This is a genomic window from Noviherbaspirillum sp., from assembly GCF_036563305.1.
Classification (GTDB): domain Bacteria; phylum Pseudomonadota; class Gammaproteobacteria; order Burkholderiales; family Burkholderiaceae_D; genus Noviherbaspirillum.
Window position 1 is genome coordinate 1 of the sequence record NZ_DATCMQ010000006.1, and the last position, 333313, is coordinate 333313.

General features: G+C 63.5%; 298 protein-coding genes, 8 tRNA genes, 3 pseudogenes and 2 riboswitches. Of the genes and pseudogenes, 196 read left to right on the plus strand and 113 right to left on the minus strand.

The window, feature by feature from the left end:
• The coding region (locus VIM12_RS03380; RefSeq protein WP_331940207.1) for a branched-chain amino acid ABC transporter substrate-binding protein at window positions 1-390 on the minus strand (390 nt) is incomplete at its 3' end.
• Between the two features lie 154 nt (window positions 391-544).
• On the opposite strand from VIM12_RS03380, the gene VIM12_RS03385 reads away from it, so the two are divergent.
• Entirely contained in the window at window positions 545-1054 is a 510-nt protein-coding gene (locus VIM12_RS03385) for an Lrp/AsnC family transcriptional regulator (protein ID WP_331940208.1), read from the plus strand.
• Between the two features lie 70 nt (window positions 1055-1124).
• On the opposite strand, the gene VIM12_RS03390 is transcribed toward VIM12_RS03385, so the two are convergent.
• The 6 genes from VIM12_RS03390 to folD form a co-directional block, all read right to left on the minus strand.
• Window positions 1125-2465, minus strand: coding sequence for a D-amino acid dehydrogenase (locus VIM12_RS03390; RefSeq protein ID WP_331940209.1), 1341 nt, complete (start codon window positions 2463-2465; stop codon window positions 1125-1127).
• Between the two features lie 117 nt (window positions 2466-2582).
• Window positions 2583-2978, minus strand: a complete 396-nt coding sequence (locus VIM12_RS03395) for a hypothetical protein (protein ID WP_331940210.1) — start codon at window positions 2976-2978, stop codon at window positions 2583-2585.
• Entirely contained in the window at window positions 2975-3400 is a 426-nt protein-coding gene (locus tag VIM12_RS03400; RefSeq protein ID WP_331940211.1) for a DNA polymerase III subunit chi, read from the minus strand. Before VIM12_RS03400 ends, VIM12_RS03395 begins: the two co-directional genes overlap by 4 nt.
• A 48-nt stretch (window positions 3401-3448) precedes the next feature.
• The gene (locus VIM12_RS03405; RefSeq protein ID WP_331940212.1) at window positions 3449-4069 is read right to left on the minus strand and encodes a DUF4124 domain-containing protein; all 621 of its coding nucleotides are present in this window, start codon (window positions 4067-4069) and stop codon (window positions 3449-3451) included.
• A gap of 13 nt (window positions 4070-4082) precedes the next feature.
• On the minus strand, window positions 4083-6149 hold the full coding sequence (locus tag VIM12_RS03410) for a M3 family metallopeptidase (protein WP_331940213.1): 2067 nt from the start codon (window positions 6147-6149) through the stop codon (window positions 4083-4085).
• A 4-nt stretch (window positions 6150-6153) separates the two neighbouring features.
• Window positions 6154-6999, minus strand: coding sequence for a bifunctional methylenetetrahydrofolate dehydrogenase/methenyltetrahydrofolate cyclohydrolase FolD (gene folD, locus VIM12_RS03415; RefSeq protein WP_331940214.1), 846 nt, complete (start codon window positions 6997-6999; stop codon window positions 6154-6156).
• Between the two features lie 241 nt (window positions 7000-7240).
• On the opposite strand from folD, the gene aceE reads away from it, so the two are divergent.
• The 4 genes from aceE (at window position 7241) to lpdA (VIM12_RS03435) (ending at window position 14152) form a co-directional block, all read left to right on the plus strand.
• Entirely contained in the window at window positions 7241-9937 is a 2697-nt protein-coding gene (gene aceE / locus VIM12_RS03420) for a pyruvate dehydrogenase (acetyl-transferring), homodimeric type (RefSeq protein ID WP_331940215.1), read from the plus strand.
• A gap of 84 nt (window positions 9938-10021) precedes the next feature.
• Complete coding sequence (aceF, locus tag VIM12_RS03425; RefSeq protein WP_331940216.1) at window positions 10022-11659, plus strand: dihydrolipoyllysine-residue acetyltransferase; 1638 nt, start codon at window positions 10022-10024, stop codon at window positions 11657-11659.
• Window positions 11660-11755: 96 nt separating this feature from the next.
• Window positions 11756-12322, plus strand: a complete 567-nt coding sequence (locus VIM12_RS03430) for an MFS transporter (RefSeq protein ID WP_331940217.1) — start codon at window positions 11756-11758, stop codon at window positions 12320-12322.
• Window positions 12323-12370: 48 nt separating this feature from the next.
• Window positions 12371-14152, plus strand: a complete 1782-nt coding sequence (lpdA, locus tag VIM12_RS03435) for a dihydrolipoyl dehydrogenase (protein ID WP_331940218.1) — start codon at window positions 12371-12373, stop codon at window positions 14150-14152.
• A 68-nt stretch (window positions 14153-14220) separates the two neighbouring features.
• Here the strand turns inward: lpdA (VIM12_RS03435) and VIM12_RS03440 are convergent, their stop codons facing one another.
• From VIM12_RS03440 to VIM12_RS03450, 3 genes are all read right to left on the minus strand, one after another.
• Window positions 14221-16026: a hypothetical protein gene (locus VIM12_RS03440; protein WP_331940219.1), complete on the minus strand. Its 1806-nt coding sequence runs from the start codon at window positions 16024-16026 to the stop codon at window positions 14221-14223.
• 645 nt (window positions 16027-16671) lie between these two features.
• Complete coding sequence (locus VIM12_RS03445) at window positions 16672-17874, minus strand: acetylornithine transaminase (protein WP_331940220.1); 1203 nt, start codon at window positions 17872-17874, stop codon at window positions 16672-16674.
• A 176-nt stretch (window positions 17875-18050) separates the two neighbouring features.
• Window positions 18051-19103: a CDP-6-deoxy-delta-3,4-glucoseen reductase gene (locus VIM12_RS03450; RefSeq protein ID WP_331940221.1), complete on the minus strand. Its 1053-nt coding sequence runs from the start codon at window positions 19101-19103 to the stop codon at window positions 18051-18053.
• 9 nt (window positions 19104-19112) lie between these two features.
• Between VIM12_RS03450 and VIM12_RS03455 the strand changes: the two genes are divergently transcribed.
• From VIM12_RS03455 to cueR, 3 genes are all read left to right on the plus strand, one after another.
• Entirely contained in the window at window positions 19113-20018 is a 906-nt protein-coding gene (locus VIM12_RS03455; RefSeq protein WP_331940222.1) for an SDR family oxidoreductase, read from the plus strand.
• Window positions 20019-20085: 67 nt separating this feature from the next.
• A complete protein-coding gene (locus VIM12_RS03460) occupies window positions 20086-22512 on the plus strand; it encodes a heavy metal translocating P-type ATPase (RefSeq protein ID WP_331940223.1) in 2427 nt (808 codons plus the stop codon).
• A complete protein-coding gene (gene cueR, locus VIM12_RS03465) occupies window positions 22509-22976 on the plus strand; it encodes a Cu(I)-responsive transcriptional regulator (protein ID WP_331940224.1) in 468 nt (155 codons plus the stop codon). Before VIM12_RS03460 ends, cueR begins: the two co-directional genes overlap by 4 nt.
• On the opposite strand, the gene VIM12_RS03470 is transcribed toward cueR, so the two are convergent.
• Window positions 22870-24516, minus strand: a complete 1647-nt coding sequence (locus VIM12_RS03470; RefSeq protein ID WP_331940225.1) for a hypothetical protein — start codon at window positions 24514-24516, stop codon at window positions 22870-22872. The genes cueR and VIM12_RS03470 overlap by 107 nt on opposite strands.
• Window positions 24517-24654: 138 nt before the next feature.
• Between VIM12_RS03470 and blaOXA the strand changes: the two genes are divergently transcribed.
• The gene (gene blaOXA, locus VIM12_RS03475; RefSeq protein WP_331940226.1) at window positions 24655-25524 is read left to right on the plus strand and encodes a class D beta-lactamase; all 870 of its coding nucleotides are present in this window, start codon (window positions 24655-24657) and stop codon (window positions 25522-25524) included.
• A gap of 39 nt (window positions 25525-25563) precedes the next feature.
• On the opposite strand, the gene VIM12_RS03480 is transcribed toward blaOXA, so the two are convergent.
• A complete protein-coding gene (locus VIM12_RS03480; protein ID WP_331940227.1) occupies window positions 25564-25773 on the minus strand; it encodes a heavy-metal-associated domain-containing protein in 210 nt (69 codons plus the stop codon).
• A 166-nt stretch (window positions 25774-25939) separates the two neighbouring features.
• On the opposite strand from VIM12_RS03480, the gene VIM12_RS03485 reads away from it, so the two are divergent.
• Window positions 25940-26215 carry a hypothetical protein gene (locus tag VIM12_RS03485; protein ID WP_331940228.1) on the plus strand — a complete coding sequence of 92 codons (276 nt, stop codon included), beginning with the start codon at window positions 25940-25942 and terminating at the stop codon, window positions 26213-26215.
• Between the two features lie 6 nt (window positions 26216-26221).
• On the opposite strand, the gene VIM12_RS03490 is transcribed toward VIM12_RS03485, so the two are convergent.
• Both VIM12_RS03490 and VIM12_RS03495 read right to left on the minus strand, forming a co-directional pair.
• A complete protein-coding gene (locus VIM12_RS03490; RefSeq protein WP_331940229.1) occupies window positions 26222-27058 on the minus strand; it encodes a polysaccharide deacetylase family protein in 837 nt (278 codons plus the stop codon).
• A gap of 149 nt (window positions 27059-27207) precedes the next feature.
• On the minus strand, window positions 27208-27411 hold the full coding sequence (locus tag VIM12_RS03495; RefSeq protein WP_331940230.1) for a hypothetical protein: 204 nt from the start codon (window positions 27409-27411) through the stop codon (window positions 27208-27210).
• A 190-nt stretch (window positions 27412-27601) separates the two neighbouring features.
• Between VIM12_RS03495 and VIM12_RS03500 the strand changes: the two genes are divergently transcribed.
• Window positions 27602-27952 carry a hypothetical protein gene (locus tag VIM12_RS03500; RefSeq protein WP_331940231.1) on the plus strand — a complete coding sequence of 117 codons (351 nt, stop codon included), beginning with the start codon at window positions 27602-27604 and terminating at the stop codon, window positions 27950-27952.
• A 9-nt stretch (window positions 27953-27961) separates the two neighbouring features.
• Here the strand turns inward: VIM12_RS03500 and VIM12_RS03505 are convergent, their stop codons facing one another.
• From VIM12_RS03505 to VIM12_RS03570, 14 genes are all read right to left on the minus strand, one after another.
• Window positions 27962-28774 carry a substrate-binding domain-containing protein gene (locus VIM12_RS03505; RefSeq protein ID WP_414691750.1) on the minus strand — a complete coding sequence of 271 codons (813 nt, stop codon included), beginning with the start codon at window positions 28772-28774 and terminating at the stop codon, window positions 27962-27964.
• A gap of 22 nt (window positions 28775-28796) precedes the next feature.
• Window positions 28797-29474, minus strand: a complete 678-nt coding sequence (locus tag VIM12_RS03510; RefSeq protein WP_331940232.1) for an energy-coupling factor ABC transporter ATP-binding protein — start codon at window positions 29472-29474, stop codon at window positions 28797-28799.
• Window positions 29471-30178: an ABC transporter permease gene (locus tag VIM12_RS03515; protein WP_331940233.1), complete on the minus strand. Its 708-nt coding sequence runs from the start codon at window positions 30176-30178 to the stop codon at window positions 29471-29473. Before VIM12_RS03515 ends, VIM12_RS03510 begins: the two co-directional genes overlap by 4 nt.
• 50 nt (window positions 30179-30228) lie before the next feature.
• Window positions 30229-31071, minus strand: a complete 843-nt coding sequence (locus tag VIM12_RS03520; protein ID WP_331940234.1) for a formate dehydrogenase accessory sulfurtransferase FdhD — start codon at window positions 31069-31071, stop codon at window positions 30229-30231.
• Window positions 31072-31078: 7 nt separating this feature from the next.
• Window positions 31079-31477, minus strand: a complete 399-nt coding sequence (locus VIM12_RS03525) for a hypothetical protein (RefSeq protein ID WP_331940235.1) — start codon at window positions 31475-31477, stop codon at window positions 31079-31081.
• Window positions 31478-31487: 10 nt separating this feature from the next.
• Window positions 31488-32654, minus strand: coding sequence for a formate dehydrogenase subunit gamma (locus VIM12_RS03530; RefSeq protein ID WP_331940236.1), 1167 nt, complete (start codon window positions 32652-32654; stop codon window positions 31488-31490).
• A gap of 62 nt (window positions 32655-32716) precedes the next feature.
• The gene (locus VIM12_RS03535; protein WP_331940237.1) at window positions 32717-32944 is read right to left on the minus strand and encodes a hypothetical protein; all 228 of its coding nucleotides are present in this window, start codon (window positions 32942-32944) and stop codon (window positions 32717-32719) included.
• A complete protein-coding gene (gene fdh3B, locus VIM12_RS03540) occupies window positions 32941-33573 on the minus strand; it encodes a formate dehydrogenase FDH3 subunit beta (RefSeq protein ID WP_331940238.1) in 633 nt (210 codons plus the stop codon). The genes VIM12_RS03535 and fdh3B overlap by 4 nt, the downstream gene beginning before the upstream one ends.
• Before the next feature lie 13 nt (window positions 33574-33586).
• Window positions 33587-36544: a formate dehydrogenase subunit alpha gene (locus VIM12_RS03545; RefSeq protein WP_331940239.1), complete on the minus strand. Its 2958-nt coding sequence runs from the start codon at window positions 36542-36544 to the stop codon at window positions 33587-33589.
• A gap of 18 nt (window positions 36545-36562) precedes the next feature.
• Window positions 36563-36754: a hypothetical protein gene (locus VIM12_RS03550; protein ID WP_331940240.1), complete on the minus strand. Its 192-nt coding sequence runs from the start codon at window positions 36752-36754 to the stop codon at window positions 36563-36565.
• A gap of 188 nt (window positions 36755-36942) precedes the next feature.
• On the minus strand, window positions 36943-37566 hold the full coding sequence (locus VIM12_RS03555; protein ID WP_331940241.1) for a TorD/DmsD family molecular chaperone: 624 nt from the start codon (window positions 37564-37566) through the stop codon (window positions 36943-36945).
• 4 nt (window positions 37567-37570) lie between these two features.
• The gene (locus VIM12_RS03560) at window positions 37571-39664 is read right to left on the minus strand and encodes a 4Fe-4S binding protein (RefSeq protein ID WP_331940242.1); all 2094 of its coding nucleotides are present in this window, start codon (window positions 39662-39664) and stop codon (window positions 37571-37573) included.
• Window positions 39648-40247: a DUF3306 domain-containing protein gene (locus tag VIM12_RS03565; protein WP_331940243.1), complete on the minus strand. Its 600-nt coding sequence runs from the start codon at window positions 40245-40247 to the stop codon at window positions 39648-39650. The genes VIM12_RS03560 and VIM12_RS03565 overlap by 17 nt, the downstream gene beginning before the upstream one ends.
• A complete protein-coding gene (locus VIM12_RS03570) occupies window positions 40237-40755 on the minus strand; it encodes a DUF3305 domain-containing protein (protein ID WP_331940244.1) in 519 nt (172 codons plus the stop codon). The genes VIM12_RS03565 and VIM12_RS03570 overlap by 11 nt, the downstream gene beginning before the upstream one ends.
• A 286-nt stretch (window positions 40756-41041) precedes the next feature.
• Between VIM12_RS03570 and mobA the strand changes: the two genes are divergently transcribed.
• Both mobA and glp read left to right on the plus strand, forming a co-directional pair.
• Window positions 41042-41641: a molybdenum cofactor guanylyltransferase MobA gene (gene mobA / locus VIM12_RS03575; protein WP_331940245.1), complete on the plus strand. Its 600-nt coding sequence runs from the start codon at window positions 41042-41044 to the stop codon at window positions 41639-41641.
• A gap of 12 nt (window positions 41642-41653) precedes the next feature.
• Entirely contained in the window at window positions 41654-42940 is a 1287-nt protein-coding gene (glp, locus tag VIM12_RS03580; RefSeq protein WP_331940246.1) for a gephyrin-like molybdotransferase Glp, read from the plus strand.
• A 55-nt stretch (window positions 42941-42995) separates the two neighbouring features.
• Here glp and VIM12_RS03585 read toward each other — a convergent pair whose 3' ends face one another.
• Window positions 42996-43307, minus strand: a complete 312-nt coding sequence (locus VIM12_RS03585) for a hypothetical protein (RefSeq protein WP_331940247.1) — start codon at window positions 43305-43307, stop codon at window positions 42996-42998.
• A 47-nt stretch (window positions 43308-43354) separates the two neighbouring features.
• Entirely contained in the window at window positions 43355-44065 is a 711-nt protein-coding gene (locus VIM12_RS03590) for a helix-turn-helix domain-containing protein (protein WP_331940248.1), read from the minus strand.
• Between the two features lie 156 nt (window positions 44066-44221).
• On the opposite strand from VIM12_RS03590, the gene VIM12_RS03595 reads away from it, so the two are divergent.
• Both VIM12_RS03595 and VIM12_RS03600 read left to right on the plus strand, forming a co-directional pair.
• Window positions 44222-45070 carry a class I SAM-dependent methyltransferase gene (locus VIM12_RS03595; RefSeq protein ID WP_331940249.1) on the plus strand — a complete coding sequence of 283 codons (849 nt, stop codon included), beginning with the start codon at window positions 44222-44224 and terminating at the stop codon, window positions 45068-45070.
• A 117-nt stretch (window positions 45071-45187) separates the two neighbouring features.
• Window positions 45188-46870: a rhomboid family intramembrane serine protease gene (locus VIM12_RS03600; RefSeq protein WP_331940250.1), complete on the plus strand. Its 1683-nt coding sequence runs from the start codon at window positions 45188-45190 to the stop codon at window positions 46868-46870.
• Between the two features lie 94 nt (window positions 46871-46964).
• Here the strand turns inward: VIM12_RS03600 and VIM12_RS03605 are convergent, their stop codons facing one another.
• The gene (locus tag VIM12_RS03605; RefSeq protein WP_331940251.1) at window positions 46965-47438 is read right to left on the minus strand and encodes a host attachment protein; all 474 of its coding nucleotides are present in this window, start codon (window positions 47436-47438) and stop codon (window positions 46965-46967) included.
• 197 nt (window positions 47439-47635) lie between these two features.
• Between VIM12_RS03605 and VIM12_RS03610 the strand changes: the two genes are divergently transcribed.
• Complete coding sequence (locus VIM12_RS03610; RefSeq protein ID WP_331940252.1) at window positions 47636-48433, plus strand: hydratase; 798 nt, start codon at window positions 47636-47638, stop codon at window positions 48431-48433.
• A gap of 13 nt (window positions 48434-48446) precedes the next feature.
• Here VIM12_RS03610 and VIM12_RS03615 read toward each other — a convergent pair whose 3' ends face one another.
• Complete coding sequence (locus VIM12_RS03615) at window positions 48447-49472, minus strand: GlxA family transcriptional regulator (protein WP_331940253.1); 1026 nt, start codon at window positions 49470-49472, stop codon at window positions 48447-48449.
• A 167-nt stretch (window positions 49473-49639) separates the two neighbouring features.
• Here VIM12_RS03615 and VIM12_RS03620 point away from each other — a divergent pair, with 167 nt between their 5' ends.
• On the plus strand, window positions 49640-50074 hold the full coding sequence (locus VIM12_RS03620; protein WP_331940254.1) for a GFA family protein: 435 nt from the start codon (window positions 49640-49642) through the stop codon (window positions 50072-50074).
• 17 nt (window positions 50075-50091) lie between these two features.
• Here the strand turns inward: VIM12_RS03620 and VIM12_RS03625 are convergent, their stop codons facing one another.
• Both VIM12_RS03625 and VIM12_RS03630 read right to left on the minus strand, forming a co-directional pair.
• Complete coding sequence (locus VIM12_RS03625) at window positions 50092-50376, minus strand: DUF3861 domain-containing protein (protein WP_331940255.1); 285 nt, start codon at window positions 50374-50376, stop codon at window positions 50092-50094.
• Window positions 50377-50444: 68 nt separating this feature from the next.
• The gene (locus tag VIM12_RS03630) at window positions 50445-51341 is read right to left on the minus strand and encodes a LysR family transcriptional regulator (protein WP_331940256.1); all 897 of its coding nucleotides are present in this window, start codon (window positions 51339-51341) and stop codon (window positions 50445-50447) included.
• A gap of 784 nt (window positions 51342-52125) precedes the next feature.
• Here VIM12_RS03630 and VIM12_RS03635 point away from each other — a divergent pair.
• The 3 genes from VIM12_RS03635 (at window position 52126) to VIM12_RS03645 (ending at window position 55003) form a co-directional block, all read left to right on the plus strand.
• Window positions 52126-52965 carry a hypothetical protein gene (locus VIM12_RS03635; protein WP_331940257.1) on the plus strand — a complete coding sequence of 280 codons (840 nt, stop codon included), beginning with the start codon at window positions 52126-52128 and terminating at the stop codon, window positions 52963-52965.
• A 1231-nt stretch (window positions 52966-54196) separates the two neighbouring features.
• Window positions 54197-54730 carry a hypothetical protein gene (locus tag VIM12_RS03640; protein ID WP_331940258.1) on the plus strand — a complete coding sequence of 178 codons (534 nt, stop codon included), beginning with the start codon at window positions 54197-54199 and terminating at the stop codon, window positions 54728-54730.
• 75 nt (window positions 54731-54805) lie between these two features.
• Window positions 54806-55003, plus strand: a complete 198-nt coding sequence (locus tag VIM12_RS03645; RefSeq protein ID WP_331940259.1) for a hypothetical protein — start codon at window positions 54806-54808, stop codon at window positions 55001-55003.
• Between the two features lie 121 nt (window positions 55004-55124).
• Here the strand turns inward: VIM12_RS03645 and VIM12_RS03650 are convergent, their stop codons facing one another.
• The 3 genes from VIM12_RS03650 to VIM12_RS03660 all read right to left on the minus strand — a co-directional run bounded on the left by VIM12_RS03650 (window position 55125) and on the right by VIM12_RS03660 (window position 57581).
• A complete protein-coding gene (locus VIM12_RS03650) occupies window positions 55125-55841 on the minus strand; it encodes a hypothetical protein (RefSeq protein WP_331940260.1) in 717 nt (238 codons plus the stop codon).
• Between the two features lie 105 nt (window positions 55842-55946).
• Window positions 55947-56022 (minus strand) — tRNA-Lys (locus VIM12_RS03655).
• Between the two features lie 128 nt (window positions 56023-56150).
• The gene (locus VIM12_RS03660) at window positions 56151-57581 is read right to left on the minus strand and encodes an alpha/beta hydrolase (protein WP_331940261.1); all 1431 of its coding nucleotides are present in this window, start codon (window positions 57579-57581) and stop codon (window positions 56151-56153) included.
• A 165-nt stretch (window positions 57582-57746) separates the two neighbouring features.
• On the opposite strand from VIM12_RS03660, the gene VIM12_RS03665 reads away from it, so the two are divergent.
• A complete protein-coding gene (locus VIM12_RS03665; protein WP_331940262.1) occupies window positions 57747-58184 on the plus strand; it encodes a GNAT family N-acetyltransferase in 438 nt (145 codons plus the stop codon).
• Between the two features lie 22 nt (window positions 58185-58206).
• On the opposite strand, the gene VIM12_RS03670 is transcribed toward VIM12_RS03665, so the two are convergent.
• The 3 genes from VIM12_RS03670 to VIM12_RS03680 are packed head-to-tail and all read right to left on the minus strand — an operon-like array spanning window position 58207 to window position 61492.
• Window positions 58207-60054: a GspE/PulE family protein gene (locus VIM12_RS03670; protein WP_414691744.1), complete on the minus strand. Its 1848-nt coding sequence runs from the start codon at window positions 60052-60054 to the stop codon at window positions 58207-58209.
• A gap of 2 nt (window positions 60055-60056) precedes the next feature.
• Window positions 60057-60926, minus strand: a complete 870-nt coding sequence (locus tag VIM12_RS03675) for a methyltransferase domain-containing protein (protein ID WP_331940263.1) — start codon at window positions 60924-60926, stop codon at window positions 60057-60059.
• 38 nt (window positions 60927-60964) lie between these two features.
• Window positions 60965-61492 (minus strand): DNA-deoxyinosine glycosylase, encoded by a 528-nt coding sequence (locus VIM12_RS03680; protein WP_331940264.1) that lies wholly within the window; start codon window positions 61490-61492, stop codon window positions 60965-60967.
• Between the two features lie 74 nt (window positions 61493-61566).
• Between VIM12_RS03680 and VIM12_RS03685 the strand changes: the two genes are divergently transcribed.
• Window positions 61567-62316 (plus strand): SDR family oxidoreductase, encoded by a 750-nt coding sequence (locus tag VIM12_RS03685; protein WP_331940265.1) that lies wholly within the window; start codon window positions 61567-61569, stop codon window positions 62314-62316.
• Between the two features lie 7 nt (window positions 62317-62323).
• On the opposite strand, the gene VIM12_RS03690 is transcribed toward VIM12_RS03685, so the two are convergent.
• Window positions 62324-62785, minus strand: coding sequence for a hypothetical protein (locus VIM12_RS03690; protein WP_331940266.1), 462 nt, complete (start codon window positions 62783-62785; stop codon window positions 62324-62326).
• 335 nt (window positions 62786-63120) lie between these two features.
• The gene (locus VIM12_RS03695; protein ID WP_331940267.1) at window positions 63121-63705 is read right to left on the minus strand and encodes a TetR/AcrR family transcriptional regulator; all 585 of its coding nucleotides are present in this window, start codon (window positions 63703-63705) and stop codon (window positions 63121-63123) included.
• 125 nt (window positions 63706-63830) lie between these two features.
• Here VIM12_RS03695 and VIM12_RS03700 point away from each other — a divergent pair, with 125 nt between their 5' ends.
• Both VIM12_RS03700 and VIM12_RS03705 read left to right on the plus strand, forming a co-directional pair.
• Window positions 63831-64265, plus strand: coding sequence for a hotdog fold domain-containing protein (locus VIM12_RS03700; protein WP_331940268.1), 435 nt, complete (start codon window positions 63831-63833; stop codon window positions 64263-64265).
• 22 nt (window positions 64266-64287) lie between these two features.
• Entirely contained in the window at window positions 64288-64758 is a 471-nt protein-coding gene (locus VIM12_RS03705) for an acyl-CoA thioesterase (RefSeq protein WP_331940269.1), read from the plus strand.
• A gap of 68 nt (window positions 64759-64826) precedes the next feature.
• Here VIM12_RS03705 and htpG read toward each other — a convergent pair whose 3' ends face one another.
• Entirely contained in the window at window positions 64827-66740 is a 1914-nt protein-coding gene (gene htpG, locus VIM12_RS03710; RefSeq protein WP_331940270.1) for a molecular chaperone HtpG, read from the minus strand.
• A gap of 136 nt (window positions 66741-66876) precedes the next feature.
• The gene (locus VIM12_RS03715) at window positions 66877-68352 is read right to left on the minus strand and encodes a PLP-dependent aminotransferase family protein (protein WP_331940271.1); all 1476 of its coding nucleotides are present in this window, start codon (window positions 68350-68352) and stop codon (window positions 66877-66879) included.
• 250 nt (window positions 68353-68602) lie between these two features.
• Between VIM12_RS03715 and VIM12_RS03720 the strand changes: the two genes are divergently transcribed.
• The 6 genes from VIM12_RS03720 (at window position 68603) to VIM12_RS03745 (ending at window position 75762) form a co-directional block, all read left to right on the plus strand.
• On the plus strand, window positions 68603-69196 hold the full coding sequence (locus VIM12_RS03720; protein ID WP_331940272.1) for a LysE family translocator: 594 nt from the start codon (window positions 68603-68605) through the stop codon (window positions 69194-69196).
• Window positions 69197-69214: 18 nt separating this feature from the next.
• Window positions 69215-70096, plus strand: coding sequence for a DMT family transporter (locus VIM12_RS03725; protein WP_331940273.1), 882 nt, complete (start codon window positions 69215-69217; stop codon window positions 70094-70096).
• Window positions 70097-70146: 50 nt separating this feature from the next.
• On the plus strand, window positions 70147-70605 hold the full coding sequence (locus tag VIM12_RS03730) for a RidA family protein (protein WP_331940274.1): 459 nt from the start codon (window positions 70147-70149) through the stop codon (window positions 70603-70605).
• A 16-nt stretch (window positions 70606-70621) separates the two neighbouring features.
• Window positions 70622-71452: a PhzF family phenazine biosynthesis protein gene (locus VIM12_RS03735; RefSeq protein ID WP_331940275.1), complete on the plus strand. Its 831-nt coding sequence runs from the start codon at window positions 70622-70624 to the stop codon at window positions 71450-71452.
• Between the two features lie 118 nt (window positions 71453-71570).
• Window positions 71571-72764, plus strand: coding sequence for a PLP-dependent aminotransferase family protein (locus tag VIM12_RS03740; RefSeq protein WP_331940276.1), 1194 nt, complete (start codon window positions 71571-71573; stop codon window positions 72762-72764).
• Window positions 72765-73635: 871 nt separating this feature from the next.
• Window positions 73636-75762 (plus strand): ShET2/EspL2 family type III secretion system effector toxin, encoded by a 2127-nt coding sequence (locus tag VIM12_RS03745; RefSeq protein WP_331940277.1) that lies wholly within the window; start codon window positions 73636-73638, stop codon window positions 75760-75762.
• Window positions 75763-76177: 415 nt separating this feature from the next.
• On the opposite strand, the gene prpR is transcribed toward VIM12_RS03745, so the two are convergent.
• Window positions 76178-77788 (minus strand): propionate catabolism operon regulatory protein PrpR, encoded by a 1611-nt coding sequence (gene prpR, locus VIM12_RS03750; protein ID WP_331940278.1) that lies wholly within the window; start codon window positions 77786-77788, stop codon window positions 76178-76180.
• A gap of 215 nt (window positions 77789-78003) precedes the next feature.
• Between prpR and prpB the strand changes: the two genes are divergently transcribed.
• The 5 genes from prpB to VIM12_RS03775 all read left to right on the plus strand — a co-directional run bounded on the left by prpB (window position 78004) and on the right by VIM12_RS03775 (window position 85978).
• A complete protein-coding gene (prpB, locus tag VIM12_RS03755; RefSeq protein ID WP_331940279.1) occupies window positions 78004-78894 on the plus strand; it encodes a methylisocitrate lyase in 891 nt (296 codons plus the stop codon).
• A gap of 20 nt (window positions 78895-78914) precedes the next feature.
• Complete coding sequence (gene prpC / locus VIM12_RS03760; protein WP_331940280.1) at window positions 78915-80069, plus strand: bifunctional 2-methylcitrate synthase/citrate synthase; 1155 nt, start codon at window positions 78915-78917, stop codon at window positions 80067-80069.
• Between the two features lie 4 nt (window positions 80070-80073).
• Window positions 80074-82686 carry a Fe/S-dependent 2-methylisocitrate dehydratase AcnD gene (gene acnD / locus VIM12_RS03765; protein ID WP_331940281.1) on the plus strand — a complete coding sequence of 871 codons (2613 nt, stop codon included), beginning with the start codon at window positions 80074-80076 and terminating at the stop codon, window positions 82684-82686.
• 61 nt (window positions 82687-82747) lie between these two features.
• Window positions 82748-83938, plus strand: a complete 1191-nt coding sequence (gene prpF, locus VIM12_RS03770) for a 2-methylaconitate cis-trans isomerase PrpF (protein ID WP_331940282.1) — start codon at window positions 82748-82750, stop codon at window positions 83936-83938.
• Between the two features lie 30 nt (window positions 83939-83968).
• The gene (locus tag VIM12_RS03775; protein ID WP_331940283.1) at window positions 83969-85978 is read left to right on the plus strand and encodes a propionate--CoA ligase; all 2010 of its coding nucleotides are present in this window, start codon (window positions 83969-83971) and stop codon (window positions 85976-85978) included.
• A gap of 57 nt (window positions 85979-86035) precedes the next feature.
• Here the strand turns inward: VIM12_RS03775 and xth are convergent, their stop codons facing one another.
• Window positions 86036-86800 (minus strand): exodeoxyribonuclease III, encoded by a 765-nt coding sequence (xth, locus tag VIM12_RS03780; protein ID WP_331940284.1) that lies wholly within the window; start codon window positions 86798-86800, stop codon window positions 86036-86038.
• A 308-nt stretch (window positions 86801-87108) separates the two neighbouring features.
• On the opposite strand from xth, the pseudogene VIM12_RS03785 reads away from it, so the two are divergent.
• Window positions 87109-88619: pseudogene (locus tag VIM12_RS03785) on the plus strand (BCCT family transporter).
• Between the two features lie 156 nt (window positions 88620-88775).
• Window positions 88776-88964 (plus strand): hypothetical protein, encoded by a 189-nt coding sequence (locus tag VIM12_RS03790; RefSeq protein WP_331940285.1) that lies wholly within the window; start codon window positions 88776-88778, stop codon window positions 88962-88964.
• A gap of 140 nt (window positions 88965-89104) precedes the next feature.
• Here the strand turns inward: VIM12_RS03790 and VIM12_RS03795 are convergent, their stop codons facing one another.
• Complete coding sequence (locus VIM12_RS03795) at window positions 89105-90619, minus strand: leucyl aminopeptidase (RefSeq protein ID WP_331940286.1); 1515 nt, start codon at window positions 90617-90619, stop codon at window positions 89105-89107.
• 41 nt (window positions 90620-90660) lie between these two features.
• Between VIM12_RS03795 and lptF the strand changes: the two genes are divergently transcribed.
• The 5 genes from lptF to VIM12_RS03820 all read left to right on the plus strand — a co-directional run bounded on the left by lptF (window position 90661) and on the right by VIM12_RS03820 (window position 94891).
• On the plus strand, window positions 90661-91791 hold the full coding sequence (lptF, locus tag VIM12_RS03800; protein WP_331940287.1) for an LPS export ABC transporter permease LptF: 1131 nt from the start codon (window positions 90661-90663) through the stop codon (window positions 91789-91791).
• Window positions 91788-92915, plus strand: coding sequence for an LPS export ABC transporter permease LptG (lptG, locus tag VIM12_RS03805; protein ID WP_331940288.1), 1128 nt, complete (start codon window positions 91788-91790; stop codon window positions 92913-92915). The genes lptF and lptG overlap by 4 nt, the downstream gene beginning before the upstream one ends.
• 8 nt (window positions 92916-92923) lie before the next feature.
• Entirely contained in the window at window positions 92924-93301 is a 378-nt protein-coding gene (locus VIM12_RS03810; protein ID WP_331940289.1) for a CbiX/SirB N-terminal domain-containing protein, read from the plus strand.
• A gap of 383 nt (window positions 93302-93684) precedes the next feature.
• A complete protein-coding gene (locus VIM12_RS03815; protein WP_331940290.1) occupies window positions 93685-94164 on the plus strand; it encodes a hypothetical protein in 480 nt (159 codons plus the stop codon).
• A 277-nt stretch (window positions 94165-94441) separates the two neighbouring features.
• Complete coding sequence (locus VIM12_RS03820; protein ID WP_331940291.1) at window positions 94442-94891, plus strand: cache domain-containing protein; 450 nt, start codon at window positions 94442-94444, stop codon at window positions 94889-94891.
• Between the two features lie 31 nt (window positions 94892-94922).
• On the opposite strand, the gene cobA is transcribed toward VIM12_RS03820, so the two are convergent.
• The 7 genes from cobA to VIM12_RS03855 are packed head-to-tail and all read right to left on the minus strand — an operon-like array spanning window position 94923 to window position 101649.
• Complete coding sequence (gene cobA, locus VIM12_RS03825; protein WP_331940292.1) at window positions 94923-95672, minus strand: uroporphyrinogen-III C-methyltransferase; 750 nt, start codon at window positions 95670-95672, stop codon at window positions 94923-94925.
• A 3-nt stretch (window positions 95673-95675) separates the two neighbouring features.
• Window positions 95676-97001: a sulfate adenylyltransferase subunit 1 gene (locus VIM12_RS03830; RefSeq protein ID WP_331940293.1), complete on the minus strand. Its 1326-nt coding sequence runs from the start codon at window positions 96999-97001 to the stop codon at window positions 95676-95678.
• Window positions 97001-97936, minus strand: coding sequence for a sulfate adenylyltransferase subunit CysD (gene cysD, locus VIM12_RS03835; RefSeq protein ID WP_331940294.1), 936 nt, complete (start codon window positions 97934-97936; stop codon window positions 97001-97003). Before cysD ends, VIM12_RS03830 begins: the two co-directional genes overlap by 1 nt.
• A 7-nt stretch (window positions 97937-97943) precedes the next feature.
• Window positions 97944-98660: a phosphoadenylyl-sulfate reductase gene (locus tag VIM12_RS03840; RefSeq protein WP_331940295.1), complete on the minus strand. Its 717-nt coding sequence runs from the start codon at window positions 98658-98660 to the stop codon at window positions 97944-97946.
• Window positions 98657-99175, minus strand: a complete 519-nt coding sequence (locus VIM12_RS03845; RefSeq protein WP_331940296.1) for a DUF934 domain-containing protein — start codon at window positions 99173-99175, stop codon at window positions 98657-98659. The genes VIM12_RS03840 and VIM12_RS03845 overlap by 4 nt, the downstream gene beginning before the upstream one ends.
• On the minus strand, window positions 99168-100862 hold the full coding sequence (locus VIM12_RS03850; protein WP_331940297.1) for a nitrite/sulfite reductase: 1695 nt from the start codon (window positions 100860-100862) through the stop codon (window positions 99168-99170). The genes VIM12_RS03845 and VIM12_RS03850 overlap by 8 nt, the downstream gene beginning before the upstream one ends.
• 13 nt (window positions 100863-100875) lie before the next feature.
• The gene (locus VIM12_RS03855) at window positions 100876-101649 is read right to left on the minus strand and encodes a sulfite exporter TauE/SafE family protein (RefSeq protein WP_331940298.1); all 774 of its coding nucleotides are present in this window, start codon (window positions 101647-101649) and stop codon (window positions 100876-100878) included.
• Window positions 101650-101780: 131 nt separating this feature from the next.
• Between VIM12_RS03855 and VIM12_RS03860 the strand changes: the two genes are divergently transcribed.
• Complete coding sequence (locus tag VIM12_RS03860; RefSeq protein ID WP_331940299.1) at window positions 101781-102722, plus strand: CysB family HTH-type transcriptional regulator; 942 nt, start codon at window positions 101781-101783, stop codon at window positions 102720-102722.
• Window positions 102723-102796: 74 nt separating this feature from the next.
• A riboswitch (yybP-ykoY riboswitch) is annotated at window positions 102797-102977 on the plus strand.
• Window position 102978: 1 nt separating this feature from the next.
• On the plus strand, window positions 102979-103548 hold the full coding sequence (locus VIM12_RS03865) for a TMEM165/GDT1 family protein (protein WP_331940300.1): 570 nt from the start codon (window positions 102979-102981) through the stop codon (window positions 103546-103548).
• On the opposite strand, the gene VIM12_RS03870 is transcribed toward VIM12_RS03865, so the two are convergent.
• Window positions 103549-104418 carry an IclR family transcriptional regulator gene (locus VIM12_RS03870; protein WP_331940301.1) on the minus strand — a complete coding sequence of 290 codons (870 nt, stop codon included), beginning with the start codon at window positions 104416-104418 and terminating at the stop codon, window positions 103549-103551.
• Window positions 104419-104622: 204 nt separating this feature from the next.
• Between VIM12_RS03870 and VIM12_RS03875 the strand changes: the two genes are divergently transcribed.
• Genes VIM12_RS03875 through VIM12_RS03890 form a run of 4 tightly spaced genes read left to right on the plus strand, consistent with a single transcriptional unit; the run spans window position 104623 to window position 107874 of the window.
• Entirely contained in the window at window positions 104623-105597 is a 975-nt protein-coding gene (locus VIM12_RS03875) for a tripartite tricarboxylate transporter substrate binding protein (protein WP_331940302.1), read from the plus strand.
• 15 nt (window positions 105598-105612) lie between these two features.
• Complete coding sequence (locus VIM12_RS03880; protein WP_331940303.1) at window positions 105613-106614, plus strand: fumarylacetoacetate hydrolase family protein; 1002 nt, start codon at window positions 105613-105615, stop codon at window positions 106612-106614.
• Between the two features lie 11 nt (window positions 106615-106625).
• Window positions 106626-107192, plus strand: a complete 567-nt coding sequence (locus VIM12_RS03885; protein ID WP_331940304.1) for a VOC family protein — start codon at window positions 106626-106628, stop codon at window positions 107190-107192.
• Window positions 107193-107229: 37 nt separating this feature from the next.
• On the plus strand, window positions 107230-107874 hold the full coding sequence (locus VIM12_RS03890) for a LysE family translocator (RefSeq protein WP_331940305.1): 645 nt from the start codon (window positions 107230-107232) through the stop codon (window positions 107872-107874).
• 121 nt (window positions 107875-107995) lie between these two features.
• Here the strand turns inward: VIM12_RS03890 and VIM12_RS03895 are convergent, their stop codons facing one another.
• The 3 genes from VIM12_RS03895 to VIM12_RS03905 form a co-directional block, all read right to left on the minus strand.
• Entirely contained in the window at window positions 107996-109858 is a 1863-nt protein-coding gene (locus VIM12_RS03895) for a chemotaxis protein CheA (protein ID WP_331940306.1), read from the minus strand.
• Window positions 109858-110607 carry a protein phosphatase CheZ gene (locus tag VIM12_RS03900; protein ID WP_331940307.1) on the minus strand — a complete coding sequence of 250 codons (750 nt, stop codon included), beginning with the start codon at window positions 110605-110607 and terminating at the stop codon, window positions 109858-109860. Before VIM12_RS03900 ends, VIM12_RS03895 begins: the two co-directional genes overlap by 1 nt.
• A gap of 191 nt (window positions 110608-110798) precedes the next feature.
• The gene (locus VIM12_RS03905) at window positions 110799-111650 is read right to left on the minus strand and encodes an alpha/beta hydrolase (RefSeq protein ID WP_331940308.1); all 852 of its coding nucleotides are present in this window, start codon (window positions 111648-111650) and stop codon (window positions 110799-110801) included.
• Between the two features lie 171 nt (window positions 111651-111821).
• Here VIM12_RS03905 and cobT point away from each other — a divergent pair, with 171 nt between their 5' ends.
• The 15 genes from cobT to VIM12_RS03980 all read left to right on the plus strand — a co-directional run bounded on the left by cobT (window position 111822) and on the right by VIM12_RS03980 (window position 126577).
• Window positions 111822-112853 (plus strand): nicotinate-nucleotide--dimethylbenzimidazole phosphoribosyltransferase, encoded by a 1032-nt coding sequence (gene cobT / locus VIM12_RS03910; RefSeq protein ID WP_331940309.1) that lies wholly within the window; start codon window positions 111822-111824, stop codon window positions 112851-112853.
• 3 nt (window positions 112854-112856) lie between these two features.
• Window positions 112857-113663 (plus strand): adenosylcobinamide-GDP ribazoletransferase, encoded by an 807-nt coding sequence (locus VIM12_RS03915; protein ID WP_331940310.1) that lies wholly within the window; start codon window positions 112857-112859, stop codon window positions 113661-113663.
• Window positions 113663-114214 (plus strand): histidine phosphatase family protein, encoded by a 552-nt coding sequence (locus VIM12_RS03920; protein WP_331940311.1) that lies wholly within the window; start codon window positions 113663-113665, stop codon window positions 114212-114214. The genes VIM12_RS03915 and VIM12_RS03920 overlap by 1 nt, the downstream gene beginning before the upstream one ends.
• 63 nt (window positions 114215-114277) lie before the next feature.
• A riboswitch (cobalamin riboswitch) is annotated at window positions 114278-114549 on the plus strand.
• 77 nt (window positions 114550-114626) lie between these two features.
• Entirely contained in the window at window positions 114627-116615 is a 1989-nt protein-coding gene (locus tag VIM12_RS03925; protein ID WP_331940312.1) for a TonB-dependent receptor, read from the plus strand.
• A gap of 274 nt (window positions 116616-116889) precedes the next feature.
• Complete coding sequence (locus VIM12_RS03930) at window positions 116890-117930, plus strand: iron ABC transporter permease (RefSeq protein ID WP_331940313.1); 1041 nt, start codon at window positions 116890-116892, stop codon at window positions 117928-117930.
• 3 nt (window positions 117931-117933) lie between these two features.
• Window positions 117934-118707 (plus strand): ABC transporter ATP-binding protein, encoded by a 774-nt coding sequence (locus VIM12_RS03935; protein WP_331940314.1) that lies wholly within the window; start codon window positions 117934-117936, stop codon window positions 118705-118707.
• Window positions 118700-118927 (plus strand): hypothetical protein, encoded by a 228-nt coding sequence (locus VIM12_RS03940; protein ID WP_331940315.1) that lies wholly within the window; start codon window positions 118700-118702, stop codon window positions 118925-118927. The genes VIM12_RS03935 and VIM12_RS03940 overlap by 8 nt, the downstream gene beginning before the upstream one ends.
• On the plus strand, window positions 118921-120252 hold the full coding sequence (locus VIM12_RS03945; RefSeq protein WP_331940316.1) for a cobyrinate a,c-diamide synthase: 1332 nt from the start codon (window positions 118921-118923) through the stop codon (window positions 120250-120252). The genes VIM12_RS03940 and VIM12_RS03945 overlap by 7 nt, the downstream gene beginning before the upstream one ends.
• Window positions 120249-120806: a bifunctional adenosylcobinamide kinase/adenosylcobinamide-phosphate guanylyltransferase gene (gene cobU, locus VIM12_RS03950; protein ID WP_331940317.1), complete on the plus strand. Its 558-nt coding sequence runs from the start codon at window positions 120249-120251 to the stop codon at window positions 120804-120806. The genes VIM12_RS03945 and cobU overlap by 4 nt, the downstream gene beginning before the upstream one ends.
• Window positions 120800-121747 carry a CobD/CbiB family cobalamin biosynthesis protein gene (locus tag VIM12_RS03955; protein ID WP_331940318.1) on the plus strand — a complete coding sequence of 316 codons (948 nt, stop codon included), beginning with the start codon at window positions 120800-120802 and terminating at the stop codon, window positions 121745-121747. The genes cobU and VIM12_RS03955 overlap by 7 nt, the downstream gene beginning before the upstream one ends.
• Window positions 121740-122735, plus strand: a complete 996-nt coding sequence (cobD, locus tag VIM12_RS03960) for a threonine-phosphate decarboxylase CobD (RefSeq protein WP_331940319.1) — start codon at window positions 121740-121742, stop codon at window positions 122733-122735. The genes VIM12_RS03955 and cobD overlap by 8 nt, the downstream gene beginning before the upstream one ends.
• Complete coding sequence (locus VIM12_RS03965; RefSeq protein ID WP_331940320.1) at window positions 122732-123622, plus strand: cobalamin-binding protein; 891 nt, start codon at window positions 122732-122734, stop codon at window positions 123620-123622. Before cobD ends, VIM12_RS03965 begins: the two co-directional genes overlap by 4 nt.
• Window positions 123619-124413, plus strand: a complete 795-nt coding sequence (locus tag VIM12_RS03970; protein ID WP_331940321.1) for a cobalamin-binding protein — start codon at window positions 123619-123621, stop codon at window positions 124411-124413. Before VIM12_RS03965 ends, VIM12_RS03970 begins: the two co-directional genes overlap by 4 nt.
• Window positions 124410-125864, plus strand: a complete 1455-nt coding sequence (locus VIM12_RS03975; RefSeq protein WP_331940322.1) for a cobyric acid synthase — start codon at window positions 124410-124412, stop codon at window positions 125862-125864. The genes VIM12_RS03970 and VIM12_RS03975 overlap by 4 nt, the downstream gene beginning before the upstream one ends.
• A gap of 101 nt (window positions 125865-125965) precedes the next feature.
• On the plus strand, window positions 125966-126577 hold the full coding sequence (locus tag VIM12_RS03980) for a ParA family protein (protein WP_331940323.1): 612 nt from the start codon (window positions 125966-125968) through the stop codon (window positions 126575-126577).
• Here the strand turns inward: VIM12_RS03980 and VIM12_RS03985 are convergent, their stop codons facing one another.
• From VIM12_RS03985 to metG, 6 genes are all read right to left on the minus strand, one after another.
• Window positions 126578-127414: a cobalamin-binding protein gene (locus tag VIM12_RS03985; protein WP_331940324.1), complete on the minus strand. Its 837-nt coding sequence runs from the start codon at window positions 127412-127414 to the stop codon at window positions 126578-126580.
• A 64-nt stretch (window positions 127415-127478) separates the two neighbouring features.
• Window positions 127479-128318, minus strand: coding sequence for a pantoate--beta-alanine ligase (gene panC / locus VIM12_RS03990; RefSeq protein WP_331940325.1), 840 nt, complete (start codon window positions 128316-128318; stop codon window positions 127479-127481).
• A 50-nt stretch (window positions 128319-128368) separates the two neighbouring features.
• Window positions 128369-129247, minus strand: a complete 879-nt coding sequence (locus tag VIM12_RS03995; RefSeq protein ID WP_331940326.1) for a ScpA family protein — start codon at window positions 129245-129247, stop codon at window positions 128369-128371.
• On the minus strand, window positions 129247-129456 hold the full coding sequence (locus VIM12_RS04000) for a DUF3460 family protein (RefSeq protein WP_331940327.1): 210 nt from the start codon (window positions 129454-129456) through the stop codon (window positions 129247-129249). Before VIM12_RS04000 ends, VIM12_RS03995 begins: the two co-directional genes overlap by 1 nt.
• A 258-nt stretch (window positions 129457-129714) precedes the next feature.
• Complete coding sequence (locus VIM12_RS04005; RefSeq protein WP_331940328.1) at window positions 129715-130224, minus strand: GNAT family N-acetyltransferase; 510 nt, start codon at window positions 130222-130224, stop codon at window positions 129715-129717.
• A 1-nt stretch (window position 130225) separates the two neighbouring features.
• Window positions 130226-132313, minus strand: coding sequence for a methionine--tRNA ligase (gene metG / locus VIM12_RS04010; RefSeq protein WP_331940329.1), 2088 nt, complete (start codon window positions 132311-132313; stop codon window positions 130226-130228).
• Window positions 132314-132459: 146 nt separating this feature from the next.
• Between metG and apbC the strand changes: the two genes are divergently transcribed.
• The 9 genes from apbC to VIM12_RS04055 all read left to right on the plus strand — a co-directional run bounded on the left by apbC (window position 132460) and on the right by VIM12_RS04055 (window position 138086).
• Window positions 132460-133548, plus strand: coding sequence for an iron-sulfur cluster carrier protein ApbC (gene apbC / locus VIM12_RS04015; protein ID WP_331940330.1), 1089 nt, complete (start codon window positions 132460-132462; stop codon window positions 133546-133548).
• Between the two features lie 93 nt (window positions 133549-133641).
• Window positions 133642-135036 carry a glutamate--tRNA ligase gene (gene gltX, locus VIM12_RS04020; protein ID WP_331940331.1) on the plus strand — a complete coding sequence of 465 codons (1395 nt, stop codon included), beginning with the start codon at window positions 133642-133644 and terminating at the stop codon, window positions 135034-135036.
• Between the two features lie 61 nt (window positions 135037-135097).
• Window positions 135098-135173 (plus strand) — tRNA-Ala (locus VIM12_RS04025).
• Window positions 135174-135231: 58 nt separating this feature from the next.
• Window positions 135232-135307, plus strand: a tRNA-Glu gene (locus VIM12_RS04030).
• Between the two features lie 50 nt (window positions 135308-135357).
• Window positions 135358-135433 (plus strand) — tRNA-Glu (locus tag VIM12_RS04035).
• Between the two features lie 47 nt (window positions 135434-135480).
• A tRNA-Glu gene (locus VIM12_RS04040) sits at window positions 135481-135556 on the plus strand.
• A 52-nt stretch (window positions 135557-135608) separates the two neighbouring features.
• On the plus strand, window positions 135609-136772 hold the full coding sequence (gene earP, locus VIM12_RS04045) for an elongation factor P maturation arginine rhamnosyltransferase EarP (protein ID WP_331940332.1): 1164 nt from the start codon (window positions 135609-135611) through the stop codon (window positions 136770-136772).
• A gap of 164 nt (window positions 136773-136936) precedes the next feature.
• Window positions 136937-137494, plus strand: a complete 558-nt coding sequence (gene efp / locus VIM12_RS04050; RefSeq protein WP_331940333.1) for an elongation factor P — start codon at window positions 136937-136939, stop codon at window positions 137492-137494.
• 211 nt (window positions 137495-137705) lie between these two features.
• Entirely contained in the window at window positions 137706-138086 is a 381-nt protein-coding gene (locus VIM12_RS04055) for a hypothetical protein (RefSeq protein WP_331940334.1), read from the plus strand.
• A 107-nt stretch (window positions 138087-138193) separates the two neighbouring features.
• On the opposite strand, the gene VIM12_RS04060 is transcribed toward VIM12_RS04055, so the two are convergent.
• Both VIM12_RS04060 and VIM12_RS04065 read right to left on the minus strand, forming a co-directional pair.
• Window positions 138194-139288, minus strand: coding sequence for a YjgN family protein (locus VIM12_RS04060; protein WP_331940335.1), 1095 nt, complete (start codon window positions 139286-139288; stop codon window positions 138194-138196).
• Window positions 139289-139425: 137 nt separating this feature from the next.
• On the minus strand, window positions 139426-140454 hold the full coding sequence (locus VIM12_RS04065; RefSeq protein ID WP_331940336.1) for an NADP-dependent oxidoreductase: 1029 nt from the start codon (window positions 140452-140454) through the stop codon (window positions 139426-139428).
• A gap of 265 nt (window positions 140455-140719) precedes the next feature.
• Between VIM12_RS04065 and VIM12_RS04070 the strand changes: the two genes are divergently transcribed.
• Together VIM12_RS04070 and purU are read left to right on the plus strand one after the other, a co-directional pair.
• Complete coding sequence (locus tag VIM12_RS04070) at window positions 140720-141247, plus strand: polymer-forming cytoskeletal protein (protein ID WP_331940337.1); 528 nt, start codon at window positions 140720-140722, stop codon at window positions 141245-141247.
• Between the two features lie 194 nt (window positions 141248-141441).
• On the plus strand, window positions 141442-142311 hold the full coding sequence (gene purU, locus VIM12_RS04075; RefSeq protein ID WP_331940493.1) for a formyltetrahydrofolate deformylase: 870 nt from the start codon (window positions 141442-141444) through the stop codon (window positions 142309-142311).
• A 15-nt stretch (window positions 142312-142326) separates the two neighbouring features.
• On the opposite strand, the gene VIM12_RS04080 is transcribed toward purU, so the two are convergent.
• The 3 genes from VIM12_RS04080 to yjgA are packed head-to-tail and all read right to left on the minus strand — an operon-like array spanning window position 142327 to window position 144204.
• Window positions 142327-142998 (minus strand): alpha/beta hydrolase, encoded by a 672-nt coding sequence (locus VIM12_RS04080; protein WP_331940338.1) that lies wholly within the window; start codon window positions 142996-142998, stop codon window positions 142327-142329.
• 8 nt (window positions 142999-143006) lie between these two features.
• Complete coding sequence (gene mog / locus VIM12_RS04085; RefSeq protein WP_331940339.1) at window positions 143007-143633, minus strand: molybdopterin adenylyltransferase; 627 nt, start codon at window positions 143631-143633, stop codon at window positions 143007-143009.
• Window positions 143611-144204 (minus strand): ribosome biogenesis factor YjgA, encoded by a 594-nt coding sequence (gene yjgA / locus VIM12_RS04090; RefSeq protein ID WP_331940340.1) that lies wholly within the window; start codon window positions 144202-144204, stop codon window positions 143611-143613. The genes mog and yjgA overlap by 23 nt, the downstream gene beginning before the upstream one ends.
• Before the next feature lie 69 nt (window positions 144205-144273).
• Between yjgA and pmbA the strand changes: the two genes are divergently transcribed.
• The 4 genes from pmbA (at window position 144274) to VIM12_RS04110 (ending at window position 148729) form a co-directional block, all read left to right on the plus strand.
• Window positions 144274-145638 (plus strand): metalloprotease PmbA, encoded by a 1365-nt coding sequence (pmbA, locus tag VIM12_RS04095; protein ID WP_331940341.1) that lies wholly within the window; start codon window positions 144274-144276, stop codon window positions 145636-145638.
• A 226-nt stretch (window positions 145639-145864) separates the two neighbouring features.
• On the plus strand, window positions 145865-146158 hold the full coding sequence (locus tag VIM12_RS04100) for a hypothetical protein (RefSeq protein ID WP_331940342.1): 294 nt from the start codon (window positions 145865-145867) through the stop codon (window positions 146156-146158).
• Window positions 146159-146311: 153 nt separating this feature from the next.
• A complete protein-coding gene (locus VIM12_RS04105) occupies window positions 146312-147391 on the plus strand; it encodes a TRAP transporter substrate-binding protein (protein WP_331940343.1) in 1080 nt (359 codons plus the stop codon).
• Between the two features lie 258 nt (window positions 147392-147649).
• On the plus strand, window positions 147650-148729 hold the full coding sequence (locus VIM12_RS04110) for a TRAP transporter substrate-binding protein DctP (RefSeq protein WP_331940344.1): 1080 nt from the start codon (window positions 147650-147652) through the stop codon (window positions 148727-148729).
• A gap of 165 nt (window positions 148730-148894) precedes the next feature.
• On the opposite strand, the gene VIM12_RS04115 is transcribed toward VIM12_RS04110, so the two are convergent.
• The 4 genes from VIM12_RS04115 to ppc form a co-directional block, all read right to left on the minus strand.
• A complete protein-coding gene (locus tag VIM12_RS04115; protein ID WP_331940345.1) occupies window positions 148895-150586 on the minus strand; it encodes a TRAP transporter large permease subunit in 1692 nt (563 codons plus the stop codon).
• A gap of 18 nt (window positions 150587-150604) precedes the next feature.
• Window positions 150605-151189 carry a TRAP transporter small permease subunit gene (locus tag VIM12_RS04120; protein ID WP_331940346.1) on the minus strand — a complete coding sequence of 195 codons (585 nt, stop codon included), beginning with the start codon at window positions 151187-151189 and terminating at the stop codon, window positions 150605-150607.
• 280 nt (window positions 151190-151469) lie between these two features.
• Window positions 151470-152864: an argininosuccinate lyase gene (argH, locus tag VIM12_RS04125; protein WP_331940347.1), complete on the minus strand. Its 1395-nt coding sequence runs from the start codon at window positions 152862-152864 to the stop codon at window positions 151470-151472.
• A 130-nt stretch (window positions 152865-152994) separates the two neighbouring features.
• Window positions 152995-155853 (minus strand): phosphoenolpyruvate carboxylase, encoded by a 2859-nt coding sequence (ppc, locus tag VIM12_RS04130; protein WP_331940348.1) that lies wholly within the window; start codon window positions 155851-155853, stop codon window positions 152995-152997.
• A gap of 118 nt (window positions 155854-155971) precedes the next feature.
• On the opposite strand from ppc, the gene hemC reads away from it, so the two are divergent.
• From hemC to ppa, 5 genes are all read left to right on the plus strand, one after another.
• Window positions 155972-156919 (plus strand): hydroxymethylbilane synthase, encoded by a 948-nt coding sequence (gene hemC / locus VIM12_RS04135; RefSeq protein ID WP_331940349.1) that lies wholly within the window; start codon window positions 155972-155974, stop codon window positions 156917-156919.
• A 46-nt stretch (window positions 156920-156965) separates the two neighbouring features.
• Window positions 156966-157748, plus strand: coding sequence for a uroporphyrinogen-III synthase (locus VIM12_RS04140; protein ID WP_331940350.1), 783 nt, complete (start codon window positions 156966-156968; stop codon window positions 157746-157748).
• Complete coding sequence (locus VIM12_RS04145) at window positions 157745-158878, plus strand: uroporphyrinogen-III C-methyltransferase (RefSeq protein WP_414691745.1); 1134 nt, start codon at window positions 157745-157747, stop codon at window positions 158876-158878. Before VIM12_RS04140 ends, VIM12_RS04145 begins: the two co-directional genes overlap by 4 nt.
• 1 nt (window position 158879) lies before the next feature.
• A complete protein-coding gene (locus VIM12_RS04150) occupies window positions 158880-160076 on the plus strand; it encodes a heme biosynthesis HemY N-terminal domain-containing protein (protein ID WP_331940352.1) in 1197 nt (398 codons plus the stop codon).
• Window positions 160077-160207: 131 nt separating this feature from the next.
• Window positions 160208-160747 carry an inorganic diphosphatase gene (ppa, locus tag VIM12_RS04155; RefSeq protein ID WP_331940353.1) on the plus strand — a complete coding sequence of 180 codons (540 nt, stop codon included), beginning with the start codon at window positions 160208-160210 and terminating at the stop codon, window positions 160745-160747.
• A gap of 32 nt (window positions 160748-160779) precedes the next feature.
• Here ppa and VIM12_RS04160 read toward each other — a convergent pair whose 3' ends face one another.
• Window positions 160780-161673 carry an EamA family transporter gene (locus tag VIM12_RS04160; protein ID WP_331940354.1) on the minus strand — a complete coding sequence of 298 codons (894 nt, stop codon included), beginning with the start codon at window positions 161671-161673 and terminating at the stop codon, window positions 160780-160782.
• Between the two features lie 96 nt (window positions 161674-161769).
• Between VIM12_RS04160 and VIM12_RS04165 the strand changes: the two genes are divergently transcribed.
• Both VIM12_RS04165 and VIM12_RS04170 read left to right on the plus strand, forming a co-directional pair.
• Window positions 161770-162654 carry a LysR family transcriptional regulator gene (locus VIM12_RS04165; RefSeq protein WP_331940355.1) on the plus strand — a complete coding sequence of 295 codons (885 nt, stop codon included), beginning with the start codon at window positions 161770-161772 and terminating at the stop codon, window positions 162652-162654.
• A gap of 102 nt (window positions 162655-162756) precedes the next feature.
• Complete coding sequence (locus VIM12_RS04170; protein WP_331940356.1) at window positions 162757-164385, plus strand: HDOD domain-containing protein; 1629 nt, start codon at window positions 162757-162759, stop codon at window positions 164383-164385.
• 7 nt (window positions 164386-164392) lie between these two features.
• Here VIM12_RS04170 and VIM12_RS04175 read toward each other — a convergent pair whose 3' ends face one another.
• Together VIM12_RS04175 and VIM12_RS04180 are read right to left on the minus strand one after the other, a co-directional pair.
• Window positions 164393-165451, minus strand: coding sequence for a serine/threonine-protein kinase (locus VIM12_RS04175; RefSeq protein ID WP_331940357.1), 1059 nt, complete (start codon window positions 165449-165451; stop codon window positions 164393-164395).
• A gap of 24 nt (window positions 165452-165475) precedes the next feature.
• Window positions 165476-166636 carry a GNAT family N-acetyltransferase gene (locus VIM12_RS04180; protein WP_331940358.1) on the minus strand — a complete coding sequence of 387 codons (1161 nt, stop codon included), beginning with the start codon at window positions 166634-166636 and terminating at the stop codon, window positions 165476-165478.
• A gap of 165 nt (window positions 166637-166801) precedes the next feature.
• Between VIM12_RS04180 and VIM12_RS04185 the strand changes: the two genes are divergently transcribed.
• Window positions 166802-168850, plus strand: a complete 2049-nt coding sequence (locus VIM12_RS04185; RefSeq protein ID WP_331940359.1) for an NAD(+) synthase — start codon at window positions 166802-166804, stop codon at window positions 168848-168850.
• 112 nt (window positions 168851-168962) lie between these two features.
• Entirely contained in the window at window positions 168963-169301 is a 339-nt protein-coding gene (locus VIM12_RS04190) for a P-II family nitrogen regulator (protein ID WP_331940360.1), read from the plus strand.
• A gap of 32 nt (window positions 169302-169333) precedes the next feature.
• Here the strand turns inward: VIM12_RS04190 and VIM12_RS04195 are convergent, their stop codons facing one another.
• The 3 genes from VIM12_RS04195 to trxB form a co-directional block, all read right to left on the minus strand.
• A complete protein-coding gene (locus tag VIM12_RS04195; protein WP_331940361.1) occupies window positions 169334-169936 on the minus strand; it encodes a trimeric intracellular cation channel family protein in 603 nt (200 codons plus the stop codon).
• Window positions 169937-170004: 68 nt separating this feature from the next.
• Window positions 170005-170649, minus strand: coding sequence for a Smr/MutS family protein (locus tag VIM12_RS04200; protein WP_331940362.1), 645 nt, complete (start codon window positions 170647-170649; stop codon window positions 170005-170007).
• A 51-nt stretch (window positions 170650-170700) separates the two neighbouring features.
• A complete protein-coding gene (gene trxB / locus VIM12_RS04205; protein ID WP_331940363.1) occupies window positions 170701-171657 on the minus strand; it encodes a thioredoxin-disulfide reductase in 957 nt (318 codons plus the stop codon).
• Between the two features lie 235 nt (window positions 171658-171892).
• On the opposite strand from trxB, the gene VIM12_RS04210 reads away from it, so the two are divergent.
• From VIM12_RS04210 to serS, 4 genes are all read left to right on the plus strand, one after another.
• The gene (locus tag VIM12_RS04210) at window positions 171893-174229 is read left to right on the plus strand and encodes a DNA translocase FtsK (protein WP_331940364.1); all 2337 of its coding nucleotides are present in this window, start codon (window positions 171893-171895) and stop codon (window positions 174227-174229) included.
• Window positions 174230-174237: 8 nt separating this feature from the next.
• Window positions 174238-174888: an outer membrane lipoprotein chaperone LolA gene (lolA, locus tag VIM12_RS04215; protein WP_331940365.1), complete on the plus strand. Its 651-nt coding sequence runs from the start codon at window positions 174238-174240 to the stop codon at window positions 174886-174888.
• A 91-nt stretch (window positions 174889-174979) separates the two neighbouring features.
• Window positions 174980-176275: a replication-associated recombination protein A gene (locus VIM12_RS04220; protein WP_331940366.1), complete on the plus strand. Its 1296-nt coding sequence runs from the start codon at window positions 174980-174982 to the stop codon at window positions 176273-176275.
• A gap of 82 nt (window positions 176276-176357) precedes the next feature.
• Window positions 176358-177653, plus strand: coding sequence for a serine--tRNA ligase (serS, locus tag VIM12_RS04225; protein WP_331940367.1), 1296 nt, complete (start codon window positions 176358-176360; stop codon window positions 177651-177653).
• A gap of 87 nt (window positions 177654-177740) precedes the next feature.
• On the opposite strand, the gene VIM12_RS04230 is transcribed toward serS, so the two are convergent.
• Window positions 177741-179498, minus strand: coding sequence for a GGDEF domain-containing protein (locus VIM12_RS04230; RefSeq protein ID WP_331940368.1), 1758 nt, complete (start codon window positions 179496-179498; stop codon window positions 177741-177743).
• Between the two features lie 325 nt (window positions 179499-179823).
• Between VIM12_RS04230 and VIM12_RS04235 the strand changes: the two genes are divergently transcribed.
• From VIM12_RS04235 to VIM12_RS04260, 6 genes are all read left to right on the plus strand, one after another.
• Window positions 179824-179913 (plus strand) — tRNA-Ser (locus VIM12_RS04235).
• 166 nt (window positions 179914-180079) lie between these two features.
• On the plus strand, window positions 180080-181339 hold the full coding sequence (locus tag VIM12_RS04240) for a tyrosine-type recombinase/integrase (protein ID WP_331940369.1): 1260 nt from the start codon (window positions 180080-180082) through the stop codon (window positions 181337-181339).
• Window positions 181340-181356: 17 nt separating this feature from the next.
• Window positions 181357-182226, plus strand: a complete 870-nt coding sequence (locus VIM12_RS04245) for a DUF6387 family protein (RefSeq protein WP_331940370.1) — start codon at window positions 181357-181359, stop codon at window positions 182224-182226.
• A gap of 27 nt (window positions 182227-182253) precedes the next feature.
• Window positions 182254-183402: a TIR domain-containing protein gene (locus VIM12_RS04250; RefSeq protein ID WP_331940371.1), complete on the plus strand. Its 1149-nt coding sequence runs from the start codon at window positions 182254-182256 to the stop codon at window positions 183400-183402.
• 204 nt (window positions 183403-183606) lie between these two features.
• Window positions 183607-183807 (plus strand): AlpA family transcriptional regulator, encoded by a 201-nt coding sequence (locus VIM12_RS04255; RefSeq protein ID WP_331940372.1) that lies wholly within the window; start codon window positions 183607-183609, stop codon window positions 183805-183807.
• A gap of 121 nt (window positions 183808-183928) precedes the next feature.
• Window positions 183929-184876 (plus strand): hypothetical protein, encoded by a 948-nt coding sequence (locus tag VIM12_RS04260; protein WP_331940373.1) that lies wholly within the window; start codon window positions 183929-183931, stop codon window positions 184874-184876.
• Window positions 184877-185036: 160 nt separating this feature from the next.
• Here the strand turns inward: VIM12_RS04260 and VIM12_RS04265 are convergent, their stop codons facing one another.
• Together VIM12_RS04265 and VIM12_RS04270 are read right to left on the minus strand one after the other, a co-directional pair.
• A complete protein-coding gene (locus tag VIM12_RS04265; protein WP_331940374.1) occupies window positions 185037-186470 on the minus strand; it encodes a hypothetical protein in 1434 nt (477 codons plus the stop codon).
• A 246-nt stretch (window positions 186471-186716) separates the two neighbouring features.
• Window positions 186717-186971: a helix-turn-helix transcriptional regulator gene (locus tag VIM12_RS04270; RefSeq protein ID WP_331940375.1), complete on the minus strand. Its 255-nt coding sequence runs from the start codon at window positions 186969-186971 to the stop codon at window positions 186717-186719.
• 177 nt (window positions 186972-187148) lie between these two features.
• On the opposite strand from VIM12_RS04270, the gene VIM12_RS04275 reads away from it, so the two are divergent.
• The 3 genes from VIM12_RS04275 to VIM12_RS04285 all read left to right on the plus strand — a co-directional run bounded on the left by VIM12_RS04275 (window position 187149) and on the right by VIM12_RS04285 (window position 189956).
• Window positions 187149-187598 (plus strand): hypothetical protein, encoded by a 450-nt coding sequence (locus VIM12_RS04275; protein WP_331940376.1) that lies wholly within the window; start codon window positions 187149-187151, stop codon window positions 187596-187598.
• Window positions 187599-187978: 380 nt separating this feature from the next.
• Window positions 187979-188908, plus strand: coding sequence for a hypothetical protein (locus VIM12_RS04280; protein WP_331940377.1), 930 nt, complete (start codon window positions 187979-187981; stop codon window positions 188906-188908).
• Between the two features lie 64 nt (window positions 188909-188972).
• Entirely contained in the window at window positions 188973-189956 is a 984-nt protein-coding gene (locus VIM12_RS04285) for a glycosyltransferase family A protein (protein ID WP_331940378.1), read from the plus strand.
• Window positions 189957-189963: 7 nt separating this feature from the next.
• Here VIM12_RS04285 and VIM12_RS04290 read toward each other — a convergent pair whose 3' ends face one another.
• Window positions 189964-190488: a polyhydroxyalkanoate granule-associated phasin gene (locus VIM12_RS04290; protein WP_331940379.1), complete on the minus strand. Its 525-nt coding sequence runs from the start codon at window positions 190486-190488 to the stop codon at window positions 189964-189966.
• A 161-nt stretch (window positions 190489-190649) separates the two neighbouring features.
• Between VIM12_RS04290 and VIM12_RS04295 the strand changes: the two genes are divergently transcribed.
• Window positions 190650-192107 (plus strand): Ppx/GppA phosphatase family protein, encoded by a 1458-nt coding sequence (locus tag VIM12_RS04295; RefSeq protein ID WP_331940380.1) that lies wholly within the window; start codon window positions 190650-190652, stop codon window positions 192105-192107.
• A 16-nt stretch (window positions 192108-192123) separates the two neighbouring features.
• Here VIM12_RS04295 and VIM12_RS04300 read toward each other — a convergent pair whose 3' ends face one another.
• Together VIM12_RS04300 and VIM12_RS04305 are read right to left on the minus strand one after the other, a co-directional pair.
• Window positions 192124-193236: an ABC transporter substrate-binding protein gene (locus VIM12_RS04300; protein ID WP_331940381.1), complete on the minus strand. Its 1113-nt coding sequence runs from the start codon at window positions 193234-193236 to the stop codon at window positions 192124-192126.
• A 46-nt stretch (window positions 193237-193282) separates the two neighbouring features.
• On the minus strand, window positions 193283-195346 hold the full coding sequence (locus VIM12_RS04305; protein ID WP_331940382.1) for a methyl-accepting chemotaxis protein: 2064 nt from the start codon (window positions 195344-195346) through the stop codon (window positions 193283-193285).
• Between the two features lie 144 nt (window positions 195347-195490).
• Here VIM12_RS04305 and VIM12_RS04310 point away from each other — a divergent pair, with 144 nt between their 5' ends.
• A complete protein-coding gene (locus tag VIM12_RS04310) occupies window positions 195491-195997 on the plus strand; it encodes a hypothetical protein (protein WP_331940383.1) in 507 nt (168 codons plus the stop codon).
• A gap of 131 nt (window positions 195998-196128) precedes the next feature.
• A complete protein-coding gene (locus tag VIM12_RS04315) occupies window positions 196129-197364 on the plus strand; it encodes a DUF445 domain-containing protein (protein ID WP_331940384.1) in 1236 nt (411 codons plus the stop codon).
• Here the strand turns inward: VIM12_RS04315 and VIM12_RS04320 are convergent, their stop codons facing one another.
• Both VIM12_RS04320 and ppk1 read right to left on the minus strand, forming a co-directional pair.
• Window positions 197365-197832 carry a SixA phosphatase family protein gene (locus VIM12_RS04320; RefSeq protein WP_331940385.1) on the minus strand — a complete coding sequence of 156 codons (468 nt, stop codon included), beginning with the start codon at window positions 197830-197832 and terminating at the stop codon, window positions 197365-197367. It lies immediately after the preceding gene.
• Window positions 197833-197841: 9 nt separating this feature from the next.
• A complete protein-coding gene (gene ppk1 / locus VIM12_RS04325; protein ID WP_331940386.1) occupies window positions 197842-199935 on the minus strand; it encodes a polyphosphate kinase 1 in 2094 nt (697 codons plus the stop codon).
• Between the two features lie 177 nt (window positions 199936-200112).
• Between ppk1 and pstS the strand changes: the two genes are divergently transcribed.
• The 8 genes from pstS to VIM12_RS04365 all read left to right on the plus strand — a co-directional run bounded on the left by pstS (window position 200113) and on the right by VIM12_RS04365 (window position 207716).
• Entirely contained in the window at window positions 200113-201159 is a 1047-nt protein-coding gene (pstS, locus tag VIM12_RS04330; RefSeq protein WP_331940387.1) for a phosphate ABC transporter substrate-binding protein PstS, read from the plus strand.
• Between the two features lie 203 nt (window positions 201160-201362).
• The gene (gene pstC / locus VIM12_RS04335) at window positions 201363-202298 is read left to right on the plus strand and encodes a phosphate ABC transporter permease subunit PstC (RefSeq protein ID WP_331940494.1); all 936 of its coding nucleotides are present in this window, start codon (window positions 201363-201365) and stop codon (window positions 202296-202298) included.
• The gene (gene pstA, locus VIM12_RS04340; protein ID WP_331940388.1) at window positions 202295-203140 is read left to right on the plus strand and encodes a phosphate ABC transporter permease PstA; all 846 of its coding nucleotides are present in this window, start codon (window positions 202295-202297) and stop codon (window positions 203138-203140) included. The genes pstC and pstA overlap by 4 nt, the downstream gene beginning before the upstream one ends.
• Window position 203141: 1 nt before the next feature.
• Entirely contained in the window at window positions 203142-203939 is a 798-nt protein-coding gene (gene pstB / locus VIM12_RS04345; RefSeq protein ID WP_414691746.1) for a phosphate ABC transporter ATP-binding protein PstB, read from the plus strand.
• Between the two features lie 31 nt (window positions 203940-203970).
• Entirely contained in the window at window positions 203971-204678 is a 708-nt protein-coding gene (gene phoU / locus VIM12_RS04350; protein ID WP_331940389.1) for a phosphate signaling complex protein PhoU, read from the plus strand.
• Between the two features lie 2 nt (window positions 204679-204680).
• Window positions 204681-205370, plus strand: a complete 690-nt coding sequence (locus tag VIM12_RS04355) for a response regulator (RefSeq protein WP_331940390.1) — start codon at window positions 204681-204683, stop codon at window positions 205368-205370.
• A 19-nt stretch (window positions 205371-205389) separates the two neighbouring features.
• Window positions 205390-206685: a phosphate regulon sensor histidine kinase PhoR gene (gene phoR, locus VIM12_RS04360; RefSeq protein ID WP_331940391.1), complete on the plus strand. Its 1296-nt coding sequence runs from the start codon at window positions 205390-205392 to the stop codon at window positions 206683-206685.
• 107 nt (window positions 206686-206792) lie between these two features.
• Window positions 206793-207716 carry a patatin-like phospholipase family protein gene (locus VIM12_RS04365; protein WP_331940392.1) on the plus strand — a complete coding sequence of 308 codons (924 nt, stop codon included), beginning with the start codon at window positions 206793-206795 and terminating at the stop codon, window positions 207714-207716.
• 27 nt (window positions 207717-207743) lie between these two features.
• Here the strand turns inward: VIM12_RS04365 and VIM12_RS04370 are convergent, their stop codons facing one another.
• On the minus strand, window positions 207744-208289 hold the full coding sequence (locus VIM12_RS04370) for a C40 family peptidase (RefSeq protein WP_331940393.1): 546 nt from the start codon (window positions 208287-208289) through the stop codon (window positions 207744-207746).
• A 125-nt stretch (window positions 208290-208414) separates the two neighbouring features.
• Between VIM12_RS04370 and VIM12_RS04375 the strand changes: the two genes are divergently transcribed.
• The 6 genes from VIM12_RS04375 (at window position 208415) to VIM12_RS04400 (ending at window position 215666) form a co-directional block, all read left to right on the plus strand.
• Window positions 208415-209542 carry a response regulator gene (locus VIM12_RS04375; protein WP_331940394.1) on the plus strand — a complete coding sequence of 376 codons (1128 nt, stop codon included), beginning with the start codon at window positions 208415-208417 and terminating at the stop codon, window positions 209540-209542.
• A gap of 70 nt (window positions 209543-209612) precedes the next feature.
• The gene (locus VIM12_RS04380; RefSeq protein ID WP_331940395.1) at window positions 209613-210020 is read left to right on the plus strand and encodes a heme-binding protein; all 408 of its coding nucleotides are present in this window, start codon (window positions 209613-209615) and stop codon (window positions 210018-210020) included.
• A 235-nt stretch (window positions 210021-210255) separates the two neighbouring features.
• Window positions 210256-211407, plus strand: coding sequence for a glutamine-hydrolyzing carbamoyl-phosphate synthase small subunit (carA, locus tag VIM12_RS04385; RefSeq protein ID WP_331940396.1), 1152 nt, complete (start codon window positions 210256-210258; stop codon window positions 211405-211407).
• Window positions 211400-214630 carry a carbamoyl-phosphate synthase large subunit gene (gene carB / locus VIM12_RS04390; RefSeq protein ID WP_331940397.1) on the plus strand — a complete coding sequence of 1077 codons (3231 nt, stop codon included), beginning with the start codon at window positions 211400-211402 and terminating at the stop codon, window positions 214628-214630. The genes carA and carB overlap by 8 nt, the downstream gene beginning before the upstream one ends.
• 98 nt (window positions 214631-214728) lie before the next feature.
• Window positions 214729-215205 carry a transcription elongation factor GreA gene (greA, locus tag VIM12_RS04395; RefSeq protein ID WP_331940398.1) on the plus strand — a complete coding sequence of 159 codons (477 nt, stop codon included), beginning with the start codon at window positions 214729-214731 and terminating at the stop codon, window positions 215203-215205.
• A gap of 5 nt (window positions 215206-215210) precedes the next feature.
• The gene (locus VIM12_RS04400; RefSeq protein WP_331940399.1) at window positions 215211-215666 is read left to right on the plus strand and encodes a DUF4149 domain-containing protein; all 456 of its coding nucleotides are present in this window, start codon (window positions 215211-215213) and stop codon (window positions 215664-215666) included.
• Between the two features lie 24 nt (window positions 215667-215690).
• Here VIM12_RS04400 and yhbY read toward each other — a convergent pair whose 3' ends face one another.
• Complete coding sequence (gene yhbY / locus VIM12_RS04405) at window positions 215691-216164, minus strand: ribosome assembly RNA-binding protein YhbY (protein WP_331940400.1); 474 nt, start codon at window positions 216162-216164, stop codon at window positions 215691-215693.
• 35 nt (window positions 216165-216199) lie between these two features.
• On the opposite strand from yhbY, the gene VIM12_RS04410 reads away from it, so the two are divergent.
• The 4 genes from VIM12_RS04410 to glmM all read left to right on the plus strand — a co-directional run bounded on the left by VIM12_RS04410 (window position 216200) and on the right by glmM (window position 221140).
• Complete coding sequence (locus tag VIM12_RS04410) at window positions 216200-216844, plus strand: RlmE family RNA methyltransferase (RefSeq protein WP_331940401.1); 645 nt, start codon at window positions 216200-216202, stop codon at window positions 216842-216844.
• Between the two features lie 141 nt (window positions 216845-216985).
• A complete protein-coding gene (ftsH, locus tag VIM12_RS04415) occupies window positions 216986-218872 on the plus strand; it encodes an ATP-dependent zinc metalloprotease FtsH (protein WP_331940402.1) in 1887 nt (628 codons plus the stop codon).
• 69 nt (window positions 218873-218941) lie between these two features.
• Window positions 218942-219799: a dihydropteroate synthase gene (gene folP / locus VIM12_RS04420; protein ID WP_331940403.1), complete on the plus strand. Its 858-nt coding sequence runs from the start codon at window positions 218942-218944 to the stop codon at window positions 219797-219799.
• Window positions 219800-219802: 3 nt separating this feature from the next.
• Window positions 219803-221140, plus strand: coding sequence for a phosphoglucosamine mutase (glmM, locus tag VIM12_RS04425; RefSeq protein ID WP_331940404.1), 1338 nt, complete (start codon window positions 219803-219805; stop codon window positions 221138-221140).
• A gap of 133 nt (window positions 221141-221273) precedes the next feature.
• Here the strand turns inward: glmM and VIM12_RS04430 are convergent, their stop codons facing one another.
• The 5 genes from VIM12_RS04430 to VIM12_RS04450 form a co-directional block, all read right to left on the minus strand.
• On the minus strand, window positions 221274-221495 hold the full coding sequence (locus VIM12_RS04430) for a hypothetical protein (RefSeq protein WP_331940405.1): 222 nt from the start codon (window positions 221493-221495) through the stop codon (window positions 221274-221276).
• 141 nt (window positions 221496-221636) lie between these two features.
• The gene (acnA, locus tag VIM12_RS04435; RefSeq protein WP_331940406.1) at window positions 221637-224351 is read right to left on the minus strand and encodes an aconitate hydratase AcnA; all 2715 of its coding nucleotides are present in this window, start codon (window positions 224349-224351) and stop codon (window positions 221637-221639) included.
• Between the two features lie 100 nt (window positions 224352-224451).
• Window positions 224452-224910: a hypothetical protein gene (locus VIM12_RS04440; RefSeq protein WP_331940407.1), complete on the minus strand. Its 459-nt coding sequence runs from the start codon at window positions 224908-224910 to the stop codon at window positions 224452-224454.
• A gap of 51 nt (window positions 224911-224961) precedes the next feature.
• Complete coding sequence (locus tag VIM12_RS04445; protein ID WP_331940408.1) at window positions 224962-225939, minus strand: HpcH/HpaI aldolase/citrate lyase family protein; 978 nt, start codon at window positions 225937-225939, stop codon at window positions 224962-224964.
• 57 nt (window positions 225940-225996) lie between these two features.
• The gene (locus tag VIM12_RS04450) at window positions 225997-226986 is read right to left on the minus strand and encodes a malate dehydrogenase (RefSeq protein ID WP_331940409.1); all 990 of its coding nucleotides are present in this window, start codon (window positions 226984-226986) and stop codon (window positions 225997-225999) included.
• 275 nt (window positions 226987-227261) lie between these two features.
• Between VIM12_RS04450 and VIM12_RS04455 the strand changes: the two genes are divergently transcribed.
• From VIM12_RS04455 to VIM12_RS04515, 13 genes are all read left to right on the plus strand, one after another.
• Window positions 227262-228053, plus strand: a complete 792-nt coding sequence (locus VIM12_RS04455; protein ID WP_331940410.1) for a GntR family transcriptional regulator — start codon at window positions 227262-227264, stop codon at window positions 228051-228053.
• A 136-nt stretch (window positions 228054-228189) separates the two neighbouring features.
• Complete coding sequence (gene sdhC, locus VIM12_RS04460) at window positions 228190-228597, plus strand: succinate dehydrogenase, cytochrome b556 subunit (RefSeq protein WP_331940411.1); 408 nt, start codon at window positions 228190-228192, stop codon at window positions 228595-228597.
• Window positions 228598-228600: 3 nt separating this feature from the next.
• On the plus strand, window positions 228601-228972 hold the full coding sequence (gene sdhD, locus VIM12_RS04465; protein ID WP_331940412.1) for a succinate dehydrogenase, hydrophobic membrane anchor protein: 372 nt from the start codon (window positions 228601-228603) through the stop codon (window positions 228970-228972).
• A gap of 2 nt (window positions 228973-228974) precedes the next feature.
• A complete protein-coding gene (gene sdhA, locus VIM12_RS04470; protein WP_331940413.1) occupies window positions 228975-230753 on the plus strand; it encodes a succinate dehydrogenase flavoprotein subunit in 1779 nt (592 codons plus the stop codon).
• 9 nt (window positions 230754-230762) lie between these two features.
• Complete coding sequence (locus tag VIM12_RS04475; RefSeq protein ID WP_331940414.1) at window positions 230763-231473, plus strand: succinate dehydrogenase iron-sulfur subunit; 711 nt, start codon at window positions 230763-230765, stop codon at window positions 231471-231473.
• Between the two features lie 90 nt (window positions 231474-231563).
• Entirely contained in the window at window positions 231564-231833 is a 270-nt protein-coding gene (locus tag VIM12_RS04480; protein ID WP_331940415.1) for a succinate dehydrogenase assembly factor 2, read from the plus strand.
• 75 nt (window positions 231834-231908) lie between these two features.
• The gene (gene gltA, locus VIM12_RS04485; RefSeq protein ID WP_331940416.1) at window positions 231909-233222 is read left to right on the plus strand and encodes a citrate synthase; all 1314 of its coding nucleotides are present in this window, start codon (window positions 231909-231911) and stop codon (window positions 233220-233222) included.
• A 225-nt stretch (window positions 233223-233447) separates the two neighbouring features.
• Window positions 233448-236303: a 2-oxoglutarate dehydrogenase E1 component gene (locus VIM12_RS04490; RefSeq protein ID WP_331940496.1), complete on the plus strand. Its 2856-nt coding sequence runs from the start codon at window positions 233448-233450 to the stop codon at window positions 236301-236303.
• 60 nt (window positions 236304-236363) lie between these two features.
• Window positions 236364-237617 carry a 2-oxoglutarate dehydrogenase complex dihydrolipoyllysine-residue succinyltransferase gene (gene odhB / locus VIM12_RS04495; protein WP_331940417.1) on the plus strand — a complete coding sequence of 418 codons (1254 nt, stop codon included), beginning with the start codon at window positions 236364-236366 and terminating at the stop codon, window positions 237615-237617.
• 97 nt (window positions 237618-237714) lie between these two features.
• Complete coding sequence (lpdA, locus tag VIM12_RS04500) at window positions 237715-239142, plus strand: dihydrolipoyl dehydrogenase (RefSeq protein ID WP_331940418.1); 1428 nt, start codon at window positions 237715-237717, stop codon at window positions 239140-239142.
• A gap of 8 nt (window positions 239143-239150) precedes the next feature.
• On the plus strand, window positions 239151-239549 hold the full coding sequence (locus VIM12_RS04505; protein WP_331940419.1) for a hypothetical protein: 399 nt from the start codon (window positions 239151-239153) through the stop codon (window positions 239547-239549).
• 156 nt (window positions 239550-239705) lie between these two features.
• On the plus strand, window positions 239706-240803 hold the full coding sequence (gene zapE / locus VIM12_RS04510) for a cell division protein ZapE (RefSeq protein WP_331940420.1): 1098 nt from the start codon (window positions 239706-239708) through the stop codon (window positions 240801-240803).
• A gap of 5 nt (window positions 240804-240808) precedes the next feature.
• Window positions 240809-241549 carry a hypothetical protein gene (locus VIM12_RS04515; RefSeq protein WP_331940421.1) on the plus strand — a complete coding sequence of 247 codons (741 nt, stop codon included), beginning with the start codon at window positions 240809-240811 and terminating at the stop codon, window positions 241547-241549.
• 11 nt (window positions 241550-241560) lie between these two features.
• Here VIM12_RS04515 and VIM12_RS04520 read toward each other — a convergent pair whose 3' ends face one another.
• Window positions 241561-242364 carry a PP2C family serine/threonine-protein phosphatase gene (locus VIM12_RS04520; protein ID WP_331940422.1) on the minus strand — a complete coding sequence of 268 codons (804 nt, stop codon included), beginning with the start codon at window positions 242362-242364 and terminating at the stop codon, window positions 241561-241563.
• Between the two features lie 178 nt (window positions 242365-242542).
• Between VIM12_RS04520 and VIM12_RS04525 the strand changes: the two genes are divergently transcribed.
• The 3 genes from VIM12_RS04525 to VIM12_RS04535 all read left to right on the plus strand — a co-directional run bounded on the left by VIM12_RS04525 (window position 242543) and on the right by VIM12_RS04535 (window position 245735).
• Entirely contained in the window at window positions 242543-242743 is a 201-nt protein-coding gene (locus VIM12_RS04525; RefSeq protein ID WP_331940497.1) for a YdcH family protein, read from the plus strand.
• A 171-nt stretch (window positions 242744-242914) separates the two neighbouring features.
• Window positions 242915-244819 (plus strand): ATP-dependent DNA helicase, encoded by a 1905-nt coding sequence (locus tag VIM12_RS04530; RefSeq protein WP_414691747.1) that lies wholly within the window; start codon window positions 242915-242917, stop codon window positions 244817-244819.
• A 442-nt stretch (window positions 244820-245261) separates the two neighbouring features.
• Window positions 245262-245735, plus strand: coding sequence for a hypothetical protein (locus tag VIM12_RS04535; RefSeq protein WP_331940424.1), 474 nt, complete (start codon window positions 245262-245264; stop codon window positions 245733-245735).
• Between the two features lie 96 nt (window positions 245736-245831).
• Here VIM12_RS04535 and VIM12_RS04540 read toward each other — a convergent pair whose 3' ends face one another.
• A complete protein-coding gene (locus VIM12_RS04540) occupies window positions 245832-246812 on the minus strand; it encodes an NADPH:quinone oxidoreductase family protein (RefSeq protein ID WP_331940425.1) in 981 nt (326 codons plus the stop codon).
• A gap of 117 nt (window positions 246813-246929) precedes the next feature.
• On the opposite strand from VIM12_RS04540, the gene surE reads away from it, so the two are divergent.
• The 6 genes from surE (at window position 246930) to rlmD (ending at window position 252775) form a co-directional block, all read left to right on the plus strand.
• Entirely contained in the window at window positions 246930-247667 is a 738-nt protein-coding gene (gene surE / locus VIM12_RS04545; protein ID WP_331940426.1) for a 5'/3'-nucleotidase SurE, read from the plus strand.
• Window positions 247664-248536: a protein-L-isoaspartate(D-aspartate) O-methyltransferase gene (locus tag VIM12_RS04550; protein WP_331940427.1), complete on the plus strand. Its 873-nt coding sequence runs from the start codon at window positions 247664-247666 to the stop codon at window positions 248534-248536. The genes surE and VIM12_RS04550 overlap by 4 nt, the downstream gene beginning before the upstream one ends.
• A 59-nt stretch (window positions 248537-248595) precedes the next feature.
• Window positions 248596-249549, plus strand: coding sequence for a peptidoglycan DD-metalloendopeptidase family protein (locus VIM12_RS04555; protein ID WP_331940498.1), 954 nt, complete (start codon window positions 248596-248598; stop codon window positions 249547-249549).
• Window positions 249550-250581, plus strand: coding sequence for an RNA polymerase sigma factor RpoS (gene rpoS, locus VIM12_RS04560; RefSeq protein ID WP_331940428.1), 1032 nt, complete (start codon window positions 249550-249552; stop codon window positions 250579-250581).
• A complete protein-coding gene (locus VIM12_RS04565; protein WP_331940429.1) occupies window positions 250578-251348 on the plus strand; it encodes a 3'-5' exonuclease in 771 nt (256 codons plus the stop codon). Before rpoS ends, VIM12_RS04565 begins: the two co-directional genes overlap by 4 nt.
• 71 nt (window positions 251349-251419) lie before the next feature.
• A complete protein-coding gene (gene rlmD, locus VIM12_RS04570) occupies window positions 251420-252775 on the plus strand; it encodes a 23S rRNA (uracil(1939)-C(5))-methyltransferase RlmD (protein WP_331940430.1) in 1356 nt (451 codons plus the stop codon).
• A 43-nt stretch (window positions 252776-252818) separates the two neighbouring features.
• Here the strand turns inward: rlmD and VIM12_RS04575 are convergent, their stop codons facing one another.
• Complete coding sequence (locus VIM12_RS04575; protein ID WP_331940431.1) at window positions 252819-253511, minus strand: Bax inhibitor-1/YccA family protein; 693 nt, start codon at window positions 253509-253511, stop codon at window positions 252819-252821.
• Window positions 253512-253705: 194 nt separating this feature from the next.
• Here VIM12_RS04575 and ndk point away from each other — a divergent pair, with 194 nt between their 5' ends.
• From ndk to VIM12_RS04660, 17 genes are all read left to right on the plus strand, one after another.
• Window positions 253706-254131 (plus strand): nucleoside-diphosphate kinase, encoded by a 426-nt coding sequence (gene ndk, locus VIM12_RS04580; RefSeq protein ID WP_331940432.1) that lies wholly within the window; start codon window positions 253706-253708, stop codon window positions 254129-254131.
• A gap of 60 nt (window positions 254132-254191) precedes the next feature.
• Window positions 254192-255364 carry a 23S rRNA (adenine(2503)-C(2))-methyltransferase RlmN gene (rlmN, locus tag VIM12_RS04585; protein ID WP_331940433.1) on the plus strand — a complete coding sequence of 391 codons (1173 nt, stop codon included), beginning with the start codon at window positions 254192-254194 and terminating at the stop codon, window positions 255362-255364.
• Window positions 255365-255384: 20 nt separating this feature from the next.
• Window positions 255385-256155, plus strand: a complete 771-nt coding sequence (gene pilW, locus VIM12_RS04590; RefSeq protein WP_331940434.1) for a type IV pilus biogenesis/stability protein PilW — start codon at window positions 255385-255387, stop codon at window positions 256153-256155.
• Window positions 256148-257176 carry a helix-turn-helix domain-containing protein gene (locus VIM12_RS04595; RefSeq protein WP_331940435.1) on the plus strand — a complete coding sequence of 343 codons (1029 nt, stop codon included), beginning with the start codon at window positions 256148-256150 and terminating at the stop codon, window positions 257174-257176. The genes pilW and VIM12_RS04595 overlap by 8 nt, the downstream gene beginning before the upstream one ends.
• 8 nt (window positions 257177-257184) lie before the next feature.
• Window positions 257185-258453: a flavodoxin-dependent (E)-4-hydroxy-3-methylbut-2-enyl-diphosphate synthase gene (gene ispG / locus VIM12_RS04600; RefSeq protein WP_331940436.1), complete on the plus strand. Its 1269-nt coding sequence runs from the start codon at window positions 257185-257187 to the stop codon at window positions 258451-258453.
• A 25-nt stretch (window positions 258454-258478) separates the two neighbouring features.
• Window positions 258479-259825, plus strand: coding sequence for a histidine--tRNA ligase (hisS, locus tag VIM12_RS04605; protein ID WP_331940437.1), 1347 nt, complete (start codon window positions 258479-258481; stop codon window positions 259823-259825).
• A gap of 17 nt (window positions 259826-259842) precedes the next feature.
• Window positions 259843-260490 (plus strand): tetratricopeptide repeat protein, encoded by a 648-nt coding sequence (locus VIM12_RS04610; protein ID WP_331940438.1) that lies wholly within the window; start codon window positions 259843-259845, stop codon window positions 260488-260490.
• 20 nt (window positions 260491-260510) lie between these two features.
• Window positions 260511-261659 carry an outer membrane protein assembly factor BamB gene (bamB, locus tag VIM12_RS04615; RefSeq protein ID WP_331940439.1) on the plus strand — a complete coding sequence of 383 codons (1149 nt, stop codon included), beginning with the start codon at window positions 260511-260513 and terminating at the stop codon, window positions 261657-261659.
• A gap of 7 nt (window positions 261660-261666) precedes the next feature.
• Window positions 261667-263010: a ribosome biogenesis GTPase Der gene (gene der, locus VIM12_RS04620; protein WP_331940440.1), complete on the plus strand. Its 1344-nt coding sequence runs from the start codon at window positions 261667-261669 to the stop codon at window positions 263008-263010.
• A gap of 119 nt (window positions 263011-263129) precedes the next feature.
• Window positions 263130-263366 carry an RNA chaperone Hfq gene (gene hfq / locus VIM12_RS04625; protein ID WP_135084002.1) on the plus strand — a complete coding sequence of 79 codons (237 nt, stop codon included), beginning with the start codon at window positions 263130-263132 and terminating at the stop codon, window positions 263364-263366.
• 27 nt (window positions 263367-263393) lie between these two features.
• Complete coding sequence (hflX, locus tag VIM12_RS04630; RefSeq protein WP_331940441.1) at window positions 263394-264548, plus strand: GTPase HflX; 1155 nt, start codon at window positions 263394-263396, stop codon at window positions 264546-264548.
• 36 nt (window positions 264549-264584) lie between these two features.
• Window positions 264585-265886 (plus strand): FtsH protease activity modulator HflK, encoded by a 1302-nt coding sequence (gene hflK / locus VIM12_RS04635; RefSeq protein ID WP_331940442.1) that lies wholly within the window; start codon window positions 264585-264587, stop codon window positions 265884-265886.
• Window positions 265886-266782 carry a protease modulator HflC gene (gene hflC / locus VIM12_RS04640; protein WP_331940443.1) on the plus strand — a complete coding sequence of 299 codons (897 nt, stop codon included), beginning with the start codon at window positions 265886-265888 and terminating at the stop codon, window positions 266780-266782. The genes hflK and hflC overlap by 1 nt, the downstream gene beginning before the upstream one ends.
• Window positions 266783-266824: 42 nt before the next feature.
• The gene (locus VIM12_RS04645) at window positions 266825-266983 is read left to right on the plus strand and encodes a DUF2065 domain-containing protein (protein WP_331940444.1); all 159 of its coding nucleotides are present in this window, start codon (window positions 266825-266827) and stop codon (window positions 266981-266983) included.
• 24 nt (window positions 266984-267007) lie between these two features.
• Window positions 267008-268153, plus strand: a complete 1146-nt coding sequence (locus VIM12_RS04650) for an ATP phosphoribosyltransferase regulatory subunit (RefSeq protein ID WP_331940445.1) — start codon at window positions 267008-267010, stop codon at window positions 268151-268153.
• An 8-nt stretch (window positions 268154-268161) separates the two neighbouring features.
• Window positions 268162-269460, plus strand: coding sequence for an adenylosuccinate synthase (locus tag VIM12_RS04655; protein ID WP_331940446.1), 1299 nt, complete (start codon window positions 268162-268164; stop codon window positions 269458-269460).
• A 23-nt stretch (window positions 269461-269483) separates the two neighbouring features.
• Window positions 269484-270038: a phosphoribosyltransferase gene (locus VIM12_RS04660; RefSeq protein ID WP_331940447.1), complete on the plus strand. Its 555-nt coding sequence runs from the start codon at window positions 269484-269486 to the stop codon at window positions 270036-270038.
• 243 nt (window positions 270039-270281) lie between these two features.
• Here the strand turns inward: VIM12_RS04660 and VIM12_RS04665 are convergent.
• A tRNA-Leu gene (locus VIM12_RS04665) sits at window positions 270282-270368 on the minus strand.
• Window positions 270369-270511: 143 nt separating this feature from the next.
• On the opposite strand from VIM12_RS04665, the gene rnr reads away from it, so the two are divergent.
• From rnr to VIM12_RS04685, 4 genes are all read left to right on the plus strand, one after another.
• Complete coding sequence (gene rnr, locus VIM12_RS04670; protein WP_331940448.1) at window positions 270512-272932, plus strand: ribonuclease R; 2421 nt, start codon at window positions 270512-270514, stop codon at window positions 272930-272932.
• Between the two features lie 2 nt (window positions 272933-272934).
• Window positions 272935-273672 (plus strand): 23S rRNA (guanosine(2251)-2'-O)-methyltransferase RlmB, encoded by a 738-nt coding sequence (rlmB, locus tag VIM12_RS04675; RefSeq protein ID WP_331940449.1) that lies wholly within the window; start codon window positions 272935-272937, stop codon window positions 273670-273672.
• 83 nt (window positions 273673-273755) lie between these two features.
• Window positions 273756-274508 (plus strand): serine O-acetyltransferase, encoded by a 753-nt coding sequence (cysE, locus tag VIM12_RS04680; protein WP_331940450.1) that lies wholly within the window; start codon window positions 273756-273758, stop codon window positions 274506-274508.
• Between the two features lie 22 nt (window positions 274509-274530).
• Entirely contained in the window at window positions 274531-275241 is a 711-nt protein-coding gene (locus VIM12_RS04685) for a YceH family protein (protein WP_331940451.1), read from the plus strand.
• A 6-nt stretch (window positions 275242-275247) separates the two neighbouring features.
• Here VIM12_RS04685 and VIM12_RS04690 read toward each other — a convergent pair whose 3' ends face one another.
• The 3 genes from VIM12_RS04690 to VIM12_RS04700 are packed head-to-tail and all read right to left on the minus strand — an operon-like array spanning window position 275248 to window position 277172.
• Window positions 275248-276051: a UDP-2,3-diacylglucosamine diphosphatase gene (locus VIM12_RS04690; RefSeq protein WP_331940452.1), complete on the minus strand. Its 804-nt coding sequence runs from the start codon at window positions 276049-276051 to the stop codon at window positions 275248-275250.
• A gap of 11 nt (window positions 276052-276062) precedes the next feature.
• Entirely contained in the window at window positions 276063-276551 is a 489-nt protein-coding gene (locus tag VIM12_RS04695) for a peptidylprolyl isomerase (RefSeq protein WP_331940453.1), read from the minus strand.
• 21 nt (window positions 276552-276572) lie between these two features.
• Window positions 276573-277172, minus strand: a complete 600-nt coding sequence (locus tag VIM12_RS04700) for a peptidylprolyl isomerase (RefSeq protein WP_414691748.1) — start codon at window positions 277170-277172, stop codon at window positions 276573-276575.
• Between the two features lie 259 nt (window positions 277173-277431).
• Here VIM12_RS04700 and cysS point away from each other — a divergent pair, with 259 nt between their 5' ends.
• From cysS to VIM12_RS04760, 12 genes and pseudogenes are all read left to right on the plus strand, one after another.
• Window positions 277432-278826 carry a cysteine--tRNA ligase gene (gene cysS / locus VIM12_RS04705; RefSeq protein WP_331940454.1) on the plus strand — a complete coding sequence of 465 codons (1395 nt, stop codon included), beginning with the start codon at window positions 277432-277434 and terminating at the stop codon, window positions 278824-278826.
• 4 nt (window positions 278827-278830) lie between these two features.
• Window positions 278831-279481, plus strand: coding sequence for a DNA-3-methyladenine glycosylase (locus tag VIM12_RS04710; protein WP_331940500.1), 651 nt, complete (start codon window positions 278831-278833; stop codon window positions 279479-279481).
• Window positions 279482-279519: 38 nt separating this feature from the next.
• Complete coding sequence (locus VIM12_RS04715) at window positions 279520-280494, plus strand: acetyl-CoA carboxylase carboxyltransferase subunit alpha (protein ID WP_331940455.1); 975 nt, start codon at window positions 279520-279522, stop codon at window positions 280492-280494.
• A 2-nt stretch (window positions 280495-280496) separates the two neighbouring features.
• Complete coding sequence (gene tilS, locus VIM12_RS04720; RefSeq protein ID WP_331940456.1) at window positions 280497-281924, plus strand: tRNA lysidine(34) synthetase TilS; 1428 nt, start codon at window positions 280497-280499, stop codon at window positions 281922-281924.
• Window positions 281925-282088: 164 nt separating this feature from the next.
• Complete coding sequence (locus tag VIM12_RS04725; RefSeq protein ID WP_331940457.1) at window positions 282089-283339, plus strand: aspartate kinase; 1251 nt, start codon at window positions 282089-282091, stop codon at window positions 283337-283339.
• Window positions 283340-283439: 100 nt separating this feature from the next.
• Window positions 283440-283533 (plus strand) — tRNA-Ser (locus VIM12_RS04730).
• Between the two features lie 202 nt (window positions 283534-283735).
• The gene (locus tag VIM12_RS04735) at window positions 283736-285472 is read left to right on the plus strand and encodes a site-specific integrase (RefSeq protein WP_331940458.1); all 1737 of its coding nucleotides are present in this window, start codon (window positions 283736-283738) and stop codon (window positions 285470-285472) included.
• 511 nt (window positions 285473-285983) lie between these two features.
• Window positions 285984-287852 carry a tyrosine-type recombinase/integrase gene (locus VIM12_RS04740; RefSeq protein ID WP_331940459.1) on the plus strand — a complete coding sequence of 623 codons (1869 nt, stop codon included), beginning with the start codon at window positions 285984-285986 and terminating at the stop codon, window positions 287850-287852.
• A 203-nt stretch (window positions 287853-288055) separates the two neighbouring features.
• Window positions 288056-288970 carry a BRCT domain-containing protein gene (locus tag VIM12_RS04745; RefSeq protein WP_331940460.1) on the plus strand — a complete coding sequence of 305 codons (915 nt, stop codon included), beginning with the start codon at window positions 288056-288058 and terminating at the stop codon, window positions 288968-288970.
• Window positions 288971-288996: 26 nt separating this feature from the next.
• Window positions 288997-289314, plus strand: a complete 318-nt coding sequence (locus VIM12_RS04750) for a hypothetical protein (protein WP_331940461.1) — start codon at window positions 288997-288999, stop codon at window positions 289312-289314.
• Window positions 289315-289423: 109 nt separating this feature from the next.
• Window positions 289424-290299, plus strand: coding sequence for a hypothetical protein (locus VIM12_RS04755; protein ID WP_331940462.1), 876 nt, complete (start codon window positions 289424-289426; stop codon window positions 290297-290299).
• A gap of 777 nt (window positions 290300-291076) precedes the next feature.
• A pseudogene (locus tag VIM12_RS04760) lies at window positions 291077-291438 on the plus strand (arsenical resistance protein ArsH); the annotation flags it as partial.
• A gap of 172 nt (window positions 291439-291610) precedes the next feature.
• Here VIM12_RS04760 and VIM12_RS04765 read toward each other — a convergent pair.
• Together VIM12_RS04765 and VIM12_RS04770 are read right to left on the minus strand one after the other, a co-directional pair.
• Entirely contained in the window at window positions 291611-292300 is a 690-nt protein-coding gene (locus VIM12_RS04765) for an MFS transporter (protein ID WP_331940501.1), read from the minus strand.
• A gap of 67 nt (window positions 292301-292367) precedes the next feature.
• A pseudogene (locus VIM12_RS04770) lies at window positions 292368-292781 on the minus strand (HAD family hydrolase); the annotation flags it as partial.
• A gap of 341 nt (window positions 292782-293122) precedes the next feature.
• Between VIM12_RS04770 and VIM12_RS04775 the strand changes: the two are divergent.
• The gene (locus VIM12_RS04775) at window positions 293123-293494 is read left to right on the plus strand and encodes a hypothetical protein (protein WP_331940463.1); all 372 of its coding nucleotides are present in this window, start codon (window positions 293123-293125) and stop codon (window positions 293492-293494) included.
• A complete protein-coding gene (locus VIM12_RS04780; RefSeq protein ID WP_331940464.1) occupies window positions 293484-294596 on the plus strand; it encodes an ImmA/IrrE family metallo-endopeptidase in 1113 nt (370 codons plus the stop codon). Before VIM12_RS04775 ends, VIM12_RS04780 begins: the two co-directional genes overlap by 11 nt.
• Here VIM12_RS04780 and VIM12_RS04785 read toward each other — a convergent pair.
• The 5 genes from VIM12_RS04785 to VIM12_RS04805 all read right to left on the minus strand — a co-directional run bounded on the left by VIM12_RS04785 (window position 294579) and on the right by VIM12_RS04805 (window position 298633).
• Window positions 294579-295505, minus strand: coding sequence for a hypothetical protein (locus VIM12_RS04785; RefSeq protein WP_331940465.1), 927 nt, complete (start codon window positions 295503-295505; stop codon window positions 294579-294581). The genes VIM12_RS04780 and VIM12_RS04785 overlap by 18 nt on opposite strands.
• Window positions 295506-295530: 25 nt before the next feature.
• Complete coding sequence (locus VIM12_RS04790) at window positions 295531-296598, minus strand: thymidylate synthase (protein ID WP_331940466.1); 1068 nt, start codon at window positions 296596-296598, stop codon at window positions 295531-295533.
• A gap of 68 nt (window positions 296599-296666) precedes the next feature.
• Window positions 296667-296984: a DUF4031 domain-containing protein gene (locus tag VIM12_RS04795; RefSeq protein WP_331940467.1), complete on the minus strand. Its 318-nt coding sequence runs from the start codon at window positions 296982-296984 to the stop codon at window positions 296667-296669.
• A 309-nt stretch (window positions 296985-297293) separates the two neighbouring features.
• The gene (locus tag VIM12_RS04800) at window positions 297294-297854 is read right to left on the minus strand and encodes a DUF6471 domain-containing protein (RefSeq protein ID WP_331940502.1); all 561 of its coding nucleotides are present in this window, start codon (window positions 297852-297854) and stop codon (window positions 297294-297296) included.
• Window positions 297797-298633, minus strand: coding sequence for a WYL domain-containing protein (locus VIM12_RS04805; RefSeq protein WP_331940468.1), 837 nt, complete (start codon window positions 298631-298633; stop codon window positions 297797-297799). Before VIM12_RS04805 ends, VIM12_RS04800 begins: the two co-directional genes overlap by 58 nt.
• 243 nt (window positions 298634-298876) lie before the next feature.
• Here VIM12_RS04805 and VIM12_RS04810 point away from each other — a divergent pair, with 243 nt between their 5' ends.
• The 6 genes from VIM12_RS04810 (at window position 298877) to VIM12_RS04835 (ending at window position 314473) form a co-directional block, all read left to right on the plus strand.
• Window positions 298877-300187: a Wadjet anti-phage system protein JetA family protein gene (locus tag VIM12_RS04810; RefSeq protein WP_331940469.1), complete on the plus strand. Its 1311-nt coding sequence runs from the start codon at window positions 298877-298879 to the stop codon at window positions 300185-300187.
• A complete protein-coding gene (locus VIM12_RS04815; RefSeq protein WP_331940470.1) occupies window positions 300184-300855 on the plus strand; it encodes a DUF4194 domain-containing protein in 672 nt (223 codons plus the stop codon). The genes VIM12_RS04810 and VIM12_RS04815 overlap by 4 nt, the downstream gene beginning before the upstream one ends.
• Window positions 300852-304484: an SbcC/MukB-like Walker B domain-containing protein gene (locus tag VIM12_RS04820; protein ID WP_331940471.1), complete on the plus strand. Its 3633-nt coding sequence runs from the start codon at window positions 300852-300854 to the stop codon at window positions 304482-304484. The genes VIM12_RS04815 and VIM12_RS04820 overlap by 4 nt, the downstream gene beginning before the upstream one ends.
• A gap of 65 nt (window positions 304485-304549) precedes the next feature.
• Window positions 304550-305626 carry a hypothetical protein gene (locus VIM12_RS04825; protein ID WP_331940472.1) on the plus strand — a complete coding sequence of 359 codons (1077 nt, stop codon included), beginning with the start codon at window positions 304550-304552 and terminating at the stop codon, window positions 305624-305626.
• A gap of 482 nt (window positions 305627-306108) precedes the next feature.
• Window positions 306109-312081, plus strand: a complete 5973-nt coding sequence (locus VIM12_RS04830; protein ID WP_331940473.1) for a DUF3320 domain-containing protein — start codon at window positions 306109-306111, stop codon at window positions 312079-312081.
• A gap of 1996 nt (window positions 312082-314077) precedes the next feature.
• Window positions 314078-314473 carry a hypothetical protein gene (locus VIM12_RS04835; protein WP_331940474.1) on the plus strand — a complete coding sequence of 132 codons (396 nt, stop codon included), beginning with the start codon at window positions 314078-314080 and terminating at the stop codon, window positions 314471-314473.
• A gap of 206 nt (window positions 314474-314679) precedes the next feature.
• Here the strand turns inward: VIM12_RS04835 and VIM12_RS04840 are convergent, their stop codons facing one another.
• The 3 genes from VIM12_RS04840 to VIM12_RS04850 all read right to left on the minus strand — a co-directional run bounded on the left by VIM12_RS04840 (window position 314680) and on the right by VIM12_RS04850 (window position 316818).
• Window positions 314680-315054, minus strand: a complete 375-nt coding sequence (locus tag VIM12_RS04840) for a hypothetical protein (RefSeq protein ID WP_331940475.1) — start codon at window positions 315052-315054, stop codon at window positions 314680-314682.
• Between the two features lie 24 nt (window positions 315055-315078).
• Window positions 315079-315618 carry an RNA 2'-phosphotransferase gene (locus VIM12_RS04845; RefSeq protein WP_331940476.1) on the minus strand — a complete coding sequence of 180 codons (540 nt, stop codon included), beginning with the start codon at window positions 315616-315618 and terminating at the stop codon, window positions 315079-315081.
• A gap of 822 nt (window positions 315619-316440) precedes the next feature.
• Window positions 316441-316818, minus strand: coding sequence for a hypothetical protein (locus tag VIM12_RS04850; RefSeq protein ID WP_331940477.1), 378 nt, complete (start codon window positions 316816-316818; stop codon window positions 316441-316443).
• A gap of 220 nt (window positions 316819-317038) precedes the next feature.
• Between VIM12_RS04850 and VIM12_RS04855 the strand changes: the two genes are divergently transcribed.
• The gene (locus VIM12_RS04855) at window positions 317039-317353 is read left to right on the plus strand and encodes a helix-turn-helix transcriptional regulator (RefSeq protein ID WP_331940478.1); all 315 of its coding nucleotides are present in this window, start codon (window positions 317039-317041) and stop codon (window positions 317351-317353) included.
• 485 nt (window positions 317354-317838) lie between these two features.
• Here VIM12_RS04855 and VIM12_RS21280 read toward each other — a convergent pair whose 3' ends face one another.
• Window positions 317839-318174, minus strand: a complete 336-nt coding sequence (locus tag VIM12_RS21280) for a hypothetical protein (protein WP_414691749.1) — start codon at window positions 318172-318174, stop codon at window positions 317839-317841.
• Window positions 318171-318860, minus strand: a complete 690-nt coding sequence (locus VIM12_RS04860; RefSeq protein WP_331940479.1) for a hypothetical protein — start codon at window positions 318858-318860, stop codon at window positions 318171-318173. Before VIM12_RS04860 ends, VIM12_RS21280 begins: the two co-directional genes overlap by 4 nt.
• Before the next feature lie 688 nt (window positions 318861-319548).
• On the opposite strand from VIM12_RS04860, the gene VIM12_RS04865 reads away from it, so the two are divergent.
• The 11 genes from VIM12_RS04865 to VIM12_RS04915 form a co-directional block, all read left to right on the plus strand.
• A complete protein-coding gene (locus tag VIM12_RS04865) occupies window positions 319549-323523 on the plus strand; it encodes an RNA-directed DNA polymerase (protein WP_331940480.1) in 3975 nt (1324 codons plus the stop codon).
• Between the two features lie 1163 nt (window positions 323524-324686).
• Window positions 324687-325004 carry a flagellar transcriptional regulator FlhD gene (gene flhD / locus VIM12_RS04870; RefSeq protein ID WP_331940481.1) on the plus strand — a complete coding sequence of 106 codons (318 nt, stop codon included), beginning with the start codon at window positions 324687-324689 and terminating at the stop codon, window positions 325002-325004.
• Between the two features lie 35 nt (window positions 325005-325039).
• Window positions 325040-325594, plus strand: coding sequence for a flagellar transcriptional regulator FlhC (gene flhC, locus VIM12_RS04875; protein ID WP_331940482.1), 555 nt, complete (start codon window positions 325040-325042; stop codon window positions 325592-325594).
• 36 nt (window positions 325595-325630) lie between these two features.
• Entirely contained in the window at window positions 325631-326425 is a 795-nt protein-coding gene (locus VIM12_RS04880; RefSeq protein WP_331940483.1) for a class I SAM-dependent methyltransferase, read from the plus strand.
• A gap of 195 nt (window positions 326426-326620) precedes the next feature.
• On the plus strand, window positions 326621-327481 hold the full coding sequence (motA, locus tag VIM12_RS04885; RefSeq protein WP_331940484.1) for a flagellar motor stator protein MotA: 861 nt from the start codon (window positions 326621-326623) through the stop codon (window positions 327479-327481).
• 39 nt (window positions 327482-327520) lie between these two features.
• A complete protein-coding gene (gene motB, locus VIM12_RS04890) occupies window positions 327521-328468 on the plus strand; it encodes a flagellar motor protein MotB (protein WP_331940485.1) in 948 nt (315 codons plus the stop codon).
• Between the two features lie 49 nt (window positions 328469-328517).
• Window positions 328518-329063: a chemotaxis protein gene (locus VIM12_RS04895; RefSeq protein WP_331940486.1), complete on the plus strand. Its 546-nt coding sequence runs from the start codon at window positions 328518-328520 to the stop codon at window positions 329061-329063.
• 72 nt (window positions 329064-329135) lie between these two features.
• Window positions 329136-329501 carry a response regulator gene (locus VIM12_RS04900; protein ID WP_331940487.1) on the plus strand — a complete coding sequence of 122 codons (366 nt, stop codon included), beginning with the start codon at window positions 329136-329138 and terminating at the stop codon, window positions 329499-329501.
• Window positions 329502-329546: 45 nt separating this feature from the next.
• On the plus strand, window positions 329547-331733 hold the full coding sequence (gene cheA, locus VIM12_RS04905; RefSeq protein ID WP_331940488.1) for a chemotaxis protein CheA: 2187 nt from the start codon (window positions 329547-329549) through the stop codon (window positions 331731-331733).
• A gap of 17 nt (window positions 331734-331750) precedes the next feature.
• A complete protein-coding gene (locus VIM12_RS04910) occupies window positions 331751-332260 on the plus strand; it encodes a chemotaxis protein CheW (RefSeq protein ID WP_331940489.1) in 510 nt (169 codons plus the stop codon).
• A 100-nt stretch (window positions 332261-332360) separates the two neighbouring features.
• Window positions 332361-333313, plus strand: a 953-nt coding sequence (locus tag VIM12_RS04915) for a Tar ligand binding domain-containing protein (protein WP_331940490.1), incomplete at its 3' end; no start/stop codon positions are given.

Sequence of the window (333313 nt, forward strand, 5' to 3'; positions counted from 1 at the left end):
GGCGGACGGGGAGATCTGCGGAATGCCTGCGTCGTGGTAGATCTTCGATGCCGGGATGGTGGTGCCGGAGTTCAGGTGGCCGATCACGCCCTGGACCTTGGCGTCAACCAGCTTCTGTGCAGCGGCGGTGCCCTGCTTCGGATCCGCGCCGTCGTCTTCTGCCAGCAGTTCGAACTTCACCTTCTTGCCGCCGATCGTCATGCCCTTGGCGTTGAGCTCGTCGATCGCCATGCGGGCGCCGTTTTCATTGTCCTTGCCGAGGTGGGCGATCGGGCCGGAGATCGGGCCGACATGGCCGATGCGGATCACCTGTTCCTGTGCCGATGCCGCACCTGCGAGTGCGAAAGCGATTGCGCCGGCCAACGGAATCATTTTTGTCTTGCGCTGCATAAAATAGCCTCCAAAGGATGTAAAACACACTGGGTGACGAGCGCATCTCTGGCTCTGTTACCATTCAGAAACCTGAACAGCCAGACGTTACAGCAGAAAAAACCTGTCGCAAAGAGTTTTTCTGCGGTTTTAGGCAAATTTCACTAATTTTTATATGCCCAAATTTCACGCACTCGACAAGGTGGATCGCAAGCTTCTGAATCTCCTCCAGAAGGACAACCAGATGCCGACGCGGACGCTGGCGGAGAAGGTGCACATCTCCCAGCCGACCTGCCTGCGCAGGATGCGCGAGCTGCGCGACGCAGGGATCATCAGCGCCGACGTGGCCCTGGTCGATCCGTTCGCGCTCGGGTACGGGATGCTCGCCTTCCTCGAGGTCTCGCTCAACAACCAGTCGGACGAGCACATGCAGGAATTCGAGGCGCGCATGTCCAAGGAACCCGAGGTCATGCAGTGCTATTTCGTGTCGGGCGACTATGACTACTTCCTGGTGGTGCATGTCCTCGACATGGACGCCTATTACCAGTTCGTGCGGCGCGTCATCTCCGGCTCCGGCAACGTGCGTCATTTCCAGTCGCGATTTCCAATGAAGCGCGCCAAGTTCGCGACCCGGATCGCCTTCGACGAGAAGCAGGCCGAGGTGCAGGTGCGGGTCGGCCGCTAGCGCGCGAGCGCAACGGGACGAAAAAAGCCCCGGTCTCCCGGGGCTTATGTCATGCGTGTCGACGGCGTGGTCAGGCGCCCAGCGCGCGCGGCGCGGCTCGCGTGCGGCCGCCCGGCGCCGGCAGGCCGGTAAAGGCGAAGTCGACGTCGGGCACGCGCCCCGAGACAATCTCCGCGATCGCGCGGCCCGAACCGCAACCCATGGTCCAGCCCAGAGTGCCGTGACCGGTGTTGAGGAAAAGGTTGGCGATCGCGCTCTTGCCGATATAGGGGATGTTGGACGGCGTCAGCGGACGCAGGCCTGTCCAGTAGACCGGGTTCCCGTAGTCGCACGCGTCGGGGAAGAGTTCCCGCGTACGGCGTGTGATGGCGGCACAGCGGGTGGTGTTCAGTTCCCGCGTGTAGCCGTTGAGCTCGCAGGTGCCTGCCACCCGCAGGCGGTCGCCGAGGCGCGACACCACCAGCTTGTAGCCGTCGTCGGTCAGGGACACTGTCGGCGCCGCGTCGGGATTGGTGATCCGATAGGTGGCCGAGTAGCCCTTGCCCGGGTAGATCATCAGGTTCACGCCCACTGGTTGCAACAGGGACGTCGAGAAGCTCCCCATCGCCACCACGTAGGCATCCGCCTGCAGCAACTGGTGCCGTCCCTGCGGGTCGATCACCTCGACGGCGGTAATCCTCGCCGCGCTGCCGGTGCCTTCGCGCAGCAGGCGCGTGACCTGGGTATTGAAGCGGAAATCGACGCCGGCGGTGGCGGATTTCCGTGCCAGGCCGGTGGTGAACTTGAAGACGTCGCCGGATTCATCGTTCGCGGTGAAGTCGCCGCCGGCGATCTTGTCGCGGATGGCGGCCAGCGCGGGCTCGATGCGCACGACCTCGTCCGCGGCGATCGACTCCCGCGGGCAGCCGAGTTCGCGCATCAGGCGGGCGGCCGGCAGCGAGTCGTCGAATTCCTTCTTGTCCGTATAGAAGTGGAGGATGCCGCGCACCAGGTGGTCGTATTCGATGCCGGTCTCGGCGCGCACGGACTGCAGCGTCTGCCTGCTGTATTCCGAAATGGCCACGATCTGGCGAATATTGCGGGCGGTGCGGGCGGGGGTGCATTCGCGCAGGAAGCTCAGGCCCCAGATCCATTGCAGCAGCTCGGGACGGAAGCGGTACAGCAACGGCGCGTCTTCCTTGCCCAGCCACTTCAGGATCTTCAGCGGGGCAGAGGGGTTGGCCCAGGGTTCGGCATGCGATACCGAAATCTGGCCGCCATTGGCGAAGCTGGTTTCCTGCGCCGCACCGGGCTGACGCTCGATGACGGTGACCTCATGGCCCGCCTTGTTGAGAAACCATGCGGATGCGGTGCCGATCACGCCGGCGCCCAAAACGATCACTTTCATGCGTGGGACTCCCCGTTTGTTCAAGCTGTGATTGTAGAAAGAGACTGATTTTTGCGGGAATCAATCACAGGCGGAGAATTTTGCTCACGCGTCACCGGAAAGGGGGATGGTGCGCGTCCGTGAAAAAAAATGAGCGGGAATTTATACGTTCGTGCGCTGGAGTTCCGCGATTTCCTGGGCGACCGCGCGGCTGACCGCTTCCCGCATCGACTGCTGCAGGCCGTCGCGCAGCTCGCGTGCGAGGCGGTCCACGGAGGACTGCAGTACGTCTGCCAGGCAGTCCCGCACCCGCAGCTCCAGCATCTGGTCCATCCGCATCATCAGCTGTGCCATCACCCGCTCCTGGACCTCGTGCGCCAGTTGTTCGCGGTCGGCCGAATTCAGCGCCGGGGCTTGCGGTGCGGGGGACGCGGCGGGCAATATCGCCGCTGCAGGCGGGGCGGCAGCCGGCGGCAGTTCGGGCAGGTGCTGGGGAGCCGGCACCGGGATGATTTCGGTCAGGACCGGGATGCCCGCGTCCAGTGTGGTGTTGCTCATGCCTTGTCCGCCACGTTGTGAGTCAATGGGTAGCCGCGCTGCTGGTAATAGCGATAGCGCTCCCGTCCTGCCAGCCGGTCGCTTTCCTCGGACGAAACGATCTCGAACATCCGCTCGAACCGTGCGAAATGGGCGGGGGTCGCCGCCGTGAGATTGATCAGGATCTGGTGGTGCGGCAGTGCAGTCTGATCGCTTTCGGCGAGGATGACGGGCGTTCTTGCCGCAAGAGGATCGTCGGCCGCGACATGCGGCAGGAAGTCGAGATCGGAAAACGTCCACAGCGCTTCATCCAGTGCCTGCAAGGTCTGCCGGTCGGGCGCCAGCAGCACGACGCGGCAGTCGGCGGCGCGCGCCTTGCGCACCAGCCGGCATGCGTAGGCGAGCTTGTCCGGCACATTGCTATGGAAATCGATGCGGGTCACGAACCGGCTCCCTGGCGGCGGGCGGGCGCAAAAATCGGGCGGCGCATCTCAGAAGCGGAAGCCGGGCGGCGCATTGCCGATAGCCGGCGGCAGGTCGGTGGCGGCTTCCGGCTCCGATGCCCGTCGCTGGGCCTCGGTGTCGCGCGCCAGGCTCGCCTTCGGCGGCGCCAGCGCTTCCGCCGCGGCTTGCCGGTAATTGCGCGGCAGGCGGCTGGTTTCGGGGTAGCCCGCGCTGCTCAGTGCGCTGTTCCATGCCCCGCTTTCGTAACCGCGTTCGCGCGCGCGGCCGATCGTGAGCAGCGGCAGGGTGGCGTCGCCGCCGCTTGCCTGGCGCAGCAAGGCCTTGTCTTCGGCGCTGCTGACGGTCTTTTCGGTAAACGGGATGCCACGCTGCTGCAGCAGGCGACGACCTTCGTCGCACGGGCTGCAGTCGGACGTCGAGTACAGCACGACCGGATAGACGCGCACCAGCTCCGCCAGTGCGTAGGGCAGGCCGGCGGTGGAGGGTCCGCGGCCGCCGGCCGGCCGCGTTTCGACGCGGGCGGCGCCGGTGGTCGGTGGCGTGTCGCTATAGGTGACCTTGCCGTCCGGCCCCACGGACTTGTAGAGCTGCGCCTGCGCGCCGGCGGACAGCAGCAGCGCCGCAGCAAAGTACAGCGAACGTTTCATATTCCTCCCCGCGTCAGGCGGTCATGCCATTGTGTCTTAACAGGGCGTCGATGCTCGGCTCGCGGCCACGGAAGGCCTTGAACGATTCCAGCGCCGGACGGGATCCGCCCATTGCCAGAATTTCATCGAGGAAGCGGCGGCCGATTTCCGGCGACAGGATATCGCCGCCTTCAGCGCCGACTTCCTCGAATGCGCCGTAAGCGTCGGCCGACAGGACTTCTGCCCATTTATAGCTATAGTAGCCTGCCGCGTACCCTCCGGCAAAGATGTGTCCGAAGGAATTCTGGAAACGGTTGAAGTCCGGCGGAATCATCACGGCGACGCGCTGCCGGACTTCATTGAGCACATCCTGCGCGCTCTTGCCGCGGTTGGCGTCATGGTCGAAATGCAGGTGCATGTCGAACAGCGCGAATTCGACCTGGCGCAGCGTCTGCAGGCCGGACTGGAAGTTCTTCGCCGCGGTCATCTTGTCGAACAGCGCGCGCGGCAGCGGGGCGCCGGTATCGACGTGGGCGGTCATGTGCTGCAGTACGTCCCACTCCCAGCAGAAATTCTCCATGAACTGGGACGGCAGTTCGACCGCGTCCCACTCGACGCCCGATATGCCGGATACGGCCAGTTCATCCACCTGGGTCAGCATGTGGTGCAGGCCATGACCGAACTCATGGAAGAGCGTGATCACTTCGTCATGGGTGAACAGCGCCGGCCGCACCTTCCCGCCCGCGATCACCGGTTCGCTGAAATTGCAGGTCAGGTAGGCGATCGGCGTCTGCAGTGCGGAGGCCAGCTGGCGCCGGCCGCGGGCATCATCCATCCAGGCGCCGCCGCGCTTGCCCTGCCGCGCGTAGAGGTCGAGATAGAACTGGCCGATCAGCCTGCCGTCGCGTTCGATGCGGTAGAACTTCACGTCCTTGTGCCAGACCGGGGCGTCGTCGGCCTTCACCTCCACCGAGAACAGGGTCTGCACGACGCGGAACAGCCCGTCGATCACCTTCGGCTCTGGGAAGTACTGCTTGACCTCCTGTTCGGAGAACGCGTAGCGCTGCTGGCGGAGCTTCTCGGAGGCGTAGGTCACGTCCCAGGCTTCAAGGGTCTCCAGACCGAGTTCCTGCTTCGCGAAAGCGCGCAGCTCGGCCAGGTCCTTCTCGGCGAACGGCCGCGCGCGGGCAGCGAGGTCCTCGAGGAAGGCGATCACCTGTTGCGGGGTCTCGGCCATCTTCGCCACCAGCGACACCTCCGCGAAATTGTCGAAGCCGAGCAGCCCGGCTTCTTCATGCCGCAATGCGAGGATCTCGGCGATGTTGGCGGTGTTGTCCCATTCCGCGCGCGCGCCAAGCTCCGAGGCCTTGGTCACGTTGGCGCGGTAGATCGCCTCCCGCAGCTCGCGCCGTTCCGCGTACTGCAGGACCGGGAAGTAGGAGGGGAAATGCAGCGTGAACTTGTAGCCGGCGCGGCCGTCCTTTTCCGCCGCCGCGCGGGCGGCATGCCTGACGTCTTCCGGAAGTCCGGCCAGCTCCTGTTCGGTATCGACGAAGAGCGCATAGTCGTTGGTCGCGTCCAGCACGTTCTCGGAGAACTTCGTGGACAGCGCGGCCAGCCGTTCCTGGATGCGCGCGAAACGCGCCTTGCTTTCGTCGGGCAACTCGGCGCCGCCCAGGCGGAAGTCGCGCAACGCGTTCTCGACGATCCGCTTGCGCGCCGTGGGCAGGGCATCATAGTCGGCACTGTTGCGCAGGGCCTTGTACTTGTCGAACAGGGCCAGGTTCTGGCCGAGCTCGGTCCAGAACTCGGTCACCTTCGGCAGGTTCTCGTTGTAGGCGGCGCGCAGTTCCGGCGTGTCGGCGACGGAATTCAGGTGGCGCACGATCCCCCAGGCACGGGACAGCTTCTCCGTCGCATCCTCGAGCGGCTGCACGAAGTCCTGCCAGTGCACCTCCCGCATCGGTTGTTCCAGGCGGGCCACCACCTCCCGGCATTCCGCAAGCAGGGCGGTGATGGCCGGCGTGACGTGTTCTGGCTTGACCGCGTCGAAGCGGGGAAGGTCGGAAAAATCGAGCAGGGGATTCTGTGCGCTGTTCATTCAGTCAGGTTCTTTCTGCGGCCTCAATCGTGTTTACAAGCAGCATCGTAATGGTCATCGGGCCGACCCCGCCGGGGACCGGGGTGATGTAGCCGGCGACCTCCTTCGCGTTGGCGAAATCGACGTCGCCGCACAACTTGCCCTGGTCGTCGCGGTTCATGCCGACATCGATCACGACCGCGCCGGGCTTGATCATGTCGGCGGTGACGATATTACGTTTGCCGGTGGCGACCACGAGGATGTCCGCTTGCCGCGTGTGCAGGCCGAGATCCCGGGTCTTGGAATTACAGATGGTGACAGTGGCGCCGGCCTGCAAGAGCAGCATCGCCTGCGGCTTGCCGACGATGTTGGAGGCGCCGACGACGACCGCGTGCGCGCCGCGCACCGGGTAGTCGATGGATTCCAGCATCTTCATCACGCCGTAGGGGGTGCAGGGACGGAACAGCGGCTGGCCGGTCATCAGCAGGCCCGCGTTGCTGATGTGGAAGCCGTCGACGTCCTTTTCCGGCGCGATCGCCTCGATCACCTTATGGGCATTGATATGCGCGGGCAACGGAAGTTGCACCAGGATGCCGTGGATTTTCGGATCCTTGTTGAGGGCGTCGATACGCGCCAGCAGCCCGTCCTCGCTCAGGTCCGCGTCGTACTTCTCCAGCACGGAATGGATGCCGTTGTCTTCGCAGGCCTTGACCTTGTTGCGGACGTAGACCTGCGAGGCCGGGTTGTCGCCGACCAGCACCACGGCCAGTCCCGGCTGCCTGCCGCGGGACGTGAGGGCGGCGGCGCGGCGGGCGACTTCGGTGCGCAGTTGCTGGGAGAGCTCGGTTCCGTTGATGAGTTGTGCTGGCATGGGGGCGGTCGTCAGAAGCGTGTAAAAGCGAGATTATAAGTCCCCCCGAGAGTGCCAGGCGGACGCCCCGGGAATTGCTGCAGCGCCGCATGCAATTTCGCATTATGAGAATTCATATCGTAATTTGAAAAGTTGAAAAACTGCTGCTAGAATCTTTTCACCGCGCACCATCACGGCAATTCCTTGTCAAAAAAAGCCCCGGGAAACACCCGCCAGGGCAAGCCTTCAACCAGGAGACATCATGTCCGCCCAGCTCGACCAAGTGTTGGCGCAAGCCGCCAACGATCCCGACGTCATGGAAACCCAGGAGTGGCTCGACGCGCTCGAAGCCGTAATCGAGACCGAGGGTCCGGAACGCGCGCACTACCTGATGGAGCGAATGGTCGACCTGGCGCGCCGCCGCGGCGCCCACATTCCCTTCTCCAGCAATACCGCCTACGTCAACACGATTCCCGCCCATCTCGGCGAACACTGTCCCGGCAACCTCGAATACGAAGAACGCCTGCGCTCCTGGATGCGCTGGAACGCCATGGCGATGGTGGTCAAGACCAACCGCGCCGACGGCGACCTCGGCGGGCATATCTCCAGCTTCGCCTCGCTCGCCAACATGCTGGGCATCGGCTTCAACCATTTCTGGCATGCGCCGACCGAGGACCACGGCGGCGACCTGCTGTACATCCAGGGGCATTCCTCGCCGGGCATCTATGCCCGCGCCTATCTCGAAGGCCGGCTGTCGGAGGAGCAGCTCCTGAACTTCCGGCGCGAGGTCGACGGCAAGGGCTTGTCCTCCTATCCGCATCCGAAGCTGATGCCGGACTTCTGGCAGTTCCCGACGGTCTCGATGGGACTCGGCCCCCTGATGGCGATCTACCAGGCGCGCTTCCTGAAATACCTGCATGCGCGCGAGATCGCCGATACCGCCAATCGCAAGGTCTGGGCGTTCTGCGGCGACGGCGAGATGGACGAGCCGGAATCGATGGGCGCGATCGGCGTGGCCGGCCGCGAAAAGCTCGACAACCTGGTGTTCGTCGTCAACTGCAACCTGCAGCGCCTGGACGGCCCCGTGCGCGGCAACGGCAAGATCATCCAGGAACTGGAAGCCGATTTCCGCGGCGCCGGCTGGAACGTGATCAAGGTGATCTGGGGTTCCTACTGGGACGAGCTGCTCGCCCGCGACAAGGAAGGCATCCTGCAGCGCGTGATGATGGAAACCGTCGACGGCGAGTACCAGAACTACAAGGCCAAGGACGGCGCCTACGTGCGCAAGCATTTCTTCGGCAAGCATCCGAAGTTGCTGGAGATGGTCTCCAAGATGTCCGACGACGACATCTGGCGCCTCAACCGCGGCGGCCACGACCCGCACAAGATCTATGCCGCCTTCAAGCAGGCGCAGGAGCACAAGGGCCAGCCGACGGTGCTGCTGGTGAAGACCATCAAGGGCTTCGGCATGGGCAAGTCGGGCGAGGCGCGCAACACGGCGCACCAGACCAAGAAGCTGGACGACCAGGCGGTGCGCGAGATGCGCGACCGCTTCAACATCCCGATCCCCGACGACAAGCTGGCAGAAGTGCCGTTCTTCAAGCCGTCCGACGACGCGCCGGAGATGCGCTACCTGCATGAGCGCCGCAAGGCGCTCGGGGGCTACCTGCCGCAGCGTCGGGTGAAGGCGGAAGAGACGCTGCCGGTGCCCGAGCTGAGCGCCTTCAATGCGGTGCTGGAACCGACGGCCGAGGGCCGCGAGATTTCGACGACGCAAGCGTTCGTGCGCATCATCACCGCGCTGCTGCGCGACCAGGGCCTCGGCAAGCGCGTGGTGCCGATCCTGGTCGACGAGGCGCGCACTTTCGGCATGGAGGGCCTGTTCCGCCAGATCGGCATCTTCAACCAGATGGGCCAGCTGTACGAACCGGTCGACAAGGACCAGGTGATGTACTACCGCGAGGACAAGGCCGGCCAGATCCTGCAGGAAGGGATCAACGAAGCGGGCGCGATGAGTTCCTGGATCGCGGCGGCGACGTCGTACTCCACCAACAACCGGGTGATGATCCCGTTCTACATCTTCTATTCGATGTTCGGCCTGCAGCGCGTCGGCGACCTGGCATGGGCTGCCGGCGACATGCGCGCCCGTGGCTTCCTGCTGGGCGGCACCGCCGGCCGGACCACGCTGAACGGGGAGGGCCTGCAGCACGAGGACGGCCACAGCCACATCCTGGCTGCGACGATCCCGAACTGCATGCCTTACGATCCGACCTTCGCCCACGAAGTGGCGGTGATCATCCATGACGGCCTGCGGCGCATGGTGGAGAAGCAGGAGGACGTGTTCTACTACATCACCCTGATGAACGAAAACTACAGCCACCCCGGCCTGCGTGCCGGCGCCGAGGAGGACATCCTGAAGGGCATGTACCTGCTGAAGGAGGGCGACAAGAAGGCAAAGCAGCGGGTGCAGCTGATGGGCTCGGGCACCATCCTGCGCGAGGTGATCGAGGCGGCGGCGCTGCTGCAGGCGGACTGGGGCATCGGCGCCGACATCTGGTCCGCGCCGTCGCTCACGCTGCTGGCCCGCGACGGCCAGGACGCCGAGCGCTGGAACCTGCTGCACCCGACCGAGGAGCCGCGCGTGCCGCATGTGACGAAGCTGCTGGCCGGCAGCAGCGGGCCGGTGGTCGCTTCCACCGACTACATGCGCGCATTCGCCGAGCAGGTCCGTGCCTACATGCCGAAGGGCCGCAACTACAAGGTGCTGGGTACCGACGGCTTCGGCCGGTCGGACTCCCGCGCCAAGCTGCGCGAATTCTTCGAGGTCAACCGCTACTATGTGACGGTGGCCGCGCTGAAGGCACTGGCTGAAGACGGCGCGATCAAGCCCGCGGTGGTGGCGGACGCAATCCGCAAGTACGGCATCGACCCGAACAAGCCGAATCCGGTCACGCTGTAACCCGACAACAAGACAGGTTTTTCCTGCGACGGAGCGGCGCATGCCCGCTCCGTGCCTGCAGGGAGCAATAAGAACGGAGCCGCCATGAGCTTGCAGGAAGTCAAAGTCCCGGATATCGGGGATTTCAAGGAAGTGGAAGTGATCGAGTTGCTGGTCAAGCCGGGCGACACGATCAAGATCGACCAGTCGCTGGTGACGGTCGAGTCGGACAAGGCCAGCATGGAGATTCCCTCCACCCATGCCGGGGTGGTCAAGGAAGTGCGGGTCAAGGTCGGCGACAAGGTCGCGGAAGGCAGCCTGCTGCTGGTGATGGAAGAGGGGCCGGCCGCAGGCGCGCCGGCGCCTGCGCCCGCCGCAGCGGCCCCCGCGCCGGCCGCCGCAGCGGCTTCTCCTGCGCCGGCGGCTGCAGCGACAGCGACAGCGACGCCGGCCGGCGGCGAGGTCGAGGTCCAGGTTCCCGATATCGGCGATTTCAAGGATGTCGAGGTGATCGAAGTCCTGGTGCAGCCCGGCGATACGGTCCGGGTCGACCAGTCGCTGCTGACGGTCGAATCCGACAAGGCCAGCATGGAGATCCCGTCCAGCCATGCAGGGGTGGTGAAGGCGCTGCGGGTCAAGGTCGGCGACAAGGTGTCGAAGGGATCGCTGATCCTGACGCTCGCGCCTGACGCGGCAACCGCTCCGGCGGCTGCCGCAACGGCCCCCGCGCCGTCCGGCGCAACCGTCGCGGCGGCGCCGGTCCCCGCACCGTCGCCCAAGCCGGCCCCGACCGCCGCGCTCGAACCGGTGAGCGCCGCAGGGGCCAAGGCGCACGCCTCGCCGTCGGTGCGCAAGTTTGCGCGCGAACTCGGCGTCGACCTCGGCAAGGTCCGCGGCAGCGGACCCAAGGGCCGCATCCTGCACACCGACATCCAGTCCTTCGTGAAGGGCGTGATGTCGGGCACGGCGGCGGCTCCCGCCGCGGCCAAGGGCGGCGGCGCCGGACTGGATCTGTTGCCGTGGCCGTCCCTCGACTTCTCGAAGTTCGGCGAGACCGAGCTGCAGCCGCTGTCGCGCATCAAGAAGATCAGCGGCCCCAACCTGCATCGCAACTGGGTGATGATCCCGCATGTGACGCAGTTCGAGGAGGCAGACGTCACCGATCTCGAGGAATTCCGCAAGCAGTCCAACGATGCGCTGGCGAAATCGGGCGTCAAGCTGACCATGCTCGCCTTCGTCATCAAGGCCAGCGTCGCCGCGCTGCGGAAATTCCCGGCATTCAATTCCTCGCTGGACGAGAAGGGCGAGAACCTGATCGTCAAGAAGTACTACAACATCGGCTTTGCCGCCGACACGCCGCAGGGCCTGGTGGTGCCGGTGGTGAAGAACGCCGACAGCAAGAGCATCTCCGAGATTGCCCGCGAGATGGGCGAGCTGTCCGCGCAGGCGCGCGACGGCAAGCTCAAGCCGGCCGACATGCAGGGCGCGACGTTCACCATCTCGTCGCTCGGCGGGATCGGGGGCACGGCGTTCACGCCGATCGTCAACGCGCCGGAAGTGGCGATCCTCGGGCTGTCGAAGTCGGGGATCAAGCCGGTATGGGACGGCAAGCAGTTTGCGCCGCGCCTGATGTTGCCGCTGTCGCTGTCCTACGACCACCGGGTCATCGACGGCGCGATGGGCGCGCGGTTTGCCGCTTACCTGGCCGAGGTGCTGGGCGACATGCGCAAGACCCTGCTGTGATCCGTGCGGGGGCGGACCATCGGGAGGCGGGGGAAATGAGAGAATCCCTCTCTTTCCCTGAAGCCCGGCGCTTCCACACCCGCAACGGAGACCACCATGACCACCTGTGTCGTCGTCAAGAAAAACAACCAGATCGCGATTGCCTCCGATTCCCTCGTCACCTTTGGCGACACCCGGCTGTCGCATGCGTACGAAGTGAATGAAAAGATCATCCCGGTCGGCGATTCCTATGTGACGCTGGCGGGCACCGCCGCTCATTTCCCGGTGATGCGCAAGCTGCTGACCGGGCTCGGCGACGAATGCCGTCTCGGCAGCCGCGACGAGGTGTTCGAGACCTTCTCGAAGGTGCACGAGATCCTGAAGGAAAAGTATTTCCTGAACACGAAGGAAGACGAGGAAGATCCGTACGAGTCGTCCCAGATCACGGCGCTGATCGCGAACCCGCACGGCATCTTCGGCGTGTATTCCTATCGCGAGGTCTTTTCCTTCGACCGCTTCTGGGGCATTGGCAGCGGACGCAATTTTGCGCTGGGGGCGATGTATGCCGCGTACGACCGGGCCGAGAGCGCGCGCGAGATCGCCGAGATCGGCGTGCAGGCGGGCGCGGAATTCGACAAGAGCACATCCGGGCCTTTCCGGATCCACAGTTTTCCAATGAAGTGACAACCCCTGCGCCGGCACCGGCGGGGGGACAAGAACGGAGCCAATGCTATGAGCCTGACTGAAGTCAAAGTCCCCGATATCGGCGATTTCAAGGAAGTCGAAGTGATCGAACTGCTGGTGAAGCCCGGCGACACGGTCAGGGTCGATCAGTCCCTGGCGACGGTCGAGTCCGACAAGGCCAGCATGGAAATCCCTTCCAGCCATGCCGGCGTCGTCAAGGAGCTCAGGATCAAGGTGGGCGACAAGGTCTCGGAGGGAACGGTCTTGCTGACCATGGAGGCCAGCGCCGCCACTCCCGCGCAGCCTCCCGCCGGCTACGGCAGTTCGGCGCCCGCTGCCGCTGCGGCAACCCCGGCGGCCGCGCCGGCTGCCGTCGTCCCGCAAGCCGCAAGCTTCAGCGGCCAGGCCGACCTGCAATGCGACATGCTGGTGCTGGGCGCCGGTCCGGGCGGCTATTCCGCCGCGTTCCGCGCGGCCGACCTCGGCATGAACACCGTGCTGGTGGAACGCTACGCCGCGCTCGGCGGCGTCTGCCTGAACGTGGGCTGCATTCCGTCCAAGGCGCTGCTGCATGTGGCCGCGGTGATCGACGAAACCGCATCGATGGCGGCGCATGGCGTCAGCTTCGGCAAGCCGGAGATCGACATCGACAAGCTGCGCGGCTACAAGGAAAGCGTGATCCGCAAGATGACCACCGGGCTTTCGGGCATGGCCCGCGCGCGCAAGGTCAACGTGGTGCAGGGCACCGGCAGCTTCGCCGGCCCCAACCACCTGCAGGTGGTGAGTGCTGACGGTGGCAGCAAGACCATACAGTTCAAGCAGGCGATCATCGCCGCCGGTTCCTCGGTGGTGAAACTGCCCTTCGTCCCGGAGGACCCGCGCATCGTTGACTCCACTGGCGCGCTGGAGCTGCGCCAGGTGCCGAAACGCATGCTGGTGATCGGCGGCGGCATCATCGGGCTGGAAATGGCGACCGTGTATTCCACGCTGGGCGCGCGCATCGACGTGGTCGAGATGATGGACGGCCTGATGCAGGGCGCGGACCGCGACCTGGTCAAGGTCTGGCAGAAGTTCAATGAAAAGCGCTTCGACCGCATCATGACCAAGACCAAGACCGTCGGCGTGGAAGCCCTGGCGGAAGGCATCAAGGTGACGTTTGAAAGCGCCGACCCTGCCGTGGCCGCACCGGAACCGGCGCTCTACGACATGGTGCTGGTGGCAGTGGGCCGCAGCCCCAACGGCGGCAAGATCGCCGCGGACAAGGCCGGCGTGGCGGTGACCGAACGCGGCTTCATTCCGGTGGATACGCAGATGCGCACCAACGTGCCGCACATCTTCGCCATCGGCGACCTGGTCGGCCAGCCGATGCTGGCGCACAAGGCGGTCCACGAGGCGCATGTGGCCGCCGAGGCCGCCGCCGGGCAGAAGTCGCATTTCGATGCGCGCGTCATCCCGTCGGTCGCCTACACCGATCCGGAAGTCGCGTGGGCCGGCCTGACCGAGGACGAGGCGAAGGTCAAGGGCGTGAAGCTGGAAAAGGGCCTGTTCCCCTGGGCCGCCAGCGGCCGCGCGGTCGCCAACGGCCGGGACGAAGGCTTCACCAAGCTGCTGTTCGATGCGGAGACCCATCGCATCGTGGGCGGCGGCATCGTCGGCACCCATGCCGGCGACATGATCGGCGAGATCGCCCTGGCCATCGAGATGGGCGCGGACGCGGTCGATATCGGCAAGACCATCCATCCGCACCCGACGCTCGGCGAGTCGATCGGGATGGCGGCGGAAGTGTTCGAAGGGGTTTGCACGGACCTGCCGCCGGCGCGGAGGAAGTAACTCAGCACGAGCCGAGACGGCCAGCGGGAATCATCACCTTTGCCGGCTTCACTCGGCGCACCGGCGAGTCAGGTCGTCAGCAGCGGCGTGGTTTCATTCGCAGGGGCGGCAGTCGCGCCGCCCCGGTCAGCCTGGCGGATGCCATGCCTTTCCAGGATCATGCGCAGACGCTCTTGCACCGGCAATCGGTTCCCATCCGACGGAAAGGATTGCTGGTACTGGATATTGTTTTCGGTATCCTCACCCTCAGGCGGGAGTGCGCCCTGCATGACCATGCGAGGCGCCGGCGGCGGGGGCGCCGTCACCAACGGGGGGGCGTCCGGCAGTTCCGTCACCCGGTCGGTCAGCGGGAAGGCGTCGTACGGCACGCGGGCCGACGTAAGCTGCGGTGGGGCGCTGGTGAGTCCCAGGCTGTGGAGCAAGCTCAGCGGGACATTGCCCCCGGCCTCGTACAAGGCAAAGGTCCCACTGATCACTGTTTCGCCAAGTCGCGATGCAAGCGAGGTGCGTACGTCGAAGGGCGCGATCACGTTCTCCTGCGCCTGCCGGGTGATGGTCTGGAGTTCGTCCCGCAGTGCGCCCTTTTTCCAGAGTTTGGAGATTGCCACGCCGGCATTGAGCGTCCACAACTCGATCGGCTGGTTCACAGCGAACTTGATTACGTCCGCCGCCCATGGCGGAAGGAAGCGGGTCCCGGCGTCGACGCCCATGCCGGCCAGATAGGCCAGGGGGATAGAGAGGCGGCCGATCGAGGTGTCCGGTGCGATGCCGTGGACTTCCCTGGTCAGGGCTTCCATATGGGCGCGCAATGTCTCGTTATCGTGGATGAAGGCAGGGAGTTTTAGGGGCCCTTCCGAGTCGTACATGCCCAGCACCGCCGCCTGCGTCATGTAGTCGAGCTCGCCCAGTGTAAGGACCAGACCAGCGCCACCCCCAAAAGCGGCCAGCGGTGCGGTGACCAAACTGCTGACGTATCTGGCGGCTTGTCCAAGTGCTTCCTCGGAAAAGTCGCCGGCCTTGTCCGGCAGCGCAAGCAGGAAGGCGATGAGACCACCTTTCAGTGCATTCGGAATGTCCGCCAGCATCGACTTCAGGCTCACCTCCTCGCCGGCGATCTTTCTCAGGCTCGCGCCGACCACCAGCAAATCCAGCGGCTCCAGCAGCAGGCTCGGCATGGCACGATTCAGTACCTCCAGCAGCCGCTTTATCCACGGCGCCTGCCGCAGGATATCCTCCGTCACCTCATCGCGGCCGCTTTCTGCCAGTTCCTTTGCGAATATCGACTGCGTGATGACGTGCTTGAGCACTTTTTCGAAGAGCGTCGATCCGACGGCAGTCATCGAAACGCTGGCGAGCAGTTCCTTGAACGCAAACTCCGGGTCGCCGAGGCGATCGATGAAGTGGCTGCATACATGGCGGACGCAGACATCGCGGTAGCGGTCCCCCGCAAGTCGACACTGCGCCATTCTTCCGACGCCGGGATCCTTGCTCGACGTCACCTGGTACTGCAACCTGGAAAGTAAAGCGTAGGGGTGGAATGTACTGCCGTCGATCCCGATTCGTGCTTCCGGCTTGAGCGCTGAGGGTCCGCGGTTTTTGATGTCCACCATCATCACCAGCAACTTCTGTACTCCTTTCTCAATTTTCATGGTTTCCGTGGTACCGACCGGTGCGCCGGCGACCGCAACGCGGATCTCCTCCGCAGGCCCGTATGCGGCCTGCATGAGTCGGAAGCATTGTTCCATGTCGTCCGGGGGAAATGAGAACGTCAGGGTTTCTTCCGGCGCGATAGTCAGCCCCGGCATAGGCCCCAGCAGCTTCAGCAGCGCATTGACGACAGGTTCGGGGGACACGAGAACGCCGTCGTCGCCCATCCTGATCGCGCCATGGAACGAGGGCCACGCATACGGAGGTTCTCCAGGCGGCCTGCCGTGCTCCTGCAACGGGACGCCAGCGCGCGGCTCCTGGGTGCGGCCTGATTGCCGCAGCGGAGGGCGCGCGTTCGCCGGCCGGGACGACGATGCTTGTGGCTGTCCAGTCGGGAGCATCCTGGCGCGCGCGCGATCTCTGCCGGGAACCGAGTGATGTGGCGGCGGCTGATTCCGGGTGGAGGGATGCGGACCGGTACCGGCACTCCGGCGTGTTTCATCGCGGGCGGCGGCGTCGTCAGGGACGGTAGCCGGCATGTGAATGGGAGGAACGACAGCATACGAAGTGGTAGGCATGGCAGGCAATGGGCTAGGTCATGTGTAGCGCCCGGTCTCAAACCTGGGGAGGAGATGGACGCGGGGACGAGTAGGTAGGTGGAGCGGCGCAAGGCCGAGTTCCATTGGCTGCGGATAGCGATGGGTGGCCAACGTGAGCGCATGAGGCAGGCCGGTTGTCGTTCCGTTCGGCGCATGCATCGCGGGCATGCACCGTGACGGCAGGTTCGGGCGCGCGCGGCGCAAAAAAAAAGCAGCGCATCGCGCTGCCTTCCCGGAGCATGACAGGCGCGGCGCCTGCCGGCCTTCGTGCGCTTAGCTCTTCAGTTTCTCCAGTATGTCCGACAGCATCGCGATCATCTGGTCGATCTCGTCCTTCGTCACGTTCAGCGACGGCATGAAGCGCAGCAGGTCGGGACGCGGCGAGTTCAGCAGCAGGCCGACCGGTTCGAGATTGCGCGCCGCCTCCACGATCTGCGGGCCGATGTCCCGGCCGAGCTTGAGCGCACGCAGCAGCCCCTCGCCGCGCTCGCCTTCGAGACCGTGCTTGTCGCACAACGTGAGCAGTTGCGCGCCGAGGTAGTTGCCCTGGTCCTTGACCGACTGCAGGAAGCCCGGCTTGAGCAACTCCTCCAGCACCGCTGCGCCGACGGCGGTCATGACCGGATTGCCGTTGTAGGTGCCGCCCTGTTCGCCCGGTTCGAACACCGCCACTTCCTCGCGCGCCAGCATGGCCGACAGCGGGACGCCGCCGCCGATACCCTTCCCGAGGGTCATGATGTCCGGCTCGATCCCGGAAAGCTGGTACGCGAACAGCTCGCCGCTGCGGCCCATGCCCGACTGCACCTCGTCGACGATCAGCAGCAGATTGTGCTTTTTCGTGAGCGCGCGCAGCGCCTGCATGAATTCACGCTGCGCCGGAATCACGCCGCTCTCGCCCTGGACCGGCTCCAGCATCACGCCGACGGTCTTGTCGGTGATCAGCTTCTCGACGCTGGCGATGTCGTTGAGCTCCGCCTTCGGGAAGCCCGGCACCTGCGGCGCGAACATGGTGTCCCAGCCGGTCTTGCCGCTGGCGGACATGGTGGCCAGGGTGCGGCCATGGAAGCCGTGGTTGAAGGTGATGATTTCGTAGCGGTTCTCGCCGGCGGCATTCTTGTTGACCTTGCCCCACTTGCGCGCCAGCTTGATCGCCCCTTCGTTGGCCTCGGCGCCGCTGTTGGCGAAGAACACTCGGTCGAAGCAGGAATGGGCGGTCAGCATCGACGCCAGCCGGATCGACGGTTCGTTGTAGAAGGCGGGCGAGGGGTTGATCAGCCTGGCGCCCTGGGCGGCGAGCGCGTCGACGATGCATTTCGGCGCATGGCCGAGGCAGTTGACGGCCCAGCCCTGCAGGTAATCCAGGTAGCGCTTGCCGTTATTGTCGGTCAGCCACATGCCACTGCCCTCGGTGAAGACGATGTTCGGCCGGTTGGTGATCTGCATGAGGGCGTTGATGTCGTACTGGCTGAATTCCATTTCCGGCTCCTGGTTGGGCAATATTCAAAAAAAAAGCCACAGGGTCGACCTGTGGCTTGACGAGCATCCGACTCTTACGCGCACGGCTTCCCGGGTTGGGGCAATCGGGTGCGGCGTCGCAATTGTCTGGCTGTCGTTTTCATAACGCGCATGGTACCGTGTTTTCCCGCGCTGCGTCAAAAGGCGGGCGTGGTTGTCAGAACGGCATCCGCGGCGTCCGCCTCCGAGGTGAAAGCGTCCGCGAGGAACTCGTCTTCCGGCAGCCCGCAGCGGCCGACGAAGTCGCGCTTGGCGGCGTCGACCATCACCGGCGCGCCGCAGGCGTACACCTGGTGCCCGGACAGGTCCGGCAGGTCTTCGATCACGGCGTGGTGCACGAAGCCGGTGCGGCCGGTCCAGTTGTCTTCCGGCAGCGCTTCCGACACCACGGGCACATAGGTGAAGTGCGGGAGATCACGCGCCCATTGCTCGCACAGGGAGGCCATGTACAGGTCCTTCGGACGGCGCCCGCCCCAGTACAGGGTCATCGGACGCTTGCTGCCGTTATGGATGGCCTGCTCGATGATGGCCTTGATCGGGGCGAAGCCGGTGCCGGACGCGAGCAGCACCATTGGCTTGTCGGACTCCTCGCGCAGGAAGAACGTCCCGAGCGGGCCTTCGAAACGCAGGATGTCGCGCTCCTTCATGTTGTTGAACACATGGTCGGTGAACAGGCCGCCGTACATGTGTCGGATGTGCAGGGTCAGGTGCTCGTCCAGGTGAGGCGCGTTGGCCATGCTGTAGCTGCGCCGCTTGCCGTCCTTCAGCAGGAACTCGATGTACTGGCCGGCCTTGTATTGCAGGCGCTCGTTGGCCGGCAGCTGCAGCGACAGCACGACCACGTCGTCGGCCACGCGGTCGATCTTCGCAACGCGGGTCGGCAGTTTCTTGATCGGGAATTCGCCCACGCCGAGCACCTCGCGCGCCTCGATCACGAGGTCCGAATGCGGCTTGGCGCAGCAGAACAGCGCCATGCCGCGCTCCTCTTCGGCCACGGACAGCGCCTTTTCCTGGTGCGCGCCGTGGGTGACCCGGCCTTCGACCAGTTTGCCCTTGCAGCTGCCGCATGCGCCGTTCTTGCAGCCGTACGGCAGGCCGACGCCGGCACGAATGGCGGCGCCCAATACGGTTTCGTCTTCTTCGCAGCTGAACTGGCGTCCGCTGGGCTGAACTGTTACCTGGAAACTCATACAATCCCGATGATGAAAAATACTGATGTCAAAAAATTCGGCAGGCCGCGCCTGCTGGTGCTCGGCTGCGGCGACGTCGGCATGCGGCTGCTGCCGCTGGTGCGCGACCGCTTCCGCGTCTTCGCGCTCACCAGCCAGCCGGGGCGCCGCGAGGTGCTGCGGGCGGCCGGGGCGGTGCCGCTGGTGGCTGACCTGGACCGGCCGGAAACCCTCGGGCGGCTGGCGCGGCTGGCATCATACATCGTCCATCTCGCCCCGCCGCAGGCCGAAGGCGGCACGGATCGCCGCACGCGCAACCTGACCGCCATTTTACCCGAGGGCTCCACACTGGTTTATGTCAGCACGACCGGGGTGTACGGCGATTGCGGCGGGCAGCGGTTCGACGAGACCCGGCCGGTCAGGCCGTGCAATCCGCGGGCCGTGCGCCGGGTCGACGCGGAGCAGGTCCTGCGACGCTGGGCCAGGCGCAGCGGGTCGAGGCTGGGCATCCTGCGGGTGCCCGGCATCTACGCCGCGGACCGGCTCCCGGTCGAGCGCTTGCAGAAGGGCACCCCGGCCCTGCTTGCGGACGAGGACGTCTATACCAACCATGTCCACGCCGACGACCTGGCGCGCATCGTCGCCCGCGCGCTGTTCCGGCTCCAGCCGAATCGCGTCTACCATGCAGTGGACGACAGCGACATGAAGATGGGCGACTACTTCGACGCCGTGGCCGACCGCTTCGGGCTGCCGCGGCCGGCGCGCATGCCGCGGGCCGCGCTGGCGCAGGCGGTGTCGCCGGTGCTGCTGTCCTTCATGTCGGAATCGCGGCGGCTGGACAACCGCCGGCTCAAGGCCGAGCTTGGTGTCCGCCTGCAATTTCCCACCGTGCATTCCGCGATGGCAAGCATGACCGGCGCGCCGGTCCGGACTTGAAATTCGTGCTTGACCTTCCCATCTTGGGAAGGTTGAACATCGTCTCATCCAGTATCGGGAGACCGTCATGAGCACACCAGCAACCCCATCCTCCACGCGCGCCTACCAGCTGCCTGTCGAAGGCATGACCTGCGCGTCCTGCGTCGGGCGCGTCGAGAAGGCGCTGCGCAAAGTGCCGGGCGTGCTCGATGCCAGCGTCAACCTCGGGACAGAGACCGCGACGGTCACAGCCGGGCCGCAGGTTGCCGCCGCCGAACTGCGCGTGGCGATCGAGAAGGCCGGCTACGGCGTACCTCAACAGGCGTTCGATCTCGACGTGCAGGGGATGACCTGCGCCTCCTGCGCCGGGCGCGTGGAGAAGGCCCTGCGCAAGCTTGATGGCGTGCTCGGCGCCGAGGTCAATCTGGCGACCGAGCGCGCCCACGTGCAGGCGGCGGCCGGCATTACGGCCGAACAATTGCAGGCGGCGGTGGAAAAGGCCGGGTATCACGCTGCCCTGCACCGGCCCGCGGAGACAGAGGCCGGTCCGCGCCGGCAGGCGCCGCGCGTCGACCGCGAGCGCTTGCACCTCATCGCGGCGACGCTGCTGTCCCTGCCGCTGGCCCTGCCGATGTTCGGCGGGCTGTTCGGCAAGGATTGGATGCTGCCCGCATGGCTGCAGCTGGTGCTGGCGACGCCGGTGCAGTTCTGGCTCGGCGCCCGCTTTTATCGGGCAGGCTGGAAGGCGGTGCGCGCCGGCGCCGGCAACATGGACCTGCTGGTCGCGCTCGGCACCAGCGCGGCCTGGGGCCTCAGCGTCTACCTGATGTGGCGGCACGCCGGCGACGGCATGCCGCACCTGTACTTCGAGGCGTCCGCCGTGGTGATCACGCTGGTCCTGCTCGGCAAATGGCTGGAGGCGCGCGCCAAGCGGCAGACGACCGCCGCGATACGGGCGCTGCAGGTGCTGCGGCCGGAGACGGCGCGGATCCGGCGCGGCGCGGACGAGACCGAGGTGCCTGTGAGCGCGGTGCGGGTAGATGACCTGGTCGTGGTGCGGCCCGGGGAAAGAGTGCCGGTGGACGGCGAGGTGGCCGAGGGACGGAGCCACGTCGATGAGTCGCTGCTCACCGGCGAAAGTCTGCCCGTGGCGAAACAGCCGGGCGACCGGGTGACCGGCGGCGCCATCAATGCCGAGGGCCTGCTGCTGGTGCGGACCACCGCGATCGGCGCCGAGACCACGCTGTCGCGCATCATCCGGCTGGTGGAAAGCGCGCAGGCCGGCAAGGCCCCGATCCAGCACCTGGTCGACAAGGTCAGCGCGGTGTTCGTGCCTGTTGTTCTGGCAATCGCGCTTGCCACCTTCGCCGGGTGGTACCTGGCCGGCGGCGACATCGAGCAGGCGGTCGTCAATGCGGTGGCGGTGCTCGTGATCGCCTGTCCGTGTGCGCTCGGCCTGGCCACGCCGGCGGCGATCATGGCCGGTACCGGGGCCGGCGCCCGCCACGGCATCCTGATCAAGGACGCGGAGGCGCTGGAAGTCGCGCATGCCGTCGATACCGTGGTGTTCGACAAGACGGGAACGCTGACGCAGGGCCGGCCGGCGCTGACCGCGGCGGCTCCCCACGGCATCACCGACGACGCACTGCTGCAGCACGCCGCATCCTTGCAGCAGGGCAGCGAGCATCCGCTTGCGCGCGCCGTGCTAAACGCCGCCGCCGCGCGCGGCATCGCGCCGCTCGCGGCGACCGGGATCGTGGCCTTGCCGGGGCGGGGCCTGCAGGTGGAGGTGGCGGGGCGCCGGCTCAGGCTGGGAAGCACCCGCCTGATGCAGGAGACCGGCGTCTCGCTGGCGCCGCTGGCACAGCAGGCGACGCAACTGGAGCAGGCGGGCAATACCGTCTCCTGGCTGGCGGAAGACGGCGAACGCCCGCAGCTGCTCGGCCTGCTGGCCTTCGGCGACCAGCTCAAGCCGGGTGCCGCAGCGGCGGTTGCGCAACTGCGGCGGCTCGGCGTGCACACCGTGCTGCTGACTGGCGACAACCGCGGCAGCGCACAAGCCGCAGGCACCGCGCTCGGGCTGGACGAGGTGGTGGCGGAGGTGCTGCCGGCGGACAAGGCCGACAAGATCGCCGGCCTGAAGACCGAGGGGCGGACAGTCGCCATGATCGGCGACGGCATCAACGACGCGCCGGCGCTGGCGGCAGCCGACGTCGGCATTGCCATGGCGACCGGCACCGACGTTGCCATGCACGCGGCCGGCATCACGCTGATGCGCGGCGATCCGGCCCTGGTGCCGGGCGCCATCGACATCTCGCGCCGCACCTGGCGCAAGATCCGGCAGAACCTGTTCTGGGCATTCATCTACAACCTGGTCGGGATACCGCTGGCCGCGCTCGGCATGCTCAACCCGGTGGTGGCCGGGGCGGCAATGGCACTGAGTTCCGTCAGCGTCATCAGCAATGCCCTGCTGCTGCGGCGCTGGTCCCCGACAATGGCAAGGAGCACGACATGAACATCGGAGAGGCTGCCAGCGCGTCGGGCGTGTCGGCAAAGATGATCCGCTACTACGAAAGCATCGCGCTGATCAAGGCAGGGCGCAGGACCGACGCCGGCTACCGCATCTACGGCGACAATGACGTGCATACGCTGCGCTTCATCCGGCGCGCCCGCCATCTCGGCTTCTCGCTGGAACAAATCCGCGACCTGCTGTCGCTGTGGCAGGACCCGGAGCGGGCCAGCGCCGATGTGAAGACGATCGCACAGGAGCATGTGGCGGCGTTGCAGCAGCGGATACAGGAGCTGACCGAGATGCGCGACACGCTGCAGCACCTGGCCCATGCCTGTGCCGGCGACGCCAGGCCGGATTGTCCTATCCTTGCCGGCTTGTCGACCGCGGACGCGCCGGAGGCGGCCGCCTGCCACCACCACGCGACAGCTCCAGTGCCGAAGAAGCGAGGGGTTCGGGCAAGGACCTGAGCCCGGCTCGGAAAAACCGGCGTTCCCCGGGCTGGAGCGAGGGCAGCATGCGCGCCAGCCGGTCCGCGGCGGCGCTCGCCTCCTTGCAGATGCCGTCCTCCCACGCCAGGAACCACGCTGCCTCGAGCAGCAGGTTGGCAACCTGCAGCGGGCCGAACGAACTTCGTCCCGCATCGTGCTCGTCCAGTGCGAACGCCGCCACCGCGGACCACCGGGTGTAGCCTTTGGCACGCGAGAACGGCGCGTGGAAGGGGCGCGTCGCGTCCAGCAGCTGGTGGATCGACAGCGGTTGCTGGGCGCGGAAAGCATCGATGCCGCCGTCCTGCCGCCACCGGCAGTGCCCGCGCACGATGCGCAGCACGAACACGGTGTTCCAGGCGGAGTTGCCGCCGACGCCGAAGCGGTCGCAGATCCACTCCGACAGGCCGAGCCAGCGCAAGGCCTGCGCCTGCACCGCGGCTTCCTCCCGGGCGCGCGCCGGATCGAGCAGGCACTGCTGCCAGCACAGCCACAAGGTCCAGCCGATGTTGGCGGCCACGTCCTGCGCGGCATCGATCGAGTCGGCCTCGTATGCCGCCTCAAGCGCCTCCGACAGCGCCGCCATCGCCTGCGTCGCCGCCTCCGCGCGTACGGCGCGGTCAGCCGGACCGGTCCCGAGCGCCGTGCCGCGGTACAGCAGTGCCCGCAGGTTCAGGGTTTCAAAGCGCACCCGCGGGTTGTACTGCAATGCCGGCTGCAGCGCGGGATCGTTTGCCAGGCGATCGAGTTCCGCGTGCGCGGCCACCGCATCATCCCTGCTGTAGCAATTCCATGCCCGGGCGACATGGGCCATTGCGGCCAGCGTGGGCATGCGCGTCGCAGCCGCACCCGCTTCCGGGACGAGATACCGTGCGAGCCGGTCGAGTGCCTCGCCGCTGCGCCGCAGGCTGCCGTGCCGCCGCCATGCCAGGCTTTCCTTCAACAGCGCCAGCGCCGACTGGAAGCCGCCGCGCGCGGTCTGCGCCGCCGCGCCGAAACTGTCGGCAACGGCGGCGCCGGCGGCCGGGGCAACGCCGTCCTGCGCCACGCGCATCGCCTGGGTCAGGTGGTTCCAGTAAGTGACGTCCTGCATTGCATGGCCGACCGGGTCATTGCGCATGGGCGTCGCCGCATCGCCGCCGAGGAAGTGCGCCAGCGCCGCATCGTCCGCCGGCCTGCCGTGCAGGCGAATACGCAGGCGCTGTGCGTCCGCAGCCGTGATCCAGAACGGACCCTGGCTGCGCCCGCGCGGATTGAGCAGCGCCACCGGCACATCCTGGCGGTGGCCCCAGCCCGCGCCGATCCCCCAGCGCCCGAAGTCACGATAGGCGCGCGACACCAGCATGCGCAGGTTCGCATTGCCGGGGAAGCGGGCCTGCAGGGCGGCGGCCGGGACGGCCGGCATGCCGCGCTGCCGCGCCTGGTAGAGGCGCAGCAGTAGCCAGAGGGACTGGAACGGCGCGGGCCGTCCGTCGACGGCGGCGGGGTGCGCGAGATCGATGCGCAGCGTGCGGTTCGGCATGGGAGGGGCAAGGACGAAAAACGCCGATGTTACGTCAGTTACGTTACGCCTGTTGGCGGAGAGCTCCGCTTGACCTATGCTGCGCAGCGCGATGAGCTCAGCCGCAACCTGCATCCACCCACGAACTGGAGAAACAAGATGTTGAAACTGCTTTGCCTGCTGCGGCGAATGCCGCGGCCGCTTGCCGCCCCCCTTGCGGCCCTGGCGCTCGCCGCTACCGTTCTGCCCGGGCATGCCGCGCCCCGCGCGCCGCAGCCGCTGTCATCACTACACGCGCAGGTCGAGACGCGCTTTCGGGAAGCGGGCGTCAAGGGCGCCTTCGTGCTCCTGGACGCACAGGGCGCCGAGGTCCTCCGCTACAACCCCGAACGCGCGCGCCAGCGATTTCTGCCGGCATCCACCTTCAAGATTCCGAACACGCTGATCGCGCTCGAGACCGGCGTCGCGGACGGTCCCGGCCACGCCATGGCCTGGGATCCGGAGAAGGCGCCGCGCAAGTCGTGGTGGCCGGCGGCATGGGCCGGCGACCATGAGCTGCAGTCGGCGCTGAAGCATTCGGTGGTCTGGTACTACCAGGAACTGGCGCGCCGGATCGGGCCGGCGCGCATGCAGGCCTGGCTCGACCGCTTCGACTACGGCAACCGCGACATCTCGGGCGGCATCGATCGCTTCTGGCTTGATGGCGGCCTGCGCATCTCGCCCGACGAGGAAGCGGCATTCCTGCGCCGCTTCTACTTCGGGGAGCTGGGCCTGTCGGCGCGCACCACCGCGCTGGCGAAGGACATGCTGGTGCTGGAGCAGACGCCGGATTACCGCCTCAGCGGCAAGACCGGCTGGGTGGCACTGGGCGACGACCAGCCGCAGACCGGCTGGCTGGTCGGCTATGTCGAGCAGAAGGGCAAGGTGCACTTCTTCGCCACCAACATCGACATCGTGCGCAATGCGGACGCAGCGCAGCGCGTGCCGATGACCAAGGCGATCCTGCGCGATCTCGGCCTGCTGCCCTGACCGGAAGCCGGGGGTGCGCGCGGCGCCGGCCGGGAGGGTTCAACCGGCGCTGGCGCCGGACAGCACCGGGTAGCCGGCATCGGCGATCGCCGCCTGCACCGCATCGAGCGACGCCGAGGTGGCCACCCGTACCTTCTGCTGCGCGAGATCGACCTCCACCCGGGCGGCGGCGTCGAGTTCCTGTACCGAGCGGGTCACTGCACCGATGCAGTGCCCGCAACTCATTCCTTCCACTTTCAGTTCATACATGTCGGACTCCGGTAATGGGGAAGCTTCACTGTGGAGCTTGCCACGGGCGGAAGGTCAAGCGCAATCGCGCGATCTTTGCGGCGGGGCAGCCGGAGAAACTTTCGCCGTCGCCCGCTATCCCAATGATACCGATGCATGTCGGTGTGAATATCCACTGGAGAAACAAATGTCGAATCTCAAGAGAAGCCCGCAAGAGGACGAACGGAAGGAGCCGAAGGAGCGGTCCTCGCATGGCAACGACTCGAAGTCCGTGACCCCGAAGGATGTGGCGCCGCAGGACGTCACTTCGCGCGATGTGAAGGCGCGGCCGACCAATTCCGACGATCCGGAGGAGCGCGAGGAAGCGCAGCTCGACGACGCGGTCGAGGCGACCTTTCCCGCCAGCGATCCGGTCGCCGCGCCCAATCAGATCACGCGCGTGGAAGTTCCGAAGGCGCCGTAAGCCGCTTCAGGACGCTCCGTTCGAGGCGTCCACACCGGCCACCGTGGTTGCATTCTCCGGTGCCGGTACCTCGATTGCCGGCCGGCGCAGCCGCCGCAGGACCGGATAGGCGGAATTCCAGAGACCGGCAAGCGGACCCACCTGCAGCCAGAACTGGGTCTGGAAGTTGGCCAGGGTCGCTCCGTCGTAGCAGGTGCGGGGCATCTGCTGCATGGGCGAGCTGCGGCTGTACGCCTGACGCGACACCGTGTACTGATACTGCAGGCCGCAACGCATTGCCGCCAGTCGCCACGATTCCCGCGATTCTCCCCAGGGCCATGCAAGGTGGTTGAACATCGTCTTCGGCAGTCGCAGCTCATGCGCCAGCCATTCGCGGGAGGTGCCGAGGTCTTCCATCACCTCGCGCTGCGTCGCCTCGCCGAACTTCTCGTGGCTGTGCGTGTGGGACTGGAACTCCACGACGCCGGACTGCTGCAGCGCGCGCGCCTGGTTCCAGTCGAGGAAGCAGCTGTTGTCCACGCCGGCCAGATTGTTGTCCTGCTGCGGTCCGCGCAGCAGGCGGGTGCACAGGAAGCAGACGGCGCTGAAATTGAACTCCCGCAGGATGTCGGCGGCTGACGCCGACAGGCACGCGTACCCGTCGTCAAAGGTCAGCAGAAAGGAATGCGCGGGCAGTTCCTTGCCGGAACGCGCATAAAAGGCGAACTGCTCAAGACTGAGCGTGCGCCAACCCCGTTCGCTCAGCCATTGCAGGTGGCGCCGGAATTCGGCAGGCGATGTGGAGAGTGACGACCGGGCCTGGTCGATGCGGTGGTACAGCAGGATGGGCAGCGAAATCGTCATCGTCTCTCCTTGCCAGAGCTTGCCTGGAAGCAGGCAATGGAAAGACTCTAGATGACTGGACGACAGGAATCATTGTTGGGCATCAAGCTGTAACCATTTGTGACAGACGGGGTCCCGGGGAGGTGACCCGGGTCGCCCTGTGGGCGCGTTCAGGCTGACGGCGCGTCGCCGGCGGCTGCCGACGCACTCTCCGGCGCTGGTCGTTTCGACACGGGGGGATGGTCGATCGCGCAGTGCTCTGCGTCCACCATGGCGACGCAGGCTTCGAACCGGTCGGCAACCTGCACCACGTCGAAGACATAAATCGTGTCGTCTACCTGTACTTCCTTGGTGGAAAGGCGAATCGTTGGCATCGGTGTCCTTGGCGGTAATGGGAGTTGATAGAGAGGGCAAGCCCGAAAACGTTCCAATTCCACCATGACCGGCAGGGCTTGCGGTATGCGTTAGATCAGGCGCCAGAACCGCGCCCGGTGCGGCAGGTCGAACCAGCAAGCGGCGGGCTCGCATTGGATCAACCAGTGTGCCCGGTGCCGGGAGACGACCATGAAAATGAGATCTTTGATGCTGGCAGGGCTGGCAGTCGCACTCATCGCCGGATGCCAGAAGACGCCTGAACCGAAGACCGCCGGATCCGATCCGACTCCGGGCTCCTCGCCCTCGGTTTCCGCCGCGCCGCCCGGTGGCTCGGTGGCCGCCTCCGGGTCTGGCGAGGCGCCGGGCACATCGGGGTCTTCGGCGTCCGCCGCACAGTCGCAGACCAGCAGTGGCGACGCCAACACGCCGACCCAGGCCAACCCCGCCGACCTGGCGAAACAGCAGGAGCAGTCGACCATGCCGCACTCCGGCCAGGTCAACAACCATTCCGTCCCGGATACGACCGGAACCGTAAAGTAGCGCGCGCGATCAGCGCTGGGTGGCCGACGGGAAGAACAGCTGCTGCCCGTCGAGACGGAAGGCAGCAATACGCTGCTGTCCGGCGGGAGAGGTGATCCATTCGATCAGCTGCGTCGCGCCCTTGAAATTCACGCCCTTGTGGCGCTCCGGATTGACCGCGATGATGCCGTAGGGATTGAACATCTTCGGATCGCCCTCGACGGCAATCGCCAGGCCGGTGCGCGCCCGATAAGCCACGTAGGTCGCGCGGTCGGTCAGCGTGTACGCCTGCAGTTCGGCCGCCATGTTCAGCACCTCGCCCATGCCCAGCCCGGCCGAGACGTAGGCGGTGCCCCCGGGTCGCGCGCCGACTGCCTTCCAGTACCCCTGTTCCATCTGGTCGGTGCCGGAATTGTCGCCGCGCGAGATGAAGCGGGCCTTGGCATCGACGATCTTCCTCATCGCCGCATGGACATCCTTCATGCCCCTGATGCCGGCCGGGTCCGCGGTCGGGCCGACGATGATGAAATCGTTGTACATCACGTCCCGCCGCTGGACGCCGTGGCCCTCCGCGACGAACTTGTCCTCCGACGGGCGCGCATGCACGAGCGTGACGTCGACGTCGCCGTTGCGGGCCAGTTCAAGCGCCTTGCCGGTGCCCACGGAAATGACATGCACCTTGAGGCCGGACTGTGCCTCAAATGCGGGCAGCAGGTGATTGAGCAGCCCGGAATTCTCGGTGCTGGTCGTGGTGGAAAGCTTGAGCACCTGCTGCGCGCTGCCTGGCGGCGCAAGGAGGAAGAGGCTGGCGGCGAACATCAGTGCGCGGAAGGTCTTTTTCATCATGCTGTCCTTTCGGGAGAAGTCAGGAAACGGCGCGCACCCGGTTCTGGCGCGCCTGGAGCCGGCCGTCGCGCAGCTTCAGGCGTTCCACCTGGGGCAGGGAAATCAGGTCGCGGTCGTGGCAGGCAATGACCACGCTGCTGCCGGCGGCGACGAGCGACGGAATCAGCGCGATGACCTGCTCCCGCGCCGCGCCGTCGAGGCTGGAGGTTGGCTCGTCCAGCAGCAGCAGCCTTGGCTCCAGCACCTTGGCCCGGGCCAGCGCCACGCGTTGCTTCTCGCCGCCGGACAGGGTTTGCGGCTTGCTGTCGCGCAGGTGGGTGACGCCGGCCCACGCCATTGCCTGTTCGACCCGCGGCGCGGCCTGCGCGGAAGGCATGCCGCGCGCGGTTAGGCCGTAGGCGATGTTGGCCGCCACCGTGGTGGAAAACAGCACCGGGTGCTGATGCACGTAGACCACGGACTCGCGCAGTACGCGCGGGTAGGGCCGCAGCGACAGCGGTGCGCCCATGTAGGCGGCGCGGTCGGGCGAGGCGCTTTCCAGCCCGGCGAGGATGCGCAGCAGGGTGCTCTTGCCGGTGCCGTTGAGACCGGTCAGGACATAGGCCGCCGCCTGGCGGATCACCAGGCGTTCGATCTCGAACAACCGCCGCTCGCCGAAGTCCTTGCGCAAGCCTTCGATCACGAGAAGCTCTTTCATGCCGCGCCCCTTTCCGTGCGCGGGTCGCCTTGCAGCAGGACCAGGCCGGCATTGACGAGCAGGGCGATCGTGACCAGCACGATACCGAGCGCGATGCCCTGCGCGAATTCGCCCTTGCTCGTCTGCAGGGCGATGGCGGTGGTCATGGTGCGGGTCTCGCCGGCGATGTTGCCGCCAACCATGATCGCGCAGCCGACCTCCGATATCACCCGTCCGAAGCCGCTGATGATTGCCGCCATCACGCCAAAGCGCACCTCGTACAGCACCGTGCCCATCGTGCGCCAGCGCGACGCGCCCAGCGTGAGCGTCGTCTCGGCGATGCGGGGATCGGCTGCCTGCACGGCCGCCAGGGAAAAGGCCACCAGCACCGGCAGCGAGATCAGCACCTGCCCGGCGATGATGGCCGACTGCGAGAACAGCCACTGGAGTTCGCCCATCGGTCCCTGGCGCGACAGGGCAAGGTACAGCAGCAGGCCGACCAGCACCGTGGGCAGCGACAGCGAGGCCTGTGCAAGCCAGATCGCGATGCGCCTGCCGCAGAAGGTATGGGTGGCAATCAGGTAGCCGGCGACCACGGCCAGGGGGGCCGCAAGGAGAAGGGCAATCAGCGTCGTCTTCAGCGAGACCCAGATGATCTGCCACAGCTCGCCGTCGCCGGAGAACAGCAGGAAGAATGCATCGCGGATGGCGTCGATCAGGTGCATGGGGGGACGGGCAGGGCGGCGGGGCCTGCCGTCGTCTTGTTATGAAACCGTCATGCTACCCGCAAAACATCGGCCAGGTGCGGCTCCATCACCAGCCGCTCGCGCCCGCTCAGGGCCAGGAAATGCTTGCCGGTGCAGCGCGCCAACAGCGACATCCCCAGTTTCTCCGCGACCATGTGGCCCATCTGCGTGGTGCCGGAGCGCGACAGCAGGAAGGGAATTCCCATCTGCGCGCCCTTGATCACCATCTCCGAGGTCAGCCGGCCGGTGGTGTAGAACACCTTGTCGTCGCCGCCCACGCCGTCCAGCCACATGCGCCCGGCGATCGCGTCGACGGCATTGTGGCGGCCGACATCCTCGACGAAATACAGCATGTCGCCGTCCCCGCTGAACAGCGCGCAGCCGTGCACCGAGCCGGCCTGCTTGTAGATCGACTGCTGGGTGCGGATGGTGTCGACGATGCGGTAGAGCACGGACTGCCGGAGCCTGGCGTCGGGCGGCAGCACGATGCGGTCGATATCGTCCATCAATCCGCCGAACACCGACCCCTGGCCGCAGCCGGTGGTGACGACCTTTTTCGCGGTGCGTTCCTCTATCCCTGCGATGCCGCCGCGGGTGCGCACGGCCACCGCATCGACCGACCAGTCGACCGTGACCGATTCGATGTCGGCAATCGAGGCCACCAGGCGCTGGTTGCGCAGGTAGCCGATCGTCAGCGCTTCCGGCGCACCGCCCAGCGTCATCAGCGTCACCAGCTCGCGCTTGTCGACATACACGGTCAGCGGGCGTTCGGACGGGATCGCGATGGTCGACAGCCGGCCGCGCTCGTCCATCACTTCGACCTCGCGGGTCAGGGGGGCGCTGGCGTTGGTGAGGTAGGGGCGATGCGACATGAAAGACCTATTTCTTGACGGGGGTATCGGCCTGCGCCTGTGCCTGCGGCGCTGCTGCGGCGGTGGCAGCCGTGGCCGCAGCAGGGGTTGCGGCGGTGGCGCCGGCCGCTGGCGCCGCGGTGGCAGGGGCGGAGGCCGACGGCACGAACGGTCCCGGGTCGCTGCAGGGCGGGGTTTGCGTCGGCTGCCTGCCGCTGCCCTTGTCAGACTTCAGGTATTGGCTCGCCAGCTTGTCCTGCGCCTTGCAAAGCTTGAAAGCCGCCACCTTCTCGCCGTGCGCCGCCTTTTCCTTCGCCGCCGCGGCGGCGGCGGCCTTGTCGGGCGGCGGCGGGGGCAGCTTGGCCCAGGCCGGGGCGCCGGCGAGGATGGCGGCAAAAGACGTCGTCATGATCAAGCTTGTACGCATGGTATCTCCCTCAAACCTTGAGCGCCGGCGCTTCGTCCGGTCCTCGCTGTTGCGCGCGGGCCCGGCTGCGCACCCGTGGGACATCGCCGTTCTGCACTTGTTCATACCAGAGATCGTGATGCTCCCTGGCCCAGGTATCGTCGACATAGCCGTGGCGCATGCCCTGGTAGGCGCCTTCCATCCCGACCGTGCCGAGATAGATATGTCCGATCGAGCCCGCCATCATCAGGACCGTGCCGACGACGTGGACGATGTTGGCGACCTGCATGTCGGCGCGGGTGTAGGCCAGGCCGGGCACCAGCATGTCGAGCACGAAACCGGATGCGCTGACCACCAGGCCGAGCACCGTCAACCCGCCCCAGAACCAGATCTTTTCGCCGGCATTGAAGCGGCCCGCGCGCGGCGTTTTTCCGCCGACCAGGCCGCCCAGGCGCGCGAGCCAGCCGAGATCCTCCCTGGCCGGCAGGTTGTCCCGCACGTACATCACGAAAAACACGATGATCGATACGGTGAACAGCGGCCCGACGAAGTTGTGGATGTTCTTGCAGGCGTAGCCCAGCCAGCTGAACAGCGTGTGTCCCAACAGCGGCAGCAGGAAGTGCTTGCCGAACAGGATGATGATGCCGGTCGCCGCCAGCAGCACGAAGCTGATTGCCACCGCCCAGTGGACAAACCGCTCGGCCGGCGTGAACCGTTCGATCAGGCGTCCGGTCGGCGCATGCTGGTTGCGGACCGGCCCCTTGATGAAGTAGAGCAGCACCATCACGAACAGCACCGCCAGCAGCAGGCCGGCCCCGATCGACGTCAGCGGACCGTTGCGGTACTGGCGCCATGCCTCGCCGGCGGTGGTGCCGTAGGCCTGTCCCGGAAACTGCGCCTTCGGCTGGATCAGCACGCCGCTTTCCGCGCCCGGCAGGCTGGAGTAGTGCGCCCCGCCGTCCTTGATCGCGCGCCAGACCGGCGCGTTGTTGCCCGGCTGGACCCGATTGCGTTCGGCCTGGTTCTGCTTGAGGATGTCGGCCGACTCGACATTGGGCAGGGCGGGCGCGGGGGCGGCCTGCGCCGGTTGAGCCGGTTGGGATGCCGAAGCGGGTGGCGCAGGCTTTGTCTCCTGCGCCACCGCCATGCCGGCGGCGAGCAACGTGGACAGGGCGAGGCCGGTGATCCATTTGTACATGAGCTTGTCCCTCCTGCATGGGCGGCCATGAATACGGCCGCCGGTCGCCATGGCTGCCGGCGCTAGTTCACTTTCTGGTACTCGTTCTGCAGCTGGCCGCGCGCGCGGATGTGGTTTTCCCAGCTGCCCTGGTTGCCGGCGGTCCAGCCGCTCACCGCGTAGCCGTTCTTCGTGCCTTGCGCGGGCGCGACGTCGCTGCGATTGGTGGTGCCGGCGGTCTTTGCCTGGTCGGTCTCGCCGCAGGCGGCGAGCAGCAGCCCGCAGGCCGCCAGTGTCAGGAGCGGCTTCATGATTTCTTCCCTTCCGGCGCCTTGGTCTGCGCGGGTGCGGTCGGCTGGCCGTAGGCCGTGCCCCAGCCCCAGACCTCGCTGCCCTTGCCGCGCTGGATCACGCGGGTGCGGAAAATGTCGGCCACCACGTCGCCGTCGCCCCCCAGCAGCGCCTTGGTCGAGCACATCTCGGCGCAGGCCGGCAGCTTGCCCTCGGCCAGGCGGTTGCGGCCGTACTTTTCGAACTCGGCCTTCGAGCCGTTTTCCTCCGGACCGCCCGCGCAGAACGTGCATTTGTCCATCTTGCCGCGCAGGCCGAAAGTGCCGCTCGACGGGAACTGCGGCGCGCCGAACGGGCAGGCGTACGAGCAGTAGCCGCAGCCGATGCAGGCATCCTTGTTGTGCAGCACCACGCCCTCGTCGGTGCGGTAGAAGCAGTCGACCGGGCAGACCGCCATGCAGGGCGCATCGGAGCAGTGCATGCAGGCCACCGAAATGGTCTTCTCCTGGCCGATCACGCCGTCGTTGACCGTGACCACGCGCCGCCGGTTGACGCCCCACGGCACTTCGTTCTCGTTCTTGCAGGCCGTCGCGCAGCTGTTGCACTCGATGCAGCGCTCCGCGTCGCAAATGAATTTCATCCTTGCCATGTCATCCCCCTGGTCAGGCGCTGTAGCGTTCGATGTTGCAGATGGTGGTCTTGGTTTCCTGCATCATGGTCACCGAGTCGTAGCCGTAGGTCGTCGCGGTATTGACCGCCTCGCCGCGCACCACCGGCGCGGCGCCTTCGGGGTAGTACTCGAGCATGTCCTTGCCCTGCCACCATCCGGAGAAGTGGAAGGGGATGAACGCGGTGTCCGGGCCGACCCGCGGCGTGACCAGGGCCTTGACCTTGAGGCGCGCGCCGGTGGGTGTCGAGACCACCACGTATTCGCCGTTGCGGATGCCGCGCTGGGATGCCGCCTGCGGGTTGATCTCGACGAAGGCATCCTGCTGCAGTTCCGCCAGCCACGGGTTGGAACGGGTTTCCTCGCCGCCGCCTTCGTACTCCACCAGGCGGCCGGAGGTCAGGATGATCGGGAATTTCTCGTACATCTTCGTCTCGATGTTCTTCTGCTGCACCGACTTGTACAGCGTCGGCAGACGCCAGAAGGCCATCTTATCGTCGTGCGTCGGGTACTTGGCGACGAGGTCCGGCCGCGTGCCGTACAGCGGCTCGCGGTGCAGCGGCACCGGGTCGGGGAAGTTCCAGACCACCGCGCGTGCCTTGGCATTGCCGAAGGGATGGACGCCGTGCACCTTCAGGCAGACGCGCTGGATGCCGCCGGACAGGTCGGTCTTCCAGTTCTTGCCTTCGGCCGCCTTCTTCTCGGCCTCGGTCAGGTCGTCCCACCAGCCCAGCTTCTTCAGCAGCACATGGTCGAACTCCGGATACCCGGTGGTGATGTCCGATCCCACCGAATGCACGCCGTCCTCCGCCAGCAGGTTGACGCCCTCGCGCTCCACCCCGAAGTTGGCGCGGAAACAGCCGCCGCCGTCCATCACGTGCCTGGTCGTGTCGTACAGGTTCGGCGAGCCGGGATGCTTCAGTTCGGCGGTGCCGAAGCAGGGCCAGGGCAGGCCGAAGTAGTCGCCGGTGAGGTCGTAGCCGGTGGCGGCATCCTTGCCGCCCTTGCACTTGAGGGTCTTGACGTCGAACATGTGCATGTTGCGCATGTGCGCCTTCAGCCGTTCCGGCGACTGGCCGGTGTAGCCGATGGTCCAGGTGCCGCGGTTGATCTCGCGCAGCATGTCTTCCGGCTCGGGTTCCATCATGCCGCCCTTGCCGGGCACCAGCTTGATCTTGGCGACCAGCTCCTTGCCGAAGCCGAGCTTTTCCGCCAGTTGGTACATGATCATGTGGTCGGTGCGCGACTCGAACAGCGGCTCGATCACCTTCTCCCGCCACTGCAGGGAACGGTTGGACGCGGTGACCGATCCCGAGGTCTCGAACTGCGTCGCCGCCGGCAGCAGGTACACCGCGCGCTTCGGGTTGAGTTCCTGGCCGTCGACCTTCATTGCCGCCATGGCCGCCGTGGCGGAAGGGTAGGGGTCGATCACCACCAGCAGGTCGAGCTTGTCCAGCGCCTTCTTCATCTCGAGCCCGCGCGTCTGCGAGTTCGGGGCGTGCCCCCAGAACACCACTCCCCGCACATTGCTGTCCTGGTCGATCAGCTCGTTCTTCTCCAGCACGGCGTCGATCCAGCGCGACACCGTGGTGCCGGACTTTTCCATCATCGCCTGCGACGCGTACTGCTTCTTGATCCACTCGTAGTCGACGCCCCAGGCCGCCGCCCAGTGCTTCCACGAGCCGGTCGCCAGGCCGTAATAGCCGGGAAGCGAGTCGGGATTGGGGCCGACGTCGGTCGCGCCCTGCACGTTGTCGTGGCCGCGGAAGATGTTCGCGCCGCCCCCGGCGACGCCGATGTTGCCGAGCGCAAGCTGCACGATGCAGGAGGCGCGCACCATCGCGTTGCCGATCGAGTGCTGGGTCTGGCCCATGCACCATACCAGCGACGAGGGGCGGTTCTTGGCCATCGTCTCCGCCGCCTTGTAGACCTCGGCTTCCGGCACGCCGCAGGCTTCCTCCACCACCTCCGGCGTCCACTTCATCACTTCTTCCCGCACCTTGTCCATGCCGTAGACGCGGTCGTTGATGTACTGCTTGTCTTCCCAGCCGTTCTTGAAGATGTGGTACAGCATCCCGTACAGGTAGGGGATGTCGGTGCCGGAACGGATGCGCACGTACTGGTCGGACTTGGCGGCGGTACGCGTGTAGCGGGGATCGACCACGATCACCTTGGTGCCGTTCTCCTTCGCATGCAGCATGTGCAGCATCGACACCGGATGCGCCTCGGCGGCATTGGACCCGATATACATGATCGCCTTGGCGTTCTGCATATCGTTGTAGCTGTTGGTCATCGCGCCATAGCCCCAGGTGTTCGCGACGCCGGCCACGGTGGTCGAGTGGCAGATGCGGGCCTGGTGGTCGGTGTTGTTGGTGCCGAAGAACGACACGAACTTGCGCAGCAGCGCTGACTGTTCGTTGTTGTGCTTGGACGAGCCGATGAAGAACAGGGAGTCGGGGCCGCTGGCTTTCTTCAGTTCCAGCATCTGCGCGGAGATTTCGTTCAGCGCCTGGTCCCAGCTGATGCGCTGGTACTTGCCGTTGACCAGCTTCATCGGATATTTCAGCCGGTATTCGCCGTGACCGTGCTCACGCAGCGCAGCGCCCTTGGCGCAGTGGGCGCCGAGGTTGATCGGCGAGTCGAACACCGGTTCCTGGCGTACCCATACGCCGTTCTCCACCACGGCGTCGACCGCGCAGCCCACCGAGCAGTGGGTGCAGACGGTGCGCCGGACCTCGATCTTGCCGCCGGCCGGATTGCCGCTCGCGGCCTCGGCTTTCCGGATCAGGTTGAGCTGGGACGCGGCGATGCCGGCGCCGATGCCGATGCCTGAGCGTTTCAGGAAGGTGCGCCGGTCCATGGTGGGCAGCGCGCGCGACAGGCTGTCGGCGAGGCTGGAAACAAAACGGTCGGGCGAGCGCAGCCCTGCCTGCCCTTTGCGGGTTAACAGCATGGTCATCTCCGGAGTCGGTTAGATGGTGGTGGTGCGGTAGTACTTCTTGATGTGCTCGCTCAGGCGGTAGCCGGTGCCCGCCGGTTCCTTCGGCGCGGTGGCCAGCGGTACTTCCGTCTTCGAAGCGATCTTTGCGGCGATGCCGGCTGCGGCGGCTCCGCCCAGGGCGGCGAAGAAGGTGCGCCGCTTGATCTTGGACTGTTCAGGCATGCTTGTCTCCTCGGCAGGGTGCTCCTGCGCTTGGTTTGTCTGGCAACTTCCGTGCGCTACATGCAAATCTGGTTCTTGTGCCGGATGCCGCTTCAGCTTCTTATCTTTTCAAGTTAGCACACTTCCCTCGCGCTTTCCATGACGCCAGCCGGCGGCGGAAAAAGTTTTTGACGCGGCATGAATTTTTTTCACGCCATGTCGAATGCCTGCGCCTCCACCTCGAAAAACCGGCGCGCCAGTTGTGCAACGCGGGAATAGAACACCGCCTGCGGATGGTGGGCGATCGCATCGCACATCTCGCCGGCCCAGGGCTGAAGATGGGTCTGGAAAAACTGCTTCTGCGTCGCGAGGTTGGCGTGTCGGACGTCGTCCGACGCGATCAGGTACCGCATCACCTCGCACAGCGCAGCGATGTGGTCCTCGCTCTCCGGCATGCTCTCGCTGCGGGCCAGGCCGAGCGCCGCAAGGTCATCCCGCAGTGCAGCAAGCGGCTTCTCCATCAGGAAGCCGGACAGGTAGTAGGACGCGTACAGCATGAGCTCGGGCTTGCCGACCCCAATGAACAGGTGCTCGTATTCGTCCCGCACCTTTTGCGCGCCAGCCTCCCGGCAGGCGTCGCCCAGGTCGTTCCAGGCATGCTGCAGCGCGCCATCGCCGGCGGAAGGATAGTCGGCGATCATGCCGAGCAGTTCCTGGCCGGGAGGCGCATAGAACAGCTGCGCCAGCAGGCCGTACAGGTCCGCGCGCGCCGTCTCCTCGCCCTGGTCGGGCGCTTCGAATCTCAACGGCTGGCTCGAGGTGGAAGTCGTCATCGGATCACCGTTTCAGGTCGAGGATGCTGGTTTCGCGACCACCCTGCATCATGTCGATCACGCGGCAGTCGCCGCACATCTTGATGCGGTCCAGGTTGCCGGCGAATGCGCCGTGGCCCGCCAGCCGGGTCAGCATGTTCTCCACCATCTGCAGCGTGCCGAACGGCTTGGCGCAGCGGATGCAGTGGAAGGGCTGAGCCTCGTTGAGCACCACCCGCTGCTTCGCCCGCTCGTCCAGCAGCAGGCGGGGCGCCAGGCTGATGGCGTTCTCCGGGCAGGTCTTTTCGCACAGTCCGCACTGCACGCAGTTCTGCTCGATGAAGCGCAGCTGCGGCAGGTTGGGGTTGTCGATCAGCGCCGATTCGGGACAGGCGCCGACGCAGGACATGCAGAGGGTACAGGCCGACGTATTGACGCGGATGGCCCCGAAGGGCGCACCGGCGGGCAGCGGAATTTCGGTCGCCGGCGCCGGCGCATGCTTGAGCAGGTGATCGAAGACGAATTCCAGTGTGTTGCGCTTGTCGGCGGCGATATTCCAGGTCGCCGCCAGCGCCGGCACCGTCGCGGGCTGCGGCCGCTGCAATTCGCGGTCCAGCGCCAGCGGGTCCGACGCGCGCAGCAGCACCACGTGCCGGCCTTGGTAGCCGAGCGCGTTCAGGATGACCTGCGCGATCTCCGCCTGCTGTTCCAGCGCCTCCAAGTACTGCGGCGCTTCCTCGCCGGTAGCCAGCAGCATGACGTTGGTCGCACCGTAGGCAATCGCGCTGAGCCAGACATCGATGCCGGTGGAGGCGACATGGTGCAGGTCGACCGGCATCACGCGCGCGGGCAGGCCGTGCGCGGCCTTGCTGCCGGCCAGCCGGCCGAGCTGTTCGACCAGGAGCGCCCCCTGCTGCTGGCTGTGCAGCAGCAGCGCGGGCTGTCGTCCCCCGGCCCGCGCATACGTGGCGAGCATGGTCTTCAGGCGCAGCCCGATGTCGGCGGGGCGCGGATAGGCATAGGTCAGCGCGCCGGAGGGGCATACCGTGGTGCAGGCGCCGCAACCTGCACAGAGGTTGGGATTGACCTTGATGCGGTCGCCGTCATGGTCGATCGCTGCGGTCGAGCAGATGTCGATGCAGGCATTGCAGCCGGTCTTGCGATTGCGGCCGTGGGCACAGAGTTTTTCCTTGTAGACAAAGAACTTCGGCTTGGTGAACTCGCCTGTCATCTGCGACAGCTGCAGCGCGTGCTCCGCTTGCCGGAGCACGTCGGCGCCGGGCGCAAAGTAACCTTGCGGCGGCTGGTGCAGGCTGATCAGCGGCTGGTCGGACAGGTCGAACACCAGGTCGAACGCGGCCTCGCGCTGCTGCGCCTCGCGGTTGAAATCGATGGCGCCGATCGCGCTGCAGGCCTTCATGCAGTCGCGGTGCGCAGTGCAGGCGTCGAGGTTGATCTGGTAGCTGAGGTCGATCGCGCCCTCCGGGCATGCCGCGATGCAGGCGTTGCAGCGGGTGCAGAGTTCGAGGTCGATCGGATTGGCCTGCTGCCATTGCACCTTGAACGCGCCGAGCCAGCCGGAGACGCGGACACGGTCGCCGGAGAAGGTCGGAAAGCGCCGTTCCAGCAGCGGCTCGCCGCCGTGCCCGGACGTCAGCAGCATGCTGACGTCGAGCTCGCCGCCGAGCCGCTTCGCCCACGGCAGCACGCGCTCGGACGGGCCGATCAGCAGCACATTGCCGCCGGAGACATAGTTCACTTCCGGCACCGGATCCGGGTCGGGCAGGGCGGCGGCGGCCAGCAGCGCCGCCATCTTCGGCACGGCCTGGCCGGCCTGCCTGCCCCAGCCGCCGGTCTCGCGGATGTTGACGAAGCGGAGGGGCGCGCCGGCCTGCCGTTGCTCCGCCAGTTCGGCGAACAGCGCCCGTTCCTGGGTGCAGGCGACCACTGCGGGCTGTCCGCTTTCGAGCGTCTCCAGGTAGCTGCCGACCTCTCGCCGGCACAACTGGGTCGCGGGCTGCAGCGCCTCGGTGCCGAGGGCCTGGCCGAGCGTGGCGCCGGCGGCCGCATCGAGCGGCATGGTGCGATTGCAGCTGCAAACTTTAAATTGGGTTGGCATCGTCCTGCTGTCCTTCCGTCTTCGACTGTGCGGATGGTTGACCCTGTTCCGCTTGTTTCACCTGTTCCGCCTGTTCGCCGCCTTCGTCCGCACCGGCGGCCTGCAGGTCCGGCTTCCGGGCCTGCTCCGGCAGCTGCGCCTGTTCCGGAGGCTTCCGGTCATCGGGCGCGCCGAGCGCGTCAATCAGCCGCATCGCCGGATGCTGCAGGTGCGCCAGCGGATCGAGCAGCGCCTTCGCATGGTTGAGCGCCGACAGCACATGGGCGGGAATCGGGGTGAATGTGTTGTAGTCCTCGATGTAGACGTCGAGCCCGTCCATCACGTTGAACTGCGGATCGGCAAACAGCTTCTTCATTGCAGCGCGCCGCACGTCCTCGTCGACGCCGCGGGCAACGAAACGCGTGAAGTCGGAATCGACGCTGAGTTGCCCGACCTCGTCCATCGTCGGCGGCGCCGGCGGGGCCGCGCCCGACGAACTGGCCGGCCCCTGCGTCGCCTCGCGTTGTTCGGCACTGCGCTGGTCGTCAATGCGCTTTTCCGCATTGCGCTTTTCCCAGCGTGCGAAGAAGCTTTCAGCTTCCATCCTGCTCTCCTTCCGCGCGCGCCATCTGGTCCACGCCGGCGCCTCCCTCGAAGGACGGCTTGCGGCGCTTGCGCTTCGGTTCGGGCCGGTAGTATTCCTGCACGAAGGCATTGAGGCGTTCGATGATGGCCGGCGACGCCGGCAGCGTATCCACCTGTTCGCCGCCGTCCATCAGCCGCGCCGCCTGGTTGTAGGACAGGGTGACCTGTTTCGGGACCGCGACTTCCGCGCCGTCGACGCCTTCCAGCCGCCACATCACGAACCAGCAGGGCTGCGGCGCGTCGGCATTGAGGAAATAGCCTTCCGCCTCGTCGCGGTAGAGCTTGACGTCGAAGCCGCCGAACAGCCAGCGGGTGTCGGCCTCGTCATTGCGCAGGCAGCGGCGGTCCACGCCTGCAAGCAGCGGATCGGCCGTGACTTCGACCGGCTTCCATTGATACGGCTGCCAGCGGCTGGCGAGCGGGGTACGCTGCATGACCACGGCAATCGCGAGGGATTCTGTCTCCATCTTTTCTGTGGCTACCTGTGCTGACCCGGTGGCTGATGTTTCTGTAATAGTGCGCCAAAATCCGGAACGCTGCACAGGTTTCCGTTTCCGCCGGCCCAACCACAGCCTGACAGGGGTTTGCTATCCCCGCCGTGTCATTCGACAAGCAAAGCGGCAAGGACATACAATCTCCTGCGCCGCGGCCGGCGGTCGTGGCCGCGCGACCTGCCGGAGCCTTGCTTCCTGCCAACGCGCGCCGGCGCACCGGGCAACCGACGCGACCATCTCTATCTGCAGCCATCGGACTATGACGATCGATCCTACACACATTACCGGCCTGGTCCTTGCCGGCGGACGCGGAACCCGGATGGGCAGCGTCGACAAGGGACTGCAGACGTTCCGCGGCGGCCCGATGGTGCTGCAAGTGATCATGCGGCTGGCGCCGCAGGTCGGTACCATCATCATCAACGCCAACCAGAACCTCGGCCCCTACGAAGGCTTCGGCTATCCGGTCTGGCCGGACCAGCTCGGCGGCTTCGAAGGACCGCTCGCCGGACTGCAGACCGGGCTCGCGCGCTGCGATACCGGCTACCTGGTCACCGTGCCCTGCGACTCGCCATTCCTGCCCGCCGACCTGGTCGAGCGCCTGGCCGACGCCCTGGACGATGCCGACGCCGAACTTGCGGTCGCGGTCACCGAGGAAGAGGGGCGCCGACAACCGCAGCCGGTGTTCTGCCTGATGCAGGCGGGCGTGCTGCCCAGCCTGAACGCCTTCCTGCAGGACGGCGGCAGGAAGATCGACAAGTGGTACCGCTCGCTGCGCTTTGTCGAGGTGCCGTTTCCCGATCCGGATGCCTTCCGCAATATCAACACCGTCGACGAGCTGCGCCGGTTCGAGCAATCCTGACCTTCCTACGCCATGTCCATTCCCCGCCTCTCCGACGTCATCAGCTGCCTGTCCGACTACGATCCGGATGCCGTGCCGGTGGCGCAGGCGCAGCAGATCATCCGCGACTTCGTCACGCCCATCCATGCGGTGGAGAAGCTGGCGCTGCGCAGCGCCCTGGACCGGGTGCTGGCCGAGGACATCGTGTCGCCGATCGACGTGCCCCAGCACGACAATTCGGCGATGGACGGCTACGCGTTCGCCGGTGCGGCCCTTGAAGCCGGGGCGTCGCTGACGCTGAAGGTGGTGGCCACCGCCTATGCCGGCAACGGCTACGACGGCGCGGTGGGCAGCGGCGAGTGCGTGCGCATCATGACCGGCGCGCCGATGCCGCGCGGCTGCGACACCGTGGTGCCGCAGGAATTCACGCGCGAGGCGACCGCGACCGCCGTCACGATTCCCGCCGGCGCGGTGAAGACCGGCGACAACCGCCGGTTCCGGGGAGAGGACCTGGAAGCCGGCAAGCCGGCGCTGGCAAGGGGCAGGGTAATCCGTCCCGCCGACCTCGGACTGCTTGCCTCGCTCGGCATTGCCGAAGTGCCGGTGCAGCGCCGCCTGCGCGTGGCGTTCTTTTCCACCGGCGACGAACTGCGCTCGATCGGCGAGCCGCTCGATGCGGGCAGCGTCTACGACAGCAACCGCTACACCTTGCACGGCATGCTCACCCGCCTCGGTTGCGAGCTGATCGACATGGGGGTGGTGAAGGATGAGCCGGCGTTGCTGGAGGCTGCCTTCCGCAGCGCCTGCGAGAATGCGGACGCCGTGATCACCACCGGCGGCGTGTCGGTCGGCGAGGCGGACTACACCCGGCAGATGATGGCGACGCTCGGCGAAGTCAGCTTCTGGAAGATCGGCATGCGTCCCGGCAGGCCAATGGCCTTCGGCCGCATCGCCTCGAACGGACGCAGCGCCTATCTGTTCGGCCTGCCGGGGAATCCGGTGGCGGTGATGGTGACCTTTTACTTCTTCGCGCGCAATGCGCTGCTGCGGATGATGGGCGCACAGGAGACGCCGCTACCCGTGCTGCGCGCCGAATCGCAATCCGCGATCCGCAAGAAGCCGGGCCGCACCGAGTACCAGCGCGGCATCCTCTCGGTCGGCGACGACGGCATACGCCGGGTGCGAACCACCGGCGCGCAGGGATCCGGCATCCTGCGCTCGATGGTCGAGGCCAACTGCATGGTGGTGCTGGGCGACAGCCAGGGGACGGTGCAGCCGGGCGAGATGGTGGACGTGGTGGTGTTCGAGGGGCTGGTGTGAAGGCGGGCGGCGCACCGGTTGTGCCCGCCGCTGGCCGGCGCCGTCAAGGGCATGCCTACCTGCACTGCTGCGTGTAGGTTTCCTTCATCATCGAGATCACCTGCGGGCGGGTTGCGTTCCAGGACTTGACCGGCATGTTGCCGGCCTCGCACTTCAGTTTCGCTTCCGACGGCTGCGCTTCCGGATGCAGCTTCATCAGGCCGGAGAGCGCCTTGCAGTACTGGCCGGCGTCCTTCTTGCGCAGCGCTTCGTCGCGCTGGGCGCGCAGTTCCTGGAACTCGGCGCAATCCTCCGCGCGGGCCGGGGCGGCGGCCGTGAACGCGGATGCTGTCGCCGCCAGTATCGTCAGCAGCAGGGTTTTTCTCATCCTGCGCCTCTCCTGAAAAAAACCGCATTGTACTTGCCCGGCCTGGCTCAGTGCCTGAACCCCTGCTGCGCGTCCGCCACCGCCTGGGCCCGCGTGAGAGCGAACGTACTGGTGCCCAGCCAGCGCCACAGGTTCTGTGCATCCCGCTCAGGACCCTCGATGCGCAGCATGCGCGTGCGGCAGGCTTCGCGCGGTGCCAGGTCGCCGCGCCAGACCTCGGTCAGCGTGCGCACGCTGGCATGCACCAGCAGCGTCAGTTCGCGGCCGGGATCGTCGCGGCACAGGTCGGCGACACCATCCTCGACCACCAGCCACCAGTAACGCTCGCCGGCGCGGGCGTCGGGGAGATGGAAGTGGACGACCACCGGGTGCGGCGGAAATTCCGTCACGCGCACCGAGCGCCGGACATCCCACATCAGCAGCGCCGCGTCCAGTTCATCGTCCCGCAGGTCGCTGCCGACCCAGCGCGCGCCCCAGTGCCCCAGGGCCATGATGATGGGGCGCAGTTCTTCGCCGGCTTCCGTCAGGCTGTATTCCCAGACCTTGCCGCTGGCGTGGCGACGCACGATGCCCACGCCTTCCAGTTGCCGCAGCCGCTCCGCGAGCAGGCTGGTCGACATGCGCGGCACGCCGCGCCGGAGGTCGTTGAAGCGCTTGCTGCCGCAAAGCAGCTCCCTCACCACCAGCGGCGTCCACCTGCCGCCGAGCACTTCGGCGGCGCGCGCCACCGTGCAGAACTGACCGTAGCTCTCTTCCATGGCTGCCTCCACGCGGACGACAAACGCTTCAGATTCTGGACTGGACACCAGGGGTGGTCAAGCGCAGCCTGTGCCCTCGCATCGCTGTTTTCCCCGTCGCGGCATCACAGTCTTGCCGCGCGGCTTTTCCCACCCGTGACTGAATTGGAGAATGCAATGAGTGCAACAACCGAGATAGACCGGACCACGGAAATGACGCCGGAAATGCAGGCGCTGAAGACCAAGCTGAAGGCTACCTGGATGTCGGGCGACTACGGCCATTTCGCCACCTACCTCGCGCCCGGCGCGCTGGATTTTCTTGCGGGACTGTCGATTCCCCCCGGCACCCGGATGCTGGATGTCGCCTGTGGCGCGGGACAGATCGCGATCCCGGCGGCGAAGGCGGGCGTGCAGGTGACAGGGGTCGACATCGCCGCCAACCTGATCGAGCAGGCGCGCGCGCGGGCGGCGGCAGAAGGCATAAACGCGCAGTTTGACGAAGGCGACGCCGAGGCGCTGCCGTATCCGGACGGCGCGTTCGATGTCGTGGTCAGCCTGATCGGCGCGATGTTCGCGCCCCGCCCCGAGCTGGTGGCCGCCGAGCTGATCCGCGTCTGCCGTCCCGGGGGCCGGATCGTGATGGCGAACTGGACGCCCGAAGGCCATGTCGGCCAGATGTTCAAGATCATCGGCAAGCATGTGCCGCCGCCGGCGCTGATGCCGTCGCCGCTGAAATGGGGCGACGAGGCGACCGTGCGCGAGCGCCTGTCCAACGGCACCACCGGCCTGACGGTCACCCGCCGCACCTATCCGATGACCTATCCGTTCCCGCCGAAAGCCGTCGCGGACTTCTTCTGCACCTACTACGGTCCCACGGTGCGCGCCAAGGCCGCGCTCGATCCCGCGGGGCAGGATGCCTTGTTGGGCGACCTGGCGCAGCTCTGGCAGGCCAACAACCGGGCACAGGACGACACCACCCATGTCGAGGCCGAGTACATCGAGGTGAGTGCGACGCGCGCCGGCTGAACGTCCGTCGATGCGTGCCGCTCCGCCCGCTGTGCGGCCCCGTTTCTGGCATAAAATGTTTCGCCGGCGACAGTCCATGTTGGACGTCGCTACGCGCATTTTCGCCGGGGCGACAGGATGGACGACAGGCAGCACAGCGGGACCGCCGAGCAGCACTTCTATTCTTCGGGCAGCAGCCGTGTCGGGACCGCCCGCCGCTGGAACTGGATCTGCTGCGCGGGCATCCTCGTCACCATCGCGCTGGCGATGCGCCAGTCGCCGGACCGGCTCCTCACGATCGCGGCGCTGGTCCTGTTCGGCGCCGGGCTCTTCGAGCTGCTGCTCCGGCGGCAGCTCAAGCCCGGCCGCCCGCTGGTCACGCTGAGCGCGGAAGGCCTGGCGTCACCGCGACTGACCGGCAAATCCAGGCGCTACCGCTGGGACGAAATCGACAGCATCGGTTTCGAGCAGGTCCAGGGGGTCCCCCATCTGCAATTGCGCCTGTCCCCCGCCAGCGGCAGGCGCGACCGGCGCGGCTTCTGGACCGGCGTCAATCCGGCGCGTCCGGCCATCAACCTCGCGCCGTTCTCCAGGGAAGACCAGGACCGGCTGTTCGAGGCAGTGACCCTGCGCCTGCAGTTCTTCGGCGGCGGGCTGCAGCCGGTTGCCAACCCGCTCGCCGAGGAACGGGCATTCCAGGCGCGGCTGAAAGCCCTCGCACCCACCCTCTGGGTCACCTATGCCCTCGTGGCGACCAATGTGCTGGTCTGGGCCATCACCCTCAATCTCGGCGCCGACGTGATGCATGCCGCCGCTTCCCAGGCGCTGGACTGGGGCGGCAATGCCGCCTCCGAGGTGCAGCGCGGCGAATGGTGGCGGCTGCTGACGGCGACCTTCCTGCATAGCGGCGTGCTGCACCTGCTGATGAACATGGCCGGCCTGATCGGCGCCGGCGTCACCGTGGAACGGATCTACGGCCACCGGCTGTTCGCGCTGATCTACCTCGGCGCCGGTCTGACCGGCAGCGCGCTGAGCCTGCATTTCTCCGCCCAGCAGTCGGTATCGGTCGGCGCTTCCGGCGCGGTCTTCGGCGTGGCCGGTGCGCTGCTGGTGGCCGTCCTGCAGCATCGCGACAAGCTGCCCAAGATGTTCGGCAAGCAGACGCTGACCAGCATCGGTTTCTTCGTCGTCTATTCGCTGGTGCAGGGCCTCGGCAGGCAGGGGATCGACAACGCCGCGCACGTGGGCGGCCTGATCGGCGGCTGCCTGCTTGCCTGTGTCCTGCCGGAGCGATTCGATGCCGCGCATTTCCACCGGCAGTTCCGGACCAGGGCCGCCGCCGCCGTCGCCCTCGTCGCGGCGCTCACCGTCGGCGTTGCTGCCACCGCGCCGGCTGCGGCGGTCGACCAGCGCCGGGCGTTCGACGGCATTGCCCAGTTCGAGTCGGGCATGGCGCGCCTGAAGGGGGCATTCAAGGTCCTGCAGGAGGATGAGCAGGCGGTGAAGAACGGCGCAATGCCGGAAAGCGAAATGGATGAAAGAACCCGTCGCGTGCACGCACCGGTATTCCGGAAGCTGCACGCGGACCTTGCGGCCATCTACATGCGTCCGGGCGACCCGCGGGAGCCGCTGGTGCAGGACCTCGCCAGGACGGCCGAGCTCCTGGCCGAAATGCTGGCGATGGATTCGGTTGTCGATGCGGATGGCAAATTCCACCCGGTCGATCCGCAGCGGGCAAGCGCGATCGAGGACGAGATGCAGCAGTTGAACGAGCGGATGCAGAAACGGGCGGCGGCGGCAAAGGCCGGGCAAAAAAGCTAGCCAGGCCGCCGGTGCCGCCCGCGGGAAGATGCAGACAGGGCGGTGCGGAATGCCCGCAGGTACTGCCCCGCGTGCCCCGCGCCGCCACGTCGTCCTAGTGCTTGGTGTTGTGCGCCTGTATGTGCTCCAGCAACTGCTGCGCGCCGAAATGCGTGTAGTCCTTGTTGATTTCCAACTTCACCGCCGATTCCACCTCCGCATCGAGCAGCTTGCGTACCGCGCCCAGGAACTGCGGCGATATCACCAGCGACAGCTGGTCGAAGCGCCCGTCGCGCCGCGCCTTGAGCAGGTACTCGGCAAGGTCACGCGCAAACAGCTCCGCCTGCTGCTTGTCCGGCGTCACCGGCGGCTCGTACTGCTTGTTGGGCACCGCGCCACCCGTGTTGTGCATGCTCTTTGTGCCGGAAGTCGGACCGATCTTGTCCGTCTCGTTCTCCATGTCCTGGGTACGCAGGCGCGCCCCCTCGTTGACCATGTCGTCGATTTCCTGCAAGGCCGCGTTCGCCGTGTCCTGCGAGAAGATTCGTGCCCGACTTGCGTTCGCTGAAACAATCCAGTTTGCACCCATAACGTGTCCTCTTAATACTCAGGAAAGAAAGTTTCGATGGTCGAAGCGGCGGAATTGTTCCGTGTGCCGGATGCTGCGCGGTGCCCAGGCGATCCGGTGCTTCACGAGCAATGCTTTCCAGCCATGGACCGGCTTGCGCCGATGCGGCTTTTCAGTCGGCGCTACACTTACCCTTTCCCGACAAGAAGGAGAGGCGCATGACGCCGCAAGCACTGCTGGAACACCTGGACCATGGCCGCCTTTGGCCGCATGCCCCCGGGGAGGTCGGCGGCCCGGCGCTACCCGCCGCCTACCAGCAGGCGCTGGCGGTGCGCCGCCTGCGCATCGCGCGCGGCGAGCGGCCGGCCGGCTTCAAGATCGGTTTCACCAATCGCACCATCTGGTCCCGTTACCAGGTCTTCGGGCCGATCTGGGGGACCGTGTGGAACACGACGCTGCGCACCTGCGAGGGGCAGGGCGTGATCGACCTGGCCACTACCTGCCAGCCGAGGATCGAGCCGGAGGTCGTGTTCGGCATGCGGACACGGCCCGAAACCGACGCCGGCATGGATGCGCTGTTCGATGCGATCGACTGGACCGCGCCCGGCTTCGAGGTGGTGCAGTCGCACCTGCCGGAGTGGCGCTTCACCGCGCCGGACACCGTCGCCGACAGCGGCCTGCATGCGTCGCTGCTGGTCGGCACGAAGATCCCGGTCAGGCATGTTGCAGGGAGTGCGGCAGCACTCGACCGTTTCCTTGCCGCCGCCACCGTCGGGCTGTACGAGGGCGGGCGGCTGGTGGAAGAGGGCCGCGGCGGGAACGTGCTCGACAGCCCCCTGCGTGCCCTGCAGCACTTCCTTGCCGAGCTGCGCGCCTGTCCCGGCGCGCCGGACCTGGAAGCCGGCGATGTCGTCACGACCGGCACCTGGACCGATGCCTGGCCGTTGCGCAGCGGCCAGGAATGGCAGGCGCGATTCACGCCGCCGCTCGGCATGCTGTCGGCCCGCATCGCCTAGCGGGCGCGCGCCGCTATCCGCGCAATGCAGCCGGCGTCACGCCGAACGCGCGCTTCACCAGCTTGCGCAGCGCGGTGCCGTCCTGGTAGCCCACCTCCGCCGCAATCGCCTCGATCGACAGCGTCGTGCTCTCGATCAGGTGCGATGCGCGCAGCAGGCGCCGCCGCTGGATGAACTTCACCGGCGACACCCCGGTCGCGGCGTCGATACGGCGGGCCAGGGTCTTCGGCGATACGGCCAGCGCGGATGCCAGCGCGGTGACGCTGATCGCCTCCGAGAGATGCGCGTCGATCCAGCGCTCGGCGGCGATGACGGTCGGATCGACCTGCTGCGCGCGGGCCTGCATCATGTAACGCGCCTGCGAGGGCCGCTGGTCGATCAGCAGGTAGCGCGAGCAGAGGTGGGCAACCGACTCGCCCATGGATTCCGCAACGATGGCCAGCGCCAGGTCAAGTTGCGCGAAGGCCGAGCCCGCCGAAAGGAAGCGGCCGTCGCGCACCAGCATCCTGGTCTCGTCCAGTCGCACCGCCGGATGCCGGGCGCGAAACAGTCCGGCCAGCCACCAGGTCATGGTCGCCTGGCGACCGTCGAGCAGGCCGGAACGCGCAAGCAGGAACACTGCCGAGCAGGACGCGCCGATGCGGGTCGCCTCCGGCGCGCGCCGCAGCAGGTCCATCGCCGCGAGCGCATCCTTCTGCGCAAGCCGCGTGTCGATCGCCGCGTCCGACACCAGCCCCAGGCCCGGAACGATGATCCAGTCGGGTCGCAAGGCGCCGCCCGTCCGCGCCGCAGCCGACGCACTGTTCATGGCCTTCGCCGGCGCCATCGCCGTCACGACCTCCGGGAAGCGCAGGTCCGTCGTCATCCGCATGCCGCCACCCGTCGTCACCGTCTTCCGGTGGCCGGCCACCAGGACGCGCAGCTTGCCGCCCTTGCCGCTGTTCTGCTGGAACGCCTGCCCGCTGCGCAGCGTATCGAGGGTGATGGCAAGGCTGGAATCCATCACACCGTCCAGCACCAGTACCAGGATCGTCTTCATCTGTCCATTTTGACATGAAAAATGTCAGAAAAGGATATCTCCCGTGCCTCGGTCCGGGGGCAGACTGGCGGGGTCGTACAAGGGTTCCGGCTTCCGATTTCCAACGAAACAGCCACCGACACAGCCCGCGCAGGTCCGGGCAGGATGTGTGCCGTCAAGGAGAAGACATGCAACAGACTTACCAGGGTTCCTGCCATTGCGGCCGGGTGCGATTCGAACTCCGGGCCAGGCTCGGACACGTCACCGAGTGCAGCTGTTCGCTTTGCCGGCGCCGCGCGGCGTTATGGCATGGCGCGGCAGATGGGGATCTCCGCCTGCTGTCGGGCGAGAGCGAGCTGACGCTGTACCAGTACCTTACCCACACGGCCAGGCATTATTTCTGCCGTCACTGCGGCATTCATCCGTTCGCCCGGCCGCGCCTCGATCCGGGGATGTGGGTCGTGAACCTGCGCTGCATCGACGGCATCGATGCTGCCGCCCTCACCGTGCATCAATTCGACGGCGAGCACTGGGAAGAGGCGGCGCAGGCCTTCCTCGCCGCACGACGGGCGGTGTCGGCACGGCAGGAGGCGGGCACGACCCCGGCTGATACGGCCGGCTAGGCCTCGCAGACGCGCGTTCAGCCCTTCTTCAGTTCCTTCATGAACTCCGCGAAGTGCGGCCGGAAGGAAGCGAACAGCGGGTGATCGCGGTTCTCCAGCATCACCTCGCTGAACAGCTTCAGTCCCACGCCCAGCGCGGTGGCAGCCTCGGGCGTGAAGTCGGTGCGCTGGCGCATGCGCTCCACGATCGCAAAGATGTCGTCATGGTTGCCGACTTCAAACTGCAGCGGCGGACGGTCGGCGGGATTGCCGTCAGGATCGGCAAGATGGTGCAGGGTTACCTGGTAGCGATGTTGTTTCATGGGATGGGTTGCGGGTATCGGAGGAAGCATTTCATTGTGCATGAAAGCCTTCGTTGCTGCCGGCGCCCTCAGGCTTGCCGGAACTGGGCAATCGTGTCGAGCACATTGCGCGTCGCCTGGTCGAGCGTGGACGCGCTGCGGTGAGCGACGCCGACATGGCGGAGCAGGGCAGGCGCCAGCGGTACGACCCGGATCCCCTGCATCTTGCTCAGCTCGACTTTCACCGCATGCTCCAGCGGCAGCACCGCGGCGCCGTAGCCCGCCGCCACCAGGCTCTTCATGGCCTCGGTGTAGTTCAGCTCGATCCGGGCGCGCGGGCTGCAGCCGGCGGCCGCGAACCATTCCATCGTCAGCCGGTACATCTGCGTGCTGGCGTCATTGAAGATCAGCGGCTTCGCCGCCAGCCACTCGGCCGACACCTTTTTCGGCGCCTTCCACTGCGCGGGAAGATACGCGACCATCGGGTCGCTGCGCCAGTGACTGACCACAATGCCGCGCGGCTTCGCCATCGGCGTCGCCACCAGCCCGATATCCAGCGTCCCCTGCTCGAGCCGCGCCATCGTCTCCGACGATCCGAGGATGCTCACCTCCACGTCGATCTCCGGAAACGCGCGCTCCATCTCCTTCAGCACCCGCGGCAGCAGGTTGACCACCACCCCGGTCGACGTCCCCAGCCGCACCCGCCCGACCCGTCCTTCGACATGCCGCTTCACCGCATCCAGCGTATCGTCCGCGTCCCGCAGCAGCCGCCGCGCCCGCTCGATCAGCACCGCCCCGATCGCCGTCGGCAGCACCCTGCGTCCACCGCGCACCACCAGCGCCGCACCCAGGCGCGACTCCAGCTCGCTGACGTGCAGGCTCACCGTCGGCTGCGCGAGGTGCAGCGCGCCGGCCGCCGCCGAAAAGGTACCAAGGTCGGCAATCGTCACCAGCGTCCGCAGCTGGTCGAGGTTCAGTTCGCGCATCAGAAAACCTGATAGTAAGGTTCAGAAATCTCAACTTCCATAATACCGCAACGAATCCGAGAATATCTCCAACTTCAAGGGAGGTGACATCATGTGGACGCAGACAGCGGGGTGGTTGGCGAAGGTGTTGGGCAGGACGCAGGCGGGTCTCGCCAGGCAGGAGCGGGAGCTGCGGGGGATGAGTGGACGGGAATTGAATGACTTGGGCATTGGGGCGGGGGAGATTCCGCATGTTTTGAAATACCGTGCGGGTCGCGAGTCGAAGGCCGGGACTGTGGCAGGCAAGTGAACGCATCCGAGGCGCCGCCCCTCATCCGTTCCGATGGGGGTAACGCGAATTCGACGGTTCGCTGGGCGAAGCAAATGCGCTTGTCGTGCCGGCGTGGGATCTGCAAGCGGCCATCAAGCGCGTAGGGCAGCGCCGCCGCCCGCAGGACGCTTTCAGCAATTTTCCAGTCCCACGGCAGTCGGGCAGTCCCGTTTTCCGACGCCGGGCCGGTACGGCGGAAAAATGCGCGCAAGACCGATCACATTCCGGCGCAAGGCCTTGGGACGGAACTATGGCCCGCTCAGCCGCACTCAATATGGCCTGCTCCGAAGAGCCTGTCATCCTTCTTTCGCAATCCAACGCCAGCCCAAGATGCTTCCGACCCCGATATCAACGACGCCATTTCCGCAATCGCACGTTGCAGCGAATCAGAGCAGCCGTCCATTCGACGCTGTCAAAGACCCAACCTGTACGTACGCAAGGGCAAGCTCCGGCGGGAGACTGCTGCCATTTGAAGTGACCTACTATCTGCCGGTAGCCGAAAGCCCGGATTGCGTCGCATTGAGGAATGCCTGCGCCGGAACCGGTCTTGAGATCAGCAACCGACCTCACATGCAACGTCGCTTGCAGTCCGTCCTGTTTCCGGAAGCATGGATCGTTTCTCCCGGAGAGAACGTCGCTGACAGCGCGCATTACCAACGGAGCCACAAAGCCATCACGGATACGTTTACGGATGAAGAATGCCGTGCCATTACAAAATGGACGGACGTCGAGAACGCTTATACGGCCGACTTGAATACCGCCCTGTCGCACTATACCGCGACAGGGCAGAAGACGTGGATTCAAGATCCTGACAATATGGAGCTTGGCCTCGATGTTCTGGTCGAAGAGAGGATGCTAACCGGAGTGCTGGCCAAACTGCCTCAATGTCGCAGCAGGACGTTACGTATCGCGCACGTGACCGATCCCCAATTCACGGACGTCTATCCCGGGAAGATTTATCCGGGGCAGCTTGCATCCAACTATCCGAGATTCATGTCGACGTCGGGACATCGCATTCAAAATGACGACGTCCTCGATGCATTCGACGGAAGCAAAGACGAAAACGCAGTCGTGTACGAGTTCATCGCCACGTCAGGTAAGCCGCTCGGGGAAGAATTGAACGAAGCGGACGCCGAAGAAAAAGAATTCCTGTTCCATCCTTCGTGCGTATTCATGCTTGCGGCGACAGCAAAGGCAGTACCTGCACAAGACGGAGCGTCTACGCGGGTTGCAGCGATCTACGTTGAAGTCGCGGGACACGATGCACGGCAGGTCCGCAATTTATATACGGGAGAATTCCCACCTCGTCGCTAACTGGCGGCGCAGCAGGCACGGGCGACACGACGTTGACAGAACCGCACTCTGCGCGATGACCTGCACGGGATTCCATGGCCAGCGCGGTGTGGGCAGATGCGTTTGGCGCTCGATGCCGCCCGAGAGAACTATGGGCTGCGGCATCCTGAGCGTCGCGTAAGAAGTGTCGCCGGCGCACGAGAGTGGCCGGAACACGCATAGAAATGAAAAGGGGCAGCAGTCTTTACTCTGCTACCCCTTGAATTCGCTGGTGGGTCGTGAGTGGCTCGAACACTCGACCTACGGATTGAGAGTCCTACCCGCTACCTCCTCGCCAGACCAAGCCAGCTCTCAAGACCGGAAGAGAAAATGTCCAATACTTTGGCGAGATGGGCCGGCCGGAAACCCGCAAAAATTCTAAGGCCGCTATCTCTTATTGGACGCCTCGTATTGTGGCCAGCCTCCTTAGCCGCACTGGGCCTTTTCGCAAACGTGATAGATTCTGGCGGATAAATGCAGCCGGAATGGAAGAAAAGCGATGGCTTGGTACGCATATTTGATGGAATTGGGGTTGAGCAAACACGACGTGGTTTTGCTCGAACTTTGCCCAATTGGCGCTGCGGTTGGCAGTTGGGCAAATATCGGTTTGATGCGACTGGATCCGTATCGATTCCCGGGCGCTAAAGACGCGCGGTTCGCAAGACCGAGGACCGCTGTGGTAAGGCTCGGATGGATGGTGAATAGGATTATGCTCGGCGCACTATTGGGTGGCCTCCTTGCACTATATTTCGTCGGTACATTACAGCCAAATGTCACCACAATCGCGAAGCTCACGGCGCTATCTGTCCTGATTGGCTACGCTGCACCTAAAATTTGGTTAGCGCAAGAAAGGGTAGTTACGGAGAATGTCGTCGCTAGGCTGGAAGATGCGCTGAGAAGGGGTGGAAACAATGTGGAAATTGGGGCCGCTATACAACCATCTGCACCTGGTTCGGAGTGACCGTGCCACGCCATCTGCACTTCACATAGATTTATGTGGTGGTCACCGATTCGTGACCGCACAGTATCTGCACCTTTTCGAGCGGAACGCGGGCGCTGGAAGCTTGTCCACGAGGGGCCAATCACGGTCAAGCATTTTGGTGCGAAGGGCGACGGAGTTACCGATGACTACGCGCGGATCGTCCTCGCCCGGAAATATTGAATCGCGAATCAGGCAGAACTTCTGTTTCCGGGCGGACGGAACTGCACGTACGTGATCAGCCAAACATTGGGGCTGGGCTACGCGAATCTATGTGTGAAATGGGAAGGCGGCGCGACGATTAAACGTACCTGCACCGGTATCGCCGTGCGCATGCGGTCGACCTCCGGAACAATCTTCAATGTCAGGCTAGACGATCCTCGGATCGTCGGCAACGAAGGGACTACTCACCTGCTCGACGTCGAGTATGTGAGTCACATTCGGATCGACAACCTGGACGGACGAAACTGGACCGGCGCTATGCTTCGCCTGCGCGGAGTCATCGGGGCAGTCATCATGAATCCGATCTGCTCGCTCAACGAGGAAGCGTTCACGACGACGCCGGCGTACGGCATCCTGGGCGACGAAGTCAGCGCGGGCAACTATCGTGTGAACGTCGAAATCATTGATCCGGTAATTGAAGGCCCGAACTTCGGCGTGTCGTTCGCGAGCGCCCAGAACTGCAAGATCATTGGAGGCACTTTGGAGGGCTGCGGCATCGGTCTGGACATCGGAACGAAATCGCCGCAAGAGAGACCGCGCGCTTGAAGGAACGTGCCCGGAGCAAACAGCTTGAGGAAGCCCGCAATGCAGCTATGAAACGAGAAACAATCCTACGCGTTGATGCTGCTGCCGCTCGCGGCGCTGCTGGCGGCGTGCGCGACGACCTTGCCGAACTCCGCCGGCAACTGCCCGACCTTGCCGCAGGCGCCTGCCGCGATTGAGCCAATGCCCTCGGAGACCTATTCGGCCAGTACGCAGCGCGATATGGAGAACTGGCGGAGAAGGCTGATCGGCACGCCAGCAACGCTCAGACCCTGATCTATGCGTGGCCGCGATGAGCGATCATTGAAGGGTGGAGAATGTTATCGGTCCCCACGCTCCAAGTTTTGGCGCCTCGTCGCCGTGTGATCGCAAGTGCGTGTGCTGTGCGTGGGTTAAGTCATTCACGCATCTTGACGGTCTGTTGGGAATGCATGTCAGGTGGATTGCAAAAGGCCCAGAAATTGCGAATTACAACGCAAAGAAGGCCTTTCGAGAAACGCTTCGTATATCGGCCACCTTTGTGCTCAAACACGAGCTCCGCGCCATCGAATGTTTGCAAGAACTGGTCTTGGTCCATTGGTGCAATCTGGCCAAAGCACTGCAAAACGCTACCCTTCGAAATTGATTCAAAGGCTCTCGCCGGCAGGAATTCGCTTGGACTACCCAATTGCGCTTGACTCGAAGAGTTCACCCTGAAGTTCAGATCAACTCGTGCATTCGTTGCTGGGCAATGCACATAACAGGCAACCGGTGAAATGGTACCCCAACGTACGGAGAAGCTGGGTTGGAAGCCGTGTACAGTCACCGGACTGTCGCGAGCAGATGACATAGCGAGCAGGCCGGAGAAATCCCATGAAACCGATCTCAATGGATTGTGGAGCCACAAGACATACCGAGGTACGAGTCGACCGGGCGGCGGTGTGCGCAGGAAGAAAACCAGGGCGGTTACACCACAGGCGCCGATAGCTGCGCCGACGATCACTAGAAGCGTCGGACTATCTTTGAGCAGTCCCCATTTTTCTTCTGTCCACCCTAGTAGGAGGCCGGCGAAAACGCTCCCTAACAAAAGCTTCGCAGCCAGACTTGCTGCCAGTCCGACGAAGAATCGTTTCACGAATTCCGCCACCGCTGTCCCCGTAAGTATTAGACGCTGTCTAATAACTCGTCTAAAACACACAAACAAAAAAGCGGCCGCTATTTCTAGGGGCCGCATATTCGTTGGTGGGTCGTGAGTGGCTCGAACACTCGACCTACGGATTAAGAGTCCGCTGCTCTACCAACTGAGCTAACGACCCAACGAGCCAAAGATTATAGCAACGTTTTCCTGCGCGCGGAAGCCCTCCATGCGAACTGGAGGACGCCCCGGCTCAAAAAACCCGTCACTACGATCTGCCGGGTGGCATGTCACCCGGCCGACCCCACATCACTTCTTCGTACAGGCCGGCAGGGTCGGCCGTACCGTCGCCAGCGCGGGCAGGTCGTCCGGGCCCGGGGTGTTGATGGTGTAGGTGCAGCCGTAGTTCGGGTCGGCGACGACCGACTGGGTCATCACGTCGTCGCCGGACGGCTTCACGCCGCGCTGCTCCCAGTCGGCCATGGCCTGGAAGGCCGCGACCTGTTCGGCGACCGAGAAGTCGCAGTGGCTGGGGGCGCGGATCGCGCGCTGGACCAGCCACTTGTCGCTGCCGTTGGCCCTGGCGCGCTCGTTGTAGAGCTGCTCCATGCGGAAGGGCACGTACATGTCGCCCAGCGTGTGCAGCGTCACGACCGGCACGTCGAACTGGCCGTTGACGGCGGGGATCCAGCGCAGGCCGTCGCTGCGCTGGCGGTTCGCATCGGGCGTGCCCTTGATGCGGAAGACGTCGCGGTTGAAGGCGGCTTCTTCCGCCGAGATGGCCGGGTCGCTGTCGAGCTGGTAGACGATGCGGGTGGTGTCGAGGTTGTTGCGGTTGAGGATGCCGTTGATGGTGCCGTCGGCGCCGAAGCCGTTCCACAGGATGTCCTGCAGGACCTTGATGCGGAAGCCTTCCTCGAAGATCGGACGCGGTCCGCCGGTGAGGTGCATGACGGCGGCCTTGAGCTTGTCGCCCTGCGGTGTCGTCGTGGCGGGGTAGCTGGTCCACAGGGCGCTGACCAGTGCCGGGCGCAGCTTCTCGAAATCCGGCGTCGGGAATGTCGTTGCCGGCATGCCGGCGAAATGCTGGGCCGCGGTCTGGTAGGCGGCGAAGTAATTGAACAGTTCGGTGTCGCCGAGCACGCCGCAGACCGGGACGGCGCCGCTGTACCGGACCTTGTTGATGGCGGTGCGCAGGGTCTCCTGTTCGACGGCGGCGGCGGCGATGTGCCCGCCCATCGAGCGGCCCATGATGTAGATCTTCTTCGGTTCCGCCAGGGTGCGGCCTTTTTCGGCGGCGATCTTCGTGAAGGCGAGGGCGAGGGCATTCGTGTCCTCGACGCCTGCGCGCACGTCGTAGTAGTTCTTGCTGTAGCTGGAGGCCGCCCAGGCGTAGCCGTTCTCGACCAGGTGGCGGCGCACCTCCGGATTGGTGACGCGCAGGTCCTGGCCGGTGCCGACGTAGCCGTGGGTGTACATGACAAGCATGCCGTTCCAGTTCTTCGGCACTTCGATCCGGTAGCCGGCGCCGCCCAGGACGCCGCTCCAACGGTCGGTCTCGATGCTGCTGCTTGCCAGTGCGGGGAAGGCGAGGCCGGCTTCGGGCATCCTGAAGCTGCGGCTGTCGTGGACGCGCGATTCCTCGGGCACGGGAAGCTGGCGGCTGGCCTGGCCGGCGCATCCGGCGAGGCCGAGGAGGGCGAGCGCAAGGGCGCCCGCGCGCGTGGCGGTGATCTTCATTCGGTGGGTCTCCTGTTGAGGGGTTGCCGGTTTGTCGCCGGTCTGTTCTGCAGTGCAGTTTTGCGTTTTATTTCTGACCGCGCTTGTCACGGTATCAGCAGGCGAGGCGCGGCGTCAACCGTTCACCAGCACCGAACTCTGCCCGGCGTGCGGCCACCCATCTGCATGGAAGACAACGTCGAACAAGCCTTGCAGGATGGCGCGGTCAAGACACCCGGCTTCGCGACGGAACACTTCATGCTCCTGCCGCTGTCGCCACTGGAGTCGCGCATGCTGTTCGAGGTCCTGCTGCAGGACGAGACGCTGCGCGAACAGGTGCCGTGGATCGCGGTCAAGCATCCCGGGCGGGCAATGAGCGGGGCGCGCCTGGTTGAGCAGAAGACGGCATGCGGCCAGTTCAAGGTCTGGAGCATCACGCGACGGGCGCCGTATGTCGACGTCGGCGCGGTGGTTGCCCGCAATACCCCGGACGGCATCGATGTGGAGGTGATGCTCGATCCACGCTTCGATGCCGATGACGCGCTGGACGAGGTGTTCGCCCCGGTGCTGGCGTGGCTGGACTTGCGTTCCGAGCAGCTCTGGCGGGCGGCGCGGCTGCACTGAATGCAGCCCGCCTGGCGCGGCTTCAGTGATTGAGGACCGAGGTGGCCTTCAGTACTTCATCCGCCGTGGTCGCGCCTTCGATGATCTTGAGTGCGCCGGCGATCCGCAGCGGTTTCATGCCGTCCTGGATGCTTTGCGTGCGCAGCGCGTGGATATCGGTCTGTTCCTTGATCAGCTTGGCAAACGGCTGGCTCACGGTCAGCAGCTCGTACAGGCCGGTACGTCCGCGGTACCCGGTCTGCCGGCATTCCGGGCAACCGACCGGCCGGTACACGGTCTGCGGCTTCGGCAGGTCCCTTCCCTCGGTGAGCGCGTGCCAGGTGTCGTCGGACAGGTCGCCGCCGGGCTGCTTGCATTGCGCGCAGAGGGTCCGCACCAGGCGCTGCGCCATGATGCCGATCAGCGTCGTCTCGAGCAGGTAGTAGGGCACGCCGAGCTCGAGCAGGCGCATCACGGCGGATGGCGCATCGTTGGTGTGCAGGGTCGACAGCACCAGGTGGCCGGTAAGGGCGGCCTGGATCGCCATCTCGGCCGTCTCCAGGTCGCGGATCTCGCCGACCATGATGATGTCCGGGTCCTGGCGCATCAGTGCCCGGACGCCGTCGGCGAAGGACAGGTCGATGCCGTGCTGCACCTGCATCTGGTTGAACGCGCCTTCCACCATCTCGATCGGATCCTCCACCGTGCAGACGTTGACCTCGGAGGTGGCAAGCGCCTTCAGCGTCGTGTAGAGCGTGGTGGTCTTGCCGGAGCCGGTGGGGCCGGTCACCAGGATGATGCCGTGCGGGCGGGTGGTGAGCTGGTCCCAGCGCAGCGCGTCGTCAGGCGGAAAGCCGAGCTCGGGCAGGGTCTTGACCACGACGTCCGGATCGAAGATCCGCATCACCAGTTTTTCGCCGAACGCGGTCGGGAGCGTGGACAGCCGCAGCTCGATTTCCTGGCCGCCGCCGGTCAGGGTCTTGATGCGGCCGTCCTGCGGCCGGCGCTTCTCGATGACGTCCATGCGTCCGAGCAGCTTGATGCGGGCGGTCATCGCGATCAGCACCGCGATCGGCACCTGGTAGACCTGGTGCAGCACGCCGTCGATGCGGAAGCGGATCACCCCGAGGTCCCGCTTCGGCTCCAGGTGGATATCGGACGCACGCTGCTCGAAGGCATACTGCCAGAGCCAGTCGACGATGTTGACGATGTGCTGGTCGTTGGCATCCAGCGTCTTGTTGCTCTTGCCGAGCTCGACCAGCTGCTCGAAGTTGTTGCGCAGGGATACATCCTGCGTACCGGACTTGTTCGCGCCCTTGATCGACTTGGCCAGCGTGAAGAACTGCGCGGTGTACTGCGCAATGTCGAGCGGATTGGCGACCACCAGCTTGACGTTGCGGCGGGTGATCTTGGCGATCTCCGCTTCCCACTCGGTAATGTAGGGCTCGGTGGTCGCGACCACGACCTCGGTCGCCGTCATGTCCACCGGCAGGATGCTGAACCGCGTCGCATAGGTGGCGGACATCACGTCGGCCACCCGGGTGAAGTCGATCCTGAGCGGGTCGATGCGGAAGAAGGGCAGGTTCACCTTTGTCGCCATCCACTCCGTCAGCCAGTCCAGCGTGAGCAGCTTGTGCGGCGCCGTGGCCGACTGCAGCTTGCACTGGGCCACGGCGGTGAGCGGATGCATGGTGACGGTGGCATTGCGCAGCAGGGCCTGGGCTTCGTTGTACTTCGCCTTGGCGACCGCCTTGTCGATGATGGCGTCGGCCATCAGCCAGGTGAACAGCTGGTTCAGGTCGATCCTTCTCGCCGCGGGCCTGGCTGCCTGAGAGGCGGCCGCGCCTGCGGTCGTGCCCGGCGGGGACGCCGGCTGGAGACGTGCGTTCATGGTCATTCTCCTTTTTTCTGGCGCGCGCCGTGCCAGGCCTTGATGCCGTTGACCCAGGACTTGGTGGGCAATCTGGTGGCGGCGGTGATCTGCTCGGCGCGCGCGTACAGGGCGGGGAAGTCGAATTCGCGCGGCGTCCTGAAACCCAGCACCACGACGTTCCCCTGGTGCACCGGCGCCAGGCAGACGGTGTCCGCAAACGCGTACCGGATCGCCTTGTAGTTCTTCGGATAGCTGGCGTGGTCGCCGAACAGGTTGACCGTCATGATGCCGTCCGGCTTCAGGCAGGCGGCGCAGGCCGCGTAGAACTCGGGCGTGTCCAGCACCGGACCGCGCACGGTGGCGTCATACAGGTCCACCTGCAAGGCGTCCAGCGTGCCGTGGTTGGCAGGGTCCATCACGAAGTCCATCGCGTCCATCTCCAGCACCGACAGGCGGTCGTCGTCCAGGGGCAGCTTGAACATCGAGTGGCAGACGGTGATCACCGCGGGATTGAGCTCGACCGCGACGACCTGGGCCTGCGGGAACTGGCGGTAGCAGAACTTGGTCAGCGCGCCGGTGCCGAGGCCGAGCTGGGCGACGCGGGCGGGCTGCTCGTTGAACAGCATCCAGGCCATCATCTGCTGCGCGTATTCCAGTTCGATCCAGTCGGGCTTGCGCACCCGCATCGCACCCTGTATCCACTCGGTGCCGAAATGCAGGAAGACCACGCCTTTTTCTTCGGACAGGGTGACGGGGGCGAACTTCGGCTTGCGCGGCCGGGGAGCAGGCCTGGCGGTCCTGGCGTCCCCCGCGTCGCTGGCGGAACCGGACTTGCCCGGGCCCGATTTGCGGTTGGCCTGCGCTTCGATGGACTTGCGTTTGATGAGCATGAGGAGGATAGGGCCCGGCGGCGATGATTTCCGCAATTCTACATAAGGATATTCCGCCACTGCGCGAGTTTCTGCTCAAACGAAATCTGGGCGTTGGCCGGCGAGGACGAAGGCAGGACCAGTGTTTCAAATCCTGCATCGGCGAAACCGGGCGCGAACCGCCCGGCTGCCTTGCCGTTGAAGCATACCTTGCGCAGCCGCGGGCAGCGCGCATGCAGCAGGTCGAACTGGTTCGCCTGGGCCTGGCGGATCGCACTGTCCAGGCTGCCTTTGCGCACGCAGGTGGCCAGCACGTCCCATACCCCGATGCCCCGGGCCAGCAGGCCCTGCAGGCGCTGCGGATAGGGACGGGCCGCGAGGTCCTCGCCCAGCACCGCCGACACCAGCGGCCAGAACTGGTTGCGGGGGTGGGCGTAGTACTGCCGGGCGACAAGCGAGGCGTTGCCGGGGAAGCTGCCGAGGACCAGGATCGTGGTGCCGGCATCGAGCACCGGCGGCAGGCCGGCAAGCAGGGCGGGAGGCGTCTCCCGGGAGAGGGCGGAAGGCGGAGCGTTAGGCGCAGACATGAAAATTATTGTATCCGTGCGACGGACGTGTGCAACTTGCTAATATGGCTGCATCCCGCATTTCAGGAGCAGACATGGGCAGGAAGGTCATGATCGTCACCGGCGGCAGCCGCGGCATCGGCGCCGCGACGGCGCAGCTGGCAGCGGTCCAGGGGTATGCGGTTTGCCTGAGCTATCTGCACAGCGCGGCCAAGGCGGACGAAATCGTCACCGCCATCCGCGACAGCGGCGGCGAGGCGATCGCGGTCCGGGCCGACGTCGCCGACGAGACGGACGTGGTGCGGCTGTTCGAGACGGCGGACCGGGAACTCGGCACGCTGACGGCGCTGGTCAACAATGCCGGCATCCTGGAGCGCCAGATGCGGGTCGACCAGATGGATGCGGCTCGCCTCAACCGGATTCTCGCGACCAACGTCACCGGCAGCTTCCTGTGCGCGCGCGAGGCGGTGCGCCGCATGTCGACCGCCAGCGGCGGGAGCGGCGGCGCCATCGTCAATGTCTCGTCGATGGCCTCGCGTCTCGGCTCCCCGGGCGAGTACGTCGACTACGCGGCGTCCAAGGGGGCGGTCGACAGCCTGACGCTCGGGCTGTCAAAGGAGGTCGCCGCCGAAGGTATCCGCGTCAACGCGGTGCGCCCGGGCGTGATCTACACCGAGATCCACGCCAGCGGCGGCGAGCCGAACCGGGTCGACCGGGTGAAGGACACGGTGCCGATGCGGCGCGGCGGCGATGCGCTGGAAGTCGCCCACGCCATCCTGTGGCTGGTGTCGGAGCAGGCGTCCTATACCACCGGCAGCTTCATCGAGGTGTCGGGCGGGCGGTAGGGGTAGGTTACTGCCGCGACGACCGGCTTGCAGTCGACCCGCCATCCCGCGGATACGAACGGACCCATACAAGCGGATCGTCGCCTTCCCTGTGTGCGATCGTGTACGCACCGGGCCGGGCCGCGGGGAGGCTCGCGGAATCTGTCGGCAACGGCATCGGGTGCGCAAATGCATTGACTTCTCCGGTGAAGATCCGGGACAGATGACGCGCGATAGCGGGGTAATGTGCGGCATCCACCTGCCCGCCATCGACACCTTCGGACAGCCTGTCCAGCGCGTCCGTACACGTCGTGCGCATTGCATCGCGCCGGGCCGCGGTGGCGGGTGCCTGCGCATCCGCCTCCAGGCGGTTCAACAGGGCCAGCATCGCGTCGGCGAATGCATCGTCAAGCCTGCCTTCCAGGCCATTCCGGAACTGTTCGTAGGCCAGCGCATCGCGGCGCTCGTTGCTGGCCGGAGGTTCGGGCACGATTAGCCTTGCTCCTGCGACCGTGCGCCCGGCCGTTCCGCCGTGGGTATGGTGGAAACTGCCTCGCGCCGCACGCGCTCTGCCAGGATGCAACAAGGGGCTGGGCGTCGACATGCCGGGCGTCGTCCGGTCTTGCGAAACCGCCGCCGAACCCGCGGGCGCATGTTCGGGCTCGGGCGACCAGCGGGGGCTGGAGGCGGCGGAAGACTGCGCAGAGTTCGTCATCATGGTGGCATTCCCGATAGTGAGTGGAGGCCTTGAGTGGCCTCTGCCGGGCGAGAGTTCGGGTGAACCGCAGCGACGACGATGCGGCAGCACGACGCTTCCTGGCGCCGTCAGGGCCGCACCGCAGCCCATGCGGCGTCGGCAAAAACATCGCGGTATGCCTTGATATCCGTCTTCGCGCGCCCCGACAGCCACAGCCGCGCATAGTCATGCGCCGGTCCCGTGATCAGCGAGCCGTAGCATTCCGGTGGAAGTTTCTTCAGGCGGCCGGCGTCGATATGCGGCGCAAACCATTCCAGCACCTCGCCGACCTTCGCGCGCGAGCGTTCCAGTACAGACGTGCCCGCCTCGCTCTTGCTGATCGCGCTGCGGCTGTACAGCACGAAGCGGGCCTTTTCCGGATTCGCCGATACCCAGTCCACGTAGGCGTGCACCACCCCCTTCACGCCGTCTTCGGCGGTTTTCGCATCGGCCAGGGCCGCCATCTGGATCGCGTGATAGCCGGCCAGCGCATCGAGATAGAGCGCGGCCGCGATGCTCTCCTTGTTGCCGAAGTGGTGGTACATGCTGCCGACGCTGGCGCCGGAGCGCTCCCGGATCATTTCCACCGTCGTGCCGTCGATGCCGTGTTCGGTGAAGCAGGCAAGGGCCGCCTCCAGGATTTCCTGTTTCCTGCTTGTCTTTTCTGTCGCCATGCCTGGTCCGCGTTGACTAGAACGATATTCTAGAATAATATTCTAATGGTCGCCCGGCTCGCAACGGCGAGCCCGTGGCGACCGCAAATTTACAGAAGGGCCGACGCCCTGCCAAGGAGATCCAGATGAACCAGACACTCGCGATGTACCAGTCCATGGGCAACCAGGCTTTCAGCAAGGCCGTGACAGGCATAGCGCCGTACTTCTCGACGATCGAGCCGAGCTTCACCGCCTTGCGTCCCGGTTTCGCGGAAGTGACCTTCGCCAACCGGCGCGAGGTGCACAACCACATTGGCACCGTGCACGCGATCGCGCTCTGCAACGCGGCGGAGCTGGCTGCCGGTACCATGACCACCGTCTCGGTGCCGGAAGGGCGGCAGTGGATCCCGGTCGGGATGAACGTGCAGTATCTGGCCAAGGCAAAGACCGACATGCGGGTGGTGGCGGATGGTTCCGGCGTGGACTGGAGCCGCACCGGCGACGTGGAAGTGCCGGTGGATGCCTACGACATCGAGGGCAAGCGGGTCTTCGCCGCACGCATCACGATGAACCTCAGGTAAGACGCCCCAGGGGGAAAACACCATGAACCTCGTGCTTCGCATGCTGTACGTGCTCGTCCTGTCGCTGTTCCGCGAGCGCCTGCCGGCAGGGCCCGCCACCAGCCGCCTGCGGCTGCGGACGCTGCCGAACGACCTCGACGTCAACCTGCACATGAACAACGGCCGCTACCTGACCATCTGCGACCTGAACCGGGTCGACCTGTTCATCCGCACCGGCCTGGCGACAGTGATGCGGCGGCGGAAGTGGATGCCGGTGATCGCCGAGCACACGATGACCTACCGCCGGCCGCTGAAGCTGTGGGAACGGTTCGAGGTGTCGATGGAGCTGACGCACTGGGACGAGAAATATTTCTACATGACCCATACCTTCATGCGCGGCGACCGGGAGGTGGCGACCGGGACCTCGCTGGGCGTGATCCGCTCGCGCGATGGGGTCGTCAGTCCGGCCGAGGTGCTGGCCGCGGTGATGCAGTCGCGCCAGGTCCCGGCCTGACGAAAAAAAGCCGCCTTGCGACTGCGCGCACGGCGGCTCCAGGTTGCTCCCGATATGGCGGGACCGGCTTACTTGCCCGCCATCCCCAGCAGCATCTCGTTCAGGCGCTTGACGAAGCCGGCCGGGTCGGCGAGGTTGCCGCCTTCGGCCAGCGCGGCCTGGTCGAACAGGAGGTGCGACCAGTCGTCGAACTTTGCCTCCTCGTACTTCAGGCGCTGCACCAACGGATGGTCGGGATTGATCTCGAGGATGGGCTGCGACTCCGGCGCGTTCTGTCCGGCGGCCTTCAGCATGCGCAGCAGGTTGCCCGACAGTTCGTTCTCGTCCGCCACCAGGCAGGCGGGGGAATCGGTCAGGCGGAAGGTCACCCGTACGTCCTTTGCCTTGCCGGACAGGGCCGTCTTCATCTTCTCGACCAGGTCCTTGTATTCGGACTCGGTCTGCTCATGCTGCTTCTTCTCGGCTTCGTCTTCCAGCTTGCCGAGGTCGAGGTCGCCCTTGGCCACCGAGACCAGTTCCTTGCCTTCGACCTCGTGCAGGAAGGATAGCATCCATTCGTCGACGCGGTCGGTCAGCAGCATCACCTCCACGCCTTTCTTGCGGAAGATTTCCAGGTGCGGGCTGTTCTTGGCGGCTGCGTAGGTTTCGGCGGTGACGTAGTAGATCTTGTCCTGGCCTTCCTTCATGCGCCCGATGTAGTCGCCGAAGGAGACGGTCTGGGCGTCGCTGTCGGTATGCGTGGAGGAGAAGCGCAGCAGCTTGGCGATGCGTTCCTTGTTGGCCTGGTCCTCGCCGATGCCTTCCTTCAGCACCTGGCCGAACTCCTTCCAGAACGTCGCGTACTTGTCCTTCTGCGCCTGGTCGTCGCTGTTGGCCAGTTCCTCCAGCAGGCTCAGCACCCGCTTGGTCGAGCCGTCGCGGATCACGCGCACGTCGCGCGACTCCTGCAGGATCTCGCGGGAGACGTTGAGCGGCAGGTCGGCGGAGTCGATCACGCCCTTCACGAAGCGCAGGTAGACCGGCATCAGCTGCTCGGCGTCGTCCATGATGAAGACGCGCTTGACGTACAGCTTGATGCCGCCGCGCTTGTTGCGGTCCCACAGGTCGAACGGCGCGCGCGCCGGGATGTAGAGCAGCTGGGTGTATTCGCTGCGGCCCTCGACCCGGTTGTGGGTGTAGGCGAGCGGCGCCTCGAAGTCGTGCGAGACATGCTTGTAGAACTCTTCGTACTGCTCCGGCGTGATGTCGGACTTGCTGCGGGTCCAGAGCGCGCTGGCCTGGTTGACCGTCTCGAATTCGTCCTTGACGACGGTTTCCTTCTTGTCCGCGTCCCATTCCTCCTTCTGCATCAGGATCGGCAGGGAGATGTGGTCGGAGTACTTGCGGATGATGGACTTGAGCTTCCAGACCGACAGCAGCTCGTCCTCGCCTTCGCGCAGGTGCAGGATGATGTCGGTGCCGCGCGACGCCTTCTCGATTGGTTCCACGCTGAAGTCGCCTTCGCCGGCGGATTCCCAGCGCACGCCCTGGTCGGCGGGCAGGCCGGCGCGGCGGCTTTCGACGGTGATGCGGTCGGCGACGATGAAGGCGGAGTAGAAGCCCACGCCGAACTGGCCGATCAGCGCCGCATCCTTCTGCTGGTCGCCGGACAGGCGGGAGAAGAACTCCTTGGTGCCGGACTTGGCGATGGTGCCGAGGTGCTCGATGGCGTCCTCGCGGCTCATGCCGATGCCGTTGTCGGCGATGGTGATGGTGCGGGCCGCCTTGTCGAACGTGATGCGGATCCTGAGTTCCGGATCGTTTTCGTACAGGCCGGCGTTGTTGATGGCTTCAAAGCGCAGCTTGTCGGCTGCGTCGGACGCGTTCGAGATCAGCTCGCGCAAAAAGATTTCCTTGTTGGAATACAAGGAATGAATCATCAGCTGCAGAAGCTGCTTTACTTCCGCCTGAAAACCCATTGTCTGCTTTTCGGCTACGACCATTTCTACCCCTGAAGTGAGTTGTTGAGTTGTTAAGTTGACCGTAAGGCGCAGGCCGCAAACACGTGTCGGCCTGACAACTCGGCTCACATGAGGGCGCCGCCGGCAATTTCAAGGGGAGTGGGGCTGCGTCGCTCCCCTAGCCGCCGGCCTTGCCGATCTCGCGTTCCAGGAAGCGGAGCAGGCCGATTTCATGCAGGTTGGCGACGTTGACCCGCATCCGGGTCGATGGCAGCTGGCTGGGCGAGAACAGGCTGCCGGGGGCAAGCAGATAGCCCTCCTGCATGCCCTTCTCGGCCAGGACGTTGGTGTCGCAGCCGGTGTCCACCCAGAGGAAGATGCCGGCCGGGCCATGGATATCCACCTTCAGGCCGACCCGTTCGAGCTGCCTGACCGACTTGTCGCGCACGCTGTCGAGCTTGCCCCGCAGGCGGTCCGCGTGCTTGCGGTAGTGGCCCTCCGACAGGATCTTGTAGACCACCCGCTCGCCGATGTCGGAGGTGGTGAGGGTGCCGAGCATCTTCCGGTCCGCGAGACGCTTGGCCATCTCCACCGAGGTGGCGATGAAGCCGACCCGCAGGTTGGCCGCCAGCGTCTTGGAGAAACCGCCAAGGTAGATCACCCTGCTGAGCTGGTCGAGCGCGGCGATGCGCGTCGCCGGCTGGATGGACGAGCCGGGATGCAGGTCGCAGTAGATGTCGTCCTCGACGATGGTGAAGTCGTGCTGCTCGGCGATCTTGAGGATCTGGAATGCCTTTGCGGCCGACAGCGAGGTCGAGGTGGGATTGTGCAGCACCGAATTGATCACGTACAGCTTGGGCTTGTGCAGCGCCGCCAGTTCCGCCAGCTTCGCGATGTCCGGCCCGTCGGGCAGGCGGGGGATGCCGACCACCTTGGCGCCGAGCGCGGCGAAGGAGCCGAACATCAGGAACCAGGCCGGGTCGTCGACGAAGATGGTGTCGCCGGGCAGGGTGAACTGGCGGGCGATGATGTCCAGCGCCTGGGTCACGCCGGCGGTGGTGACGATCTGCTCGGGGGAGGCGGAAATCTCGAGTTCGGCCAGCTTGAGCTGCAGTTGCTGGCGCAGCAGCGGCGAGCCCTGCGGATTGCCGTATTGCAGAAGCAGGTTCTGGTGCTGGCGGCTGATGGCGCGCAGGCCGTTGGCCACCAGTTCCCCGTCCAGCCAGTCCGCCGGGATCAGGCCCGAGCCGGGGGAGTTCTGCGTCGGATACTGGCGAAACATGTTGCGGACCAGCCAGGCCACGTCCAGCTGCTGCGGCGCGCTGTCCACGGCGCGCGCCGCGTTCTCCGCGCCGTGCATCGGCATCCGGTCGCGCACATAGAACCCGGAGCCGCGCCGCGACTCCAGGTAGCCCTTGGCCACCAGCCGGTCATATGCCTCCACCACCGTGAAGCGGGACACATTGTGGGTGTCGGCGAACTCGCGGATGGACGGCATCCGCGCGCCGCTGCGCAGCAGCTTGTCGTCCACCCGCGCCTCGATCGAGCGCACGATCTGCTCGACCAGGGAAGTGCCGGCCTCACGGGAGAGGACCTGGGGAGCGGCGATGCTGAGCGCCGGGCTGTTCTTGCGGGTGCGGGCTGTATTGGTCATTTGGCCGTGACAGTCGAATGAATTATCTAGATAACTGTATTGGTACTGTACTGGTTTTGTCGATTAGGATAGTTCAACGGATCGGCGCGCGCAACCGGCGCGCAGCCGGCGGGACGCGGGATGAAGGGAGCGTGGAGATGCACACGACAGGCAGGGCGGGGCAGGCGCGGGCAACAGGCCCGCGCGGGGAGGGGTGCGGGATGTGGTGCGGCTTGCGTCGCGGGATGCGTGCCGGCGGCATGAGGAGCGCATGATGGAATCGCTGCTGCCGCTGGCGCTGTTCGCCTTCGTTTCCTCGATCACGCCGGGCCCGAACAACATCATGCTGACCTCGTCCGGCATCCTGTTCGGCTTCACCCGCTCGATTCCCCACATGCTGGGCATCACCTTCGGTTTCGGCGTCATGCTGGCCCTGTGCGCCGCGGGCATCGGCTCCCTGATCCTGGCGGTGCCGGCCATCCATATCGTGCTCAAGCTGCTCGGCTCGGCCTATCTGCTCTACCTCGCCTGGCAGTTGCGCAGCATGGCCTTCCGCCAGGACGACGGCGGGCGCGCCAGGCCGATGTCCTTCCTCGGCGCCGCGCTGTTCCAGTTCGCCAATCCGAAGGCCTGGGTCATGGCGGTCACCGGCGCTTCCGCCTTCCTGCCGGTGATGCAGCCGGTGTGGCTGGCGATCGCCCTGTTCTGCATCGTATTCTGCGCGATCAACCTGCCCTGCGTCGGCGTCTGGGCGGGTACCGGGGCGGCTCTCCGCGCCTACCTGTCCGAGCCGAAGTGGCAACGGCTGTTCTGTATCGTGATGGTGGTGCTGACCGTGTATTCGGCGGCGGCAATCTGGTTGTAGGCAAATGGGGAGAGCGGGATGAGCGTGGCGATGACACAGGAAAGCAAGGGGATGTGGCTGGGGCTGATCGGGGTGGCGATTTTCAGCCTCACCTTGCCGTTCACCCGCCTCGCAGTGGCGGAACTCGATCCGGTACTGGTCGCATTGGGCCGGGCGGTGGTCGCTGCAGCCGGTTCGGCCGCGCTGCTCTGGTGGGTGCGCGCGCCGCGGCCGACCGGGACGCAATGGCGCGCGCTGGCGATCACATCGCTGGGCGTGGTGGTCGGTTTCCCGGTGTTCTCCTCGATCGCGATGCGCTATGTGCCGGCGGCCCACGGTGCCGTGGTGGTCGGCGTGCTGCCGCTGGCGACCGCGCTGTTCGGCGCGCTGCGCTTCGGCGAGCGTCCGTCGGTCGCGTTCTGGCTGGCGGCGCTGGCGGGCAGCGCCTTGGTAGTGGGGTTTGCATTGTGGCAGGGCGGAGGGAGTTTCCACCTGGCCGACCTGGCACTGTTCGCCGCGGTGGTCGCCGCCGCCATGGGATATGCGGAAGGTGGACGCCTGTCGCAGACGATGGGCGGGCAGCAGGTGATTTCCTGGGCACTGTTGCTGTCCATGCCGGTGCTGCTGCCGGTCACCATCTGGCTGTCGCTGGAGCACGGCCTCGATGCCTCTCCGCAAGCCTGGATGGGATTCGGCTATGTGTCCCTTTTTTCGATGTTTATTGGGTTTTTCTTTTGGTATAAAGGGCTGGCGCTGGGCGGAATCGCCCGGGTGGGCCAGGTGCAGCTGGTGCAGCCGTTCCTGACCCTGCTTGGCGCCGCGCTGATCCTCGGCGAATCGCTCGACGCGAAGAACTTCCTGTTCGCGCTGGCGGTGATCGCCGTGGTCGCCATCGGCAGGCGCGCGAGCATCCGCAGGTAGAATCCCGCTTCCCGTCGCCGAACCGACAACCACAATCCAGGAGAACCACCTTGTCCTACTACGAAAAACTGAAGGCACTGAATATCGAACTGCCGCCGGTTGCCGCGCCTGCCGCCGCCTACGTGATGTACGCGCAGACCGGCAACACCGTCTTCCTTTCCGGCCACATCGCCAAGAAGGACGGCAAGCCGTGGGTCGGCCAGCTCGGCAAGGACATCACCACCGACGAGGGCAAGCAGGCCGCGCGCGCGGTCGCCATCGACCTGATCGCAACCCTGCAGGCCGCATGCGGCGGCGACCTGAACCGGGTCCGGCGCATCGTCAAGGTGATGAGCCTGGTGAACTCGACGCCGACCTTCACCGAGCAGCACCTGGTGACCAACGGCGCGTCCGAGCTGTTCGGCGAGGTCTTCGGCGAACAGGGCAAGCATGCACGTTCCGCGTTCGGCGTCGCCCAGATTCCGCTCGGCGCCTGCGTGGAAATCGAAATGATCGCCGAGATCGGCTGACACGACAGGAGCAGGCATGCAGCGACGATTCAGGCAGGTCGACGTCTTCACCCAGGTGCCCTACCTCGGCAACCCGGTCGCGGTCGTGCTCGACGGCGACGGCCTGACGACGGCGCAGATGCAGGCGATTTCCCGCTGGACCAACCTGTCGGAGACGACCTTCGTGTGCAGGCCGGAGGACGCGCGCGCCGACTACCGGCTGCGCATCTTCTGTCCCGACCATGAAATGCGTTTTGCCGGCCATCCCACCATCGGCAGCGCGCATGCGGTGCTGGCCTCCGGTTACGTCCCGAAGCAGGAGGGCGTGCTGGTGCAGGAATGCGGCGTCGGCCTGGTGCAGCTGCGGGTGAACGGGGACGGCATGCGCGTGGCGCTGCCGCCGGCCAGCTTCATCCCGGTCGAGGCCGGGGTGCGGGCGGCGGTGGAGGAGGCGATCGGCGCCGCCTTCGTCGAAGACCCGGTGATCGTCGACCTTGGCGTGGCCTGGCTCACCGGCCGCGTCGCCAGCGGCGAACTGTTGCGCGGCCTGGAACCGGACATGCGGGCGGTGGCTGCAGCCGGCATGCGCGCCGGCGGCGCCGGCATCAACGTATTCGGGCTGGACGGCGATGTGGTGGAGGTGCGGTCCCTGATCCCGCACGCCGGCACGCCGGAAGACCCCGTCTGCGGCAGCGGCAACGGCGCGGTCGCCTACTACCTGCGCGAGCGGCGCGGGCCGGTCGACTACCAGGCGCGGCAGGGCCGCTGCCTGGGGCGCGACGGGCGCGTTGCCATCGCTTATGAATCCGACACGGTCTGGCTCGGCGGCCAGGCGGTGAGTTGCATCGAGGGGCACATTCTTGCGTGAGCCCGTAATCCACTACAATCCTGCTTCTTGCCCGGCATGTACCCGATGTCGGGTTCCAGCGGGCGGCCACAAGCGGCCCGGCAAATAGCGCCGAAGCGCAACTACCAGTGAGACAAGCATGAAAATGGAAAACCCGACCCCGATCCAATGGCAATTCTCCGAGCGCGCGCAGCAGCTGCAGAGCTCGGTCATCCGCGAAATCCTGAAGGTGACGGTCCGCCCGGAAGTCATCTCTTTCGCCGGCGGATTGCCTTCCCCCGCGACCTTCCCGGTTGAGCGCATGCGCGCCGCCCACGACAAGGTCCTGTCGGAGCAGGGCAAGGTCGCGCTTCAGTACGGCACCACTGACGGCTACCTGCCGCTGCGGGAATGGATCGCCGCTTCCCTGTCCACCGGTGGCGCCCGCATTTCGCCGGACCAGGTCCTGATGGTGTCCGGCTCGCAGCAGGGCCTGGACCTGCTGGCCAAGGTCTTGATCGACGAAGGCAGCAAGGTGCTGGTGGAGACGCCGAGCTACCTCGGCGCGCTGCAGGCGTTCTCCGTCTACCGGCCGCAATTCCTTTCCGTCCCCACCGACGACCACGGCCTGCTGCCGGAAGAAGTCGCGCCGCTGGGCAAGGGCGCGCGGCTGCTGTACGCGCTGCCGAACTTCCAGAACCCCACCGGCCGCACCCTGTCCGTCGAGCGCCGCGCCGCGCTGGTCGAGACCTGCGCCCGTCTCGGCCTGCCGCTGATCGAGGACGACCCGTACGGTGCGCTCAGCTACCGCGGCGAGCCGCTGCCGAAAATGCTGACGATGAACCCGGAAGGCGTGATTTACATGGGTTCCTTCTCCAAGGTGCTCACCCCCGGCATTCGCCTCGGCTACGTGGTCGCCCCGGTGCCGCTGATCCGCAAGCTGGAGCAGGCCAAGCAGGCCGCCGACCTGCATACCTCGCAGCTGACGCAGATGGTGGTGTACGAGACCATCAAGGACGGTTTCCTGGACGAGCACATCCCGACCATCCGCAAGCTGTACGCCGACCAGTGCGAGGCGATGCTCGCCGCGCTGCAGGAGTACTTCCCTTCGTCCGCCAGCTGGACGCGTCCGGAGGGCGGCATGTTCATCTGGATCACCCTGCCCAGGCATATCGACAGCATGCAGCTGCTCGACGAAGCGATCGCGCAGAACGTCGCGTTCGTACCGGGCGCGCCGTTCTATGCGAACGAAATCGAGAAGAACACGCTGCGCCTGAGCTTCGTGACCGTGCCGCCGGAGAAGATTCGTGAAGGCGTGCAGAAGCTGGGTGCGCTGATCGCGAAGAAGCTCTGAACTGCTATTGGCGAGGGCGGACTTCCTGGCGGCGGTCCGTCTTTTCGTTCCCCGCTTCCGCTGCCGGTCCTGAGTCAGCCAAGGATGGGGGCTGCGACTAACGCTTGCAGGGATTGCTGCACGCGCCAGGCTGGGAAGTCGGCGCATTCCAATCATTGCTCTCAATATGGGAGCAATGATGATGAGTTGCGCTGGGTTCAAGTTGCAGTGCAAAGGCAAACTACCCGCCACTATTGGTCTTCGAGTTTTGATCCGTTTCCGGATTTTTTCGTGGCCGTTCTCACGTATCCGCCTGCAAAATCGACCCCCCCCGATTCCGTAAGCTGGCGCTCTCCGCGCTACAGTCCATACGAGCATGCCCATGCTTGTCCATACCGGCTGAGAAGGCAGTAGCACTGTCGACCCAAACTGCTCTACGTGTGCAGGCGATGCCCACATTGCTTCCGCCGATTCGGCCCGCGAACCCGCCCGGACACCGCTCGTTCAGGCAGGTTCCCTCCAGTTAGTCTTCCTGGCGGTGCAAATGCGCGCGGTGCGGCGCCGAGGAAAGCCTCGCGCATTCAGCTTATTTAGTACGGCAACTCCTTTCGCGACCAGGTGGAGATCAGGACGTGCACGTTCTCCTGCTGGCGGAACTTGTAAAGGAAACCTACCACCTATTTCTTGCCGGGGTAGCGCGCCGGAGAAGCTTGCGCACCGGCGAATAGCGTCACTACGCGCATTTCTCCCGCACTCCCCGACAAACATGAGACTTCCTTTCCTTAACCGGTTCACCGTGTCAGTAGAACTTCCATCAACGCCCGGGAGCTCCTCAAACTTTCCCGGGAACCTTCCAGATGGAGGTACAGAGGTTCCAATCCTGAGAAGAGCCTTGCCTGTTTCCCGTGTGCGTGATGACAGCATTGCTGCAGCGATGCGTGCCATTGCTCGTTCAGGCAAGGAGACCGCTGGAAGCAGGAATGGTGGCAAAGGAAGTCCTGGGCGACGGGAAGGTCAAGCGACGTATTCGCAGCCACCAGAAGGAATGGAAATTTGCAGCAACAGGAGTCAAGGCAACGAGCCACAGGACCGCCCAGGTGAACGACAGTCATTCGAAGTGCCAGGACACACTTGCGCAGGCGGCGGCGAAGATGAGTTTGCCGCAATTGCGCACTGTAACAACATGGACGCAATGCGGTCGCTGCTTCAAAAAGACAGTCGCATTCCGCAGCTAGACGTCAGGTCCTACAGCGATGAGATGCGTGCACTACTGGGCTTTAACAGGCGCCTAAAACTTCTATATCACCAGGAAGGTCCGGCAATTCGCGCGACGCCCCTGGACGAGGCATTACGTGAGTGGCGGTTGGATGATGCAAGGACGATATTTCGCGAAGAAGTGGGAGACCGGTCTGCCCGAGATGTCTGGGCAAACGCCATCGAAAACGAGCAGCTGGACGTGCTGCGCTACATGATGCTCATGCCGGAGACGCGTTCAACAGATTTCAGGCTGTATGAGGATGAAAAGAAGAAAATTTCTGATCCGAGGATCAAGCGACTGGCTGACGAAATCCCTGCCTATCGGCCTGAGTTCGGGACCCCAGGCCGGGCAAACGCGAAGGTCAAGTACCGGGGTAGCAGCAAACTGATCGAATGCCGAACTTTTGTTGAATACTACCAACAGGAGGTCAGGAAGAGTGCGAACCACGAATTCAACTTTAATGAGATAACGGACTTTCACTCGATCGCAACGCGAATTACGCGAGACATGGAGGTCACATATGATCGAGCAAGAGAACGGGCAACGGGCATTTACTTGGTTGAAAACAGATTGATGTCGGCGTTCCTTGGGGATATGTTTCGTCATTTGAAGCAGCATGACCTCGACACAATGCTCATCACACATTCCAGCGTGAATCACGTCATGAGCATTAATTTAAAGATTGTCCAGGATGAGTTGGGGGAAGCTTATGAGACAGAATTCTATGACCCAAACTTCACGAGGAATGGCGTACGAGATAAGAAGTACGAATTGAATGCATTCGGGTACGATGGGCTCGATGCCTATTTGGATGCCCGTGTCGCGTCAACGCGGGAGGGTACCTACTTTCCAAATGGTGCAAAATTTTCATTAATGCTTGTTCGCCCGGCGGAGTCGACGCTCAGCACGTCTAAGGTTGCAGCGGACAGCTGGATGGGCGCCAAAAGTCTGACTGCGGTCGCGAAATCCGGAAATGTCGATCCTTCTGTGATCTTCATGCTGATGAGGTCCGGGTGCGGCGGATCAATCGCCGAATGGGAGTCGGAGATACTAAGCCTTCCACCCGCGGAACGTCGAGCCATGCTGTTGGCGAAGAAGGGCGGTCGGCGATCAGGTGGCGACTCTGCACTACATGCTGCCGTGAATTCCCAGTATCCGTCGGCGATTGAAGCATGGGCACATCTGTTGCAGAGAACGATTCCGGAAGACGAACGCTTCCCGATCGCTGCGTATGTCGACCCGGAATCCCGGGTATCAGCATTCAGCGACGCGTTACGCACTACGAATCATGTTTTAGTGGCTTCGTTCGCCAGTGTTATCAATGCATTGCCCCGGCACACTCGCAGTGAATTTCTTCTCGCGCGGGATGAAGAAGGTGCGCCCGCTATATGTCTCGCCATAATGGCGGGGCGGGAAGCGGTGGTGAAAGCGTGGGGAGGTCTGCTGGACCTCGTACCTGAGGGCGACCTTGCGGCGTTGCTCATGCCACGCAGCGTCGACGGGGGAAGCGCGCTCAGCGCGGCGATGAGAAACGGTCACATTGGCGTCATAGATCAGTACATTCAAATCGTAAGTGACGCACTGGCGCGGAATGCATTGAACGAGGTACAAAAGGAAGAGTTGCTGTTGTACATCAGGAGTAGTCATGCGTCCTCGGTGGCTGGGCACTGGCGTAACCATGAGTTCTACACACGTCTTGTAAGAGAGAATCCGGAATGGTATGAGAGGTTCAAAGCAATGAAGGGCGCACTGAAGGCTTGACGGTGGGCAGTGCCTCTGGAATCGAAGGAGTCCAGAAGTAGAGTTATTTGGCGATGGACAACCGCGGTTCTGTAATCCACCCACTCCATCTTCTGGCGGTCATGGTTGTAGCCGTACCTCCGCTCTGTGGCGAACAACTGGACTTCTTCAAGATCTTTCCAGTAATACTGGGACAGCCCCTCCGTAACGCGAAGCCGCCGCGGCAACTTGTACGCGACGCGCCACTTGCGGCGGAAGCTCAGCTGCCTTCGCCACCGGGGAACACCGAGACGCCGCGTCGCCGAGCGAACCGTCAATCGCCTACAGGATTTTTGTGCAGTCGCTACTCGCTGGGACAGGCGCCGCCATAGATTTCCCCCGTAGTGACCATCACATCGATTGTGGCATGGCTCCTATGACTTCGGTCACGCAGACGCTAGCGCCCGTTCGGTCGCGGTCGCGCCATCCTGCGCCACAGCGTCGTCCGGCTGATGCCAAGATGTTTTGCGGCGGCGTCCCGGTTTCCGCCGAATCGCGCCAGTACCTGTTCCACCGTCTCTTCCCGGCGCACGCTTGCGGACGGAAGCGGGTGCATGTATCCCGAGCTCAGTTCAGGCGCGACGTGCAACATCAATGCCGGCGTCAGCGCCTGCAGCGGCTCTGCGGCCAGGAAGAGCGCCAGCCGCTCCATCAGGTTGCGTAACTCGCGCACGTTCCCCGGCCATGCATATGCCGAGAGTATGCCCGCACATGCCTGCAGCTCTGCGGGCAGGTTGGCGTGCGGGCGCATGCCTAACGCGGCAAGTGCGTTCTTCAGGCCCCATTCGGCCAGGGGGACGATGTCCTCGGTGCGTTCACGCAGCGGGGGCAGCGTCATGCGCAATACCGCCAGCCGGTAGTACAGGTCGGCGCGGAAGCGGCCTTCCTTCACGCGCTGGTCGAGGTCGCAGTGGGTGGCGCTGATGACGCGGACATTGACCGGGATTGGGCGGGTGCCACCAACGCGAACCACCTCGCGTTCCTCCAGCACGCGCAGCAGGCGGGTCTGCAGCGGCAGGGGCATTTCGCCGATCTCGTCGAGAAACAGGGTGCCGCGTTGGGCGGCTTCGAACATGCCGGCATGGCCGCCTCGGCGGCTGCCGGTAAACGCGCCTTCCTCATAGCCGAACAGTTCGGATTCCAGTAGTGACTCGGCGACGGCACCGCAGTTGACGGCGACGAAGGCCTGGCGGGCGCGCTGGCTTTCGCGGTGGATGGCCTGGGCGGCGAGTTCCTTGCCTGTGCCGGTCTCCCCCTGGATCAGGACGGTCGCCGGCGACTTGGCGAACAGCTCGATCGCGTGGCGCACCGCGTCCATGGCCGCCGAGTCGCCCCGCAGGTCGTTCAGGCCGTGGCGCGCACGGCGGGTGTCAGCGAGCGGGTTGCTGCGCTGGCGCCCCGACTCCAGTTGGGTGAAACGGGCGATTTCCAGGGCGTCCTCGAAGGCTTGGCGGATGGACATCGCCGAATACACGAACACACCGGTGAGCCCCGCTTCCTCTGCAAGGTCGGTGATCAGGCCCGGTCCGACAACGACCTCGATGCCAGCAGACTTCAGTTCGTTGATCTGCATGCGCGCGTCTTCCTCGGTCACGTAGGTCCTTTGCACGATGTGCAGGCCGAAACTCCGCTGGAATTCCAGCAGCTGGGGCGGGGTCGTCTGGTAGGTGACGATCGCAATCCGGGACGACATCGTGCGGGCGCGCGCGAGCGCGTGCAGTACGTCATAACCGCTGGCGCGGGCAACGACGACAGGCAGCGACAGCCGGCTTTTCAGGTAGGCGGCGTTGGAACCTGCCGAAATGACGGCATCGCAATGCTCGGTTTCCAGGCGCTCCCGGATGTGGCGGACCGCGTCTTCAAAGCCGAGGTTGATGGGCTCGATCGTGGCGCGGTCGTCGAACTCCAGCGTGATGTCGCGGAACAGATCCGACAGGCGGGAGATGGAGACCGTCCAGAGGATGGGCTTGTCCGGGAGGTCCGGCGCGGGGCGAGCGGTATGGCGCATGGGCTGGCGTGTTTCAGGCGGTGTTTCAGGAGTGTTTCAATTGTACGCCTGCTTTGAAACACGTGAAACAGCCCGCCGGACCCGGCCGATTGGCAGGGCATGCATAAGTCATTGACGGGAAAGGAAAGAGTGCCGGCACCCAGTTCAACTTACCCGATGGCACGCCGATTGCACTGGCTGGCGTCGCAAACAACTACCTGATCGAAAGGGAACACATGTCTCACCATTCCGCAGGCGCCGCCTTCCGCAAGGCGGTGCAGGAAGAATCGCCGCTGCAGGTCGTTGGCGCGATCAATGCCAATCATGCGTTGCTGGCCAAGCGCGCCGGCTACCGGGCGATCTACCTGTCGGGCGGCGGCGTCGCCGCCGGATCCCTCGGGCTTCCCGACCTCGGCATCTCGAACCTGGACGACGTGCTGACGGACGTGCGGCGGATCACCGACGTCTGCGACCTGCCGCTGCTGGTCGACGTCGACACCGGCTTCGGGTCGTCGGCCTTCAATGTCGCGCGCACCGTGAAGTCGATGATCAAGTTCGGCGCCGCCGCCATGCACATCGAGGACCAGGTCGGCGCCAAGCGCTGCGGCCACCGCCCCAACAAGGAAATCGTCAGCAAGCAGGAGATGGTCGACCGCATCAAGGCGGCGGTGGATGCCCGCACCGACGAGAACTTCGTGATCATGGCGCGTACCGATGCGCTGGCGGTCGAAGGGCTGGAAGCGGCGATCGAGCGCGCGCAGGCCTGCGTCGAAGCCGGCGCCGACATGATCTTCCCCGAGGCGATGACGAAGCTGGAGATGTACAAGACCTTTGCCGACGCGGTGAAGGTGCCGGTGCTCGCCAACATCACCGAGTTCGGCTCCACGCCGCTGTTCACCGTCGAGGAACTGCGCAGCGTGGATGTCGGCCTGGTGCTGTATCCGCTGTCGGCGTTCCGCGCGATGAACAAGGCCGCGGAGAACGTCTATGAAGCGATCCGCCGCGACGGCACGCAGAAGAACGTGGTCGACACCATGCAGACCCGCATGGAGCTGTACGACCGCATCAGCTACCACGACTTCGAACAGAAACTGGATGCGCTGTTTGCGCAGCAGAAGGCCAAGTAAATTTCCACTGGAGACCAACAATGAGCGAGCAACAAGCCGCAGGCTTCAAACCCAAGAAATCCGTTGCCCTGTCGGGCGTCACCGCCGGCAATACCGCCCTGTGCACCGTCGGCCGCACCGGCAATGACCTCCACTACCGCGGCTATGACATCCTTGATGTGGCCGACGCCTGCGAGTTCGAGGAGATTGCCCACCTGCTGGTGCACGGCAAGCTGCCGAACCAGGCCGAGCTGCAGGCCTACAAGGCCAAGCTGAAGGCGCTGCGCGGCCTGCCCGCGCACCTGAAGGCAGCGCTGGAAACCCTGCCGGCATCCTCGCATCCGATGGATGTGATGCGCACCGGCGTGTCAGTGCTCGGCTGCGTGCTGCCGGAGAAGGACGACCACAATGCCCCCGGCGCGCGCGATATCGCCGACCGCCTGATGGCATCGCTGGGATCGATGCTGCTGTACTGGTACCACTACAGCCACAACGGCCGGCGCATCGAGGTCGAGACCGACGACGATTCCATCGGCGGCCATTTCCTGCACCTGCTGCACGGGCAGAAGCCGTCCGCGCTGTGGGTCAAGGCCATGCATACCTCGCTGATCCTGTACGCGGAGCATGAGTTCAATGCCTCCACCTTCACCGGGCGCGTGATCGCCGGCACCGGTTCCGACATGTACTCGGCCATCACCGGGGCCATCGGCGCGCTGCGCGGCCCCAAGCACGGCGGCGCGAACGAGGTCGCCTTCGAGATCCAGAAGCGCTACGACAACCCGGACGAGGCCGAGGCCGACATCCGTCGCCGCGTGGAGAACAAGGAAGTCGTGATCGGCTTCGGCCATCCGGTGTACACCGTATCCGACCCGCGCAACAAGGTCATCAAGGAAGTGGCGCGCAACCTGTCGCAGGATGCCGGCTCGACCCGCATGTTCGACATTGCCGAGCGGCTGGAGACGGTGATGTGGGACATCAAGAAGATGTTCCCCAACCTTGACTGGTTCTCCGCCGTGTCCTATCACATGATGGGCGTGCCGACCGCGATGTTTACGCCGCTGTTCGTGATCTCGCGCACATCCGGCTGGGCCGCGCACATCATCGAGCAGCGCATCGACAACAAGATCATCCGCCCGAGCGCCAACTACGTCGGCCCGGAAGACCTGAAGTTCGTGCCCATCAAGGAGCGCAAGTAATTCCATGAATACCGCATACCGCAAGAAGCTGCCGGGGACCGACCTGGACTATTTCGACACGCGCGCCGCGGTCGAAGCGATCCAGCCCGGCGCCTATGACACGCTGCCCTACACCTCGCGCGTGCTGGCGGAAAACCTGGTGCGCCGCTGCGACCCGGCGACGCTGACGGCTTCGCTGAAGCAGATCATCGAGCGCAAGCGCGACCTCGACTTTCCGTGGTTCCCGGCGCGCGTGGCCTGCCACGACATCCTCGGGCAGACCGCGCTGGTCGATCTCGCCGGCCTGCGCGACGCCATCGCCGCGCAGGGCGGCGACCCCGCGCAAGTCAACCCGGTGGTGCCGGTGCAGCTCATCGTCGACCATTCGCTGGCGGTGGAGTGCGGCGGCTTCGATCCGCAGGCCTTCGAGAAGAACCGCGCGATCGAGGATCGCCGCAACGAGGATCGCTTCCACTTCATCAACTGGACCAAGCTCGCGTTCAAGAACGTGGACGTTATCCCGGCCGGCAACGGCATCATGCACCAGATCAACCTGGAGAAGATGTCGCCCGTCATTCATGCCAAGGACGGCGTCGCCTTCCCGGACACGCTGGTCGGCACCGACAGCCACACGCCGCATGTGGACGCACTCGGCGTCATCGCGATCGGCGTGGGCGGCCTGGAGGCGGAGAACGTCATGCTCGGCCGGGCATCCTGGATGCGCCTGCCGGAGATCGTCGGCGTCGAACTGAGCGGCGGCCCGCAGCCCGGCATCACTGCAACCGACATCGTGCTGGCCCTGACCGAGTTCCTGCGCAAGTCGAAGGTGGTGGGCGCCTATCTTGAGTTCTACGGCGAAGGCGCATCGCGCCTGACGCTCGGCGACCGCGCGACCATCTCCAACATGGCGCCGGAGTATGGCGCGACGGCCGCGATGTTCTCGATCGACCAGCAGACCATCGACTACCTGAAGCTCACCGGCCGCAGCGACGAGCAGGTGCGGCTGGTGGAAACCTATGCGAAGGAAACCGGGCTCTGGTCGGATGCGCTGAAGAACGCGCAGTACGAGCGGGTGCTGACGTTCGACCTGTCCGGCGTGGTGCGCAACATGGCCGGCCCGTCCAATCCCCATGCACGGGTGGCCACGACCGATCTCGCTGCCAGGGGCATCGCCGGCAAGTGGGACGAGGTGCCGGGTCAGATGCCCGACGGCGCGGTCATCATTGCCGCCATCACCAGCTGCACCAACACCAGCAACCCGCGCAACGTGATCGCCGCCGGCCTGCTGGCACGCAACGCGAACCGGCTCGGCCTGGTGCGCAAGCCGTGGGTGAAGAGCTCGCTGGCGCCCGGCTCGAAGGCGGTGGCGCTGTACCTGGAAGCGGCGGGCCTGAAGGAAGAGCTGGAAAAGCTCGGCTTCGGCATCGTCGCCTTCGCCTGCACCACCTGCAACGGCATGTCCGGCGCACTCGACCCGAAGATCCAGCAGGAGATCATCGACCGCGACCTGTATGCGACGGCGGTGCTTTCCGGGAACCGCAACTTCGACGGCCGCATCCATCCGTATGCCAAGCAGGCATTCCTGGCGTCGCCGCCGCTGGTCGTGGCCTACGCACTGGCCGGCACCATCCGCTTCGATATCGAGAAGGATGCCTTCGGCACCGATGCCGGCGGCAAGCCGGTCCTGCTGAAGGACCTGTGGCCGACCGACGAGGAGATCGACGCCATCGTCAAGTCCAGCGTGAAGCCGGAGCAGTTCCGCAACGTCTACATTCCGATGTTCGAGAAGAAGGCGGAGGCGACGGAATCGGTGAAGCCGCTGTACGACTGGCGTCCGCAAAGCACCTACATCCGCCGTCCGCCGTACTGGGACAAGGAAGGGCAGGGCGCGCTTGCCGCCAGCCCGCGCACGTTGCGCGGCATGCGGCCGCTGGCCGTCCTCGGCGACAACATCACGACCGACCATCTGTCGCCGTCGAATGCCATCCTCGCCAGCAGCGCGGCCGGCGAATACCTGGCCCGCATGGGCCTGCCTGAAGAGGACTTCAACTCCTACGCGACGCACCGCGGCGACCACCTCACGGCGCAGCGCGCGACCTTCGCCAACCCGACCCTGAAGAACGAGATGGTGATGGTGGACGGCAAGGTCAAGCAGGGCTCGCTGGCGCGCATCGAGCCCGAGGGCAAGATCACGCGGATGTGGGAGGCGATCGAGACCTACATGGAACGCAAGCAGCCGCTGATCATCATTGCCGGCGCGGACTACGGCCAGGGCTCGTCCCGCGACTGGGCGGCGAAGGGCGTGCGGCTGGCGGGGGTGGAGGCGATCGTGGCCGAGGGCTTCGAGCGCATCCACCGCACCAACCTGATCGGCATGGGCGTGCTGCCGCTCGAGTTCAAGCCGGGCGTCAACCGCCTGACGCTGGGCATCGACGGCAGCGAAACCTACGACGTGGTCGGCGAGCGCAAGCCGCGCGCGGACCTGACGCTGGTCATCACCCGCAAGAACGGCGAGCGCGTCGAAGTGCCGGTCACCTGCCGCCTCGATACCGGCGAGGAAGTGTCGATCTACGAAGCCGGCGGCGTGCTGCAGCGCTTCGCGCAGGACTTCCTGGAATCGGCGGCCAAGGCCGCCTGACAGGGGCATGCCGGGCGCCGCCGACGAAAGGAAGCGGCGCCCGGCCATTACAGGACAACATATGGCTCACGTACCACAGATCAAGATTCCCGCCACTTACATGCGTGGCGGCACCAGCAAGGGCGTGTTCTTTCGCCTGCAGGACCTGCCGGAGGCCGCGCAGGTGCCGGGCGCCGCCCGCGACGCGCTGCTGATGCGGGTGATCGGCAGCCCCGACCCGTACGGCAAGCAGATCGACGGCATGGGCGGCGCGACATCGAGCACCAGCAAGACGGTGATCGTCGCGCGAAGCAGCCGGCCGGGACACGACGTCGACTACCTGTTCGGCCAGGTGGCAATCGACAAGGCCTACGTCGACTGGACCGGCAACTGCGGCAACCTGTCGTCCGCCATCGGCCCGTTCGCCATCAGCAACGGCCTGGTCGATCCGGAGCGCGTGCCGCGCGACGGTATGGCGACGGTGCGCATCTGGCAGGCCAACATCGGCAAGACCATCATCGCCCATGTCCCGATGACCAATGGCGCGGTGCAGGAGACCGGCGATTTCGAGCTCGACGGCGTCACCTTCCCGGCGGCCGAAGTGCAGCTGGAATTCCTGGACCCCGCAGCCGAGGAGGAGGGCGCGGGCGGCGCGATGTTCCCGACCGGGAACCTGGTCGACGACCTCGAGGTGCCTGGCGTCGGTACGCTCAAGGCCACGATGATCAACGCCGGCATTCCGACCATTTTCGTGAATGCGGACGCAATCGGCTATACCGGCACCGAGCTGCAGGAAGCGATCAACGGCGACGCCAGGGCGCTTGCCATGTTCGAGACGATCCGCGCGTTCGGCGCGCTGCGCATGGGACTGATCAAGAACCTCGACGAGGCCGCAGGCCGGCAGCACACGCCGAAGATCGCCTTCGTCGCCCCGCCTGCCGACTATGTCTCCTCCAGCGGCAAGACCGTCACCGCCGGCGACATCGACCTGCTGGTGCGCGCGCTGTCCATGGGCAAGCTCCACCACGCCATGATGGGCACCGCCGCCGTTGCCATCGGCACCGCGGCGGCGATTCCCGGCACCCTGGTCAGTCTGGCCGCCGGCGGCGGCGCGCGCGACGCGGTGCGCTTCGGCCATCCGTCGGGGACGCTGCGGGTGGGCGCCGCCGCCACCCGCGCCGACGGCGAATGGCAGGTGACCAAGGCCGTCATGAGCCGCAGCGCGCGGGTGCTGATGGAAGGCTGGGTGCGGGTGCCCGGCGACACCTTCTGAGGAATTGACCGCGGTCAAGCAAAGCGCAGCGTGCCCCGGGCCGCTGCGCTTTTTTTTTGGCGGCGCGCGGCGCAGCGTAAGTGCGGAGTAAGCCGTCAAAACCATACTCGCAGGATCACAAGGCGCGCCAGCGCTGATCGCACAGGAGACATCATGCATTATCAGGATTTCTACACGCAGTCGGTCGAGCAGCCGGAAGCGTTCTGGGCCGGCGAGGCGCGCCGCATCGAGTGGAATCGTCCCTTCGCGCAGGTGCTCGACTACAGTCGGCCGCCATTCACACGCTGGTTCGTCGGCGGCACCACCAACCTCTGCCACAACGCGGTCGACCGCTGGGCGGACCGGCAGGGAGACAAGCCCGCGCTGATCGCCATCTCGACCGAGACCGGCAGCGAAAAGGTGTACACCTACAGCGAACTGCGCAGCGAGGTGATGCGCGCTGCGGCCATGATGCAGGCGCTGGGCGTGCAGAAGGGCGACCGGGTGCTGATCTACATGCCGATGGTGGCCGAGGCCGTCTTTGCGATGCTGGCCTGCGCCCGCATTGGCGCGATCCACTCCGTCGTCTTCGGTGGATTCGCGGCCAACAGCCTGGCAACCCGCATCGACGACGCGAAGCCGGTGCTGATCGTCTCCGCCGATGGCGGCTCGCGCGGCGGCAAGGTGGTCGCCTACAAGCCCCTGGTTGACGAAGCGGTGCGTCTCGCCGCGCACAAGCCTGCGCACGTGCTGCTGGTGAACCGGGGGCTGGCGCCGATGACGATGGTCGAAGGCAGGGACATCGACTACGCGGCGCTGCGCGAGCGGCATCTGCACGCGCAGGTACCGGTCACCTGGCTGGAATCCAACGAGACCTCCTACATCCTCTACACCTCCGGCACCACGGGCAAGCCGAAGGGCGTGCAGCGCGACGTCGGCGGCTACGCGGTGGCGCTGGCGGCGTCGATGGAATACATCTTCTGCGGCAAGCCGGGCGAGACCTATTTCTCGACCTCCGACATCGGCTGGGTCGTCGGTCACTCGTACATCGTCTACGGACCGTTGATCGCCGGCATGGCAACCATCCTGTACGAAGGCTTGCCGATCCGCCCGGACGCCGGTGTCTGGTGGAGCATCGTGGAGAAGTACAAGGTCACGCGGATGTTCTCGGCACCGACGGCGGTGCGGGTACTGAAGAAGCAGCCGCCGGAGTTCATGAAGAAGTACGACCTGTCGTCGCTGAAGGCGCTCTACCTCGCCGGCGAGCCGCTCGACGAGAGCACCTCGCAGTGGATCTCGTCCGCACTGGGCGTGCCGGTGATCGACAACTACTGGCAGACCGAGACCGGCTGGCCCATCCTGTCGGTGGCCCACGGCATCGAGGACACGCCCACCCGCCTTGGCAGCCCCGGCGTGCCGCTCTATGGCTACAAGGTGAAGCTGCTGAATGAATCGAGCGGCGAGGAATGCGGACCCAACGAGAAGGGCGTGGTGGTGATCGACGGCCCGCTGCCGCCCGGCTGCATGCAGACCGTGTACGGTGACGACCAGCGCTTCGTGAACACCTACTGGTCGACTTTCCGGCAGCAGGTGTACTCGACCTTCGACTGGGGCATACGCGACGATGACGGCTACTACTTCATCCTCGGGCGCACCGACGATGTGATCAACGTCGCCGGTCACCGCCTCGGGACGCGCGAGATCGAGGAAAGCCTGTCGAGTCACGCCAACGTTTCCGAAGTCGCCGTGGTCGGCGTCGAGGACAAGCTCAAGGGCCAGGTGGCGGTCGCATTCGTGGTGCTGAGGAACGCGGAGGCGGCCGCGACCGCCGAAGGGCGCAGGGCGATGGAAGCGGAGCTGATGGGCGTGGTGGACAGGCAGTTGGGCGCGGTCGGCCGCCCCGCGCGGGTGCACTTCGTCGGCCTGCTGCCAAAGACGCGTTCAGGCAAGCTCCTGCGCCGTTCGATACAGGCGCTGTGCGAGGGGCGCGACCCTGGCGACCTGACGACGATTGAAGACCCGGCGTCGCTGCAGCAGGTGAAGGCGGTGCTGGCGGAGTAGGGACGCAGCCGCCAAAGGACGGCGAGGCGATGCCGGCCGCCCGGCAGGTGAACAGGGTCAGTCCAGCGTCGCCACCACCGGCGCATGATCCGAAGGCTGCTCCCACTTGCGCGGCGCCTTGTCCACCATACATCCGCTGCAGCGCGCGGCCAGCGGCGGCGACAGCAGGATGTGGTCGATACGCAGTCCCATGTTGCGGCGGAAGGCCATCATCCGGTAATCCCACCAGCTGAAGATCTTCTCGGGCTGCTCGAACATCCGGAATGCATCCTTGAGACCGAGCGCCTCCAGCCGCTGGAACTGCGCCCGTTCCGGTTCCGAGAAAAGCACCTGGCCCTCCCAGGCCTTCGGATCGTGGACGTCGCGTTCATCCGGTGCGATGTTGTAGTCGCCCAGCAGCGCCAGCGAGGAATGCGCCTGCATCTCGTCCGCCAGCCAAGCGTGGAGCGCGTCCAGCCAGCGCAGCTTGTACTGGTACTTGTCCGAGCCGACCGTCTGCCCGTTGGGAATATAGGCGCAGACGATGCGCATGCCGGCGATGGTGGCAGCGATGATGCGCTGCTGCTCATCCTGGAAGCGCGGGTTGTTCTTCACCACCTCGGCAATCGGGTGCCGGGACAGGATCGCGACCCCGTTGTAGGTCTTCTGGCCCGAGAATGCCACTTGGTAGCCGGCCGCCGCGATCTCCGCCTGCGGAAATTTGTCGTCGGTGAGCTTGGTCTCCTGCAGGCAGAGCACGTCGACGGGGTTCTCCGTGAGCCACTGCAGCACCTGCGGCAGGCGGACCTTGAGGGAATTGACGTTCCAGGTGGCTAATCTCATGTCTTGTAACCGTTTTGTCCGGCGTGCAACGCGCCGCGTTCATCGGGAAATGCGGATGTTACCGCATCGCGGCGCGGTCGCCTCGCACGCTAAGTTTCAGCTAAGAATAGTACGGTACCATGGCGGCCTTCGCAGGAGGCGGGCGCTGCCCGTTCCCATCCACTCATGCCGGTAACGGCTCGCGGTACATCCCACCCCACGTCGAAGTGTTCCCGGTCTCATCCGGGAGCGACGGATACGGGCAACCCCGCCCTGAGCATGCTGCTCATACGCCAGTCGAGGTGGTGCCGCATACACGGAAAATCTGCATGCAATTGCTACTCAGCGCCGGGACTATCCTCGGCATCGTTATTTGGGGCACGCTGTCCCCGGCTTCCCTGTCATCGGTATTCGAGTCCGCGCTCGGGCTGATGACGAAAAACTTCGGCTGGCTGTATCTCTGGGTCGTGCTGGCCCTGGTCATCCTGGCACTGTGCCTCGCGTTGAGCCGCTTCGGCGACCTCAAGCTCGGCGCAGAGGACGATGAGCCGGAGTTCTCCCTCGGGTCGTGGTTTGCGATGCTGTTTGCCGCGGGCATGGGCATTGGCCTCGTGTTCTGGGGTGTGGCCGAACCGGTTTCCCACTATGGCGCCGCACCGCCGGGCATCGCGCCGAATACGCCTGAAGCCGCCAATGCCGCCGTCCGCTACAGCTTCTTCCACTGGGGCGTGCATCCCTGGTCAGTGTACAGCATGGTGGCGCTGGCATCGCATTCTTCCAGTACCGGCGACAGGGCGCCGCGCTCGTGAGTACCGTTACCTCCAGCCTGCCATGGCTGCCGGTGCAGCGCCTGGCCGGCCTGTTCAACTCGCTGGCCGTCATCGCGACAGCGTTCGGCGTGGCCGCCTCGCTCGGCATGGGGGCGCTGCAGATCAACAGCGGGCTGCACGCCGTCTTCGGCCTGCCTGTCAACGCCACCGCGCAGGTACTCATCATTGCGCTCACCACGCTCCTTTTCGTGGGCTCGACAGTGAGCGGTGTCACGCGGGGAATCAAGCTGCTGTCCAACGCCAACATGCTGCTGGCCGCCTTGCTCGTCCTCGCCGTGTTTGCATTCGGTCCGACCGTGGCGATCATCGATACGTTCACCAATAGCCTGGGCGACTATGTGAGCGAGTTCGTGCGCATGACACCGTTCCGTGACAGTGGCTGGGTCGGCGGGTGGACCATCTTCTACTGGGCATGGTGGGTCTCCTGGTCTCCGTTCGTGGGACTGTTCATCGCCCGCGTATCGCGCGGCAGGACCATCCGTGAATTCATCCTCGGTACCGTGCTGGCGCCGTCGCTGCTCGCCGCGATCTGGTTCTCCGTATTTGGCGGAAGCGCACTGTACATGGAGATCTGGCAGCAGGTGCCGATTGCCGCTGCTGCCGCGGCTGACGTCTCGACCGCGCTCTTCGTGATGTTCGACGCGCTGCCGATGGGGCTGCTCATGTCGGTGGTCGCGACGTTACTGGTGCTGGTGTTCTTCGTGACGTCCGGCGACTCCGCGGTGCTCGTGCTCGCAATGATGAGCACCAACGGCGATCCCAATCCGCCGGCGCGCGTCAAGGTACTGTGGGGTTCCCTCATTGCCGGCATCGCAGTGTGCCTCCTGCTGGCCGGTGGCATCAAGGCGGTGCAGACCGCGACCATTGTCTTCGCCTTGCCCTTCACGCTGGTGATCGTGTTGATGGCGATCGCCCTGGTGCGCGCGATCCGCGAGGACTGGCATGTCGAGCAGGGAAAGGAGCGCGAGTTGCGGCGCCGCTTGCGTCAGCTTGGGACCGGCTCGTCCTGAGTGATTCGCCTGGCCGCGCGGCCTTCCATCATATGCGCTGACAGTTGCATCCGCTGCATCCCGCGACGATACGTGCAGGTGCGGGCGCGTGGCGCGCAGCGAACTACGGACATGTCCAGCCGTTTTGCGTCGTTAGATCATCTATTGTAAGACCCAATGACGACGCATCGGACGCTGTTGCTGGCTATCGGAGTAGTGGTCGTCCTGTTCTCGGCGGTATGGCAGAAGTACAGGCTGGTCGAGACGCAGGCGAAAACCAGGAAGGGGACCGTCATCCTCGGGCTTGCCGTTGCGGCGTTCGGCTCCGTCGGTCCGTCGCTGCTGCGCCGGCGCGGAGAGTCGTGAGCCGGCGGGTGCGGAGATTGAGGTGGTGCTTGATGGCGTGATCGGTGAGGTGATCGACGAGGTGATAGCCGCGAGCAGCGCTCGCAGGCCATCCCAGGTCGAACAGGGAACGACGTACTTTCGTCCGCCGTTCCGACGGTTCAGGCTTTCCTGCCGTTCGCGCGGTTGACCAGGAAGGTGGTCAGCAGCGGTACCGGGCGGCCGGTGGCGCCCTTGGCGGCGCCGCTCTTCCAGGCGGTGCCGGCGATGTCGAGGTGGGCCCAGGTGTACTTCTTCGTATAGCGCTCCAGGAAGCAGGCGGCGGTGATGCTGCCGCCGGGCGGGCCGCCGATATTGGCCATGTCGGCGAAGTTCGACTTCAGCTGCTCCTGGTAGGCGTCCTCGATCGGCATGCGCCAGGCGGTATCGCCGGTAGCCTTGCCGGCGGCCAGCAGTTCGTCCGCCAGGCCGTCGTGGGCGTCGTCATGGCGGGTGAACAGGCCCGTGTTGTGATAGCCGAGCGCGGTAACGCAGGCGCCGGTGAGGGTGGCGATATCCACGACCGCGGCGGGTTTGAAGCGCTCGACATAGGTCAGCGCGTCGCAAAGGATGAGTCTTCCCTCCGCATCCGTGTTCAGGATCTCGATGGTCTGGCCGGACATGGAGGTGACGATGTCGCCCGGCTTCGAGGCACGACCTGAAGGCATGTTCTCGCAGGCCGGGATCACGCCGATCACGTTCAGCTTCAGGCCCATTTCGCCGATGGCGCGGAAGGTGCCGAGCACCGATGCGGCGCCGCACATGTCGTACTTCATCTCGTCCATGTTGGCGCCCGGCTTCAGCGAGATACCGCCGGTGTCGAAGGTGATGCCCTTGCCGACCAGGACCACGGGCGCGTCCTTCTGCTTGCCGCCCATGTGCTTGAGCACGATGAACTTCGGCGGCTCGTCGCTGCCCTTGGTCACGGACAGGAAGCTGCCCATCTTGAGGGCTTCGAGCTGCTTGCGGTCGAGGATTTCGGCGCCGAAGCCGAATTCGCCGGCCAGCTTCCTGGCCGTATTGGCAAGATAGGTCGGGGTACAGATGTTGGGCGGCAGGTTGCCGAGGTCCTTGGCCAGTTCGACGCCATTGGCGAGCGCGCTCGCCTGCGCGGCCGCGCTCTTTGCCGGCGCCAGGTCGGCCGCCGGCACCATCAGGGTCAGCTTGCGCACGCCGGCCGGGGCCGGGTCCTTCTTGCTCTTGGTCTCGTCGTAGCGGTAGCCGGCATCACGGATCGCCAGCACCGCGCAACTTACCGCCCAGGCAGCGTCGCGGCTGGCGACCAGGTCCAGCGGAAGGGCCAGCGCGGCCTCGGTCGCGCCCAGTGTCGAGAAAGCCTTGGCCGCGGCCTGCGCCGCGCTCTGGAAATTCTTGTCGCTCACACTGTCCTGCCGGCCGAGGCCGACCAGCAGGACGCGGTCGGCGGCGACGCCGTCAAGGCCGCGCAGAAGGAGCGTCGACCCGGGCTTGCCGGTGATGTCGCCGGACTTCATGGCGGCGGCGATTTCCCCTTTCCGGTCAAGCTCTTGCGCGGTACGCGAGAGTTTCTTGTCTTCAAAAACCGCTACTGCGATACAGCCCGTCTTCACCCCGGCCAGGCCGGTTTTTGCGTCAATAGGTTTTATGCTAAAGTCCATGGGTCGCTCCTTCTCGAGACGCAATTATAGTCTTCTATTCAATGATCTTTCAGCGCGCTCTCAGACGCGAACTGGTCAGCACAGCAGGCGCTGTCTTCACCACGCTGTTCACCATCACGATCACCGTCATGCTCATCAAGATCCTCGGCCAGGCTGCCGGGGGCAAGGTATCGTCGCAGGACGTGATCGCGCTGATCGGATTCGCCGCACTCAAATACTTGTCCATCATCCTGATCCTCACCGGTTTCATCTCGGTGCTGGTGGTGGTCACCCGCAGCTACCAGGATTCCGAAATGGTGGTCTGGTTCGCTTCCGGCCTCAGCCTGTCGCGCTGGATCAAGCCGGTGCTCTGGTTCGCCCTCCCGATCGTGGTGGTCACCTCGCTGCTCAGTTTCATCGTCACGCCCTGGGCCAACCAGCAGAGCGCGGAATACCGCGAGCGCTACGAGAAGCGGGAGGACATCGCGCGCATCTCGCCCGGCAAATTCCAGGAATCCTCGTCGTCCGACCGGGTGTTCTTTGTCGAAGGCACGTCCAACGACGCCACCCACGTCCGGAACATCTTCGTGAACACCGTGCGTAACGGCCAGGACAGCCTGGTGGTGGCGAAGGAGGGCACGGTCGTCGTCGATGAGCGCGGCGACAAGTTCCTGGTGATGGATCAGGGGCGCCGCTACGACAACGTGACGGTGGGCGAGGACCTGCGCCTGACGATCTTCGACCGCTACGGCGTACTGGTGGCGCGCCAGTCCGCCACGCTGGTCGGCGATCTCTCGGCCAGCGCATTGCCGACGCTGGCGCTGCTGGCGGACATGAACCGCTTCAACCGGGCCGAGCTGCTGTGGCGGCTGTCGCTGCCGGTGATGGGACTGCTGCTCATGCTGCTGGCGATACCGCTGGGCTTCGTCAATCCGCGCGGCGGCCGGTCCGCCAATCTCCTGATCGCGCTGCTCGTCTTCATCATCTACAGCAACATGGTCAGCGTGTTCCAGACGGCGGTGCAGCAGCAGCGCCTGTCGCTCGGGCTGGCGGCATGGCCGCTGCACCTGACCGCGGCCATGCTCATCGTGCTGCTCTTCAGCTGGCGCCTGTTCGTCAACAGTCACTGGCATCCGGCGACGGTGTGGGGCGGGTTCAAGCGCGCCTGGCTGTTCCGCAAGGCGCCGCAATGAAGATACTGCACCGCTATGTGGCGACGGAGATCCTGACCGCCACCGTGTTTGCGCTGGTCGCCTTCCTCGCGCTGTTTGCCTTCTTCGACCTGATCGGCGAGCTGCCGCGCGTCGGCCGCGGCAGCTACGAGCTGCAGCATGCCTTCCTCTACGTGGCGATGAACCTGCCCGGCTATGTCTACGACCTGATGCCGATCGCCGCGCTGATCGGCACCATCTATGCGCTCGCCCAACTGGCCGCGCGCTCCGAATTCACGATCATGCGCGCCTCCGGCCTGTCCACCGGGGCGGCGGCCTGGATGCTGGCCAAGGTCGGCATCGTGCTGGTGCTGGTGACTTTCCTGTTCGGCGAATTTATCGCGCCGGCGAGCAGCGAGTTCGCGGAGAAGTTCCGGCTGGCTGCACAGGAATCCTCGATCTCCCGCCAGTTCCGCTCGGGGCTGTGGACCAAGGACGTGGTCCGCAGCAACGGGCTGAGCGGGGAAACCATCGGCTCGCGCTTCCTGAACGTGCGCAACGTCACGCCGCAGGGACAGCTGCAGGGCCTGAAGGTCTACGAGTTCGACCGGGAGATGCAGCTGAAGGCGGTGGTCACCGCGAGCAAGGCGGATTACCGGGGCAACAACGTCTGGCGCCTGACGGACGTTTCCGAAACAGTCTTTACCGTGAAGGGACCGGAAGTGACCGAGATGGTGAGCAGCCGGACCTTGCCGAGCACCGAAGTCATCTCGGAAGTCACACCGGAGATCCTGTCGGTGCTGGTCGTCGATCCCGAGCGCATGTCGGCCCTCGGCCTGGCGACCTATACCCGCCATCTTGAAGAGAACAACCAGAATGCCGAACGCTACGAGATCGCATTCTGGAAGAAAGTGTTCTACCCGCTTGCCGTGATGGTGATGATGGCGCTGGCATTGCCCTTCGCTTACCTGCATTTCCGCTCCGGCGGCGTCAGCCTGAAGATCTTCATCGGCATCATGATCGGTGTCAGTTTTCAGCTCATCAACAATCTGTTCTCGCATATCGGCCTGCTCAATACCTGGCCCCCGCTGGCGACGGCGCTGCTCCCCAGCGTGCTGTTCCTGCTGGTCGCCATCGGCTCGCTGCTGTGGGTGCAGAAGCACTAGGACCGGAGATGGCAGCCAAGGCACTGGTACTGTTTGCCCACGGGGCGCGCGATGCGCGCTGGGCCGAGCCCTTCCTTCGCCTGCGCGACATCACGCAGGCGCAGATGCCGGACGTCGACGTGCGGCTGGCCTTCCTGGAATTGATGACGCCGCGGCTGCCGGAGCTGACGGACGAACTGGTGGCGCAAGGCTGCACCGCGCTGACGGTGGTGCCGGTGTTCTTCGGGCAGGGCGGTCACGTATTGCGGGACCTGCCCGCGATGATCGACGTGCTGCGTGCGCGGTACCCGGGACTGTCCCTCGCGGTGGCGCCCGCAGTAGGCGAGGATGCGGAAGTGCTGCATGCCATCGCCGCCTACTGCGTCCGTTGCACCGCATCGGCCTGAGACGCGAACCACGCGAACCACGCGAACCACGCCGGACCACCGGCCCCTGCCTTTTTCCCGTCCGTCGGGACGCGTTGGCCAGCCGCCATCCGTTCCGCGCCCGCGCGCCCCAACAAGGATCCATTGAAGCCGGTCCGAATCGCATGACGACTGGGGTGCGATCCCGAAGTCCGTGACCAGCAAGGCCATCCGCGCCGATCGAGCGGTTTCGGGCCGATCGGAAAGCCGGCCTTCGCCCTTGCGTGCTGCGGTGATTGCCCCGTCGTGCATGTTCGCTCCCCGGCATCTCGCAAGCGCGTCGCTTCAGCCGCGTGGAACTCTGGACGGCGCCGGCGCCACCCAGAATCGGGGTCGTCAGTAGACATTTTTTCATGGGGGCGAGAATGGGCAAATTTGGTGGACTGAGAACGGGTGGTGGTGGCGGCAATCGGACTGACGGACCGGATGCCCCGCCGCCCCGCGGTGGAAATGATGGTCCGGACAAGCTCGATACGCCAAACGGACCGAAAGGACCGAAATCGGACAAGGATCTGAAGGGCGACGGCATAGACGTGCCGAACGGTAAAGGGCCGAAGTCGGGTTTTGATATTCCGGAGAGCGGCCCGGGCCGGGACCTCCTCGATGGGAAATTCGACCTGGACTCGATCAGTCCCGAGAACTTGAGGAAGAGCCTGGACGATCTGTTGAAAAATGCGGGCAAGCAGTTCCTGGACAAGGCATTCGACTACCTGTTCAAGACATCGCCCGAAGAGGCCGAGGCGATTTTCAATATCCTGCGAACCGGCGGGCTGGGTGCGCTCAGTTTCGACCAGATGAAGACACTGGGTCGAGGTCTCATCAATTTCGCGGGACTGTTAATCTGACGCTGCCACACCGCCGGGTGCGCGCTCCTGGCCGGTCAGACCAGCCCCAAGCGGCGGTCTGCCCGGGTACGCCCATCGGGCGGCAGCGGTCGTCCTGACCTGCTGCGTCACCGCGTTCCATCTGGCTAGTCTCATTCGCATCTCCGTACTGAAAACCCGGCCTTCAACACGTCGGGAAAGTCCCGGACTTCGCACGCGAATATCTCCTTGCATTTATGTTTCTTTAGGGTAATACTGAGTCGGCATTTCCCTTTTACAACAAATCAGGAGACTGTAGATGCGCTTCTTGTCCACGCTGGCACTCGTTTTCGCTGCACTCACCACATCCCTTCCCGCTTCAGCCGACACGGCCGAAGAAGCCACGGCGATGGTGAAGCGGGCGGTCAAGTACATCAAGGAAAATGGCAAGGACAAGGCATTGGCGGAGTTCAATTCGCCGTCCGGCTCCTTCAAGAAGGGCGACCTCTACATTTTCGTGACCAACGTCCAGGGCAGGATGCTGGCGAATGGCGCGAACGCGAAGCTGATCGACAAGAACCTGATCGACCTGAAAGACGCCGACGGCAAGCTGTTCGTCAAGGAATACATCGATCTGGCTGGCGCCAAGGGAGGCGGCTGGTCCGACTACAAGTGGGTCAACCCGACCACCAAGGCGATCGAGCTTAAGTCCACCTACGTCGAGAAGGTGGACGACCTGGTCATCGGTTGCGGAATCTACAAGAAGTAGGACAAGGCGTCCGGGCCGCAGGCAGGCGCGCTCATTCCATCTCAGGGGAAGCAGGCCGGCGTTCCGCCATGGCTTCCCCGATCATCACCAGGACAGGGCCGCTGCAGTGTGCGAGGCCCTGTTCCAGTTCCCCCAGCGTCATCCGCAGCACCCGCACGTTCGGGCGGCTGCAGTTCTCCACTGCGATCACGGGCAATGAGCGAGGGTGGCCCTGTGCCAGCAGTTTCCCGGCGGTGTCGACGGCTTCCTTGCCGCCCATGTACTGGATCAGCGTATCGCAGTTCGGCAGCGTGCTTTCCTCGGGATGGCCGGGCGCCGTGCTCGAGGTGAAGAAGGCGACGCTGCGCGCGACGCCGCGCTTGGTGAGCGGCTGCTTCGTCTCGGCGGCCGCGGCCAGCGCGGTGGTCACTCCCGGCACCACTTCCACTGCGATCCCCTCGGCCTCCAGCGCCCGCAGTTCCTCGTCGGCACGGCCGAAGATCATTGGATCGCCGCCTTTGAGGCGCACCACGATCCGATAGCGCCGCGCGCAGGCGACCAGCTGTTCGTTGATCAGTGTCTGTGCGACCGAACGCTGGCCAGAGCGTTTGCCGACCGCGATCTTTTCGGCCTGGGGACAGAGGGCAAGCATCTCGGCGGTAACGAGGGCGTCGTGCAGAACGACGTCGGCCTGCGCCAGCAGCCGGGCGCCGCGAACCGTGATGAGGTCGGCGGCGCCGGGTCCGGCGCCGAGCAGGTAGACCTTGCCGGCGGCGCTGGGGCCGGCGGGGGAGGAGGACATCTGTCAGGCGATGCGGATCATGCCGGCGGCAACCGTCTGGTGCGTGACCTCATCGATCAGGATGAAGGCGCCGGTGGCGCGCACGGCGTCATAGGCATCCGCCGCCAGCGGCTGCTGCACGTTGATCGAGATCCTGGCGATGTCGTTGAGCCTGAGGGCGTCGGCCTGGCGTCGTTCCTGGGTATTGATGTCCAGCAGAGTGTCGATCCGGGTCACCCGCGCCGCCACCTGGCGGGTGGTGTGCTTCAGCCAGTACTTGCGGCGCATGTCCAGCGGCTCTTCCGACAGCCAGCAGACGTCCGCCTCGACCGCCTTGAGCAGTGTCGCCGGCTGTTCCGCCGCGCTCAGCATGTCGCCGCGCGAGATGTCGAGGTATTCCTCCAGCAGCAGCGTGACCGACTGTCCTGCCCCGGCGCTCTCCAGCGAACCGTCGAGCGTGACGATGTCCTTCACCGTCGCGCTCTGGCCGCCGGGTTGCACCGCCAGCTTGTCGCCCTTGCGCACCTGTCCGGCCTCGATGCGGCCCATGTAGCCGCGGAAGTCATTGGCCTCGTGGCCGTTGTGGCGGGCCACCAGCTGCACCGGGAAGCGCAGCGGCTGGACGTGGGCGTCGTCGTAGACGGACAGGCCTTCCAGCAGTTCGATCAGGGTCGGGCCCTGGTACCACGGCATACGCTCGCCAGCGGTCACCACATTGTCGCCGGCCAGCGCGGAAAGCGGGATCGGGTGTACGTCCCGCAGGCCGAGCTGATCCGCGAACTGCCGGTATGCGCCGACGATGCGGTCGTACACGCTCTGGTCGTAGTCGACCAGGTCCATCTTGTTGACAGCCACGATCACGTGCTCGATGCGCAGCAGGTGCGCGATCGTCGAATGGCGCTTGGTCTGCGTCAGCAGTTCGACGCTGCCGTCGTCCCCCAGCTTCACCTTGGAGACGTCGATCAGGATGATGACGGCGTCGGCCGTGGAAGCGCCGGTCACCATGTTGCGGGTGTACTGCTCGTGGCCGGGCGTGTCGGCAATGATGAACTTGCGCTTCGGCGTGGCGAAATAGCGGTAGGCGACGTCGATGGTGATGCCTTGCTCGCGCTCGGCTTCCAGGCCGTCGGTCAGCAGCGACAGGTCGACGGTGTCGCCGACGGTGCGCTTGTGCTTGGCGCGCGAAATGGCGTCGAGCTGGTCGGCGAAGATGCCCTTGCTGTCGAACAGCAGGCGGCCGATCAGCGTGCTCTTGCCGTCATCGACGGAGCCCGCGGTGATGAAGCGCAGCAGCCCGCGCTCGGCGCCCGCGGCTTGCGAGAGTTGTTTTTCAGCTAGCACGGCGTTCATCAGAAATATCCTTCCTTCTTGCGTTTTTCCATCGAGGCCTCGGATGTCTGGTCATCCATGCGGGTGGCGCCGCGCTCGGTGATCTGGGTGACGGCGGTCTCGGCAAGGATCGCGTCGACATCAGCGGCGTCGGAGGCGACGGGGCAGGTGCAGGAGATGTCGCCGACGGTGCGGAAGCGCACGGTGCGGGTCTCGACGGTCTCGCCGTCGCGTGCCGGGGTCAGGTCGGTCAGCGGCACCAGCAGGCCGTTGCGCGGAATCACCTGGCGCTGGTGCGCGAAATAGATCGACGGCAGCGCCAGCTGTTCGCGGGCGATGTATTGCCAGACGTCGAGCTCGGTCCAGTTGGAGATCGGGAACACGCGCATGTTCTCGCCCGGGTGGACGCGGGTGTTGTACAGGTCCCAGAGCTCCGGTCGCTGCGCCTTCGGATTCCACTGGCCGAATTCATCCCGGAACGAGAAGATGCGTTCCTTCGCCCGCGCCTTCTCCTCGTCGCGCCGCGCGCCGCCGATGCAGGCGTCGAACTGGAATTCGGCAATCGTTTCCAGCAGCGTGACCGCCTGGGCGGCGTTGCGCGAGTCGGTCTGCGGGTTGCGCAGCCGCACGGTGCCGCGCTTGATCGAATCCTCCACCGAGCGCACGACCAGGCGCTCGCCGAGTTCGGCGGCCCGGCGGTCGCGGAACTCGATCACTTCCGGGAAGTTGTGGCCGGTATCGATGTGCACCAGCGGGAACGGGAATTTGCCGGGGCGGAAAGCCTTCTCCGCAATGCGCAGCAGCACCACCGAGTCCTTCCCGCCGGAGAACAGCAGGGCCGGGTTGCTGCATTCGGCCGCGACCTCGCGCATGATGTGGATGGCCTCCGACTCCAGCCAGTCCAGGTGGCGGTTGCTGGCGGCGTCGAGGAAGAGTTTTTCGACTGCGGTATTCATGGGCGCCTCAGGCAGGGACAGATTTGATTCTCACCAGCTTGCCGTCGACGACGTGCAAGCCGCATTCCTTTGATTCGGGGGTTTCCCACCACCAGCGTCCGGCGCGGACATCCTCGCCCGGCTGGATCGCCCGCGTGCACGGCTCGCAGCCGATCGACGGATAGCCCTTGTCGTGCAGCGGGTTGTAGGGAACCTTGTTGGCACGGAGGTAGTGCCAGACATCGTCCTCCGACCAGTCGGCCAGCGGATTGAACTTGACCATCCCGTGCGCGACGTCGTCTTCCTGCACCGCCAGGTCGCTGCGCGTGCTCGACTGCGCGCGGCGCTGGCCGGTGACCCAGGCCTTGTTGCCGGCCAGCGCCCGGTTAAGCGGTTCCACCTTGCGGATGCGGCAGCACTCCTTGCGCATGTCGACGCTGTCGTAGAACGCATTCATGCCGTTCTGCGCAACGTAGGCGTCGACCGCCGCGGTCTCCGGCCGGTACAGCTTGACTTCATGCCCGTAGGTCTCGCGGATACGGTCGACCATGCCGAGCGTTTCCTTGTGCAGCCGGCCGGTTTCCAGCGTGAAGAGGCCGATCGGGAGGCCTGCGCGCAGGATCATGTCGGTCAGCACCATGTCCTCCGCGGCAAGGCTGGACGCAAAGACCGCCGGCGAGAACGCATCGGCGATGCGCCGCAGCGTCGCCCGCGTGTCCTCGACCAGGCTGTCGAAATCGCTCATGCCGTCGCTCCGCGCTGTACACGCCGGAACAGCGGCGACTTGCGGTCCCAGGAGGTCTGGTAGGCCTCGGAGAAATCGCTCAGGCCGAGCAGGGCGTCCTGGATGTCCTTGTCCTCGCGCACCGCGAAGGCGTCGAAGCCGACGCGCTGCATGTAGAACAGCTGGTCGCGCAGGACATCGCCGATTGCGCGCAGCTCGCCGGCGTAGCCAAAGCGGGCGCGCAGGTTGTAGGCGGTCGAGTAGCCGCGGCCGTCGGCGAACTTCGGGAAGTCGACCGCGATGACGCGGAAGCGGCCGAGGTCGTCCTTCAGCTCCTCGGGCCGTTCGCTGCTGGCGAGCCAGACGCCGAGTTCGGCGCGGCCTTCCAGCGCCGCGCGCTGTGCCTGCCATACCTTGAGCGGTACGATGACCTTGCCCTGCGGGATGGCGACGCCTTCCGGCGTTTCGCCTTCCGCGAGGCGCAGCACGGTCCAGTCGTCGCCGACGACGGCCTTGTTCTTGATGATGTTACGCATAAGCGTCTTCTCCAGCAGTATGGGCGGCCGTGATCGGGGTCGCGTACACGTATTCCTTGAACGGTGCGACGCCGAGGCGGCGGGCCGTGTCGATGAAACGCTCGTCCTCGTTGCGCTCGCGCAGGTAGACCTGCAGGATGCGGTCGATCACTTCCGGCATCTGGTTGGCGGAGAACGACGGACCGATGATCTTGCCGATGCTCGACTGGTTGCCCTGCGCACCGCCGATCGACACCTGGTACCACTCGCTGCCGTCCTTGTCGACGCCGAGGATGCCGATGTGCCCGACGTGATGGTGGCCGCAGGAATTGATGCAGCCGGAGATGTTGAGCTCGATCTCGCCGATGTCGTGCTGGAAGTCGAGGTTGTCGAAGCGCTCGGCGATGTCGCCGGCGATCGGGATCGACTTGGCATTGGCGAGCGCGCAGAAATCGCCCCCCGGGCAGCAGATCATGTCGGTCAGCAGGCCGATGTTCGGCGTGGCCAGGCCCTGCGCCTTGATCTCTTCCCACAGGCGGACGAGATCGGACTGGCGGACGTCGGCCAGCACCAGGTTCTGCTCGTGGGTGACACGCAGTTCGCCGAAGCTGTAGCGGTCCGCAAGGTCGGCGACGAAGTCCATCTGGTCCGCGGTGGCGTCGCCCGGCGGCACGCCGGTCTTCTTCAGCGACAGCACCACCGACCGGTAGCCGGCGACCTTGTGGCCGCGGACGTTGCGCCTGACCCAGTTGGCGAAGGCTTTGTTCTCCGTCTTGAACTGCTCGAAGGCGGCGTCGGTCGCCGGCAGGGTTTCATAGGCCGGCGCGGTGAAATATGCGGACACGCGCGCCAGTTCCTCCTCGGTCAGCGTGCTCGGGCCGTCCTTGATGCCGGCCCATTCCTCTTCCACCTGGCGCGCGAACTCCTCGACGCCGAGCGCTTTGACCAGGATCTTGATGCGGGCCTTGTACATGTTGTCGCGGCGGCCGTACTGGTTGTACACGCGCAGGATGGCTTCGATGTAGCTCATCACATGCTGCCATGGCAGGAAGGCGCGGATCTCGCTGCCGAGGATCGGGGTGCGGCCCATGCCGCCGCCGACCAGCACGCGGAAACCGGTTTCGCCCTGTTCGTTCCTGACGACGGACAGGCCGATATCGTGCACCATGATCGCCGCGCGGTCTTCCCTCGCGCCATTGATCGCGATCTTGAACTTGCGCGGCAGGAAGGCGAATTCAGGATGGAAGGTGCTCCACTGGCGCAGGATCTCGCACCATGGGCGCGGATCGATGATCTCGTCCTCGGCCACGCCGGCGAACGGGTCGGAGGTGATGTTGCGCACGCAGTTGCCGGAGGTCTGGATCGCATGCATCTCGACCGAGGCCAGCTTGCCGAGGATCTCCGGCGTGTCCTCCAGCTTGATCCAGTTGAACTGAATGTTCTGGCGGGTGGTGAAGTGGCCGTAGTCGCGGTCGTAGTTGCGGGCGATGTGCGAGAACATCCGCATCTGCTTCGACGACAGCAGGCCGTAGGGCACGGCGATGCGCAGCATGTAGGCATGGCGCTGGTAATACAGGCCGTTCTGCAGGCGCAGCGGGCGGAATTCATCCTCGCTCAGTTCGCCCGACAGGCGGCGCTTCACCTGTCCGGTGTACTGCGCGACGCGTTCCTTGACGATCTGGTGGTCATATTGGTCGTAGCGATACATCTCAGTTCCAATCCTAAAAAACCATTTTGGCGGCAATGCCGGTCAGCGTCGTCGCCAACAGGCCGCGCAGAATTTTTTCCGGCACCGCGCGCGCGGCGAGGGAGCCGATGGTGATGCCGGGCACCGAGCCCAGCAGCAGGGTGACGAGCAGTACCCAGTTGATCGAACCAAGGTACCAGTGGCCGGCGGCCGCGATCGCGGTGAGCGGCACGGCGTAGGCGATGTCGGTTCCGGCGATTTCCGCCGGGGACAGGCGAGGATACAGCAAGACAAGAATCGTCGCACCCACGGCGCCTGCGCCGATGGAGGAGATGGTGACGAGCGTGCCGAGCAGCGCGCCGACGACCACGGTGGTGACCGTGAGCGCGCGCCCCTGCAACTGCTTTTCGGGATGGGCGATCACCCAGGCCTGCATGCGGGAACGGAACAGCAGCGCGATGACCGTCAGCAGTACCGAGCCGGCGATCGCATACCGGATGACCTGCCCGATATGCGCGTCCAGGGCGCCGAAGGACTTCAGGGCCAGGGTGGTCAGCAGCGCCGCCGGCAGCGCGCCATAGCAGAGATGGCGGACGATTTCCCAGCGCACGGTGCCGCGGAAGCGGTGGGCCAGGGTGCCGGCGGTCTTGGTCGCTGACGCGAAGGCGAGGTCGGTGCCGACGGCGACCGTGGGCGACACGCCGAACATCAGCGTCAGCAGCGGCGTCATCAGCGACCCGCCGCCGACGCCGGTCAGGCCGACCAGCAAGCCGACGGCAAAGCCCGAAACCACAAAATGAAGATCCATAGCACCTCACGAAGGACTGTGAATCGTAATAAACTTATTCCTTATTCCAAACTACTTACTATTCATTTGCTTATATGCTCAAAAAGCATATACATGCGTGGAAAACAATTGCCGGATAAACAAGGGAAGCGATGAACCTTCATCAACTGCGCTTCGTGCGGGAAGCCGTGCGACAGAATTTCAACCTGACGGAGGCGGCAAAGGCGCTGTATACATCCCAGCCCGGCGTGTCGAAGGCGATCATCGAGCTGGAGGAGGAACTCGGCGTCGACATCTTCACCCGCCACGGCAAGCGCATCCGCGGACTGACCGAGCCGGGCCGCGCGGTGCTGCGGTCGGTCGAGCTGATCATGCAGGAGATCGACGGCCTGAAGCGAATCGGCAAGGAGTTCGCGGCGCAGGACAGCGGCAGCTTCACGATTGCCACCACGCATACGCAGGCCCGCTATGCACTGCCCAAGGTGGTGCAGGCGTTTGCCCAGAAGTACCCGAAGGTCCGCTTGTCACTCTTGCAAGGCAATCCGCGGCAGGTTGCGGAGATGGTGCTGAAGGACCAGGCCGACATGGCGATCGCCACCGAGGCGATTGCCAGCGTGGACGGCCTGATCAGCCTGCCTTGCTACCAGTGGGAGCACGTGGTGGTGGTGCCGCACGAGCATCCGCTGCTCAGGAGCGTGCCGCTGACCCTGGAAGCGATCGCGGGGTATCCGCTGATTACCTACGACAGCGCGTTCACCGGCCGGGCCAAGATCGACCATGCTTTCCAGATCCGCGAACTCAAGCCGGACGTGCTGCTGGAGGCGATCGACGCCGACGTCATCAAGACCTACGTCGAGCTCGGCATGGGCGTGGGCATCATTGCCGGGATGGCCTATGATGCCGAGCGCGACAAGGGACTGCGCGCCATTCCGGTGGGCCACCTGTTCGGGACCAATGTCTCCAGGGTGGCCCTGAAGCAGGGCGCTTACCTGCGCAGCTATGTCTACAGCTTCATCGAGCTGATCACGCCGACCCTCAACCGCCGCTTGATCGAGCAGGTGATGAGTGGCGAAAAGGACAGCTACGAGTTGTAGCGGGCCTTTCGTTCTTGCATTTTTCGGCGGCCGCTTTTTTTGCTTCATCGAAACCCCGTATTGCGGTTAGAATGGCGCCCGTCATTGGGGAGTAGCCGCCCTCCGAAGCAGTATTGCGAGAGGGGCTTGCGTCAACAGACTTGGCCTCCGGCCATGGCGCAAGCGACACCGTCTGGCGAGACCTTTGACCATGCATCCCCCGCTCTGGGCCGGAGGGGCGCGTGGTCAATCGTCCGTTTCCGGCCCCGGATCATTCATGGAAGCATTCTTCATCTCCACGGGCATCGTCGCCCTCGCCGAAATGGGCGACAAGACGCAACTGCTGTCCCTCCTGCTCGCCGCCAAGTTCCGCCGGCCGCTGCCCATCATCCTCGGCATCCTGGTCGCCACCCTGCTCAACCATGCTTTTGCCGGCGCCATCGGAAGCTGGCTGACTGCCTTCATCGGCCCTGACGTGCTGCGCTGGGTGCTCGGACTGTCCTTCCTCGCCATGGCGGCATGGACCCTGGTGCCCGACAAGATCGACGATGTCGACGCCAGGCCGGCCCGGCTCGGGGTGTTCGCGACGACGGCATTCGCCTTCTTCCTCGCCGAGATGGGCGACAAGACGCAGGTGGCCACCATTGCGCTGGCGGCGAAGTATGCGGACTTCTATCCGGTGGTGGCGGGTACGACCCTCGGCATGATGATCGCCAACGTCCCGGCGGTCTTCCTCGGCAACCGCATCATCCAGATGGTGTCGCTGAAACTGGTGCACGGCATCGCTGCCGCGATCTTCGCGGTGCTCGGGGTGCTGACCCTGTTCAACGTCGGCAACCTGCTCTGATCATTCCCTGCAGCCGAGCCGGCGCGACAGCAGCGCCGCCTGCGTGCGCGCCGCCTGCGCGATCGGCCCCTGCCAGTGTGCGTCGATGTGGGCGGACGAGCCGACGACGGTCAGCGCAAAGCGCATCCGGCGGTCGTGGTCGAACACCGGCGCGGCGAAGGCATTGAAGCCCGCCAACAGGCGCTCGGCGCTGCGGCTCGCGCCGGCCGGCCGGGCCGCGGCGGGGTCGAGCCGGCCGATCATCCGCGCCAGGCCCTGCCTGCGGGTTTCTTCCAGCAGGGGTTCCAGGTCCTTCCGGCTGCGCGGCGCATCGATGCGCTCGGCGCGGTTCTGCGCCAGTTCGGCCCGCAACATGGCGTCGGTTTCTGCTTCCGGCAGGAAGGCGGCGAAGCACAACCCGCTGGCGGTATAGGTCATCGGCATCACGCTGCCGATCTGCAGGTTGATCGTCACCGGTCGCCGCGACTGCAGCAGGCGGATGTAGGTCGGGCCGAAATTTCCCCAGGCGGCAAGCGCCACGGTCTCCCCGGTGGCATCGCGCAAGGCGGCCATCGCCTCGTCCGCCAGCCGGACCGCGTCCAGCCTGCCGAGTGAGGCCAGACCGAGTTCCAGCGCCAGCGGCCCCAGGTCGTACATGCCGCTTGCCGCATCCTGCTCGATCAGACCGACGCGGATCAGGCTCACCAGGTAGCGGTGCGCCTTGGCGGCCGGCATCGCCGCCTGGCGGGCGAGGGCGGTCAGCGGCAGCGCGCCCTGCGCCTGGGCGAGCGCGACCAGCAGCGGCGCGGCCACCTCGATCGACTGTATGCCCTGCTTGCCGTCCGCGTCGGCGGCGGGCGGATTTGCGCGGGTTCCGATGGCAGTTTTCATAAGATGCTATATTACGATAAGGTGAATAAATTCACTAATGCATAACTGCGCCGGATGGCTTCCCCGAGGCGGGTGCCGGACGCCGGCATCAACGTGAACCGGTCAGCGTGAACCGACCGGCGGGAGCCGATCGACATGAACAATAACGGCGGCAACAGGCTTGCCCGGCAAGCCTTCAAGCCGCCATCACTGCAAGGAGACCCAATGCGTACATCCACATCGACACGACTGATACTCGGCCTGGTGCTGGCGGCTGCATCCGCCGTCGCGCAGGCGCAGGCCTGGCCGTCCAAGCCGGTCAAGTGGATCGTGCCGTACCCGCCGGGCGGCGGCTCCGACACCATCGCCCGCGCGATCGGCCAGCAGTTGTCCTCCCAGGTCGGGCAGCCGGTCGTGATCGAGAACCGGCCGGGCGCCGGCACCATCATCGGCGCCGAGGCGGCGTCGCGCTCCGCGCCCGACGGCTACACCATCTTCTCCGGCGACAACGCGTCCTACGTATTCAACAGCGCGCTCTACCGCAAGCTGCCGTACGACCCGCAGAAGGACTTCGCGCCGGTGGCGCTGATCGCCCGCTTTCCGCTGCTGCTGGTGGCCAACCCGGCAGCCGGGTTTGCCGACGCCCGGGACCTGATCGCCAAGCTGCGCCAGTCGCCCGGCAAGTACAGCTACGCCTCGGTCGGCGCCGGCAGCCCGCATCATCTGGCCATGGAAATGTTCAAGCAGCGCAGCGGCACGTTCGCCGTGCATATTCCTTATCGCGGCGCCGGACCTGCGGTGCAGGATGTGCTCGGTAACCAGGTGCCGGTGATGATGCTGGATCTGGCCACCGCGTTGCCGCATCTGAAGTCGGGCAAGCTGAAGGCGCTGGCGGTGGCATCCGGCAAGCGCCTCGCGCTGCAGCCCGAGGTGCCGACGATGCAGGAACTTGGTTTCGGCGATGTCGAGATGTATGCATGGCAGGGCATCGCCGTGCCCGCCGGTACCGGCGGCGACGTCGTCGCCCGTCTCAATGCCGAAGTCAACAAGGCCCTGGCGGCGCCCGAGGTGCACAAGCGCCTCGGCGATCTCGGCGTCGAGCTGCTCGGCGGCACCCCGCAGCAGATGGCGGACTATCTCCGCAGCGAGACGACCCGCTGGCACGCGCTGATCAAAGAGCGCAAGATCACCCTTGATTAATCCCACAGGAAGACCATGAAACTCGCCACCCTGAAAGACGGCACCCGCGACGGCCAGCTGGCCGTGGTGTCGCGCGACCTGAAGACTGCCCACCTCGCGGACGGCATCGCCCTGACCATGCAGCGCGCGCTGGATGACTGGAGCTTCATTGCGCCGCAGCTGGAGGACCTCTATCGCCAGCTCAATGCCGGCAAGGCGCCGCGCAGCTTCGACTTCGACCAGAAACGCTGCATGTCGCCGCTCCCGCGTGCGTATCAGTGGGCCGACGGCTCGGCCTACGTCAACCATGTGGAACTGGTGCGCAAGGCACGCAATGCCGAGATGCCGGAATCGTTCTGGCACGACCCGTTGATGTACCAGGGCGGAGGCGACGATTTCATCGGTCCGACCGATGACATCGTGCTGGGATCGGAAGAGTGGGGCATCGATTTCGAAGGCGAGGTGGCGGTGGTGACCGACGACGTGCCGATGGGAACGAAGCCCGAGCAGGCGTTGGCGCATGTGAAGCTGCTGATGCTGGTCAACGACGTGTCCCTGCGCAACCTGATCCCGGCGGAGCTGGCCAAGGGTTTCGGCTTCTTCCAGTCGAAGCCGGCGTCGAGCTTCTCGCCGGTCGCGGTCACGCCGGATGAGCTGGGCGATGCATGGAAGGACGGCAAGGTGCACCTGCCGCTGCGCGCGACCTGGAACGGCGCGCTGGTCGGCCAGCCGAACGCCGGCGTCGACATGGTGTTCAGCTTCCCGCAACTGATCGCGCACCTGTGCAAGACGCGCAATGCGCGCGCCGGCTCCATCATCGGCTCCGGCACGGTGTCCAACAAGGACAGCAGCAAGGGCTATACCTGCATCGCCGAGAAGCGCTGCCTGGAGATGATTGCCAATGGCGAGGCGAAGACGCCGTTCATGAAGTTCGGCGACACCATCCGCATCGAAATGCTGGATGCGAACGGCAAGTCGATCTTCGGCGCCATCAACCAGCAGGTCACGCAGAACGGCGCACAGAAACCGCAAGCCTGAGGAGAACCGCCATGTCGACGCTCGCCGCCACCGCTACGGGCCAGCAGGCCCTGCTGCCGGCTCCCGTGCCCATCAACGGGCTGCATCACTTTGCCTGGCGCTGCCGCGACGCGGAGGAGACGCGGCGCTTCTACGAGGATGTCCTCGGGTTGCCCCTGTTCCATTTCATCCGCAGCGACATCGTCCCCTCGACCGGCGAATACTGTCCCTACGTCCACATCTTCTTTCGCATGACCGACGGCTCCTGCCTCGCGTTCTTCGATCTGGGCGATGACGTGGCCCCCGCGCCGTCGCCCAACACGCCGGCCTGGGTCAACCACATCGCGATGCGGGTGGACAGCGTGCAGCAGCTGGAGGCGATGAAGCAACGCCTCGAGGGACATGGGATCGAGGTGCTCGGCGTCACCGACCACCGGATCTTCCGCTCGATCTACTTCTTCGACCCCAACGGCATCCGGCTGGAGCTGTCCGCGCAGCTGGCGCCGGAGACGCAGATGCGCAGCGAGCAGCAGGGCATCCACGCGAAGCTCGACGCCTGGTCGAAGGAGAAGGCGGAGCGGCTGGCGCAGCAGCGCTGAATCTTCCTATACTGAGGGATCGCTCAAGGAGACCGGAATGGACCTGCTGCTTCCCTCATGGCCGCTGATGGCCGCCTTCCTCGCGGCAAGCGTGGCGCTTGCCGTCACGCCCGGCCCGGCCGTCGTCTACATCGTCACCCGTACGCTGGCACAGGGGCGGGGAGCCGGATTCGCCTCGCTGGGCGGCGTGGCCCTCGGCAACCTCGGTAACGCGACCGGCGCGGCGCTGGGGCTGGCGGCGTTGTTCGCCGTGTCCTCGCTGGCGTTCAGCGTCGTCAAGTACGCAGGTGCGGCCTACCTGGTCTGGCTCGGGATCAGGGCGCTGTCCGCGCCGGCGCCGCGGCAGGCCGACGCGCATTTCGGCAGTGCCTCGCTGCCGCGCATCTTCCGCGACGGCTTCCTGGTCGCGCTGCTCAATCCCAAGACCGCGATCTTCTTTGCCGCCTTCCTGCCACAGTTCATGGACCCGGTTGGATCCGCCGCGGGCCAGAGCCTCTTGCTCGGCGCCGTGTTCGTCTTCATCGCAGCGCTCACCGACGCCGGCTATGTGCTTGCCGCCGGCCTCCTTGCGCCGCTGTTGCTGCGCATGCGCGGCGCCGCCGCGGCCGGCCGCTTCGTGACGGCAGGCGCTTTCATCGGTCTCGGTGTGTTTACCGCCATGGCGGGAGGGCGCAACCGGTAGCAGGATCATGCGCGGCCGCCGCGACGTACCTGTGCCTTGGCCTGCGGACCGCCAAGCGCCGGCACGGCATGCCCTATGAAAAAAGCCCGGCGCAGGGCCGGGCTTCCGGGAGTGACTCTCGTCAGGCCGCCAGCCTGTTTGCCAGCTCGGTGCTTCTGCAGCCGTCAAGCAGGTAGGCGAGGCTGATGACCAGCACCAGCTCGCCTTCGGCCGAGCGGGCGGTGCCGTTGATGCCGGGGACGGCCATCGCGGTCAGCGGCTTGATCACCAGGTCGGCGGTACCGTCGACGGCTTCCACCGCGAGGATGTAGGGCTGGGGCGCGGCGACCACGATGCCGACCTTTTCGCGACAATCCTCATAGCCCAGCACGCCGGCCAGCGACCGGACGGCCAGCGGCCGGCCCTGGTCGCGCATCACCGGCGCGCCGCCGACGGCGTCGAACGTCTCGGGCAACTCGACCACGCGTTCCACCACCGCCATTGGCATCGCCAGCGCGGCGCCGGCGGTGCGTACCAACATTGTGGGTACGATCGACAGCTCGATCGGCAGGCGGATGGTGAAGGTGGTGCCCTTCCCGAGGACCGACTCGGTGCGGATCGCACCGCGATGCTTTTCCACCGCGGTCTTCACCACGTCCATGCCGACCCCGCGGCCGGACACGCTGGAGGCGACCTCCTTGGTCGAGAAGCCGGGCAGGAAGATCAGCTGCAGCGCTTCCTCGGGAGACTGCGCCATGTGGTCGGTGATCAGGCCCTTGGCGATGGCCTTGTTGCGCAGGCGGGCGGGATCCATGCCCTTGCCGTCGTCGGATACCTCGATCATGACGCTGCTGCCTTCCTGCCATGCCTTGAGCAGGATGGTGGCCTTCGCGGGCTTGTCGCTCGACGCGCGTTCGTCAGCGGTTTCGATGCCGTGGTCGAGCGAGTTGCGCAGCATGTGCACCAGCGGGTCGTACAGGCTGTCCACCACGACGCGGTCGACTTCGGTTTCCGCGCCTTCGATCACCAGGTCGACGTCCTTGCCGAGGTCGCGCGCGAGTTCGCGCACCAGCCGCGGGAATTTCTGGAACAGCCGTCCGACCGGCTGCATGCGGGTCGACAGCGTGGCCCTCTGCAGTTCGGTGGAGTAGCGGGATGCGCGCGCCAGGGTTTCCTGCAGCGTCGCCATCAGCGCGGCCGCCTGGCCCTCGAACTTGAACTGGGTGAGCTTTTCCAGCAGCACGGCGGCCTGGTTGGCGGCCTGCACCGACTCGCCGGCGACCTCCAGCAGGGCGTCGAGCTTGACGGCGTCGATACGGATGCTGTCTTCCTTGACCGGCGCGACGACCGGACGTGCGCTGTCGTCGCCGGCATTCCTGGCGGCCGGCATTGCCGAGGGTGTCGCGGCCGACAGCGCAGCCGGCGGCACGCCCGGTGCGGCGGCAGGCACTGCCGGCGCAGCTTCGGCCAGTGCCGCGGGAACCACGGCGCGGTACAGCGCTTCCCAGTCGAGGCCCGGGGCGGAGGTCATGTCCGGCGCCGGCGGGACGCCGGCCGTCGTGCCGGCGTCCGCGGTCGCCGTTGCCGGCGCTGCGACGGCGGCGGCGGCAACGGCTGCCGGCGCGCCTTCGATGGCCTGGCGCAGCAACTCCTCGAGCGTGGCGGGCATCGCCGGCAGGCTCTCCGGGGCCGCGCCATTGGCAAGCTGGCCGAGCTGGTCGGCGACGAATCCGCTGGCCTGCAGGCCGGCCTCGATCGCGGTCGGCGTCACCGGCACCTTGCCGGTGCGCAGGCCGTCGAACAGGTTCTCGGTCAGGTGGCAGGCCGAGACGATCGCCGGCAGATTCATGAACCCGGCGCCGCCCTTGATGGTATGGAACGAGCGGAACAGGGCGTTCAGCGCATTCGTGTCGTCCGGCCGCCGCTCCAGCGACAGCAGGTGTTCTTCCACGTTCGTCGCGAGGTCGAGCGCCTCGACGACGAATTCCTTGAGCATGTCGTCCATCAGAACCCCAGGTCGGCCAGCAGGCTGTCGACGTCGTCCTGGCCCATTGCGGCGCCGGGCGCCGCCGGACCGGACATCAGCTCAACCGGCTTGTGTTCCGCCATGGCCGCCTTGACTTCCGGCGGTGCGTTGTCGCGCAGCAGCTGCGCCAGCTCCTGTTCCGCCTTGCTGGTGATGGTGACGATCTTCTTGATGAGCTGGCCGGTGATGTCCTGGAAGTCCTGCGCCATCATAATGTCGAGCAGCCTTGCCTTTTCGGCGTCGGTTGCGGCGCCGACCATCGCGGCGAACTGCTTCGAATCGCCTGCCAGCGCCTTGAACTCGTCGATGCCGAGCTTGCCGTCGAACAGCCGGGACCAGCGGTCTTCCATGTCGCGGGCCTGCTTCGACAGGGCTTCTTGCTCCGGAAGGCTGGTATCGACGGCATTCAGTACCTTGTTGGCGGCCTGCTCCGTCAGCGAGGCAATGTGCTCCAGCCTCCCCTGGGCATCGGTGATCTGGCTCGCGACATCGGACAGCGAGCGGTCGTAGCCGAGCTGGCGCAGGGAGTCATGCAGCATGCGCACGATGCCGCCGAGGCGCTCGTACATGCCCTTGTCGGTCAAGTCTTCTTCGCCGGCGTCCGGATGCGCTGCGGCGGCGTCGGCGGTGCCCGCACCGGCATCGGGAGCGGCGGTGGAGACGGTATCGGTGCGTTGCGCCGCCACCTCATCGAACAGTGCTTCCAGGTCGTCTGCTGCGTCGCTCATGTTGGTGCTTCCCTCTGTTTTGTGTCGGCTAGTTGCGTATGGATGCGGGCGCGGCGACGCAGAAGCGGCCGCGCGGGACTCGATCACGATTATCTGCCACGAGTTTCATTGGTGCAACAAATGAACGTCATATTCCGTGCGGGCGATGCGGCAAAGCGGCAACGCCCGCGTGCGGCGGCAACGGGCTTTGTCTATTTGACAGCGTGCAGCAGGTCGATGGACGCCAGGTGCAGCGGGTGGGACGGGTCCGCGAAGGCATCGCAGATCGTCAGGTGGTTGAGCCCGGGCAGCGGCACCTCGGACCGGTGGCCCGTTTTCCACGCGTCGCCGATCAGTCTGGTCTGGCGCTGGAACTCCTCGGATTCGAGGGCGCCGCAGGCGGTGATGAAGGGCGCCGGATGCGCCTGGGGCATCAGCGCCGGTGACAGAACGGCAATATCCGCTTCCTCGAGCTTCAGGTCGACGTTGACGAACCCGGCATGCCGCACCGGTTCCAGGTCGAAGATCCCCGACATCAGGATGCCGCCCTTGACAAGGTCGGCCGGCAGGTCGTCGCCGAAAACCGGCCAGACGGCGGCCATCGTCATCGCGGCGAGGTGTGCCCCGGCGGAGTGGCCGGCGACGACGATGCGGCGCGGGTCGAAGTCATAGGCTTCCGCGTGCCGGTACAGCCAGGCCACCGCGCGCAGCTGCTGCAGCACGATCTCGCCGATGCTTGCCTGCGGCGCCAGCGTGTAGTTGGGCAGCGCGACATTGAAGCCGGCGCGGGTGAAGGCCGGCGCGACGAAGGAGAAGTCCGACTTGTCGAGCGAGCGCCACCACCCGCCGTGGATGAACACCAGCAGCGGCGCGTCGCTACGGCTGGTCGGGAAGAAGTCGAGCCGCTCGCCGCTGGATTCGCCATAGGGAAGGTCGAACAGGCCGGCCTGCCCGCGGCGGACTTCGGCCGAGTCCTTCAGCCAGCGGGTGAAGATGCGGGGATGGTCGGGAATGGCGGCACGGGCGTTGTATTGCTGGCTGTAGTATTCGGCGGGGTTCTTCATGGGCCTGGCGGGCGGAAATCAGGGAGCCGCAAGTGTACTGCGAATCGCGGCGGCGGTTCAGTCCGCCGCGCCCGGCGCGGGCGTAGGACGGCATCGACGATTTGACTGCCTCCGGGGCCGCGCATACACTGCGCGCTCCTTTCGACCCGATCAATCCCGCCAGCCGTCGCCATGCAGATTCCGTCCATCCAGCCCGTCGCGGATGCCGCGCTTGCCGCCACGCTCGCCGCCGCGATCGACAGCAAGACCAAGCCGCCGGGCAGCCTCGGCATGCTCGAATCCCTCGCCTTGCAGTGCGGGCTGGTCCAGCGCGCCGTGCATCCGGTCCTGCGCGATCCGGCGATCGTCGTGTTCGCCGGCGACCATGGAGTGACCGAAGAGAACATCTCGCCGTATCCGCAAAGCGTAACCTGGCAGATGGTCGAGAATTTCCTGGCCGGCGGCGCGGCGATCAATGTCTTCGCGCGCCAGAACGAGTGCGCGCTGCATGTGGTCGACGCCGGGGTCAACCATGATTTTGGCGCGCGCCCCGGCCTCATCGACCGCAAGCAGGGCCATGGCACCCGCAACTTCGCGCGCGCGCCGGCGATGGACGCCGACACCTGTGCCAGGGCGATGGAGGAGGGCGCGGCGCTGGTCGCCTCGTTTTCCGGCAATGTCATCGGCTTCGGCGAGATGGGCATCGGGAACACGACCTCGGCGGCGGCGCTGATGCACAAGCTGACCGGCCTGCCGCTGGCGGACTGCGTCGGCGCCGGCGCGGGCATGGCGCCCGAGGGCGTCGCGCACAAGCAGCAGGTCATCGCGCAGGCGGTGCGGCGCCACGCGCAGGCCGTCACGCCGCTGGAAGTGCTCGCCACTTTCGGCGGCTTCGAAATCGCGATGATGGCCGGCGCCATGCTCGGCGCCGCCCGGGCGCGCAAGCTGGTGCTGGTGGACGGTTTCATCGTCACCAGTGCGCTGCTGGTGGCCGCGCGCCTGCAGCCTGCAGTGCTCGATTACTGCGTGTTTTCCCATTGCTCGGACGAACGCGGGCACCGGCGCATGCTGGAGCACCTCGGCGCGCGTCCGCTGCTGCAACTGGGCCTGCGGCTTGGCGAGGGCAGCGGTTGCGCGCTTGCGCTGCCGCTGCTGCGCGCGGCGACCGGCTTCCTGAGCGACATGGCGACCTTCGCGTCCGCGCAGGTCAGCGGGCGCGGCTAGCCGGTGGATACGCCGCCGCGCCGTCCCGGCCTGCAGGCCGCCGCCGTGCACCAGGTGCGGCTGTTCTTCATCGCGCTGCAATTCTTTACCCGTCTTCCGGTGCCGCGCTGGGTAGGATTCCAGCCGGAGTGGCTGCACCAGGCCAGCCGCTGGTTTCCGGCCATCGGGCTCGTGGTGGGCGGCGCGTCCGCGCTCGTCTACCTGCTGGCGGCGCTGGTCTGGCCGCAGCCGGTGGCGATCCTGCTGGCCGTGATCGCGGGCATCTATCTCACCGGCGCCTTCCATGAGGACGGATTTGCCGATACCTGCGACGGACTGGGCGGCGGCACCACGCCGCAGCGGGTGCTGGAAATCATGGTCGATTCCCGCATCGGCACCTATGGCGCCGTGGGTATCGGCCTGCTGCTGGCGCTCAGGTGCACCAGTCTGGCCCTGCTGCCGGCGCAGTCGGTGGCGGTCGCGCTGCTGCTTGCGCATCCGCTCTCGCGGCTGGCCTCGGTCACCCTCATCTGGCGCCTCGACTACGTGAAGGCGGAAGGCAAGGCCAAGCCGCTGGCGCAGAAAATGTCGCACCGCGAATTCCTCTTTGCCGCAGCCAGCGTGCTGCTTCCTGCGCTGCTGCTGGCCGGGACCGGCCGCATAGCGTGGGCGGGGCTGGGCGCCGGCGCCGCCGCCGCTGCCGGCGGCGCCTGGTGGCTGGCGCGCAAGTGCGTGCGCCGCATCGGCGGCTACACCGGGGACTGCCTGGGCGCGGTGCAGCAACTGTCGGAAGTGCTGTTCTATCTCGCCCTGCTGGCGGTCGTGCGCTGATGCGGCTATACCTGGTACGCCACGGCAGGCCGGCAATCGCCGCCCGCCTGTGCTACGGCAGCAGCGACATCGCCGTGCCCGGCGCGGAAGATGAACGGGTGGCGGCAGCGCTTGCGCCGCTGCTGCCCGCAGGGACGCCGGTGCATGCCAGCAGCCTGCAGCGCTGCGTCGGCCTTGCAGGGCGGCTGGCGGAGGCGCTCGGCGTGGAACCCGCCATTCCCGACCCGCGCCTGCGGGAGATGGATTTCGGGGCGTGGGAAATGCAGGCGTGGGATGCCATCCCACGGGCCGAGGTCGATGCCTGGGCGGAGGACCTGCTGCACTACCGGCCCGGCGGCGGCGAGTGCGTGCTCGATGTGGCGCGTCGCGTCGCCGCCTTCCTTGCCGACCTGCAGGCGTCTGGGCATGCGCGGGCCATCGTCGTGTGCCATGCCGGCACCATCCGCCTGCTGACCCGCCTGCATCTCGGCGGTCCGGTGGAAGCGTGCGCACTGCAGGCGGCGCGCGAGCCGCACCGCATCGCCTACGGCGAACTGGTCATCCTCGGCTGATCCGCCGGCGCTTGCCGCAGCCCTGTGCGGCGTCCGCGGTGTTGCCGCCCGATCATGCAGGCCTTACAATGGCGCCGTTCTGGTGCCCGCCCGCATGTCCATGCGGGCAGTTAAACGGGAAACACGAAGGCTGATGCGACGACCGTTCCGGTCCCGACCGGGGTACGACGCATCACCGCGCCGCAGGCGCAAAACGTGTGCTGCCCCCGCAACGGTAAGCAAGCGTCATGGCACGCCATGACTAGCGGTCTCTCGATACCACTGTGCGATGTGCATGGGAAGGTGGACCGCGATGTCTTGTCAGCCCGGATACCGGCCAGGACAGGTGGAAGCGCAAGGCCCTCCGGCCCTGCCTTCTGTTGAATCCGTCCTGCGGGGAGGCAGGCCGGGACATCTTTCCGAGCATATCAACATGATTCATCGTCGCCGCCGCATGCGCGCCGCTGCCTGCGTGCCGCTTGCGCTTTCCGCTTCCGTTGCCGCCATCTTCGCCGTGCCGTCCTGGGCCCAGCAGGACAGTACGCTTTCCCCCGTCACCGTCAGCGCCAGCCGGTTCCCTTCCGACCCGTCCCGCGTTCCCATCGGTGCATCCGTGATTACCGCAGAGGACATCCGCGAAGCGGGGATCAACAACGCCAACGAGGCGATCCGCAAGCTGGCCGGCGTCCACGGCCGCAACAGCTTCAGCGGGACGCAGGATTACTCGCTCGATCTGCGCGGCTTCGGCACCAACAGCGATCAGAACCTGGTGGTGCTGGTCGACGGCATCCGCATCTCCGAAAACGAACTGTCGCCGGCCCTGCTGTCATCGGTGCCGGTGGAGTCCATCGAACGCATCGAGGTCGTGCGCGGCGGCAGCAGCGTGCTGTACGGCGAAGGCGCCACCGGCGGCACGATCCACATCATCACCAAGCGCGGCGCGCCCGACGGCGCCCGCGGCAGCGTGGTGGCCGAGCTTGGTTCCTACGGGCACCGCGAGTTGCGCGCATCCGCGGCAAAACGCTGGGATGCCTTCACGCTGGACGCCAACATCGGCAGCCTGCGCGCCGACGGTTACCGGGACAATGCGGAAGTGAAGCAGAACAACTTCAGCGGCGGACTGCAATGGGCGGCGGGCGACGCGCGCATCGCCCTGCGCGTCGATGCCTCGCGCCAGGACTCGGACTTCCCGGGCTCGCTGACGCTGGCGCAGTTCAATGCCGATCCGCGCCAGACCAACTCGCCGGACGACTTCGGCAGCTTCGACACCAACCGTTACGCGCTGCTCGCCGAGCGCAGGTTCGGCGCATTCGACGTGGCGGCGGAACTCTCCCATCGGGAGCGCCGGGCACGCGGACACTACGAGTCGGCGTTCGGCGTCTCGGATTCCCGCTCAGACAGCGATGTCACCCAGTTCTCCCCGCGAATCCGCCACCGCCATGAGAGCGGCGGCATCGGCAACGAACTGGTGGCCGGCCTCGACTTCAGCCAGTGGTCGCGCGACAGCAGCGGCGTCTCCGGCGGGTTCGCCTACAGCGACGCCCGGGCGAAGCAGGATTCCCGCGCCGTGTACGTGCGGGACGAGATCACGATCGGCAATGCCCGCATCGCCGCCGGCGCACGGCATGAGAAGTTCGAGAAGGATTTCCGCGATCCGCTGGGTTTCGGGACGACGCGCTATGACCAGTCGCACTCGTTGAACGCCTGGGAGCTGCAGGGCAGGTACGCGTTCCAGCCGTCGCTCGCGGTATTCGCGAAGGCCGGCCGCAGCTACCGCGTGGCGAACGCCGACGAGAACGGCCTGACGCCGTTCGCCGACCAGCCGCTGGTGCCGCAGACCTCGCGCGACCTCGAGCTGGGCGTGACCGCCGGTAGTACGGCGCAGAACGTGACCGCCCGGGTGTTTCGCCATCGCCTGAAGAACGAGATCTTCTATGACCCGACCGCCGGCTTCGGCGGCGCGAACGTCAATCTCGACCCGACCCGGCGCCAGGGCATCGAACTGGAAGGCCGGATGCGGCTGGCGCAGGCCTTCGCGCTGAGCGCCACCCTGCAGCGTGTGTCGGCCCGCTTCACCGACGGTCCGAACGACGGCAACGAGATGGTGATGGTGCCGAAGACGACCGCGTCGTTGCGCCTGAACTGGCTGCCTGCGAGCACGCAGAGCGCGAGCGTCGGCCTGCAGTGGGTCGATTCCCAGCGTTACGGTGGCGACTTCGACAACAGCTGCACCGGCCGCATCCCGTCATACACCACGGTGGATGCGCGCTATGCAAAGCGTTTCGGTGCATGGGAACTCGCCATCGTCGGCGCCAACCTCACCGACCGCGACTACTTCAGCAATGCGTTCGGTGCTTGCCGCAGCGGCATCTATCCCGACCCGGGCCGCCAGGTAAGGGTGACCGCGCGCCTCGACTTCTAGGGCGCGAGGTCGGCGTGTCTGTCGAAAATTCCGGCAGACACGCCCGGTCAGCGCTGCCGTCATGGCAGCCGAGGCCGGTCGCCTTTGCTTGCGCCGGCTTCCCGGGCATGGGAGGGATGCCGGCCAGCGGGGCATGCGAAGGCGATGCCCGACGCGGCGGCCGCATGCTGCGCCTACAATGTGAACCGGATGGTGCGGCGGGCCGGCGCTGCGACGAGGGCACGGCCGGCATTTCGCGCATGCGCCACCCACATCCGTCCCGACGAAGAGGAACATGCTCAGCCGAACCCATCCCTTGCCCGTTGCCAGCGAACAGCGCCGCGGCCTGACGATACTCGGGACGCTAGCCGTCCTGTCGGCCGGCGTCGTCCTGCTGGCCTGCAGCCTGGGTTCCGTACCCTTGTCGCCCGGCGAGCTTGCCGCGGCGCTCGGCGAATTGCTGCGCGACGAGCGCGCCACGCTGGCGGCCACCTTGCTGGAGCTGCGGCTGGGAAGGGCGTTGTCGGCCTTCGTCACAGGGGCCGCGCTTGCGCTCGGCGGCGTCATGATGCAGGCGCTGCTGCGCAATCCGCTGGCCGATCCCTATGTGCTCGGCGTCTCCGGCGGCGCCTCTGTCGGGGCGCTCGCCGCCATCCTGTTCTTCAGTGCGGCGTGGATGGTGGACGCGGCCGCGTTCGTCGGCGCGATGGCCGTTGCGCTGCTGCTTTTCCTGCTGGCCCATCGCGACCTGCGCGGCAGCGCCAGCTCCGAAGGAAGCGCGCCGATGCTGCTGCTCACCGGCGTGATCGTCGCCTCCGGTTGCGGCGCGCTGGTGACGCTGATGCTGTCGATAGCGTCGGACAACCGCCTGCGCGACATGGTGTTCTGGCTGATCGGCGACTTGTCGACGGCGCAGTTCCGCTGGTTGCCGTGGCTCTTATGGGGCGGCGTGCTGGCGCTGGGGCTGCGCATGGCGCGCGCGCTCAACATGCTGGCCATGCATGCGGAAGCGGCCGCCGCCTTCGGCGTCAGGGTGGGCGCGATGCGCAAGGCGCTGTTCATCTTCTCGGCACTGCTCACGGCGAGCGCGGTCAGCACGGCCGGCAGCATCGGTTTCGTCGGGCTGATCGTGCCCCATGCCTGCCGCTTCGCATGGGGGCCCGATCACCGCCTGCTGCTGCCGGCGGCGACCCTGGCCGGCGGCAGCTTCCTGGTACTCGCCGACACGCTGGCGCGCACCGTGGTCGCGCCCCAGCAACTGCCGGTCGGTGTCATCACCGCGCTGGTCGGGGTGCCGGTTTTCCTCATCCAGCTTCACCAGCAGCACAGGAGATAGGCGATGCAGACGGACAAACTCTCGCTGCAGGTCGGCGGCCGCAGCCTGCTGCGCGAGCTGGCCTGGGAGGTGCAGCCGGGGCAATGCTGGTGCGTCATCGGCCGCAACGGTGCCGGCAAGAGCACGCTGCTGCGCACGTTGGCCGGCCTGCGCGCGCCGGACGCGGGCAGCGTGCATCTCGACGGCCGGCTGCTCTCGCATTGGCCGCTGCTGGCGCTGGCGCAGCGGCGGGCCTACCTGCCGCAGGGACGCGCCGATGCCTTCGGCTACCGCGCCATCGATACCGTGCTGGCGGCACGTCATCCCTACCACGACGGCGGCTACTGGGACGCCGACGACGACTACCAGGCGGCGCGCGACGCGCTGCTGGCGCTCGACGTCGCCCACCTTGCCACGCGCGACGTTCGCACCCTGTCCGGCGGCGAGCGACAGCGCGTCGCCATTGCGGCCGTGCTCGCGCAGGACACGCCGCTGCTGCTCCTGGACGAACCGGCCGGGGCACTCGATCTCGCACACCAGGTCGGCGTGATGGGCCTGCTGGGCGGACTGGTGGCGCGGGGCAAGTCGGTGGTGCTGGTCAGCCACGACCTGAACATGGCGCAACGGGTCGCCAGCCATGCCTTGCTGCTGATGGGCGACGGCGCCTGGCGCGCCGGGCCGGCGGCCGAGGTGATGCAGGCGCCGTTGCTGGGCGAATGCCTCGGCTATCCGGTGGAAGCCTTGCGGCACAACGACAGGACCATCTTCATTCCACAGGAGGATCGCCGGCATGGTTGACGGCCACCGCATCGCCCGCCACGCCGCGCGCATCCAGCGCAAGAACGAAGTCGTGAACGGCAGCATCGCCGCTGACCGGTGCAATCCTGGCGTCCCGAGCGGGTATGCCGGCAAAGGCAAGGGCAGGAGCACCGGCGCGGTCGCCATGGCATTGTTCACGCCTGGCCACGGACAACCGTCCGGCGCCGGGGTCGCCGCGTACAGGGGCGTCGAATGGTAGCGCCGGCTTTGCCTGCCGCGGCCGGGACGGCGACCGCAAAGGCGGTGCTGGTGACCGCCGCCGCGTCGGGGCAGGGCAAGACCAGCGTCACCTGCGCGCTGGCCCGCAAGCTGGCGGCGCGCGGACAGCGGGTGCGGGTGTTCAAGACCGGCCCCGATTTCCTTGACCCGATGGTGCTGGAGCGTGCCTGCGGCGCGCCGGTGGGCACGCTGGACCTGTGGATGGTGGGCGAGGAGCATTGCCGGGCGCTGCTGGCGGAGGCGGCGTCCACGTCGGATGTCATCCTGGTGGAAGGGGTGATGGGACTCTACGACGGCAATCCGTCCTCGGCCGACCTGGCGCGCAGGTTCGGGCTGCCGGTGCTGGCCGTCGTGGACGCCGGGGCGTTGGCCCAGACCGCGGGCGCGCTGGTGCTCGGGCTGCGCGACTACGGACCGGTGCCGATGGCCGGCGTGGTCGCGAACCGGGTTGCGGGCGCCCGCCATGCGGGGATGGTCGCCGGATCGTTGCGCGGCGTGCCGCTGCTCGGCAGCCTGCCGCACCAGCCGCTTTCCCTGCCGGAGCGCCACCTGGGACTGGTGCCGCCGGACGAGCAGAGGTCGGTCGATGAATCGCTCGACCGGATGGCGCAGCAACTTGCCTTGGATGACGATGCATGGAATGCAGTGCCCGCCACCGCATTCACGCCCGCGGCCGGCGGCCCGGCGGCGCCGCGCCTGCTGGAAGGTCGCACGGTCGCGGTCGCGCGCGACGCCGCCTTTGCCTTCCTGTATCCCGCCAACCTCGAATGCCTGCAGGCGATGGGGGCCGCGATCGTGTTCTTCTCGCCGCTGGCCGACGAGCCGGTGCCGGCCGGCGCCAACGCGGTCTACCTGCCGGGCGGCTATCCGGAACTGCACCTGCATGCGCTCTCGCGCGCGCTGCACTGGCGCCTGTCCCTGCACGCCGCGCTCGCCGCCGGAACACCGGTCTATGCCGAATGCGGCGGCATGATGGCGGCCACGGGCAGCATTGTTTCCACCGAAGGCGCCGAATGGCCCATGGCGGGCCTGATGCCGGGCAGGGCCCTGATGCAGCCGCACCTGGTCGCGATCGGCCCCCAGGCATGGACGACGGACGACGGCGAACTGCGCGGCCACGCCTTCCACCACTCGCGGCTGGAGACGCCGCTGTCGCCGCTGGCGCGCGCGGTACGCCATCCTGACGGCGAACAGGGGGAAGCGATCTACCGGACCGGGACGCTGACCGCCTCGTACTTCCACGCCTACTTCCCGTCCTGTCCGGCAGCCGCCGCCAGGCTCTTCCTGCCAGCGGAGACGACATGACACGGGTCCTGATCCTCGGCGGCGCGCGCTCCGGCAAGAGCGCGTATGCGGAGCGCATTGCCGGCATGTCGGGCAAGGCCGTTGTGTATATCGCCACTGCCGCCGCCGGCGACAGTGAAATGGCGGCGCGCGTCGCCGAGCACCGCCGCCGGCGCGATGCGTGCTGGACCACGGTGGAGGAACCGCTGGCGCTGGGGAAGGCGATCGAACGGCACTGCCGTCCCGGCACGGTGGTGCTGGTCGACTGCCTGACCGTCTGGCTGTCCAACCTGCTGTTTTCGGACGGCACGGAATACCCCGACGTCGGCCGCGTCGAGCCCCCGCCGGCATTCGGCCTGCAACGCGAGCGCCTGTTGCGGGCGGTCGCACAGGCGCAGGGCGAGCTGGTGCTGGTGTCGAACGAGGTCGGGCTCGGCATCGTGCCGCTCGGCGCCGCCTCCCGCTGGTTCGTGGACGAGGCGGGCCGGCTTAACCAGGCGCTGGCGGCCGTCTGCGACCAGGTGGTATTCGTCGCGGCCGGGCTGCCGATGGCGCTCAAGGGCGGCCCATGCTGAGCGGGCTGGACCTGCCGCTGCTGGCGCTGCTGATGACAGCCGGGCTCGCGCTCGACCGCGTGCTCGGCGAGCCGCGTTGCTGGCATCCGCTGGCCGGTTTCGGCCGCTGCGCCGGCTTCGTCGAACGCCGCCTGAACCGCGGCCGCCTGCGCATCCTGCGCGGCGCCGGCGGCTGGATGCTGCTGGTGCTGCCGCCGACGCTCGCTGCCGCCTGGCTGGCCACGTCGCCCTGGGCCGCAGCGATGCATGCGCTGCTGCTTTACTTTGCCGTCGGCCTGCGTAGCCTGCGCGACCATGTGCTGCCGATAGGGCAGGCACTGGCGGCGCGCGACCTGGAAGCGGCGCGAAGCCTGACCGCGCGCATCGTCAGCCGGGACACGGCCGGCGCCGGCGAGACCGACCTCGCCAAGGCCGCGGTCGAGTCGACGCTGGAGAACGGCAACGATGCCGTGTTCGGGGCGCTGTTCTGGTTTGCGGTGGCCGGCGGCCCGGGCGCGCTCCTGTTCCGGCTCGCCAATACCCTCGACGCCATGTGGGGCTATCGCAGCAGCCGCTTCCTGCAGTTCGGACGGGTGGCGGCACGTGCTGACGACCTCCTGAACTGGATCCCGGCGCGCCTGACCGCGCTGTCCTATCTCCTGCTGGGCGACCCGCGCTGCGGATGGCGCTGCTGGCGCACCCAGGCGGCGGCGTGGCCGAGCCCGAATGCCGGCCCGGTCATGTCTGCCGGCGCCGGCGCGCTCGGCCTGGCGCTTGGCGGCAGCGCCGTCTACGACGGCATTCCCGAGCGGCGGCCGCCGCTGGGTGAAGGCCGCGCTGCCGGCACGGAGGACATTGATCGCGCCTGGCGACTGGTCGCGCGGACGGCATGGTGCTGGCTCGCCGCGGCAGCGCTCGCCGGCATCGCAGCATCCGTTTTTCGAGGAGGCTGGCATGCTTGAGCACGGCGGCAGACTGCGTGACGCCGCCCGCCGCTACGGGCGGCCGCTCGCGCAATGGCTGGACCTTTCCACCGGCATCAATCCCGTTCCATGGCCGGTTCCGGCCTTGCCCCCGGCGATCTGGCATCGGCTGCCTGAACCCGACTCTTTGCTGACCGAGGCCGCCTGCGCCTATTACCGCGCGCCGCGCATGCTCGCCGTCGCCGGCACCCAGGCCGCGATCCAGGCGCTGCCGCGCCTGCGCCAGCCGTCCCGAATACTGGTGGCCGCGCCGGCCTATGCCGAGCACGCCCACAGCTGGCGGGTGGCCGGCCACCAGGTGCGCGAAATGGACCATGCCTGCCTGGATCAGGGAATCGCCGATGCCGACGTGCTGGTGCTGTGCAATCCCAACAATCCGACCGGCGCCACCGTCGATCCCGATGTGCTGCTCGATTGGCATGGCCGGCTCGCGGCGCGGGGCGGTTGGCTGGTGGTGGACGAGGCTTTCGGCGATACCGTGCCTGCGCTGAGCGTCGCGCATGCGGCTGACCGAGAGGGACTGGTCGTGCTGCGCTCGGTAGGCAAGTTCTTCGGTCTGGCCGGCCTGCGGCTCGGCTTCGTCGCGGCCGACGAGGCGCTGCTGGCGCGCCTGGCCGCCAGCCTCGGCCCCTGGACGATCAGCACTGCGGCCCAGCAGATAGGGCGGCTGGCACTGGCCGACGTCGCGTGGCAGCAGATGAATCAGACCCGGCTGCAGGCGTGCGGGCAACGGCTGCAGCGGATGCTGGATGCCGCCGGCATCGTTGCCAGTGGCACCGCCCTGTTCCAGTGGTGGCCGGCGCGGCAGCCGGAAGCGCTGCATGCGCATATGGCGGCCCGTGGCATCCTGGTCCGCTGCTTCGCGCAGGACGCGCGCGGCATCCGGCTCGGCCTGCCCGCCGACGAAAGCGGCTGGACCCGGCTGCAGCAGGCGCTTGCCGCGTGGCAGGAGGAAGGACAAGCATGAGGCGCCTGCTCCCGGCCGCCATACTGTGCCTGCAGGCCTTGCAGGCGCATGCCGACGACATCCGCCTGAGTGACGACAGCGGCCGCACCGTCAGCCTGGCGCGGCCGGCGCAGCGGGTGGTGTCGCTCGCGCCGCACGTCACCGAGATGTTGTTTGCGGCGGGCGGCGGCGACCGCATCGTCGGCGCCGTCGCGTTCAGCGACTACCCCGAGGAGGCGAACCGCATCCCCCGCGTGGGCGACAACGAGCAGGTCGACATCGAACGCCTGCTGTCGCTCAAGCCCGATCTGCTGGTGGTCTGGCGCCACAATGCCGCCTCGCGCCAGATGGAACAGCTGCGGCGCCTGGGCATCCCCCTGTACTACAGCGATCCGCGACGGCTGGATGACCTGCCGCACACCCTGCGACAACTGGGCATGCTGATGGGAACGCGCCGGGAGGCGGGGCGCGCCGCGGAGGGGCTGGAGCGGCGCATTGCGTCGCTTGCCGCGCGCTACGGCAAGCGGCCACGGGTGCCGGTGTTCTACCAGCTGTGGGGCAGCCCGGTGTACACCCTCAACGAGCGTCATATCGTCACCGACGCCATCCGCCTCTGCGGCGGCGAGAACATCTACGCCGCACTGCCGTCTGCCGCGCCGATGCTGAGCGCCGAGGCGGTGCTGCAGGCCGATCCGGAGGTCATCGTCAGCGGCGAACGCCCCGGCCGGGAAGATTCGGGCGCCGCGATCTGGAAGCGCTACCCCGGTATGCTGGCGGTCCGCCGCGGCAACCTGTTTGCCATCGACCCCGACCTGGTGAACCGCGCCGGCCCCCGTTTCGTCGGCGCCGCGGAACAGCTCTGCGCGCACCTGGAAACGGCGCGCGCACGCAGGGAAGGAATGCCATGAGTTACCACCGCATCGCCTGTCTCGGCACCGAGGCGGTCGAGACCCTGTACGCCCTCGGGGCGGAGGACCGCATCGCCGGCATCTCAGGCTTCACCACGCGACCTGCCCGGGCACGCAGCGAGAAACCGAAGATCAGCGGTTTCTCCTCGTCGCGCCTGGACCGCATCCTGGCCGTGCGGCCGGACCTGGCGATCGCGTTTTCCGACATGCAGGCCGATATCTGCCGCGACCTCGCTGCCGCCGGGATCGAGGTGCATCTTTTCAACCAGCGCGACATTGCCGGCATCCTGCGCATGGTGCGCGTGCTCGGCGCCCTGGTCGACCGCGCCGCGGAGGGCGAGCGCCTGGCCGAATCGCTGTGGCAGCAGGTCGAGGCAGTGCGGGATCAGGCGGCGCAGTGGCGGGCGCGCCCGCGGGTCTATTTCGAAGAGTGGAATGCACCGCTGATCAGCGGCATCGGCTGGGTGTCCGAGATGATCGGCGTGGCCGGCGGCGTCGATGCCTTTGCCGAGCTTGCGGCGCATGCCCGCGCGACAGGGCGCATCATCGCCGATCCGCTGGAGGTGGTGCGGCGCGCGCCCGACATCATCGTCGGTTCCTGGTGCGGCCGCCGGTTCCGTCCGGAGACGCTGCGCGACCGGCCGGGCTGGGAAAGCCTGCCGGCCGTACGCAATGGGATGGTGTTCGAGATCAAGTCCGCGGACATCCTGTCGCCCGGGCCCTCCGCCATCACGCACGGGCTGGCGCAGCTGGCGGCCATCATCCGGCAATGGCAGGAGCTGCGGCCATGAACCTGCCATTCCATACCCTGATGGTGCAGGGGACCACCTCGGACGCCGGCAAGAGCACGCTGGTCGCCGCGCTGTGCCGGCTGCTGGCGCGCGAGGGCGTGGCGGTGGCACCCTTCAAGCCGCAGAACATGGCGCTCAACAGCGCGGTCACCATCGACGGCGGCGAGATCGGCCGCGCGCAGGCGCTGCAGGCGCAGGCCGCGGGCCTCGCCCCGCACAGCGACATGAACCCGGTGCTGCTCAAGCCTTCCAGCGACACCGGCGCGCAGGTCATCATCCACGGCAGGGTGCGGGCCGACATGGAGGCGCGCGATTATGACCGCTACAAGACGGTCGCGATGCAGGCGGTGCTGGCATCTTATGGCCGCCTGCGCGCGCAATACCAGGCGGTGCTGGTGGAAGGCGCCGGCAGCCCGGCCGAGATCAACCTGCGCGAGCGCGACATTGCCAACATGGGCTTTGCCGAGGCGGTGGATTGCCCGGTGGTGCTGGTGGCCGACATCGACCGCGGCGGCGTGTTCGCGCACATCGTCGGCACCTTGTCCTGCCTGTCCCCCAGCGAGCGGGCACGGATTGCCGGCTTCGTGATCAATCGCTTCCGCGGCGACATCGGCCTGCTCAAGCCGGGGCTCGACTGGCTGGAGCGGCAGACAGGGAAGCCGGTGCTTGCGGTGCTGCCATACCTGCACGGCCTGTTCCTCGATGCCGAGGATGCGATCCAGCAGGCGCAGCAGGAGAAGGGCGGTTTCCGGGTGATCGCGCCGGCGCTGCCGCGCATCAGCAACCACACCGACTTCGACGTGCTGCGCGCCCATCCCGGCATCGACTTCCGGTTCATCGGCCCGGGCCAGGCGATCCCGCCCGCGGACCTGGTGATACTCCCCGGCAGCAAGAACACCCGCGCCGACCTCGACTGGCTCAGGGCACAGGGATGGCCGCAGGCGCTGCAGCGCCACCTGCGCTACGGCGGCAGGCTGATCGGCATCTGCGGCGGTTTCCAGATGCTGGGCAAGCGGATATGCGATCCCCATGGCGTGGAAGGCGCCCCCGGTGAATCCGAGGGCCTCGGCCTGCTGGAAGTGGATACGCTGCTCACCCGGGACAAGCGGCTGGAACAGGCCGGCGGCACGTTCGCCTTCGGCAGCGAGCCGGCCGCGGTCAGTGGCTACGAGATCCACATGGGCGTCACCGAGGGACCGGGCATGGCGCGTCCGGCGTTCCGGCTTGGGCAGCGCGACGATGGCGCGCTGTCGGCCGACGGCCAGATACTCGGTACCTACCTGCATGGCGTGTTCGATGGGCCACAGGCCTTGCCGGCCCTGTTGCGCTGGTCCGGAATGTCGTCTGTCGCGCCGCTCGACCTGCACGCACTGCGCGAGCAGAGCATTGACCGCATCGCCGACGCTGCCGTGCCCCTGCTGGCGGCACTGCGGGCGGGCGCACATCGCTAGCGCACGCTGGCTGTAAGGCCGTGCGCTGCTGCCCGGCGGCATGTTATTCTTTCAAGCAACTGTGGTTCCGGATGTCAGGTCGCTTCCCTTCAGGAGGAAACATGCCAGTCGTAGTGATCGCCAATCCCAAGGGCGGCGTAGGAAAGAGCACGATCGCCACCAACCTCGCCGGCTACTTCGCCAAGCAAGGGCACAAGGTCATGCTCGGCGACGTCGACATCCAGCAGTCATCCCGCCACTGGCTGTCGCTGCGGCCGGGCAGCCTGCCGCCGGTCGCATCCTGGGAGATCAGCGACGGCCGGCTGGCGCGTCCGCCGAAAGGCACAACCCACGTCGTGCTGGACACGCCGGCCGGCCTGGGCGGACAACGGCTGGACGAAGTCCTGAAGATCGCCGACAAGCTGGTCGTGCCCTTGCAGGCTTCGATGTTCGATATTCTCGCCACCCAGGAATTCCTGCAGGGTCTGGCGGCCCGCCGCGGCAGGACCGGAATCGGTGTCGTCGGCATGCGCGTCAATGCCCGCACGCGCGCCGCCGACCAGCTTGCCCACTACGTGCAGAACCTAGGACTGCCCGTCCTCGGCTACCTGCGCGATACCCAGAACTATGTGCAGCTGGCCGCCCATGGCGCGACGCTGTGGGATGTTCCGCCGTCGCGGGTCGGCAAGGATACCGAGCAGTGGCAGGACCTGGTGCGCTGGGTCGAGCAGTGATCAGCGCCGGGCGCGGGCCGCGTCCAGCGTTGCGCACAGTTTTTCCGTCCCCTCCAGCACGCGCGGCCCGGCCCGGTTCAGCAGGCCGCCGTCGATCGTCAGGAGGTTGCCGCTTCTGACCGCGCGCATCCCCCCGAAACGCTTCCACCCCGCCAGGACATCCTGCTGTTCGCCGCGGCTGGCGATGATGGCTTCCGGATCCGCCTTGATCACCGCTTCCTCGCTCACCGTCGGCACCAGCCGGGGCAGTCCGGCGAACACATTGTCGGCGCCGCACAGCCGCAGCGCGGAAGACACGAGATGGCTGCCGTTGAGCGTCATCAGCGGGGCCCGCCAGATCTGGTAGAACACCGAGATCCGCGGGCGGTCGCGGTATCGCGCCTGCAGCTGCTGCAGCCTGCCGCGAAAGGCATCCGCCGCCGCCTTTCCGTCCGCCCCGGTGGCGGCCAGGTTGCCCAGCGCTTCCATCGAGGAGGCGATCGCCTCATAGTCGCGCGGTTCGCTGCGGAATACCTGCAGTCCGAGCGATTCCAGCCGACTCAGCTGTGGGGCAGCCAGGCCGGTATTCCAGCCGACGACCAGATCGGGTTTCAGCGCCAGGATGCGTTCCAGGTCAAGCGACTGGCCGTTGCCTACCGAGGGTATGCGTGTCGCGGCTTCCGGATAGTCACTGAACTCGGTAACGCCGACGATGCGGGCACCGGCGCCGACGGCAAACAGCAGTTCGGTGGCATGCGGCGCCAGGCTGACGATGCGGGTGGCGGGACGGGGCAGCGTGACGCGGTGGCCGGCGTCGTCGACCGCCGAAACCGCCGCGCGCGCGGCAAACGGCAGCAACGCGAGAATTCCGCATGCGAGTGCATGCGCGGGACGTGGTCGCCGCATCACTGCCTTGGCAGACTCAGATTTCGAGGTTGTCGATGAGACGGGTGTTGCCGAGCTTCGCCGCGGCCAGTACCACCAGCGGCGCGTTCTTTGCCAGGTCGCCGGCGGACGGCGGCTGCAGGTCCGCGCGCTTGCGGATGGAGACATAGTCCGGTTTCCAGCCGCGATCCCCCAGTCTGGCCATGGCGGCGCGCTCGAGTTCGAATACGTCGAGATGCCCGCCGCGCACCTCCTCGGCGACCTCGTTGAGCACCTTGTACAGCATGGGCGCCTCGCTGCGTTCCTGGGCGGAGAGGTAGCCGTTGCGGGAAGACAGGGCAAGGCCGTCCTCGGCGCGCCAGGTCTCGGCGGCGATGATCTCCGTCGGCAGCGCGAACTGCTTCGCCATGTTACGGACGATCATCAGCTGCTGGTAGTCCTTCTTGCCGAACACCGCGACCTTAGGCTGAACGCAGGAGAACAGCTTGAGCACCACGGTCGTGACGCCGGTGAAGAAGCCGGGACGAAATTCGCCCTCCAGGATGTTGCCGAGGTCGTCCGGCGGCCGCACGCGGTATTCCTGCGGTTCCGGGTAGAGGTCTTTTTCGGTCGGCGCGAACAGCACGTACACGCCTTCCTTCTCCAGCTTCTCGACGTCGGCCTGGAAGGTGCGCGGATACTTGTCGAAATCCTCGTTGGGCCCGAACTGCAGCCGGTTCACGAAGATCGACGCGACCACCGGGTCGCCGTGCTTGCGCGCCAGGCGCATCAGCGACAGGTGGCCCTCGTGCAGGTTGCCCATGGTCGGTACGAAAGCCGTGCGCAGCTGGCCGCGCAGCTGGTCGCGCAATTCATCGACGGAAGAAATGATTTTCATGAATAGCCCGGAATAGGGCCCCGCGTGGCGCGGGGCGGGATGAAGACGGTTCAGCTCGGGGAATAGGCGAGCCGCACGTAGATCGGCGCGAACGCCTCGGCCTGCGTGATCTCGATCAGGGTTTCCTTCGCCAGCTCGAGCAGGGCGATGAAATTGACGACCACCACCGGCACGCCGCGCGACGGATCGAACAGGTCGGCGAACTCGACGAAGCGGGCCGACTGGAGCCGGCGCAGGATCCCGGTCATGTGCTCGCGCACCGACAGTTCCTCGCGGGTAATCGTATGGTGCTGGGTCAGCCTGGCGCGCTTCATGATGTCGGCCCAGATCGCCTGCAGTTCGCCGACGTTGACATCCGGCCAGCGCGTCACGGCGGTCTGCTCGACCAGCACCTGGGCACGAACGTAGTCGCGACCGAGCTGCGGCACGGTATCCAGCTGCTGCGCGGCCAGCTTGATCTGCTCGTACTCCAGCAGGCGCCGCACCAGTTCGGCGCGCGGGTCTTCCGCTTCCTCGCCGGTGTCGGCCTTCTTCACCGGCAGCAGCATGCGCGACTTGATCTCGATGAGCATCGCGGCCATCAGCAGGTATTCCGCCGCCAGTTCCAGGTTGCGCACCCGGATCTGGTCGACGTACTCCAGGTACTGGCGCGTGACCTGCGCCATCGGGATGTCGAGGATGTTGAAGTTTTGCTTGCGGATCAGGTAGAGCAGCAGATCCAGCGGCCCTTCGAACGCCTCGAGGAAGATCTCGAGCGCGTCGGGAGGGATGTACAGGTCGTTCGGGAGCTTGAACAGCGGTTCGCCGTAAAGCTTTGCGTAGGCCATGCCGTCCACCACGTCGGGCGTCGAGTCCGGCTGCCCCGCCAGGGCAAGCTCCGGCGCGTCCGCCGGCAGGTGTGCCAGCAGCGACTCCTGCTGTGCGCTCATCAGGACTTCGGCTGATAGACGTACGGCTGCTGCTTGACGCGGGATTCCTCCGCGCGCCGGCGTGCGTCCAGGTCGATCGGCGCCTTGTCCCAAAGAAGGGCGCGGCCGGCACGCTGCTTCTCTTCCAGCGTCGGGTCCTTCTGCTTGAGCTCCTTCAGGAACTTCGTGAATTCGGACTCGTACTGCGATTGTTGCTTGCTGAATGCCATGGTATCGGGAGTCGCAAAGGAAAAAACAGGCGGTATTTTACCTTGAGTTCGGCGTCATTCCCCTACGGGAACGGCGCACTGCTGCCCGCATGAGACGATCTTGTCGCTATGACAAGCGGCGTGGGCCTTTGGTTCTTGTCCTCGCGGCCTGGGCGCCGCCGGCGCTGGAATTTGCCGGATCGTCGCTCATGCAAGGGGCCGGCGGCGACGTGTCGTACGGACAGCGACCGCCCGGGACGGGACCAGAACCGGCCCGGACTAGAGTAGCCGGCGCATGACCGCCGGGGGCGGCTCGACCGGGTTCGCATGGGTATATTCGAGTTCCGGCGCAAGCTCGAACCCATAGGCCGCATACAGGTCCAGCAGCCGCGCCTGGTCGGCGCGGACCGCGAGCCGGAGCTCCTTCACGTCGGCCACCATCGCATGATGGATCACCGCCTCCAGCAGGTGCTGCGACAGATGCTGGCCGCGGTATTCCGGCAACACGCCCATGCGCAGGATTTCCCAGGTATCGGGTTCGCTGTCCAGCGGCATCCAGCGCACCGAGCCGATCGGCTTTTCATCGCTCAGCAGGATGAAGCCGCCGCCGTCCTGCAGGTTCTGCCTGACCCGGACGGCGGTCTCGCGATGCCCGCTCGAGGTGACCGCCACCTTGCCCGCCCAGCACGCACGGGTGAGGTCGGCCATGCATTGCGCATCGTCGAGCACCGCTTCACGGACGACGATGTTGACCGCTTCCGCGCCGCCGCGGCGACTGTCGCCGTCCATTTCAGCGCACCCGCATGCCTGGCTCGGCGCCCGGCCAGGGATTGAGCACATAGATGCCCGGGTTGGATTTCTCGTCGGCGGCGGAGGCGGCCAGGACCATGCCTTCCGAGATGCCGAACTTCATCTTGCGCGGCGCCAGGTTGGCGACCATCACTGTCAGCTTGCCCACCAGCTCTTCCGGCTGGTACGCCGACTTGATGCCGGAGAAGACGTTGCGATGCCGGCCTTCGCCGACGTCCAGCGTCAGGCGCAGCAGCTTGTCCGACCCCTCCACGTGTTCGCAGTTGACGATGCGCGCAATGCGCAGATCGACCTTGGCGAAATCGTCGATCTTGATCTCGGCATCGATCGGCTCAATGCCGCCCGCAGCCTCCGCTGCCCCTGCCGCTGCCGATGCCGTCGGGGCGGCCGGTGCTTCCGGCGTCTCGAACAGGGCCTCAAGCATCTTCGGGTCCACGCGCTGCATCAGGTGCTCGAAGGTGCCGATCGCCGATGGCGACTGCTGCAGGTCGGCCCAGGTCAGGTCGCGCTCGATGCCGAACAAGGTTGACACCTTGCGCGCCAGCGCCGGCAGGATCGGCGCGAGGTAGATCGTCAGGCAGTAGAACGCGCGCAGCAGGTTGCTGCAGACATCCTGCAGTTCCTGGTTGTTGGCCGGGTCCTTGGCCAGTTCCCACGGTTTCTTGCTGTCGACGTACTGGTTGACCTCGTCGGCCAGCGCCATCACCTGGCGGATCGCCTTCCCGTATTCGCGTGATTCGTACGCTTCGCGGATGGCGCCTTCCTGCTCCGCGAGGCGCAGGCGCCAGCTCATGGCCGCGTCGCCGGACACCTCGTCGCTGAGCTTGCCGTCGAAACGCTTCGTGATGAAGCCCGCCGCGCGGCTCGCAATGTTCACGTACTTGCCGATCAGGTCGGCATTGACCTTGGCGACAAAGTCGTCCGCATTGAAATCGATGTCCTCGACCTTGGCGTTGAGCTTGTAGGCAATGTAGTAGCGCAGCCATTCCGGGTTCATCTTGATGTCGAGGTAGCGCAGCGGCGAGATGCCGGTGCCGCGCGACTTGCTCATCTTCTCGCCGTTGACCGTCAGGTGACCGTGCACGTTGACCTTCAGCTTGTCGATGACCGGATGCCCGGAGAACTGCAGCATCGCCGGCCAGAACAGCAGGTGGAAGGAGACGATGTCCTTGCCGATGAAATGGACCTGCTCGGTCGCCGGGTCGTTCAGCAGCGCGTTGTAGTCGACGTCGATCTTGCCGCAGTAGTTCTTCAGGCTGGCCAGGTAGCCCACCGGCGCATCGAGCCAGACATAGAAGTACTTGCCTTCGACCCCGGGAATGGGGATGCCGAAGTAGGGCGCGTCCCGGGAGATGTCCCAGTCGGCCAGATCGCTGCCATCGTTGCCCAGCCATTCGCTGACCTTGTTCACCATTTCCGGCTGCAGGCGCCCCGGCGACCGCAGCCAGCTCTGCAGGAAGTCGATGCAGCGCGGGTCCGACAGCTTGAAGAAATACTGTTCGGAGGGCTTGAGCACCGGCGTCGCGCCGGTCAGCGCCGAATACGGGTTCTTCAGTTCGGTCGGCTGGTAGGCGGCGCCGCACACTTCGCAGTTGTCGCCGTACTGGTCCTTTGCGCTGCATTTCGGGCATTCGCCCTTGATGTTGCGGTCGGCCAGGAACATGCCCTTGACCGGGTCGAAGAAACGCTCGACTACACGGGTCACGATCAGGCCGGCTTCCTTCAGGCGCAGGTAGATTGCCTGCGACAGCTCGGTGTTCTCCGGCGAATCGGTCGAATGCCAGTTGTCGAAGGAGATATGAAAGCCGTCCAGGTACTGGGCGCGGCCCGCCGCGATCTTCGCCACGAACGCCTGCGGCGTCAGCCCGGCCTTTTCCGCTGCGATCATGATCGGCGTGCCATGCGCGTCGTCGGCACCCACGAAGTAGACGTCATGCCCCTGCATCCGCTGGAACCGCACCCAGATGTCGGCCTGGATGTATTCCATGATGTGGCCGATGTGGAATGCGCCGTTGGCATAGGGCAGGGCGGTCGTGACGAACAACTTGCGGCGGGGAGTGGTGCTCATAGGGCAATGCTTTATTCTGGATAAAGCAGCCATTTTAGCAGCGCACCGGCGCTTGTCGGCGCGCCGCGCTGTCAAACCGGCGGGCGCCGGCGGACGCGGGCAGGTCCGCTTGGTATAGACTGCTGCAATATTTTACGGGAGAAGCAATGAGCATCACTGTGGAAGCCGTCAAGGCGGCACTGGCCGGCGTCGTCGATCCCAACACCGGCAAGGACCTTGTTTCCTCCAAGGCAATCAGGAACATCGACGTCAGCGGCGCCGACGTCCGTTTCGAGATCGAGCTCGGCTATCCGGCCAGGACCCAGTTCGACCGGATCCGCTCGATGGCGGTGGACGCCGTGCGGGCGCTGCCCGGTGCCGGCCAGGTCAGTGCCGGTATCGGCTCGAAGATCACCGCGCACGCGGTGCAGCGCGGCATCAAGGTGATGGCCAACGTCAAGAACATCATTGCGGTGGCATCCGGCAAGGGCGGCGTGGGCAAGTCGACGACGGCCGTCAACCTGGCCCTGGCCCTGGCCGCCGAGGGCGCCCGGGTCGGCATTCTCGACGCCGATATCTACGGCCCGTCCCAGCCGATGATGATGGGCATTTCGGCGCAACCCGAATCCCTCGACGGCAAGACCATGGAGCCGCTGGAAAACCATGGCGTGCAGGTGGCCAGCATCGGCTTCATGATCGATCCCGACCAGCCGATGGTCTGGCGCGGGCCGATGGTCACCCAGGCGCTGCAGCAACTCCTCGAGCAGACCAACTGGCGCGACCTCGACTACCTCGTCATCGACATGCCGCCGGGGACCGGCGATATTCAGCTCACGCTGTCGCAGAAAGTACCGGTCACCGGTGCGGTCATCGTCACCACGCCGCAGGACATTGCGTTGCTCGATGCGCGCAAGGGACTGAAGATGTTCGAGAAGGTCGACATTCCGATCCTCGGCGTCGTCGAGAACATGAGCACGCACATCTGCTCCAACTGCGGCCACGCCGAAGCCATCTTCGGCCACGGCGGCGGAGAAAAGATGTGCGCCGAATACGGCGTCGACTTCCTCGGCGCGCTGCCGCTGACCATGTCGATCCGCGAGCAGGCGGACAGCGGACGGCCGACCGTGGTCGCCGATCCGGACGGCCGCGAGGCCGAGATCTACCGGGCGATCGCCCGCAAGGTGGCGATCAGGGTCGCGGAAAAAGCGAAGGACATGACCAGCAAGTTTCCCAGCATCGTCATCAAGAACGACTGAGGGCGCGCCGGTTGCCGTCGGTTGGCGACAAGGTAAAATAGCGCATCTCCCATCCAGTACGGCTTTGGCGCGCCAAGGCCGTTTTTATTTGCCATGACCGTCCGCACCCGTTTTGCCCCCAGCCCGACCGGCTATCTTCATCTTGGCGGCGCTCGCACCGCGCTGTTCTCCTGGGCCTATGCGCGCCATTTCGGCGGCACCTTCATTCTTCGCATCGAGGATACCGACCTTGAACGCTCGACCCCGGAGGCGGTGCAGGCGATCATCGACGGCATGAACTGGCTTGGCCTGCATCATGACGAAGGACCGTTCTACCAGATGAAGCGGATGGACCGTTATCGCGAGGTCGTCGCGCAGATGCTCGCCGCCGGCACCGCCTACCATTGCTATTGCACGCCCGAGGAAGTCGAGGCCATGCGCGAACGGCAGCGTGCGGTCGGCGACAAGCCGCGCTACGACGGCACCTGGCGTCCCGAGCCGGGCAAGAACTTGCCCGCGATACCCGAGGGCCGCAAACCCGTGGTGCGCTTCCGCAATCCCCTCGATGGCGACGTCACCTGGAACGACGTCGTCAAGGGGCCGATCACGATTTCGAACCGCGAGCTCGACGACCTCGTCATCGCCCGTCCGGACGGCACCCCGACCTACAACTTCTGCGTGGCGGTCGACGACTGGGACATGCGGATCACCCACGTCATTCGCGGCGACGATCACGTCAACAACACACCGCGCCAGATCAACATCCTGCGCGCCCTCGGGGCGCCGCTGCCCGAGTACGGGCATGTGCCGATGATCCTTGGCGCCGACGGCGAGAAGCTGTCCAAGCGTCACGGCGCAGTCAGCGTGATGGAGTACCCGGCGCAGGGCTTCCTGCCGGAGGCCATGCTCAATTACCTGGCCCGCCTTGGCTGGAGCCACGGTGACGACGAGATCTTCTCCATGGAGCAGTTCTGCCAATGGTTCGACCTCGACCACTTGTCCCGTTCGCCGGCGCAGTTCAATCCGGAAAAGCTGGCATGGCTCAATAACCACTACATCAAGCATTCGAACGACGAGCGCCTGGCCGCACTGGTTCGTCCGCTGCTGGAAAAGGAGGGCGCGCAGTTCGACGGAGCGCCCGCGCTGGAGGCGGTCATCGCACTGTTGAAAGAGCGCGCCAACACGATCAACGAACTAGCTTCGGCGGCAATGCTGTTCTACCGCGAGCCACTTCCCGATCCGGCGCTCGTTGCGCAGCATGCGACCGATGCCGTCAGGCCGGCGCTGGCCCAGTTCGCCGAGCAATGCCGCAACGTCGAATGGACCAGGCCTGCACTTTCGGCCGCGATGAAGGAGGTGCTCGCCGCGCACAAGCTGAAGATGCCGCAATTGGCGATGCCGCTGCGTTTGTTCGTCACTGGCCAGCTGCAGACGCCGTCCATCGATGCAGTGCTGGAATTGTTCGGCCGCGACGTCGTCCTGGCGCGCCTCGAAAAAAATCTTGGATAAATTCCTGTCGGAGGATTTACACGCCAGAAAAACATTTGCTATACTCTCGTTTCTTCGCACGGGGGGTATAGCTCAGCTGGGAGAGCGCTTGCATGGCATGCAAGAGGTCAGCGGTTCGATCCCGCTTACCTCCACCAGCGACAAGATGCGATAGAGAAAAAGAAGTAGAAATAGGCTGTTTTATGACAGGTTACTGTCCCCATCGTCTAGAGGCCTAGGACACCGCCCTTTCACGGCGATAACCGGGGTTCGAATCCCCGTGGGGACGCCAGATTAAGCGCCACGCAAATGTGTGGCGCTTTTATTTTCGGCACAGGTTCTGTCCCCATCGTCTAGAGGCCTAGGACACCGCCCTTTCACGGCGATAACCGGGGTTCGAATCCCCGTGGGGACGCCAGATCAAGCGCCACGCATGCGTGGCGTTTTTATTTTCCGCACAGTTCTGTCCCTGTCGTCTAGAGGCCGGGGACATCACCCTTTCACGGTGAGTACCGGGGTTCGAATCCCCGTGGGGACGCCAAATAAAACCGCGTATCCCAAAAGAGATCCAAGGTTGTTCTCATTTGTTGCGCATGAACGTGCCCACGACATCACTTGCCCTGTTCTGCAAGGTCATCGACAACTTCGGCGACATCGGCATCTGCTGGCGTCTGTCGCTGCAGTTGCGACGCGAATGCGGCATTGCAGTGACCCTGTGGGTCGACGATCTGGAGAGCTTCCGTAGGCTTTGTCCCGAAGTCGTTCCCGATGCCGAGGTTCAGCATGTGCAGGGCATCGAAGTGCGCCACTGGCGCGTCCAGGACGGCGCGTATGCGCCGCGGGACATTCCGGACATCGTCATCGAATTCTTCGGCTGCGAACTTCCGCCTCCCTATGTCGCCGCGATGGCGCAATGCGAGCCGCGTCCGGTCTGGTTGAACCTGGAAGGACTGACTGCCGAGGCGTGGGTCGAGGGCTGCCACACCTTGCCATCGATGCATCCGCGCCTGCCACTGACCAAGCATTTTTTCTATCCCGGCTTCACGGCAAAGACGGGTGGACTGCTGCGCGAAGCCGGTCTCGACGAAGAGCGACAGCGCTTCCAGTCCGATCCGGCGGCAATGCAGGGCTTCCTCGGGCAACTGGGTGTGAGTCCAGCCGAGATGGCCGCCATGAAAGTTTCGCTGTTCTGCTATCCGCATGCCCCGCTGGCGGAATTGTTCGCGGCCTGGAGCAGTGGCGGCACCGCGGTGACCTGCCTCGTGCCCGAAGGCGTCGCAGCCGAGGCGGTGCAGTCATTTCTCGGAAGGGCACCTCGTCCCGGCGCCGTGCATGCCCAAGGTGCGCTGACCGTGCGCGTCATTCCGTTCGTGCCGCAGCCCGACTATGACTACCTGCTGTGGGCCTGCGACCTGAACTTCGTGCGCGGCGAGGATTCCTTCGTGCGCGCCCAGTGGGCGCAGCGTCCTTTCGTTTGGCATATCTACCCCCAGGACGAGAACCTGCACCACAAGAAGCTGCGCGCCTTCCTGCAGCGTTATGCGTCGGAATTGGAGGGGCTGGAAGCGTTTTCTCTGGCATGGAATGGTGCCACGGCACAGCAGGCCTGGCCGCAGTTGTGGGATGCGCTGTGCGCAGACCTGGACGGAAACGTACGCCGCGCCGTGGAGTGGAGCGGGCAGATGCATGCCCTTGGCGATCTCGCCTCCAGCATGCTGGCCTTCGCCGGCACGCTTCGGGAGCAGGTCCGCCCCTAGCGACACGTCAGGCATCGGGAATGATGGAACGTGGCGCAGCGCTGGTATAATCCCGGGCTGTCCGTACATGCGCCCGATCCGGTCTGTCAAAGATTGCGTCAACCTGTCTCGGTCTTCAGAGGCGACGGCCTGTATTTAAAACAACCCATTTTTATAAATTCGCTATGAAAGCTGCAAAAGAAGTTCGCGTCGGCAATATCGTCATGATCGACGGCAAGCCGTTCATCTTGTTGCGCTCCGACGTCAACGGTTCGAGCCGCACGGGCTTCACCTACAAGTGGAAGATGAAGAATCTTCTGACGAACGCGCCGCTGGAAAACGTGTTCCGCGGCGACGACAAGTTCGATGTCGTCGTGCTCGAAAAGAAGCCGGTCACCTTCTCGTATTTCGCCGATCCGCTGTATGTCTTCATGGACGAGGAATACAACCAGTACGAAATCGAAACGGAAAACCTCGGCGACTCGCTCAATTACCTGGAAGACGGCATGCAATGCGAAGCCGTGTTCTATGACGGCAAGGCCATCTCGGTCGAACTGCCGACCACCATCGTCCGCGAAGTGACTTATACCGAGCCGGCCGTCAAGGGCGATACGTCGGGCAAGGTGCTGAAGCCCGCGAAGATCGCGACCGGTTTCGAGATCCCTGTGCCGCTGTTCGTGGATATCGGCGACAAGATCGAGATCGATACCCGCACCGGCGAGTACAAGAGCCGATCCAAGTAAGACTTGCTCATCGAAAAAGCGCTGCGCCATGCAGCGCTTTTTTTTCGTGCGCCGCCATTGCCGGCGGCACGATGGCGCCTGCGCATACGGCATACCCGGGCGACCGTGTTGTCGCACCGGTGCTGCGACCTTGCCGCATCGTTGCCGCCGGACGTTGCCAAGGTATACACTCGCGCTTTTGAAGATCCACCGATTTGAGGAGGCATCGCCCATGAAGAGACTGCCGTTGACCCTGTCATGCGCTTCCATCGTTCTTGCCGCATGCGCAAGCACTCCGCCCGCGGAACGTGCTGCCGTCGTCGCACCCGAGCAGGCAACGCCCGCATCCGCGCCGGCGCGCGGGACGGCGCCGGGGAATGTCGTGAGCATCCGCGACGCGGCAGGGCAGGTGACAATCGAAAAGGTCGCGTTTCGTGCAGGGGCGTCCTCCGCCACTGTCGAGAAGCTTGCCAAGGGGGCCGGATGCAGCGGTGGCCAGGGAGCCGGACTGGTGACCGAAAAGGGCCCGGTCGAGGTCTATCGCATGCATTGTGATGACGGCCGGGTGTTTTTGGCGCGTTGCGAGTTGCGTCAGTGCCGCCCGATGCGGTGAGCGCTGTAATCCCGGTCCCGCCTGGTTCCTGACATGCTGTACCGACGAGTGCACAAGCGGGACGGCTGCCGGTTGGCACCGGACAGGGAAAGCTCCTGAGTGCGCGCCTACAGCGAAAGGTCGAATTCGAGCGTCTCGCCCAAGGCATCGCCGGTCGCCGTCACGATGCCGTGGCTGGTTTCGATATAGCCGTCCAGGCTGCCGGCTGGAATGAAAGTGACGGACTCCAGCCGGTGCCGCAACATGCGTACCTGCGCGAACGGAACGAAGAGCCCCAGGGTCACGATCACAGCGGCGAGGTTGCTGACGGCAATCCACGCGGTCTTGCCGATACTGATCTCGCAACGGAACTGATGGCCGCCGAGACGGGTGCGATTCCAGACGATCTTCTGAAGGAGTGCGCCTGCGACCGTCGTCACCAGGGACATCCACAAATACACGACGAAAAGGAAAGCGAGGAACTGGCGTTCGGCCGCGTTGCCCGCCTGCCGCAGGCCACCAGCGCGGCCAATTTCGGCAAACAGGCCGTTGAATCCATAGGCGATCAGTGCCAGGCCGGCGATACCGAGTGCGAGCGCTTTTGCATAGAGGATGTAGTACTGCCCCGCGCCGGCATGGAATGAAAAGTAGGTTGCCCCGAAACGGCTCTCCTCGAGCTGGAATTTTCTGAGCCGGTGATGGGAAAATGGCGCAAGCATGCCAAGGCTGAACATCGTCATCGCCGGCATCAGGAGGTACACCAGATAAACCCGCTGGGCGGTCCCGCCGCAGGCGAAACGGATGCCCCGATAACTGCTGTTGTGCAGCTTGAATTGCAGGGTCTTCCAGTTCAGCCAGGGAAGCAGCACAGCCAGCACCGCGCTCATGAGCAGGCCGGCAGCGGCGGCGATCTGCCACGAGACAACGCAGGCGGCGAGGAAGAGCAGGGCGACCATCCTGCCCCGCAGGATGGCTTGGGCGGTGCCATGGTAGGCGAAACAGGCGTGGCCCAAACTGGTGTTCTCGCAGAAGTAGCGCATCCTTCGCACCTTTGCCCACGCGGCGTAGATACCCGCCGTAGCGACCGTCAGCAAGACGCCGGTCACCCATACTCGGAAATAGCCGGCACCGCTTCCGTTGAACACCAGGCGCTGGGCCTGGCTCCCCGACTCCTCGACATACAGCACCGTCATCGGCGCGCCGAGGTCATTCATTCGCCCCATGATCGCTCCCTTGCTTAGCTTTTTGACAACGAGCAAGGGTGCAGCACAATTGTCCGCTAGTCAATGGAACGAATGATCTGGATACAAAAATGGCACAGCATTGCTGTGCCATCTCATGGGCTGGATCTGTCTTGTGTCTATTCGGCCGCCACCTGCAGGACCAGCTTGCCGAAGTTCTTGCCTTCGAACAGCATCAGCAAGGCCTCGGGGAACTTCTCGAGTCCCTGGACGATATCCTCGCGGGACCTGAAGCTGCCTTCCTTCATCCACTGGCTCATCTCCGCGACTGCGACATGGTAGCGATCGGCATAGTCGAACACGACCATGCCTTCCATCCGGGCGCGATTCACCAGCAGCGACATGTAGTTCGCAGGACCGCGCACCGGCGTCGTGTTGTTGTACTGCGATATCGCGCCGCAGATCACGATGCGGGCCTTCATCGCCAGTTTCGCGAGCACGTCGTCCAGGATCTCCCCGCCGACATTGTCGAAGTAGATATCGACGCCCTTCGGGCAATGCTTCTTGAGGCCCTCGCGTACCGACTCGTTCTTGTAGTCGATGCAGGCGTCGAACCCCAGTTCGTTGACGACGAAGTCGCATTTTTCCTTGCCGCCCGCAATGCCGACCACCCGGCAGCCCTTGTGCTTTGCCACCTGGCCCACGGTCTGCCCGACGGCGCCGGCGGCGCCCGAGACGACCACTGTTTCGCCGGCCCTGGGCATGCCGATCTCGAGCAGGCCGAAGTATGCGGTCATTCCCGGCATGCCGAGCGCGTTCAGGTATTTGGGAAGCGGGACGGCCGCGGGGTCGATCTTGTGCAGTGCGACCTCGCGGTCGTCGGCCGGGCCGCTCCAGTATTCCTGGACGCCCAGCGTGCCGGCGACATGGTCGCCGACGGCGAAGCGCGGCGAGCGGGAAGCGACCACCTTGCCGATTCCGCCCGCCCGCATCACTTCGTCGATGGCCACCGGGCGGATGTAGGACCGTCCTTCATTCATCCAGCCCCGCATGGCGGGGTCGAGCGACAGGTACAGCGACTTGATCAGGACTTCGCCCTCCTTCAGATCGGGCACCGTTGCGGAGGTAAACTTCCAGTCGCTCTGCTTGGGCAGGCCGACCGGGCGGGCGGCGAGGCGCACCTGCTTGTTCGTGATGGATTCGCTCATGCTCAGTCTCCTTTGTTATGCAGCCGTCACTATACACAGAAGTGAACGATCGTGCGGTTTTTCCCGATTGTAACAATTTAAGTCGAGCTTGAACTTTTCCGCGCCCGAGGCAACAAAGCAGAACCGCGACGTTGCAGCGGTTCAATAATTTGCTCACTGCAACGCGAGTTCAGGTGTTGCCTCGTTTCCGATTCGTGCGCGTGCTCGTTCGTCTCGATGACACTGAAATCGTTCGTTCCACTACTCTGATCATTCAGGAGATCACATGCTTCGTTCCGAAACGCTCTTTGGCAAGCGCGACAACCAGCCAAATTCCCCCCTCAATACCGCCAGCGGCATCGTTCCGGGCGGTTCGGCAGGCGGCTTCTCGAAGAGCATGGCGGCCAGCGGCAATACCGGTACCACGGGCAGCACCGACAATGTCGCCACCACGACCGAAGGCGGCAGCAAGCTGATCGTCGGCCAGAACATCAAACTGAAGGGCGAACTCGCCGATTGCGACACCCTCGTTGTCCAGGGCCGCGTCGAAGCGACAATGGAAGCGCGCCTGATCCAGATCGCCGAATCCGGCGCCTTCAAGGGTTCCGCTGAAGTCGATTTCGCCGAAATCCACGGCGAGTTCGACGGCGAGCTGACCGTGCGCCAGAAGCTGGTCATCTACTCGACCGGCAAGGTGTCGGGCAAGGTCCGCTACGGCAAGGTTGTTATCGAGGAAGGCGGCCAGCTCTCCGGCGACATCCAGGTCGTCGCCAGCGGCGCTGCCAAGCCCCTGTCGGTTGCCAAGGTCGGCTAACAACCCTCCGCCACTGCAGCGCCAGCAGAATTGCGATGCGGCCGCGCCGCATCCCCGAAAACCCGGTTTCGCAAAAGTGAAACCGGGTTTTTCTTTGCCCGTCGCCGCAGCGTCGCCTTGTCCATGCGTGCGTCCGCAGGCAGAGGCGTGCGAAAATGGCAGACTTTCATTTGCAGCCATCCCTCTTGATCGCCATGACGCACCCGGAATACATCCTGACCCTGTCCTGCCCTGACCACCGCGGAATCGTGCATCGCGTGTCCGGCTTCCTCGCCGCGCACGGCTGCAACATCATCGACTCAGCCCAGTTCGGCGACGCACAGTCCCAGCTGTTCTTCATGCGGGTCCATTTTGCGGCGGAGGACGCATCGGTCAGCGACGCCGTGCTGCGTGCTGATTTCGCGGAGGTAGCGCAGGAACTGCGGATGGATGCCCAGTTGCACGACGCCCGGAAGAAGCCGCGCGTGATGCTGATGGTCTCGAAGATCGGACACTGCCTGAACGACCTGCTGTTCCGCTACAAGACCGGCCTGCTTCCCGTGGAGATCTCCGCGATCGTGTCGAATCACACGGATTTCTACCAGCTATCCGCCAGTTACAACATCCCCTTCCATCATCTGCCGCTCGCGGCCGGGGCGCCGCCGGAGGCAAAGCGTGCACAGGAAGAGCGGGTGCTGGAAATTGCGAAAGCCAATGGCATCGACCTGGTGGTGCTGGCGCGCTACATGCAGATCCTGTCGCCGCAGATGTGCGAAGCGCTGAAGGGCAAGGCAATCAACATCCATCATTCGTTCCTGCCCAGCTTCAAGGGCGCCAAGCCGTACTACCAGGCGCATGAGCGGGGCGTGAAGCTGATCGGCGCCACGGCCCATTTCGTGACAAGCGACCTCGACGAAGGCCCGATCATCGAACAGGATGTCGAGCGGGTCGATCATGCGATGGACCCGGAAACGCTGACGGCCATTGGCCGGGATGTGGAATGCGTGGTGCTGGCACGCGCGGTCAAGTGGTTCGTCGAGCACCGCATCCTGCTCAACGGCCACAAGACCGTGGTGTTCAAGTAAATCTGGCCGGGACGGTCAGGCGAGGGTGCGCTGCAGCCAGCGGCCGACGTCCGCGATCTCTTCCGGACACACCGAGTGCGGCATCGCGTATGCATGCCACTCCACCTGGTAGCCGAGCGCCTGCAGGATGTCGCGGGATTTCTCGGCGCGGTCGATCGGGATGACAGGGTCGCCGCGGCCGTGGGCCAGGAAGATGGGCGTGTCGTGGTTGGCGGCGTGTCGTTCTTCGGCCACCGTGGCATGGATAGGCAGGTAGCCGGACAGGCACAGGAGACCGGCAAACCGTTCCGGGTGCCGCAGCCCGGTCTGCAGGGTCATGGCGCAACCTTGCGAGAAGCCGGCAAGGACAATGCGGGAGACAGGAATGCCGCGTGCCTTCTGTTGCGCGACGAGCCCCTCGACCAGCGCCTGTGATTTGCGCAGGCCGGCTTCGTCCTCGCGTCGGCTCAGGTCGGTGCCGAGGATGTCGTACCAGGCGCGCATCACATAGCCGTTGTTGATCGTGACCGGCATGGCCGGCGCATGCGGAAATACGAACCGGATCGGCGGGCATCCTCGCAGGTCCAGTTCGCGCACAATGGGAACGAAGTCGTTTCCATCTGCGCCGAGACCATGAAGCCAGATGACAGCCGCAGTGGGATTGGGGCCGGACTCTATCTCGATTGTTTCCAGTGCGGGGTCGTTCATCTCTTGCATCAGGCAGCAGGTTGGTTGCGGATTGCCGATTTCGGCCTGAAGGCCTTGCACACCGCGTCGTCGGTCTCGATGTAGGGCCCGCCGATCAGATCGATGCAGTAAGGCACCGCGGCAAAGATGCCTGGCACCAGCTGCTTGCCGTCGGCGTCCTTCAGGCCTTCCAGCGTCTCGCGTATCGATTTCGGCTGGCCGGGAAGGTTCATGATCAGCGCCGCATGGTCCGCGGTCTCGCGGATGACCGCCACCTGGCGCGACAGGATCGCAGTCGGGACGAAACGCAGGCTGATCTGCCGCATCTGCTCCCCGAACCCCGGCATGAGCTTGGTTGCGACCGCAAGCGTCGCTTCCGGGGTGAGGTCGCGGCGCGCGGGACCAGTGCCCCCGGTCGTCAGCACCAGGTCACAGCAGACGTCGTCGACCAGCTCGATCAGGGTTTCCTCGATCCGGGCCTGCTCGTCGGGGATAAGCCGGGTGACCATGTTCCAGGGGCTGCGCAGCGCGGCGGAGAACCAGTCGCGCAGGGCGGGAATGCCCTGGTCTTCATACACGCCGGAAGAGGCGCGATCCGAGATCGACACCAGGCCGATCGTCAGCTCGTCCGGGTTACTCTTCTTCAGGCTGGTCATGCTCTTGGTCGCTGGACGGCGCGGGCGCCGCCTGCAGCTGCTTGAGAATCTGGAAGATTTCGCGGTAGGCCTTGGGAGGCTTGTTCTCTGCCTGTTCCTTGCGCGCGTTGCGAATCAGGGTGCGCAGTTGCTGCACGTCGACCGAGGGGTGGTCGGCCTTGAGTTCGGTCAGCGCTGCGTCGTCGGCAAGCAGCTTGTCGCGCCGGCGTTCGAGGGCATGCATTGCCGCGGTCTCGGCCTTGGATGCGCCTTTCCAGCTGTCGAGCACCTTCTGGATCGCAGCCACTTCGTCTTCCTCGAGCGTGCGCATCTTCTTGCCGACGAATTGCATCTGCCGGCGGCGACCTTCATGGTCCTTGATCTTCTGGCACTCCAGGATGACTTCGCGCACATCTTCCGGCATCGGCACCCGCATCACGCGGTCCTTCGGCTGGGAAACCAGTTCTTCCCCGAGTTCCTGCAGCGCGGTCATCTCCCGCTTGAGCTGCGATTTGGAGGGACGATCGTACTTCTGTTCGAATTCGGCGGAGCTGAAGCCGACGCCGCCGCCGCCCCTGTTCGGATTAACCATGGTCAAATGAAGCCTGTGTGAAAACGACTGCTATGATAACCCTTTTAATTCGATACCAAGAACAGCCCGATGAGTGATCCCGTATTTACCCATGGCCAGGAACAGTTGCAGCAGCTCGCGCAGGACGTCCTGCGTTACGCGAAGGAAAAAGGTGCGTCTGGCGCAGTGGTCGAGATCAGCGAGGGCAGCGGCCTGGCGGTCACCGTTCGCAAGGGAAAGATCGAGACGATCGAGCAGAACAAGGACAAGGGCATCAACGTCAGCATTCATCTGGGCGAGGAACGCCATATCCGACGCGGCAACGCAAGCACCTCCGATTTCTCGGAGCGTTCGTTGAGGGACACTGTCGAGGCCGCCTACAATATCGCCCGCTTCACCGCCGAGGACGATTGCGCAGGCCTGCCCGAAGCCGAGATGCTGGAGATGGAGCCGCGCGACCTGCAGCTGTGCTATCCGTGGCCGATATCGACGGAGGAGGCTGTCGCAATCGCCACCCGCTGCGAGGCGGCCGCATTTGACGTCGACAAGCGGATCACCAACAGCGAAGGCGCCAGCGTCTATACCGAGCAGTCGCACTTCGTCCTTGCCAACAGCCGCGGCTTCAGCGGCGGATATCCTTATTCGCGGCATACCCTCTCGGTGGCGCCGATCGCCGGGCGCGGCGGCAACATGCAACGCGATGACTGGTACACGTCGGCACGCGATCCACGCCTGCTGGCCGAGCCCGAGGCGGTAGGCCGCTATGCGGCCGAACGCGCGCTGGCCCGGCTCAACGCGCGCAAGCTCGGTACCCGCAAGTGCCCGGTACTGTTCGAGGCGCCGCTGGCCGCCGGCCTCCTTGGCGCCTTCGTGCAGGCGGTTTCGGGCGGCGCGCTGTATCGCAAGTCCTCTTTCCTGCTCGATGCGCTCGGCAAGCAGGTGTTCGCACCCCATGTCCAGGTGCTGGAGGATCCCCACATTCCCGGCGCGGTCGGGTCCGCGCCTTTCGACGAGGAGGGCGTACGGACGCGCCGGCGTGAAGTGGTGCGCGATGGCATCGTGCATGGATACTTCCTGTCGACCTACTCGGCGCGCAAGCTCGGCATGCAGACGACCGGCAATGCCGGAGGCGCACACAACCTGGCCATGACTTCGCTGCTGACCGCGCCCGGCGATGATTTCAGGGCGATGCTGAAGAAGCTGGGCACCGGCTTGCTGGTGACCGAGCTGATGGGGCAGGGTGTCAACTACGTGACCGGCGATTACTCCCGGGGCGCCTCCGGCTACTGGGTGGAGAACGGCCAGATCCAGTATCCGGTGGAAGAGATCACGATCGCCGGCAACCTGAAGGAGATGTTCCGGCAGATCGTTGGTATCGGAACCGACACTGTTGTGCGCGGCGGCAAAGTGATCGGCTCGGTGCTCGTTGAGAACATGACCGTCGCCGGAAACTGAACGAAGCCGGCAGAAGCAGACAGGCTCGCATGCGCGGGCCTTTTTTGTGGGCGCCTGCCGGCAGGGCGTTTGCGGCGGCGTCGCCTTCGGCATGCGTTCATCGCGCTGATCCGGCACTGCGCCGTGGGCATCAGCCTTGTCCGGCGTCCCCTTGTTCAGCATCCGCTTCAGCTTTACGCGGTCGAGGTCGCCGGTCCGCTTGCGGATGCCGACGGTGGCGTCGGCATTGCCGATCCGCTTGCTCGACCGCCGCGCTTGCGACATCATGCGCTCGATGCCGACGATCAGCAGAAGTCCTGCGACCGGCACGCCATCGCGCGAACAGGGCGAGGACGACCTGGCAGACCCCGCGACGCGTGCGGCACACTTCTGCGTCAAGCAGCAGCAGGAAAGCAGCGTCATTTGCCGGATCAGCGATACCAGCGTATCGATGACGCGGGCAATGCACACCGCGCCCAGCGTGAGGAAGATCGAAATGCGCGCTGCATCGTGCCTCACCCCCGATCCCCGCTCTACGTAATTCCACTTAAGCGCTGTTACGCAACTGCGCGTTTCCTGTTGCTACCACCGCATTTGCCAACCTAGAATCGCTTCCGGCAAGAACCGGCTTTCCGCCAGCGGGCAGGGCGGCCACCAAAAACAACTTTCATTGCTTCATTCCATAGGAGACGAAATGGAACGTCGTTCGTTCATCAAGAAGGCGGCAGTCGGCGCCTCGGTTGGCGCAGTCGCTGCACCGGCCCTCGCGCAAACCCTCCCCACCATCAACTGGCGCCTGGCGTCGAGCTTCCCGAAGTCGCTCGACACCATCTATGGCGCGGCCGAGACCTTCTCCAAGCGGGTCTCCGCGCTCACGGGAGGCAAGTTCAACATCCGCGTGTTTGCCGGCGGCGAGATCGTCCCGGCCCTGCAGGTGATGGATGCGGTGCAGGCTGGCACGGTCGAGATCGGCCACAGCGCGTCGTACTACTACTTCGGCAAGGATCCGACGTTTGCATTCGACGGCGTCGTCCCGTTCGGCCTCAACTCCCGCCAGCAGACCGCATGGTGGGACCAGGGCGGCGGCAAGGCGCTGACCCGCGAGTTCTTCAAGGACTATGGCATCGTCAACTTCATGGGCGGCAACACCGGCGCGCAGATGGGCGGCTGGTTCCGCAAGGAAGTCAAGACCGTGCAGGACCTGAACGGCCTGAAGATGCGCGTCGGCGGATTTGCCGGCCGCGTGCTGCAGAACCTCGGCCTGGTGCCCCAGCAGATCGCCGGCGGCGACATCTACCCGGCGCTGGAAAAGGGCACCATCGACGCCGCCGAGTGGATCGGCCCGTACGATGACGAGAAGCTGGGCTTCAACAAGGTCGCGCCGTTCTACTACACCCCGGGCTGGTGGGAAGCGGGCCTCCAGGTCTCCTTCTACATCGGCATCAAGGAATGGGAAAAACTGCCGAAGGAGTACCAGGCAGCCGTCGAGGCTGCTTCCTACGAAGCGCACGTGACGATGCAGGCGGAGTACGACGCCCGCAACCCGGCAGCGCTTGCCCGTCTGCTGAAGAACGGCGTGAAGCTGCGCCAGTTCTCCAAGGAGATCATGGAAGCCTGCTGGAAGGCGACCAACACGGTGATGGAGGAAGAGGCTTCGAAGAACGCCAAGTTCAAGAAGATCTACGAACCGTGGAAGCGCTTCCGCCAGGACCAGAACCAGTGGTTCTCGGTCGCTGAAGTCCCGCTCCAGAATTTCATGATCACCCGCAAGTAATCCAGGCGGGGGCATGGCCCCACCGGAAACCCGCAGCCTACCCGCTGCGGGTTTTTTTTCGGGTGCGAGGCAGTGGCGACAGGCGCCGTACCAGGGCCGCCGGTCTCCTGAAAAATGGTAATTATTTTCTATTCATGGCATGCTTCGACGGTGCCGGAAACGGGCAGTTGTTCCCCCCGGCCCGAAACAAGTGAATCAGCTACGTACTATTACGTAGCGATGCGCTGGAAATGAAGCTTCTTTTCTACAGGAGACAAAATGGAACGTCGTTCCTTTCTAAAAAAAGCGGCAGTCGGTGGCGCGGTCGGCGCATTGGCCGCGCCTGCACTGGCACAGTCGCAGCCGACGCTCAACTGGCGCCTCGCGTCGAGCTTCCCGAAATCGCTGGACACGCTGTTTGGCACGGCTGAAGTATTCAGCCGCCGCGTCGCCCAGCTTACCGGCGGCAAGCTGAACATCCGCGTGTTCGCAGGCGGCGAGATCGTTCCGCCGCTGCAGGTGGTCGATGCAGTGCAAAACGGCACCGTGGAGATGGGCCACACGGCACCGTATTACTATTTCGGCAAGGATCCGACGTTTGCGTTCGACTGCGCGGTCCCGTTCGGCATGAACTCCCGCCAGCAGACCGCCTGGTTCGACCAGGGCGGCGGCCGCGACCTGCTGCGCGAGTTCTACCGTGACTACGGCGTGGTGAACTTCCTGGGCGGGAATACCGGCGCGCAGATGGGTGGCTGGTTCCGCAAGGAGATCAAGACGCTGAACGACATCAAGGGCCTGAAGATGCGCATCAGCGCATTCGCCGGCCGCGTGATGGCGCCGCTGGGCCTGGTGCCGCAGCAGCTGGCCGGCGCCGACATCTACCCGGCGCTGGAGAAGGGCACGCTGGACGCCGTCGAATGGACCACCCCCTATGACGACGAGAAGCTCGGCTTCTACAAGGTCGCGCCGTACTACTACGCGCCGGGCTGGTGGGAAGCCGGTGCGCAGCTGTCGTTCTACGTCGGTATCAAGGAATGGGAAAAGCTGCCGCAGGACTACCACCATGCGATCGAGGCCGCGTCCTACGAGGCGCACGTCACGATGCAGGCAGCCTACGATGCGAAGAACCCGCCGGCACTCGCCCGCCTGATCAAGAACGGCGCCAAGCTGCGTTTCTTCTCCAAGGAGATCATGGAAGCCTCCTACAAGGCGGCCATGACGACCATGGAAGAGGAAGCATCGAAGAACGCCAAGTTCAAGAAGATCTGGGAGCCGTACAAGCGCTTCCAGCGCGACCAGAACCAGTGGTTCTCGGTGGCCGAGTACCCGCTGCAGAACTTCATGGCAGCCCGCAAGTAAGAACCCGGATGCGCGTCCCGGTCGCTGTACCGGGCGCAATACCGAAAACCGCCGCGTGCAGACGCGGCGGTTTTTTTTCGCCGATGCTTGCGGCGCGGGCAAGAAAAAAACCCCGCAGGGCAGCGCCATGCGGGGTTTGGATGAAGCGCTGCGGGAGCGAGGCGCTTACTTCTTTTCTTCGTCGGTGGAGAAGTTCAGCTGCGGCTCCTCGCTTGGCGCGGTGGTCTCGCCTTCCGTCGAGAAGTTGAGCTGCGGCTCGGACCCGCTCGATTCCGGCTGCATCATCGGCGTCTCGATCTTGAGCTCGAGCTGTTCCTTCATGTCGGTCTTCTCGGCTACCGACACAATGTTCGGGAAGGCGATGATCAACGCCACCATGATGATCTGGATCAGCACGAAGGGTACCGCACCCCAGTAGATGTCCGATGTCTTGACTTCCCTGGGCGCGACGGACCGGAGATAGAACAGCGCGAAGCCGAACGGCGGGTGCATGAACGAGGTCTGCATGTTCACCCCCAGCAGCACGCCGAACCAGATCAGGTCGATGCCCAGCTTCTCGGCCACCGGTCCCACCAGCGGCACCAGGATGAAGGCCAACTCGAAGAAGTCGAGGAAGAAGGCGAGGCCGAAGAACAGCAGGTTGACCACGATCAGGAAGCCCATCTGGCCGCCCGGGAGCGAGGTCAGCAGATGCTCGACCCAGAGGTCGCCATTGACGGCGCGAAAGGTCAGGCCGAACACAGAGGAACCGATCAGGATGAACACCACGAAGCAGGACAGGCGCGTGGTCGAATCCATTGCCTGCTTCATCAGCGAGAACGTCAGGCGGCGGTTCATCATTGCCAGGATCAGCGCGCCTGCCGCGCCCATGCCGCCACCTTCCGTTGGGGTGGCGATGCCAACGAAGATGGTCCCGAGCACCAGGAAGATCAGCGCCAGCGGCGGGATCAGCACGAACACGACTTTTTCTGCCATGCGCGACAGCAGGCCAAGCTTCAGCTTGCGGTTCAGTACGGCGAGCACGAAGGCGCCAATGATGCCAACGCCGGCCGAATAGATGCCGATCTCATCCGGCTTCGCAGTCGGGTGGCCGGAGAAGTAGTACTCGGCAAAACCGAAGGAGGCAGCTGTCGCAAGCGCCACTAGCACGAGCAGAGAGACGACGCCGCTCTTGCCGTTCGGCTCGCGCAGGTTGCGCGCTTCCAACGGCAGGGCGGGAACGGCGTGCGGCTTGAAGATCGATATGGCCAAAACGTAGCCGGCGTACATCGCGGTCAGCAGCAGGCCGGGTACAAATGCCGCCTTGTACATGTCACCGACCGAACGCCCAAGCTGGTCTGCCATCACGATCAGCACGAGAGAGGGCGGAATGATCTGCGCGAGGGTTCCCGAGGCGGCGATGACCCCGGAGGCAATCCGCTTGTCATAGCCGTAGCGCAGCATCACCGGCAGCGAGATCAGGCCCATCGAGATCACCGAGGCGGCCACGACGCCGGTGGTCGCCGCCAGCAGCGCGCCGACGAAGATCACCGCATAGGCGACGCCGCCGCGGATCGGGCCGAACAGCTGCCCGATGGTGTCCAGCAGGTCCTCCGCCATGCCGGAGCGCTCGAGAATGAGGCCCATGAAGGTGAAGAACGGAATCGCCAGCAGGGTGTCGTTGGCCATGATGCCGAACACCCGGTTCGGCAGCGCCTGCAGCAGCGCGGGTTGCAACAGGCCGAGTTCGATGCCGAGCAGGCCGAAGAACAAGCCGTTGGCGGCGAGCGAGAATGCTACCGGGAAGCCCGACAGCAGGAATACGACGAGGGCGCCGAACATGATCGGCGCCATGTTCGCAATGAGAAACTGCTCCATAACATTTGTCTCCGGCGATCAGTTGATTTTGTTTGCTGCTTTGATCGCCTCGATTTCCTCTTCGGGCGTCGTCGCTTGCTTTTCGAATGCGCTCGCATCCACCTTGCCCTGCAGGTAGCCGATGCGTTTGATGATCTCGGAGAGACCCTGCAGCGTCAGCAGCAGGAAGCCCACCGGAATCAGCAGCTTGGCCGGCCAGATGATCAGGCCGCCGGCATTGCTCGACATCTCCTGGCTCTCGATCGAGATCCAGGCGTAGGGGATGGCGTAGTAAAGGATGATCAGCGTCATCGGCAGCAGGAAAGTGAAGAAGCCGAAGATGTCGATCCAGACCTGGGTACGCTTGGAGAAGCGGCTGGCCACCACGTCGATGCGCACATGCTCATTGCGGCGCAGCGTGTAGGAAGCGCCCAGCAGGAAGATCGCCGAGAACAGGTACCACTGGATTTCGAGCCAGGCGTTGGAGCTGGTGTGCAGGACGTAGCGCACGAGCGCATTGCCGGTACAGATGAGGACCGAGATGAACAGTGCCCAGCTGACCGCACTGCCAATCTTTTCATTGAGCGCGTCAATGAACCTCGATAGCGAGAGCAAAAAAGACATGATTTGTCTCCATGATTAAAAACCTGTTTCCCCGGCCGCCTGGTTGTTTTGATCGGCGCCGTGCCGACTTCGGGCTCGGGGGAGTATATGTCATTTCATACAGCCGGCGACCAGTGTCCGGGGATGCCGGGGAACTTTTCGTTCGGATATGCAAACCAGCGGAATTTTTTCATGTTTTCAATCAGTTGCGCTTACGTGGAAATACGCATTCCGTTGAAAACAGGCTTGTTTTTGGCAGGAATCGGTGCCGCGCCGCCGGATGGCGGCGCGTGGAGGGAGCTCAGGAGAGGGCGTTGCGGTGGAAGGCGATTGCGGCCCTGACCTGGGCCGGGGCGGTGCCGCCGATGTGGTCGCGGGCGGCGACCGAGCCTTCCAGGGTCAGTACCGTGAAAACGTCAGACTGGATCAGCGGCGAGAAGGCCTGCATCTCCTGCAGGGTGAGGTCGGCCAGGTCGCAGCCGCGCTGTTCGCAGGCACGCACCGCGTGGGCAACGGCCTCGTGCGCGTCGCGGAACGGCAGGCCCTTCTTCACCAGGTAGTCTGCCAGGTCGGTGGCCGTCGCATAGCCCTGCAGCGCGGCCGCGCGCATGGCTTCCGGCTTGACGCTGATGCCGCGGGCCATGTCGGCGAAGATGCGCAGGGTGTCGACCACGGTGTCGACGGTATCGAACAGCGGTTCCTTGTCTTCCTGGTTGTCCTTGTTGTAGGCCAGCGGCTGGCCCTTCATCAGGGTCAGGAGGCCGACCAGGTGGCCGTTGACGCGGCCGGTCTTGCCACGGGCCAGTTCGGGAACGTCCGGGTTCTTCTTCTGCGGCATGATCGACGAGCCGGTGCAGAAGCGGTCGGCGATGTCGATGAAGCCGACGCGCGGGCTCATCCAGATCACCAGCTCTTCGGACATGCGGGAAATATGGGTCATGACCAGGGCGGCCGCGGCGCAGAATTCGATCGCGAAGTCGCGGTCCGACACCGCGTCCAGCGAATTGCGGCAGACCTCCTCGAAGCCGAGGGTGCGGGCAACCCGCTCGCGGTCGATCGGGAAGGTGGTGCCGGCGAGGGCGGCGGCGCCGAGCGGCAGGCGGTTGACGCGCTTGCGGCAGTCGGCCATGCGTTCCGCGTCGCGGCCGAACATCTCGACGTAGGCGAGCATGTGGTGGCCGAAAGTGATCGGCTGCGCCACCTGCATGTGGGTGAACCCGGGAAGGATGGTGTCGGCATTCTGCTCAGCCAGGTCGAGCAGCGCCAGGCGCAGTTCGCGCAGCAGTGCGGCGATGTCGTCGATCGCCCCGCGCATGTAGAGGCGGATGTCGGTGGCCACCTGGTCGTTGCGCGAGCGGCCGGTGTGCAGCCGCTTGCCGGCGTCGCCGACCAGTTCGGTCAGGCGCTTCTCGATGTTCAGGTGCACGTCCTCGAGGTCGAGCAGCCACTCGAACTTGCCGCCGGCAATCTCGGACCGGATCTGCGCCATGCCGCGCTGGATGTCGGCCAGGTCCTGCGCACTGATGATGCCCTGGTGGGCCAGCATGTCGGCATGCGCGAGCGAGCCCTGGATGTCGGCTTCGGCCATGCGCTTGTCGAAGAAAACGGAGGCGGTGTAGCGTTTGACCAGGTCGGAGACCGGTTCGGAAAAGCGTGCCGACCAGGCTTCGCCTTTTTTGGAAAGTTGTGCAGTCATGGATGGATTCCGGTGAATCCGTGATTATAGAACAAGCGCCGCCGGCGATGACGCCAGCGCCGGCGGCGCGCCGGCCAGGAAAGGCGACGCGGCAGGCGCCGGCACAGGTCCTGCGCCGGCGCCTGCAGGCTCAGCCGGTATTGCGCAGGCCCGCGGCGATGCCGTTGATCGACAGGTGGATGCCGCGCCGCACGCGTTCGTCCAGCTTGCCGCCGCTGCCGGTGGTGGCGCGGTGCCGCTTGATCAGCTCCACCTGCAGGTGGTTCAGCGGATCCAGATAGGCGAACCGGTTCTTGATCGAGCGCGCCAGCAACGGATTGCCGGCAAGACGGTCGCGGGCGCCGGTGATCAGCGTCAGGCAGGCCGAGGTGCGTTCATGCTCGTCCACGATGCGCTTGAAGATGCTGTTGCGCAGCTTGCGGTCCGTCACCAGCTCTGCATAGCGGGAAGCGACCGCGAGGTCGGTTTTCGCCAGCACCATGTCCATATTCGACAGCAGGGTGGCAAAGAACGGCCATTCCTTGACCATCGCACGCAGCAGGGCGAGACGCTTTTTCTGCTCCCTTGCGTCGTCCAGTTCATGCAGCCAGGCGGTGACCGCGCTGCCGAAGCCGTACCAGCCTGGCAGCAGCAGCCGGCACTGGCCCCAGGAAAAGCCCCAGGGGATTGCGCGCAGGTCTTCGATGCGGCGGGTCGACTTGCGGGAGGCCGGGCGCGATCCGATGTTGAGTTCGGCGATCTCGGCGATTGGCGTCGCCGCGAAGAAGTAGTCGGTGAAGCCCGGGGTGTCGTACACCAGGTGGCGGTAGGCGGCGTAGGCCTGTTCCGACAGCGCGTCCATCACCTTCTCGAACCCGGCGATGCGCCGGCCCTGCCGTCCCTGGCCGGGAGACGGCGCGAGGCTCGCTTCCAGCGTCGCCGCGACCAGCAGCTCCAGGTTGCGACGACCGATTTCCGGGTTGGAGAACTTGGAGGCGATGATCTCGCCCTGTTCGGTCAGGCGGATCTGGCCGTTGACCGTGCCGGCGGGTTGCGCCAGGATCGCTTCATAGCTCGGTCCGCCGCCGCGACCGACCGTGCCGCCGCGGCCATGGAACAGGCGCAGCTTGACCCCCGCGCGCTCGAACAGCTCGACCAGGCGGGTCTCGGCCTTGTACAGCTCCCAGTTCGAGGTCAGGAAGCCGCCGTCCTTGTTGGAGTCCGAATAGCCGAGCATCACTTCCTGCAGCTTTCCCTGCTGCTCGATCAGGCGGCGCACCTGCGGCAGCGCCATGAAGCGCTGCATGATGTCGGCGGCGCAGCGCAGGTCGGGTATGGTCTCGAACAGCGGGATCACCATCAGTTCCATGCGGCCGCCCTGCAATGCGCCGGCGGCAGCGTCCCAGTCCAGGTGCAGCAGACCGGTCTCCTTCTGCAGCAGCAGCACTTCCAGCAGGTCCGAGACGGTCTCGGTATGCGAAATGATGTAGTTGCGGATGGCCCGCTCGCCGTAGCGCTGGCGCACCTCGCGGGCGGCGCGCAGGACGGCGAGCTCGGACTCGGTCTCGGCACTGTAGTGGAGGAAGGGCGAGTAAAGCAGGCGCGGCTTGCCGAGTTCTTCCAGCAGCAGGGCGACTTTCTCCTCTTCCGGCAGCGACGCATAGTTCTCGCAGGCGCGGGCGCGGGTGAACAGTTCCGCCAGCACGCGTTCATGCACATCGGAGCTTTGCCGCATGTCGAGCGTGGCGAGGTGGAAGCCGAAGATCTCGGAGGCGCGCTTGAGGGTCGCCAGGCGCGGTTTGACCAGCATGGCGCCATGGTGGCTCTTCAGGGAATCGACCAGCAGCTGCAGGTCGCGCGTGAATTCCTCGGCATTGGCATAGGGCGCGGCATTGCCGACTTCCTTGCGCAGCACATGGGCGGCGCCCAGCGCGCGGGCAGTGGCGGCAAGGCGCGCGTACAAGCCGATCAGTGCGCGCCGGTAGGGCTCGTCGCTGCGATGGTCGGAGGCGTCAGTCGAGGCATCCGCCAGCGCCTGCAATTCCGGACTGACGCCGACCAGCAGCGTGGAAACCGACAGCTCCGCACCGAGGGCGTGCACTTCGTCCAGATAGAAATCGAAGATCGCAGTCGACTGGCGCGCCAGCGCGTGCTGCATGGTCGCGGCGTTGACGTTCGGATTGCCATCCCGATCGCCACCGATCCAGCTGCCCATCTGGACGAAGGGAGGCAGCTCGCGGTCGCCGGCATGGCGCTGCGGGAACTGCGCCGCGATTTCGCTCTCGATGTCCTCGTACAGGCCGGGCAGTTCGCGCAGGAAGGTGATGCGGTAGTAGGAAAGCGCGTTTTCGATCTCGTCTTCCACCGTCAGCTTCGAATAGCGCAGCATGCGCGTTTGCCACAGTGTTGCGATGCAGGCGTGCAGCAACTGCGCGTTGCGCGCGCTTTCGCGCGGCGTCAGCGGATGGTCGCGTTCGGCCAGCAGCCGTGCTATCTCGCGCTCCGCATCCAGGATGCTTTTGCGCTGGACCTCGGTCGGGTGCGCGGTCAGCACCGGCGAAACAAGCGCCTCTCGGAAGAAGCTGCGTACCGCCGAGCCAGGCACGCCTGCCCCGTCCAGCCGCGATAGTGCATACGCGATGCTGCCCTGTTGCGGGGCGGAGCCGGCAAGCAGGTGGGCGCGACGGCGGCGGTTGTGGTGCTGGTCCTCGGCGATGTTTGCCAGGTGGGAGAAATACGAGAATGCGCGCACCACCGAGATGGTCTGGTCGCGGGTCAGCTTCTTGAGCAGCTTGTTCAGCTCGGCGCCCGACTGTGCATCGGATTCGCGCCGGAAGCGCACAGCCGTCTGGCGGATGGTTTCGACGACCTGGTAGACCGCGTCGCCTTCCTGGTCGCGCAGCACATTGCCGAGCAGGCGGCCCAGCAGCCGGATGTCTTCTTTCAGGGGGGCGTCCTTGTCGCTTGAGGTCTTGCCTGCGCCGGCGGCGGCCGGTGTCTTTTTTGTCATGATGAACGGATATTTGCGGGAAACGTCGGCGGCTGCGGGCCGCGGTCTGCAGGCGGGTGCATGTTAGAATCGGCGCCCGCGTTGCGATCAGCATCAGTCAAGTCGAAAAGAGCCTGTCGTGAAAGTTTCCCCTCCGTCCAAGTTGGTCATCGCATCGCGCGAGAGCCGCCTCGCCATGTGGCAGGCAGAGCACGTGCGGGCAAAATTGTCGGCATTATATCCTCAGTGCACCATTGAAATTCTCGGGATGACGACCAAGGGCGACCAGATCCTCGACCGTACCCTGTCCAAGGTCGGCGGCAAGGGATTGTTCGTCAAGGAGCTGGAGGTGGCGATGAGCGAGCGGCGCGCGGATCTCGCGGTGCACTCGCTCAAGGACGTGCCGATGGAGCTGCCGGAGGGCTTCGAACTCGCCGCCATCCTCGAGCGCGAGGATCCGCGTGACGCCTTCGTCTCGAACGACTTCGCATCGCTCGATGCGCTGCCCGACGGCGCCGTGGTCGGCACCAGCAGCCTGCGCCGGCAAGCCCTGATTGCGGCCCGCTATCCAAAGCTCGTGATCCGTCCGCTGCGCGGCAACCTCGACACCCGTCTTGCCAAGCTGGATCGCGGCGAATACGCCGCCATCATCCTGGCCGCCGCCGGCCTCAAGCGGCTCGGCCTGCCGCAGCGCATCCGTTCGGTGCTCGAGCCCGCGCAAAGCCTGCCGGCGCCGGGGCAGGGCGCGATGGCCATTGAAATTCTCGGCGGGCGCGCCGATCTGGCGCAACTGCTTGCGCCGCTCGACCACCGTGCTACCGCGCAGGCGGTACGGGCGGAACGCATGGTGTCGCGCGTGTTCGGCGGCAGCTGCCAGATTCCGCTGGCGGCGTTCGCCACGGTGGACGGCGGGGCGATGCAGCTGCGCGCCATGGTGGCAACGCCGGACGGCCGGCGCATTGCAAGCGCGGAGACGGCCGGTCTGGCCGCCAACCCCGAAGCGCTTGGACGCCAGGTGGCCGAAATCCTTTCCGCCCGCGGCGCCGAGGACATCCTTGCCGCCTGCCGTGCAATGGACGCCGGCTGAAACCGGCTGCGGCTGCGTCCACGCAAGGACCGCTCTGCCTTCCACCATGACTGTGCGCCACGATCTCCCCGTTGTCGTTACCCGGCCGGCAGCGCAGGCCGTCCCGCTCGCCGCGCGCCTCGACGCCGCCGGCCGCAATGCCATTGTTTTTCCGTTGCTGGAGATCCAGCCGTTGCCCGACCAGGCGGCGCTGCGGACCGCGCTGGCGCGGCTGACCGAGTTTGCGCTGGTGGCTTTCGTCAGCCCCAACGCCATCGACGCCGCATTTGCGTTGATCGGTACATGGCCTGCCGCCGTCCCGATCGCGGTAGTAGGCGAGGGCAGCAAGGCAGCATTGGCACGCTACGGCCGTACATCCGAAAACACCCGCATCTTCAGCCCGCGCGACCGGTTCCGCAGCGATTCCGAAACCCTGCTTGACGTGCTCGACCTCGACGCGCTGAGGCACCGGCGCGTGCTGATCGTGCGCGGCGAAACCGGCCGCGAGCTGCTGGCGGACGCGCTGCGGTCGCACGGCGCCATGGTCGAGACCGTCGCCGCTTATCGTCGCCTTGCGCCGGCGCTGGACCAGCACCGGCAGGAGCAGCTTGCCGGCCTGATCGACAGCGGTGCGGAGTGGATCATCACCAGTTCCGAGGCGCTGCGCATCCTGGTCGAGATGACGCGTCAGGCCGCCGGTGAAGAAGGCGTTGCAAAACTGCAACGCCAGCGGCTGGTGATTCCCCATGTGCGCATTGCCGAAACGGCGCGCGCGCTCGGCTTCGAGGACTTGCTGGAGACCGGCTCAGGGGACGAGCAGCTGATCGCCGCGTTACAATTTCGCGCATGAATAATTTGCCGTCTCCTCCGCCCTCCGATCCGACCAGAACGCACGACGCCTCCATGCCATCCGAATCCGCCCCGACCGCCACTTCGCCCACCAGTACCGGCCGCCGCAGCAGGACGATCGCGCTGTATGTCGTGCCCGGCATCCTGGCCCTGCTGCTGCTCGGGCAATGGTGGCACACCCAGCGCGCCATCCACGACCTGCGGGAGGACATGGCGCTGCGGCTCAAGAGCGGCGAGTCGATGGCAACGGAGAACCGCGTCTCGCTGAAGTCGGCGCAGGAAGCGGTAAAGGACCTACAGGCCAAGGTGAGCGTGCTCGAAGGGAAGCAGACCGAGTCGCAGAGTCAGCAGCTGGCGCTGGAACAGATGTACCAGGAGCTTTCACGCAACCGGGACGACTGGGCGCTGGCCGAGATCGAGCAGGTGCTGTCTACCGCCGGCCAGCAGCTGCAGCTGGCGGGCAACGTGCAGGGCGCGGTGATCGCGCTGCAAAATGCCGACAGCAGACTGTCGCGCTCGGACAAGCCGCAGTTCATCGTCATCCGCCGCGCGATCGCGAAGGACCTCGAACGGCTGAAGGCCCTGCCGGTCGTCGACCTGGCGGGCATCGCGCTGCGTCTCGACAGCGTCATCGGGCAGGTCGACGCCATGCCCTTGCTCTCCGACGAAAGACCGGCCTTGCCGGCGACCCAGCCAAAGCCCTCGCGCCGTGCCCAGCATGGCGCGGAAAAGCAGGGCGCTGCCAGCGACTGGCTGGCGAGCGTGGAAGAAAAATGGCAGAGCTGGACCACGGAAATGTGGAACGAGGTGCGCCAGCTGGTGCGCGTGCGCGACGTCACCACCCCGGACGCACTGCTGCTCACGCCGTCCCAGTCCTACTACGCGCGCGAGAACCTCAAACTGCGCCTGCTGAACGCCCGCCTCGCGCTCCTGACCCGCAACGAGAGCGCGTTCCGCAGCGACCTGTTGGCCGCGCATGACGCCATCGGAAAGTACTTCGATACGCGGGCACGTCAGACACAGACGGTGCAGGCGCTGCTGCGCCAGGTGCAGGCCAGCAACCTGTCGATCGAAATGCCGACCCTGGCGGAGAGCCTCAACGCCGTGCGCAACTACAAGGCGAAGCCCTGACATGAGGATTTTTCTTTCGCTGGTCATCCTGTTTGCCGTTGCGGTCGGGCTTGCGGTCGGCGCGCATCTCAATCCCGGCAACGCCGTCATCTTCTATCCGCCGTACCGCATCGACCTATCGCTGAACCTGTTCCTGGTGCTGCTGGCGGCACTCTTCGCACTGTTGTACGCGGTGCTCGGCGCTATCCGCAGCACGCAGCAGATGCCCGCCCGTGTCGCCGCCTACCGTCGCGAGAAGCGCGAGCGGGAAGGCAACCGCGCGCTGCGCGACGCCCTCAAGGCGCTCTTCGAGGGACGTTTCGGGCAGGCAGAGAAGGCTGCTGCCCGCGCGGCCGAGAACCCGGATAACACGGGGCTGGCGGCGCTCGTCGCGGCCCGGGCCGCACACCGCATGGGGCAGGGCGACAGGCGCGACGCATGGCTGGCGAAGGCGCGGGACGAACAGGGCCTGAAGACCGCGCGCCTGATGACCTCGATCGAACTGGCCACCGATGGCCATGAGCCCGAAGCGGCGCTGGCTGCGGTGAAGGAGCTTTCGTCCAGCGGCACGCGCCACATCCATGCGCTGCGGCTGGCCCTGAAGGCGAACCAGACGGCGCAGGACTGGCCCGAGGTCCTGCGGATCGTGCGGCTGCTGGACAAGCGCAATGCGTTGCATCCGACGCTGTCCCGGCGCCTGCGCGAACTGGCCTACGACGACCTGCTGTCAAGGCAGTCGCATGATGGCGAGTCGATTCGCCGCGTCTGGGCCGGCATACCGGCGGAAGACCGCGTCCAGTGCTTCGTCGCGGTCCGCGCGGCACGCGTGTTCAACGCCGCCGGGCTGCATGACGAGGCCCGCGCGATTGTCGAGAAGGCGCTGATGGTCGACTGGGACGGCCGGCTGGTGCGCGCCTACGGTGAATCGGCGGCGGCCGTCGGTACGCCGGCACTGCTGGCGCAGATCGAGCGCTGCGAGGAATGGTCCCAGGCGCGGCCCGGTGATCCCGATCTTGCGCTCACGCTCGGCTCCCTGTGCCTGCGGCAGCAGCTCTGGGGGAGGGCGCAGCGCCAGCTCGAACATGCGCTGTCTGAGGCTGACGACGCCGCGGTGGTGCGTGAGGCCCACCTGAAGCTGGCGCAGCTGCATGAAGCCCTGAACCAGCCCGACCTGGCCGCGGCCCATTTCCGCCAGTGCGCGCTGGCGACCCTCCTCTAGGCAATCAACTTCACGTCCCCGCTGCGCCGGCTTATGCCGGCGCAAGGAGCGATGCTGCACCGCACGAGCGGGAGATGAAAGCCGCTATAATCCGGAAGTTTCCAAAATTTCTTCCCCTTCGAGAGAGCATCATGAGTTTGAGCAACGTTCCCGCCGGGCGCAATCTGCCGGATGATTTCAACGTCGTCATCGAAATCCCGATGAATGCCGACCCGATCAAGTACGAAGTCGACAAGGAGACGGGCGCTATCTTCGTCGACCGCTTCATGGGCACTGCGATGCACTATCCGTGCAACTACGGCTACATTCCGCAGACCATCTCCGACGACGGCGATCCGGTCGATGTGCTGGTGATCACCCCGTTTCCGCTGATTCCCGGCGTCGTCGTGCGCTGCCGCCCGATCGGCGTGCTGAAGATGACGGATGAGGCAGGCGGTGACGCAAAGCTGCTGGCCGTCCCGGTCGACAAGGTGCTGCCGATCTACACGCACTGGCAGAAGCCGGAGGATCTGAACGACCTGCGCCTGCAGCAGATCCAGCATTTCTTCGAGCACTACAAGGACCTCGAGAAGGGCAAATGGGTGAAGGTCGAGGGCTGGTACGGCCCGGACGAGGCAAAGAAGGAAATCATGGCCAGCGCCGCCAAGTACGCGGAAGAGCACAGCAAGTAAGCGGCGTTCCCCGCGACCTTGACCAAGCGCGCCTATGGCGCGCTTTTTTGTTTGCCGGTCGTCCGGCGCGCCATCCATGGCGCGGCCTGGTTCAGCGCCAGCCCGCACAGCACCAGCGCCGCCGCCGCCGGCTTCCACCATGGAAGGGGTTCGCCGACCAGCAGCGCGGCGCTCAGCATGCCCACCACCGGCACCAGCAGCGAGAACGGCGCAACGGAAGCAGCGGGATACTTCCGCATCAGCATCGCCCAGATGCCGAAGCCGATGATGGTGGTCGGCCAGGCCTGGAACAGGATTGCGCCGACGGCGGTCCAGCCCATCCCGCCGAGAGAGGCGGCGACCACGGCGGGGCCTTCCAGCAGCAGGGATGCGATCAGCAGCGGAAGCGCAGCCAACAGGGAAGCCCAGGCCACGAGGCCAACCGGATCGACCCGGCCGATGCGCTTGGTGACGATGTTGCCCATCCCCCAGCAAAACGCTGCCGCCGCCACCAGCAGGAAGCCTGCGAGTGGCACATCCGCCTGCATCTGCGTTGCCACCAGCACCATGCCGGCGCCCGCCAGCAGGGCGCCGGCGAGTTGCAGCGGCAATGGCGACTCGCCAAGCAGCAGCACGGCGAGACCGATTGTGAAGAAGGCCTGCAGCTGCACCACGAGCGAGGCCAGCCCGGGCGGGAAGCCGAGCTGCATTCCCGTAAACAGCAGCGTGAACTGCAGCGCGAACTGGAACAGCGCATATCCGGCGAGCAGACGAAACGGTACGGCCGGGCGCCGCACGAAAAAGACCAGCGGCACGGCAGCGCATGCGAAGCGCAGCGCGGAAAACAGGATCGGGGGCAGGGTTTGCAGCCCGAGCTTGATAACGACAAAGTTGATGCCCCAGATGAGGATGACAAGCAGGGCGAGCAGGAGGTCGGCGGGCTTCATGCGGGCTTTCGGTATGCGGGCGGTGATGCAAAGTCTATTGTTTCTGCCTGCTGATTGAAGTAGATTCAGGAAACAGATTAATTCCATACGGAAGAAATGCAGGACCTTCAGCGTCTCGTCATCTTTGCCGCCGCGGCAGACACCCTGAGCTTCTCGCATGCGGCGGCCCGGCTTGAGGTGTCCAACTCCCACGTCAGCAAGCAAATCAGCGCGCTCGAGAAGGAACTGCGATGCCAGCTCTTCCATCGCACCACCCGCAGCATCAGCCTGACCGAGGCCGGCGCAATCTTTCACGCCCGCTGCAAGGGCATCCTGTCCGACGTCGTCGGCGCCGAGCAGGAATTGTCGCGGCGGGTCGCGACGCCGCAAGGCCTGCTGAGGGTGACCGCGCCCGCCAACCTTGCCAATGCCCGGTTGGGCGACATCGTGCGGGACTTCATGGCCCGCTACCCCGACATCCGGCTCGAGCTCGTGCTGTCGGACGCCTTTTTCGATCTCGCGGAGGAATCGATCGATATCGCGCTGCGCATCGTCGACGACATTCCGCTGAACGTCTACGCGCGGCGCGTCTGCCGCATCGACTGGAGCCTCGTCGCCAGTCCCGCCTACCTCGCGGGACGCCGCAAGCCGAAGCAACCGGACGATCTGCCGGCCTACGATTGCCTCTCCGATGCGACCATCGCGCCGCGCGACGTATGGCATTTCGAACTTGGCGGACGCCGCCGGGAAGTGCCCGTTCCGCCGCTGGTCCGCTGCGGCAACAGCGAGTGGCTTCGCCAGTGCGCGCTGCGAGGCATGGGCCTCGCGCTCCTGCCGGACTTCATGACCGTCGGGGACATTGCCGGCAAGCGCCTGGTCCGGCTGCTGCCGGAATGGCGGCCCCAGCCGCGGAAATGGCTCTACGGGATCTACCTGCCGAACCGCTACCTGGCGCCGAAGGTCCGGCTGTTTCTGGATGCAGTCGAAGCAGGTATGGCCTGATCCGGCGCTGGCCGACAAATGTTGCAGACTTGCATCGACAGCCTGGGCCGTTTCCGGCATTATGGATTCCCCCAGAATCGCCGTTTCCAGGAGCTTGAGTAAGTGGCCTCACAACATGCCGGGCAAGCAGGACCCGCAGCCGGAGCCCGGGAAGCAGCCGACGATGCGGCGGTCGCCGCACGCGACCGCCTGCTTCACAAGATCAGCTCGGAAGCCGACCTTCCCGCCCTCGGCGGATCCGTGTCCCGCGTCGTACAGATGGCATCGTCCGACGACGAGGCGGTGCGGGATCTCGCCCGCTTCATCCTGTCGGACGTCGCGCTGACGCAGAAGGTCCTGCGCATTGCCAACACCGTCACCTACCGCACCGCGTCCGGCTCGCCCGTGACGACCGTTTCGAAGGCTATCTTCCTGCTTGGCTTCGAAAGCGTGAAGACCGCGGCGCTGGCGATGATCCTGGTCGATCGCCTGTCGAGCAGGCACGCGAAGGCGGTGCGCAGCGAGCTGAGCCAGGCGCTGTGCGCCAGCATCGTCGGCCGCGAAATGGCCCGCCGCAGCCAGTTCAAGGATGCCGAGGAAGCCGCGATCGCGGCCCTGTTCAAGAACCTCGGCCGCCTCCTCGTGGCAGCACATGATCCACAGATCTACGGCCGGATCATTGCCCTGGTCGAGGCTGGCACCCACACGCCTGCGCAGGCGTCCCTGCAGGTACTCGGCTGCAGCTTCGAACTGCTGGCGGAGGCGGTGCTCCGGGAATGGAACATGCCGGAGACGATCGTCGGCGCGCTGGCACCGCCCCCGCCCGGCGTACTGAAGCCGCCCAGGGGCCGGCAGGAATGGCTGCAGCAGGTTGCCGCATTCAGCGCCGCCGCGGCCAGGCTGATTCCCCGGCATGGCGAGCCGGGACAGGACGCGGCGACACGTGCCGTGCTGACCCGCTTCGGCGGCGCGCTGGGACTTGATCACGCCCGCATCGGCCAGCTCTTCGCCAGGGTGGCCGACGAGACGCGGGCGCTGGCCAGCAACGCCGACCTCGCCCTGCAACTGGAGGACCAGGGCGAACAGGCGCCGCAACCGCCAGCCGAGGCACAGGGCGAGAAACCCGGCCAGACGGCAACCACGCCGGACATTCTGCCCGGCGACCTGCTGCTCGGCCTGCAGGAGCACGGCGAGCCGCTGCAAATCGTCGAACGCCATGCCAGCGGCAAGCCGATGAATGCGCGCGACCTGCTGCTGGCGGGCGTGCAGGACGTGACGCAGATGATGGCATCCGGACGGTGCAAGGTGAACGACCTCATGCTGCTGGTCCTGGAAACGCTCTACAGCAGCATGGGGTTCCGCTTCGCCACCGTCTGCCTGAAGGATCCGCAGACGCAACGCTTCCGCGCCCGGATTGCCATTGGCGAGAACAGCAGCGAGAGGCAGGCCGGCTTCGCTTTCCCTGCGGGGGCGGCGCGCGACCTGTTCCAGCTGGCGCTGGAAAACGATGCGGACCTGATGATCTCCGACGCGACGGCGCCCAAGATCCGGGACCTGCTCCCCGCCTGGCACCGCACGCTGTTGCCAGACGCCCGCAGTTTCATCGTCCTGCCACTGGTGGTGCAGAAGCGGCAGCTTGGATTTTTCTACGCAGACCGCACCCAGGGGGCGCCGGAAGGCGTGCCCGCGGACGAGACGGCGCTGATCAAGACCCTGAAAGGGCAGGTGCTGGCGGCCGTGCAGACGCGCTAGCGGACGCTCAGGCCGGAGACCGCACCAGCAGCCACGCCAGGGCACCGGCAATGGCGGCGGTCAACAGCACGCCGGCAGTGACCCATCCGACAGGCGATTGGTCGCCGTCCTGTGTGGCGTTGCGGTCTGCGGTCTCCACCGGCACGAGCAGCCTCTGCGAGCGGCGCTCCTTCTGCAGGTAACGCCTGATGTCGAGCGCCATCCGTTCTGCGGTCTGGTAGCGCTTCTCCGCGCGCTTGCTCATTGCCCGCATCACGATGCGTGACAGCGCCAGCGGGATGCCCGGTGCGACTTCATGGGCAGGCGGCGGCGCCTTGTAGGCGATCTGCTGCAGCAGCTTGTCCGCATTCTCCGCGTGGAACGGCTTGCGACCGGTCAGCATCTCGTACATCACGGCTCCGAGCGAGTAGATGTCGGTGCGGGCGTCGACCGGATGCCCCTGTGCCTGCTCGGGCGACATGTAATTCGGCGTCCCCAGCAGCTGGTGGTCGCCGACCAGCGTATAGGACTCGTCCGCGGCCGCGGCAGGATCGGGGAGCCGGTTCGGCGCACGGCCGATGCCGAAGTCGATCAGTTTCGGCTGCAGGTCCTTCACCATGTAGATGTTCGCCGGCTTGATGTCGCGGTGGATGACCTCGTGCCGGTGCGCATGGTCCAGCGCGTCGGCGAGCCGCCAGCCGATCGACGCGACCTCGTGCGGCTCGTACCGGCGGCCGCCTGCAAGCAGCCGGCTGAGCTCGCGGCCCTGCAGGTATTCCATCGCGATGTAGGTCATTCCGCCTTCGCTCGATGCCTCGTAGATGGTAACGATGTTGTGGTGCGAGAGGCGGCCGGCGACGCGGGCCTCGTTGATCAGCTGCTGGGCGACGCGTGATTTCTCGGCGCCGTTCAGCCGCGGATTGACCGTCTTGATCGCGACGTCGCGGCCGACCACCGGGTCATGGCCGAGGTAGACGCAGCCGGTCGAACCGCGGCCGAGTTCATGCTGTACGCTGAACCGGCCGATGCGGTGCAGAGGAGTGCCCTGGGTGCCGGGGCGCGAGAAGGGGGTAGCGGCTGCGCTCATGAAGCAGGAGCATGCCGCGAAGTGTTATTTTTGGCAAGACGCGTTTGATGGCGGTGGCTGCCGGAACGGGTCGTGCTCGCGCAGTTCGTCGATGTAGGCATCGATGCCGCCGGATTCCTGCTCGAGGAAGCGCTCCACCGCGTCGGCGAAGGCGGGATGCGCCAGCCAGTGTGCGGACCAGGTCTTCACCGGCAGGAATCCGCGCGCCATCTTGTGCTCGCCCTGCGCGCCGCCCTCGAAACGGCCGATGCCGGCGGCGATGCAGAACGCCATCGGCTGGTAGTAGGCCGTCTCGAAATGCAGGCAGGGCACGTCTTCCAGCGCGCCCCAGTAGCGGCCATAGAGAACCTGCGCGTCGTGCACGACCAGCGACGAGGCGATCGGACGGCCTTCCCGTTCTGCTACCACCAGCCGGAGATTCGCCGGCATGGTGCGCCCGATTCGCAGGAAGAAGTCGAGGTTCAGATAGGGCGTCGACCAGTGCGCCGCATACGTATGGTCGTAGCAGCGCTTGAAGAAGCGCCAGTCGGCTTCCCGTGCCTCCGTCCCCGGCACATGGCGGAAGGTGATGCCGGCTTCCTGCACCTTGCGCCGTTCAGCCCGGATGTTCTTCCGCTTCTTGCGTTCCAGGGTCGCAAGGAATGCCTCGAAATCGGCATAACCCGGATTCATCCAGTGGAACTGCACGCCATTGCGCAGCATGAATCCGGCCTCGTGCAGGCGCAGCGCCTGCGCCTCGGGCGGAAACAGCACATGGGTCGAAGACAGGCCGTTGTCCTCCTGCAGGCCCCGCAACGCCGCGACCAGCGCGCTTTCGGCAGCGGCGCTGCGTGCCAGCAGGCGGCTGCCGGCGACCGGCGTAAACGGGATGGCAGCGAGCAGCTTCGGGTAGTAGTCGAGGCCGTTGCGCTTGTAGGCATCGGCCCATGCCCAATCGAACACGTACTCGCCGTAGGAATGGCCTTTCACGTAGAGCGGCAGCGCCGCGGCCAGCTCCTCTCCCTGCCACACCGTCAGGTACTGCGGCTGCCAGCCGGTCGCCGCCGACGCGCTTCCGCTTTCGTGGAGCGCGTCGAGAAAGGCGGACGAAAGGAAGGGGTTGGCATCGGTTTGCGCAGCGACAAGCGCGTCCCATTGGGACGCGATGGCGGAAAGAGAGGAGACGATTCGCGTGCGATAATTCACTATTGACAATCGTTGCGTCGGTGCCGGCATATTCTCGGCATGGGGGAAGGACAGCCAGCGAGCTGCCGCCCATTCTACGCAAAATCGCCGTCAGGGTCGGACGCCGAACCGCTGCTCCGCCCGGCATGCGCGGCCGGCCCTGCCGTTTCCGGAGATAAAGCACAGATGAGCAAACCCTTCTTCAATATCTATTCCCATGATTTCGCCCGGGTGGCGGTAGGCGTGCCGCGCTGCCGGGTCGCCGATCCCGTGTTCAACGCCCGCCAGACGCTCGAGCTCGCGGCCGAGGCGGCGAAGAACCATGTCGCCCTGATCACGTTCCCCGAGCTCGGCCTGTCCACGTACACCTGTGACGACCTGTTCCACCAGGGCGCCTTGCTCGATGCCTGCACCAATGCCCTCGGGACGATCGTCGCGGCCTCCGAAGACCTGCCGCTGGCAATGGTGGTCGGCCTGCCGCTGCGGGTCGAGCACAAGCTGTTCAACTGCGCGGTGGTGGTCGCCGGCGGACGCATCCAGGGCGTCGTGCCGAAAAGCTACCTGCCGAACTACGGCGAGTTCTACGAAGCCCGCCAGTTCAGCCCGGCGGACCAGGCGACCTGCAGCGAGATCAGCTTGCTCGGACAGACGGTGCCGTTCGGCCCCGCATTGCTGTTCCAGGTCGAGAACCTGCCGTTGTTCCGCTTCCACGTTGAGATCTGCGAAGACCTGTGGACCCCGATTCCGCCGTCCTCCTTTGCCGCACTCGCGGGCGCCACCGTGCTGGTCAATCTGTCCGCATCCAACATCGTTGTCGGCAAGTCGGCCTACCGGCACCAACTGGTCGGCCAGCAGTCGGCGCGTTGCCTGTCCGCCTACCTGTACTCCTCCGCGGGAACGGGTGAATCCACCACCGACATGGCCTGGGACGGACAGGCGCTGATCTACGAGAACGGCGAGATGCTCGCGGAGTCGCCGCGCTTCCTTGACAGCTCGCACATGATCACCGCCGACGTCGATCTTGGCCGCCTGTCGCACGAGCGCATGCGCACCGGGACCTTCGGCAACTCGGTGCGGCGGCATGCGGCGGAAGTGGGCCGGTTCCGCTGCATCGCGTTCACGCTGGAACTGCCGCGCGACGAGAAGCTGCCGCTGAAACGCAACGTGGAGCGCTTCCCGTATGTGCCGGCGGATCGGCGCCGGCGCGACGAGCGCTGCGACGAGGTCTACAACATCCAGGTGCAGGCGCTGGTGCAGCGGCTCGGTGCCACCGGGATGGAGAAGGTGATCATCGGCGTCTCCGGTGGTCTCGATTCCACCCATGCGCTGCTGGTCTGCGCGAAGGCGATGGACCGTCTGGGCCTGCCCCGCGCCAACATCATCGGCATCACGATGCCTGGCTTTGCGACCAGCGACAGGACCTTGCTGCAGGCGAGGCAGCTGATGGACGTCATTGGCTGCTCGGCCAGCGAGATCGACATCCGGCCGAGCTGCCTGCAGATGCTCAAGGATATCGGCCATCCGTTCGCGCGCGGCGAGGAGAGATACGACGTCACGTTCGAGAACGTGCAGGCGGGCGAACGCACCAGCCACCTGTTCCGGCTGGCCAATCTGCACAACGGGATCGTCATCGGGACCGGTGACCTCAGCGAACTGGCGCTCGGCTGGTGCACCTATGGCGTCGGCGATCACATGTCCCACTACAGCGTCAACGCCAGCGTCCCCAAGACCCTGATCAGCCACCTGGTGCGCTGGGTGGCAGAGACCGGGCAGATCGGCAGCTCGGGCTCGGAGGTCCTGCTCGGCGTGCTCGGCACCGACATCAGCCCCGAGCTGGTGCCCGGCAAGTCCGGCGACCAGCCCGAGCAGAAAACCGAAAGCGCGATCGGCCCGTACGAGCTGCAGGACTTCAACCTCTACTACACGCTGCGGTTCGGGTTCTCGCCGTCGAAGGTGGCCTTTCTGGCGCATGCCGCGTGGAGCGACCGCGACAAAGGACGCTGGCCGGAAGACCTGCACGTGCTGCGCAACGAGTACGACATGGCCGCCATCAAGCGCAATCTCGGGATTTTCCTGCACCGCTTCTTCAAGACCAGCCAGTTCAAGCGCTCCTGCATACCGAATGCCCCGAAGGTGGGTTCCGGCGGGTCGCTGTCGCCGCGCGGCGACTGGCGGGCGCCGAGCGATTCGGAGTCGGTGGTGTGGATGACGGAGCTGGAGAACATACCCGGGTGAGCGCGCGACCGGCGCCGCCATTGCCGGGACGGTTGCCAGCGGTTATCGTATCGGCATCGCGTGCAGCCCGCGCCATGCAGTTTTTGAATGACAATCTAATGAAGGAGTTGTTATGAAGCTGGTTACCGCAATCATCAAACCGTTCAAGCTCGACGAGGTACGCGAGGCATTGGGCGAAATCGGCGTGACCGGCCTGACCGTCACCGAAGTGAAGGGCTTCGGCCGCCAGAAGGGGCATACCGAGCTTTACCGGGGGGCCGAGTACGTGGTCGATTTCCTGCCCAAGGTGAAGATCGAGGCGGTGATCGACGACGGCACCGTGGAGCAGGCCGTGGACGCGATCATCAAGGCGGCGCGCACCGGCAAGATCGGCGACGGCAAGATTTTCGTGCGCGAGGTCGAGCAGGTGATCCGTATCCGTACCGGCGAGACCGGCAGCGACGCCGTCTGAGATGAAATGAAGCGTGGCGCGGGGCGCTCCGGCTAACCCAGGCGGACACCCCGATGCCATGTCACCAGCCGGAAGACCGAGATCGCCAGCGCACTGGTCCACATGCAGAAATCAACCGGCACACCGGCCTTCTGCATCAGCAGATACATCCAGCACCCGGCGAACGAGCAGACTGCATAAGGTCGCCCGTCCCGCAGCACCATGGGGATTTCGTTGCAGACGATGTCGCGCAACACCCCGCCGAAGATCCCGGTGATGACCCCCATCATCGACGCGATGAAGACCGGCATCCCGGCTTCCAGCGCCTGCGCCACCCCCACGATGGAGAACAGGCCGAGTCCGAGGGCGTCGGCAACCACGATCAGCCGCTCCGAAACAATCTTGCGCACCGCGGTGATCGTCGGCGCCGCGACCAGCGCCAGCAGGAAGATCAGAATTGCATATTCCTGGTGGGTGACCCAGAACAGCGGGCGCTTGTCGAGCAGGATGTCGCGCAGTGTTCCGCCGCCGAATGCGGTGATGAAGGCAACGATGAAGATGCCCACCACGTCCATCTTCTTGCTGCGCGCTTCGATGAAGCCGGAAAACGCGCCGACCAGGATGGCAAGGATCTCGAGGATTTTGATCAGGGACATGCGGCGGCAGGATTGTTCTTTCCCCGCATTGTACGCGGGCGGAAACGCCGCATGATGTGCTCGGACAACTAGACGGACGCGCGCAGCAGGACCACCAGGGCCCCGGCGCCGCCATCGGCCGCCCGTGCCTGACAGAAGGCGATCACTTCTTCCTTCTGCACCAGCCAGTTCCGGACCTTGTTCTTGAGCACCGGTTCCTTGTTGACCGATCCCAGGCCCTTGCCATGGATGACGCGCACGCAGCGAATGCCGCGGCGGACGGCCTGCCGCAGAAACTCGCCGAGCGCCTCGCGCGCCTGGTCGCGCCGCATGCCGTGCAGGTCAAGTTGTTCCTGGATCACCCAGTGGCCCCTTCGCAGCTTGCGTAGGGTGTCCGGACCGATCCCGTTGCGGGCATAGCTGAGCGCCTCGTCGGTGTCGAGCAGGGTCTCGATGGTGAATTCATCCGACAGCGACTCCTGCAGCGCTGCCTGTTCGTCGGCCAGGTGCTGGCGCGGGATAGGCGGAGGCGGCGGTGGAGCGGCATGCGCCTTGTCGGAGGGGGGAAGGGGGGAAACCGGGCCGATGCTGCGCTTGAACAGATCGGCATCGCGCCGGCTTTCCTGCTCCCGCCGCAGGCGTTCAGCCTGTTCCGCCTTGCGCGCTTCTTCCCTCGCCTTGATTTCGGCGCGCAGTGCCTTGAGTGCAGCGAAGTCCTTGATCGAGCCGGACATGATGACAATTCCTCGTCGCGCCTGCGGCCCTGCCGCAGGCGGTGTTACTGGTCAGCCCTCCAGGCTTTCCAGGTAGCGTTGCGCGTCCAGGGCGGCCATGCAGCCCGTGCCGGCGCTGGTGATCGCCTGGCGGTAGACATGGTCCTGCACGTCGCCGGCGGCAAAGACGCCGGGAACGCTGGTCGCGGTCGCCATGCCTTCGAGCCCGCTCTTCGTCTTGATGTAGCCGTTGTGCATGTCGAGCTGGCCCTCAAAGATGCCGGTGTTCGGCTTGTGGCCGATCGCGATGAACACGCCCTGCAGCGCCAGCTTGCTGGTGCTGCCGTCCTTCGCCGACTTGATGCTGATGCCGGTGACGCCGCTGTCGTCGCCGAGCACCTCGTCGAGCGTATGGTCCCACTTGATCTCGATCTTGCCTTCCTCGACCTTGGCCATCAGGCGGTCGATCAGAATCGGCTCTGCCCGGAACTTGTTGCGACGGTGGATGACCGTCACCTTGCTGGCGATGTTCGACAGGTACAACGCTTCCTCCACGGCGGTATTGCCGCCGCCCACCACCGCGACTTCCTGGCCCTTGTAGAAGAAGCCGTCGCAGGTCGCGCAGGCGGAGACGCCGCGACCCATGAAGCTTTCTTCGGAGGGCAGGCCGAGGTACTGGGCGGAGGCGCCGGTCGCGACGATCAGCGCGTCGCAGGTGTACTCGCCCGAGTCGCCGATCAGCCGGATCGGCTTCTCGTTCAGCTTCGCAGTGTGGATGTAGTCGAACACGATCTCGGTATTGAATCTTTCCGCGTGCTGCAGGAGGCGCTGCATCAGCTCGGGCCCCTGCACGCCCAGCGGATCGCCCGGCCAGTTCTCCACATCGGTCGTCGTCATCAGCTGGCCGCCCTGTTCGACACCGGTGATCAGGACGGGTTTCAGGTTGGCGCGAGCCGCGTAGACGGCAGCGCTATACCCGGCCGGGCCGGAGCCGATGATCAGTACGTGAGCGTGTTTGGTGGTAGCCATAGCGATAGGGGATGTGGATGTGAAGGAGTTGGTCGTGCGGGACCGGACACGCGCAATCGAACGCGTCGGCGCCTGGAAGTGCATATGTCGCCAAAAGACAAAATTTCAATGGCGCATCGGTATTGCACTCAAAAAACTGGGTAAGATTATAGACGAACACGCTCGCGCGGGGAGGAAGGCCGGCCCCGACTCCATCGGGCTTCTCCCCGGCAGTCCGCCGACTCTCTCGACAGTTATGACCCGAACAACCCAAGCTTACACCCGCAATGCCAAGCCTGCGCCGGCGGCGCCCCTGCCGAACCGGCTGGTGCGCCTGCTGTCCGAGGCGCGGTGGTTTGGCCTGACGGTGGTGACCGTCTACCTGATTCTTATCTTTTTGACATATGCCAAGTCCGACCCGGGCTGGTCGCAGGCGAACGTCGTCCCGCAACTGCACAACTGGGGCGGGCGCCTCGGCGCCTGGCTGGCGGACCTGCTGCTGTTCATCTTCGGCCTGTCCGCATGGTGGTGCTGCGTCTATCTGCTGCGCTCGGTGTGGAAGGGTTATCGTCGCCTCTCGCATCGTTTCGTGTTCCAGCAGGAGCCGGAACCGGAACATCACCAGGAGGCATGGATACGCGCCGCCGGCTTCGTGCTGATGCTGGCCGGCAGCGTCGCCATCGAGTACCTGCGGATGCACAGCCTGAAGGCGGAACTGCCGCGCGCGCCCGGCGGGGTGCTGGGCGAACTGATCGGCGGCGCGGCCTACAGCGCCTTCGGGTTCACCGGCGCGACGCTGTTCCTGCTGCTGCTGTTCGGCGTCGGCTTCAGCCTCTTCTTCCAGGTGTCCTGGCTAGCCGTCGCCGAGCGGGTGGGCGGCGCAGTCGAGGAAGCCGCGCAGGGGCTGCGCAAGCTGTATGCGGCGCGCGAGGACCGCAAGCTGGGCCAGGTGGCCGCGGTCAAGCGCGAGGAAACCGTGGTGCAGGAGCGCGCGAAAATCGTCGAGGCGCCGCCGATCCGGATCGAACCGCAGGTGGTGGCGGTGCCCAAGTCGGAACGGGTGGAGAAGGAAAAGCAGGTTTCGCTGTTCGCCGACCTGCCGGACACCAACCTGCCTCCGCTCTCGCTGCTGGACGAACCGCCACCGGCGCAGGAGACGGTCAGCGTGGAGACGCTGGAGTTCACCAGCCGCCTGATCGAGAAGAAGCTGTCCGACTTCGGCGTCGAGGCCAAGGTGGTCGCCGCCTATCCCGGCCCGGTGATTACCCGCTACGAGATCGAACCGGCAACCGGCGTCAAGGGCAGCCAGATCGTCAACCTCGCGCGCGACCTTGCCCGCTCGCTGTCGCTCACATCGATCCGCGTGGTGGAGACCATCCCGGGCAAGAACTACATGGGACTGGAACTGCCGAACCCGAAGCGCCAGATCGTGCGCCTGACCGAGATCCTCGGGTCCAAGGTCTACAACGACAGCCATTCCAGCCTGACCGTCGCGCTCGGCAAGGATATTGCCGGCAATCCGGTGGTCGCCGACCTAGCAAAGATGCCGCACCTGCTGGTGGCAGGTACGACCGGTTCCGGCAAATCGGTGGGTATCAACGCGACCATCCTGTCGCTGCTGTACAAATCCGACCCGAACATGGTGCGGATGATCCTGATCGACCCCAAGATGCTGGAGATGTCGGTCTATGAAGGCATTCCGCACCTGCTCGCGCCGGTCGTGACCGACATGCGCCAGGCCGGCCATGCGCTCAACTGGGCGGTGGCCGAGATGGAGCGCCGCTACAAGCTGATGTCCAAGCTTGGCGTGCGCAACCTGGCCGGCTACAACACCAAGATCGCCGAAGCCGAGAAGAAGGAAGAGAAGATCCCGAATCCGTTCAGCCTGACGCCCGATGCGCCGGAGCCGCTGGAAAAGCTGCCCACCATCGTCATCATCATCGACGAGCTTGCCGACCTGATGATGGTCGTCGGGAAGAAGATCGAAGAGCTGATCGCCCGTATTGCGCAGAAGGCCCGCGCGGCCGGCATCCACCTGATCCTGGCGACGCAGCGTCCGTCGGTCGATGTGATCACCGGCCTGATCAAGGCCAATATCCCGACCCGCATCGCGTTCCAGGTCAGCAGCAAGATCGACTCCCGCACGATCCTCGACCAGATGGGCGCCGAGACCCTGCTCGGCATGGGCGACATGCTCTACATGCCGCCGGGTACCGGCCTGCCGGTCCGCGTACACGGCGCGTTCGTGTCCGACGACGAGGTGCATCGCGTCGTGCAGCACCTCAAGGCCCAGGGGGAACCGAATTACATTGAAGGAATCCTAGAAGGCGGTACCAGCGAGGAAGGCGGCGACGCGGCCGCCGGTGCGGAAGGCGGCGGCAGCGGCGAGGCCGACCCGATGTACGACCAGGCGGTCGCAGTCGTGCTGAAGAACCGCCGCGCCTCGATCTCGCTGGTGCAGCGGCATCTGCGTATCGGCTACAATCGGGCAGCCCGGCTGCTGGAACAGATGGAACAGAGCGGGCTGGTTTCGTCCATGCAATCCAACGGCAACCGTGACATTCTCGTCCCTGCCGGGAACACGACCGAATAGGAAGACATTTGATCCGCGCCAAGAATCACCTTCGCATCCTGCTGCCGGCCCTGCTGGCGGCATCCTTCATCGCCTTCTCCGGCGCTGCCGATGCGGCGGCCCTGGAGCAGTTCAGATCCTTCGTCGGCACCACCAAGGCGGCACGGGGCGAGTTCACCCAGCGCCAGCTGAAGAACGTCGACGGCGCGCAGAAGGCGTCGAATGCAGCGAGTGGCAGCTTCGTCTTCGCCCGGCCCGGCAAGTTCATCTGGACCTACCAGAAACCCTATGAACAACTCCTGCAGGCCGACGGCGAGAAGCTGTACATCTACGACAAGGACCTCAACCAGGTGACGGTCAAGTCGCTCGGGGACGCACTCGGTTCCTCGCCCGCCGCGATCCTGTTCGGCAGCAACGACCTGGAAAAGAACTTCACGCTGAAGGAAGCCGGCACCCGCGACGGGCTCGAATGGCTGGAAGCCACGCCGAAGGCAAAGGATACGACGTTCGAGCGCATCAGCATCGGCTTGCGCGATGGCCTGCCGCAGGCGATGGAATTGCGCGATACCTTCGGCCAGGTGTCGCAGCTCAGCTTCAGCAAATTCGAGAAGAACCCGCAGATCGGCGCAAACCAGTTCAAGTTCACCGTGCCGAAAGGCGCCGACGTCTTCCAGCAGTAGGCGGGGCGGCGCTGCCGGCGCGGGCGGACTGTGCGCCACCCGCAACGCGAAACGGAACGAGAAGAAAAACAACCGACCAGCCGTCCACACCATGGCAAACATTCCCCTCGCCGAAAGGCTGCGCCCCCAATCGCTGGACGACGTGATCGGCCAGCAGCACCTGCTCGGCGCGGGCAAGCCCCTGCGTGTCGCATTCGAGTCCGGCGAACCGCATTCAATGATCCTGTGGGGGCCGCCGGGCGTCGGCAAGACCACGCTGGCGCGCCTGATGGCCGACAGCTTCAACGCCGAATTCATTGCCCTGTCCGCCGTGCTGTCCGGCGTCAAGGACATACGTGAGGCAGTCGAACGGGCACAGGTGGTGCAGGCCAATTCCGGCCGCCGCACCATCCTGTTCGTCGATGAAGTGCACCGCTTCAACAAGAGCCAGCAGGACGCTTTCCTGCCGCACGTCGAAAGCGGGCTGTTCACCTTCATCGGGGCCACCACCGAGAATCCGTCGTTCGAGGTTAACGGCGCGCTGCTGTCGCGGGCCGCGGTGTACGTGCTGAAGTCCTTGTCGGACGAGGACCTCGGCGAACTGGTCGACCGCGCCTGCATTCAGGAGCTGGACGGACTGGACTTCACGCCGGAAGCCAGGGCGACGCTGGTGGCCAGCGCCGACGGCGACGGCCGCAAGCTGCTCAATAACCTGGAGATCGTTGCGCGTGCCGCCCATGCCGGCGGCAGCGACGTCGTGGACGACAGTCTGCTCGCGACGGCCCTGGCGGAAAACCTGCGCCGCTTCGACAAGGGCGGGGATGCCTTCTACGACCAGATCTCGGCGCTGCACAAGTCGGTGCGCGGGTCCAGCCCGGACGGCGCGCTGTACTGGTTCGTGCGCATGCTCGATGGCGGCGCGGACCCGCGCTACCTCTCGCGGCGCATCGTCAGGATGGCGGCGGAAGACATCGGCCTGGCCGACCCGCGGGCCTTGCGCCTGGCGCTGGACGCCGCGGAGGTATACGAAAGGCTGGGTTCGCCCGAAGGCGAGCTGGCGCTGGCCGAGGCGGTCGTGTATCTCGCCTGCGCAGCCAAGTCGAATGCCGTCTACAACGCCTACAACGCGGCGCGCGCCTTCGTCGCCAAGGACAAGTCGCGGCCTGTCCCCGAGCATCTGCGTAACGCCCCGACCAAGCTGATGAAGGAGCTGGGTTACGGCAAGCTCTACCGGTACGCGCACGACGAACCCGACGCGTATGCCGCGGGCGAGACCTACCTGCCGGAAGGCATGCGCGAGCCGGGCTGGTACCAGCCGACGCCGCGCGGCCTGGAAGGCAAGATCGGCGAGAAGCTGGCGTGGTTGCGCTCGCTCGACCGCGAAGCCCGCAAGAACGAGAAGAAATAGGCGGGGCGCAATGCCGGCGCTGCAGGAAAGCCCGTGCCGCTTGGTACAATGACGTTTTTGCATCCCATCCGTCCGCACTCCCATGATCGACATCCAACTTCTCCGTAAAGACATCGACAACGTCGCCGCCCGCCTCGCGGCGCGCAAGTTCCAGCTGGACGTCGCGGCGTTCAACGCAATGGAGGCGGAGCGCAAGCAAATCCAGACCCGCACCGAGGAACTGCAGGGCCGGCGCAATACCCTGTCCAAGCAGATCGGCATGCTCAAGGGAAAAGGGGAGGATGCCTCCGCGGCAATGGCGGAAGTCGGCGGCATTGGCGATGAGCTGAAGGCATCGGCGGAACGTCTCGAGGCGGTCCAGGCCAGGATGAGCGAATTCCTGCTCGCCGTGCCCAACCTGCCGCATGCGTCGGTGCCGGCCGGACAGGACGAGAGCGCAAATGTCGAGGTACGCAAGGTCGGCACGCCGCGCGCGTTCGACTTCGAGGTGAAGGACCATGCGGACATCGGCGCGGCGCTCGGGCTGGACTTCGATGTCGCCGCCAAGCTGACCGGTTCCCGCTTTGCGGTGATGAAGAGCGGGATGGCGCGCCTGCACCGTGCGCTCGCGCAGTTCATGCTCGACACCCATACGCAGGAACATGGCTACACCGAGTGCTACACCCCCTATATCGTCAATGCCGATTCACTCCGCGGCACCGGACAGCTGCCCAAATTCGAGGCCGACCTGTTCGCCGCCAAGAAAGGCGGCCAGGAAGGCGAGGGCGAGGCGCTCTATTTGATCCCGACATCGGAAGTGCCGCTGACGAACATGGTGCGCGATGAAATCGTGGCGGCTGACGAGCTGCCGATCCGCCTGACCGCCCATACGCCGTGCTTCCGTTCGGAAGCCGGCAGCTACGGCCGCGACACCCGCGGCATGATCCGCCAGCACCAGTTCGACAAGGTCGAGATGGTGCAGGTGGTGCACCCGGACACATCCTACGAGGCGCTGGAGGAGATGGTCGGCCATGCCGAGAACATCCTCAGGAAGCTGGGACTGCCGTACCGGGTGATCACGCTGTGCACCGGCGACATGGGATTCGGCGCTGCCAAGACCTACGACCTGGAAGTCTGGCTGCCGGCCCAGAACACCTACCGGGAAATCTCCTCGGTGTCCAATTGCGAAGCCTTCCAGGCGCGGCGCATGCAGGCACGGTTCCGCAACGCGCAAGGCAAACCGGAACTGCTGCATACGCTGAACGGTTCCGGCCTCGCGGTCGGCCGCACGCTGGTCGCCATCCTGGAGAATTACCAGCAGGCCGACGGCAGCGTCGACATCCCGGAGGTGCTGCAGCCCTACATGGGCGGCCTGCAGCGTCTCAGCCGCGCCGGCTGATTCCAACCTGGCGAGGGTTGTTCAAACCCTCGCACCCGCACTGGGCTTCACCTGGCTTCACCGCACCTTACCGAGCCTTACCTGCCCTCACACTCCCTGGCGCCGTTCGACGAACAAGCTGTTGCCGGGGATTTTTTTCGCCTGCCGCTTCGCTTCCGCCGCCGCCGACGCAATCTGGTGGTGCGATATGAATCGGCCGGGCTCCACCCGCACCGCGCCCAGCGACAGGCTGATCAGCGGATGGAATACGGTGCGCCCGCGCCGGTCCTCGCTGGCGAAGCCGCCGCGCAGCCGGTGCTCGTCCTGGTAGTGATGGGGGATGGCGCCGGCGAAAGCATCCACTACCATCCTGCATCGCCGTTCCCAGTCTTCGCTCTGGAACAGCACCAGGAAATCGTCGCCGCCGATGTGGCCGATGAAGTCGCGCGCCGGGTCGGCGTGCGCCGCGAGGATGCGGCCGGTCAGCTGGATCACGTCATCGCCCTTGCGGTAGCCGTAGGCATCGTTGAATGGCTTGAAATGGTCGAGGTCGACGTAGCAGGCGGCGAAACCGGCCTGATTCTGCAGCAGGCGCTCGATGTGCTCGTTGATCGGCACGTTGCCCGGCAGGAGCGTGAGCGGATTGGCGTAGCGTGCCGCCGTGATCTGCATCTGCGTGATCTCCCGCATCAGGTCATGCCCGGTGCCCATGCCGAGATACCGCCCGCCGTCGGTGATGATGAAGCCGTTGGAGAGATGGTGGCGGTCGGCCGCCACCATGATTTCGCTCAGTTCCTGCAGGCTCGTGTCCTTGTCCGTGATCACCGGCCTGGGATCCATGAAGGTGGTGCAGGGCTTCTTGCCGTACACGTCGCGCGAGTAGAGGCGGGCGAAGCGATCGGTCAGGTCGGGCCGCGCAATCAGCCCGATGGGCACGCCGTTGTCGACCACCGGCACGATCGCCAGCGCCGGGTCGTTCATGAACAGGTCGCAGACCTCGTTGTTCGTCATCGACGGCGACACGCTCGTCACGTTGCGCAAGAGCTTGCGTGCCGTGACCATGTTGTGCTCCAGCGCGCCGCGTTGGGGAAACAGCGCGACGCCGCCCCGCGCCAGCGACCGGCTCAATTCCGGCGGCAGCTGCTCAGGCGGCAACGGCAGCGGTCGCGCGATGTAGTAGCCCTGGCCGCAGGCGATGCCGAGGTCGCGTATCAGCAGCAACTCGGTCTGCGTCTCGATGCCCTCGGCGATGGCCAGCGTTCCGGACTCCTGTGCAATCTCCTGGATCGAACGGACGAACTGCAGCTTGACCGGGTCCTGGTTGATGCCCTGCACGAAATGCATGTCGATCTTCACGTATTCCGGTCGCAGCTCGGACCACAGGCGCAAGCTGGAGAATCCCTCGCCGAGGTCGTCGATGGCGATCTGGAAGCCCATGCCGCGGTAGTGCATGACCGCCTCGCGCAGCAGGTCGTAGTCGTAGGCCGGCTGGTTCTCGGTCAGCTCGATGATGACACGCGCGGGATTGATGCCCAGCTCATGGATGTATCCGAGCGTCTCGCCGTGGCGGGCGTGCGGCTGCAGCAGCATGTCCGGGCTGACATTGAGGAACAGCTTGCCCGGCAGGTCGAGTTCGGCAAAGCGCTCCAGCACCACGCGGCGGCACATGTGTTCCACCTCGACGCTGAGATCGTTCGCCCGCGCCACCTTGAACAGGTTCATCGGCGAATGCAGCGGGCTGTCGGACGGTCCCCGGATCAGGCCCTCGTAGCCGATGACTTCGCCGCCCTGCATGTTGATGATCGGCTGGAAGAGTGCGGACAACTGCCGCTGCGCAAGGATGTCCTTCAGGCGGTGCAACAGCATGGCATCTCCGGTGTCCGGTTGGGGCCGCGTCGGCATGCGCTCCTCCAGCGACGCGGAGATGATGCCGGCCCTGAGGGCCGATCCTGCATGCGGCCGTGCGACGGCCGGCTCCGGGAAAGATAGGTGCGGGCTCACGGCAGCCTTTCTTGTTCTTGGAAGTGAATCTGGGCGCGATGCTATCCGCGATTTGTGACAGGATGATGATGAAAAGAAACGTAGACCAAGGGACTATGGATTGCTCCTCGTTACTATTCCTTCCGCTGCCATTGTCTGTTATACTCGTGCGCTTTGCGGCGGCACCCACCCCGCAAGATCGACCCGGTACGGAAAGGTGGCAGAGTGGTCGAATGCGCTGGACTCGAAATCCAGTATACGTTTATGCGTATCGAGGGTTCGAATCCCTCCCTTTCCGCCAAGAACAAGTACCAAGAAGTCTAAAGTAGTCCAAGAACCCGCGTTAAACCAATAGGTTGCGCGGGTTTTTTGTTTTTCTAGCGCTACTAGCGTCCATTGACATCCTGTTATCTTGGGGATACTTTTGGGGATATAAAACGTATCCCGAAAATCACATACCCCCAAAAATGCCTAAAAAGGTAGTTCCTCTCACCGACGTGAAGGTGAAAAGTGCAAAGCCCAGGGAAAAAGCGTACAAACTCTCAGATGGAGAAGGTTTGTACCTCCTTGTTAATCCGGACGGTGGGAAGTATTGGCGGATGAAAATCACTTACGGCGGACAGGAGCGGCTCTTGTCGTTTGGGGTCTATCCCACCGTTTCGCTTGCAGAAGCTCGCGCCGAGCGCTCCAAAGCGAGAAGTCAAAAAGTCGCCGGTGTAGACCCGGCCCAGGCAAAACGCATTGCGAAACGGCAGCAAGCGATTGCGGCAACTAACACATTCGAGGCAATTGCTCGGAAGTGGCACGCTGAAAAATGCGATACATGGAAAGAAAATACAGCTCGGGATACCCTCAATCGACTAGAAAGGGATGTGTTTCCGCTCATTGGCAAGCGCCCAATCTCCGACCTTGACGGCCCAACAGTGCTGGATGTTCTGAAACGCGTCGAGGAGCGCGGGGCGCTTGAAATGACGCGTCGGCTGTCGCAAGTGTGTAGCCGAGTATTCGATTACGCGGTTGCCTCGGGACTGGCTAAGTACAATCCCGTTCCCAGCGTCCGGGTGGCGTTGAAGCCAAGGGTTAAGGGCCACCACGCGGCCATTACTCCTGATGAGCTACCCGCGTTTCTTCGCATCCTCGAGAAGAACGAGGTCAGGATGTTCACGCCCACGCGCATCATGATGCGGTTGATGATGCTCGTTTTTGTGAGGACGAGCGAACTGATTGAAACGCCCTGGGCCGAGATCGATCTTGAACGCGAACAATGGGTAATTCCTTGGCAAAGAATGAAGATGGGTAAGCGAAAGCTGAACCCGCGCAAAGTCGATCATCATGTCAACTTGCCAAGTCAAGGTTGGGAATTATTGCGCGAGCTCCATGCCATCACCGGACGCAATAAGTACTTGTTTCCAAACCAACGGGATCCTGCAAAACCCGTTTCAAACGGAGCAATACTTGCTGCACTTAAGCGAATGGGTTACGCGGGCAGACACACGGGGCATGGGTTCCGCGCCTTGGCAATGGGTGTGATCAAGGAACGTTTGGGCTATCGCCATGACGTTGTGAACCGCCAACTAGCCCATATGTCGGGGGATGCGTACGGAGAGGCATACGACCGCGCAGAATTTATCGAAGAGCGCAAAGTAATGATGCAGCAGTATGCGGACTATCTCGATGGCGCTGCAACGGGTCGTGTGATTGCGGGCAGATTCGGGCGTGCAGCGTAAGGAAAGCAGAGGGTGGCTTGGAGAAAAGAATAATACGACAGAGAACCGAGTTGCCTAGCTGGTTCGATTTAGCAAAGTACCGGAATACAAAAAATTTGACTTGCCTTGACTGGTACTGGCAACTTAGCGCCCGTGCTCATCTCTGGAGCTTCGTCACTTGGGAAGTGCCCAGCAACTTCTACGAAAAATTCCCCGGCAATCCTGTCGCGCAGCAGGCACAGCTGCGTGCGACGGAATCTAGAGCGCTATTAGATTCGATCAGGCGCTGCCCAATCATCGATAAAGATAGCTTCCGCGACGGCCGACCACTATTTGGAGAGATTATTCCGACTCCAGATTTTGGTGTGCGTAGTACTTCGATTGCGGATATCGCCAAGCAGATGTTTTACATCCGGTCAGACGAACGAGCTCGAGCATTGGACGTTGTTATCCAAGGGCTGCCGATACAAGGGGAGACGCTGGTTGAAAGGCCGCTTGTAGAAGTTCAAAGAGAATCTCTAGACGAAATGCTTATCAGCGTTCAGCTGGACGTTCCCGAGCGACTTCTTATTGAAAACTTCGCTGCGTTCGTACGTCGCGCGAAGGCAACAAGAGATCGCGAAAGCGAAGAGGGAAGCCGCTATCGAACTCCCGACTTCAGCCAGTGGGCGCGCATTGGCATCCTCCCATTCTTCGACTTGAAAATTTGGGAATTGCAGGAGAACGTATCAATTCCCAACCGGGTAATGGCAGATGCTATTTTCGAGCTTGAGCATATGGGCGGCGAAGAAACGGTGCGCAAAACGACAGAGAAACTTGCTTACCAAGTCCTCGAAGGCGATGTATTGAAGGCGCTCGCCACCCTTCATGCCACCCAGCGTCTTGAAACGGACAACCACAAGCCTTAGTAACCCAACCGATGGTAAGCAAGTAACATGAGTGAACACCAGATCTTTCTTAGCTATGGCAGTCCAGATTTTTCCCGGGCAAAGACGTTATACGACCGGCTGCGTGCCAGGGGGCTGAACGTTTGGTTTGATAAACAGGAGCTTCTTCCGGGCCAGCGATGGGACTTTGAGATCAAGCGCGCGCTGCGCCAATCGGATATTGTTCTATTTCTTATTTCCAATACATCCCTTGAACGTCGAGGCTACGTTCAAAGGGAAATGAAGCTGGCAATCAGTCATCTCGAGGAGAAGCTCCCGGGCGATATATACGCAATCCCGATTTTGCTTGATAACGGGGTCAAACTGGAGCCACCACTCAGTGACATTCAATATATCTCTGCAGAGGACGTCGGATATGAAGACAAACTCGTTGAGGCAATTGATGCGCAACTGGCGCAGCTTGGCCGCACGGTTACCCGCGCTGAGCAGCAGCAAGATATCAGTATGTCGAAGCGCCACGAGCGCGAGCAGTGGGAAGGTCTGCCCGGATATGACGTGGAATACTGGCTACCTCAGTTCCAATCGACCGTTTATCCAGGCCTGCATGAAATTACAACAATTGTTGAGAGCGACTTTCTAGCGGTTCGACAGGAGCATCGACGGCAGAAGCTGGCGCAGGACACGACAATGTTCCGCTGGTCAGAGCCGATGTATAGGAGGACAAACACCTTCGCTGCCACTATCCTCGAGTACAAAGTAATTGGGCGCTTACTGTCGCTGGTATTCGTGCTTGACTTTTATGGTGCTGGTGCAGCGCACGAGAACTATGGGTTCAAAACGTTCAACTTCTTCCTTAATCCTCTCTGTCGCATTGACGATGTAAAAGCCCTATTTGTGGATCCGGAAGCTGCATTTCCTGTAATTCAGCGTACGGTTCGTGAATCACTCAAAAAAAATCTCCTGGGTGAAGGAGCTGGCGAAGAAGACATTTCTAGCATCGAATGGATCGAGGAGGGCACAAACTCTTGGGAGTCGCTTCAGTTATTCTCGTTCGCAGAAGGCTCTCTTTCGATTTACTTTGCGCCATACACAGTTGCGTCTTTTGCAGACGGCCCTCAACGCGTGGAAATCCCGTTAGAACCGATTCGTCATCTCTTGGACGAGGATCTGGCCCGATTCCTAGATTTTCCTATTTGATCATTGGAGCTTCGAGACGGGCGCAGAACCAACTCCGACTTGGTGTCTGGTTCGCAATTGCGGCCATCATTTGCCACTAGTAGTTTTCGGAACGTTTTCCTGTAATACCTTTCCGGAAAACTTTCCGAAGTTCCCTTTACTGGGAACACCATCACTTCTGTTCCATGATTGCGCCATGTTCAATAACCCATATCGAGGCGCACAATGGTTCATAAATCAATTCTTCGTCTTCCCGAAGTGAAGGCACGGACCGGCCTGAGCCGGTCGAGCATCTATAACGCAATCAAAGCCGGTACTTTTCCTGCGCACGTATCGCTAGGTGCACGCGCGGTCGGATGGGTGTCAACAGAAATTGACGAGTGGATTGCGGCTCGCATCTCAGCGGTTCGTTCGACCCTCAAATGACTGCACGTGCAATCAATTTCAATTCTTATTCACCAAATTCCCGTCCGGTCTATTAGTAGGGCATAGGGACAGAAGAATAGTACACATTATGCGAGGTAGGTTATTCATTGACCGATTCAGCGTGACACTCGACATACCGGATGCAGACCGAGATCAAGTCCGGCTGCAATTGCTTGCGTTATCTGAGTTGGGAGAAATCGAACAAGTGACGAATCGCTATAGCAAGATCCTCAAAGGTTACCGTTATGGGTTCATGTTGCCGTTCGACGATCAAAGTACCTATTCGTGTCTAATCCAAATCGAACCGAACGGTGCTTTTCGAAATAGCCGATACATGAGAATGGAGTGGAATCCGAGCAGTGCAAGCCGCGTGTGCGCAAATCCAGCTGCGGGGATACGGAGAATGTTGGAAATCTGCGTGCCTTCCTACAGCCCGGGCCTTTTATCTGAGGCAAACGTGACACGAATCGATCTGGCATTCAACCTGTACCGAATCCCAATTGACTCTATTCTTGTCTCTACAATTTTACGTAAGCCGGTGTCGGGGAGATATTTCGCTCCACGCGCAAAGTACGGAAAAACGGGATACCTAAATTCCCAGGAAATCGGCGATCCGGAGAGTGATCGCTACCTAGTCATCTACGATAAGAACTTGGAGCGGGAATTCCGCAATTTCGAGGGAAACCGGATGTCAACGGAGCCGCAGCGTAGCCAGTTTCCGCGCGTGCAGCCAAGGTGGGCTCGCTTCGAGATTCGCCTGAGGAACCTCGGCTCTTGGGGGCGGCTACCGTACATCCAAGAGAACCCCTTTGAGGCCTATTCAGTGACTACGTACACTACTGCGCAAATCATTCGCGACGATCACTACTGGGCTTACTTTTTAGCAGACTGCAAGCTCAACGGTGCTCAAGCTGCACTGTCTAAGATTATCGACAAGCGAGAAAGGGCGCGAATGCGGAAAGCGCTTTATGTCGGCGATCCCCCGCTTTGGTGGAATCCTGAGGCATTGCGAATGGAGTTGTCCTCGGCACTCGATCGCGCATTTCAACCGTTCGAATGTTTCTATTAAGGGTCGCAAGTGCAAAATTCTGCAATTCCTGCCGATTTTTTTGCAATTGATTGCAAAATATGAGATGGCACGGGTTCAGTGACTCGGCGGCGCTTGGTAAAGGGTGAAGTGTGTCAACGGATTTCTGAAAGCTGGGAAGGCGGTGCGCTTTGCGAACCGCTTACGACCGCTTGCTCGCCGACGCTTTGGGAGTCGCGTCAATCACTACGATATCTGAGGCCTTCTCACCCGCAGCAAGCCGTTCGGCTCGAATTTGTTGAATAGTAGCGAGCTTGCTACCAAGGTCACCGTAGTCGATGACTACAAATATGCCATGGAAGGTTTTTGCTGCCTCTTTGTAAAATTCAAGCTGCTTCTCGTACCCGTGGCGTACCGATCCGTTCGAACGCTTCATCTCAACGAGCACACGTGCCTCGTAACCGACGCTGAACTTAAAGTCGATAGGCCCACCACCCATATTCGCTTCGGGCGAGATATCAACGTTGTTCGCTTTGCAAAAACAGTCGGCAATCGCAAAATAAATCAGTTGCGACGCCCTTTCTTTCTTTGGCTTGCCGTCTGCCCATAGAGCTTCCCACAAGTTGCCCTTTTCAACATGATGCTTGAAAGTCGCAATTGTTTCGTGCACTAGCTCGGCTATTTTTTCGGGTCCTGCTGCCAAGTCGAATTTTTTGGACACCTTGAAGGCCGAGATGTCCGAGGTTAGTACTTCCTTTAGCTTGTGATATCCAAGGAGGTCGTCATTCGGGTCGTATGCTTTTGCAAAATTCTTGACGGTCTTCAGGAATAAGTCGAACAACTCAGCAGATTCCAATGCGGTCTTCCGCATGGCTGCTTTTCGGTCTGCAGCCGAGTGTCTTGCACCGTCTCCGAGAAATGCATTTACTCTATCCCGGATCTTCTGGTTGTATGAAACAGCAGCGTAAATCTCTGATGGGTCATTTGCTATTGGTAATTCACGGACGATATCACTGGGTACTAGGACAACGTACTTCTCTTTCCCGTCCTCTAACTTGAAGTACGGAAGACTAAACTCGTTTTCTCCTTGATTGTCACTTGTTGGTACCCCATGTTCGTGACAAAACTTCTCCGTTATCTTGGCCAGCTGGGTCGCAATGGCTCTGGTCGTAAAGTCACTGATGGTATCGGGTCCAACGTTCTCTTCGAAGAACCCCATAAGAGATAACATCTCAGGGTCTTTACTCCCGAGGGTCACGATTTCTTTCGACGTTCGCATAATCGAATCTCTTATTTCGTCTGGTCGCGAACTGCCCGAGCGCCTACTTCCTCCGTATCCAAGTCCGTTGTCTGGAGGTTCACTAAGATCTAATAGCCGTTCTGCAGCACGCCACGCGGCGTCACCTTCGCGTTCCGAGATGGTGAGTAGGCGCAGGAAATCATCGAAATGCTTTCGAAAGGCTGCCAATCCCTCTCCACGTATCAAATCATTCGACGATTTTTCCAGCAAAGCGGGGTCGATGAAAAGTTGGGTATCGACGTTCAGGAACGGATCTACAAGCCCTGCTGCTTCTAGAGTCCCTGGTTTCAGCCCGAAGTGGGTTGAGAAAAGGATTGGGTTTTTTACTTTCGCCAAGTGGCACTCCTGCGCTCTTTTTGTCGTGATGCTTTTCTATGGCGCATAGTGGCACGCGTATCAGAGGCAAGATATCCCATATTTATGGGGGGTGGCTTTGCTTCCTCTGGATACAAGAAAAATCGAGCGTGGAAACTTCTGTCTCGATGTCTTTTTCGTTGCAGCGTAGTTTTCGTGAGAATAAGAATTTCGGAACTACGTTATCACTTTCTTCGGCAACGCTTTGATGAGGGCGAGAACGCTCTCTTATTGTTTTCTTCTTGCTAGCTTGCCCCTGTAGGCGTCCACAAATTCAGTCACTTCGATGCCCAAAACGTCTGCAACGTCTAGGAACTCGGGGAAATCAAGCCGTCTCTCGCCGCGCTCGTACTTGGACACAAACGACTGATTCTTGCCCAACTTCTCGGCAACGTCGGACTGAAGCATTCCTTTGCGCACCCGGATTTCAGCCAGCATTTCGCGAAATACTTGGTATCTGACGTCGTGAATGGGATTTGGCATCCGGGCATTTTCAAACCTAAGTTGGGATATTCCAGAACCCACTTCGGGATATACTGCTTTCTTCCCTGCATGTTCTCGGGGGGTGGGGATTTGCCGATTTCTTGGGAGCGGCGAATTTGAAGAACAGAAGACGGTTGTAAAGAGAGTCCGGGCAGCCGGAGGCGGGATCATACGAAAATGAAGAAGAAACTAGTTTGGGTCTCAGGCTTAACGCTTGTTTTTGCTTGCGTAGGTGTAGGAACGTCGTACTGGAATAAGCGTCAAGTGGAAATTGAACAGGCCAAACTTGAGGAGCGAAAAAAGGCTTCTGTTGAGAAGGTAAGAAACCTAGTGCGCGCTTCGTTGAAGGATCCCGGCTCGGCGATCTTTCAGGATGTGGTTTACAACGAAGAAACGCAGGCTGGATGCGGATTTGTGAATGCCAAAAATTCGTTCGGCGGCTACGTAGGACGCAAAATGTTCTTCGTCAGCCGAAATGGACAAGTCGAGTTTGAGCAAAAAACCCCTGAGGGGACGATGACCGTTGAAAAGCTAGGTGCTTTAGCAAACGCTATCGGATTCAACAACAAAGTCCAGGCAGACTGTTTGGGCCAAGCTAAAGAACTTCGGTCCAGTAAGTCACCCTAATTCTGACGTTGGTAAAACTCGTACCGAGAATTTTTGGGGTATTTATTGGGGTATAAATACAATAGTTTCATACTCAATCTAGGAATGGCGCAGTATTCAAGGCACGATTGGACTCCCTCCCTTACATCAAGGCCCCGTCAGGGGCTTTTTTGTTTTTGCACTCCTTGTTCCGCTTCCGCAGTCCGCAATCCCCCGTTTTGCATTTCTCCGGTCCTTACATGACGGTAGTAACTTTTCGTCGACGGCATTTGTGACCTGCTTGACGAAACGCAGGGAAAAAATTTAACAAAAAGTAAAGATAACGCTTCCTGCGCAGTTTCTTCACAAGAAGGGGGGCGATCTTGGCGAATGCGAACACCGGTAGTACTCCGCTTTCCATTTTGCGTCACATCAGCCAGTTGCCCCAGTGGGCCTGGTACCGCCTGCGCGCCGGCTACCGGCACGCGCGGGTGCACCGCGCACTGACGCGCCTGGCCGGCCCGCAGTATGTTCGCAGCAGGGACCGGATCGAGATCGATCTCACCTATGCCTGCAACCTGCGCTGCCTGAACTGCAATCGCTCGATCACGCAGGCGCCGGACAAGATGCACATGTCGCGCGCGATGATCCAGGATTTCGTTGCGGAGTCGATTAGCCGCGGCAAGCGCTGGGCCACAATCCGCCTGCTTGGTGGCGAGCCGACGCTCCACCCGGATTTCCTTGGGGTGCTGGACGACTTGCTGCAGTACAAGCGCTGGCATCCGGCGTGTGTGGTGCAGGTCGTCACCAACGGCAATGGCAAGGGCGTGCAGACGATGCTGAAGAAGATCCCGGCCGGCATCGTCATCGAAAACTCGGCCAAGACCGGCAACCTGCAGCCGTCCTTCGGACCGTTCAACCTGGCGCCGGCGGACGATCCGGCCTATCGCCACGCGGATTACCGCAACGGCTGCGCGGTGATGTCGGAGTGCGGGATGGCGCTGACGCCGCTCGGCTACTATCCGTGTGCCGTGGCCGGCGGCATCGACAGGATCGAAGGCAATCGACTGGGCGTGGCCCATCTTCCTGACGACGCGGATGACATGCTGGCGGCGGCAGAAAGGCTGTGCCGACTGTGCGGTCACTTCCGGGAAGGGCATTTCACGCCGGAGCACCTGCGGCCGCCGACGCTGGAACAGAAACTGTCGCCGACCTGGGTCGCGCTGTACCAGGCGTGGCGGCAGGACAGGAAGGGACGCAAGGCAGAAACCCCGCCGGTGCTGACCGAGTATCAGCTGCGCTTCCATCCCATGCCCGCCGCGCGCAGGCGCGCGCCGGAAGTCGAATCCTGAGACCCAGCCGCTTTTCCTGATTTGCAGAGCGGCGCCGGGCGTCGCGTCGAGAGGAGGCTTTTCCATGCATCGGCCCTTGCTTTCCCTGATCGTGGCAACCGTCGGCCGCACTACCGAACTCGCCAGCCTGTTCGCATCGCTGCGCGCCCAGACGTGGCGCCATTTCGAGGTGATCGTTGTCGACCAGAATCCGGACGACCGCCTGCGGCCGGTGCTGGCAAGCGGGTGCGGCCCAAGTATCGTCATCCGTCACCTGAGGCTGCAGCCAGCCAATTTGTCGCTGGCCCGGAACGCCGGGCTGGACCTGGCGTCCGGAGAGTGGGTCGGCTTTCCCGACGATGACTGCTGCTATCGCCCTGACACGCTGGAGCGGCTCGCCAGCCATTTCGACGGCCGGCAGGCGATGAGCGGCGTCGCCGCCCGCTGGGACGAGCTGATCGATGCCGCCACGCCGCGCTCGCGCCTGACCTGGGCGCGGTCCCGCACGTTCCGCGACGTCCCTTGCCCGTCGTTTACCCTGTTCTTCCATCGCCGGCTGTTCGACCGCATCGGTGGTTTCGATCCGCGCCTCGGCGTCGGCCAGCGCTTTGGCGCCGGGGAGGAGACCGACCTCGTCCTGCGCGCGTTGCGCGCCGGTGCGCACATCGATTTCGAGCCTGCCGCCATCGTCAGCCATCCGTTGAAGGAACCGGTGCCCGGTACTGCTTCGCGACGGGCGGAACGCCTGCGCGCGAGCGGGGCGGGCGCACTCTACCGCAAGCATGCGCTGCCGCCCTGGGTCATTCTGCGCGGGCTCCTTGCGCCCGTGATCCGGCCCTTGTCGAGGGGGCGCTTCGGGGAGGAGCTGGCGCTGGGTTACGCGGTGACCCGGGGCCGCCTCGACGGATGGCTCGGATGGGGAGGGGATGCCTTGCCCGCATGTCGCCGTCCGCCCGCCGACGCGGTCGCGCCGGCGTCCAGCGTGGGCGCAGGCGCGGACGACGTCCATCCGGGCGCCGTGCTTGCGGTTGGCACCCCGGACGATGTCGAAGGGCAGCTGGCCGCGTGAACGCCGCTCAGCGCGATCCCCTCGATTTCCTTGCGACGAGTCCGGCGGGGCGGTAGACGAGCCGCCTCGCGTTCGCGGTGGCGCGCGCATGCACCGGTCGCAGCCCCTGCTGCGCCACGCCGGCGCCGATGCCGGACAGCTGTTTCACCCACGCGCGCTGCGTGGGAAGCGCATGGGCGATGGCGGCGCCAGGCGTCCAAAGCAATGCCGGCGTCATCGCCAGGCCGAGCGTGCGGGTGGACGACGCCAGCATCTGCTGCGTCATCCAACCGGCAAGCTGCATGTTGGCGCTGATTGCACGCAGCCACATTGCCTGCATCGATTCGGCGGCCGCCTCCAGCTTCTCCTGTCCCATGCGCGTGAACTCGCGTCGGTCGCGGGCGCCCGGGGCCGGGCCGGCAGCGGCGATGCGGGCGCTGCGATGCTGGATTACGGCTGCCGAGGCGACCAGCATTTCACCGACACGCAGGCTGAACCCGGTCCAGGCGGAGAACGGGTTGAATACGGAAAATCCATCTGTGCGGCGTCTCATCTCGGGTTCCTCGGGACGGTGGAACCCGTTGGAGCCCGGCCAGGTCAGCCGGTTCGCGGAACATTCGTCCAAGTGTGTCATCAAGCAGTCATAATGCAAACCTATCGTCACCGTCTTTGCCCGCATGGCAAGGCGGGTGGATGCCCAAGTGAGGACCATGCATGTTTGCCGCCGTCGATCTCGGTTCCAACAGTTTTCGCCTGCATGTCGGCGCCTTCGATGGCGAATCGATACGCATCGTTCGTAGTGCGCGCGACCAGATTCGCCTGGGCGCGGGGCTGGATGCCGCCGGCCACCTGAGCGGGCCGGCGATGCAGAGCGCCTTGCAGAGCCTGCAGGGTTTCCGGGCAATACTGGCCGAATACACGCTGGATGCCGTCAGGGTGGTTGCGACGAATACCTTGCGAGTTGCGAAGAACGCCGGGGAATTCCTGCCGCATGCCGAGCAGGCGATCGGCTATCCCATCGAGATCATTTCCGGGGAAGAAGAGGGGCGCCTGATCTACATGGGCGTATCCAGCGTCCTGCCGGCGGACGAGGGGCCGCGGCTGGTGATCGACATCGGCGGCGGGTCCACCGAAGTCATTCTCGGCGACGGGCCGGAGATCCGGCAGGTCGAATCGTTCAGCATCGGCACGGCGCCGCACAGCAAGGCCTTCTTCCCTGCCGGGCGCCTCGACGCTGCGACATTCGCGGCCGCCATCGTCGCCGCGCGCTCCACCTTTGAGGACGCGGCTTCGCTGTATGTCGGCGGGTCGTGGCGCAACGCGTATGGGTCTTCCGGGACGATACGGGCGACGGCCGAGGTGATCGCGCGCAACGGCATCGGCGACGGCACCATGTCGCAGGCCAGCCTGCACGCGCTGGCGGGCCGCCTCGCGGATTTCGGCGAGATCGGCAGGGTGAACCTGGCAGGCATCAAGCCGGACCGCGCCATCGCGGTGGCAGGCGGACTCGCCATCCTGCTCGGCTTGATGCAGGAGCTGGACATTCCGGTGCTGCACCCGGTCGACGCCGGGCTGCGCATGGGCGTCCTGTGGGACCTGCAGCTCCGGGCGACGCAACGCGACCGGCGCGAGCAGTCGGTGCGGGAATGCATGCGCCGCTTCCGGGCCGCTGAGGGCAGGGCGAGCCGGGTCGCCGAGGCGGCGGCGGCGCTCTACCTGCAGCTTCGCCCCGAAACGGATAATTACGAACGCTACCTGCGCTGGGCGGCGCTGCTGCATGAAATCGGCCTCGCGGTGTCGCACACCGGCTTCCACAAGCATGGCGCCTACATGATCGAAAACGCGGACCTGCCCGGTTTCACCGCGCGGGAACAGCGCCTGACGGCCATGCTGGTGCTCGCGCAGAAGGGCAACCTGCGCAAGGTGGCCGATATGCTGGACGACGCCGACCGGGCGAAAGCCGTACTGGCACTGCGCCTGGCCACGATGTTCATGCACTCCCGCATCGAGGGGGATGTCAGCGAGATTCGGGTCCGGATGAAGCAGCGCATCGAACTGGAGTGCCGGCGCGGATGGCTGGACCGGCATCCGACGGTGGGCGCCCTGATCGACAAGGAGCGCGCATGGTGGGACGCGGCCGGCTTCTCCTTCCAGGTCCGCGTCACCGCCTGACCGAGACCGCGAAGGTTCAGTAGACCAGGCCGCTTCCCTTCGACAGCAGGGCGATGTCGAGGTAGCCGGACAGCCTTCCGTCGGGACTGGCGCCGGCGGTCATTCCGCCGATATCGATGCTTGCGCCGCGGGCAAGGAATTCACGCAGCATCGCCGGGCCGCTGCGTGTCGACGCCTGCATCATCTTCACCAGCGAGCGGGCAGCGGCAAAGCCCTCCAGCGTCAGCGCCGATACGCTTTCGTCGCGGTACTTTCGCATCATGGCCAGGTGCTCGATCTGCAGCACCGTGCTTCCCGCGCCGGGATTCGGCACCACCTGGGAAAAGACCGTCCACTCCACCGCGCGGCGCCCGGCAAGCTCCCGCAGCGTTTCGAGATTGGTCAGCGAGGTGCCCGCGACAAAGGTCTGGCCGTCATGGCGCCGGTAGGCCTTGAGGAAGAGGGCGGTCGCGATGCTGTCGCCGATCACCAGCACAAAGCCCGGCCGCGCATCTGCCATGCGCTTCGCCTCCTGCGCAGCCCGTTCGCCCGAAGCGGCAAGGCGCGCGGTATGCGAAAGCCGGACCTGCCGTTCCGCGGCCTCGGCCTGCACGCTGCGCCAGGCGTCGAGGTAGGTCTCGCCGTCCTGGTAGACGACGCCGACATCGCTGATGCCGAGCTTCCTGAAATGCGAAAAGATGTGCCTGATCTCCTGCTTGTAGCCGGGGCGCCAGTAGAGCACGCGCCCGCCGTGCGACTGCTCGCCGGAGGCGAGCGGGGCGAAGAGCACCTGGCCCTTGCGCCGGAACGCCTGGCTGGCGGTGACGGCGCGCACCGCGGCGTCGCCTATGCCGCCGAGCAGGAAGTCGGCCTGCTCCCGTTCGAGCAGTTCCTCGGCCGCCGCTGCCGAGGCGGCGGGCTCGCCGCGGTCGTCGCGGGCGATGAAGCGGATCCGCCTGCCGTTGACGCCGCCTGCGGCGTTCACCATGTCGAAGCAGGTCTTGATGCCGGCGACGTAGTCGCGTCCGAGGCCGCCGTCCGGGCCGGAGAGGTCGATGGCTTGGCCGACGACGATCGGTTCCGCGGCGGGGGCCGCGGCGGACAGCAGGAGCAGGCCGGCGCAGGTGAGGCGTTTGAGATGTGAAAGCATGGGCTTGAAGTCAGGTTCGGAATCGATGGGTTTCCCGGCGCCGGGGTTACGCGCGCAACTGCCGGTCATGCATGCGCTGCGGCGGCCCGGCGGGCCGGGACGCCGGTTCCCGCTGCGGCAGCAGGGTCACGCTGGCGACCTGGCGCAGGTGTTCCGTCCCGGCGCCCCGGCCTTCGCTTTCAACGGTCTCCAGCTTGAACACCGCCACGGCGCGCGCAAGCGCCTCAGCCTGGGCATGCAGCGCGGCGGAGGCGGCCGCCGCCTGCTCGACCAGGGCCGCATTGCGCTGGGTGACTTCCTCCATCTGGCCGAGCACTTGGTTGACCTGGGCGATGCCGCGGGTCTGTTCCTCGCCCGCGCGGGAGATGTCATGCATGATGCGGGCCACCTGGCGCACCGCCGCCACCAGTTCGCCCATGGCGGCGCCGGCGCCGCTCACCAGCGTATTGCCGCGGTCGACCTCGCTGACGGCGCTGTCGATCAGCTGGCGGACTTCCTTCGCCGCGCCGGCGGAGCGCTGCGCCAGGGCCCGCACTTCCGCCGCCACCACGGCAAAGCCCCGGCCATGCTCCCCGGCGCGCGCTGCCTCGACCGCGGCATTCAGGGCAAGCAGGTTGGTCTGGAAGGCATGTTCGTCGATGACGCGGATGATGTCGATGACCCGGTAGGCGCTGCTCCTGACGGCCGTCATGCTGGACACGGCGCGGTCCACCGCGACCCCGCCCTTGTCGGCGAGGGCGGCGGCGTCGAGCACCAGCCGGTTCGCCTCGGCCGCCCTTGCACTGTTCCTGGCGACGATCTCGGTAAGCTCTTCCATTGCCCCGGCGGTCTGGGCCAGGGCGCTTGCCTGCGAGGTGGTGCGCACGGACAGGTCGGCATTGCCGGAGGCGATTTCCGCCGCCGCGTGCCGGATACCTTCGCTACCGCCGCGCACCTGCCGCACCAGCCGCGCCAGGCCATGGGTCATCGCGCCGAAGGTGCCGGCGAGATGGCCGATCTCGTCGCGGGAGCGGGCGTCGACAGCTTGCGCGAGGTTGCCGTCCGCCGCGCGGCCTACGGCCTGTTCGAGTTGCGCCACGTTCTTGCGGAACGACAGGTAGAAGCCTGCGAGGAGATAGGCGGCCGCAGCCAGCGCGACGGCGACCAGGGCGCCCACCAGCAGGCGATGGCGGGCCTGCGCGGCGATCCGTTGCAGCAGCAGGCGATCGAGCTCGCCGGCGGCGGCATGGGCGGCGCGGTGCAGGCCGCCTGCGCTTTCCAGCCCCGCCGCCAGGAACGCCTTGCCCGTGGTCTGGTTGTAGGCGTTGATGACCTCGCCCTTTGCGCGTTCGAGAAAGGCGGCCCCCTGCGCGAGGGCGCCACGGTGGGGCGCCAGGCCGGTAGACAGGTCCGACGCAAGCAAAGCGGCGTCGAGGCGGCTTCCTATCCCTGCAAGGTCGCGCTGCGCGAGCATCAGGGTCGAGCTCATCAGCAGGTCTTCCCCCGCGTCCTGCAGACCGGTATCGATGTAGGCGGCGCCGCGTCCGGCCAGCTGCATGGTCGCCTCCGCCACCGCCGGCAGGCTGTTGATGGCGACGACCGCGAGCCGGTTGCTTGCCGCTTCGGCGTCCAGCGTGACGCCGGAACGTTCCGCCACCTGTTCCTGCAGCTTCATCAATGCCGCGGCGAGCCTGTCATGCCGGGCGTAGCTCTCTTTCGCCGGTGCCTGCGCCATGCGGGCCTCCAGCGCCTGCCACTCGCTACCGATGCGGTGCAGGTCCTGGCGGACGTCGAAGGCATCGAGGGCGTCGCCGTCCATTGCCGCCAGCGCGACGCTGATCTCCTTGCGCAGCGCGACGGCGCGCTCATCGGCCGGCCGCGCGTTGGCGAGGGCAAGGTGGTGGACGGCACGGTGCTGCTGCACCGTCCACAGCGCATTCATGGACGAGAGGACCAGTCGCAACCCCGCGCGCTCGCGATGCGTCCTGTCGATGGACTGCTGCATCTCGGCGAACAGCAGGGAGGCCACGAGCAGGAGCGGGGCGGTGAAGAGCAACGCGACGAGCCCGAACTTGGGCAGCAGGCGCAGGCGCTCCATCAGGCGTACGGAAGGCGAAAGCAGGAATGTCATCAAGTGTTCCAATGGGTTGTTTTTTTGCCCGGAAGTCTGAAGGCGCTTTGTGACATGGCAATGACGATGCGGGGGAAGGACCGGCTTGCGCGATGACAATAAATGGTAATATCATTTATATTATTTATACAAAAAGGAGTTGCGATGGCGAAGACAGGTACGGGTACGAGCAAGGCAGCGGGGGCGGCGGTCGTGCCGGCCGCCAGAAAAGCGTCGGCTTCCACCACGGGCAGCGCCAAGGCGCCCGCCGCGCGAACCGCAAAGGCGACGGCGGTCAGCGCGCCGTCGGTGGCGCCGGCCGAGCAGGCGGTGCAGCCGCTGCCCGCGGCGGCGCCGAAGAAGGCGAAGGCGGCCGCGCCGGCGACCGGCAAATCCGGCAAGACCGTGGCGGGAAAGTCCGCGAAACCCGCGGCAGAAGCCAGGCCGAAGAAGCCCAAGGTGATCCGCGACAGCTTCACCATGCCGGAGGCGGAATACGCGGTACTCGGCGAAGTCAAGAAGGCGTGCCTGAAGGCCGGGATCGAGGTGAAGAAGAGCGAACTGCTGCGCGTCGGCGTAGCGCTGCTCAAGCGCCTGGATACGGCGGGCATCAGCGAAGTGCTGGCGGGACTTCCTTCGCTGAAGGCGGGCCGTCCGAAGAAAGGAAAGTAGCGCGAAACGGAAGCAGGGCGGCCCTGGCGGGGCTGCAGGCGTTTTCCGGGCGGCAGGTCCCGGCGGAATGTGAACCAAACGCATCACCGCGCGCTCGAACAGAGTGACCCGCCACCCGACCCATCCAATCGATGCACGAACAGGAGCAGGAAAACCAGTTACGCAAGTCCCGACGCCTGGCCACCGGCCTGCTGGTGCTGATGGCAGTGCTTTTCGTGGCTGCCCGTATTGCGCAACCACGCTATCCATGGCTGGACTTCGTCATCGCGTTCGCCGAGGCGGCAATGGTCGGCGCGCTGGCCGACTGGTTCGCGGTCACCGCGCTGTTCCGGTCGCCGCTCGGGCTGCCCATTCCGCATACCGCAATCATTCCGCGCAACAAGGACCGGATCGGCGACAGCCTGTCGAATTTCCTCGAGCATAATTTCATCACGCAGGAGATCATTCGCGAAGAACTGCGCAATATTGATTTCGCTGGCGCGGCCGCGGGCTGGCTGGCGCAGCCGGAGAACAGCCGGGCGGTCGCGCGCCAGGCAGTGCGCAGCGTGCCGTCGCTGCTGGCGGTGATCGAGGACGACGACGTGCGCAGTTTCATCCAGCACCGCGTCAGCCGCACCCTCGAGAACACGCAGCTCGCTCCCGCCCTGGCGGACATCCTGGGCGTGCTCGTCGCCAGCGGCCATCACCGCGCGCTCTTCGATCACATCATCGTGCTGTGCGGCCGCGCGCTGGAGCACAACAAGTCGTATATCCGGTGGAAGATCCATGAAAGCAGTCCTCGCTGGATGCCGAAGGCACTCGACGAGAAGCTGTATGAGCGCATCCTGGAGGCACTGCAGAGCACGCTGGACGAGATGCGCGACGAGGACAGCGAATGGCGGATGCGTTTCCAGAACGTGTCGAACGACTTCCTGCACAAGCTGCGCACGTCCGAGGAGTACGAGGCCAAGCTGGACGCGATCCTCGGCGAGGTGCTCGGCCATCCGCTGGTGCGCAACTACGTGGTCGACGTGTGGCACGACGTGAAGGACCGGCTGGTCGCGGACGCCGCGGCGCCTGACTCGCACATGGCCGCCAAGCTGGAGGAGGCGGTGCGCGCGCTGGGCAGCGACCTGCTGCATGACGCCAACGTGCAGCGCAAGCTGAACCAGTGGATACGCATCTTCGCGACCGAGACGATCGTCGGCCGCCGCGAGGTGATCGCCGACCTCGTCGCCCGCGTGATCCGCAAGTGGGATGCCGACACGATGTCGCGCAAGCTGGAGCTGCACGTCGGCAAGGACCTGCAGTACATCCGGATCAACGGCACCCTGGTCGGCGGCCTGGTCGGCCTGGTGCTGCACGTGGTGTCGCTCGCCCTGGCCTGATCAGCGGCCTGTCATGTCAGGACCCAGTGCCGCCCGGATGTAGGGCACCAGGCCCGCGCCGGTATCCTTCTGCGCAATCCACAGGATGGCGCCCTTGCGCAGCGGCCAGTCCTGCTCCACGCCGGCCAGCAGGAACGAAGCCACCTGTCCCAGCGCCGGCTGATGGCCGACCACGAGCACCGGGTCGCCGGCGTTCGGCCAGCGGGCCGCCTCCAGTATGGCCGCCGCACTCGCGCCCGGCGCCAGGGAGACATGCGTCTTGAACTTGCGCTCCAGCGCCTGCACGGTCTGCACCGTGCGCACCGCGGGACTGGAAAGCACACGGCAGGACCCGGGCAGCGCGCGGTCCAGCCACTCGCCCATGCGCGCCGCCTGCTTGCGCCCCTTGGCGGTGAGGGCGCGGGCGGCGTCCGGCGTGCCGGGGTCGCCGGGCTCGGCCTCCGCATGACGCCAGAGGATCAGGTCCATCGTTTCTCCTTACGGGCTTTCGCCCAGCGTTTGCGCCAGGAACTGCTGGGCGCTGAAGGGGGACTGCTTGCCGCGCGCTTTGCGCCGGGTATAGCGGCCGTCCGCGCCGAGTTCCCAGGCGTCGACGTTGTCCTTCAGGTAGGGATTGAGGCCCTGGGTAATCACCTGCTGCTTGAGGGTCTTGTCCAGTACCGGAAATGCGACCTCGACCCGGCGCAGCAGGTTCCGGCTCATCCAGTCGGCGCTGGCGAGGTAGACATGATGTTCGGTGCCGGCGCGGAAATAATAGATGCGGGTATGTTCGAGGAAGCGACCGACGACGGAGCGCACGCGGATGTTCTCGGACAGCCCGGGCACGCCCGGGCGCAGCGCGCAGGCGCCGCGCACGATGAGATCGATCTTCACGCCGTCGGCCGATGCCGCATACAGCGCGCGGATCACCGTTTCGTCAACCAGCGCATTCATCTTCGCGATGATCCGCCCCGGCTTGCCTGCGCGCGCGATCGCCGCCTCGTTGCGGATGGCTCGGATCACTTCCCGCTGCAGCGCAAACGGGGCGAGCCATAAATGCTGCAGCTTCTTCGGCCGGGTCAGGCTGGTCAGATGGATGAAGATGTCGTTGACCTCGGCGGTCACCCCCGGATGCGCGGTCAGCAGGCCGAAATCGGTGTAGTGCTTGGTGGTGGTCGGATGGTAGTTGCCGGTGCCGAGATGCGCATAGTGGCGCAGCTCGCGGCCTTCCCGCCGCAGCACCAGCGCCAGCTTGGCATGCGTCTTGAGGCCGACCACGCCGTACACCACCTGGGCCCCCACGCGTTCGAGCCGCTCGGCCCAGTTGATGTTGGCCTCCTCGTCGAAACGGGCCATCAGTTCGACAATCACCGTGACTTCCTTGCCGCGCTGGGCGGCGGTGATCAGCGACTCCATCAGTCCCGAATTCATCCCGGTGCGGTAGATCGTCTGCTTGATGGCGAGGACGTCGGGATCGAGGGCCGCGGACCGGATGAATTCCACGACCGGCTGGAAGGACTGGAAGGGGTGGTGCAGCAGCACATCCTGCCGCTGCAGCAGGGCAAACATGCCGCCGTCCGATACGCTGGCCGGCAGGCCCGGGACGAAGGCCGGAAAATGCAGGGCCGGCTGCTGCACATGGCCGATCAGCTCCTGCAGCCGCACCATGTTGACCGGGCCGTTCACCGCATACAGCCTGCTGCGGTCGATGGAGAACTGGTCGAGCAGGAATTGCGACAGGTGCGGCGGACAGTTGGCCGCCACCTCCAGCCGCACCGCGAAGCCGAACTGCCTGCTTTGCAATTCCGTCTGCAGGGCCTGGCGCAGGTTCTTCACCTCGTCCTCGTCGACCCACAGGTCGCTGTTGCGGGTGACGCGAAACTGCGAATAGGCAATCACCTCGCGGCCGGTGAACAGGTCGGCGATATGGGCATGGATGACCGAGGAAAGCAGGCAGAAGGACACGCCGTTCCTCGACAGGCCGTCCGGGAGACGTATTACCCGCGGCAACACCCTCGGTGCCTTCAGGATGGCAATGGCCGTACCGCGGCCGAAGGCATCCTTGCCCGACAGCTCGACGATGAAATTGAGGCTTTTGTTGACCACCTGCGGAAACGGGTGCGCCGGATCGAGGCCGATCGGCGTCAGCAGCGGCCGCACCTCGCGGTCGAAATAGTCCTTCACCCAGGCGCGCTGCGCCTCGTTGCGGTCCTCGTGGCGCAGCAGATGCACGCCCTTGGCTGCCAGCAACGGCAGGATTTCCCCATTCAGGAGGGCGTACTGGCGTGCAATCAGCGCGTGGCACTCTTCACCAATCCGACCGAGCATTTCCGCCAGCCCCGGCGGCAGGGCCTTCAGCCCTTCCACCGGCTCCCTGGCAAGCAGGCTGGCGATGCGAACCTCGAAGAATTCGTCGAGGTTGCTGCTGACGATGCACAGGAAACGCAGCCTTTCCAGCAGCGGCACGGCCGGATCTTCCGCCTGTGCAAGGACGCGGCGGTTGAAGGCAAGTTGCGACAGCTCCCTGTTCAGGTAGATGCCCGCTTGCGCCGGGTCGGCCTCCACGGTTTTTCTTGTTGTCTTTTTGTTCATTCTTGACATGTCATTGCGCTCGGGTGGAGGCGAGTCTATGTGGCGAATATGACAGGAGGATGACCGGAAAAACCGGCGTCCGGGTTTATGACATCGCCTATTTGCGCTGTCATAAACCCGTCATATTTGGTCGTTACAGTTCGCCCTGTCTTCTTTGACAAACCTCATGGAGCAGATATGCGACTGAACAAATTCCTGGCAACGGCGGCGATCGCGGCTGGTGCCGCCATCTTCAACACGAGCGCGGTTGCGGCCGACATCACCGGCGCCGGCGCCACCTTCCCGTACCCGATCTACGCCAAATGGGCGGAGGAGTACAAGAAGGCCACCGGCAACGGCCTCAACTACCAGTCCATCGGTTCCGGCGGCGGCATCAAGCAGATCAAGGCCAAGACGGTCGACTTCGGCGCCTCGGACATGCCCCTGAAGGCGGAGGAACTGGAGAAGGAAGGGCTGATGCAGTTCCCGGCGATCATGGGCGGCGTAGTCCCGGTCGTCAATGTGGCCGGCGTCGCGCCGGGCCAGCTGAAGCTGACCGGCCAGGTACTGGCCGACATCTACCTCGGCAAGGTCACCAAGTGGAACGCGCCGGAAATCGCCGCGCTCAACAGCGGCGTCACCCTGCCGGCAGACGAAATCACCGTCGTGCACCGGGCCGACGGCTCCGGCACCACCTTCCTGTTCACCGACTACCTGTCCAAGGTTCACCCGGAATTCAAGTCCCAGGTCGGCGCGGGCACCGCGGTCAAGTGGCCGACCGGCGTGGGCGGCAAGGGCAACGAAGGCGTCGCGGCCAACGTCCAGCGTATCCGCAATTCGATCGGCTACGTGGAATATGCGTACGCCAAGCGCAACAAGATGAGCCACACCCAGCTGAAGAACCGCGACGGCCAGTTTGTCCAGCCGGACGATGCGACCTTCAAGGCGGCAGCGGCCGGCGCGGACTGGGCCAAGACCCCGGGCTTCGCTGTCGTGCTGACCGAGCAGGCAGGCAAGGAAAGCTGGCCGATCACCGGCGCCTCCTTCATCCTGATGCACAAGGAGCAGGTGGACATGGCAAAGGGCAAGGAAGTGCTCAAGTTCTTCGACTGGGCATACAAGAACGGGGGCGCCATGGCGACCGAACTCGAGTATGTCGCGATGCCGGCATCGGTTGTGAAGCTGGTGCAGGACGGATGGAAGGCCCAGCTGAAGGACGGTTCCGGAAAGGCAGTCTGGCAATGACCGGAGCCCGTACGGGATCCTGAAAAAATGGCCCGGCGGCATCTGCGGATGCTCGCCGGGCCCATCGCATCCAACTGCGCAAAGCCATGAATGCACACACCAACACGATAGCGGCGGAGCGGACCGGCTTGGCCGGGGCAGCCGACAGCGACGCCGCGCGCGTGGCTGCCCGGGATGCCAGCGCAAGCGCACTCAGGTCGACCATGCGCCGCCAGCGCATCGAAGATTTCATCTTCCACAAGCTCACGCTGTTTTTCGCGCTCAGCGTCCTGCTGGTGCTGGCGGGGATCATCGTCTCGCTGGTCATCAACGCCTGGCCGGCATTCCGCGAGTTCGGCCCCGCCTTTGTCACCACGGTCGAATGGGATCCGGTGAATGACCAGTACGGCGCGCTGATCGCGATCGTCGGTACCGTCGCCACCTCGCTGATTGCGCTGCTGATCGCCTTTCCGATCAGCTTCGGCATCGCGCTGTTCCTGACCGAGATCTGCCCGGTTGCCCTGCGCCGCCCCCTTGGCACCGCGGTCGAGCTGCTCGCCGGCGTCCCCAGCATCATCTACGGGATGTGGGGCCTGTTCGTGTTCGCGCCGCTGTTCGGCGACCATATCCAGCCCATCCTGCGCGACACCCTCGGCCAGTTGCCGCTGATTGGCGCGCTCTTCAAGGGGCCGATGATGGGCATCGGCATCCTCACCGCCGGGCTGATCCTGGCAGTCATGATCATCCCGTTCATCGCCTCGGTGATGCGCGATGTGTTCGAGATCGTTCCCGCCGTGCTGAAGGAGTCGGCCTACGGACTTGGTTGCACCCGCTGGGAAGTGGTGCGCCAGGTCGTGCTGCCCTACACCAAGACCGGCGTGGTCGGCGGCGTCATGCTCGGCCTCGGCCGCGCGCTCGGCGAGACCATGGCCGTCACCTTCGTGATCGGCAATGCCCACAAGCTGTCCTGGTCGCTGTTCGCGCCCGGCAACAGCATCGCTTCGACGCTGGCCAACGAGTTCGCCGAAGCGGAGTCGATGCTGCACCAGTCGTCGCTGTTCGCGCTCGGCCTGATCCTGTTCGTCATCACCTTCATCGTCCTTGCGGCGGCCAAGCTGATGCTGGTTGGCATGGCGCGCAAGGAAGGAGCCAAGTCATGAATCCGGTCTATCGCAGCCGCCTGCTGCGCCATCGCGTCGGCATCGCCCTGTCGATCATCGCGATGGCGATTGGCCTGTCCTTCCTCGCCTGGATCCTGGGCACCTTGCTCGTCAAGGGCTTTGGCGCGCTGAGCTTCGCCATGTTCACGGAAACCACGCCGGCACCCGGCAACGAGGGCGGCGGCCTGATCAACGCCATCGTCGGCAGCCTGCTGATGGTCGGCGCCGCCACCCTGGTCAGCACGCCGATCGGCATCCTCGCCGGCATCTACCTGGCGGAATACGGCGAGGAAAGCCTGCTGGCGCAGGTGACGCGCTTCGTGACCGACATCATGCTGTCCGCGCCGTCGATCGTGATCGGCCTGTTCGTGTATGCGATCTACGTTGCCAATGTCCGGCATTTCTCGGGCTGGGCAGGGACGATCGCCATCTCGCTGATCGCGGTACCGGTGGTGGTGCGCACCACCGACAACATGCTCAAGCTGGTGCCGAGCAGCCTGCGCGAAGCCGCCTTCGCGCTGGGTGCGCCACGCTGGAAAGTCGCGATGCTGGTGCGGCTGCGCGCAGTGAAAGCGGGCGTGGTGACCGGCGTGCTGCTGGCGGTGGCGCGCATCTCCGGCGAGACGGCGCCGCTGCTGTTCACCGCGCTGAACAACCAGTTCTTCAGCGCCAACATGAATGCCCCGATGGCCAACCTGCCAGTGGTGATCTACCAGTTCGCCATGAGCCCCTACGACAACTGGCGCTCCCTGGCATGGGGCGGCGCGCTGCTGATCACGTTCAGCGTGCTCGGCCTGAACATACTCTCGCGCACCCTGTTCCGCCAGAAGACACCGAAATAACATGATGACCCAGACCATGAACCAGACCACGACGGCGCCGCAGGCGAAAGCCACCCTGGCGATCCAGGACCTGAACTTCTACTACGGGAATTTCCAGGGGCTGAAGAACGTCAACCTCGACATCCGCGACAAGAAGGTCACCGCCTTCATCGGGCCGTCCGGTTGCGGCAAGTCGACGCTGCTGCGCACGCTGAACCGCATGTACGACCTGTATCCCGGACAGCGCGCCGAAGGCAGAATCATCTACAACGGCCGCAACATCCTCGACCCCGGCCAGGACGTGAACATGCTGCGGGCCAAGGTCGGCATGGTGTTCCAGAAGCCGACCCCGTTCCCGATGTCCGTATACGACAACATCGCATTCGGCGTGCGCCTGTACGACAAGCTGTCGAAGGGCGAGATGGACGAGCGGGTCGAATGGGCGCTGAAGAAGGCCGCGCTCTGGAACGAAGTGAAGGACAAGCTGAACAAGAGCGGCCTGAGCCTGTCGGGCGGACAGCAGCAGCGCCTGTGCATCGCGCGCGGCGTCGCGGTCAAGCCCGACGTCCTGCTGCTGGACGAGCCGACCTCGGCGCTCGACCCGATCTCGACGGTGAAGATCGAGGAACTGATCCACGAGCTCAAGCAGGATTACACCATCGCCATCGTCACGCACAACATGCAGCAGGCAGCGCGCTGCTCCGACTTCACCGCCTACATGTATCTGGGCGAGCTGGTAGAGTTCGGCGAGACCGACCAGATCTTCATGAATCCGGCGAAGAAGGAAACCCAGGACTACATCACCGGCCGCTTCGGCTGAGCGTCATCAACCATACGAACCAGGAGCAGCCATGCCAGGCGACCATTCCTCCAAACAGTACGACATGGACCTCGAAGCGATCCGCTCGAAGGTGTTGCAGATGGGCGGACTCGTAGAAAGCCAGTTCAAGGATGCGGTCAGCTGCTTCCGCCACGGCGACCTCGCCGTCGCCGAGCAGGTGATCCGTGGCGACGACGCCGTGAACCGCCTCGAGGTCTCGCTGGACGATACCTGCAGCCACCTGATCGTCAAGCGCCAGCCGGCCGCCAACGACCTGCGCACGGTGGTGGCGACACTCAAGGTCATCACCGACCTCGAGCGCATCGGCGACGAGTCCTGCAAGATTGCACGCAGCGCGCGCAGCCTGCACGAGCGCGGTACGATAGGCGTGCTCAACCACTACGAGGCAATCCGCGTGATGGCCGCCAGCGCGGCCGAATCCCTGCACGCCGCGCTCGACGCGTTCGCCAGACTCGACGATGCGCAGGCGGCCGGGATCATCGCCGGCGACGAGGCGATCGACCATGAATTCCGTTCCGTGATGCGGTCGATGATCACCTTCATGATGGAAGATCCGCGTACCATCTCGTCTGCGCTGGACTGCCTGTGGGCGGCGAAGGCAATCGAACGCATCGGCGATCATGCCAAGAATATCGCCGAGTACGTGATTTACGTGGTGCGGGGCAAGGACATCCGGCATACCGGTTTCGCCCCCGCCGCACTGGACGGATCTGACTGAAGATGGCGGTTGACAAGACAACAATCCTGATCGTGGAAGACGAGCCGGCGATCGTCGAGCTGGTGAGCTTCACGCTGCGCGAATCGGGCTGGAACCCGGTCGCGGTCCACAGCGCTGCCGAAGCCTGGGATTTCCTGCAGCGGCGGACGCCGCACCTGGTGCTGCTGGACTGGATGCTGCCCGACCAGACCGGGCTGCGCCTGCTGATGCGGATTCGCGGAGACCGGCAATTCCAGTCCATCCCGATCATCATGCTGACGGCGAAAAGCATGGAGGAGGACAAGATCGCGGGCCTGGACAACGGGGCGGACGACTACATCACCAAGCCGTTCTCGCCGCGCGAGCTGACCTCGCGCATCAAGGCGCTGTTGCGGCGCAAGAGTCCGGAGCATGCGCAGTCGGCGATGAGCGCCGGACCGGTGACGCTCGACCCGGTCAGCTGCACTGTCATGCTGAACGCGCAGAAGATCGACATCGGCCATGCCGAGTTCAAGCTGCTCAAGTTCTTCCTTGCCCATCCCGAGCGGGTGTTCTCCCGCAGCCAGCTCCTCGACAAGGTCTGGGGCGACCACGTGGTGATCGAGGAGCGCACCGTCGACGTGCACGTGCTGCGGTTGCGCAAGGCACTGAAGGAAGCCGAGTCCCTGATCAAGACGGTGCGTAGCGTCGGCTACATGCTGTCCGAGAAATGAAACGCACGCGATCGCACACATGAACCCGCATCTGGTTTTCTGGGTCCCCGCCGGCCTGCGCCTGTCCCTCATTCTCGGCGGCGGCGCCGTGGTCTGGCACTACTTCGGCCTGCTCGCCGGGCTTGCCGCCGCGCTGCTCGGCGTGTGCGCGCTCCTGGTCATCCAGCTGCACTACCTGTACCAGCTCTCCGACTGGCTGGACGACCCGCGTTCCGCAAAGCTGCCCGACGGGTGGGGCGCGTGGACCGGAATCTTCGCCCGCCTCTACAAGCTGCGGCGCGAGGATGAGCGCAACCAGGCCGAACTGGCGGAATGGCTCGCGCGCTTCCGGCAGGCGATGACCCTGCTGCCGGACGGGGTGGCGATCATGGACGACGTGCTGTTCCTCGAGTGGTGCAACCCCGCGGCGGAGCAGCATCTCGGACTGCAGCTGGAACGGGACAAGGGCATGCGCGTGACCAATTTGATACGCAGCCCGGATTTCATCGATTACATCATCCTCGGCAGGTATGAGCAGCCACTGACGCTCAGCCTGCGCGACCGCAAGCTGATCGTGCAGATCATCCCGTTCGAGAACCGGCGCCAGATTCTCGTCACCCACGATGCCACCGAGTCGGAGCGGATCGAAATGATGCGCCGCGATTTCATCGCCAATGCCTCCCATGAGCTGCGCACCCCGCTGACCGTCATCAACGGTTTCCTGGAGATCGCCAGCGCGCAGCCCGACCTCGCGCTGCAGACCAGGATGGCGCACCTGCAATTGATGACGGAGCAGGGGCGGCGGATGCAGAACCTGGTGGAAGACATGCTGACGCTGACGCGACTGGAGTCCGTCGAATACCCGTTGCGGCCGGAAAGGGTGGCAATGCGCAACCTGCTGGAGCAGATCCTGCAGGAGACGCAGGCGCTTTCCGGCGGCCGGCATACGGTGACGCTGGAGGTCGACGGACCCGACATCAAGGGCAGCACGGACGAGCTGCGCAGCGCCTTCGGCAATCTCGCCTCCAACGCCGTGCGCTACACCCCCGAGGGCGGCGCCATCCGCATCCTCTGGCGGCTGCGCGACAATCAGCCGGAGTTTGCCGTGGAGGACAACGGCATCGGCATCCGCCCCGAGCACATTGCCCGCCTGACCGAGCGCTTCTACCGGGTCGACAAGAGCCGCTCGCGCGAGACCCAGGGTACCGGGCTGGGACTGGCCATCGTCAAGCATGTGCTGCTGCGGCACGGCGCGACGCTGGCCATCTGCTCGGTACCGGAGAAGGGCAGCACCTTCGCCGCCCGTTTCCCCGCCAGCGTCCTCCTGGACGCCTGACCGGCGGACGCGGGGTGAGCGCCGGCGCGCCTGCCCGGCAGCCTGCAAGGCGATTACAATGCGGGCTGCCGCGGCAGCGCCGCCCGTCATCGATCCTGCAGCACACCATGAAACGCCTCGCCTCCGCACTCCTTTCCCTCCTGTTGCTGCTCGGTGCCGGCTGTACCACGACCGCGCCGGCCCCTGTGCAGCCGCCGTCCCCGGCGGCCACTACCACGCAGCCACCCGCCAGACCGGTGCGGATCGGCCTGGCGCTCGGTGGCGGCGCGGCGCGCGGCTTCGCCCATATCGGCGTGATCAAGGCGCTGGAGGCGCAGGGCATCATCCCGGACATCGTGGTCGGCACCAGCGCGGGCAGTCTGGTCGGCGCACTGTACGCGGCCGGCAATGACGGTTTCGCCCTGCAAAAGCTGGCGCTGGCAATGGACGAAGCCGCCATATCCGATTGGTCGGTCCCGCTTTTTGCCAGGGCGACCGGCGTGCTCAAGGGCGAAGCGCTGCAACACTACGTGAACCGCGCTCTTGGCAATCAGCCGATCGAAAAACTGAAGAAACCGTTCGGCGCGGTCGCCACTGACCTGCAGAGCGGCGAAGCGATCCTGTTCCGTCGCGGCAATGCCGGTGCCGCGGTCAGGGCATCGTCGGCGGTGCCAGGGGTGTTCCAGCCGGTGCGTGTCGGTGACCGGTCCTACGTCGACGGCGGTCTGGTGTCGCCGGTGCCGGTGCGCTTCGCGCGCGAGATGGGCGCGGACTTCGTCATCGCCGTCAACATCTCCGCGCAACCGGATGCGCAGCCGGCCGACTCCTCGCTGGAGGTGCTGCTGCAGACATTCGCAATCATGGGCCAGAGCATCAACCGCTACGAGCTGAAGGAGGCGGACGTGGTGATACAGCCGCGGCTGGGCACGATGAAGGGCAATGATTTCCCGGGGAGGAACCTTGCGATCCTCGCCGGGGAGCAGGAGGCGTCGGCGAAGCTGGGCGAGATCAGGCGCAAGCTGGCGGCGCTGCGAGGGCAGCGGGACGGTTGACCGGTCGCTGCAGTGCCGCTCGCGCCGTCAGTGTTCGGGTTCGGCTTCGGTGATGCGGCGCGCGCCGTTGAAGCGCTTCTTCCAGTAACCGATGTCCATGCTTTCAATGCGCACCTGGCCGCCGGCGGACGGCGAATGGATGAACTTGTTGTCGCCAAGGTAGATGCCGACATGCGAGAAGCCGCGGCGCAAGGTGTTGTAGAACACCAGGTCGCCCGGTTGCAGCTCGCTGCGGTCGACATGCGTGCCGACGCGGCTGATTTCCTCCGAGGTGCGCGGCAACTCCTTGCCGAGCACCTCCCGGAAAACATAGCGGACCAGGCCGCTGCAATCCAACCCGTTTTCCGGCGCATTGCCGCCGTACTTGTAGCGGATGCCGATCATCGACATTGCCTGCATCGCCAGTTCCGAAGCGCGGCTGGTCAGCCCCTGCAGCTTTGCGAGCCGGTTGGGCGCTTCGGCGTGCTCCTGTTCGGCAGCATGCACGGGCGCCGCGCAGCAGGCCGCAAGCAGGCAGGCGCCGGCAAGACGGGCGGCGGACTTCCTTGGACGGCGGTGGAAATGTGTTGCCATTTTTGAAATTGCGGAGCAGTGCCGGTACAGGGACAGGGGGAATGTACTGTGACTGAGGACAGACTGTCAAAATTTGTTGGCAGCCCGTATGCTTGTCGGCCTGAACTATCCTTATACTCGGCAACATGCTCACCGTCACCGACATTCCCGTCAAGCCGCGCATCCTGATCGCCGACGACTCGCGTATCGTGCGCGCCACCCTGATCAAGCAGATCGAGGGCATGTTCGAATTCCGCGAGGCGCTGGACGGCGAACAGGCCTGGGAAGCACTCCTGCTCGACCAGAGCATTCGCGTCGTGATCACCGACCTGACCATGCCGCGGCTGGATGGCTACGGCTTGCTCAGGCGCATCCGCGCCTCCCGCATCAGCCGCATCCGCGAGATTCCGGTGGTGGTGGTCTCCGGCAGCGACGAGAGCGAAGAACGCGAGCGGGCAAAGGCTGCCGGGGCCAATGACCTCATCGTCAAGGGCATCGGCACTGCCCAGCTGCTCTCGCGCCTGGACGTGCTGGCCAAGCTGGTCAGCAATCAGTCCGATCTCGAGCGCGGGCTGGAGGTACTGGTCAGCCGGCAGCAGGATGAAGCACTGCCGGCGATGATGAGGGCAGACGTCTTTCAAGCCGAGGCCGAGGCGCTGCTTCAGCAGGCACAGAAGGCGCGCCGCAATTTCGTCCTCATCAATGTCTGTGTTGCCTTGCACCGGCCGGGAAGGGCGGACGCGGTCAACCCGCCGGAGACCGTGATGGAGGCGATCGGTCACCTGCTGCAGCGCACGGTCCGGCAGAGCGACCATGTCGCCCGGACCGGCGAGGAGCAATTCACGCTGGCGGCCGGCAGCATCAGTGCCGAAGCGGCGCGCATCTTCGCGCAGCGCGTCGCGCACGCCATCTCGCGGGCCCAGCTCATCAAGGACAGGACGATCGGCCTGGTCGCCAGCTGCGGCCTGGTTTCGCTCGCGGAGCAAAGCGGCGGCGCCGGCCTGCAGGGGCTGCAGGAGCTGGCGCGGGTACGCGCGCGCCTGGGGCTCGATCGCGGCCTCACCGGCGTCATCGGCGATGCCGAAGAAGCGGCGCTGCGGCACGGCGATTGCCTGGTGCCCGGCACAGGCGAGGCGGGAAGCGAGCCGGATGTGGCGACCCTGCTGCAATGGCTCAAGGATGGACGCCACGCCGAGGTCATGCCGCACATTGCCAAGCTGTCCAGCGAGCTGCGTCCGCTGGTCGATCTGCTCCTGCAGCAGGCCCAGCGCTGATCTTTCCAGGCAGTCATGCGAAGACCATGCGGCTCACGTACAATCCTGCCATTCTTTTAATGGAGCAAGCATGCAATCCAAACCATTCCTCTCGCTCGACGACGTGAAGAAAATCGCCGCTGCCGCCGAAGCGGAAGCCAACGCGCACAACTGGCCGGTCACGATTTCCATCGTGGACGACGGCGGCAACCTGCTGTGGCTGCAGCGCCTGGACGGTGCGGCACCGATTTCCGCCAGCATTGCTCCGGCAAAGGCGCGTACGGCGGCGCTCGGGCGCCGCGAGACCAAGGCCTATGAGGACATGATCAACAACGGCCGCTTTTCCTTCATCACCGCCCCCGGCCTCGAAGGCATGCTGGAGGGGGGCGTGCCGGTCGTGGTCGACGGGCACTGCGTCGGTGCGGTTGGCGTATCCGGGGTGAAGTCCTCGGAAGACGTGCAGATTGCAAAGGCGGGTATCGGCGCCCTCGGACGCTGAAAGCAGACGCCATTCCGTGCCGTCGGCCGGGTTTTCCCGGCCGGCGTTTTGCGCGCGCACAATTGCAGCGCATTGGGTTCTCCGCTATAATCTCGGGGTTTAACTAAAATCATCCCGCCGTAGCGCATACCCCATCCAACACGTCCCAAAAAGACCCACGACATCCAGCGCAAGCCGTTTGGTTGACGGTCGTTCTGGCGCGGCGCAGCGGCGGTAACCATCTCAGGAGTTACCCTTGCTGCCATTTTTTTCTGGCCACTCAGTACCGGCCATCCTTGCGCTCGCAGACGGGTCGATTTTCCAGGGTTTTTCCATCGGTGCTCCCGGTCATACGATCGGTGAGGTCGTGTTCAACACGGCAATGACCGGTTACCAGGAAATCCTGACCGATCCCAGCTACAGCCGCCAGATCGTCACGCTGACCTACCCGCATATCGGCAACGTCGGCGTCAACACCGAAGACACCGAAGCTTCGAAGATCCACGCCGCAGGACTGATCATCAAGGACCTGCCGCTGATGACCTCGAACTTCCGTTCCGAGCAAAGCCTGTCCGACTACCTGAAGGCGCAGAACGTGGTCGGTATCGCCGGCATCGACACCCGCAAGCTGACCCGCATCCTGCGCGAAAAGGGCGCGCAGAACGGCGCCATTCTCGCGGGCGAGGCCGATGTCGAGAAAGCGCTGGCACTGGCGAAGTCCTTCCCCGGCCTTGCAGGCATGGACCTGGCGAAGGTGGTCTCCACCAAGGAGCCCTACGTCTGGACCGAGACCGAATGGAAGCTGGGAGAGGGCAACGGCCAGCTGAGCGATCCCAAGTACCATGTGGTCGCCTTCGACTATGGCGTCAAGCGCAACATCCTGCGCATGCTCGCCTCGCGCGGCTGCAAGGTCACCGTGCTGCCTGCGCAGTCGACTGCCGCCGATGCGCTGGCGCTCAACCCGGACGGCATCTTCCTGGCAAACGGCCCCGGCGACCCGGAGCCCTGCGACTACGCGATCGCCGCCAGCAAGGAACTGATCGAGCGCGGCATTCCGACTTTCGGCATCTGCCTCGGCCACCAGATCATGGCGCTGGCATCCGGCGCGAAGACGCTCAAGATGAAGTTCGGCCACCACGGCGCAAATCACCCGGTGCAGGACCTGGATACGAAACAGGTGCTGATCACCTCGCAGAACCACGGCTTTGCAGTGGACCAGTCGACGCTGCCGGTCAACTGCCGCGTGACGCACGTATCGCTGTTCGACAATTCGCTGCAGGGCTTCGAGCGTACCGACAAGCCCGCATTCTGCTTCCAGGGTCACCCCGAGGCATCGCCCGGTCCGACCGACGTCGCCCCCCTGTTTGATCGCTTCGTGGCGATGATGGAGAAACACAAAAATGCCTAAGCGCACAGACATCAAAAGCATCCTGATCATTGGCGCCGGCCCGATCATCATCGGCCAGGCCTGCGAATTCGACTACTCCGGCGCCCAGGCCTGCAAGGCACTGCGCGAAGAGGGCTACCGCGTGGTGCTGGTCAACAGCAATCCGGCGACCATCATGACCGACCCGGAGATGGCCGACGTCACCTACATCGAGCCGATCACCTGGCAGGTGGTGGAGCGCATCATCGCCAAGGAGCGTCCCGACGCCATCCTGCCGACGATGGGCGGCCAGACCGCGCTCAATTGCGCGCTCGACCTGCACCGCAACGGTGTGCTGACCAAGTACGGCTGCGAGCTGATCGGCGCCACGCCGGAAGCAATCGACAAGGCCGAGGACCGTTCCAAGTTCAAGCAGGCGATGACCAAGATCGGCCTCGGCTCGGCCCGTTCCGGCGTCGCCCACACCATGGACGAATCCTGGGCAGTGCAGCGCGAGATCGGCTTCCCGGTCATCATCCGTCCGTCGTTCACCATGGGCGGCACCGGCGGCGGCATCGCCTATAACCCGGAAGAGTTCGAGACCATCTGCAAGCGCGGCCTGGAAGCCTCGCCGACCTCCGAACTGCTGATCGAGGAATCGCTCATCGGCTGGAAAGAGTACGAGATGGAGGTGGTGCGCGACAAGAAGGACAACTGCATCATCGTCTGCTCGATCGAGAACCTCGATCCGATGGGCGTGCACACCGGCGACTCGATCACCGTCGCCCCGGCACAGACCCTGACCGACAAGGAATACCAGATCATGCGCAACGCTTCGCTGGCGGTGCTGCGCGAGATCGGCGTGGATACCGGCGGCTCCAACGTGCAGTTCGCCGTCAATCCGAAGGACGGCCGCATGATCGTCATCGAAATGAACCCCCGCGTGTCGCGTTCGTCGGCGCTGGCGTCCAAGGCCACCGGTTTCCCGATTGCGAAAGTGGCGGCCAAGCTGGCCGTCGGCTTCACGCTCGACGAGCTGCGCAACGAGATCACCGGCGGCCAGACCCCGGCCTCGTTCGAGCCGAGCATCGACTACGTGGTCACCAAGGTGCCCCGCTTCGCGTTCGAGAAATTCCCGACCGCGGACAGCCACCTCACCACCCAGATGAAGTCGGTGGGCGAGGTGATGGCGATCGGCCGTACCTTCCAGGAGTCGTTCCAGAAGGCGCTGCGCGGCCTCGAGGTCGGCGTCGACGGCATGAATGAGAAGACCACCGACCGCGAGACCATCGAGGAGCAGCTTGGCGAACCCGGACCGGAACGCATCTGGTATGTTGGCGACGCCTTCGCCCAGGGCTTCTCGCTGGAAGAAGTGCACCAGCTGACGCACATCGACCCGTGGTTCCTGGTGCAGATCAAGGAAATCGTCGATATCGAGCTGTGGCTGGAAAGCCAGAAGCTGGACGAGCTGGAGAAATCCACGCTGTTCAAGCTGAAGCAGAAGGGCTTCTCAGACCGCCGCATGGCCAAGCTGCTGAAAACCACCGACAAGGCGGTGCGCGAGCGCCGCCGCGAGCTCGGCATCCGCCCGGTCTACAAGCGCGTCGATACCTGCGCGGCCGAATTCGCGACCCGCACCGCCTACATGTATTCGTCCTACGACGAAGAGTGCGAATCGCAACCGACCGACAAGAAGAAGATCATGGTGCTCGGCGGCGGTCCGAACCGCATCGGCCAGGGTATCGAGTTCGACTACTGCTGCGTGCACGCGGCGCTGGCGATGCGCGAGGACGGTTATGAGACCATCATGGTCAACTGCAATCCGGAGACCGTGTCGACCGACTACGATACTTCCGACCGCCTCTACTTCGAGCCGCTGACGCTGGAAGACGTGCTGGAAATCGTCGACAAGGAAAAGCCCTACGGCGTGATCGTGCAGTACGGCGGCCAGACGCCGCTGAAGCTGGCGCTCGACCTGGAAGCCAACGGTGTGCCTATCGTCGGCACCTCCCCGGACATGATCGACGCCGCGGAAGACCGCGAGCGCTTCCAGAAGCTGCTGCAGGACCTCGGACTGCGCCAGCCGCCGAACCGCACCGCGCGCACCGAAGAAGAAGCACTGCGCCTGGCGCAGGAAATCGGCTATCCGCTGGTGGTCCGCCCGTCCTACGTGCTGGGCGGCCGCGCGATGGAAATCGTCCATGAGCAGCGCGATCTCGAGCGCTACATGCGCGAAGCGGTCAAGGTGTCGAACGACTCCCCGGTGCTGCTCGACCGCTTCCTCAATGACGCGATCGAAGTCGACGTCGACTGCCTGTCCGATGGCCAGCGCACCTTCATCGGCGGCGTGATGGAACACATCGAGCAGGCCGGCGTGCACTCGGGCGACTCCGCCTGCTCGCTGCCGCCGTACTCGCTGTCGCAGGAGACCATCGACGAGCTCAAGCGCCAGACCGCTGCCATGGCCAAGGGCCTGAACGTGGTCGGCCTGATGAACGTGCAGTTCGCGATCCAGCAGCAGGAAATCGACGGCAAGCTGCAGGACATCGTCTTCGTGCTGGAAGTGAACCCGCGCGCATCGCGCACCGTGCCGTACGTGTCGAAGGCCACCGGACTGCCGCTGGCGAAGATCGCCGCGCGCTGCATGGTCGGCCAGTCGCTCGACAGCCAGGGCATCAAGAACGAGGTCGTGCCGCCGTACTATAGCGTCAAGGAAGCGGTTTTCCCGTTCAACAAGTTCCCGGGCGTGGATACCATCCTCGGACCGGAGATGAAGTCGACCGGTGAAGTCATGGGCGTCGGCAAGACCTTCGGCGAGGCCTTCGTGAAATCCCAGCTTGGGGCCGGGGTCAAGCTGCCGAAGTCGGGCAAGGTTTTCCTCAGCGTCAAGAACAGCGACAAGCCGCGCGCCGTGCAGGTGGCGAAGGACCTGGTCGAGCTCGGCTTCGCGCTGGTGGCGACCAAGGGTACCGCGAGCGCGATCGCCGCCGCCGGCATCCCGGTGGAGACCATCAACAAGGTGGTCGAAGGCCGTCCGCACGTGGTCGACATGATCAAGAACAACGAGATTGTCCTGGTCATCAATACCGTGGAGGAGAAGCGCACGGCAATCGCCGATTCGCGCGCCATCCGCACCTCCGCGCTGCTGGCGCGTGCGACGACGTACACGACCATCGCCGGGGCGGAAGCCGCGGTCGAAGGCATGCGCCACCTCGATGAACTGCATGTCTACGATTTACAAGGCCTGCATAAGTCTTTACACTAAGTTCCACAATTCGACGTCCGCCACAGAGGTCACAGAAGATTCCGGAGTTTCCGGGGTCGTTTGTGACCTCTGTGGTTTTCATTTTGTCCAAGAAAACCATGAGCACTGTTCCAATTACGAAACGCGGCGCCGAGCGCCTGAAAGAAGAACTGCAGCGCCTGAAAACCAAGGACCGCCCGGCCGTCATCAATGCCATCTCCGAAGCACGCGCCCAGGGCGACCTCTCCGAGAACGCCGAGTACGATGCGGCCAAGGAGCGCCAGGCATTCATCGAGGGACGCATCGCCGAACTCGAAGGCAAGCTGAGCGCTGCACAAATCATCGATCCCGCGCTGCTGGATGCCGAGGGCAGGGTGGTGTTCGGATCGACCGTCGATCTGGAAGACCTCGAATCGTCCCAGAACGTGACCTATCAGATCGTCGGCGAAGACGAAGCCGACCTGAAGGAGCAGAAGGTATCGATCACATCGCCGATCGCGCGCGCCCTGATTGGCAAGTACGCGGGCGATGTCGTGGAAGTCAACGCGCCGTCCGGCATTCGCGAGTACGAAATCCTCGAAGTCCGCTACATCTGAACGCCATGCTCGCCTCGCGCGTCGTCCTGCTCGTCGTCACCGCATGGGTTGGGAGTCTCTGGACGGTCGGCTACCTGGTGGCGCCGACACTGTTCGCAACCCTTGCCGATCGCGCGCTCGCAGGCACTATCGCGGGCCGGCTGTTTCGCGTCGAGGCATGGTTGACGCTGGCCTGTGGCCTGGTCCTGCTCGGGATGTTCCTGCTGTCGGGGGCCGTGGAAGAAGTGCGGCGCCGGCGTCAGCTGGTGGCGATTGTCGTCGCCATGCTGGCGTGCACCGCGATAGGGTTTTTCGCGTTGCAGCCATTTATGGCGGACCTGCGCGCGTCGGCGGGTCCTGGTCGCGTGATGGATGCCGATGCGCGTGCGCGCTTCGGCCTGTTGCACGGGGTAGCCAGCGCCCTGTACCTGATTCAAAGCCTGCTCGGCGTGGTGCTGTTGTTGCGGGTGCGCCTGCGTTGATGGCGCAGCACAATCGCCTGCCTGTCAGCCGCGGCCGAGTGCCGATTTCTTGCTGCTGGTCTGGCGCGGTTTTGCGCGCTTGATGTTGCCGCCTGCGGTCACCCGCTCATTGCCCTTGAGGACGACCTTCTTGACTGTCGGGCGCTTGGTGCCGCTTGGACTGGGCTTGACGATGGTGACTTCCCGCATGCCCTTGCCGCGCTTTTCGCTGCGCTCCTTCACCGCCTCCTTCTTCGGACGGTACATCACCAGGAGCTTGCCGATATGCTGGATCGGCGCGGCGTCGAGTTCTGCGCAGATCTGCTCGTACATCCCGATGCGGGCTTCGCGGTCGTCGCCGAATACGCGCACCTTGATGAGGCCGTGGGCGTTGAGGCTGGCGTCGATCTCCTTCAGTACGGCGGGTGTAAGGCCGGCTTCGCCGACGATCACCACCGGGTTCAGCGCATGGGCTTCGGAACGAAGCGCGCTACGCTCCGCGGGTGTCAGTTTCAACATGTTTAACGATTCCTCAAAAGCGGTATTCTACGCGAATGGCAAAGAACAAATTCAACAAAAACTGGCTGCACGACCACATCAACGACCCGTACGTGAAGCTTGCGCAGAAGGAGGGATACCGCGCGCGCGCGGCCTACAAGCTGAAGGAAATCGACGAAAGTGAAAAGCTGATCCGGCCGGGCCAGGTCATCGTCGACCTCGGGTGCACCCCGGGAAGCTGGTCGCAGTATGCACGCAACAAGCTGTCGGGCCAGGTCGGCGGCGGCATCAGCGGGGTGATCATCGGATTGGACATGCTGCCGATGGAGCCGATCGCCGATGTGCATTTCATTCAGGGCGATTTCCGGGAGCAGGGCACGCTGGAGCAGCTCGAGGAGGTGCTGGCGGGGCGCAAGGTCGATCTGGTGCTGTCCGATATGGCGCCGAACCTGTCCGGCGTCGCCATCTCGGACGCGGCCCGCGTCGAGCATATCATCGATCTCGCCATCGATTTTGCGAAAGCGCACATGAAACCTTCCGGTTCACTGCTCGTCAAATGCTTCAACGGGACGGGTTTCACCCAGCTCGTAGAGAAATTCCGCCAGGAGTTCAAGACCGTCGTCCAGAAGAAGCCGAAAGCCAGCAGGGATAAGTCCTCGGAAGTCTTTTTGCTCGGCAAAGTTCTTAAAAATCCCTCGTAGCAGCAAGTCAATTAATTAGTTGACAATCCTTGATTTCCGTTGCCCCCGGCCGCATGTGATGCCTAGCAAGCGCCCTGCATTGCGGGTAGAATCATTTTTACAAGTTATGTAAATAGGCGCGCGCGCGTCTAAGGAGTTCTAGTGAACAACATGTTTTCGAAAGCCGCGATCTGGGTCGTGATCGCCCTGGTGCTCTTCACCGTCTTCAAGCAGTTCGACGGGCGCACGCTGGCCGGAGGCGCGGCTCCGATCCCGTATTCGGACTTCCTGGACAAGGTGCAGGCCAAGCAGATTCGTGAAGCGACCATCGAGGACCGCACGATCGTTGCCGTGACCAATGACGGTGCCCGCATCAAGACCGCTGTCACCTACCTCGACCGGGGCCTGATCGGCGACCTGATCAATAACGGCGTCAAGTTCGACGTCAAGCAGCCGGAAGAGCAATCCTTCCTCTCGCAGGTATTCATCTCCTGGTTCCCGATGCTGCTGCTGATCGGCGTCTGGGTGTTCTTCATGCGCCAGATGCAGGGCGGCGGCAAGGGCGGCGCATTTTCCTTCGGCCGCTCGAAGGCGCGCATGCTGGATGAGGCGAGCAACACGGTGACGTTTGCCGATGTCGCGGGCTGTGACGAGGCGAAGGAGGAGGTCCAGGAGCTGGTCGACTTCCTGCGCGATCCCACCAAGTTCCAGAAACTGGGCGGGCGCATCCCGCGCGGCGTGCTGATGGTCGGCCCGCCCGGCACCGGCAAGACGCTGCTTGCCCGCGCGATTGCGGGGGAAGCCAAGGTGCCGTTCTTCACGATCTCCGGCTCCGACTTCGTCGAGATGTTCGTCGGCGTTGGCGCTTCGCGCGTACGTGACATGTTCGAGAATGCAAAGAAGCATTCGCCTTGCATCATCTTCATCGACGAGATCGACGCGGTCGGCCGCCATCGCGGCGCCGGCATGGGCGGCGGCAACGACGAGCGCGAGCAGACGCTGAACCAGCTGCTCGTCGAAATGGACGGTTTCGAAGCGAACTCGGGCGTGATCGTGATCGCCGCCACCAACCGTGCGGACGTGCTGGACAAGGCGCTGCTGCGCCCGGGCCGCTTCGACCGCCAGGTGATGGTCGGCCTGCCCGACATCCGTGGCCGCGAGCAGATCCTTTATGTCCACATGCGGAAGGTGCCGATCGCGCCGGACGTCAAGGCGGACATCCTGGCTCGCGGAACCCCCGGCTTCTCCGGAGCGGACCTCGCCAACCTCGTGAACGAGGCCGCGCTCTTCGCGGCGCGCCGCAACAAGCGCCTGGTGGAGATGCAGGACTTCGAGGACGCCAAGGACAAGATCGTGATGGGCCCTGAACGCAAGTCCGCCGTCATGCGCGAGGAAGAGCGCCGCAACACCGCCTTCCACGAGTCCGGCCACGCGGTGGTGGCGAAGCTGTTGCCGAAGGCCGACCCGGTGCACAAGGTCACGATCATGCCGCGCGGATACGCCCTCGGCCTGACCTGGCAGTTGCCGGAGCATGACCGCGTCAACATGTACAAGGACAAGATGCTCGAAGAGATCGCCATTCTGTTTGGCGGTCGTATCGCCGAGGAGATCTTCATGCACCAGATGTCCACCGGCGCGTCCAACGATTTCGAGCGGGCGACCAAGCTTGCACGGGCGATGGTGACCCGCTACGGCATGTCGGAATCGCTCGGCACCATGGTGTATGAGGACAGCGAGCAGGATGCCTACTTCGGACGCATGTCGTCGAAGACCGTGTCCGAGGCCACCCAGCAGAAGGTCGACACCGAGATCCGTGCAATCCTTGATGGCCAGTATGCGCTGTCGCGCCGCCTGCTCGAAGAGAATCGCGACAAGGTTGAAGTCATGGCCAATGCGCTGCTCGAGTGGGAAACCCTCGACGCTGACCAGATCAGCGACATCATGGAAGGTCGGGAGCCGCGTCCGCCCAAGGCAGGCGTACCGGCGAAGCGTGCGGCGTCGGACAGTTCTTCCGGCGGCGTCTCGCCGAATGCTACCGCTCCCGCCTGACCGGCGGCAGCGACGGTCTTTCACCACAAGGGTGAGGAGTAATCCTCGCCCTTTTTGTTTGTCTACGGAATGAAAACGAGGTATCTGCAATGCGGCCGCTACCGCTTCCCGCTGGAGGGTGAGGCAGCCCGGCCGCTGGTGATGGGAATACTCAACGTCACGCCTGACTCCTTCTCGGACGGAGGACGATTCCAGGCACTCGACTCGGCGCTGTCACACGCCGAGCAGATGATCGCGGACGGTGTCGACATCATCGACATCGGCGGCGAATCGACCCGCCCGGGATCACGGCCGCCGCCGCTGGAGGAAGAATTGCGGCGCGTAATGCCGGCGCTGTACGCGCTGCGGGATTGCGGCAAGGCGATTTCGATCGATACGAGGGAGCCGCGGGTCATGCGTGCGGCAGTCGATGCCGGTGCGGACATGGTGAACGATGTCAACGGGTTTCGCGCTCCGGGCGCGTTGAGTGCAGTCAACCAGGGTGAGAGTGCATTGTGTATCATGCATATGCTGCGCGATCCGCAGACCATGCAGGCGGCGCCGCATTATGACGACGTCGTTGCCGAGGTCGGCGCTTTCCTGCGCGAACGGCGCGCCGCTGCGGAACAGGCAGGCATCGTACCGGAGCGCCTCTGCATCGACCCTGGCTTTGGATTCGGCAAGACGCTCGTGCACAATCTCGACCTGCTGCGTGCGGTCGGCGACCTGCGCGACAACTGCGGCTTGCCTGTGCTTGCGGGGCTGTCCCGCAAATCGATGATCGGTTCGATCACCGGCAAGCCGGTCGGGCGGCGGGGAGCCGGGAGCGTTGCTGCAGCGCTGGCTGCCGTAGCGCGTGGCGCCGCCATCGTACGGGTGCATGACGTGGCAGAGACCGTGGACGCATTGAAGGTCTGGCAGGCGATCCAGGCAAACACTCAAGGGTAAGAAATGACACGAAAATATTTTGGAACCGACGGCGTCAGGGGCAGGGTAGGGACGCTGCCGATTACGCCGGACCTGGTGATGAAGCTGGGTTACGCCGCGGGGAAGGTGTTGGCACAGGCCGAGACTGCGAGCGGCCGCCCGACGGTGTTGATCGGCAAGGACACCCGCATCTCCGGCTACATGCTCGAGGCGGCGCTCGAAGCGGGGTTTTCCGCTGCCGGCGTCGATGTCACCCTCGCCGGCCCGATGCCGACACCGGCCATCGCCTATCTGACGCGTGCCCTCCGCCTGTCCGCCGGCGTCGTCATCTCCGCCTCGCACAACCCGTATCAGGACAACGGCATCAAGTTCTTCTCCGCATCCGGCAACAAGCTTCCGGACGCGGTGGAAGCGGCGATCGAAGCACAGCTCGAGGAACCGATGTCGTGCGTCAGCTCCGAAAAGCTCGGCCGTGCCAAGCGTCTTCCGGATGCACAGGGGCGCTACATCGAATTCTGCAAGAGCACCTTTCCGACCGAGCTCGACTTGCGCGGGCTGAAGATCGTGGTCGACTGTGCCCACGGCGCGGCATATCACATCGCACCCGACGTTTTTCACGAGCTCGGCGCCGAAGTCGTCGCCATCGGCGACAAGCCGAACGGCTTCAATATCAACGACGGTGTCGGCGCGACTGCGCCTGCGGCGCTGTCCGCCGCCGTGAAGGAACACAAGGCCGACCTCGGGATTGCGCTGGACGGCGACGCCGACCGCCTGATCATGGTCGACGCCAGCGGCCGCGTGTACAACGGCGATGAACTGCTCTACGTGATGGTGAAGGACCGGTCGGCAACGTCCCGCGTGAAGGGAGCTGTCGGCACGCTGATGACGAACATGGCGCTGGAAGTGGCTTTCCGTGAGATGGGTATCGGCTTTGCCCGTGCCAAGGTTGGCGACCGCTATGTGCTGGAGGTGCTGCAAGAGCGCGGCTGGCTGATCGGCGGCGAAGGCTCCGGCCATCTGCTGTTCCTTGACAAGCACACGACCGGCGACGGCATTATCTCCGCGCTGCAGGTCTTGTCCGCACTCAAGCGTAGCGGCAAGACCCTGGCCGAGGTAACGGCGGATCTGACCTTGTTCCCGCAGAGCCTGGTCAACGTGAAGGTGGCGCGGGGATTCGACTGGACGCAGCACGATGCCGTCGTCGCGGAAAAGGATAGCGTGGAAGCAGCGCTGGGCGGCGACGGCCGTGTGCTGATCCGGGCGTCGGGCACCGAGCCGCTGATCCGCGTCATGGTGGAGGCGCGAAATGCCGACACTGCGGAGCGCATGGCACGCCGTATAGCGGAGAAGATCCCGGCCTGAGCCGGCACGCCTCGAGTCGGAAGGGCTGGCTGTCAGGCCCGCCGGGGAAAACAAGAAAAGCCGCATGGGTGATCCCATGCGGCTTTTCTTCTGGCGGCGCCTGTTCTCGCGCCGCGTGCTTTCCTTGCGTCTCTTACTTGGCCGGCGCGGGCTCAGTACCTGCGGGTGCCGCGGGAACGGCCTGGCCAGCTGGTGCTGCCGGGGTGGACGGCGTCTCCGGCGTCGAATGTGTGGCCGAGTCGGTCGGCAGTCCGTGTCCGGCCTCGCCCTGCATGTCAACCTTGTCACCCGCCTTCATGATGACGAACAGTGCGACAGCGGCAAATACGACGAACGCGGCAAAAATCTTCCACATGATAGGTCTCCGAATCGTTATGTCGCACCAGCGACGAACAAAACGCCGGAAAACCGGCGTTCATCTTGGGCTGGAGAATACCGGCGCATCCTTACACCGGCCTTGCAACCCGCCGGAAAGATGGGCGGGTGGCAGGGGGCATCAGGCTGCCAGCAGCTGGCGCAGCACGAACGGGAGGATGCCGCCGTGCTTGTAGTAGTCAACCTCGATCGGCGTATCGATCCGCAGCAGGACTTTTACTTCCTGGCGCTTGCCATCCGGACGCTTGATCACCAGCGTCGCTTGTTGCTGCGGCCGGATGTCGTCCTCGATTCCGACCAGGTCGAAGCTTTCGGTGCCGGTGATGCCGAGTGTCTCCACGCTGTCGTCGCCGAGGAACTGCAGGGGCAGCACGCCCATGCCGACCAGGTTGGAACGGTGGATGCGCTCGAATGAGCGGGCGATGACCGCCTTGACGCCCAGCAGCTGCGTGCCCTTGGCAGCCCAGTCGCGCGACGACCCGGTGCCGTACTCCTCGCCGGCGAAGATCATGGTCGGGACGCCGTCGCCGACGTACTTCATTGCCGCGTCATAGATCGACATCTGCTCGCCGCTAGGCTGATGGATCGTGAGGCCGCCTTCGACCCGCGACCCGTCCTCCTTCGCGGGAATCATCAGGTTCTTGATACGGACATTGGCAAAGGTGCCGCGCATCATCACCTCGTGGTTGCCGCGCCGGGAGCCGTAGGAGTTGAAATCGGCCTTGAGCACGCCGTTCTCCAGCAGCCACTTCCCGGCCGGACTGGTTTCCTTGATCGAACCCGCAGGGGAGATGTGGTCGGTGGTGATCGAGTCACCGAACACGCCGAGCGCGCGGGCGCCTTCGATCGTCGTGGCAGCCGCCTTCGGCTGCATTTCGAAGCCCTCGAAGAACGGCGGCTCGGCAATGTAGGTCGATTTCGGCCAGTTGTAGACGTCGCCCTGCGCGATACCCTTGATTTGCTGCCACAACTTGCCCGGCGCGGCCTGAACATCCGCATAGTTCTGCTTGTACTTCGCCGGATTCATCGCGAATTTCGCGACCAGCTGGTTGACCTCCTGGGAAGTTGGCCAGATGTCGCCCAGGTAAACGTCGCGGCCGCCCTTGCCCTTACCGACCGGCTCGGTCATCAAATCGCGGCACACGGTGCCGGCGATGGCATACGCGACAACCAGCGGCGGCGAGGCGAGGAAGTTGGCCCGGATGTTCGGGTGGATGCGCGCCTCGAAGTTGCGATTGCCGGACAGGACTGCGGCGGCAACCACGTCGTTCTCGACGATGGCATCGTTCAGTTCCGGCGTCAGGTCGCCGGAATTGCCGATGCAGGTCGAGCAGCCGTAGGAAGTGACGGCGAAGCCGAGTTTTGCGAGGTAGGGCAGCAGTCCGGCCGCCTCCAGGTAGTCGGTGACCACGCGCGACCCGGGCGACAGTGAGGTCTTGATGTGCGGCGCCACCACCAGGCCGGCCTCGACGGCCTTTTTCGCGAGCAGGCCAGCGGCGAGCATGACGTTCGGGTTGGATGTATTGGTGCAGGAAGTGATTGCGGCAATGAGGATGTCGCCGTTGCGCAGTGCGACGTCGTCACGCGTCCGGTATTCGGCCTCCAGGTCCTCCGGTTTCTTGTTGAAGCCGTTTTCCGCCACCGACTTCGAGAACAGGTCGGTGAAGGTGGATTTCACACTGCCGATCTCGATCCTGTCCTGCGGCCGCTTCGGGCCCGCAAGCGACGGAGCCACGGTGCCCAGGTCCAGCGTGACGACCTTGGTATAGTCGATCTCGCCTTCCCGCGGGATGCCGAACATGCCCTGTTCACGGAAGTAGGCCTCGAACGCATCGATCTCCGCCTTGCTGCGGCCGGTGCCGCGGAAGTACTCGATGGTGGCTTCGTCGACCGGGAAGAAGCCCATCGTCGCGCCGTATTCCGGCGCCATGTTGCCGATCGTCGCGCGGTCGGTGGTCGAAAGGGAGGTCAGCCCGTCGCCAAAGAACTCCACGAACTTGCCCACCACTTTTTCCCTGCGCAGCATCTCGGTGATCGTCAGCACCAGGTCGGTTCCGGTTACCCCTTCCCGCAACTGGCCGGTGAGGTTGACGCCGATGACGTCAGGGGTCAGGAAGTACACCGGCTGCCCGAGCATGCCGGCTTCCGCCTCGATGCCGCCGACGCCCCAGCCGACGACGCCGATGCCGTTGATCATCGTGGTGTGCGAGTCGGTGCCGACCAGGGTGTCGGGGTAGTACACGTCGGCCTTCTTGTGCACGCCGCGCGCCAGGTATTCCAGGTTGACCTGGTGCACGATGCCGAAGCCGGGGGGTACGACGCCGAAGGTGTCGAACGCCTGCATGCCCCATTTCATGAACTGGTAGCGCTCGTTGTTGCGCTGGAATTCCAGCTTCATGTTCAGGTCCAACGCATTCTTCACGCGGGCGTAGTCCACCTGGATCGAGTGGTCGACGACCAGGTCGACCGGCACCAGCGGCTCGATGTTCTTGGGCTTCTTGCCCATCTTTTCGGCCACGCCGCGCATCGCGGCCAGGTCGGCGAGCAGCGGGACGCCGGTGAAATCCTGCAGGATCACACGGGCGACGACGAACGGAATTTCGTCGACCCGGGCAGCGGCGGGTTCCCAGTTCGCCAGCTGGCGCACATGGTCTTCGGTGACTTTCTTGCCATCGCAATTCCGCAATACCGATTCAAGCACGATCCGGATCGAGACCGGCAGCCGGGAGATATCCCTGCCGAGCGCTTCCCCGAGCGCGGGCAATGAATAGAGCTTGCCTTTCCTTGCACCGGAAATCGTGAATTCCTTGAGGGTGTTCAGAGTATTGCGGGACATGTAGTCACTCCTTAAATTATTAGAACTGAACAGCGGTTGGTCGAATTATCGTTGTGGCCGCGGCGCGGGCAGGGCAAGCCCGCCGCCGGGCTTTTTTGCATCAGTTCTTCTCGGCGACCTGGGCGGCCTGCTCGGCGTTCCGGCATTCGTTGGCCAACTGCTTGCCCTTCTTCGCGTCGAGCAGCATGCCCTTGGCCGGGATGCCGATCCAGACCAGGCCGTTCTTGCTGTCCTCGAAGCGATGCGCGCCGGTCGTCGTGCTGACCCGGGTCATCTGATGCAGGCGCTTGTTCCATCGCAGCGCGATCTGCTGATCGTCGCCCGCATTGTTGTAGATGGTGAGTTTGTTGCCGAGTTCGCAATCGAATGCGACTGGCGTCATGCCGCCGACGTCCGGCTCCTTGCCGTCGTCGTGTTCGGCGGCATCCGGCTTGGCCGGTTGCTTCTTCTTGGCGGGTGCCTTCTTGACCTGCTTCGCCGGAGCGTCTGCGGCGAACGCCGGGCCACCGGCGCAAGCGATTCCGGCAATGGCAAGGACGATTGCTGATAAAGTTTTCATCGAATGTTTCCTGGGTAGGGCGCCGGACTCTCGACTTCCTGTTATGCGCTGCTAAGTTGAAAAAAGACTTCCTGATGATTCTGGCAACCGCATGCCGCTGGCGCGCGCTCGCTGCAGAATCATCCAATAGTAGCGGTAACTGGCGCGGTCGTGGAGCCTGCCGTTGTGCTGGATTGGCCCCCATGCCACAGCCTGTGCGGCGTTCAGGATAGCCGCGGCCTCCTCTACCTCGGCGCTGTCGGGTGACATCGCCGCAAGGATGGGACGGACCTGATGGGGATGAATGCTCCACATGCGGGTATAGCCGAACTCCGCGGCGGCACGGGCGGCGTCCTTGCCCGCCGCGGACGCATCCCTGATCTCCGTCGTCACGTTATGCGACGGCGTCTTGCCGAAGGCATGGCAGGCGGCGGCGATTTCCAGCTTGGCGCGCGCCACCAGGGGATGGATAAACTGTCCGGGGGATCGCATCGCCGCGGCGGGTATGGCGCCGTAGTGGGCGGAGACGAAGTCCATGATGCCGAACGACAGGCATTCGACCTGGGGCAGGGCCGCGATACGCCATACGTCGGCGAGGGCGCCGTGCGTCTCGATCAGGACATGGACCGGCAGACCGTCGCGGCCCGCCCTTGCCGCATGGCGGCTGACCGTGTCGATCCCGCGCTGTACGTCGTCGATGCCGCCGACCTTGGGGAGTACAAGATAGGCGAGGCGGGGAGCCGCGTCGCCGCAGATGATGGCCACGTCCTGCGCGAAGCAGGGATGGTCGAGGTCATGGACGCGGGCGCCAATGCGGCCGAAACGGTTGTCGTCGGAATTGACGAGGGCAGCGACGAGCCGGGCGTGCGCCTCCTCGTTGCCGGCGCTGGCGCCGTCTTCGCAGTCGAAGGTGATGTCGAATACGGGGCCAAGCTCTTGTTGCAGGGCGATCGAGCGGCGCATCAGTTTCTCGGCGCCCGCGTAGTGGTCGCAGGCCGGTATCGAGACCGGACGCTGTTCTCCCTGGAACAAGACCTCGGAAGGATGCATGGGCAATGCCTGGGGTGGAAATGGGACGACGGCGCCGCCGCCGTCCCGGTGCCTGGGTCAGCCTACCAGGTGCTTGACGCCGTCACGCTCTTCCATCAGCTCTTTCAGCGTGAGGTTGATGCGCTCCTGCGAGAATGCATCGATCTCCAGTCCCTGGACGATCTTGTACTCGCCGTTCTCCGTCGTGACCGGGAAGCCGAACATGGTGCCTTCCGGGATGCCGTAGGAGCCGTCGGACGGAATGCCCATCGTGGTCCACTTGCCGTTGGTGCCGAGCACCCAGTCACGCACGTGGTCGATGGCTGCATTCGCTGCCGAGGCGGCCGACGACAGGCCGCGCGCCTCGATGATGGCGGCGCCGCGCTTGCCGACGGTTGGCAGGAACACGTCCTTGTTCCATGCGTCGTCATTGATCATTTCCTTCACCGACTTGCCTTCGATCGTGGCAAAGCGGTAGTCGGCGTACATGGTCGGCGAATGGTTGCCCCACACGCACAGCTTCTCGATGGCCGATACCGGCTTGCCGGTCTTCTGCGCAACCTGGGAGAGCGCGCGATTGTGATCGAGGCGCAGCATGGCGGTGAAGTTCTTGGCCGGGAGATTGGGTGCCGACTTCATGGCGATGTAGGCGTTGGTATTGGCCGGATTGCCGACCACCAGCACCTTGACGTTGCGCGAGGCGACCGCGTCCAGCGCCTTGCCCTGCACCGTGAAGATCTGCGCATTGGCTTCGAGCAGGTCCTTGCGTTCCATGCCCGGGCCGCGCGGGCGGGCGCCGACCAGCAGGGCCACGTCGATGTCCTTGAACGCGGTCATCGGGTCGCTGTGGGCGGTCATGCCCGCCAGCAGCGGGAAAGCGCAGTCGTCGATCTCCATCATCACGCCCTTGAGCGCCTTCTGGGCCTTTTCGTCGGGGATTTCAAGCAGTTGCAGGATGACGGGCTGGTCCTTGCCCAGCATATCGCCGTTGGCGATGCGGAACAGCAGGGAGTAGCCGATCTGGCCGGCGGCGCCGGTGACGGCCACGCGCATGGGGGCTTTAGCCATGGTGAATCTCCAAAGTGGGAAATGAAACGGGATGCTGTCGAATTCTGTTTAAATTCCTGCAAGCCTGTAATGATACCTTTGAAACCCGGCAGGCGTCAGCGTGCCTACAGGCGGAACGGCAGGCACGCTCGCCTCGGCTTGCCGCGAGTAAACATCCTGGCGAGTGTAGGCGCAGGTGGACAGTATGTCAATGTACGTCCTCTATCTTATATAAGACAACTTACCGCCTTTTTTGCTAGACGGCAAAGGCGGTTTTGTGGTGAAATCTGCATACTATGAGTACCGTCACCACCAACCCGGCCAACAACGGCGCACCTGCTGCCGGCGCGGGCGGTACTGCCACCGCTTCCTCTCCGACGTTCAGTCCGCTGTACCAGCAGATCAAGGCGCTGATCACCCAGAGCCTGCAGTCCGGGGAGTGGAAGCCGGGCGAGCTGATCCCCAGCGAGGTCGAGCTCGCCAACCGGTTCAAGGTCAGTCAGGGGACGGTGCGCAAGGCGATTGACGAGCTTGCCGCGGAGAACCTCGTGGTACGCCGCCAGGGCAAGGGGACCTTCGTCGCCACCCACAGCGAGGCGCGGGCCCAGTTCCGTTTCCTGCGGCTGATGCCGGATGCCGGCGACCCGCACTACGCCGACAACAAGATCCTGGAAGTCAAGAGACTGCGCGCGCCCGCGGAAGTGGCGCGGCTGCTGGAGATCAAGTCAGGCGACTCGGTCGTCTACATCAAGCGTGTACAGGCTTTCGAGCAGGCGCCGACGATCGTCGAGGAGCTATGGCTGCCAGGAGCAATCTTCAAGGGGCTGACCGCGGAGCGACTGGTCGAGTACAAGGGGCCGATGTACGGCCTCTTTGAAACCGAATTCGGCACGCGCATGATCCGCGCGACCGAGAAGATCCGGGCTGTCGCCGCGGATGCGGCCACAGCAGACTTGCTCAATATCGCGCACAATACACCGCTGCTCAGCGTCGAGCGCGTGTCCTATACCTACGGCGACAAGCCGGTGGAAGTGCGGCGCGGCTTGTACCTGACCGACCGTCATCACTACCTGAACGAGTTGAGCTGACCGGGCGGATCTGAGGGCGATACGCGATTTCTCCGATTGACAGGCAATTTGTTTGCTTTCGGCAAATTTAACAGTTGGTGTGCCTTAGAAAAATCGGCGAAAATTATGGGATTTTTCTGCCCTGGGAGGTTTTGTCATGTCTGAAGCCGTGAAAAAAGTCCGGCGCCACGGGGTCATGAGCTTTGCTCAGGCCGTCCACTATCGACTACCGCTGGCCGCGATCGCATCGATTCTGCATCGCATCAGCGGCGCGTTGATGTTCCTGCTGCTGCCATTCATCCTGTACCTGCTCGACCAGAGCCTGATGTCGGAAATCTCGTTCGAGTATTTCAAGGGATTCGTCTCGCACTGGTTCGTCAAGCTGGTCATCCTCGCCCTGGTCTGGGCCTATCTGCACCACTTCGCCGCCGGTATACGCCACCTGTTCCTGGACTTTCACTTTGCCCTCGACAAGGAGTCCAGCCGCAAGACGACGGTTGCAGTATTCGCGGTCAGCCTGGCCCTGACCGCACTGATCGGTTTGAAACTGTTCGGAGCATTCTGAAAAATGGCAAGCAATAACAATATCGGACCGAATCGCCTCGTCATCGGCGCGCATTACGGTCTGCGCGACTGGCTCGCGCAACGTGTGACCGCGATCGTCATGGCGGCGTACACGATCATCCTGCTGGTGGTTTTCATGATGGGCAATAACTACAGCTATGAAGGCTGGGCGTCGCTGTTCTCGCGCCAGTGGTTCAAGGTCATCACCTTCGCTGTCTTCGCTTCGCTGTTCTACCACGCCTGGGTAGGGATGCGTAACATCTGGATGGACTACATCTCGAACTCGATCGCGCTGCGTATCGTGTTCCATGCCGCCACTATCCTGTGGCTGCTCGGTTGCGCCGGTTGGGCTGCACAAATTATCTGGAGAGCGTAATCGTGGTGGCAATCAAACAATCCCTTCCCGTCCGCCGTTTCGACGCGGTGATCGTTGGCGCCGGCGGTTCCGGCATGCGCGCCTCGCTGCAGCTGGCGGAAGCCGGCCTCAATGTCGCTGTGCTGTCCAAGGTGTTCCCGACCCGTTCGCATACGGTCGCCGCCCAGGGCGGCATCGGTGCCTCGCTCGGCAACATGTCGGAAGATAACTGGTACTGGCACATGTTCGACACCGTCAAGGGTTCGGACTATCTCGGCGACCAGGACGCCATTGAGTTCATGTGCCGCGAGGCGCCCAAGGTCGTGTACGAGCTCGAGCACTTCGGCATGCCCTTCGACCGCAATCCCGACGGCACCATCTACCAGCGTCCGTTCGGCGGCCACACCGCCAACTTCGGCGAGAAGCCGGTGCAGCGCGCATGCGCCGCGGCCGACCGTACCGGACACGCACTGCTGCACACCCTGTACCAGCGCAACGTGCGCGCCCGTACCCATTTCTTCGTCGAGTGGATGGCGATCGACCTGATCCGCGACCAGGACGGCGACGTGCTCGGCGTGGTCGCGCTGGAAATGGAAACCGGCGACGTCATGATTCTCGAAGCGAAGACCACGCTGTTCGCCACCGGCGGAGCAGGGCGCATCTTCGCGGCATCGACCAACGCCTTCATCAACACCGGCGACGGCATGGGCATGGCGGCACGCGCCGGCCTCCCGCTGCAGGACATGGAGTTCTGGCAATTCCACCCGACCGGCGTGTCCGGTGCCGGCGTGCTGATTACTGAAGGCGTGCGCGGCGAAGGCGGCATCCTGATCAACGCCAACGGCGAACGCTTCATGGAGCGTTATGCGCCGACGCTGAAGGATCTCGCGCCGCGCGACTTCGTGTCGCGCTCGATGGACCAGGAGATCAAGGAAGGCCGTGGCTGCGGTCCGAACAAGGACCACGTGCTGCTGGACCTGCGCCACATCGGCGCCGACACTATCCGCAAGCGCCTGCCGTCGATTCTCGAAATTGGCCACAAGTTCGCCAACGTCGACGCGACCAAGGAGCCGATTCCGGTCGTTCCGACCATCCACTACCAGATGGGCGGCATCCCGACCAACATCAACGGCCAGGTGGTCGCGCCGAAGAACGGCATCCCCAACGAGGTCGTCAACGGCATGTACGCGATCGGCGAATGCGCGTGCGTTTCGGTCCACGGCGCCAACCGCCTCGGCACCAACTCGCTGCTCGACCTGGTGGTGTTCGGCCGCGCGGCAGGCAACCACATCGTCGCCAGCAACCTGAAGCAGAAGAACCACAAGCCGCTCCCCGCGGACGCGGCCGACGTCGCGCTGTCCCGCCTCGCACGTCTCGAGACCAGCACCGGTTCGGAGCGTGTGCAGGACGTCGCCAACGATATCCGCGCCTCGATGCAGCAGTACTGCGGCGTGTTCCGGACCGACGAGCTGCTGCAGGCCGGGGTCAAGAAGATCATGGAGCTGGATGAGCGCCGCAAGCACGTTTCGTTCAAGGACAAGTCCAAGGTGTTCAACACCGCGCGCGTCGAAGCGCTCGAACTGGATAACCTGATCGAGACCGCGAAGGCCACCATCGTCTCGGCGGCGGCCCGCAAGGAGTCGCGCGGCGCCCACGCGCACCGCGACTACGAGAAGCGCGACGACGAGAACTGGATGAAGCACTCCCTGTTCTTCTCCGAAGGCAACCGCCTCGATTACAAGCCGGTCAACACCAAGCCGCTGACCGTGGAAACCTTCAAGCCAAAAGCCCGTACTTTCTAAGGTAAGAACATGGCACGTACCCTGAAATTCAAAATCTACCGTTACGATCCGGACAAGGACGACAAGCCCTACATGCAGGATCTGACGGTCACGCTGCAGGACACGGACAAGATGCTGCTGGACGCGCTCCAGCGCATCAAGTCGGATGTCGACGACTCGCTCGCCCTGCGCCGCTCCTGTCGTGAAGGCGTGTGCGGCTCCGACGCCATGAACATCAATGGCAAGAACGGCCTGGCCTGCACCACCAACCTGAACGAGCTGACCGAGCCGATCGTGCTGCGTCCGTTGCCCGGTCTGCCGGTGATCCGCGACCTGATCGTCGACATGACCCAGTTCTTCAAGCAGTACCACTCGGTCAAGCCGTACCTGATCAACGATACGATTCCGCCCGAGAAGGAGCGTCTGCAGACGCCGGAAGAGCGGGAAGAGCTGGACGGCCTGTACGAGTGCATCCTGTGCGCGTGCTGCTCGACCTCCTGCCCGTCGTTCTGGTGGAACCCGGACAAGTTCGTCGGCCCGGCCGGCCTGCTGCAGGCTTACCGATTCATCGCCGACAGCCGTGACCAGGCCACGGGCGAGCGCCTCGATAACCTCGAGGATCCGTACCGCCTGTTCCGCTGCCACACCATCATGAACTGCGTCGACGTCTGCCCGAAGGGACTGAACCCGACCCGGGCGATCGGCAAGATCAAAGAGCTGATGGTGCGCCGCGCTGTCTAAGCCGTATCGGGCGGAGGCAGGCGCCTCCGCCTATTTCATGAGCCAGTCGCAGCGGCGGCCGGGCTGATGAAATAGAGTGAACGGGAACTTATGTCTCCAACCCATCAATCCGATCCGGCCAAGCGGGCCCGCCTGCGATGGCGCGCTCGGCGGGGCCTGCTTGAAAACGACCTGATCGTGACGCGTTTCCTGGATGCGCACGAAACCGAACTGACCGATGAGGAAGTCGACGCGTTTTCGCGTCTGATGGACCTCGCGGACAATGATTTGATGGACTTGCTGCTGGCGCGCAAGGAACCATCGGGCGATGTGGATCTTCCGCATGTCCATGCGTTGCTGACGAGACTGCGCGCTGCCTGAAACAGCCGGCACAGGCTGGTATGGCGTTTGGTTTTTTTACAATCGACTCACCCCTCCTCACTAGAAGGAAGAGACATGACCAACTCTGAAACAAAAGCAACCCTATCGTTCTCCGACGGTTCGCCGTCGCTCGAACTGCCCATCTACAAGGGATCCATCGGTCCGGATGTCATTGATATCCGCAAGCTGTACGGTGCGACCGGCAAGTTCACATATGATCCGGGTTTCATGTCCACCGCCGCCTGCAATTCGTCGATCACCTACATCGATGGCGACAAGGGTGAGTTGCTGTACCGTGGTTACCCGATCGAGCAGCTCGCCGTGAACTGCGATTTCCTCGAGACCTGCTACCTGCTGCTGAACGGCGAGCTGCCGAATGCCGCAGAGAAGGAGAAGTTCGTCAACACCGTGACCAACCACACGATGGTGCACGAGCAGATGCAATTCTTCTTCCGCGGCTTTCGTCGCGACGCGCACCCGATGTCCGTCCTGGTCGGCACCGTCGGCGCGCTGGCGTCGTTCTACCATGACTCGCTCGACATCAACGACCCGCATCACCGCGAAGTCTCCGCAATCCGCCTGATCGCCAAGATGCCGACGCTGGTGGCGATGGCATACAAGTACTCGATCGGCCAGCCGTTCATCTATCCGCGCAACGACCTGTCCTACAGCGCGAACTTCATGCGCATGATGTTCGCGACCCCATGCGCCGAGTACAAGGTCAACGACGTCCTGGTGCGCGCACTGGACCGTATCCTGATCCTGCACGCCGACCACGAGCAGAACGCCTCGACCTCGACCGTGCGGCTGTCCGGCTCGTCCGGCGCCAACCCGTTCGCATGTATCGCCGCCGGCATCGCCTGCCTGTGGGGCCCGGCGCACGGCGGCGCCAACGAGGCGGCACTGAACATGCTGGAAGACATCCAGCGCCAGGGCGGCGTCGAGCGCATCGGCGAGTTCATCGCCAAGGTCAAGGACAAGAACTCCGGCGTCAAGCTCATGGGCTTCGGCCACCGCGTGTACAAGAACTACGATCCGCGCGCCAAGCTGATGCGTGAAACCTGCCACGAAGTGCTGAACGAACTCGGCCTGCACGACGATCCGATGTTCAAGCTGGCGATGGCACTGGAGAAGATCGCCCTGGAAGATGACTACTTCGTGCAGCGCAAGCTGTACCCGAACGTCGACTTCTACTCCGGCATCGTGCAGCGCGCGCTCGGCATTCCGGTCTCGCTGTTTACCGGCATCTTCGCGATGGCGCGCACCGTCGGCTGGATCGCCCAGTGGAACGAGATGATCTCCGATCCCGAGCAGAAGATCGGACGTCCGCGCCAGCTGTTCGTCGGCGCCGAGAAGCGCGATGTCCCGCCGATGGCAAAGCGCGGCTGAACGTACTGCGTTTGAAACCACAAAAGGCGAGTCCGAAGGGCTCGCCTTTTTTTGTTGGCAACAACAGATGTGCTATGCTACCGTGTCCAAAATTGGAACACGCCTCAGGTCGTTACGTAGCCCTTCCCCCACAACTTGATGTGCGATCCGCTAACCGGTCAGGCCGTGTCGCGGAAGGTTAAATCAACCCGCTAATCTCGCGAAACGCGAAGAAAGGTGAGCAAGATGATGCAGCAGTACTTCTCCAACTCCTACCTGTTTGGAGGCAACGCCCCGTACGTGGAAGAACTGTACGAGGCCTACCTCAACAATCCCGGTTCGGTCCCCGACAACTGGCGCGCCTATTTCGATGCGATGCAGCACGTTCCCGCCGTGGACGGCAGCAACAAGCCCGACGTCGCGCACGCTCCCGTCATCGCTTCCTTCGCCGAACGCGCCAAGCAGGGCCCGATCCGCACGGTGGTCGCCTCGCAGGACGTGGAGATGGGCCGCAAGCGCGTTGCCGCCACGCAGCTGATCGCCGCCTACCGCTTTCTCGGCAATCGCTGGGCGAACCTCGATCCGCTGCAACGGCAGGAGCGCCAGCCCATCCCCGAGCTGGAGCCGAGCTTCTATGGCTTCACCGATGCCGACATGGACATCGTGTTCAACATCAGCAACACGTACTTCGGTGGCGAGACGGCCAGCCTGCGTGACCTGCTGCAGGCACTGCGCGACACCTACTGCCGCTCCATCGGCGCGGAGTTCATGTATATCAGCGACCCGGCGCAGAAGCGCTGGATCCAGGAGCGGCTCGAGTCGGTGCGTTCCACCCCGAATTTCTCGGCGGAGAAGAAAAAGCACATCCTTGACCGGCTGACCGCGGCCGAAGGCCTCGAGCGTTACCTCCATACCCGCTATGTCGGACAGAAGCGCTTTTCGCTGGAAGGCGGCGAGAGCTTCATCGCTTCTCTGGACGAGACGATCCAGCGTGCGGGCGAGAAGGGCGTCCAGGAAATCGTGATCGGCATGGCCCACCGCGGCCGCCTGAACGTGCTGGTCAACACGCTGGGCAAGATGCCCCAGGACCTGTTCGCCGAATTCGAAGGCAAGCATGCGGACGACCTGCCGGCCGGCGACGTCAAGTACCACCAGGGCTTCTCTTCGGATATCTCGACCCCCGGCGGTCCGGTTCACCTGTCGCTTGCGTTCAACCCGTCCCACCTCGAGATCGTCAACCCGGTGGTCGAAGGCTCGGTCAAGGCGCGCATGGATCGCCGCGGTGACAAGGACGGCTCGCAGGTGCTGCCCATCCTGGTGCACGGCGATGCCGCCTTTGCCGGTCAGGGCGTTGTGATGGAAACCCTCAATCTCGCACAGACCCGCGGCTACGGCACCGGCGGCACCGTGCACATCGTGATCAACAACCAGATCGGTTTCACCACCTCGGACCCGCGCGACTCTCGTTCGACGCTGTACTGCTCCGACGTCGTCAAGATGATCGAGGCGCCGGTGCTGCACGTGAACGCCGACGATCCCGAGGCGGTCGTGTTCGCGACCCAGATCGCGCTCGACTACCGGATGGAATTTAAGAAGGACATCGTCGTCGACATCGTCTGCTTCCGCAAGCTGGGCCACAACGAGCAGGATACGCCGGCGCTGACGCAGCCGCTGATGTACAAGAAGATCGGACAGCATCCTGGTACCCGCAAGGTCTACGCGGACAAGCTGATCACCCAGGGCACGATCCAGCCGGACGTCGGCGACGTCATGGTCAAGGCGTATCGCGACGCCATGGATGCCGGGCGGCATACGGTTGACCCGGTCATCTCCAACTTCAAGAGCAAGTACGCGGTCGACTGGATGCCGTTCCTGAACCGCAAGTGGACCGACGCCGCCGACACCGCGGTGCCGCTGGCGGAGTTGAAGCGCCTCGCGGAGCGCATCACCCGGGTGCCGGAGAATTTCAAGGTGCACCCGCTGGTGGAGAAGGTGCTAGCCGATCGTGCGGCCATGGGCCGCGGCGAGCTCAACCTCGACTGGGGCATGGGCGAGCACCTGGCCTATGCGTCGCTGGTCGCGTCCGGCTACGCCGTACGCCTGACCGGCCAGGATGCCGGCCGCGGCACTTTCGTGCACCGCCATGCGGTCCTGCACGACCAGAACCGCGAGCGCTGGGATGCCGGCACCTATATTCCGCTGCAGAACGTGGCCGAGAACCAGGCGCCGTTCGCCGTGATCGACTCGGTGCTGTCCGAAGAGGCCGTGCTCGGCTTCGAATACGGCTACTCCACTGCCGAGCCGAATGCACTGACGATCTGGGAAGCGCAGTTCGGCGATTTCGCCAACGGCGCGCAGGTCGTCATCGACCAGTTCATCAGTTCCGGGGAAGTGAAATGGGGTCGTGCATCGGGCCTGGTGATGATGCTGCCGCACGGTTATGAAGGGCAGGGCCCGGAGCACTCCTCCGCTCGACTCGAGCGTTATCTGCAGCTCTGCGCCGACAACAACATGCAGGTGGTGCAGCCGACCACCGCCGCGCAGATCTTCCATCTGCTGCGGCGCCAGATGATCCGCCTGTTCCGCAAGCCGCTGGTGATCGCAACGCCGAAGTCCCTGCTGCGCAACAAGGATGCAGGCTCCCCGCTGTCCGAACTGGCCAAGGGCAGCTTCCAGACCGTGATCGGTGAAGTGGACGAGAAGATCGATCCGAAGAAGGTCAAGCGCGTGCTGGCCTGCTCGGGCAAGGTTTACTACGACCTGGTCAACGCCCGCAAGGAGCGCGGTGTGTCCGACGTCGCCATCGTTCGTATCGAGCAGCTGTATCCGTTCCCGCACAAGGCGTTTGCGGCCGAGCTGAAGAAGTTCCCGAACTTCACCGAGCTGGTCTGGACGCAGGACGAGCCGCAGAACCAGGGACCATGGTTCCAGATTCAGCACAACATCTTTGAAAACCTCGAAGAGGACCAGAAGCTCGCCTATGCCGGTCGTCCCGCCAGCGCCTCCCCCGCGGTCGGCTATTACGACAAGCACTACGCGCAGCAGAAGGCATTGCTCGACACCGCATTCTCGAAGCTCAAGGGCTTCGTCCTGACGAAGTAAAGACCCGACGGCGCGCTAGAAGCTGGCGCGCCGCACGAACAAACCGAAACGGAGAGTTACATGGCAATTATCGAAGTGAAAGTACCGCAGCTGTCGGAATCCGTCGCCGAAGCCACGCTGCTGCAGTGGCACAAGAAGGTCGGGGAGGCAATCACCCGCGATGAAAACCTGATCGACATCGAGACCGACAAGGTGGTGCTGGAACTGCCCGCGCCCGACGCCGGCGTGCTGGTTGAAGTGATCAAGGGTGACGGCAGCACGGTGGTTGCGGGTGAGGTCATCGCCCGCCTGGATACCGAAGCGAAAGCGGGCGCCGCAGCGCCTGCCGCCGCCGCTCCTGCACCGGCCCCGGCACCTGCCGCCGCTCCTGCTCCTGCTCCTGCCGCGTCGGCAGCCGGCGGCGTTGCCATGCCGGCCGCGGCGAAGATGCTGGCCGAAAACAACATGTCGACCTCGCAGGTTGCCGGCACCGGCCGTGACGGTCGCGTGACCAAGGGCGACGTCATCAATGCCCTGGAAAGCCGTCCGGCGGTCGCCGCACCCGCTCCGGCACCCGCCGCCGCCAAGCCGGCGCTCCAGCAGGTTGCCCCGCCTGTTGCCCCGGCGCTCGGCAACCGTCCGGAAGAACGCGTGCCGATGAGCCGCCTCCGCGCGCGCATTGCGGAGCGCTTGCTGCAGTCGCAGTCGACCAACGCCATCCTCACCACGTTCAATGAAGTGAACATGCAGCCGGTGATGGACCTGCGCAACAAGTACAAGGACAAGTTCGAAAAGGAACACGGCGTGAAGCTGGGCTTCATGTCCTTCTTCGTCAAGGCCGCGGTTGCCGCCCTGAAGAAGTATCCGATCCTGAACGCGTCGGTGGACGGCAACGATATCGTGTATCACGGCTATTTCGACATCGGCATCGCGGTCGGATCGCCGCGCGGTCTCGTGGTGCCCATCCTGCGCGACGCCGACCAGATGACGATCGCCGACATCGAAAAGAAGATCGGCGAATACGGTGCCAAGGCCAAGGACGGCAAGCTGACCCTCGAGGAGCTCACCGGCGGCACGTTCTCGATTTCCAACGGCGGCGTGTTCGGGTCGATGCTGTCGACGCCGATCATCAACCCGCCGCAGTCCGCCATCCTCGGCGTGCACGCAACGAAGGAGCGCCCGGTCGTGGAGAACGGCCAGATCGTGATCCGTCCCATCAACTTCCTCGCCATGTCCTACGACCATCGCATCATCGACGGCCGCGAAGCGGTGCTCGGGCTGGTTGCGATGAAGGAAGCGCTGGAGGATCCGGCACGCCTGCTGCTGGACCTGTAAGACGCGCGACGTGGACGCCCGCGGGCCGGATGCATCCGGTTATCCACGGGCGTTTGCCGTTGCAGGATCAAACCGGATACGAAAATAGGTTAGCGATATGTCGAAAAATTTTGATGTGGTCGTCATTGGTGGCGGCCCCGGCGGCTACATTGCCGCCATCCGTGCCGCACAGCTGGGTTTCAGCACCGCCTGCATCGATGAATGGAAGAATGCGAAGAACGGCCCGGCGCCCGGCGGCACCTGCACGAATGTCGGTTGCATCCCGTCGAAGGCGCTGCTGCAATCGTCGGAGTACTACGAGCACGCCACGCACGGCTTTGCCGAGCACGGCATCGACGTCAAGGACGTCGGCCTCAACCTGGCCCAGATGCTGGGACGCAAGGACAGCGTCGTCAAGCAGAACAACGACGGCATCCTGTACCTGTTCAAGAAGAACAAGGTCGCTTTCTTCCATGGTCGCGGCTCATTTGTGAAGGCCAGCGAAGCCGGCTATGAGATCAAGGTCGCCGGTGCGAATGAAGAAACGCTCGTGGCCAAGCATGTGATCGTCGCAACCGGTTCCAACCCGCGCGCCTTGCCGGGTACGCCCTTCGACGAGAAGCTGGTACTGTCGAACACGGGCGCGCTTGCCATCGACGGTGTGCCGAAGAAGCTGGGCGTCATCGGCGCCGGCGTGATCGGCCTCGAAATGGGCAGCGTGTGGCGCCGCCTCGGGGCAGAGGTCACGGTGCTGGAAGCACTGCCGGCCTTCCTCGGCGCAGTGGACGAACAGATCGCCAAGGAAGCGTTCAAGTACTTTACCAAGCAGGGCCTGGCCATCAACCTGGGCGTGAAGATCGGCGCCGTTACCGCAGGCAAGAAGGACGTCACCGTCGAGTACACCGACGACAAGGGCAATGCGCAGAAGGCCGTATTCGACAAGCTGATCGTTTCGATCGGCCGTGTACCCAACACCATCGGTCTGAATGCCGAAGGCGTCGGCCTGAAGCTTGACGAGCGCGGCTTCATCGCGGTCGACGAGGACTGCCGGACCAGTCTTCCGAACGTATGGGCAGTCGGCGACGTCGTGCGCGGTCCGATGCTCGCGCACAAGGCGGAGGAAGAGGGTGTTGCGGTGGCTGAGCGCATCGCCGGCCAGCATGGGCACGTGAACTTCAATACGATTCCGTGGGTCATATATACGTCCCCGGAAATTGCCTGGGTGGGCAGGACCGAGCAGCAGCTGAAGGCCGAAGGCATCGCCTACAAGGCCGGTACCTTCCCGTTCATGGCCAACGGGCGTGCACGCGCACTGGGCGATACTTCGGGCATGGTGAAATTCCTGGCCGATGCGAAGACCGATGAAATCCTGGGCGTGCACATCGTCGGCCCAATGGCGTCCGAGCTGATTTCGGAAGCCGTGGTGGCGATGGAATTCCGTGCTTCCTCGGAAGACATCGCGCGGATCTGCCACGCCCACCCGTCCTTGTCCGAAGCGACCAAGGAAGCCGCACTTGCGGTCGACAAGCGTTCATTGAACTTCTAGGAGCTGCCATGCGCCACCTGATCCTGTTGCTGCCCATCGCGCTTGCCGCATGTGCGACGACCGGGGCGGGCGGCGGCGGCATGTCGATCGAAACCACCTCCCGTGGCCAGGCCGTCACCGGCGCCAGTTGCATGGTCAGCACCAATGCCGGCAGCTGGAACGTGGTGACGCCGGCAACGCTGGAAGGCGTCAGTGCCAACGGTGACTTGCGGGTAGTCTGCAACAAGGAGGGCTACCGGACATCGGAAGTGCTCTACCGGCCGTCCAACCCGCTCGGTTCCAACGTCGGCCTGGGCGTCGGCGGCGGCGGCGGACATGTAGGCGTCGGCGTAGGCCTGAACTTCCCGATACGCGTCGGCGGGGGCAGCTACCCGTCGCGGGTGACGGTCGACCTCAATCCCCTGTAGACTCTCCGCGCCGCCCGCGGACTCGTCGGCGCACGAGGCCCCGGGCGCGACCGCAATATGCGGCCAGGTCATCCCGGCTGTTCCGACTCGCCCTGCAGCGCCGGTTGCGGGCAGAGCTTCCTCAACAGCGATACGCAGCATCACCTCAAATACGATATGAACGTCAGGGAGTTCTACGAACATGCGCTCGCGCAGCGCGGATACAAGTCGGACGAAGCCCAATTGCGCGCAGTGGAACGCCTGCAGCGAGCCTACGACGAATGGGTCGAGTACAAGTCGCAGCGGGCGAGCCGCCTGCGGCGCCTGCTCAGCCGTCCCGAGGTGCCACGCGGCGTTTACATGTGGGGAGGGGTGGGGCGAGGAAAGTCCTTCCTGATGGACAGCTTCTATTCGGTGGTGCCAGTGGTGCGCAAGACGCGACTGCACTTCCACGAGTTCATGCGCGGCGTGCACCGGCAACTGGACGAGCTCAAGGGCGTGGAGAACCCGCTGGACGAGGTGGCGAAACGCATCGCGAAGAAGTATCGGCTGATCTGCTTCGACGAGTTCCATGTGTCGGACATCGCCGACGCAATGATCCTGTACAACCTGTTGAAGGCACTGTTTGACAACGGGGTCTCATTCATCATGACTTCGAACTATGTACCGGATGCCCTTTATCCCGATGGTCTGCATCGCGACCGCATCCTCCCTGCCATCAACCTGCTCAAGGAGCGGCTGGATGTGCTCAATGTCGATGCGGGCAACGACTACCGCAAGCGCGCGCTGGCGCAGGTCGAGGCCTACCACGCGCCGCTGGGCGCGGCGGCGGACAAGGCATTGCGCGATGCCTATGCAAACATAGCGGAGACCGCTGACGAGGATCCGCACATCCACATCGAAGCGCGCGAGATCCGCGCGCTGCGACGGGCAGGCGGGGTGGTCTGGTTCGATTTTTCGACGCTGTGCGGCGGCCCGCGATCGCAAAACGACTATCTCGAGATTGCCAGCCGCTTTCATACCGTGATCCTGTCCTCGGTCCCGCGGATGTCGGCCTCGATGTCCTCCGAGGCACGCCGCTTCACCTGGCTGGTCGATGTCCTGTACGACCACAAGGTAAAGCTGCTGATGTCGGCGGAAGTGGCGCCGGATGAACTGTACACCGAGGGCATGCTCGCCAACGAGTTTCATCGCACGGTTTCGCGTATCATCGAGATGCAATCCCACGAATACATGGAGAGCGAGCGGCGCGATGTCGCCGGATCCATCGCCTGAACGACATGAACACTATTGCGACTATTTCCGCCGCCCTCCGTCGCCGGCACACCGGTGCGGTGATTGCCGTGCTGCTAGCGTGTGCAGCACCCGCCCTTGCCCAGGACGCGGGCCATCCGGATGCGGCTGAGGTCGCCGCGCGCTACCCGCGCGGCAGCATCGATTCGGTTTCTGCGGCGGATGCCGCCCTTGTCGAGGTGGGCCGTGCCCGTGCCGCCGTGAATGCGCGTTTCGCGAAAGAGGAACAGGCGTGCCTCCCGTTGTTCTTCGCAACCTCGTGCGTCGAGAAGGCCAAGGAGAAGAGGCGCAAAGCGTTGGTGATGCTGCGCCCGGTGGAGCTGGAATCGAATGCATACAAGCGCCAGGCGAAGGCAAGCGAACGCGACGCGGACCTGGCGGAGAAACAGGAGAAGGCTGAAGCCAAGCGCATCGAAGTGGAGAGTGCACCGCCCCCGGCTCTGCGGGAAGCGAAGGAAGCCCCTCCCGAGCGCGTTGCGAAGCCGGGTGGCCCGCAGACGACCGAAGAGAGGGTGGCCGAGCACGAGGCAAAACGCCAGGCCCGGGAAGCAAAGGAACAGGCCGACGCCCCAAAGCGTGCCGCCAAGGCCGCGGCCTATGAACGCAAGGTGCAGGCCGCTCAGAAGCGGCAAGAGGAAGTGGCGAAGCGCAAGGCCGAGAAGGACGAGAAGCAGCGCGCCAGGCAGCAGGATGAGCGGGCGGAGGCGCCGGCAGTCCTGCGGCCGTGAAATAAGGGGCGTCAGATCGCGCGGCGCATCCTGCCGACGTTGTAGGTTTTCTCGGTTTCGGTGGCAACGAGTTTCACGATTGCCAGCGTGCAGTTGTCCGCTGCCGTGCCGGCCGCACGTTCGCGTGCCTTCGTGATCAGCATTTCGGAAGCCTGGCGCGGGGTGTTCATGGCGAGCGCCGCGCCGAACTCGGCATCCTCCAGGTAATGCCACAACCCGTCGGTGCAGAGCAGAAAGGCGTCTCCATCGGCGAGACCGTCATACCGGCGCACCGCCACCTCGGGCTCCTGCTCGTGCGAGCCAAGGGCGCTGACAAGCACGTTTGACAACCTGTGTTCCTTTGCCTCGTCCCGCGACAGGCGGCCCTCCTGCACCAGTTTCTCCACGTAGGAATGGTCGATGGTGCGGTCAGCGCAGTTCGGTCCCTTGAACCGGTACAGGCGGGAATCGCCGACATGCGCCCAGTACGCGCTGCGCCCCGGCGTCAGCAGCAGCACGACCATGGTGCTGTGCGGCTTCTTCTCGGACGAAATCGCAGTGAGCTTGATGACGGTATGCGCCTCGTGCGCGATATCGCGCAGCAAGGTCGCAATATCATCGGTCTGGGGAGAAAACAAGTCGAACGCCTGCTTTGCAGTGCGGATGACCTGTTCTGCAGCGAGGGCGCCGCCGCTCATGCCGCCCATGCCGTCGGCGACGATCGCCATGAGATAGCCAGGTGCACGCGCGGAGGTCAGCAATGCGGCGCGATCCTGTTGCTCTTGACGGTCGCCAATGTGCTGGCCGGTGCCGGCCTCGATCTTGTATTGGCTCATTGATGTAGCTGGATTAAACTGCCGGGTGGCAAAAATTATTGCACGACAGCGTGCTTTTCCCATTTACCGTAGGTATTTGTTACACCTGCCGCCGCACCGGCCATTGCTTTTCGTCGGCGCGCTATGCGGGCAACATATTCCCTCTTAAAATGCGTCTATTGCAGAATCGCGATTGAACATGATCCACCAGGAAGAAATTCGACGTCGCATTGTCGAACTCGAAGTAGAACATCGCGACCTTGACGCAGTGATCGATCTGCTCATGCGGGACGGCGCGTTCGACCAGCTGCAGGTGAGGCGCCTGAAAAAGCGCAAGCTGCAGCTCAAGGATCATATTACGTTGCTCAAAATGCAACTCGTGCCGGATATTCCCGCCTGAACGCAGGCCAGGCACGTCTTCATTCCTGATTTTTTGGCAGCTTTGACCGAACCCACCTCATCCGCGCTCGCCGAGGGTAGCCACGACGACGAAGTAGCGAAGTTGTTCGAAGCCGGAGGGCCGCTGAGCAAGTCGGTTCCCGGATTCCGTCCCCGCCAATCCCAGACGGAGATGGCCAAGGCCATCGCGGCTGCGATCGCGTCGCAGCGGACGCTCGTGGCAGAAGCCGGCACGGGGACCGGCAAGACCTTTGCATACCTGGTGCCGGCGCTGCTCTGGGGAGGCAAGGTAATCCTCTCCACCGGCACCAAAAACCTGCAGGACCAGCTCTACCTTCGCGATATCCCGACGGTCCGGAAGGCGCTGAATGTGCCGTTGTCGGTGGCGCTGCTGAAGGGCCGCGCCAATTACGCCTGCCATTTTCACCTCGAACGGACCTTGCAGAACGGGCGCCTGACGTCGCGCGAAGACGTCGGGTATCTGCGCGAGATTTCCCGCTTCGTCAAGACAAGCAGCTCCGGGGACAAGGCAGAACTCGCCCGCGTCCCGGAGTCGGCACCCGTCTGGAACCTCGTGACGTCGACCCGGGACAATTGCATGGGCGCGGAGTGCCAGTACTACCAGGATTGCTTCGTCATGAAGGCGCGCAAGGAGGCCCAGCAGGCCGATGTGGTGGTAGTCAACCATCACCTGTTCTTTGCCGATGTCGCCCTGAAGGACACCGGCGTCGCGGAGCTGCTTCCGTCTGCGAATACCGTCATCTTCGACGAGGCCCATCAGCTGCCGGAAACCGCGACGCTCTTCTTCGGCGAGACGGTATCGACCTCGCAGGTCATGGAGCTGTGTCGCGATGTGCTTGCGGAAGGGTTGGCGCACGCGCGGGATGGCGCGGAATGGCCGAAGGTTATCGCACCGGTGGAACGCGCCGCGCGCGACCTGCGCCTGGCGTTTCCGCAGGAGCTGGTGCGCATGGCGGCGCACCAGGTGGCGCCGTCCAGCGTGTTTTTTCCGGCACTCGAGACGCTGATCGAGGAGATGCACGCCATGGGCGAGGTTCTTTCCGGCCAGGCGGAGCGAGCGGAGACCATCGAGCAGTGCCGGGCCAGGACGCAGGAGTTGTGCGACAAGTTAAGTGCCTGGAACGACGCCCGCAGCAAGCCGCCGGCGGAAGTTGCGAATGGCCAGGAGACCGTGCTCTGGCTCGAGGCCTTCACCCACTCGCTGCAACTGCATCGCACTCCGCTGTCCATTGCCCCGATTTTCAGCAAGCAGCGCGAAGGCTCGCCACGGGCCTGGATATTCACATCCGCGACACTGGCGGTAAAAAACGATTTCAACCACTACCTGTCGCAGATGGGGCTATGGAACGAGCAGGCGCAGTCCTGGCCCAGTCCTTTCGACTACGGCAAGCAGGGCCTGCTGTACGTGCCGGAAAACCTGCCCCAGCCCAATTCGTTCGAATACACTGACGCAGTGATCGACGCTGCCCTTCCGATGATAATCGCAGCCGGCGGCAGGGCTTTCCTGCTTTGCACCACAATCCGGGCGGTCAACCGGGCGGCGGAAAGGCTGCGCGACGAGTTCGAGAAGCGCGGCATGCCATATCCCTTGCTGGTGCAGGGGGAGAGCGGGCGCACCGAGCTGCTTGATCGATTCCGCAACGCGGGGAACGCCGTGCTGATCGGGAGCCAGAGTTTCTGGGAAGGCGTCGATGTGCGCGGCGACGCGCTTTCCCTTGTGATCATCGACAAGCTCCCGTTTTCGCCGCCGGACGACCCGGTATTGGCGGCGCGCATCGACGCGCTCGAGAAGAAGGGCCTGAACGGCTTCGTCCATCACCAGCTGCCCGCAGCGATCATCAATTTGAAGCAGGGAGCGGGACGGCTGATCCGCGACGAGACGGACCGCGGTGTGCTGATGATCTGCGATCCGCGTTTGATCTCGAAGCCCTACGGCCGGCGCATCTGGCAAAGCCTGCCGCCGTTCAGCCGAACGCGCGACGCCGCCGTCGCGCGCAACTTCTTCGCGGTCGGCGCGAACGCGCCGGGCGAGCCGGATGAGGATGATCATCGATAACGCTGCACGCGTGCGGCGGCAGGCGTGCAGCGCGCATGATGAGGACCGCGCTCATGTCGCTGGTGCCCGTGCGCGTTGCCGAAATGGCGGCTGGACGAGCGTTGGCCCGTGATGCCTAAGACTGGCACGGCAAGCTGCTGCTTGCGGCGGGGTGCGCAATCGAAAGCAGGCGCGCGGTCGACGGACTGGTGGAAAGCGGCTTCATCCGGCAGCCGTCATGGGACGGCAACAGATCAATGCGTCGCACCTATCCCTCGCAACGGCGCCGCTCCGTCCAGGAACAACCTGTCGAACTGGCGGACGCCGGACGGTAAGTCGTGGTCGCGATGGATGAGGTACGCTGGACGGTTGGCGGGACGCTGTATCTGCAGCCGTCGGACAATAGCGCGGTACGGTACGCAGTGAAGCTGATTGGTTTCATGCGGAACAAGACCGTTCTGGTGTGGCCGCGCCCGCGGTCGACGGCAAGGATGAGCCGGTGCGTGAAGGACAGCGCTTCATTGCCTGCGCCTTTTCGGGAAAGAAGGCCCATGCCTTCGCGAGCGCGGCGGTGAAATCGTTGAACGCGCCGCATCCCGACCTGCATCTGTCCTCTCCTAAGGAGCTGCGCTGCACGGTAGTGCGCAAAGGCGTGCGTGCCGAGGTGAAGATCGCTGCCGCAGTGGCGCTGCACGGGCTTGCGGCACCGTCCGCAGCCTTCATCACCGACCTCAGCATGGGTGGCGCGTCGGTCAGCGCGAAGCAGGCGCTCGGCGCCAGGGCAGAGGAAGGACGGATCCAGTTCAAGGTGCGGGCAGCCGGGCAGGACGAATACCGCGATCTGCGCGCAGTGCTGCGCTCGGTGTCGCCGCGAGAAGGCGAAACGGGGTCAGGCATGGATTCGAATTCGTCGACGTACCGATCCACGAATGCCTGATCCTGTCCGCATTCGTGCACCGGACGCTGGCCGAGGGGGGTCGAGGGGACGCCCGGTTGCGGAAACGCTTCCGGGCATCCACAGGCGATGCGCGACTCAGCGCTGGGGCTGGATCACGACCTTGCCGGTGACCTTCCGCGCCGCCATGTCGTTCAAGGCCTGCGGCGTTTCAGCCAGCGCATAGCGTCCCGAGATATGCGGCTTGATCTTGCCTTCGGCCATCCAGGTCATGAGTTCCTTCATTGCGGCTGCATTGGCCTTCGGCTCGCGACGGGCAAATTCACCCCAGAAGACGCCGACCAGCGAAGCGCCCTTGAGCAGGGGCAGGTTCAGCGGAAGCTTTGGAATCTCGCCATTGGCAAAGCCGATCACCAGGTATCGGCCGCGCCAGCCGATCGAACGGAATGCCGGTTCGGCGTAGACGCCGCCGACCGGATCGTAGATCACGTCAGGCCCCTTGCCGTCAGTCGCCGCCTTGATGGCTTCACGCAGGTCCTCGGTGCTGTAATTGATGGTCGCGTCGGCGCCGTGCTGCCGGCATACCTCCAGCTTTTCGTCGGAGGAGGCCGCCGCGATCACGCGGGCGCCAAGCGCCTTGCCGATCTCGATCGCCGCCAGTCCGACGCCGCCGGCCGCTCCCAGCACCAGCATGGTTTCGCCAGCCTTCAGCTGCGCACGGTCCACGACAGCGTGATGCGAGGTGCCGTAGGTGAGCGTGACGGCGGCGGCAGTATCGAAGTCAAGGCCCGGCGGCATCGGCATCACCATCTTGGCTGCCACCGCCACCTGCTGGGCGAACGCGCCTTGACTGACGAAAGCAAGTACCTTGTCGCCGACCTTGACGTGTTCCACCCCTTCTCCCACCGCCCGTATCACACCGGACAGCTCGCTGCCGGGGGTGAAAGGCAGCTCGGGCTTGAACTGGTATTTGTTCTGGATGATCAGGACATCGGGAAAATTCACCCCTGCGGCATGGACGTCGATGGCGACCTGGCCTGGTCCCGGGACAACGTCCGGCAGCTCCTCCACGACGAGGGTGTCCGGTAATCCCCAGGACTTGCAGAGGACTGCTTTCATGTTGTCTCCTTTTCGCGTTGTGTTTTAAAAAAGAACGATCGTTTTATTCTAGGCTTCTAGGCGAAAATGTCAACAAGCGCCGGCAGAGCACGGCAATGCTTCAGGTAAAATCGGGGTATGAAGATTCTTGTTAGTAACGACGATGGCTACCTTGCGCCGGGGATAGTGGTACTGGCGGATGCGCTCTCCGCAATGGCCGAGATCGTGGTTTTCGCTCCGGACAGTAATCGGTCCGGGTGTTCGAATTCGCTGACACTGGATCGACCGCTTTCGGTTCAGCGTGCCGAGAACGGCTTTTACTTCGTCAACGGCACGCCCTCCGACTGCGTCCACATCGCGCTGACGGGCGGCTTGTCATTCAGGCCCGATCTTGTCGTCTCCGGGATCAACCAGGGGCAGAACATGGGGGACGACACGCTGTACTCGGGGACCGTCGCCGCCGCTACCGAGGCGTTCCTGTTCGGCATTCCCGCGATCGCCTTTTCACAGGTGGAAAAGGGGTGGCAGCACCTCGATGCTGCTGCAAAAGTCGCACGGGACGTCGTGCAGCGCGAATTTGACGCGCTGCCCAAACCCTACCTGCTCAACGTGAACATTCCCAATCTGCCTTACGATCAGCTGCGCGGCTACCGGGCCACCCGGCTCGGCAAGCGCCATGCGTCGGACCCGGTGATCCGGACGCAGGATCCGCACGGCCGCGACATTTTCTGGATAGGACCGTCGGGCAAGGCCAAGGACGCCGGGCAGGGTACGGATTTCGATGCGGTCGCCAACGGCCACATCTCCATCACCCCGTTGCAGGTCGACTTGACCCATACGACCCAGCTCGAGATCCTGCGACGGGGGCTGGAATGAGCGAGAGCGACAAGCGTTTCCCATTGCCGCTTTCCTCGGTCGTCGAAGCGCCGCCACGCGGCGCGAACGGCCGGAAGCAGCCGGTGATTCGCATCGCGACGCCCCAGACGGCGACGCAGAATGCGGTGCTGAACCTGAAGCGGGAGTTGTCACAGCCGAAAACCGCGCCCCGTCCGGTCACCGCCTCGGCAACGGCCGCTGTCGCTTCCGTCCCGCGGACCGCGCCCATGGTCTCGGGAGCCGTGCGCGCCGCGATGGTGGCCCGGCTGGTGAAGCAGGGCATACAGGACAAGAAGGTGCTGGCGGCGATGGAAGCGGTGCCGCGCCACATGTTCATCGAGCCCGGGCTCGCAAGCCAGGCCTACATCGATGCCTCGCTGCCGATCGGTCATCATCAAACGATCTCGCAGCCGTATATCGTCGCCCGCATGATCGAGGTACTGCGCGCAGGACCGAATGGCGGCAAGCTGGACAAGGTGCTGGAGATCGGTACCGGCTGCGGTTACCAGGCGGCGGTACTGTCGCTCGTCGCCAAGGACGTATTCTCGATCGAACGCATCAAGGGACTGCACGAACTCGCCAAGGGCAACCTCCGTCCGCTGAGGATTGCCAACATCCGGTTGCAGTATGGAGATGGTATGCTTGGCCTCCCGCAGGTTGCCCCCTTCGACGGGATCATCCTGGCCGCGGCCGGCCTCGAGGTTCCCCAGGCGCTGCTGGACCAGTTGAGCATCGGCGGCCGCCTCGTCGCGCCCGTCGGCGACCGGCATCAGGTGCTCCATCTTGTCGAACGGGTGAGCAAGTTCGAATGGACAAATACCAAGCTCGAAGACTGTCACTTCGTCCCGCTCAGGCCGGGCGTGGTGTAAACCGTTTCGAACGTGCGCTGGCATGCGGCGCGCAACGGCAAAACAACCAAAGAGTGAGAATGACCATAGCACGCTACGCATTTGCGGCAGTCCTGCCGATATTCATTGCCGCTTGTACCACGCCGCGCCAGTCGGCGCCCGTGGTCGATCGTCCCTGGGGGGGGAAGCCCGACGCACCGCGCGGCTCGGTGCCCGTGACGCCGGGTGCAGCTGCCACCACCGGGCGACAGCTGGAGAACCGGGCCTACTACACGGTCCGCAAGGGCGACACGCTGCTGCAGATATCGCTTGACTTCGGACAGAACTACCGCGACCTCGTCATCTGGAACAACCTCGCCAACCCGAACGACATCAAGGTCGACCAGGTGTTGCGCGTGCTGCCCCCGGAAGGTGCGCCGCAGACCGGGAGCGTCGCCACCTCGTCGGGCATAGAGACCCGGTCGCTCGGCGCGCCGTCCCAGGCGCCGGGCGTACCGAGCAAGACGCTGCCGCGTGGCGAGAAGCGCCCGTATTCCGACGCCGCCCTGGCGGAATTGCAGAAGCCGGATAGTCCGGCTTCCGCGGCGCCCGGTACCATCATCGCCAAAGTCGATCCGCGGCCGCAGGAAAAACCCGCGGAACAGCCCCACGTGATCCCCTCGGACGACGATAATATTTCATGGATGTGGCCGGCCGAGGGACGCATCGTTTCGCCGTTCGGCGAGGGCAAGCGCGGAATCGACATTGCCGGCAAGCTGGGACAGCCCGTGGTTGCGGCGGGAGCCGGAAAAGTGCTGTATGCTGGCAGTGGCATTCGGGGCTACGGCAATCTCGTGATCGTGAAGCATTCGAACAACCTCCTGTCCGCCTACGCGCATAACAAGACGATTTTCGTGAAGGAAGATCAGACCGTGAGCAAGGGCCAGAAGATCGCGGAGATGGGTAATTCCGACAGCGATGAAGTGAAGCTGCATTTTGAGATACGTCAGCAGGGAAAACCGGTCGATCCGTCCAGATTTTTGCCAAGCCGATAAATGAATCGCAACCCGCATGATCCTCTCGACGATGAAACACCTCCGGACGATATCTCCGGCGGCATTCCCCTCGACATCGCGGAAGGGGGTGAAGGTGGAATGGGAGATGATGCGGAAGGTCAGCCCGGCATCGACGAGGCGATTGGCGCGGCGCGGGACCCGGTCGACGAGCTGAAGACGGTTCTGGCCGCCGAGCTGTCGACGGATACGACCCAGCATTACCTCAACCAGATCGGCGCGCGGCCCCTGCTCACCGTCGAGGAAGAGGTCCGTTACGCGACCCTGGCCAAGCAAGGCAACTTCGAGGCCCGCCAGAAAATGATCGAACATAACCTGCGGCTGGTTGTGTCGATCGCAAAGCACTACATCAACCGCGGCGTCGTCCTGCTCGACTTGATCGAAGAAGGCAATCTCGGCCTGATGCGGGCAATCGACAAATTCGAGCCGGAGCGCGGGTTCCGTTTCTCGACATATGCAACCTGGTGGATCCGCCAGAGCATCGAGCGGGCGATCATGAACCAGGCGCGGACCGTTCGTCTGCCGGTACACATGGTGCGCGAGCTGAACCAGATTCTGCGCGCCAAATATCATCTCGAAGCCCAGCATCACGACGGCAAGGATGCAACCGCCGAAGATATCGCGCATCTGGTCGACCGCCCGGTGGAGGACGTGCAGGACATCCTGGCGCTGTCCGAGCACGCGACGTCCCTCGACGCGCCGCTGGACAACGATCCGCAAGCGAGCCTGATGGACATGTTGCCCGGCGATGCCGAGGACGGGCCTGACCTGCGCGCAGAGCAGCATGAAATGACGGTGCTGATCCGGGACTGGCTGAAGAAGCTCCCCGAGAAGCAGCGGCTGGTGATCGTGCGCCGTTTCGGCCTCGACAACGACGACCCGGCAACGCTCGAAGAGCTGGCCTCGGAAATGAGCGTGACCCGGGAGCGCGTTCGGCAGATCCAGCAGGAAGCGCTGGTCAAGCTCAAGCGCGCGCTCACGGCGCGCGGCGTAGGCAAGGACGCCCTGTTGTGATGCCCGTTCTGGTTTTCGACATCGAGACAATTCCCGATGTTGCGGGGCTGCGCGCACTCGGTTCGATTCCCGTCGACCGGGGGGACGGCGAGGTCGCCGCGGAGGCTTTTGCGGCCCGTCGTGAAAAGACGGGTTCGGACTTCCTGCCGCACCACCTGCATCGCGTCGCGGCCATCTCCTGCGTGTTCCGGGACGATGAAGGTTTCCGCGTTCGCTCGCTGGGGAACCTTGGTGATGGCGAGCCGAAGCTGATCCAGGATTTCTTTCGCATCATCGACAAGTACACCCCGCAGCTGGTGTCCTGGAACGGTGGCGGTTTCGACCTGCCAGTCCTGCACTATCGCGCGATGGTCAACGGCATCACGGCGTCCCGCTATTGGGAAATGGGCGATGATGACCGTGACTTCAAGTGGAACAACTATCTCAGCCGCTACCACACCAGGCATACGGACCTGATGGATCTGCTGGCGTTGTACACCGGGCGGGCCAACGCACCGCTGGACGACCTGGCCAAACTATGCGGCTTTCCCGGAAAGCTCGGGGTGGATGGGTCGCAGGTCTGGCCACTGTACCAGGCGGGGCGGCTGGAGGAGATCCGCAATTATTGCGAGACTGATGTTGTCAATACCTACCTGGTGTACTGCCGCTACCAGCTGATGCGCGGCGCTCTCTCGCGCCCGGCGTACGACGACGAGGTGCAACTGGTAAGATCCGCCCTCGGGGCGCTCGACGGTCCCCACTGGAAAGAGTACCTTGCGGCATGGTAGGCTGAGCCGCATTTTGCTTTCATGAACACGCTTGCAACGGGCCTTACAGGCCCGTCATTCTTTTTGATCTTATGCAGCAGAACACCATCGTAATCGAATCCCTCGACATGGAAGGGCGGGGCGTGGGCCATCTACAGAACGAGGATGGCACGCCGGGGAAGGTCATCTTCGTGGAGGGCGCGCTTCCCGGGGAGCGGGTCACCTTCCAGTCCTTTCGGAAAAAGCCCAAGTGGGAGGCTGCGACACTCTCCGTGCTGCATACGGAGTCCTCGCAACGCGTCCGGCCAAAGTGCGTGCATTTCGGCACTTGCGGCGGGTGCGCAATGCAGCATCTCGATCCCGCGGCGCAGGTGGCGATGAAACAGCGTGTCCTGGAAGACAACCTCTGGCATATCGGCAAGGTGCGTGCAGGGCTGATGCTGCGGCCAGTATATGGCCCGACATGGGGTTACCGTTTCCGCGCGCGCTTGTCAGTGCGAAATGTGCAGAAGAAGGGCGGCGTCCTGGTCGGCTTTCACGAGCGCAAGTCCTCCTTCATCGCCGACATGCAGACGTGCGAGATTCTTCCACCCAAGGTCTCCGCGATGCTGGTGCCGTTGCGCCGGTTGGTCGAGTCGCTGTCGATCTTCGACCAGATGCCACAGATCGAGCTGGCGGTAGGAGAGAACGTGACAGCGCTAGTATTGCGCAACATGGCGCCGCTGACCCAGGACGATGAACAGAAGCTGCGTGCGTTCGCCGATATCCATCATGTGCAGTGGTGGCTGCAGCCGAAAGGCCCGGATACGGTCTATCCGTTCTACCCCATGGATCAGAAGCTGGAATATGTCCTGCCGGAATTCGGCGTGCGCATGCCGTTCAAGCCGACCGATTTCACGCAGGTCAATCACCAGATCAACCGGGTTCTCGTTGCGCGTGCCCTGCGGTTGCTCGACGTGCAGCCGGAGGATCGGGTAGCAGATCTGTTCTGCGGACTCGGGAATTTCACGTTGCCGCTTGCCACCCAGGCCCGGGAGGTCGTGGGGATCGAAGGCAGTACCGCGCTGACCGGACGGGCCATGGACAATGCGAGAGCGAACGGCCTGTCCGACAAGACCGGTTTCCATTGCCGCAACCTGTTCGAGGCGACTACCGAGGACTTCGTCGAACTGGGCAAGTTCGATCGCCTTCTGGTTGATCCTCCGCGCGAAGGTGCGATTGCCGTGTGCCAGGCGATAGTCGGCCTGGGCGAACGGCATCCGGAACTGCGGCCGAAGCGGATCGTCTACGTGTCCTGCAGCCCGTCGACGCTGGCGCGCGACGCCGGCTATCTGGTGCACCAGGGCGGCTACGTGTTGAGCCAGGCGGGCGTGGTGAACATGTTCCCTCACACGGCGCATGTCGAGTCCATCGCGGTGTTCGACCTGCCGGAGGCGGCGACGCAATAAAAAAGCCGGCCCTCGGCCGGCTTTGCCCGCCACGCGGCGTTCGCTACTCGCGACTGCCGCCGGCGATACCAAGCAGGGCGAGCAGGTTGCTGAAGATGTTGTAGACGTCGAGGTAGATGGCAAGCGTGGCCGAAATGTAGTTGGTCTCCCCGCCGTTCAGCACTTGTTGCACGTCGTACAGGATATAGGCGGAGAAGATCGCCACGGCGATGACCGAGATCGCCAGCTGGAGTGCCGGCAGTTGCAGGAAGATGTTTGCCACCAGGGCAACCAACAGGACGAGCACGCCAGCGAACAGCCACTTCCCGAGTCCCGAGAAATCACGCTTGGATACCGTCGCCACAGTCGCCATGCAAGCGAATATCGCAGCGGTCCCGCCGAATGCGGTCATGATCAGCGTCGGGCCGTTCGAGAAGCCCAGGATCGCCGTGAGCAGCCGCGACAGCATCAGGCCCATGAAGAAAGTGAAGCCGAGCAGGATCGCGACGCCCAATCCCGAGTTCTTTGTCTTCTCGATGGCGTAGAAGAAGCCGAACGCGATTGCAAGGAAGACCATGAGGCCGATGAACGGGCTGCCGCTGAAGAACGTGAAACTGAACTGCACGCCCAGCCATGCCCCCAATACGGTCGGGACCATCGACAGCGCCAGGAGCCAGTATGTATTGCGCAGGACCCGGTTGCGGACGGCGAGCGATTCGCTGCGTCCGGCATATGCGTGTTGAAGTTCCTGATTCATAAAACCTCCGAGTTGAGCGGCCATGGCCGAGTGGCAAAAGCATAACACGTACGATATGCGGGGGAAGGGGAAGTTCGCAGGGGTCGCCGGCGCCTTGCGAAATTCCTGAGGCTTTGCTTTCCTGTTATAATGGAAGGTTAGTTCAGTTCCAAATTTTTCGTCTTAACCCTTTCTTTTTATTGGAGTTTTTACAGATGGCAATCGAACGCACCCTGTCGATCATCAAGCCCGACGCAGTCGCCAAAAACGTGATCGGCCAGATCTATACCCGCTTCGAGAACGCGGGGCTGAAGGTCGTCGCCGCGCGCATGGCGCAGCTTTCGCGCGCCGAGGCAGAAGGCTTCTACGCGGTGCATCGCGAGCGCCCCTTCTTCAAGGATCTGGTCGACTTCATGGTGTCCGGCCCGGTAATGATCCAGGTGCTGGAAGGCGAAGGCGCGATTGCCAAGAACCGCGAACTGATGGGCGCAACGGATCCGAAGAAGGCTGAAAAGGGCACGATCCGCGCTGACTTCGCGGATTCCATCGATGCCAACGCAGTGCACGGCTCGGACGCCGAGGAAACGGCAAAGGTCGAGATCGCCTACTTCTTCCCGGCACTCAACGTTTATTCCCGCTAACACGCACTGTGCATGCCGCCTGCGCTGCACGCGGCATGCATCGTCGTACAGAGGTACATCATGACCACGCAACTCACCAACCTGCTGGATTTCGATCCCGCGCAACTCGCCGCTTACTGCGCCGGGTTGGGTGAGAAGCCGTTTCGTGCGAAGCAGTTGCAGCGCTGGATACATCAGTTCGGCGCCAGCGACTTCGACGAGATGTCCGACCTCGCGAAATCCCTGAGGGAGAAGCTGAAGGCCGGTGCAACGATTGCCGCGCCGGCGATCATCAGCGACCATACCTCGGCCGACGGCACCCGCAAGTGGCTGCTCGATGTCGGTCAAGGCAACGCGGTCGAGACGGTATTCATCCCGGAGGAAAACCGCGGCACGCTCTGCATCTCGACCCAGGCCGGTTGCGCTGTGAACTGCCGTTTCTGCTCCACCGGGAAACAGGGCTTCAGCCGCAATCTGACCGTGGCGGAGATCATCGGCCAACTATGGATGGCGGAGTTCGAGCTGCGCCGCAGCAAGGGCATCGAGCCGGGTCCGAAGGGCGAGCGCCAGATCACCAATGTCGTCATGATGGGTATGGGCGAGCCGCTGCTCAATTTCGAGCCGACCGTGACCGCGCTGAAGCTCATGCTCGACGACAATGCGTATGGCCTGTCCCGCCGGCGGGTGACGGTGTCGACCAGCGGCGTGGTGCCGATGATCGACAAACTGTCGCAGGATTGCCCGGTGGCGCTCGCCGTATCGCTGCACGCATCCAACGACGCGCTGCGCGATGGCCTGGTGCCCCTGAATCGCAAGTATCCGCTGGTCGAGTTGATGGCATCCTGCCTGCGCTACCTCGAATATGCGCCGCGTGACTTCATCACTTTCGAATACTGCATGCTCGACGGCGTCAACGACACCGACGAGCACGCCCGTGAACTGGTTGCCCTTGTGCGTAACGGCGCCATGCCCGTGCCGTGCAAGTTCAACTTGATTCCGTTCAACCCGTTTCCGGAATCGGGCCTCAAGCGATCCAATAATGCGCGCATCAAGGCATTCGCCCAGGTCCTGATGGATGCGGGTATCGTGACCACCGTGCGCAAGACGCGCGGCGACGACATCGACGCCGCTTGCGGACAGCTGGCAGGCGAAGTACAGGACCGTACCAAGGTGCAGGAGCGTATGCAGAAAATGGTGGAGTACCAGAAGAAATTCGGTCCCGGTTTCGGCCGTATCGTCGAGGTCCGTAAGTGAACCGCAGGGCTGCATCCTGGGTGCTTCCGCTGTTCACTGCCGCCGTGCTGCTCGTCGGGTGCGGTACCGGCGGCGGCCGGGTCGGTGACGACCTGCCCACGAGTTCCGATCAGACCGACAACCAGCGGCGCGCCCGCATCCGGCTGCAGCTCGCCGTCGGATATTACGAGCAGCAGCAGACCGCTGTCGCGCTCGACGAAATCAAGCAAGCCCTGAACGCCGACCCCAGCCTGGCGGATGCCTACAGTGTTCGTGGTCTGATCTACATGGACATGGGCGAGAACAGGCTTGCGGAAGAAAACTTCCAGCAGGCCCTGCGTCTTTCGCCGGGATCGCCCGATTACAACAACAATTATGGCTGGTTTCTGTGTCAGAACGGAAAGGCCCGCGAGTCGCTGGCGTATTTCGAGACCGCGCTGAAAAGCCGTGTCTATCAGTCGCCGTCCAAGGCCCTGAACAATGCCGGCACCTGCAGCCTCAAGCTGAAGGACCGGAAGGCTGCGGAGCAGTACTTCGCCCGGGCCTTCCAGAACGATCCGGGCAATCCGACGACCAACTTCAACCTCGCAAAGATTCATTTCGACCAGAGCGACTACGAACGCGCGCGTTTCTACGTCAGTCGGGCGATGAAGTCCGATGCGGTGGCCGCCGAGGTGTTGTGGCTGGCGATCAGGATCGAGCGCAAGCGCGGCGACCGGGCCGCCGAGACCGCACTGGTTACCCAGCTGCGTCGTCGCCATGGGGCCTCGCCGGAGTTCGCGGCCTACCAGAGGGGGGCGTTCGATGAGTGAGCACGATGAAAATCCGCGTCCGCAGGACGACGATGCAGGCGCCACCGCCCCTGAAAGCAGGACGTTGAAGCCGGGCGAGCAGCTTGCGGCGCAGCGCGAAGGACGTGGCTGGACTGTCGAGGATGTTGCTGCGCAACTCAATCTCGCACCACGCCAGGTGATGGCAATCGAGGCCGACAATCATGCAGCGTTGCCAGGCCTGGCGATTACGCGCGGCTTCATCCGCGCCTATGCAAAACTCCTGAAGATCGACGCCGCTCCCTTGCTTGCCGGTTTGGGTGGGGAAGCCGTCGGCGCGGCCGAGCCGCCGGCCGCGCGCCGAGTCGCGCCGGCTCCTTTCGCGGAATCACGCCTGCCGTCCATGGGGGCCCGCAAGCGATTCCCGCTTCGCATGCTCACGCTGGTCATCGTGCTGGTGCTCGTTGCCGGGACGGTCTGGCTGCTGCGTGGCGGCAGTGACACGCTGCAGGGACTTGGCGGCATTGGTGGTTCCCGCAGCGACAGCGCGGCACAGGAAGGCGTCGCGCCGCCGGCAGCCGAGCAGACCGCGACGCAGCCTGCCGATGCACCGAACAGCCCTGAGCCAGTCGCACCGCCAGGCACCGCGCAGGAACCGGTGGCGCCGCCGGGCGCAGTCGTCGAGCCGCCGCCTTCGCCCGTTCCGGCGGCCCCTGCGGTCGCGCCCTTGCCGGCGGCATTGCAGGCAGCGCCCGCCGCCGTCCCGGATGCGCCGGCTGCTGCCGGAGCTGCCGGAGCTGCCGGAGCTGCCGGAGCTGCCGCCGGCGGCGAACAGCTGGTGCTCAAGGTCCGCGAGGAAAGCTGGGTAGAGGTCAGGCGCGTAAGCAGTAACAGCGTCGTGCTGTCGCGCCTCATGAAGGCGGGTGAATCGGAATCCGTCCCGGTCACGGAGCCGCTCGCACTGGTCGTCGGAAATGCCGCCGGTGTCGACCTTACGTTGCGCGGGGCTCCTCTCCAGGTGAAGGCCGGCGCCAGCAATGTTTCGCGCATAACTGTCAAATGAATTCAGCAATGTCATCAGGCACTCCTATCGAATCGGGCCCGCTGGCGCGGCGCATGCGGCGCGGCGTCGCCATCCGCTATGGTGCGAAGGAAGTCATGGTCGGCGGATCCGCGCCCGTGGTGGTGCAGTCAATGACCAATACGGATACGGCGGATGCGATCGGCACGGCGATCCAGGTGAAGGAACTGGCGCGTGCGGGCTCGGAGCTGGTACGTATCACGGTCAACAACGCCGAAGCCGCAAAGGCCGTGATTGCCATTCGCGAGCAGCTTGACCGGATGGGAATCGACGTGCCGCTGGTCGGCGACTTCCACTACAACGGCCACACGCTGCTCACCGAGTTTCCGGAATGCGCGCAGGCGCTGTCGAAATACCGGATCAATCCGGGCAATGTCGGCAAGGGGGCCAAGCGGGACACGCAGTTCGCCCAGATGATCGAGGTCGCCTGCAAGTACGACAAGCCGGTTCGGATCGGCGTCAACTGGGGTAGCCTGGATCAGGCGCTGCTGGCGCGGATCATGGACGAGAACGCCGCGCGCACGCAGCCGTGGAGCGCGCAGGCGGTGATGTACGAGGCCCTGGTGACGTCGGCAATCGAGAATGCGCAGCGGGCAGAGGAAGTCGGCCTCGCCGGCAACAGGATCATCTTGTCCTGCAAGGTCTCCGGTGTGCAGGACCTCATCGCCGTCTACCGTGAACTTGCCCGGCGCTGCGATTATCCGCTGCACCTCGGCTTGACCGAAGCAGGCATGGGCAGCAAGGGCATCGTTGCATCAACCGCCGCCCTGGCGGTCCTGCTGCAGGAAGGCATCGGCGACACGATCCGCGTCTCGCTGACACCCGAGCCCGGCGGCGACCGCACGAAGGAAGTCGTGGTGGCGCAGGAGATCCTGCAGACCATGGGACTGCGCAAGTTCACGCCGATGGTGATCGCCTGCCCCGGGTGCGGGCGCACGACGTCCACCGTATTCCAGGAGCTCGCGGACCGCATCCAGACCTATCTGAGGGACCAGATGCCGGTCTGGAAAAAAGAGTATCCCGGCGTGGAAAATATGAACGTGGCCGTTATGGGCTGCATCGTCAACGGTCCCGGCGAGTCCAAGCACGCCAACATAGGCATCAGCCTGCCGGGAACCGGTGAATCTCCGGCGGCGCCGGTGTTTGTCGACGGCGAAAAGAAAGTGACCTTGCGCGGCGAGCGTATCGCCGAGGAGTTCCAGGAGATCGTCCTGGACTACGTGCGGAGTCGTTACGGAAAGCAAGCGGCAGTGCAGTAAGCGCCGCATCACTGGTTTCAACAGAATGTCCGAGAACAAGAAGACTGAAAAAATCGTCGGCGTGAAAGGGATGAACGACATCCTGCCGGCGGATGCCCCCCTGTGGGAGCTGTTCGAGAATACCGTACAGTCGGTGCTGAAGAGCTACGGTTTCCAGCAGATCCGTACGCCGATCGTCGAGCCGACGCCGCTGTTTGCGCGCGGCCTCGGCGCGGTTACCGACATCGTCGAAAAAGAGATGTATTCCTTCGTCGATTCGATGAACGGCGACCAGCTCACGCTGCGGCCGGAGAGCACTGCCGGCGTCGTGAGGGCGGTACTCGAGCACAACCTGACTTATGACGGGCCGAAACGCCTCTGGTATGCAGGGCCGATGTTCCGGCATGAGCGGCCGCAGCGCGGCCGCTATCGCCAGTTCCATCAGGTCGGCGCGGAAGCCATCGGTTTCGCCGGCCCGGACATCGATGCGGAGCTGATCATGCTGTGCCAGCGGCTGTGGGACGACCTGGGACTGGAAGGAATTCGCCTCGAGCTGAATTCCATCGGCAATGCCGAGGAGCGCAGCCGGCACCGGGCGGACCTCGTTGCCTACCTCGAGACGCACAAGGACCTGCTGGACGCCGACGCGCAGCGCCGCCTTCATTCGAATCCGCTGCGTATCCTCGATACCAAGAATCCCGCGATGCAGGAGATGGTCAACGCCGCGCCGAAGCTGCTGGATTATCTCGGCGAAGAATCGCGCGCCCACTTCGAGGGCGTGCAAAAGATCCTGCGCCACAACAGCATCCCGTTCACCATCAACCCGCGCCTGGTGCGGGGCATGGATTACTACAACCGGACGGTGTTCGAGTGGGTCACCGACCAGCTGGGTTCCCAGGGGACGGTGTGCGGCGGCGGCCGCTACGACCCGCTGATCGAGATGTTTGGGGGGAAGCCCACCCCGGCCTGCGGTTTTGCCATCGGCGTCGAGCGCCTGCTCGAGCTGTTGAAGGCGAATGGCGAGCAGTATGCGCCCAACCAGTGCGACGTGTATGTCGTGCACCAGGGCGAGACCGCGCAGATGCAGGCCTTCGTGGTCGCGGAACGCCTGCGCGACGCCGGCCTCGACGTCATCCTCCACTGTGCGGGCGCCACGGGTGCTGGAAGCTTCAAGTCGCAGATGAAGCGTGCGGACGGCAGCGGCGCGAGTTTTGCGGTCATCATTGGCGAGGACGAGGTCGCGGCGGGCACGGCGGCCGTCAAGACGTTGCGCGCCGAGCAGGGCGAGGGAAGCCAGGTGACGGTGCCTATCGAGTCCGTCGCCCAGCATGTGCTGGGACAGATCCTGTGCGACGACGAGTGCGATGATCCGACGCACCATCATCAACATTAAGCAACTGAAGAAGACATATGGCATACGATCTTGAAGAGCAGGAACAGTTGGCCAGCCTGAAGGCATGGTGGAACCAGTACGGCAACCTGATTACCTGGTTGCTGATCGCCGCTTTGGCGGGATATGCCGCCTGGTCCGGCTGGAAGTACTACGAGCGCAACCAGGCGGTCCAGGCTTCGCAGCTTTACGACGAGGTGCAGAAGGCCGTGACGGCGAAGGACACACCGCGCATTCAGCGTGCCGCGTCCGACATGCAGGCGAAGTTCCCTCGCACCGCCTATGCCCAGATGGCGGCGCTGGCGGCCGCGAAGGCGGCTTACGATGCGAAGGACCTGAATGCGGCCAAGGCGCAGCTGCAATGGGTGATCGATAACGGGCTGGACGATGAATACAAATCGATCGCGCGCGTCCGCCTGGCCGGCGTGCTGCTGGACGAAAAGGCATATGACGACGGATTGAAAGTGCTGTCGGCAACGTTTGCGGAGCATTTTTCCGGGCCGGTCGCGGACCGCAAGGGCGACATCCTGGTGGCACAGGGCAAGGTGGAAGACGCCCGCGCGGCGTACAAGCTGGCGCTGGAAAAGACCGATGAGAAAAACCCGGCGCGACAGTTGATCCAGTTGAAGCTGGACGCGCTCGGGGGTGCCAACAAGGCCGCTGCCTAAGAATAAAAATGGGAGGTGTGATGCGTCTTACGGAAAAACTGACCTGCGTCGGAATGGTGGCCCTGCTGGCAGGGTGTTCCTCTCTCAACCCCTTTGCGAGCAAGGCGGCCCCGCGCAACCCGCCGGCGGCCTTGCAGGAATTGAAGCCGACTGTCAGCGTGCGCACGGCATGGACGGCCAATGTGGGCAAGAGCGGTGCTTATGTCTTCACTCCCGCGCTGGCAGCCGGCAGTATCTTCGCTGCTGCCGCGGACGGCACGATCGCGCGTATCGGGGCGGTCGATGGACGTGAGGCATGGCGCATCAACGCTGGCGCGCCCCTGACGGCTGGCGTCGGCAGCGATGGCACAACCGTCGCCGTGGTGGCCGAGAAGGGCGTGCTGATGGCCTTCGATGCCGACGGCAAGCAACGGTGGAAGGCACAGGCGTCCAGCGAAGTGCTGTCGGCGCCGGCAGTGGGCCAGGGTTTGGTTGTGGTGCGTAGTGCCGACAACCGCATTGCAGCATACGATGTCGAGTCGGGGACGCGACGGTGGATTGCACAGCGCCCGACGCCGCCGCTGACACTGCGGACCGCACCGGGCGTCGTGATCGCAGGAAACAGCGCTTTCGTCGCGCTTCCCGGCGGCCGACTCGTCGCCCTGGCGCTGACGAATGGCGGCGCACGCTGGGAGGTCGCCGTCGGCGATCCGCGCGGCACGACCGAACTGGAGCGCATTGCGGACATGTCGGGCATTCCGGCGGTGCACGGCGGCGAGGTGTGTGCGGCGGCGTATCAGGGTCGTGTCGCATGCTTCGACGTCAACAACGGAGCCGCCCGCTGGGGCAAGGAACTGTCCAGCGAGGTCGGCGTCGGTGTCGATGAACGGTACGTCTATGCCGCAGACAGCGCAGGCAACGTCACGGCTTTCGTGCGCGGCACGGGGGCCGGCGCGTGGCGCAACAAGTGGCTGGCGTACCGCAGTCTTTCTGCGCCGGTCCCGGTGGGCAACGTTGTCGCCGTCGGCGACTTTGAAGGTTATGTGCACTTCCTTTCGCGCGAGGACGGATCGATGATGGCACGTCAGGCGACGGACGGCAGCCCGGTATACGCGGGTCTTGCCGGTCCGGGCGGGCTGACGATTTTCCAGACCAAGGCAGGAAGCATTGTTGCCCTGAAGGCAGAATAAGAATTTGATGAAGCCGGTTATTGCATTAGTAGGCCGACCCAACGTCGGCAAATCCACGTTGTTCAACCGGCTCACCCGGTCGCGCGACGCGCTCGTCGCCGATCTTCCCGGACTCACCCGAGACCGCCACTATGGCGAGGGCAGGGTGGGCGAGCGGCCTTTCCTCGTAATCGACACCGGTGGCTTCGAGCCGGTCGCGAAGGAAGGCATCATGCACGAGATGGCCAAACAGACAAAACAGGCCGTCGCCGAAGCGGATGTCGTCGTGTTCCTCGTTGACGGCCGGCAGGGACTGACGCCGCACGACAAGACCATCACCGACTTTCTGCGCAAATCCGGACGACCGGCCATGCTGGTCGTGAACAAGGCCGAGGGGATGAAATACACCTCGGTCACGGCCGACTTTTACGAACTCGGGCTCGGCGATCCGTATGTCATCTCCGCAGCGCACGGGGACGGCGTGACCGACCTGGTCAATGAAGCGCTTGATCTCGCCGCGCAGCAGCGTCCGGCAGAGGAGTCGCCGCCGGAGGAAATCGCCCGCGGGATCAAGCTGGCTATCGTCGGGCGGCCCAACGTCGGCAAGTCGACTCTGGTGAACACCCTCCTTGGTGAAGAGCGCGTCATTGCTTTCGACATGCCAGGCACCACCCGGGATTCGATCGAGATCCCGTTCGAGCGCGAGGGCAAGCATTACACCCTGATCGACACCGCCGGCATCCGCCGCCGCGGAAAAGTCTTCGAGGCCATCGAGAAATTCTCGGTGGTGAAGACGCTGCAATCGATTTCGGAAGCCAATGTCGTGCTGCTGCTGCTTGACGCGCAGCAGGACATTTCGGAACAGGATGCGCACATCGCCGGCTTCATCCTCGAGTCCGGAAGAGCATTGGTTGTGGGCGTCAACAAGTGGGACGGCCTCGACAATGACAGGCGGGACCAGATCAAGATGGATATGGAGCGCAAGCTCAACTTCCTGTTCTTCGCCAAGTTCCATTTTATCTCGGCGCTCAAGGGAAGCGGCATTGTTCCCCTGATGAAGTCGGTGGACGCCGCCTACGCCGCCGCCATGGCCAAGCTATCCACGCCTCGGCTCACGCGCGCCCTGATCGAGGCTGTTGAACACCAGCAGCCGCGTCGCAAGGGCTCCATCCGGCCCAAGCTGCGCTATGCCCACCAAGGCGGCCAGAATCCCCCGATTGTCGTGATACACGGCAATGCCCTCGAGGCGATCGACGACAATTACAAGCGCTACCTGGAAAAGCACTTCCGCGAAACTTTTTCGTTAGTAGGCACTCCATTACGTATCGAACTGCGTTCCAGCAAGAACCCTTTTGTCAGGGATGAAAGATAGGGCAAGGTGGTTGGCGCGGAAGGCCAAAATCGTATACATTCATTAATTGCAATATCCGGGCACTTGAAATTCTTCAGGCTGTCCCTAACTCCTGATCACAACAACACAATGGAGCCGTTATGAGCAACAAAGGGCAACTCCTACAAGACCCCTTCCTCAACGCCTTACGCAAAGAACACGTCCCGGTTTCAATCTACCTCGTCAACGGCATCAAGCTTCAAGGGCACATCGAGTCTTTTGACCAGTATGTCGTGCTGCTGCGGAATACGGTTACGCAGATGGTATACAAGCATGCCATTTCGACGGTGGTTCCTGCCCGGGCGGTCAACCTCAATCTCGAATCCGATTCGGAATAACCTATCGATACCTCGCCTAATTCCCAAATGCGTGCTGCCCTTGTCGGTGTGGATTTCGGCAAGGGAGACTTTTCGGCAAGCCTCGAAGAACTATCTCTCTTGTCCAGTTCGGCTGGCGCCGAGCCCGTTGTCACGATAACTGCCAAACGTGCAAGTCCGGATGCCGCGTTGTTCGTCGGGTCCGGTAAGGCCGACGAGATCGCTCAATCCGTCGCGAACGACAAGCTCGATCTGGTGATTTTCAATCACGCCTTGTCCCCTGCGCAGCAGCGCAACCTCGAGCGCCACCTCAAGATACGGGTCATCGATCGCACCAGCCTCATCCTCGACATTTTCGCGCAGCGTGCGCAGAGTCATGAGGGCAAGGTGCAGGTCGAGCTCGCACAGTTGCAGCATCTCGCTACCCGCCTGATTCGGGGATGGACCCACTTGGAACGGCAGAAGGGCGGCATCGGTCTGCGCGGACCGGGTGAAACCCAGCTCGAGACCGACCGCCGCCTGCTCGGCGACCGGGTGAAGGCGCTTCGTGCGCGCCTCGACAAGCTGCACCGCCAGCGCGAGACGCAACGGCGCGCACGCGGACGCAACAACACCTTCTCGGTCTCCCTGGTCGGCTACACCAACGCCGGGAAGTCGACCCTGTTCAACGCGCTGACAAAGGCGCAGGCCTACGCCGCAAATCAGCTGTTCGCGACACTGGATACCACCAGCCGCCGTATCTTCCTGCAGGAAGTCGGGAATGTCGTGATCTCGGACACCGTCGGCTTCATCCGTGAGTTGCCTCACCAGCTGGTGGCAGCCTTTCGCGCCACGCTCGAGGAAACGATCCACGCGGATCTCCTGCTGCACGTCGTCGACGCCGCCAGCCCGGTACGTATGGAACAGATCGAACAGGTGAACAGCGTGCTGACTGAAATCGGCGCCGATCACATTCCCCAGATACTGGTCTGGAACAAGATTGATGCTGCCGGGCTAGAACCTGCGGTGGAACATGATGAATATGATAAAATCCGCCGGGTTTTCATTAGTGCCCAGACCGGGGCAGGCCTGGACTTGCTCCGTGACGCCATAGCCGACTTCGCCAAGGGGAGTGCAACGGCAGAGTTTGATCACGTGCGCGTCCGGGAAAGCGCCCTCCAAGACGCTGGACAGCTTCCACTCAGGGGCCAGCCGGAACAATAAGCAGCGAGTCATCAACATAAGCCGGATAGCGAGAGAATGTTTATTCCTCTAATCAAAAAAATCGGCCTCAAGTTTTCATTGAATGATCCCAGGTGGGGACGCGGAAGCCAGGACAACGGCCAAAACCAGAACCAGGACGGCAAGCGGCCGAATGACGGTCCTCCGGACCTGGATCAACTCTGGCGCGAATTCAATCAGCGGCTGAACCGCCTGTTCGGCGGCAAGGGCAATGGCCGCGGCGGCGACGGCGGCGGCTTCGGCCCGGACATGAAGGGCGCCGGCATCGGTGCCGGCCTGATTGCCGCAATCATCGGTTTTCTCTGGCTCGTCAGCGGGTTCTTCATTGTGCAGGAAGGCCAGACCGCGGTCGTCATGACCTTCGGCAAGTACAGTGCCCCGGCGCGCCCGGCGGGTTTCAACTGGCGCTGGCCGTATCCGATCCAGAGCCACGAAATCGTCAACGTATCGCAGGTGCGTACGGTGGAAGTCGGCTATCGCACGAACGTGAAGAACAAGCAGCCGCGCGAATCCCTGATGTTGACGGACGATGAAAACATCATCGACATCCAGTTCGCCGTCCAGTACCGGCTAAAGGATGCTTCTGAATGGGTGTTCAACAACCGCGACCAGGAAGAGACTGTGCGCCAGGTCGCTGAAACCTCCATCCGGGAAGTGGTCGGGCGCAGCAAGATGGATTTCGTGCTGTACGAAGGGCGTGAGAAGGTCGCTTTCGACGCAAGCCAGTTGATGCAGCAGATTGTCGACCGCTACAAGGCCGGCGTCCAAATCACGAACGTGACGATGCAGGCTGTGCAGCCGCCGGAACAGGTGCAGACGGCATTCGACGACGCGGTCAAGGCTGGTCAGGATCGCGAACGCCAGAAGAATGAAGGCCAGGCATATGCGAACGACGTGATCCCGCGCGCACGTGGTGCCGCAGCACGGCTGTTGCAGGAGGCGGAAGCCTACCGCTCGCGTGCGGTGGCCAACGCGGAGGGCGACGCTTCTCGTTTCAAGCAGGTGCTGGCCGAGTACCAGAAGGCTCCCGCGGTAACCCGCGACCGGATGTACCTGGAAACCATGCAGCAGATCTTTACGAATACGACCAAGATCATGGTGGACAGCAGGAGCGGTAACAATCTACTTTATCTTCCGTTGGACAAGCTGATCGCGCAGAGCGCCAGTGAGGCTGCCGCAGGCAAGACGGGCGCCGCCACGCAGGCGCCGTCATCGGCGGTACCAGGGGGAGACGCTTCGCAGACAAACATGGATACGCAACGACAGAGGGACTCCCGCACGCGCGACGGCCGTGATTCCCGCGACAGGGAGACACGCTGATGAACCGCCTCGTTTCCTATTCCATTGCGGCGCTGATCCTTCTGTCCGTGCTGATGTCGACCCTGTTCGTGGTCGACCAGCGGAAGTATGCGATCGTGTTTGCGCTCGGCGAAGTCAAGAAGGTGATCAGCGAGCCCGGTCTGCATTTCAAGCTGCCGCCGCCGTTCCAGAACGTGATCTTTCTGGACAAGCGCATCCTGACGCTCGATACGCCGGAGGCCGACCGGTTCATCACCGCGGAAAAGAAGAACATCCTGGTCGATGCCTACATCAAGTGGCGCATCACCGAGCCCAGGCTGTACTTCGTGAGCTTCACCGGCGATGAGCGCCGCGCGCAGGACCGGATGTCGCAGATCGTCAAGGCCGCGCTGAACGAGGAAATCACCAAGCGCACCGTCCGGGAAGTCATCTCGGGCGAGCGTGGCAAGGTCATGAACGCGATCCAGAAGAAGGTGACGGAAGAGGCGAAGCAGATCGGCGTCGAGATCGTTGACGTGCGGTTGAAGCGCGTTGACTATGTCGAGCAGATCAACAATTCGGTGTACGACCGGATGCGCGCCGAACGCGTGCGCGTGGCCAACGAGTTGCGTTCCACCGGAGCGGCTGAATCCGAGAAGATTCGGGCGGATGCCGATCGACAGCGGACCGTGATTCTTGCGGAAGCCTATCGCGAGGCGGAGCAGATCCGCGGCGACGGCGACGCCAAGGCAACGCAGATCTATGGCCAGGCTTTTGGGCAGAACCCCGAATTCTTCAAGTTCTACCGCAGTCTTGAGGCCTATCGCGCCAGCTTCAAGAGCCGCAACGACATGCTGGTGGTCGACCCCAACTCCGAGTTCTTCCGGTATTTCAAGAACCCCGTCAATGGGTCTGCAGCCCCGACGCCGAAGAAGTGATGCGGGTCGGTCGTGGACAGTGTGTGGGTGATCGCGTTTGGCATGATGCTCTTGTTCGAGGGCATCACCCCTTTCCTGTTTCCGGCGCGATGGCGCCGGTTTCTTGAGCAGGTCGCCCGTCTGAGCGACGGGCAGATCCGTTTTCTTGGTCTCACCGCCTTGCTTCTCGGCCTCGCCGTAATCTGGCTGGTCCGCTTCTAATCCATACGCTCGCTTTTTTTCGCCATGCCGAACTGGCTCCTTCCTGAAAATATCGCCGACGTCCTGCCGTCCGAAGCGCGCAAGATCGAAGAATTGCGCCGGGCGCTGCTCGACAACTTCCGTTTATACGGCTATGAACTCGTCATGCCTCCGATGCTGGAGTATCTCGAGTCGCTCCTGACCGGCGCGGGACAGGACATGGACCTGCGCATATTCAAGCTGGTCGACCAGCTTTCCGGACGAACGATGGGCGTCAGGGCAGACATGACGACGCAGGTGGCGCGGATTGATGCCCATCTGCTCAACCGATCGTCCGTGACGCGCCTCTGCTATGCCGGCAGTGTGCTGCACACCCGGCCGTCAGGTTTTCATTCGACCCGGGAGCCGGTCCAGATCGGTGCCGAAATATATGGCCATGCCGGGCTGGAAGCCGACGCGGAAATCCAGGAGCTGGTACTTGCCTCGCTCGCGCTTGCCGGCATCTCCGAGGTGCGGCTCGACTTGTGCCACGTTGGCGTGCTGCGCAGCATTATCGCAGGCGACGACGCTGCAAAGCGCAATGAAGCCGCACTGTTCGCGCTCCTTGAGACAAAGGACGTTCCAGGGCTGCGGGCGTTGTGTGCAAATTTCGCTCCTGCCACCTGTGCAGCACTGCTGGCGCTGCCCGGTCTCTATGGCGATCCCGGCATCATTGGCCGGGCACGCGCCGAGTTGGGCGCAATCTCCGGCGTCGGCCGCGCACTTGACGAGCTCGAGACCCTGGTGCATCAGGCGGGTGCGGCTACCGTGACGGTGGATCTTGCCGATCTTCGCGGATACCATTACCACAGCGGCGCGATGTTCGCGGCCTACGTCCCCGGCCTGCCGAATGCGGTTGCACGCGGCGGGCGCTACGACCATGTCGGCGAGGCATTCGGCCGCTCCCGGCCTGCGACAGGTTTTTCAATGGACCTGCGTGAACTGGCCCGCCTGATGCCGGGCGCAGAACGCACGCGGGCTATCCGCGCTCCATGGGGAACGGATGCCGCCCTTCGCAAGAAGATTGCAGAATTGAGAAAGAGCGGCGAGGTTGTGATCCAGACCTTGCCGGGGCATGAAACTGACCAGGATGAATTCGACTGCGACCGCGCGGTCGTATGGGAAAACGGTAACTGGATTCTTAAAAACTAGGCAAAAGCATGGCAAAGAACGTGGTTGTCATCGGTACCCAATGGGGCGATGAAGGAAAAGGAAAGATCGTCGACTGGCTGACCGATCATGCGGAGGGCGTGGTTCGCTTTCAGGGTGGACACAACGCCGGACATACGCTCGTGATCGGTGGCCAGAAGACGGCGCTGCAGCTGATCCCGTCGGGAATCATGCGCGCCGGCGTCGCCTGCTATATCGGCAACGGCGTCGTGCTCTCGGTCCCGGACCTGATGCGCGAAATCGACAAGCTGCAGGCGAACGGGGTCGAGGTTGTGTCGCGCCTCAAGGTGTCCGAAGCCTGCCCGGTCATCCTTCCGTACCACACCGCGCTGGACGCGGCCCGTGAAGCCGCGCGCGGCGCCGCCAAGATCGGGACCACGGGGAAGGGCATCGGACCGGCGTATGAGGACAAGGTCGCGCGCCGTGCAATCCGGGTCGCCGACCTCCTGAACGCCGAACGCTTCGCGGAAAAACTCCGCGAAAACCTCGATTACCATAATTTCGTTCTCACGCAGTACCTGAAGGCCGACGCGGTCGATTTCCAGAAGACGTACGACGACACGCTCGCACTGGTGCCTCGCCTGGCCCCGATGGTCGCCGACGTGTCGAGCGCCCTGTATGGCGCGCACAAGGCGGGCGTCAATCTGCTGTTCGAGGGAGCGCAGGGCAGCTTGCTCGACGTCGATCACGGAACCTATCCTTTCGTCACGTCGAGCAACTGCGTGGCGGGCAATGCTGCGGCAGGATCGGGCGTCGGTCCGAACATGCTGCACTACGTCCTTGGCATTACCAAGGCCTATACCACCCGCGTCGGCTCCGGCCCGTTCCCGTCGGAGCTGGCAACTGATCAGGGCGTGGGCAAGCACCTGGCGAGCGTTGGACACGAGTTCGGCACCGTGACAGGACGGGCGCGCCGCTGCGGCTGGTTCGATGCCGCGTTGCTGCGCCGTTCTGTGCAGATCAATGGCGTGTCGGGGATGTGCCTGACGAAGCTGGACGTGCTCGATGGCCTTGAGTCGCTGCAGCTTTGCACGGGCTACAAGATCGACGGCAAATCCGTCGGTGTTTTCCCGGTGGGCGCCGAAGACGCGGCGCGTTGCGAACCGGTGTACGAGCAGATGCCCGGCTGGTCCGAGTCGACCGTGGGTGCGAAGTCGATGGATGCGCTGCCGGCGAATGCGCGGGCCTACATCAAACGCATCGAAGAACTGGTCGGCATTCCGGTCGACATGGTCTCCACCGGTCCGGATCGCGAAGAGACGATCGTCCTGCGTCACCCGTTTGTCTAAGCGTACCGATGATGGATGCGAACATGACAGACAAGGTGAACGAGATGTCGACCGAAAAGGACTTGTGGGTCTCCTGGGACGATTACATCCGCGCGATCGTCGGCCTCGCCCGCATGGTTCACGAGTCCGGCTGGCAGTTTGATCAGGTGTTGTGCCTGGCTCGGGGCGGCCTGCGGCCGGGCGACATCTTCTCCCGGATCTTCGATGTGCCGCTGGCAATTCTCTCGACCAGCTCCTACCGCGAGGATGCCGGCACGACGCGCGGCTCACTGGATATTGCCAAGCACATCACGATGACCAAGGGGGCATTGTCCGGCAAGATCCTGCTGCTGGACGACCTCGTGGATTCCGGGGTGACGCTGGAGAAGGTGCAGGGCCATCTGAAGGAGCATTTCCCTGCGGTGACCGAGGTCCGATCCGCGGTCATCTGGTGCAAGGCCTGTTCCTCGGTGCGGCCCGACTACTACCTACAGTATCTGCCGACGAATCCCTGGATCCACCAGCCATTCGAGGAGTACGACAGCCTCCGTCCGCACCAGCTCGCCGCCTGGTTGAAGAAGGGCGAAAGCAGCATGTAGAACTTGCTCTGCATTCCGGACTCAAACCGACCGTTCGGCGTCGGTTGTGCTGAGACTGCGGTAGTGGCACGATCAAAAAACCCGTTGCTCGACAACGGGTTTTTCATTGCACGTGCGTTGGCCGATCGGTGCTGGTGGTCATGACGAGGGAGCGATCAGGGCGCAACGCGCGGTAGCGATCGGCAGGCTGAAAAGCCGGCGGGGAAAAGAAAAAAGGCTCGCAGCTGCGAGCCTTTTTAAACTTGGTGCCCAGAAGAGGACTCGAACCTCCACAGTGTTGCCACCGCTAGGACCTGAACCTAGTGCGTCTACCAATTCCGCCATCTGGGCTGCGAAAGACAGACATTATATCGGAAAATTTGAGGATGTCAATTCGCAGGTGCAATCATCTGATGAAGAGCGCGGTTAGGTAAATGTAACTGTAGTCCGTTACACTAGCTTCCGTATTAATAACAATTTCATTAAAACAGCTTTTGAGCCAATTCCAATACAACATTCCCAGCCGTGAGGAAATCCTCGGCATCTTGCGAACTGCGGCCGGCGCGCATGACTTGCAGTCACTGGCAGCCGCTCTCGGCGTCAAGCCGGAGGAGATCGATGGCCTCACGCGTCGACTGAACGCGATGGAGCGCGATGGCCAGATCAAGCCCAACCGTAACGGCGAGTATCAGCTCGCGCACCAGACCAGCTTCATCGAAGGCCGCGTCAGCGGCCATCGGGAAGGATACGGTTTCCTGATCCCCGACGATGGCGGCGACGACATCTTCCTTCCCGAGAAGGAGATGCAGAAGGTGCTGCATGGCGACCGCGTGCAGATCCGCATCGTCGGCCTCGACCGCCGCGGCCGGCCCGAGGGCAGCATCGTGGAAGTGCTGGAGCGGGCCAATACTCACGTCATCGGACGGCTGCTCAATGAAAACGGTGTCTGGGTCGTCGCCCCGGAGGACAAGCGCATCGGCCGTGACATCCTGCTTTCGGGGTCGCCCGGCAAGGCGAAGCCGGGGCAGGTCGTCACCGTCGAACTGGTCGAGCAGCCCTCGCGCTACACCCAGCCAATCGGCAAGATCGTCGAGGTGCTCGGCGACATCGACGATCCGGGCATGGAGATCGAGATCGCGGTGCGCAAGTATGGCGTGCCGCATGAATTCTCCGATGCCGCGGCGAAGCTTGCCGCCAGACTGCCGGGGGAGGTGAGGGATGCGGACCTGCAGGACCGGGTGGATCTGCGCGATATCCCGCTGGTCACCATCGACGGCGAGGATGCGCGCGATTTCGACGATGCGGTGTACTGCGAGCCGGTGAAGATCGGGCGTACCAAGGCTTACCGCCTGATTGTGGCGATCGCGGACGTGAGCCACTACGTGAAACCGAATGATGCGCTGGACCAGGACGCCCTCGAGCGCAGCACCTCGGTCTATTTTCCGCGTCGGGTCATCCCCATGCTGCCGGAAAAGCTGTCCAACGGACTGTGCTCGCTGAATCCCGCGGTGGACCGGCTCACCCTCGTGTGCGATGCGGTAATCACGAGCAAGGGCGCCATCAAGGCGTACCAGTTCTATCCTGCAGTCATCCATTCGGCGGCGAGGCTGACCTATACCGAGGTCGCTGCGATACTGGCCAACACCAAGGGGCCGGAAGCGGCGAAGCGCCACCAGCTGGTGCCGCACCTGCTGCATCTGTACGAAGCCTTCCAGGCATTGCTGCATGCGCGCCAGGAACGCGGTGCGATCGATTTCGAGACCACCGAGACCTACATTGTCTGCAATGCAGCAGGCAAGATCGAGCAGATCCTGCCGCGCAGCCGCAACGACGCGCACCGACTGATCGAGGAGTGCATGCTGGCGGCGAACGTGTGCGCGGCAGACCTGCTCGCCCGTCACAAGCATCCCGGTGTGTACCGCGTGCACGCGGCGCCATCGAAGGAAAAGCTCAACCAGGTTCGGACCTTCCTCAAGCAGATGGGCCTGCACCTCGGCGGCGGGGACACGCCGGTCGCTTCGGACTACGCGGAACTGATCCCGAAGATCAAGATGCGCCCGGATGCGGTGCTGCTGCAGACCATGCTCCTGCGCTCGATGCAGCAGGCGGTATACAGCCCCGACAATATCGGCCATTTCGGATTGGCCTACGAAGCATATGCGCATTTCACCAGCCCGATCCGACGCTATCCCGACCTGCTGACGCATCGCGCGATCAAGGCGATCCTGCAAGGCAAGCGGTATGAGCCCAAAGGCATCGACATGGGCGCGCTGAACACCATGCTGTCGCCGGCGGCGCGCCGCATGGCCGCAGAGGACAAGGCGAACGGCAAGAAAAAGAAGGAAGGCGAGCTGGCGGTGTGGGAGGCGCTCGGCATCCATTGTTCCGCCAACGAACGCCGCGCCGATGAGGCGTCCCGCGACGTCGAGGCCTGGCTGAAATGCTACTTCGTCCGCGACAAGCTGGGCGAGGAGTTTACCGGCACGATTTCCGGCGTCGCGCCGTTCGGCATCTTCGTGCAGCTCGACACGCTGTTCATCGAAGGGCTGGTGCATGTGACCGAGCTCGGATCGGACTACTTCCAGTACGACGAGGTGCGTCACGAGTTGCGCGGCGAACGCACCGGCATCCGCTACCAGCTCACCGATCGGGTGACGGTGCAGGTGAGCCGGGTCGATCTCGACGCGCGCAAGATCGACCTGCGCCTGGTGAACGAGCCTGACATCCGGACCGCCATCAAGAACGAGGCGCGCCGGGCGGAAGCCGGCCAGGCCCGTGAGAAGAAATCGAAGGCGAACGCGCCCGCGCCGACGGTCAAGTCAACGGCGCGCAAGGCCAAGACGGCGCGCAGCAAGACCGGTTCGGCCTCCAGGAAGGGCGAAGCCTCCGGCAAGGCTGGCAAGAAGAAAAGATAACGATGAAAAGCAAACTGATTTTCGGCTTCCATGCCGTGACGGCGCGGCTGCGCCATGAGGCCTCGTCCGTGGAAGAGATCTACGTGGATGCCGGCCGGCACGACCGGCGCATGCAGGACCTGATACGAGCGGCAGAAGATGCCAAGGTAAGGATCATCCATGCGGAGGGCGGTCGCCTGGACGGCATGGCCGGCACGCGCCGGCACCAGGGGGTCGTGGCGAAAGCCGGAGAACTCTCCCTGGCGCGCAACCTCGACGAACTGCTCGACGCCATCGTCGGGCCGCCGCTGCTGCTGGTGCTCGACGGCGTGACGGATCCGCACAACCTTGGCGCCTGCCTCCGGGTGGCGGACGGCGCTGGCGCACACGCCGTCATCGCGCCGAAGGACCGGGCCGTCGGACTCAACGCGACCGCGGCCAAGGTCGCGAGCGGCGCAGCCGACACCGTGCCGTACATTACCGTGACAAATCTTGCGCGCACCATGCGCGAGCTGAAGGAACGGGACATCTGGCTGATCGGTACCGATGACGAGGCGGAGAAGGGTTTGTACGACGCCGATTTCTCCGTCGGCTGCGCGCTGGTCATGGGTTCCGAAGGCGAAGGGATGCGCCGGCTTACCCGGGAGACGTGCGATCTGCTGGTCAACATACCGATGCTTGGCGCAGTGGAAAGCCTGAACGTGTCGGTCGCTTCCGGCGTCTGCCTGTACGAGGCCCGTCGTCAACGGATTCCCCGCTGACGGCGGTATCGCCCGCGCGGTGCGGCCGTCGCTCGCCACACGCCTGACCGTTCATGCCCTGATGTCCTGATTCCGTCCCTGCCATGTTCAATCGTCTCCGCGAAGATATCGCCAGCATCATCGAACGCGACCCGGCGGCGCGCAATGCCTGGGAGGTGCTCACCTGCTATCCCGGCTTGCATGCGATCGTCATGCATCGCTGGGCGCACTGGTGCTGGATGCGGGGGCTGAAGTGGGCCGGGCGGTTCATTTCGCATCTCGCCCGCGGTGCGACCGGGATCGAGATCCACCCGGGCGCGACCGTTGGCCGCCGCGTCTTCATCGACCACGGGTTCGGCGTCGTGATCGGCGAAACCGCCGAGGTGGGCGACGACTGTACCATCTACCAGGGTGTGACCCTCGGCGGAACCTCATTGAGCAAGGGCGCGAAGCGCCATCCGACCCTGGGCCGTGGCGCAATCATTGGCGCGGGCGCGAAGGTACTTGGCGGGTTCACCGTCGGTGAGGGCGCCAAGGTGGGTTCCAACGCCGTCGTCGTCAGGGAAGTGCCGGCGGGAGCGACCGCGGTCGGCAATCCGGCCCATATCGTCCAGAAGGACGCCGGGCGGCAGCGCGAGGAGGCGACGGCGCGCGTTTTCTCCGCATATGGAATCACGCCGGGTAGCGGAGAGGATCCCCTGGCGACCGCGCTGCATCGGCTGATCGATCATGCGGCGCTGCAGGAGCGTCAGATACTGGGGCTGATGGCGGCGCTCCAGAACGCAGGGGTTCGTTGCGACACGGTGCCGAAGACGGACGGGATCGATCCCGAACAATTGAACAAACTGGTTGAATGAGGCGAATGTGACGGACGCAGCGATGCAAGGCGAAGCAGCAGACGGACTGGAACTGCTTGACGACTTCGAGGTTCGGGTACTGGGGGTGCTGGCCGAGAAGGAAGGCATCACGCCCGACAGCTATCCACTGTCGCTCAATGCGCTCACGGCCGGCTGCAATCAGCTTTCCAGCCGCGATCCCGTGATGTCGATGAGCGAGCAGACTATTACCGCGGTCCTGCAGCGCCTTGTTCAGCGCAGACTCGTTTCGGAAGTGCGCCAGGCCGGGGCGCGCGTGGCCAAGTATGAACACCGGATGCGGATGAAGTGGTCGCTGGAGCAGGACAAGCTTGCGGCGCTCACAGTGTTGATGCTGCGGGGAATACAGACAGCGGGCGAAATCCGAGCACGCTGCGGCCGCCTCCACGACTTCGCCACGGTGGCGGACGTGGAAACGGCACTGCAATTTTTGATCGACAAGTTTCCTCCGCTGGTCGCTCGCCTGCCGCGGGCGCCCGGCACCAAGGAAGCGCGTTACGCGCATCTCCTGTCGGGATCGGAGAGGGTGGAGCAGCAGGAGGTGGCCGGCAGCTTTGCTTCGAACCTGGAGCCGGCCGCAGGCGTCTCGCCACCGGCCCGGCCACTGTCTTCATCCGACCGCGTCGCTGCGCTGGAGACGGAGGTGGCGGCGCTGCGGGCTGAGCTTGAACGCCTCAACGCGCAGTTTGCCGAATTCCGGCGTCAGTTCGAGTAGTCCTGCCTAGGACGCCGCGGTCTCGACCGGGACGTGACGGAACGTCCCGTCGTACTGCAGTGCGAGCCATCCTCCCCGCGCCGGCGTGGCGTCGCAGTCCCAGTCCGGCAGCACATGGCGTTCACGTTCGCCTTGCGGAGCGGGGTGGCGATGGACCGCCGGCCGATGGGTATGGCCGTGGATCATCGCTTCCGCGCCGCTCGCCGCGAACAGGTCCTCGATGGCTTCCTGGTTGACGTCCATGATGGCGTAGGATTTCTCGCGCTGCGCCTCGCGGCTGCCGCTGCGCATGCCGGCGATGATGGCCTTGCGTTCCGCAAGCGATTTTGCCAGGAATGCGGCCTGCCATCCCGGCTGCCTGACCTGTGCGCGAAACGCCATGTAGCCTGTATCGTCCGTGCACTGGGCGTCGCCGTGCACGAGGACCAGCTTGCGCCCGGCCAGCTGCAGGACATGGGGTTCGGACAGCAGTTGCAGGCCGGCGGCTCCGGCAAAGGCCTCTCCTACAAGGAAGTCGCGGTTACCCGGTATCCAGTACAACTGGACGCCGGCGTCGCTGACCTCACGCAGTGCAGCGACGACCGCAAGGTTGTACGGATCCTCGATGTCGTCGTCGCCGGCCCAGTATTCAAACAGGTCGCCGAGCAGGTAGAGCCGTTGTGCGCGGCAGGCATGCTTCCGCAGGAAATCGAGGAAGGCCTGCGTGGTGCGCGGCAGCGCGGGCTGCAGATGGACGTCCGAAACAAAAAGCGCAACCGGGTCGGGTTGCGCATCGCCGCCCGCGGCGGCGGGCATCTCGTTTGCCGGCATGATTCCCCGTGTCAGACGATTTCAGCCTTCTCGATGATGACGTTCTCCTCGGGCACGTCGGCAAACATCCCGGCGCGCGTGGTCTTCACCGACTTGATCTTGTCCACGACGTCCGTGCCCTCGGTCACCTTGCCGAACACGCAGTAGCCCCAGCCGTCCTGGCCCGGGTAATCGAGGAAGCTGTTGTTCTTGACGTTGATGAAGAACTGGGCGGTTGCCGAATGCGGCGACGACGTGCGGGCCATTGCCACCGAGTAGGGCTCGTTCTTCAGGCCGTTCTTCGCTTCATTCTCGACCGGCTCATTGGTCGGCTTCTGCTTCATGCCCGGTTCGAAGCCGCCGCCCTGGATCATGAAGCCGTCGATCACCCGGTGGAAGATCGTGCCGTCATAGTGCCCTGCGCGAACATAGGCGAGGAAATTTTCCACGGACTTCGGCGCCTTTTCCGCGTCGAGTTCGATCTTGATCTTGCCATGGTTGGTGGTGAGGATGACTGCCATGTTGGTTCCTTTTGAGTTGGGTTACTTGACGACCGTCGCCGACTGAATGACCACAGGTTGCAGCGGAACGTTCTGGTGCATGCCCTTGTTGCCGGTTTTCACGGCCTTGATCTTCTCGACCGTGTCGGCGCCCTTGATCACCTTGCCGAAGACCGCGTAGCCCCAGCCGTCCTGGCCCGGGTAGTTGAGGAAGCTGTTGTTGCTGACATTGATGAAGAATTGCGCCGTAGCGGAATGCGGATTGCCGGTCCGGGCCATCGCGACGGTGAGGGCGTCGTTCTTGAGGCCGTTTTTCGCTTCATTTTCGATCGGCGCCTGCGTCGGCTTCTGCGCCATGTCCTGGTCGAAGCCGCCACCCTGGATCATGAAATTGTCCATGACGCGATGGAAGATGGTGCCGTTGTAGTGTCCGCTCTTGACGTACTGCAGGAAGTTGGCGACCGACTTCGGCGCCTTCTCCGGGTACAGCTCCAGGACGATCTCGCCCATGTTCGTCTTCAGCGCCACCTGCGGGTTTTCCGCGGCATGCGCGGCATGGAGGCTGCCGGCGAGCGAGACCGCGGCGAACATTTGCAGGAAAAGCCTGCGGGTGCAGGAACGGGAGGTGCGGATTGCGGGCATGCTGCTTCCTTTGCTCTTTACAGGCGGATAGTGTTTGTGTATCTTCCGTGTCCCTTTTCGCGGCATCCGGCAGGGCCGACGGGCCGGCGGCGAGGGGAAGTAACGGTGCTATACTGCCGCGAAACTGTGCATTTTATCAAAAGACGCATCGCAAAAGGGTTTCGGCGAACCGGTATTGTCGTGTCGCCCGCCGCTGTCCGACGGCGGGGGAGCATCGGCACATCGCGTCGCTCGTCTTCAGCCGGAACGACAACTGCTCATGACCGCCATCAAGATCTACAACACGCTCGCTCGTGACAAGCAGGCTTTTGTGCCCATCCAGCCCGGCAAGGTTCGCATGTACGTGTGCGGGATGACCGTCTACGATTACTGCCACCTCGGCCATGCACGGGTGATGGTGGTGTTCGACATGGTCCAGCGCTGGCTGCGTGCATCCGGTCTCGACGTCACCTACGTGCGCAACATCACGGACATCGACGACAAGATCATCCGGCGCGCGGTGGAGAACAACGAGCCGATCGGCAAGCTGACGCAGCGCTTCATCGATGCGATGGACGAGGATGCCGCCGCACTCGGCGTGCAAAAGCCCGACCATGAGCCGCGCGCCACCCAGTACGTGCCGCAGATGCTGGGCATTATCGACAAGCTCGAACGCAATGGGCTCGCCTACAAGGCCGCCGACGGCGACGTCAATTATTCGGTGCGCGATTTTCCCACCTATGGCCGGCTCTCCGGCAAATCGCTGGACGACCTGCGCGCCGGCGAACGCGTCGAGCGCAACAGCGACAAGCGTGACCCGCTGGACTTCGTGCTCTGGAAGGCCGCGAAGGAATCCGAACCCGACGAAGTCAAATGGGACTCGCAATGGGGCAAGGGGCGGCCAGGGTGGCATATCGAATGCTCGGCGATGAGCTCGGAACTGCTGGGCGAGCAGTTCGACATCCATGGCGGCGGCGAAGACCTGCAATTCCCCCATCACGAGAACGAGATCGCACAGTCGGAAGGCGCGCACGGTCACACCTTCGTGAACTACTGGATGCATAACGGGTTCATCCGCGTGGACAACGAGAAGATGTCGAAGTCGCTTGGCAACTTCTTCACGATCCGCGATGTGCTGAAGAAGTACGACGCCGAAGTGGTGCGCTTCTTCATCCTCCGCGCCCACTACCGCAGCCCGCTGAACTATTCGGACGCCCACCTCGACGATGCCAAGCAGTCCCTGGCCAGGCTGTACACGGCGCTCAAGGAAGTCGTGCCCGATGACGGCCCGCTGCAGCACGACGAAGAACACGCGCGCCGCTTTGCCGACGCGATGAACGACGATTTCAACACGCCCGTCGCGGTTGCCGTGCTGTTTGACCTCGCCAACGAAGTCAATCGCGGCAGGTCGCCGGCGCTGGCGCGCCAGCTCAAGGCGCTCGGCGGCGTCATCGGCCTGCTGCAGCGCGGCCCGCAGGAATTCCTGCAGGGCGGCCCCGGTTCTGCCGGCGGCGGCCTCGACGAGAGTGCAATCGCCGCGAAGATCGACGCCCGCGCCGCGGCCAAGAAGGCAAGGAACTTTGCCGAAGCGGACCGGATCCGGGCGGAGTTGCTTGATGCCGGCGTGGTGCTGGAAGACAAGCCGGGCGGCGTCACCGAGTGGCGCAGGACCTGAAGCCATGACCGCGAGTCCCATGACGAACGGCGGCCCCGGCGTGCCTGCTTACTGGCAGGATGCGAAGGATGAACTGATGCGGCGCGACCGCATCATGCGCAAGCTGATACCGCAGTTCGGCGACCTGCACCTGAAAGGACGGGGCGAGGCATTCGTTACGCTGGCGCGCTCCATCGTCGGCCAGCAGATCTCCGTCAAGGCCGCCGACGCGGTATGGCAGCGCTTTCTCGCGGTTTGTCCGAAGTGCACGCCGGCGCAGGTCCTGAAGGCCGGGCCGGTGTCGCTCGCCGAATGCGGCTTGTCGAAAAGAAAAGCCGAATATGTCATCGATCTTGCCGAGCATTTCAAGGCCAAGCGGGTCCAGGCGGAGAAATGGGCGGAGATGGCCGACGAAGAAGTCATCTCGGAACTGATCCAGATACGGGGAATCGGACGCTGGACAGCAGAGATGTTTTTGATATTTAATCTGCTCCGTCCGAATGTGTTGCCTTTGGATGACCTCGGGTTATTGAAAGGCATCAGCGTCAATTATTTTTCCGGTGAACCAGTATCGCGCAGCGATGCGCGCGAGGTTGCGGCCAATTGGGAGCCGTGGCGCACGGTCGCGACCTGGTACCTCTGGCGCAGCCTCGATGCCGCGCCGGTCGTGTACTAAGTGCCCCCGGAACCGCGCGTGTTGAACAAGGAGGCACGATGAGCAAGACAACTTTCCTCGGTTTCGAACAACCTATCGCCGAACTCGAGGGAAAAATAGAAGAACTGCGCTTTGTACAGGACGACTCCGCCGTCGACATCTCCGAGGAGATCGAACGCCTGTCCAAGAAAAGCCAGCAACTTACCAAGGATATCTACGCCAAGCTGACGCCGTGGCAGGTGTCGCAGATCGCGCGCCACCCGCAGCGTCCCTACACCATGGACTACGTGAACGAGATCTTCACGGACTTCCATGAGCTGCACGGCGACCGCAGCTATGCCGACGATCTCTCCATCGTCGGCGGACTGGCCCGTTTCAACGGCCAGGCCTGCATGGTGATCGGACATCAGAAGGGCCGCGACACCAAGGAACGCGCGCTGCGCAATTTCGGCATGCCGAAACCGGAGGGCTACCGCAAGGCGATGCGCCTCATGAAGCTGGCCGAAAAATTCGGGCTCCCGATCTTCACCTTCGTCGACACACCCGGCGCCTTCCCGGGCATCGACGCCGAAGAGCGCGGCCAGTCGGAAGCGATCGGCCACAACCTGTACGTGATGGCTGAGCTGAAGGTGCCGCTGATCGCCACCATCATCGGCGAGGGCGGTTCCGGCGGCGCGCTGGCCATCGCCGTCGGTGACGTCGTGCTGATGCTGCAGTACGCCACCTATTCGGTCATCTCGCCCGAAGGCTGCGCCTCCATTCTCTGGAAGACTTCCGAACGTGCGTCGGACGCCGCGGATGCACTTGGCCTTACCGCACACAGGCTGAAGGCGATCAACCTGATCGACAAGATCGTCAACGAGCCTCTCGGTGGCGCTCACCGCGATCCGAAGCAAATGGCCGTGATGCTCAAGCGCGCACTGGCCGACTCGCTGCGCCAGGTGCAGGGAATGAAGCCGCGCGAACTGATCGCCGCGCGCCATGAAAAGCTCATGAGCTACGGCAAGTTCAAGGAAATCAATCCGTCGGAATAATCGTGCCGGACAAGCAGTCCGCCTCCGTGCAGGAGGCATTCGAACGCGCGCTGGGAGCAATCCTCGCGCGCGTTTCCGTTTCCGGTTCTGCTGACGCTTCAGACCGCGCCGCCGCCGACCGGCAGTCCGGCGGCCTGCCCGCCGTAGGCCTCGCCTACAGCGGCGGACTCGATTCCACCGTGCTGCTGCATCTCGCGTGTGCCTGGGCAGCCGGCACTGGCAGGCGCCTGCATGCCTTCCATGTACACCACGGTCTCAGCCCGCACGCCAATGCCTGGTTGCGGCACGCCGAACAGGAGTGCGCCCGCCTCGGGGTCCCGCTCCATGCGGCGCATGTCAACGTGGACAGCAATGGCGACGGCATCGAGCAGGGCGCGCGGAAGAGACGCTACGCGGCACTGGGCAGGCTGTGCCGGGAGCACGGGGTGCGCCTGCTGCTGACCGGGCACCATCTCGACGACCAGGCGGAGACCGTGCTGCTGCAGATGCTGCGCGGCGCCGGTGTGGCAGGTATCGCAGGCATGCAGGAATCGGTGGAGGCGCAGGGCCTGCTCGGGGTCGCCGGACTGCTGCTCGGTCGGCCGCTGCTCGGCGTGGCGCGCGAGGCATTGGAATCCTTTGCCCGCGAGATGCGGGTGGCCTGGGTCGACGACGAATCGAACGACGACCTGCGTTTTTCGCGCAATGCGCTGCGGCATGCGGTGATGCCTGCGCTGGCGGGGCATTTTCCAGGATTCCAGGAGCGCCTGGCGCGGGGCGCCGCACACGCCGGCTCGGCCCGGCGGCTGCTCAATGAAATCGCCGCGGAAGACCTCGCAAGCTGCGGCCGGGAGGATGGCAGCATTGACCTGGCCCGACTGCGCGGCAGTCCGGACCGTATCGCCAACCTGATGCGGCACTGGTTCACGGTGCACCAGGTGCGCATGCCAAGCACGGCCTGGCTGGACCAGATGCTGCGGCAGGCGCTGGGCGCACGGGAGGACGCGCAGGTGCGGGTCGTCCATCCCGATTGCGAAGTGCACCGTCACCGGAACCGCCTGTTCCTGATTCCGCGCATCGACGACGCCGCCCTGCGTGTCGCGCCGGCGACCTTTCGCTGGCAGCGGGAGGCGGCGCTGCCGTTCCCCGCATTTGGCGGCATCCTTCAGGTGCGGACTGCGGGGGAGGAGGATCGCAATTGGCTGGCGGCGCGGTCGCTGGAGCTGCGCTACCGCAGCGGCGGGGAAGTCCTGAAACCGGGGCCGAACAGGCCGAGCCGCAGTCTCAAGCACCACTACCAGGCCCTCGGCATCCCGGCATGGGAACGCCGCCGGCTCCCGCTCGTCCTCGCAGACGGCCGGCTACTGTATGCCGCAGGCATCGGGATGAATCACGCGGTCCTGCCGCCGGGCGCCGGCATCTCCTTCGAATGGGAGCGGGCGACGACCTGAGCCGTCCCGCGCGCAGCGCACGAACCCGGCCGTATTTTCTTCGTTTTTCCCGGCTTTTAACGGAATTTCTATGCCATTCGGCTTGCTTTCCTGTCTTGTGGCAGGTAAAGTAAAGGGTTGATTTTTATCATATTTCTCTTCCCTCCAACGCTTCATCCATCCCTATGGCTTTAATCGTTCACAAGTACGGCGGCACATCGATGGGCTCGACCGAGCGTATCAAGAATGTCGCCAGGCGCGTCGCCAAATGGCACGATGCCGGACACCAGATCGTCGTCGTGCCGTCGGCCATGTCCGGCGAAACCAATCGCCTGATCGCGCTGGCCAAGGAAGTCATGCCGCAGCCCGATCCGCGCGAACTCGACATGCTGGCGTCCACCGGCGAGCAGGTGTCGGTGGCGCTGCTGTCGATGGCGCTGCAGTCCATCGGCAAGCAGGCGGTCTCGTATGCCGGCTGGCAGGTGGCGATCAAGACTGATTCCGCCTTCACGAAGGCGCGCATCCAGTCGATCGACGACGAGCGCGTGCGCAAGGACCTGGCGGCCGGCCGGATCGTCATCATCACCGGTTTCCAGGGCGTGGACGATGCAGGCAACATCACGACGCTGGGTCGCGGCGGATCCGATACCTCGGCCGTCGCCGTGGCTGCCGCGCTGAAGGCGCAGGAGTGCCTGATCTATACCGACGTGGACGGCGTCTACACGACCGATCCGCGCGTGGTCTCCGAGGCCCGCCGCCTGCGTACGGTGACCTTCGAGGAAATGCTCGAACTGGCGTCGCTCGGTTCGAAGGTCCTGCAGATCCGCTCGGTGGAATTCGCCGGCAACTACAAGGTGCCGACGCGGGTGCTGTCGTCGCTCACCGACCCGCTGATACCGCTGGAAGAGGAAGCGACTTCCGGCACCCTGATTTCGTTTGAGGAAGACACACACATGGAACAAGCTGTCATTTCGGGTATCGCATTCAACCGCGACGAAGCCAAGATCACCGTCCTGGGCGTGCCCGACAAACCCGGCATCGCGTACCAGATCCTCGGCCCGGTCGCCGATGCCAATGTCGAGGTCGACATGATCATCCAGAACCAGTCGGTGGAAGGCAAGACCGACTTCACCTTCACCGTCGCGCGCGGCGAGTATGCGAAGGCGATGGATGTGCTCAACAAGAGCGTCAAGGAACACATCGGTGCAGCCAGCATCGTCGGCGACACCAAGGTCTCGAAGGTGTCGGTGGTCGGCGTCGGCATGCGCAGCCACGTCGGTATCGCATCGCAGATGTTCCGCACCTTGTCGGAAGAGGGCATCAACATCCAGATGATCTCGACTTCGGAAATCAAGATCTCGGTGCTGATCGACGAGAAGTACATGGAGCTGGCGGTGCGCGCGCTGCACAAGGCATTCGACCTCGAGAAGGCTTGAGCGAACGCATCTCCCTGCATTGTTTCATTGACCAAGTGCGCATGAGCAGCTATCATGCGGGACTTCACTGAGGCGACGTACTGCGTCATTTCAGTGGTGTGGAGACGTGGCCGAGAGGTCGAAGGCACTTCCCTGCTAAGGAAGCATATGGGCTTAAACCTGTATCGAGGGTTCGAATCCCTCCGTCTCCGCCAGTAATTCTGTAATTGGCGATAAGTCATTGAGTAAAAGGCCCTTTTCGGGGCCTTTTTCTTTTTCCGTGCTACCCCAAGCCCCTCGACGGTGCTACCCGGAGTCAGACCGGTAGTAGTGCGTTCGAAGAATCTTCGAAAAATCTTCGAAAAAGGCTAAACCGTCTCGCTGTACTCCGTTCATTCACTGTTCAGGAGTACTGGTATGACCAAGCACGCATCAATCCGAACCCGTCGGTCCTCAGACCGTTCGTCCGCACCACCGCAAGCCCCTTTGAGTGCTCCCGGTGCAGCATTTCCCAAGTACCTGACGCAGCGGTCGAACGGCGTCTACTACTTCAAGCGGAAGGTACCCGCGGACCTTGTTCCAGGGGTTGGTAATCAAGCACAAATATGGAAGTCCCTAGAAACGACGGATTTCAACCAGGCTTGTCGCCGCTTGGCGAGAGAAATTGCCGCGTTCGAGCTACGTATAGCTACCGTCCGTATGCGGATGGTGAACGATGGCATTCCGGTCGCTGTGGCATCGACACTTCCGGAGCTGAGGGAGGACCAAATTCCGGGCTTGGTGCAGCGCTATTACGTGCATATGCTGACCCGTGATGACGAGGAGTTAAGTGCCATGCGACCAATTGTCATGGCCGACATCAATCAGCGCAAAGCGGACCTCGACGAGGCCCTCGACTACTACAAACTAGCATTCACTTTCGGCGACAATCTTGTGGTGGAAGAGACTGTAGAGCAGCTCCTGGCGGGTGAGGGGGTGTCTGCGCCAAAAGGCTCGCCAATATACAAGTTGCTTTGCCAAAAACTGTTAGCGACCGAAGTCGATATCCTGAATGAGCAGCGCGCCCGCCTAGACGGCAAGAAGCAGCTGACCCCAGAGGCGTCAATCCCGGTCCGTCTGCAGCCCACGTTGACGGATTACCTGGCTGTCTGGAAAAGCGCTAGGGCCAGACCACGGAAAACACTCGATACCGCGCTCTTCATGGTTCGGCGTTGGAACGAGGTTATGGGTGAGAGGCCTGCCACAGACATCACCCGCACCGATGTGAAGCTGTTTCGGGACAAGCTCCTGGCCACTGGTCGGTCGACAACAACCATAAAAAACCGCCTTGGTCTGCTGCATGCGGTCGTCAGCGCGTATCACGAAGAACACGACATGGAAGGCGCAAGCAACCCATTTCACAAGATTCCCGTCCAGGACAACGGGCAACGCCTTCGACGCGCTAAGAAGCGCCGTGCTTTCGAAATGTCGGAGCTGAATCGGATTTACAAAAGTCCTGTTTTTACAGATAAAAAGTTGCCGAAGGGGCAGTGTGTTGAAGCAGCGTACTGGGTACCCCTGATGGGTCCTTTCGTCGGTGCTCGTATTGAAGAGCTTGCACAGATGCGCTTGGCGGACATTGAAATCATCAACGGGGTTTGGGTTCTTCGCATCTGCAATCTCGATGTCGAGACCCAAGCGTTAAAAAACGATAACAGTTTTCGCCGTGTACCGATTCACACAGAACTTATTAAGCTCGGTTTCTTGCGCTACGTATGTGCACTGAAACGTTCTGGTGCCGAACGGCTATTTCCATCTTTGCGCAGCGACAACAAGTATGGCATCTGGTCGAACGCTCTGGGGAAATGGTGGGGCATGTTCTTGGGCCGAGAGGGCTTGACGTCTCCCCAAGTCGATTACCACTCGTTCCGATATAACTTCCGCCAACGCCTTGGCCAGTGTGGAGCAATGCCAGAAGTGCGGGACGCGCTTACTGGTCATTGGCTCGGCAAAGACAGTTCTGGAGGCGTGTATTTGAAAGACGCGAACCTTCAGTACGACTTTGCCGCCCTGTGTGACGCTATCAAGCACCTGCGGTATGACGAGCTCAATCTTTCGCACCTGTACGTTGATGACCCATGGGACCAAGTGGATGCGGCGTTGTTCGTTGGCTAATGACACCGAATATTATCATGTTAGCAATATTAGTTGTTTAGGCCGTTCTATCAGAAGGCTGCTGGCGCAATCGCCCGCAGCTTTTTGCATCTCAGCCTCCAGTCATCGATGCAATTTTCCTCAGGTTTCGTGCGTCACTGGACTTTGGTCTGTCTCTAAGTTTCACCCCGCACTCTCCTTGGCGGACGATGCGCGTGTTCTGGGCCCATCGGTTCTGCAAGGTACGTCCTGCCATTTCGCTCCTGAAAACCTCGGGGCAGTTTTCGGCGCAAATAAAGTACCTCGCTATACGGCTTCGCGAGTCTACTCAGTACCTCGCGGAAAGCGGAAAAATCAGCGAAATGCAATCTAATGAAAACGACAGCATTGTTCTTACCAAGCAAGTGTCGTGTATAGTTATAACAAATCCCAAACAAATCAATGAGTTAGGGAAATGTTTCATTCGTTGACGCCGGTCTCGATTAATGACTCGTCTCGAGCCTCTCCGCCGCCGCGTGGTCGGAAAAAACGAATGAACAATTACCCTCTGACCTACGGCCGGCTAGGCGAAGCAATGGCCGCAAAACTACAAACCGAAAAGCGTTCCAACCACAGCTTGGATAACCTCAACGCCGCGTTACGCAGCTTCTGCAAAGAAATTGGCCTATGCGAAAGCGATGTTATCGGCTCCGAACTACGACAGTCGTATTACCAGGCGCTGGCTTCCCATATAGATGGGCTCACCTCGCTCGGGCGAAGCAAGGCCTATATTGCGAACCGGAAATCGTACTTGGCGAACTGGCACAGTCTGGTACTCGAGTTGGACAAACAGGCCGCGGCTGCGCTCGGGACCAAGACGCCATTCCAATCAGCACTTGGGGAGCTAGTCGAGACCGCCGGCTCACAACGCGCACTTGGGCGCGAAGCTGGAGTCTCTGTCGCTTCAATCAAACGCTGGCTCGGCGGTGCACGTCCGGGGGCGCGGACGGTATCCAGTATTCGCCGGATTGAGCGATTGTTTGGACTGGCTGATGGTACGCTAGTTGAACTAGCATTTTCCGGCAAGCCACGTTACACGACCCTGCGAGCGCCGCACGCGCCTATCGCGTATCGGGAAAGACTCAAAAACCAAACGAAGAAGACATACCTTATTGCAGACGTGACGCCGCGCTTGCGCGCGCAGTGGGAAGAGTTCTGCCTTTACAAGACGTCGATTCGGTCCACAATGAAAGCGCGTAATCGCGCAGGTAAGTGGCGCATCACGGAGTCACAATGCCGTCCTGACCCCGAGAAAGCTTGGTACGCCTTCGTCAATGGGCGATATGTGCCTACTGCGGGTATCACTTGGGGCAAAGTAGCTGCTTATCTGGGCTGGCTGCAATTGTCGCGCAGTGACGGTGGCATGCAGATACCACCTGAACAGGCGCAAAGCCTCGGCTGGCTAGTGCGCGACGACTTGATTGAACAGTACCTAACTTGGAAGATTCGCCGGGCGGGAGGCATTGTTCATTCCGGCATCGCGGAATTTCCACGGCTTGTGCGAGGCTTGGTGCATCCTACGACGGGCTACTTGAAATTGACTCCTTCAATAGGAGCGGAGCCGTCGGGTCACGGGAGCCAGACCTGGACCGAACAATGCGAGCGCTGCTTCAATGGTATGCGCGAGCTCCAGCAGCACTATGATGAGCAGGCGCAAGCATCACGTGATTCGTTCGAACCTATCCAGGCGGTCCTGTCGTTGGCAAACCCACTCGAGGCGGTCGCCGATATGACCTTCCGGATGCAAGCTGACCGTCCATTGACGAACGGGACCCAAGAAGCCATTTGGGCGCGTGACTTGGCCTTGATTAAGCTGCTGATGTCAAATCCGCTGCGCATTAAGAACTTGCAGGAGCTGACTTGGAGACCCGATAACACGGGTCAGCTGCATCAGCGTGTGGACGGCAGCTGGCATATCAGGATTGAACGCAAGTTCTTTAAAAACCATCGTGGAGCTGCGCGTGACCGCGATTACGATAATCCGGTAGACCCAGCAGTGTGGCCAACGTTGCAGCAGTATTTGTCGATTCACCGTCCACGGCTCCTAGGCGGTCGGCATACGGATTTTGCGTTCGTTTCACAGGAGACCGAGTCCGACCGCGGCCCGTGGCTTAGCATGAGCCGGCGAGTGTTTATTCTCACCGCGAGGTACCTGTGGGGCTGCCCTGGTGTTGGTTCTCACGCATTCCGTCATATCGTGGCCACTGCAATCCTGAAGGCTAGTCCGAACGACTGGCAAACGGCCGCGCTGGTACTCCATGACCGGATAGAAACCGTCCAAAAGCACTATGCGCACCTGCGAACTGCAGACGGTACACGCCGATTACATAGTCTTTTCGAACAGACGTTTGCGCGTGCATAGTGGGTGGGCAGTTGAAGACATATCGGGCCGTATAGGCCCGATATCGGTCACGAGCGTCGTCTATGCGGGACGATTGGGTAGGGCTCGCTGCGCTGGTTCGAGGGTCATCCATTTGAGCCCACGCGTCTCCAGCACGTAGACGTAATCCTATCGCAGGGTTAGACTTGGTAAATATTTACAAATAACAATAAATCGGAGTGACCATGCATAAAGACCTGCCGCCGTACTTCCATATCACGACCAAAGCGCGCCTGGAGAAGTCGATTAACTCTCTACTCGGAATTGTCGAAGGCATCTGCGCAGATGCAAAAATCAATCCGACAGAGATTGGCTTCCTTCGTAGCTGGGTCGGCGAGCATCTGGCAGTAGCGGGTAAGCATCCTTTCAATGAACTGGTCCCAGTTGTCATGCGAGCCCTTGAGGACGGTGTCCTTTCTGCGGAGGAGCAACAGGACATTGTCTGGCTCTGCGAACGCCTGCGTAGCAATTCCTACTTCGACCTCATCACGGCGGACATGCAGCGTCTGCACGCACTCGTCGGCGCCATTGCCGCGGATGGTGAGGTCACCGAGGAAGAGCTCCGCGGCCTATCTTCCTGGTTGGCGGAACACGACCACCTGAAGACTTGCTGGCCGTATGACGAAATTGACAGTCTCGTAACCAAGGTTCTTTCGGACGGTCGTATTGACGACGAGGAGCACCGTCTTATCCAGGGATTCTTCGCGGAGTTTGTCGCACTTTACGACGACCGGACAATCGCCTCTCCTCTCGTGGCGGAGAACGCGCTTCTGACTGGCCTTTGTGCAGTGTGCCCTGAAATCTCGTTTTCTGACTCGACTTTCTGCTTCAGCGGTGAGTCGTCGAAGCACAGCCGTAGTGAGCTTTCCGGCCTCGTGCAAGGACTTGGTGGCAAGGTTGTGAGTGGCGTAAGCGGCAAGCTCAACTATCTGGTTATCGGCGCCGATGGCAATCCCTGCTGGGCGTACGCGTGCTACGGACGCAAAGTCGAAAAGGCGGTGGAGCTTCGGAAGCAGGGTAAGCGCATCGTACTCGTTCATGAGCACGATTTTCACGACGCTGTAGCAGACGCAAGAACTGGCCTCGACGGGACCTACTAGGCAACAGCAGAACAGATTGAACGGTTATGACTCACTACACTGACGCCGATGCATTTCTCGACACCCTCGCAGCGGCCATCGAATCCGGAGACTATCGGAAGTCCACCTTCCACAGGGCCTTGAACTCCACCGAATGGGCACGTTTAGTGGCAGAACTTGCGGACAGAAGCACACCTGTGAAACAGAGCCAGCTTCGCGCGTTTCAATTCATCGGAATCCTTGCCAATGGCGAGAGCAAGGAACCGTACACCTACGCCAATCTTTCTTGGGGCATCAAGGCGAGGCTTGAACTAGTCGCGTTCGCCCGTGAGCATGTGCATGGCTTCCTCGCGCCAAAGCACTGACCGGTACCTCGATTGCCCATTCTTCGAAGATGTCCCCCGCAAACCGCTAGTCGACGAAGGTAATTGCAGCTCAATTGAGGCAGATGCCTAACGGAAATCGAGTAATGTGATGAAAGCAGAAAAGAACATTGTCCAAGTGAAGTCTGAAGCTGCAGGTGAACTGGTCATCGAGACTCCGGGAGGAAAAGAAGAAACCTACTACCTAAACCCGGTGCGGACCATGCGTTTAGATGTCGAGCAGCTTCAGGTGTACCGTGGCGGTGACCGAATGCATTTACTCAACCAGGACCTCCCGACTCCACCGGAGCTGTCGCTCTATGTGCTCGGTACAGCGTCGCTCGAAGGTAGGTCGATTTCCGTAATTGGCGAGCCAGATAACAAAGCTCGCAGGCTTAAAATTGCCTTTCGAGCGCTGGACGAAGAGGGGCGCAAACGACGCGAAGAGTGGTCAAGGAAGCATGACAAGCCGGTCCGCTTCACTGGCGCTACCGTAGGATTCCTACGCAGTGATTGGGAGATTGGTAATGATGACGAATGGTTTGTGGAGTGTGAGGTTTCGTCCGAAATGCTCGATGAAATTGTCTCCGCCGTCTCTTCCAAATCCTTACGTGGGATGTCGATAGGTCTCACATTAAAGGGCATTTACGCCGACGAAAACTGGGCGCCGCCGTCCGCAAGAACAAATTGGTATCTTAGGCCAAATCGAGAAGACAACGCCGTCGACAGTCCCGAGATGGCCCACGGGAAGGTCACTTCCATTAATTTGTCGTTAGCCGACGCTAACCTGCGTCCGCAACAAGAAAACGACGACGGCGCAGAGCTTCCAGCGGAAGACAAGCCTGAGCTTCTGACATCTGCGGTAGAGCCAAGTGTTAACGTCTCAAACATTAATGCGCTCGCGGCGAATATCGAGAAGCTTCGAGTGACGTTGAAATGGGTTGGCGGCTTTATTGCATTTTTCCTGATGATTCTTGCGTTCAAGTAGAAAGCCACGGTCATCTGGCACCTTCTACTTTCTGCCTGTACAAGTCAGGCTGGGGAAGTAGCAAGAGGACCAATTGAAAGGCCTGCTGTCTGACAGAAAAGACCGGAGGCTTTTTATGCGGGCGCCAAACAGTCAGTGACAATACGTGTCAAGGACACAGCCGTTGCTGCTCATTGTCGTTGGAACGGCAATTGTCGTTTTTACGACAACGAACGCCAACGAGTATCGCGTTGAATGACCTTGTGCCCTAATTTCACTCAGGAGGGAAATTCTTATAAGAATTATGTACTTGGCGTTTTATCTCACGGTTATTCACAGTCATGTACATAAAATCTGTGAATATCTTGCACCAGAAGCAAGGAGTGGTGGGGCGAACTTAGGATGTCAATGCTCGTCTAGCGTGCAAGCAGAGGGAGTGGATGCAGCTCGAGAGTGCTGACAATGATGCTTGCCGCCCTTGGTATCTTTGGTAACGGTTCTGGATGGCCAGACATCGTCTGGCGTCAATAATTATAGGAATTCTTGGCCTTGCCGCCGCCAAGAGCGTTATTACCCAAGCTTGGACTGAAATGGTTTCCAAGCCAGCCATCCAAGTCGTCACTCTTTCAAGGTAAAAAAATGGACTGGTTGCTTCTTGCCCTGCTATTCCTGACGATTGAAGTATTCTTCAACATGTTGAAGAATACTTCAATCGTCGCGATACAAGGAGCGGTCAACATTCGGTGACAGGATTCGCCTCGTGAAAGGACTTTCACTTACTTTTTGCCAAAACTGCCGCAGGGAAGGACTTTGACTGTCATGCAGGTGTCTGCAGGCTCGCAGTCCTTCAATACGGTGAAGCAGCTACATGTGTCCTTAGCCGGTGGATGCGGATGGTGACAGAACAGTCTTTGGTGGCGAAGGCGTATCAGGAGTTCGACGATAACGGCCGCATGAAGCCGTCCTCGTACTACGTGCACTGGGTCGACGTAATGGAAGAACTCTACAAGTTCACCCTGCTTGTGCGAGACCGCTCGGATTACCTTACGAGCAGGTACAGTGAGCGCAAAGAAGCATTTCCGGAGCTGGTTACCAGTTTGGCGGCAGCTGCAATGAGCCACGAAACTGGTCTGGACGAGACCAAAGATGAGCTGGAGTAAGGCGTGCTTCCGACTGCAACTAGAGCTGATAACAACGCTTCATCGAAGCCAAACTGAACAGGATTCATGAATATGTCGCATTGGAAGCAATCAATGGTTCCGCGTTCGAGCTTCGCTAACCACCGGCCGGCCACGGGCAATTGAGGCGATTACCTCCGCCGGTCCTACCTGCTTACCCCTGTTTTTCCGGTACGTGCATCCGACGGGCCGTCGACAATAGAAGCAGGTCGTAAGCTATCTTCAGTCCTCCGGCTACAACTAGTGGCCATCCGAAGCTGGAAACGCTCAACAGATAGCCTGCAATCGTCGGGCTGACTGCCGAGGCAAGGCTCCGTGGGACAGCCGTCACGCTTGCAGCGGCTGCCCGTTCTTCTGGTGGGACGACGGCCATTACAAAGGAACTCCTGGTCGGCACGTCCATCTGCGACAGCGCACTGCGCAAAAGCAGCAGCGTGATTGCCCACGCCAGTGACGGCATGAATGGCACCAGGACCAGGAAGATGTTCGCGGGGAGATGCGTGAAGACCATGGTATTGACCAGGCCGAAGCGGTTGGCGATGCGGACCGCGACCAGGTAGGAAAAAGCGGACAGTACACCTGTCCAGAAGAAGATAGCACCAGCGACCACCGTGGATAGTTCAAATTTTTGAAATAGCCAGAGCGCGACCAGGGATTGGACGACAAATCCTCCTCCGAATGAGTCAAGGCTGAACAAGGCCGCAAGTGTGAAAACAGTTTTCTTCGACCGTCGCAGCGGCGCCGCTTCTGCATGCTTGGCAGACGATACTCGCCCAGGCACCGCGCGGTACAGGAGGCCGCAAAGCAGCCCGATAAAGCCGTACAGGAGAAACATGGCTTGCATGACGGCCTTTGAGTCTACCTTCAGCAAGCCGACAAGGTATTCGGGAGCCGCGGCGAAGAGTTAACCGCAGCCCGACGAGCTGCCCGTCGGCGGCTAGATACATGACGCTTGCACCGTCGTTTCGAAGCTCTTCAGCCTGTTCGACAAGGGTTTTCCAGTCGACCTTCTCCTGGTCCATCAGGGCAGTGTTGCCGAGTGCGATACGCCGTCCCTTGACTGCACCGCGCACGCCTATACCGTTTGAGGACTCAAACGTTTCCGGCTTGTCGAGCGCAATACCACCCTTCCGCACTTCGTCGACAACCGTATGTGCCAACGGATGTTCACGGCCCTGGTCGATACTTGCAGCAATCTGAAGTACGTCTAAATCAGAGAAACTCGGGGCGGCGACTACGCGGTCGAAAGCTGTCTTTCCCTCGGTCAGAGTACCGGTCTTATCGACGATGAGGGTGTCAATCTCGCGCATCGCCTCGATAGCCGCCTGTAGCGGGAACCATAACCAGAGATTTTGGGAAGCATTCATTGAGACATTTATCAATTAATGCATCCTAATAGGTAGGGTCGCTGGTGCTTCGTTTCGGGAAAAGCCTAGCCTCCAAATGGGGCTAGGCTTTTTTAGCGCTTATTTTTGTTTCCAGGCCCGGAGGCGGCTTGGGGAGCAGTGCCGGAGGGTATTTCCAGTGCGGGTGCATATAGTCCCTCTACTGTGCTTTTTGATAAAATCTTAAAATCGAGCAAGTATCATGCGGGCTGCAACCGTGACGCCGTTATGGTATGCGCAACTTAATCAATCCACGACTCGCCCGATGGAGCAGCGTCGGCATGCCGACAATCTCTGCTGCTGACAAAGTTAATCCAATGCCTATACAACTGGCGTTTCAAGACGAAAATCTTCGAAAAGTTTGCGAGAGCACTGTTTCGGCGAAGCGCAAGTACGGCAGACTCGCCGGACCGTCGCTTCACGCGCGTCTGGCGGACTTGAAAGCGGCAGACTCGCCTGCGGACCTTGTCGAGTGGGGGTTCGCAGAATTTGACCAGGCATCTAAAGACAGGATTGTCATTTTTGTTGACGATTGCTACCGTATTCTTATAGCTGCTAATCATAAGCCGCCGCCTGGCACACCAGGACAGCTGGACTGGAAGCAGGTAACGCGAGTAAAAATCTTATCCATAGAGCGTGGCAATGAGAACTGAAGTTGATTTCGCTCCCATGTGGGCGGTTCCACCGGGCCGAACCATCTCCGATTTGATGAAGTCGAGAGGGATTGCTTCGACTCGCGTGGCTCGTCTGCTAGACATGACCGAGAATGACTTCAATAGCCTTTTGGCGGGAAAGCGCGCCTTGACGGTAGGTGTTGCCGCTCGTCTGGAGGTCGCACTTGGAGCATCGGTCAGCTTTTGGCTGCACCGCGAGGAACAGTACCGAAAGCAGCTGGCGCAGTTGACTGACGGGGTCGACCCGGACAACGAAGACTACAAGTCCTGGCTCAACGCCCTTCCTGTCAAGGAAATGCAAGGTCTTGGATGGGTCAAATCGACTAAAGACAAAACTGAAAAGCTTCGCAGGTGCCTTGAGTTTTTTGACGTTCCAAATCTTGATGCGTGGTACCGGACTTACGTCGACTTGAAAGCTGCGACTGCCTTTCGAACAACGGATGCATACCTTGAGAATGCACCTGCGACCGCAGCTTGGCTCAGGCAAGGCGAACTGCAGGCGGAGCGTGTTGAATGCGGTAACTGGAGCCCTAAGCAATTCGAGGCGCAGTTGACCAAGATTCGTAGCTTGACCCGGATAGCTGCCCCATCCGATTTCCTGCCAAAACTCCAAAAACTGTGCGCAGAAGCAGGCGTCGCCGTTGTCATCCTAAAAGCACCGAAAGGATGCAGAGCAAGCGGCGCAACTTTCTTCGCTAGCCCCAACAAGGCCGTGCTGCTCTTGTCTTTCCGCTACTTAAGCGATGACCAGTTCTGGTTCTCTTTTTTTCACGAAGCAGCGCATTTAATTTTGCACTGGGATGCTGAATTGCTGATTCTCGAGACCTCAGACGGCCCCAAGTCTCCTAGAGAGGGAGAGGCCAATCTTTTCGCAGCAGAGCAACTCCTACCACGCGAATTCCAACAGCGTTTGCCTGAGGCCGCTAAGAGCTTGAGAGGTATCGTGAAGCTCGCCCGAGACGCGGGTGTATCCTACGGGATTGTGGTCGGACAAATGCAGTATCGTGGGCTAGTCAGGCCCGACCGCTACAACCGTCTGAAAACCCGCTACAAGTGGGAGCAATTAACCTCGGAAAGCTAAATATGCCGAGGGGCTTTTCTGCCAATTGCAAAGCGAGTCTTCAATCACCTGCATTCCGACGCCCAAAGCTTTGTCGAGCTCTATTGAGAGCTCGTCGAGCTTTTTCTTGGATAGAAACTCATCGTCCACTGCGCCACGGAATAGCAGGCGTGCGCCGCGCACAGGCCCTGTCCCGTGCACCATGTAAGCCGAGGGCGGAACCAAATCTGCCAGGCCGATTTTCCCGACCATCGTGAGAAAGTCAAACTTTGCAGTTCTTCCAAATCGGTGCACGGCATTCATGCTCTGGTATAGGTAGTCAAACAACTTCTTTGGGTCCGTTCCAACCTTTGCTTTCGCCGAATCCATGAGGGCTTTGTGTGACCTACTCGGCCCTACCCAGTCAGCGTAGCTCTTAAGAATTACGTCGAGCTGGTCCAGGCTTTCATATTTGCGATGGTTGCCAAATGGAAAGTCCGCACGTTGTTTCTTGATGTTGTCAAGATGTTGATGTAACCAAATCGAGAACTTGTCTGGACTCTCCGAAAATTTCTCCCACGTCCAAACGAACTGGTCATTGAAAGCCCCATACACCATACGTACCAGACCATAACCCTTCGTGAGATGCTTCCCACAATGCACGAATAGGAAGACTAGCCAAAACGCCTCGTCCTCATTGCCCATACGCAAATAATGGATGGCCGCTCGAAGCGGGTCGAACATGGCTGCGTCTTTGGGGTCGAGCCGTCTTGGTGAGATGTCTCGCTTTGCAATCGCTTTAACGTAGTTAATGCGAGCGACACTATCTACCATTTGTGCGACGAGCGCAGTGAGTTCTGCCTGAGATGGGATACCTGGCAACGGCTTTCCATCGACGCGATAGTTTCTAAGTTGCTGCTCAAGTTGTGCCGCGAGTTTTGGATTCTTCATGTCGATTAATATGGTCCTGAAGTGTTTACCGCTCGTGTTCGTTGTTGTCGCTCATCGGCTGCTGGCCGTCGAGCTCTTCAGCGTCAAACAGCATCGGTTCTGCAGGCTGTGCCGGCTCTGGATTGCGGCGCTGACGCTTCAAGATGTGTGCATCGTAGACAGGCGAGTCCATTAGCTTCTTAATGTCGTGAATCTTCTTCCGCTGCGCGCGACTGGCCGAATCTCGTGAATGCCGAAAAACCTCGAGTAGTCGTACTAGGTCGCACCAATAGGGGTCGAGGTTTGCGAAAGAAGGCCGCCTTCCACGCCTGATGTTTCGCTCCGCGTTCAAGAGCTTTTCGACTGATGGCCATGGGTCGCCAAGTGGCATAGGCGGCATTGGAATGCGTTCCTGAACACCTTCCTCAAGATAATCATGAATCGCTTTCGTATTCTTGGTGTACAGGTGAAGGCTCCCGACCGCATGTTTGTAAGGTCCAACCTCGACGCCAAGTGAGCGTGCGATTAGCTCCTGAAGCATGGTGAACGCGAAGACATCGTGTGGAAGTCCCATAAATGCATCGTTCGAACGCATCATCACCATCGCATGAAGCTGATGGTTGCGAACAGTGAATTGCAATGTGCAGGTACAGGGGAGGTCTTCGCGCCGACTCTTGAGATTCTCAGATAGGTCTTCTCCGCGAAAAAGTTGAATGACGGCTCGCCGGGATGACTGGCTCGCCCTCAGGGTTTCGATTACGTTCTGGACCTGGTTGATGCTTCCATTTAAGGCGAACAGACGAGGACCGTAAGCTCCATAAATCGTCTCACCGTCATCGGAATATTCGCCATATTTCGAAATGTAGTATTGGATAAAATCCAGTTTGTCTGTGCCCGCGAGGTACCAAAGTAACTCACCCAAGCAGCTGAATAAGGTACTTTTCCGTTCGGTTCGGCTTAACCGGGCACGTGGATTTTTAATCTGCAGCAGGGCGCCGTTAATCTCCGTCGCGGCACCTTTGGTAGGCGTAATGTCGGACGACCCGCGCTTACGCAGCAAGCGACGATAAAGCTTAAAGAGAAGGTCGTCGAGTGTTTCTGCGCTCAAATACATAGTGACGGTTCAAACAGCATCTGAAGCCAACAAAATCCTAGAAGTCAATGAGACATCATGATGTAAGTTCACTCAAACAACCGGAGCTGCGAGTCTGCTTGGGCTACCGATGCATGAAGTTCGAGTTTTAGTTGACGTCCACGCGAAACAAGCGTGCGGCGGTCGGCCGCCACAGCTCCCCGGCTAAGTGCCATGGCCCTAATTTCGACAGTGACATCGTAGTGGGGCAGCGATGCATTGGCATGAAACCAGGTGCGCTTCAATCCCAGGGACTTCGCGAACCGATGTAGTTCATCAAGCGAATCGGCAACCAAATGGCACCATTGGCGTCTGCGCCAAGCTATTCGAACATTATCAACGTAGACCGCCACGGACCCCTCTCTCACCGAATGATTCTATTTTAGTACCAGTGCCCTAATGATACTCTGCAATGCTTTCTGTCGAGAATTATGACAATTCTAACTTGTGCAGCTTGAAAATCCCGCCGTTATTGCCTATTTTGTAAATTTACTTTAGTGCAACGCCGGCACCTAGTAATACAGTGATGAGTCAGTATTAGCCTTGCTGACCGCCTGTTAGGTCGTGCCCCCTATTTGTGAGAGGGTACGAATTGGGAGCTGGCGATGAAAGAGGTCTGGCTGTGGGCGAATCCGACGGAATGGGCCGCATCCCGTGCACCGTGCGCCGCTCTGCCCCTATTTAAGTCCGATAGTTTCCACTCCCATGGCCCGCAGGCAGGCGACCAGGAATGCCGCGCTGAACCGTCTGCGAGTGACCTTGCGGTTTATCTGCTCGGGCGACTCGTTGATTCCCAGTTCCTCGAGCATTCGCGAAAGCTGTTTGTAACGGATGCCACGCCGAATCATCTCGGCTTCTATCAGCTCCTTCGCGAAGTGCTCCCAAGCCCCATAAGGCTGAGCCCCCGCTCCTTCGTGCGCGCCGGTTCGTTCATCACTACCCCTCGGCCTTAAAGAGGCCTTTGTCCATATCGTTCCGCCATTCTCCCATAGCTCTTTTCGGTCGTATGCGACCGATTGCTGCCGCTGCTCTCGACACGTCTTCAGTAGGTTATTTTTTTGAAGGCAAATTGGTGAGAAGTACTTTTGGTAGTGCGCTGTCGACCCAACAGGCGCCGGTTGCGGTTTCGGGCCAATGTGTTTGGTTGGTTCTATAGAGGGCTCAAATCTCGTGATGGCGCTCAGCCACCGCCGAACCCGTACTCTCCGACAAAGTCCCTGGCGTTTGAAAGCGCTAATTGGTACTCAGGCGGTGTCTGTCTGGCCGGCTCGGTGGCAATACGTAGGTCTTGGACCGTGTACCCAACCATGCATCGGCGTACTCGCAATGTTCTGCTTTCCTCGCCGCCCAGGTACTCGTCCCGAAGAAGCCGAGCCTGCCCGTCCGCTAGACCTGGGTGAGCTTGCACGACCAGATTGACGAACTCGGACCAGTCCTTGTCCGTCTGCGCGGCGGCCGGCGCTGGTTCAGCATTGAGAGCAGCTTTCGCGATGCGTCCTAGCGCGAAGTCTCGAAAGGCTTGCCGGTGTACACACCATGCACGAACGTGCCATCGGCGAGCAGCTCGAACGAGCGCATGCGGGTAGACAAGGCGGTCCAGTCCTTCTGGGGCTGCCAGCGACCGATAGCAGATGCGTAGCCCTACGCGTCTACGGCAGGCCTGGGTGATGAGGGCAAAGAGCGCAGGGCGGACCGGTGCCAAATCAAGTCGTAGGTCTTCGACCGTGAACTCGATATGTGAGAAGCCAAGCTTTTGAACCAGCTGCAGATACTCGTCAGGGCTGTTGCCGGCCAGCCTTGGTTGGAACGACTTTGTGGGGGTGATGGGCGCATACGGGGTGGCTCGCGTGACCATGTCGGTGAACTCCGCCAAGAAGGCTGCCAGCAGGCGGCTGGCCTGTACGGACTGGATGCCGAATACCTTACGCAGGCGACTGTTATCAATTTCGCCTTCCCAACGAAGCAGCACTTCCATGTCTCGCAGGCGCAGCTGTGCCGGGGTGAGTGGCGTGTCCATATTTTATCTTGTAAGATAAGTTATCCTTGAAAATAATACTTCAAAAGTGCATGGACCAGGCAAGGTCCAATGGGAGCAGCCTTGACACCGTCCGACCTGTTGCCGGAACCCATGACCCCACCAGGGGGTCATCCCCTGTTCTTTGAGGCGGAGCGTCAGCGGTTCTTCCGCCCCCTGAATAGCTCCCGCCGGGAGCTTGTGGCTGCTTGCCTGCGGGCACTCTATGACCGACTGCACGGCCCCATGGCCGACTATGCCCACAACCTCACACGGGACGCGCTGCGCGAGCTCCTGCTGCCGGTCGTTCGGCAGTACCAAAGCGTCAAGGCGCAAGAGGGTGGCGACGATGAGCTGAGCGGTGCGGAAGCCGATGACCCGCAGGCGCTCGTCGGCATGGTCATCCGGGCACTGCTGACCGACGCTTGGCTGGAGCAGTTCGCCGACCGCACCGGCCTCGTCACGGCCTTCCGATTTTCTCGGCCAGGGAAGCTGTTCGCGGAGGCCCTCTGGTCGTTGGACCGCCCGAGCCGTAGCCGGCAACGCAACATGCGTGGCTGTCGCAACGCCCTGGAAGCGGCGCTGTCCGACCGTGGTGATGCGCACGATTTAGTCGACGCTTACGAGTATGCCGAAAAGGTCATTGAGGACTTGACTGATGGCATCGACTATTTCCAGGAGCTGGTCCGGCACTTGATGCAAACGGCCTCGGTGCAAACGCAATGGAGCGAATTTGTCGAGTTCCTGGACCGCTTCCAGCGCGACTATTCCAAGCAGCTGACCGCCGACAACGCAATGCTCAACCGGCAGGCTATCGTGCAGAAGCTGGAGCGGCTTCGCCTCGTCCCCGAGACCAAGTCCAAACGGATGGACGAACAGCTGCGAGACGTCGCCCACTGGGCCGTGAAGGAACACGTAGGCTCATCCGTCTATGACTGGCTCCTGACCCGCATCGAAGACATCGTTGATGCCGCTTGTCAGTCGAAGCAGCCTGGCTTCCTGAAGGCCATGGAGACTTACCTAAAGCGGGTCAATGGCCTGGCGCTGCAGTCGATGATGCTGCGCGTAGGCCAGACCCGGCATGCCTACCTTGCCACGATTCAGCGGGTTGCTGAGGCCCCAAAGGAACAACAGGACCTGCTGCTCGCGCACGTGGGGCAGTTCCTGGCACCCGCGGAGGTGCGGTTGCTGGACCCTGTAAGCTTCAAGCTCCGAACGGCCGCCCAGCGCCGCAAGGCGGTAACGATTTCCGTTCGGCCGCGCCCCTCTCGAGAAGAGCGTCTAGCTGCGGCTATGGGCCGTGCCGAGGCGGAGGCCTTCTCCATCCCCAACGAAGAGGTTGCCCAACTGCTTCGACGTGACCTGCGCATCTTTCAACATCCCATTCGTGTCTCAGCGCTCCCGACGGCCACCGCCCGCGATACCCTCCGTGCCATGCAGGCTGTGGAGGCGGTTCGAAGCGAGGTAGGCGCAGACCTGTCCGTCAAAAAACTGCCCACCCGCTTGGAGAACGAGCTCTACAGCGGCAACGACTACGAGATTGACCTCAAAAAATGAGCCTCCTGTCGCACATCAACGAACAACTCGCGCTTGTCAACATAAAGCCAGACCGGTTCCGGGAGATTATCAACCGCCTGATGGCGTACGGCGTCATCGTGCGGGATGAAGACCGGGTTGAGCAGCTGCTGTATGACGACGCAAGGCGCGTCGAGGGCCTGCTGGAGGATTACTTCGACATTGCTGGCTTTCGTTTGTACCACGACAGCAATAACCAGTTCTATCGCCTCTATGTGGCGGGTGCCGTAGTCGATGGACTGCCTGAGGACATCCTGGAGCCGACCCCATCGCTGCGAGCTCGGGTGTCGCCCGACTTCGTTGCAATCGCACTTGCTCTGCGCTTTCTGTACCAAAACAAGCTCAATACGGGCGACATCCAGCCGCAGGGCGAAGCGCTGGTGAGCTTCGAGGAAATCGCGGCTACCATGCAGACGCAATTGAAGCGTCCTCTGCCGAGCAGCATGGGTGACAAGATGGCCCTGTTGGCCGAGTTGAAGCGACATCGCCTGCTCAGCTACACGGCCGAGTTCTCGATTTCGGACGAAGACGCGCTTCTGGCTATCCGACCAACCATCTTGGGCATCGTGTCCAACGACGCACTAAGTGCTGCCCTCGAGGCAGAAGGCGTGGTTGACCAAGAAACGTCCGTCGAGGAGAACGGCCAATGAAGCTCGACCGCTTGGTGCTCGTGAACTGGGGGCAGTTGCAACCGGGTAACTACGAGCTGGGTAACATGACTCTGCTCACTGGTCCAACGGGTGCAGGGAAGTCGACGATGCTCGATGGACTCCAAACCATCATGACGGCGGCCTACCAAGGTATTGTGGCTTACAACCCTGGCCAAGAGGAAGTGCAGCAAAATCAGCGCCGTGGCAAGTCCAGGCGCACCCTTGAGTCCTTCGTGGTCGGCGCCGAGTACAGCCGCTTCTCTCGGCCGGCAGGTGCTCAGGGCTACCTAGCGGCGGTCTTTCGTCCAGGGCCCGAGGACGGCTCGGCAAAGATGTTCACTGCGCTCGTAGCAGCCTCGGCACGCGTCGACGGCTCAGGGGAAAGAAGGGACACGAAGCTGGAGCGCCTTGTCCTAGTCATCGTCGAAGACGCAGCCTTGTCGGTCGAGCAGTTTTTCGAGGACGTCGACGAAGGAATCTGCGTCCCGGTCGAAGGCATTGTCAAACGGTTGAAGGCCAAGTACCCGAAGGTCATCACCTACGACGACCACAAGCGCGACTACCTGTGCGGGCTTTACGGCAGGTTCCGCGGGCGTGTGTCCATTCCTTGGGACGAGGCTCAAAACGCGGCTCGGGCATGGTCGCAGTCGATTGCCTACAAGCCTATCGGCTCGGTTCATGACTTGGTTCGGGACGACATCCTCGAGTTCGATGGAAAGCTGCTGCAGGAGAGCATCACACGCATCAGCGACCTGATGCGCCAGGTGACGAGCTTGAAGGTTGAAGGCAAACGCATCGAAGCGACTGTCACTCGACTTCGCGAGCTGAAGGAGGTCATCAGCAAGACCACCGCCACCTTCGAAGAGCAGGTCCAATATGACTTGCTCCTGGCTAAGATGCAGCTGGCCGCCGACGAAGAGCGCATCGCCTCAGAGCGGAAGAAAATTAAGGACGATACGGCGCTAGCCGGCCAGAACAAGCTCAAGGCCAAGTCCGAAGCGCAGTTGAAGCGCAACGTTGATAGCAGTCGCATTGAAATCGCAGCGAAGTTGAGTGGCATCCCAGCCCACGCTGAGAAGACTACACTTGACGAACGCCTTGAACGGGCGACGTCGGCCGCGCGCGGCAAGCTCGCTGAGCTTCATGCCGGTCTCCACGCCGCGGCACACATCAAAAACATAGGGGACACCATCGTCAAGCGGCCGGTGCCGGAACAGTTCCCGAAGCTGCGCGCGTCGGTAGACGTGGTGGCTAAGGCACTCGCATCCACCAATTTGGACCGGCTAGCCGGGCTGCTCGATTCCGTGGTGGACGCGAACCGGGATGATGTACTATCGGTGGAGAAGTTGCTTCAGCTCGCCCCTGCATTTGACGGCATCGACGCCGGCCTGAGCCCGGTGCATAACTCCTTGGTCGGCACGGAGGGCAGCGTACTCATGGCAGTCGCGGCCGAATTGGCATCGCTCACTCAGAGCATCGAGACCGCGAAGAAGGAACGCGGAGAGCTGGCTGAGCGCAAGAAACGCTTGGCTGCGGGTGCCGGCAACTACAACCGGGACACAATCCTTGCGCTTGACCGCATTCGGGAGAAACTGCCAGACGCTGGCGTGCAGGTCTTATGCGACCTGGTCGAGCCGGCGTCTGAAGAGTGGCAAGCCGCCATCGAGGGCTACATGGACGGCGCGCGTTTCAACCTCATCGTCAAACCGGATTGGGAGGCTCGCACGATTGACTTTCTGCAGTCATGGGGTTCGCGCTCGAAGGTTGTTCAGGGAAAGCGATGCTTGGACCGCGCTGACCCGTCTCGTGTGCCGGGCACTTCCATCATCCACGAGCTACGCACCGGCCACCCCATCGCGCGAGCCTACCTCATTGAGCAGTTCGGCTCTGTTGTGAAGGTGGCGGACTCTGAAGAGTTGCGACGGACCCCGCGGGGCCTCACCAAGGACGGCAAGGGCAGTGGCGCGATGACGATGTTCATCTGCGAACGCAGGGACTTCGTGCTTGGCCGCAACGCTCGTGAGCGGGCGTTGCAGCGAACCACGGAACAGTTGGAAACCGCCGACAAGGACATCAGTGAGCTGGAGAGCTCCCAGGGAACGTTAGAGGGCTTCCGGAAGTTGCTTACGTCGCTGAAGGAGCCAACGTTCGACGCCCAGCCTCTTGCCCAGCACGCCGGCGACCTGGATGCTACGCGGCGGTCGCTGTCGCAGCTCGACTTGCGCGAGGTCGAACAGCTACGGGCAGAGCTGATTCGCCTGGAAGAGGTTATCCGTGTGCACGACGGGGAAATCGAGGCAGCCAACAAGGAGGTCACGCTTGCTGAGCAGCGCATCAAGACCGCGCAAGAAACCATCGAACGCATCAACGCCGCCCGCGATGCTCGATTTCAGGAGCGCGAGAACCAGACTCGTCGGCTGAAGCATCTTTGCGAAGCGAACTCCGAGAAGACGTACACCGTGATGGCCCAAGAGGTCGAGGACCTCATCACCTCGCATACGTACGAAGTTCCCGCCGTTCAAGCCCGGCTGAACCACTTACGCACTCAACCCGAAAAGCTTCTGGGAGACGTGCGCGAAATGCTGGCCGAATACAACACCGCCGTCCGGACTGACGAACGTTTTCAATCTGCGCTGCCGCATCTGACGGACGCCCCGTCCTTCGACCCTTACTACGGTCCCCTGGTCCTCCTTGGGCGTTCGGTCAGCGCGCTTCATAACGAGCTGGAGAGCATCGGCCTGTACAACAACCGCGCCAAGGTCGAGGAAGCGGAGCGCTCCTTCCACGACGTGTTCACCAAGCAGTTCTGCGTCGAAATCAAGAGCAAGGTCGACGAAGGCGTGCGGATGCTGCGCCAGTTGAACATCGAGCTCGAGAAGCTGAAGTTCGGCACCGACCGCTTCAACATCGACTGGTCGAAGTGGGAGCCCGAGTTCCAGGAGTATTACGGCTTCTTCTCCGCCGTCGCGGAACTGGCCGATTCGCCGGAAGGGGTGGACCTGTTCGGTGAGACGGAGCTCTCGCCTAAGCACATCGAGGTCCGTGACCGCTTGGTCAAGCTACTCCTGGACCAAGACCAGGACAGGGCGGGGCGCGAGCTGCTGCGGATTGCTGACTACCGCAACTACCGACGCTACGAAATCTGGAATGATTCGGACAGCGGCGGCCGCATCGCCCTGTCGACGTGGGGAACGGGCTCGGGTGGTCAGTTGGAGACGCCTGCGTATATCGTCCGCGCCGCCGTTGTGACCAACCGCCTGCGCCTCTTCGAGAAGGGCGCCAGCTTGAAGTTGCTTGTCAGCGACGAATCCTTCTCTCGCATGGACGAGCCGCGCGCACGTGCCGTCCTGCGGTATCTGCGAGATAGCATGGGCCTGCAGCTGGTCAGCGCCATGCCGACCAAGCACGCCGGCGCGCTGCGCCCTGAGTTCGACCGCGAGTTCAGCTTCAGCCGCATGAACGTGCCAGACAACGGTGAAATTGACTTCGTCTCCGAGTGCGACGAGCGCATCTTCAAGAAGGACCGCATGCGTGAGGTCTGGGAAGCGCAGCGTCAAGAGGTTCGCGAACAAGCCAAGCTGCTCTTTGATGCCGCACAGCCCAAAGAGGTCACGGGAGCTGCGAAGTGACGGACCAACCACTTTGGCTTCAGTCTTCCCCTGTTCAGCAGCTACTGAACCTGCTCGTGGACCGAATGGATTCTGCCGAGCAAAGGGGAAGCGCTCGTACACAGTCGGTCGCTCTCTCGGAGCGAACTTGGCCGGCTCTCTACAAAGCTCAGCGGGAGTCGGAAAAGGAAGAGCTTTGGGGGCATGCCGTCGAGTTGGTGCGTTGGGGTTGGCTCACGGTCAAGCCAGCTGGCGCTATCCGCTCCCGCTCTGGCTATGCCGACTCCCCGCGCGTCACGGTTGCCAACGAGGTCGAGGTGAGAAAGACGGTCGGTCGCGCACACCGCGTCAAGTCCGCAGCTGAGCGTTGGCGCGAAGCTGTCCGCGACGGGCTTGAGGGGTCCGCCGAGGTCAAGGCCGCTGTCTCCGAGTTCTGTATCGACATGCCGGACCGCACCATGGCCGAGGTTGTCGAACGGCTGAACGAGCTCCCCGCGCTTGCTGGCAAGCCCATGCTGCTCCGCGAAGTCTCCTCTCAGCTGTTCTGGGGCATGTCGAAGGTCCTGGACAAGCGGCAAGGACTCGTCGCCGCGGTCTTGGGTGTCGATGAATGCCCGTTTCCGGAATCTCCGCTTCAGCTGCAGGTGTTCCTGCCGCCGGCGGGCTGCCAGGGCGTGCTGTTCATCGAGAACCTCATGAGCTTCGAGCGCGCCATTCGCTCGACCAGCGCGGCGTTCGACGGGCTAGCATTGGTCTACGCTTCAGGTTTCAAGGGAAGTGCTCAACGGCTGCGTACACCAGATGGTTGCTCTCTCTTCTACGCGGCCCGTGGCAACATCAGTCAAAACCTTCGAAGCGGCTTCGAGGCCTGGCTCTTTGGCAAGGACGCCACTCCGGCCTTCTTCTGGGGTGACCTGGATTGGTCCGGCATGCGCATTCTGTCTGCTATGCGCACACGTTTCTTCGGCCTCACGGCCTGGGAACCGGGCTACTCCCAGATGCTGGCCGTTCTCATGGAAGGCAAGGGGCACACACCGGAGGCCGCCGACAAGCAAGGACAGAAGGCGCTAGGCACCTCCGGTTGTGCCTACGCGGACGCCCACTTGATACCTGCGCTGCAGACCTACGGAAGGTTTGTTGACCAGGAGCAAATCAACCTGTAGTGCTCCTTTATACTGCGTTTGCAGTCGTGGGCCGCGCGGCGGTTCTCTCCTTGGGCTGGCAGGTGGCGCACCACTTTTTCGCTGCATAAGTTGACAGGTACAGACCAACCAGAGGGACCAGGGGAATAACCACCAAACGCAACACCGTGCGTGGCCCACCACTTCAACCCCTATAGTTACTTCTAAGAAGAAGTGGTGCACGCGTGGGTGAGGCAGGCACCTGAAACCGTCGTTGGCCATGCCCCCACAGTCGCGTCAACTTACCGGGTCTGGAACATCCACTCCGAGATGCAAGCGCAACGGAATTGGATTGCCTCTCTCCCATATCTATGGGGGACGATTCATGCAACAGTCACCCATTCCGCTAATTGCGCCGCCTTATTTCCACTTTGCTATTAGTGACCAGTGGACATCCAGCTTTAGCGTCGATACAGTTGTCAGTCTTTCCCCCATGTAAGGCGGCAGTACGCGCCACCTAATGTATGACGACAGAAATGGGCGCAACATCGCCGCTGACAGTAGACATAGTCGCTGTCGAAGAATCATTGGCTGCACTGGAAGTCACCCGGCCTACGCTAGAGCTCGCGATTCAAGCAGACCAGACAACCGGGTACGTCGCAATCCAAAACAACATACCGGTTGTCCGCAGCCTAACTGTCACGAACACTGGCGACGCTCCATTGAAGAATGTGGAAGTTCTCGTTGCGTGTTCACCCGCATTTGCTTCAAGCGTCAAACTGCGTTTCGAGCACTTGGCTCCAGGAGAAAGCCGTAGGATTGTGCCTGTTGACCTTCAGGCGGACCATAGCTACCTGACGCAACTGGATGAGCTAGAGCGTGGAACCATCTCCGCCAAAGCTTCCTCGGCGGACGTGGAGCTCGCTGAGACGTCGAAAAGCATCGACATCTTGGCCTATGAACAGTGGGCAGCTACACGGTCTCTCCCCGAACTGCTTGCCGCGTTTTGCATGCCCAACTCCCGGGTGGTAGACCAGCTCATTAGCAAAGCCTCAACACTTCTTCGGCAGACGAATACCGAACTCTCAATGAGCGGCTACCAGGCGAAGAATAGGGAGAAGGTCTGGAAGCAAATATCCGCCCTGTATAGCGCAATCGTTGCCGAAAGCTTGCATTACTCGAACCCGCCTGCTTCATTCGGTACGGACGGTCAGAAAATCCGGACGCCCGAGCGGATGCTGGATGGTAGGCTGGGTACCTGCCTCGACCTCACGATGCTTTTCGCATCGTGCCTCGAGCAAGCGGGCATCAATCCGGTCGTCCTCATCAAAGAAGGCCACTCGTGGGTTGGGGCTTGGTTGGTCGACACCTGCTTCCCGACTGCGCTGGTCGACGACGTTCAGGCGGTCCGCAAGCGCGTTAAGTCCGGAGAGTTTGTTGTATTCGAGACAACCGGTGTTGCAGGTGGTCAGAAACCTTCCCTGCGCTGGGCTTGCTCTCAAGGTGAAGAGTATTTGCAAGAGGAGGGGAGGTTCCAATACGCCGTCGATATCCGGCGTGCCAGAGAAGTCCAGATACGTCCCTTGCCCTCGCGCTCGAAAGCTGAGCCACACGCTCAAATTGCCGATTCAGCGCCTCCGGCAATCGAGGACATGCCATCCCTGCCTCCGCTGGACCCGCTCGCGGTTCCAGCCATCGAAGTCAATGTGCCGGACACTCCCGAGGGACGCCTGGCAAAGTGGAAGAGCAAGCTGTTGGACCTGACACTCCGGAACAAGCTACTCAACTTCAAGCCGACGAAGACGTCGTTAGGGGTTATCTGTCCGGACCCGAACGCTCTTGAAGACAGCCTTTCGGAGGGCAAGGAATTCAAGATTCGTCCGCTGCCGCAGCTGATGAGCGGTTCCGACACGCGTGAAGCAGCTGTTTTCACGGCCCGCAACGGCGCTACTCCGCTTGACGCCCTGGCACTTGACGCCCTCGGCCGCCGCGAAATTATCGTCAATGTACCTGAGGAGTCGCTTGAAGGACGTCTCGTGGAGATTTTCCGGGCTGCGGGAACCGGGTTAGAGGAAGGCGGCGCAAATACGCTTTTCCTGGCATTTGGTCTCCTGCAGTGGCAAGAAGATAAGGACGCCGAAGCACAGCATTTGGCGCCCATTCTCCTCGTGCCGGTGACATTATCCCGGCAGTCCGTTCGAAGCGGCTTCCGCCTCGTGCGACATGACGACGACGCCCTGGTCAATCCGACGCTCGTCCAAAAGCTGTGGCAGGACTTCAGTCTCAAGTTGCCAGCATTTGACGTACTACCCTCTGACGAAAAGGGAATTGACGTCGGCAAGGTACTTCAGACGTTCCGGCTGCATGTAGCCGAGCTGAAAGGGTGGGAAGTCAAGGACGAGGTCCACCTGGGTATTTTCTCGTTCACCAAGTACCTGATGTGGAAGGACCTCCAGGACCGACATCAGCAGCTCCAGGCGAACACCGTTGTTTCTCACCTCATCAACAATCCGGACGAAGCGTTTGCCTCGGCCGATATTGGATTCGAACCGAGCACACTCGACCAAGCCTATCGCCCCCAAGACCTATTTGCACCGCTGCTGTCCGATTCCTCACAGCTTAGGGCGATTTGTGCTGCCAGCGACGGCAAAAATCTGGTGGTAGAAGGCCCGCCGGGAACCGGCAAGAGCCAGACAATTACTAACCTCATCTCGCACCTGCTAGCGACCGGGAAAACCGTCCTGTTCGTCTCGGAGAAGATGGCGGCACTGGAGGTCGTGCATCGACGGCTGAATTCCTTGGGGCTGGGCGCATTTTGCCTGGAGCTGCATTCATCAAAGGCGAAGAAGGCCGAGGTTCTCAAGCAGCTGGGAACGGCACTTGAGGCAGCGACGTCCAGGACTGTCAAAGAATGGGACATGGAGGCCGAACGCTTGGGAGCGCTCCGCCAGGAACTAAACGGCGTAGCAACCGCACTGCATCGAATCTATCCGAACGACCTGACTGTCTTCGAGGCCATTGGCACGTGCATTAAGTATGGCAGCAAGCGTCCGGCGTCAATGGGCTGGGCGGACGCAAACGCTCATACCCGCCCCGCGCTCGAAGGATTGCGCGAGACCGCGCGCCAAATGGCTGCACTTGCAAGCCAGCTTTCTGACCTTCGGACCCACCCGTTGTCGGCTGTTCGACGGGGCGATTGGAGTCCTAGCTGGCAGCAGGAACTGCTGGATGCGGCTGCCGCCTTGGAGAAAGCTGTATCAGAACTTCAGTCCGGTGCTGGTGACATGTTGAGGCTCTTCGGACTCGATGCGTCACTGTTTTCGCTACGCGACCTCGAATCGTTCGACCGGCTTGCCGATACCCTTATCCGTGCTCCGCGGGTTCCTACTGGGGTAGCGAAAGCCGCCCACGACGAAGCCGCGCGAGCCCGGCTCGGAAGCCTCCGTCAACATGGTCTTGCCCGTAAAGCTGCTTGGGATACCCTAGGTGGGGCGTACCGTGAGGACGCCGCCACGCTAAATGCATCAGAGCTGAAGCTTCAATGGGCCGAAGCGCAATCAACCTGGTGGCCGAAGAGTTGGTTCGCGAAGCGTTCTCTGACGAGCCGTCTGCGTCTATTCCGAAACGACCAGGCGCGGCCAAACGAGGGCGACGTCCTTCCGACACTTGAGGCACTCGCCAAGGTAAACGCGGAAGACAAGGCACTGGAGTCGATGGCAGCCGAAGCATCTTTGCTGTTACAGGAACAGTACGCGTCGTCCAAGACCGACTGGGACGTAGTGTCGGAAGGGGCAAAGTGGGCGGAGGAGTTTGCCGAGGCGGTCGTCCGGATGGCTGGAAGTGACCCCGAGGCAGCGCGAAGCCTTCGAGAGAGACTTCAGCCCTTCGTAACAGAGAACCGTTCGATGCTCAAAGGCGATGGTTCCGTGGGCGCGAACCTCATCCGGTATCGGGATGGCTATCGCGATTTGTTGGCAAAATTGCACTCCGTCGCCGAGCTCGGAAACTGCGAGCAAAACCTTGCCCTTGACGTGGCGGCACCTGGTGTCATCACCCGACTGCTAGGTGTGCTCCAGGGTTGGAGCCGGGCGCAGCGTCAGTTACAGCCCTGGTGCCTGTGGCAGCGTTCGCGCAGCAAAGCCACTGTACAGGGCTTGCAGGGGGTGGTTACAGCTCTTGAGGTGGGTGACGTCAATCTTGCTGATGTCGCGGAATACTTCGAGTACAGCTACCGCAGCTGGTGGTTGAAGAAGGCCATCGACAAAGAACCGGCTCTTTGTAGCTTCTCCAGCGCTGACCACGAGCGAAAAATCGCCGAGTTCCAGACTGCTGACGCGCGATTCCAGAAGCTAACCCAACAGTACGTTGCCGCCCGCCTTGCCGGTCAAATCCCGTCTATGGGATTGCTTGTGCCCGGCGTGGAGTCGGAGATGGGCAAGCTGCGCCGCGAACTCCAAAAGCAGCGCAAACATATGCCTATCCGCCAGCTCGTGCAGAACCTGCCGACGCTGCTGCCGAAACTGAAGCCATGCCTCCTGATGTCGCCACTCTCTGTGGCCCAATATCTGGACGCAGCTCATGCACAATTCGACGTTGTGGTCTTCGATGAAGCGTCTCAGATACCGGTTTGGGACGCCGTAGGTGCCATTGCTCGGGGCAAGCAGCTCATCTGCGTTGGCGACCCGAAACAGCTCCCTCCGACCAACTTCTTCAACCGCGTAGACGATACAGGCGACGGTGGTGACGACTCAGACGTGCAGGACTTAGAGAGCATTCTGGACGAGTGCCTGAGCATCGGTATGCCGAAACTTGGCTTGAACTGGCACTACCGAAGCAAGCATGAGAGCCTCATCACCTTCAGCAACGTCACCTACTATGAGAATAGGCTAGTCACGTTCCCGTCCCCGGTTACGGAGGACCGCGGCGTTCATTTCGAGCATGTGAAGGGCGTGTACGACCGCGGCGGTTCGAGGACGAATCGCGCGGAAGCAGATGCCATCGTCAAGGCAATCGAGAAGCACTTCCTTGACCCGGCAAAGCGCAGCCAGACATTGGGCGTGGTGACGTTCAATCAGGCCCAGCAGAGCCTTATCGAAAAACTGCTTGATGAGCGCCGGCGTGCTTCAGCCGCCCTCGACCAGGCGATTGCACAAGCTATGAACGAGCCGTTGTTCATCAAGAACCTGGAGAATGTCCAGGGCGATGAACGCGATGTTATCTATTTTTCAATCACCTACGGCCCTGACTCTGCGGGCAAGGTCAGCCTGAACTTCGGCCCGTTGAATCTGGAAGGGGGACATCGACGTCTGAACGTTGCCGTCTCGAGGGCACGACAAGGCGTCGTTATCTTCAGTACCTTGCTCCCAGAGCACATCGACCTATCCAAGGTTCGCGCCGCAGGGGTACGGGACCTGAAGAACTACCTGGAATTTGCCATTCGCGGACCGAGGGCACTGGTAGAACAGAGCTTCCCGACCGGTATGGAACCAGATAGCCCTTTCGAGCGTGAAGTCATCTCTGCACTACGAGAGAAGGGTTGGGAGGTACATCCGCAGGTCGGAGCCTCTGGTTATCGCATCGATATCGGCGTCGTAGACCCGCGGGCGCCAGGCCGTTACCTATTGGGCGTCGAGTGCGACGGACGGACGTACCACTCGGGGGCGACCGCCAGGGACCGGGACAGATTGCGTCAGCATGTGCTTGAAGGCCTGGGTTGGCAGTTGCATCGGATTTGGTCCACAGATTGGTGGTTGAACCCGGAAGAGCCGATGTGCAAGCTGTTGGTACGACTGGAGCAACTCGTCGCCGAGGAGCCGGTGATACCTGAGCCGAACATGGAAGGCGGCCAGGCAGGCGACGTTACGACGGCCGCTGAGCCATCCGAGTTTGACGAGACTGAACGGCAGGATGCGTCGGACAAGGGAGAACAACCCCAGCCGAATTCATTCCCTCGCTACTCTCCGGCTGTTCTTGAGAAGAGCAAACCTGAGTTGTTCTATGAGGAGCGCTCTGATGCCAAGCTTCGAAACCAGCTCCTGTATGTCATCAACCAGGAAGGACCAGTCGCCGAGTCCGTGCTCTTCCGGCGCGTCGCCCGTGCCTGGGACTTGTCTCGCACTGGGCGACGCATCGAAGAACGTTTGAGGCTTCTTGCGCCGACCAGGCTGGGTCGCAGTTCTGACGGACTTACTGTGTACTGGCCAGAGAATGCAACTCCGGAGGCGTGGAATGGATTCCGGCTATCAGGTGCGGACGCTGAGTCGAAGCGTGGGTTGGATGAGATTCCTGCAGAAGAGTTGGGCAATATTGCACTGTTCATCCTGACCCAGCAGGGCAGGATGCGGATAGGCGACTTGCAGCGTTCTGTTTGCAAACTGCTCGGCGTCTCCCGCTTGTCCAGCGATGCTGAAGCCAGGCTGAATAGGGCCTTTGGCTACGGCAGAGCGAGCCAGTTGTTGGTTGTTGACGAGGAGGTAGCATCTGCACGGCGAGGCTAGGCCGCGACGACGAAATGGAAGCCAAACGAAAACTGTGCTTGGGAAGAGAAGTTTTCTGAGTGCAGAGAACCCGACGACACGGGTTCTTTCTGAACAATTGATACTCTGTTTATGCCGACTAAACCATTAGACCGACTGATGTTTATCCAAGGTGGCCTGTGTTTCTTTTGCAGGCAACCGCTCCCAAGGGATGAAGCGAGCATTGAACACTTACACGGGGTTGCGAACGGCGGTGGAAACAACGAGGACAACTGCGTCGCCTGTTGCAAGTCGGTCAACTCTCTCCTCGGAAGCATGTCCGTCAAAGAGAAGTTCCAGGTTGTACTCAACCAGAAGGGGCAGTTTCGGTGCCCAAATGGCACTGTGAACATCAAGGGAACCACGCCGCCGCAACCGAGCGGAAGCGTTCGAGCTCCGGCCAACGCGCTCAGCGACGATACGGTTAGGCTTGTCGTCGCAAACTTGAAACGCCGGGGTAATGCTAGGCCAAGCTCGGTGAAGACTCTCACAAACTCGCTTGCGACTCTCTTGCCCAAGGGGACGCCAAAGGTAGACCTGGAAAGACTGATTAGCCGGCTGAAATCTGAAGGCGTTATGGCTGTTGACGGCGACAGGGTCGAATATCGGCTCTGACCACAGCATGGACACCGTTGTTGCTTCTACGGCAATAGCCAGAAGGCAGTCCGCCCCAGCACGGGTCACCCGTGGCGCTTGGCCTTCGTCAAAAAAAACATTCTAGGATTCCCGGGTAGTTCCGGCAAAGGTGAATGGTTAGTCTCCTATTCGCGTCCCCGACGCGACGTTTGTATGACCTTGAACTAGGAGAAAACCATGTCAAAACCCACTTCCAAACCTTCCGCTTCCAAAACCAACACGAAAATTTCGAAGCCGTCGCCTCTCCCACCTCTTGTCAAGCCAAGGCCCGCTCCAAGACGTAGACCTACAGTGAAAACGCCGTGGACTATAGAGGCCGCGAGCCGGGTATACTCCGCGACTGCTAAAAAGCATGGTCAGATTGAAAAGGATACGTTCGCGGCCGACACAATGTCGAAGGCTATGCGAAACCAGGCGAAACTAATCAAGAACTGAGAGCAATGTCGACACCAAGAATGTTCGGTTTCCCGGATGTCCGAATGCTGCTGGATGAATTTGTAAGGGCGAGCCATCTCGTCCCTTACGACAGCGTGCTCTATGCCGATGTTCGGCAGTTCGCAACGGGGAAGCGAAGGCTTTACGCAAGCCTTGAAACATCGACTAGGTTGGGCGAGAGAGTCGTAGTCGATTTCCCGAAACTCTGGACCCGTCTTAAAGATGAGCTAGGAGCGACATGGTTGACCCCGGAGATGAGCAAGGCGGTATTTGCAAGGCTGGAGGGGTCCTTGACGTCTATTTGACGGAATTTGTGCACAAGATATCCGGGGCAGCTCTTCCCACGGTACGGATTGCAGAGATTATGCGAGCTACCTTTTTTGCTCAACGGCTTGCCGTGGACTTCAGTTGGTTGGAGCAAAGATGGGGCATCGGCGCCCTGAGGAAAATTCTCCCCAAAGGAACTGTCGAGCCAAATCCGGTAGGTCAAGTCTTACGGTGGATTCGCAAGCTTGAGGGGTGGTCACAGAGAGAGGCCGCGCTACAAGCCAGGGAGGAACCCATTGATGTGCTTGGCCAAATGAGCATTTGGGAGACCGGGAAGAACGCCCCGCGAAAGGACTCGTTCCCGTTACTTCGTAAGTTGTACGGCCTAGAGACGAACGAGCGGTATCGACTATGGTTCTGGGTTGCCCTTTGCGTATCGTCCATAGAAAACGGCTTTCGTAGGGAGATTTCGGCGTGCATAGGTAGAGCATTCGATTTGAGCGCGGCTCGGGCCCCCATCGTGGAAGCGACCAATTCAGCAATACTCGAGGCGCCTCCTCCTGCGTGCTTTCAATTACTTGCGGAACTACTCTGCAGTCAGGGCGTTATTCGTCAAAAGGGCGACCGTGAACGAGCCCTCATGGCACTAGACCTGTTCCGCGAACACGTAGCAAAGAATGGCGGTCTAGGTGAGTATCATCTACCTGCCATGGCCGGTCGAATCGCGATGTTGGACCGGGACCCCGTTTCTGCACGCGACTACTTCAAACAAGCGGTTGAGCTGGCACAGTATCAGGAGCCGCATTCAGTAGAAAGAATACTTCGAGAAGCGGCAGCAATCTTCCAGCGACACTGCTATGCGGTTCCATTGAAGGATGTCACCGACCTGCAGTGGCTTATGGGAGTCCATCCTATCCAGCTGCGGAAAGCGGCCTGGGATGACGATGATACTTGGGAATCTGTGACTGAACAAAAGCGGGTTTTCGACTATATCCGCTATTTCCCCCCTCAGGCATTTTTTGACCGAGCGGAGTAGGAGCTACGGGTTGTGACCCGGAGAGGGGGGGGGGCCTGAGGCCACCCCGTTTTTCTTTCTGCTGTCCCAACCTTGCAACACAAGACATCCGCAGTCTCGGCCGTGCCAACACCTGAAAAGATATTTTCAGTTCGTGGGGCGCCTCTCACTAATCCGAGCAGTCCATTCTAAGATTGATAAGAGGAAGATGGTAGCCGGCTGCATTTTCAGTTGCAGACATCGGGAACTGGCCAACCAAGTAGTTTAGCCACCCGTCTGAACGACCATTTGAGCTGGGCTTCTGTCCCGTATCGTCCACCAGCGGCGACAGCCCGCTCGTAATACTGCGCGATGATGTCTTCTTCTGACATATGCGCGCGCTTCCCGCGCTTCGTTTCCGGACACTGCTTAACAAAGTGCTGCACGAGCGATTCGCTGTAAGACCAATCATGCCAGCGTTCCGGGGGAGTATTCCCAGGGATGTAAAACTTCCCTTCATACTCAACTACGGAGAATTTTGGCTGTGCTCCGGAAAGGGAGCTTGCGATTTCGACGCGTGGATAGTCGTCCGGGACGTCTTCGTAATTTGCTGTTAACGGCATCTTTTCCTTGAAGGGCTGTGATGCTTACAAGTCCGGAAACCGAAGATAATTTGACGGCACGTTCGCAGTAAGCCAAACGCCATTGTCCGAGCATCTGAAGCTAAAGCCGTCCCTTACCATAGCCTGCGTTTCAACGACCAGCACTACCGGTGTGCCGCGCCGTGCTGCAACCGCTACCGCCGTGGTCCATGTCGCAGACAGGTGCACGTCATGCCGACGCCCGGGGAGAAGGCCATATTTCCGAATCTGAGGAAGAAAACCGCTGACGGTGCCGTGATACAAAACCGGCGGTGGGATTCTGATTGGCAGTTTCAGGTCAACTGCAACTGAGTGCCCTTGGGCGGCGCGAATACGGAGCCCGTCGTCGCTAACTGAAAATCGCTGCTTATCGTTGTCGGCGACGATGCTCAACAGCTCCTCCTTGGTCATCGGGCTGCCAGCGGCTGTTGCTTTTGCCAAGAGTTCGTCGATGTCGGCCCACCCTTGTTTGTCGAGGGTAAGTCCAATGGCATCCGGGCGATGACGAAGCCAGCGACTCAGTAGCTTGCTTTTTAGTTCACTCATCTGTTTATCCAGGAGCGGCTGCGGGCCGCACGAAGTAGACATATCTGCGAGTTATCCTTTTTTTGACAAACCGGGCGCAACGATTAGTTGGTTCGTCACGGCCTGGACGCGTCGGTCGGTCACCGGCTCAAATTGCTCGCTTGAGGACCCACAGTAAAAGCAGCACCTATAGCGGGCAATGGAGATTAAGCCGCTTCCATACCATTGCTCGCGTTCTTGTTGAGGTAGGTCGGCCAGATGGCGGTTCAACATCTCAACCTGCGCTAGCGCGTCCGGTTCCGAGATGCCGTTTTGGACGCTACCGCACTGCAGGCACCTGAATCGTCCTAGTATTTTCATGAGGTCACTCGTGACGGCCACCTACTTCGCGTTTGCTTGGTGCCGATTTCAATGTCCAAGCGTCGAAAGGGGAGGGTAACGCCGCGGGCGCCCGCGGAAGAGCCGATTCCGGAGCTGTGAATCCAGCTAAGCTGGCAGCTCTCCGGGCAACCCAACGCATTTCCTCGACTGAACCGCAATCCGCTTCGAGGAGCCGCCGGACCAAGTCGGCGAGAAGCTGCCCCTTCCGTGCCAATGAACCCTTTGCGTGTTTGTCCGTTGCGATTCGCATAGCCACGTTCGCAGCAACTTCTTCGAAGACTACCCACCGTCCATGAACCTCCGGGGGCGTGCAGCCGGGCGGACAGTACCCTCGGTTATAGGCGACAGATGAAAACAAGGGCTGTAGTCCTATCACCTCGGCCCTTAGTCTCGGGAAGTCGTCAGGCACTTCTGAGATGCGCCACTCGGAATCGTCCCACGATATATGCGAACCAGACATCTCTACTTGGCTCCTTTGGCTGCGAACTGGGTGGCAAAGAGCCCTGTAATAGCAATCGTGTAGATGGGATAGCCGATTTGGCGAGATACGAGCTCCATGCGTATCCAGAGGTCGAGCTCGTCCGCCAGGGTTGGAAGTAGCTCGTCCGTCTTCTTTTGGAAACGCTGCAGCCGACTCGGGTCCTGCGCGTCGAGAAGCTTCTCAATCCAGTACTTCAACAGGTCCCACACGCCTTCCATCTCGAAGCGGTCGAGCGCGCCGTCTTTGTACATTGCCATCGAGCGGGCAAGCCGGATGAGCACCTCGACAGGAAGTTGTTTCGGCATCAGCTCGTCGCCCTCCCGATGGAGGAACTCAGCTTTCCAACGTGTTGCGTCCATGTCATTTCCAGTAGTTCAAGAATCGGTGGCATGATGAGTACGGTTGCGATACAGGCCTACACACTTAAAAGAATGAGCTTCTGCCAGAAACCAAGGAGATACGTCGTCATGTCACCGCTGAATAGCGAGAGGTCAAGTGTAACGATATATGTTGCCAACGTAAACCTTGCCAACATATATCGAGTAGATTTTGTGCGTACGGTGAGCCATGCTAGCCGTCATGTCTACAGGTAAAGAAAAAGAAGAGGTGGACGCTGAATCCGCTCTTCGTGCACTGTTTGCACGTAATCTTCGTACACTCAGAATTCAAAGAAACATCTCCCAGTACGACCTTGCTGAGCGCTCCGGCCTTCATCGCAATTTCGTGAGCGAGGTCGAGCGTGAACTTAGAAACGTGACCCTTTCCAACATTGGAAGGTTAGCTCGGGGACTAGGGATTGACCCGATGGAACTCTTTCGTCCAGTGGACGAGAATGCGGACGACGGTCCTAGGCAACTGTCGACAGGTCACAGACGCAAGCGAGGCGAAATCTAATTGAGGTCGGGCGTTGAATTGTGGTTGCACGCGGTGAAACTGCTACGTCTGGGCCGGACGGCAAGCGAACTCTACATGCGGGAAGGCGGCGAACTGCCACATCGCATGCTCCGCAAGTGTTCTATCGAAGTCCCTCGACAAACGTCCGAGCTCGCTCCACGTACTGCGGCGCCACCCAGCGTGGTGGGCTACGTTGCAAAGAGATGCGTCCCCCGAAGTCGCCAAATATCCTCGGGCGAAATCACCTTCAATGGATTGCCTGCCCGGTCCCTGCTGAGGGTGCTAATGCAGTGGGCCCTAGTAAGGAGACGGCTGCCGGTACCACCTCTTACAAGCACTAACCGGTTGCATTGCTCCTTATAGACCTGCTCATACTTGACGTGGAAGTTAGCGCCACACATCCGGATATGTTCCTCGTGGGCCGCCCCGGCAATGCCAGCCCACTCGACCACGAAATATCCAACGATGTACAACGCTGCGGAAGATTAATGGTCCCATCCCTCGAGTCCCGCATAGAACACCAGCATGTCGCCAGCCCTTAACGCTCGAAGGCTCGCTTTCGGTGGAGTGGGGTCGCCGTACGTAAAAGTCTCGAATTCCGGGTCCAAATGCATCGACTTGGTGGACATCGCCCCTCGTCGAGAGGGAGAAAAATACTCAGAAAGCGGAGTGCCTTTGACACCCAGTGTGGTGCCGCAGGTAGGTCCATGGCCTTTGTTGTCCGGAATAGGAATGAGCTCGAACGAACCGTCCGCAAACAATGGTCCTTGCATACCGCCCGAACCAGAGTCTATGCCCACTCTTAGCAACACCACATTCATTCATCGATTCCAAGGATAACGCTGCGCAACCTAGACAGAGTCCATTTTTCATAATCCCTGATAGGGTAGGGATTGCGTCGCCGGACTATTGGTCGGGTCCACACGAAGGTATATTCTGGGTCGCCGACGAGTAACGGTGGCCCGGTGTGACTGGTTCCATCGTAAAAGATGTCGTTATGCCAGCCAAATGGGTTGTCGGCATGACTGTGCGCATGCCCGTCCATGGGAGGATGGTAGTTGTCCGGCTTGAATCGGCTTTCGTTCGACAATGGTCGCTTCGGCGCAAATATGTCGCCCAGCTGGGACGTGCGGGAATCCTTTGCTGTCAGCACTTCGAGCCGTCCTTGCGCCTCCAGCGCCTGAAACAAGTCCGCTTGCGACTCATACGCCTGAGCTATGCGCATAAGGTAATAGAAGGGTTGTTCTCCTCGACGCCAGCGGCTCAGACCCGTTAACCCGAGCACCCAGACCCCGGATGCCCAAGACTCGGTTGAGTACCGGGAGCGCATCTGATGCTTACAAGTGCAGAGCGTCCCCAGCCCGCCTTCGAAGTTCGGCTCACTTCCCGTCTGCTCATATACGCCGGCGCGCCGTATTTTGACCGTATCGACCACGTAAAGCCGTACACTTTCCGACCCTGGAAATTTGTTTAGCGCTTCGAGCAATTCTTCGGTACATACATCCAACCTTAACTTCCCAGAATGGCCGCTCACCCCAAGCTGTGAGAAGCCCTCGGTCCTCGTGGAATTACGGGTGAGGCCGGTAGCTGAAACCGCAGGACGGACCACGCTGCATGTTTGCTTTGGTGGCTGAACCGAAGGCTGGGAGGGAGGCGACGGAACTCGACAGGAACACATTGCAACCCTCGGGAGTAGACAAGATAACAAATCATATCTCCGAATGTTCTGTTTTTCCATCTATGTAACTGTCACTGGCTGCAGCGTCGAACTAAGCTGTCGGCGTACTTAGGCTGTGGGCATACGAGTTTTCGATGCCGCACTTGTCGACTTGTAAATGGGTTCAAAGGAGTAAGCCGAAAAGAAGGACGGCGCCTTACAAGTTGCAGGCCGACGGGCGTTTTTCTTGTCGGACGGCTCCCTCCGGTAGGAACGCTGAAGACAAGATAATATATAGTCGAGATTGAATATTGGAAAGATTGCAGTCGTTCGACCGCGATACGTATTTCTTAACCTTCGTGACTGCAGAGTGGATGGATTTGATTATCGTCTCCTTCGAACTGCCACCCGGCACGGACGAGGCTCTCTTGTTCAAGCGACAGCAAGCGCCTGAACTGCCAAAGTTGAATTTCGCGTGATTCTCAGGCGTAGGGCGATTTCGGCAGGAACCATACATAAAACGGCAAGGGAGGGCTGAGTGTCCGTCATTAAACAAGAATATCAAGACCTCCCGCCGCGGGGAGAGAAGCTATCCGACGTGGTCGTTCTTGCACAGGCGTGGAAGAAGTCTCATACCTATATCCGTCGGCACAACTGGTATGCCGACGTTCTGGAGCTGGACGTCTCGACCATCGACTTGGAAGACCAATTGGTGCGGTGGGCGACGGAGGTCTGCCAAGGCGACTTTCGACCGAAGGACCTCCTGCTCGTCCCGGCGCCTAAGAATGCTCGGTGGTCGTTTCGACCGGCGGACGGTAATGCATCGCTCGACCGGTCGCTGGACCTCGACTTCAACGACTTGGCGTCAGAACCAAGCTTCGAGGAGTGGAGTCCCGCCGAACCGGTGCAGACTGATGGGCCAAGCACGGCATCTGGGCCGAAGCAGCCGCCCCAAAAGCTGCGGCCATTGGCCCACCTGTCCATTCGCGACCAGACGTTGGCCACGGCGGTGATGATGTGCTTAGCGGAGGCGGTGGAGTCCGCACAGGGTGATACGACGGGGGCCGATTTGCTCGCGATGCGCGCAAGTGGCGTGGTGAGCTACGGAAACCGCCTGCATTGCACTTGGGTTGTAAATGCAGGCACGAGGCCTCGCGCCCAGTTCTCTTGGGGAAACAGCCGCACCTATCGCCAATACTTTCACGACTACCGAACCTTCCTCGCGCGCCCTCGTCGTGTCTGCGCTGAACTGGTATCCCAAATGCCGCCAAGGCGTGAACTGTACGTAGTGTCACTTGACATCAAGTCGTTCTTTGACCATGTCGACCGCTGCGCTTTGCTCAAAGAGTTGCAGTGCCTGGAGGTCGAGCATCGGACAGCACATGGATTGCCGGACGTCTTGGCAGCAGACGGGGTGTTCTGGGAGCGTGCGGCGCGGGTCTTCTCCTGGCAATGGCGCACTGAAGACCACCAACAAGCTGTGCTAATTCTTGGCGACGACCATCAGCAGCTCGAGCTCGGGTTGCCTCAAGGGCTGGTCGCATCGGGATTTCTTGCGAACGCTTATCTGGTTCGTTTCGACCGTGACATGCACACGTATGCAGCTGAAGGCACCACTATTGGCGACGACATCAGGTTGCTGGACTACTGCCGGTACGTCGACGACATGCGTCTCGTTGTCGAGGCCAAGAGCGGGGCTAGTGGGCTGTGCCAAGCTATCGTGTTGGAGCACGTCAAGTGCTATGTGGCCTCGGTTCTGCAAGCCCATTGCGACCGCATCGGCGCGAAGAAGGCGCTCCAGCTGTCTCCGGACAAGTGTGTGGCCACCTCATACCGAGCGATTTCCGCGCAGAGCCATGTTTCGGCCCTAATGGAGATGCTCAATGCGGAGTTGAGCGGCACCTTCGACTTGGAGTCGCTGGCCCAGGCTGCAGGCGGTCTCGATGGGCTGCTGTGGATGTCAGAGCAGATTGAGACCGTCCCCGACCTCAAGCCCTCGAGATTGGCATTGGCCACCGTCGCGGTGCCTAACACAGACGTGCGCGATGACACCGTGAAGCGGTTCGTTGCGACCCGCATTGCTCAACTGATGCGGCACCGGCTGGCAATGACAGACCTAGAGGGCCCGGCAAGCTCGGTGGAGACGTTGAGCGACCAGGTAACACAGGGCGTGGTGCTGTCGCACGAGTTTGAGACTACGGCTCGCAAGCTTATCAAGTGCTGGGCTGAGAACCCAGCCTTGGCCTTGCTGCTGCGATGCGGATTGGACCTATTCCCTCACCCCCGCCTGCTGGGTCCAGTGACCGAGGCGCTGAGCATCAAGCTGTTCGATGTTCCGGCGGACTTGGATTCTGCCAAGCGCAAGCAGGTGCGCGTGGCCGAGTATGTTCTGGCCGACCTCTTACGGGCCGGTGCCGTGGAGACTGGCTTCCGTGAGCCGGAAGAGTACCCAGAGGGAGTGGATATCCAGGGTTACCGTGAGGACCTCGGTGCAATTGCGCGCCGCGTTCTTACGGAACGGCCCTCGTCGCCCTGGTACTTGCGTCAGCAAGCCCGCCTCTATCTAGCGTCCATTGGTGATGCTTCGCTCGCTGCGGTAGCTGAAGTTCTCCCCGAGGTGCAGATGTACGCGGCTTTGCAACGTGCGGCATTGTTTGAGCCCGCCCGTGGCGACACATTGAGGAGCGTCATCCCGCTGGCCATGGTGGCGCAGCAGCTTCAGCCAAATGTAAAACGCTTCGGCGTGTGGTTGTCGGAAGGACTACGCCGTACTGACGACGAACAGGTGCGAGAGGGAGTCGTGCGTACCGTGGCACTGAGCCGACCGGACCTGTTGATGGCGGCGCTGAATGGCCGACGAGCGTCGAACTGGCGTCAATTTGTCCCTACGGCGCTAATTCAGGTCAATAAGCGGATAGGCGGCTCGCGGAGGTCCCCGGGCAAACAGAAGGGCGCTCAACCCCTCCTGCATGTCATCAGTGAATCGAATAATCTGTTCGACCAAGAGAACGCTGTGCTCATGCTCGCTGCAGCATTGCTTCGACACCCCGGTGCCGAGGAGGTGTTGTCCGCAGGTATCAGCGCAGCTGACATTGTGCTGCGATGTGATGACTGGTCGAGACTCGCCGAATTGCCGGAGCAGCATGATTTCCTGCGAGTAGAAGCGATTGAGCCGGGCGATAGGCTCAACCCTCTGTACGCTAGTCCGCCGTGGGTGGCGCCGGAAAAGGCCTGGCTCTATGGATTGGGCCGCATCCTGCGCTCGGCCCTGACCGGAGAGTTTGACTTCACGAGCCGTCGCTTCCTTGTTACCGAAGAAGTGGGTCGCTACAGCGGGCTGCGCAGTACCTGGTTCAAGCGGCGCTTTGGCCTATTGAACTCCGGGCGCGGCCTGCTGGATGAGCCTGGACCGGTGTCGCCGTGGCTCTCAGGCTTGCTATCAACCCTCCTGCAATGGCCAGGGGTTGAGTTCCGTGCGTATACTGCAGCGGCTGCTGGCGATGTCCGAACCGCTGCTGAACTGCTCGCGCTTGTCCAAGAACGAATCGCAGTGCAGCGCGGACTGTTCGGCCGGCGAAGCAGGACGCCGATGTACGTGGTTCCTGTCGATGACCACGAGGCCTTGAACGACCGGCCACTGCGGGTGGCCATCGTCCAGCCTATGCGTCCGCGGCGGGATGAGTTTGATAACAAGGACCCGACGCACTGGACGGCGGGGGCGTTGGCAGAGCATCGCCGCCATCTGGCCGAGGTTTGCAGGCTAACCCATCAGAAGCTCAAGACCTGGGCGTCGGCAGGTTCCGGGAAGGCATCCGACAAATCCGACGGCCCGGTGGTCGATGTCATCCTGTTCCCTGAGCTGGCTGTGCATCCGGAACACGTCTTCTTGCTAAGACGGCTATCCGACAAGGTGCGAGCCAACATCTTCTCGGGCTTGACGTTCCTGCACTCTCACAAGGCGGGCGGCACCGTCAATCAAGGGTTGTGGCTGATTCGTACCGAGTCCCCAGGGCATGGGCGAGCGTTCCAGTATGTTTGGCAGGGCAAGCATCACCCGATGAAGGACGAGGTGAAGATGGGTGTGAAAGGCCATCGTCCGCACGTGACCTTGGTTGAATTGCCAATTGGCGCGAAGTCGCGGACCCGCATCGCGGCTGCTATCTGCTACGACGCCACGGACCTGGACCTGGTGGCCGACCTCCGGGATAGGTCGGACATGTTCTTGGTTGCCGCACTAAACCAAGACGTTCAAACCTTCGACAACATGATTGCCGCACTGCACTTTCATATGTACCAGCCGGTAGCTCTTGCCAACTCGGGCGAGTTTGGCGGTTCTACGGCACAAGTGCCTTTGCCCAAGCACGAGCGCCTCGTCGCGCATGTCCATGGTAACCAGCAAGTGGCTGTGAGCGTGTTCGAGGTCGACCCGTCGCTGTTTAAGTCCACATCGGCGCCCAAGGCTCCAAAAGTACTGAAGTCACCGCCGGCCGGGTACCGGGGGCGACCTGGGTGATATCCGGGCAGCGCTCGGCTTCAACTCGTGATTTCCGTTGATTGGCGACTACAAAGAATAGCTCCAGGTCATATCGAGTACCTATGCTATCAACGGCGGTTCGTTTTCCGATGAACTGCGATTTGTGCAGCGAGGCGGCGACTACCAGTGGGGTGAGGAGCCGCGCCAACGAGCGATGCGGAGTGCAGATTCCCTTGGCGGAACGTCAGCGAGGTGAGCATCGAAATCGCGCCTGCCGACTGGGCGGTGGCTTGGTCGGCCCAAGGTTATTCGGAGGTGATGTGCCCGTTGACTGCTGCCCTGGTTGTGCTAGATTGGTGCTACACCGTTGTAGGAAAACGTAGGGTTATCAACGACTTACGTAGGGGGTAAAGACTCCCTCCGTCTCCGCCAAACCAGACAGACGCCTGGTCCTTGCTGAAGGATCAGGCGTTTTGTTTTTCGGCCCTCGAATCGCACGCCTCGCACTCTGAATCTCCCGCGGCGGGTCCTGGCCCAACCCGGGGGCAAGGCAACGCGGCGCCAACGGCCCGCGCGCCGGGCCTGGTGGACGGACTTCCCTTCCATGACATCTGCCCCCCGCCGCCGCCAACGCTCTGCCGCTTCATTCGTCCATCCACCTGTCCGTTCGTCATCCGGCCGTCCGTCTTTCGGTTGCCTTGCTCCGAGCGCGTCCGCAACTTCCAAACATTTTTTTCGCGACACCCTAAATTCCGCCCTTGCCGTGCCGTTACCGGGGAAGGGCAGGCGGGATAAGCAAAAATTTTTCAGCCAGCCCTAAAGTTGGCGATTCTGCTGCCGATAAGCAACAGTAGCACCTCCGGAAGTGACGAAACCCGCGGCATGAAACGTCGCGGTTGCTTGCAAAGCTGCTAATGAAACGCAAGCGATTTTAAAAAAATAGTTACCGGCAGGAGGGCAGCGACGCAGTGCGGAAAACGCCCGCGAGCCAAGCCCGAAGCCAATCCCGGCGCCATCCCACACGGCGCGCAACATGCTCTGTCCGGCTTTTGTAAGACAAAAGCTGACAGGGCTTGTCGTCTTTCGTCCGACGAGAAATACGGACAATCACTAATTCCCCCGAAACAAGTTACTCTGGAGAATCACTCTCACAGCGATGCCCCACGGAAACATCAACCGGCATCCGATCAACGGAGGGTGAAATGAATACGAACGACATGCTGGCGGAAATTCGGGATGCCAACCTGAGCTACTTGATGCTTGCGCAGCAGATGATCCGTTCCGACAAGGCAAGCGCCATCTTCCGCCTTGGCATCAGCGCGGCGATCGCCGACCTGATTGAAGGCCTGAATACCTCCCAGTTGCTGAAGCTTGCCGGTACCAACATGATGCTGGCGCGTTTTCGTTTCGACGACGGCGCGATCCTGGGCATGCTGACCAACTACAACAAGGATCGCGAGCTAGCGCATTCGCACGCGGCGATCCTGATGGCGGGGCAGCCGGTCGAGCAGGTGGCCTGAGCCGCCGCGGGATTTGTGAAACACACGGAATCGACATGACAAAGAAGAGCGTAGTCACCGAAGCACAGGAAATTCAGCTCGCCATCGAGCTCATCAACCTCGGCGCCCGCCTTCAACTGCTCGAATCCGAAACCTCGCTCTCGCGCGAACGCCTGCTCAAGCTCTACAAGGAGCTGAAGGGCGTGTCGCCGCCGAAAGGCATGCTGCCGTTCTCGACCGACTGGTTCATCACCTGGCAGCCGAACATCCATTCTTCCCTCTTCATCAACATCCACAAGTACCTGGTCGAGCATGCGCAGATCAGCGGCATCGAGGCAGTGATGAAGGCTTACAAGCTCTACCTGGAGCAGGTGGAACCCGACCCCAGCGGCGAGCCGGTGCTGTCGCTCACCCGCGCCTGGACACTGGTGCGCTTCTTCGAGAGCAAGATGCTGGAGACGGCGTGCTGCAACAAGTGCGGCGGCGAGTTTGTCGTGCATCGTCTCGACCTCAACCATGGCTATACCTGCGGGCTCTGCCACATGCCCTCCCGGGCCGGCAAGACCAAGAAGTCGCGGGAAGATGCGGCGTCCGCATCGACCGGGGCCTGAATCCGCTTTCGCTTCCTCTTCCCTCCGCCCGATTCCATGAGCAGCAGGTCGCAGCCGCCACGCGCCGCGCCGCGGCCGTTGTTGCGAATGCCGGCGGTGCAGGCGCTGCTGGTTCAGTCGGTTGCGCTGGTGCTGGTGCTGGCGGCGGCGCAACTGGCGGCGCAACTCACCGCATATCCGTTCACGATCGCGCATGCGGTCATGCTGCAGGCACTGCTCGCCGCCGGATTGGCACGCGCAGCCGGCATGGCGCGCTGGTGGCCCTGGATACACCTGCTGTTCCCGCCAGCCGTGGCCGTCGCCCATGCGCTGCGTCTCCCGCCCTGGTTGTTCCTCGCCGCCTTCGTCGCGCTGGTGCTGCTTTACTGGTCGAGCTTCCGTACCCAGGTGCCGTACTATCCGTCGCGCCGCGCGACCTGGGATGCGGTGGCGGGATTGCTGCCGCAAGACCGGCCGGTCTCCTTCATCGATATCGGCAGCGGCTTCGGCGGACTGAGCCTGCACCTGGCACGCCAGCGGCGCGACGGCCGGTTCGCCGGAATTGAACTGGCGCCGCTGCCCTGGCTGGTCAGCCGGTTGCGGGCAGCGGCATCGGGCAGCGGGGCCGATTTCCGGCTTGGCGACTATGAGGCACTGCACCTGGGCGACTATGACGTGGTGTTCGCCTACCTGTCGCCCGCGGCCATGCCGCGACTATGGGAGAAGGCGCGCGGCGAGATGCGCGCCGGCGCGCTCCTGCTGAGCTGTGAATTCCCGATACCGGGAAAGGCGGCCGACCTGGTGCTCCGGCCGTTGCCGGACGGGCCGTTGCTGCATGGCTGGCGCCTCTGACAGCAGGGCCGCGCGCTCAAGTTTTGGCTGCTGCCGACGTAACCGGCATTACCCTTTTCGAGAAGTGAGGGCGATTCGGCGACAACCGGTCAGATACTGGTTGTGATCCTGCCGTTGAATTGGCAAAATGGTTGAACGTGGGAAATATTCCCAGGCAGTCATACAGACCCTTAACCACGCCCGGAGCACCGCGTCTTGCTAGTCATTGTCGGATATATCATTGTTTGCGCTTCCGTCTTCGGCGGATTTGCAATGGCGGGCGGTCACCTCGCAGCCTTGTTCCAGCCGCTCGAGCTGCTGATGATCGGCGGCGGCGCGGCGGGCGCTTTCTTCGTCGGCAACAACGGCAAGGCAATCAAGGCGACGCTCAAGGCGCTGCCCACCGTCTTCAAGGGTTCAAGGTACACCAAGGCGCTGTACATGGAGCTGATGACCCTGCTGTTCGAGATTCTCAGCAAGGTACGCAAGGAAGGCCTGATGTCGATCGAAGGCGACATCGAGAAGCCCGAGGAAAGCCCGATCTTCAGCAAGTACCCGGGCATCATGGCCGACCACCATATTACCGAGTTCATGACCGACTACCTGCGCCTGATGGTGGCGGGGAACATGGACGCGTTCCAGATCGAGAACCTGATGGACAACGAGATCGAGACCCACCACGCGGAGGGCGAGATCCCGGTGCACTGCATCGCCAAGCTCGGCGACGGCATGCCGGCCTTCGGCATCGTCGCCGCCGTGATGGGCGTGGTGCACACGATGGAATCGGTCGGCCTGCCGCCCGCCGAGCTCGGCATCCTGATCGCCCATGCGCTGGTCGGCACCTTCCTCGGCATCCTGCTGGCGTACGGTTTCGTCGGGCCGCTCGCCAGCGTGCTCGAGCAGAAGCTGCACGAGTCGTCCAAGATGTTCCAGTGCGTGAAGGTGACCCTGCTCGCCAGCCTGAACGGCTATGCGCCGGCGCTGGCGGTCGAGTTCGGGCGCAAGGTGCTGTTCTCGACCGAGCGTCCTTCGTTCGGCGAGCTCGAGGACCACATCAAGCAGTCGAAGTCGAAGTAAGCGGCCATCACAACGGATATCGTTTAGGGACAGGAGCACATGGCTGACGAAGGGCTGCGGCCTATCATCGTAAAGCGCATCAAGAAGGGCGGCGGCGGACACCACGGCGGCGCCTGGAAGATCGCTTATGCGGACTTCGTCACGGCGATGATGGCGTTCTTCCTGCTGATGTGGCTGCTGGGCTCGACCGCGAAAGGCGACCTGCAGGGCATCGCCGAATACTTCAAGACGCCGCTCAAGGTGGCGATGTCGGGCGGCTCGGGCTCCGGCGACAGTTCCAGCGTCATCCAGGGCGGCGGCAAGGACCTGACCCGCAAGGACGGCCAGGTCAAGAAGGGCGACGACCCGGCGATGAAGAAGACCTACAACCTGCAGGCGGCCCACCTGCGGGAGCTCGAGCAGGAGCTCGAGCGCAATGAACTGGCCCGCCTGCGCACGCTGAAATCGAAGATCGAGGAAGCGATCGAGGCGCGCCCGGTGCTGAAGCAGTTCAAGAATCAACTGCTGCTGGACATCACCACCGAGGGCCTGCGGATCCAGATCGTCGACGAGCAGAATCGCCCGATGTTCGCGCTTTCGAAGGCCGACCTGCAGCCCTATACCCGGGAGATCCTGCTCGAAATCGGCAAGGCGCTGAACGACGTGCCGAATCGCATCAGCCTGTCCGGACACACGGACGCCACGCCGTACGCCAGCGGCGAGAAGGGCTACAGCAACTGGGAGTTGTCGGCAGATCGCGCCAACGCCTCGCGCCGCGCACTGATCGCCGGCGGCATGGACGAGACCAAGGTGCTGCGGGTGGTCGGCCTGTCGTCCGCCGTCCTGTTCGACAAGGACAACGCGTTCAATCCGGTCAACCGGCGCATCAGCATCATCGTGATGAACAAGAAGGCGGAGGAGTCCGCCTCGAAGGACGGCGGCACCGTCGAAGTGCAGACGCAGGGGCAGCTTGTTCAGCCCGAGGCGCAGAAGGCGGCCGCGCCATGAGACGGATATTCGCGGGCAGTACAGGCGAGATGGGGGACGAGGCACAGCCATGACGAGAGAAAAGATGCTTGGGACGCAGGTCAAGCAGCTGCTGTCCAACTTGTCCGACCACGGGACGCAGCACCTCGCCGAGATCGAAACCGACCTTGCGCAAACCAGCATCCTGCTGGTCGAGGCGATCCAGAAGCTCGGCACCAGCTTCATGGCCATTCACGAAGCGGTGAATTCGCAGCAGCAGGAGATCGATACGCTGCTCGCCAGCGCCGCGGTGCCCGATGCCGTCGCCGGACAGTTGCGGGCGCGGCAGCAGGAGATCGGCATGCATGTGAACGCGGCCGTCACCGGCCTGCAGTTCCAGGACATGACCAGCCAGCTGATCGGGCGGGTGGTGCAGCGGGTGACCGGGCTGCGCGAGGTGCTGGACGGCGTCAGCACCGGCAGCACCGGCATTTCCGACGGCAGCGCGGAAGAGATCCTGAGCGCGCTCACCAGCATCGACAGCGTGCTCGAAGCGCAGAGCGCGAGGCTGGAAAAGGCGTTGTGGAAGGCAGTGTGCCAGACCCACATGGAAAGCGGCGACGTCGAGCTGTTCTAGCCGACGACTCCGGAATGGCGGACAACAGGAATAGCGGGAATTTCCCGGCAACGAGTATCAGGAGCAACGAAGATGGCAAAGACGATTTTGGCAGTGGATGACTCGGGTTCGCTCCGGCAGATGGTGGTGTTCAGCCTGCGCGCGGCCGGTTACCAGGTGACCGAGGCGATCGATGGCCAGGACGGCCTGGACAAGGCGAGGACGCAGGTGTTCGACCTGGTGCTCACCGACCAGAACATGCCGCGCATGGACGGCCTGACGCTGATCCGCTCCCTGCGCGGACTGCCGACGTACCAGAAGGTGCCGATTCTGATGCTGACGACCGAATCGAGCGACGAGATGAAGTCGAAGGGACGCGCGGCAGGGGCAAACGGCTGGCTGGTGAAGCCCTTCGACCCGCAGCGCCTGACCGAAGTGGTGAAAAAAGTCATTGGCTGAGCCTCAGCCGCCGGTGGAGCACATGCATGATGACGGAGCCCGAACATGACCATTGACATGAGCCAGTTCTTCCAGGTGTTCTTTGACGAGACTGAAGAGCTTCTCGCCGAGATGGAAAAGCTGCTCCTTGCGATCGACGTCGCCTCGCCCGACGAGGAGGAGTTGAACGCCATTTTTCGCGCGGCCCATTCGATCAAGGGCGGCGCCGGCACGTTTGGGCTGACCGACCTGACCGATGTCACGCATGTGCTCGAGTCCCTGCTGGACAAGATCCGCAAGGGCGAGATGGCGCTCTCGGCCGAACATGTCGACGCCTTTCTGGTGGCGAAGGACGTGCTCAAGATGCAGCTTGACGGTCATCGCCTGCACACGCCGGTGGACCAGGACGCGGTCGGCAACGCCCGCATGCTGCTGCAGTCGCTGTCGCAGGGCGAGGTGGCGCCGGCGGCGTCCGTGACTGCCCTCGCCTCGGCTGCCGACGGGACAGAACGCGCGGCCATGCCGGGCGACCGCCGTTTCCGGATCGAGTTGCCGCAGGTTGCCGAGCGCGACGCCGACGCGCTGATGGCGGAGCTCGGGTTGCTGGGCGCGATCAGCAGGACGACGCTGCCGAACCAGCACACCTGCTTCATCCTGTCGGGCGCCTGCTCGCAGGACGAGATCGTCGCCATCTGCTCGTTCATCGTCGACGCCGCCGAACTGCGTATCACGGAGGAGGACGCGCGGCCCCCGGCCAGCACGGCCCAGGCGGAGCAGGAAGCAGCCCAGGGCTACGGTTTCTTCGAGCCGCTCGAGAACTTTGCGCCGGCCGCGGGCAAGGCCGCGCAGGAAGCGAAGCAGGGGTATGGATTCTTCGACGACTTCGAGACGCCGGTGATGAAGGAAGCGCGCGAAGCCGCCGCCCGCGGCGAAACCGAACCGGCGCCCGCGGCAGCGGCAGCGGCGACGGTGACCGCATCGGCGCCCGCGGCGGAGTCCGTGGCGCAAGACAAGAAGGCTGCCGCCAAGCGCGAGGCGGACAAGGCGGCGCATGCGCACAATGCCGAGACCACGTCGATCCGCGTTGGCATCGAGAAGGTCGACCAGCTGATCAATCTGGTCGGCGAACTGGTGATCACGCAGGCCATGATTGAGCAGCGCACCGGCAACCTCGATCCGATCCTGCATGAGCGCCTGCTCAGCAGCGTCAGCCAGCTGACCCGCAACACCCGGGACCTGCAGGAAGCCGTGATGTCGATCCGCATGATGCCGATGGACTATGTGTTCTCGCGTTTCCCGCGCATGGTGCGCGACCTCGCGACCAAGCTCGGCAAGCGCATCGAATTCGTCACCCACGGCGCCGCGACCGAGCTCGACAAGGGCCTGATCGAGCGTATCGTGGATCCGCTCACCCACCTGGTGCGCAACAGCATCGACCACGGCATCGAGATGCCGGAGGTGCGCAAGGCCGCGGGCAAGAGCGAGACCGGCCGCCTGTCGCTGTCGGCGGGCCACCAGGGCGGCAATATCGTGATCGAAGTGACCGACGACGGCGGCGGACTGAACCGCGAGAAGATCCTGGCCAAGGCCACCGCGCAGGGCCTGGCGGTGAGCGAGGGGATGCCCGACAGCGACGTCTGGCAGCTGATCTTCGCGCCCGGTTTCTCCACTGCCGAGACCGTCACCGACGTGTCCGGCCGCGGCGTGGGCATGGACGTGGTCAAGCGCAACATCACCGCCATGGGCGGCGTGGTCGAGATCCGTTCGGCCCGCGGCTTCGGCACCACCATCTCGATCTCCCTGCCGCTGACGCTGGCGATCCTGGACGGCATGTCGATCAAGGTCGGCGAGGAAATCTACATCCTGCCGCTCGGCTATGTGGTCGAGTCGCTCCAGCCGGACCCCGCCGACGTCAAGGAAATCAGCGGGCAGGGACGGGTAGTCAAGGTGCGTGGCGATTACCTGCCGCTGATCCCGCTCTACCAGATGTTCGGCATCGAGCCGACGTTCACCGATCCTTCGCAGGGCATCGTCGTGATCCTCGAATCGGAAGGCAGGAAGGCTGCGCTGTTCGTCGACGACCTGGTCGGGCAGCAGCAGGTCGTGGTCAAGAACCTCGAATCGAACTATCGCAAGGTCGCAGGCATTTCCGGCGCCACCATCCTCGGCGATGGCGGCGTTTCCCTCATCATCGACGTGGCAGCGCTCCTGCGCTCGTCCCGTCAGCTCGCCGATGAATCCATTTTCTCCTGATAACAAGGACAATCGCCATGACACAGACAGCACAAGCCGCCCACCTCCCCGGAGACAAGGCCGACCGCGATATCGCGGGCCAGGAATACCTCGCCTTCACATTGGGCAAGGAAGAGTACGGCATCGACATCCTCAAGGTGCAGGAGATCCGCGGCTACGAGACCGTGACCCGCATCGCCAACGCGCCCGACTTCATCAAGGGCGTGGTGAACCTGCGCGGCATCATCGTGCCGATCGTCGACATGCGGATCAAGTTCAAGCTTGGCGAGCCGACCTATGACCAGTTCACCGTGGTCATCATCCTCAACATCGGCGGTCGCGTGGTCGGCATGGTGGTGGACAGTGTTTCGGACGTGATCACGCTCTCGCCGGAGCAGATCAAGCCGGCCCCCGAAATGGGGACGGCGCTGAATACCGACTATCTGATCGGCCTCGGCACGATCGAGCAGCGCATGCTGATCCTGGTCGACATCGACCGCCTGATGTCGAGCACCGAGATGGGCCTGATCGACAAGATCGCGGCGTAATGCCAGGGCGCCGCCAGGCCGCGCAGACGGCCGGCGCCGCAGGACAAAACAATAAAGCAGGCCGCAGCACAAGACGGCGGCCTCGACAAATGGAGACGATATGCTGAACAACCTGACCATCAAGTCCCGCCTGATTTTCGTGATCGGTTTCCTGTCGCTGCTGCTCGTGGGCAGCGGCATCATCGCCATCGGCAGCCTGAGCGCTGCTAACAATTCGCTGCACACGATCTATGACGGGCGCCTCGTGCCGAGCGGGCAGCTCGCCCGCATCGTGACGCTGATCGGCGACGACAGGATGGCGGTGGCAGAGTCGGTGAACGGCGATCCCGCCGTCGTCAACAAGCGCATGGATGAAGTCGAGAAGCGGGTGGCCGAGGCGGATGCGATCTGGAAGACCTTTCTCGCGGCCGACCTGACCCGCGAAGAGCGCGCGCTGGCAGACAAGGTGGCCGCAAGCCGGACCAGATTCGTGACCGACGGGCTCAAGCCCACGGTGGAGGCGCTGCGCGCGGCCAATGTGCAGATGGCAATGGAGTACATGGCCGGGCCGATGAGCCAGACCTACGCCGCCTTCAAGGAGCAGGTGGACGCGCTGGTCACGATGCAGCAGGGCGTCGCAAAGCGGGAGTTCGACAACACGCAGAGCCTTTATGTGACCGTGCGGGCGGTGTCCCTGGTGGCCGTAGCCATCGGCGTCGGACTCGCGGCCCTGATCGGATGGTGGCTGGTGCGCGCAATCTCCGTGCCGCTCAACGAAGCGGTGCGCGTTTCGCGCGCGGTCGCGGAGGGCGACCTGTCGCAGAACATCGAGATTCGCACGAACGACGAGACCGGTCAGTTGCTGGCGGCGCTCAAGCTGATGACGGAAAGCCTGGCGCGCACGGTCAGCCAGGTGCGCGCCGGCACCGAGACCATCGGCGTGGCGTCGCGCGAGATTGCGTCGGGCAATGCCGACCTGTCGTCGCGCACGGAATCGCAGGCGAGCTCGCTGGAGGAGACGGCGTCGTCGATGGAGGAGCTGACGTCGACGGTGAAGCAGAATGCCGAGAATGC

Excerpts from the sequence above, each read along its gene's own strand:
- VIM12_RS03385 (WP_331940208.1), top strand. The coding sequence starts at position 545 with ATGCCCAAATTTCACGCACTCGACAAGGTGGATCGCAAGCTTCTGAAT.
- VIM12_RS03395 (WP_331940210.1), bottom strand. The coding sequence starts at position 2,978 with ATGAGCAACACCACACTGGACGCGGGCATCCCGGTCCTGACCGAAATC.
- VIM12_RS03405 (WP_331940212.1), bottom strand. The coding sequence starts at position 4,069 with ATGAAACGTTCGCTGTACTTTGCTGCGGCGCTGCTGCTGTCCGCCGGC.
- VIM12_RS03410 (WP_331940213.1), bottom strand. The coding sequence starts at position 6,149 with ATGAACAGCGCACAGAATCCCCTGCTCGATTTTTCCGACCTTCCCCGC.
- folD (WP_331940214.1), bottom strand. The coding sequence starts at position 6,999 with ATGCCAGCACAACTCATCAACGGAACCGAGCTCTCCCAGCAACTGCGC.
- aceE (WP_331940215.1), top strand. The coding sequence starts at position 7,241 with ATGTCCGCCCAGCTCGACCAAGTGTTGGCGCAAGCCGCCAACGATCCC.
- aceF (WP_331940216.1), top strand. The coding sequence starts at position 10,022 with ATGAGCTTGCAGGAAGTCAAAGTCCCGGATATCGGGGATTTCAAGGAA.
- VIM12_RS03430 (WP_331940217.1), top strand. The coding sequence starts at position 11,756 with ATGACCACCTGTGTCGTCGTCAAGAAAAACAACCAGATCGCGATTGCC.
- lpdA (WP_331940218.1), top strand. The coding sequence starts at position 12,371 with ATGAGCCTGACTGAAGTCAAAGTCCCCGATATCGGCGATTTCAAGGAA.
- VIM12_RS03440 (WP_331940219.1), bottom strand. The coding sequence starts at position 16,026 with ATGGGCGACGACGGCGTTCTCGTGTCCCCCGAACCTGTCGTCAATGCG.
- VIM12_RS03445 (WP_331940220.1), bottom strand. The coding sequence starts at position 17,874 with ATGGAATTCAGCCAGTACGACATCAACGCCCTCATGCAGATCACCAAC.
- VIM12_RS03450 (WP_331940221.1), bottom strand. The coding sequence starts at position 19,103 with ATGAGTTTCCAGGTAACAGTTCAGCCCAGCGGACGCCAGTTCAGCTGC.
- VIM12_RS03455 (WP_331940222.1), top strand. The coding sequence starts at position 19,113 with ATGATGAAAAATACTGATGTCAAAAAATTCGGCAGGCCGCGCCTGCTG.
- VIM12_RS03460 (WP_331940223.1), top strand. The coding sequence starts at position 20,086 with ATGAGCACACCAGCAACCCCATCCTCCACGCGCGCCTACCAGCTGCCT.
- cueR (WP_331940224.1), top strand. The coding sequence starts at position 22,509 with ATGAACATCGGAGAGGCTGCCAGCGCGTCGGGCGTGTCGGCAAAGATG.
- VIM12_RS03470 (WP_331940225.1), bottom strand. The coding sequence starts at position 24,516 with ATGCCGAACCGCACGCTGCGCATCGATCTCGCGCACCCCGCCGCCGTC.
- blaOXA (WP_331940226.1), top strand. The coding sequence starts at position 24,655 with ATGTTGAAACTGCTTTGCCTGCTGCGGCGAATGCCGCGGCCGCTTGCC.
- VIM12_RS03480 (WP_331940227.1), bottom strand. The coding sequence starts at position 25,773 with ATGTATGAACTGAAAGTGGAAGGAATGAGTTGCGGGCACTGCATCGGT.
- VIM12_RS03485 (WP_331940228.1), top strand. The coding sequence starts at position 25,940 with ATGTCGAATCTCAAGAGAAGCCCGCAAGAGGACGAACGGAAGGAGCCG.
- VIM12_RS03490 (WP_331940229.1), bottom strand. The coding sequence starts at position 27,058 with ATGACGATTTCGCTGCCCATCCTGCTGTACCACCGCATCGACCAGGCC.
- VIM12_RS03495 (WP_331940230.1), bottom strand. The coding sequence starts at position 27,411 with ATGCCAACGATTCGCCTTTCCACCAAGGAAGTACAGGTAGACGACACG.
- VIM12_RS03500 (WP_331940231.1), top strand. The coding sequence starts at position 27,602 with ATGAAAATGAGATCTTTGATGCTGGCAGGGCTGGCAGTCGCACTCATC.
- VIM12_RS03505 (WP_414691750.1), bottom strand. The coding sequence starts at position 28,774 with ATGAAAAAGACCTTCCGCGCACTGATGTTCGCCGCCAGCCTCTTCCTC.
- VIM12_RS03510 (WP_331940232.1), bottom strand. The coding sequence starts at position 29,474 with ATGAAAGAGCTTCTCGTGATCGAAGGCTTGCGCAAGGACTTCGGCGAG.
- VIM12_RS03515 (WP_331940233.1), bottom strand. The coding sequence starts at position 30,178 with ATGCACCTGATCGACGCCATCCGCGATGCATTCTTCCTGCTGTTCTCC.
- VIM12_RS03520 (WP_331940234.1), bottom strand. The coding sequence starts at position 31,071 with ATGTCGCATCGCCCCTACCTCACCAACGCCAGCGCCCCCCTGACCCGC.
- VIM12_RS03525 (WP_331940235.1), bottom strand. The coding sequence starts at position 31,477 with ATGCGTACAAGCTTGATCATGACGACGTCTTTTGCCGCCATCCTCGCC.
- VIM12_RS03530 (WP_331940236.1), bottom strand. The coding sequence starts at position 32,654 with ATGTACAAATGGATCACCGGCCTCGCCCTGTCCACGTTGCTCGCCGCC.
- VIM12_RS03535 (WP_331940237.1), bottom strand. The coding sequence starts at position 32,944 with ATGAAGCCGCTCCTGACACTGGCGGCCTGCGGGCTGCTGCTCGCCGCC.
- fdh3B (WP_331940238.1), bottom strand. The coding sequence starts at position 33,573 with ATGGCAAGGATGAAATTCATTTGCGACGCGGAGCGCTGCATCGAGTGC.
- VIM12_RS03545 (WP_331940239.1), bottom strand. The coding sequence starts at position 36,544 with ATGCTGTTAACCCGCAAAGGGCAGGCAGGGCTGCGCTCGCCCGACCGT.
- VIM12_RS03550 (WP_331940240.1), bottom strand. The coding sequence starts at position 36,754 with ATGCCTGAACAGTCCAAGATCAAGCGGCGCACCTTCTTCGCCGCCCTG.
- VIM12_RS03555 (WP_331940241.1), bottom strand. The coding sequence starts at position 37,566 with ATGACGACTTCCACCTCGAGCCAGCCGTTGAGATTCGAAGCGCCCGAC.
- VIM12_RS03560 (WP_331940242.1), bottom strand. The coding sequence starts at position 39,664 with ATGCCAACCCAATTTAAAGTTTGCAGCTGCAATCGCACCATGCCGCTC.
- VIM12_RS03565 (WP_331940243.1), bottom strand. The coding sequence starts at position 40,247 with ATGGAAGCTGAAAGCTTCTTCGCACGCTGGGAAAAGCGCAATGCGGAA.
- VIM12_RS03570 (WP_331940244.1), bottom strand. The coding sequence starts at position 40,755 with ATGGAGACAGAATCCCTCGCGATTGCCGTGGTCATGCAGCGTACCCCG.
- mobA (WP_331940245.1), top strand. The coding sequence starts at position 41,042 with ATGACGATCGATCCTACACACATTACCGGCCTGGTCCTTGCCGGCGGA.
- glp (WP_331940246.1), top strand. The coding sequence starts at position 41,654 with ATGTCCATTCCCCGCCTCTCCGACGTCATCAGCTGCCTGTCCGACTAC.
- VIM12_RS03585 (WP_331940247.1), bottom strand. The coding sequence starts at position 43,307 with ATGAGAAAAACCCTGCTGCTGACGATACTGGCGGCGACAGCATCCGCG.
- VIM12_RS03590 (WP_331940248.1), bottom strand. The coding sequence starts at position 44,065 with ATGGAAGAGAGCTACGGTCAGTTCTGCACGGTGGCGCGCGCCGCCGAA.
- VIM12_RS03595 (WP_331940249.1), top strand. The coding sequence starts at position 44,222 with ATGAGTGCAACAACCGAGATAGACCGGACCACGGAAATGACGCCGGAA.
- VIM12_RS03600 (WP_331940250.1), top strand. The coding sequence starts at position 45,188 with ATGGACGACAGGCAGCACAGCGGGACCGCCGAGCAGCACTTCTATTCT.
- VIM12_RS03605 (WP_331940251.1), bottom strand. The coding sequence starts at position 47,438 with ATGGGTGCAAACTGGATTGTTTCAGCGAACGCAAGTCGGGCACGAATC.
- VIM12_RS03610 (WP_331940252.1), top strand. The coding sequence starts at position 47,636 with ATGACGCCGCAAGCACTGCTGGAACACCTGGACCATGGCCGCCTTTGG.
- VIM12_RS03615 (WP_331940253.1), bottom strand. The coding sequence starts at position 49,472 with ATGAAGACGATCCTGGTACTGGTGCTGGACGGTGTGATGGATTCCAGC.
- VIM12_RS03620 (WP_331940254.1), top strand. The coding sequence starts at position 49,640 with ATGCAACAGACTTACCAGGGTTCCTGCCATTGCGGCCGGGTGCGATTC.
- VIM12_RS03625 (WP_331940255.1), bottom strand. The coding sequence starts at position 50,376 with ATGAAACAACATCGCTACCAGGTAACCCTGCACCATCTTGCCGATCCT.
- VIM12_RS03630 (WP_331940256.1), bottom strand. The coding sequence starts at position 51,341 with ATGCGCGAACTGAACCTCGACCAGCTGCGGACGCTGGTGACGATTGCC.
- VIM12_RS03645 (WP_331940259.1), top strand. The coding sequence starts at position 54,806 with ATGCTGCTGCCGCTCGCGGCGCTGCTGGCGGCGTGCGCGACGACCTTG.
- VIM12_RS03660 (WP_331940261.1), bottom strand. The coding sequence starts at position 57,581 with ATGAAGATCACCGCCACGCGCGCGGGCGCCCTTGCGCTCGCCCTCCTC.
- VIM12_RS03665 (WP_331940262.1), top strand. The coding sequence starts at position 57,747 with ATGGAAGACAACGTCGAACAAGCCTTGCAGGATGGCGCGGTCAAGACA.
- VIM12_RS03670 (WP_414691744.1), bottom strand. The coding sequence starts at position 60,054 with ATGAACGCACGTCTCCAGCCGGCGTCCCCGCCGGGCACGACCGCAGGC.
- VIM12_RS03675 (WP_331940263.1), bottom strand. The coding sequence starts at position 60,926 with ATGCTCATCAAACGCAAGTCCATCGAAGCGCAGGCCAACCGCAAATCG.
- VIM12_RS03680 (WP_331940264.1), bottom strand. The coding sequence starts at position 61,492 with ATGTCTGCGCCTAACGCTCCGCCTTCCGCCCTCTCCCGGGAGACGCCT.
- VIM12_RS03685 (WP_331940265.1), top strand. The coding sequence starts at position 61,567 with ATGGGCAGGAAGGTCATGATCGTCACCGGCGGCAGCCGCGGCATCGGC.
- VIM12_RS03695 (WP_331940267.1), bottom strand. The coding sequence starts at position 63,705 with ATGGCGACAGAAAAGACAAGCAGGAAACAGGAAATCCTGGAGGCGGCC.
- VIM12_RS03700 (WP_331940268.1), top strand. The coding sequence starts at position 63,831 with ATGAACCAGACACTCGCGATGTACCAGTCCATGGGCAACCAGGCTTTC.
- VIM12_RS03705 (WP_331940269.1), top strand. The coding sequence starts at position 64,288 with ATGAACCTCGTGCTTCGCATGCTGTACGTGCTCGTCCTGTCGCTGTTC.
- htpG (WP_331940270.1), bottom strand. The coding sequence starts at position 66,740 with ATGGTCGTAGCCGAAAAGCAGACAATGGGTTTTCAGGCGGAAGTAAAG.
- VIM12_RS03715 (WP_331940271.1), bottom strand. The coding sequence starts at position 68,352 with ATGACCAATACAGCCCGCACCCGCAAGAACAGCCCGGCGCTCAGCATC.
- VIM12_RS03720 (WP_331940272.1), top strand. The coding sequence starts at position 68,603 with ATGATGGAATCGCTGCTGCCGCTGGCGCTGTTCGCCTTCGTTTCCTCG.
- VIM12_RS03725 (WP_331940273.1), top strand. The coding sequence starts at position 69,215 with ATGAGCGTGGCGATGACACAGGAAAGCAAGGGGATGTGGCTGGGGCTG.
- VIM12_RS03735 (WP_331940275.1), top strand. The coding sequence starts at position 70,622 with ATGCAGCGACGATTCAGGCAGGTCGACGTCTTCACCCAGGTGCCCTAC.
- VIM12_RS03740 (WP_331940276.1), top strand. The coding sequence starts at position 71,571 with ATGAAAATGGAAAACCCGACCCCGATCCAATGGCAATTCTCCGAGCGC.
- prpR (WP_331940278.1), bottom strand. The coding sequence starts at position 77,788 with ATGCGCCATACCGCTCGCCCCGCGCCGGACCTCCCGGACAAGCCCATC.
- prpB (WP_331940279.1), top strand. The coding sequence starts at position 78,004 with ATGTCTCACCATTCCGCAGGCGCCGCCTTCCGCAAGGCGGTGCAGGAA.
- prpC (WP_331940280.1), top strand. The coding sequence starts at position 78,915 with ATGAGCGAGCAACAAGCCGCAGGCTTCAAACCCAAGAAATCCGTTGCC.
- acnD (WP_331940281.1), top strand. The coding sequence starts at position 80,074 with ATGAATACCGCATACCGCAAGAAGCTGCCGGGGACCGACCTGGACTAT.
- prpF (WP_331940282.1), top strand. The coding sequence starts at position 82,748 with ATGGCTCACGTACCACAGATCAAGATTCCCGCCACTTACATGCGTGGC.
- xth (WP_331940284.1), bottom strand. The coding sequence starts at position 86,800 with ATGAGATTAGCCACCTGGAACGTCAATTCCCTCAAGGTCCGCCTGCCG.
- VIM12_RS03790 (WP_331940285.1), top strand. The coding sequence starts at position 88,776 with ATGACGACGCATCGGACGCTGTTGCTGGCTATCGGAGTAGTGGTCGTC.
- VIM12_RS03795 (WP_331940286.1), bottom strand. The coding sequence starts at position 90,619 with ATGGACTTTAGCATAAAACCTATTGACGCAAAAACCGGCCTGGCCGGG.
- lptF (WP_331940287.1), top strand. The coding sequence starts at position 90,661 with ATGATCTTTCAGCGCGCTCTCAGACGCGAACTGGTCAGCACAGCAGGC.
- lptG (WP_331940288.1), top strand. The coding sequence starts at position 91,788 with ATGAAGATACTGCACCGCTATGTGGCGACGGAGATCCTGACCGCCACC.
- VIM12_RS03810 (WP_331940289.1), top strand. The coding sequence starts at position 92,924 with ATGGCAGCCAAGGCACTGGTACTGTTTGCCCACGGGGCGCGCGATGCG.
- VIM12_RS03815 (WP_331940290.1), top strand. The coding sequence starts at position 93,685 with ATGGGCAAATTTGGTGGACTGAGAACGGGTGGTGGTGGCGGCAATCGG.
- VIM12_RS03820 (WP_331940291.1), top strand. The coding sequence starts at position 94,442 with ATGCGCTTCTTGTCCACGCTGGCACTCGTTTTCGCTGCACTCACCACA.
- cobA (WP_331940292.1), bottom strand. The coding sequence starts at position 95,672 with ATGTCCTCCTCCCCCGCCGGCCCCAGCGCCGCCGGCAAGGTCTACCTG.
- VIM12_RS03830 (WP_331940293.1), bottom strand. The coding sequence starts at position 97,001 with ATGAACGCCGTGCTAGCTGAAAAACAACTCTCGCAAGCCGCGGGCGCC.
- cysD (WP_331940294.1), bottom strand. The coding sequence starts at position 97,936 with ATGAATACCGCAGTCGAAAAACTCTTCCTCGACGCCGCCAGCAACCGC.
- VIM12_RS03840 (WP_331940295.1), bottom strand. The coding sequence starts at position 98,660 with ATGAGCGATTTCGACAGCCTGGTCGAGGACACGCGGGCGACGCTGCGG.
- VIM12_RS03845 (WP_331940296.1), bottom strand. The coding sequence starts at position 99,175 with ATGCGTAACATCATCAAGAACAAGGCCGTCGTCGGCGACGACTGGACC.
- VIM12_RS03850 (WP_331940297.1), bottom strand. The coding sequence starts at position 100,862 with ATGTATCGCTACGACCAATATGACCACCAGATCGTCAAGGAACGCGTC.
- VIM12_RS03855 (WP_331940298.1), bottom strand. The coding sequence starts at position 101,649 with ATGGATCTTCATTTTGTGGTTTCGGGCTTTGCCGTCGGCTTGCTGGTC.
- VIM12_RS03860 (WP_331940299.1), top strand. The coding sequence starts at position 101,781 with ATGAACCTTCATCAACTGCGCTTCGTGCGGGAAGCCGTGCGACAGAAT.
- VIM12_RS03865 (WP_331940300.1), top strand. The coding sequence starts at position 102,979 with ATGGAAGCATTCTTCATCTCCACGGGCATCGTCGCCCTCGCCGAAATG.
- VIM12_RS03870 (WP_331940301.1), bottom strand. The coding sequence starts at position 104,418 with ATGAAAACTGCCATCGGAACCCGCGCAAATCCGCCCGCCGCCGACGCG.
- VIM12_RS03875 (WP_331940302.1), top strand. The coding sequence starts at position 104,623 with ATGCGTACATCCACATCGACACGACTGATACTCGGCCTGGTGCTGGCG.
- VIM12_RS03880 (WP_331940303.1), top strand. The coding sequence starts at position 105,613 with ATGAAACTCGCCACCCTGAAAGACGGCACCCGCGACGGCCAGCTGGCC.
- VIM12_RS03885 (WP_331940304.1), top strand. The coding sequence starts at position 106,626 with ATGTCGACGCTCGCCGCCACCGCTACGGGCCAGCAGGCCCTGCTGCCG.
- VIM12_RS03890 (WP_331940305.1), top strand. The coding sequence starts at position 107,230 with ATGGACCTGCTGCTTCCCTCATGGCCGCTGATGGCCGCCTTCCTCGCG.
- VIM12_RS03895 (WP_331940306.1), bottom strand. The coding sequence starts at position 109,858 with ATGGACGACATGCTCAAGGAATTCGTCGTCGAGGCGCTCGACCTCGCG.
- VIM12_RS03900 (WP_331940307.1), bottom strand. The coding sequence starts at position 110,607 with ATGAGCGACGCAGCAGACGACCTGGAAGCACTGTTCGATGAGGTGGCG.
- VIM12_RS03905 (WP_331940308.1), bottom strand. The coding sequence starts at position 111,650 with ATGAAGAACCCCGCCGAATACTACAGCCAGCAATACAACGCCCGTGCC.
- cobT (WP_331940309.1), top strand. The coding sequence starts at position 111,822 with ATGCAGATTCCGTCCATCCAGCCCGTCGCGGATGCCGCGCTTGCCGCC.
- VIM12_RS03920 (WP_331940311.1), top strand. The coding sequence starts at position 113,663 with ATGCGGCTATACCTGGTACGCCACGGCAGGCCGGCAATCGCCGCCCGC.
- VIM12_RS03925 (WP_331940312.1), top strand. The coding sequence starts at position 114,627 with ATGATTCATCGTCGCCGCCGCATGCGCGCCGCTGCCTGCGTGCCGCTT.
- VIM12_RS03930 (WP_331940313.1), top strand. The coding sequence starts at position 116,890 with ATGCTCAGCCGAACCCATCCCTTGCCCGTTGCCAGCGAACAGCGCCGC.
- VIM12_RS03935 (WP_331940314.1), top strand. The coding sequence starts at position 117,934 with ATGCAGACGGACAAACTCTCGCTGCAGGTCGGCGGCCGCAGCCTGCTG.
- VIM12_RS03940 (WP_331940315.1), top strand. The coding sequence starts at position 118,700 with ATGGTTGACGGCCACCGCATCGCCCGCCACGCCGCGCGCATCCAGCGC.
- VIM12_RS03945 (WP_331940316.1), top strand. The coding sequence starts at position 118,921 with ATGGTAGCGCCGGCTTTGCCTGCCGCGGCCGGGACGGCGACCGCAAAG.
- cobU (WP_331940317.1), top strand. The coding sequence starts at position 120,249 with ATGACACGGGTCCTGATCCTCGGCGGCGCGCGCTCCGGCAAGAGCGCG.
- VIM12_RS03955 (WP_331940318.1), top strand. The coding sequence starts at position 120,800 with ATGCTGAGCGGGCTGGACCTGCCGCTGCTGGCGCTGCTGATGACAGCC.
- cobD (WP_331940319.1), top strand. The coding sequence starts at position 121,740 with ATGCTTGAGCACGGCGGCAGACTGCGTGACGCCGCCCGCCGCTACGGG.
- VIM12_RS03965 (WP_331940320.1), top strand. The coding sequence starts at position 122,732 with ATGAGGCGCCTGCTCCCGGCCGCCATACTGTGCCTGCAGGCCTTGCAG.
- VIM12_RS03970 (WP_331940321.1), top strand. The coding sequence starts at position 123,619 with ATGAGTTACCACCGCATCGCCTGTCTCGGCACCGAGGCGGTCGAGACC.
- VIM12_RS03975 (WP_331940322.1), top strand. The coding sequence starts at position 124,410 with ATGAACCTGCCATTCCATACCCTGATGGTGCAGGGGACCACCTCGGAC.
- VIM12_RS03980 (WP_331940323.1), top strand. The coding sequence starts at position 125,966 with ATGCCAGTCGTAGTGATCGCCAATCCCAAGGGCGGCGTAGGAAAGAGC.
- panC (WP_331940325.1), bottom strand. The coding sequence starts at position 128,318 with ATGAAAATCATTTCTTCCGTCGATGAATTGCGCGACCAGCTGCGCGGC.
- VIM12_RS03995 (WP_331940326.1), bottom strand. The coding sequence starts at position 129,247 with ATGAGCGCACAGCAGGAGTCGCTGCTGGCACACCTGCCGGCGGACGCG.
- VIM12_RS04000 (WP_331940327.1), bottom strand. The coding sequence starts at position 129,456 with ATGGCATTCAGCAAGCAACAATCGCAGTACGAGTCCGAATTCACGAAG.
- VIM12_RS04005 (WP_331940328.1), bottom strand. The coding sequence starts at position 130,224 with ATGGACGGCGACAGTCGCCGCGGCGGCGCGGAAGCGGTCAACATCGTC.
- metG (WP_331940329.1), bottom strand. The coding sequence starts at position 132,313 with ATGAGCACCACTCCCCGCCGCAAGTTGTTCGTCACGACCGCCCTGCCC.
- apbC (WP_331940330.1), top strand. The coding sequence starts at position 132,460 with ATGAGCATCACTGTGGAAGCCGTCAAGGCGGCACTGGCCGGCGTCGTC.
- gltX (WP_331940331.1), top strand. The coding sequence starts at position 133,642 with ATGACCGTCCGCACCCGTTTTGCCCCCAGCCCGACCGGCTATCTTCAT.
- earP (WP_331940332.1), top strand. The coding sequence starts at position 135,609 with ATGAACGTGCCCACGACATCACTTGCCCTGTTCTGCAAGGTCATCGAC.
- efp (WP_331940333.1), top strand. The coding sequence starts at position 136,937 with ATGAAAGCTGCAAAAGAAGTTCGCGTCGGCAATATCGTCATGATCGAC.
- VIM12_RS04055 (WP_331940334.1), top strand. The coding sequence starts at position 137,706 with ATGAAGAGACTGCCGTTGACCCTGTCATGCGCTTCCATCGTTCTTGCC.
- VIM12_RS04060 (WP_331940335.1), bottom strand. The coding sequence starts at position 139,288 with ATGGGGCGAATGAATGACCTCGGCGCGCCGATGACGGTGCTGTATGTC.
- VIM12_RS04065 (WP_331940336.1), bottom strand. The coding sequence starts at position 140,454 with ATGAGCGAATCCATCACGAACAAGCAGGTGCGCCTCGCCGCCCGCCCG.
- VIM12_RS04070 (WP_331940337.1), top strand. The coding sequence starts at position 140,720 with ATGCTTCGTTCCGAAACGCTCTTTGGCAAGCGCGACAACCAGCCAAAT.
- purU (WP_331940493.1), top strand. The coding sequence starts at position 141,442 with ATGACGCACCCGGAATACATCCTGACCCTGTCCTGCCCTGACCACCGC.
- VIM12_RS04080 (WP_331940338.1), bottom strand. The coding sequence starts at position 142,998 with ATGAACGACCCCGCACTGGAAACAATCGAGATAGAGTCCGGCCCCAAT.
- mog (WP_331940339.1), bottom strand. The coding sequence starts at position 143,633 with ATGACCAGCCTGAAGAAGAGTAACCCGGACGAGCTGACGATCGGCCTG.
- yjgA (WP_331940340.1), bottom strand. The coding sequence starts at position 144,204 with ATGGTTAATCCGAACAGGGGCGGCGGCGGCGTCGGCTTCAGCTCCGCC.
- pmbA (WP_331940341.1), top strand. The coding sequence starts at position 144,274 with ATGAGTGATCCCGTATTTACCCATGGCCAGGAACAGTTGCAGCAGCTC.
- VIM12_RS04105 (WP_331940343.1), top strand. The coding sequence starts at position 146,312 with ATGGAACGTCGTTCGTTCATCAAGAAGGCGGCAGTCGGCGCCTCGGTT.
- VIM12_RS04110 (WP_331940344.1), top strand. The coding sequence starts at position 147,650 with ATGGAACGTCGTTCCTTTCTAAAAAAAGCGGCAGTCGGTGGCGCGGTC.
- VIM12_RS04115 (WP_331940345.1), bottom strand. The coding sequence starts at position 150,586 with ATGGAGCAGTTTCTCATTGCGAACATGGCGCCGATCATGTTCGGCGCC.
- VIM12_RS04120 (WP_331940346.1), bottom strand. The coding sequence starts at position 151,189 with ATGTCTTTTTTGCTCTCGCTATCGAGGTTCATTGACGCGCTCAATGAA.
- argH (WP_331940347.1), bottom strand. The coding sequence starts at position 152,864 with ATGACTGCACAACTTTCCAAAAAAGGCGAAGCCTGGTCGGCACGCTTT.
- ppc (WP_331940348.1), bottom strand. The coding sequence starts at position 155,853 with ATGACAAAAAAGACACCGGCCGCCGCCGGCGCAGGCAAGACCTCAAGC.
- VIM12_RS04140 (WP_331940350.1), top strand. The coding sequence starts at position 156,966 with ATGACTGTGCGCCACGATCTCCCCGTTGTCGTTACCCGGCCGGCAGCG.
- VIM12_RS04145 (WP_414691745.1), top strand. The coding sequence starts at position 157,745 with ATGAATAATTTGCCGTCTCCTCCGCCCTCCGATCCGACCAGAACGCAC.
- VIM12_RS04150 (WP_331940352.1), top strand. The coding sequence starts at position 158,880 with ATGAGGATTTTTCTTTCGCTGGTCATCCTGTTTGCCGTTGCGGTCGGG.
- ppa (WP_331940353.1), top strand. The coding sequence starts at position 160,208 with ATGAGTTTGAGCAACGTTCCCGCCGGGCGCAATCTGCCGGATGATTTC.
- VIM12_RS04160 (WP_331940354.1), bottom strand. The coding sequence starts at position 161,673 with ATGAAGCCCGCCGACCTCCTGCTCGCCCTGCTTGTCATCCTCATCTGG.
- VIM12_RS04165 (WP_331940355.1), top strand. The coding sequence starts at position 161,770 with ATGCAGGACCTTCAGCGTCTCGTCATCTTTGCCGCCGCGGCAGACACC.
- VIM12_RS04175 (WP_331940357.1), bottom strand. The coding sequence starts at position 165,451 with ATGAGCGCAGCCGCTACCCCCTTCTCGCGCCCCGGCACCCAGGGCACT.
- VIM12_RS04185 (WP_331940359.1), top strand. The coding sequence starts at position 166,802 with ATGAGCAAACCCTTCTTCAATATCTATTCCCATGATTTCGCCCGGGTG.
- VIM12_RS04190 (WP_331940360.1), top strand. The coding sequence starts at position 168,963 with ATGAAGCTGGTTACCGCAATCATCAAACCGTTCAAGCTCGACGAGGTA.
- VIM12_RS04195 (WP_331940361.1), bottom strand. The coding sequence starts at position 169,936 with ATGTCCCTGATCAAAATCCTCGAGATCCTTGCCATCCTGGTCGGCGCG.
- VIM12_RS04200 (WP_331940362.1), bottom strand. The coding sequence starts at position 170,649 with ATGTCCGGCTCGATCAAGGACTTCGCTGCACTCAAGGCACTGCGCGCC.
- trxB (WP_331940363.1), bottom strand. The coding sequence starts at position 171,657 with ATGGCTACCACCAAACACGCTCACGTACTGATCATCGGCTCCGGCCCG.
- VIM12_RS04210 (WP_331940364.1), top strand. The coding sequence starts at position 171,893 with ATGACCCGAACAACCCAAGCTTACACCCGCAATGCCAAGCCTGCGCCG.
- VIM12_RS04220 (WP_331940366.1), top strand. The coding sequence starts at position 174,980 with ATGGCAAACATTCCCCTCGCCGAAAGGCTGCGCCCCCAATCGCTGGAC.
- serS (WP_331940367.1), top strand. The coding sequence starts at position 176,358 with ATGATCGACATCCAACTTCTCCGTAAAGACATCGACAACGTCGCCGCC.
- VIM12_RS04230 (WP_331940368.1), bottom strand. The coding sequence starts at position 179,498 with ATGCTGTTGCACCGCCTGAAGGACATCCTTGCGCAGCGGCAGTTGTCC.
- VIM12_RS04240 (WP_331940369.1), top strand. The coding sequence starts at position 180,080 with ATGCCTAAAAAGGTAGTTCCTCTCACCGACGTGAAGGTGAAAAGTGCA.
- VIM12_RS04250 (WP_331940371.1), top strand. The coding sequence starts at position 182,254 with ATGAGTGAACACCAGATCTTTCTTAGCTATGGCAGTCCAGATTTTTCC.
- VIM12_RS04255 (WP_331940372.1), top strand. The coding sequence starts at position 183,607 with ATGGTTCATAAATCAATTCTTCGTCTTCCCGAAGTGAAGGCACGGACC.
- VIM12_RS04270 (WP_331940375.1), bottom strand. The coding sequence starts at position 186,971 with ATGCCAAATCCCATTCACGACGTCAGATACCAAGTATTTCGCGAAATG.
- VIM12_RS04275 (WP_331940376.1), top strand. The coding sequence starts at position 187,149 with ATGAAGAAGAAACTAGTTTGGGTCTCAGGCTTAACGCTTGTTTTTGCT.
- VIM12_RS04285 (WP_331940378.1), top strand. The coding sequence starts at position 188,973 with ATGCATCGGCCCTTGCTTTCCCTGATCGTGGCAACCGTCGGCCGCACT.
- VIM12_RS04290 (WP_331940379.1), bottom strand. The coding sequence starts at position 190,488 with ATGAGACGCCGCACAGATGGATTTTCCGTATTCAACCCGTTCTCCGCC.
- VIM12_RS04295 (WP_331940380.1), top strand. The coding sequence starts at position 190,650 with ATGTTTGCCGCCGTCGATCTCGGTTCCAACAGTTTTCGCCTGCATGTC.
- VIM12_RS04300 (WP_331940381.1), bottom strand. The coding sequence starts at position 193,236 with ATGCTTTCACATCTCAAACGCCTCACCTGCGCCGGCCTGCTCCTGCTG.
- VIM12_RS04305 (WP_331940382.1), bottom strand. The coding sequence starts at position 195,346 with ATGACATTCCTGCTTTCGCCTTCCGTACGCCTGATGGAGCGCCTGCGC.
- VIM12_RS04310 (WP_331940383.1), top strand. The coding sequence starts at position 195,491 with ATGGCGAAGACAGGTACGGGTACGAGCAAGGCAGCGGGGGCGGCGGTC.
- VIM12_RS04315 (WP_331940384.1), top strand. The coding sequence starts at position 196,129 with ATGCACGAACAGGAGCAGGAAAACCAGTTACGCAAGTCCCGACGCCTG.
- VIM12_RS04320 (WP_331940385.1), bottom strand. The coding sequence starts at position 197,832 with ATGGACCTGATCCTCTGGCGTCATGCGGAGGCCGAGCCCGGCGACCCC.
- ppk1 (WP_331940386.1), bottom strand. The coding sequence starts at position 199,935 with ATGAACAAAAAGACAACAAGAAAAACCGTGGAGGCCGACCCGGCGCAA.
- pstS (WP_331940387.1), top strand. The coding sequence starts at position 200,113 with ATGCGACTGAACAAATTCCTGGCAACGGCGGCGATCGCGGCTGGTGCC.
- pstC (WP_331940494.1), top strand. The coding sequence starts at position 201,363 with ATGCGCCGCCAGCGCATCGAAGATTTCATCTTCCACAAGCTCACGCTG.
- pstA (WP_331940388.1), top strand. The coding sequence starts at position 202,295 with ATGAATCCGGTCTATCGCAGCCGCCTGCTGCGCCATCGCGTCGGCATC.
- pstB (WP_414691746.1), top strand. The coding sequence starts at position 203,142 with ATGATGACCCAGACCATGAACCAGACCACGACGGCGCCGCAGGCGAAA.
- phoU (WP_331940389.1), top strand. The coding sequence starts at position 203,971 with ATGCCAGGCGACCATTCCTCCAAACAGTACGACATGGACCTCGAAGCG.
- VIM12_RS04355 (WP_331940390.1), top strand. The coding sequence starts at position 204,681 with ATGGCGGTTGACAAGACAACAATCCTGATCGTGGAAGACGAGCCGGCG.
- phoR (WP_331940391.1), top strand. The coding sequence starts at position 205,390 with ATGAACCCGCATCTGGTTTTCTGGGTCCCCGCCGGCCTGCGCCTGTCC.
- VIM12_RS04365 (WP_331940392.1), top strand. The coding sequence starts at position 206,793 with ATGAAACGCCTCGCCTCCGCACTCCTTTCCCTCCTGTTGCTGCTCGGT.
- VIM12_RS04370 (WP_331940393.1), bottom strand. The coding sequence starts at position 208,289 with ATGGCAACACATTTCCACCGCCGTCCAAGGAAGTCCGCCGCCCGTCTT.
- VIM12_RS04375 (WP_331940394.1), top strand. The coding sequence starts at position 208,415 with ATGCTCACCGTCACCGACATTCCCGTCAAGCCGCGCATCCTGATCGCC.
- VIM12_RS04380 (WP_331940395.1), top strand. The coding sequence starts at position 209,613 with ATGCAATCCAAACCATTCCTCTCGCTCGACGACGTGAAGAAAATCGCC.
- carB (WP_331940397.1), top strand. The coding sequence starts at position 211,400 with ATGCCTAAGCGCACAGACATCAAAAGCATCCTGATCATTGGCGCCGGC.
- greA (WP_331940398.1), top strand. The coding sequence starts at position 214,729 with ATGAGCACTGTTCCAATTACGAAACGCGGCGCCGAGCGCCTGAAAGAA.
- VIM12_RS04400 (WP_331940399.1), top strand. The coding sequence starts at position 215,211 with ATGCTCGCCTCGCGCGTCGTCCTGCTCGTCGTCACCGCATGGGTTGGG.
- yhbY (WP_331940400.1), bottom strand. The coding sequence starts at position 216,164 with ATGTTGAAACTGACACCCGCGGAGCGTAGCGCGCTTCGTTCCGAAGCC.
- VIM12_RS04410 (WP_331940401.1), top strand. The coding sequence starts at position 216,200 with ATGGCAAAGAACAAATTCAACAAAAACTGGCTGCACGACCACATCAAC.
- folP (WP_331940403.1), top strand. The coding sequence starts at position 218,942 with ATGAAAACGAGGTATCTGCAATGCGGCCGCTACCGCTTCCCGCTGGAG.
- glmM (WP_331940404.1), top strand. The coding sequence starts at position 219,803 with ATGACACGAAAATATTTTGGAACCGACGGCGTCAGGGGCAGGGTAGGG.
- VIM12_RS04430 (WP_331940405.1), bottom strand. The coding sequence starts at position 221,495 with ATGTGGAAGATTTTTGCCGCGTTCGTCGTATTTGCCGCTGTCGCACTG.
- acnA (WP_331940406.1), bottom strand. The coding sequence starts at position 224,351 with ATGTCCCGCAATACTCTGAACACCCTCAAGGAATTCACGATTTCCGGT.
- VIM12_RS04440 (WP_331940407.1), bottom strand. The coding sequence starts at position 224,910 with ATGAAAACTTTATCAGCAATCGTCCTTGCCATTGCCGGAATCGCTTGC.
- VIM12_RS04445 (WP_331940408.1), bottom strand. The coding sequence starts at position 225,939 with ATGCATCCTTCCGAGGTCTTGTTCCAGGGAGAACAGCGTCCGGTCTCG.
- VIM12_RS04450 (WP_331940409.1), bottom strand. The coding sequence starts at position 226,986 with ATGGCTAAAGCCCCCATGCGCGTGGCCGTCACCGGCGCCGCCGGCCAG.
- VIM12_RS04455 (WP_331940410.1), top strand. The coding sequence starts at position 227,262 with ATGAGTACCGTCACCACCAACCCGGCCAACAACGGCGCACCTGCTGCC.
- sdhC (WP_331940411.1), top strand. The coding sequence starts at position 228,190 with ATGTCTGAAGCCGTGAAAAAAGTCCGGCGCCACGGGGTCATGAGCTTT.
- sdhD (WP_331940412.1), top strand. The coding sequence starts at position 228,601 with ATGGCAAGCAATAACAATATCGGACCGAATCGCCTCGTCATCGGCGCG.
- VIM12_RS04475 (WP_331940414.1), top strand. The coding sequence starts at position 230,763 with ATGGCACGTACCCTGAAATTCAAAATCTACCGTTACGATCCGGACAAG.
- VIM12_RS04480 (WP_331940415.1), top strand. The coding sequence starts at position 231,564 with ATGTCTCCAACCCATCAATCCGATCCGGCCAAGCGGGCCCGCCTGCGA.
- gltA (WP_331940416.1), top strand. The coding sequence starts at position 231,909 with ATGACCAACTCTGAAACAAAAGCAACCCTATCGTTCTCCGACGGTTCG.
- VIM12_RS04490 (WP_331940496.1), top strand. The coding sequence starts at position 233,448 with ATGATGCAGCAGTACTTCTCCAACTCCTACCTGTTTGGAGGCAACGCC.
- odhB (WP_331940417.1), top strand. The coding sequence starts at position 236,364 with ATGGCAATTATCGAAGTGAAAGTACCGCAGCTGTCGGAATCCGTCGCC.
- lpdA (WP_331940418.1), top strand. The coding sequence starts at position 237,715 with ATGTCGAAAAATTTTGATGTGGTCGTCATTGGTGGCGGCCCCGGCGGC.
- VIM12_RS04505 (WP_331940419.1), top strand. The coding sequence starts at position 239,151 with ATGCGCCACCTGATCCTGTTGCTGCCCATCGCGCTTGCCGCATGTGCG.
- zapE (WP_331940420.1), top strand. The coding sequence starts at position 239,706 with ATGAACGTCAGGGAGTTCTACGAACATGCGCTCGCGCAGCGCGGATAC.
- VIM12_RS04515 (WP_331940421.1), top strand. The coding sequence starts at position 240,809 with ATGAACACTATTGCGACTATTTCCGCCGCCCTCCGTCGCCGGCACACC.
- VIM12_RS04520 (WP_331940422.1), bottom strand. The coding sequence starts at position 242,364 with ATGAGCCAATACAAGATCGAGGCCGGCACCGGCCAGCACATTGGCGAC.
- VIM12_RS04525 (WP_331940497.1), top strand. The coding sequence starts at position 242,543 with ATGATCCACCAGGAAGAAATTCGACGTCGCATTGTCGAACTCGAAGTA.
- VIM12_RS04530 (WP_414691747.1), top strand. The coding sequence starts at position 242,915 with ATGGCCAAGGCCATCGCGGCTGCGATCGCGTCGCAGCGGACGCTCGTG.
- VIM12_RS04540 (WP_331940425.1), bottom strand. The coding sequence starts at position 246,812 with ATGAAAGCAGTCCTCTGCAAGTCCTGGGGATTACCGGACACCCTCGTC.
- surE (WP_331940426.1), top strand. The coding sequence starts at position 246,930 with ATGAAGATTCTTGTTAGTAACGACGATGGCTACCTTGCGCCGGGGATA.
- VIM12_RS04550 (WP_331940427.1), top strand. The coding sequence starts at position 247,664 with ATGAGCGAGAGCGACAAGCGTTTCCCATTGCCGCTTTCCTCGGTCGTC.
- VIM12_RS04555 (WP_331940498.1), top strand. The coding sequence starts at position 248,596 with ATGACCATAGCACGCTACGCATTTGCGGCAGTCCTGCCGATATTCATT.
- rpoS (WP_331940428.1), top strand. The coding sequence starts at position 249,550 with ATGAATCGCAACCCGCATGATCCTCTCGACGATGAAACACCTCCGGAC.
- rlmD (WP_331940430.1), top strand. The coding sequence starts at position 251,420 with ATGCAGCAGAACACCATCGTAATCGAATCCCTCGACATGGAAGGGCGG.
- VIM12_RS04575 (WP_331940431.1), bottom strand. The coding sequence starts at position 253,511 with ATGAATCAGGAACTTCAACACGCATATGCCGGACGCAGCGAATCGCTC.
- ndk (WP_331940432.1), top strand. The coding sequence starts at position 253,706 with ATGGCAATCGAACGCACCCTGTCGATCATCAAGCCCGACGCAGTCGCC.
- rlmN (WP_331940433.1), top strand. The coding sequence starts at position 254,192 with ATGACCACGCAACTCACCAACCTGCTGGATTTCGATCCCGCGCAACTC.
- VIM12_RS04595 (WP_331940435.1), top strand. The coding sequence starts at position 256,148 with ATGAGTGAGCACGATGAAAATCCGCGTCCGCAGGACGACGATGCAGGC.
- ispG (WP_331940436.1), top strand. The coding sequence starts at position 257,185 with ATGTCATCAGGCACTCCTATCGAATCGGGCCCGCTGGCGCGGCGCATG.
- hisS (WP_331940437.1), top strand. The coding sequence starts at position 258,479 with ATGTCCGAGAACAAGAAGACTGAAAAAATCGTCGGCGTGAAAGGGATG.
- VIM12_RS04610 (WP_331940438.1), top strand. The coding sequence starts at position 259,843 with ATGGCATACGATCTTGAAGAGCAGGAACAGTTGGCCAGCCTGAAGGCA.
- bamB (WP_331940439.1), top strand. The coding sequence starts at position 260,511 with ATGCGTCTTACGGAAAAACTGACCTGCGTCGGAATGGTGGCCCTGCTG.
- der (WP_331940440.1), top strand. The coding sequence starts at position 261,667 with ATGAAGCCGGTTATTGCATTAGTAGGCCGACCCAACGTCGGCAAATCC.
- hfq (WP_135084002.1), top strand. The coding sequence starts at position 263,130 with ATGAGCAACAAAGGGCAACTCCTACAAGACCCCTTCCTCAACGCCTTA.
- hflX (WP_331940441.1), top strand. The coding sequence starts at position 263,394 with ATGCGTGCTGCCCTTGTCGGTGTGGATTTCGGCAAGGGAGACTTTTCG.
- hflK (WP_331940442.1), top strand. The coding sequence starts at position 264,585 with ATGTTTATTCCTCTAATCAAAAAAATCGGCCTCAAGTTTTCATTGAAT.
- hflC (WP_331940443.1), top strand. The coding sequence starts at position 265,886 with ATGAACCGCCTCGTTTCCTATTCCATTGCGGCGCTGATCCTTCTGTCC.
- VIM12_RS04645 (WP_331940444.1), top strand. The coding sequence starts at position 266,825 with ATGATGCTCTTGTTCGAGGGCATCACCCCTTTCCTGTTTCCGGCGCGA.
- VIM12_RS04650 (WP_331940445.1), top strand. The coding sequence starts at position 267,008 with ATGCCGAACTGGCTCCTTCCTGAAAATATCGCCGACGTCCTGCCGTCC.
- VIM12_RS04655 (WP_331940446.1), top strand. The coding sequence starts at position 268,162 with ATGGCAAAGAACGTGGTTGTCATCGGTACCCAATGGGGCGATGAAGGA.
- VIM12_RS04660 (WP_331940447.1), top strand. The coding sequence starts at position 269,484 with ATGACAGACAAGGTGAACGAGATGTCGACCGAAAAGGACTTGTGGGTC.
- rlmB (WP_331940449.1), top strand. The coding sequence starts at position 272,935 with ATGAAAAGCAAACTGATTTTCGGCTTCCATGCCGTGACGGCGCGGCTG.
- cysE (WP_331940450.1), top strand. The coding sequence starts at position 273,756 with ATGTTCAATCGTCTCCGCGAAGATATCGCCAGCATCATCGAACGCGAC.
- VIM12_RS04685 (WP_331940451.1), top strand. The coding sequence starts at position 274,531 with ATGCAAGGCGAAGCAGCAGACGGACTGGAACTGCTTGACGACTTCGAG.
- VIM12_RS04690 (WP_331940452.1), bottom strand. The coding sequence starts at position 276,051 with ATGCCGGCAAACGAGATGCCCGCCGCCGCGGGCGGCGATGCGCAACCC.
- VIM12_RS04695 (WP_331940453.1), bottom strand. The coding sequence starts at position 276,551 with ATGGCAGTCATCCTCACCACCAACCATGGCAAGATCAAGATCGAACTC.
- VIM12_RS04700 (WP_414691748.1), bottom strand. The coding sequence starts at position 277,172 with ATGCCCGCAATCCGCACCTCCCGTTCCTGCACCCGCAGGCTTTTCCTG.
- cysS (WP_331940454.1), top strand. The coding sequence starts at position 277,432 with ATGACCGCCATCAAGATCTACAACACGCTCGCTCGTGACAAGCAGGCT.
- VIM12_RS04710 (WP_331940500.1), top strand. The coding sequence starts at position 278,831 with ATGACCGCGAGTCCCATGACGAACGGCGGCCCCGGCGTGCCTGCTTAC.
- VIM12_RS04715 (WP_331940455.1), top strand. The coding sequence starts at position 279,520 with ATGAGCAAGACAACTTTCCTCGGTTTCGAACAACCTATCGCCGAACTC.
- VIM12_RS04725 (WP_331940457.1), top strand. The coding sequence starts at position 282,089 with ATGGCTTTAATCGTTCACAAGTACGGCGGCACATCGATGGGCTCGACC.
- VIM12_RS04735 (WP_331940458.1), top strand. The coding sequence starts at position 283,736 with ATGACCAAGCACGCATCAATCCGAACCCGTCGGTCCTCAGACCGTTCG.
- VIM12_RS04740 (WP_331940459.1), top strand. The coding sequence starts at position 285,984 with ATGAACAATTACCCTCTGACCTACGGCCGGCTAGGCGAAGCAATGGCC.
- VIM12_RS04745 (WP_331940460.1), top strand. The coding sequence starts at position 288,056 with ATGCATAAAGACCTGCCGCCGTACTTCCATATCACGACCAAAGCGCGC.
- VIM12_RS04750 (WP_331940461.1), top strand. The coding sequence starts at position 288,997 with ATGACTCACTACACTGACGCCGATGCATTTCTCGACACCCTCGCAGCG.
- VIM12_RS04755 (WP_331940462.1), top strand. The coding sequence starts at position 289,424 with ATGAAAGCAGAAAAGAACATTGTCCAAGTGAAGTCTGAAGCTGCAGGT.
- VIM12_RS04765 (WP_331940501.1), bottom strand. The coding sequence starts at position 292,300 with ATGCAAGCCATGTTTCTCCTGTACGGCTTTATCGGGCTGCTTTGCGGC.
- VIM12_RS04775 (WP_331940463.1), top strand. The coding sequence starts at position 293,123 with ATGCCGACAATCTCTGCTGCTGACAAAGTTAATCCAATGCCTATACAA.
- VIM12_RS04780 (WP_331940464.1), top strand. The coding sequence starts at position 293,484 with ATGAGAACTGAAGTTGATTTCGCTCCCATGTGGGCGGTTCCACCGGGC.
- VIM12_RS04785 (WP_331940465.1), bottom strand. The coding sequence starts at position 295,505 with ATGAAGAATCCAAAACTCGCGGCACAACTTGAGCAGCAACTTAGAAAC.
- VIM12_RS04790 (WP_331940466.1), bottom strand. The coding sequence starts at position 296,598 with ATGTATTTGAGCGCAGAAACACTCGACGACCTTCTCTTTAAGCTTTAT.
- VIM12_RS04805 (WP_331940468.1), bottom strand. The coding sequence starts at position 298,633 with ATGGACACGCCACTCACCCCGGCACAGCTGCGCCTGCGAGACATGGAA.
- VIM12_RS04810 (WP_331940469.1), top strand. The coding sequence starts at position 298,877 with ATGGCCGACTATGCCCACAACCTCACACGGGACGCGCTGCGCGAGCTC.
- VIM12_RS04815 (WP_331940470.1), top strand. The coding sequence starts at position 300,184 with ATGAGCCTCCTGTCGCACATCAACGAACAACTCGCGCTTGTCAACATA.
- VIM12_RS04820 (WP_331940471.1), top strand. The coding sequence starts at position 300,852 with ATGAAGCTCGACCGCTTGGTGCTCGTGAACTGGGGGCAGTTGCAACCG.
- VIM12_RS04825 (WP_331940472.1), top strand. The coding sequence starts at position 304,550 with ATGGATTCTGCCGAGCAAAGGGGAAGCGCTCGTACACAGTCGGTCGCT.
- VIM12_RS04830 (WP_331940473.1), top strand. The coding sequence starts at position 306,109 with ATGACGACAGAAATGGGCGCAACATCGCCGCTGACAGTAGACATAGTC.
- VIM12_RS04835 (WP_331940474.1), top strand. The coding sequence starts at position 314,078 with ATGGCACTAGACCTGTTCCGCGAACACGTAGCAAAGAATGGCGGTCTA.
- VIM12_RS04840 (WP_331940475.1), bottom strand. The coding sequence starts at position 315,054 with ATGCCGTTAACAGCAAATTACGAAGACGTCCCGGACGACTATCCACGC.
- VIM12_RS04845 (WP_331940476.1), bottom strand. The coding sequence starts at position 315,618 with ATGAGTGAACTAAAAAGCAAGCTACTGAGTCGCTGGCTTCGTCATCGC.
- VIM12_RS04850 (WP_331940477.1), bottom strand. The coding sequence starts at position 316,818 with ATGGACGCAACACGTTGGAAAGCTGAGTTCCTCCATCGGGAGGGCGAC.
- VIM12_RS04855 (WP_331940478.1), top strand. The coding sequence starts at position 317,039 with ATGTCTACAGGTAAAGAAAAAGAAGAGGTGGACGCTGAATCCGCTCTT.
- VIM12_RS21280 (WP_414691749.1), bottom strand. The coding sequence starts at position 318,174 with ATGAATGTGGTGTTGCTAAGAGTGGGCATAGACTCTGGTTCGGGCGGT.
- flhD (WP_331940481.1), top strand. The coding sequence starts at position 324,687 with ATGAATACGAACGACATGCTGGCGGAAATTCGGGATGCCAACCTGAGC.
- flhC (WP_331940482.1), top strand. The coding sequence starts at position 325,040 with ATGACAAAGAAGAGCGTAGTCACCGAAGCACAGGAAATTCAGCTCGCC.
- VIM12_RS04880 (WP_331940483.1), top strand. The coding sequence starts at position 325,631 with ATGAGCAGCAGGTCGCAGCCGCCACGCGCCGCGCCGCGGCCGTTGTTG.
- motB (WP_331940485.1), top strand. The coding sequence starts at position 327,521 with ATGGCTGACGAAGGGCTGCGGCCTATCATCGTAAAGCGCATCAAGAAG.
- VIM12_RS04895 (WP_331940486.1), top strand. The coding sequence starts at position 328,518 with ATGACGAGAGAAAAGATGCTTGGGACGCAGGTCAAGCAGCTGCTGTCC.
- VIM12_RS04900 (WP_331940487.1), top strand. The coding sequence starts at position 329,136 with ATGGCAAAGACGATTTTGGCAGTGGATGACTCGGGTTCGCTCCGGCAG.
- cheA (WP_331940488.1), top strand. The coding sequence starts at position 329,547 with ATGACCATTGACATGAGCCAGTTCTTCCAGGTGTTCTTTGACGAGACT.
- VIM12_RS04910 (WP_331940489.1), top strand. The coding sequence starts at position 331,751 with ATGACACAGACAGCACAAGCCGCCCACCTCCCCGGAGACAAGGCCGAC.